Raw genomic sequence first — 461,373 nt, 5'->3', positions numbered from 1 at the left:
ACGGAAACCATTTTCGATCTGAAACGCCGCAACAAACTGGATGCCGAGATTCCGGTCGACAAATACTTCGAAAACTACCGCAAAGGCATCAATGCCGGCCTGCTGAAAATCTTCTCAAAAATGGGGATTTCAACCCTGCAATCCTACCATGGCGCGCAAATCTTTGAAGCGCTCGGGATCAGCAAAGCGGTGGTCGATAAATACTTTACCGGCACCATCACCCGCATTCAGGGCATGACGCTGGATGACATCGCCAAAGAAGTTGGCGTGCGTCACCGCATCGGTTACCCAACACGTGAAATTCCGCTACAAGTGCTGGATGTCGGCGGTGTGTATCAGTGGAAACAGCGTGGTGAAAAACACCTGTTCAACCCAGAAACCATTCACCTACTGCAACACTCGACGCGCAACAAGGACTTCCAGGAGTTCAAGAAATACGCCGCCGCGGTAGACAGCCAAGGCGACAAAGCCGTCACTCTGCGCAGTCAGCTCGACTTTGTGAAAAATCCGGCCGGCTCGATTCCAATTGAAGAAGTGGAGTCAATTGACAGCATCGTTAAACGCTTTGCCACAGGCGCGATGTCGTTTGGTTCGATTTCTTACGAAGCGCACTCCACATTGGCGGTCGCAATGAACCGTCTGGGCGCGAAGTCAAACTCAGGCGAAGGCGGCGAAGACCCAATGCGCTTCCTGCCAAAAGAGAATGGTGACTGGGAACGTTCGGCGATCAAACAGGTGGCTTCCGGCCGCTTTGGTGTGACGTCTTACTACCTCACTAACTCGGAAGAGATTCAGATCAAGATGGCTCAGGGCGCGAAGCCGGGCGAAGGGGGTCAGTTGCCGGGCGACAAAGTCGATGACTGGATCGGCGCAACGCGTCACTCCACGCCGGGGGTCGGCCTGATTTCGCCACCACCGCACCACGACATCTACTCCATTGAAGACTTGGCGCAGCTGATCTTTGACCTGAAAAACGCCAACCGCAAAGGCCGCGTGAACGTCAAACTGGTCTCGGAAGCGGGGGTCGGCACCATCGCATCCGGCGTAGCCAAAGCGAAAGCGGATGTGGTACTGATCGCCGGGCACGATGGCGGCACGGGGGCCTCACCGATTTCGTCGATTCGTCACACGGGTCTGCCATGGGAACTGGGTCTGGCAGAAACGCATCAGACACTGCTGAAAAACGGCCTGCGTAACCGTATCGTCGTGCAAGCGGATGGTCAGATGAAAACCCCACGCGACATCGCGATTGCGACGCTGCTGGGCGCTGAAGAATGGGGCGTGGCTACCGCTGCCCTGGTAGTTGAAGGTTGTATCATGATGCGTAAGTGTCATAAGAACACCTGCCCGGTCGGCATCGCAACACAAAACAAAACGCTACGTGAACGCTTTGACGGCCGCGTGGATGACGTGGTGACCTTCTTCCAGTACATGGCGCAAGGTCTGCGTGAAATTATGGCGGAACTGGGTTTCCGTACCATCAATGAGATGGTTGGTCAGGCGCACAAACTGAAACTGCGCGACGATGTCGGTCATTGGAAATACAAGAATCTGGATCTGTCTCCGGTACTGTTCCTTGAGCCTCCTCGTGAAGCCGATGGTATCTACTGTCAGACACAGCAGAACCATAATCTGGAAAGCGTGCTGGATCGCCAATTGATCGAAGTCGCCAAACCGGCGCTGGAGAAAGGTGAAGCGGTGAATGCACAATTCCCGATCATCAACACCGACCGCAGTACCGGCACTATGCTGTCGAACGAGATCTCCAAAGTCTACCAGGACCAAGGTCTGCCGCAGCCAATGCAGGTCAAGTTCAACGGCAGCGCCGGACAATCGTTTGGGGCGTTCCTGGCAAAAGGCGTGAAGTTTGAAGTCGAAGGCGATGCGAACGACTACTGGGGTAAAGGGTTGTCCGGCGGTACGCTGGTACTCTACCCGAACCGCAATTCCAGCCTGATTGCCGAAGACAACATCGTCGTCGGTAACGTCTGTTTCTACGGTGCAACGTCTGGCGAATCTTACATTCGTGGTCTGGCGGGCGAGCGTTTCTGTGTACGTAACTCCGGCGCCAAAGTCGTGGTAGAAGGCGTGGGCGACCACGGCTGTGAATACATGACGGGCGGCGTTGCCGTGATCCTTGGCGCAACCGGTCGCAACTTTGCGGCGGGCATGAGCGGCGGTACAGCCTACGTCTGGAACAAGTCGGGTGACTTCGAATCGAAACTCAACCCTGAACTGGTGGATCTCGATCCAATTGAAGCAGAGGACAAAACTCTGCTCAAAGAGATGCTCACCAAACACGTTCAGTTCACAGGAAGTGAAGTGGCACAGTCTTTCCTCGACAACTTTGAAGCCAGCCTTGCCGATATGGTGAAGGTGATGCCGCGTGATTACAAAGCGGTACTTCAGAAGCGTCAGGAAGCAGCAGCGGCAGAAGCGGAGGCAGTGTAATGGGTAAGCCTACTGGATTTTTAGAATTTGGTCGTGAACTACCGAAGAAGATCGACCCGAAAGAGCGCATCAAGAACAACAAAGAGTTTGTGCTCAACGCCGAGTTTGGTAACAAAATCAACCAACAAGCGTCGCGTTGCATGGATTGTGGCGTACCGTTTTGTCATAACGGCTGCCCGATTGGCAACATCATTCCAGAGTTCAACGATGCGGTGTATCGTGAAAGCTGGGAAGAAGCGTGGCACATCCTGAGTTCGACCAACAACTTCCCGGAGTTTACCGGTCGTGTTTGTCCGGCGCCGTGTGAAAGCGCGTGTGTGCTGGGTATCAACCAGGATCCGATCACCATTTGTAATATCGAAAAAACCATCGTTGAGCGCGCCTACCAAGACGGCTATGCCAAGCCGAAAACGCCGCGCACTCGCACCGGTAAATCGATCGCCATCATCGGCTCTGGCCCGGCAGGGTTAGCTGCCGCAGAGCAGCTCAACAGCGCGGGTCACACTGTGACCGTGTTTGAGCGCGATGAGAAAGTCGGCGGCCTGCTGCGTTTTGGTATTCCGGATTTCAAACTGAGCATGGATGTGATTGATCGCAAGATCAATCTGATGGCCGAAGCGGGCGTGAAATTTGAAGTCAATGCGCATGTCGGCGTCGACATCAATGCCCAGCAACTGCGTCAGGAATTCGATGCCGTGCTGCTGACCGGTGGATCCACCGTACCACGCAACCTGCCGATTCCGGGCCGCGAGCTAAGTGGTGTGTATTTTGCGATGCAGTTCCTGGCGCAAAACAACCGCCGTGCCAACAACATGGATCTCAAAACCGACGAGATCCATGCCAAAGGCAAACACGTGGTGGTGATTGGCGGTGGTGACACCGGGTCTGACTGTGTCGGCACCTCAAACCGCCACGGCGCGGCGAGCATCACTCAGGTGGAAATCATGCCCATGCCGGCGGACAAACGCCCGGCGAACATGCCTTGGCCGCAATACCCCATGATTCTGCGCACGTCGACCTCCCACGAAGAAGGCTGCGAGCGTCACTGGAACATTCTGACCAAAGAGTTTATTGGCAACGACAAAGGTGAGGTCACCGGTCTGCGCATTGCCGATATCGTCTGGAAAGAAGCAGCGGCGGGTGAACGTCCGAGTTTCGAGGAAGTGGCGGGCAGCGAGCGAGTCATTCCGTGTGACATGGCATTTCTGGCGATGGGCTTCCTGCATCCTGAACCACATGGTGTCTTGGCTCAGCTCGACATCAAACTGGATGAGCGCGGTAATGTGGCCACACAAAACTTTGCGACCAACCAAAAAGGGGTGTTTGCCGCAGGTGATATGCGCACAGGTCAATCACTGGTGGTACGCTGCATCAACGAAGGCCGCGAGTCCGCGCGAGCCGTGGATGAATACCTGATGGGCAATACCCATCTCGAAGCAAAAGCCGACTCTTTAATGCTTTCAGCATAAAGGTCTATACAACAAGGTTCCTAGAGAGCATATCCCTAGGAACTTTGGTGTAGACACAACAAATTCCTTCCAAACTGTTCCTATTTGGCTAGCGCTCCCGCTAGCCTTTTTTCTCTGTTTCTCATCTGACGAGAGTTAAATGTTAAAAAGCTGTAACATTTAAAAACGTATCATATTGAATTTATTGATATTATTCAGAGTAATGCTTGGTAAATCGCTGACACACATGATTAATCACCAAAAACTTGACCTTTTTCACAATAAGCTATAGGTTGTGAATTCAGTGCAAATTAAACTGTCCAGAACTGTTAAATTTTTAATCAGTTTTAATTAATAAATATCTACATAATAACAATATAAACGAATAGTTAGTCATTTACTGTCTGGATGACAGAGAAGCAAAGGGAGAATTGCAATGGCTCTATATGATCCAAGTCTTGAGAAAGACAACTGTGGATTCGGCTTGATCGCGCACATGGAAGGTCAGGCCAGTCATAAATTGGTTCGCACCGCGATTTCTGCTCTCGACCGCATGACCCACCGCGGCGGTATTGCCGCCGATGGTAAAACCGGTGATGGCTGTGGTCTTCTACTGCAAAAGCCCGATTCTTATCTGCGCCTGATCGCTGAAGAACAGCACTGGAAGCTGGGTAAGCAATACGCGGTTGGTATGATTTTCCTTAGCAGGGATCCGATCAAAGCGCAGTCCGCGCGCGACATCATCAATAAAGAGCTAGCGCAAGAAACACTCACAGTCTCCGGCTGGCGTACCGTGCCAACCAATCCGAAAGTGCTGGGACCGATTGCTGCGGCCTCACTGCCGGATATTCAACAAGTCTTCATTTCTGCACCGGCTGGCTGGCGTGAGCGCGATATCGAGCGCCGCCTGTATATCGCTCGTCGTCGCATCGAAAAGCAAATCACCGAAGACAAAGATTTCTACATCTGTTCGCTGTCCACTCAGGTTATCGTCTACAAAGGCCTGTGCATGCCAGCGGACTTACCACGTTTCTATCTCGACCTGGCCGACCTACGTATGGAATCGGCTATCTGTCTGTTCCACCAGCGTTTTTCAACTAACACGCAACCACGTTGGCCATTGGCTCAGCCGTTCCGCTATCTGGCGCACAACGGTGAGATCAACACCATCGAAGGTAACCGTCAGTGGGCGCGTGCGCGTGCCTACAAGTTCTCATCCCCGTTGCTGCCTGACTTGCAAACGGCCGCACCTTTTGTGAACGAAACCGGTTCTGACTCTTCCAGCCTCGACAACATGCTGGATCTGTTCCTCGCGGGTGGCATGGATATCTTCCGCGCCATGCGCATGCTGGTTCCGCCAGCGTGGCAAAATCACCCGGATATGGATGACGATCTGCGCGCCTTCTACGACTTCAACTCCAAACACATGGAGCCGTGGGATGGCCCGGCGGGTATCGTATTATCCGATGGCCGCTACGCTGCATGTAACCTTGACCGCAACGGTCTGCGCCCTGCACGCTATGTGATCACGAAAGATAAGCTGATCACGCTGGCTTCTGAGGTTGGTATTTGGGATTACGCGCCGGATGAAGTGGCGGAAAAAGGCCGCGTTGGCCCAGGCGAACTGCTGGTAATCGATACCCGCAAAGGTAAGCTGTGGCAATCGGCCGAGATCGACAACGATCTTAAGAGCCGCCACCCCTACCGCGAGTGGATGCAAAACAACGTTTACCAGTTAACCTCGTTTTCCGAGTTGCCAGACGATCAGGTTGGCGAGCGCAGCTTCGATGAAGATCTGCTCAAGACCTATCAGAAGCAGTTTGCGATGACTAACGAAGAAGTGGATCAGGTACTGCGCGTCATGGCCGACATGGGTCAGGAAGCGGTCGGCTCGATGGGCGACGATACGCCGATGGCCGTCCTCTCTTCGAAAGAGCGTCTGATCACCGACTACTTCCGTCAGAAATTTGCTCAGGTGACCAACCCGCCGATCGATCCGCTGCGTGAAAAACACGTGATGTCGCTGGCCACCAGTATCGGCCAGGAGATGAACGTCTTCTGCGAAACCGATGGTCACGCACACAGAGTCACATTTGAATCGCCGGTTCTGCTTTACTCTGATATGCAGCAGTTACTGACCCTAAGCGATCAGCATTACCGCAATACGATCCTCGACATCAACTACGATCCGCGGGAAAAAGATCTTAAACAAGCGGTATTGGAGTTGTGTGATCAAGCCGAACAGGTGGTGCGCGAAGGCACCGTACTGATCGTGCTGTCGGATCGCGCGTTGACCAAAGGCAAACTGCCGATCCCGGCGGCGATGGCCGTCGGCGCAGTGCAAACTCGCCTAGTGGAATCCAACCTGCGCTGTGATGCGAACATCATTGTGGAAACCGCCACCGCGCGCGATCCACATCAGTTCGCCGTGCTGATTGGCTTTGGTGCCACCGCCGTTTATCCGTACCTCGCTTATGAAGTGGTCGGCAAAATGGTCGACGACGGCGTGCTGGATAAGAGCTATCGTGATGCGATGCAAAACTACCAGTACGGCATCAATAAAGGCCTGTACAAAATCATGTCCAAAATGGGCATCTCGACAGTAGCCTCTTACCGCTGTTCACAACTGTTTGAAGCGGTTGGCCTACATACCGACATTGTCGAACTGTGCTTTAAAGGGGTCACCACCCGTATTCAGGGCGCCAACTTTGAAGACTTCCAGCAGGATTTGTTTAACCTGTCGCGTAAAGCATGGACCAAACGTAAGTCGATGGAACACGGTGGTCTGCTGAAATACGTGCACGGCGGTGAATATCACGCCTACAACCCAGATGTGGTTGGCACGCTGCAAACGGCGGTGAAATCCGGTGAAACATCAGACTACGCTGAGTTTGCCAAACAGGTTAACGAGCGTCCGGTGGCGATGCTGCGTGATTTGCTGAAACTGAAAAAATCAGACAACCCGCTGGCACTGGAACAAATTGAGCCGACCACTGAGCTGTTCAAACGTTTTGACTCGGCGGCAATGTCTATCGGCGCACTGAGCCCGGAAGCGCACGAAGCTCTGGCGACCGCGATGAACCGAATTGGTGGTCACTCGAACTCCGGTGAAGGTGGTGAAGATCCACGCCGCTTTGGTACCGAACGTAACTCGCGCATCAAACAGGTCGCTTCAGGCCGTTTCGGTGTGACGCCACACTACCTGACCAACGCTGACGTGCTGCAGATTAAAGTCGCGCAAGGTGCAAAACCCGGTGAAGGTGGTCAGCTTCCTGGTCACAAAGTGACGGCGGAAATCGCTAAGTTACGTTACTCCGTACAGGGTGTGACGCTGATTTCGCCGCCTCCGCACCACGATATTTACTCAATTGAAGACTTAGCCCAGCTGATCTTCGACTTGAAACAGGTCAACCCGAAAGCGCTGGTGTCGGTCAAACTGGTTTCTGAACCGGGCGTCGGCACGATCGCGACGGGTGTGGCCAAAGCTTACGCCGACCTCATCACCATTTCCGGTTACGACGGCGGCACAGCGGCGAGCCCACTGACCTCAGTGAAATACGCGGGCAGCCCTTGGGAACTTGGCCTGGCTGAAACTCAGCAAGCCTTGGTGGCCAACGGTCTGCGTCATAAGATTCGTCTGCAGGTCGATGGCGGTCTGAAAACCGGTCTGGATGTCATCAAAGGTGCCATTCTGGGTGCGGAAAGCTTTGGTTTTGGTACCGCGCCAATGGTAGCAATGGGCTGTAAATTCCTGCGTATCTGTCACCTCAACAACTGTGCAACCGGGGTGGCGACTCAGGATGAAACCCTGCGCCGCGAATACTTCAAAGGTCTGCCAGAGATGGTGATTAATTACTTCACTGGCCTTGCCGAAGAAGTACGTGGTTATCTGGCCGAACTGGGCGTAGAGAAACTCACCGACCTGATTGGCCGTACCGATCTGCTGGAAACCGTGCAAGGCATGACAGCGAAACAGAGCAAACTGGATCTGTCTGGCATGCTGGAAGCACCCGTGTCACCGGAAGGTTTACCACTGTACTGCACCCAGCCGAATACCCCGTTTGACAAAGGGGCGCTCAACCAGAAAATCGTTGATGACGCACTGGAAGCGATCGAAAACCAGCAGTCAGTTGAACTCTACTACGACGTGATCAATACCGACCGTTCGGTAGGTGCGCGTGTGTCCGGTGAAATTGCCAAACGCTACGGCAATGCGGGCATGTCGGCGAACCCGATCAAAGTGGTTCTGCAAGGCACTGCAGGTCAGTCGTTTGGTGTGTGGAACGCGGGCGGCGTTGAGCTGTATCTGACTGGCGATGCCAACGACTACGTCGGTAAAGGCATGGCGGGCGGTAAGATTGTCATCAAACCGCATCTGGGGACTGCTTTTACCTGTAACGAGGCCACCATCATTGGTAACACCTGTCTGTACGGTGCCACTGGCGGTAAGCTGTTTGCAGCCGGTAAAGCGGGCGAGCGTTTTGGCGTGCGAAACTCTGGCACCATTTCAGTGATTGAAGGTGCAGGCGACAACGCGTGTGAATACATGACGGGCGGCATCGTGGCGATTCTGGGGGCAACGGGCGTCAACTTCGGCGCGGGTATGACGGGCGGTTTTGCTTACGTCCTTGACGAAAATGGCGACTTCCAGGGCCGCGTGAACGAAGAGTCCGTCGAAGCGATTGCGCTGAACGATCTCTACATCCATCAGGAACACCTGCGTGGCTTGATTGCAGAACACCTGGAAGAAACCGGCTCTGTTCATGCAGAAAATATCTTAGCGAACTTTGATGAATGGATTCCGAAGTTCTACCTTGTTAAACCACAGGCAGCGGACCTGCAGACTCTATTGGGTCACCAAAGCCGCAGCGCTGCTGAACTGCGCGTTCAAGCACAATAATTGGAAGGAGCCGAAGTAATGAGCCAGAACGTATACCAATTTATTGATGTCAACCGAGTGGACCCGGCAAAGAAGCCGCTCACCATTCGTAAGATTGAATTCGTAGAGATTTACGAACCGTTTACCAAACAGCAAGCGACCGCTCAGGCGGATCGCTGTCTGGATTGTGGTAACCCGTACTGTGAATGGAAATGTCCGGTACACAACTACATTCCTCAGTGGCTGAAACTGGCCAATGAGGGCCGCATTCTCGAGGCAGTTGAGTTATCACACCAGACCAACAGCCTGCCAGAAGTGTGCGGTCGCGTGTGCCCGCAGGATCGTTTGTGTGAAGGGTCATGTACGCTGAACGCCGATTTCGGCGCCGTGACCATTGGTAACATTGAAAAATACATCACCGATACGGCCTTTGAGATGGGCTGGAAACCGGACATGTCCAAAGTGGAATGGACGGATAAGAAAGTCGCCATTATCGGTGCTGGCCCGGCGGGTCTGGCTGCGGCTGACGTCCTCGTTCGCAACGGTGTGAAACCCGTGGTTTACGATCGTTATCCTGAAATCGGTGGCCTGCTGACGTTCGGTATCCCTTCGTTCAAACTGGAAAAAGGCGTGATGGAAAACCGCCGCCGCGTGTTTAGCGAAATGGGCGTCGAATTCCGTCTCAACGTCGAAGTGGGCAAAGACGTTCAGTTGCAACAGCTGGTTGACGAGTACGATGCGGTATTCCTGGGCGTTGGCACCTACAAATACATGCGTGCGGGTCTGGAAAATGAAGATGCGCAAGGCGTGTACGATGCTCTGCCATTCTTGATCTCCAACACTTACAAAGTGATGGAACTGCCGTCGGAAGAGAACTTCATCGACATGGCTGGTCAGAAAGTCGTGGTACTCGGTGGTGGTGACACTGCGATGGACTGTGTGCGCACGTCGATTCGTCAGGGGGCATCACGCGTGATTTGTGCTTACCGCCGAGACGAAGAGAACATGCCCGGTTCACGCCGTGAAGTGAAAAACGCCAAAGAAGAAGGCGTTGAGTTCATGTTCAACCTGCAACCGCTGGGTATTGAAGTCGATGCATCCGGTAAAGTGACGGGCGTGAAAGTGGTGCAAACTGCATTGGGTGAACCGGATGACGCCGGTCGCCGTCGCCCAGAACCGGTCGCAGGCAGTGAACACGTGCTGGAAGCCGATGCCGTGATCATGGCGTTTGGTTTCCAACCGCATCAGATGAGCTGGCTGGAACCGTTTGGTGTCGAGCTGGATCAATGGGGCCGCATTAAGGCGCCGCTCAATCAGGAATTTAAGTTCCAGACCAGCAATGAGAAAATCTTTGCTGGTGGCGATGCGGTACGTGGCTCAGATCTGGTGGTGACCGCCATCGATGAAGGACGCAAAGCGGCAGAAGGCATCATGGATTACCTAGAAGTGTAAAATCCGTGACCTGACTTCACTGTTTGGCAAAAGGATTCATCGTTGATGAATCCTTTTTTCATTTTCGGCCTATAATTGTCACCAGTTGTAACATGTTGACATTTCAGAGGATTAAACCGATATGCTAACCACCTCTGCTCAATCTGACGCCAACAAGGCAGCACGGATGTTAAGAACTGTAACCCTATCGATGGCTGTGGTGCTGCTCAGCGGCTGCAGCCAGGGAATTGCCCCTATGACCGACCGCACCAACACACTTTGTGGCGAAAAGCCCAACTGCGTATCAACTCAGGAGAGTCGCGAAAAATTCACTCTCGCTCCCTTTATTCTGCGCCCGGGCGTGACATTAGAGCAGGTTGAGCGCGTCGCACTCACTCTGCCCGGAGCGAAAACCGCCGATAAAGACAGTAATTATCTGCGCATCGAATGCACCACGCGTATCATGCGTTTTGTCGATGATCTGGAACTAAAACTAACCGATGACCATCTGATCGTTCGCTCGGAATCACGTGTCGGTTACAGTGACTTTGGCGTCAACCGCCGCCGCGCAGAAAACCTGCGTGAAAAACTGGCCGAAGCAGGCATGCTGCGCCAACCATAACGTCAGCCTGACCTCGCGCAGGCGGCGCGGATCGTGGTAAACTCCGCGCTGTTTTTTCGTAATTCATAAAAGAGATACTGCATGAAAATTGGCATCATCGGCGCAATGCAACAAGAAGTCGCCATTCTGAAAGACGCTCTCGACAACTGTCAGGAAGTCAGCAAAGGCGGCTGTACTTACTATTCCGGTCAGCTGCATGGCGTTGACGTGGTATTGCTGCAATCGGGCATCGGTAAAGTCGCTGCAGCCATCGGCACGGCAATCCTGCTGGATGAATACCAGCCAGATGTCGTCATCAACACAGGCTCTGCAGGCGGTTTCGATGCGACTCTGAATGTCGGTGATGTTGTGATTTCTACCGAAGTCCGCCACCATGATGCCGATGTGACCGCCTTTGGTTACGAGATTGGTCAAATGGCTGGCCAGCCAGCTGCCTTCAAAGCCGATGAACAGCTGATAGCTGTGGCGGAAAAAGCGCTGGAAGCGATGGCGGACAAACACGCGGTTCGCGGCCTGATTTGTACTGGCGATGCGTTTGTCTGCACCGCTGAACGTCAAGCGTTTATCCGCGCTCACTTCCCATCCGTAATTGCGGTAGAGATGGAAGCATCAGCCATTGCACAAGCTTGTCACCAGTTCCAGGTACCGTTTGTGGTCGTGCGTGCGATCTCTGACGTTGCCGATAAAGAATCCCCTATGTCGTTTGACGAGTTTCTGCCGCTGGCAGCGAAAAGCTCATCAGAAATGGTGAGCAAGATGGTTGAACTGCTGAAATAACCGACACTTCCTCATGGACGAGATCTTTCATACTTTCTATGCCAACGGTGCGCTCCTCGTTATGTGGGGCGCGCTGTTGTTTCATCTGATTCTGCCGATCCCACGCAGCGCGCATCCTGTCACGTTATGGCATAAGTTTGCCGAAATACTGGCGGACAAGGTCAATACCAACGCCAGCTATGCGCAAAGTCAGCTATCCGGCACGCTCGCGTGGCTGCTGATGATTTTGCCGACGGTTGTGGTGTGCGTGGCGCTCAAGCCTTTGGTGTGGCAACCGCAATTGTTTGAACTGGCGCTGCTGCTGCTGGCACTCGATTGGCGCAGTCAGGAACAGTTGGCCAATCGTATGGCCTCTGCACTCGCCAAAGACGATAAGAAACTCGCGCGCAGCCTGTTAATGCCGTACGTCAACCGCGACACCTCTACCCTCTCGCCGCTGGGCCTTGGTAAAGCAGGGGCTGAAACCGTGATTATGGGCTTTGGCCGCAATGTTGTCTGTGTGCTGTTTTGGTACGCCCTGCTCGGCGGAATTGGCGCATTTATCTATCGCCTTATGGTGGAGTTGGCCCGCGCTTGGTCACCATCGCGCGCTCGTTTTCAACCGTTTGGTCTGCCTGTAGTGCGAGCGGTCGCGGTGCTTGAATTCGTTCCGCTTCGCCTATTCAGTCTTTTGATCGTCATGGGCAACCAAGCCGCACACACCCTGCAAAACACACTGCAGCAAAGTCGTTCGTGGCCACTACCCGGCCCGGGATGGCTGCTGTGCGCAGTTGGCAACAAGCTGGAATTATCACTGGGTGGGCCAGCGATTTACGGTGAACAAAAGGCCGTTCGCGTCAAAATCGGCGGCCGTATTGCACCGTCTGCTATTCATTTGTCACAAGTTCATACCCTGTTGGCTTGGCGAATCTTCGCTTGGATCGTTTTACAAAGCCTGCTGTTACTCGTTATTCATCGAGGAGTTTAAATGCGCCTTTGGCTGCTCACTCTGCTTTGCTGCAGTTCTTTTTCTTATGCCGCCGCCCCGGTGCAACGCGTCATCAGCCTTGCACCACATGCCACAGAGCTGGCTTTTGCTGCCGGTCTTGGTGACAAACTGGTCGCGGTCAGTGAGTACAGCGACTATCCGCCACAGGCGCGTAACATCGAAAAGGTGTCCAATTATCAGGGCGTAAAAGTCGAACGTATTGTCGCCCTTAAACCTGATCTGGTGATAGCCTGGCCCGCAGGTAATCCTGCACGTGAACTGGACAAGCTTAAACAGCTTGGCCTGCCGATTTACTATTCCAACACACGCACACTGGACGACATTGCGACCAATATTGAGCAACTCAGCCAGTACGCTGACGATCCATCTGTCGGGCAACAGGCGGCAGAGGCATTTCGCCATCAACTCAGCACGCTGCGTAAGCAATACGCTACAGCCAAGCCTGTGCGTTACTTTTACCAGTTGAGCGAAAAACCGATTATTACGCTCGCGCAAAACAGTTGGCCCAGCGAAGTCTTTCGCTTTTGTGGCGGAGAAAACGTGTTTGAGCACAGCCCAACACCTTATCCGCAAGTCGGCCTGGAGCAAGTTCTGCTGGCACAACCAGAGGTGATCTTCACCTCCGAGCATGCGATTGAAAACGGCAACATGTGGCAACGCTGGCAAGAGCAACTGCCCGCCGTCAGACAGAACCATGTGTGGGCGCTGACTTCAGATTGGCTCAACCGCCCGACACCACGTACGCTGAAAGCGATTGAGCAAGTGTGTCATTACTTCGATCAAGTGCGAAAATAAGTAACAGATTTAACAAAAATCCCGTACAATTTGCGGCCAATTTTGCCTCTGACTGACTTAACTGAGCGATACACACTTTGGATACTTCACTGCTCTATCTGATCGATATGTTCGGTACTGCTATTTTTGCCATCTCCGGCGTTTTGCTGGCTGGCCGTTTGAAAATGGATCCGTTTGGCGTGATTGTACTGGCCAGCGTGACGGCCATCGGCGGCGGAACCATTCGCGATATGTCACTCGGTGCCACACCAGTATTCTGGATAAAAGATCCCACCTATTTGTGGGTGATTTTCATCACTTGTATCCTGACCATGCTGATCGTACGTCGTCCAAAACGGCTGGCTTGGTGGATCCTACCTGTGTGTGACGCAATAGGTCTGGCGGTATTTGTTGGCATTGGTGTTGAAAAAGCGCTCATCTATCAGGAATCATCGCTGATCGCGATCATTATGGGTGTCATTACCGGTTGTGGCGGCGGGATCATTCGTGATGTATTGGCTCGTGAAATTCCAATGGTGCTGCGCAGCGAAGTTTACGCAACGGCCTGCATCATCGGCGGCGTGTTCCACACGACGGCACTGATGATGGGGTATGACAGTTCAACCGCTTTTATTTCCGGCGTGTTATCCACCCTGATCATTCGCCTTGGCGCGATACGCTGGCATTTATCACTGCCCACCTTTGCCATTACCCGCTAAGTTTTAATCAGGCCGCTCAATGCGGCCTTTTTTATATCTACCCACTCATTCCTTTCCTGTTTTCAGTTGCTCCCAGCCTTTCTTTCTCTGGTTGGCACTTTGTCGGCGATCTTCGCCCTGTTGCACGAAAACTACACCACAATGAGATCATCGATCACATAAATACGATCACTGAGCAATTAAATAAAGCTTTATGTTTACTTAGTCGATATTTGAACTAGTTTAATAAGCAAATAACTTTACTTAATAGCCATGGAGTCATCTATGCAAGCTTATGTCGAACACGCCAACATTACGGTCGCCGATATCGATCAGGCGATTACGTTTCTACAAACCGCACTGCCAGATTTCAAGATTCGCCATCAGGGGAAGCAGGACTATCGCTGGTGCCATATTGGCACTGAGCAGACTTACATCGCGCTACAGGAAGTGCTGAACCGTACTGAAGTGGATCGTATTCCTTACCGGGATGTGGGGATCAATCACGTCGGTATCGTGGTCGACGATGCCGAAGCGGTAAAGCAGCGCCTGTTGGCAGCGGGGTATCAGCTCAATGAACTATCCGAGAACAACGAGTATCGCCATCGGGTTTATTTTTTTGACCCGAGCGGGACGGAGTGGGAATTCATTGAGTACTTTTCTGACGATCCAGCCAAACGAAACCATTATCCCGCGTAATCACTCATCAATATCAGGACCAACTATGAAACGCATTGCGATTGTTTATTTTTCTCAAGATGGTGCGACTCGCCTGCTGGCTCAGCACGTCGCGGAAGGCGCTCAACACCAGGGCGTAGAAAGCATCACGTTAGAGATCAAGGCCGCTGACATCGTTACCGGCCGTTACCAGAATGACGCGTTGTTCCGCCGGTTGCAGACATGTGACGCCATCGTCTTCGCTAGCCCAACCTATATGGGCGGACCCGCCGCTCAGTTCAAAGCATTTATGGATACCAGCAGTGACGGTTACGCCAACAAGTTATGGCGCAACAAACTGGCGGGCGGTTTGACCATGGGTGGCAGCGTCAATGGTGAGCAGCAGCAGACGCTGTACAGTTTCGTCACGCTTGCCTGCCAACACGGCATGATTTGGGTCGGGCTGGATGTCTCCAAACACACTGATTCCCGTGGTTTGAATCATACAGGCTCAAGTATTGGTGTGGTTGCGAGCTACCTTGATAACACCTCTCAGGTGAACCCGAACGATCTGGCCACTGCATTTTATTATGGTGAACGCATGGCTTCACTGCTCAATCAATAGGAGGACCTATGTTACAAATCCTGATTTATCGACTGGTGCTGGCGCTGCTGGCACTCAACCAACGTCAGCAACATCAGCTCTGCCAGCGCAAGTTTCATCACTGGTTCAGCACCCGCGATCACCTGCCCGCCTATCTGCAGCATGATGTAGCGCTGAATGCGGCCAGTGCTCTCGATGAGTGTCAGCAGCAAAGAACAGCGCGCCATCGCCGGCACTTACGAGCCGTGATTCGAAGCCTCAAACCGTGTGGCTGTTAAATTGGCAGGACTTAAGTACAATGACTGTCATCTATTCCCATTTGTCATTGGATGAGTATGCTACTGGAAGGCATTGAGACCCTGTTGGTTCTCAGTAAAGAAAAAACCATGAGCCGCACAGGCAGCCAGCTGTACATCAGCCAGTCTGCTGTCAGCAAACGCATTGCGAATCTGGAAAAGAAACTGGGCAAGAAACTGATCGTTCCGGCAGGGCGCCACATCAAGCTCACCGCGGAAGCCGAACAACTGATTGCCAATATTGGGCCGACATTCAATGAACTACGTGGCCTGATCTTTGAGCAGCAAACGCTGGAGGATGATACGCTGATTCGCCTCGACTGCTCAGAAACTCTGGTCGCTGGCTATCTGACTCAGGTGATGGGTGACTATCGCCAGCGCGACCCGCATTTCACCATCACCACTCACCATACGCCGCGTATTGTGGAACACGTTCAATCGGGCAAAGCCACGCTGGGATTTTGCGCTGGCTATCTGCCGGGTAACCATGGGTTGATGACGCTGCATCTGTTCGATGAGCCGTTTTATATTGTCAGTCGCCAGCCACTCACCACCTTACCCGACGAAGTAGTGACCAACGACTTGGCCAACCCGGCGAACACCTATCAGGCAGCTATCCTCGCCAGGCTTGGCATCAATCCGGTGATGGAAATGGACTCCTATACGGCATCCGCGCAGTTGGCATTAGGTGGCATGGCCCCGGCCCTCGTGCCCCTCTCCATCGTTAACGCGCTCAAAATCGAACCGCAATATTGCTTTGACTTTGCCGAATTAGCGCCGCTGTTTCGCCCGATTCACATTTGTGTCCGGGCTACCAGCTACCGCTCACCGCGGGTCAGAACATTGATAGAAACGATTGTGAATGCTGTTCCCACAGCAGTTTAAGAGCCATCAGCATCGACATGGTGATCACCAGCGGGCGAATCCATTTGTGGCCTTTGGTGACCACGACTTTCGCGCCCATGCGAGCACCGATAAAACCACCGACCGCCATCGTCAGACCAATTTGCCAGATAGGCAGGCCAGCAATCAAAAAGAAAGTCAGTGCAGCGATATTGGAGGTGAAGTTCAACACTTTGGTACGCGCGGTCGCATCCACCAGACTGAAATGGCCTAACACCACAAAACAGACAGTAAAAATGGAGCCGGTCCCCGGACCAAAGAAGCCATCATAAAAACCGATACCGCCACCAATACATAACGCGAACAGCGCTTCCGGCAGTGGCTTTTTACCCGAATCTGCGCGAGTCTGCGGGGCCAGTAGAAAATAGAGAGAAATCGCGATCAGCAGCAACGGAATCAAGCTGGTCAGCAGCGACGCATCAAACTGTTGCACCAACTCAGCACCAATTGCTGAACCAATAAAGGTACACACGATCGCCAATCGCATCTCTTTAAGGCTGACAATACCGTTGCGCACAAAATACCAGCTGGCTGAGAAACTACCGAATGAGCTTTGTAGCTTATTGGTGGCAAGAGCCTGAGTAGGAGGCACTCCCGCCGCTAACAATGCTGGTAAGGTCAGCAAGCCGCCGCCGCCCGCCATTGCATCAATAAATCCGGCTACACCTGCGACCAAAAACAACAACCCTAAAACTTCTAACGAGACTTCCATGAACTTCCGAATCAACTACTGAGTAAAACGACAAAGTAGCACTGACGGCGAGGTTGCAACAGCGAAACAAGCGATAACAACCTATTCCAAATTTTCATCAATATAATATTGAGTTCTCGGTGCTGCTGGCATAAAAAAGCCCGCTCGAATGAGCGGGCAATGAGGTTGTCAGATAAGTCTGAGACTTACCGATATAGTTATCCGTTAAGCCAGACTTGCTTTCACTTGCGCGTGCAGTTCTTGCACTGAAGTCACGCTCGCTTTTGCATCTGCTGTATGAGACATACAGGTTGCAAACGCCGCGTTCAGCGTAGTGGTGTAGTTCACTTTCTCAGCCAGTGCGCCGCGGCGCAGAACTTTCGAGTCTTCAATCGCCTGACGGCCGGCTGCCGTGTTGACGATGTAGGTGTACTCGTTGTTCTTGATGCGGTCGAGAATGTGCGGACGGCCTTCGTGTACCTTGTTAACCAGGCGCGGGTTGATACCCGCTTCGCCCAGAATCACTGCGGTACCGTGAGTCGCATCCAGTTTATAACCCAGTTTCACCAGTTTAGAAGCCAGGTCAACCACACGCTCTTTGTCACCTTCGCGAACCGACAGCAGTGCACGGCCACCTTCAGGGTAGACGTTGCCACAGCCCAATTCCGCTTTCGCGTAAGCTTCCGCAAATGTTGCGCCGACACCCATCACTTCACCAGTTGAGCGCATTTCAGGGCCAAGCAGCGGGTCAACACCCGGGAACTTGTTGAATGGCAACACCACTTCTTTAACAGAGTAGTATGGTGGAATGATTTCTTTGGTAAAGCCTTGCTGTTCCAGCGATTGACCGGCCATAACACGCGCAGCGATTTTCGCCAGAGGAGCACCCGTCGCTTTCGATACGAACGGAACCGTACGTGCCGCACGAGGGTTCACTTCAATCAGGTAAACTTCGTTGTCTTTGACGGCAAACTGCGTGTTCATCAAACCACGAACGCCCAGTTCCATTGCCAGTTTCTCAACCTGCTCACGCATCTTGTCCTGAATTTCCTGACTTAGCGTGTAAGCGGGTAGCGAACATGCTGAGTCTCCAGAGTGAACACCCGCTTGTTCGATGTGTTCCATGATACCGCCAATCACGACACGTTCGCCGTCACAGATAGCATCAACGTCCACTTCGGTTGCGTCATCAAGGAAACGGTCCAGCAGAACCGGAGATTCGTTCGATACGCTCACCGCTTCGTTAAAGTAACGGCGCAGGTCAGACTCATCGTAAACGATTTCCATCGCGCGGCCGCCCAGCACGTATGAAGGACGAACCACCAGCGGGAAGCCGATTTCACGCGACTTTTCAATCGCTTGTTCAATCGCGGTCACTGTTGCGTTTTGTGGCTGAAGCAGACCCAGACGGTCTACCGCTTGTTGGAAACGCTCACGGTCTTCTGCACGGTCGATAGCATCAGGGCTGGTACCGATGATTGGCACACCTGCCGCTTCCAGCGCACGCGCCAGTTTCAGTGGCGTTTGACCACCGTACTGAACGATAACGCCTTTTGGCTTTTCAACACGTACGATTGCTAGTACGTCTTCCAGTGTTACTGGTTCGAAATACAGACGGTCTGAAGTGTCGTAGTCGGTCGAAACCGTCTCAGGGTTACAGTTCACCATGATGGTTTCGTAGCCATCTTCGCGCAGCGCTAGTGAAGCGTGTACACAACAGTAGTCGAATTCGATACCCTGACCGATACGGTTTGGACCACCGCCCAGAACCATGATCTTGTCTTTATCTGTTGGGTTCGCTTCACACTCTTCATCGTAAGATGAGTACATGTACGCCGTGTCAGAAGAAAACTCAGCCGCACAGGTATCTACACGCTTGTAAACAGGATGGATATCGTACTGGTCACGTAGACGACGAATTTCGCTTTCAGCAACACCGAGTAGCTTAGACAGACGTGCATCAGAGAAGCCTTTACGCTTCATATTTTTCAGAACATCTTTAGTCAGACCAGCAAAACCGCCTGCTTTCACTTCAGCTTCCAGTTTCACTAGCTCTTCAATTTGAACCAGGAACCAACGGTCAACGTTTGTCAGGTTGAATACACCATCAACAGACATACCGGCACGGAATGCATCCGCGATGTACCAAATGCGCTCAGCGCCCGCTTCTTTCAGCTCGTGACGAATCTTGGTCAGTGCATCCGGAGCGTCCAGATCAACCATTTCGTCAAAACCGGTGGCACCCACTTCCAGGCCGCGCAGGGCTTTTTGCAGGGATTCTTGTTGGTTACGGCCAATCGCCATCACCTCACCCACTGACTTCATCTGAGTTGTCAGACGGTCGTTGGCACCAGCAAATTTCTCGAAGTTAAAGCGAGGAATTTTAGTCACAACGTAGTCGATGGTTGGTTCGAATGATGCTGGCGTTGCGCCGCCAGTGATGTCGTTCATCAGTTCATCAAGGGTAAAACCAACCGCCAGTTTCGCTGCCACTTTTGCAATAGGGAAGCCGGTTGCTTTAGAAGCCAGAGCAGAAGAGCGAGATACACGTGGGTTCATCTCGATGATAACCATACGGCCATCTTTCGGGTTGATACCGAACTGAACGTTCGAGCCGCCCGTTTCTACGCCGATTTCACGCAGTACCGCCAGAGAGGCGTTACGCATCAGCTGATATTCTTTGTCGGTCAGCGTCTGTGCTGGCGCCACTGTGATGGAGTCACCCGTGTGGATGCCCATTGGATCGAAGTTCTCAATCGCACATACGATGATACAGTTGTCCGCTTTATCGCGAACCACTTCCATTTCGTACTCTTTCCAGCCGATCAGAGATTCGTCGATCAGCAGCTCATTGGTTGGCGACAAGTCCAGACCACGACGACAGATTTCTTCAAACTCTTCTTTGTTGTACGCGATACCACCGCCAGTACCACCCATAGTAAAAGAAGGGCGGATGATACAAGGGAAGCCGACCATATCCAGCACGCGGTACGCGTCTTCCATGGTTTTCGCCGTATCAGCACGTGGACACTCCAGGCCGATAGATTTCATCGCTTTATCAAAACGTGAACGGTCTTCTGCTTTATCGATCGCGTCAGCCGTTGCGCCGATCATTTCCACGCCGAATTCAGCCAGTACGCCATGTTTTTCCAGCGCCAGCGCACAGTTCAGTGCAGTCTGTCCCCCCATGGTTGGCAGGATAGCATCCGGACGCTCTTTTTCGATGATCTTGCGTACCACTTCCCAGTGAATCGGCTCGATGTAGGTCGCATCCGCCATTTCTGGGTCAGTCATGATCGTCGCTGGGTTAGAGTTGACCAGAATAACGCGGTAACCCTCTTCACGCAGCGCTTTACATGCTTGCGCACCTGAGTAGTCAAACTCACAAGCCTGGCCGATAACAATCGGACCCGCACCCAGGATAAGAATGCTTTTAATGTCAGTACGTTTTGGCATTGTTTACTACTCCAAATTAAGCGCGGTGTTGTTTAATCAGTTCAATGAAGTGGTCGAATAGCGGAGCCGCATCGTGAGGACCCGGGCTCGCTTCAGGGTGGCCTTGGAAGCTGAATGCCGGCTTGTCCGTGCGGTGAATACCTTGCAGCGAACCATCAAACAGAGATTTGTGCGTTGCACGCAGGTTCTCTGGCAGTGTCGCTTCATCAGCCGCGAAACCGTGGTTCTGCGAGGTAATCATCACAACATTCCGATCCAGGTCTTTAACCGGGTGGTTCGCACCGTGGTGACCAAACTTCATCTTCACTGTCTTCGCGCCAGACGCTAGCGCCAGAATTTGGTGGCCAAGACAGATACCGAAGACTGGCAGACCTTTATCAAGGAATACCTGTGTCGCTTCGATAGCATAAGTACATGGCTCAGGATCGCCAGGGCCGTTTGACAGGAACACGCCATCAGGATTCATCGCCAGCACTTCTTCAGCAGACGTTTGCGCAGGAACGACGGTCAGTCGGCAACCACGGTCCACCAGCATACGCAGGATGTTACGCTTCGCACCGAAATCGTAAGCCACGACGTGGTATGGCAGTTCGCTATCGTCTTTTGCTTCAGGCAGGCCACCTTCCAGTGTCCATGAACCTTGTTTCCATTCGTACGCTTCTTTGGTCGTTACTACTTTCGCCAGATCCATCCCTTTCAGACCAGGGAATTCTTTCGCTTTTGCCAGAGCCAACGCTTCATCCAGATTGTCGCCGGCCATGATGCAGCCATTTTGCGCACCTTTTTCACGCAGAATACGAGTCAGCTTACGCGTATCGATATCGGCGATGCCGACAATGTTCTGCGACTTAAGGTAATCAGAAAGAGAACGTTCACTGCGGAAGTTAGAAGCGATAAGAGGAAGATCGCGAATCACAAGGCCTTGAGCATGAATCGATGCTGATTCTTCGTCTTCGGCGTTGGTGCCGGTATTGCCAATGTGAGGGTAAGTAAGGGTAACGATTTGCTGTGAATAGGAAGGATCAGTGAGGATTTCTTGGTACCCCGTCATCGAGGTATTAAAAACGACTTCACCAACGGAAGAACCATCTGCACCAATGGATACTCCGCGGAACACTGTCCCATCTTCTAGGACTAACAGTGCTGATTTACTCAAGACAACCTCCAGAATAAAAATGCATAAATTTTAAATTAAACTGCAAATTTGCCTTCCTTTTCGCGTTTAAAGTTTGCTCTAGGGGGTTTTAGACAAATTGGCGGTATTCTAATGATCGCCGTGACCTCTGTCAACATTCGTTCAGAAATAAAATTAATTTTTGGTAGGTTACAATTAAAAAACCACCCAAAGGCACTAAAACTGCATGTTTTAGGCAGTTTCAAACGATAGTTATGAACAAGCGAATAAAAAACAGGCGCTTTAGTATTTTTTTTTCGTGCTTTTTATTATCAAAAATCAGGCAAACGATAATCTACGTAATTTAACTTAAAAAATAACGATTACATTTAAAAGAAACAATCAAACCGCAAAAAGAACAACAAAAGTAGGATTAGATTGCGAAATTGTGCAGAGTAAATTTTGAGGAGCTTTGAAGAGAAAAAGAGGATGCGCCGGAATAAGCCGGCGCATAATTATGTATTTAGAGTTCGTTAAGACCCAACACGTCGGTCATAGTATAAAAACCTGCTGGCTTTTCAGATAACCAGATTGCGGCTCTTACCGCGCCATTGGCGAAAGTCATGCGATCAGTGGCTTTGTGGGTGATCTCCACACGTTCACCAATGTCCGCAAACATCGCAGTGTGCTCACCGACAATGTCGCCAGCTCGAATGGTGGCAAACCCAATTTCATCACGCGTACGCTCACCAGTAATGCCTTCACGAGCATAAACCGCGACGTCACTCAGCTTGTTACCCATCGCGTGCGCGATGGCTTCGCCCATACCAATTGCGGTACCTGACGGTGCATCGACTTTATGACGATGGTGCGCTTCAACGATTTCGATATCGCAGTAGTCACCCATCACTTTGGCCGCTTTTTCAAGCAACTTAAATACCAGGTTCACGCCAACACTATAGTTTGGAGCCATGACGATGGGCATCTCTTTAGCCGCTTCGTCGATCAACGCGCGTTCTTCATCACTGAAGCCTGTGGTGCCAATGACCAATTTCTTAGCGTATTTTTTACACAGTTCGATATTGGCCAGCGTGCTGACTGGTGCCGTAAAATCAATGATGACATCGAACTCATGGATCGCTTGCTCCAGATTGTCCACCAGTGCCACATCAAAGCGGCCTTCTCCACACAGTTCACCAATATCCACACCGACCAGTGATGACTCAGGACGTTCAGAACCTGCGCCAACAGTGGCTTTAGGGTTATGATGGGCAGCTTTAACCAAATTGCGGCCCATTCGGCCAGCCGCGCCTGCAATCGCAATTCTTACCATTGCGTCTTCTCCATTTTCTTCTCGCACATGCTCTCGCACGGTGTTTCCAACTTGTGACTTTAAACTACCAACTATAGCGGCTTGTGGCTAGCACTTACGCGAACTCTTTCAGTACACGCTCCAGCACCGGAACATTCGCTTCAGGGAAGGTGTAGTTCGTCAGCTCTGCGACATTAACCCATTCACCCTGTTGGCCCTCACGTCCATAAGGCTGGTGATTGAATGCTGTCACCAACATAAAATCAAATTTGAGTGATTTTTCTGGGTAGTCGTACTCCAGATGCTCAAACGGCGCCTGCTGTGTTACTTCGATACCAATTTCTTCATCCAGCTCACGAGTCAGAGCCTGTTCAATAGACTCCCCTGCTTCCACTTTGCCACCGGGAAATTCCCAGAATCCACCTTTATGCAAATTATCGGGACGTTTGGTGATAAAGATTTGCGACTTGTCCTGATTGAAGATAATGCCCGCCACAATGTGAATTCGTTTCATATTTCTATCCTGTTCGCTGAAATCTGTTTGTTTCTAATCGCAAGATGAAGCAATGTCCAGACGCTTGCGATAAAAAAAGAGCCGCCAGTGGCGACTCTTGTTCAAGGTGACGGGATCAGTCGATCTTACCGTGACACTGTTTGTACTTCTTACCACTGCCACACGGACAAGGCTCATTACGGCCGACTTTACGTTCTTCACGTACCATCGGCTGATGATCGTCTTGTTCTGGTGAACCGTCGGCGTTAGCGTGTTGCGCCTGTGCATGACGTGCAGCTTCTTCCGCTTGTGCACGGCGTTGAGCTTCCATACGCTCTACTTCTTCCTGCTGCTGTACGCGGACTTTAGACAGTATAGTGATCACGTCAGATTTCAATGACTCCAGAAGGCCTTCAAACAGTTCAAACGATTCGCGCTTGTACTCCTGTTTCGGGTTCTTCTGCGCGTAGCCACGCAGGTGAATACCCTGACGCAGGTGATCCATCGCCGCCAGATGTTCTTTCCACAAAGTATCAAGAGTCTGCAGCATGACGGATTTTTCAAAGTTACGCATCACGGTTTCGCCCACCGCTTCTTCTTTCGCTTTGTAGACAGTCACAGCCTGCTCAAGAATACGGTCGCGTAATGCTTCTTCGTAAAGCTTGTCATCTTCATCCAACCAAGACTGGATTGGCAACGGAAGGTCGAAATCGTTCTTCAGGCGCTCTTCCAGCCCCTGCACATCCCACATATCTTCCAGCGATTGCGGCGGAATGTACTCGTCGATAACGGCGGTCATAACATCAACACGATTTTGTTCAATCATGTCGCTGATATCTTCCGCGCCCATCAGTTCATCACGCAATTCATATACGACTTTACGCTGATCGTTCGCTACATCATCGTATTCCAGCAGTTGCTTACGAATATCGAAGTTACGGCCTTCGACTTTGCGTTGTGCTTTTTCAATCGAGCGCGACAGCATTTTACTTTCGATAGCTTCGCCTTCGTCCATACCGCTTTGGATCAGGCTTGCCATACGGTCTGACGTAAAGATACGCAGCAGTGTATCTTCCATCGACAGGTAGAAACGCGAAGAACCCGCATCACCCTGACGACCCGCACGACCACGCAACTGGTTGTCGATACGGCGTGATTCGTGACGCTCAGTACCAATGATGTGCAGACCACCAGATGCGAGTACCGCGTCATGAACTTCTTTCCACTCGGCTTTAATCGCATCGATTTGCTCTTGAGTCGGATTGTCCAGAGTCTCAACTTTAGACTGCCAGCTACCACCCAGTACAATATCGGTACCGCGACCAGCCATGTTGGTTGCGATCGTGACCGCGCCTGGTTTACCGGCTTCTGCAACGATTTCCGCTTCTTTTTCGTGGAACTTGGCGTTCAGAACGTTATGTTTGATCTTAGCTTGCTTCAGCGCATTAGACAGCAGTTCCGATTTTTCAATCGATACCGTACCCACCAGCACTGGCTGGCCTTTCACGACGCGCTCTTTGATGTCTTCAATGATCGCTGCGAATTTCTCCGCTTCAGTACGGTAAACCACATCTGGCATATCGTTACGGATCATTGGTTTGTTGGTTGGAATTACCACCGTTTCCAGACCGTAAATAGACTGGAATTCAAACGCTTCGGTATCAGCAGTACCGGTCATACCCGACAGCTTCTCATACAAACGGAAGTAGTTCTGGAAGGTAATCGATGCCAGCGTCTGGTTTTCGTTTTGGATCTTCACGCCTTCTTTGGCTTCCACCGCTTGGTGTAAACCGTCAGACCAGCGACGACCCGGCATAGTACGGCCAGTATGTTCGTCAACGATGACCACTTCACCATCATCAGTGACGATGTAGTCAACGTTCTTTTCAAACAGCACGTGCGCACGCAGCGCTGCATTCACATGGTGCAGCAGACTGATGTTGGTTGGCGAATACAGTGTATCGCCGTCCTGCATCATGCCGTTTTTCACCAACAGCTCTTCCACGTATTCCTGACCTGTTTCGGTCAGATAAACTTGTTTGGATTTTTCGTCGACAGTGTAGTGACCATCACCGCGGTACTCTTCTGAATCCTCTTTGTCCTGCTTTTGCAGATGCGGGATCAGAGTATTAATACGGGTGTACAACTCAGAACTGTCTTCTGCCGGGCCTGAAATGATCAGCGGCGTACGCGCTTCATCGATCAAAATCGAGTCCACTTCATCGACAACGGCAAAGAAACGCGCACGCTGCACACGATCTTCAGTGCGGAACGCCATATTGTCACGTAGGTAATCGAAACCAAACTCGTTGTTGGTTCCGTAAAGAATATCGGCGCGGTAGGCCTCTTTTTTCTCTTGTGGCGGCATGTTTGGCACATTGACGCCAACAGTCATACCAAGGAATTCAAACAGCGCGCGGTTAGTTTCAGCGTCACGCTTTGCCAGATAGTCGTTCACCGTAACGATGTGAACTCCTTTACCAGGAAGGGCATTCAGGTAGGCAGGCAGAGTTGCGGTCAGGGTTTTACCTTCACCAGTACGCATTTCCGCGATTTGGCCAGCGTTCAGAACCATACCACCAATCAGCTGAACGTCGAAGTGACGCATACCAAAGACACGTTTAGAAGCTTCACGTACGGTCGCAAAGGCTTCTGGAAGAAGTTGATCGAGTGTCTCGCCTTGCTCAATACGTTGACGGAATTCAACGGTTTTGGCTTTCAGTTCTTCGTCGGAAAGCGCTTCAAATGCCGGCTCGTAGTTATTGATCTCTTTTACAATCTTTCTTAAGCGGCGCAGTGTGCGGTCATTGCGACTGCCAATCACTTTTGTCAGTAGCTTAGTTATCATCTGTTGTGAATCTCTCTTTACTTAGATCTTCCCGATCTACTTTTACTGCCTTAAGTCTCTACCTAATTTCAACTAAGGATACTGAGGTAAGTCATGCATCTACGGATATTGTGATGGTGATGTTTATTTTCAAGGCACTAATTGAATTAAGTGGCGCCTAGTTTAAGGAATTTTTGATGGAACAACCAATAACAATCCGGTTTGTTTGCATTCGGCTTAACATTTTGTGCACTCTGCCGGATGTTGGGTGGTTAAATTCGCATCATTGGCTGACATTTCTGTCCGCCAGTGCTTCATCTTGAGCATTTTCGTTGCTGCCATTTGTGTATAGAATACAGAAAGAACACACAGCGGATGAGCACCATGCGAGATCACCGACCTACAAATACTGAAGAACTGATTGAAGCTTCGCGCCTCAGCCAACTGCAGGAGCATGCTAAAGAAATTATTCAGCTCAATCAGTTACTCAAAACGCTGTTACCCCGCGGAACCGAGCAGCACGTGCGTGCCGCCAATATTCGCGGCGGGCATCTGGTCCTGGAAGCCGCCAGCGCAGCGATCAAAATGAAGATCGATTATGATCGACTCTCGCTGCTCAACCAGTTACGCGCCCACGGATTTGGCCGTTTGATCAGCATTGACATTAAGATCAACCCGGATCTTTATCGTAATCAATCCCGTTCAACGGCAAAGCCGGAAGAGGCAAAACCTCGCCCTCCCCTGACAGAACATGCCGCTCAGGTACTGATGACCATCGCTGAAAATGCCTCGCCTAAAGTGCGTCAACGGCTGGAAAATCTGGCTAAGCTGGCGAAAAAATGACACAAAAAAAGCCAGACCTTAGTCTGGCTTTTTTCATTAATCTTTTGCTTATGCGATAACCATATTTGGTTCTGCGAAGGCAACTGGCGAACCAACTTCTTCTTCAAACGTTGCCCATTCCCAAGCTTCCTGATCTGCCAGTACTGCACGCAGCAGCTGGTTGTTCAAACCATGACCTGATTTATAAGCACGGAATTCACCGACAATCGCGTGACCACACATGTACAGATCACCAATCGCGTCCAGTACTTTATGTGTCACAAATTCGTTGGCGAAACGAAGGCCTTCTTCGTTCAGGATGCGATAATCATCCAGCACGATTGCACAATCAAAGCTACCGCCCAGACACAGATTCTGTGACTGAAGGTATTCAATGTCACGCATGAAACCAAAAGTACGAGCACGCGAAATTTCTTTCACAAAACCTTGTGAAGAAAAATCAAACACTAAGTGTTGCTCATCGCCATCGATAGCCGGATGGTTGAATTCGATTTCGAAATCCATTTTGAAGCCGTTGTGCGGGCGCAGTTCAGCCCACTTGTCACCATCTTCAAAACGAACGGGTTTCTTAATACGAATAAAACGTTTAGGAGTGTTCAGCGTTTCGATGCCTGCTTGTTGCAGCAGGTATACAAATGGACTTGCACTGCCATCCATAATTGGAATTTCAGGTGCATCCACTTCAACGATAACGTTGTCGATCCCCATACCCGCCAGTGCCGCATTCAGGTGTTCAACCGTTGAGATGCGAATACCTTCATCGTTCACCAGAGCAGTACACAACATAGTGTCGCGCACAGATTCTGGGTCAGCTGGGAAGTCCACAGGTGGGTTTACGTCAGTACGACGGTAAATGATGCCTGTGTTTGCAGCAGCTGGGCGAAGAGTTAACGTGACCTTACGACCAGAGTGTAGGCCCACTCCAGTTGTTTTCACTATTTCTTTCAGTGTACGTTGTCTGATCATCTACTTGCCTCTAAATCGATGCCACAAAGCTCGGCCGGTATGGTTACCGACCGACATCCTACCAGAATTTTGAACAGTGTCAAATTGTGGCGAGATCTTAATCAGCCTGACGACGTAGGAAAGCAGGGATATCCAGATATCCGCTCTCTTTCTCTTGCTTAGGCGCAGTGCTTTGGCTTGCAGAAGAAGAGACGCTGCTCGACGCGGCCGTTGCCGGCTGGGTTTTCACTTCAACTCTTTCTTGCAAAGGCTGTGCCGCTTTCTCTTCCACTTTTGCCGCCGGAACGATCACTTGTTGTGGTTGAGAAGCTTGTACTGGTTTCGCTTTACCGCCTGCCACTAACGTAATGTCTGGTTTGCGTTCGTTACCAATACCCGTCGCAACGACTGTTACGCGAATTTCATCTGCCATATCTGGATCCAGAGATGTACCGATAACTACGGTTGCATTGTCAGAAGCGAACGCTTTAACAGTATTACCCACAGTTTCAAATTCATCCAGACGCATATCCAAACCGGCAGTGATGTTCACCAGTACGCCGCGAGCGCCAGCGAGGTCGATATCTTCCAATAGTGGACTTGAAATCGCCATCTCGGCCGCTTCTTCAGCACGGTCTTCACCTTTTGCAACACCGCTACCCATCATGGCGTGACCCATTTCCGACATGACAGTGCGTACGTCTGCAAAGTCGACGTTGATCATACCCGGACGAGTAATCAGTTCTGCGATACCTTGTACTGCATTCTTAAGTACGTCGTTCGCGCTGGCAAAGGCTTCAAGCAAGGTGATACCACGACCCAGAACTTTCAGCAGTTTTTCGTTCGGAATAGTAATTAAAGAGTCCACGTGCTTAGACAGCTCTTCAATACCTTGTTCCGCAAACGAAAGACGTTTCTTACCTTCGAAGCTGAATGGCTTAGTCACTACAGCAACTGTTAGGATGCCCAGCTCTTTAGCCACTTCCGCAATCACAGGAGCAGCACCAGTACCGGTACCACCACCCATACCAGCGGCGACAAATACCATATCGGCACCCATCAGCACTTCTTTAATTCGATCTCTATCTTCGAGAGCTGCGTCACGTCCAACTTGCGGATTCGCACCCGCCCCCAAACCTTTAGTAATATCACCGCCGATTTGAATGACTGTGCTCACGCTGGTTTTACGAAGTGCTTGCGCATCTGTATTGATACTGATGAATTCCACGCCTTCGATGGATTCACGCACCATGTGTTCTACGGCGTTACCGCCGCCACCACCAACCCCAACGACTTTAATTACAGCATCGTCAGACATTTCCATCATCGGTTCAAACATGTGTTATCTCCGTTTTTCCTGCAACTCAGGTTAAAACTCTTTTTGTATCCAGTTACGCAAACGACCCAATAAGCCCGACATTGATTGGCGCTTAGGCTCTTGATATTCAGTATCGTCGTTAATTTGACTGTCTCTTGCGTAATGAAGTAAACCAACTGCCGTAGAATGATACGGCTCTTTTACGTAATCTGTCAGGCCACTCACCTCAAGAGGTTTGCCGACTCTGACTTGGTTGCGGAACACGCGCTCCGCACACTCAACTAATCCTTCAATCTGCGCTGCGCCGCCTGTTAGAACAACGCCAGCAGCCAAGTGATGCTTGATGCCGTCTTCACGCAGTTTTTCCTGAACCGAGTCAATCGTCTGGTTTACCAGGCCCATTAACTCAGTGTAGCGAGGCTCAATCACTTCCGACAAGGTTTGTCGTTGTAAACTGCGTGACGGACGACCTCCTACACTCGGAACATTAACCGTATCATCCTTGCTTACTAACTCACTCAGCGCGCAGCCATATTTCACTTTGATCTCTTCCGCATCGCTTACGGGAGTTCCGAAAGCAAATGCGATATCACTGGTGACAGCATTGCCCGCATAAGAGAACACTTCGGTATGTCGTAGCGCGCCACCGGTCCAAACGGAAACATCCATGGTTCCTGCACCAATATCGATCACGCACACACCAAGTTCGCGCTCATCTTCAGTGATCACGGCATTACTTGCCGCCAATCCTGAATACACTAACTGTTCAACTTTTAAACCGCAACGTTCTACGGCTTTAATGATGTTTCTTGCCATATCATTGTGACAAGTAATCAAGTGCACGCTGACTTCCATGCGCACACCGGATAATCCTAATGGATTTTTGATACCTTCTTGATAATCGATCGTAAATTCTTGAGGAATGACATGCAAAATTCGCTGCTCTTCACCAATTTTGATCGATTTCGCGGTATGAATTGCCCGATCCATGTCGTCCTGCGACACTTCTTCATCGGAAATAGTGCCCATACCTTTTTCAATTCGGCTAGCAATGTGACGGCCGGAAATCGACAGAAACACATTACTGATTTGGCATTCCGCCATTAATTCTGCTTGGTCAATGGCACGCTGAACCGATTTTACCACCGATTCCAGATCGTTGACGCCACCTTTATCCATGCCTCGGGAAGGGCTACTTCCCGCACCGATAATGTTTATCTGACCATCCGGGAGAATTTCTCCCACTAAAGCTGATACGGTGGCGGTGCCGATATCCAGACCAACAATGATGTTGTCATTAGCAGTTTTAGTCATCTGTATTCTCTTGTGCTAACTCTTGTTCTGAGATCCAACCTACTGCGGCGCCTGTATCGTATCTGAGGTCAATGTAGCTGACTTTATCCACTTCATTGCCCAACTGCTTATACAGTAGAAAAAACCGTGCTATACGTTCGTCCAGCGACTCTTTTCCCAATTCCAAGCGAATGCCATTATCCAGAATTATCTGCCAGGCCCGGCGCTCATTAAGTAACAACGAAGAGATGTTACGGCCTATTGCCTGAAACTGAGAATTATACTGCCGCCAAACTTTTAATACTTCCGGAGCACTGCCATCCGGCCCGTACAATTTTACATGTTCTTCTTTAACCAGTCCGATATCACCATCAAAAACGATGCCATCATCATCCAGCAAAGCATTACCGTTCCAGATAGCCTGTACTTGGTGCTCCGTTAAGAAGACTTTTATAGTGTCGGGCCACTGTTTCCGGATTGATGCATGAGAAACCCAGGGAATGGATTGCACGCTGGTCTGAAGAACATCAATATCCTGAGACATAAAGGTTCCGATATGATCCAACCGGGCAAATGCTCGCTGAACATCAAGAGTAGAAACGTATTGTAAATTACCTTGCAGAACGATTTTAGAGAGCGGAAGACGTTGTTCATCCCACATCCAACTGATCGTTGAATACAACAAAAAACCAATCAACAACACCACCACCAGAAAAAAGCTGCCTCCGACGGCATGCTGTTTCACTAGTGGTGAACCGGATATTTTACGGCCTTCGGCTAACACGCTGTTTATCAAAGTCCGATGATCCTGTTGACGACTGGCAAATTGTTTCCCTATTTCGTTACGCAATAGAGGCAAAAGCACTGACTTTAACCTTTGGATTATACTGAGGTGTTAAAAAGTATCAAATACTCAAATACAGAAATTCCATATCGGTAGCGACTTAATTCACCATAAAACACAGATATGCAACTGCATTACGCTTTTTGCATACGCTCGACGTTTAACTCTAACGCGGCCAATTCTCTTGCTACTTTGCCCACATCACCAGCACCTTGCGTCAGCACCAGGTCACCATCTTGTAGGACATTGGCTAAAACCGACGGTAACGTCTTGCTATCCGGAACAAAAATCGGATCCAGCTTGCCACGGCTACGAATCGTACGGCACAGTGAGCGGCCATCCGCGCCGGCAATCGGCTTTTCACCCGCCGAATACACATCCAGCATCAGCAGAACATCGACCTGCTCCAGCACATTTGCAAAGTCATCGTACAAATCACGAGTACGCGTATAACGGTGCGGCTGGAAAATCATCACCAGACGCTTGTCTGCCCACCCATTGCGGGCAGCAGCAATCGTCACACCGACTTCGGTTGGGTGATGACCGTAGTCATCCACCAGCATCGCTTTACCGCGACCAGTTTCAAATTCGCCCAGATGATCGAAACGACGTCCAGTGCCCTGGGTATTCGCCATCGCACGCAGAATCGCTTCATCACTGATATCGTCTTCAGTCGCGACCGCAATCGCAGCCGACGCATTGAGCGCGTTATGACGCCCCGGAATGTTAAGCGTGATATCCAGATTGGCGCGACCTTGGCGCACCACGGTAAATTTACCCTGTTGGCCATCCTGACGGTAATTTTCAATACGCACGTCGGCATCTTCTGAGAAACCATAAGTGATCACCTGGCGGCTGACGCGTGGAATCAACTCACGCACCACCGGATCATCGATACATAGAATCGCCTGACCGTAAAATGGCAGGTTATGCAGAAAATCGACAAAAGTTTGCTTCAACGTTTCAAAGTCACCGCCATAGGTATCCATATGATCCGCTTCGATGTTGGTCACAATCGTCACCATCGGCTGCAGATGCAGGAACGACGCGTCACTCTCATCGGCTTCCGCTATCAGGATACGGCTTGACCCCAATCGAGCATTAGTCCCCGCGCTTTTCACCAAGCCACCGTTGACGAACGTTGGATCCATACCCGCTTCCGAGTAAATTTGCGTCACCAGTGCGGTGGTGGTGGTTTTACCGTGAGTCCCCGCGACTGCAATCCCGTGACGAAAACGCATCAGCTCGGCCAACATCTCGGCGCGGCGGACGACCGGAATACGTCTCTCGCGTGCAGCTTTGATTTCAGGGTTCTGTTCATTGATGGCCGTCGAAACAACAACCACACTCGCCTGCGCAACGTTAGACGCCGCATGGCCAATATAAACTGTCGCGCCTTTCTCCGTCAGACGTTCAGTGACCGCATTCGACGCGATATCTGATCCCGTGATTTGGTAGCCTTCGTTGAGCAGGACTTCCGCGATCCCGCTCATGCCTGCGCCACCAATACCGATAAAGTGAATACATTTCACTCGGCGCATTTCCGGCACCATTGCGCGAATCTGCGCTAAGTCTTGTGTATGTTTGATCGTCATAAAGCGGTTCTCATTATTTGTCGACACTGGACTGCGTCACGGCAATGATGGCATCCGCCACCACTTTATCCGCATCCAGTTTGGCTGCATGGCGGGCTTTTTGCGCCATGTTCAGCAGAGCCGGGCGATCCAACTGCGCAATGGCAGCGGCCAATTTATCTGCCGTCAGCTCAGGTTGTTCAATCATTTGGGCAGCGCCACACGCCACCAAGTGGTCTGCGTTCAAGGCTTGCTGACGATCTTTGTGCATGAAAGGAACAAAGATCGCAGCCACACCCGCCGCTGAAATTTCAGATACCGTCAAGGCTCCAGAGCGGCAAACCAGAAGATCGGCCCAGGCATACGCCTCAGCCACATCATCAATAAATTCAGTCACGTCGGCATTGTGCACACCCAGTTCCGCATACGCTTGCTGAACTTCTTGCTGGCTGTTTTTTCCAGCCTGATGACGAACTTGGTAGCCCTCACCCAGCTGGGCCAAGGTTGCAGGCAAAGTCTGATTGAGAATCCGCGCGCCTTGGCTGCCACCCATGATCAGAATGCGCACCGGCCCCGTACGCTCAGTCAATCTTTCACTTGGATCCGGCAGCGCAACGACATCATCACGCACCGGGTTCCCGACCACAGGTACGCCAGCAAATGCGCCTTCGAATGCCTGAAAGACTTTGGTAGCGATTTTAGACAGCCATTGGTTAGTCAGGCCAGCAACCGCATTCTGCTCATGCAAAACTACCGGAATACCCAATGTCCATGCGGCAATACCGCCCGGACCACTGACATAACCGCCCATCCCGAGTACCGCATCCGGTTGCCACGCTTTCATGTGGCGACGCGCCTGCAAAATTGCATTCACGATTTGAAATGGCGCCTTCAGCAGACGGGCAATACCCTGACCACGCAGGCCTTTAACACGAATAAAGTCGATCTCGATACCGTGTTTGGGCACCAGGTCCGCTTCCATTCGATCGGCCGTCCCCAACCAGCGAATTTCCCAGCCTTGTTGCTGCAACTGTTTTGCCACGGCTAAACCAGGAAAGACATGACCACCGGTTCCCCCGGCCATCACCATTAATCGTTTAGTTTTCTTCATTGGTTATTTCTTTTGTTCTGCGACTGTCTGCCATACGGCATTCATGATCGATGCGCAGCAGTATCGATACCGCCACCGACATAATGATTAAACTCGAACCACCATAACTGATGAGTGGTAACGTCAGACCTTTAGTTGGCACCATACCTGCTGCAGCGCCGACGTTGACCAAGGTCTGGAACGCAAACCAGATCCCGATGCCAAACGCCAGATAACCGCCAAACTGCTGATCGTGTTCAAACGCTTTCTTACCGATCAGAATGGCTTTAAACACCAGACTGAAAATCAGCATCAATACCAGCGTGACGCCAACAAAGCCGAGCTCTTCCGCCATGACCGCGAACACAAAGTCGGTGTGCGCTTCAGGTAGGTATTCCAGTTTCTGAATCGAGTTCCCCAGCCCTTGACCAAACCATTCACCGCGGCCAAAGGCCATCAGTGATTGCGTGAGCTGATAACCGCTGCCGAATGGGTCTTCCCAAGGGTCGAGGAACGAAGTAACACGACGAATGCGGTAAGGTTCGGCGGCGATCAGCGCCACCACCGCGAGAATACCGGCCACCATCAAGGCGAGAAATTGCGACAACTTCGCCCCGGCAATAAACAGCATACCAAACAGCGTCACCAGCATCACGATGACGGTTCCCAGGTCTGGCTGACCGAGCAGTAACACCGCCAGCGTACCGAACACCATGATCGGCTTGAGAAAGCCACCAAAAAACGTTTGACGCACTTCATCGTGTTTACGTACCAGATAACCGGACATAAAAATAAACAGCGATAATTTGGCCACTTCAGCAGGCTGAAGGTTAAACAGACCGAGCGGGATCCAGCGCGATGCACCGTTGACCGATTTACCAGCCAGCAGCACGATAATCAGCAACACAAAGGAGATCGCAAGCAACACCGAACTGTATTGCATCCAGCGCTGCAGCGGCACCTGAAGCACCACCGCAGAGGTGATGAGAGCCAGCATCAGGAAGATGGCATGGCGAAACATAAAGTGAAACGGTTGATCAGTGAGACGCGAGCTAATGGGAAACGAAGCGGATGTCACCATCACCAAACCAATCAACATCAATCCCAGCGCGATCCAGACCAACTGACGATCGAACAGAGCGTCAGGAGAAGCAGTACGCAGCCAGCGGTTAAGTGATTGAAATGGTTTGGCGAGTAACAAAATCGTTCCCTTTGTCCCTAAGCGTAGCGCTGGGCCAGTTCAGCAAACACGTCGCCACGGGCCATAAAGTTTTTAAATTGGTCGAAGCTGGCGCAAGCCGGAGACAACAACACCATATCCCCTGCTTTCAGTTGCGGGCGAATCGATACAATCACGTCTTCCATCGTATCAAAACGCTGAGCGGAGGCATGTAACGGCATGAACTGATCGCCATCGCGGCCAAAACAGCACAGCGTGAGTGGTAGCGCCTCCAACACAGGTTTTAATGGCGTGAAGTCCGCGCCTTTACCAACCCCGCCCACCAGCAGATACAAGGTGCCATTCAAGGTCAGTCCAGACAACGCCGCCAATGTGCTCGCCACATTGGTTGCTTTCGAATCATTGACCCATTTTATACCCTGATTATCGGCAACCACCTGACAGCGGTGTGTCAGTCCCGTGTAAGACTTCAATGCAGGCAGCGCGTTTGTATAATTCACGCCCGCTGCATCGAGTAAAGCCAGCACGGTCAGCACGTTAGCCACGTTGTGACGGCCAACCAAACTCAGATCCGAGGTTGGCAGCACCACCTCACCATTGGCGATCAACACTTCCTTACCGTCATGTTGCGCCGTGGTAAATTCGGCAGGTTGCTCCAGACCAAAACGCACCGTGCGACCCGAGTAGGCATCCGGATAGGTTTGGGTATCGTCAGCGTTCACGACCGCCGTTTGTGCATGTTCAAAAATGCGCAGCTTAGCCTGACGATATCCTGCCATGCCGTCATAACGGTCCATGTGGTCTTCCGACAGATTAAGAAATGCCGCGGCTTTTAGCACCAGAGATGAAGTGGTTTCCAGTTGAAAACTCGACAGTTCCAGCACGTAGAGTTCAGCGTGTTGCGACAGTAGATCCAGCGCCGGCACACCAATATTGCCTCCGACTGCAGTAGCAATTCCAGCCGCGTTGGCCATCACGCCAGTCAGGTCGGTCACGGTGCTTTTACCGTTCGAACCGGTAATCGCAATCACAGGTTTATTCACGTGCCAGGCAAACAGTTCAATATCGCCGACCACCGGAATGTTCGCCGCCAGTGCCTGCTGAATTTCTGGCGTGGCGAGCGCAATACCCGGGTTAGCAACAATTAAATCGGCCGCCAACAACCACTCAACATTCCAGCTGCCACTGTGCAGTTCCACACCGGTCGGCAGTTGTTCCTGCCCCGGTGGCGCTTCACGAGTATCAATAACCCGCACCGTCACTGTCGGGTGATATTTTTGCAGATAATTAACGACAGAGAGCCCGGTAATACCGAGCCCTACGACCACTACATGCTGAATGCCTTGCCAACGGTCCATTTATTTCTTTTCCACGTAAAGGATTAACGCACTTTCAGTGTCGCTAAACCAATCAAAACCAAAACGATAGAGATGATCCAGAAACGCACGATCACGCGAGGTTCCGGCCAACCTTTCAGTTCATAGTGATGGTGAATTGGGGCCATGCGGAAGATGCGCTGACCGCGCAGCTTGTATGACCCCACCTGCAGGATCACCGACAGTGTTTCCATCACGAACACACCGCCCATGATCACCAAGACGAATTCCTGACGAACCAGCACCGCGATCGTGCCCAGTGCACCGCCCAGTGCCAGAGAACCCACATCGCCCATGAAAACTTGCGCTGGATAGGTGTTAAACCAAAGGAAGCCAAGACCAGCACCGACAATCGCGGTACACACCACCACCAGTTCAGACGTGTAAGGGATGTAGGGAATATGCAGGTAGTTGGCAAAGTTGACGTTACCTGTTGCCCAGGCGATCACACCAAAGCCAGCCGCGACCAACACCGTTGGCATGATCGCCAAGCCATCCAAGCCATCGGTCAGGTTGACTGCGTTACTGGTACCTACAATCACAAAGTAAGTCAGAATAATGTAGAACAGTCCCAGTTGGGGCATCACTTCTTTAAAGAAAGGCACCACCAGCTGAGTAGCGGCGGTATCGTGACCATGTGCATACAGTGCAAATGCGACCACCAGCGCAATCGCAGACTGCCAGAAGTATTTCCAGCGCGCAATCAGGCCATCAGTGTTTTTGCGCACCACTTTACGATAGTCATCGACAAAGCCGACTGCACCGTAACCCATCAGCACGGCCAGAACCGCCCAGACGTACGGGTTCGACAAATCTGTCCACAACAACACGGTGATAATAATCGAAGCCAGAATCATGATGCCGCCCATCGTTGGGGTACCACGTTTACTGAAATGCGATTCCGGACCGTCGTTACGCACCACCTGACCAATCTGCAACAATTGCAGGCGTTTGATCAGACGCGGGCCCATCCACAATGAAATGCCCAGAGCCGTCAGAATGCTGACAATCGCTCGAAATGAAAGGTATTCGAACAAACGGAAAAACGAAAAATATGGCTGGAGTAACTCCGCAAGCCAAATAATCATGAGTATTTCTCCTTAAGAGCAGCGGCAATCTTACTCATACCCGCACTGTTGGCGCCTTTGACGATCAGTACGTGAGTGCGATCCTGTTGTTGTTCTAGTTGCTGCTCGATAAACATAATCATGTCCTGATGGGACGCAAAATGGCGACCGTGACAGACATCGCTGATCACCTTCGCATCGTGGCCATACGTCAGGACATATTCAAATTGGAATGGTGCAGCATGTTCACCGACTTGTTGGTGAAGTGCAAGGCTTTCCTCACCTAACTCGGCCATATTGCCCAAAATTAGCCACCGGGTGGCAGAAAAACCGCCAAGCAGGTCCACGGCGGCTTTCATCGCCGGAACACTGGCATTGTAACTGTCGTCGATCAACGTAATGTTGTCGTTCAGCTCTGTCACATCCACGCGGCCTTTCACTTTCGACAGATGCGCTAAACCATGCTGAATGTCAGCGAGAGTCGCGCCCATCTCAATCGCAAGTGCACTTGCTGCAAGTGCATTACCCACATTGTGCTTGCCGATGATGCCCAGTTTCACGGCCACTTCACCGATAGGCGTCACCAGAACAAAGCTGGCTTCCCCTGCAGCATTCAACACGATGTCACGCGGGTAAAAGTCAGCGCTGTGCTCTGTGACGGAAAAAGTTTTCACACATTTGTCAGCCAGCACGGCTTGCCACAGTTCACCGCCCTGGCTGTCGAGGTTAACGACCGCCGTTTTGCCCGCACTCAGGCCTTGGTAAATTTCACCTTTGGCACGTTTTACGCCTTCGATCGAGCCAAAGCCTTCTAAGTGTGCCGCAGCCACGTTATTCACCAACGCCACATCCGGTTTCACCAGCGCCGTGGTGTAAGCAATTTCGCCAATATGGTTGGCGCCGAGTTCAATTACAGCGTAATCATCTTGCGGCGTCGAACGCAGCAGTGTCAGCGGCACACCGATGTCATTATTAAAGTTACCCGCAGTGAACAGCACCTGGCCTTTCGCCGCTAAGATACTGGCCACCATCTCTTTCACCGTGGTTTTGCCACAGCTGCCCGTGATGGCAACCGTCGGCGTATGACACTGCTGATGAACCCAGCTGCCCAGCAAGCCCAGCGCAATTTTGCTATTGGCGACCACCAGCTGGGGCACGTTGATATCCAGCACTCTTTCTACTAACAGCGCTTTGGCACCCGCTGCCACCGCTTGCGCGGCAAATTCATGGGCGTCAAAACGCTCTCCGACCAAGGCAACAAAAAGTGCGTCTTTTGGAATTGAACGAGTATCCGTTGACACTGCGGCGATCTCGGTATCTTCACCCACTAATTGCGCATCAAGAACCGCAGTTAACTGCGTCAGAGAAGTTCCAATCATGCTGACAGCTCCAATAAAGTTTGCGCGGATTCACGATCCGAGTAATGAATCGTCTCGTTGGCCAGTACCTGGTAGTCTTCGTGACCTTTACCCGCGAGCAAAATAATGTCTTGTTCACCCGCTTGCGACAGGGCTAAACTCAGCGCGTCAAAACGGTTGTGCTCCACGCTAGCGTCTTGCGGCGCTTTAAGTCCGGCCAGCATATCGTTGACAATTGCCTGCGGATCTTCGCTGCGCGGGTTGTCGTCAGTCAGGATCACGCGATCAGCAAACGCTTCAGCAATCGCAGCCATCATAGGGCGCTTACCCGTATCACGATCACCGCCGCACCCAAAAATTACCCACAATTGACCCTGACAATGCACGCGCAGTGCGCGTAGCGCCTTTTCTAATGCGTCCGGCGTATGGGCGTAATCGACGACGACTTTCGCTTTGCCAGAAGCCTGAAACAGTTCCATGCGACCTAATACCGGTTTAAGTTTAGGTGCCGCTGCCAACAGAGCGCCGAGCTCAAAGCCCAGGCTCAGCAGCGTGGCCAGCGCCAGCATTAGATTCGATGCGTTGAATTCGCCAATCAGCGGCGCGCGCAGTTGACCCGCTCCCCAACGACCATCGAAATCGAGCGTAATGCCGCTTTCAGCGTAACTTACTTTCACTGCCCACAGCGCTTGCTCGGTTTCCGGTTTTCCTTGAAGAGAAACGCCTACGGCATGCTTAAGCTGCTGCGCCCAACGCGCGCCGACTTCGTCGTCCACATTGATGATGGCATGACGCGTGTCATGTTCAGTAAACAGTGACAGCTTTGCCTCCGCGTAGGCGTCCATGGTGCCGTGGTAATCCAGATGGTCACGGCTGAGGTTGGAAAAGACGCCGGCATCAAACTGCAGACACTTCACCCGTCCTTGCACCAAACCATGCGAGGAGACTTCCATCGCAGTAAATTCCGCACCTTGCTGCGCGAGGTCAAACAGTGTCGACTGCACTTCGATCGCGTTGCCCGTGGTGTTGGCCGCGGGCTTTAGGTCGGCAAGAAAACCATTGCCCGTCGTCCCCATTACGGCAGCACGATGGCCCAGCAGGTCAATCCATTGTGCAATCAGTTGAGAAATGGTGGTTTTACCGTTGGTCCCCGTCACAGCAATGACGTGATTCTGATGTCCGCCATACAGGCGACCTGCCAGTTGCGACAGATGTTTGTCCAGATGTTCGATATAGAGAATAGGAACCGATTGGCGCTCTGCGACGCTGCCATGTGAGTATTGTGAGCACGCTTGGGCCAGCACCAGATTCGCCCCTTGGACGATGGCTTTGTCGATGAACTGACGTCCATCAATTGCATGACCAATAATGGCGACAAAGGTGTCACCCGGTTCAATTTTTCGGCTGTCGAGTTCCAGATGCGTGACGGGTAGCGCCGCCAACTCAGACTCGCTGATCGTCAGCCATGGAGAGATTAGTTGTTGCAAAGCCTTGCTAGTGTTCATGGAGTTCTCACACTATGGTTTGTCCGCTGCACCGTGGTGTCAGCGGACTTTGTTATTTTTGAAATCGGTTCTCATCCGGCGCGATGTTGAGGATCTGCAGTGCCCCTTTCATGATTTCAGAGAACACCGGTCCTGCTACGGCGCCGCCGTAGTAAGAATCACCCTGAGGTTCGTTCACCATCACCACCAACGAAATACGTGGATCGCTCACTGGCGCCACGCCGGCTGTGTAGGCAAAATATTCGTCGCTATAACCGCCTGCTATCGCTTTGCGCGAGGTCCCGGATTTCGCCGCAATCCGATATCCCGGTACCGCCGCTTTCACGGCCGTACCACCCGGCTGGGTTACAGTTTCCAGCATATCCAGCACTTGCTTGGCGTATTTAGCATCTACAACCTGATGAGACAGATCCTGCTGATTGCTTTCAATCAAATGTACTGGCTGATATTTACCCAGATTGCCCAGCGTGGCATAAGCGTGCGCAAGCTGAATCGGCGTGATAGACAAGCCATAACCAAAGGCCAGTGTCGCGATCTCAAACTGTGACCAACGGCGGCGGTTGGGGAAAATCCCGGTGGTTTCACCCACCAGGTTGAGGCCGGAAACTTCACCCAGCCCCACAGAGTTGTACATGCCGAGCATCGCTTCGAGCGGCATTCCCAGCGCTAAGTGCGCCACACCGACGTTGCTCGATTTTTTCAGAATCATTTGCAGCGTGGCTTTGCCCACTTTTGAGGTGTCACGTACCCGGCTGCCACCAATGCGCATGACCCCATCGCCGGTATCAATGATGGTATGTTCATCTGCGGTGCCGTTGGCGAGCGCGGCCAGCACCACAAATGGTTTCACGGTTGAACCTGGCTCAAATGCATCAGTAATGACGCGGTTCCGCATCTTGAAGCTTTGCCAGTCAGAGCGGTTATTCGGGTTATAAGAAGGCGCGTTAACCATTGCCAGCACTGCGCCGGTTTTAACATCCAGCATCACCGCCGATGCCGACGTCGCACGGTAATCAGCCATCGCCTGCTTAACGGCGCGAAAAGCGATCGCTTGCAGACGCTGATCGATAGTCAGTTGCAACGGCTTACCCTCTTCACGCTCTTCCAGCGAGATATTTTCCACCACGCGGCCGTAGCGATCTTTACGGATAATGCTCTTACCAGCTTCACCGGTCAGCCATTTGTCGTAGCTGCGCTCGACACCTTCCAGACCATGGCCGTCGATGCCGGTCACACCAATCAAATGAGCGCTGACTTCCCCCGCCGGATAGTAGCGGCGAGATTCCGATTTAAGCCCAACACCAGACAGCTTCAGCTCACGAATGTATTTCGCCATTGCCGGGCTGACCTGACGTTGCAGGTAGATGAAGCGACGAGTACGGTTATCCTCAAGCTTTTTCATCATTTCCTGACGATCTAAGCTCAGCACATCCGCCAGTGCGTACCAGCGATCTTTTTCGACCAATCCGCCTTGTTTGAAAATGGTCACCGGATCGGCCCACACGGCATCCACGGGCACACTCACTGCCAGCGCTTCACCATTACGATCGGAGATAATCCCGCGCGCGGATTGCAGCGTTTTAGCACGAATAGAGCGCATGTCGCCTTCGCGAATCAGGTTATCCGGTTCGATAATTTGAATAAAAGCAAGTCGCCCCACCAACATGGCAAAGGCGAGCAGGACAAAAAAGACGATGAGATAAAAACGCCAGCGGATAAAAACCGGGCTGTCTTGCTCGGTAACTTTGGCGCTCGTTTTCGGTTTGGCTGTGGCTTTTTCTTTGGCTTTCGCTGGCTTTTTCGTCATTTGATTTCAATCACTACTTCTTTGTCAGCATCCGGACGTTTCATGTCCAGCTCGTTCTTTGCCATTTCCTGCACTCGGCTATGCTCGGCCAGCGCCGTCTCTTCCAGGATCAGGTTACGCCACTCATTGTCGAGATGATCGCGCTCTTCCAGCGCCTGATCTTTTTGCGTGATCGCCTGACGGGTATGGTGTGTGGTAAACACAACTCCCATGGCGGAAGTAAAGATCAGAATCAACATGATAAGAGGTACCCGACCTACCGTAAGTAGGTCGGCTGCAATCAGTTTGGCGAGATTTAGCTTGGTTTGAGACATAATCGCTATCGAGTTTCAGAACGCTCAGAGTTTTTCAGCGATACGCAGAACAGAGCTGCGAGAACGTGGATTCATCTCCACTTCTTGCTCAGAAGGTTTGATGGCTTTACCGACTGTTTTCAGGTCAGCACTACCCAACGCGCGAATTTGTTCCTGAGTCAGCGGAATACCATGCGGCACTTCCGGCCCTTTACTCTCTTTACGCATGAAGCGCTTCACCATGCGATCTTCCAGTGAGTGGAAGCTGATCACCGACAGGCGGCCTTGCGGTGCGAGAATCGACGCAGCACCTTTAAGCGCGGTATCAATCTCTTCCAATTCACTGTTGATGTAAATACGAAAAGCCTGGAATGCGCGGGTGGCCGGGTGTTTTTTCTCTTTGAAACTCTTTGGCGCCGCATCAGAAATCAGTTTAGCCAGTTGGCTGGTGCGAGTCAGGGGTTCGTTTTCTTCATCTTCACGATAAGCGACAATCGCTTTGGCGATTCGGCGCGCGTGTTTATCTTCACCAAATTCGCGAATCACCCAGGTAATGTCGTCCAGCTCCGCTTGTGCCAGCCAGTCGGAAACTGGCATACCCGAAGTCGGGTCCATGCGCATATCCAGCGGGCCATCTTTCATAAAGCTGAAACCACGTTCAGCATCATCAAGCTGCGGTGACGAAACACCAAGGTCGAACAGCACGCCGTCAACTTTGCCGACTAAATCGTAACGCTGAGCGTACTCTGCAATGCCGGAAAACGGACCGTGAACGATGGTAAAACGCGGATCATCAATTCTTTGCGCTTCGGCAATCGCCTGTGGATCGCGGTCGATACTGTATAAGCGGCCATTCGGGCCCAGCTGAGACAAGATAGTGCGGCTGTGTCCGCCACGACCAAAGGTGCCGTCGATATAAATGCCATCCGGCTTAATCGCCAGACCGTCGATCGATTCATGAAGCAGCACAGAAATATGTTGGAAAGATTCAGTCATAATGGTCTCGTTCAGCACAAACGTCCGTCAGTTTGATTTTGTAGTGTACCGTTTTCCCACACTACTGCTAGCCATAAAAGCAGTTACAGGACGTGACATTGCGCTAAGTTTAATGGTTTTACTATCGTCTAAGTCAATAAAAAGCAAAAAACCCATCATAACCGCGAAGCTATGATGGGTCTGAATAGGTGGAGCCGACATGTAAGCCGGGTTCTGTTCCGCTTGCGCGGCGGTAGCCATTCGTCTAGGCCAGCAATCGCTCACTGGCTCAAGCAACCTACCCGCCTCCTAACGCGAGCAACGCTATGTGGAGGCCTATTTGGTCTTGCTCCGGGTGGAGTTTACCTTGCTACGAACTGTTGCCAGCCGCACGGTGCGCTCTTACCGCACCCTTTCACCCTTACCTGATCCCTTGCGGGCCATCGGCGGTCTTCTCTCTGCTGCACTTGTCGTAGGCTTGCGCCCCCCAGGCGTTACCTGGCACCCTGCTCTACGGAGCCCGGACTTTCCTCCCCCTTATCAGTCTCCCCAACACAAGGTCAAGGGACGTCAATAAGGCAGCGACTACCCAGTCAACTCCAGGCGCGAATTCTATCGGCATCGCACCTCACTGTCTAGGAGGAATCGTCCTCACAACGTATTTTCAGCGCAACTGGTCAGAAGTTCAGCAGTTAGCCAAGATTGTCCAGTCCCCATTTGTAAAGTGCATTCTTTTTCAGATTGTAGATTTCCGCCGTCATCGCCGCCGCTTTCTTCAGCGGCAGTTCTTTGGTCAGGATCCCCAAAGTGCGCAGCGCTTCTTCTGGCAAGACGTCTTCTGCGCTGTCACGATAACCGTGGATCAGCAGTACCATCTCGCCTCTTTTGCGGTTATCGTCTGCTTCAATCCACTCAATCAGTTCGCCCAACGGCATGCCCTGAATGGTTTCAAAGGTTTTGGTCAGTTCACGAGCCAGCACGACTTGACGCTCTGGCCCTAAGACGTCCAGCATATCCTGCAGCGATTCCGTAATACGATGCGGTGATTCATAAAAAATACAGGTACGCTCAGCCTTGGCGATTTCCATAAACTTGTCTTTGCGCCCTTTGCTTTTGGCCGGCAAAAAACCTTCGAAACTGAAGCGATCGGATGGCAGACCAGAGGCACTCAATGCCGTGATCACCGCACACGCACCAGGAAGTGGCACAACTTTAACACCCGCCTGACGACATTGGGTGACTAAATGATAACCTGGATCACTAATAAGTGGTGTACCGGCATCCGATACCAACGCGATCGACTGTCCGGCCAACAATTTCTCAACTAAAACTTGAGCTTTTTGCTGTTCATTGTGATCATGCAGAGCGAACGTCTTAGTTTGAATATTGAAGTGCGCAAGCAGTTTGCCTGAATGGCGGGTATCTTCTGCGGCGATAACATCAACACTTGAAAGCACATCGAGGGCACGTTGGGTAATATCCCCTAAGTTGCCAATCGGAGTCGGAACTATGTACAAAGTTGGGACTTCTGCAGGCAAGGTTTTGTTATCTGTCATTTGTTTACCATCACTTCAACGATTAATATAGAGACAATTTTACACGGATTAACGAAAGAACTCATGGCTATGAAAAACCATCAGAGACGCAGTGTACCACGCTTACTCACTCCCGTTGCATTAGCAATTACCCTGGCCGCCTGTTCCTCGACGCCGACGTCCCCGCTTTTGGTGGATATTACTGGCGAGCCGAGCCTGCCGGCACAGACTTACCTGATGCAGGCAGACAGCAGTCAAGGCAGCCTGCAAAATGACTGGTTAATCATGGCCTTGAAAGCCGCGATTGCTGAAAACAACACAGAACAGGCTGATCTGCTGATTCGTCGTCTGGCCAAACAGAACCTGAGCGAAACCCAGCAAGCCGAATGGCAACTGGCTCGCGCGCAGTTGTTGGTCAACGCCGAAAAATACAAAGACGCGCTGAATCTGCTTAACTTCAAGCCTAACTGGCAACTGCCGACACTGCAGTGGCAGGAGTACCACCAGTTGCGTGCCGACATTTTCACCGCGCTTGATCGCTCGTTTGACTCAAGTCGCGAACTGGTCGCACTGTATGATCTGGCCGACAGCGATCAACAAGAAGCCCTGGCCGATCAAATCTGGACCAATCTCAACCACTACTCAGGCTATGCGATCACCAAGCTATCTGCCGAACCGAATGAAGCGGAGCTGGATGGCTGGCTGCAACTGGCCATTTATGTCAAAACTATGGGTAGTGACCTGCCTCAGCTAAAAAACACGCTCGAGAAATGGTTGGCAGAAAACCCGGATCATCCAGCGGCAATCTACACCCCTAAATCCATTCAGGACATTTTGGCCCTTGAGATCATTAAGCCGAAACATACCGCGCTGCTGCTGCCGTTGACCGGTAAATTCTCGAAACCCGCTCAACTGATTCGCGACGGTTTCATCATGGCGATGATGAATGACGAAGACCGCGATCCCAATGCGACCCTGACCATCATGGATACCAACGCCGAAACGCTGGAATCTGTGGATGCAACACTGACAGAGAAGAACATCGACTTCGTGGTTGGTCCGCTGATTAAAGGCAACATTGAAAAACTGCAACAATTCCAGCAAGAACGTGGTCAATCGATTCAAACACTGGCGCTGAATATTCCGGATCAAGTGATCGATGGTTCAGACACTTGTTACCTCGCACTGTCACCGGAGCAAGAAGTCGCTCAGGCGGCTAAACATCTGTTTACTGAAGGTTATCGTTACCCACTGGTCTTAGCACCTCAGGGCAGTTACGGCGAGCGTGTGGTTGAGGCCTTCGATGAAGAGTGGCACAAATACAGCAAAAACAAGGTGGCGGTGAACCAGTACGGCGATCGTCGTCAGTTGCAGCGCAACATCAACAACGTATTCGGTCTGCAGGACAGCCAGCAGAATATTGCTCAGATGGAAGCCTTAACGGGTCTGAAAATGGAAAGCCAGCCACGCAGCCGTCGTGACATCGACGCGGTATACATCGTGGCCAACAGTGCTGACCTCACGCTGATCAAACCGTTTATCGAAGTCGCCATCAACCCGGACACCAAGCCGCCAAAACTGTTCTCTAACTCCGCCAGCAACAGCGGTGGCCGTCAGTATGAAGATTTGACCGGCGTGACTTACAGTGACATTCCTTTGCTGATTCATCCAACGCCGGACGTCTCGGAACAGATGGATAAGCTGTGGCCTAAATCCACTAATGCCGAACGTCGCTTGCAAGCTATGGGGATGGACGCATACAAACTCATGGTGGAACTCCCACAAATGAAAGTCGTCCAAGGTTATACAATTGAAGGCCAAACCGGTGTACTGGGCATTGATGAACAATGCGTAGTGCAACGTGAAATCAGTTGGGCGGAGCATGGGGCTCTTTAGTCGCCGCCAGACCGGACAACACTATGAAACTACGGCGGCGGAGTATTTACGCCGCCGAGGTTTGTTCCTTATCGAACAAAATTTCCAGATTCGCGGCGGTGAACTGGATTTAATTATGCGGGAAAATCAAACGCTGGTGTTTGTCGAAGTGAAGTATCGTCAGAACCAACGTCACGGCCATGCTGCTGAAATGGTCACCAGACAGAAACAAGCACGCTTGATCAAAGCGGCAAATTGGTGGATGCTCAAGCAAGGCCTCAGCGCCGACAACACCGATTTTCGTTTCGATGTGGTGGCTATCCACGATGAAGGCCGCCAAATTGACTGGATAAAAAACGCAATCACTGAAGGATAATCAATGCTCGACAGCATTAAAGACAGTTTCACCGAAAGCATTCAAATTCAAATCGCCGCAGCCGAAGCGCTACCTGATGCGATTATGCACGCAGCACAAGCCATGGTGGCCAGCCTGCTCAACGGCAGCAAGATTCTGTGTTGTGGTAATGGCGGCTCCGCCTCTAATGCGCAGCAGTTTACTTCCTGTTTAGTTAACCGTTTTGAAACTGAGCGCCCAAGCCTGCCAGCGATGGCACTGACCGCCGACAACACCACATTGACTGCCGTTGCCAATGACTATCACTATCAGGAAATTTTTTCTAAACAAGTACGTGCATTTGGTCAGCCAGGCGATATTCTGCTGGCTATCTCCACCAGTGGTAACAGCAAGAACATCATCAAAGCGATGGAAGCAGCGGTAACACGCGACATGACCATTATTGCTCTGACAGGCAAAGATGGCGGCGAAATGGCAGGCTTACTGGGAGAAAACGACGTCGAAATTCGTATTCCATCCCAACGTACCGCTCGTATTCAGGAAGTTCATATGGTCACGTTGCACTGTCTGTGTGACTTGATTGACCAGGTTCTGTTCCCCGCTCACGAAGAGTAATCGATGAAGACTTTACGCCTATTTGCCGTTCTGGCGACACTGATGACCTTATCCGGCTGCGCTGGACTGTTTATCGCAGGTGCTGCCACCACCGTTAACATTGCGACCGATCCGCGCTCCACTCAAGAAATCTGGAAAGACAGCAATCTGGAACTCGAAGTGACAGGGCTGAGTAACAAGCCACCGTTCCAGAATCAGATGCGTATTACCGCCAGTTCATTCCGAGGTACCGTGATTCTGATTGGCCAATCACGCACCCCTGAATTATTGGATCAATTTGTTGCTCAGGTGCAAAAGTTAAAAGATGTCAAAGAACTGCACAATCAGGTAAAGATAAAAGCACCTTTGTCGTTTGGTGAAATCAGCAACGACAGTTGGATCACGACCAAAGTGAAATCAGCGCTGCTGGCAAAATCAGAGCTTAATGGTGTGAAAGTCTCAGTGATTACCGAAGACCGTGAAGTCTACATGTTGGGATACATTTCTCGTGAACATGCGAACATCGCGACAGACGTTGCGCGCAATATTTCAGGAGTAAAACAAGTGATTCGAGCCTTCGAATACGCGGACTAGCCTAATCTTCGGCATAAAAAAAGCAGCGTTTTCACGCTGCTTTTTTGTTTTATCTTGCTGAGTTATTTTACAACACGCAAACTTGGCTTGCCTTTCGGGCGCGGTGCCTCATCAGATTCAGCAGTGTCTGCTGGTGCCTCTGACGTCACTTCGCTCAAACCACTTTCCGCTGGTTCTTCTTCATAGATACCCGCTTCTTGAGCATCCATGTAAGCTTCCTCAGGTTCAAACATTGTTCCTGCGCCGTTCTCACGAGCATAGATAGCCTGAATCGCGTACATAGGAACCACAACCAGATGTGGGCGACCGCCAAAGCGAGCATTGAAAGTCACCTCATCGTTGCCCAGCTCAAGGTTACCGACAGCTCGAGGAGCGACGTTCAGAATGATTTGACCATCCTGAACATATTCCATCGGTACTCTTACACCTTGCAGTGTGGCATCTACCACCAAATGTGGCGTCAGTTCATTTTCCAGCAACCAATCATAAAATGCGCGCAGCATAAATGGTCGGCGGGGAGTCATGTGATCGATATCCATCAGACTACCATTAACGAACTAAACGCATCTCACGTTCAGCTTCTGTCAGAGAAGCCAAGAATGAATCACGTTCAAATACGCGGTTCATGTAAATCTTCAGCTCTTTTGAACCCGGGCCAATCAAATCGATACCCAGAACAGGCAAACGCCACAATAGCGGAGCCAGGTAACAATCGATCAGGCTGAATTCTTCACTCATGAAGTATTCGTATTCCGCAAATACTGGTGCAAGTGTCAGTAGATCGTTACGCAGTTTGACACGTGCCGATTCTGCTTCTTCAGCAGAACCCTTGATGATTTTGTTCGCCAGTGAATACCAGTTTCTCTCGATACGGTAAATCATCAGACGGCTGTTACCACGGGCAACAGGATACACTGGCATCAATGGTGGATGTGGAAAACGCTCATCAAGGTATTCCATGATGATTTTTGAGTCATAAAGCGCAAGCTCACGGTCAACCAGCGTTGGTACCGTTTTGTATGGGTTCAGCTCGATGAGATCCGCAGGTAGGTTATCTTCATCAACCAGCTCAACTTCAACACTGACACCTTTTTCAGCCAGCACAATACGAACCTGATGGCTATACATATCAGATGCACTTGAAAATAGAGTCATCACAGAACGTTTATTGGCAGCTACAGCCATGGAGCCCTCCAGCACACACTTACAGATATAAAAAAACAATGGAGGCTAAGCCTCCATTGATTATTCGATTAATCGAGAATTAGCACGACATCGTAGCACAATTAGTGCACATCACGCCAATACTCTTTCTTCAGCGCCACGACAACGATCGTCAGCAGAACAAGGAAGGCCATCACCCACCAGCCCATCGCCTGACGTTCAAGTTTCACTGGTTCACCGGAATATTCTAGGAAGTTCACCAGATCGCGAACAGCTTGATCGTATTCGCCAGTGCTCAGCTCACCATTGCCTTGCGATTTGGTGGCAACAACAGCTTTCACTTCTTCGCCATCAACCATGTGTGTGCCAAAAACAGGTTCCGGAGTGCCTTGTAGTTCTTCAAGAACGTGTGGCATACCGACGCTTGGGAACACAATATTGTTCACGCCAAATGGACGACTCGGATCGGCATAGAATGAACGTAGGTAGGTGTATAACCAATCCACGCCACGCACACGAGCCACCAACGTCAGGTCAGGTGGTGGAGCACCAAACCATTTGGCCGCTGACTTATCCGGAATCGCGTTTTCCATCAGCTCACCGATCTTGGTTTGCGGATTGAAAATCAGGTTCTCTTTCATCAGATCCGCAGGGATCCCCAAGTCTGTCGCCACGCGCTCATAACGTTGATACTGCGTTGAGTGACAACCGAAACAGTAGTTCATGAACAGTTTGGCGCCGCGTTGCAGAGAAGCTGTATCAGACAAGTCATTCCCCGCTTTATCCAGATGCACGTTACCGCCTGCTGCCATCGCCAATGAAGGCAGCATTGCAAACAAAATTACAATCCATTTTTTCATTTGAATGTCACCCTCTTTGGTAGTGGCTTGGTTGCTTCGTTTTTGCTGTAGAAGAACAGCAGAACGAAGAACATGAAGTAACCCAAACTAAAGATTCGAGCCAGTAAGGTATACGTTGGAGTTGCAGGAAGCGCACCCAAAACACCTAAGGCAATGAAACAAATGGTAAATTGAATGATGTTCGCTAGGTGTAGCTTGCTGCGGTAGCGGTATGAACGCACTTTACAGCGATCCAGCCAAGGCAGAACAAACAGCACAACAATCGAGGCACCCATCGCGACAACGCCCAGCAGCTTATCCGGTACCGCACGCAGAATTGCGTAGAACGGCGTGAAGTACCACACCGGAGCGATATGCGGTGGCGTTTTCAGCGGGTTTGCCGCTTCAAAGTTAGGCGGCTCAAGGAAGTAACCACCCATCTCTGGGTTGAAGAACAGCACGTAGCAGAACAAGAACAAGAAACCAGCGACACCCACCAGATCCTTCACCGTACCGTAAGGGTGGAAAGGAATCGAATCGATGATGTCGTATTTCTTGGTGTAGTACTCGTGGAACTTGAACTGGCTCTGGTAATCGTCGCCCATCGTGCCTTTCGGCAGTTTGGTTTCGATACCATCCGGGTTGTTCGAACCCACTTCGTGCAGAGCAAGAATGTGCAACACGATCAGCAGCAGCAGAACGATCGGCAATGCAATGACGTGCAGAGCAAAGAAACGGTTCAGTGTGGCGCCGGAGATAACGTAGTCACCACGAATCCATAGCGTCAGATCATCACCGATAACCGGAATGGCACCGAACAGAGAAATGATTACCTGCGCCCCCCAGTAAGACATCTGACCCCAAGGCAGTAGGTAACCCATGAAAGCTTCTGCCATCAGCGCCAGGAAGATCAACATCCCGAAGATCCACAATAGCTCACGAGGTTTCTGGTATGAACCGTAGATAAGACCACGGAACATATGCAGGTAGACCACGACAAAGAATGCCGATGCGCCAGTTGAGTGCATATAACGCAGCAACCAACCGTAATCCACATCACGCATGATGTATTCAACAGACGCAAACGCACCGTCACCAGACGGAACGTAGTTCATCGTCAGCCAGATACCAGTTAGGATCTGGTTAACCAGCACCAACATTGCCAAGGAACCAAAAAGGTACCAAAAGTTAAAGTTCTTCGGCATTGGGTATTCAGAAAGGTGCTTCTTATACGCATTCATTGCGGGCAGGCGTTTTTCCACCCAATCAAGTAGAGCTTGCATTATGCCTCCCCTGTTTCATCAAGGCCGATAACAATTCTGGTATCGCTCAGGTACATGTACTTTGGAATCACAAGGTTAAGTGGAGCAGGTACACCTTGGAATACACGACCAGCCATGTCGAATTTCGAACCGTGACATGGACAGAAGAAACCTGACTTAACCCCTTGAACTTGTTCGTTAAAAGAGTCAGGCAGATAGGTTGGTGAACAACCTAAGTGAGTACAGATACCGACGGCAATAAAGTATTCAGGCTTTATTGAGCGATAGGTATTTTGAGCGTAGGTAGGTTGTTGTTCTTCATTAGAGTTCGGATCACGAAGCTGATTGTCATGCTCTTTTAAAGCATTAACCACAGATTGAGAACGACGTACAACCCATACAGGTTTACCTCGCCACTCAACACGGACCATTTGCCCTTCTTCGAGTTTACTGATGTCAACCTCGACAGGGGCACCCGCCGCTTTCGCTTTCGCACTTGGGTTCCACGATTTGATAAAAGGTACGGCAACAGCAGCCGCTCCCAAACCACCCACAACAGCTGTTGTAGCGGTTAAGAAACGTCTGCGACCGTTGTTCAAAGGCGCATTGCTCATCCAGACATTCTCCCATTTGCTCCTTGTGGATTCCTGTTATTCCGCTTAAGAGCATGGCTAACAAAATACGGTTTTCGTTGTATTTATTTGATGTGAAATGATAAATAAAACCCTACTTTTTGACAAGATAAAGCTACCTTTTGGTAACATTCGTGCAGTAATTCGCACGCGAGGTCACAAAAGGGACATTATTGGAAGAAAGGGTGATGAAGTGACTTGTGAGAAAGGAATTTCTTTTGTGTAAATACACAAAAACTTTTGCGTAGAAAAACAAAAAGCCCGGCAAATGCCGAGCTTTTGAACCACATTCCAGTAACACTGGAAAGCGAGATTCTTTTCGTAATGAAAAGATTAACGCTTAGAGAACTGTGGACGACGACGTGCTTTACGTAGACCAACTTTCTTACGTTCAACGCGACGAGCGTCACGAGTAACGTAGCCAGCAGCACGTAGAACAGGACGTAGAGATTCATCGTATTCCATCAGAGCGCGAGTGATACCGTGACGGATAGCACCTGCTTGACCAGAAATACCACCACCTTTAACAGTGATGTACAGGTCTAGTTTCTCAACCATCTCAACTAGCTCTAGAGGTTGTTTAACAACCATGCGAGAAGTTGGACGACCGAAGTACTCATCAAGGCTACGCTTGTTGATTACGATGTTGCCGCTGCCTGGTTTAATAAAAACACGTGCAGCTGAGCTTTTGCGACGGCCAGTGCCGTAGTATTGATTCTCTGCCATTTCCGAAATCCCCGATTAGATGTCTAGTACTTTAGGTTGTTGAGCAGCGTGGTTGTGCTCAGCGCCTGCGTAAACTTTCAGCTTACGGTACATAGCACGGCCTAGAGGACCTTTTGGAAGCATACCTTTAACCGCTAGCTCAAGTACCATCTCTGGCTTACGCTCAATCAGCTTCTCGAAGCTGAATGACTTTAGGCCACCTGGGAATTCAGTGTGACGGTGGTACATCTTGTCTTTAGCTTTGTTACCAGTTACAGCAACTTTCTCCGCGTTTACAACGATGATGTAATCACCAGTGTCAACGTGTGGAGTGTATTCAGCTTTGTGTTTGCCACGTAGGCGAGATGCAATTTCACTTGCTAGACGGCCAAGAGTTTTACCTTCAGCGTCTACAACGTACCAGTCGCGTTTTACAGTTTCTGGTTTAGCAACGAAAGTTTTCATGCTAATAATAACCCGTTTAATCAAATTTACACTTAAAGGAGCATTCGCTCCCACTGTCTAAGAGCCCAGTCATCACCCCTTCGAGTGGGTGGCACTCTCGGTCTAAAAAGACCTGCAGTAACGGTGGGTCGCAGGATTATAGAGAAGAGCGCGGAAAAAATCACCTCTTTTTGCACAAAATCACAATTTTTTTCTTTGCCCTGTTTCTGGGAAAGATTGTCCTTAAGCCAGATGCTCTTTGGCCAAATAATCATGACTTTGCATTTCTATCAGCCTTGACTGGCAACGCTTAAACTCAAATTCCAGTTGTCCTTGAGTATAGAGGTCTTCCAATGCGACCTCCGCTGAAATAATCAGTTTCACATGACGTTCGTAGAACTCGTCGACTAAAGCGATAAAACGACGGGCAGCGTCATCCAACGTACGATCCATTTGTTTGACGTCCGCCAACAAAACGGTGTGATAGAGGCGAGACATTTCAATATAGTCGTTCTGGCTACGCGCTGTCTGGCACAACTGCGCAAATGAAGCATGCAACACGCCATCACTGGCCTCAATTACTTTGAGTTTGCGATGATTAATCTCTATTTCATTCGCTTTCGGTTTATCTTTGCCTACCAATTGACTGTAGTACTGGCAGAGATTTGCACTTGCCTGGCCATCCAGCGGGTAATGATAAATTTCCGCTTGCTCAAGAGTGCGCAGACGGTAGTCGACCCCGCTGTCCACATTAAGAATATGACAGTTGGCTTCAATTAACGCGATTGCTGGCAAAAAGCGCGCGCGCTGCAAGCCATTACGATACAGATCGTGCGGAGGTATATTTGACGTCGCCACCAACACCACACCACGACGAAATAGCGCCTGGAACAACGTACCCAGAATCATCGCGTCGGTAATGTCAGAGACAAAAAACTCATCAAAACAAATGATCACTGCTTCCTGACTGAACTTATCTGCCACCAGTTCAAGCGGATCGCTGGTTTCACCCAGCTGTTTCAATTCATCATGCACGCGGTACATAAAGCGGTGGAAATGCACACGCATCTTTCGCTCGGTCGGCAAGGCATCAAAGAACGTGTCCATCAAATAGGTTTTACCACGCCCCACTCCGCCCCAAAAATAAAGTCCTTTAGGTGGCGTCGGTAACTGTTCTTTTTTTCCCATCAGTTTTTGCCAGCGCGAAGGTCGTACCACTGGTGTATTGAGGAATTCTGTCAGCTGATGATACAGAGCATCCAATCCATCGACGGCTCGGGCCTGCGCTTCATCTCTTTGAAAATCCGATCGTTTTAAATCTTGTTCGTATCGTTGCTTCGGTGTCATGAGTGTCTACTGCAAAAATGAAGGGCAAAAAACTGACGTTCAAAGCACATGCTTTTTGCTTTATCCGCCAACAGTCTCATAGTAACATGTCCCTACAACATGTGTAACCAACCAGTGAAAAACATGTTAAATAACAACAATAAGGAGCAGTTATGCCTTGGATTTATGCCATTGTGGGCTTGCTAGTGGGGATTGTTGCAGGGATCGTAATTGCTCGCCTGACTACCCCTCAGTACAAGACTCAGAAGTCCCTACAGAAAGACTTAGACAGCGCCAAATTTGAAATTGAACAGCATCGCCAAGAGCTGGCTGATCATTTCGCGCAGGCAGCTGAAATGCTCGACACTCTGGGTAAAGATTACACAAAACTTTACCAGCACATGGCGAAGACTTCGTCTGAGCTGTTACCCAATGTGCCAGAGCAAGATAATCCGTTTGTGAAAAAAATTGCTCAGCATAGCGGTAATGAAGTAGAAAATTCAGACGAGTCTTTCGAACAACCACCGAAAGACTACGCTCTGGGTGCAACCGGCCTTCTGAAACCTGAAGAGAAAGCGATCATTCACTCTTCAGAAGTGGTCAACGCACGCGCGAGTTGATCCGCCAGTCACTGAAATGAGTGACCACTGAACTTTGCAAAGGTTTTTGAGTCATAACTCTCACGAGTCTGTTGAAGATTTATATTTTGTAACAAATATAACTGTAACCAGGCGTTAATCTATGAGGAGTTTTATGATGAAAAAACCTTTGCTTGTCTTAACCGCTCTGTCTCTAAGCTTAAGTTCCATCATCACCCCCTTGCCGGCCTCTGCCGCGCTTCCGCTTTCCGTCAGTGGAGAGCAAGTACCCAGCCTAGCTCCTATGCTGGAAAAGGTCACTCCAGCCGTTGTCAGTATTGCGGTTGAAGGAACTCAGGTCTCTCGCCAACGCATTCCAGAGCAATTCCGATTCTTCTTTGGCCCGGATTTCCCCACTGAGCAATTACAGGAACGTCCATTCCGTGGTTTGGGCTCAGGCGTTGTGATTAACGCCAGTAAGGGCTATGTCGTAACCAACTACCACGTCATTAATGGCGCGGAGAAAATACGCGTTCAGCTGCATGATGGCCGAGAATATGATGCAGAACTGGTCGGCGGCGATCAGATGTCCGATATCGCTCTTCTCAAACTGGATAAAGCGAAAAATCTAACGGAAATTAAGATTGCAGATTCGGATCAACTACGAGTTGGCGATTTTGCCGTTGCGATCGGGAACCCCTTTGGTCTGGGTCAAACGGTAACATCAGGCATCGTTTCTGCGCTGGGCCGCAGTGGTTTGAATATCGAAAACTTCGAAAACTTCATTCAGACCGATGCAGCGATCAACAGCGGTAACTCAGGTGGTGCCTTGGTCAATCTCAACGGCGAGTTGATTGGTATCAACACCGCCATTCTGGGTCCGAATGGCGGTAACGTCGGCATCGGCTTTGCGATTCCATCCAATATGATGAAAAACCTCGCCGACCAAATTCTGGAATTTGGTGAAGTCAAACGCGGCATGCTAGGCGTTCAGGGTGGAGAAATCACCTCCGAACTGGCCGATGCATTAGGCTACGACTCGAGCAAAGGGGCATTCGTTAGTCAGGTGCTACCAGACAGTGCCGCCGATAAAGCGGGCCTCAAAGCGGGTGACATCATTGTTTCGGTCAACGGAAAAAAAATCGAAACCTTCGCCGAGCTGCGCGCCAAAGTCGCCACACTCGGTGCAGGCAAAACGGTCAAACTCGGTGTTATTCGTGATGGTAAAGAAAAAACCTACGACGTCACGCTGGGTGAACAAAGCAACAACAAGACCAAAGCAGATAAATTATATCAGGGCCTAACTGGCGCAGAGCTGAGCAATACCACTGACAGTGATTCCATTCAAGGCGTTAAAGTCACCGCGGTGGAGAAAGACTCCCCTGCTGAAGGTTATCAGTTGCAGAAAGATGACATCATTATCGGTGTGAACCGCAAACGAGTGAAAAACATTGCCGAGCTGCGAGCCGTACTTGAGAAAAATCCCAACGTACTGGCATTGAATATCCAACGTGGTGACCGCACCATCTACTTGGTTGTTCGTTAAGCAAAGTTCGATTAGTTCAGAAAAGGGCAGCTTTATTACGCTGCCCTTTTGTTATTTCTCTAGGTAATGCTATTCTTCGAACTCGTTACTTATCCGTATCATCATAAGAGTATCAATGAGTAACCGTTGTATTTCGGTCTTTGAGTAAGTGGTTGAGGAATTTATGCTGAAATTTCTGGTTCGTTCAGTAGGGCTCGGGCTGGTCACTGCGGCCGTCGTGATCGCGGCAGTGCCATCGCTGCGCAGTCACGTGATTCCTGAAAAAAGTGCTCAACCCACGGATATCGGCTCGCTGCAGATCTCATTCAATGAGGCTGTCCGCCGTGCAGCGCCTGCCGTTGTCAATATCTATAGTCGTAAGTATTCAGAAAGCGATAAAACCAAGCTGTCGACGCAAGGGCTGGGATCTGGGGTGATTGTCAGCGAAAAAGGCTACATCATCACTAACTACCATGTTGTCGCTCAGGCAGATCAAATTATCGTTGCCCTGCAAGATGGTCGAGTTGCAGCAGCGCAGTTAGTCGGTAAAGATCGTCGCACCGATATCGCGGTGCTGCGCGTGGAAGGAACGAATCTGCCAGTGATTCCACAAAACCCCAACTACCAAGCCAAAGTAGGCGATGTCGTACTTGCGATTGGCAACCCCTACAACCTCGGTCAAACCACCACCTTTGGGATCATTTCCGCCACGGGCCGCTCTTCGATCAGCGCTGATGGTCGTCAGGCGTTTATTCAGACCGATGCCGCTATTAACGAAGGTAACTCCGGTGGAGCGCTGGTCAATACGCAAGGTGAATTGGTCGGTATCAATACAGCGTCATTTCAACAAGCTACAGACATGGAAACTTACGGCATCTCATTTGCGATCCCGTTTACCCTGGCCAGTAAAATCATGGATAAAATCATCGCGGACGGACGCGTCATTCGTGGTTATATCGGCGTCGATGGTCAAGACATTAACGCGGTGACCTCACGCCTGCTCGGCAGTGAACATATTGGCGGGATTGTGGTACTCGGTATTGATCCGAACGGCCCGGCCTCTCAGGCAGGCTTCCAGACACGAGACATCATCCTGAAAATTGATGGTCAGAAGATCAATGGCCGTCAGAGCGTGATGGATACCGTCACCGACCTACGTCCAGGTACGGTAGTCAATTTTACGCTGCTGCGTAAAGGTGAAGAGATCACGTTACCAGTCACGATTGCTGAAGATACTCGCGAATAATCTGTCAGTACACATCGCATAAACAAAAAAGCGGAGCCATTGGGCTCCGCTTTTTCATGAGAACGCGAGTTCTAGCATTATTTCTTAGCAAGCTTCTCTTTGATACGAGCTGCTTTACCAGATAGTTCGCGTAGGTAGTACAGTTTGGCACGACGTACTGCACCACGGCGTTTAACTTCGATGCTAGCCACTACTGGAGAGTGAGTTTGGAACGTACGCTCAACACCTTCACCGTTAGAGATCTTACGAACTGTGAAAGCAGAGTGTAGGCCACGGTTACGGATTGCGATTACAACGCCTTCAAAAGCCTGTAGACGCTCACGGTCACCTTCTTTTACCTTAACTTGAACAACAACAGTGTCACCTGGTGCAAATTGAGGTAGGTCTTGTTTCATTTGCTCTTGTTCAAGAGCCTTGATGATGTTACTCATTGTCTAAATTCCTAGAATAAACTGATACTAAATTTAATAGGTTACTGGGTCTGGGTCTCTTTGATGTACTCAGCCAGTAATTGTTCCTGTTCGTCAGTCAGAGCTAGGTTTTCCAGGAGCTCTGGTCTTCTCAGCCAAGTTCGGCCCAGCGACTGCTTCAGTCGCCAACGACGAATGTCCTCGTGATTACCGGATTTCAGCACCTGAGGCACTTCCTTTCCATCTAACACTTCCGGACGCGTATAGTGCGGACAATCCAACAGACCATTGGCAAAAGAATCTTCTTCTGCCGACGCAAAATCACCCAAAACCCCCGGAATAAACCGAGAGACAGAATCGATTAGCGTCATGGCCGGGAGTTCCCCGCCTGTCATCACAAAATCACCAATTGACCATTCTTCGTCAACTTCAGACTCGATGATGCGCTCATCTACCCCTTCGTAGCGGCCACAGATGAGAAGCAGGTTCTCATTGGTTGCCAGCTCTTCGACTCCCTGCTGATCGAGTTTTCGACCCTGAGGAGAAAGATAAATGACTTTCGTCTTTCCCGGTGCCGCCTGTTTGGCTGTCTGAATGGCATCACGCAAAGGTTGCACCATCATTAACATGCCAGGACCGCCACCGTAAGGTTTATCATCGACAGTGCGACGTTTGTCATGAGTGAAATCACGAGGATTCCAAGTCTCAACTGACAATAACCCTTTTTTTACCGCTTGACCTGTTACTCCGAAATCGGTAACGCTGCGGAACATTTCAGGAAATAGGCTAATTACGCCAACCCACATGTGTTCTCTGCCTTATCGATTCAGAATTTAAAACGCAGGATCCCAGTCAACTTCGATCCGTTGAGCCGTGCGATCAATATTTTTGATCACTTGCTCTTCAAGGAACGGAATCAATCGTTCCTTTTGGCCAAAAGCATCTTTCAGATTCGCCTTCACCACGAGAACATCGTTCGAACCAGTTTCTAACATGTCGACCACTTCACCAAGGTCATAGCCTTGAGTTGTCACGACTTGCATGCCGAACAATTCACGCCAGTAGAATTCATCTTCTGACAATTCAGGTAGTGATGCAGGGTCAATAGCGATTTCAAAGTTAGTCAGCAGATGCGCATCTTCACGGACATCAAGCCCCTGAAGTTTCACCACCATACCTTTGTTATGGCGTTTCCAGCCTTCTACTTTGTACTCGACCCATTCGCCTTTATGGTTAACAAACCACGGGCTGTAATCAAAAATGCTCTCAGCGTCGTCTGTATAGGAAAAAACCTTAAGCCAGCCACGAATGCCATAAGAAGCACCAAACTTACCTACAACAATTTTTTCGTCTTGCTTGCTCATCGTTTCTTTACCTTTCATCGACATAAACTAGTGCTACTTACTAAGTAAGAATTAAGCCGCTTTTTGAGCGTCTTTAACTAGCTTAGCTACGCGATCTGATACAGATGCGCCTTGTGAAACCCAGTGGTTCACGCGCTCTAGATCCAGGCGTAGGCCTTCTTCTTGACCTTGAGCTGTTGGGTTAAAGAAACCAACTTTCTCAATGAAACGGCCAGTAGAAGAGTTGCGGCTGTCAGCAACAACGATTTGATAGAATGGACGCTTTTTAGCGCCGTGACGTGCCAAACGAATGGTTACCATGTCGTCCTCTTTGCTTTCTCAAAAATAAAATTAACCCCAATAACCGCTTATCAGAAACAGTTTGGGGTCTCGTGCCAAAATAAAGCCCCGGAATTTTACTCTTATTCCGAGGCATTGCAAGGGTTTTAGCTATTTTTTCACCACCAAAAGTGGGGGCAAAATACCGTGAGCTCGATAACAGTTTGAAAACTTAGGATCAGAAAGTTGTCTCACTCACATGGATGCTTAGCGGCCGAAAAATCCGCCACCGAAGCCTCCGCCGCCGCCACCCATCAGGCCTTGCATGTTACGCATCATGCCTTTCATGCCGCCTTTTTGCATTTTCTTCATCATCTTCTGCATCTGCGTGAACTGCTTCAGCAGGCGATTAACATCCTGAACTTGCGTCCCTGAACCTGTCGCGATGCGTTTCTTACGTGAGCCTTTGATGAGTTCAGGGTTCTGACGCTCTTTCATGGTCATCGAACTGATGATCGCTTCCATCTGTTTGAACATACGGTCATCGACTTTGTCTTTGATGTCCGAAGGCAGCTGAGACATACCTGGCAGCTTATCCAGCATCCCCATCATTCCGCCCATGTTCTGCATCTGGCCTAGCTGTTCACGAAAATCTTCCAGATCGAAGCCTTTCTTCTCTTTGAATTTCTTCGCCAGTTTCTCGGCTTTTTCCTGGTCGACATTGCGTTGCAGATCTTCGATCAGCGACAGGACATCACCCATACCCAGAATACGTGAGGCCACGCGATCCGGGTGGAAAGGTTCCAGCGCGTCGGTTTTCTCACCCACACCAAGGAACTTGATCGGTTTCCCAGTAATATGACGCACGGACAGCGCAGCACCGCCACGGGCGTCACCGTCGACTTTCGTCAGAATCACACCGGTTAGCGGCAGTGCATCACCAAACGCCTTCGCCGTGTTGGCTGCATCCTGGCCGGTCATTGCATCGACCACAAATAGCGTTTCAACTGGCTTAATCGCTTTATGCAGATCTTGGATTTCGCCCATCATCTGCTCGTCAATCGCCAGACGGCCCGCGGTATCGACAATCAGCACATCAAAGAATTTCTTCTTCGCATGGTCAATCGCCGCATTAGCAATATCAATAGGCTTTTGATCCGGAGACGATGGGAAGAAATCCACCTCGAGATCATTGGCCAGCGTTTCCAACTGTTTGATCGCCGCAGGGCGATATACGTCAGCTGAAACCACCAGAACTTTCTTCTTATCGCGCTCTTTCAGCAGTTTCGACAGTTTACCAACCGAGGTAGTTTTACCCGCCCCCTGCAAACCCGCCATCAGAATCACTGCCGGTGGCTGAGTCGCCAGATTCAAAGCTTCATTGGACTCCCCCATCACCGCTTCGAGTTCACCGCGAACGATTTTGATGAATTCCTGGCCTGGCGTCAGGGATTTTGAAACTTCAACGCCAACCGCTTTCTCTTTTACACGGCTGACAAATTCACGTACGACCGGCAACGCAACGTCTGCTTCCAGCAGAGCCATACGTACTTCGCGTAACGTCTCTTTAATGTTGTCTTCAGTAAGACGACCTTTACCGCTGATATTTTTCAGCGTTTTGGACAATCGATCCGTTAAATTCTCAAACATCTTTTTCTCTTCGCGATAAGGCGATTAATATCGGTGAGTATACCTTAGCCAAATGAATAGGCATACCCATTGCGAGGTTGCATCCACGTTTCTTTATAAGATTGGGCTATATCGCGATATCTCAACTCTCAAAATCGATCACGATCCGGCGTAGCTCATTGGGGTTAGGCAGGGTATAATTCGCTAATTCAGCAACCATTTTTGTGAGAAGCATGGACAACTTAATCGCTATCGTTGCCGCCATCTTGTATGTACTGTCAATCGCGACGATCGTGCCAGGGCTGGCCAACCAAACCGGGATCAAAGCTAAAACGGTGTTTATCAGTGCCGCACTGGCGCTGTTGTTTCACGCTTGGCTGTTGAGTGACCTGATCCTGCACGGCAGTGGTCAAAACCTAAGTATCCTCAACGTGGCCTCGCTGATCAGCTTTATTATTTCACTGGTCATGAGCCTGGCAATGTTCAAAGCACGACTGTGGTTTTTACTGCCAGTGGTGTACAGCTTCTCTGCCATTAATCTGTCAGCGGCGGCGTTCCTACCCGGAACCTTCATTACCCATTTGGAAAATGATCCCAAGCTGATGTTTCATATTTCTTTAGCACTTTTCTCCTACTCTACCTTGTCGATTGGTGCTCTCTATGCGCTGCAGCTAGCCTGGCTGGACTACAAGCTGAAGAAGAAAAAAGGGCTGACCATTAACCCTAACCTGCCGCCATTGCTCATGGTCGAGCGTCAGCTGTTTAAGATCATTCTGATCGGTAACCTGCTGCTGACCGGGACACTGATCACTGGTTTTGTGTTCGTACAGGATATGTTTGCCCAAGGGAAGGCGCACAAAGGCATCCTCTCCTTCATTGCCTGGATTGTGTATTCCATCCTACTTTGGGGTCACTATCAGAAAGGCTGGCGCGGACGCAAAGTTACCTGGTTTGCTGTTGCTGGTGCGACCTTACTGACGCTGGCGTACTTTGGCAGCCGATTTGTCAGAGAGATTATTCTGCGCTAAGGTCAACGGGTTAGACCTTAATCGACATTGACACCCCGCCTGGGATAGGCCATTAATTACCGAAAACAGTTATAAGGAAAACAAGCGTTTTGGACGACATATCAACGGGTATCTTATTTGCGCTACTCGCGTGTCTTATTATTATTTCCGCCTACTTCTCCGGTTCAGAGACAGGCATGATGTCGCTGAACCGTTATCGCCTAAAGCACTTAGCGAACACTGGCCACAAAGGGGCCAAACGCGTTGAAAAGCTGCTTGGCCGTCCTGACCGTTTGATCGGCCTGATTCTGATCGGTAACAACCTAGTTAACATTCTGGCCTCCGCAATCGCCACCATTTTGGGCATGCGCTTGTATGGCGATATCGGCGTTGCGATTGCTACTGGTGTGCTCACCTTAGTGATTCTGGTGTTTGCCGAAGTCACGCCGAAAACACTGGCGGCGCTGTATCCGGAACGCGTCTCTTACGCCAGCAGTATTCTGCTCTCTATTCTGATGAAAGTGATGTCGCCGCTGGTGGTGTTCGTCAACTTTATTACCAACGGTTTTATTCGTCTGCTGGGTTTGTCTGCGCAGCATGGTGGCGATGACCCGCTCAGCTCAGAAGAACTGCGTACGGTGGTGAATGAGGCTGGCGGCCTGATCCCACGCCGCCACCAGGACATGTTGCTGTCGATCCTCGATCTGGAACACGTTACCGTCAACGACATTATGATTCCGCGCAATGAAATTACTGGCATCAACATTAACGATGACTGGAAATCAATTGTGCGTCAGCTAACCCACTCACCTCATGGCCGAGTGGTGTTGTATCGCGATCATATTGATGAAGTGGTCGGCATGTTGCGTTTGCGTGAAGCGGCGCGCTTCGTGTTGGAGAAAAATGAGTTCACCAAAGAAACGTTATTGCGTGCCGCCGATGAAGTGTATTTCATTCCGGAAGGCACACCACTTAACGTGCAGTTGCTTAAGTTCCAACGCAACAAAGAGCGCATCGGCCTCATCGTGGATGAGTACGGTGACATTATTGGTCTCATCACCTTGGAAGATATTCTGGAAGAGATTGTCGGCGAGTTCACCACATCCATTGCGCCGAGTTTAGCGGATGAAATTACACCGCAAGGCGATGGCAGCTTTTTGATTGAAGGCAGCGCCAATATTCGTGATATCAACAAGAGCCTGAAGTGGAAATTCCCGACCGATGGTCCACGCACACTGAACGGTTTGATTCTGGAACATCTCGAAGAGATTCCAGCCAGTCACCTGAGTGTCAAAGTCGCTGGTCACCCAATGGAGATCGTCGAGCTGGAAGAAAACCGTATCAAACTGGTTCGAGTATATCCACGCAAAAATAAGAAGGCGTAGCGTTACTCGCACTCACAACGCATACAAAAAAGGCTTGGTCATCCCAAGCCTTTTTCTCATTCTTAGCCTTAGTGTACTTTCAGCTCTTTCAACATTGACTCTGGCAGTGCCAGTTCATCATTCTTGTTGACCTGAATGCCTGCGGCAATCACTTTCTCTGCAATCGCTTTAGCTTCCGTCAGCGAGTGCATCGCTGCCGTACCACACTGGTATTCGTTCAGTTCAGGAATCTTGTCCTGACTTTCCACCTTCAGAACATCTTGCATTGCAGCCAACCAAGCGGCAGCCACCTGTTCTTCACTTGGCGCACCAATCAGGCTCATGTAAAAACCTGTACGGCAGCCCATTGGGGAAATATCGATGATTTCCACGTTCGCACCGTTCAGATGCGCGCGCATAAAGCCCGCGTAAAGATGCTCAAGAGTGTGAATCCCTTTCTCTGACAGAATGCCTTTGTTTGGCATCGTAAAACGCAGGTCAAACACCGTAATGGTGTCGCCTTTTGGCGTCTGCATGGTTTTCGCAACACGCACAGCCGGTGCGTTCATGCGAGTGTGATCGACGGTAAAACTGTCTAATAATGGCATTGTCCTTTCTCCATTGCATGCCAGTTCAGAAAAACCAGCTTCGGTTGTCTTCTAATTCCTGACGGCACTGTTTCAGTTGCCATCCGTAGTCTTTTGCCTGTTGCTCGACTTTACGAGCCACTTTGATCAAAGTCGGTTTCGATTGGTAACTTTTGCGTTTAAAGCCACCTCGTCCTTCATGATAAGCGAGATATTGATGATAGGTATCCCACTTCGATACCCCAAGTGTTTTTTGTGTTTCGCTGGTGTACCAGCCGATAAACATTAACGAATCATCAAAATTGGTGCGCGAACCGCCGTAGTCCGTGGCTCGCTGGAAATCGTCCCAGGCAGGGTCTTGCGCCTGAGCATAGCCATAAGCACTGCTGACCCGACCCCATGGAATAAAACCCAATAGATAATCTTTCGGTGGCTTCGCATCATGGCGGAAACTGCTTTCCTGTTTGATGATCGCCATTGCAATCTGAATCGGAGTCCCCCATTCATCCTGCATCTCCACCGCATCTTCATACCACTGCGGCTTTTCACGAAAGATTTCACATAGGTTGTTCTGTTTGCTGGGTGGCGACGTCGCACACCCCGCCAAAAGCAGAAGTGTGCTAACAGATAACCATTTCGCCACCGCCATGTTATTTCAGGTAGGCAAAGTAGTGTTCAAGAAAGGCATCAAAGCTGAGTTCGTCTTGTTGCTCAATCTGCTTCTGAGCTGCCATAGAACGCACTACTTCCTCTTCCATCAACTGGGCAGAGTATGCCTCGTATTGATGATTCAGGTTATGTTCACGGTATTTCAGCCCCAGCGCACACCCCGTTTTCCCTAATCCGCCGTGCTGTTTGGTCAGCTCCAGAATTTGTGCTGACAACGTACGTTCCGGATGATCGATCCAGCTTTCCAGTTCGCGACACACATCCTGATATGCACTGCCGCCATGCACTGAATCCATCAGTTCCGCAATCAGAGACAAATCAGCAAATACGCGTTTGGCCCAGGCTTGCAGCGACAATTTCTCACCGTGACAGCCGATTTGTAGCTCCAGACCAGGCTTACGCCCTTCCAGTACTACTTTGCTCCAGTTATCACGCCAACATTCCAGTTCGCAATTGTCCATCGGATCTGAATCCGACAGCGCAGTCCAAGTCAGGAATAGGTCGAGGAAACGAACCTGCTGCTCGGTAATACCGACCGGGCTGAATGGGTTCACATCCAGCGAGCGAACTTCGATGTATTCCACGCCACCACGAGCCAGCGCTTCAGACGGCTTTTCACCACTTTTTGCCACACGTTTAGGACGGATCGGAGCATACAGTTCATTTTCAATCTGCAGCACATTGCTATTGAGCTGACGGTACTCACCGTCGACTTTCACCCCAATGCGGGCAAACTCATCGGAAGGTGTGCGAATGGCCGCATTGAGGCCAGTCAGATATTGCTCAATTCCATTGAAACCAATTCGCAGCACACTTTGCGCGTGGTTGGTGTAACCCAGATCGCTCAAACGCAGTGATGTCGCATGCGGCAGATACAACGTATGGCCGATGTTCTCAAACTCCAGTGACGTTTCGCGCCCCTGAATGAACGACGAACACAGAGCAGGTGAAGCGCCAAAGAAATAAGGAATTAACCAGCCAAAGCGGTAATAGTTACGGATCAGCGCAAAATAGGCGTCCGATTTCGTGGCCTGACGCTCTTCCTCTGACTGTTCACCATACAGGGCATCCCAGAACGAATCCGGGAAGGAAAAGTTGAAATGCACACCAGAAATGATTTGCATCAGGCTGCCGTAACGGCGTTTCAGGCCAGTACGGTATAGTGTTTTCATGCGTCCGGAGTTGGAAGAGCCATATTGCGCCAGCGTAATATCGTCTTCACTGCCGACATAACACGGCATTGAGAGCGGCCACAATTTTTCTTCACCAATCTTCGTCTGGGCAAAATGATGAATGTCCGCCAGTTGCGACATCAGCGCCTGAACGTCATGAGAAACCGGAGTGATGAACTCCAGCAGAGATTCTGCGAAATCCGTCGTGATCCAGTTATTGGTCAGTGCCGAACCCAGTGCTGTTGGATGAGGTGTTTGAGCAATTGCCCCCTCAGGAGTGTAACGCAGCGTTTCACGTTCAACGCCTCGGCCAAACTGTTGAAACACTTCAGGTTGATTAGCAACTCGTTCAAGTCGCGCGGCAAAATTAGTCAAAATGAGATTCGCTTATATGTGTATAAATCCAATGAAGCTGAGCTTAACCCGCCACGATAGAAGCAGGAGGCGGAACTTCGCCTCCTCTTTAATGTGTACTCTAGCGGATGATTTCAAGCTCTTCTACGGGAATAGTTAACTTTTCTAGCTGTGGCTTCAGCGATTTGGCATCTCCCACAACAATGATTTGATAATCCGCGGGTACAAACCATTTCGCCGCCAGTTCATCCAGTGTCGACTTATCCACGCTTTTGACGATGTCATTGCGTTGCTGCAGATAATCTTTATCTAAGCTGTAAGTCAGAATACTACTGAGTAACTGCGCTTTCTGTGATGGCGTTTCGTAACTCAGAGCATCTTGTTGACCGACCGCGAGGCGTAAAAATTTCATTTCCTCGTTGGTCATTCCTTGTTTGCTGAAGCGGTCCATCTCTTTTTCCATCTCAATGATCGATGGCACAGTCGAGTCGGCGCGCACTTGAGCATTGAACACAATCCCACCGACCTCTCGGTTGCTGACAAAATAGCTGCTGGCACCATAGGTGTAGCCTTTGTCCTCACGCAGGTTCTGGTTGATACGGCTGTTGAAGTTGCCCGCCAGATTAAAGTTGGCAAGCTGGCTGAGATAAAGCTCACCAGTGGCATCAAACGGCAACCCACGACGCACCAGGCGAACAATGGTTTGTGGCGCTCCCGGCTTGTCGACTAAGTAGATTTTCTGACCATCGAGATTCGGCACCACTTGCGGACGCAGAAGCGGAGACGCCTCTCCGTGCCAGTTGGCAAAGAACTGCAGTTGCTTACGCACTTCGCGTTTACCGATGTCTCCCACAACCACAATCTGCGCGCCATGTGGCGTGTAGTATTTACGGTAGAAATTCTTAACATCATCAAGTGTCAGAGCCGCAATCGAAGCTTCCGTACCATCACTGGCCCGAGCAAAAATTGAATCCCCGAACAATACCTGACGAGTTGCCTGCGAAGCCAGCCAGCTAGGCTGCTGATGCTGATACACCACGCCCTGGATCATTTGCTGCTTGATGCGGTTAAAGTCCTCTTTTCTGAAGCCAGGTTTGAACAGCACCTCTTCAACCACATTCATGGTTTCAGCCAGATTCTTTTTCAGGCTCGAAATCACAATGCTGGTTGAATACGCATTGGCATTGACGCTGACCTGAGAGCCTAACTTATCCAGTTGTGCCTGAATCTGTTCTACATTGCGGGTGGTGGAACCTTCTTCCAGCATTGCTGCGGTCAGATTGGCTAACCCTTCTTTGCCCGGCACAACGTGGCGTTCCCCCGCTGGCAGTTTGATTTCCACCAGCACGGTTGGCGTTTCGGTCGTCTGAGTGCCCAGCAGTTCCGCTCCGTTATCAAAGTAGATGTCATACAGCGGCGGCATATGTACCTGCACAGCTTCTGCGACTTTAGGCATCAATGAACGATCGAAATTGTCCTTCACTGCGCGATAATGAAGGTCACTGTCGCTAATTTTGTGATACTCAGGTACAGCCCGCTCTGGCGGTGTAAAGTTATCCGCTTGAACCGCCAGTTGCGTTTGACCTTTTGGCACGACGCTCAATGTGACTTTATGCTGACCATCGAGGTACTGGTTAAACACCTGCGACACCGACTGCGGAGAGACGGCGCGTAAATCGGCCAATTGCGTTTCGATGCGATCCGGCTGACCGTAGAAAGTCTGGTTACTCGCTAACTGAGTGACTTTGCCTTGCACACTTTCCAGCGCGAATACCGCGTTGGCTTCCGCCATGCCGTTAATCTGCTCCAGACGTGCTTTATCAACACCCGATTGCTTGAATTGCTGCAACGTCTGCATCAACTCGTGATACAGCGGTTTAAGCTGTGCTTTGTCACCCGAAGGTGCCATCGCGTAAACGTAGAAAGTACACGCCAGCTCCGCACAATCCTGGAAGGCTCCCGCATCAACCGCTTTTTGCGTTTTAACCAGATTCTGATACAGCAGACTGTTGGATCCGCTACCCAACACTTTTGCTAAGGCGTCCAATGAGGCCTGATCCTCGGCACCGCGATACGCAGTTGGCCAGCCAATCACCACCATAGGTTGCTGAATACGATCCTGCAGGGTGATAAAACGATCCTGCGGTAAGCTCGCTGGCTGCTTCGGTGCATTATCCACTTCTGGTCCTTTCGGAATCGAGCCAAAGTATTTGCTCACCCACGCCAGCGTTTTATCCACATCAATATCACCACCAATGGTTAATACCGCATTGTTCGGTCCATACCAGCGCAGGAAAAAAGCTTTCAGATCATTGACGTCAACCCGATCCAGATCTTGCACGTAGCCAATCGTTTGCCAGGAATATGGGTGACCTTCCGGATAGATGGCCTCACTCATTTTCTCCCAGATCAAACCATAGGGACGGTTGTCATAGTTTTGCGCGCGCTCGTTTTTCACTGTATCGCGCTGAATTTCGAATTTGCGCTGCGACACCGCATCCAGCAAAAAGCCCATGCGATCCGATTCCAGCCACAACACTTTTTCCAATTGATTGGACGGCACCGTCTCGTAGTAGTTGGTGCGATCGCGGTTGGTGGTACCATTCAATGAACCACCCGCTTCAGTAATGATACGGAAATGCTGTTGATCGCCGACATGTTTCGAGCCCTGGAACATCATGTGTTCGAAGAAATGGGCAAATCCGGACTTACCCGCCACTTCGCGCGCTGAGCCTACATGGTAAGTCACATCCACATGCACCAATGGATCAGAGTGATCCGGCGACAGAATCACCGTCAACCCATTATCAAGACGGTACTTGGAGTACGGGATCATCACTTTTCCCGGTTGTGCATCCACTTTTTCAACCAGTGAAACACCGGAAGGTAGAGATGAGAAAAGCGAAACAGGTGCCGTTGTCGATGTGCAGCCGTACAAAGCGATAAGAGAAAAAGCACCAAACCAGAGTTTTCTCATGACTTCTCCTTAGAAAAAACCATAAAAGAGAGCAGCCAGCAGCGAATAACGTAATGCTTTACCAATCAGAATAAGAGTAAAGACGGGAAACCAATTCATGCGAAGCCAGCCAGCTGCCAGACAGAGAGGGTCGCCAATAATTGGCAACCAACTAAACAGCAACGCCCAATAGCCGTGTTTATTCAGCCAGGCTAATGCTTTATGACCTTGTTTTTCGTGTTCAGTTCGGTTGGGCAGCCATAAACCCAGCCAATAGTTGGTGACACCACCGAGGGTATTACCCACAGTGGCGACCACAATCACCCAAAATACGGAATATTGTTGCAGAGATAAGGTCGCAACCAGTGCCGCCTCTGACCCGCCGGGCAACAGGGTCGCACTCAGAAAGCCCCCTAGGAACAGCACCCAGAGGGCGGAATTGGAAAACAGCAGTGCCAGTTCGGTAAAGCCAGAGTTAAACCACTCTAGCATTGCATATCAAGCAACACCTTGCCTCGAGTGTGTCCGGACTCAATCTGAGTGTGAGCTTGCTGCACGTCACTCATCGGATACACCTGTTGAATTTCGGTCTTCAATAGCCCGACACTAACCATGTACAACATGGTATTAAGCTGCTCGGGATTGGGATCCACCAGCATACCGGTGGCTTCAAAGCCGAGCATTTTCGCTTTCTCGCAAATAAGCTCCGCACTCAACGTCGGTACCGTCACCACGCGGGCATTATCGTTAAGACATTTGAGTGCATCCAGCGCCGCATCGCCGCCGACCAGATCAATCAGGACATCGACTTGTTCGAGACGCTGGGAAACCGGCGCAAAATTATAGTTGATCGCATGCGCGCCCAAGGTCGCCAGATAATCAAGATTGCTTTCGCTACAGGTGGTATACACTTCGGCCTTCGCCGCAATCGCGATTTGCACCGCCAGATGCCCCACCCCTCCGGCACCAGCGAGAATTAGCACGCGGTCGCCTTCTTTGACCTGAGCTTTATTGAGCGCCTGCGCAGCGGTTTGCCCCGCCAGAGGCAAGACGGCAGCGGCTTCTAGCGTCACTGCATCGGGGATGATGCTGAGTTCTTTTTCCGGTACACACACATATTGGCTGTAACCGCCGCCGCGCAGCGGGAAGCCGATAAAACCGGCCACATTGACCCCGGCTTTGAGCTCACTGACTTCACTTCCCACTCTGACCACTGTGCCAGAGATGTCATAGCCCGGAACCCAAGGAAGGTTGTCTTTGTTCTGCGCCGCCGCCCAACCAAGACCAGCACGAGTTTTCACATCGATAGGGTTGATGCCCGCAAATGCGACTTTCACTAACACTTCACCCGCCTGAGGCTCAGGAATAGCGGAGGTTTGAATCGCGAGCACTTCCGGCCCGCCGAACTGGGTAATTGCGATCTGCTTGTTGTCCATTTCCAGGGTCCCTATCGAGGCAAATAAAAAGGGATGCCGAAGCATCCCCTTGAATATATACCATTTTCTTTATGATCGTTAACTCTCAGTTCGCAATTTAACCAGAGATTAACCGACCAGAGCCAACAACACGCCTGCGGCCACCGCCGAACCCAGCACACCAGCGACGTTAGGTCCCATAGCATGCATCAGCAGGAAGTTCTGAGGATTGGCTTCCAGTCCTACTTTATTCACCACTCGAGCCGCCATAGGAACTGCAGACACGCCTGCGGCTCCAATTAATGGGTTGATGTCTTCCTTGGAGAACTTGTTGAGGATCTTCGCCATGATCACGCCGCCAGCCGTACCAATACTGAACGCCGCAGCACCCAGTGCCAGAATACCGAGCGTTTCCAGATTGAGGAACTTATCAGCCTGCAATTTCGAACCGACGCCAAGCCCGAGGAAAATCGTCACAATATTGATCAGCTCGTTCTGCGCCGTCTTAGACAAACGCTCAACCACACCCGCTTCACGCATCAGGTTGCCCAGACAGAACATCCCGACCAGTGGCGTCGCTGCAGGAAGAAAGAGTATCGTCATCAGCAACACCACCAATGGAAAGATAATTTTCTCCGTCTTTCCGACATGGCGCAGCTGAGCCATTTTGATCTGACGTTCCTCTGGCGTGGTCAACGCTTTCATAATTGGCGGTTGAATGATAGGCACCAGCGCCATGTAGCTATAAGCTGCCACAGCAATCGCCCCGAGTAAGTCTGGCGATAACTGGCTGGCAAGGAAGATAGCGGTTGGCCCATCCGCACCACCGATAATCGCAATCGATGAGGCATCTGCCATGGTGAATTCCATACCCGGCACGTAGTTCAACATGATGGCGCCAAACAGAGTGGCAAAAATACCCAACTGCGCCGCCGCCCCCAACCATAACGTTTTCGGGTTAGCGATCAGCGCGCCAAAATCCGTCATCGCCCCTACGCCCATGAAGATCAACAGCGGGAAAACCCCGGATTCAATCCCCACGTGATAAACGTAGTACAACAAGCCACCCGGTTCAGTAAAACCAGCGTTCGGAATGTTGGCCAACACGGCCCCAAAACCAATCGGCAACAGCAACAAAGGTTCAAACCCTTTACGAATCGCCAGAAACAGCAGCAAACAGCCAACCATGATCATGATGATCTGACCAAATTCAAAATTGGCAATACCCGTCTCTGACCATAAGGTCATTAATCCGTCCATGGTTCTCCCTTACGCCAGACTAAGCAAAGGTGCGCCAACCGTCACAGAGTCACCCTCTTTGACGTGCAGATCCTGAACCACACCGCCTCGTGCAGCGCGAATTTCAGTTTCCATCTTCATCGCTTCCAGCACGATCAAAATATCGCCTTCCGCGACTTCACTACCCGCTTGGACGTTGATTTTGAAAATATTCCCTGCCAGAGGAGCCGGAACGGCTTCCGCATCCGATACAGTCTCAGCGGGTGCGATAACCGGAGCCGCTTGGGTTGCTGCTGTAGGAATCACTGAAGTGAGCTGACCTTGGGGGCCGACTTCAACGTTATATACCTGTCCATCAACGCGTACGCTGTAAGTTTCCACACCTCCGCTCGATGCCGATACGACAGGTGCCGCTGCTGGCGCAGGTTCACAACCTGGAGCCGGCTCAAAAGCGTCCGGATTATGACGATTTTTCAGGAACTTGAGTCCTACCTGAGGGAACAAGGCGTAAGTCAGCACGTCATCGACCACATCTTCTGCCAATGAAATACCGTCTGCTTTGGCTTTAGCCAGCAAATCGGTAGTCAGATGGTCCATTTCAGCGTGTAGCAAATCTGCCGGACGGCAAGTGATTGCTTCTGCGCCATCAAGTACCTTGGCTTGCAACGCTGCGTTTACGGGTGCTGGAGCCGCGCCGTACTCACCTTTCAGTACGCCTGCAGTTTCCTTCGTGATGCTCTTGTAACGCTCACCCGTCAGGACATTGATAACCGCCTGTGTACCAACGATTTGAGACGTTGGGGTCACCAACGGAATGAAACCGAGATCTTCACGCACACGGGGAATCTCTTGCAGCACTTCATCCATACGATCCGCCGCGCCCTGCTCTTTGAGTTGGCTCTCCATGTTGGTCAGCATACCACCTGGTACCTGAGCAATCAGAATACGGGAATCCACGCCCTTGAGCTGGCCTTCAAATTTGGCGTACTTTTTACGGACATCACGGAAATAAGCAGCAATCGGATCAAGTTGTTCCAACTTCAAGTTTGTATCACGTTCAGTACCTTGCAGCATCGCCACCACCGTTTCGGTGGGAGTATGGCCGTAGGTCTGGCTCATTGAAGAGATAGCGGTATCGAGAATATCAATGCCAGCTTCTACGGCTTTGATTGCCGTCGCTGTCGACAAGCCAGTGGTGGCATGGCAATGCAGCGCCAACGGCACAGAACAAGATGCTTTAATACGACGGATCAGCTCCTCCGCTTCATACGGTTTAAGCAGACCTGACATATCTTTAATACACAGCGAGTGGCAACCCAGATCTTCCAAACGTTTGGCCAGATCAACCCAGGTATCGGTGTTGTGTACCGGGCTAGTCGTGTAAGAGAGCGTCCCCTGTGCGTGCGCACCAACTTCTATCGTGGCTTTAACCGCTTTTTCAAAATTGCGGACATCATTCATCGCATCAAAGATACGGAATACATCCATACCGTTGGTGTGAGCACGTTCCACAAATTTCGCCACCACATCATCCGCATAGTGGCGATAGCCCAACAGGTTCTGGCCGCGCAGCAGCATTTGCATCGGTGTATTTGGCATCGCTTGCTTCAGAGCGCGCAGACGTTCCCAAGGATCTTCTCCCAAGTAACGAATACAAGCATCAAAAGTAGCACCACCCCAGGTTTCCAACGACCAGTAACCCACTTTATCCAGTTCTGCCGCAATCGGCAGCATATCCTCGAGACGCAGGCGCGTCGCGAACAGGGATTGATGCGCGTCGCGTAGGACGACATCAGTAATAGCGAGAGGTTTAGACATGCGTATAACTCCTTTTAATCCTTACTACTTCGACGCTGAAGTACGGTATTGATGTACGGCAGCGGAAATAGCAGCCACAACCTGAGGGCTGACAGCAGCAGAGGTGGGGTTCACTTTTTTCGCTGGAACTGGTGCGACGAACGATGGTGGTACTTCTTGTGGTACCAATTTAGACATAAATCGAACGAGGTAAACCAGAATGGTGAGGAATAGAAATACGACCGACATCCCCGTAACCATCAGGGTGGCCGCATCTACTAGCAGGCTTCCAATATTAGTCATTTTGCTTCCTTTCTGTGTCATCCTGACAACATATACCGAACACGAACGACCATTCCGCGTCGGCATGTGAACCGAAATTATCAATTTTGGTGAAAAATTGTCAATTTTGTTCACTGCACAGTTGCGGGCGATCCACAAAATCGGTGAAAGATTCGTCACACAAATCACAAAATGTCGTGAAATAACCGACACACTTTCTAACTTTTGTGGCCAATATAACTAGATTAATGAAGATTCAAAATGAAAATTGAGATGTGGTTAATAAAGTGGCAAGCAGCCCAATAAAAACAATGAGTTGTAAATAGGAGATAAACAAAATGATAACGAGATGTAAATAAAAAAGCCTCGCGAATGCGAGGCTTTATAAGAATGGCGCGCTCGAGAGGATTCGAACCTCTGACCGCCTGGTTCGTAGCCAGGTACTCTATCCAGCTGAGCTACGAGCGCGCAATTTTCGAGACTAAACAAACCGCTTAGCATCAGGGCATTACCCTTATTCACAATGTTCTTTCATAAGAAAAAATGGCGCGTCCGAGAGGATTCGAACCTCTGACCGCCTGGTTCGTAGCCAGGTACTCTATCCAGCTGAGCTACGGACGCGCAGGCTTGATTGTTTTCACAATCCACTCCTGATAAATCAAGAGCTTAAAAATAATGGCGCGCTCGAGAGGATTCGAACCTCTGACCGCCTGGTTCGTAGCCAGGTACTCTATCCAGCTGAGCTACGAGCGCGCAATTTTCGAGGCTAAACAAACCGCTTAGCATCAGGGCATTACCCTTATTCACAATATTCTTTCAGAAGAAAGAATGGCGCGTCCGAGAGGATTCGAACCTCTGACCGCCTGGTTCGTAGCCAGGTACTCTATCCAGCTGAGCTACGGACGCGCAGGCTTGATTGTTTTCACAATCCACTCCTGATAAATCAAGAGCGTAAAAATAATGGCGCGCTCGAGAGGATTCGAACCTCTGACCGCCTGGTTCGTAGCCAGGTACTCTATCCAGCTGAGCTACGAGCGCGCAGATTGTGAAGAATATCACATTTTTATTCTTTTGGAATAAAAATTTGCCCGAAGGCGAAGAAATGGCGGTGAGGGAGGGATTCGAACCCTCGATGCGGCTATAAACCGCATACTCCCTTAGCAGGGGAGCGCCTTCGGCCTCTCGGCCACCTCACCACTTTTCTCTTCCAAAACTTACGTTTCAGAACTTTTCATACTCCCGAAGGAATATGGCGCGTCCGAGAGGATTCGAACCTCTGACCGCCTGGTTCGTAGCCAGGTACTCTATCCAGCTGAGCTACGGACGCGCATTTCACCTAATGTGCTAAATTAAGTGTCGCAAGAAATGGCGGTGAGGGAGGGATTCGAACCCTCGATGCGGCTATAAACCGCATACTCCCTTAGCAGGGGAGCGCCTTCGGCCTCTCGGCCACCTCACCGTCTTGCGGAGGCACATATTACGATTTACCAAAAATATGTCAAACACTTTCTTGGCGAAAATAGTAAAAAAACGCTTAACCGTTGGCTATTTAACCAAAGCGGTGTGAAATTACACTTTTATTAAAAATGAATGTCTGAAAGACAAAAAAGGCCGGCAAATTTGCCAGCCTTTCTTCGATAATTAGTAGTTGCCTGATGCAACGTTACCATTACCTTTTTCAGCTTGAATGCGCATGTAGATTTCTTCACGGTGCACAGAAACTTCTTTCGGAGCGTTTACACCGATACGCACTTGGTTACCTTTAACACCAAGTACTGTTACTGTCACTTCGTCACCGATCATGAGTGTTTCGCCAACGCGGCGAGTCAAAATTAGCATTCTTTGCTCCTTGAGTAATCTCTGTATTATCTTGCAACTACGTTATTATCCACTAAAAGTTATATTTTCGTAAACTCTCTATTGCAGTCAAATCAGCCTAAAAATGCATGTTTAGGTTGAAAGTCCACAAGTGTTTCCGAATCGATATAAGCTTCGTGCAAAATATTTGCCGCTTCGTCAACGCATTGCGGCGCAAGCATCAACATCAATGATTGTGAAGTCGTAGAAGCATAATGCACGTCGATGCCTTTTTCAGACAACAGTATACGGGAATGCTCCTCTAAGTCAGGCGCTTGCAGACCGACCGTAGTCAGTAAACTCACATGTTCACTATTACGGATTTTGTCGCTGAACACCAGATCCAACTTGGCACAGGCATCGCGTTTTACCACAACTCCTGCCCATTCTGCCTTTTCGATCACATTCCAGACTTCCACTCCCAACATCTGACACTGTTTTGTCAGGCTGGATAATGAGTCATGTTCAACAGTAATCAGAGACATATCGCGTTGAACCGCCAGACCACACACCGCTTGCGTACCGAGTTCGCCTTTAATCAGGCTTCCTTCGTTCACATCAAACGTCGACAATACTCTTAGTGGAACCTGATTTTCCCAAGCGTACTGAACACAAGGCAGATGGAGCACTTTCGCGCCTTTACGTGCCATCTCTTCCATCGAAGGAAAATCGATCACGTCCAGTTTCTTTGCATTCGCTACAACTCGAGGGTCACAGGTATAAACCCCGTCAACATCAGTGAATATTTGGCACTCATCTGCGTTGAGCGCTCCGGCCAATGTCACCGCACTGGTATCCGAACCGCCACGACCTAAAGTGGTGATATCCCCATTCTCATTGATACCCTGGAAACCGGCTACGATAACAATCTGATCTTGCTCCAGAAGTTCCGTAATCGTTCGTGTATCAATCGTTTTAATCGTCGCGTCATTGTGTTGGTTATCCGTCACAATGTTCGCTTGAGCTCCGGTTAGAGAGCGAGCAGCATAACCCAGTTTATTCAGAGTCATTGCCACCAGTGCCATAGACACCTGCTCACCAGCAGAGAGCAAAACATCAAGTTCCCTAGCGGTTGGTACGCTATCTACTTGTTGGGCTAAACCCAGCAGTCGGTTGGTTTCGCCTGACATCGCAGAGACAACAACAACAACTTGATTACCATCATTTTTCGCTTTAATGATGTGTTCAGCGACAGTATGCATGCGCTCAATCGAGCCTACTGAAGTTCCGCCGAACTTTTGCACGATAAGGGGCTTTTTCACCAGTATTCACCTTCCCAAGACCAAAGTCTCATTCGGACTAAACTGTGCTCACCAACGAGTTGTCTATCAGTTTAGTAGTTGCAAAAACAAAACCAAGCAGCTAATCGGCCTTGTACAAAATTAAGCCAATTAAACCACTTGGTTGACCAGATAAAGTTACGCTCAATCAAAAATTGTTTTGATTGAGCGCTATTTATTTCAGTTTGTTATAGACGCTCAGCAATCCAAGCGTCTACGGACTCCAAGGCTGAAGGCAATGCTGCTGCATCGCTACCACCCGCTTGAGCCATATCTGGGCGACCACCGCCTTTACCGCCAACTTGCTGGGCAACCATGTTCACCAGTTCCCCTGCTTTCACTTTGGCAGTCAGATCTTTTGTTACGCCAGCAATCAGACCCACTTTATCGTCAGCCACGTTGCCCAGCATAATAATGCCGCTACCCAGCTGATTCTTCAGTTCATCAACCATGCCGCGTAGCGCCTTGTTATCTGCACCATCTAGTTGCGCTATCAGTACTTTCACACCAGCGATTTCTTTAACTTTGCTGGTCAGATTGGCACTTTCTTTTGCAGCCAGTTTGTCTTTCAGTTGCTGAATCTCTTTTTCCAGACTCTTCGCTTTAGACGCCATCTCAGAAACTTTGCTCTCAAACTGAGACTGTTGTGCGTCAAGGTAATCCAGTGCCGCCTCGCCGGTTACCGCTTCAATGCGGCGGATACCCGCTGCGATACCACTTTCAGAAGTGATCTTGAACAGACCGATATCACCAGTGCTGCTAGCGTGAATACCGCCACACAGTTCTGTTGAGAAATCGCCCATCGACAGAACGCGAACCTGATCGTCGTATTTCTCACCAAACAGAGCCATCGCGCCTTTGGCTTTCGCCGCTTCGATATCCATGATGTTGGTTTCAATGTTGTGGTTGGTGCGAACCTGTTCGTTCACCAGACGCTCAACTTCTTTAAGTTCAGCCGCAGAAACAGCTTCTAGGTGCGAGAAGTCAAAACGCAGAGCTTCCGCACGAACCAGAGAACCTTTCTGCATCACGTGCTCACCAAGAACACGACGCAGGGCTTCGTGCAGCAGGTGCGTGGCAGAGTGGTTAAGCGAAATTGCTTTGCGACGCTTAGCATCGACAATAGCCTGAACTTTATCGCCCTGAGCGAATACACCTTCAGCCACAACGCCGTGATGCGCAATCGCATTGCCCAGCTTTTGCGTATCCTGTACGTGGAATACACCCGCTTCGGTTTTGAGCACACCCGTATCACCACACTGGCCACCTGATTCTGCGTAGAATGGTGTTTCATCCAGAACGATGATCGCTTTGTCACCAGCTGACAGAGAAGCGGCTTCTTTGCCTTCCACAAACATGTCAGCGATGACACTTTCACCCTGAGTCGCGCTGTAACCGCAGAACTCAGTTGTACCTTCAACTTTAATCAACTGGTTGTAGTCGGTGCCGAATTGACCCGCTTCACGTGCACGTTGACGCTGCTCTTCCATTGCCGTTTCAAAACCAGTTTCATCGATAGTAAAGCCACGTTCACGAGCCACATCGTTGGTCAGGTCAGCAGGGAAGCCATAGGTATCGTAAAGCTTAAACACGGTTTCACCATCCAGCTCAGTGCCAGACAGCGCATCTAATGCTTCATTCAGAATCGTCATACCGCGATCCAGAGTACGGCCAAAGTTTTCTTCTTCGATACGCAGAACTTTTTCAACAATAGCTTGTTGTTTTTTCAGTTCTTCGCCAGCTGTCCCCATCACTTCTGCCAGAGGGCCAACCAGTTTGTAGAAGAATGCACCTTTCGCGCCCAACTTGTTACCGTGACGTACTGCACGACGAATGATGCGGCGCAGCACGTAACCACGACCTTCGTTTGAAGGCATAACACCATCAACAATCAGGAAAGCACAGGAGCGGATGTGGTCAGCCACCACGCGCAGAGACTGATTCGACAAATCGTCGTAACCAATCACGTCAGCAGCAGCTTTGATCAACGTTTGGAAGACATCGATTTCGTAGTTTGAATGCACACCCTGCATGATGGCAGAGATACGCTCAATACCCATACCCGTATCTACAGACGGTTTTGGCAGCGGCTCCATCATTCCATCAGCATGGCGGTTGAACTGCATGAATACGTTGTTCCAGATCTCGATGAAACGGTCGCCATCTTCTTCTGGTGAACCAGGAGGTCCACCCCAGATGTGATCGCCGTGATCGTAGAAGATCTCGGTACACGGACCACAAGGGCCAGTATCACCCATTTGCCAGAAGTTATCTGACTCGTACGCTTTGCCGCCAGGCTTGTCACCAATGCGAATAATACGATCAGCAGGAATACCAACTTGTTTGTTCCAGATATCAAACGCCTCATCGTCGGTCTGATAAACAGTGACGAGCAGGCGCTCTTTAGGCAATTGCAGTACTTCAGTCAGAAATTCCCATGCGAATTTGATGGCGTCTTCTTTGAAATAGTCACCAAAGCTGAAGTTACCCAGCATCTCAAAAAAGGTGTGGTGACGTGCGGTGAAACCGACGTTTTCTAAGTCGTTATGCTTACCACCAGCACGCACACAACGTTGGGCAGTGGTGGCACGCGTGTAAGCGCGCTTTTCCAAACCTAGGAAACAATCTTTAAACTGGTTCATACCTGCGTTAGTGAACAGCAGGGTCGGGTCATTTGCAGGTACCAACGACGAACTGTCGACGATTTGGTGACCTTTACTTTCAAAGAATGAGAGGAACGCGCGGCGAACCTCATCCGTGCTCATGTACATGCAGCTCTTCCTGAAATACTCAAGTTAGAATTTTGCGCTATTGTAAAGCATGGATAAGAGTTCGCCTAGTTTTCTTCAAGAAAAGACGAAAATGAATTGAAATACAAAGAAATGTCAGAGAGTTAAATTTGATTTAACCGTTAACAACGTGAAATGTCTGGAAAATCCCCACAATATCGAGCTGCGGTCAGCTTTCTTCATCACTCAATGCATACTGAATCTGGTCAAAACCAAACCCACGATATTGCAAAAAACGAACGCGCTTTGCGTACTCTTTGGGCTCCCGGGTAGAGAGCGGAGAAAACTTTTTCTGCGCCGTAACTTTAGCCAGTTCAAACCAGTCTGTGCCCTCTTCTTCCATCGCTTGTGAGACAATATCGGAATCCACTCGTTTTTGCTGCAGTTCCTGACGGATACGTCGTTCGCCATGACCTTTGGCCACATGTTGTCGAACCTGACTGTGTGCATAACGTAAGTCGTTGAGATAGCCATGCTCTTGGCAATAGCGCACCGCTTGCTCCACTTCCTCCGTTTCGAAACCTTTAATGAGTAGTTTCTGGTGCAACTCGTATTCCCCATGATCCCGTCGTGTGAGCAAAAACAGCGCGTTTTCTTTGCAGGTCATTTTCGGTGAGCGTGAATACATGATTTTTCCATCAATTCTCTGATAGCAAAAAGCCCCGCAATAGCAGGGCTTCATCGGTAAAGAGTCGGATTAAAACTCTTCTTCTTGTTCTGGCACTGAACCAAATTCCGGCTCTTCGTTTACCGCAACTTGTTCAGGGTTCAGCAGCATTTCACGCAGTTTGCTGTCGATGAATTTAGCCACTTCAGGATTTTCTCTCAGGTATTTGCACGCGTTCGCTTTACCCTGACCGATCTTGTCGCCGTTGTAGCTGTACCAAGCGCCTGCTTTTTCGACCAGCTTGTGCTTCACGCCCAGTTCAATCAGCTCACCTTCACGGTTAAAGCCTTGGCCGTACATGATTTGCGTGTTGGCTTCTTTAAATGGCGCCGCAATCTTGTTCTTCACTACTTTGATACGAGTTTCGTTACCGACAACTTCATCGCCTTCTTTGATAGAACCGGTACGACGAATATCCAGACGAACAGATGCATAGAATTTCAGTGCGTTACCACCAGTAGTGGTTTCTGGGTTACCGAACATCACACCAATCTTCATACGGATTTGGTTGATGAAGATGCACATACAGTTTGACTGTTTCAGGTTACCCGTCAGTTTACGCATCGCTTGCGACAGCATACGCGCCTGAAGACCCATGTGGCTGTCGCCCATTTCGCCTTCAATTTCCGCTTTTGGTGTCAGTGCTGCAACCGAGTCAACGACGATAACGTCAACAGCACCTGAACGCGCCAATGCATCACAGATTTCCAGCGCCTGTTCACCAGTATCTGGCTGAGACACCAGCAGTTCATCAATTTTCACGCCCAGACGACGAGCATAAACTGGATCCAGAGCGTGCTCTGCATCGATGAAGGCACATGTTTTACCTTCGCGCTGAGCCGCTGAGATCAGTTCCAGAGTCAGCGTCGTTTTACCTGATGATTCCGGACCGTAGATTTCCACGATACGCCCCATTGGCAGGCCACCCGCACCCAAGGCGATATCCAGAGAAAGTGAACCGGTAGAAATCGTTTCTACGTCCATCGTGCGGTTGTCACCCAAGCGCATGATAGAACCTTTACCGAATTGCTTTTCAATTTGACCCAGGGCTGCGGCCAGAGCCTTCTGTTTGTTCTCGTCCATTACTTTCTCCAGACTGTCACTATCTATTTATGTTTGAGTACCGACAGTGATACGTGAATGCGTAGAAATCGGTTCGACATTTGTTGTCAGATTGCTGCTCATTATACTGTTGATTCATACAGTGTCCACCCCTGTATGGAAAAAAGTTGCAGCGAGTCGACAAACTTAACGCTTAAGCCATTGATAAATATTTGCTCAACGTCAGCAGGGCATGTTGCACCGCTTGATAGCGAACTTGCGCGCGATTTCCGGCGAAATGTTGAGTTTCTACATGAAGCCAACCATGCTTACTCGCCCAGGCAAAGCATACGGTGCCGACCGGCTTTTCTGCGCTGCCGCCGCCCGGGCCCGCGATGCCACTGATCGAAATACCAACGCTGCCCTGAGAGTGTTTTAGCGCGCCGTGTACCATTTCAACCACAACCGGTTCCGATACCGCGCCGTACTGTTCCAGCGTTGCAGCCTTAACACCAATCATTTCCTGCTTGGCTTCGTTGCTGTAGGTCACAAACGCGCGATCAAACCACGCGGAGCTGCCTGCGATATCGGTTACCGCGGTTGCTACGCCGCCGCCCGTGCAGGACTCAGCCGTAACCAGTATTTCACCCGCTGCCAGCAATTGTTCGCCAACCTGCTGACTTAATGTTTGGTGTAATTCCATAACCAAAAACCTCTTTGCGTCTTTTCGCTCGATAGGGATTCACGTATCCTAAGCCGCTATGTCCACAAACAAAAGATGTAACCCGTGACTGCCGAACAAAAACATACTCCAATGATGCAGCAATACCTCAAGCTCAAAGCTGAGAACCCGGATATTTTGCTGTTTTACCGCATGGGAGATTTTTACGAACTGTTCTATGACGATGCCAAACGTGCATCGCAATTGCTGGATATTTCCCTCACCAAACGCGGCGCATCCGCTGGTGAGCCTATCCCGATGGCGGGCGTACCGTTTCATGCGGTTGAAGGCTACCTGGCGAAACTGGTCCAGTTGGGTGAATCGGTCGCAATTTGCGAGCAGATTGGCGACCCGGCCACTAGCAAAGGCCCGGTCGAGCGCAAAGTCGTTCGCATCGTCACTCCCGGCACCGTCACGGATGAGGCTTTGCTATCAGAACGGGTGGACAATCTGATTGCCGCGATTTATCACCATGATGGTCGCTTTGGCTACGCGACACTGGATATCACCTCTGGCCGTTTCCAGTTGTGTGAGCCGGAATCGGAAGAAGCAATGGCGGCCGAACTGCAACGCACCTCACCACGCGAACTGTTGTTTCCGGAAGATTTTACACCTGTGCAGTTGATGGCGAGCCGCAAAGGCAACCGCCGCCGTCCGGTATGGGAGTTTGAGATTGATACCGCCAAACAGCAGCTCAATCAACAGTTCGGTACACGCGATCTGGTCGGCTTTGGTGTAGAACAAGCGAAACTGGGTTTATGCGCGGCGGGTTGTTTGATTCAGTACGTGAAAGATACTCAGCGTACTGCTCTGCCACACATTCGTTCACTGACGTTTGATCGTCAGGATCAGTCGGTCATTCTCGATGCTGCGACCCGTCGCAACCTGGAGCTGACACAGAATCTCGCAGGCGGCACCGACAACACGTTAGCCGAAGTACTCGATCACTGCGCAACAGCGATGGGCAGCCGTATGCTCAAACGCTGGCTGCATCAACCTATGCGCAGTCTGGAAACATTGAACCAGCGCCTGGATGCCATCGGGGAAATTAAACAGCACGGTTTATTCACCGAGCTACACCCTGTACTCAAGCAGATTGGTGACATTGAACGTATTCTGGCGCGTCTGGCACTGCGTTCTGCCCGTCCACGCGATCTCGCCCGCCTGCGCAATGCGCTGCAGCAGTTACCGGAACTGGCGGATGTACTAACCATCCTGACTCAGCCATATCTGGGCAAACTGCGTAACGACGCTCAACCGATGGACAGCCTATGTGAGTTACTGGAACAAGCCATCAAAGAAAACCCACCCGTCGTTATTCGCGATGGCGGTGTCATTGCCGATGGTTACAATGCTGAACTGGATGAATGGCGTGACCTGGCCAATGGTGCAACCGAGTATCTCGACAGGCTGGAAGCTGACGAGCGCGAGCGTCACGGCATTGATACACTGAAGGTCGGCTATAACGCGGTGCATGGTTTCTACATTCAGGTCAGCCGTGGGCAAAGTCATCTGGTGCCGCCACATTACGTGCGTCGCCAGACACTGAAAAATGCTGAACGCTACATCATTCCAGAACTGAAAGAGCACGAAGATAAAGTGCTGAATTCTAAGTCCAAAGCGCTGGCGTTGGAGAAACAGTTGTGGGAAGGGTTGTTTGATCAGCTTCTGCCTCACTTAGAGCAGATGCAAAATCTGGCGTCTGCCCTGTCGCAGATTGATGTGCTGCAGAATCTGGCAGAGCGTGCAGAAAGCCTAGATTACTGCCGCCCAACACTCAGCGATGAACCGGGGATTCGCATTCAAGCCGGTCGTCACCCGGTGGTCGAGCAAGTGATGGATGAACCATTTATTGCTAACCCGATTGAACTGAATCCGCAACGTAAGATGCTGATCATCACCGGCCCGAACATGGGTGGTAAATCGACTTACATGCGTCAGACGGCGTTGATTGCGCTGTTGGCTCACATTGGTTCTTACGTGCCAGCCGAAGCGGCGCACATTGGTTCGCTCGATCGCATCTTCACTCGTATCGGTGCTTCTGATGATTTGGCATCGGGTCGTTCAACCTTCATGGTGGAAATGACAGAAACCGCCAATATTCTTCACAACGCCACCGAACGTAGCCTAGTCTTAATGGATGAAATCGGCCGCGGCACCAGTACTTACGATGGCCTGTCACTGGCCTGGGCAAGTGCGGAATGGCTGGCCAAGGAAATTGGGGCAATGACTCTGTTTGCCACGCACTATTTTGAACTGACGGAGTTACCGAATTCACTGCCACATCTCGCCAACGTTCACCTTGATGCGGTGGAGCACGGCGACAGCATTGCCTTTATGCATGCCGTACAAGAAGGCGCAGCGAGTAAGTCGTATGGTTTGGCGGTGGCAGGTTTGGCAGGTGTACCTAAAGCGGTCATCAAAAACGCCCGAGCCAAACTGACCCAGCTCGAACAACTCAGTCTTCAGCAGCCCAGTCATAAACCAAGCACGGTCGATATTGCTAATCAACTGAGCCTTATCCCAGAGCCAAGCGAAGTCGAACAGACACTGGCCGAGATTGATCCCGATGATCTGACCCCGCGCCAGGCACTTGAGGCACTCTATCGTCTGAAAAAAATGCTCTAGCCCAGCCCTCTTCCTACAGTGATCAAAAAAGGCACTCAATGAGTGCCTTTTCATTTCAATCAGTCTGCTGTGTTTAATCGTTTTCCACGTTGAACAGCGATTCCATATTCAGGCCTTGTTTCATCAGGATCTCTCTCAGACGGCGCAGACCTTCAACCTGAATTTGGCGTACACGTTCACGAGTCAGATTAATCTCGCGGCCGACTTCTTCCAGCGTAGAAGGTTCATAACCCAACAAGCCAAAGCGGCGTGCCAGCACTTCTTTCTGTTTCGGATTGAGCTCATCCAGCCAAGCCACCAACGAATCACGAATGTCGTCATCTTGCGTGGAGACTTCAGGATCAGAGTTGTTGATGTCCGGAATGATATCCAGCAACGCCTTATCACCGTCACCGCCAATCGGAGTGTCCACAGAGCTGATGCGCTCATTCAGGCGCAGCATTTTGCTGACGTCATCCACTGGCTTATCCAGTTCAACCGCTATTTCTTCTGCGGTTGGTTCGTGGTCCAGTTTCTGAGACAGTTCACGTGCAGTACGCAGGTAAATATTCAGCTCTTTCACCACATGAATCGGTAAACGAATGGTGCGGGTTTGGTTCATCAGCGCACGTTCAATGGTCTGACGAATCCACCAGGTGGCGTAAGTCGAAAAACGGAAACCGCGTTCTGGGTCGAATTTCTCTACCGCACGAATCAGGCCGAGGTTACCCTCTTCAATCAGGTCAAGCAGTGCCAGACCACGATTGCTATAACGGCGGGAAATCTTGACCACCAGACGTAAGTTACTCTCGATCATGCGTTTGCGCGCAGCTTCATCGCCACGCAGAGCACGGCGAGCGTAGAGCACTTCTTCTTCGGCGGTTAATAGTGGTGAGAAACCAATCTCACTCAGATACATCTGAGTTGCATCGAGACTTTTCGTTGAAGCGTCAAACTCTTCACGAATCTCTTCTGACTGGTCATTGTTGGTAGCAAGTTCTTCTTCGACCTCAGCAAGATTCGCTGTTTCAGGATCAAAATCAAACTCTTCGACTTTAGTGGCTGTATTGCTGATACTCATAGCGCCTCCCCTGGCGAGCTAGCAAGACATTACTACTCTGAATGTCACTACATGACTCTTAACAAGTATGTTTATGGTAAGTAGCGCTTCGGATTCACTGACTTACCTTGATATCGAATTTCAAAGTGCAAACGAACACTACTGGTTCCTGAACTGCCCATTGTTGCTATTTTCTGGCCAGCCTTAACACTTTGTCCTTCTTTAACCAGCAACCGATCGTTGTGGGCATAAGCACTGAGATAGTGATCGTTGTGCTTAATGATGACAAGATTGCCATAACCCCGTAATGCATTGCCCGAGTACACCACGGTACCTGCTGCGGTTGAAACAACGGATTGACCTCGCTGTCCTGCAATGTCGATACCTTTGTTACCTTGATCCCCAGCAGAAAAATTCTTAACAACTCTGCCTTGAGTAGGCCATAACCACTTCGCGACTTTATCGTTCGTTGGTTTAGGTTTACTTACAGTTTTGTTAACATTTTGTTTACTTGAGTTTCCAACATACTCTTTTGTTTTCGATTGATCAACACCCTTTTCTGGATATTTTTTAACCACTTTTGATGATGTATTAGTAGTTTGTGATGACGCTGCAGGTTTAGAGTTTTTGCTCACGTTTGGTACAGCAACGGGAGGCGCTACAGGTTTTGCTGCTACAGAAACCGCACCAGCCGCAGCAACTGCTGAGCCTGCGCCACTTCCACCATAAGCGGGTGGATTGTATGCAGGTTGCCATAGTTTCAGTTTTTGACCCGGATGGATCGTGTAGGGAGATTTAAGATCATTGTAACGAATCAACTCTTTTACATCTTTATCTGTGATGTAAGCGATAAAGTACAGCGTATCCCCGCGCTTCACTTCGTAGTAGCTGCCACGGTAACTGCCACGCTCAATTGAGTTGTAGTCCTTTTTCAGCCCCGATACTGGTGCAGGAGAATGCGCCACGCAGCCCAACATCAGGCAGCACAGTCCAATCACAATCCAGTTTCGACGCTGAAAAAAGCTCATTACGCGAGATCACCTGCCACTAACGGTACAAAACGCACCATTTCAACCACTTGGGTGGTAACTTCATCACCTTGACGTACGATTTTCAGCAGTTGTTGATCTTCTTCGCCAACCGGAATCACCAAGCGGCCACCTTCGGCCAACTGATCCAGCAAAGCCTGAGGAACCACAGGCGCAGCTGCAGTCACAATGATGGCATCAAACGGGCCTTTCGCAGGCCACCCCTGCCAGCCGTCACCATGTTTGGTCGAGACATTATAGATATCCAGCTGCTTGAGACGACGCTTGGCCTCCCACTGCAAAGACTTGATGCGCTCAATCGAGAAAACATGATCAACCAACTGAGCGAGCACTGCGGTCTGATACCCTGAGCCAGTGCCGATTTCCAACACCCGACTGCCGCGTTTAAGCTCCAGCATTTGGGTCATTTTGGCCACAATATAAGGTTGGGAGATGGTCTGCCCCTGACCAATCGGCAACGCATTATTGTCGTATGCCTGGTGCATCATGGCTTGGGAAACAAACGCTTCTCGTGGTAACGCATGAATCGCGGCCAGCACACTCTGATCACTGATACCGTGACCAGCGAGCAATTGAATCAATCTGTCCGCTTTCGGGTTAGCCATCGGCACTTTCCTTAAGCCAGTGGTTCATTGCTCCCAGTGATTCGTGCGCCGTCAGATCCACCTGCATTGGCGTAATAGAGACGTAACCATGCTCAACCGCATGAAAGTCGGTCCCTTCGCCCGCGTCTTGTTCTTTACCCGGAGGGCCAAGCCAATAGATATCGTGACCACGAGGATCTTTCTGCTTGATCATACTCTCAGCGTGATGGCGCGCACCAAGGCGGGTTACCTGATGGCCTTTGAGTTTGTCAAAAGGCAGATCCGGGATATTCACATTGATCAGACGATTGGTCGGAATCGGAGAAGAAAGATGTTGCAGCACCAGCTGACGAGCAATTTTACCCGCGGTGGCAAAATGATGTTTTCCGACCAAAGAAAATGCAATGGACTGAACGCCAAGGAAATGACCTTCCATAGCTGCGGCAACGGTGCCCGAATACAGCACGTCATCACCCAGGTTGGCGCCATGGTTGATGCCACTCAGCACCAAATCCGGCAACTCATCTTTAAGCAGCTCATTGAGGGCAAAATGAACACAATCAGTCGGAGTTCCCTGCACAGAGTAGGTATTCGGCTCGATGCGGGTGACACGTAAAGGCTGCTCGAGTGTTAATGAATTCGAAGCGCCTGAACGGTTACGATCAGGTGCAACGATGATGATTTCCGCCAGGTCGGCCAGTGCATACGCCAGAGCACGAATGCCCTCAGCATACACACCGTCATCATTGCTCAGCAAAATTTTCAGCTTTTTTTCACTCATATACACGCTCTACAGGAATTTCTTCGATCAACTCACGCACAATCGAGGTTGCAAAACTGCCCGCGTCCAACGCAAATCGTAATGTAATCTGGTCGCCATCCACTTCCCAGCTCAGATCTTGCGGCATTAACGAGACTGCGCGGCGATCATGACGCATGCGGTTACCGCAGATGAGCGCCATCAAATCCGGTTCCGCATCTAATTGTGGCTGCTCCAACGCCAACGCCTCGTTTTGGGTCGGCAGTGCATTGTCCCCTGCCAGAGCCGCTGAAATCACCGCTTCACCACGTTGCAACTTGGCGTTCCACTCGTTTAACTGGCCCGCTTCTACCAGCATTTGCTCTCTGCCCACCAGCGCCACATCGCCGTCGACAAAACGGTAGAAACAATCGGCCTCAATGCGCGCTGACACAATGTGGTTAAAGATCCACGAACGGGCGCTCGACAGATACAGGCTGCGCTGATTCTGATTGCGACTGCGAACATTCTCACGCCCCCAACGGCGTGCCTCAGTGACGTTGTTACCGTCTCGGCCAAAACGCTGGTTACCAAAGTAGTTCGGCACGCCCTGCTGAGCAACAACGGCCAGACGGCGCAGCACATCATCCACGTCAGTCACTTCCGACAGGACGACTTCAAATCGATTGCCGCGCAGGTCGCCCGGGCGCAGCTTTTTATTGTGACGCTGCATTGCCAGAACTTCGATGCTTGGGTATTGCGCCAGAAACAGACTCAGGTTCGGGAACTTGCCTTGTGGCATGTGCACGCTCAGCCATTGCTCGGTCACGGCATGGCGATCCTTGAGGCCTGCCCAGCTGACATCTTTCGATTTCACGCCACACGCTTTGGCCAGTTCATTCGCCACAAAACTGGTGTTCTCACCAGTTTTACGGATACGTATCATCACTTGCTCGCCACTACCGCTGAAGTCATACCCCAGATCTTCAACGACTTTAAAATGTTCCGGTTTAGCCTTAATTTTGGCCTTAGCTGTTGGTTTACCACATAAATAAGCCAACGAAGATAAAAGATCTGTCATTTTTTATTCCGATATGTGAAGGCAGTGACAATCATGCCTTCACGAGTAATACGACGGCTTCACATGCGATGCCTTCTTTGCGGCCGGTGAAACCAAGGCGCTCTGTTGTGGTCGCTTTCACATTCACGTTGCCCAGATCCGTTTCAAGATCTTCAGCAATCGCGGCACACATCGCTTCAATATGCGGGGCCATTTTCGGAGCCTGCGCCATGATGGTGACGTCAGCGTTGCCTAAACGGTACCCCTGCTCTTTGACACGGCGATAGACGTCTTTCAACAACTCACGGCTGTCTGCCCCTTTCCACTTATCATCAGTATCCGGGAAATGACGACCGATATCGCCTGCGGCAATCGCGCCCAGCAGAGCATCGCTCAATGCATGCAGCGCCACATCACCGTCTGAATGGGCGATCAACCCTTGTTCGTAAGGAACGGCAACACCACCAATGATAACCGGACCTTCTCCACCAAATTTGTGTACATCAAAACCGTGGCCAATTCGAATCATGTTCAGTCCTTGCTGTTGCTTAGATAATTGCGGCTTAAATAGAACTCGGCCAGTGCGAGATCTTCAGGTTGGGTAATTTTAATATTATCGGCGCGCCCTGCCACCAACGCCGGTTTCTGTCCCAGCCATTCAAAGGCAGACGCTTCGTCGGTAATCACCGCCTGGGCAGCGAGCGCGTGCGTCAAAGCCTGCATCAGCGGCTGCGCACGAAACATTTGTGGAGTCAGTGCGTGCCATAGCGCGACGCGATCCACGGTATGATCGATATTCTGTCCACCGTCGGCGCGTTTCATGGTGTCACGCACTGGCGCGGCCAGAATCGCGCCCACTGTATGAGTTTGCGCTGTGGCGATCAGTTGGCTGATATCGGCATGTTCAACGCACGGGCGGGCAGCATCGTGCACCAACACCCACTCACTCAACTGATGCTGACACACATAGTCCAGCGCGGACAGCACCGAATCGGCACGCTCTTTGCCACCGGAAACGCGAACCACACGCGGATGATTAGCCAGTGCCAGCGAGCCGAAATAGGGGTCATTGTCGCTGACAGCCACCACCACTTGCCCGACATCGGGATGACGCAGCAAGACTTCGACGGTGTGTTCAAGCACAGTATGTCCATGCAGGATTAAATATTGCTTGGGGCGATCAGCCTGCATACGACTGCCGACGCCAGCGGCGGGCACAATTGCAGTAATCTTAGCGGTCATGGACGGTCCTCACCGATGATGCGATAGAAAGTTTCCCCCTCTTTAACCATGCCCAGTTCATGTCGGGCACGCTCTTCAATGGCATCCAGCCCCTGACGCAAATCGTCAATCTCCGCAAACATCTCCTGATTACGCAGATGCAGGTTACCGTTTACCTGCTGTTGTACCTGAATTTCGCTCGACACAGCCCGGTAATCGGCAATACCGTTTTTCCCCATCCACAAGTCGTATTGTAGTAAGGCAAACAGCAGAGTCAGTGCCACCGCAAATACTCGCATAACCGTCTCTCTCGTTGATTGAAACTATGCCGCACAATGGCGGCATAAGATGAGATTCATTGTTAAGAAAAGTTCACCACTTATACCACAAGCCCGAACCTCAGGCGAGTCAGCACAAGGGCAACGCGCTTACTGGCTGAGCAGAAACGCGAACAAACCCGCCCCCAGCAGCAGGCGGTAAATCACAAACGGAGTCATACCCATACGGGAAATCAGCTTCAGGAAGAAGAAAATACAGATATAAGCGCTGACAAATGATGTCGCGATACCCGTCAGTAGAAAACCGGTATGCACAGGCTCACCGCTGGTCACCAGTTTCAGCCCCAGATAGCCACCCGCCAGCATGATGATCGGAATTGACATCAGGAACGAAAAGCGGGCAGCCGCTTCACGGGTAAACCCTAGGTAAAGTGCAGCAGTGATGGTCGCCCCGGAACGAGAAGTGCCCGGGATGATCGCCACAGCCTGAGCCAAACCAATAAACAGCGCTTTTTTCCAGCCCGCCTGATACTCATCGTCAAGCAGCGATGCATTCTTATCGACGTACCACAACAGCAAACCAAACACGATTGTAGTAGTCGCAATCACCCATGCGCTGCGCAAGTACACTTCCACAATGTCTTTCATCAGTAGGCCAAATACACAGGCCGGAATCGTCGCCAGCACAATAAGCCATGCCAGTTTGGCTTCTTTGCTGCGATCACCTATAAAGATTGAGCCGAAAAATGCCCGCAGCAACGACACCACTTCACGGCGGAAATAAATGACGACGGCCGCCAGCGTACCGACGTGAACCGCAACGTCAAACGCGAGTCCCTGATCCGCCCAGCCAAATACAGCTGACGGTAGAATTAAATGCGCAGAACTGGAAATAGGAAGGAATTCGGTTAAGCCCTGAATTAGAGCCAGAATGAACGATTCAAAATAACTCATTGTTTTCTCGTTGATTAGTTAAGAGTAAACCACAGTTCAACCGGCTTCAGAGCCGTTAATCCCTGGGCTTGTTGCCACACATGTTCAATAGTGTCTTGCGTGCCGGGAACCGTCAGCATCGGACACAGTTCGTGCAGGGGCTGAATCACAAAAGGGTACTGATAAATATCCGGGCGAGGCAAAACGGGCGCCGCGGTCGAAACGGTATCGCCGAACAGAATGATATCCAGATCCAGCGTACGATCCTGGAACTTCTGCGCCTGACTGTCACGCCCCCAGCGCAATTCAATCTCGCGCAGGGTTAGAGCGAAATCATCTAGGCTAAGTTCCGTTTTCATCTCAACCACCAGGTTGTAAAACGCATGGCTGTCAAACCCCACCGATTCACACTCATAAATGGTCGACAAACGCAGATCGCAACCAAGCCGACTCAATTCATCAATTGCCGCTTCGATATGCTTGTGACGCTGCAGATTTGAACCGATTCCCACATACGTGGTGATCATGCCTGACCGCGCTCAATGATCACGCCGACACCTTTTGCTTGCGCGACTGCGCCTGGCTTCGTCAGGCGAATGCGAATCCAAGGCACAGAAAAACGCGTCATGATCAGGTCTGCGACCTCTTCTGCCACTCGTTCAACCAACAGAAAACGACCCGTTTCAATATGTTCAATCACGGCCTGACTCACTTGAGCGTAATCCAGTGCATCTGCAACATCATCACTTTTACCGGCAGGCTGATTATCGTGTGCCATTTCCAGATCCAGCACCAGCTTCTGCTTGATTTCCTGCTCCCAGTCGTAAACACCGATTGTCGTGATCACTTCCAGCTGTTCGATAAAAACTTTATCCATACTTCTATTGCATCCTTTTTACAGGTCGGATACCCAAATTGAGTAAAAAAACGTACTATTTTTGCTAATCGCGATATCATATACCCAAACCACCTCAAGATGCGAAATCCAAACAGAATTTTTACTTTTGAGCTTGGTTTACAAAGACTTGTGAGCCGTCGCTTAGGTAAAACACCACTCTGAGGCAATTATGACTCCACTGGCACTCATTATGATCATTTCCGCTTACCTGCTGGGCTCAGTATCCAGCGCGGTGCTGATCTGCCGTCTGTTGGGGTTGCCGGATCCACGAGCCGTGGGCTCACACAATCCTGGCGCAACGAACGTATTGCGTATCGGCGGCAAGAAAACGGCCGCAGCAGTGCTGTTGTGTGACATGCTCAAAGGTACCATTCCGGTGTGGAGCGCCTATTTTCTTGGTATCGATTCGCTGATGCTGGGTATCATCGCGATTGCGGCCTGCCTTGGCCATATGTACCCGCTGTTTTTCCACTTTAAAGGCGGAAAAGGCGTCGCCACAGCTCTTGGTGCCATCGCGCCGATCGGGCTAGACCTCACGCTGATGATCATGCTCACCTGGCTGGTGGTTGCCGTGATCTTTCGTTATTCCTCGCTGGCCGCTCTGGTCACAGTATTATTGGCACCGTTTTATACCTGGATGATCAAACCACAATACACCTTGCCAGTGGCGATGTTGTGCTGCCTGATTGTGCTGCGTCATCATCAAAACATTAAGCGGTTGTTTGCAGGCACGGAACCCAAAGTCGGTGAAAAAAAACCGAGCAGCCTCGACTGACTCAATATCGTTGGCAATAAAAAAGGCCAAACGGCCTTTTTATATTTGCGTTATGCGTACACCTTAGCGAAGAAGCGCATCAGCATATCGGTGACAAACTGCGGTTGCTCCAGATTACTGATGTGGCCAGCTTGTGGTATCACCACCAACTCACTGCCGGTAATACTGTCATTCATTAAATAAGATTCGAGCGCCGGGCGCGGCGCATCTTCTGCACCGACCGCAATCAGCACAGGCAGCGCAAACTTCTCAACCTCTTCCATCAAGTCGCGGCGGCCAAACACCATACGACCAATTCGCGCAACTTCAACGGCCTGCTCGCCGCTCAGCGCTGCCAAACGGCTGCGGAATGATTGCACCAGCAGTGGCGAGTTCTCTGCGGCGTTTTGTGCAAAAAACATTGGCGTGACCACATCGACAATCGGCGCAGGGACCGCTTGAAGTTGGCTGATGGTATCCAGCATATGAAAGTATTTCGCATGCGTGACTTCCGGTTCCAATCCGACAAAAGTGTCCATCATCACCAAAGATTTTACTCGTTGCGGCGCAAGGGCAACCAACTCGGCGCCCCACATGCCTCCCACCGAGAGTCCCAGTACAGAAAACGTTTCGATCGCCAGATGATCCATTAGCGCCAATATATGCTGCGCGTAGTCAGCCAGATTGCACATTGCCGCTGGAGCTGAATCGGACGCCCCGTGCGCCCACAAATCAGGCACAATACAGCGATAGTGCTGGCTGAGCACTTCCACCTGCGGAGCCCACATTTGGCTATCCCACAAGTAACTGTGACCCAGCACAATGACTTCGCCCTGCCCCACGTCCAGATAATGCATCTGCTGGCCATCAACGTTAAACATGTTCATTCTTATTTTTCCTGTTATCAATGTTGCAGCGACTATAGCATTAAAAACACTACCGTCAGCTCTGAGCAGACACGTCAAAACTGTACTAATCGCTTGATTCATAGAAACAAAAACGGCCGCTTCAGCGACCGTTTGACAGTGATTAATCGTTGATTGGCGTCAGTTGATCTATCGGCCAGCGCGGGCGCGCTTCCAGAGTCAAATCCGTCACATCACCGTTTTTCAGACGCTGCATGCCAGCGTACGCGATCATGGCGCCGTTATCGGTGCAAAATTCAGTACGCGGATAGTAAACTTCACCGCCGACTTTCTTCGCCAGTTTGCCTAAGTCTTCACGCAGCTGTTTATTAGCACTCACACCCCCCGCAATCACAATGCGCTTCATGCCCGTCTGTTCCAGAGCACGGCGGCACTTGATAACTAAGGTGTCACACACTGCTTCCTGAAATGCATAGGCGATATCCGCTCGGGTCTGCTCATCATCGCCGTTAGCCGCAATCGTATTGGCAGTAAAAGTTTTCAGGCCAGAGAAACTCATATCCAGCCCTGGGCGATCTGTCATCGGACGCGGGAACTTAAAGCGACCCGGTGTGCCTTTTTCAGCCAAACGCGCCAGCAGCGGACCACCAGGATAATCCAGCCCCATCAGTTTCGCGGTTTTGTCGAACGCTTCACCGGCAGCATCATCAATCGATTCACCCAAAATCTGATATTCACCAATGCCGTTCACTTCCACCATCATTGAGTGTCCACCTGAAACCAATACCGCAACAAACGGGAATGGCGGCGGGTTGTCTTCCAACATTGGCGCCAGCAAGTGACCTTCCATGTGATGCACAGGCACCGCTGGCACATTCCAGGCATAAGCCAAGCTGCGGCCAATCGTTGCACCCACCAATAAAGCACCAACGAGGCCCGGGCCTGCGGTGTACGCTACGCCATCAATGTCTGCCGGGGTTAAGTTAGCTTCGGCCATCGCCGCTTTGATCAAAGGAATGGTTTTCTTAACGTGATCGCGTGATGCCAGTTCCGGCACTACGCCACCGTAGTCTGCATGAAGTTTGACCTGACTGTAGAGTTTATGCGACAGCAATCCTTTCTCATCGTCGTAAATCGCTACACCCGTTTCGTCACAAGAGGTTTCAATACCAATAATGCGCATAGTTTTCTCAGCACGCTGTCATCTATAATTCGAAATTGGCGCCATGTTACCTCGGCTTGGCTTCACAAACAAATTTTGTACAGACTGTAAGCGACAAAGTGCTTTACAAAGCCGTGGCTATCGGATTAAAATTCCGCACCATTTTTGATCAAGCTGGTTTCGACCAAACTAATTGTTGTTTTGGTCACACAACGCCAGCGTTAACGAATTAACCCCTGAGGTGAAAGGCATATGCCAGTAGTTAAAGTACGTGAAAACGAACCGTTCGACGTTGCACTACGTCGTTTTAAGCGCTCTTGCGAAAAAGCAGGTATCCTTTCTGAAGTGCGTCGTCGTGAGCACTACGAAAAACCAACTACAGTTCGCAAACGCGCTAAAGCAGCAGCTCAAAAGCGTCACGCTAAGAAGCTTGCTCGCGAAAACGCTCGTCGCGTTCGCCTGTACTAATAACTGATTCCTAACTAAGGAATTCGTTATGGCTCTGATTGATACTCTCAAAGATGAGCAAAAATTAGCGATGAAAGCCAAGGACAAAGCGCGCCTTGGCACTATTCGTTTAGCCCTTTCAGCCATTAAGCAACGTGAAGTTGACGAGCAGATTACTCTGAGCGACGACGACATTCTTGCTGTGCTGACCAAAATGGTTAAACAACGTCGCGATTCTGTTACGCAATTTGAAGCAGCAAACCGTCAGGATCTTGCTGATGCGGAAAAAGCAGAAATCACAGTTCTTGAGGAATTTATGCCTCAACCACTGAGCGAAGAAGAAGTGGTCGCACTGATTGACAGTGCAATTGCTGAATCTGAACCAGCGGGCATGCAAGACATGGGTAAAGTGATGGCGCTATTGAAACCGCAGATTCAAGGGCGTGCAGATATGGGTAAAGTTAGCGGCTTAGTTCGCGCTAAACTCGCTTAACCTGACACCCAATTGCATCAAGCCGTGCTATCCTCTGGAACGCACGGCTTGTTTGTATCTGTACTCTGCCTGAACGCGGGTACGTTTCTTTGAATTTCAGTTCTTTCTTTTAGGTTTTATGGCAGGACAAATCCCTCGTAGTTTCATTGATGACCTCCTGGCTCGGCTTGATATTGTCGACATCATCGACGCACGTGTAAAACTTAAAAAAAAGGGTAAAAACTACAGCGCCTGCTGCCCATTCCACAACGAGAAAACCCCCTCCTTCAGCGTCAGCCAGGAAAAACAGTTTTATCACTGTTTCGGGTGTGGTGTGCACGGTAATGCCATCGACTTTATGATGGAATATGAGCGTCTGGAGTTCCCGGAAGCCATTGAAGAGCTGGCCTCTTTTCTCGGACTTGAAGTACCTCGGGAAGAGCGCAGTAACGGGTCGTTTAACAAAAATGCCCCTCGAGCCAACAGCGAAGAAAAACGCAACCTGTACGATTTGATGGGCAGCATCGCTCAGTTTTATCGTCAGCAACTCAAAGTCGCATCCAACCGTCACGCGATTGAATACCTGAAAAACCGCGGTTTATCTGGCGAAATCGTCCAGAAATTCGGTATTGGTTTTGTAGCAGACGAATGGGATTTGGTTCGTAAGAACTTTGGTCAAAGCCGCCACAATCAGGACATGCTGGTATCGGGCGGTATGTTGATCGAGAACGACAATGGCAACCGCTACGACCGTTTTCGCGGTCGAGTGATGTTCCCGATTCGTGATCGTCGTGGCCGCGTGATCGGCTTTGGTGGCCGCGTGCTCGGCGATGGCACACCGAAATATCTCAACTCGCCAGAAACGCCCATCTTCCATAAAGGTAAGGAACTGTATGGCCTTTACGAAGTACTGCAGGCCTATCGTGAACCACCACAGATTCTGGTGGTCGAAGGCTATATGGATGTGGTGGCGCTGGCGCAATATGGTATCGACTACTCTGTCGCCTCACTGGGTACGTCAACCACCGGCGATCACTTACAGCTACTATTTCGTCAAACCAATACTGTGGTTTGCTGTTACGACGGTGACCGCGCAGGCCGTGAAGCCGCGTGGCGTGCATTGGAAAATGCACTGGGCTACTTAAAAAGTGGCAACATTCTGAAGTTCTTGTTCTTACCTGATGGTGAGGATCCGGACAGCTACGTACGCAAGTTTGGTAAAGATGCCTTTGAAGAACAGATGAACCAGGCAGAACCTCTGTCGAAATATCTGTTTTCTAATCTGTTGTCACAAGTCAATGTCGGCAACAATGAGGGGAAAGCGGCGCTTGAAGCCATGGCTCTGCCACTGATCAATAAGATCCCAGATGAATCTCTACAGGATCAGTTGCTGAAAATACTTGAGCAGAAAACCGGTATTTATAAAAAGCCGAATTTACCGAGTGAAGCCAATAGTCGACCGCAGCCGCACAAAGAAATTAAACGCACGCCGATGCGGGAAGTTATCGCTTTGCTTCTGCAAAATCCGAGCTATGCTGATATGGTACCTGACCTTTCCAGCGTTAGAGGTCTGGCTATTCCGGGGCTGAGTTTGTTGGTAGAAGTCCTTGAAAATTGCCGACAATACCCCCATATCTCAACGGGCCAATTACTTGAACATTGGCGCAACAGTAAAAATGAGGCACTTCTGTCTCGTCTGGCAAGCTGGGAGATCCCCCTTGTCGAAGACAACCAAGAAGAACTATTTTTAGACTCATTGGACAAAATTCTTGCCCAGTGCGTAGAGAAACAAATTGAAAACTTGCAGGCTAAAGAGAGAAGCGTCGGTTTATCAGCCGAGGAAAAGCGGGAGCTAGTAGCGTTAATGCTAGAATTAAAAGCGTAACCCAGTTTAAATAGTCAGCAACGAATAAATTTGTTAATATACGTGGTTTGCATTTCGCATACTATTCCTTCACCAGATACGAAGTTGGATACCGTCTATGGATCAAAATCCGCAGTCACAGCTTAAACTACTTGTCATTAAAGGCAAGGAACAAGGCTATCTGACCTACGCCGAAGTAAATGACCACCTACCTGCTGAGATCGTCGATTCTGAACAGGTAGAAGATATTATTCAGATGATCAACGACATGGGTATCAAAGTAGTCGAAACTGCTCCTGATGCCGATGACCTCGCCCTTAGCGACGATAACACGATCACTGATGAAGATGCAGCAGAAGCCGCTGCAGCTGCGCTGTCAAGTGTAGAAAGCGAGATTGGTCGAACGACCGATCCAGTCCGCATGTACATGCGTGAAATGGGTACAGTAGAACTACTGACTCGTGAAGGTGAAATCGATATTGCTAAGCGTATTGAAGAAGGTATCAACCAAGTTCAAAGCGCCGTAGCTGAATACCCGGGCACCATCCCTTACATTCTTGAACAGTTTGACAAAGTTCAGGCCGAAGAACTGCGCCTGACCGATCTGATTTCTGGTTTTGTCGATCCAAACGAAGAAGAGACCACCGCACCAACAGCAACCCACATCGGTTCTGAGCTAAGTGGTGCAGATCTCGACGACGAAGATGAAGAAGACATCGACGACGAAGATGAAGACGAAGATGAAGACGGTGATGACGACAGCAGCGACAGCGATGAAGAAGTCGGTATCGACCCTGAGCTGGCACTGGAAAAATTCACCGAGCTGCGTAACAAGTTCCAAAACCTGCAACTCGCGATCAACGAGCACGGTAACGAAAGCTCAAAAGCGCAGCAGGCAACGGATCTGGTACTGGATGTCTTCCGTGAATTCCGTCTGACACCAAAACAGTTCGATCATTTAGTTGATACCCTTCGCACGTCAATGGATCGCGTTCGTACTCAAGAACGTCTGATCATGAAAGCCGTGGTCGAAGTGGCAAAAATGCCGAAGAAATCGTTCATTGCTATCTTCACGGGTAACGAATCAAGCGAAGCATGGTTGGATCAGGTTCTGGCATCAGATAAGCCGTACGTGGAAAAAGTTCGCCAGTACGAAGATGATATTCGCCGTTCTATCCAGAAACTGAAGATCATCGAACAAGAGACTTCTCTGACTGTTGATCGTATCAAAGACATCAGCCGTCGCATGTCTATCGGTGAAGCGAAAGCTCGCCGTGCGAAGAAAGAGATGGTTGAAGCGAACTTGCGTCTGGTTATTTCTATCGCGAAGAAATACACCAACCGTGGCCTACAATTCCTGGATCTGATTCAGGAAGGTAACATCGGCCTGATGAAAGCGGTTGATAAGTTTGAATACCGTCGTGGCTACAAGTTCTCGACGTACGCAACTTGGTGGATTCGTCAGGCGATCACTCGCTCAATCGCAGACCAGGCACGTACTATCCGTATTCCGGTTCACATGATCGAAACGATCAACAAACTGAACCGCATCTCTCGTCAGATGCTACAGGAAATGGGTCGTGAGCCACTGCCGGAAGAGTTGGCTGAACGCATGCAAATGCCGGAAGACAAGATCCGCAAAGTACTGAAAATTGCCAAAGAGCCTATCTCAATGGAGACACCAATCGGTGACGACGAAGATTCGCATCTGGGTGATTTCATCGAGGATACCACTCTGGAACTACCACTGGATTCTGCAACAGCAACAAGCCTGAAAGCAGCAACTCGTGATGTTCTGGCTGGCCTGACGCCTCGTGAAGCGAAAGTACTGCGTATGCGCTTTGGTATCGACATGAATACCGACCACACGCTCGAAGAAGTGGGTAAACAGTTCGACGTAACTCGTGAACGTATCCGTCAGATCGAAGCAAAAGCTCTGCGCAAACTGCGTCATCCAAGTCGCTCAGAGACTCTGCGCAGCTTCCTCGACGAGTAAGCAATCATTGCAAAGACAAAGGTGAGCCACGGCTCACCTTTTTTATTATTCGGGATGCTAAGTGAATAAAAACTAAGCGCTATTACCCTACTTTGCGGCTAGACACTCCAAAGCCCATCCCCTATAATCGTTTCCCTAATCGGCCCCTTAGCTCAGTGGTTAGAGCAGTCGACTCATAATCGATTGGTCCCCAGTTCAAGTCTGGGAGGGGCCACCAAATTGCAAAAGCCTGATGAGGAAACCCATCAGGCTTTTTTGCATTTGGAAATTGAGGAGAAAATAGCCACTACCAAAAATAGCGAAATTTGAGCAGCACCGAATTCATGCCTGCATTTTGTGAATATATGCCGCCATTAGAATAGTGCAGGTAAGTTAGCATCAACGTACCGAAGTCATAGCGCAAACCAAACGCGATCCGATCCTCGAACTGGAATTTACCGCCCATATCTCGATCGTTGAATACATATTCGCTAATGTAGCTCCCCCCGATACCGCATTCTAGATTGGGTTTGGCTCCGAACAATCGCGTAGAAAATTGGTACGAAAACACCGGGGAGATCGCAACAATGCGCAAGTCATCTTTTCCAGGTAATGACCAATTGTTCAAAGACAAATCTAGATAGGCCGAAAGGCTTCCAGAGTCACTCTCCCACCATTGTTTATCAAAATTGTGCTGAATACCGATATGCGCGAGAAATTCGTGATCAAATGAAGTTCCAGCGCCAACACTCACACTGTCGAACCAAGATTGGCAATAAACGGCAGACGAAAAGCAAAACGATACACCCACAATCAATGACCTACATAAACAGACATTCATCATGTATATCTTCATTATTATTGATAGATATAATTTTAGTTCGCAATACCTATTTTGGTAGCTAAACGCTTTTCTTCTATCCACTAAAACTGGCCGCAATCCGGATAACATAATCTTTAACAACGAAAGCAGATGTTTGAACCCATGCCACGAAACAGACACTGAGTGATAAAAGACAGCACAATGCCCCGAGTCCAACTACTCTGTTCCACGTTCAGAGACTACGCTTAGAGCTACTATCTGTGATGAAAAGGTTCCACTATGAGAAATGTAACGGCTTTACTCGCTATGGCGCTCAGCGCATTCACGGCTCACAGTGCTTTTGCCAGCGACTATGTCTTGGACTCCAGCTTAGCGTCGATGCTGGTTTGTTAAGCGGCGAAGCCAAACAAGTCGCCTTGCCCGTCAAGGTGACCATGCACGGCCAAACTCAAAGTGTAACTTTTCCGGTTGTAGTGATGCCAGCTGGCGATCACATCATGGTCAGCCCATACGCCCCCGTAGTGATCGGGGGCAGTGATTTTGGTATTCCTGCTGGCAATTTAAATGCGTTGTCAACCACAGTTGGTGACATCAGCATTTCGGATCGTGTGCCAGTGACACTGACACTGATGTTTCGTAAGTGACTAAATGTTTAGGAATAAAAATGCCCGCAATATGCGGGCATTGAAAACAGAAAAATTAAAGATAGGTGTAAGATTATTACTGGTATGAATAACTGTAATAACCATATCCATAGTTAGACGCTTTTTTCTCTGTTGCATTCAAAATAACGCCCTTTACTTCGATACCCGCTTGTTCGAAGCGGTTTCGAGCAACATCAATCTCTTTCACTGTGTTCATACCAAAGCGAGCAACCATAAGAGTTGTCCCAGCTAATGCACCAACAATGCTTGGATCCGTAACAGCTAAAACTGGAGGTGTATCAATAATAACCAAATCATAGTGCCCACTCGCCCACTCTACTAATTCATTGAATCGAGGATGCATAAGAAGCTCAGAAGGATTAGGAGGAACCTGACCACGTGTCATGATGTCCAAATTTTCAATACGGGTCTCTTTAACCGCCGTTGCAAGAGGAATCTTACCCCCCAGATAATCTGATAAGCCATTTTCCCAATCCATTCCGAAAGGTTGCTGCAAATACCCCTTGCGCATATCTGCATCAATCAATAGCACTCTTTGACCTGTCTTAGCTGCAACGACTGAAAAGTTCGTCGATACAAAAGATTTACCTATACCTGGTGCAGGCCCAGAAATCATGAGGACATTATTCTTTGCTTCCATCATCGCAAAATGCAAGCTGGTACGTAATCCGCGCAATGCCTCGACTGATAAGTCTGCAGGATTGGATTCAGCTAATAATGTAAGATCCCTGTTTTGTTTACGATGACGTTTAAGCTTGTTGAAGAGTTCAAGTTGAAGACTTGACTTGGGAATACTGGCATAAACTGACAGGCCTATCTGCTCAATGTCATCTGGATTCTCCACTCCTCGATGTAAAGCTGCTTTAACTAAAACAAAAGCTAAACTTAGCATCCCTCCCAATAATGTTGAAAGCAGAACAATCATAGTTTTTTGGGGCTTAACTGGGGTTGCAAACGTCTGTGCATTGTCTAAAATGCGAACGTTGCCAACTGTACCTGCTTTTACGATTGAAAGCTCCTGAACTTTGTTTAATAGCTGAACGTAGATTTGTTGATTCACCTCGACATCACGCGTCATTCGCAGCACTTCCCTCTGCGTTTTAGGCATCTTTTGAATCTGTTGATTTAAGCGTTCTTTTTCTTTTAGAAGCGTAGTACGCTTGTCTAACAGAGATCGATATGCGGGATGATCCTTGGTAAAGCGCTGACTGATTTCACTTTCTTTAAATGTCAGTTCATTAAGCTGTGCTTCAAGCTCCACCATAACCTTCAATGTTGATTGGGCCTCTAGTCCCAAATCGATTGAGTCATTTTTTTGACGAAACGTGTTAAGAACGTCTTCGGCGGTAGTCAAGCTGTCTTTTACATCCGGTAAGTGACTTTTCAGGAAGCTCAAACTCTTCTCTGCTTCTGCTGAGTTACGAGCGACATTCTGTAAAAAGTAATTCTGTGCTATATCATTAAGCACATCTGAAATCAGTGCTCGATTCTCACCAGTAAAACTCAGTCCTAATATACCTGTTTGCTTTCCTCGCTCACTGACAGACAAGTTTCGCTTCAGCCACTCAATTGCCTCTAGTTGACTACGCTTCGTGATAGAAAATTCAAAGCCATCATTCGCATAAAATGAAGAAACGAATAACTCATAACCATCGCTTTTTGCTAATACGCCAGCTTGACCTTTCAGTATTACACGATCATCTCGAAGCAACTGATAAATTTGCTGATCATTATCAAGAACAACAATAGTATGGGTTGACTCTTGGGCAAACTCAGGAATGGTAAAGCGCTTCACACTCATTGAACTTAAATCGCCACGAATACGAGCCAATCCCTTACCAAGAAATGGGAAATACGACGGTTCAACGACAGTTGTTAAATTAAATTTTTCAACTGTATCACCTAAAATCATACGAGATTTAATGATTTCGATTTCAGTCGTAGCAGAAGACTCTGAGGAAAATAGCTCTCCCATATCTCCAACCAAAGAGCCAATACCACCTGAGCTTTTTTGTTCTATCTGGATCAATGAATCAGCTTTGTAGATCGGCGTAGAGAGAAGAGCGAATGCCACACCCACGAGAGAAAATAACAAAGTAGTTAAAAGGATGATCCATTTGGAATCAAAAATAATACCAAAGAGTTTTCCTAACTCGATTTCATCAGAACTATTTTCAGCCGCTGTTCTTGATAGTTTTGTTGTCATAGTATTGTTGTGTCCTGGGTCGTTCAGAGAAAGAGTGAAATCAATTGTGTGTTCCAATGAGCAGTTGTCATATTTATAACTTTCTCACCCAAGCTTTTGCGGCCTGTTCAATCAATTCATAGGCATATTCAAACGCTTCTCTGCTTTGTCGAAAAGGATCAGGGATGTCTTTCTGTCCTATCCATTGTCCAAACAGCATAGTTTTACCACGAGCCTCTGGCGCAATATCTGTCAGCGCTTCTATGTGCTTTTTTTCCATAACCAGAATCAAATCGTATTGCGCACAAAGTGAACTCGTCAGCTGTTGCGCGCTATGATTACTCAGGTCTAAATTATGTTCTTCTGCAACTTTTAAAGCCAATTCATCAGCAGGCCTTCCTGTCAGGCGGCTTTTGTCAGTACCCAAACCAGCTGAAGCAATATGTTTGTGTGGGAGCAACTTGTGCAACACGCGCTCCCCAGTAGGAGAGCGGCAAATATTACCAACACAAACCACTAAGATATTGTTAAACAAAACCACCTCCTTACGGCCAGTTACGAATCCGTAACACTCCCTCGGTGAGTTCATTAAACCCAGAGATTGTCGGCACCAATTGACTAACCACACGATTCCAACGCGTGAGTGGAGCAGCCGTAACATATACAATGTCATAAGGCTGAATTTCAAATTCCGTACCAATCACTAACGCAGAAGCGTCTTTGATATTCAGTTGATAAATGTCTGCCAAGCGCTCTGATTTATCACTAGATGTACGTATCACGAACACGCCCGTAGCGTCTGCTGAAAGTTGGTTAATCCCCCCCACACTACTAAGCGCTTCAGTGAGACTCATTCCAGAGCGATCGATCTTCAGCATTTTAGGTTCATTCACCTCCCCCATAACAAACACTTTCTGACTATCATTTCGAGGAACATGAATAATATCACCAGCTTGTAACAATTTGTTTTGGGTCAAATCACCACGCTGCATCAATGCATACAGTGAAATATTCAGCTCTTCGCCGTTACGTGTTAATGTAACATTACGCCAATCTGCATCATCAGCTAAACCGCCAGCATTGTTAATTGCATCGAGGATGGTTAAAGGGATATTGGTGATAGCTTGTTTACCTGGAACCGTAACTTCACCTGTGACATATGCCTTCTGTGATCGAAAAGCCGCAACACTTACGTCCACCTGTGGGCTTTCAATATACTTAGATAAACGTTCTGAAATTACCGCGCGAATCTCACGCACTGTTTTTCCAGCAACGTCAACCGTACCAATGTAGGGATAGAAAATTGTGCCATCGGAATGAACCCAGTTACCCGCTTCAGAGGCACTCCGATAGGACCCCGCAGGAATAGTCAGTTCAGGATGATCCCAAATCGTAACATTTAGTATGTCACCAACCCCTACTTGATACTCGTAGGTCTCAATTTGTTTATCAAGCTCAGCATTTGCGCGAGAGCGAACATCTTTAGCAGAGTTATAGCGACTAACACTGTGCGCATCTAGGGGATAAATGTTGACTTGCTCAGTCATATTATCGTTTTGATCATTCGAATCAGCTTGAATGATGTTTTTATTATCAACGGAAAGATGCGAACCTGGTACAACAGTGCAACCAGCCAGAATCGTCGGTAACAATGCCGAGAGAACGAGATATTTTTTCACTTCCATTTAAGCCAATTTTTTCATGAGTACTTTACAGTTACTCTTATCATCTCCGGTAAACATTCAACTGTACAAAGTAAGAGCACAGCTCTACATAAAGTTTGAAAGTTTTAGAACAGCTATTGTTACCAGAACTATACCTAGCCCTTTACAGGCTCCCTATACGTTGTTGTTCGTGGATTTCAAAGAAAATTTAGCAATAATAAAGACACATAACACTAGACTTAAATGTTCACTCTCATCTAATTTCGCCTAAATTTATCCTTAAGACTCACCCTTACTAACATATTGACAAAATTATCATGACGGTCACTTATACCATATTTATTCTTAGGTCGATTATTATGCATATTGCAGCCAAGATGACAATTTATTGTCTCAAATATCTTTTAGAAACCGCTGTCCTGTTTAAGCAAGTTTGAATCTAAACTTATCGAACACATATGTTCGTTTACTTTCCAAACGATTTATATCTACAATTGGCTTCGAAGTGAAATACACACTTCAAACATCGATGTTTAAATTTGTATATTAAGGACTCTCTATGAAAAAAATCGCATTAGCATTGTTCGTTGCATTGGGTGTTTCAACATCGGCTTTCGCAGCCGTTGAAGAAAGCTCTGCTGCTGCTGCGTCTGGTGGCTCAGCTGGCGGTGCAGCAGCCGGGACTGCTGCTGTCGGAGGCGTTACTGCTGCTGGCGTTGCTGTGGGCACCGCATTAGTAGTGACAACAGCTGTTGCCGTTTCTCAAAACAACAGCACTGATGGTACAACTGGTACAACTGGTACGAACTAGTTTGCTACCTAAAGTAAAATCACACGCTATAAGACCAACTGCGGTTGGTCTTTTTCTTTAAAATTTACACTAATTTGAACTTATCGAATTTAAAAACAAAAATATCAATAAATAAACCAGAACAAATAACAATCAATTCGATGTATTTAAGATTAAAAATAACAAAAAAATAACAAAACCCCTTCTAGAGATTAAATAACACAAAACACAATAAGGAATAACATTAGCCATGAACGACATATCAGGATGGCGTAATTTATTAAAAGTAGGCAACGCCACGGCCTTGCTCTTACTAGTTGGTTGCTCTCAGCAAATATCGAGTGTCAATGACACATTAAAAGAAGCATTTTGGGGTATTGATGATGTCACTCTTTCTGCTGAGCAAGTCAATGAATTACCCTATGCAAGCACTTATGTGCGACTGAATAATGGACCACGTGTGTTTATGGTATTAGCCTTTGCCGAAAAAAACCCGGTGACTGGAAATACTCAATTAAAATGGGTCTCTAACGATCATGCAATGATTGTGACCGAGCAAGGCAGAATTGTAAAAACGCTCAACCTTCCAGAACAGAACTTGGCTGCTATTAACGGAGAAATGCCTGAATGGACTTATCCAGGTCGATGGCAAGCAACTTATGATTGGCAAACCAGAAACCAATACGGATATTCTGCCGATGTCTCAACAATCAAGTTAAATAGTGATTTTACTCAGCCCGAACTATGGCAGGAAGCCTTGGAACATTGGCAAGAAACCATTTCCTTTTCAGATCTTTCATCGAGTATTCAAAATCACTATTGGGTCAACCAGCAAGGCGTGGTGCTCAAGAGCATCCAACACATTGGGCCGAATATGGCCCAGATAGAAATGGACATTCTCAAACCTTATCTGGAAACTCGACAATGAACCGCTTGAAACCACTATCGCTTTTCATGACTGTTTTAATTTTAGGCAGTTCCGGTATTTCAGCTCATGAATCAACACATGTTGTATTGCACAATCACCAACTTGTGCTGCAGTACAATCAGGCAGTTCGCCTCGATCGAGTGTTAGCAGATGCGCTGATTCAAGACATGAAATCTAGAGAACCACACGCTTATCATGAAGGGAGCAAACTTTTTTCTCTTAGTCAGAAAAAACAAGCCGCTCAGTTCTACTTAAATGTACAAGAACAATTAAGTAACTTACTGAATGACAATGACTATCGTGTTACTGCCAAGCAGTTGTTGACTCAACTCAATCAGTTTCAATTTGGTTTTAGGTTGAAAACCAATCTGGACGTCGACGCCGTTCGCCTCAAAACTGAGCTTAATCCATTGCTTCCAGGCAACTATCAGCTTGAGTTGTCTCATAGACCCAATTCAATAACGCTATTCGGCCTCTCTGAAGAACAAAGCACTGCATTTCAGTCAAGTTTTACTGTTGCCGATTACATTGAACGTTCTCGCGCCAGACACAAAAGCTATTCGAGCTACGCTTGGGTTATCTCTCCAAACGGCGACATTTCACGTGTCGGCTATGCCTACTGGAACAATGAGTCAACAAAACTTCAACCAGGCAGTTCGATTTTGGTCGGGTTTAATACTACAGACCATCAATTGATTCAACTCGAAAAAGACATTGCCACCCTTATTAGTATGATCGAAGGTCCTTATTTATGACAAACCTTGAACGCTCAATCACGCCTTTTACTTATGTCATGAGCGCGGTTTGTCTTGGCATGCTTTCCAGCCAAGTTTTCGCCTCATCTTTGACACCACTGGCATTACAACCTTCTCAATCAGATTTTGGTGGTGTTGGGTTGATGCAAACACCAACGGGTAGAATGGCCGACGAAGGTGAATTCAACTTTGGAATCAACGTCAATGATGATTACCAACATTTCTATACCTCTATACAGTTATTTCCTTGGTTGGAATCTACGATTCGCTATACGCGGGTACCTGATATGCTGTACAACCCAAATCCGTCCTACAGCGGAGATAACTTGTATACGGACAAGGGGATAGACGTCAAATTACGCCTTTTGGAAGAAAGTTACTGGTTGCCAGAAACCTCTATCGGAATTAGAGATATTGGTGGTACTGGGTTATTTGACGGCGAATTTATTGCTGCGACAAAGCGTTTCGGCAACTTAGATATCACCCTTGGGATGGGATGGGGGTATTTGGGTCAGAGTGGTAACATCGGTAATCCAATCTGTCACACTAGCAATTCGTTTTGTGATCGCAGCACGGAAGTAAAGCAAAGTGGTGGTTCTATTGATGCAGGCCGTTGGTTCCACGGCCCGGCAGCACTATTCGGAGGGGCTGAATATCAGACGGCATACGCTCCACTTCGTCTAAAAATCGAATACGATGCAAATGATTATTCTCAAGATTTCCCTTATGTGCAGGGAGGCAAGCCAATGCCTCAGCATACTCCTTGGAACTTTGGTGTTCTTTACAGGCTTGGGGATTGGGGCGATGCAAAGCTGAGTTATCAACGAGGCGATACTTTAACGCTAGGACTGAATCTCTACACTAACTTCAATCAGTTACAATCCAGTTGGAGAGATGAGCAAAAAGAGTCGGTCGGCGCAGCGCCGAACAGTACCCCCGACTGGAATGAAGTGAGCGCGAAACTCGCAACCAATGCGGGTTATGTGAACAATACCATCAGCCAAAATGACGAGACTTTGGTTGTGACAGGTCAACAAGTCAAATATCGCGATCGTGAAGAAGCTCAAGATCGATTGGCCGCGATTCTGGCTAATAATGCTCCAAGCACGATTCGAACCTATCGGATCGTAGAGCAGCGGAATGGCGTTGCACTTACTGAAACGGATATTTCAGCAACTGGCTATAAAAAAATTGCTCGCAACGAATACATCGGCGCTCAAATGGCGGATGCCACCAGAAGTTCAGAGCCTAGGAAAGGATCATCCGGTACGATACTGGCTGAGAACCACAACCGATGGAACGCAGGTATAGCTCCTGTTTTACAGCAGTCTTTTGGTGGGCCGGAGTCCTTTTATCTTTACCAAATAGGCTTCAATACTAATGCCAACCTGTGGCTTACCAACAATATTGAGGCCAGTGGTTCCATTTACTTCAACTTGGTCGATAACTATGACCAATTCAACTATGTTGAGAACAACCCTCACATTTCCAACTTTGCCGTACCACGCGTGCGTACCATGTTCCGAGCCTACGTTCACGATAACCCAGTGCGACTGAACAATCTTCAGCTAACCTGGTTTGAACAACCGTTCCAACAAATCTATACACAAGCCTACGCCGGTTATTTAGAAACCATGTTTGCTGGTGTCGGGGGGGAAGTTCTGTATCGCCCAATGAACAGCAACTGGGCTGTTGGTGTCGATGCTAACCTGATTTCACAACGTGATCCTGATTCCTGGTTCGGTACATTCAGCGATTCTTACGTTTACTATGATGGTTATAACGCCAACAACTGTGCAGCAGGTGACGTCAGTTGTCAGGCCTATGTTCTTGATAAAGGAACAACTGGGCAAATCACTACATATTACACACCGCAATGGGATTGGATTGATGACACCTTATTCAAAGTCAGTGTTGGAAAATTCCTTGGGGGAGACAAAGGAGTGCGGGTAGATTTTTCCAAGCAATTCAAATCCGGGGTGATTGTCGGTGCATTTGCCACTGTGACTGACCTGACTACCGAAGAATACGGTGAAGGCAGCTACAACAAAGGTTTCTATGTTTCCGTGCCATTCGACGTTATGACGATAAAACCATCAACAAACAGAGCCAACATAGCATGGCAACCTATTACTCGCGATGGAGGCCAGACACTGAGTCGGAAATATCATCTCTATGATATCACCGATGCTCGTAGCCCTTGGTTTGAGCGCAAAAACCAAGTTTCTTCCAGTCAGTAATCATTAATTCTGTCGTGCCTACGCACCGTAGGCATGACTTTTCCCTCTGCATACCTTTCAGTTGTTACCCCACTTCACATCCACTGCCGTTCATCGTCACCAAACTGCAATCGAAACGCCATCAAAGCCTCATCCAATCGCAGCGGTTCTGACACAATCGCGCTCTAGCATGACGATAAAACACGGATCGTGAGGACGTTATGCTTTCCACCAGCCCTTTTAAATTGCCGCGCAAAACCCCGTTTGGCCTGGGTGAACAATTCGCCGAATGGGCGACCGGTTTAAACCAACTTGATAAATTTTACGCCCAGCGCCCGGCTGGGTGCGATACGGCGCAGTTTCTGCGTTTCACGCTCGAAGTGTTGGGCATTGATTACCAAGTGGTGAAAGGCTCACTGGGCCAAGTGCCGCAAACGGGTGCGACTGTGGTCGTGGCGAACCACCCACTTGGCTGCGTGGAAGGGGTGATTCTTGCTGAACTGTTACTGACTCGCCGCTCAGACATCAAGATCCTCGCCAATCACTACCTCAAAACCGTCCCCGAGCTCGATGAACTATTTATCGGCGTGGATGTGTTTGAAACCCGCCAAGCGCACAAGGCCAATTTACTGGCTCTGCGTCAGGCGCATAAACATCTGGAGCAAGGCGGCTTATTGCTGATGTTCCCCGCCGGCGAAGTGTCACAACTGGTCGACAACAAACAACGTCGTTTGGAAGACAAAGAGTGGAGCCAGTCGGTCAGCCGCCTGATCAAAAAACACAAAGCCAAATCGGTGCCAGTGTACATCGATGGCCAGAACTCCAAACGTTTTTATATGGCGGGGAAAATCCATCCACTGCTGCGTACCCTGATGCTCGGGCGCGAACTGCTGAATAAAAAGCAGAGCTGCATCGACATCGCGATCGGCGAAACCATTCACTACAAGGAAGTGAACGATCTGTGCGATCAGCAATTGGTCAACTACCTGCGCTTGAACACCTACTTGTTGCACAACCCTGCCACCATTACGCGCAACAAAACCGCGCAAGATAGTTCGCTGGCACCGATAGATGCCCGCTTGCCGCTGGATGATCTACGCCAAGACATCGCGCGTCTGTCATTTTCGGATCATCTGCTGCGCCACAACGAATTTGATGTGTACTGCACGCGAGCCGAGAACATTCCCGCCATCCTGCATGAAATTGGCCGTGTGCGAGAACTCAATTTTCGCCAAGTCGGTGAAGGCACTGGTTTATCATTGGATATTGACGAGTTCGACCGCGATTATCTGCACCTGTTTATCTGGGATCGCGAACATGAAGTACTGGTCGGCGCGTATCGCTTAGGGTTGGTCGATGAACTGCTGACAAGTCGCGGCATTGATGGGCTGTACTCCAGCACCCTGTTTCAGTACGACCCGCGCTTTCTGCACAACATGGGCAAAGCGATTGAGATGGGGCGCTCGGTGATTGATGAAGCGTACCAAAAAAGCATGGCGCCCCTGCTGCTACTGTGGAAAGGCATCGCCACTTACGTGCAACGCCATCCGGACTACACGCACCTGTTTGGTCCGGTGAGCATCAGCAGCGACTACAGCGATCAAGCGCGTCGCCTGCTGGCCGACACCATGACGCTGCATTACTACGACAAAGCACAGGCCGAACTGGTGGAAGCGACCAATCCGCTACCGACGGGTCAAAACCTGTGGAATGCCAGTCTGCTGACGTCGCTCGCCGACCTGCAATTGCTGTCGCGTGTGATTGCCCGCATTGACGAAGGCAAAGGCATTCCGGTGTTGCTGCGCCAATACCTTGGCCTCAATGGCAAACTGGTCAGCTTCAACATCGACCCGGATTTTAACGATGCGCTCGATGGTTTGATTGTGGTCGATTTGCGTAATGTGCCACAGCGTACCCTCTCTCGCTACATGGGCAGTCAGGAAGCGCAGCAATATCTGGGCTATCACGGCCGTTAAACCGCTCAACACGGCGATGGTCACTGGATCATCGCCGTGACCTTACAGACAGTTTTGAAATCATAACGAACGGTCATAAACTCGCCTTCAAACCAAACATATCGCTAATACTGAAATATAAACCAACATTAAAAGCCTAAAATAATCCGACATACAGCAGACTCCTTCAGCATCACTCGCCTTCTTTTCTCCACAGCCAATTGACGTTTTTTTGTTCTAACCAGAAGATTATCCGGTCAATAACAATAAAAATGAGGAAGTTATGTTGACTAAGTCTGCCATACACAAAGGAATGACCACCGCCTTACTCTTGTCTCTGACCCTATTCAGTGGCGTCAGTGCAGCAGCGGAAAAAGTCTATCGTCTCAAGCTGGCCGAAACGTGGGGGGCGAACACACCAATTCTCGGTGATGCCTCACGCAATATGGCCAAACTGGCGGAAGAGATGTCGAACGGGCGACTACAGATTCGTATCGATTCGGCCAATAAGCACAAAGCGCCACTGGGCGTGTTTGATATGGTCAAATCCGGTCAGTACGATCTGGGTCATTCCAGCTCTTATTACTGGAAAGGCAAGGTACCGAATACGCTGTTTTTCTCTTCTATGCCGTTTGGCATGATCACTATGGAACAGTACGCCTGGTTCTTCTACGGCGGCGGCATGGAGCTGATGCAGAGAGTTTACGAACCTTTTGGTCTGCTCTCATTTCCCGGCGGCAACTCCGACATTCAGATGGGCGGCTGGTTTAAAAAAGAGATCAACTCCATTGATGATCTGCAAGGGCTGAAGATGCGCATTCCGGGTTTTGCCGGCGAAATATTTGCTAAAGTCGGCGCTAAGCCAACCAACATTGCACCGGGGGAACTGTATACCTCACTTGAGCGCGGCACGATTGATGCGCTGGAATGGGTGGGACCAGCGTTCGATCTGCGCATGGGTTTTCAGAAAATTGCACCTTATTACTACACAGCCTGGCATGAACCAGGGTCAGAGACACAGTTCTTGGTGAACAAAAAGGTCTGGGATTCGCTGCCGAATGATCTGCAGGTGATCCTGAAAACAGCATTCCGCGTTGCGGCATTTGATATGTACGCTCAGGCGATTGACGCCAATGCGACGGCATGGGCACAGATGACGACTGAACATCCGGACATCAAAGTCCGCGATTTCCCGCCGGCGGTGTTAGACGCCATGCGTAAAGCCAATGATGAGCTGTTACAAGAACTCGCAGCCAACGATCCTCTCGCCAAAGAGATCATCGAATCTCAACACAGTTACCTGAAGAAAGTGCGTGACTGGACTAAGATTTCGACACAAGCCTACCTCAACTCTAACCCATAAGGAAAAAGGGCTGCCAATGGCAGCCCTTTTTGATTCAACTAATTAGCCTGTTACTCTACGGTCACCGCTTTTGCCAGGTTACGTGGCTGGTCTACGTCAGTGCCTTTGATCAGTGCAACGTGGTAAGACAACAGCTGCATTGGAATGGTGTAGTAGATTGGCGCCGTGATTTCACTCACGTGTGGCATGGTCACAATCTTCATGGTGTCATCCCCTTCAAAGCCAGCCGCTTGATCAGCAAACACATACAGCAGACCGCCACGTGCGCGCACTTCTTCAATGTTGGATTTGAGTTTTTCCAGCAGATCGTTACTTGGAGCCACCACAACCACTGGCATGTCAGCATCGATCAGCGCTAGCGGGCCGTGTTTCAATTCGCCGGCAGCGTATGCTTCGGCGTGAATGTAAGAAATCTCTTTCAGTTTCAGCGCAGCTTCCAGAGCAATCGGGAAGTATTCGCCACGGCCCAGGAACAGTGTGTGGTGCTTCTCAGCAAAGTCTTCTGCGATCGCTTCGATCTCTTTTTCACACGCCAGAGCGGTTTCAATCTGTTGTGGCAGAGCGTGCAGCGCTTCAACAATCTCTTTTTCCTGCGCTTTGTCGATCACTTGCTTCTGTTTGCCCAGCGCGGTTACCAGCATCAACAGTGCGGACAGTTGAGTGGTGAAGGCTTTGGTTGATGCCACACCAATCTCAGTGCCAGCGCGAGTCATGAACGCGAAATCTGATTCACGCACCAGTGACGAGCCAGCCACGTTACAGATGGTCATTGCCGCCATGTAACCTTTTTCTTTCGCCAGACGCAGAGCAGCCAGCGTATCCGCAGTTTCACCCGACTGCGACAACGTGATCAGCAGGCTGTTTGGACGCGTTACAAATTTGCGGTAGCGGAATTCAGACGCAATTTCCACGTCACAGCTGACACCAGCCAGTGCTTCAAACCAGTAACGCGCTGTCATACCCGCGTTGTAAGAAGTACCGCAAGCGACGATTTGTACGTGTTCAACTTTGTTCAGAATGTCCGCTGCGTGAACACCAATGCTTTCGGTAACCACAGAATCTTTGGTCAGGCGACCTTCCATGGTGTTGATCAGCGCTTTTGGTTGTTCGAAAATTTCTTTCTGCATGAAGTGACGGTAGTGACCTTTGTCACCCGCATCGTGTTCAGCATTTGATTCCACGATTTCGCGCTCAACCGCTTCACCGAACGTGTTGAACACTTTCACTTCACGGCGAGTCACTTCTGCCACGTCACCTTCTTCCAGGTACATAAAGCGGCGAGTCACGCTCAGCAGCGCCAATTGGTCTGATGCCAGGAAGTTCTCACCCACACCGAAACCAATCACGATCGGGCTGCCAGAACGCGCTACCACTATGCGAGATGGATCTTTACGATCAACCACAACCGTACCGTACGCGCCTTCCAGCTGTTTGACCGTTTTCTGCACCGCTTCCAGCAGCGAACCTGCAGTGCGCAGTTCCCACTCCACTAGATGGGCAATCACTTCGGTATCGGTTTGTGACTCAAACACGTAACCGCGCTCACGCAACTGTTCACGTAGTACTTCGTAGTTTTCAATGATGCCGTTGTGTACCACAGCGATATCACCAGACATGTGTGGGTGTGCGTTGATTTCAGATGGCTCACCGTGAGTTGCCCAGCGTGTGTGCGCAATACCCGTACCGCCGGCAACGTGCTCCGCTTCAACGGCATCTGCCAGCTCTTGCACTTTACCCAGGCGACGAACGCGCGTCAGCTGACATTCACTGTCTACCACTGCCACACCGGCAGAGTCGTAACCGCGGTATTCCAGACGGCGTAGGCCTTCCACCAGAATTTCAGCGACATCACGTTGTGCTACTGCACCAACAATTCCACACATGTTTATTACTCCGTAACTATTTTTGTTTCAGCTTCTCTGCGGCATTCCAGCCGGGGCAGCAAGCAAAAGGCCCGTCAGAGAAGGAGGGTATTTGTTATGCTCAGGCCCGAATCACTCGGACCTGATGAGATTCAATTTGCGCCGCGTACTCGTCGGGTAACTCTTTATCGGTGACCAGCACATCGATATTGTCCCACGCCAGTTCTAAGTTCGGGATTCTGCGGCCAACTTTGTCCGATTCAACCATGACGATCACTTCACGCGAGACTTCTGCCATGACTTTGCTTAATCCCACCAACTCATTAAACGTAGTCGTGCCACGTTCAAGGTCAATGCCATCAGCACCAATAAACAGCTGGTCAAAATCGTAAGAGCGCAGTACTGATTCCGCGACTTTGCCCTGAAACGATTCGGAATGGGTATCCCAGGTTCCGCCCGTCATCAGCAGCGTCGGTTCACTTTCCAGTTCGTTGAGCGCGTTCGCCACATGCAAGGAGTTGGTCATCACCACCAGCCCACGTTTGTCGTTCAACTGCTCAATCAAAGCACCGGTCGTACTGCCGCTGTCGATCACAATTCGATTGTGGTCACGAATTAATTTTGCGGCGGCTTTGGCGAGTGATATCTTTCGAACCGAAACTTTTGAACTCATTTCGTCTGCGACCACTTCTTTCGGCAAAGCGATCGCACCACCGTAGCGTCTTAACAGTAGCCCATTGGCTTCTAAAGAGGCCAGATCCTTTCGAATCGTGACTTCGGAGGTTTCAAACTGACTAGACAAAGCCTCGACACTGACCTCACCCTGTTCATTCACCAGATTGGCAATCGCATGGCGTCTCAGCTGTGTATTTCGTTTCGACATGGTTTATTTTTTATCAAGTTTCGAATCGAAACAAATTATAATCAAACCGAAACATTTGTGTCTATTTATTTTGATCCAAAAAATTAATATTTCGCGCTAAAACCTTGTCCTAAGACAAATCTTAGACAGTGATATTGCCGCCATTCAGTGGTAGAATTCACACCTGAAAAGAAAAAAAATTACAGAATGCGGCGTGATATTTTTGTAACTTTCGCCGTTTAAAGTGACTAAGTCACAGATTTCTGAAATTTCATCCCAAACAAATGGTCATAAAATGACTAAATTTGTTGAAAGACTTTCAGCTTTGGAGTGAAAGAAACTCGTGAACTACACTTGGCAATTGAAGACGAAATATTGCCACCACCGAGATCACTTTGGGGCTACGCACCAAACTTCTATTTCTTAATATTTATTACCGGAGAGACCCTTCCATGAAAAAGACCAAAATCGTTTGTACGATTGGCCCTAAAACTGAATCTGTAGAGAAACTGACTGAACTGGTCAACGCAGGCATGAACGTAATGCGCCTGAACTTCTCTCACGGTGACTACGTTGAACACGGTACTCGTATTGCGAACTTCCGCCAGGTCATGGAAAACACTGGTAAGCAACTGGCTATCCTGCTGGATACTAAAGGTCCTGAAATCCGTACCATTAAACTGGAAAACGGTGATGACGTTGATCTGGTTGCTGGTCAAGAATTCACTTTCACTACAGATACCTCTGTTGTGGGTAACAAAGACATCGTTGCCGTGACTTACGCAGGCTTCGCACAAGACCTGAACGTAGGTAACACCATTCTGGTTGACGACGGTCTGATCGAAATGGAAGTGATTGCTAAAACTGACTCAGAAGTAAAATGTAAAGTGCTGAACAACGGCGCACTGGGCGAAAACAAAGGTGTAAACCTACCAGGCGTATCTGTGAACCTGCCAGCCCTGTCTGAAAAAGACAAAAACGACCTGAAATTTGGTTGTGAGCAAGGCGTTGACTTCGTTGCTGCTTCTTTCATCCGTAAAGCATCTGACGTGAAAGAGATTCGTGAAGTACTGGCTGCAAACGGTGGCGAGAACATTCAAATCATCTCTAAAATTGAGAACCAAGAAGGCGTAGACAACTTCGACGAAATCCTTGAATTGTCTGACGGCATCATGGTTGCACGTGGCGACCTGGGCGTAGAAATCCCAGCGGAAGAAGTTATCTTCGCGCAAAAGATGATGATCGAGAAATGTAACCGTGCCCGTAAAGTGGTTATCACTGCAACTCAAATGCTGGATTCAATGATCAAGAACCCACGTCCAACTCGCGCAGAAGCGGGCGACGTAGCGAACGCGATCATGGACGGTACTGACGCAGTGATGTTGTCTGGTGAAACAGCGAAAGGTAAATACCCTGTTGAAGCAGTTACTATCATGGCGCAAATCGCTAACCGTACGGATTCTGCACTGAAAGCAGAACTGGGTTCTCGTCTGGACAGCCCACGTCTACGCATTACTGAAGCAGTATGTAAAGGCGCGGTAGATACAGCTGAGAAACTGGCTGCTCCACTGATCGTTGTTGCAACTGAAGCAGGTAAATCTGCACGTTCAGTACGTAAGTACTTCCCAACTGCAAACATCATTGCCGTAACGACTAACAAGAAAACGGCTGCGCAGCTGGTTCTGAGCAAAGGCGTAGCGCCAGTTGTTGTTGACTCAATCGACAGCACTGACGATTTCTACCGTCTGGGTAAAGAGATCGCTCTGGAATCTGGTCTGGGTAAAAAAGGCGACATCGTCGTGATGGTTTCTGGTGCTCTGGTCGCTTCAGGCACGACAAACACGACTTCAGTACACGTACTGTAATCCGCGTTTAACGCATAAAAAAATCGGGGCATGGCCCCGATTTTTTGTTTCTGTCTCTTACCAACCAAAAAACTCTTTGTGGTGAGTGTTAAGCAATAACACCATAGGTAGGAAGTAAAGCGCACTGAGCTTAAATCCTAATACCACCAAAAAGCCAATTGTGAGCCTTACTAGAAAATGATTAACCATACTCTGCCCCGTCTTGCCCAGAGTGTGCGATTTCCGTTCCCTTTCACCGCCCCACTGCGGAGAAAGTGACTGCTCCATTCAAAATTTGGGCGACCACTGATGAAAATATCAACAGTGTACTTATTAATCAGTTTAGCTCAAGAGAAATTTAAAATTCGACTTTAGTCGAATTGTCAGAAAAGTGTGACACTAAGCAATCTCATCACTGCTTCGGCAAAGCGAGACCTGGTTTCGGCCCAATGTTTTCGATTCATACAGGGCGATATCCGCACACTTATACGAACGAGTACTGTCTTGCGTCAGGTCCGTAATCCCTGCACTGATTGTCACCGTTAGACTTTGGTCTATATCCACAGCGACACGAAGGCGCTCTACGACAGCTTCTGCTTCTTCAATATCAGTATGCGGCATCAGAACCGCAAACTCTTCCCCACCGATACGGGCAATAAAGTCGGTCGCTCGCAGTTGCTGCGCCAGAATATGAGCAACTTTCGCAATCACGCGATCCCCTTCATCATGACCAAGCTCATCATTGATGCGTTTGAAAAAGTCGATGTCGATCAACACCAGACACGCGTCGTGACTATCCGGATAACGTTGCACCAGCTGCGTTTGAGCTTGCAGCTCCTGTTCGAACTTACGGCGGTTCCAGAGATGGGTCAGTGAATCTTTTTCGCTCAGCTCACGCAGTTTGTTTTCCAATGCTTTACGTTCGCTGATATCCACCAGTGACGTGATGTAATAACTGACTCGCCCGGCTTCAAAGATTGCCTGAATGCGCATGATGGTAGTGAGTGTCTGATGCTCGGCGGTCACCAGTTCGATTTCACCTTCCCAGAAATGATTCTCCGCCACCTTTTCCAACACATTGAGGACGTGATCCATACCATCGTGACACAGCAGCACTTTCAATGCATTGCGCCCCAACACCCAATGACTGCTGAGACCAGTGATCTTTTCAAACTCTTGATTGACCATGATCACTTGATGTGACTTATCGGAAATCATCACCGCCGACATGCCATTCAGCGCGGCTCGCGCCAGCTTACTTTCTATGTTGCGGCGATGATAATGCAGCGCCATCGAAACGGTCGGCAATGCAAAAATCAGCACGATGAGAAAGACAAATACCCCTTCTTTGACCAAATCATTGAGGTCGCGCTCAACACGCTTGGTCAGTTGCTCAGGTGTCAGATTGATCACCAGATGGAGTTGCTGTTTGTCCGAGATCGAAACCGTGGTAAACACCAAAAGATGCTTTTTCTCCAGCAGGTAGCCACTCCCTTCGCGCTTGATGCGATCCCAGCTCAGGGGATAATGCTGGGCAAGGTTATCGCTGTGAAACTCTTCATGGGCGAAAGTGAGATGCGTATCGGCGTATTTATCCGTGAGGTAAACGCCGGCATCAGACACCAGCTTAGGACGCAGATCTTTTTCCAACGCATAGTTAAGGCGATTGGAGAGGTTCCAGATATCCACATCAATCATGATGTAGCCATAGCGCTCTCCTAAGATACCAACCGGAGTGACGATCCTTACGGACGGAACGGTTTGAATGCTCTCCCCGATTTTAACGATCCGATTGGCGCTCCAAGAACCAACTTGGTCGTCAGAAAGCGTCTGTGCATAGCGAAAAAGCTCGCTATCCTGATAACTCTGCAACGTCTTGACCGAATTTGCCTGATGCGTAGCCGATGAGTAATCAACCCGAATCAGCTCCAGGCCTTGCGGATCAATAAAGCGAATATGGTTGTACCATTTCTGGCTTTTAGCCACGGAAATAAACACGTTTTCCAACTGAGACCGGTTGGTTTCGTTAGGAGAAAGGGCAAAATCGCAGGTGCTCTGACCGTGGCCAAGCAGGTCAGCCACAGAAAATAGCTGTTCTTGAATACTGGTAAATTCGCGTTCACTGTACGCGAGTTGATTGAGTGCTTCGCGCGCCGTCTGGCTGATGTTGCTCTGTTTGAGCTGCTGATAACGCTGAACGTAATAGGCGACAATGACGGTCGTGATCAACGTACAGGTGATGAGAAGAAATATGACGACTCTGGAAAATCTCATAACCTACGCAACTATCCGACCACTCAATGAAGGCGCGCATTATATCACCTTCACGCCCAGACTGAATAAAAAGCTAGCGATTCCGTACCATTTACTACGATTGGTATTGCATCCAGAGCTTTAGTTGGCTCTGGATGATTTCACTAGCGGGTTGTTCAGTTAATCGACAAGTTTATAGATAACATCCACACGGTCGCGAATGACCAGGGTGGCATCCTGATAGGTATCGCTGGCATCCATTTTTTCATTCATGCTCATCGCGCGCATCATGACGGGTTGAGGATTCATGGTGTTGTAATCCACGCGCCAAACGCCGCCCAGATTACGTTTAAAGCCTTTCGCAATCGAACGAGCTTTCAGTTTGGCATCCTCAATCGCCGCCATACGCGCTTGTTGCTGATATTTCGCTTCATCACGCACTTTCAGTTGCACGTTGTCGACCTGATTAATGCCGTTCGCTAATGCAATGTCCAGATACTGATTCAGATTAGCTACGTCATCCACCTCCACGGTCACACTGCGCGACGCACGATAACCGACCAGTTCTGGCTGACCTGATTTAGGATAATGGTATTGCGGCGCCAGATAGAGATTGGAGCTGGAAATTTGCTGCGCGCTAACACCGGACGATTTCAATTGAGTCGTAAACGCCGCTACCACTTTATCCACCGCCGCTTTGGCCTGCTCGGCGTTCATGGTGGTTTCCGTTACTTTGACCGAAAACTGCGCCATGTCCGGCTTAGCCACCACTTCACCATAACCAGAGGTTACCAGATGAGGGAAATTCGGTTCCTGTGCCTGAGCGGTAACCGCACCCAAGCTAACAATCACAACGGCGAGCTGAGAGATCAATTTCATTCCATTTATCCTTCATGTTCATGGCTGGGCGGAATTATTGAGGCCCAGTCGCAGAATTCGCCAATGCGAACCTGCAGAAATCATTGGCTCTATCATAGGTGAAATAGTGCACATACTCAGCGGCTTCGCGTGAAAATGACACAACTTTGACGTGCCTTGTCTGCGTCAGATTTCGTCAATCTTGTGGTAGCACTTTGCGCGCGTACGCCACGATCGATTGCGAGATGGTTTTCAACATGCCACTTTCGAGCTGCCAGTGATGCCAGTACAGCTGTTGATCGATAAAGTGCCCCGGCAGGACATCGACCAGTTTGCCTTGTTTGAGTTCGTGACGAATCTGAATCTCCGGGATGAGTGCAAAGCCAAACCCGTGCAACGCCGCTTTTACGCACGCTTCGGAACTGCCTACCGAATGTTTTACATCGAAGTGCACTTCATGGCCGACAAACGTCTGTACGAAACGTTCATTGATGAAGTCCTGCTGGTCAAAAGCGACCGAAGGTGCAACCTGAAACCTCTCACCCGTAACCCCTTCGGCGAAATAGCGCTGATAGAACTCCGGTGAGCAGACACAGAGATACGGCATATTTCCCAATAGCACCGCCTGACAACCGGGGATGGTTTTCGACGATTGGCTGATGGCGCCCACGACTTCACCATTCTTGAGTTTCTCTATCGTGCGGTGCTCATCGTCCACCAGCAGGTTGATTTCCACTTTTCTGGGGGCAATCAGTGGGCCGAGTGCAGGCAACAGCCAAGTCGCCAGACTGTCAGCGTTGGTGGCGATCGACACGGCCACGGGTTTCTCTACACCATCATTATTCAATTGCGGCAGAATGTCCTGCTCCAGCACACAAACCTGCCGATAGAGCCCAAGTAACTTCTGTCCCGCAGGTGTCACCTTGGGTGGTGTCTGACGCACCAGCACGGGTTGCGCTAACCATTTCTCCAGTTGTTTGATTCGCTGAGACACCGCCGACTGTGAGATGCACAGCGTTTCCGCCGCTTTTTCAAAGCTACCTTGTGCGATAATTTCATCCAATGCTTCTATCCAGCGGTAATCCAATCCACGCATTTCATCACCATAAGTTAGTCTAATGACTTATTAATATTATTAGTTTTATTTATTTTCAACTATCCCTTATTTTTGCCTTCAGATAACTATTTACTCACTTTTGGAATATAACTATGAATTTTTGGATTTTGCTCCAGGGCTTTGGATTTGGTGCAACCATGATCATTCCGATCGGCGCTCAGAATGCTTACGTACTCAATCAAGGCATCAAGCGCAACCATCACCTGACGACCGCGACGATTTGCAGCTTCCTCGATATTTTCTTCATCTCTCTGGGGATCTTCGGCGGCGGCGCTATTTTGTCGCAGAGTGAGTTACTGTTAACTTTCGTGACTGTGGGCGGCATTGCCTTTCTGACCTTCTATGGCCTCCAGTCTTGGAAGAGCGCCTTTACGGCACAGAGTGAGGAAAATGCCACGACAACCACAGCGAGAGGACGCCGGGCGGTGATTCTGGGCACTTTGGCTGTCACTGTGCTCAATCCTCATCTATATCTGGATACCGTGGTGATTCTAGGCTCAATTGGCGGCCAGTTTGAGGGCAACGATCGACTCTCGTTTGCTATCGGCACCATTATGGCGTCGTTCGTGTGGTTCTATTCGCTCTCCATTGGCGCAGCGAAGCTGGCACCGACACTGTCCAAACCCAGAGTGAAGCAAGCGATTGATATTGGTGTCGCGTTGATGATGTTTGGTATCGCCATTGCGCTGACCAATAACTTGTATCAGTTGTGGAATTAAGGAGCAACGATGTCAACGTTAGAAGAGTTGTATCAAGCCAATATTACTTTGTTGCATGAAGCGGGCGTGCCCTTCCAACAGTGGCAGCATGAACCGATTTTGGATTTCGCCACCGATGAGAAAGTAGCTCAAGAGCTCGGTTGGACAGGCACTCACACCAAAAGTCTGTTTCTGAAACTCAAAGGCGGCGGTTACGCGCTGCTGTTTACGGAAAAAGATGCCCGTTTGAATGCCAAGGCCATCAAAGCCCTTATCGGCCAACGTCCGTCGATTTGCGAGGACGATGAGATGACGGCTGTCACCACCTGTGTGCCCGGCGCGGTCGGCCCATTCGTCTTGCCCAAAGACATTCCGGTGATTGTCGACCCAGCGCTATTTCAGAAAACAGAGCTGCTCTACACACCCGGACATCCGCACCTCACACTTGGGTTTGCTGGTATCGATCTCGATAAATTACTTGCCAGGCTTCACAACCCCATTCTGATGCTGACATAAAAAAACGGAGGCCAAGGCCTCCGTTTTTAGTAATCTGTTCAAGCTTAGTCGAGCTTGTTGAGATGCACATCCATTTGTGGGAATGGAATCTCGATGCCGTTTGCATCCAGCGCTTCTTTGATGCCTTGCATAGCATCAAAGTACACTCCCCAATAATCGGAAGTTTTACACCATGGGCGCACCACAAAGTTGACGGAAGAATCCGCCAGCGCCAGTACACCGATCGTGATGTCAGGATCTTTAAGAATGCGTGGATCTTTTTCCAGCGTCTCACGAATCACTTTCTTCGTCAGTTTCAGATCCGATTTGTACGACACACCAATCACCATGTCCACACGGCGAGTCTCATGGCGTGAATAGTTGGTGATCGCACCACCAATCACACCTGAGTTAGGCACTACAACCATTTTGTTGTCTGGTGTTTTCAGTATCGTCTGGAAAATCTGAATAGAGTCCACTGAACCGGCAACACCGGCCACTTCAACATAATCACCAGATTTGAACGGACGGAAAGCAACAATCAGAACGCCAGCTGCAAAGTTAGACAGAGAACCTTGCAGTGCCAGACCAATCGCCAGACCGGCAGCACCAATCACCGCAACAACTGATGCTGTTTGTACGCCAATACGGCCCAGAGCCGCAATCAATACAATCACAAACAGTAAGTAGCGAACCAGACCATGAACAAACGAGACCACCGCTGGATCCATGTCTTTTTTCTTCAGTACTTTAGAGACACTGCCCGCCACTGCTTTAACTATAATGTTACCGATAAAAAGAATCAGTAGTGCGGAGATAATGTTTACACCGTATTGAATCAACAAATCTGAATTGTCTGACAGCCAGGTATTTACGTGACTCAGACTGTCAACAATCGGCATTTCAACGCCGTTCGATTCACTAGCCATAGTGTATATCCTCTAGAATTTTCGTTATTCAATATTTTTATGTAACCCACTGACCATCAAACACATTATCGCGCAACGTCCTGACATCAGATTTTTGGCAATTTATCGTAATCTTGGTAGCTTGCAAAGTCAGCTTTTTGCAAAGACTGGCAAAACAAAAGGTTATCTCGATTTTGATAAGCCTGTATCAGATTAAGCAATAAATAGTTACTCTGCCAGTGCTTGACTAAAATTTAATGACAACCAGAAACGAAAAAACCCGCTCAATGAGCGGGTTTTCTTAATTATGAGAAGACGACTTACAGTACGTCTACTGCGTTCAGGTCAGCAAAGGCTTTCTCAAGACGAGCAACCATAGAAGCTTGACCAGCACGTAGCCATACGCGTGGATCGTAGTATTTCTTGTTCGGAGCGTCTTGACCAGTTGGGTTACCGATTTGACCTTGTAGGTAATCGTGGTTTTCTGCTTCGTACTTACGGATACCATCCCAAGTTGCCCACTGAGTATCAGTATCGATGTTCATTTTGATAACACCGTAAGAGATAGACTCTTTGATTTCTGCTTCAGTAGAACCAGAACCACCGTGGAATACGAAGTTCAGAGAGTTAACTGGAAGGCCAAACTTCTCAGAAACGTACGCTTGAGAATCACGTAGGATAGTTGGAGTCAGAACAACGTTGCCTGGCTTGTAAACGCCGTGTACGTTACCGAAAGAAGCCGCGATAGTGAAACGGTGGCTAACTGCGTTCAGTTTCTCGTAAGCGTATGCAACATCTTCAGGAGAAGTGTACAGCTCAGAAGAATCCATATCTGAGTTATCAACGCCATCTTCTTCGCCACCAGTACAACCCAGTTCGATCTCGATAGTCATGTTCATTTTAGCCATGCGCTCTAGGTACTTAGCACATGTTTCAACGTTCTCTTCTAGAGACTCTTCAGACAGGTCTAGCATGTGAGAAGAGAACAGAGGCTTACCAGTCTGAGCGAAGAACTCTTCACCCGCGTCCAGCAGACCGTCGATCCATGGTAGTAGTTTCTTAGCCGCGTGGTCAGTGTGCAGAATCACTGGCACACCGTATGCTTCAGCAACAGCGTGTACGTATTTCGCGCCCGCTACTGCACCAAGAATTTGTGCACCTTGACCTTCCAGTTTAACGCCTTTACCTGCGAAGAAAGCTGCGCCACCGTTAGAGAACTGAACGATAACTGGAGCTTTAACTTTCGCAGCCGCTTCTAGTACGGCGTTAACAGAATCTGTGTTCACACAGTTTACTGCTGGTAGAGCGAAGTTGTTCTCTTTAGCTACTTGAAATACTTTTTGTACGTCATCGCCAGAGATAACACCAGGTTTTACGAAATCGAAGATCTTAGACATGGATGTAATCCTATTTTCTGTCGTTTTAAAAATAAAAACGGTAAGTTTAAATTCTTGCAAACGTTTGCTCACAACGGGCGTCATTCTAGCAGAAGAAACCGGCGCATGCAGCAAACAAGAAAGCGGGAGATTTCTCCCGCCCTCGACACATTGATTAAGCTTTAGCGCGTGCTTCTAGCATTTCTACTGCTGGAAGTACTTTACCTTCTACAAACTCAAGGAACGCGCCGCCACCAGTAGAGATGTAAGATACGTCAGCTTTGATACCGAACTTGTCGATCGCAGCCAGAGTGTCACCACCACCAGCAACAGAGAAGCCATCAGAAGCGGCGATGGCTTCAGAGATACCTTTAGTACCCGCTTCGAAGTTCTTGAACTCGAATACGCCTACCGGGCCGTTCCACAGGATAGTTTTCGCGCCTTTCAGAATTTCAGCCAGAGCAGCCGTTGATTCTGGGCCAAGGTCGAAGATCATGTCATCGTCTTGAACTTCAGAAACGTGTTTGATTTCTGCTTCTGCGTTTTCGTCGAATGCTTTTGCACACGCAACGTCAGTGGCTACTGGAATGGCACACTCTTCCATCAGTTTCTTCGCTGTATCAAGCAGGTCAGCTTCGTACAGAGACTTACCTACGTTGTGGCCGGCAGCCGCGATGAACGTGTTTGCGATACCACCACCAACAACCAGTTGGTCAGCGATTTTAGACAGTGACTCAAGCACAGTCAGTTTGGTTGAAACTTTAGAACCACCCACGATAGCGACCATTGGGCGAGCTGGGTTATCCATGGCTTTGCCCAGCGCTTCAAGTTCGTTCGCCAACAGAGGGCCTGCACATGCGATAGGAGCAAACATACCCACGCCGTGAGTTGATGCTTGAGCACGGTGAGCGGTACCGAATGCATCCATTACAAATACGTCACACAACGCTGCGTATTTCTTAGAAAGCTCTTCTTCGTTTTTCTTTTCGCCTTTGTTGAAGCGAACGTTTTCCAGAACAACCAGTTCACCAGTGTTCAGTTCCAGACCATCCAGGTAGTCTTTCGCCAGTTTCACTTCGCAATCCAGCGCGTCGTTCAGGTAGTTCACAACAGGCTGTAGAGAGAACTCTTCTGCGTATTCACCTTCAGTTGGGCGACCCAGGTGAGAAGTCACCATTACTTTAGCGCCCGCTTCCAGACAGTGCTTGATTGTTGGCAGTGATGCGATGATACGAGCATCTGAAGTCACTTTGCCATCTTTTACTGGCACGTTAAGGTCTGCACGGATAAATACGCGTTTACCAGCCAGGTCCAGGTCAGTCATCTTGATTACAGACATGGTTTGTCCTCTCAAATATTCAAAGAAAATAGAAGTTTTCGTCAACTCGGCGATCCTGCCGAGCCTGTCAATTCTTAAACTGCTTTAGATATGGGGATTCGAATATTTATTTCAATGCAAAAAATAAATATTTTCCCCCAGCAGGTGGCGACTACTTAGCTGCCTGCATTGCTAACGCGGTATCAAGCATGCGGTTAGCAAATCCCCACTCGTTATCACACCAGACGAGCATTTTTACCAGTTGCCCATTACTCACTCGAGTCTGGCTTCCATCCACAATCGCGCTGTGCGGATCGTGATTAAAATCGATGGAGACGAGCGGTGCTTCAGTATAGTCAACAATGCCACGTAATGTACACTGAGATGCGTTCACTATGGTTTGATTTACGTCATTAACTTTCACATTTGTATTAATCGTGACACTTAAATCCATCGCAGTGACGTTTACCGTTGGAACACGCACGGAAATGGCTTCAAATTTGTTAGAAAATTTCGGAAAGATTCTTTCAATCCCTTTATGCAACTTTGTGTCTACAGGGATGATCGACTGACTGGCCGCTCGCGTGCGGCGTAAATCGGTGTGGTAAGCGTCAATGACCTGCTGGTCATTCATGGAAGAATGAATGGTGGTGATGGTTCCCGAATCAATACCAAACGCATCATCGAGCACTTTAATGATCGGCACGATACAGTTGGTGGTGCAGGAGCCGTTCGACACAATATGGTGATCGGCCGTAAGCGTTTCATGATTGACGCCGTAGATGATGGTGTTATCCAAATCGGCAGCCCCCGGATGGGAGAACAGCACTTTACGCGCACCAGCATCTAGATGTTGCAAACCATCAGCCTGCGAACCGAATACCCCCGTACAATCGAGTACGATGTCGACATCAAGGTCACGCCATGGCAGCAGCGGGATATCAGACAAATGCAGAATGCGGATTCGATCAAAATCGCCATTGTCGTGATGCACATAGATGTGCTCCTGATCATGGGTGATCTTTTTTCCAAATCGGCCATGGCTGGAATCGTACTGCAGCAGATGCGCCATCGCTTCTGGCTTGGCCAGTTCATTCACTGCCACCACTTTGATGTGTTGGTTCTTGCCACTCTCGTAAACGGCCCGAAGAACATTCCGACCAATGCGTCCGAATCCGTTGATCGCCACTTTTAACATGGGTTCATTTTTCCTTATGGTTTATCCTGCCGATGTTAACGAGAAACGACCTGTGATTCACGTAAAATCCCCAACTATTTCACACTCGTCGTACCTTTGTGCCAACGTATCGGCGCAATAAAAAAGCCCTCACCAAACGGTAAGGGCTTCGAGTCAGCCGATAAGGCCAGCAACAGTGTCGTCGGCGCAGATTAGAACGCCACGTCCAGACCTACCCAGTAACGACGGCCATCTTCAACGTAGCCGTACTCTTCGTACGTCACGTCTTCATCAAACAGGTTGTAGATCGCCGCTTTGACGCTGGTATTGCTGGTCAAGGCATAGGTAATCCCCGCATCCACAAACGTGTATGACGGTGCAGTCAGCGTATCTCGCGTGCTCGCAGGATCAGACTCTTTACCATGGTAAGTCACTTTCGCCCAACTGCTCATCAGCTCAGTGGTTTGCCAGTTCAACTGAGTCGTGAACAGGTGTTTTGGCAACTGTTCGAGCGGCATGCCCGCGTAATCGCCGGTTTTTTGTTTGGAATAGGTGTAAGTGTAACTGCTCGTCCAATCCCAGTTGTCGCCGAGCGGCAAGTCCAGAGACGCTTCAACCCCGCGGGTCACCGCTTTGTCAACGTTGGTGTAATAGCGCGGCGCACTGCCCCACTGGTTATTGCCTTCACTGCAGATGCTGTCCGGGCAGCTGACACTGGAAATCTTGTTTTTGAAATCATTGTTGAACAAGCCAAGCGACGCTTGCAGACCTTGCTGGCCGTTATAGATCAGGTTGATCTCTTCACTGACTGAAGTTTCTGGATCGAGATCCGAGTTACCGTGAATATTGCCGCCGCGGCTGACAGAAACCCAGTCATCACTGGCCTGACGCAGATCCGGCGCTTTGAAGCCGGTAGAAACACCGCCTTTAAGTGTCCATACATCGTTGATGTTCCACACCGAGTATACACGCGGGCTAAAGTGAGAACCGTAATCCTGATTGTAATCGTAACGGCCGCCGAATGTCAGAGCTACCGAATCAAGCACCCGCCACTCGTCTTCCATAAACAGCGCCATTTGCGCATTATCAAGTTCGGTTACGCTGCCGCCAGTGTTGCCGGTCAGGTCTTCCAACTCGGCTTTTTCGCCCTGAATACCGATGCTGAGAGTATTGGTTTCAAATGGGGTGACCAACACGGATTTTGCGATGGTGTTGGTCAGCGTCATTTCACGTGATTCGTTGTCGCTTTGCTCACGCTGAATGTAGCTGTCAGAGCGGCCAATGCTGCCCCAGTCACCTTTGTGGCTCAGAGCAAATGAGGTACGGTTGTACTCACCCAGACTTTCGTCATCACCAGTTGTGACCGATTTGCCCGGCGTACCTTCACGCTTCTGCTGGGTGATGTCAGCGCTGAACGCCAGCTCCTGATTCTCACTCAACTGATAAATCAGTTTAGAGCCGATGCTGCGCAGCGTTTTGTCTTCAAAGCCGTATTCGATGTTGTCTTCATCGCGGTGTTGATTCTGACCATACACTTGCAGAGAAAGAGAGTCGGTCAGCGGACCTGACGCAAAGAAGTTCACATTCTGCTCGTCGCCGGAATCGCGGTTTTCCTGCAGCACAGTGCTGAGCTGCACTTTACCCGACCAGTTCTGACCTGCTTTTTTGGTGATAATGTTGATCACGCCACCCATCGCTTCTGAGCCGTACAGCGTCGACATTGGGCCACGGATAATTTCAATACGTTCAATCGCTTCCAGAGGCGGAAGCCAAGCCGCTTCAATACCCGGACCATCGCTGTTCGGACGGGTTTGACGTGAAGACAGGCGCTTACCATCGACCAGAATCAGCGTGTATTTTGAGCCCATGCCACGAATACTGATGTCCTTGGTATCGCCACCGCCAGTCACCACTACGCCCGGCACATTGGTCAGTGCATCGGTGACATCACGGTAATAGCGTGAGGCCAGATCTTCCTGAGTCAGCACGGTGACACTCGCCGGAGCATTAGTCACCACCTGCTCATAACCGGCCGCTGTAACCACAACGGTTTCATCCGCTTTTACACTTTCCTCTGCATTAACCTGGGCAGAAACCACCAAACTTAAGGTCACCGCCAACGCTACTTTAGATGGATTCAGTCTGGACATGAACCACTCCTTTAAATGATAATAATTATTAATTTCAGGAAGGCATTATTCATAAATTACTGACGTAGAAAAGGTTCACAAATGGAATAGTTGGGACCAGTTTTGGAACAAGACGTCGCATTTTTCCACAGAGGTGTGTCATCAATGCAGGATCTCAGCGCTGTACGTGCGTTTTATGCACTCTGCCAACATAAAAGCCTGACCGCAGCAGCGAAATCGCTGGAGCAACCCAAATCGACCCTAAGCCGCCGTCTGGCTCAACTGGAAGAAGATCTTGGTCAGGCACTGGTCGCCAGGCAAGGAAATCGCCTGTCATTAACCAAAGCCGGTGAAGTGTTTGCGGCCTATTCAGAACAGTTGATTGAACTGGCCAATCGCAGTCAGGAAGCACTGCACGAGCTCAATACTCAGGTCAACGGCGAGATGACGCTGGTCGTGCACCCCAACCTGACCCGCGGCTGGATGAGTCGGGTGTTAGACAGCTTTATGCAAGAGCACCCGCAGCTGAAAGTGCGGCTGCACAGTCAATTCCAACACGGAGATGGTTCACTCGATCCGGATCTGATTATCTGGATTGGCGATATTGCGCCAGCGGGTTACCGCCGAGAACAACTTGGCTTGTGGCGCTATGCAGCCTACGCGTCGCCACAATATCTGAGTGAGCGTCCGCGTCCGGTTCACCCCAGTGAGCTGAGCGATCATCCCTGGATCGACTTCATTGCTTTTCGTCAGGAAGCCTTAACGCTGCACCATACCGAACATGGCCGTTATATCCTGCCAGCCTTAGAGAGCCGCTTGCAGAGTGACAATCTGGCGATGCAAGCCGATGCGATCGCCAAAGGGCGTGGGATTGGCTTGTTGCCGACTTGGGTTGCCAAGGGGTTTGAGAAAAACCATCCTGGTAGCCTCGAACCCTGTTTGGAAGAATGGTATTCCGAACCAGCCAGCATTCACTGTTTCTATCCGATAGGCCGTCACCCGTTGCGTTTACGGCTGTTTATTGATGCCCTGCGCGCCGCCTGTCCAAACGAATGGAAATAGTGAAGCTATAACGATAAAAAAGCCCCGCTCATTGAGCGGGGCTTTTTACTTGGCGTTCAGCTTAAGAAGCGTGCTTATGCCAGCAGTTCTTTGGCTGTGTTCACCACGTTTTCAGTGGTGAAGCCGAACAGTTTGAACAGCTCGCCGGCTGGTGCCGATTCACCGAAGGTGGTCATGCCGATGATGCGACCGCCAAAGCCAACGTACTTGTACCAGAAGTCTGCAATGCCCGCTTCGATAGCGATACGAGCGGTCACGTCTGCTGGCAGTACGGATTCACGGTATGCGGCGTCTTGTTTGTCGAATGCATCGGTAGATGGCATCGACACCACGCGCACTTGCTTGCCTTCAGCACTCAGTTGCGCTGCCGCTTCCACAGCCAGCTCAACTTCAGAGCCGGTGGCAATCAGGATAAGCTCAGGTTTGCCTGCACAATCTTTCAGGATGTAGCCGCCTTTAGCGATGTTGGCCAGTTGCTCTGCATCACGTGGTTGTTGAGCCAGATTCTGACGCGAGAAGATCAGCGCGGTTGGCGCGTCTTTACGCTCGATAGCCAGTTTCCAAGCCACCGCAGATTCTACCTGGTCACATGGACGCCATGTGTTCATGTTTGGCGTCAGGCGCAGAGAAGCCATTTGCTCAACCGGTTGGTGAGTTGGCCCATCTTCACCCAGACCAATCGAGTCGTGCGTGTAGACCTGGATGTTCTGAATCTTCATCAGAGCCGCCATGCGCATCGCGTTACGCGCGTATTCCATGAACATCAGGAAGGTCGCGCCGTAAGGCACGAAACCGCCGTGCAGCGCGATACCGTTCATGATGGCCGTCATACCAAATTCACGCACACCGTAATGGATGTAGTTGCCTGAGAAATCGCTCGCTTCCAGAGACTTCGAGCCAGACCACATGGTCAGGTTAGAAGGTGCCAGGTCCGCTGAGCCGCCCATGAATTCTGGCAGCAGTTTACCAAATGCTTCCAGCGCGTTTTGCGATGCTTTACGTGACGCAATGTTCGCTGGGTTCGCTTGCAGTTCTGCGATGATAGCGCTGGTGGCTTCTTCCCAGTTGACTGGCAGTTCACCCGCTACACGACGTTTGTATTCTGCAGCTTCTGCTGGGTAAGCGGCTGCGTATGCGGCAAATTTCTCATCCCATGCGGCTTCTTTGGCTGCGCCTGCTTCTTTGGCATCCCACTCAGCGTAGATGTCTGCCGGGATTTCAAATGGTGCGTATTCCCAACCCAGGAATTCACGCGCGGCTTTGATTTCGTCAGCGCCCAGAGGAGCACCGTGACAATCGTGTGAGCCAGCTTTGTTTGGCGAGCCGAAACCGATGATGGTTTTGGTGCAGATCAGTGTTGGACGAGGATCGGCTTTTGCCGCTTCAATCGCTGCGTTGATCGCATCTGAATCGTGACCATCAACCGCTGGAATCACATGCCAGCCGTAAGCTTCAAAGCGTTTTGGAGTGTCGTCTGAGAACCAGCCTTCCACGTGACCATCGATCGAGATGCCGTTGTCATCCCAGAAAGCGATCAGTTTGCCGAGGCCCAGAGTGCCTGCCAGTGAACACGCTTCGTGCGAGATGCCTTCCATCAGACAGCCGTCGCCCAGGAACACGTACGTGAAGTGGTCAACAATATCGTGGCCCGGTTTGTTGAATTGTGCTGCCAGTGCTTTTTCTGCAATCGCCATACCCACAGCGTTGGTGACACCTTGGCCCAGAGGACCAGTGGTGGTCTCGATGCCAGGTGCGTAACCGTACTCAGGGTGGCCTGGGGTTTTTGAGTGCAGTTGACGGAAGTTTTTCAGATCGTCAATCGACAGCTCGTAACCGCTCAGGTGCAGCAGAGAGTAAATCAGCATTGAGCCGTGGCCGTTGGACAGTACGAAACGGTCGCGGTCTGCCCAGTTCGGGTTTTGTGGGTTGTGGTTCAAGTGACTGCGCCAAAGCACTTCAGCGATGTCAGCCATACCCATTGGTGCGCCCGGGTGGCCAGAGTTAGCTTTTTGTACACCGTCCATGCTCAGTGCACGGATTGCGTTAGCCAGTTGTTTGCGAGAAGACATGTCAGCTCCTAAAGCGATAAGCGAAGTAAAAGTATCCGAAAATTGAGTGGCCAATATTGTCGCAAAGCCCTTTCGGCACTGCAAACCTTTTGCTGGCGATTTGTTCTATTTTTGCAATGCTTTACAACATATCGCTGAACAATGGCTGAAAAACCCCTGAATTGGGCAAACGTTTGGCTATGAGATAGAAGAAAAAAGAGCTTGTAATTTGAGCATTCAAAACTAGAATAGACGTCTAGATGTAGAAACGCCTACATAATGAACGATTTTGCAGAGTAGCGGACCCTTTTCGCTACTCTTTTGATTATAGAATTGGAGCTATCATGGCTAAGCACTTGTTTACTTCTGAATCGGTATCAGAAGGTCATCCAGATAAAATCGCAGACCAAATCTCTGATGCGGTTCTAGATGCCATTTTGGAACAAGATCCAAAAGCACGTGTTGCTTGTGAAACTTACGTAAAAACCGGCATGGTAATGGTCGGCGGTGAGATCACAACATCAGCGTGGGTTGATATCGAAGAACTGACTCGTGAAACTGTGCGTGAAATTGGTTACGTCCACTCAGATATGGGCTTTGACGCTAACTCATGTGCAGTACTGAACACCATCGGTAAGCAGTCTCCAGACATCAACCAAGGTGTTGATAAAACCGATCCTAAAGAACAAGGTGCCGGCGACCAGGGCATCATGTTCGGTTACGCATGTAACGAAACCGAAGTGCTGATGCCAGCGCCAATCACTTACTCTCACCGTCTGGTAGAGCGTCAGGCGAAAGTGCGTAAAAACGGCACTCTGCCATGGTTGCGCCCGGATGCAAAATCACAGGTAACTTTCCAGTACGAGCAAGGCAAAATCGTCGGTATCGATGCGGTTGTTCTGTCAACTCAACACTGTGATTCGATCTCTACTCCAGATCTGCGCGAAGCGGTGATGGAAGAAATCATCAAACCTGTTCTGCCAGCAGAGTGGCTGACCAAAGAAACCAAATACTTCATCAACCCAACCGGCCGTTTCGTTATCGGTGGTCCAATGGGTGACTGTGGTCTGACTGGTCGTAAGATCATCGTTGATACCTACGGCGGCGCAGCTCGTCACGGTGGCGGAGCATTCTCTGGTAAAGATCCATCAAAAGTAGACCGTTCAGCCGCATACGCAGCACGTTACGTAGCGAAAAACATCGTAGCAGCTGGCATGGCAGATCGTTGTGAAATCCAACTGTCTTACGCGATCGGCGTGGCAGATCCAACGTCTATCATGGTAGAAACTTTCGGTACTGAGAAAGTGTCTCACGACATCATTATCGAAGCCGTACGTCAGTTCTTCGACCTGCGTCCTTACGGTCTGCAAGAGATGCTGAACCTGCTGCAACCTATCTATAAGAAGACAGCAGCATACGGTCACTTCGGTCGCGAAGAGTTCCCTTGGGAAGCGACTGACAAAGCAGCTGAACTGCGTGAATTCGCTGGCCTGAAATAAGCCGACCGAATCCTGAAAAAGCCCTTGTCGCGAGACAGGGGCTTTTTTTTTATTTTCATCTTCTCAAACGCTCTTACTGAACAAAATTTATTCAGTAAGTTTGTATTTTCATTGCCGCTCGGCAATAGTTAATAAAGTGTTAATGAGTATAAATTCAAAACCAAGCTCATTAACCCACAACGTAATCACAGTGCGTTGCTGCGTAGCAGGTTGATACCGCGAGCATCGCATCATTCTGTCTCTGCCACCTCGATCAAGGAGGATGTATGCCTCGTACGGTTAACCCATCTGACTTCGACCAGAAGCAAAAAGAAGTCAGCCCTCCGGAGTATGCCCACACGCTGCCATGCAACAAGATCAGCGTGTCGACTCCGTTTCACTGGCTTGCGCTTGGACTCCATGATTTCATCCGCATGCCGTTAATCAGTGCTTTTTATGGTTTATGTTTTATGGCCGCCGCAATTGGTATTGTGCTGCTGGTGCAATGGCAAGGAACCCATCTGGTGATCCTGCCAAGCCTTGTGGTCTACATGCTGATTGGTCCGTTTTTGGCTCTCGGTTTGTACGCCGCCAGTTGGGAACGGGAAAAAGGCCATTCCGCAGGTCTGCTGCACTCCATCAAAGCGATTACGCGTAACTCCAGCTCACAATGGGCTTTTGCCGTCATGCTGGCGGTCGCCATGATATTCTGGATGCGCATCGCCGCACTGCTGCACGCACTCTATCCATCCGTTCAGGGCGCACCAATCACCGACTTCTTACCCTTCTTGGTTATCGGTTCGCTGGTGGGCTTTGTGTTCGCCTGTGTCATCTTCAGCATCTCTGCGTTTTCCATTCCGTTAATGATGGAACGCCGCGTGGATGTCATGACCGCGGTCTTTAGTAGTTTTAACGCCGTGAAATCGAACATTCCAGCCATGATCGTCTGGGCAGGGATCATCTGCGGCGGCCTCCTGATTGGCTTTGCCACCTACGGTATCGGTATGTTATTCACTATGCCAATTCTGGGTTACAGCACCTGGCATGCCTACCACGCTATTATTAAGAAAAAACACAACTCCTAAGGTCTCCAACCTTACTTTGCAAATAGTGTTATGATTGCCTCAACAGTACGTTGAGGCTTTTTTTTGGAGATTTTTCTTGGTCGATTTTGAACTGCAGTACCGCGCTCAAACGCAAATTCAACGCTGTATCGACATCGCATCCCGCCACTTTGGCCGTGCCTTTGCTCAGCCCAAACTCAGCTTTCGTTTACGCGGCAAAGTCGCAGGCAAAGCCTATCTGCAGTTATGGGAAATTCGTCTCAACCCGGTCCTGTTTGCGGAAAACCGTCAGGCCTTTCTGGATGAAGTGATTCCACACGAAATCGCCCACTTGATCACTTATGCCATCTATGGCCGAGTCAGACCTCACGGTGCCGAATGGCAGCAAGTGATGACGCAGGTATTCGCCATTGCTGCCAACACCACGCATCGCTTTTCCGTGGAGTCGGTACAAGGGAAAACTTTTGAATATCTGTGCGCCTGCAATCGTTACCCGCTGTCGATTCGCCGTCATAACAAAGTCCTGCGTAATCAGGCCGTATATCGCTGCCAGCAGTGCCACCAAACGCTAACCTTCACAGGCAACCAACTGTCCTGAGAGCACTCCCTAATCTGTCGCACCGCACTTATGTTGCTGCATGAATGCAACCCCATGCTAGATTTCAGATTTTTGAGTGATAGACTGATAAAAATCATACTAAAACCAGTCTTTACTTATGTTTCGTTTTCGCTTGTTACTCACTGGCAGCCTGTTATTGGCCGCCTCTTTTGCGTGGGCGTCCGCGCCCGCTTCGTTTTCCCAGGCCAAAAAAGAGGCCGTGAAAATTTATCAGGATCATCCGGTCTCCTTTTATTGCGGCTGTGATATTCAATGGCAAGGTAAAAAAGGCACGCCCGATCTGCAAGGTTGCGGCTATCAAGTCCGCAAGCAGAAAACGCGTGCCAGCCGGATTGAATGGGAACATGTAGTTCCTGCCTGGCAGTTCGGCCACCAGTTACAGTGTTGGCAAAAGGGCGGGCGCAAAGAGTGCAGCCGCAACGACACGGAGTTCAAGCGCATGGAAGCGGACCTGCATAACCTGACGCCGGCCATCGGCGAAGTGAACGGCGATCGTTCCAATCTCAATTTCAGCCAGTGGAACGGCACGGACGGCGCCACTTACGGTCAATGCGAAATGCAGGTCAATTTCCAGCAGCGTAAAGTGATGCCGCCGGAACGGGCGCGCGGCGCGATTGCACGCACTTACCTCTACATGAGCGAGGAATATGGTTTTCGTTTGTCCAAGTCCCAGACCCAACTGATGCAGGTGTGGAATCGTCAATATCCGGTCGATAAATGGGAATGCGAACGCGATCAGCGCATTTTCAAGATTCAGGGCAACCACAACCCGTTTGTGCGCCAGCAGTGCCGCAGTTAAACCAATCTAAGGGCAATCATGACATCGCCCTTGTTTTTTTCACTTTGAGCATCCATGTTAGATGCCAGTAAACAGCGCAATTTCAGGAAAAACAGCATGCGAGTTCCCCGTATCTATCATCCGCAACCTATCACTCACCTTGGCCCGTTGGTTTTAAGCGAAGATGCTGCCGGTCATATCGCTCGCGTTCTGCGTATGCAGGAAGGTCAGGAAGTGTTGGTGTTTGACGGCAGCGGCGCGGAGTTTCCGGCCATCATCAGTGAAGCGGGGAAAAAACAGGTCGTGGTTGATCTGGCCGAGCGCATCGAAACTAACCTTGAATCCCCACTTCATCTGCATTTGGGTCAGGTAATTTCGCGCGGTGATAAGATGGAATTCACCATCCAGAAATCCGTCGAGCTTGGCGTCAATACCATTACGCCTCTGCTGTCTGAACGCTGCGGCGTGAAGCTCGATGCCAAACGTTTCGAGAAGAAACTGCAACAGTGGCAGAAGATAGCCATCAGTGCCTGCGAGCAATGCGGCCGCAACGTGGTGCCTGAAATTCGCCCGATCATGACGCTGGAAGAGTGGTGCGCCGAACAAACCGACGCACTGAAACTCAACCTGCACCCACGCGCCAAATATTCGATCAACACCCTTCCGGAGCCAGTGACCAAAGTGCGTCTGCTGATTGGTCCTGAAGGCGGTCTGTCGGCAGAAGAGATCGACATGACCCAGCAATACCACTTTGAAGAGACGCTGCTAGGCCCTCGCGTGCTGCGCACCGAAACCGCAGCCCTTACCGCAATTACAGCCCTGCAAGTTCGTTTCGGCGATCTTGGCTAACGGAGATGAGCAATGATTAAACTCGGTATCGTTATGGACCCGATTTCGTCCATTAACATCAAGAAAGATTCCAGCTTCGCCATGATGCTAGAAGCGCAGCGTCGCGGTTATGAGATTCATTACATGGAGATGAATGATCTACACTTAGATCAAGGCGTCGCCATGGCTGACACCAAAGTCGTCGAACTGAAAGAAGATCCAAACGGCTGGTACGAATTCAAATCGGAACAAACCATCGTGCTGTCTGAACTTGATGCTGTACTGATGCGTAAAGATCCTCCGTTTGATACCGAATACATCTACGCCACCTATATCCTGGAACGTGCGGAAGATGATGGTGCGCTGATCGTAAACAAACCGCAGAGCCTGCGTGACTGTAACGAAAAACTGTTCACCGCTTGGTTCCCGGAACTGACTCCAACCACCATTGTGACCCGCAAAGCAGAGAAAATTAAAGCGTTTCGCGAACAACATGGTGATGTGATCCTGAAACCGCTGGACGGCATGGGTGGCGCATCCATTTTCCGCGTCAAACAAGGCGATCCAAACGTTTCTGTGATCATCGAAACCCTGACTAACCACGGCCAGAATTACTGCATGGCACAAACATTTGTCCCAGACATCAGTAATGGTGACAAGCGTATTCTGGTGGTTGATGGTGAACCAATGCCTTACTGCCTAGCGCGTATTCCGGCACAAGGCGAAACCCGTGGTAATCTGGCGGCCGGTGGACGCGGCGAACCACGTCCACTGAGCGAGACGGATCGCAAGATTGCAGAAACCGTCGCTCCGATACTAAAAGAGAAAGGCTTGATCTTTGTTGGCCTCGACGTTATTGGCGATAAACTGACTGAGATTAACGTAACCAGCCCAACCTGTATTCGCGAAATTGAGGCGGCGTTCGATATCTCAATCACTGGCAAACTCATGGATGCGATCGAGCGTCGCATTAAAGCATTGTCACTGTAAGGAGCATTAGCTCCTGAACGCTAGAAGGTTGGAGACAAGATGAATCTGACGAACCATTTTCTCGTAGCGATGCCCAGCATGAAGGATCCGTACTTCAAGCACAGTGTCATCTACATCTGCGAGCATAACGAAGAAGGCGCGATGGGGCTGATGATCAACGCGCCGATCGATATTACGGTCGGCGGCATGTTGCAGCAGGTGGAAGTCGAACCCGCTTATCCGCAATCACACGAAGACAGCCTGAAACGTCCGGTATTCAACGGTGGGCCGGTATCGGAAGATCGCGGATTTATTCTGCATCGCCCCAAAGATCATTACGAATCCAGCATTCGTATGACCGACGACATTGCCGTCACCACGTCCAAAGACATTCTGACCGTACTCGGCACCGAAGCAGAACCAAGCGGATACATCGTCGCCCTTGGCTACTCTGGCTGGTCTCCGGGCCAGCTGGAAGATGAACTGGCTGAGAACTCCTGGCTGACGATTGAAGCCGATCCGGAGCTGATCTTTAACACGCCAATCCACGAAAAATGGAACAAGGCGATTCAAAAGCTCGGCATTAATCCGCACCAGTTGTCGACCCAGTCCGGCCACGCTTAATTGCAGCAGCGCTTCTCGAAGCGCTGTTTATTTTTACGTTTAGACCCACGAGAAACACCCTATGTCACGTACCATTATGGCGTTTGATTTCGGCACCAAAAGTATCGGCAGCGCAATCGGTCAGGAGATCACTGGCACCGCGTCACCGCTGAAAGCGTTCAAAGCCAATGACGGCATTCCGAATTGGGATGATATTGAAAAACAGATCAAAGAGTGGCAACCGGATCTGTTGGTGGTTGGCCTGCCAACCGATCTGCACGGCAAAGCGCTGGAGAACATCACGCCGCGGGCGAAAAAATTTGCCCAGCGCCTGCATGGCCGTTTTGGTTTGCCGGTTGAACTGCACGATGAGCGCCTCTCAACCACTGAAGCGCGCTCCGAACTGTTCTCGATGGGTGGCTATAGGGCATTGAGCAAAGGCAATGTCGATTGCCAGTCGGCGGTCATCATTCTAGAAAGCTGGTTTGAGAGCTTGTGGAACGAGTAACCCTGTTCCCCCAGCAACGTCCTCTGCGAACACAAAGAAAAACAGCCACTACCGTGGCTGTTTTTTATTCCATGTCGATTTGCACATGATCCAGTGAACCGCTGCTGCTCACATCGCCCCGCTGAGTCTTGAGCATCAAGCGCAGATCGTTGGCCGAATCGGCACAGTGCAGCGCATCCTGTTCGCTGATCTTGTTCTCGACCACCAACTGATACAACGCCTGATCAAAGGTTTGCATGCCGACCTCTTTCGATTTCGCCATGGTGCTTTTCAGCTCATGCAAATCGCCGCGTCGGATGATGTCCGACACCCGTGGACTGTTGAGCAACACTTCAAACACGCCGTGACGTCCCTGGCCGTTTTTATCGCGGATCAGTTGCTGACCGACAACACCTTTGAGGTTCATCGACAGGTCAAACAGAAATTGTTCACGCTGCTCTTTCGGCACCAGATGCAAAATACGCTCAAGCGCTTGGTTGGCGTTGTTGGCGTGCAGAGTTGCCATGCACAAGTGACCGGTTTCGGCGAAGGTCATTGCGTACTCCATGGTTTCACGGCTGCGGATCTCTCCGATCAAAATCATATCCGGCGCCTGGCGTAGCGAGTTCTTCAGCGCCACTTCATAGCTTTCGGTGTCCAATCCCACTTCACGCTGCGTCACGATGCAGCGCTGGTGCTCATGGACAAATTCAATCGGATCTTCGACGGTGAGAATATGCCCGCTGCGGTGCGTGTTGCGATAGCCAGTCATCGCGGCCATGGTGGTCGATTTGCCCGACCCTGTCGCCCCAACCACCAGCACTAAACCGCGTTTGGCAATCGAGAGATCTTTCAGCACCGCTGGCAGTTTGAGTTCATCAAAGGTCGGAATCTGCGTTTCGATGCGGCGAATCACCGCACCGGGTAGCTCGCGCTGAAAAAAGGCGCTGACGCGAAAACGCCCCAAATCACGCACGATGGCAAAGTTAGCTTCACGCGTCGCCAGATAGTCCGCATGGCGCGCTTCATCCATCATCGCAGCCAGCAGCGCGCTGACCTGCGCTTCATCCAGCTTCTCACCCTGCGCGCGCAGTTCACCATCGACCCGGTACAGTACGGGGGCGCCCACAGTAATATATAGATCTGACGCTTTATGCGTCATCATGCCTTGCAGGCACTCCTCGAGTTGCATCGTGTTCTCTCTTAAAACGCGGACATTTCCAGTTCAATTTTCTTCTGCACTTCCGCCGGATCCACCAGCCCCTGAGCGATCAACTGTTTGGCATGCTGCTCCATAGTCTGCATTCCATGGGAGGCGCCAGTCTGAATGATCGAATACATCTGAGCGACTTTGTCTTCGCGAATCAGGTTACGGATAGCAGGCGTCGCCAACATGATTTCATGACACGCCACTCGCCCGCCACCCAGACGTTTGAGCAGCTTCTGCGCAATCACCGCACGCAGCGATTCTGACAACATTGAACGTACCATGTCCTTGTCGCTGCCCGGGAACACATCGATGATGCGGTCAATGGTTTTCGCCGCCGAACTGGTGTGCAGCGTGCCGAACACCAAGTGGCCGGTTTCCGCTGCCGTCAGCGCTAAGCTGATGGTTTCCTGATCGCGCAGCTCACCGACCAGAATCACATCCGGATCTTCACGCAATGCGCTGCGCAGCGCGTTTTTAAAACTGTGGGTATCGCGGTGTACTTCACGCTGGTTGATCAAGCATTTGTTGTTACTGTGCACAAACTCAATCGGATCTTCGATAGTCAGCACATGCTTGTTATGGGTTGCGTTGATGTAATCGACCATCGCCGCCAGCGTGGTTGATTTACCCGAGCCAGTCGGTCCGGTCACCAGCACCAAACCTTTTTCATAATTGGCGATTTTGTGGAAAATTTCCGGAGCCTCAAGCTGGTCCAGAGTCGGGATCACGGTCGGAATGGTACGAAATACCGCAGAAGCGCCGCGCGACTGGTGGAAAGCGTTGACACGAAATCGGCCGATGTCCGGTAACGCAAAGGAAAAGTCCACTTCCAGCTTTTCTTCGTACTCACTGCGCTGGGCATCATTCATAATTTCAAAAATTAATCGATGCACATCAGCGTGTGTAAACGCAGGTACGCCAAGCTTTCTCACTTCACCATCGATGCGTACCATAGGAGGAACACCCGCAGAAAGATGTAGATCTGACGCATTATGCTTTACACTAAATTCCAGTAACTCAGAGATATCCATCTATTTTCCTTAGTAAAGTCTGGCTATGAGTAGTATTCAACAAAATCTTGAACATATCACTTCACAGATCGAAAACGCACAACAAAAGTGTGGCCGTCCTCGAAGCTCTGTGCAACTTCTGGCTGTCAGCAAAACCAAACCGGTCGAGGCCATTCTCGAAGCGGCACAGGCAGGTCAGCGTGCCTTTGGCGAAAACTACGTGCAGGAAGGCTGCGATAAAGTGCAGTTTTTTGCCGAGCATCACCCGGAACTCGATCTCGAATGGCACTTCATCGGCCCGCTGCAGTCCAATAAAACCCGGCAGATCGCCGAGCATTTCGACTGGATGCACACCATTGACCGCGCCAAGATTGCACAGCGCCTGAGTGAGCAGCGCCCCGCTCATTTGCCGCCACTGCAGGTGCTGATTCAAGTCAACACCAGTGGCGAAGCCTCGAAATCCGGCATCAGCGAGAATGATTTATTTACACTTGCAGAATTGATTTCCGGCCTGCCAAACCTCACTTTAAGAGGATTGATGTCCATTCCGGAAAACGTGCCGGACTACCCGTCGCAACTTGCGGCATTTCGCCAACTGGCGGCATTGAAAGACCGGCTGGCCGAAAAATATGACGGCATCGACACGCTGTCGATGGGCATGAGTGGCGACATGGAAGCCGCGATTGAAGCAGGCAGCACGATTGTGCGGATTGGTACGGCGATTTTTGGTCAGCGTGACTACAGTCGCTCGTAACAATGCATCAACCCTATTTTTGATTTGGATGAGATCATGGAACAGAGAACCATCGCCTTTATTGGCGCAGGAAACATGGCGCACGCCATCATTGCAGGCTTAGTGGGCAGCGGCTACCCGGCGCAACACATAATCGCCACCGCACCGTCAGAGACGCGTCGCAAACCATTGGAAGACAACTATGGCATTCGTACCACCAGCGACAACCTGGCTGCGGCAAGCGAAGCTGACGTGGTGGTGCTGGCGGTCAAACCTCAGTTGATGGCGGACGTATGTAAGCCGCTGCAAGTGATCGATTTTTCTAATAAGCTGGTGATTTCCATCGCCGCAGGTGTATCGGTGGAACGTCTCAACGCCATGCTTGGCAGTACACTGAATCTGGTGCGCGTGATGCCAAACACACCATCACTGGTGAATCGCGGCATGGCCGGGCTGTATGCGTCCGCATCCGTGTCTGAAGCCGATAAAGCGTTCACCGCCGAACTGATGGCTGCGGTAGGCAAAGTGTGCTGGGTAGAACAGGAATCCGGCATCAACAGCGTGATTGCGGCCGCGGGCAGCGCTCCGGCGTACTTCTTCCTGTTTATGGAAGCAATGCAAGCCGAAGCGATGGCGCAAGGGTTTGATAAAGAGACCGCGCGCCTGCTGGTGCAACAATCAGCGCTGGGCGCTGCTGAAATGGTGCAAGCCAATCCTGACATCGAACTGTCAACGCTACGCGAACAGGTGACATCGAAAGGCGGCACCACCGCAGAAGCCATCCGTACCTTTAACGAACATCAGTTAACGGACATCGTGGCCAAAGCGATGCGCGCGGCAGTCAGCCGCGCTGAAGAGATGGAAAAATTATTTTAAACTGACGGTCACCCAGTGTTGAGTGACCACCATATGTAGTAAGGGCTTCTTATGAATGCAATGAGTTTTCTAATCTCCACCCTGTTTGATATTTATATCATGGTCGTGATTCTGCGAATCTGGCTACAGGCAGCGCGTGCAGATTTCTACAACCCATTTTCTCAGTTTGTGGTCAAAGCGACGCAACCCGTGGTTGGCCCACTACGTCGTGTGATTCCGTCGATCGGCAGTCTGGATTTAGCCACCGTGCTGTTTGGTTACGTGCTGTGTATTCTAAAATACGTCGCGCTGATCCTGATCGCCTCTCGTGGCGGCGTTGTGTTCAGCGCAGACTTCCTGCTGCTGGGCCTGTTGTCGCTTGTTAAAGCGGCGGGTGGCCTGCTGTTCTGGGTACTGCTGCTGCGTGCGATTCTAAGCTGGGTCAGCCAGGGTCGTAGCCCGGTAGAATACGTATTCCACCAACTTACAGAACCGATGCTGGCACCAATTCGCCGCATTATTCCGGTGATGGGTGGCTTTGATCTGAGCGTGCTGGTGCTGTTTATCGCACTACAGTTTGCCAACTTCCTGATGGGCGATATCATCGGCCCAATCTGGTATCAGCTATAATGAAAGCAGCATGGTTTGAAGGGGACGATCTGCTGCTGCGACTCTATATTCAACCCAAAGCCAGTCGCGACAGCATTGTGGGGTTGCACGGAGATGAACTAAAGGTGGCGATCACCGCACCACCAGTGGACGGAAAAGCCAACGCTCATCTCAGTAAATACCTGGCCAAACAGTGTAAAGTTGCCAAGGGCCTGATCGATATAGAGAAAGGAGAACTGGGGCGTCATAAACAGATACGCATCCATACTCCGGCACAGATTCCGCCCGAAGTTCAAGCCATACTCGACTAAATAGCCAGTTCCCCGCCCTCATATGGTGGGGAATATTTTTTTCAAGAAGGAGAAAACCCATGCGTCAATGGATACTCGCCCTATTGCTCGCTTGTGCCGCGTTACCTGCCAATGCAGAGCAATTGATCAACATTAAGGATGTTGAGGTACACTACTCCGCTTTTAACTCAACGTTTCTGACGCCGCAGGTGGCGAAAAGCTACAAGCTGACCCGTAATGGTTATTCAGCGGTGCTCAACATCAGCGTGCTTGATACCAGCACTGCGGGTAAACCCGCGGTGGAAGCGAAGCTATCGGGTCAGGTGAAGAACCTGATCGGCAACATGCGCGAACTGGAGTTCAGCGAAGTCAAAGAAGGTAATGCGATTTACTATCTGGCAGAATTCCCGATCAGCAATGAAGAAGATCTCAGCTTTGATATTGATGTCAACGCAGGCCTCAAAGGCGCTGGAAAGCTGAGATTCACTCAGAAGTTTTACGTTGAGAAGTAACCTTTAACCGAAAAGAGAGTGCGATGAAGAAGATTGTATTAGCCACCGGAAACCAGGGCAAAGTACGTGAAATGGCCGACCTGTTGGCTGATTTTGGTTTTGATGTGGTCGCACAAAGCGAATTCAATGTCTCTGAGGTGGCCGAAACCGGCACTACCTTTATCGAAAATGCCATCATCAAAGCGCGCCACGCGGCCAAAGAAACGGGTTTACCGGCCATTGCCGATGACTCCGGTCTGGAAGTCGATTACCTTGGCGGCGCACCAGGTGTTTACTCTGCGCGTTACGCGGGTGAGGATGCCTCCGATCAACAAAACCTGGAAAAGCTGCTCGATGCGATGAAAGACGTGCCAGAAGCGCAGCGCAGCGCACGTTTTCACTGCGTATTGGTTCTGATGCGCCATGAGAACGATCCGACGCCGCTGGTTTGCCACGGCAAATGGGAAGGTCGTATCCTGACACAAGCACACGGCAGCAACGGTTTTGGTTACGATCCGATCTTCTTCGTTCCGGAAGAAAACTGCGCATCGGCTCAGCTTGAACCGATGCGTAAAAAGCAGCTGTCGCACCGCGGTCAGGCGCTGAAAAAACTGTTTCAGGCGATTGAAGAGCAAAAGCAGTGATGTTGACTCCTCCGGCACTCAGCCTATACGTACACATACCGTGGTGCGTGCAGAAATGCCCGTATTGCGATTTTAACTCGCATGCTCTCAAAGCCGACATTCCGGAAGAGGAATACATTGATGCGCTGTTGGAAGATCTCGATACCGATATCGAGCGCTACCAGCTGGCGGGCGATCCGCGTCTGCTGCACTCGATCTTCATCGGCGGCGGCACGCCAAGCCTGATCTCGGCCGACGGCATCGGCCGCTTACTGCGCGGAATTGAAGCGCGTATCGCGTTCAAACCCGATATCGAGATCACCATGGAAGCCAACCCGGGCACCATCGAAGCCGAGCGCTTTGTCGGTTATCGCCACGTGGGTGTGACGCGTATTTCGATTGGGGTGCAGAGCTTTGAACCGGAGAAACTCTCTCGTCTGGGGCGTATTCACGGTCGGGACGAAGCCGTCAATGCCGCCAAGCTGGCGCATCAGATTGGCTTAAACAGCTTTAACCTCGATCTGATGCACGGCCTGCCGGATCAGACGTTGGATCAAGCGCTGGCGGATCTCGATCGCGCCATCGAACTCGCGCCACCGCACCTGTCTTGGTATCAGCTCACCATTGAACCGAACACCATGTTCTACTTCAAGCCGCCAACCTTACCGGACGACGATGCGCTGTGGGACATCTTCGATCTCGGCCATCAGAAACTGACCGAGGCAGGTTATGTGCAGTATGAGATTTCGGGGTACAGCAAACCGGGCTATCAGTGTCAGCACAATCTCAACTACTGGCGTTTTGGTGACTACCTGGGTATCGGTTGTGGTTCGCACGGTAAGCTGAGTTTTGCTGACGGACGCATTGTGCGCACCACCAAGGTCAAACACCCGCGCGGTTATCTGGCGGCGTACCAGAACCTGGCGAAGCCTTACCTCGACAGCGAACAACTGGTGGAGGATGTGGATCGTCCGTTTGAGTTCTTCATGAACCGCTTCCGCCTGATTGAACCGTGCCCGAAGGCCGATTTCAGCGCCACTACCGGCCTGCCAATCAGTGTGATTCAACCCACGTTGGACTGGACTATCGAACAGGGTTATCTGAGTGACAATGATACCCACTGGCAGATCACCGAGAAGGGCAAGCTGTTTCTGAACGATCTGTTGGCAGCGTTTATGGCGGAAGAAGATTAACCCGCCATTTGCGTGAAAAAATCAGTATCCAGACTCTGCCACACATGCAGAGCGAAATAGGAATGATAAGGCGCGGCCACAGCAAGAAGCTCTGTTGGGGTCGCGTTTTCTTTTTCCGCAAACAAAGCCAGCCCGCGCTTTAACGAGGCATCACCTTGTGACCATACATTGGGGCGGCCAAAGAAAAAAATGGCAGTCATTTCGGCCGTCCACGGCCCGATGCCCCACAACTGGGTCAAACTGCGAATCAGCTCTTCATCCGTCATCATGGCCAGTTGATGAGTTTCAATCTGCTTGTCTGCCAACGCGCTGCGCACACCGCAAATGGTACGCACTTTAGCATTCGACAATCCGCAGCGGCGCAGTAACGTGCTGTTGGGTTCGGTAAACAGGTCAAACAGCGTCACATCATCGCTGAGCAGCGCTTCAACACGTTGCCAGATGGTTTTTGCCGCCTGATTGGAGAGTTGCTGGCCCGCAACGGAACGAGCCAGATAAGGAAAGAACAGCGCTTCAGGTTGCAGGTTCAGCGATTGCACACCATTGGTAGCAATCGCTTGATTGAGCAACGTATAGGGCTGCGTCGCGTTGAGCAGAGTCTGATGAATCTGGTGTGACATGTCCTTCGTCATAATCCCCGTCCCTGACAACCTGTCGTGAGCCTAGAAAATAGAGCGACCGATCCGCTGCGCGAGTAGCTCGAGAGCTTTGGTGCCTGCCAGCGAGTTGCCGGACGGATCCAGCTCTGGCGACCAGACCGCGATGGTCATTTCGCCCGGCACGATGGCGATAATGCCACCGCCCACGCCGGATTTGCCCGGCATACCGACCCGATAAGCAAACTCACCAGCACCGTCATACAGACCGCAGGTGGCAAGCAGCGCATTAATCTGTTTGCTTTGCGTGGCCGTGATCACCGGCTCTTGCGTCAGCACAGACACACCTTTGTTGGCCAGATAGCTGAAGGTTTTCGCCAGCTCGACACAACTCATTTTCAGCGCACAGGCGTGAAAATAGTTGGCCAGAACCGGCAGCACTTCGTTATCAAAGTTGCCAAATGAGCGCATCAGATAGGCAATCGCCGCATTGCGGTCGCTGTGCTGCATTTCCGAGTTCGCCACCACTTTATCGTAGATGATCTGCTCTTCGCCGCACAGTTGGCGCACAAATTCCAGCAAACGCTGACGCGGTGCCGATAATCGGCTGTGCAGCATATCTGCCACCACAATCGCGCCTGCATTGATGAAGGGATTGCGAGGAATGCCCTGCTCCATTTCAAGCTGAATCAAGGAGTTGAACGCTTGTCCGGATGGCTCTTTGCCCACCCGGCTCCACAGTTCTTCCGGTTGATACAAGCCCATGGCGAGCGTCAGGCTCAGCGCTTTAGAGATCGACTGAATGGAAAATCCTTCCTCAGCATCTCCGGCTGTGATCACTTCACCCTGATTGGTGTAGACCGCAATCCCCAGTTTATAATTCGGCACTTCTGCCAGTGCCGGTATGTAATCCGCGACTTTTCCTTGTCCGATCAGTGGGCGAACTTCATCCAATATGCTCGCCAGTAATTCTGGTGTCGGTTTCATTGTGTCGGCTTTACTTTCTTATTGTTATCGTCCCTATTCCAGCAGAGCACGCCATATCCGCGGCGATTTCCTGAGGAATACAGTCAAAAAAGCCAACATTGCAGCAATGTTGGCTTTCGTTCACGTTACGTGCCGGGCTAGTATCTGCCGCCCGGCCGCGGCTTGTCCAGTATTAACTGATGCGTTTGTATTTGATGTCCCAAACGCCGTGTCCCAGACGATGGCCACGCTGTTCAAACTTAGTCAGCGGACGCTCTTCAGGGCGCGGAACGAAGTCACCCTCTTGCGCGATGTTCTCGAAACCCGGCGCTTGATTCATCACTTCGATCATGTGTTCTGCGTAGTTTTCCCAGTCGGTCGCCATGTGGAATACGCCTTCACCCAGCATAAGCTTCTGGCGTACCATTTCAGCAAACTCAAGCTGAACGATGCGACGCTTATGGTGACGTTTCTTATGCCATGGGTCAGGGAAAAACAGTTGCAACGTGGCCAGACTGCTGTCTGGAATCATGTTGGCAAACACTTCCACTGCATCGTGACACATTACGCGCAGGTTAGTGATACCTGCTTCACGGGCAGACGCCAGACAAGCACCCACGCCCGGGCTGTGCACTTCGATACCGAAGAAATTTTTCTCGGGTGCGTTTTTCGCCATTTCAACCAGTGAGGCGCCCATACCAAAGCCGATTTCCAGTACCACAGGATTGTTGTTGCCAAACACCTGCTGCCAGTCAAGCAGACCATCCTGATAATCAATTCCCATCGTTGGCCAGCACTCTTTCATCGCTGCTTCCTGACCTTTCGTCAGGCGGCCTTCACGACGCACGAAACTGCGGATTTTACGCACAATTTTGCCGTCTTCGGTGAACTCGTTTTTGGTTACTTCAGTCATTGGTATTGCCTGTTCAATTTTTAGTCTCGACTCAAAGGGCTTGTGATTATCCAAAGAATTGCTTTGGGCGCAAGTGTTATTGTCGTCGAACGCCACTCCCGAGCAACGTGAGTTGGCGCTAAGTGCTTATCCCATCAACAAACACACTTCATTGCCTGCGCTCACCACGCTCTGAACCTTGCTCAACGAGGATGTTAATCGCGTGGCGATTTTGATCATATGTTTTACATCCTCGCCATTCTATGGTGCAATTTTGCCCCATAATTCCAATCAATATAGAGCAAGTTGTGACTCCTTTCGCTAAGGCAATTCTTACCTGGTATGACGCATACGGGCGCAAAAACCTGCCGTGGCAGCAGAACAAAACCGCATACAGTGTCTGGCTGTCGGAAATCATGCTGCAACAGACTCAGGTAGCGACCGTAATCCCTTACTACCAACGATTTATGCAGCGTTTCCCTACCGTAACCGATCTCGCCAGCGCCGAGCAGGATGAAGTGCTGCACTATTGGACAGGCTTAGGTTATTACGCCCGAGCGCGCAATCTACACAAAGCGGCCAAAATCGTTGCTGAGCAGTATCAGGGCGAGTTTCCAACCGATATTGAGCAAATGAATGCCCTGCCCGGCGTTGGCCGTTCAACGGCAGCAGCCGTACTCTCTTCGGTGCATAAACAGCCTCACGCGATTTTGGATGGGAATGTGAAACGTACTCTGGCGCGCAGCTTTGCGGTTGAAGGCTGGCCGGGACAAAAGAAAGTCGAAAATCAGCTGTGGCAACACGCAGAAGCTAACACGCCGCAATCAGATGTCGATAAATACAACCAGGCGATGATGGACATGGGCGCGATGATCTGTACCCGATCTAAGCCCAAATGCACCCTGTGCCCAATCGCAGAGATGTGCGTAGCCAATAAGCAAGGCAACCCGATCGATTATCCGGGCAAAAAGCCTAAAAGCGAAAAACCGGTCAAAGAGACCTGGTTTGTGATGCTGCATCACGGCGAAGATGTGTGGCTTGAACAACGCCCGCAAAGCGGAATCTGGGGCGGCCTGTTCTGTTTTCCGGAACACAGCGATGCGGCGATTGAATACGCGCTCGATAAGCGTGGCATTGGCGAAAAACAGGTGTTGTCGCAGAAACCACTGATCGCATTTCGCCATACATTCAGTCACTATCATCTCGACATTACACCGATTTTGCTGGAATTGTCCGGCAAACCCGACATCATCATGGAAGCCAACAAAGGTCTTTGGTATAACTTAAGCCAACCTGAAGAAATCGGCTTAGCTGCTCCGGTGAAGCAGCTATTGCAAAGTCTTCCGTACGAAATTCACACGAAAAAAAATTAAAGAGGAAGTCATTATGAGCCGCACTGTATTTTGTGTTCGATTACAAAAAGAAGCGGATGGCCTGGATTTTCAACTCTATCCGGGCGAGTTGGGCAAGCGTATTTTCGACAACATCTCGAAAGAAGCCTGGGCGCAATGGCAAACCAAGCAAACCATGTTGATCAACGAGAAGAAGCTCAACATGATGGATCCTGAGCACCGTAAACTGCTTGAGCAAGAGATGGTGAACTTCTTGTTTGAGGGGAAAGACGTTCATATCGAAGGCTACACGCCACCAAGCCAATAACAGAACACCTGTTATTGGTAAGGTTATTACGAAAGACATCATCACCTTCTGGTATGATGTCTTTTTTGTATCTGACCCCTCACCCAACCATCGCCGGGGAGCGCATGAGAAAGTTAGTCTATTGCTTTGCCGCCATACTGCTAGTGGGTTGCAGTCGTGAATTCGTCGAAAGTATTTATGACGTCAACTATGAGCCGACCAACCGTTTTGCGAAAAACTTGGCTCAGTTGCCTGGTCAGTTCGAAAAAGACACCGCCGCACTTGATGCACTGATCAACAGTTTCTCTGGCAACATCGAGAAACGTTGGGGAAGCCGCGAAGTAAAAATTGCTGGCAAAAGCAATTACGTCAAATACATCGATAACTACCTCAGCCGCGCGGAAGTCAACTTCAGCGACGGTAAAATCATCATTGAAACCGTCTCGCCGACCGATCCTAAAGGCCATTTGAAAGAGGCGATCATCACTACCCTGCTCACGCCCGACGATCCGGCGCACGTTGATCTGTTCTCGTCCAAAAACATCGAACTCAAAGGCCAGCCATTCCTTTATCGTCAGGTGGTGGATCAGGAAAATCAGCCTATTCAGTGGAGCTGGCGTGCCAACCGCTTTGCCGATTATCTGATCGCCAATCAGCTCAAAGTGAAGCAAGTCGATTTCAAAAAAGCCTATTACGTCGAAATTCCGATGGTGGCGGATCAGATTCAGATTCGCAGCTATCAGTACGCCGATATCGTGCAGCGCGCTTCGCATAAATACGGCATTCCGGAAGATTTGATCTATGCGATCATCAAAACTGAAAGCAGCTTTAACCCATATGCGGTGAGCTGGGCCAACGCGTATGGTCTGATGCAGGTTGTGCCGAAAACAGCCGGGCGCGATGTCTTTAAGCTGGTCAAAAACCGTTCCGGAGAGCCGACACCGGAATATCTGTTTAACCCGGAAAACAACATTGATACCGGCACCGCGTATTTCTACATTCTGAAAAATCGCTATCTGCGCGATGTGCAAAATCCCACTTCGCTCGAATACAGCATGATTTCGGCCTACAACGGCGGGACGGGCGGCGTGTTAAATACGTTCAGTCGTGACCGACAGCGAGCAATGAGAGACTTAAATGCGCTGCAACCGAACCAAGTTTATTGGGCATTAACCAAAAAACATCCGAATGCCGAATCACGCCGTTATCTGGAAAAAGTGACCCAATTTAAGAAAGAATTTAACGCAGGTTGAGAAAAAACAATCAGTTTGCTTAAAATAGCGCCAAACAAACCGTTTTTTGAATTTTTTTAGAAAAACTGGTTGACGGCAGAAGGGAAAATCCGTTTAATAGCGCTCCGTTGCCCGGATAGCTCAGTCGGTAGAGCAGGGGATTGAAAATCCCCGTGTCGGTGGTTCGATTCCGCCTCCGGGCACCACAATTTGATAATTGTTGGTGCATAGCACGAACAGTTTTAGCAAAGAATATAGTGCGCCGACTTAGCTCAGTAGGTAGAGCAACTGACTTGTAATCAGTAGGTCACCAGTTCGATTCCGGTAGTCGGCACCATTCTTTTGCCTCGATAGCTCAGTCGGTAGAGCAGGGGATTGAAAATCCCCGTGTCGGTGGTTCGATTCCGCCTCGAGGCACCATTATTTGGTGCAGTTGTTTTACAACGCACAAATAATTCCCCCTTAGTTCAGTCGGTAGAACGGCGGACTGTTAATCCGTATGTCGCAAGTTCAAGTCTTGCAGGGGGAGCCACTTTTAGAAAGCTCAGTCGAAAGACTGGGCTTTTCTTTTATCTGCGCGTTGCAAAGGGGTCTTTAAGTTCATCGCCGTGCTCCTCGCAAAATCACTGCCCTCCTCTCTTATTCAAAAACACATTCCTCCCCCACCCCTTAGCCAGCCATTCTTTCTCATTCCTCTGCATCAATGACTCACAACATTTTCAACTCGAACACTTTTTTCGCAACAAAAATTTAATCAACATCATAGTTTCACCATTTGCTCATATCCAGCGCTACCAGCAATCAATAAGATGCATTTTGTCATTTAAATGTCATCTAACTTCGCGTCACTTCATTTAGCCGACGCCAAAAGGTTGCTCATGAAACTAAAAAAACAAGCTTATTTATTATCAGGAATTATCCTAACAGCCCTTCTGGCGCTTAGCATTAGCGGCCTTTCGACACTGCGCGTAGCCAGCAACATGGACAACAAAGCCCGTGTTACCGAACATTTTAAGAGCGCATACAGTATTCTGACTGAAGTGGAGAAGATGGCTCAGGAAGGAAAACTGAGCGACAGTGATGCTAAACAGCTCGCCACCCGCCTGATGCGTAATAACATCTATAAAGACAATGAGTATGTGTATGTGGCGGATGAAAAGATGAATTTCGTCGCGACGCCCCTCGATCCCCAACTGCACGGCACCAGCTTCAACGATTTCAAAGATGGTCAGGGCAACAGTGTCGGTCAGCTGATCCAGAATGTGCTGCGCAACAAGCGTGATCAAATCGTTGAATACACCTGGACTCAAAAACAAGCCGATGGTTCGATCGAAGAGAAACTGTCTATCGCTCAAAAGACTCCTTACTGGGGCTGGGTTGTCGGCACGGGTATCGGTTTTAACGAAGCCAACGCGCGCTTCTGGTCTACCGCTCAGTGGCAGTTGCTGCTCTGCCTGGGCATTGCAGCAGGCATTTTGTCGACGTTGATCGTGGCGATTCGCCGTATGCTGACCCTGCTTGGCGGCGAGCCCAATGATGTACGCGACGCGGTTCAGGCTGTCGCCCGAGGTGAAATCCAGACACACTTTACCCATTCCGCTCCGAAAGAGAGTATTTATGGCGCGGTGCAGATGATGAGCCTGTCATTGGCACAACTGGTACAGAATCTCGATCAATCGATGCAGGCACTACGTCATGAATTGTCTGCGGTGGAATCTCGCTCCCGTTCGCTGAGCACCCTGACTGAAAATCAGCAGCAATCGACGGCAATGATTGCCACTGCGATGACAGAAATGGCGTCATCCGCAACTGAAGTGGCGAACTCGGCGCGTGATACGGCGCGAAATACTGACGAAGCGGATAAGCAGAGCCAGCATACGCAGCAATTAATTACCAACACGGTCACCAATATTCAAGGGCTGGCCAATGAACTCGATACCGCCAGCCAAGCGGTGGCAGCGCTTGATAACGATGTGAATAACATCGTCAAAGTTCTGGATGTGATTGGCGACATCGCCGAACAAACAAATCTGCTGGCGCTGAATGCCGCCATTGAAGCAGCGCGAGCTGGCGAACAAGGCCGTGGTTTTGCGGTGGTTGCCGACGAAGTACGTAATCTGGCGGGTCGCACGCAAACCAGTACCAAAGAAATTCAGCAGATGATCCAAAACCTTCAGGCGGGTTCACGTAACGCGATCACCACCATGAGTGTCTGCGCGCAAACCAGTCAGAGTACGGTAGCGGAATCACAAAGTGCCTCTGAAGCGCTGTCGGTGATTGTGTCGGCTCTGGAAAGTATTTCTGCCATGAGTCATCAAATTGCCACGGCAGCGGCGGAGCAGACTCAAGTTAGCGATGATATCTCGCTACGTATCAACATGATCGAAGAGAGCGGCGCGCAGTTAAGCACGGTGGTGTCTGACAGCCATAACAGCACTCGCACCCTGAGCGATCTGAGTCATGATCTCGAGAAATGGGTGACGAAGTTCTCAGTGAAGTCCTAACCCTACCCTGCCACTTCGCATAAAGCCCGTTTTTTCACGTGCTTTATGCGGTGTTATTTGGGGCGTGACTTACTATCAACGCGGGTTTCAAACCTTTTTGTCGCCTGTTTACACGATATTTTCTAACAAAAATGGATAAAAACAGGCCACTAAGTATAGAAAAGCAACAAACGATATTTTTTTTGCATTTTGCTGTTGACGCCCACAACGAAAACTCGTTTAATACACCCCGTTGCCTCGATAGCTCAGTCGGTAGAGCAGGGGATTGAAAATCCCCGTGTCGGTGGTTCGATTCCGCCTCGAGGCACCATATTTTAGATGTTGGTGTAACGCACGAGCATGCAACAAGATTAAGTGTGCCGACTTAGCTCAGTAGGTAGAGCAACTGACTTGTAATCAGTAGGTCACCAGTTCGATTCCGGTAGTCGGCACCATTTATCTAAAAAACAATTCCCCCTTAGTTCAGTCGGTAGAACGGCGGACTGTTAATCCGTATGTCGCAAGTTCAAGTCTTGCAGGGGGAGCCAATTTTATCAGTGAGCTTATGATTAAGCTTGTTGAAAGGCCGACTTAGCTCAGTAGGTAGAGCAACTGACTTGTAATCAGTAGGTCACCAGTTCGATTCCGGTAGTCGGCACCATTACAAAAAATTATTCCCCCTTAGTTCAGTCGGTAGAACGGCGGACTGTTAATCCGTATGTCGCAAGTTCAAGTCTTGCAGGGGGAGCCACATTAGAAAGCTCAGTCGAAAGACTGGGCTTTTCTTTTATCTGTCGGTCCTAGATCCGCACCCTGTTACACACGACTGAATCCACTCCACTCTATTTAAACAGCCAGAAAAAAGGCGAGCCTGAGCCCGCCTTATCACGCATAGAAACTTACTTGATGCCCTTTTCCTTTTTGATCAGGTCATAAGCATGTTGAATCTCTTGTGATTTCTCTTTAGCGACATTCATCATTTCTGGAGGTAGGCCTTTGGCCATCAATTTATCCGGATGGTGTTCGTTCATCAGTTTACGGTACGCACGCTTAATCTCTTTGGCGTCGGCGTCGTCACCCACACCTAGCACGGAATAAGCATCTGCGAGACGATCTTTGCTCGAAGCCTGTTGCCACTGACCACCGCCAGCATAGCCTTGTTGCCCCTGTTGACCACCAAATCCGCCACCTTGTTGAAAACGAAACGCGGCTTCCTGCATGCGCAGGCGGCGCTCCAGCTGGTCAGCAGAGAACCCCAGACCACGTGCGATTTTGTGCAGTACATTGCGCTCACTAGGATGAATATCGCCATCGGCAAACGCTGCGGAGATTTGCAGCTCCAGAAAGAACTGCAACAGGTCAAAGCGACCGCCAGTTGAAATGCGGACTTTCTCCAACACTTGTTCCAACGGAAAATCAGCCTCTTTACCTTGGCGAAAGGCATCTTGTGCAGCAAGACGCTGATCACCATGCAGATTCATGCGATCCATCATTACGCTGGCAAGCTGAATTTCTTCTTTAGTGACCTGCCCTTTCGCTTTCGCGACATGGCCCATGACCGCAAAGGCTGCTTTGAAGAATTCTTCCTGACGCTCAGCCTGGCTAGGACCATTGCCAAACCCGCCAGTGCTGAATCCAGCCTGGTTAAAACGACGAGCTTTATCGAACTGATGCCCAAGAAACAGGCCAAAGATTGCGCCAAACGGGCCCCCAAACAGGAAGCCGAAGAAAGCGCCAAGAATTTTGCCAAAAATATGCATTATGTGCTCTCAATCTATGAATTTTTTAGGTGTGCGGTGGTCTGATAGTGCCGGGAGAGTTAAATTCCTTTATGATAGGGAACGCTTTTTATTTGATAAAAATCTCCCAATATCGGACTCAAACAATTTCAACAGGATAGTACAATTCGATGTCACGTTTCTCCCGCACGTTTTTAGCCGCTTCGATTAGCGCCGCGCTCTTCGCGCCTCAGACTCAAGCAGACGCTACGGTGGATGACAGTGTGCAGGAACTGCCCACTATCGATCAATGTTTAGTGAATCAGCCCGACCCAACGAACCCGAATGAACAGCCTATCAATGTCGAAGCGGATAAGCTAGAAGCAATTAATGGCGACCGCGCGACCTATTCCGGCAACGTGGTAGTGGTTCAGGGGAAAAAACATATTCGGGCAGACAACGTCACTTTGCACCAGAAAGATAACGTGGTCGTCGCAGAAGGTAACGTAAACTTCAGTGACGGTCAGGTGAAAACCACTTCCGATAAAGCCACCAATAACCTCACCACCGACCAGATGACACTGGAGAACACCAAGTATAAATTCTTGTGTGAGCCTGGACGTGGTGAAGCAGCCTACGTTTCTAAAACGGGCAAGGCAATGTACGAAATCGAAGATGGTTCGATTACCTCTTGTCCTGAAGGTGACAGCTCTTGGCGCCTTAAAGCATCCAGCATTGACATTGACCAGGACGAAGAACAGGCCACGTTCTACAACCCGCGTCTGGAAGTACAGAATGTACCGATTTTCTATTTACCATTCCTGACGGTTCCGATTGGTGATACCCGTAAAACCGGTTTCCTCTACCCAACCCTCTCTTACGGCTCACGTGACGGTTTTGAACTAGAAGTTCCTGTCTATTGGAACTTAGCACCGAATTACGATCTGGAAACCACGCTGCACTACATGGACAAACGTGGTACCCAGCTAAATTCCGTATTCCGTTACCTGAATGACTTCGGTTCAGGTCGTATTAAATCTGAATATCTGCCAGATGACGCATTGAACCCGGAAGAAGGTAAACGTTGGGGCGTTCAATACGAGCACAGCGGTATTTTCCAACAATCATGGAAACTGGATGTTGATTATTCGAAAGTCAGTGACATTAACTATTTCTCGGACCTGAGTTCCTCCATTGGTAACCGCGAAGACGGTCAGCTGATTCAGGAAGGTGAAGTGTCATACCGCAGCGCCAACTGGGATACTTCGATTCTGGTACGTCAGTTCCAGTTGTTGTTGGCCGATTCCACCAGCACCAGTCAGCCGTATCGTCTGATGCCACAACTGTCATTCAACTACTACGCGCCGGAAGTAATGCGCTATCTGGATCTCGATTTGAAATCCCATCTGTCACGTTTTGAAACTGACGCATCAGGCAAACCATCAGCGACACGTTTGCATGTTGAGCCGGGTATGAAGATTCCGCTGGCGACCACCTGGGGAACGTGGACAACTGAAGCGCGCGTCCTCGGCACTTACTACCAACAGGATCTCAACGGTGTTGATCTGACCGACGAAGACTATCAAGACCTCGAAGAGAGTGTCGCTCGTGTCATTCCTGAGTTCCGCTCTCACGCGGGTATTGTTTTGGAGCGTGATACCGTTCTGTTTGATAACTACACACAGACACTGGAGCCACAGATTCAATATCTGTACGTGCCAAAAGAAGATCAAAGCAATATCGCCCGCTATGACACCACCTTGCTGCAAACCGATTACTACGGCTTGTTCCGCAGCCGCAAGTACAGCAGTGTGGACTATATTGCTCCGGCAAACCAAATCAGCTATGGCGCATCCACTCGCTTTTTCGACGATCAGTATAAAGAGCGCCTGAATATCGCCTTTGGTCAGATTTTCTATATCGACAAAAACTTCAAAGCGACCAGTTCCAGCTCTGATGATGACAGCCAGTCCAGCTATTCAGCCTGGGCGGTAGAAATGGATTTCAACTACGATGACTTCCTCTTCTATCACGGTGGTATTCAGTATGATATCGATACCAGCGCCGTCCAACTGGCCAACAGCACGCTCGAATACCGGTTTGATGGCGGCTTTGTGCAAGCGAACTACCGCTACGTTCCAAAAGAGTACATCGAGGACACAGTTAACTTTGATGTTTCTAATCTGACGGAAGATGGTATTTCTCAGGCAGGCCTGCTGACCAGTTACCAGTTGTCGGCCAAATGGCAGTTTAACGGTCAGTACTTCTATGATTTAACCACCGATCAGGCGATTGAATGGTTGGCGGGACTTCGTTATACCTCTGACTGTTGGTATATGGGCTTTAGTTACAGTAATCAGTTGAAAAACTGGGATAAAACTCTTAGCGGCGGCTACAGCAGCTTCGAAGATCCGATTTACGAAAATAACTTCAGTGTTAACTTTGGCATCATCGGCTTCGGCACCAGCGTAGGCGCGGGTTCTGATCTGCTGAGCAGCGCCAGTAACTCTCTGGGTTACGGCCGACCATTTTTCCTGAATAACTGAGTTTCTTAATTACGACCATCCGGCTTGAAGAGTCAGGCCGTTGATTTTGATAGGACTTCTAATGAAATTGTGGAAACACACTCTACTAACGCTAATCGGACTGCTGAGCATAGGTTCCCTGCACGCACAGCCGGTTGAAATGGATCGTGTCGCTGTCATCGTAAACAGCGGCGTTATTTTACAAAGCGATATCGATGCCGCGCTCCTGACCGTCAAAGCCAACGCCAAAAAGAATGGGCGTGAGCTCCCGGACGAGGGCGTGCTGCGCGGTCAGGTCGTTGAGAAACTGATTATTGATACGCTACAAGAGCAAGAAGCTGAGCGTATCGGTGTACGTATCGATGATGACCGCCTCAATCAGGCCATTAATGATATTGCGCGTGAAAATAAACAAACGCCGGAACAACTGCGAACTTCAGTGGCTGAAGAGGGACTGACATACCCAGAATTCCGCGAACAAGTGCGCAAAGAGATGGCAACCAGCGAAGCGCGCAACGCTCTGGTTCGCCGCCGTATCAATATTCTGCCAGCAGAGGTCGATACACTGGCCGATCTCCTGGCCAAAGAGACCAACGCAACAGTGCAGTACAAAATCAGCCACATTCAACTTCGTTTTAACGACGGTCAGGATAAATCTGAAGTGGAAGCCCAAGCGAAAAAACTGGTGGATGAACTGAACAACGGCGCGGACTTCAGCAAAATGGCCATCACCTACTCAAAAGGACCAAAAGCGCTGGAAGGCGGTGACTGGGGCTGGATGCGTAAAGAAGAGATGCCAACCATTTTTGCTGATCAAATCAAAATGCAGAATAAAGGTACCATTATCGGTCCATTCCGCAGCGGTGTAGGTTTCCACATTTTGAAAATTGATGACGTGAAAGGTCTGGAAACCGTTGCAGTCACCGAAGTAAACGCCCGTCATATTCTAATCAAGCCAACCATCATTCTCAGCGATGAAGGCGCGCAGAAGCAGCTCAACGAGTTTATTCGCCGCATTAAAGCGGGTGAAGCGACCTTTGGCGAACTGGCGCAGCAATACAGTCAAGACCCGGGTTCAGCGGCCCAGAACGGCGAACTGGGTTATCAGACGCCGGATCTGTACGTGCCGGAATTTAAACATCAGGTTGAGACGCTGCCCGTTGGCCAGATCAGCCAGCCATTTAAAACCGTGCATGGTTGGCACATCGTTGAAGTGTTAGACCGCCGTGAAGTCGACCGCACCGACTCAGCGCTGAAAAACAAGGCGTACCGAATTCTGTTCAATCGCAAGTTCAATGAAGAAGCCAGTGCCTGGTTGCAAGAACTGCGTGCAGGTGCATTCGTCGAAATCCTGAAGGATGATGAAGATGGCAATTAAACGAATTGTGGTCACTGCCGGCGAGCCTGCCGGCATTGGCCCGGATTTGGTGCTGGCCCTGTCCACCGAAGACTGGACGCACCAACTGGTGGTTTGTGCCGACAAACAAATGTTGGCACAGCGTGCAGAAACATTAGGTATTCAGGTTACGCTATTAGACTACGATGCCAGTGCCGAGCCAAAACCACAGCAGGCAGGCACTCTGGTCGTCGATCATGTTCCAGCAGCTACCCCGGTTATTGCCGGGCAACTGGACGAAAGTAACGGCCATTATGTGTTAAAAACACTAGAAAGAGCCGCTGCGGGCTGTATGAATGATGAATTTGATGCTATTGTCACCGGTCCCGTTCACAAGGGAGTGATCAACCGGGCAGGCGTCGCATTCAGTGGTCATACTGAGTTCTTTGCCGAGCAATCCAACACCCCGTTGGTGGTGATGATGCTGGCAACCGAAGGACTGCGTGTGGCACTGGTGACAACACATATTCCATTGGCTTACGTGTCTAAAGCGGTCACCAGCGAACGTCTGGAAAAGATCATTCACATTCTCCACAAGGATTTGGTCGAGAAATTTGCGATTGAAACGCCTACCATTTATGTATGCGGCCTCAATCCACATGCCGGGGAAGACGGTGTTTTGGGTCACGAAGAAATCGACACCATCACCCCTACCCTGGAAAAATTACGTCAGCAAGATGGCATGCAACTGATTGGCCCGTTACCGGCCGACACCATCTTCAATGACAAATATTTGCAGCAAGCCGATGCTGTTCTGGGCATGTACCACGATCAGGTTCTTCCCGTCTTGAAATATAAAGGCTTTGGCCGCTCCGTGAATATCACGTTGGGTCTGCCTTTTATTCGAACATCCGTCGACCACGGCACCGCGCTCGATTTAGCGGGTACTGGTCAGGCCGATGTGGGAAGTTTTAGAACAGCACTCGCTCAAGCTATTGAATTAGTTGATAAGAAATCATCCTCTTGTCGATGATCTAGAATGTCGAGAACACTATGAGAAACGATGTCCACTTAGGACACAAAGCGCGTAAACGTTTTGGTCAGAACTTCCTGAACGATCCTTACATCATTGATGGAATCGTATCAGCGATTAACCCTAAACCGGGTCAAAACCTGGTTGAGATCGGTCCTGGTCTGGGCGCGATCACCGAACCTGTTGGCCGCGAAGTCGATAAGTTTACCGTGATTGAGCTGGACCGAGATCTGGCTGAGCGTCTGCGTAATCATCCTGAACTGGCCGATAAACTGACCATTCATGAAGGCGATGCGATGCGTTTTGATTTCACCCAGCTGGTGAAGCCAAACAACAAACTACGCATCTTCGGCAACCTGCCATACAACATCTCTACACCGCTGATGTTCCACCTGTTCGAATTTCATAAAGATATTCAGGACATGCATTTCATGCTGCAAAAAGAGGTGGTCAATCGTCTGGCAGCAGGCCCAGGCAGCAAAGCGTACGGACGTCTGACCGTGATGGCGCAGTATTACTGTAAAGTGGTGCCTGTACTGGAAGTGCCACCAACAGCGTTCGTTCCGCCGCCAAAAGTAGATTCTGCCGTGGTACGTCTGGTGCCTTATGAAGTGTTGCCACACCCAACCACCAGCCTGAAATGGCTGGATCGCGTAGTGCGTGAAGGCTTTAACCAGCGTCGCAAAACGGTACGCAACTGCTACAAAGGCTTACTTGAGCTTGAGGTGTTGGAGGAGCTCGGTGTCAATGCTGGCATGCGCCCTGAAAACCTGACCCTGCAGCAGTTCGTGGCCATGGCCAACTGGCTTGACGCCAACCACGTGCAACAGGCATAAATACAAAGGATGACCGAGTGTCATCCTTTGTCTATTTTCACGCCTCGATATCCGGATAAGGAGTTTTCATGGATATTTCCAATCCTTGTATCAAGATCCAGGTTCACACCAAATACATCCCTGAGCAATCCAACCCAGAATTCCAGCGCTATGTGTTTGCCTATCTGATCACGATTAAAAACCTCAGCAATGAAAACGTGCAACTGATCAGCCGCCGCTGGCTCATCACTGATTCCAACGGCAAACAGATGACTGTGGAAGGCGATGGCGTGGTCGGAGAACAACCCGTGATTCCGGCCAATGACGAATACACCTACAGCAGCGGTACCGCGCTGGAAACCCCGGTTGGCGTCATGCAAGGCCACTACATCATGCATAATCAGGCAGGTGAGGAATTTATTGCCGATATCGAGCCGTTCCGCCTTGCAGTTCCCAATGTACTGAATTAACGGAGTCTGCATTGTCGAATTACATTGTTGGTGACATTCAGGGCTGCTTCGACGAATTGCAGCTGTTGCTTAATCGGGTAGCGTTTAATCCCGAGCAAGATACTCTATGGGTTGCCGGCGATCTGGTTGCCCGCGGGCCAAAATCGCTCGAAACCCTGCGTTTTATCCGCCAGTTGGGCACATCAGCTAAAGTCGTGCTCGGTAACCATGATCTGCATCTTCTGGCCGTCGCTCGTGGCATTCATCCGATCAAAAAGAAAGATAAAACTCTGCCGATATTAGAGGCAGAGGATGGCCCTGCGCTATTGGAATGGATTCGCCAACAGCCACTGCTGCAAGAGCACGATGAATTTGTCTTGGCCCACGCTGGTATCTCTCCACTGTGGGATTTACCCACTGCCCGCTCGACAGCCAGAGAAATTGAAACCCTGCTACAGAGTGAGCGTTGGGGCTGGCTAATTGAGAATATGTATAGCAATCAACCGGATCACTGGAATGACGAATTCAGTGGTATCGAACGCTACCGCTACATTATTAACAGCTACACGCGGATGCGTTTTTGTTTTGCTGACGGGCGGTTGGACATGAAATGCAAACTGCCCCCGAATGAGGTCACCGATGGCAGCTTGGTGCCTTGGTTTGCACTGCAAAACCGTATTAGACTTGATAAAACCGTGGTGTTTGGTCACTGGGCCGCTTTGGAAGGCTATCGCAGTAGTGACATCATCGGCCTGGATACAGGCTGTGTATGGGGCGGCACATTGACCCTGCTGCGCTGGGAAGACAAAACGTACTTTGAACAACCCGCACTACGCTACGACGATTAAACAGCAAAAAGCCCGGTCTCACCGGGCTTTTTCATTCGCGCACTGACTCACGTTCCAGAATCACAAAATCCATGTCGTATTGGTTTTTCTCATCCGAGTGATAGTGTTCGCGATGAGTTTCCAACCATCCAGTCCCCCAATCCGGGAACTGAGTATCACCGTCAAGATGAGCATCAATCAGCGTTACATACAGCTTATCCGCGCGCGGCAGACATTCTGCGTAGATGCTTCCTCCACCAATGATCATCACTTCTTGTGCCGCTCCCGCTTTGTCCAGCGCAGCATCAATAGAGTTCACTACATCGACCCCCTCAATGACCAAATTCGGATCCCGGCTAATCACAATGTTCTGACGCCCCGGCAATGGACGGCCTATAGATTGATACGTTTTACGCCCCATCACCACAGGTTTTCCCATCGTACAACGTTTAAACCAGACAAAGTCTGCCGGAAGATGCCACGGCATCTGATTATCCTTGCCGATAATTCGGTCGCTTGCCATCGCGGCAATCATGCTGATGATCATCAATTTCTTCCTAAGCTCGTGCCACCAGGTCGGTGGGATCTATACAATCGGTTTGCGACGATAGAATAGCAGCCCCGGAACCGCAAGGCCAACCGCCAAGCCCGCAATGATAAACATCGCTTTGAGGAAGTTTTCCAGTAAGGTTTCCAGTAGCTCAGGTGTAAAGCCAAGATGGTTGATCTCAACCATCGCAATCATCGCTTTATAAGCGAACACGCCGGGCACCATTGGGATGAGCGCGGCCACCGTAAACACTTTAGGGTGAGCGAGGAATTTATGCGACCACTGCACCCCGATCATGCCAACAATGGTGGCAGCAAAGAAGGTAGCCCACTCAATCGGAACACCAAAGTGCATCATCAGGTAGCGCGAGCCGTGACCAATGGCACCGCCCAACGCGCAGTATTTCAGTGCCGGAGCCGGCACATTAAACACCAACGCAAACCCCACCGCCGGAATGGCGGCAAAGAACATATCGTTAATCAGTCCGAACAAAAGTTGCCAGCTCAACATGTTACCATCCCCATATTCCGGTCACACTCATCGCCGCGATAATTCCCAGACAAGTGGCTAATGTGAGTAAACTCGCCATGACAAAGCGGGCAATGCCCATATTGATGTAACCTTTGAGCATGTCTGCCACCGAGTTTATCAACGGAAAACCGGGCACCAGCATCAATACCGATGAAGCCATCACAATCGTGGGTTTATTGCCGAGATGATAAATCACCGCTTGGGCGGAAATCACCGAGGTGACAAAAGCGGTTGCGGCAAAGTTAAGCAGAGGGTTGAAATGACGGTGGCCGATTTCCTGACGCACAATCATCCCGACAGAAGAGGCAACAAAAGTAATCGCGAATACGGTCCAGTCACCGCCAGCCAGACGACTGAAAGCAGCGCAGGATAGTCCGATCATCAACACGACCAACCAACGGTTATAGCGTTCAGGGCTGATCGCGTTGAGTTTTTTTTGTGCCAGAGAATGATCGAGAATGCCCTTCTCCATCATGATGCAGATCCGCTGGATCTGAGTAACCACGCGCATGTTGATACCACGATCAGGACAGCGCCGAGTGGTCGTGATGCAGTGTTCCTGATAGACCGTGGTCACGACCAGTGAACTGGCTGACAATGACACTTCGACTTCGCTCATGCCGCTCGCCAGCCCGATGCGACGCATGATGTCACCAACTAAAGTACTTTCTGCTCCGTGGGCCAGCAGCATTTGCCCGGCCTGAGCAATCAAACGAGAAACCGCTCTCTGTTTGGATGCCATGATTCCTTTCCTAACGTCCGACTTACCACAAAAAATGACTCAATAAAAATGTGTGCCCAATAAACGGCACAAGCCAATAGTCTGCATGAAAATAACGCAACGAAACATGATTTAGACACAAAAAAGCCGCAAATACTATGCGGCTCTTGATTATTTCATCAGAAATGAATTATTCGCGGACGTAGATAACGTGACCGTCATCTTCTTCATCGTCCCAGTCATCCCAGTCGTCGTCATCTTCTTCAGTGATAACATTACGGCCAGCCATGGCGTCTTTGTGGTAATCGTCCCACATAAACTCCACTTTTTGCTCTTCGCTTAACTCTTCTTCTGCACGAGGTAGAGTTTCCATGAAATCAGCCAGTTCACGACAAAGTTCAGCAGTGCCTTGCTTGTTGACCGCAGAGATCTTGAAGTGTGGACCTTCCCACGCCAGCGCTTCTAAGATCTCCTGGATCTTTTCATCCGCTTCTTCTTCAAGCATCAGATCGGCTTTGTTAAACACTAACCAAACCGGTTTTTTCGCGAGCTTTTCACTGTACTGCTCTAGCTCATCCATAATGGTCAGAGCGTTTTGTGCCGGTTCACTGCCATCAATCGGCAGAATATCAATCATGTGCAATAGCACGCGACAACGCTCTAGGTGTTTCAAGAAACGAATACCCAGACCTGCGCCTTCAGCGGCACCTTCGATAAGTCCTGGGATGTCAGCAACGACAAAGCTTTTCTCAGGTACAACACTCACCACACCCAAGCTTGGGATCAAGGTCGTAAACGGATAATCCGCTACCTTTGGTTTCGCTGCTGATACAGAGCGGATAAAGGTTGATTTACCTGCATTTGGTAAACCCAACATACCTACGTCAGCAAGCAGCAGAAGCTCAAGACGAAGTTCACGAACTTCACCTTTCGTACCCATCGTTTTTTGACGTGGAGCGCGGTTTACAGACGATTTAAAACGGGTGTTACCCAGACCGTGCCAGCCGCCTTTTGCAACCATCACTTTCTTGCCGTGTTCAGCGACTTCACCCACGATTTCATTGGTGTGAATATCCACTGCGCGAGTACCTACAGGCACTTTCAGAGTAATATCTTTACCGCGCTTACCAGTACAGTTACCACCGCCACCGTTCTGACCACGTTCTGCTGCGTAAAAACGCTGGAAACGATAGTCAACAAGGGTATTTAAGTTCTCATCAGCTTGGATGTAGACATCGCCACCATCGCCGCCGTCGCCGCCGTCAGGGCCACCTTTCGTTACGAATTTTTCACGCCAAAAGCTAACAACACCGTTACCGCCATCGCCCGCTTCGACTTTAATTACCGCTTCATCAACGAATTTCATTACTTACTCCGCATTACTTGCGTTGCAATATCATCACTTACCAATGATATAAATTTTAGCAGAAGTGCCACCGCAATGAACGGTCCAGACCTTCTGCTTGGGAACAGATAACAAGCCGCTCTGCAGCGCAGGGCCTCTTGTTATTGGCTCTTCTCACGTCCAGATAAATAAAAAACCCCACCTAACGGCAGGGCTTTTAAATTCATCGAGAAACTAAACTTATTCAGCTTCGATGCTAACGAATTTACGGTTTTTAGGACCTTTCACTTCGAACTTCACTTTACCGTCAGATAGAGCGAATAGAGTGTGGTCTTTACCGATACCTACGTTAGTACCAGCGTGGAACTTAGTGCCACGTTGACGAACGATGATGTTACCTGCAAGAACAGATTCACCGCCGAAACGTTTAACACCTAGACGTTTACTTTCAGAATCGCGGCCGTTACGAGTAGAACCACCAGCTTTTTTGTGTGCCATTGTTAAACTCTCCTAATAACTTAAGCGTTGATACCAGTGATTTTCACTTCTGTGAACCACTGACGGTGACCTTGTTGCTTGCGAGAGTGCTTACGACGACGGAACTTAACGATTTTAATTTTATCGCCACGACCGTGTTGTACAACTTCTGCAGTCACTTTGCCGCCCTCTACAAGAGGAGCGCCAACTTTCACTTCTTCACCGTTAGCAACCAGCAGAACTTTATCAAATTCTACAGTTGCGCCAGTTTCAACGTCTAATTTCTCTAAACGAAGAGTTTGACCTTCGCTTACACGGTGTTGTTTACCACCAGATTGGAAAACAGCGTACATATTTTACTCCGCTCTTTCCGCACAGCCAATGCTTATATTTTGAGCAATAAGGGTGTGCGCTAAACTAATCATCAATAGGGCGCAGATTCTACGTGAATGGCGTCCCTATGACAAGCCATATTTGAAAAAAATTGGCGAAAAGCTAATCGCCAATCAAAAGTGCCGCAATCATGCCTTTAAGCCATGTATTAATCAATATTTTTTAGTGTATTATTCACTGATTATCGAAGAACAAAATGCCTTACACGCTCTAACTTCAGCCGGATTTACGATGGATTTTAAAGCTATCCAAACGCTTACTGCCAATGACATGGCAAAAGTGAATGAAACTATTCAAGCCCAACTCAACTCTGACGTTTCTCTCATCAACCAACTTGGCTTCTACATTGTCAGTGGTGGTGGTAAACGTCTGCGCCCGCTACTGGCTGTGTTATCAGCAAAAGCATTGGGTTATCGAGGCGAAGGTCATACACTCGCAGCCGCATTTATCGAGTTTACCCACACCGCCACGCTGCTTCACGACGATGTGGTCGATGAATCGGACATGCGCCGTGGTAAAGCCACCGCAAACGCTGCATTTGGCAATGCCGCCAGCGTGTTGGTCGGCGATTACATTTACACTCGCTCGTTTCAGATGATGGTTGAACTGGGATCCATGAAGATCCTGCAACTAATGAGTGAAGCCGTGAACGTCATTGCTGAAGGTGAAGTGCAGCAATTAATGAACTGCAACGATCCGGACACCACTGAAGCAAGCTACATGCAGGTCATCTACTCCAAAACAGCCCGTCTGTTTGAAGCAGCCACTCAAATTGGAGCCATCTTAGCCGATGCATCACCCGAGATTGAAACCGCGTTGCAAAACTACGGTAAATATTTGGGCACCGCATTCCAGCTGATTGATGATGTCATGGACTACACCTCCGATGGCAAAGAGATGGGTAAAAACGTCGGCGATGATCTCGCTGAAGGTAAACCAACTCTGCCGCTTCTGTACGCGATGCGCCACGGTAACCCTCAGCAAGCAGCGATGATTCGCGAAGCGATTGAGAAAGCGAACGGCATGGAACGCTTGGAAGAAATTTTAGCGGCGATGCAAGAAACGGGGTCGCTGGAATACACCATTGCCAAAGCTAACGAAGAAGCGGATAAAGCGATCACAGAGCTGACGATTCTGCCCGAGAGTGAATACAAAGAGGCTCTGGTGGCACTGGCGCACATGGCCGTCAATCGCAGTAAATAATCTCCTGCACTTTGCTTTGAGCAAAAAAAGCCTCGCCATTGCGAGGCTTTTTATTAGCCATTCAAGCGACTTACAGCCATCCCTGCCATAGCATACCGCATGCCACCACCGCGACGGCCGTGAGAGAATAAGCGCCCAAGCGCTCTTTTCCCATAAACGGGCTTCTGCCTTGCTCTTTCTTTGCTTTGACGTAAAACAGCATCCCCGGCAGATATAGCAGCGCTGACAGCATCAAGTAATTGAGCCCGGATGCGTACAACAGCCAAACACCATACAGACTTGCCCCGACACCAATCGCCAGCATGCGGCCTCTGTCCTTGCGCTCCAGCGCCAGTTTCAGGGTATAAGCGCCCACCAGAAAATACGGCACCAGGATCATTTCAGACGCCAATACCAGCAGCGTGTCATAAGTACTACCGGCAAACATCACTAGGATCAGTGAAATCTGAATACAGATGTTGGTCAGCGTCAGTGCCTGATACGGGCTGCCAGCCGCATTCTGCTTGGCATAACGTGACGGAAACATCTTGTCTTTGGCGCCAAGATAAGGTGCTTCTGACGCCAATACCGTCCAACTCAAGAACGCGCCACACACCGAAATGAGCAGCCCCCCCGCAATGATGTACTGGCCCCACGGGCCGAGTATCTCTGTAAGTACTTTTGCCATTGACGGGTTCTGGTAGTGCGCCAGTTCAACCGGACGAATCACCCCCATTGAAAGCAACGTCACAAATACGTAAATGGACAGCGCGGTCAGCAGGCCAAGGATGGTTGCCCGACCGATATCTTTACGATGACGCGCACGGTTGGAAACAACGACCGCCCCTTCGACACCGATGAATACCCAGACAGTGATCAACATGGTTGCTTTGATCTGCGCCCAGAGATCATGATCCGCGCCAAAATGGAGCCCCGAGAAATCGACCGTGAATGTCTGCCATTTAAACGCCAATGCGGCGCAGACGATAAACAGCAGCAATGGCACCATCTTCGCGCAGGTGGTAACGACATTTATCAGGGCAGCCGTTTTAACGCCGCGCAGAACCAGTAGATGGACAGCCCACAGCAGTACTGATGCCCCGCCGACCGACAGCAACGTATTTCCGCTGCCAAATAGGGTACGCTCCGGTGTATCAAACAACATGCCGAGCGTGCTGAAGACAATAACCAGATACGAGACATTCGCCACCATGGCGCTGAACCAGTAACCCCAGGCGGAGCAGAATCCGGTGAAATCGCCAAAACCTTCGCGTGCATAACCGAACACACCGCTGTTGATGTGTGGCTTGTGCATAGCCAGTTGCTGAAATGAGAGTGCAAGAAAGATCATGCCCACCCCGGTAATGGTCCAGCCGATCATGACAGCCAGAGGGCTGGCGACTGCGGCCATGTTTTGCGGCAGACTAAAGACACCAGCGCCAATCATTGAACCAATGACCAACGCGGTTAAAGAGCCTAAACCCAGTTTGTTATCCATGGTGATTTCCGATTCTGCATTCGAGAAGAGCGCTATTTTAATGACAAATTGAACAAGTCTGCAGACATGGCGTGATCCATGTCACCGAGAAAGTGTCATTAACGACACATTCATTGCCAATGATCAAAAAGTCTTACACTTCTGCACGCAAAATTCTCTTTAGTTGGTAAAAAACTCCAGATAATACAATTTAAACAGCATGTTTAAACAAAAATACGCAACAACATAAACTTAATGACTATTAATTCAGCAACTTAACGAGTGTGCTCTATTGCTAATCACCCAACCATAGACGTAAAAAAGCCGCTTATCCTGCGATAAGCGGCTCCCTTGAATCTTCGGATACGACGTGATTATTTCACGAAGTCGATACCGATCTGGATATCACCATTCAGCGTGTCCAGCATACCTTCCAGTGCAGCTTGCTCGTATGCGCTCAGCTCACCGTAGCTCAGTACTTCTTCAACACCGTCTTTGCCCAGTTTCACTGGTTGTGCGAAGAATGGCGCGTGCTCGCCTGCACCTTCAACGTAAGCGTATTCAACCACGCTCTCGCCTTGCAGTGCTTTCACCAGAGACAGACCGAAACGGCATGCAGCCTGGCCCATAGACAGAGTTGCAGAGCCGCCACCCGCCTTAGCTTCAACCACTTCAGTACCTGCGTTTTGGATACGCTTAGTCAGCGCTTCTACTTCTTCTGCCGTGAACTCAACACCTTCAACCTGAGACAGCAGAGGCAGGATAGTCACACCTGAGTGACCACCGATAACCGGAACACGAACCTGACCTGGATCTTTGTCTTTCAGCTCAGCAACGAATGTCTCAGAACGGATCACGTCCAGAGTCGTCACGCCGAACAGTTTGCGCTTGTCGTATACGCCTGCTTTCTTCAGCACTTCTGCCGCGATTGGCACAGTCGTGTTAACAGGGTTAGTGATGATACCAATACATGCATTAGGACAAACTACCGCGATGCGCTCAGCCAGTGCTTTGACAATACCCGCATTGACATTGAAAAGATCCGCACGATCCATACCTGGTTTACGAGCCACACCTGCAGAGATCAGAACAACATCTGCACCATCCAGTGCCGGAGTTGGATCTTCGCCTGCGTAACCTTTAATAGAAACAGGAGTTGGGATGTGGCTCAGGTCCGCTGCAACGCCCGGAGTTACCGGAGCAATATCGTACAGAGCAAGATCAGAACCTGCAGGAAGACGGTTTTTCAATAATAGAGCTAGGGCTTGACCGATGCCGCCAGCGGCACCAATAACAGCGACTTTCATCGTAGTTCTCCTTGAGAGTAATTCTCTTATTAATGTTTTGGTAGGGTATCTAGTATCCGACCCCAAGAAGCTATAGCAATCACAAGTTGATTACAATCAATTAACCTCAGCTTTGCGACTTTGCGCAACCACGCATTGGCGTGCTACAACTCCGCGGGCGATTATGGGTCTATTTTTCTTCGATGACAAAGGTTTAAAGTGCTATCTAAGCGAATAATTGTCACTTTTACAGTGACCCTTTAGACAGTTTTGAGCGATAATTTGGCACAGCTCCCCCACCTATGGGAAAATGTGCGACAGTTATTGAATCAGCGATAGTAAGAAGAACGATGCGCCATACAGACAAACAAGACAATCTAGTCCGAGCTTTTAAAGCTCTGCTTAAAGAGGAACGCTTTGGCTCTCAGGGCGATATTGTGGACGCACTGAAAAACGAAGGGTTTGATAATATTAACCAGTCGAAAGTGTCACGCATGCTGACCAAATTCGGCGCAGTTCGTACCCGCAATGCGAAAATGGAGATGGTTTACTGTCTGCCCGCTGAGCTTGGTGTACCGACCGTTTCCAGCTCACTGCGTGAACTGGTACTTGATATCGACCACAACAGTGCTCTAGTCGTGATCCACACTGGCCCAGGCGCTGCTCAGCTGATTGCCCGTCTACTGGATTCACTGGGTAAATCTGAAGGCATTTTAGGTGTTGTCGCCGGCGATGACACTATCTTCATCACGCCGACCATGAGTATCACCACCAAGCAGCTGTTTAAGTCCGTATGTGAACTTTTTGAGTACGCCGGCTAATCTCACAATTGAGAAATTGTAGAGAAAACAGAATGATGGAGTCACGCAGTGCTCGTTGCGCGTGACTCCAATCACATCTTAACTAACTCTTCTTCCCTGCTGACAACCACTTCTAACCCTTTGATTCTTAGATAGTTAGCCCATCAGTTTCCCACTGAATTCTGGTTAGAAAACCAGCCTGTTTCGCTACATTTTTTTACAATCCTATAATTATCTTTCAATTTTTTGGTATTATTCAGCCACTTTTTCAACATATGGATTGAAAAAGCTTCCGTTTCTCGATGAAGAAACGTCCAAAGCAACTACACTTGTTTTGGGGCAAATAATGAAAAGAAGGAAGGGAAATTCATGGTTTTGAATAAAATTATTAAGGTCGGTGCGATTGCTGCTGCAGTATTGGGTGCAGGCGCGGTTAACGCTCAGGAATTCATCACAATTGGTACGGGTTCGGTAACTGGTGTTTACTACCCGACTGGTGGTGCAATTTGTAAGCTGGTTAACAAAGACCGTAAGGAACACAACATCCGCTGCTCTGTAGAATCCACCGGTGGTTCTATCTACAACGTCAACACTATCCGTTCTGGCGAACTGGACTTCGGTATCGTTCAGTCTGACTGGCAATATCACGGTTACAACGGTACCAGTGAATTTGCGCAGCAAGGCCCATACAAGAAACTGCGCGCAATGTTCTCTCTTCACACAGAACCTTTTAACATTATCGCTCGCTCAGATTCAGGCATTAACAACGTAAAAGATCTGGTTGGCAAGCGCGTTAACATCGGTAACCCGGGTTCTGGTGACCGCGCGACCATGCAGGTTGTGATGGATGCTTTTGGCTGGACTAACGACAGCTTCAAACTGGCATCGGAACTGAAAGGCTCTGAGCGTTCTCAAGCCCTGTGTGACAACAAGATCGACGCATTCATCTACATGGTTGGCCACCCGAACGGTTCAATCAAAGAAGCAACAACGTCTTGTGATGCCAAACTGGTACCAGCAACTGGTCCAGAAATCGATAAAATCGTGGCACAAAACCCTTACTACGCATACAGCACCGTCCCGGCTGGTATGTACCGTGGTACAGACACTGACGTGAAAAGTTTTGGTGTGGCAGCAACACTGGTGACCAGTGCAGACGTGCCAGATGAAGTAGCTTACAACGTAGCCAAAGCTGTGTTTGAAAACTTCGACACCTTTACTCGTCTTCACCCGGCTTTTGCTAACCTGAAAAAAGAAGACATGGTTAAAGCGGGTATCTCAATTCCGCTACACCCAGGTGCAGTGAAATACTACAAAGAAGTGGGTCTGCTTAAGTAATTAAGTCAGATATCGCTCCATTAAATAAGGAGGCCTGGTGCCTCCTTATTGATATTGGTTCTGGGTCTGATGCGAAATCGAACTTAGACACCATGCTCAACTTGGCTTTTACACCGTTTAAGAAAGCCACCTTTCTCTTTTAAGACCATCAAATAATAAGGATAACGTACATGACGCAGACAAATACTCCGTCGCAAGATGTGCAAGAGATGGTTGCACAAGCTGATACAGGCGCAAGGAATCCAGAGGGCATTCCGGGCCGCATTCTGTGGCTGGTGCCGTTATGCTGGTCGCTGTTCCAGTTGTGGTACGCTTCTCCGCTGCCGTTCATTTTCGATTTTGGCGTACTCAACGATACACAAGCTCGAGCTGTTCACCTCAGCTTTGCTATTTTCCTCGCTTTCACTGCCTATCCGGCAATGAAGAACTCATCACGCAATCACATTCCGCTGGCAGACTGGATTTTAGCGTTGGCCGGAAGCTTTTCCGCCGCCTACATCTATATCTTCTATGAACAGCTGGCAAGCCGCTCTGGCGCACCGACGACTCTCGATGTTGTGGTGTCGGTTATGGGGATGTTGCTGCTGCTGGAAGCTACCCGTCGGGCACTCGGTCCTCCGTTGATGGCGGTTGCAGCCGTGTTCCTGCTGTACACTTTCGCGGGCCCGTATATGCCGGAAGTTATCGCTCACAAAGGTGCGAGCCTGAATAAAGCGATGTCTCATCTGTGGCTGACCACCGAAGGCGTATTCGGTGTCGCACTGGGCGTATCCACTTCTTTCGTATTCCTGTTCGTGCTGTTTGGCGCCATGCTGGAACGAGCGGGCGCCGGGGCTTACTTCATCAAAGTCGCATTCTCAATGCTCGGCCATATGCGCGGCGGCCCGGCGAAAGCAGCCGTAGTGGCATCGGGTCTGTCGGGTTTGGTCTCCGGTTCCTCCATCGCCAACGTAGTGACTACTGGTACCTTTACCATTCCGCTGATGAAACGTGTCGGCTTTCCGGGCACCAAAGCAGGTGCGGTAGAAGTCGCCGCCTCAACCAACGGTCAGCTTACGCCGCCTATCATGGGCGCCGCAGCATTCCTGATGGTTGAATATGTCGGGATATCTTATGTGGAAGTGATTCGTGCGGCACTGCTGCCTGCATTGATCTCTTACATCGCTCTGATTTACATCGTGCACCTGGAAGCGTGTAAGGCGGGAATGAAAGGCCTTCCGCGTCGTCACAACCCGACTCTGCTGCAAAGCTTGTTGTCGTTTACTGGCACCATTCTCGGTCTGTGTGTCATCAGTGCCGTGGTTTACTACGGCGTTGGCTGGACCAAAGATGTGTTTGGCGCTGCCGCCACACCGATTGTCACGGTGGCATTGTTGCTGGTTTATGTCCTGTTGGTGCGCATCTCGTCCAAATACGCTTCTGAAGGCGGAATGGACATCGATGAAGACATTCAGGAAATTCCTGATACTGGCCCGACCGTTAAATCAGGGCTGCATTTCCTGCTGCCGATCGTGGTTCTGGTCTGGTGCCTGACCGTTGAGCGTTTCTCACCGGGTCTGTCTGCATTCTGGGCCACGGTGTTCATGATCTTTATTCTGCTCACGCAGCGCCCATTGATGGCTATCTTTAACCAGTCAGGTGATCTGGCTTCGCAAGCGAAGGAAGGGGTCACCGACCTGCTTGAAAGTCTAGTTTCAGGCGGGCGCAACATGATTGGTATCGGTGTTGCCACCGCGGCGGCGGGTACAGTTGTCGGTGTGGTCACGCTGACGGGGATTGGCCTGGTGATGACCGACTTCGTTGAGTTCATCTCCGGCGGCAGCGTGATCATGATGTTGATCTTTACTGCAGTCATCAGTCTGATCCTGGGAATGGGCCTGCCAACCACCGCCAACTACATCGTAGTATCGACTCTGATGGCTCCGGTTATCGTGACGTTGGGCGCGCAACATGGCTTGATCATTCCGCTCATCGCCGTGCATTTATTCGTGTTCTACTTCGGTATTCTCGCGGATGATACGCCACCAGTGGGCTTGGCCGCGTTTGCCGCAGCGGCGATCGCTAAGTCGGATCCGATCCGCACTGGTATTCAGGGCTTTGCCTACGATATTCGAACGGCCATTCTGCCGTTTATGTTCGTGTTCAATACTCAGTTGCTCCTGATGGGTATCGACACTTGGTGGCATCTCGCGTTGACGGTCGGATCCTCCATCATAGCGATGCTGCTCTTCTCGGCAGCAACGCAAGCCTGGTGGTTTACCAAGACCAAATGGTGGGAAATTTTGGCGCTGCTGCTGCTGACGTTTACCTTCTTCCGCCCGGGTTTCTGGTGGGACATGATTTACCCGGCGCAAACCCTCTATCCGGGAACGGAATTGGAACACATCGTTGAGCAAACTCCGGTTGGTCAATCGATCGCAATGCTGGTCGCGGGCGAAACGCTGGATGGAGACTATGTGTCGAAAACCGTGCTACTGCCGTTTGATGACAGAGCAACGACCGCGCAGGATCGTATCGCGTCTATGGGTCTGATGCTCAATCACGAGAAGAACCGTATGATGATCGACATGGTGGAATTCGGCAGTCCGGCTGAATCTGCTGGGATCGATTTCGGTTGGGAAATCCGTTCTATCGTAGTGGATAGCGATCGTCCGATGAAAGAGTGGGTGTTCGTGCCTGCGCTGCTGCTGACTCTGCTTTTAGGCTGGAACCAGAAACGACGGGCCGCCAAAGAAGCTATTCGTAGTTAATGTTTAACAAAATCCGCGCTTAATCAAAATGCCCTGCGTCAGCAGGGCATATACTTAAGCCAACGAACTGTTGCCGTCAGGCTCAACCTAAACAGAGATAACGAATAATGTATAAACACATCCTTGTTCCTGTTGATTTGAATGAAAAAGGCTTTTCCGACAAAGCCGTTCAGCTTGCTGTATGGCATGCGAAACATTCCAATGCGGAGCTACACCTGCTTAACGTGCTGCCAGGTATTCATATGTCTATGGTCGCGACATACTTTCCGAAAGATGCCGCCGCCAAGATGAAAGACGATGTGCGCGCGCAGCTTAAAGCGTTCGCGGAAAAGCACATAATGGAAGACGTAGTGTATAAACTGCACGTCGCCGAAGGTAAACCTTACACCACCATTCTCGACTACGCCGAAAAATTGGGGGCTGACCTGATCGTGATGCCAAGCCATAAACGCTCGCGGATCGACAAAGTGATGCTCGGTTCCGTCGCCAGTAAAGTGGTGGAACACTCCCCAATCAACGTTCTGGTGGTCAAGCCGCAAGGCTGAAACTAAGAATTAATAGCTTAAGGCGCTCAATGCGCCTTTTTTATTAGTTTTTAACTATCAAACTAATCGTTCATTTCCATTTTCTTTTATGAGAATAATTATCAATAATAAACCCATCTAAGAGAAACGAGATTGGACGATTACCATGAAAAAGACGCTGAGTTTTGCCGCTATCCACTTTAGCATTGCTTTTACCGTCGCGTACGCCCTAACCGGTGACATCATCATCGGTAGCCTGATCGCGATGCTCGAACCAATGGTGAATACGGTTGCCTTCTACTTCCACGAAAAAGCGTGGAACCAATATGCACCGCTGCAACGTTACGCCTCGAATCCTCGCCTCAAAACTGCCAGTTTTGCTGTGATTCACTTTACCGTTGCGTTCAACGTCGCCTACCTTCTGACCGGTAGCTTCCTGGTGGGTGGTGTAATGGCGCTGATTGAACCAAGCTTTAACACTTGTGCTTACTACTTCCATGAAAAAGTATGGCAAAGCAAACACGCGGGTTCTACGCCTTGGCAATGTGCCCACTAAGATAGAAACACAAAGCCCCGCTTAAACGGGGCTTTGTGTTATTCAGAATTCACACCGGGAAATGGGTGACACACAGATCGTGGCTGAGGCCCAACTTAAAGGCCTGACGCTGACCATCGAGTTCCACACTGACATCGTAAAGATCGCCGGGGTTCGGGTGCTCCGCATCGTAATATTTCGGTGCTTCGACCTGAAACAGAGCACTGGCATGATCACTACGCACATCAATGGGTAAATGGTAGGTCATACCATCAAAACGCACCGCTGCGGATACCAGACCAGGCGAATACGTGGTGAAAAACAGGTTCACCAACAGCTCACACCCTCCGCCATGGTGCCAGATTTGCTCCGTCGCCACATGCTCAAGGCGAAGATGACGAATACATTGCAGATAAGGCGCACGCCAAATCCCGATGCGGGAATCGTAAGGTTCCACTTGGGTTTGTGCCAGTGAACACAACTCCCCAGAATCATCCTCGTCATCAATCAGCCACTCTTCTTCCTGTTCAAGAAACAGAATCTCAAAGCGGTTGCGTCCCGGATTGATCAGCGGACGGATATCTTTTTTGTACACCGACTGAGAACCATCACAATCAAACAGCGCCACGCCATTGAGGCGTACTTCGGCATGGTAATCGACCCCTTCAAGCACCAGATCAATCGCCGCAAAACCCAGCAGCACATCATCCACTTCGATATCGTGCATCAGGTGCCACTCTTGCGTGGCAATCGTCTCTTCAGACAACGCTTCCGGCAGCACTGCACTGAGTGGCGCAGGAAAGGTAATGTCGTCCTGAGGAATGGATAAATCGGTCAGCGGAGAAAGTTGCCAGAGTCCGGCGAGGGAAAGCTGCATAGTCAATGATCACGTCGTGCGGGTTTGCGCCATTTAAACACAGTTCATTTCGCGGTTACAAACCCATGTTGCATAAAAAAATACCAGCCTGAGGGCTGGTATCGTACGATGCTTTACGAATTATTCTTCGTCGTCATCTTCGTCTTCGTCGGCATACAGTGCATCTTCACCTTCATAGTAAGTGCCCCAACCGTCGTAAATAACGTCGTATTTTTCCGCCAGATTCACCAGTTTCTCAACTTGTGCATCGATCGCTTCCGGATTCAGCACAGATTGCATTGTGGCATCGAAGCACAGCAGTTTGCTGCCGTCTTCATCTTCTGCTTCTTCGGCTTCCAGAACTTCAAAACCTAGTTTGAATGCTTCAACCGCAGCTTTTTCCAGCTTGTCGAAATCTTCAGCAAAGAAGTGGTGTTCGATCTCATACAAAGCTTCTGGATCACTGCCGTCCTCGAGCAACGCTTGAATGATGTCGCGAGTCTCTTCTTTTTGAATCTCAATAAAATCTTCAACGGACAGATATTCATCTTCGTGAGACATAAATGTGGCTCCAGAATGGTTAAGTTGGATCAAATTTCAGTGCGACGAAATATGGCACGGATCGTCACGAATTGCTACCCACAAAACGATCTCCGCGCGATCTTTCTGGTTGTCAGAGCCAAAAATAGTCGCAAATGCTACGGCGCGCGCTCGCCCCTTTGGCATCAACTTCGAGAGCGAACAAAAAAGCTGCGTTGAACGCAGCTTTCAAAAGAGTTACTCGGTGCCACCAACGGTCAGCGCATCGAGTTTGAGTGTGGGTTGTCCAACCCCTACCGGCACGCTCTGCCCTGCTTTACCACACACTCCAACGCCGCGGTCAATGCTCAGGTCGTTGCCCACCATCGATACTTGCTGCATCGCTTCAATACCCGAACCGATCAATGTGGCACCTTTAATTGGGCGAGTCACCTTACCGTTTTCAATCAGGTACGCTTCCGATGCAGAGAACACGAACTTGCCGGAGGTGATGTCCACCTGACCACCACCAAAGTTGGGTGCGTAGACGCCTTTTTTCACGGTTGAGATGATCTCTTCCGGCGTATGCTGACCCGGCAGCATGTAGGTGTTGGTCATACGTGGCATCGGCAGATGTGCGTATGATTCACGGCGACCGTTACCCGTTGGCGCCACTCCCATCAGGCGTGCGTTGAGCTTGTCTTGCATGTAGCCTTTCAGCACACCGTTTTCGATCAGCACGTTGTACTGACCATTGACACCTTCATCGTCGACGTTGAGGGAACCACGCAGATCTTTCAGCGTACCGTCATCGACGATGGTGCACAGATCTGAGGTCACTTTCTTGCCCATTTTGCCCGAAAACACCGACGAGCCTTTGCGGTTAAAGTCGCCTTCCAGGCCATGACCAACCGCTTCGTGCAATAGCACGCCCGGCCAACCTGACCCCAGAACCACAGGCATAGTGCCCGCAGGAGCCGCAACAGCTTCTAAGTTCACTAATGCCTGACGAATCGCTTCATCCGCGTAAGCAAACGCCATTTTCTGACCATTCTCTTCGGTCAGGAAGTAATCGTAGTTGAAACGGCCACCGCCACCCGCGCTGCCACGCTCACGGCGATCGCCTTTCTGTGCCAGCACACTGATTGACAGGCGTACCAGCGGACGAATGTCGCCTGCATAAGTGCCATCAGTTGCCGCCACCAGCATCTGCTCATGGACGCCGCTCAGGCTGACGGAAACTTCCTGGATCAGCGGCTCTTTGGTCCGAATGTAAGCATCCAACTGCATCAACAGTTCGGTTTTCTTCTGCTTTTCCCAGCTTTGCAGCGGGTTGTCTGCCGCGTAGTAGCTTTGATTGTCAGAACGTTTAAACGCCTGAACACGGCCATTCTGGCCTTGCTGAGCGATACCGCGAGCCGCAATCGCGCTCTGCTTTAAGCCTTCCAACTGAATCTGATCAGAGTAAGCAAAACCGGTTTTTTCGCCTGTCACAGCACGCACACCAACACCGCAGTCGATGTTGAACGAGCCGTCTTTAATAATGCTGTCTTCCAGCACCAGTGACTCATGCCAGCTGGACTGAAAGTAAATATCCGCATAATCAATTTCACGAGTAGCGATGGTCGCCAGAGTGTCAGCGATATCTTGCTCTGTCAGCCCTGCGGGGGTTAATAGTGCTTCTTCAATTCGGGTAATACTCATAGCTAACTCTTTTTCTCTTTAAATTGATTATCAAAGCGCGTGTGCTCAATGATAGGCATGGTCAGGCGGACTTGAGCCACCTGATGCAAATCGATGTCAGCGACCAACGTGGCCGCCTCCTGCCCAAGCGAAGCCACGACTTCACCCCATGGGTTAATCACCATTGAATGTCCCCAGGTCTCACGGCCACAAGGATGATGCCCACCCTGGCCGACCGCGACGACCCAACATTGGGTTTCAATCGCTCGGGCGCGCAGCAGCACTTCCCAGTGCGCACGTCCGGTGACTGCGGTAAACGCCGCGGGCACCAGTAAAATTTGCGCGCCCTGACGACGCAGCTGCGAATAAAGATGCGGGAAACGCACATCATAACAAATCGACAGTCCCAACTGACCAAACGGCGTCGAAACCACCGTCAATCTATCGCCCGGCGTAAAGGTTTCCGATTCGCGGTAACGTTGGTGACTGTCGGCGACATCCACATCAAACATGTGCAGCTTATCATAATGTGCTACCGCTTCGCCTTGTGGATTAAATAAAATCGATGTAGTGGTCACGCCACTAGCACGTGCGACAGGCATACTGCCCACCAGCAGCCAAACCTGATTCGCGCGCGCAATGTCGGACAGCTCACGTTGAATCGGGCCATCCCCCATCGGCTCAGCGTGTTGGTGATAATCGCTGCGAGTGCCAAACACCACCCCATTTTCTGGCGTCACCAGCCAAGTCGCTCCCTGAGCCGCCAGCGCTTTGGCTTGCGTCGCGATGTAGGCCAGATTGTCTGCGACGACCGGGCCTGAGGTCATTTGAATGATGCCGACACGTTCCATGTGTTTATCCTTATTCAACCAGCTTTCTGAGTTTTTTCGGTAACTTGAATTCGCCTCTGCTGCGCGATAGCTCTTTCACCGTCGGAGAGTCGAGCGGGCCTTTCACTTCGTAGTTAACCTGAGTGAAGATCTCGACTACGGGTGATATCACCGTGGTCACCGCCAGCACATACAGCGCTGTGGCCGGGGTTACCGCAAAAGCGGTGAGTACCGGAATGCCGGAAGTAATATCCGGCACGAAATTCACTTCAGCGTCGACCATGCGCGTATTGAGATCGGCCAGGCCTTTGATGGTCATTTCACCGGCCACCGCATCCATCTTGATGTTATTGGTGACAAACACGCCCTGCGACAACTCACCGCTGCCCGTAATCGAGTTAAACGCCATCCCTTTATCAAACACGTCGCTAAAGTCGAGCTGCATCTTGCGGATGATCGAATCAAGACTGAACAGACCAAGCAGACGCGCAGCACCGCTGACATTGGAGATCACTCCTTTACCCAGTTTAGTCTCGAGATTGCCCTGTAGCGTATTGATTTTCATCGACCACGGCGCGCCATCCCATTGGGTACGGCTCGACATCTCAAACGGTGCTTTCTGAATCCCTGAGCTGATACCAAAGCGCTCCATCAGGTCGCTGTTGTTGTCACCTTTCATGTCCAGATTCATTTCGGTTCGACTGGTGGTATCGGTGAGTGTCCAACTGCCGTTGATATGCACTTGGTTGGTTCCACTGGCGACGTCGATGCGTTTCCACATCAAGGTATTACCATGACGCTCGAAATCCATGTTGAGCTTGCCGACTTTATAACCCTGCAGCCAGAAATCGTCGATCACCAGAGTCAGGTTCGGCATCAGCGCATGGAACTGGCGATCAAAGTCTGAAATCAGTGGGGTATTTTGTTTATCAACATCCACCAGCGGCGCTTTGCCGGCGCTGTTGTCCAACTGCGGCAGATACACGTGCAAACGCTTCAGCGATACCGACAGGTCATAAGGTTCAATATAGTTGGCCTGACCATTCACTTCCTGGCTATCAATGTTCATCAGCCAGCCGAGATCTTTTTCCCGCGCAGTGAAATTGACGTCATGCCACTCAATGCCGGCCAGAGTCAGCTCTTTCACCTTCAAATCAACCCGCTGCGGCAACGGAATCTCCGGCGTATTAAGGGAATCCAGTGCTGCGGGCTTAGTGGATTTCGTCTGAGGTTCGTCACTTGCTACGGAGATCCAGTCATCCAGATTGAATTTATCCGTACGCACCTGCGCGTGATGGCCGACAACCGGACTGATTTTGAAACTGCCCTGACCCAACACTAAATTGGTAGCGGTCAGTACCGGTGTCTTTTTGGTAATGTCGATCTCAGCCTGATATTTAGCATTGGGCAGCTGCAGCCGCGCGGAAATCGCTTCCTGATTACCCGAAGCCTGCAAACGTGCACTGCCCGGTGTATTGATGGCTTTACTCAGCGGGTACGGATAACGACTGGCCACGCGCTTGAGGTTCGCTTGTGCATCAATCTGATAGGTGAAACCCACATCATTGAGCTGAATATCCACCCCCATCTGCCAAGGAGCGTCACCCTGCAACCTGCTTAGCCAGCGACTGCCGACATAAGGTGTTAACGGCTTAATGTCCCAGTCACCCACCAAATCGATATTCACCGCATAGCCTTGTTGGGCACTCTCCCCTTTGAAATCAAACGAGATGGGTTGATCCAGCAGTTTGGCCGACAGCCCGGCAGCCGTCACCACATCATTGTCAAACTTGATTCGGCCCGAGACTGCTTCGAGCGTCATGGGCGGTGAATCGATTTCAACGTGATTGCGTTTGAGATCCGCCCAGCCCCAGGCGCGCGGCTCTTTGTCCGTGGTAAACGGAATGTTGAGCTGAAACTCGGAGTTGACCTCACCGCTGACCTGAATCGCGGTCAGTGCGGCGCCCACCGAGTCCACCAGCGGAGTCGCGGTCATGTAATCGCGTACCGCATTGCCCTGAGCAACCGCGGTCGCTTCAATTTCAATATGCCCATCTGGCGCCAGTTCAGGAATGCGGCCGGTAATGCGTTTGGCCTTCACATCCATCAAAGTGGCTGAATGCGAGTCGAGGTACATGGCGTCATTTTCAAACAACAGATCGAGCTGCATGTCGGTGATCGCCGGCCAGGCGGTATCAAAACTGAATTTACCGTCTTGCAGTCCGACCCAAGCCTGAAAGATACCGTTGTGATGACGATAAGGGAAATCTCCCAACTCACCGTACCACACCAGCTTGGCGGTTTTGACTTTGCCGCCCTGAATCGCAGTAGAAAGGTAGTCTGTCAGGTCATGACCAAGCGCCAGCGTTGGCAGATAGCGCCAGGTTTCGCCTGCGTTGTAAGCGTCCGCTTCAGCATAAAACGACAGGAATGGGCTCTTCTCTTTGGGGAAATCGAGACGAAACGCACCAAGCACCTGCAGATCCGGCGTTGCCGCCGTCACTTTATCGGCCCACAACGACCAGCCGGCGTCATCACTTTGCCACACCAAGTCCACTTGTCCCTGACGAATATTGAGTGGCGCCTGGAACACGTCGCCATAGGGCAGCTCATCATCAACCAGAGAGGCTTTGATCACAGCTTTGGTCGGCGTACCGGAAATTTGAGCCTGCAGATGATGCACTTCTGGCAACAGTTCCCATTGCGCCATCGCACCATCCGTCAGCGTGGCCGAGTAACGCAGCGGCGTCTCATCAGCTCCTTGTGCGATCCGCAAGTCTTCCACCAGGCCGCTGGGTTTCAGTTGCTCCAGCAGTTGATTTGTCTGTTTGGATTCTGGCACCAGTTTGATCAATGGCAGCAGGGCTTTGATGTCGAGTTGCGACACATTCAGGCGCCATTGTTGGGGTTGCCAGTCAAGCGCAGCGTCCACTTCCGGCCAAGGCGTATCGTCCGTGCGCAGTTGAAGTGAGTGCGCATTTACCTGCCAGCCTTTTTCGGTCGGCGACAGTTGCACAATGCCTGATTCCAGCAGCAGTTCATGACGCTCATTTTCCTGCCACACCAACTCAGACGGTTTGAGTTCCACATACCCGTCGACAGGCTGGCTGTTTTTCAGCGTCATCCAGGCATTAAAGCTGACTACGCCACGCTCGATGCCCGTTTCATCTTTCAAATAGCGACTCAACCAAGGGCGTACCCGTAGCTTGTCAGCACTGACGTAGAAATCACCGGAGATATCGCCGAGCGAACCGTGGTCTTCGAAGTTAGCACTCACTTGCAATGAGTTAATTTCAGTATCAGCGATACTGATTTCACCATCCGCAAAGTGGCGTTTACCTTTGTTCTTCCAGTGCAGCTTATCGATGTCCAGTTGGCGCATATCGCCCGCCAGAGTCTGGTAAAGCACGGTGGAATCTTGCACGGTGAAATCGTCGAGCTGACGCAAAAACAGGTCATCGAGACGCTGCAGAATTTTGCTCTGCGCATTCGATTCGCTTGAGTCACTGGCCGAATCGTCCGCTTGATTGAGACGCGTCCAGTCAATGGAACGAATATCCAGCTTGAGCTGATGAATAATCAGATTCGCGATAACTGGTTCACGTTGCAGGACGGTTTGTACCAAGTCGAATTCGACGTCAATCCGCCCGGTGTTGAACTGAATTTTGCTTCCATCCGGCAGATTGGCCTGCACACCTTGCAGAGCCAGAGAGGGGTGCGTGTTTCGCCAGAAACCACGCACATCCGTGATCACAAATTGTATATGGCTCTGCTCACTGACCCAGTCCTGAATTTCGCCTTTAAAGCGGTTCATTTCCGGTAACAGCACGCGCAGAGCCGTGATGGCGATGGCCAACAAAACTAGCAGGCTGACCAGCAGCCACAATACAATTCGCCCAAGGCGAGTTAAGGTTGAGATCACCCGTAGTCCTATTACATCATCACGACATCAAATTGCTCTTGCACATACAAAGGTTCGGCCTGAATACGTACTTCCTTACCGATGAACACTTCCAGTTCCGCCAGTGAATGTGATTCATCACCTTGCAGGGTCTCAGCGACCGCAGGTGAGGCATACACCACAAACTTGTCGGCGTCGTAGGCGCGGTTCACACGAGTAATTTCACGCAGAATTTCAAAGCACACCGTTTCCACCGTTTTCACCGTACCGCGGCCTTCACAAGTTGGACAGGTAGAACACAGCACATGTTCAATACTTTCGCGCGTACGTTTACGGGTCATTTCCACCAAGCCGAGTTGAGTGAAACCGTTGATGTTGGTTTTCACACGATCTTTGCTCAGTGCCGCATCCAGTGAAGTTAGTACTCGCTTACGATGCTCTTCTGAAATCATATCTATGAAGTCGATAATGATGATGCCACCCAGATTGCGCAGACGCAGTTGGCGCGCAATCGCCTGAGTCGCTTCGATGTTGGTGTTGAAGATAGTCTCTTCCAGATTACGACGACCCACAAAGGCACCGGTATTGATATCGATGGTGGTCATGGCTTCCGTCTGATCGATGATCAGGTAGCCGCCCGATTTGAGTTCCACTTTGCGCTCCAGAGAACGCTGAATCTCATTTTCGGTGTCGTACATATCGAAAATAGGTTTATCGCCTTCGTACAGCTCCAGCTTGTCGGTCAGCTCCGGCACAAACTCGGACGTGAACTCCAGCAGGTTTTCATATTCCAGACGGGAGTCGACCAGAATTTTGGTCAGGTCGGTGCCAACGAAATCACGCAGAATACGCTGAGCAAGGCCCAGTTCCCCATACAGAGTTGAACGGTTTTTGTATTTCTCGCGACGCTCCATCACTTTGCACCACAAGCGCTTGAGGAACGCGGCATCTTGCGCCAGCTCTTTCTCTTTCGCCGCTTCAGCTGCGGTGCGGATGATGAAGCCACCGTGCTCATCACAGTAGTGGGCAACGACTTCTTTGAGACGTTCACGCTCGGCTTCGCTTTCAATCCGCTGCGATACGCCGACATGGCTGGCACCCGGCATATAAACCAGATAACGCGAAGGTAAGGTGATATCGGTGGTCAGACGCGCGCCTTTGGTGCCGAGCGGATCTTTGACCACTTGCACCACGATATCCTGTCCCTGGCGAACCAGCTCAGAAATGTCACGCACCTGAAATTGTTGTTTCTCGGTTTCAGCCACACACTCGGTGTGCGGTACGATGTCAGAGGCATGGAGAAAAGCCGCTTTGTCGAGCCCGATGTCGACAAACGCCGCTTGCATACCCGGCAGGACACGACTGACTTTACCTTTATAGATATTGCCGACAATGCCCCGTTTTGCTTCACGTTCGATATGGATTTCTTGAAGAACACCGCCTTCAATCATCGCCACGCGAGTTTCACTCGGCGTGACGTTTAAGAGCAACTCTGCACTCATGAGCGCACCTCAATAGTTTTAAATTATAAGAATTCGTGCAAGAGCTGGTCAGTTTCGTAGAGTGGTAGCCCGACGACGGCGTAATAGCTACCTTCTATTCTTGTTACAAATCGTCCACCCAATCCCTGAATGCCATAACTGCCAGCTTTATCGCGAGGTTCACCGCTTTGCCAATATTGTTCGATTTCTTCTGCTGACAAAACTTTAAACCATACATCTGTGGTCACTACCACAGAACGAACCTGCTGTTGTGTAGCGACCGTTACCGCCGTCATAACCTGATGACGGTTACCTGATAAGTGTTGCAACATCCATTGTGCGTCCGCAAAGTCATGCGGTTTTTCCAGCACCAGTCCATCCTGAACAACAATGGTGTCAGAACCCAGTACCACAACGTCTTCCGCCGCCAGCTGCAAACCAGCCAGCGCTTTATCACGTGATAAACGTTCTACGTACTGCGCTGCGTTTTCGTCACTTTGCTGGGATTCCTCAACATTGGGAACCAGAATCTCAAACTGATACCCCAGTTGAGACAGCAATTCCCGGCGTCGCGGCGAACCCGATGCCAGGATCAGTTTTCTATTAATCATTGTTGGCCACTATTTTACATGCCAGTGACGCCGAACTCGGCGCAGCAATAAAAACAACCACGGCCAAAGTATACAGCTAATTAAACCACTCCAGAGTGACAAAGGGTTGAATGTCACATCCTGAATCAAATATTCGCCGAAGAAAATCAGCACTTCCAGCGCCATCGACAGCAGGCCAATCACGATCGACTGTTGCCACAGAGCCATGTTACGCAGCACCAGGAAGTTCATCGCGACGATGTAGACCACAATCGACATCATCATGCCGCGAATACCGAGCGTGGAACCGAGCAGCAGATCCCACAGCAAGCCCATGACCAGCGCCGTTCCGACGTTGACACGATGTGGCAAAGCACAGACCCAGTAACAGGTCACCAGCAGCAGCCAGGACGGTCTGAGCAAGTCCAGCGAACCCGGCCATGGAATGGTCTGCAAGACTAATGCAAAGAAGAATGAGGCCCAGATAACCAAACGGCCTGCCCAATCATTATTGGCCATTGCTTACGTCCTCAGTCATTGATTGATTTTCCGCACTCATCGCTTTTTGTTGACGATCTTCGTTCGGCCAAATCAGCAGCAGGTAGCGCAGACGATCAAAATCCACCACAGGCTTGGCTTTGATCGAGGCAAACTCACGGCGGGTGTCTTTATCCACTTCCGACACGTAAGCAACCGGATACCCTTCCGGGTAAACGCCACCCAGACCGGAAGTCACCAGTAGGTCACCCACTTCGATATCTGTGCTGGTTGCAATGTGTTCAAGCTGAATCTCATCCGTCTGGCCGTTGCCTGAGGCAATAACACGAATGTCGTTACGAATGTTCTGCACCGGAATGGCGTTGTTTGGGTCAATCAGCAGCAGCACGCGGCTGTTGTGCGCCGCCACGAACGTGACCTGGCCAACAATACCTTTTTCGTTGATCACCGGCTGACCTTCATAAACACCATCAACCCGGCCTTTATCGATCACCACCTGATGACGATACGGCGAGGTGTCCACCGCCATCACTTCCGTGACCACTTTCTTTTCATCACGGACAAACGAGGAACCGAGCAACTTGCGCAGGCGTTGGTTTTCTTCGCGATACTGATCCAACAGGATCAAATCGCTTTTCAGCGTCAGCACATCCCGTTTGAGCGCGCGGTTCGATTCCATCAGTTGCTGACGGGAATTGAAATTTTCGTAGAAACCATCAAACATGCTGCGCGGCAGGTCGGCAGCATACTGAATCGGAGCGACTAAGCTATTGAGTAAAAAACGCACATGTGAGAATGCGCCTAAACGACTATCAGCCAGCATAAGGCTGGCTGACAAAACAACCGCGAAAAACAGGCGCAGCTGAAGGGATGGTCCACGACCAAATATTGGCTTCATCTTATAACAATCCTAGAGTGTATTCGGGCGCCCTTGCGAGCGCCTGACAAGCCATTACTCGTCGCTAAAGAGATCACCACCATGCATATCGATCATTTCAAGAGCTTTACCGCCGCCACGAGCCACACAGGTCAGTGGATCTTCAGCGATAACGACAGGAATACCTGTTTCTTCAGTCAACAGGCGATCCAGATCTTTCAGCAGCGCGCCGCCGCCAGTCAGCACCATACCGTTTTCTGAAATATCAGAAGCCAGCTCTGGCGGACACTGTTCCAGCGCAACCATCACGGCAGATACGATACCAGTCAGTGGCTCTTGCAGCGCTTCCAGAATTTCGTTCGAATTCAGCGTAAAGCTACGTGGCACACCTTCTGCCAAGTTGCGACCACGGACTTCGATCTCCTGAACTTCATCGCCTGGGTACGCTGAACCGATTTCGTGTTTGATCTTTTCTGCGGTTGCTTCACCGATCAAGCTACCGTAGTTACGGCGCACGTAGTTAATGATCGCTTCATCAAAACGGTCACCACCGATACGAACAGATGACGAGTAAACCACGCCGTTCAGCGAGATAACCGCCACTTCTGTTGTACCGCCACCGATATCGACCACCATTGAACCCGTCGGTTCGGAAACACGCAGACCAGCACCGATCGCGGCCGCCATTGGTTCATCGATCAAGTAAACTTCACGAGCACCGGCACCCAGTGCCGATTCACGAATCGCACGACGCTCAACCTGAGTCGAACCACAAGGAACACAAACCAGTACGCGCGGGCTTGGTTTCAGAATGCTGTTGTCGTGTACGCTGCGAATGAAGTGTTGCAGCATTTTTTCAGTCACGTAGAAGTCAGCGATAACGCCGTCTTTCATCGGACGAATGGCAGAAATATTGCCCGGCGTACGACCTAACATTTGTTTTGCAGCGTGACCAACGGCTGCGACGGTTTTTCCGCCGCGACCTTTGTCTTGGCGAATGGCGACTACTGAAGGCTCATCAAGAACAATGCCCTGTCCTTTGACGTAAATAAGTGTGTTGGCTGTACCTAAATCGATAGATAGGTCGTTTGAAAACATGCCACGAAGTTTTTTGAACATATTCTTCGCTCGTCCTGCAAGATATGAAGATGAAAATTGCACTAAATGTACCAATGCCTTGCCATCACAGCAAGGCATTGACGTATAAACATGGACTGAAACACGCAATTTCTAACAGATTCCTAACTTGGGTTAGAAAAAATCGCGAATCACTGTCCGGTCAGGCGGGTCTCACCGCGAAAAATCACTTTGTCGTTGCCACGATGAATACCAAAGGTCACGACCGCCGACGGATCCTCATCCCCTTTGTCGCGCCAGTTGTACTGCAACCAAGGTTGAGAGGTATATTGCGCACCGCAGTTAACACCACTCTCTGAAAGTTGGGGCGAAGAGTGAGCGTCATCATCCAGACGTAGCCAGAAGCGCACCTGTTCGCGTACATCGGCCGTTTCATCGGAAGAAGCCGGTGTGGCAAACACCACTGAACTCTTGCCCGAAGCCACTTTCGCCCAGCTGGAAGACGTATCGGAGCCGATGAGTTTGGAACTCGAGCCACTGCCGGAGGTTGGCCAGACGGTTTGCTTACAGACGTATTCGTTAGGTGTGGCGAAATAGGATCCGGAATCATCTGCGTTGATCGCAAAGCGGCTGCCCTGCCAATATTCCACTCGCAAAGGTACATTAACCGTACTCACCGACGTACCGCCCACGTCCCCGAGCACCATCCGCCCGTAGCGAATATCAGGCTGAGTGGTAAAGCGCTTACCGGTATCCAGTAGCGTCGTGGAAGCCTTCAGTTCCAAGTCCGGAGACGCAAAATCGACACCATCCACTTTATCCGATACGCGTAGGCCAAATCCGCTTTGATATGGCCCATCGACACTGGTGGTATAAGGCGACGCCGATTGCTGCTGTTTTAAGAAGGTAAAATCATTGGTGACCGACAGCGTTGCTCCAGACCAAGCGCCGTCACCAGCACCATCCCACAGTTGCAGGTCATACTCGTCGATACGGTCACTCAGCTCCTCGCCATCACCATCTACGGCCAGCAGCTTCACATCAGCAATTAAGGCTTGTGAAAATGCGCTGTAGTTGGTCGTGGCGTCACTCTGCATATTTTGCGCTTCAACGGTGAAACGATACGGAATCGTCTGATTCATATACACAAAACCATTGTGGTCATCAGCATAGTCCCAGCTATTTTCGGTGATGCTTAACCACGCTGGATAAAAGCGGCCGATATCGCGATAGCCCTGATTGACCGTCATACCAAGGTAAGAGCCTGAGATGTCCGCGTTAACGCGCAGCACACCGACTTCGCTCCAACTCAACCCCGAAAACGGCAAGTAGGTACTATTGATACCCGTTGTGTTGAGTTGCTCAAGCGTGCCATCTAACGTGCCATCATTGCCATCGGCAGGCTGCGCAACCTGATGGCTGAGCACGGCTAAGGCGGCTAACTGACTATTATCCGAAAAGAAGTTTTGCGTGACCGCAGAGCTGCAATAGGCCGACGTTTCAATCGCGCTGCCACCCACTTGCGGCGAGCTGTCGTCACCGGAACTGCTGACCCAACGCAGCGGGCGAATATTCAGGGCAAACAGATTGCCCGCCTTAGTAAAGGCAAGGCTGTCAGGATTGGTAATGTCACCATCCATAGTATTGCCATTTGGGGAGCAAATGGCTAACGTCCACGGGCGCGAGTAGACGGTAAAACTGCCTTGCAACGTTCCGGAGCCTTCCACCGGGCAGTCGGTCAATCCAGAGCAATCAAAACTGCTGTCGGTCATGGTAACGGTTTTGATCCCGGAATCTTCCATCGTCAGTTCACTGCTGGCAGCCCCCTGAGTAAACGCTGGCGCGAAGTTCAGTTCACCCGCACCAGATGTGGGCGCAACCCAAGCAGAACTGACCGTTGGCGTTCCACCATAGTTGATATCCACCACACCGCCATTGTCATCACACGCCAGTGCTTTCAGCTCGACTGTTTGCGGTTTATTTGCGATCACGTACTGATCCGCAGCAGAGAGTTTATACGGCACAAAATGATAGGTTCCCGATACAGAAGCGCTGTCGCCTTGCGGGTTCAGGACGCCAGTAATTGTCACCGTCTGACTGGAACTGGCGGTAAAATCCAGCCAGAGTTCACCGTTCGCGTTGGGGGTATAGCTCCCGTTGCTGCCTGAACCCTTGTCAGGAACCACGGCAAGATTGGCGGTAGTCGGACTGACCGAAATCGTTCCGGTAAAATCGCCGGTCGCCTGATTGTTGCTATCCACCACCTGAAATTCGAGACGCTGCGCAGCGCAGATAAGTGAGTAAGCTTCGGCAGGTTGAAGGGTCAGCGCGTACGACGAGTCCACGGTGGTATCACATGCGCTCGCAACATGGCCGGTAAAGGTAGAGTCGTTGTTAGTGACTTTGATTCGTGACGCAGTGAGAGATCCGGTGAATTTCAGCCTTGCCCCCTGAGCAATCAAACCATCTGAATTGGTAAAACTGGGGGCGTCTAAAAACAACATTGCCGTAATTGAGACATCATTGTTGCTGATAGTGATCGGTGCCGCCCCAATATGACCAAACATCCAGAGGTTTTCAGGAGAACCGCCAGAGTTAATACTCACCCTGTCACCAGAAATTTTTAACGATCGAAAATGCAGATAGACTTTACCTTGCACTTTCAGGGAGGCATCGTTGGTCGAGAAAATTAATTCATCAACCCAATATTCGCCACTTTGCAATGTGACTGTACTGTGATTACTACCGATTTCTATTTTTTTATATTTGCCTTGAGTGAGCGATTGCTGACAGCCATCGTTACAGACAATCTCTTGAGTACCAGATTGAAAGTCGGGCAGATCGCCAGGAAAGCCGGGATAGGTAATTGCGGCATCGTATAGACAACTCTCTGGTGACGAACCATTGTAGACACAGCCACTGTCATGACCAGCTACGGCAATCTGGTTGAAAGCCAACGCGGCTCTTTTAGGTAATACCAATGTATTCCGGTCGCCGTTCAGCTCAAATGTTCCTGAATAGCGTGAACCATTGTAGAAAGAGTTAGACTGAAACGAATCAGGAAAATAATCACAGATGTCCAAAGTCGGTTCAAAGGGCGGTTGAGCTGTCTCCTCACACGCCATTTCGTCCACATCACTGCTGATCACATCAATGTTAACCGAATCGAGGTTGCGCAGATCCGCAAACTGCGGTGTACCAATCAGTTCCCACTGACCAAACCTCAGCAAATAATAACTGAGGTAACCCGTCTTGTTCTGGTTGTTATTCTGCTCGTACTTCAGCCATATTTGATAGCTTCCCCCCAATTCGGTTTCGCTATCCCGAATGATAGGAGAGCTGACTGACGTATCATTGCTCCACAACGGAATGGTCACTTTGGTGTTGTTGCCAACGCCTTTGATCGCGTTAACGGTTTCGGTTAACCGAGCACTATCAATAGAGAAGGTAACGCCGAAGTTACCATCAGAGCGCAACGTGCTACAGGCACCCGAAGTGAAAGCAAAGCTCAACGAGGACCACAACAAAGCCCCGAGCAGAACCATGACACGCAGATATCGTTGACTATTCACCATCACTCCTTCACCAACACTTCCTGGACTCGCTCGACCTGATAGAGTCCGGCTCCACAGAGAACACTGCTTTCAACTTTAAATACGCCTTCATCGTTAAGCTCGCCAAGCTTGTTACATGCAAGTGATGCAGAACAGCCTGAATATTGTGCTATCATGTTTCCCGCCGCACTGACGACGCTGCTCCAGTTATCCTCACACACGCTGCTCACGGCCGCAGAGGCACCCACCGGATACAGTTGAGTTAAGGCAAATTCATTTAACGAATGGGCCGCAAACCAGGCTTTGGTGCCCAGTAAGTCTCGCGACAGTGCATCTTGATTTGACCACTCCATACGGCTGAGTGCGGCCGCAAGGAAGCCCATCACCACGATGACAAAAATCGCGACGATGTATAGGTTTCCTGCCTGTTTTTTCATTCTAGGGAACATTCAGCACCTGCACATCTTGTTCAAAATGGCTCGACTCTCCGTTTTGTGCCAGTCCGAGCGACAAATGCACCACACCACCACGCTGCAGTGTCGGTTCCTCATAGCTGAACGAGCCGGATTCTAGGCTATCGGCAACCTGAACTAAATTACGGGTGATCGTCTGCGCGCTGTAATTCAGGCAGTACTCGACCATATTTTGATACATGTAAAAGCGCTGTGCGACCGACTGACTGGCCAGTGGCGAACTCAAACTAATCGTCGTATCACTGCCGCTCAATGCGATCCCTGCCCCCGAGCTGAACTCATCCTGATTGCTTGGGTTGATGATCATTGTCAGGCCGTCAAAATTCAACGCTGTCGCACTGCCAGAGACATTCCCCACGATAAACGAGAGTTGTTTCTCATCGGCTTCATCAAGTGCATAAAATCCGGAATAGACGATCGGATAGAACGACAAACACTGCTGGGACGCAGTATCGGTCGAAATTGCAAGGCTGTTCGGGATGGCGTGGCGTAACTCCCGCGCCATTTTCTCCAGTACAAACTTAGCTTGGGTTTGAATCCGCTGACGCGCCACGGTATCGGCATAGCCCCTGCTACCGAGCTCGACAAAACCTGCGATACCAAGCACCAGAATTGAGCCGACAATAATGGTCAGGATCATTTCTATCAAGGTAAAGCCACGGGTGCGCATCAGTAATTCCCCCGGTAAGCCACAAACGTGTAACGACCATAATTGCCGGTATCGATCGTCAGTTCGATGCGCTTCATATCCGTAATCGCAGACACAGGTTGAAAGGCGCTGTTGACGTAATCGACCGCAATAAATACCGTGAAGTGTCGATAGTTCGCCGCAACGTTTGTCCCGAGAATATTGGTTAACGGATTTTTCGTTGTCTCCGAGCCACACTCTGAAACGTTGTCACCATACCAGCAGCCGATATAGTCATCGACATCATTGAACTGTGCTGGAGAAATTTCACCCTGATCTTTATCTGCACCTAATTGTTCCGGCGCTGTACATGTTGTTCCGAATTCTCCACACCGAATGGCACCGCCATCAAAATCACTGTTTTGATCAAATCCACGGGCCAGAATCTGACTCATCAGGCTTTGGCCCAAATTCGCGGCCCGAGTCTGGTAATGAGGAGTCGCTGAGCGCTCGACCTGAGGATACAAAAAGCTGATCAACACCACCATCGCGAGGCCAATGATCACCATCGCGACAATACTTTCAACTAGTGTAAATCCTTTGATTGGCTTCATCAGCATGCTCCCCCCGCCACATAACCTTGCGAATTAATGCACACTGACGCAGAACTGTCCGGCGCCGTAATGATGATCGTTACCCCCGCTGCCGCTTCATTTTGCGGATTTCCCAATAGATCGAACTGGATGCGCTGGCTGCTCAGCGCAACAGAAGAAGCGAACGACAGGTTATTGCCTCGCAACACATCGCTGCGTTGGTCGTCGTTCGACAGCGCGCACGCGGCGACAGAGCCGAGACAAGAACTGCTGACCTGCAACACATAGTGGCCATTTGACTGCAGAGCCGCCTCCGAAAGATTGGACTGCATACGACTCACCTGTATCTGACGAATGATGGAGACAGCCTGCTCTTTAGCCGCATAAGCGGAGAAACTGGAGACACCGATAAAACGACTGGCTGCATAGGCGGACAGAATAGCGACCAGCAGAATAACGACGATAAGCTCGACTAAGGTAAAACCGCCTGCTTTACGTGAGTATGCTCGCATCGCGTTCTCGGTTTAAGTAGAAGTGTGAAGAGTCGTATATAAAACTCACCTGCCAGATTGCACCTAGCAGACAAAATCAATCAAATCAGACCGACAATAAAGGCCAGCTAGGCTGGCCTTTACTTATTTAATTCGCACATGAATAGACAGTAATTGTCGGCTCACTAGCTGACGCAGGCATAGAATACGTTACAGCACATTTTGTTGACGTTGCGTTTGCATACCCATCAAAGGTATATGAAATTGACGTGCCGTTTGTTGAGGAAGTACCAGATACAACTGACCAATCTGTATCCAACCCTGTCACAGCATTGCCTATACCGTCGGTATTGCCTTGAGGATAACCATTCATGACTTTTACTTGTGTAGTTCCAACAGTAACAGTTGCCGTACCATCACTTACAGTATCATTTCCATCAATTGCGGCTTTGCCATAAACAATTCCAGCAGCTCCTTGCATTGCTCCTTTCAACCCCTGCAACGACGCTTCGCGGGCATCATCTTGCAGGTTCAGGAAACGTGGGGCCGCAGTCACTGCGAGAATACCCAGAATTACGATAACCACGACCAACTCGATAAGGGTAAAACCGCCTTGTCTTTTCATTATGACTCTCTCTCTTAGCTCAAAATATAAAGAATTATTGCAATGTGACCGTGACACGGCCCGTTTTTACTTCGTACATAAACTGATGGGCTGTTTTGCCTTCTAGCTGCACGTACGTACAAGTCCAATTACTGCTGTCAGCCTGAGCTGAGTACTTAACATTGGAGTTACTGCTGGCATTGCTGACCGTGTCGACACTCGGTGGGTTTTGCAGCAGATTCTCCATTAAATCAATGCAATCCTGATCGCTCAGGCTGCTTGGAAAGTTGGTGTTGTCGCTATTTAGTGCAAACGGATAGCCGTCACGAAAATCGGTATCGGTACCACTACTGTCAACGGAGCGGGAGAGCCAGAAGTCAACGCCGTCATAGTTAACGGTGTTATAGCGCTCCGAGCCTATCGTTGCTGTCGTGCGCCCTTTGGCTTCCCATTGCGCTCGCGCGGACAATACACCGGTTGCATATCCACCTGCAACCCCTTCAATGCTGGCTTTTTTTGCTTCATCGGTCACATCCAGAAAACGGGGTAATGCTGCAACGGCCAAAAGCCCGACAACAACAATCACGATGACCAATTCCACCAAAGAAAAACCAGATTGTTTTTTATACATGCCCAATCCTATCACACTTGCAAACGAAGCCTATTATAGGCTTAACATTTCGAACAAAACATCCGAAGAACGTCAAATTTTTGCATCATGCCGAACTTATGACGACCGATGAAAACCTGTTGTTTTTTAATATTATTTTTATGGTTTGATGATCATAAAAATCAAAATAACAGATGTAGCCCGCCCCCACATTTTCACCATGAATATCTGGCAACGAATTCAGTATCTTTTCATCCGGATAAAGCCAGTTGAATAGCATCGAACAATCGACTTTTTCCCCCTCTCGCGGGAAAACCCAGCCTGACGCAGAAAAAGTTAATACTTTCCCGTCAAACTCAAGTGATGCCGGGCGACCACGCAGCAGCCATTCCTGTTTGTAAGTATTGGCGCGCTCAATAATGCGTTTATTGGCCAGCGCCAGCGCGGTATTTTCCAGCTCGCGATTAACAGGTTGCCAAGCCATTAGCAACGCTGCGATCAAGCTGCACACCACCAGCGCCCAGAGAATCAGCCGAGAGCGTTCCTCTTTCACCGTTAACGTCCCTTAATCGCATCCAGCATGCCCCACATCGGCAGGAAGATACCCAATGCCAGTACCAGAACCATGGCGGCAACGATCACGAGCAGGATCGGTTCAATACGTGCGGTCAGAGTTTTCAGATCGTAGTCCACTTCGCGATCGTAAAAATCCGACACTTCCAGCAGCAACTCGTCAATGCGTCCGGTCTCTTCGCCGACGGCGATCATCTGAATCACCAGTGGCGTGAAAATCCCGGTATTGATCGCTGTTGCCGAAACACTGCTCCCCGCCTCAATCGCCGCTTTCATTTCCATCAGGCGCGCTTCCAGAAACTTGTTGTCCAACGCTTCCGCTGACAAGGCCAACGATTGATTAAGCGGCACACCCGCGCGCAACATTAAAGAAAAGGTACGAGAAAAACGGGATAACTGGGCGCGATTGACGATACTGCCAACAATCGGCATTCGCAGTCGTATCTTGTCCCATTTCTCGCGTCCGGAGGCAGTATTCAGCCAGGCACGAAACGCAAACAACATCGCGACAATCGCCGCCAGCATCGCCATCCAGTAGTTAACGAAAAAATCGGACATCGCGATCAGAATGCGGGTTGGCAGTGGCAACTCAACGCCGAAGCGGTTAAACATCGAGGCAAACTGCGGGATCACTTTGACGTTAAGGATAAACATCGCAATCACAATAAAGCTCACCACAAACGTTGGATAGCGCATCGCCGTTTTAATTCGTTTGCGTGTCTCTAACTCTTGTTCGTAATAATTCGCCAGTTGCAGTAAAGCCTGATCAAGCCGGCCTGTGTTTTCGCCAACGTTGATCATTGAGACAAACAGCGGACTGAATACGCCCGGATGCATCTGCATTGATGCAGAGAGGCCGCGACCATTTGTCAGCTCGGCACACACCTCTTCCAGTGCATGTTGCAACTGCTTGTTCGCACAGTTCTGCGTCAATCCTTTCATTGAACGCAGCAGCGGCACCCCGGCTTTGGTCAGGCTGTAGAGCTGACGACAAAAAATCACCAACACTTCGAGCGGAATCGCAGGCATCAGGAGAGCCCGCCAATCAACACTCGCTTTGCTCGCGCTTTTCCCGGCTGAGATTGCCGTTGGGATCACGCCGCGATTGAGCAGGTTCTCCGCCGCCACTTCTTCAGATGGGGCATCAATGACACCGGATGCCTTGCTGCCATCGGCATTACGTCCTGAATACTGATACGTTGGCATAATGAGCCCTACAGATAAATGGCCTGAGCAACACCGGAAGCATCGCCTTCGCCCAACGCCATCACTTCATCCAGACTCACCACGCCTTTCAGCGCCAGTTCCATCGCAGATGCAAGCAACGGCTTGTACTCTTTTGAAGCCCGGGCCGCATGGCCAAACGCAACCGCATCATTGGCACGCAGCGCATCCATCATATGATGCTCCAGCTCCAGCATTTCAAACACACCGACCCGGCCACGGTAACCGGTCAGGTTACAGTTCTGACAACCACGTCCACGCACAAAATTCGCACCCACCTGATTCGGGAAGCGAACTTCCAGCCACTGCTGTCGAGCATCATCCAGTTCATCGTGAGTTTTACAGTCCGGGCACACTTTGCGCACCAGACGCTGAGCCACCACCGCTCGCACGGCACTGGCCACCAGATAGCCCGGCGCACCCATATCAATCAGACGTAAGGCACTGTCGACGGCGTCGTTGGTGTGCAGCGTCGATAAGACTAAGTGACCCGTCAGTGCGGCGCGCAGGCCGATTTCCACCGTTTCCTGATCGCGCATTTCCCCCACCAGAATAATGTCCGGATCCTGACGCAGGAAGGTGCGCAGCAAGGTAGAGAAATCGAGATCGATCTTCGGATTCACCTGCACTTGGTTTACCCGTTCAATGCGATATTCCACCGGGTCTTCTGCGGTGATAATCTTTTTCCCCGGCGTGTTAAGTTCCGATAGCGCGCCGTAAAGTGTGGTGGTTTTACCGGAGCCCGTCGGGCCGGTGACCAAAATCATGCCATGCGGACGCTTGAGCTGGCGACGCAACCGTACCAACAGATCATCCGGAATTCCCGACTCTTCCAGCTTACGAACACCCGATGTCTGATTTAACAAACGCATCACCACCGATTCGCCGTACTGAACAGGCATGGTGGACATACGAATATCCACGGACTGACCTTTGGCTCGAATGTTAAAACGGCCATCCTGAGGCAGACGTTTTTCGGAAATATCCAGATTCGCCATCAGTTTGAGGCGCAGCACCAATGCAGGAGCTATGTTCACTTCATTGAGCAGGGTTTCATGTAGCACCCCGTCGATGCGCTGACGCAAGCGCAGCAGGTTGGCTTCCGGCTCGATATGAATATCCGAAGCCCCGACCTGAATTGCATCTTCAAACAGCGAGTTGATCAGTTTCACGACGGTTACGTCTTCACTGTCATCATCGCCGATGGTGAAATCAAAGGCGTCGTTCACCTGATGCTCTGCGTGCAACTGTTCTGCGAAAGAGGCGATTTCTTTGGTACGACGGTAGTAGCGATCGAACCCTTCCACCAGCTGCTTTTCTGGAGCAATAACAAATTCAAAACTGTGGTTTGGCAGCTGGTTGAGTAGCGATTCCTGCGCAAATAAATCCGCCGGATCGCTCATCGCAACCCGCAACGTCTCACCGCTGCGGCCAATCACCAATGCCCGCAGGCGACGGGCATGCACTTCCGGCAGCAGTTGAACCGCATCGATATCGACATGCGCGCGGTTGAGATCAATCAGCGGCAGTGAGAGTTGCTGCGACAAGAACGTCAGCATTTGCTGTTCAGTCAGGAACCCCAACTCAATCAGCGTGCTGCCGAGTTTGCTGCCTGTCTGGCGCTGAGCGCTCAGGGCCTGTTCGACTTGTTGCTCAGAAACAATGCCTTCTTCAACCAGCAAATCCCCGAGACGTTTACGCAGTTTAATTTGCATTCGAGGTCTCCTCTAGGCTTGCCAGCACGTTGAGTCGATCGCGAATAAAAGCTTGTGATTGAACCGACAGCCCCACTTTGTTTTGTGCCTGCAGATACGATTGCTTTGCCTCTGGCAGCTGGAAAGCACGCTCCTGCTGAATGGCCAGCCCGAGCCACCAACGCCCATTGTTGGCTTCTTTTTGGGTGAGTAACTGGTAACTTTCCAAGGCGATATCGTTAAACTTACTCTTCTGTGCCAGCGCTGCGCGCAGCGACAGGTATTCCGCTGAAGGACTTTGCGGCAAATACGACAGCGGCGAGAGCGCCGCTTCGGTCTGATTCTCTTTCATCAACAGTTTCGCTAACGCGATGCGCAGCGTTTCACCGTTGTGATTAAGCTCAATCCCTGATTGCAGCAGGTCAAAAGCGCGTCTGACGTCACCTTTGCCATAATAGAGCGCAGCGAGCTTCTGACGCACACGTTCATCATCCGGCGTATAGCGCAGAGCTTCTGTGTATGCGCTGACTGCCGATTCAAAATCGTTACTGTCCAAAGCCTTACTGGCCCGCGCTACCGCCTTTTCAGCCAGTTGCAAGGGCGTCAGCTCAACTTGTTCAATCGACATCTGCACGGATTCGCTTTCAGCTTGTGAGTGAGCCATCGTGGCTGGCGCCGTCACTGTGCTGGCCAGTAAAACAGGAGGCGAAACGAGCTTTTGAGCGCTGGCTTGTTGGCTGACAACACCTGTCAACACATCGCGCTCCGCCAAAGGTGGTTCAGCTACCAGCGGTGTGACCGTCTCTTTGTCCGCGTGGTAGATATTCACCCGGCTGGTGTGTGTTTTTTGTGTCGGCGACGGCTGCGATGCCGACACCGGAATAACCGGTACGCTGGTTGAGGTTTGAATCGGCTCTGCCACGACGGACGCCTGCTGCGAAACAGCCCAGCCACCGACGGCCAAACTGAGGCCGAAACCGCCAATCGCCCAAATCCAGGCGGGACGTTTGGTCACTGACGGAACGTCAGCCGCCTGAATATGCTCCAACGTTGCATGATGCTTCGTTGCGAGCTGCGACAGCGCTTTGTTGATTTCACTCATCAGTGACTCCATCCCCATAGCTGCGGGGTTTTGAATTTCGGTTTACAGGTATCAAACGTGTCGTGAACCGCACTGTATAACTGTTGATTACTGACTTTAGGTTGCTGAGCGAAATAGGTCAGCAACAGTGCCTTATGACACACTTGGTTGATCAGACGCGGAATACCGCGACAAGCCCGCCACAACGCTTTCTTCTGATTCAGCGTAAACAGCTCACCGCTTGAGCCGGACTTGTGTAGCCGGTTATCGATGTACGCAACGGTTTCTTCCAGTGTTAGCGGCCGGAGCTGCGCACTGAAGGTAATACGCTGGCGAAACTGACGCAGATGATGCTGCGCAAGGCGGCTGTCGAGTTCTGGCTGACCGATCAGCACGATTTGCAGCAACTTGGCGTTTTCCGTTTCCAGATTGCCAAACAGACGCAGTGTTTCCAGGGCGTCATCCGACAATGCCTGCGCCTCATCGACCATGGCTATCACTCGTTTACCCGCAAAATGCAACGCCATCAGTTCGGTCTGTATTCGTTCCAACAAATCGCGGTCATCTGGAACGTTCAGTTTGAGTTCGGTTGCGACCGCGCGGCGCAGTTCAGAGCCATTGAGCGCCGGATTGGGCAGATAGAGCAGAACAATGTCCTGCGCCAGATGCGTCAGCAGCATGCGGCAGACCATGGTTTTTCCGGTGCCGACCTCGCCCGTTATTTTGATCACCCCTTCGCCCATTTCCAGTGCCGCGCCAACGGTTTGAATCGCTTCAAAATGAGGCGCCAGACCGAGGAAAAAACGGGTGTCCGGAGTGAGATGAAACGGCATTTGAACCAGGCCAAAGTGTGCCAGATACATAAGCGTTACTCAGCGTCCGGGAACCACTCTTGCAGCAGATCGCGTGAGCGTTCGAGTTCTTTCTGCCACGTGTTCACGCCAACCACCGTCGGCTTGAGCAATATCACCAGCTCGGTTTTTTCTGTCAGTTCGCTGGTACTGCGGAACAGATGTCCGAGTGCGGGGATATCGCCCAGAAATGGTACTTTTGACACTTTATTGGTGGTGTTGGTCTTCATTAGACCGCCAATCACGACCACATCACCGTCCTGCGCGCGAATCACCGAATCCGACTCACGAATCGAACTGCGTGCCAGTGGCAGGGTAAACGTGCTGTCGTTATAGGTGATCTCTTTATCCTGTTGCTCGACCTCAATTACGCTGGGATGGACATGCAACAAGACGTTGCCTTTATCGTCGATCTGCGGCGTCACATCGAGAGAGATACCGGAGAAGAACGGCGTCAGCTCTACGTTCGGCGCCGCCTCGGTATTATCGCCCGAACCGACCACACTACTTAGGTCGGTCACGTAGTACTCATCACTGCCGACTTTGATCACCGCTTTCTGGTTATTGGCTGCGGTCACACGAGGACTGGAGAGAACATTGAGGTCGCCTTGCGTCGACATAAAACTCAGTACCGATTCAAAACTACCGTCGGAAACGGTGATGTTAGTCTGACCCGAAAGCAGGGTTCCGATGGTATCCAATCCGGGCAAGGTTGAAGTCGCCGCACCGATGCGATCGATGACCACTTTGCCGTTGCCCATCGACATATTCGACCAGTTGATACCTTGTTGATAGCCGTCGGTCAGCGTTACTTCCAGAATTTTTGCCTCCAGAATCACCTGACGCTGCATGCGTTGTTGTGACACGTTAAGGAACTGGCGCACCTCGCGCACTTCATCCGGATAGGCCCGCAGAGTCAGCACTCCCGCTTGCGGCGTCACCACCACACTCTGCCCGCGGCCGCTACCAATCAAGCGCGAGACGGCTTTCTCTAATTGAGGCCAGAAGTCACTCTCGCTCAGTGTCTCAATTTCCGTACCGCCACGTGCCGTGGTGGTGCTATTCGAACTGCTGTTGTTACTTGAGCTCGATGAGGTTGAACTCGATGAACTGGTGTTATTGGAACTGGTGTCAGTGTTGGTAATCGTGCCCGTGGTGATCGCCGTCAGCGAGCGCCCGCTGCGCTTAAACTGCAGGTAGTCCACCGGAATAGTCACGGTGCGCAAGCCGGCCGGATAAACCTGAATGACTTTGCCGACTTTTTCAATGTCATAACCGTACAAGTCACGCACCACGTTCAGAGCTTCATCCAACGTAACGTCGGTCAGATTGACCGTAATCCGCCCTTCGACAGCAGGATGAAGCGCCACACTGTATTCGCTGTTTTGCACCAGGCTGGCAAAAAACGCCTTAGCGTCAACGTTGTTCGCCTGAATACGAAAACGCTTGAGGTGCGGCGTTGCGTTAGCATTGGTTTCATTCAAATCCGGCATGAGATCAGCTTCCACAGAGGCTGGAAGCTGATCCAGGTTGCGGCTGTTGGCATCGTTGATCGACTGATTCAGCGATTGCTTGACTTCCACAGGATCACGATGCCCCATAGAACAGCCCACTAAGGTGGTGATCATCACACCGATAACCAGTTTACGCATATGCACATTCATACCTTAATTCTTGATATTCAGGGAGAAAAGCTCAAGCTCCCAACGCTTGCCACCACGAGTCAACGTCACCGTTGATTCCGTCACGCCAGCCACATGATAGCCACGAACCGTTTGCCCTACCGTCACAACCTGGTCACTGAGAATCGCTAAGCATTGCTGCTGGCACACAATACTTTGCAGCTCAGGCAATGGATGCTGACGAGCCGTCTTCTGCGCCTGACTGGGCGCGTAGCCTAACGGCGCAGTCGGGTCTTCTGCCGCGAAGGTCAAACCGCTGATCATGAGCGTACTCAGTAGGATGCCAACTTTAGCCACCGATGAACTCCTCTCGCAATCCCAATGTATAGACCTGTAAAATCAATCTGGCCTGAGGATAGGTTTCGACCTGATACTTGAAACTGCGCCAATAGTATTTCACTGGCAGGCTTTCCAGCGCGAGCAGATAATCCCGAATCGCGAAATAGTTGCCAGTCAGCTCAAGGCGCACCGGATGCACATAGTACTTAACTGCACTCGAGTCTTCTTTCGAAGGGACGATGGGTTCAGCAGGCAATGACTGCAGGCTAATCAATTTCAGCTTGGTGCTGTTGTCGAGCACTGTTTGCAACAGCGTCGCCATCTGTGTCGGAGAAACTAAGGTTTCAGTAGAGTTAGCCAGCTCCATAGACAGCGACTGACTCTGTTCCTGCAGCGTTGCAAACTCTTTATCGATGCTCTCATCCGGATTCTTTTTCAGCGCGACCTGCAGCTGTTGAATAGTCAGTTGCGCGCTCTGGTTCGACGAGGTGAGCCCTTGCAACCGGGTCTGCTGCTGCCCATATTGAGCCACCAGCGGATCAACCAGCAGGGTCAGAGAAATAAACACTACCGCCACTAAACCACACAAACTAATCAGCAATTTTTCTCGTTGAGAGCGTTTAGCGAATGCGTCACTCCAGACATTCCAGCGCTGTTTCATCGCTTCGCTCCTTGTTTGGTTTTCAATTCAAACGTCACCACATCTTCGTCATTACGGCCGATGACCAGTTGATCGAAACTGCGTCCAACCAGGTGCAACTCGCTCTGAAACTCTGCAATCCAGTTCGGAATCACTTTCGCTTCGCGTGCCAGCCCCTGAATGTCAAAGCGCTGCTTATCCATTTCAATTTGATTGAGTGAAATATCGCGACGCGCCAGCTTAGCCAGTGCATCCATGACTCCGGAATACCCCACTTGCAGAGAATGGTCAAAATCACTGATGGCATTGAGGGAAGCCTGCTTGGCTGCAATCTCTTTTTTCAGTCGAGCCACGGCGGCCACCTTGCTTGCTGACGGCTGATGCCGATCCACCAGCTTCTTCAGATCGCTGACTTGCTGGCTCAGCTGAGCAGCCTGTTGCTCAACGCCTGCTAATGCTTCACCCTGCTTTACGATATTGAAACGGTAGATGCCTGAGACCACCAGCATTAGTGCCAATGCTACGCCCCAAACACCGATCACAGCAGAGAGAGAAAAGTAATCTTTCTTCGGTCTCAGGTGATCCTGATAAAAATTGAGCGTATCGCCCGGTGCCATTGAGGTGTGTTGTGCCAGCACCTGTCCGGACAAGGCCTGAGCGCCGTCATTCGACAGCGGAGAAACCTTAACACTTAACCGTTCGTTTAATGCTTGCACCAGCTCGACATGATCTTCGTCGTCACAGCATACCTTCAGCTGATGCAGCGCCACGCCTTTGAGCTGAGAAGAGAGATAATCAATCGAACGTTGCAGCTCCAGAGCCAGCCCGTCCAACTGCAACGCGGAACTTGCGACCCCCGTGATCGGTGCAACGACACCTCTCAGTGTGCGCTGAAAATGACACTGCTTGTCAACGAAAGCATCCAGTTTAAAGTGGCCGCCTTTGCTGCGTTGCAACAACAGAAAATGCGACTGTTCCGGTAAGCAATGCGCCCACACTTCCTGCTCCGGCAGCAGGCGCCCCAGTTCACAGCCGAGACTTTCCAGCAATGCAGCCACTTCCAATACCTGTTTGCGTGCCATCACGTAAGCCTGGACTTTACTGCTTCCCGTCAACGGATGCGCATCCGCCACGACTTCGGTGACTTTCTCGCTGATCAAATCTTTGAGTAAGAATGGCAGCGCTGCTGGCCACTCTTCACGCGGAAGTGCTGGTTTTTCAATCTGGTAGCTTTGATAAAGCTGGGAATGGAGCACGACATCCACGGTGACGCCTTTGGCGCCACTCTGTTTCAAGGCCTGAATCAGGGCTTGGGGCCACGAGTGATTCGAGAGTGGGTAGTGTTCCGGTAGGGAGAGCTCAGCCGATGAGGAAAAATAGATTGAGTCCGGCTGAACCACTGCGAAAATTGAGCGGCTATGGGTTCTTTTGTGTGTCAGTTTCTTTATCAGAGCATCAATTTTCATTCGTCATTTACTTCGTTCGCCAGCGATTACGTTTGCCCGGTTTGACGTGGGTTTCGGCTGGACTTGGCGGTGCGGGCAGCAAAGCCTGCTCCGCTTCAAACAATCGCCCTTGGCCTCCATCGACACCTAACGACAACAGCGTTTGCCATTCTGTCTCATTTTCGACCCCGACCGCGATGACTTTTGTCTGAGTTCCACCGCAAACACCAATCATACTGCGTACAAACAGCTGATTCTCATGACGTTGGTCGATATTTTTGATCAGGCTTCGATGCAGCTTCAAATAGGTAATGTTGAGGTCTTTAATGTAGTGCGTCGCGACTATGGTTCGGCCAGCCTGCCCAACCACCAGCTCACAACCTAAGCCTGCCATCATCTTCAGTACCGGGCGCATGTAGTCAAGATGTTGTACCAGATGACCTTCGGCAAATTCAAACGACAAACGTGAGCGTAAACTGTGTGGCAATTGCATCAGTTCATTGCGGAACCAACGCAGGTAGCGCTTATCCGCAAACGGAGTCACGTACATATTCAACGAATAATTCCCGGTGAACTCTGGAATCTTGAGCAGTTGCAATACGCGGGTGAAAACAGCCCGATCCAGCACCATTTCATAGCCGACAGTTTCCAGAGCCGAGCTGAAACGTGACGCTTTGAGTATGCCTTGTTCAGGGTCGTAGATGCGAACAAACAACTCATTGTGGGCCAATGTTAGTCCATTCAAGGGCTTGGTTAAATAGCACGGTTGCCGGAAAAGTCTGATTTTCTCGGGTGTAAGACATTGATCGAACAGCGATCTCCAGCGAACACTGCCTCGTTCGTCTTCCACTTTCGCCACTTTTTTAAACCGGCTCCAGGCGTTGCAGCCTTGCAGCCCAGCGCTTTTAAGTGCGGTTTCCGCTTCATCGATCACCCGGCCACGACGCTCGCCTTCCTGATACATGCTGACGCCAATATGGAACCAGTTCTCGGCATCCAGTGGATGAGGCGGGGAAATACGCTCAATGAGTTTGAGACACTGAGTCGCGACATGGGCGACATCTTTTGAACCCTGATGAGGCATGAATATCGCAAACACCGATTCATAGTAGCGCGACAAAATGACATCCGGATAACGGGCAATGACATTGGATATACACTCGCCAACTTCCACGACAAATTCGTCGATGGTGCGCTTATCCTGCTCTTCGCGCGCCACATCCAGCTCATCAATACGAATCATGATCACACCGCCACGAGCGCCGCTCTCCAGCAATGCCGATTCGAGTTTACTGTCAAACAATACGCGGTTTGCAGCCCCCGTCAGTTGATCCAAAAAGGTCTGACTGCGGATAAAAGTATCAAACCGGCTGCGCTCCTGACGGGCATCTTGCAGCTCTTCAATCAGCACATCTAACGCTTCGCTGGCGGTATAAGGCCATTCGCGTTCATCCCCCTTGGCAAACTGCTCCACTCTGCCAGCGAGAATCATACGCCCACGCTCTTCGAGTAATTCTGAGCCCAATAACTGCTCTCTCAGCCACTTCACACCGCGAACCAGACAGAACACAATCAGCGCCACAGCGAGAGAAATCGACCACATTGCCCCCATCGAATAACCATATCCGAGGTAAGGTGGCACGGCTTTGAAATGCACGGAGTAACCCTGATTGCGAGCCAAAGGTAAATCGATCGAGTAAAGGCGATCCGGATCCGCTTTGGATGAGGTGTCTTTAAAGCGATAAATCGTTCCCGCTTGAGAAGAGAGCTGCATTTCAACAATATTGGATGCCTGCAACATTTTCGGCATCCAACGCTGCATGGAATAGGCGGCGTCTGGATCTTCCAGCTCTTTATCCACTACTTCCACGATCCCTTGCAGATAATGGTTGAGATATTCCTGTCCCATGCGCTGGAATGAAAGCGTTCCGCCGATGAACAAAATGAACATCGCACTGGTAACGATCAGCGTGACAAACGCGACTAAACGCGTACTCAATTTAAGAGTCGGGGTATACCGCATGAAACTGAATTCCCTTCCTATTCATCGGTTGAGGAAACAAGACCCGGTCGGGTTTCAAACACTTAATGGAACAGTTGGATAGTTAACTATATAAAAAAGCCGCGAATTTCGCGGCTTTTTTCAGAAACGGAACGCTTAGAATGGGATGTCGTCATCAAAATCCATTGGCGGTTCATTGTATTGCGGCTGAGATTGCTGCGGTGCCTGCTGCTGCATTGGTTTGTGCTGCTGCATGGCTGGTTGTTGAGGCTGTCCCCAACCGCCTTGTTGTGGCTGGTTCATACCGCCACCCTGAGCAGGCATGCCACCTTGCTGACGGCCACCGAGCATCTGCATAGTGCCATTGTAGCCCTGTACAACGATTTCGGTTGAGTAGCGGTCCTGACCGCTTTGATCTTGCCACTTACGTGTTTGCAGCTGGCCTTCGATGTAAACCTGAGAACCTTTGCGCAGATACTCACCTGCGACTTCTGCGAGTTTTCCATACAGAGCGACACGGTGCCATTCTGTTTTCTCACGCTGTTCGCCGGTTGCTTTATCACGCCATGATTCTGACGTGGCTACAGTGATGTTCGCAACTGCGCCACCGCTTGGCATGTAGCGAACTTCCGGATCACTACCCAAGTTGCCAACCAAAATTACTTTATTCACGCCACGGGTTGCCATTTTTTGCTCCGTTTTCAAATAGGTTTTTTGAAATAGTCGGCAAGGATAACATGCTTTGAAGTGTGTACCAATCACTCAACAAATGTGTTCTTTGTCCGCACGCGTGAATGCCCTTCAATATCACGATTTTTTCGGCTCAGTTCGATGTTTTTTATCGCTGACAACCTACTCATTTACTTCGCATATTGAGACATCACGCAAACGCTCAGTATAAATTCGCCTCCATAAATATTTTTCGGCATCGTGCATTTATCCAAACGACTATCACCCTGAATTGAGACCATGCAACGAGCTAACTACGCCCGAACCATATATTACCTCTGTCTGGATCAGACAGCTTCCGCGCCGCCTGTCCTGCAATCGGCTTTCGACCTACTGGCAATTCCGGTTCCCCAAATCGAACCGGAGCAGTTACTGCAGGCCTATCAGGCTGACAAACATAAAATCCTGTTACTTAATTATGACGAACATGACGCAATCCGCCAGCGGCTGGCACCACTGCGCCTGACCAGTCCGCATCTGGAAACCATTCTGTTTCAAGTTGGCAAGCGTTTGTGTACCGACGACCTGCTCAGTTTCGGCAACCTTAAAGGCTTATTCTACCAATCCAGCGAGCCTGAACAGATTGCGCGTGGACTGGCAGAAATCATCAACGGCCAGAATTGGCTGCCTCGTCATGTCAGTAGCCAACTGTTGCACTACTATCGCCACATTTTTCAGAATCACCATACCAAGGCCACCATCGAACTCACCACGCGAGAACTACAGATTTTGCGCAGTCTAAAAACGGGCGCATCAAATATGCAGATGGCAGAAAGCTTATTTATCAGCGAATTTACCGTCAAATCTCACCTCTATCAGATATTCAAAAAACTTTCGGTGAAAAACCGCACCCAAGCCATCGCCTGGGCGAACCAAAACCTGCTCTCATAATTGAGGTTATCAGCACATTTTCTGGACCCGGCCTGAGAATGTGCTGAAGTTCACACCCGGAACATGATAAAGTGCCTCCCATCTTTGCTCCCCAATATGCAAATCAAAGAAAAATAGGGCTTTAATTATGATTAACAAATGCCTATTCCCGGCAGCTGGCTACGGCACACGTTTCTTACCGGCCACCAAATCCATGCCTAAAGAGATGATGCCTGTCGTCAACAAACCCCTGATTGAATATGGCGTCGAAGAAGCGATTCAGGCGGGCATGACGGGTATGTGTATCGTCACTGGCCGCGGCAAGCATTCGATCATGGATCACTTCGATATGAACTACGAGCTGGAACACCAGATCCGTGGTACCAACAAAGAAGAGCTGTTGGTTGATATCCGCCAGATCATCGATACCGCACAATTTACTTACATCCGTCAGCGCGAAATGAAAGGCTTGGGCCATGCGATTCTGACTGGTCGAGAACTGGTTGGCGATGAGCCATTTGCTGTGGTTCTGGCTGATGACCTGTGTGTGAACGAAGAGCAAGGTGTATTGGCGCAAATGGTTGCCCTGTACAAACAGTTCCGTTGCTCAATCGTTGCCGTTCAGGAAGTCCCGGAAAATGAAACGCATAAATATGGTGTAATTTCTGGTGAGATGATCAAAGACGATCTGTTCCGTGTCGATGATATGGTCGAAAAACCTGAGCCGGGTACCGCCCCTAGTAATCTGGCGATCATCGGTCGTTACATTCTGACTCCGGATATTTTTGAACTGATCGAAAATACGGAACCGGGCAAAGGTGGCGAAATTCAGATCACGGACGCTCTGCTGAAACAAGCACAAGCGGGTTGCGTTCTGGCCTACAAATTCAAAGGCAAACGCTTTGACTGTGGTAGCGTAGAAGGCTACATCGAAGCAACCAACTACTGCTTTGAACATCTGTATCAGAAAAACGAACAGAAAGTTGAACTGGCTAAGCACTCCACCAAGAAAGCTTAATCTGCCTTAGTTTCAGAACGATAAAGCCATCTTTTAAGATGGCTTTATTTTTAACTGTTTTTTTATCCAGTACTTCTTTGCACAAATCTCACTCTATGTAATACTTGTTCGACTTGGTATGACATAGAGCAAATCTGATGGACAAAATCGAAGTACGTGGTGCTCGTACCCATAACCTGAAGAACATCAATCTGACGATTCCGCGCGACAAACTGATTGTGATCACGGGCCTATCTGGTTCGGGTAAATCATCGCTCGCGTTCGATACTCTGTATGCCGAAGGGCAACGCCGTTACGTCGAATCCCTGTCAGCTTATGCGCGTCAGTTTCTGTCATTAATGGAAAAGCCGGATGTGGACCATATTGAGGGTCTATCACCAGCAATTTCTATTGAACAGAAATCTACCTCCCATAACCCGCGTTCGACCGTCGGTACGATTACTGAGGTATACGACTACCTGCGTCTGTTATACGCCCGCGTTGGTGAACCACGTTGTCCGGAACACAAAGTGCCGCTGGCCGCGCAAACCATCAGTCAGATGGTGGATAAAGTGCTGGAGATGCCGGAAGGCTCCAAGCTGATGCTGCTGGCCCCTATCGTGAAAGAGCGCAAAGGCGAACACGTTAAAACTTTGGAAAATCTGGCCGCGCAAGGCTTTATTCGCGCCCGCATCGATGGGGAAACCTGCGATCTTTCCGATCCACCGACACTGGAACTACACAAAAAACACACCATTGAAGTGGTGGTGGATCGTTTCAAAGTACGCAGCGATCTGCAGCAACGCCTGGCTGAATCGTTTGAAACCGCACTGGAACTGTCCGGCGGGATCGTGGTGGTGGCACCGATGGAAGGCGATGGTGAAGAACACGTGTTTTCAGCCAATTTCGCCTGCCCGCATTGTGGTTACAGTATGCGAGAGCTTGAACCACGTCTGTTCTCATTCAACAACCCAGCAGGCGCCTGCCAGACTTGTGACGGTTTGGGGGTTCAACAATATTTCGATCCGGACCGGGTCATTCAGGATGCCAGCCTGAGTCTTGCTCAAGGCGCCATTCGTGGTTGGGATCAGAAAAACTACTATTACTTTCAGATGCTGACGTCGCTGGCAGATCACTATGGGTTTGATCTGCATACGCCATTCAACAAGCTGCCAAAGAAAACACAGGAAATCATCCTGCAAGGTTCTGGCCGCACGGAAGTCGAATTCAAATACATTAACGATCGTGGTGACATCCGCGTCAAACGTCATCCGTTTGAAGGCATTCTGAACACACTGGAACGTCGCTACCGTGATACCGAGTCGAGCTCAGTACGCGAAGAGCTAGTGAAATACATTTCCAACAAACCGTGTGCAAGCTGTGAAGGGACTCGCCTTCGTCTTGAAGCGCGCAACGTCTTCGTGAATGACACCACTTTGCCGCAAATCGTCGAGCTCAGCATCGCCGATGCTCTGGCTTTCTTTCAGACGCTGAGTCTGGAAGGACAGCGTGCACAGATTGCCGAAAAAGTGATGAAAGAGATCAACGATCGACTGCAATTTCTGGTCAACGTCGGTCTGAACTATCTCAATCTGTCGCGCAGTGCGGAAACGTTGTCTGGCGGTGAAGCGCAGCGTATTCGTCTGGCAAGCCAGATTGGTGCCGGTCTGGTGGGCGTGATGTACGTACTTGATGAACCGTCAATTGGTCTCCACCAGCGCGACAACGAACGCCTGTTGAAAACCCTGAATCATCTGCGCGATCTGGGTAATACCGTTCTGGTGGTTGAACACGACGAGGATGCGATCCGCTTGGCCGATCACGTGATTGACATCGGTCCGGGTGCGGGTGTGCATGGCGGATCCGTCGTCGCAGAAGGCACAGTGGAAGAAATCATTGCCAACAAAAACTCGCTGACAGGCCAGTATCTGAGCGGCGTTAAAGCCATTGAGGTACCGAAGCAGCGTGTACCACGCGATGCCAAGAAAACGGTTGAACTGATCGGTGCAACCGGCAATAACCTGAAGAACGTCAATCTGTCGATTCCGGTGGGCCTGTTCAGTTGTATTACCGGGGTATCGGGTTCTGGTAAGTCGACGCTGATCAACGATACCTTCTTTAATATTGCGCACATTGCGCTGAATGGCGCGACCACCTCGACACCTGCACCGTACAAGTCGATCAAAGGTCTGGAACATTTCGATAAAGTGATCGATATCGACCAGAGCCCAATCGGTCGTACGCCACGTTCAAACCCGGCCACTTATACCGGGATCTTTACTCCGATCCGCGAACTGTTTTCCGGCACGCAAGAATCTCGCTCACGAGGTTACAAACCGGGTCGCTTCAGTTTCAACGTTCGTGGTGGGCGTTGTGAAGCCTGTCAGGGTGACGGGGTGATCAAAGTGGAAATGCACTTCCTGCCGGATGTGTATGTACCGTGTGATGTATGTAAGGGCAAGCGCTACAATCGCGAAACGCTGGAAGTGCGTTACAAAGGCAAAACCATCGATGAAGTGCTGGAGATGACCGTGGAAGACGCGCGCGAATTCTTTGAGCCAGTACCGGTGATCGCCCGTAAACTGCAAACCTTGATGGATGTTGGTCTGTCTTACATTCGTCTTGGCCAGTCCGCTACGACTCTTTCCGGTGGTGAGGCGCAGCGGGTGAAACTCGCTCGAGAACTGTCCAAACGCGACACAGGCAAAACACTGTATATTCTGGATGAACCAACCACAGGTCTGCACTTCCATGATATTCAGCAACTGCTCGATGTATTGCATCGCCTGCGAGATAACGGCAACACCGTGGTGGTGATTGAGCACAACCTGGATGTCATTAAAACCGCCGACTGGATTGTCGATTTAGGCCCTGAAGGCGGACAAGGTGGGGGAGAAATCATCGCCCAAGGTACACCGGAAGATGTGGCGCAGGTCGAAGGATCGCATACGGCTCGCTTCCTTAAGCCTATGTTGAAATAGAAAAAAGCGGTAAAGTGACGAAACCAGCGGTCTGACGCTGGTTTCTTTTTTCCATTTGGTTGTGAGACGTTATGGCAACATTGTTACTGAGTGGCACTCAACTGGAACCACAAGCGCCCAGTGTTCCGTTGAATAAACCTTTTCTGATTGCGTTAGGCTGCGTGTACTTGCTCGCGATGCACTTTTTTATGCCCAATCCGGGCGGTGCCGGATTAGCGCTGTCATTCAATGCCACCACCTGGCTAGTGCTGAGCTTTGCCCTCGCCATTGGCCTCTATCAGCTCGCAACCTATCGCAAACTGCGTTATTCCAAACTGACGGTGGTGTTTTTGATCAGCAGTGTGATCATGACTCTGCCGATGTTTTACTCCAACGCCTATTGGCAAGGAGCATTGAGCCGCATTACCGGACTGTGGGCCGGATTGCTGCTATTTGTGGTGCTGCAGCAGTTCTATTTCAGTAATAAGCATAAACAGCGTCTGCTGTGGTACATCGTTCTGGCCTGTCTGATTGAAGCCGCCTTTGGCTTGTTCCAGTACTTTGAACTCAAACCGGGCAATATCTTTGGCTACAATACGATAGCCAACCGACCTTACGGCATTTTCCAGCAACCTAATGTGATGGCGAGCTTCCTCGCGACAGGACTGGTGCTGTCTGGCTACCTGCTGGCCCGTCAGCCGAAGAAATACAACAAACACCTCAGCGAAGTCAGTTTGCTGTATCTCACTCCGGTGATGACGCTGCCGCTGTTAGTCGTGCTGGCTTCTCGTACGGGTTGGTTATCGGCGCTATTAGGTATCGCTCTGATCCTGCCTTATATCTACCGTTTTTCACCGCGTCAGCGATTTATCAACTGGATTCTGGCCAGTATCGCAGGTTTGTTGATTGGTTTTGCCGCCTTACAGGTTGGAAATAATGGTCAGCTTGCGGCCGACAAAGCCGATTTAAACAGTCCGCGGCGCTACACTTTTCCGCAAGCGCTGGATATGCTGATTGAAAAGCCCTTTACCGGCTACGGCTACGGGAACTTCGAAGCCAAATATATGCTCTACACGGCTCGTCAGCACCAGCTCAACAGCAATTATCATCCTGGCCTGCCATCTATGGACCATCCGCATAATGAAACGCTGTACTGGGGTGTAGAAGGTGGCCTGCTGCCGATTCTGGGTATGGCGATTGCAGCCGGATTCGTCTTAATGCGTATCCGGTCCGCTAAGAAAGGCACCCGACTGGCTATGTTTGCTCTGTTGTTACCCATTACACTGCACAGCCAGCTCGAATATCCGTTTTACCACTCAGCCATTCACTGGATTACGTTTATTATTCTGTTGTTTTGGATCGATCAACGGGTCGCCAAATATCGCTTCGCTCGTTTTAGCAAGTTCAGTAAATCCGCACTGCGTATCGCCAGCATACTGCTGCCGTTTCTCACAACGATCTACATGCTCAGCGCTCTGCACACCAATTACGTGCTGACGAAGTTTGAGACCTCACAACCCAGGGATCCGGAAATTCTCAACAAAGTGACGAATCCGGTCGTCTGGCAAGATCGTTACGACTGGGATGTTTACAGTACGTACCTCAATATCGGTTTGTACAACCAACAGCCGCAGTATATTCAGCCCTACATCGATTGGTCATTGGCAATCATCAAACACAAGCCACGCCCGGCGTTTTACAACAATCTGATCCTTGCATATCAGGGATTAGGCGATCATAGCCGCGCTGAACAGATCCGCACTGAAGCTGAATTTCTGTTTCCGGATAAAGAGTTCGCCAACGTGCAATATGTACCGCCTTCGAGCGCGGTCTCGACAGCTCAATCGTACGAGGAGAGCGACGAGGAATAAAAAAGGTGGCTCCGGCCACCTTTTTTATTGTCACTTATTGCGTCAGCGCTTCTTCCAGGGCTTTGAGACACAAGGCTATATTTTCTGCTCTTGCACCATAGCCCATCACGCCTATGCGCCACGCTTTGCCTGCCAAAGCCCCCAGTCCTGCACCAATCTCTAGGTTGTATTCATTGAGCAGATGGGTGCGTACCGCAGCGTCATCGACACCTTCAGGAATGTACACCGCATTCAGTTGTGGCAAGCGGCTGGCTTCATCCACCACAAACGTCAGTCCCAACTGCTCCAAACCTGTTTTGAGTTTATCGTGCATCTTACGATGACGAGCCCAAGCATTCTCCAACCCTTCATTTTTCAGGATCAACAACGCTTCATGCAGCGCATACAGACTATTCACCGGCGCCGTATGGTGGTAGCTGCGTTTACCCTGCCCGCTCCAATACCCTAAAACCAAGCTCTGATCGAGGAACCAACTCTGAATAGGTGTGGTGCGTGACTGTATCTTCTCAATCGCTTTGACTGAAAAGGTCAACGGAGCAAGGCCCGGAACACACGACAAACACTTCTGGCTACCGGAATACACCGCATCCAGTTGCCATTCATCCACCAGCAAAGGCACACCACCCAATGACGTCACCGCATCAACAATTGTCAGCATACCATGCTGTTTCGCCAACGCGCCCAGCGCCTTGGCATCACTGCAAGCACCGGTAGAAGTCTCAGCATGTACGAACGCCAGAACTTTGGCATCCGGATGCTGCGCAATCGCCGCGGACACTTTCTCCACCGAGACAGGTTTACCCCATTCATCATCCACAACGACAACTTCGCCACCACAACGCACGACGTTCTCGCGCATACGCTCACCGAACACACCGTTGCGGCACACAATCACTTTGTCACCCGGTTCAACCAGATTGACGAAACACGCTTCCATCCCCGCGCTGCCCGGTGCGGAAACCGCAATGGTAAAGTCGTTTTCAGTCTGGAACGCGTATTTCAACAGCTGTTTGAGTTCATCCATCATCCCCACAAACAGTGGATCCAAATGGCCCACCGTTGGGCGACTGAGTGCCTGCAGAACCTGCGGAGAAATATCCGAGGGGCCAGGGCCCATCAGAATACGATGTGGGGGAATGAAACTACGGATAGTCATAAATGCTCCTTGCTTGGGGGGGATGAAAAACAAGGGTAATCGAAATCCCCCAACGCGACAATTCGACTGAGGTCTAGAGGTCGAACCAGCGTCACATTCACTGAATAATTATTTTCATTGAGTGAGAAATTTACGATTGACAATAAGCACATAAACCCGTTCAATGTGTGAGCTATCTAGCAGAAGAGGAGCACTGCCCAGGCAGGTGTTTTGTGGAGCCTCAACTCCAATACAGAACACTCAGGGGGAGTAGTGCCGAGATGGATCAGAATTGTGGTTCTGGTTTGTCGGTTGAACGGGCTGAATCCCTTCAACTGTCATCAGTACTATGCTGATGAAGAGCTTCTGAGGAAACCTTTCAAAGTACACCTCTCTTTTTTGCTCTAAGAACACTCTCTTCAAAACATTGGACGTTGGATTACCAACCATTTTAATTTCTGGGAAGTCTGGGAGAAATGCCGTGAGTGCATTCAATGTCGCCAAATTTGGCGGTACAAGTGTTGCGAATTTTGAAGCGATGAGCCGTTGCTCTGCCATCATCGAAAATAATCCACAAACCAAACTAGTCGTAAGCAGCGCCTGCTCTGGTGTGACCAATCTATTGGTGGAATTGGCAAACGGTGTGCAGGAAGCTGAACAGCGTCTGGCAATCGTAAAGCAGTTGGCGGATATTCATGATGCGATTATTGACCAGTTGGCGGACCCGACTCAGGTCGAAAAAGAGGTGCACACCATTTTAGACAGCGTGGCCAGCGCTGCTGAAGCGGCCTCGTTCCAATCCAGTAAGAAACTGACCGATCATCTGGTTGCCTGCGGCGAACTGATGTCGACTTATATTCTGGCGCAGCTGATGCGTGAACGCGGCGTCGATGCGGTGCGTTTTGATATTCGTGACGTCTTACGCACCGATGATCATTATGGTCGCGCGGAACCGCAGGTTGATGAGATCAAACGTCTGGCCAAACAAACGCTGGTGCCGCTGTGCCAGCAACATGTGGTCGTCACGCAGGGCTTTATCGGCTCAGATGAGCAAGGTAACACCACCACGCTGGGCCGTGGCGGCAGTGACTATTCAGCTGCCTTGATTGCTGAAGCCGTTGAAGCCAGCGGCCTCGAGATCTGGACTGACGTACCGGGCATCTACACTACAGACCCACGCATTGCGCCTAAAGCAGCGCCAATCCCGGAGATCAGTTTCAGCGAAGCGTCTGAGATGGCCAATTTTGGCGCTAAAATCCTGCACCCTTCCACGCTGGTTCCGGCGATTCGTCACGGCATTCCTGTGTTTGTCGGTTCGTCTAAAGAACCGGAAAAAGGCGGTACCTGGATTCGTCAGGAAGTGGAAAACTCACCACAGTTTCGCGCGCTGGCTCTGCGCTGCAACCAGACCATGGTGACACTGCGCAGCGCCAAGATGTTTCATGCCTACGGCTTCCTGGCTAAAGTGTTTGAAGTTCTGGCCAAGTACAAAATTTCCGTCGATCTGATCACGACTTCAGAGATCAGTGTGTCGCTGACTCTGGATAAAACCGACACGTCTGGTGGCGCGCCGGAACTACCTCAAGAAGCGCGGGCCGAATTGGAAGAACTGGCGACAGTCGAAGTGGAACACAATCTGTGTTTGGTGGCGTTGATCGGCAACCAGATGGAGACCAAAGGCTACGCCAAGCAAGTGTTCAGCACTCTGGGTGACTTCAACCTGCGCATGATCTGTTACGGCGCCAGCGATCACAACCTCTGCTTCTTGGTTGATGCACCTGTTTCAAAGAATGTGATTCAGAAACTGCATCAGGATCTGTTCGAGCTATAATTGGGTTTCGTTAGCAAAACGCATAAACAAAAGGTCACCCTCAGGTGACCTTTTGTTGTTTCTGTACTTTGTTGTTTCAGTGCTTAGCCGTTGATATTTGGCCCCAACCATTTTTCGGCTTCAAGGTTATCCCACCCTTTGCGCTCAGCGTAGCTCTGCACCTGATCATCCTGAATCTGCGCAATGGCAAAGTAGCGTGAATCCGGATGCGAGAAATACCAGCCCGACACTGATGCGCCCGGCCACATCGCATAACTGGTAGTCAGCGACATGCCAATCGTCTCTTCAACCTTGAGCATCTCCCACAAGGTACCTTTCTCAGTATGCTCAGGACACGCTGGGTAACCGGGTGCCGGACGAATTCCCTGATATTTTTCGCGAATCAGCTCATCGTTCGACAGGTTTTCGTCAGACGCATAGCCCCAAATTTCCTTACGCACTTTTTCATGCAGATATTCAGCAAACGCTTCGGCCAGACGGTCGGCCACCGCCTGAATCATGATCGCGTTGTAATCATCACCCTGTGCTTTGTACTGATCCGCCAGTTCACGTTCGCCAATACCGCCCGTGACCGCAAATGCCCCAATCCAATCCTTTTTACCACTTGATTTGGGCGCAATGTAATCCGATAAGCAGTAGTTCGCCCCTTTCGGCTTATGGGTTTGCTGACGCAGGTTATACAGGGTGTGGGCCACTTCCGTACGCGACTCATCGCGGTACACTTCAATATCATCCCCCACACTCGCCGCCGGGAACAGCGCACACATACCGCTGGCTTTCAGTAAGCCTTCACGCTCAACCTTGTCCAACAATTCGTTGGCATCCTTAAACAGACGCTGAGCCTCTTCGCCCACTTCTTCATGTTGCAAGATCGCCGGGTATTTGCCCATCAGCGACCAGGTCATGAAAAATGGCGTCCAGTCGATGTACTGACGCAATGTAGATAGCTCAAAGTGCTCAAATACGTGAACGCCGGGTTTGGCCGGAACGGGTGGTGTGTAGCTGCCCCAATCAATCGGCGCCTTATTCGCACGTGCTTCCTCGAGTGTTACCGGACGAGTCTTCGGCGTTTTACGCGCATGCTGATCACGTGTACGTTCGTAATCCAGGTTCAATTTTTCAATAAAGGCCGGACGCAATTCGTCAGACAGCAGTGAAGTACACACCCCCACCGCGCGCGAGGCATTGTTTACATACACCACAGGCTGATGGTAGTTCTGCTCAATCTTCACCGCGGTATGCGCTTTCGAGGTCGTCGCACCACCAATCAGCAGCGGCAAATCAAACCCTTGGCGTTCCATCTCCTTGGCTACGTGTACCATTTCATCCAGCGATGGTGTAATCAGGCCAGACAAACCAATGATATCGACGTTTTTCTCACGTGCCACTTTAAGGATCTGTTCACACGGCACCATCACGCCAAGGTCAATGATTTCGTAGTTATTACACTGCAATACCACACCGACAATGTTCTTACCGATGTCATGCACATCGCCCTTCACTGTCGCGAGCAGGATCTTGCCGTTGGTTGATCCTGACTGCTTTTCAGCGTTGATGAACGGCTCTAAATGCGCCACCGCTTGCTTCATCACGCGCGCCGACTTCACCACCTGAGGCAGGAACATTTTGCCTTCACCAAACAGGTCACCGACGACGTTCATGCCGTCCATCAGCGGACCTTCGATCACTTCCAGTGGCTTGCTGGCATTGACGCGTGCTTCTTCAGTGTCTTCAACAATAAACTCAGTAATCCCTTTGACCAACGCATGTTCCAGACGTTTGGCGACCGGCCAGGTACGCCATTCAAGTGCAGAAGCATCATCCTGTTTGCCAACCGCATTTTCACGGTACTCATCGGCAATTTCCAGTAAGCGCTCAGTCGCATCGTTATGACGGTTTAGAATCACATCTTCGACCGCTTCACGCAGCTTCTCTGGCACGTTGTCGTAAATTTCCAGCTGGCCGGCATTCACGATGCCCATGTCCATGCCGTTTTTGAAACAGTGATACAGGAACACGGCGTGGATCGCTTCGCGCACATAGTTATTGCCACGGAAGGAGAACGACACGTTGGATACGCCACCGGAGATCATGGCGTGCGGCAAATCGCGTTTGATGTCCGCTACCGCGTTAATAAAATCAAGCGCATAGTTGTTGTGCTCATCGATACCCGTTGCGACCGCAAAGATGTTCGGGTCGAAAATGATGTCTTCTGGCGGAAAGCCGACTTCATCGACCAGAATATGATAAGCGCGGCGACAGATTTCCAGTTTACGTTCACGAGTATCGGCCTGGCCAACTTCATCGAACGCCATCACAATCACCGCAGCACCGTAGCGACGCACGAGTTTCGCCTGCTGAACAAATTTCTCTTTGCCCTCTTTGAGGGAAATGGAGTTCACGATGCCTTTGCCCTGAATGCATTTCAGGCCCGCTTCGATAACTTCCCATTTGGATGAATCGACCATTACCGGAACTTTCGAAATCTCCGGCTCAGACGCACACAAGTTAAGGAAGCGCACCATACAGGCTTCAGCATCTAACATGCCTTCGTCCATGTTGATATCAATGATTTGCGCGCCGTTTTCGACCTGTTCACGCGCGACATCCAGCGCTTCGTCGTATTGTTCTTCTTTTATGAGGCGCTTGAAGCGAGCTGAACCCGTCACGTTGGTGCGTTCACCTACGTTCACAAACAAGGTTTCTTTCGCGATGTTCAGCGGCTCCAGGCCAGAGAGACGACATTCCACATTGAGTGTCGGCAAAGCGCGAGGCTTGACGCCTTCAACGGCTTTCGCCATCGCAGCAATGTGCTCAGGCGTCGTACCACAACAGCCACCCACTAAGTTCAGGAACCCCGTTTTTGCCCACTCTTCAATATGTTCGGCCATCTCTTCGGCCGAGAGATCGTATTCACCGAAGGCGTTTGGTAAGCCTGCGTTAGGGTGAGCGGAGACATGGCACTCAGCTATGCGCGACAGTTCTTCCACATATTGACGCAACTCGTCAGGGCCCAACGCACAGTTAAGGCCAAAAGAAATTGGGCGCACGTGACGCAGCGCGTTGTAAAAAGCTTCGGTCGTCTGACCCGATAAGGTGCGGCCAGAGGCATCGGTAATGGTGCCCGAAATCATCACCGGCAACTCAATACCTAATTCTTCAAACACCGACTCGACCGCGAAAGCACACGCTTTTGCGTTCAGCGTATCAAAGATGGTTTCAATCAGGATGAGATCGCTGCCGCCCTTAATAAGTGCGCGAGTCGATTCAGAATACGCCTCAACCAGTTGATCAAAGGTCACATTTCGATAACCCGGGTCGTTCACATCCGGAGAGATAGAGCAGGTGCGGTTGGTTGGGCCAAGAACACCGGCGACATAGCGAGGTTTATCCGGCGTTTTCGCCGTCCATTCGTCCGCTGCTTCGCGAGCGAGCTTCGCCGCTGCAACGTTGATCTCGGCGCTCAGCGACTGCATGTCGTAGTCAGCCATCGCAATGGTGGTGGCATTGAAGGTGTTAGTTTCAAGAATATCCGCCCCGGCTTCCAGATAAGCGGAGTGAATCTCTTTAATCAGCTGAGGCTGGGTAAGCACCAACAGGTCGTTGTTCCCTTTCAGGTCGCTGTGCCAATCGGCAAAACGTTCGCCGCGGTAGTCCTGCTCTTCCAGCTTATATCCCTGGATCATGGTGCCCATACCACCGTCGATCAGTAAGATACGCTGTTGAAGTTGCGATTCGATTTGGTGTCTTACATTAGTTCCCACAATACAGCCTCATTCCTTTTTTGCTTTTCCGACATCCTATCACACATTGATTAGAAATCTAGACGTCTAAAATAGCTAATTGGCACTAACTTATTCCACCTCGAACTGATAAAAGTGTACATAAAAAAGTGTTTGCTATTTACCCAGCATCGAAGGACAATTTCGTTCATATTTTGTTACACAACGAGAAGAAAATGTCGGTCTACTATACTCTGTGCTTTCTATCTGCTGCGGCAATGATGATCGCCTTTTTAAACAGTAAGATAGGTAAGATGCAAACCACGATTGCGATCACCGCAGGTTCCATGTTGCTTTCCTTACTTATCCTTATCGCCGGTCAAAATGACTGGTTTCATCTGACTCAAATTGCCACTGAAACAGTCACCAGTATTAACTTCGAAAACTTCCTGCTGAAAGGTATTCTGGGCTTCCTGCTGTTCGCCGGTGGTCTTGGCATCAAACTGCCAAACCTGAAAGATCAAAAGTGGGAAATTACGGTTTTAGCGCTGGGTGCGACACTCTTCTCAACCTTCTTCATCGGATTTGGCCTGTATGCCTTCTGTCAGCTTATCGGTATTCACTTTGATCTGGTCTACTGCCTGCTGTTTGGTGCACTGATTTCCCCAACCGACCCTATCGCCGTTCTGGCCATCGTGAAAAAGCTCAACGCTCCGAAACGTATTTCGACTCAGATCGAAGGCGAATCGTTGTTTAACGATGGTTTTGGCCTGGTTATCTTCGTAACGATCTTCACTATCGCGTTTGGCCATGAAGCTCCGACGGTCGGCAGTGTTGTCGGTCTGTTTGCTCAAGAAGCAATGGGCGGTATCTTCTACGGCTTCCTGCTAGGTCTGCTGTTCCACTACTTAATCAGTGCCACTGACGACCACTCGATGGAGTTGTTGCTCACCATCGGTATCCCAACCGCAGGCTATGTCTTCGCCGATGTAATTCACGTTTCTGGGCCGCTGGCGATGGTCGTATCAGGCATCATGATCGGTAACTGGACTCGCTTCATCGGCTTCTCTAAAGAGAGTGAAGAACACTTGGACCACTTCTGGGAACTGGTTGACGAATTCCTTAACGGCGTGCTGTTCCTGCTGATCGGTATGTCGATGCTGCTGTTTGAATTCCACGAAGAAGACTGGATCATGATGGCAATCGCGGTTCCACTCGTACTGTGCGCTCGCTACCTGAGTGTGTTCGTGTCTTACATTGGATTTAAGCGCTACCGCAAATACAACCCTTGGTCGATTAAAATTCTGACTTGGGGCGGTCTACGCGGTGGTCTTGCACTGGCGATGGCATTGTCTATTCCATCCGGCATGATGATCATTCCAGACAAACTGATCGATGTAAAAGAACTGATTCTGGTGATGACCTACGCTGTGGTGGTATTCTCAATTCTGGTTCAAGGCTCGACCATTACGCCAATGATTGAAAAAGCTAAGAAAGCTGAAAAAGAGATGGAACTGGAACAGCAAGTCGCTCTGAACAAAGAAGCGCAACCAAAAGAGCAGCAGGAACAGAACGTTTAATCCCTCCCGCCTTTAAAATAAAGCAGAAAAGCAGTAACTTCGGTTACTGCTTTTTTATTATCTTGAAAACGCACATAACTTTATCTTCACATCTTCCTACCGAATTTATCACTACTATCCCTTCTTCGAAGATCCTCATTTCTCATTTGCAGCCAGAACATGGAGCCTAGAGCTGCATGAATATTATTAGTTTTAATCTTCTCTCTTGTGTGAAACAAAAGTGACTGAGTCATAAACATTCGCCATACCACGACTGGCAAATAACCAGGATACACATCAATCGATGAAAGATTCAGGAATCTAATAATATTGCTGACAGGCAGGAGATCTAAACCAGACAAACGAGCCGCTGTTCTTATCCAAAAGTCAGCTCCAAAGCCAGAAACGCCTATGAGCGATGTTCCTTTGTGATTAGTCGAGTTTGATGCTAGTGAAGCAGGTATGCAAATAGGTCGGTATTGAGAAGGGGAAACTCTTTATTAGTGTCGGTATGAATAAAACCTTGCCACTGCAGAGTAAGGGTAGCGAAGTCTATCTATCTTTACCAAACAGAGGCGCGATGACAACAAAGCAAAGGGGTAAGAGCCTGAAATAGGTAGCGACCCGTTAGGAATAACGCTTAAGAGCGACAAAGCGCTGGGGCATAGAGAGAAAGAGGAGAGCGAAGCGCTCAGTGAGGCCGGAGAGTGTGGAGGTTTACCCACTCCCCAGATAGCAAAAAACCCCAGCATTGCTGCTGAGGTCTTAAATAAGTGGCGGAGCGGACGGGACTCGAACCCGCGACCCCCGGCGTGACAGGCCGGTATTCTAACCAACTGAACTACCGCTCCGCACTGGTTAGACTCAAGAGTCTAAATTTAAAGCCTGGCGATGTTCTACTCTCACATGGGGAAACCCCACACTACCATCGACGCTGTTTCGTTTCACTTCTGAGTTCGGAATGGAATCAGGTGGGTCCAAAACGCTATGGTCGCCAAGCAAATTCTTAAAATTCGGAAAGCTGTTTTCGTTCTCACAACACGCGACAACATCACCCTCGGGCGCCCGCTGGCTGACGACCGCGACGTGATGGACGCTGCCAACCGCGCCGGCGTGACCGTGTTTACCCAACAAGACCCGGCAGGACTGGAGCGTCAGGTCGGTGAAGGCGGCCTGCTGCTCTCCGGCGGTCAGCGTCAGGCGGTCGCCATTGCCCGCGCCCTGCTCGGCCGTCCGCCCGTGCTGCTGATGGATGAGCCCACCAGCGCGATGGACAACCGCTCTGAGCTGCAAATCAAACATCAACTGAGTCAGCTCACCCCGAGTGAAACACTGGTGCTCATCACCCACAAAACCACCATGCTGGATGTGGTCGACCGGGTGATTGTGATGGAGAAAGGCTGCATCATCGCCGACGGCCCGAAAGAGATGGTGCTCAATGACCTGCGCCACGGCAAAGTGAGAGTGGTGCAGTAAACATTTCACCTCTTAATGAAAGCGACAGGGTCAAAACTGTCGCTTTCTTTTTGCCATGTGAAAACGTCTTACTATATGGAAAATAAAATATTTTTATTCTCGATCAGATTCTGACACCCAGCTTCTGCTAAAATCACATTTTTCCGTCTGGCGTAAACGAATCACTGTGCAGCTACCCAATCAAATTCGGCTCTACTGGGCCAATAAAACCATTAATTATTGTGTACTGATCCTGATTACCTTGCTTGGCGTGGTGATCCCTGCCTGGCATTACAATCTCAATACCTGGGTCACACCGCTTATTCTGGGGGTGATCGCTGCCGCCCTCGCCGAGCGAGACGACAGCTTTACTGGTCGTCTTAAGGCGATCACACTGACGTTTATCTGTTTTGCGGTCGCCGCCTTTTCGATTGAAATTCTGTTCCGCACCCCACTACTGTTTGCGATTGGTCTGTTTATCTCGACCTTCGGTTTTATCATGCTCGGCGCGATGGGTTCGCGCTACGCCAGTATTGCTTTTGGCTCCTTGCTGATCGCCATTTACACGATGTTGGGTGCCCACCAAAGCACCAACATCTGGTTCCAACCGCTGCTGCTGCTGACGGGTAGCGCCTGGTATTATCTGGTTTCGATGATCTGGCATGCGTTCTGGCCAATGCAGCCGGTACAACAAGATCTCGCTAATGTCTTCGTACAATTAGCCAACTACTTTGACGCAAAATCCAAGCTGTTCCACCCGGTATCTAACTTGGTTCCGCAGCCGTATCGTATTACCGAAGCCAACCTGAATGCGGCCACCGTTAACGCATTAAACCAAGCCAAAGCGACGTTTCTCACCCGTTCGAAACGCGGTCATGTCGACAGTGCCAGTGACCGCTTTCTGAAAATCTATTTTCTGGCTCAGGATATTCATGAGCGAGCCAGTTCCACACACTATCGCTATCAGGATCTGGCCGACAATTTTGGTCGCACCGATGTCCTGTTCCGTTTTAAGCATCTCTTGGAAACTCAGGCCAAAGCGTGCCGCGAAATCGCTCATTCGATACGTATTGGCCGCAGCTACCAACATGGCAGCGAATCGGTATTGGCGCTGGATGAACTGCAACTTTCTCTGACTCATTTACAGGAACAAAAACGGCCGGAATGGAAGATGTTGCTCGCCCAGCTCGGCTATCTGTTCAATAACCTCGCCACTGTGGAAAAGCAGCTCAGCAACGTTTCCAACCCGGATGTTTCCAAACCGGAAGAAGATGTGCTGGATGATACCGAAGCCCACACGCTCAAAACCATGTGGCTGCGTATTAAAGCTAACCTGAACAGAGATTCCTTGCTGTTCCGCCATGCAGTACGCATGTCGATTGCACTGACGCTGGGTTACGGCATTTTGCAGGGACTCGGACTGGAACGTGGCTACTGGATTCTGCTCACTACCCTGTTTGTTTGTCAGCCCAACTATGCGGCGACGCGTCAAAAGCTCACATCCCGGATTATCGGCACATTGGCTGGTTTACTGATTGGTGTGCCATTGCTGACATTCTTCCCTTCTCAGGAAAGTCAGTTGGTGTTGATCGTCTTTTCCGGCGTGATGTTCTTTGCCTTCCGACTCAACAACTACGGCTACGCGACCGGCTTTATCACGCTGCTGGTACTGTTCTGCTTCAACCAATTGGGTGAAGGGTTTGCAGTAGTCTTGCCGCGCCTGGCCGATACTCTCATTGGCTGCGCATTGGCGGTTGGCGCGGTTATCTTTATCCTGCCGGACTGGCAATCTAAACGACTACACAAAGTGATGGCCGATGCGATTGACGCCAATAAACAGTATCTGGGGCAGATCATCGGCCAGTATCGGATTGGTAAAAAAGATAACCTGACTTACCGTATCGCCCGTCGTAACGCGCACAATCAGGATGCCGCGTTGGCGGCGGCGGTTAGTAACATGCTGGCAGAGCCGGGAAAATATCGCACCGCAACAGACGAGAGTTTCCGTTTTCTGACGCTGAACCACGCGCTGCTGAGCTACATTTCTGCGTTGGGCGCCCATCGTACTCGCATTGATGATGAAATCGTCCATCAACTCGTGCTCGATTCTCACCGCGTTATCCACCAACATCTGGACGTTTTGTATCAGCAGCTCTTCACTCACTGCGGTGATTGCGATACCAGCACGATTGATGATTCCGGGCTGGAAAAGAGACTGGCAGAATGGCGGGAAGAAGATGACAGCTCCGCACGTATGGTGCTCCAACAACTGCATCTTATCTATCGAATGCTGCCGGAATTGCATTCGCTGGCCAGCAAGTTTGCGGTTCGAGTTGGTTAAATATGCAACAAGTTTAAAGGGAGCCAAATTGGCTCTCTTTAACGTTTTGTTGGATAAACCCTGACAATGTTCGGACAAAAAAACATCGTTCAAATACTATTTTTGTACTCAGAAAAATCTTACAGAGTAAGACGGCCATGGGATATGAATACGAAGGATTGTTTCCGAAGAGTCGCAGTAGTCAGAGCGTGAGTATGAATACCATCCAGTTTGAACAGTTGAAATCACAGTTAAAGTTAATGACGCCGCAACAGCTGAAATCGTTGCAGGGCGAAATTCGTCATTCGTTGGAACAAGAACAAACCAGCTTATTGACCGACGAAGAGATGGATGTCATTGCGAGCTTGTTTTCCTGAGCAACTTGCACTTTCGAATATCCGAACTTAAGCTTTTAACAGTCTAGAGGAAAACCAATGCCTGTTTCAGCCGTACAACCGGGATATTCGATCATCCAACAGTCATCCAAAATGGCTGAGGATGCTGCGCGCGAAATTCAGCAAAACAAAGCTTACAATCCTGTCGACATCACCGATAAAGCCATGGAGTTCAATAAAGTTGAGCTCGATAAACCCCGCCGTAACGATCCCGTTGATCCTCTCATCAAACTGAATCAGTCCCAGCAATACGGCCGCATTGGCACCAACGTTTTGCAGCGCGATCAGGATATGATCGGCAGTCTGCTTGATATCAGCGTCTGACTCCCACAGTCTCCCATTTTCTCTCTCCCGTTTTGTGCAAATTGTCAGTGTGTGTGTCGAAACATTGAGTTTGCGCCGCTCATCGGTACAATGCACCCAAATTTTTGAATCAGTATCGCTATGCCAAAACTAAATCTGCAGCGTCGTGAAGGTGCCAGTGCTCTACAGCAAGCATTAACGACCGAACAGTTCACTTCTGCACTAGAACCCAAGCACACGCTTCCCACGACCAAACTGACCTCTAGCCCCGCGCTCACCGAGAAGCATGTTCAGCAACGTTGGGAGAAGCTGGCATTAAGCAGTGCGCAAGACGCGTTGTTTGATCCGGTCACTGAACAGCAGATGACGGCATACGAAAAAAATATCGAGTATTTCATTGGCACCGTGAAAGTACCAGTTGGCGTAGCCGGGCCACTTCGCATCAATGGGCTGCATGCCAATGGCGATTACCTTGTCCCATTGGCGACCACCGAAGCAGCACTGGTGGCCTCTTATCATCGTGGAAGCCGCCTGCTCACCGCCGCTGGCGGTGCCAGTGCAATGCTGCTCAATGAAGGCGTGAGCCGAACTCCGGTATTTGCCTTTTATAATCTGGCGCAGGCCGGACAATTTGTCGCTTGGGTGACCACGCAATACGATATTTTTAAGTCGATCGCCCAATCCACCACGGCGCACGGCAAACTGCATGACATCAACGTGACTCTGGAAGGCAATCATGTCTATCTGGTGTTTGAGTATCTGACTGGAGATGCGTCAGGGCAAAACATGGTGACGATTGCCACCAACGCCGTGTTTGAATTCATCATGCAGCATTCGCCGATTGAACCTGAGTACGCATTTCTGGACGGAAACCTGTCTGGTGATAAAAAGGCCAACAGCCACGTACTGCGCAGTGTGCGCGGAAAAAAAGTCACCGCTGAAATCCATCTGACTGCAGCGCTGGTGAAAAAGTATCTGCACACCACTCCGGAAAAGATGGTCCAGTTTGGGCACATGACCACGCTCGGGGGCGCGTTGAGCGGTAGCATCGGTGTCAATGCGCATTACGCCAATGCGCTGGCAGCACTCTACGTCGCTTGTGGTCAGGATGCGGCTTGTGTGGCGGAATCCGCAGTGGGTATTACCCGCATGGAAGTGAACAAGCACGGCGGCCTTTATGCGAGCGTCACCCTGCCGAATCTGATGGTCGGTACTGTAGGCGGCGGTACGGGTTTACCGAGCCAGAAAGCCTGTCTCGATATTCTTGGTTTAGCTGGCAATGGTCATGCCCGAGCCTTGGCGGAAGTTGCGGCCGGGCTATGTCTGGCTGGTGAACTGTCCATCGTTGGCGCATTCAGCGCAGGTCATTTCTCGCGTGCGCACCACAAACTGGCTCGTGGCTAACCAAATCACTTCCTAATAAAAAAAGCCTTCTGTATCAGAAGGCTTTTTTGTCATACATGACTTAATGCGACATCGCGCTGGGATACGCTCACCCCTTTGATCTGCGCGTAAACCGCCATACCCGGTTGTAGTGCGAGATCCTGCAACGCCCATTCGGTGATGGTCGCCCACAAGAAGCAATCCGGAGCCAGTTCCAGCTTCAGAGCAATACTTTTCTTATGTTCACCTTGTTGATGGTGCTCAATATTCGCAATATGCGCAGCAAGAATATTCCGAATGGAGGTCTTGCCGGGTTTATCGAGTGTCACTGAGACATCGTTGGCTCGAATCTGTAAGCGAATCGGCGCATTCAGCTCTCCATCCACCTGTTGCACCCAAAGACCCACTTGCGGAGCCAGCATAATCTGAGTTAAGCCAAATTGGGGATGATGCTGGGCGATGTTACCGGAGAAGAGCGTGCTCTGATCGCTGAACGATTGCCACGGACGCATGCTGTGCGATGACCAGACTTGTTCAATCGGCCCCGAAGCCACCACACTGCCCTGCTCAAGCACCACCAGATGTTCGGCCAGACGCAGAATCTCATTCATACTGTGCGTCACATACAGGATTGGAATTTCCACTTGCTGCGCCAACTGCTCAAGAAACGGCATCACTTCACGTTTACGGGGCATATCCAGTGAAGCCAGCGGTTCATCCATAAGCAGCAAATCGGGTTTAGACAGTAGCGCCCGTCCAATCGCCACGCGCTGCTTCTCACCACCTGATAACGCGCTCGGATAACGATCTAACAAAGGGTCCAGTGCCAGCAGGGAAACAACCGAAGCAAAATAGTTGGCATCTTTCTCGCGCACGCCGTAATTCAGATTACCGCGCACCGTGTAGTGTGGAAATAATCTGGCTTCCTGAAACACATAGCCAATCCGGCGCTTTTCTATCGGCAGATTGATGCCTCGTTCGCGGCTGAACAACACACGTTTCTGAACCGTTATCTCGCCGCTGTCTGGCGAAATTAACCCGCTGATAACGTTAATCAACGAGGTTTTGCCTGCGCCAGAACGGCCAAAGATGGCGGTAATCCCCTTGCCTGGTAGCGTCAGCGACACATCAAGTTTGGTTGAGCCTAAGGTTTTCGTAAACTGCACTCGCAACGCGCTCATCGGCTGACCCCCAGTTTACGTTTCATTCTTCGGCTGACCCACTCAGAGATAAAGAGTGAAAGCAGTGCAATCACAATGGAAATAGTGCACAGCCTAGCTGCTTCCATCTCTGCACCCGGCGTTTCCAGAAAGTTATACATCGCCAACGGAATAGTTTGCGTCTCACCGGGGATATTCGAGACAAAACTGATGGTCGCACCAAACTCACCAAGGCTGCGGGCAAATGAAAGCATTACCCCCGTAATCACGCCCGGCAACGTCAGCGGTAACGTAATGGTCGCAAACACTTTAAGCGGCGATGCGCCTAGCGTGCGGGCCGCCTGCTCAAGTTTAGGATCCACGCTTTCCAGGCTGAGCCGGATGGAACGAACCATCAACGGCAAAGCAATCACCACACACGCCAGTACGGCACCACGCCAGCTAAAGCTGAACGAGATACCAAACCAGGCATCCAGCCACTGGCCAATAGCGCCCTGCTTGCCCATGGATATCAGCAGCAGATAACCCACCACCACCGGCGGCAGCACCAATGGCAGATGCACTAAGCTATCAAGCGCACTTTTGCCCACGAACTCTTTGCGTGCCAGCAACCAACCAATACCCAAGCCGATTGGCAGCAACCACAATACGGCATACCCAGCCACTTTGAGGCTGAGCAGGAGTGCCGTTAATTCGTAGTCGCTTAGCAGCGTGATATTACCCAGCAAATTTCTCAGTTCCCATATCCGTGCGGAAGCCGTAATGCTCCATCACCGCTTTAGCTTTATCAGACTCCAGAAATTCGACAAACGCACGGCTGGCGTCTTTATCGGTAATTTGCACCAGCGGATAGTGAATCGCGCTGTGCAGCGCGGGATCAAACGTCGACACGATTGCCACGTTGTCGGTCAGAATCGCATCGGTTTTATACACCATACCCAGCGGTGCTTCGCCGCGCTCAACCAAGGCCAAAGCCAGACGTACGTTGTTGGTCTGCGCCAGTTTCGGTTGTACGGTTTCCCACACGCCCAAGTTGGTCAGCGCTTCTTTGGAGTACATACCAACAGGCACAGCATCGGTATTACCGACTGCCATGCGAGAGTCTTTCAACACGCTTTGCCACTCTTGCTTGTTGGCAACATCAAACGGTTTTTGTTCTGACTTCGCCGGTTTGATCAGCACCAGCTGGTTTCCTGCCAAAAGAGTGACATTGTCATGCTTAACAATTTTCTTTTCGATCAGATGTGAAACCCATTTTTCATTCGCGGACAGGAAAACATCGGCCGGTGCACCACGTTCAATCTGACGCGCCAATGAAGAAGAACCGCCGTAAACAGGTACCACGTCGACATCGTGATCCGCTTCATACGCAGAAATAAGGTCATTGACCGCGTTGGTCATAGAAGACGCTGCGTAGATGTTAACGGTATCTTTTGCCCAAACAGGCGTGCTGGCCAATACAGCACTGAGCAAAAACGCAATTTTTTTTATTTGAGTGTTCATGATGAGAGTCCATTGAGTTCTGGCCATAATAAAGCAAGATTCAGATGCTGCTCGATAGCATCAGCAATACGGTCGATCGCCTGCTCTTTTGCTGCAACATGATCATGCACTTGAATTGCGTCTGCGCCGGCCCACTGACAAATCAGTTCGGCGGCAGAAAAGGTATCAAATATACCGTGTAAATAGGTGCCAAGTATTTGATTGCAGTCACTGACTCGGCCATCTTGCTCACCATGGGTAAGTTCAATCACCCGTGTGCAGTTTGACGCTGGCGAAGACACACTGCGGCCGACGTGAATTTCGTAGCCGGAGACGGGTGTAGACTTACCGTTAAGATGTAAAGTTCCTTCTACGTTGGTGAGCTGCTTCTCGCCCGTCAGTGTCGTTTCCATGGCGAGTAAACCCAGACCTTCGCTGCTGCCGGGCTGACCTTCGACCCCTTCGGGATCATGTACCCATTCGCCCAACATCTGATAGCCACCACAAATTCCCATCACTTTGCCACCTAAACGCAAATGACGCTGAATATCTTTGTCCCAGCCTTGCTGCTTCAGATACTCCAGATCAGCGCGAGTCGATTTGCTGCCAGGCAGAATGATGAGGTCGGCACGGTCTAAACGTTCACCCTTACCCACATAACGCAGGTTAATATCTGGATTGAGTCGCAACGCATCAAAATCGGTATGGTTGCTGATGCGGGTAAACACTGGCACCACAACATTGAGTTTGACCTGCTGGCCGACAATTTGACTGGCCGTGATTGCATCTTCCGCTTCCAGATCAAAGCCGTGCAGATACGGCAGCACACCAATCACCGGCTTGCCTGTTTTTTCTTCCAGCCAGTCGAGACCGGATTGCAACAAACGAATGTCGCCACGAAAGCGGTTGATCACAAAACCTTTGACCCGGTTCTGCTCAGATTCAGACAACAGTGCCAACGTGCCAAACAGATGCGCAAAAACGCCACCACGGTCAATGTCGGCCACAATAATAACGGGCACATCCGCTTCTTCGGCAAACCCCATATTGGCAATGTCATTTTCGCGCAGATTGATTTCTGCCGGGCTGCCTGCCCCTTCAATCATGATGCTTTCGTATTCACTTTGCAGACGAGAGAAGGAATCTAACACCGTATGCATCGCCACTTTTTTGTAATCATGGTAGCCGTTGGCCTCCATGTTACTCAGTGCGCGCCCCTGTAGGATCACCTGCGCTCCGGTATCCGAGTTCGGTTTCAGCAACACCGGATTCATGTGCACGCTCGGCTCAATTCCACAAGCAAGGGCCTGAACTGCCTGTGCGCGGCCAATTTCACCACCGTCCGGCGTCACCGCGCTGTTGAGCGCCATATTTTGCGGCTTGAAGGGGGCAACACGAATCCCTTTTCGGGCCAACACCCGGCAGAGACCTGCCACCAGAACACTTTTTCCGGCATCGGACGTGGTGCCCTGCACCATCAGAGCGTTTAATGACGATTTCATAATTCTACTTATTGTGAAGTTTGTCTCATTGTATACCTGATCTGCTTAAAAAACAGAAGCCTGTAAAATGAACCGAAGATTAATAAGCAACTCAGTCAATATTCAAGCTAAGCATGATGAAATAGCCTCACTGAACAAAAACACCCAAATAAAAAAGGAAATCATCATGAAAACATCAACGGCTTTTATCGCAGTTTCAACGCTGATCCTTGCTCCGACTCTGGCCTTTGCCGGCGAAAAGCACCATGAGCGTAACCAAATTCAGTTTAACGGTCCGGTTGAGGTTTCTTCGGTCCAGTCACTGCTGGATGACAGCACTCTGTTCGGTGACAAAGATGTGGTGGTTGAAGGCCATCTGCTGCGTCAAGTTCGCAAAGATACCTTTGTGTTCTCGGACGGAAAAACCGAGATTCAGGTTGAATTAGACGATGACATTCAGCTCAATGCTCCACTGGATCCGCAAACCAAAGTCCGTCTGTACGGTGAGTTTGAAAACGGCCGCACACCCGAAATCGAAGTCGACCATATTCAACTGCTTTAGTTGTCAGTGGTAAAAAGTATGTCCTAATGCCCACTTTCACGATTCAAGTGAGTGTGTGAGACGCTATTAGATTGAATTATTTAGTGAAATGGCCTGTAATTTGCAGGCCATTATTCTATATTCGAATTCTATTTTAATTAGGACGAACACCAATGCTTAAAAAAACTTGTCTGGCAGGCCTTGTGGCGATTGCCAGTGTCCTTCCAGCGACAGCGTCAGCCAACAATTTTAATTACAACTTTTTAGAGGTGAGAACCGCGCTGAGTCCTGAATCGTTTGGCGGAGAATTCAGCACGTTTTTTACTGAGAACTCACACTTCGTCGGCCGTGCCGATTCGCGCTTTGAAGGTGACTGGGATTTAGCAGGCGGTATCGGCTTTAATGGCCCTATCAACCAGTTTGCCGATATCTATGGCCAGATGTTGCTTCACAGCATTCGTGGTAACAGCGATGAAGACCATAAAACCGAAACCAATATGGAAATCAACATCGGCACACGTATCTGGCTAACCAGCCAAATTGAGGGTCACGCTCGTATCGGCCGCAACGATGACAACTCCGTATTCATTGCCGGCCTTCGTTTCCACTCCACACAACAAATGGTACTCAATGCAGAAGTGCGCAACGCTGGCGTTTGGGGACCACAGATCAGTATGGGTGTTCGCTTCCAATATTAAGTAAACGATGACAATGGGTGTCGCCTTTTCCTACATTCTGAATAATGAGAAAGGCGCCCCATGTAATATAATCTACAAGTTAACGTGATTCTTTGGCAGCGGCTGATCACCGAGTAGATTAAGACAGACCCCATATGGCAGCATCGAACTCTAAAGACCCATCCGATTTAATCAAATACCTCAAGCCCGGGATGAAAATCTCGGCGACGATCCAATTCGGCCCTGATGATAACTACGCATTCTCGACCTCCTTGGTTGGTTTCAAGGCGGAACAGTGTCTGATTCTCGATATGCCTATCAAGGCCCAAGAAGCGTTAGTGATGCGTAAACTGGTCAATGTTCAGATTGTGGTGCGTGGAATGAGCGATACCGAACTCGGTCATGTGATTGCGTTCAACACTTCTGTCATTCAGGTGATCTCTTCACCATGTGCGCTGATTTTCATTCGGCCACCCAAGCATTTTTTCACCAAAACCATTCGCGAACATGAACGCTACAAGATTTCGATTCCGGTGGCGCTGACTGAGAAATCTGAACAGCTTGAGCGCAGTTTCAACGGCACTCTGGTCGATTTTTCTATTTCAGGATGCGGAGTCTTTGTCTCTGGAGAGAATGAGCTGACGGTAAACAACACGATTCGAATCAGCAGTGAGCTTGATGCCCTGTTACCAGACGATCTCGCCTGCCACATCGCCAATATTCGCCGCCAGAGCAAAGGCCATATGATTGGAGTTCAGTTTAACAATCCACTGACGATGTCGGACGAACTGAAGATGGTTCTCTTCGACCAAACCTTCAAATCCGGCATACTTTAGAACGCTTACACAGACCACTCGGTATGGTCTTGTTTAAAGTTCACCAATGCTTTGTGCAGCGTATCTTCTTTGATCGGCTTGACGATCACGTATTCTGCACCGGCAGACATAAACGCTTGCTGAGTTTCCACCACGCCATCTGCGGTACAGGCGTAAACTGGTATTTCTAAGCCCATTTCTTGTTTGATGATGCGCGTGGCATCCACACCGTCGAGATACGGCAGTTGGTTGTCCATCAGAATCAGATCGTAACGCTGCTCTTTGACCTTTTCTATCGCCTGCAATCCATCCGTGACCCAGTCGACGACCATACCATATTTCTTGCAGAAGGCTTGTGCGATAAACGCGTTGGTATGGTTGTCCTCAACCAGCAGAACATGAATGCTGCCATCGAACAGCTCGTAACGTGATGCGGCTTCTTTGCGCTCAATCGACTGCTTTTCAGAAGTAACACGTTCCATCGGCAATTCGATATTAAAACGTGTGCCTACACCAAACGTCGAGCTGACCTGCACCGTGCCGCCAAGCATTTCAATAAGGCTGTGCACAATGGCCAGCCCCAATCCACTGCCGCCATATTCGCGGGTATTGGTCGATTCTGCCTGAACAAACGGCTCAAAGATGATATTCAAATCTGCATCACGAATGCCAATACCTGTGTCCATGACCGAAATGGACAGGCGAGTGTCGCCCGCCTCTTGCAACAGATTCAGCTGAATGCTGATGGCGCCCTGATGGGTAAACTTCACGGCGTTATTGAGCAGATTAAACAGAATCTGATTCAGACGTACCTGGTCCGCATTTACAATCATTGTTTGGTCGATATTGCTGTCAATCGAGAGATCCAAGCCTTTCTCACGACACAATGGACGATAAATTCGTTCAATGGCCGACACCACATCGACCAACGGGAAATGGGTCTTCTGAATCCGGAATTTACCCTGTTCTATCTTTGAGAAATCCAGAATGTCATTCAGTACTGCCAGCAGATGTTCACCACTGCTGCACAGCACATTAACCTGCTCGGCCTGCTCTTTTTCCTTCACTGTACGCTTAAGGAGTTGAGACACACCCAGAATCCCGTTCAGTGGCGTTCTCAGCTCATGGCTCATTTTCGCGAGGAAATCCGCTCTGACGCGTGCCGACTCTTCCGCTTCTCTACGTGCAATACGGCTCTGTTTTTCCGCTTCTGCAATCGAGGTGACATCCTGGCCCTGAGTAATAATCGATTCGATACGGTTCTCCACCACAATCGGCGACAGGTTCCACAGGAACACTTTGTCGTCGACTTCAGTGTTCACTTCTTTGAGAATCTCGCCTTTTGCCGCCAGTTTGATCTGCGGGATCAACTGACGTTTCAGCACAGAGAACAAGGAATGATATTCCGCATTATTGCGTAAAAAATGCTTTTGAGCCGACGGGTTCATACGAATCAGCTCACCGTCTGCCGTCCAGAGAATGGTTGGCGACAGAGCGAAGTTAAACAGATCCTCAAATTGCTTTTCCTGCGCAGACAGGCGTTGGAAAGTGTGTTCCAGCGTGCGGCCGAAGTGGTCAAATTCGTAAATTTTTGAGCCCGGAAAGAAGTCATCCAGTCCACGCTCTGCCACTTTATGGGTGTAGGTCATCAACCCTTCAATTTCCGACTCAATACGTCGCTGCAACCACCAACGCGTCAGTATGGAGACACCCACCATCGCCACCAGCGCAAAAACCATCCAGAAATAGTAATTGTCACGTAGGCTCAACGCATTCTCGTTACTCTGCACTGAGTAAACACTGAGATACGTCGGCACCCCTTCCACTTCCAGAACCGTTTTCGCCACCATATTTTTGTCGTACAGCATGTCGCTCATACCGTCCTGCAACACATCGAGCGCTGTATAGGATTCGTCTCCATTCAGAGTCGACGCCAAAACTTCTGAACCAACGGTCAAAATCAGGTTCTGCGAGTTACTGCTGTCACGAATGGTCTCGATTAATGCAAAGTTGTTGTTGAGTACAATACTGACGTAGAGAAAACCGATGACTTCGCCGGTTGCGGTATCCACAATCGGTGAGCGGCGAACAAGCAGGTAGGCCGTGCCTAACTCTGAAGGCGTTTGGATTAGGTGCCAGTTACTGCTGATTGACACTTTTCGGATGATGGCGTTGAGCTCTTTCGACTGAACCCCATAAAACTGAGAGTTGCCGTCTTCCCATACCATCTCTTTGAGGTCGGTAATGAAACGAATATCCGGCGTATTGTTGAGTTCAAGCTGGTCAACACTGAGAAAGTACTGATCCAGTGCGTCATTAGTATCGCCGTGCAGAGCCTGAATCAAACTGGCATTTTTTGCGCTACTGTCCTGATGAATCTGCAGCGTGGCCAATCGGTAATTGAACAGGTTCTGAATCAGGCTGGAGGTTTGAGTTGAAGTGCGGGCCACTTCCTGTGAGATCAAACGACTGCTGATTTGATAGCTTTGAAACAGCACCGTCAACGTCAGCGCACCAAGCACCGTCACAATCGCTCGGCTGATGAACGTTGCGATTTTTCTTTTCTGTTTGACTGTGCTTGATCTGATGCCCACTCAGTGTTCCTTTGCTACCGATTAACGATCGGAATAACGAAATGCTCGTTGCTTAAATACATCGATTTTTTGCGAACTATCTTCTTTGGTGACAATCTCAAAGTCGCCGGAATAGACCACTGGCACCGCCTCGCCTTCAAGGTCGCGTTTGATGGCTTCCGCCATTGCAATGCCCGTATCGTCGTTGATGCGCATGACAGTGACATCAAGATGCCCTTCATTCAGCGCTTCAAGCTCTGCCGAACCACCGCCCCAACCGTTGACCTGAATGTCTTCACGATTCTGCTCTTGCAACGCTTGCGCAGCGCCCAGTGCCACATCCGTTGAACAGGCATAAATAAATTTGATGTCCGGATCGTTTTTCAGAATGTTAAGCGTTGCTTCGTAACCACTCTCCTGAGTGGCTTTGGTGTAATAAGAAGAGGCCAGCTGATAATCACCAGTGCCTTCCATCTGCTGAATAAAAGTGTCGCCACGTGCGTCACTGACGTAGCCTTCAGAGAAATACAGCACGGAATATTTGCTGCCTTTAGGCACGTGTTCGCGATAATACTGCGCCAGTTGCTGCGCACCGGTTTCGTGGTCAAAGCCCACATACATCATCGGCTGACGGCTATCCCAGTCTCTGACCGGAGTAGTGATATTCTGAAGAATCAATTTGGTTGGAGAAGAGCTGAGAACATGTTCGATAAACTTGCGGTGACGCGTAGTGTCGAGAGTAAAGATCAGATAATCGGTGTTGTTTTTCAGCGCCTCCATCAAAGAAAGGCTTTGCTGACGCATATCCAGATTAGGCCGCGTAAAAACCTGATTGATTTGGTACTCAATCCCTAGCTCTTCCAGACGCATCTCAAACGCCTTAATGTTGCGAATCCAGTAATCTGAAATCTGCTGCCCCGGATAGACGACCGAAATGGTCACAGGCTTGCTTTGTTTGACATTCAGCCTTGCTGGCGATTGTCTGACCGCATTAGAAAGCGACTCCGTCAACGTTTTTTGTTGCGGATTTGCATTCAGAAACTCTTGATAATGCCAGTAACCATTCAGTACTTGAGACGAATACGCAAAGGCTAAAGGAGCAAAACAGAGGCAAACTATAAGTAGTAGTGTTTTTTTCATTTGAGTACCAAACGCAACGTTTGTGATTAGGATACGACTTTCTGGCCCGATGCTCTGCCCTATCAACTGAAAGTTTTCCTTATTCATCAAAGAATAAGGGAAACTAAGCAGCTACGATTATTAAGCATACGGCGTACAAATAAAAGCGCAGACATGCAAAAATCTGTCAACATGTCTGCAACTGCTGAAATAAACCGCAACCCGTCGGCGTTAGAAAGTGAAAGCCAGGTTGGCAGACAGCCCATATTGATAGTTACCCGCGTAATTGGCGGCCAGGTCCACACTGACTAAATCACCGGGACTGATCCCCAGACCGGCCGTGATCGAGTTATCCAACGTACTTTCCAAATCAATCTCATAACCCGCTCGCAGCTGCGCCCATCCCCACGCATTGCCTTCCACACCAAATCGCAGGAATTGCGTATCATCATCCACGCCTTTAAAGCGTTTTTGTTTAGTCAAATCCCAGTCGATCGCCAGTGCAAGGAAGTCAGTAACATACCCGCCAGAGACTGTCACCTGCGGATCAAGCGTATAACTGCTCTGGTCATCGTAAGTTTTAATTTCGTGAGAAATCAGGTCTTTTGCTGCAATACCAGCCCTGAAGTTATCTTTTAACCACACGGCACCAATATCGAGGTTGAAGGCATTCTTGGAAGTTTTGCTCTGATCGTAGTCGCTCAGGTCAAAGTCCTGTACCGTCACCACCTCTTTGTATGTTCGCAGTTCCTGAATTTTGGGCGTAATCCCAATCGCTATCTGTTGACCTTGTAGCGTAAACAGCTTCGCGACGGCCACACCATATTCCGAATAGCCAAAGGCCAGCATGTTAACGTACGAATTCTGATAACGGGTTTCGACATCGGATGCCGTATTGCCGGTGTTGGCGGCAATACTGGAATCCGCCAGAATTTCCGCATAGCCACGGGCAAAAAAGTTCAGCGACACCGCATTCATGGGTAGCGCAACAGCAATGCCTGCTCCACCGGAAACCGCAAAAGGTTTGTCATCCGCTAAATCATCAAGATAGCCATTGAGCTGATTAATATTCTCCTGTGTCGCCGCACCGACGCCTGCCGCTTCAAATTGATCGATGGAGCTTTGCAGGTCATCAATGGTCGAAAGCGACTCATCCGAATCACGGACGTTCGCCCCCAGCGCAGGAACCAGCAACCCGACCGAGTCCCGGTCACGATACACCGCTGTCAGCGCCGGATTGTAGAAAGGCGCCAGTAAATAGTCTGAAGTTGTTACGCCGGTATTGCCCATCGCGTTACCACGAGCATCCGCAACGCCATTGGCAGCGTAAGCAGACAAAGGACAGATACCAAACATGATCACTGCTGAAAGATATTTATAATGATGCATTTCCTTATTCACCTCTATGAATCAGACTCATAAACAAGGTTAATACAGAAATTCAGATTTCACCGATTAATGGCAGGCATTCGCGGTCGTAAACGATGCCTGATTCACAATCGTTAGATAAGAGAGGTTTGTCCGCACACCAGACGCTCTTTGTCGGCTTTGGACAGTTGTTTGATGCGGTATTCCAGTTTGAGGGCGTCGCCTTTGCTCGGGCCGATTTCCTGTTGCCACGCCAGAGAAAGCGGGCCTTTTCCGCGCAAGGCTTTAGCACCCTGACCTTTCTGGTGCTGGGTAAAGCGCCGTTCAACATCGGTAGTGATGCCACAATACAGCGCGTTACTTGACGTCCGAACCAGATAAACCCACCAGTTCGGACTGACAATTTCCGAGTTCATTCGAACCCGATTACAGCTTTTGTTCGATAAGAGCGCGCAGTTCTGCGACCTCTTCACGCAGCGCCGCCACTTCCTGCTCTAACGCTTCAAGCTGAGAGTTTGAAGGTTCGTGCTCAGAGAAGCTCGCCAAGCTGTCAAAATCAACGTCGCCAGAAAACAGATGCTGATAACGCGATTCACGTTTGCCCGGTTCACGCGGCAGTTTCACCACCAGAGAGCGGTTCGCCAGATCTTCCAGTACCGCTTCGGTTTCTTTCACATCGCTAAAGTTACACAGGCGGTTGGTACGAGTTCTCAACTCACCCGGCGTTTGTGCGCCGCGCAGCAGCAGGCAGCATACAATGCCAAGCTCTTTGTCGTTCAGTTTGAGATCGCCGAATTCAGTGTTACAGAAGCGATGCTGATATTTCGATGCACGGCTATTAAAACCACTTTCATCACTCACCAAACGGCGGGCAATCAGGCCTTCTACGGCATCCTGCACATCCGCTTCGGATAGCGACAGCACCGGTTCACGGTTACTTTTCTGGTTACAAGCGGTCGTCAGGCTGTTGAGCGTCAGCGGGTAGTGATCCGGAGTGGTAACTTCTTTTTCAATCAGGCAGCCAATAACGCGGGCCTCTAGCGGAGAAAGTTCGTAATTCATTGTCGTTTCCTTCTTTTATCGAGGCTGGCCTCGTGCTCCCATTCTTAATGTTCTGAAGTCAGTGAAAAGCGCACAATCCTGCCGTTTTCATCAATCATGACAACTTTAGAACGGTTTAATTCAATTTCTAGTAATTCAAGGCTTTGCCGTTCGCCGATGTAAGCTTGTCGAAGCTTGGGGCGAAGATCGGGCTCGGCTGGCAATGCTTCTTTCTTAGGAACAATAATTTCTGAGGGTTGCATGGTCGAATCATTGTTTCGTCATTAATTGGCCTCATGATATAGCGCAATTTCAGGCAAGTACAATCTCTGCGAATACCGAGTGACTATTTATTGGTCAAGGTGTTGTTAGGTTTGATCTAAAGGCTGTTATGAGTCTTGATGTTGTGTTTTAATCGTTGACAGTTGCATTCATTCTAGGAAAAGGGACCTATGAACAGCGTATTTGAAATCGTGAGTCTGGCTCGCCGTAAAAACAAACTAAAACGTGAACTTTTAGACAACGAGAAAAAAGTTCGTGATAACCGTAAGCGTGTTGATCTGCTGGAAAACCTGGTGGATTACATCAAACCTGATATGACTCAGGAAGAAATCATCGCGATCGTGAAAAACATGAAAGCGGACTACGAAGATCGTGTGGATGACCACATCATCAAGAGCGCAGAAATTTCAAAAGAGCGCCGTGAAATCAGCCGCCGCATTCGCGAACTGACTGAACAAGACAAACTGATGCACCAAGGCAAAAAATAAGCCTGTTGCCTGAGTTTAAAACCCGCCCAATGGCGGGTTTTTTATTCCCGCCACATCTACCCAACCCCAGATTTCACAGCATTTAATCTTGGTTATTAAACTGGCGGCAAGACAATTCCGTTTCAGCCTCGCAGCCGCAAATCGACCAACCACTTCTTGCCCTCTTTCTTGATGCTCATATTCTGCTCAACCAAATGAAATGCACATTGATGCGTAATTGTGGTAATAAAGCCCAAATTGATCACACCAAAAAACTCTCTTGTTTGGTATTGTCGACGCGTTTCATTTGTCAGTTGTGGAGACATGCCTCAAGTGTATGTGCCCAATTTGGCATGGTGTATTAGATAGACGCTGTCTGTATTTTATTCCGAAGTTTTAAAGACTGAACCTAGTTAAAAAAGCGGTTATACAAAAAGGAGATATATACGTTAATGTTGGAATTATTAGTTCTCGCTGCACTCAGCTACATAGTATGGAAATTCAAAGGAAAGAGTACGCCGAAACCACAGTCTAAACTCTGGGATACAACGCAAAATACAAAAACCACTGTTGATGTAACAAACAAGCCCAATGTAAAAGTAGAACACAATAAACAAAGTCACTTGGCCACTGAAAATGAGAGAAAACTGTGCTTCGCTCTGCAAAAGGCTTTACCGTCAGACTATATAATTCATAGTCAAGTTTCTTTAATGGCTTTAGTTACACCTGTTAATTTCAAACACAACTCTCGAACATGGGCCAAGAGAATGGACTTTGTTATTACTGACAAAGCTACAAAAGTTCTGGCAGTAATCGAGCTTGATGACTCAACACATAATTGGAAAAAAAGACAGGAACGTGATCTATACGTAAATGAAGCACTAGAAGGGCATCATAAGTTAGTACGTTTTAGTACAAAACGTTTTTACGAGCCATCTGAAATTGCAAAAGTATTGGAGCGAGAGACAGAGATTAAATGTAATAGTTTCGATGAAGTTTTGTATAACAAGACGTTGAAGACAGATCCATAATACTTGGCAGTTTTGATTCAAATCAAATTAAGCGGCTACAGCACAATGATTTAAGTTGAGTGATTGCATTGTTTTCAATTTAAACACAGCGTTGTGCATTTAGGAGAACATCGTGAGTTTTATCGACATGTTATTAGAAGAAATTGAATCGGAACCACGCTCAAAACTTTGTACTGTGTGCCATGGTCAACAGTCCGTAAGAAGTTTTTCTTGGTCGGAATTCGTTTTGGAATATGGCGCGGAATCCCTTGAATACAATAGTAAGTTCCGTATTGCGGAAAGGGCCTGGATTGAAGCAGGTACACCTGAATTTAAAAATTTCGAGATAGCATTCTTAGATCTTGGCTTAACTTTCCATGAAGCGAAAGATTTTTATGAGCTGTGTTTAATACAAAATAGTACTGAATCTTGTCGTAATTGCCAAAACGGACGAGAACTCACTGACCATGGTAAACGCGTGGCGAATTTGAGAGACAAGTTGACGAACCTTTAGCGCATAGATCACTAGGTATTGATGAAAGATTAGCAACGCTCGGCATTTTTGGTGTGCTTTGAATTGATAGTTTAGATTGGCGGTCAGCGTCGCTCAATACTTAACGCGGCTATATGCAGGAGTATCGATGAAATTTCAGGAAGTTGAGTCAAAGTTAGCGTGGTTCAATGAGATATCTGCTGGCATAGGTCTAGTCGTAGGATATTTGTGTTACACGCTTTTCTGGCTTTTGAGCCCTGAAACCAAAATTGAGGTTCAAGTTACTGAACCAATCTACGAAGATATGATTTTAGGCTATATCCCAAATGAAATAGAAACTGAGAATATCCCCACGGCAGAAATACTAGCTAAAAAGAAACTGAACTCCGAACTCAAGCCCATCGCAGTCCAAGCGCCCCAATTTACGAACGAAGGTCTTCCTATTCTGAAAACTACAACAAAAATATTCAACGGCATGGGGACGCCATCTGTTGTTGTAAATCGGGTTGAGCTGTTAAGACCAAATTTCGGAAGCTACTCATATACTGTAACTAAGGGAAGCAAGAAGTTTGTAACTTATTTCAGTCCTGACATTTTTTATACAGGAACAGGTTTTTATTATGAACAAAAATCCGTGGAATTTAGTGGTGGCAAAAGCGCTGAAATCTTTGCTGTAAAAGTAGCTACAGCATTCGCCTTTTTGTCTTTCGTACTGTTTCTATTTAAAATCAGGCCTAATCCAAGAAAATGTCTAGAAAGATTTAAGAAAGCTCGTTTTGATATGGGTGAAGATGAATCCAGCATATAACATTCAAACCAACATCACTCCATCAAAGAAGCCACCTATCAAGGTGGCTTCTTTTTTAAAAAATCTTCTTAAACACTGGCGCGATGGCTTTGCCGATAATCTTAAAGTTGCGCCCGTTCTTGTGGTTGATCTCGAATGACTCGTAGGTTGGGTTGTCTTAAATCACTGGTCAATCCCTTTCGGAGTGTCCACTGCAAACGTTCTACAGACACACATCGTCAGTTTTAGCCGCCTTATCTCCCTACCCCATTACCTACTATTTGCGCCAACAGAATTAGGTAATGACAAAAGTGTGATTAACATTAAACGTTTGCGTAATCGCTAACCTTCACCGAACTCGTTTTTGAGGGTTTTATCACAATAACCCTGTTGTTATAGTGACCACAGATAAAACAACCGAACCATTCGAGGCATGGAGCATCCTCACTTATCTCACGACGAGAAGATTGGTACCGACACTGACACTGTTCGGCAAAATTTAAAGAGGGTCAAAAAATGGACATGAACATGGTTGAAATCATGGGTTATGCGGCATCAATCGGCGTAGCGATTTCGCTAACAATGAAAGACATCGTGAAACTCCGCGTTCTGAACTTTATCGGCTGTGCGCTGTTTGTTGTGTACGGTTTGATGATTAACGCATGGCCAGTGGTTGCCACGAACGCGTTCATCGCCTGCGTTAACGTATACTTCCTGTTCAAGATGCAGCAGGAAAAGAAGGCTGATAAAGCCGAAGGTGTGCAAAGCGCCGCCTGAAAAGAATAAAAAAGACGTGTAAAAAAAGCCCGGGTTGTCACCCGGGCTTTTGCTTTTCCCCGATAACCGCTTCTCCCCTACGAAGAAACGGTTACATGCATGATTACTCTTCGTTATGCAGCTCTGCCCATGCCTGAGCACATTTCACTGCACGCTTCCAACCTTTGTAACGACGTTGACGTTTCTCTTCGTCGTGGTGAGGTTCAAAGCTGCGGTCGATTTCTGCTTTATCTTTCAGCTCTTCCAAGTCGTCCCAGAAACCCACAGCCAGACCAGCCAGGTAGGCTGCGCCCAATGCTGTTACTTCGGTAACTTTCGGGCGGTGAACTTCGGTGTCCAGAACATCAGACTGGAACTGCATCAGGAAGTTGTTGGCAACCGCGCCGCCATCCACACGCAGAGCCGACAGGCGAATGCCTGAGTCTGCCTGCATCGCATCCAGTACGTCACGAGTCTGGTAAGCGATACTTTCCAGCGTTGCACGGATGATGTGGTTAGAGTTCACGCCGCGAGTCAGGCCAACGATGGTGCCACGAGCGTAAGCATCCCAGTATGGCGCGCCAAGGCCAGTAAACGCCGGAACCACGTATACACCGTTTGAGGTATCTACTTTGGTTGCAAAGTATTCTGAATCGTGCGCGTCAGAGATCAGTTTCAGCTCATCACGCAGCCACTGGATAGAAGCGCCGCCCATGAATACTGCACCTTCCAGTGCGTACGCAGGTTCGCCTTTCGGACCACAAGCCAGAGTCGTCAGCAGCCCATTTCTTGAGGTCACTTTTTCCTGACCAGTGTTCATCAGCAGGAAGCAGCCTGTGCCGTACGTGTTTTTCGCCTGACCAGCTTTAACACACATTTGGCCGTACAACGCCGCTTGTTGGTCACCCGCAATACCTGCGATTGGAATACGCGTACCGCCTTTACCACCAATGTTGGTTTGGCCGTACACTTCTGAAGAGCGTTTCACTTCTGGCATCATTGCCAGAGGAATGTTGAACTCTTTCAGGATCTTTTCATCCCATTGCAGGGTATTGATGTTAAACAGCATGGTACGTGATGCGTTGGTGTAGTCGGTCACGTGTACACGACCTTGAGTCATTTTCCACACCAGCCATGTATCAACGGTACCGAACAGCAGTTTGCCCGATTCGGCCGCTTCACGTGCGCCTTCTACGTTATCCAGAATCCATTTGATTTTGGTGCCTGAGAAGTATGGGTCCAGAACCAGACCGGTGTTTTCGCGAATGTACGCTTCCAGTCCGTCACGAGATTTCAGCTCTTCACAGATTTCAGCCGTACGGCGACATTGCCATACGATGGCGTTGTAAACCGGTTTGCCTGTTTCTTTATCCCAAACGATGGTGGTTTCACGTTGGTTGGTAATACCAATCGCCGCCACTTCATCGCTGCGGATGCCCGCTTTGCCCAGTGCTTCAACCAGCGTTGAACTCTGAGTTGCATAGATTTCCATTGGATCATGCTCAACCCAACCCGCTTCTGGGTAGATTTGAGTGAATTCACGCTGAGAAACGCTCACAATATTTGCATCGTGGTCCAGTACAACAGCTCGCGAGCTGGTGGTGCCCTGATCTAATGCAACCACATATTTCTGCTCAGTCATGGTTTATTCCTTATAGTTTCACGTTCTTGCTAACTTCGAATTACTTTAATTTTAGACGTGTGCCTGTTCACTTTCTTCCACGTCATCACATTGGTTCGGGATGGTACATCCGGTGCCGACTGTTGGTAGGTAAACAGCGATAAATTTTGGATATGCCCACGCACCAAAACAAGCACCAGCAATTGGGCCAATGATTGGTACGATAAAATATGGAATGTCTTTAGCGCCAGTCAGCGCGTAGTCCCAACCTGCCAGGTAAGCGAACAGCTTAGGACCGAAGTCACGTGCCGGGTTCATGGCAAAACCGGTTAGTGGACCAAGCGAGCCGCCGATCACTGCTATCAGAATACCGATCAGTAGCGGGTTCATGGCATTACGGTGTGCGCCGTTGTTTTCGTCGCCCAGCGCCAGAATGGCAAACATCAGCACAGCAGTAATGGTAAATTCTACCGCCACAGCACCACCAAACGACAATGATGCATTCGGATAAGTAGAGAAAATACCCGCTGTTGCCAACGCTTCTTGGCTGCTACGTACAAAATTGTGCGCGATTTCGTAATCGGTAAAAAGGTTACTGTACAAGCTGTAAACCAAAGCTGCCGAGCAGAATGCACCGAGCATTTGCGCCACAATATAAGGAACCACTTTCGCTTTATCAAAACCATGGAAAGCGGCCAGTGCGATCGTTACCGCGGGGTTGATGTGTGCGCCAGAGACACCAGCAGTACAGTAGATGGCGATGGCAACGCCCATGCCCCACATGATACTGATTTCCCATTGACCAAATTGTGCGCCTGTCAGCACAAGTGCTGCCACACAACCCACACCGAAGAAAATCAGCAGTCCGGTGCCGATAAACTCCGCGATACACTCTCCTAAAAGAGTATGTTGTTTTGTTCGAGTCATAAGTAAGAGTCCTGTTTATTGTTATGTACACAATGTTTGTGTAGGGCGAATCTGGCACAGAAAACTGCTCTCGAAAATCGAATATGGAAATTTATGAGCGTTCGAGCACAAAATTGTTAACGCCAAACTCGTTTTTTGTTAATTGGCGCATCATTTTGATCATTTCATCAGTAGGTTCACTTTTCACCTTACCTTTATCTAATTGAGCAAACACTAAATAAACAGAGAGTTACTGATTAAATAAGGCGTTGTACGTTTTTTATTACCGAACTTACCCATTCAACAACGAACACATCTGACCAGCTCGTTAGCTCATTTATCCTTATTTTCATCCACTTATATGTAACATTTCTGTGCATCAAGCTGTTAAAAACCCGCAACATTGTTGGTTAATTTCTCCACAACCCTACTAAACAATCACCAAAAATATCAATTTTGCGCTCGTTCGCGCTTTTGTGAGCAACATACCGAACACAAATGATAAAAAATGACACACTAAGTGTAAGTTTATTCAAGTTGCATAAGGTAAAGGTCATGACGGCTTATCAACGAATGGAAACCGACGTCGTAATCATTGGCGGCGGCGCTACCGGAACCGGGATTATGCGGGATTGCGCATTGCGAGGCATCGCCTGCATCCTGTTGGAAAAAGATGACATTGCCTCTGGCACCACGGGTCGAAATCACGGCCTTCTGCATTCTGGCGCGCGCTATGCGGTAACCGACGCTGAGTCGGCGAAAGAGTGCATTCAGGAAAACCAAACGCTCAAACGTATTGCCCGCCATTGTGTGGAGGCAACTGACGGTCTGTTCATTACCCTCCCTGAAGACGAACTCAGCTTTCAAGACACTTTTATTCAGGCATGTGGCTATGCAGGCATCGAAACCACACGTTTAACACCTAAAGAGGCGCTGGCTCTGGAGCCGAACGTTAACCCGGCTCTGATTGGCGCGGTCAAAGTGCCAGACGGCACGCTGGACCCATTTCGCTTGTGTGCCTCTAACGTGCTGGATGCAAAAGAACATGGCGCGCGCATGTTTAACCGTACCATCGTCACCAGTTTGATTCGTCAGGGCGATACCGTGCTGGGCGTACGCTGCCTGCAATTGGGCACCAACCAACAGTTTGAAATCTTTGCTAAAGAGGTGATCAACGCGGCGGGCATCTGGGGACAACATATCTGCGAATATGCCGATCTCAACATCAAGATGTTCCCAGCCAAAGGTTCACTGCTGATCCTCGATTACCGCATCAATAACCTGGTGATTAACCGCTGCCGTAAACCGTCGGATGCGGACATTCTGGTTCCGGGCGACACCATTTCACTCATCGGCACCACCTCTGAGCACATCGACTACGACCAGATCGATAACTTACATGTGACCGAGCGCGAAGTGGATGTACTGTTGGCCGAAGGCGCGAAACTCGCACCAATCATGGCCAATACCCGCGTGCTGCGCGCCTATGCGGGCGTACGTCCTCTTGTGGCGGTGGACGACGACGGCAGCGGCCGCAATATCAGCCGTGGCATCGTGTTACTGGATCACCAACAGCGTGACGGCCTGAAAGGCCTTACCACCATTACTGGCGGCAAACTGATGACCTATCGTCTGATGGCCGAATGGGCGACCGATTTGGTGGCCGAGAAACTGGGTAATACCGCCGCGTGTGAAACACATACCCGCCCGCTGCCGGGCTCAAACGAAACACCAAAAACGGTTAAGAAAACGGCCAGCATTGCCAAGCCAGTTTATGAATCGGCGATCTACCGTCATGGCGAACGCGCAAAACAGTTCTTGTCCGATGATGCCAAGAGCCAAGCGATTATTTGTGAATGCGAAATGGTCACCGCTGGCGAAATCGAATACGCCATTAAGCAGCTCGACGTCAATAATCTGGTCGATTTACGCCGCCGCACTCGCTTAGGTATGGGCCCTTGTCAGGGCGAATTGTGCAGCTACCGCGCGGCCAGCCTGTTTTCCGAATATGGTCAGGTCGACGGCTGTCAATCAAGCGGCTTGCTGGTCGATTTTCTGGAAGAGCGCTGGAAAGGCATTAAACCGATCTTCTGGGGTGATGCACTGCGCGAAGCGGAATTCAGTTATTGGATCTACGAAGGTCTGCTCGGTGCCAGCGACCTTCCCCATCACTCTCAGCCAGAACAACAAGAACAACAGGAGGCGGGTTTATGATGCACTATGATGTGGCGGTTATCGGTGGCGGAATTGCTGGCTACACCGCCGCCATTCGCAGCCTACAAGCCGGTAAAAAGACCGTGTTAATCAGTCAGGGCCAAAGCGCGCTGCATTTCTCATCCGGCTCCATTGATGTGCTGGCTAAGTTACCAGACGGCAGCCCGGTAACGCATCCGTTTGATGCGCTCGAAGCATTAAAACAGCAAGCGCCGTTGCACCCTTATAATGCGGTGGGGCGCACCACGTTGCAAAAAGGTCTGGAGTGGTTTCGTCATACTTTAGCGGCCGCCAATGTGCCGCTGCAGCATCAGGATGATCTAGCGAACCACGGACGTATTACCCCGCTGGGCACACTGAAAGCCACCTGGCTTTCGCAACCGTTCGTTTATCAACACCGTAGCGAGGTGCCATTTGAGCGCATCGTGGTGGTTTCAATAGACGGCTATCGCGATTTCCAACCGCAAATGCTGAAAGATAACCTCAGCCAACACCCTAATTTTCATGCGGTGCCGATTCATACGGTGACGTTGTCGATTCCGGGTTTTGATGGCTATCGCCGCAACCCGAACGAGCTGCGCTCGATCGATATTGCGCGCCTGCTCAAACAGGAAGCCGCGTGGACCACGCTGTGTGACGGGCTAATGCGTGTCGCTAATCGTGATGACTTGGTGATCATGCCTGCGATTATGGGCAACGGTGACGGCCTGACGCTGCTCACCAAGCTGCGCGCTACGACGCAACTTCACTTTCATGAAGTGCCGACTATGCCGCCTTCTCTGCTCGGAATCCGTATCGAAGAAGCGTTGAGCCGCACCTTTATTCAGTTGGGTGGTATTCACCTCAAAGGCGACAAAGTGGTTAGTGGCCATTTTGAACGCGACCGTCTGGTGAGCCTGCAAACACAAAACCTGCGCGATATGCCCATCAGCGCTGAACACTACATCATGGCAACCGGCAGCTATTTCAGTCAGGGGTTGCATGCTGAGCAACACACCATCACCGAACCTGTGTTTGGGCTGCAAGTGACACACAAACCCGCGCGGGCGGATTGGCGTAATCCCGCCTTTTTCGCTGACCGTTCACACCCATTTATGGCTTTCGGTGTGGAAACCAACGCTCAGCTCAACCCCACACGCAACGGGGAAGCAGTGCAAAACCTCTACTGCTGCGGTTCGATGTTGGCAGGTTACGACCCGGTTTTTGAAGGCTGTGGTGGTGGCGTCGCGATTGGTACGGCCTATCACGCCATCATGCAATGTATGAATCCGCAAGTGCCCGTTTCTCACCCTAAACCATCTGATCAGGAGGTGCTCGCATGAACGCGCCATTTTCAAAAGCTGCTCCTCTGAACACCAGCTTTGACCAATGTATTAAGTGCACGGTGTGTACCGTCTACTGCCCGGTCGCCAAAGCCAACCCGGATTACCCGGGGCCGAAACAGTGCGGTCCGGACGGTGAGCGTTTACGCATCAAAAGCCCGGAATACTACGACGAAGCACTGAAATACTGCACCAACTGCAAACGCTGTGAGACGGCCTGTCCTTCTGGGGTGAAAATCGGCGATATTATCGCGGTGGCACGAGGTAAACACGGCAAGAAACCGCTCAATCCGAAACTGATGCGCGACTACGTACTCAGCCACACCGATCTGTTCGGTTCGCTGGCGACACCCTTTGCGCCAGTGGTGAACTTCGCCACATCGATGCCGATCGTGAAAAAGATCATGCACAAAACCATCGGCGTGCATGATCACAAAGCGCTACCAAAATATTCGCACGGCACGTTTCGCCGCTGGTTCAAACAAAACTGCACCAGCCAGCCATTGTATCAGCGTCAGGTCACGTATTTTCATGGCTGCTACGTGAACTACAACCACCCGCAATTGGGCAAAGACTTAGTCAAAGTTCTGAATGCGATGAACATTGGCGTGCGCCTGCTGGACAACGAAAAATGCTGCGGCGTACCGCTGATTGCCAACGGCTTTCACGATAAGGCGCGCAAAAATGCGCTGTTGAACGTGAAGCACATGGAAGCTGCGGTGAACGATTACCACACTAAGGTGATTTCCACCTCGTCCACCTGCTCATTTACTTTGCAGCAAGAGTACCCACATGTGCTGGGTGTCGATAACAGCAAAGTCTCTAACGAGATTGAATACGTGACCCGATTCCTGCTCAAAGAGTTCATGAACGGTAACGCGCCCAAAATGAAACCCGTCAATCTGAAGGTGGTTTACCACACTCCTTGCCACTTGGAACGCAGCGGTAACGTAATGTTTACCATTGAACTGCTGCGCATGATCCCTGGGCTGGAACTGATTGTACTCGACAGTGAATGTTGTGGATTAGCCGGTACTTATGGCTTCAAAGCGGAGAACTACGACGTTTCAATGAAAATCGGCTCGCACCTGTTTGATTCGATTAAAGCCTCCAACGCAGATTTTGCCATTACCGATTGCGAAACCTGTAAATGGCAGATTGAAGAAAACACCGCGCTGGAGACCGTTCACCCTATCAGCTTGCTGGCTCAGGCATTGGTCTAAAACAGAAAAGCGGGCTGAGCCCGCTTTTTCCTTACTGCTTATCGCACCGTCAAATCCGATAACCGATACCAACCAGATTGTTGTTTGCCGCTATTTGCGAGGTTCAGTTGCGCTTTACCATAGCGATCTACCAACGCCAGCTCCACAAAGTAATGGCCGGCAGGTAATCGCTTTGGCAGGGTAAAACTGCTCATGGTCGAATGCTCACCCGGCAGCCATTGCAGCACATCGTTATCCGAAATCGCCAAAAACGCCGATTCGTCTGCATCGTTGATCAAACGATACGCCAGATAGTAGTGATGGTATGGCGGCGCGTTACCTTCATTGACGAATAACGTTTGAATCGTCAGAGTTGAACCGGCTGAGAGCTGCGCCTGATGCTCAAGTGTATCCACGCGCAGGCGATAGCCAATTTGACTCAGCGCATCATCCAGAAGATCCCGATATTGGTTCGGCACGGGTTGAGATTTTAGGTTTAACGTTGAGGCATGCTGGGCCACCGCCCAATCCAGACTAGCTTTGGCCTGCTCGCGGGTATAGTTTTGCGTACTCAGCCATTCAGCCATATTGCCGCAGGTTTCCAGACTGACTGGCGCGGACTGCCATGCCTGATTAAAGAGCGCATAAGTTTGCTGAGCCATTTTGAGGCGATAAGGATAGTCATCGACCATGTGACTCCAACTGTCTGAGAAATGGTGCCAGTCACCCCAGCAATCGGCGCGCCATCCTGCCCCTTTCTCCACCGCATAGGCCAGACTGTTTTCGCCGCTGATCAGCATCACTTTCGGCGTTTGTGCAAACGCAGCAAAATGCAAATCGACCAGTTTGTTCAGTTCGTCATCGCTGTAGCGCTGATGCAACGGTTCCAGCGTAGCAAAATTGCTGTTGTGCCACTCGCCCCAGGAGCCCACCATCCCAATATCGATATGGCTCAGACTCGGATTGCCATCGTAGCGCTGCCCGAGTGTATTGAGCAGTTTTTCCACATAATAGAGGTACAGATTGTCGTCCAGATCCGGCACAAAGGTTTTGCCATCTTGCGTCCAGACTCCACGGATGCCTTTATTGATCAACCAAGTGGGAATTTTACTGCCACTCCACGGCTCATCGGCCGTCATAAAGCGTAGTGCGACCATTTTAGCTGGCTGCTGCGCCTGATTAAGAGCCAGAAGACGGTCGATGGTATCAAACGCGTACTCGCCCTCTTTCGGTTCCAGATCGCTCCAGTAAAAACGGTAGTAATCCACACCTGACGCCGGATATTGATCGCTGGCCAGCGAAACGCCCCAACTGTTGTGAAAGGTTTCGACACCGACACCGGGATTCGAAATCGGCCCACTGAGCGCAGCAGGATGTACAGTGACCATCCGCTCATTGCGTGAATCCGATGTGGACGAAGAGGGCGTTTTCTTTTCCGCCTGACAGGCAGAGAGTGGCAACATCAGCAGCAAAATCCATCCGATGTGACACAGTAAGCCGCGGGAAGAACGCTTCGTGAGTGAGCTCATTGCATCAGCCCTTTAAACCAATCCCAGATACCGAGTGAGTAGTTGGGGAAAATATCGATACCCATCGCGGACTTAAGCAGATACAGCGCCAGAAATGACAAGCCCAACAGCGCGAGCAGACCCACTAATATCGCTGAGGTGACAATAAAGTTGGCCAGCTTCGATTCAGACGCCCGCAATTGAGTTCGGCGATCGCGTCCCATGAGCAAAACCAGATAGTAACGCTTGCCAAACCAAGGCAGGCTTTTGCGTACATCAACCGGATGACGATTACCCAACCCAACGCTTTTTATCGCATGCTCAATGGCCTGCTTCTGTTTGTCGGTTAACTCCTGCGCGACTTCCTGATCGAGCGCGTAGTAAAACTGAGTCACCGCTTTATGTTGATTTGCCGCTGTCACACTGTCCGTCCTACAACTTTTTGGTAAACCTGCATGGTTTGCTGGGCGATTTTATGCCAGTCATACTTTGCCAAGTATTCAGAATAGTCAACGTGCGTTTCTTCACGCAGCGCCGCCAGCTTGTGACTGAGTGCCGAGACGTCACCCACCGGGAAATAGCAATTGGCATCCAGAGCCACTTCGCTGTTGGCGGGAATATCACTGACAATGGCTGGCAACGAGAACGACATTGCTTCGAGCAGCGCGATCGGCAGTCCTTCATGATAGGAAGGCATGACAAATAATCTGGCTTGTGAGAACACGGCTTTGAGCGCATCGCCTTTCAAAAAGCCTGTCAGGATAACGCCTGGTGTGGTGCGCGCTTTCTCTTTGAGCGCCGCGCTGTATGGCGTTTCATGGTCCGTATCGCCCACCAATACCAGCGGCATGCTCAACCCGGAATCGCGGTATGCATCAATCAGATCGTGAAAACCTTTCTCTTCCACAAAACGTCCCACCGCAACCATGTAGTTCTGTGGCGTCAACTGATACTGGCTCAAGGTTGTGCTGATGATATCTGCGCTTAAAGGCACAGGCGCCAGAACACCGTTGTAAATCAAATTGGCATCAAAACGCTGATATTTTTGCTGCAGAATGCGGTTGATCACCTCTGAAATGACAATCACTTCATTGGCCCACTTCGCGGCAAATTTCTCGCCCAACATCAGCACTTTTTTAGCAAAACCGCCCCATTTCTGACGATCGTAGTCCGGCCCGTGGTGGGTAAACACCACTTTCTTACCCAGCAGACGCAGCAGCGGCACGACCAACCCCGGGCCAATCGCATGCACGTGAACCACATCGGAACCATCAAACAGGGTTGAGAAAGCGGCCAGAGTTGAATGCACAATAGCCTCAAGTGATTTTTTCTTCGGCGCCCAAATCGCTTTGGTCTGCACGCCTTCATAAGAAGAGCGTTGGTAAGGCACGTAAGGCGAACGCGCAATCACGCACACCTCGGCACCGAACTGTTTAACCAGTTGCGGGTAAAGATGCTGACAATGGGTTTCAACGCCCCCCAGCACATCGGGAATGCCCCGCGTGCCCAATACGGTAATTTTCATGTTAAGCCGCCTCACTGACGAGTTGCTGATACAAATCTAATAAACGTTGTTCGTGAGTGGTCAGCGAGTATTTATTCAGCAGTCGTTGACGTGCATGAAGTCCCATCTCAACCGCCGCCTCTTTTTGTGTGGCGAACTCGTCCATTACACTCGCCAGAGAATCCGGGTTGCCTGCCTCAAACAAGCGGCCTTCCACGCCGTCCCGCACCTGTTCCGGAATACCGCCGATATTGGCCCCGATGACAGGTTTACCATACGCCATTGCCTCCAGTACCGACATCGAGCAGTTTTCATAACACTCCGAGGGCACAATGACCGCGCTGGCCTGCTTGATCAGTGCGTGCAGGGCATCGCCGCTTTGAAAACCCAGGAAATCAATGTCGCTGTGTTCCGCTTTTAATGGCTCATACAACGGGCCGTCCCCTACCACTTTCAGTGGCATTCGCTTGTGCGACTGTTGATAAGCTGAGGCGAGTGTCGCCACACCTTTTTCCTGACTCAAACGACCAAGATAGAGAAAATAACCATCATCACGGCAACCCGTCGCATCGACGTGTTCATCAATCCCATTGACGATCACATCAATGCGGTTGTTCGGCAGTTTCTGACGAATGATATTGGCCAGAAATTCACTCGGCGACACAATCACATCCAGCGCTTGGTAGTTACCAGCCAGTGACTGATACACCGCCTCCAGCGACAATAACGCGCTCTTAAACAGTGAACCTTGCTGACAACGATAGCGACACGCATTCCACACCGAACCATGCAAGCACGCTTCGCAAGTTTGACCGTCGCGGTACATGGTATAACTCGGGCAGGCAATTTTGGTATCGTGCGCGGTGAGCACCGTTTTGCAGCCAAGAGACTTGGCGACTTTGATGATCGATGGCGTCAGCTGATGATAAATGTTGTGGAAATGCACCACATCCGGCCGCTCCTGTTCAATCAGAATGCGGATTTTCCGGCATGCTTCGCGATTGTGAATGAAATCCAGAGCCGTGCGTACGCTGCTCATCAAACCATGACCGTCGTAATAATCAACGTTCGATACGAAAAAATCCTGATACGCTGAGGCGAAATTCTTCTCATGCTGCATTGAGAAATCGACGATCACCGCTCCGGATTTCATCAGCATTTCGCGTTCCTGAAAAAAGACCGTTTCCGCGCCGCCTTTCATGAAGAAGAATTTATTGACCAACAACACTTTCATCACTCTTCTCCTCGAATGACGCGATTCTCCGGCGCTGTCGCCGGATCTTTTAACGCCGCGCCCAAACCACGAATCAGGCCTGCGGCAAACACGCTCAGGTTAATCACACTTTGCGCCGCGTCGCGCAGCGAGCGGTTTTTTACCACTTTCAGCGTAAAGAAGGCAGCCAGTGGCAGTAGCGCCAAGCCAAACCAACTCCACGGTAAAAACAGCAGCGCAAACGCCACGCCGAGCAGATAGAGCGCAAAGATCAGTTCGTTTTTCACGGTGCTGACGGCTTGAGCAAAATGCGGTTTACCCCACGATGTTTTGAGCAATTCGCCGGAAGCACACAGGTAGCGGCTTCGCCAGCGATGACGCAACAAGGCAAACGTCGACATCACATACGAGGTGTGATGGAAATACGGCACATCAAGCCTGCGCAGTTTGAAACCCGCTTGGTGCAGGCGCATCCCCAGTTCCGCTTCTTCATAAGCGTGCAGGTTGCGATTGGTCAGATAACCGATGTGATCAATCGCCGATTTGCGGTACAAACCACCGCCCGCCAGATGATGACAATCCCCCAAAGGATAAATCTGATGCAGACGTTGTTTACGTGACTTAAATTCGTAGCTCACCGCATCGTCCATCTCCACCATTCCGGCCACGCCAGCGTAGTCTTGATGGGTATGTAAAAACTCAATCCCTTTCTCAATAAAGCCAGGCGCCAGCTGCATGTCACCATCCAACAGCAGCAGAAACTCCCCCTGTGCATGCAGATAACCAAGCTGGTGCCCGACGCCACAACAGCGCTCCTCTCCATGGACCAACGACACCACCACCGCCCCAAGTTCTAGGGCTATTTTCTGGGTGTTGTCACTCGACAGGCTGTCGGCGACCAAAATTTCATGCGGATAGGCATGGAGGTTGTCACGAATACTGTGGATGGTCTTCGCAATTCCCTCTTCTTCGTTGTAAGTCTTGATAATGACGGAGACGGTAGGCATTTCACTCATAAGAACGCTCTCCCAGTGTGAGTACAGATTTGCGGATCACCAGCGCTGCACCCAGAGAAAAGAAAAACATAAACTGCATCATCGGCACCAACATCAGAATCTGGCTGTAAGGAATGCTCATCAGCCCCGCCAGACCAAACGCGATATACGCAGGCTGGTAGGCCACCAGTCGAATGTCAGCCACATCCATGTCGGAGGCATGCAGGCGAGGTTGGGGAATCGCTACCCAAATCACCATACACACCACCAACAGATACAAGAACGTGCCGATCAGGCCAATTTCCCACAACAACATGCTCATAGAGGTCGAATCCAGCAGCACATTAAACACATCGTTGAGGAAACCGGGGGCGACCGAACTTCCATGGTTGGTGGCATTCAGTCCATAACCAAACAACATGCTTGGCAGCCCGTACAAGCCGCTGTTTTTCAGCCAGAAAAAAACGGTGGTCATGCGGCCAAGTTCGCCATTTTCCATGATGAAGTTGGGGTCAAAAATGTATTCCATCGATTCGATGAAAATTTCAAACGCGCCTTTGTTGGGATCGGTACCGAACGCAGACGAATAGGATGAAGCCAGCGCAAAAACGGCGAGCAGCAGCAAAGCCACCGAACCGCCAATCATGATCAGAATAATCTTGGCGTTGTAGCGTTTCATCCCGTGCATAAAGCTCGGCACAAACCAGACAAACGCCAGCAAAATGGGCGCGATCAGGATAACGAATTTCACCTCGCCCAGAATGCACATGATGAAAGCAGCAATCACATGAAACGCGGTACTGGTTTTGCTCGCTACTCCGTGACGATACTCCGACACTTTCAGCAGCATAATGAGCAAGCAGAACAGACCCAGCGCGGCGGTATTACCACCGCCCATCGGGTCACCACCAAACGTGCCGACCACCGAGTCCCACATCTCAAACTCGCCTTTCATCGCCACGCGTTTGGGAACCACAACCAGCAGTTGATACAGCATCACGGGAAATTGAGCGTAGAAGATCCAGTACATAGCGCGAGTCAAACGATAGATCTGCGACTCACGGCAGAAGCCGAGCAACAGACAAAACAGCACCAGCGCAATCGCCAGTTCGTTTTTCAAACCGACAATGGTGACCACCACACCGTTTTGCAGCAGCGTTGAGACTGTCGCCATCGCAAAGAAGGCGACAAAGACCACGGCAATCACCCGTTCGCGGTTATCGAGTCCGAATGGCGCGTAGCGGGTTTGCAGCAGCATCAGGAGCAACATTGCACACGCCAGGACAAACGGTAGCCAGAGCACGGCGCCCACCCCGGTGAAATACTGCACCATGCCGCAGACAACCAACGTCATCCACAAATAAACCTGCATGTAGAGACCGTTATTGAGCATGGGTCTCCCCCACTGATTCGCGCATCAGGCGAGCTCGCTGATTCACTTTGAGATAGATAAAGCCGTAACGCAGCGCCGACAATACCGCAAAGGCCAACACTGACATGCCGTAGTCTGGATAGAAATAAGGCAGCACCACAAACGCTAGTACAACGGCCGCCAACTGCTCGATCTGAATGCGCAAAAAGTAGCGCGGTGAACCAAACACCAGCTCAATCACCGTCAGCGGACACACCGCTAGCGCCGGAAACAAATATGGCAGCATGTAGCGTGACGTGGGAACCGACTCAACCCATTCGCGGCTGACCCAGTGCTGGGCATAGGCAAATTCCATCACCAGCGGATAGAAGATGAACACGCCCGCAGTTGCGACTAGGCCAAGCACAAACAGCAGTTTGCGGACTTTGACAAATTCCGGGTAGTTAAAGCGCTGATGGCGAAAATCAATCGACCACTTAGAGAAAATCGAATTGCGAACCGCATTGCCGACAATCACGACAGGAGCCAAACAAAAGCGGCTGACAACCGCAAAGTAGCCCGCCGTCACAGACGAAAACCAAAAGTTGATCAGCACCATAGGTAGGTTGTTGTTGGCCATCGCCAACACTTCAGCGCTGCCCACTTTGGAAATATGGTGATGGTTGGCGCGATAAAAATGGCGGAGATTTGTCCATAAAACATGACTCCAGCGCAATTGTTTGAGCGGGGTCGAATAACACAGCCACAGGATGATTAACCCAAATGCAATCGTCGCCCACGCCCAGTAGAACCACAGCGCGGTGTGAGACAGCGCAATCATGGAAATCACCACCACCGACATCGAAATCCGTTGCAAAGCCAGCAGCGCCATTTTCTCATCGCGCATCAGCAAGTTTTCCGACACCAACACCCAAGCGTGCACTACCGTCAGCAGATAGAACAGACCAAACGGCTTATCGAACAGCACCACAACGGCCGCGGTGAAAGGCAACGCCACAATCAGGCTTTGCAGCAGGCAAAACACAATGTTCTGCACCAGCCAATCATCCGCCTGTTTCGGTAACAACAGTTGAGAGGCGAACGTGCAGACCTGCGCTCCAATCAGAACAATGCTGTAGGTGAGCGCGTAAACACCGACCTCGCCCATGCCGTAGCGATGAGAGATCAGCCACAGCGATACGGCGCCAATCACCTGCGACAGGACTGACGAACCGGCAATGGTTGAGATGCTTCTGAGCAGGCTCATGGGCTTACTCCACCGCAGCGAACGTCGTGAAACTTCCTTGCGTGATAAAGCGTTTGCTCTCCTCGCTTTGCAGATTTTCCGCATTCACCTGGTTCAGCACGCCGCCCACCACGTGAATGTTGTCACCGTGCAGCTTACGCAAATCGTTCACCATCTCCGGTGCCTGACGTTGCTCAGCACGCACCACCACCAGCACCGTATCCAAAGCTTGCGCAGCCAACTGGCTGTCTTTGCTGTCGCTCAGCGCAGGCAGATTGACGATCACGCAATCGTAGCGTTCTTTCAAATCGTGCATCAGTTCGGCATAACGCTCGTTGGCAAACAGCACCAGTGGTGACTGCTGCCATACGCCGCGCGGCAAAAAGTCACACTGGGTTGCCAGCGGCTGAATCAGAGTATCCAGTGACTGCTCCGTTTCGATCCACTGCGCCACACCGTTAGGTTCAGGTTGTGGGTGGTCAATCACGCTGAATGACAGCGCACCGCTACCACGATAATCAAGATCCACCAGCAACGTGCGTTCGTTCTGACTCCAGGCTTTAGCCAGCAGTTGTGCCAGCAATGAGGCTCCTTCCTGCACCGTGGTTGCCATTACACCCACCACACGCGCCTGTGGCGCCGCCAGCCGCACCGCCGTTTTCAGCCCGAGAATGGTTTCCATCGCATAAGGATTGGATTCGATCAGGCTGACTAACTGCTCGCGCGGTTCTTCGCCTTCAAAGCGTGGAATATCCGCCAGCGGCTTCAGTCCCAGTTTGGATTGTATCTGGCTCAGCATGTAAATTTTACGATCCAATGCGGCGCGAATGATCAGATAGAGAATGCACAGCGCGGGCGTCAGAATCGCCACCATTGCCAGCAGCAAGGCTTTGTTTGGTTTTTGCGGGCGCTCAGCTGCCGCAGCCGGGTCATACAACACCGCATCGGCTTCACGATATTGCGACGTCAGGCTTTGCTCTTTGCTGCGCAGAAATAGCTGACGATACAAATCTTCTGTTTTATCCAGATCAGTTTTCAGGCTTTCGTAGTGGTCACGTTTCGCCACCAGCGTTTTGAAATCATCTTTTTGAACTTTCGCCAGGGCTTTGTAGCGGTTCTCTTTTGCGAGATCTGTCTGGTACTGCTTGAGCAGACCTTCTTTCAGCTCCTGCAGTAATGAACGGGTTTGCGCTTCAATCGCATGAATCTGCGCTTTGGCTTCCAGTACCTTGTTGTGTTTTGGCCCGTAACGCAGTTCGAGATCCGCCAGATTGCGTTTGGCCTGAATCAGCGCAATACGCAGATCCTGCATTTGTGGATGTGCAGACACTTCCGGCATCGACGCAATATCTTCAATCGGCGCGTTCAGGTTGCGGGCAACGATTTCGTACTGCGCCTGCGACGCTAAACGGCGCTCTTTGGCATCCGCCAGTTTGTTGGTAACAATGCCCAGCTCTTCAGTTTCATAGCCATCAATCCCACGGAATGTCAGCAGTCCCTCTTTATCCAGAAACTGCTCCATTTCCTGCTTCTTCGCCGCAATCTGTTGACGCAGATCTTTCATCTGCTCTTCGTTCCAACGCTGTGCAGCTTCGGTTTTCTCGACTTTCTTATCTACGGTGTAGTCGATGAAAGCTTGCGAGACGCCATTCGCCACTCTTGCCGCTTCCTGAGGATCTTTGGATTCAAAAGAGACATACACCAACTGAGTCTGACGCACTTCGGTAAACGTGATGTTCTGACGCAGCATCTTGAGTGCTTTTTCCATGCGCTCCTGTTCAGACAGCGTCCACTCCGGATGGGATTCGCTCAGCGGCTTATCGCCGTTATAACGCGCATCTTCATCCAGTTTGAGAGTTTTGATCGCACGCTCAAGGATCACACGCGACTGCATGAGGTTGTATTGAGTGTCGTAGTAGCGACCGCGCGTTGAATCATAGCCGTCGACCTGTTGAATCGGGGTCGCATTGTCTTCTTGCGCTTTGATCAGCACCGCAGCCGTTGAGACGTATTTCGAACTGATCGACATGACCAGTGGTACGCAAGCTCCGGTGACCAGAACCGTCGCCAGAACCACTTTCCATCCATGTTTTTTAAGCGATTTCACCAGCGGCGCAAAATCAATGCTGCTTTCCATTTTCGTGCCGCTTTCTACCATTCTTACTGACATATTAGAAAAAACTCTGTTCGACGATGATGGTGTCACCGGGTTGGATAAGATGCGTTAATTCAACTTTTTTGAGCAGTTCATTGGTTGCTGAAACGCGAATGTTGATGTCTTTACGATCGGCGCGATCAGTAAAGCCGCCCGCGAGCGCCACCGCTTGCTCAACCGTTAAATGAGGCTGATATTCGTAACCATTCGGTTGCTGAACTTCACCCGTGACGTAAATTTTGCGAAATTCCGCCAGATTTACGGTCACCATCGGGTTAAGCAGGTAGTCGCCGCGCAAACGGGTTTCGATTTCCGTTTCGACTTCGGTCGGTGTTCTGCCAGCCAGCTTGACTTCACCGATGTAAGGGAAGTTCACCACACCCGCTTTGGCGATTTTCAGCTTCATCGACATATCCGGTTCGCCGTGAACGATGATGTCGATCATGTCACCGGTTCCCAGGTGATAATCTTCCACCTGCTGCGACTGAGAGTCACCGCCTGGCGCAGTGGGTTGTGGCGAGTCAGCCGCCGATACCGGCATCGCCACCAGCCAAATAAAGCTCAACCATGCAATAATTAACGCGCGCATCTAAATCTGTACCTTTAATAACAACTGAATCAAGGATTGTTCGTAACCCAAATAGCGAGTGAACGTCTCACCTGGTTGGTTTCCATACCGAATGACATCATCGGTGTTGGATGTCATGTCGCTCCACTGATAATTCAACTCAACGCGAATTGAAGGGCGGAAATCGTAACCGATGGCAACCTTGGCCACCTGCGTTTTGTCATAGCGATCATTGTTCGGGATACGGTAATCATCGGTTTGATAGCCATAATCCAGCGTGGTAGAGAAACGATCCACCCACCAATAATGTGTCCACGCGAGGCCATATTTACCTTCCAGGACATAGCCCCCTTCTTGTTCGGGATCCTTCACTTTTTGCCAGGTGTAGAGTGTAAACTCGGAATGCTTGACTGGCTTCCAGTTTGCTTCGAGATCCCAGTTAAAGCCCTTAAAATCCTCGGCATTCTCATCATTGGGAAACTCTTTGTACAACAAAGCGACATTCCCCTCGACGGTCGTTTTTCCCGTACGCTCACTTTTTAAACCGAACAGCAGATAATATTCATTGCTACGCTTATTTTCCGCTTCATCGTAGTAACGACGGTTGGTAATGAAACTATAGCGAAAACGGCTCTTGCTGCTGTACTGGTCAAACAAATCAACCACTAAACTGTCTTCCCGCCACTCTTGCTCCAGCAGGTATTCATAAAACGACGCCGATGCTTGTTCGAACGCATCGGTATCACGAAAGCGCAAAGTTTTGCTCTGTAGCATCACTTCCAACTTGCCGCGACCTTCCGGCGCGCCGTAGCTGTAGCGCAAGCTGGTATCAAGCAACGAGTTCTTCAAGCCACCTTCGCTAAAGCCAAACTGCTTGAATTCGGCGTCATCAAAGCCTTCCGACATATCCTGACCACGTTTTTCCTGACCAAAGGTTTGCGAAAGGTTAAAAGTCAGGCCGTGCATGCGTCCAAACCGCCACGCGGTATCCAGCATCATAAAATGGCGGTCGTAGTCGTCAGCGGACGAATCTTCGTAGCGTCGATATTCGCCGCTGTACATCAGCACATAACGGTCTTCGCCCCGCTCCCCGATGGCCTTCAGTGTCGGAGTCAGCGTCCAGAAATTGGAATCGATGGCCGCGTCTGAGTCACGTTGATAGGTCACGTTGTCATCGTGACCGTAGTCCACGCCGAGCTGGCTTTGAAAATCGATTCCCGCGATACCAATATGCGACTTCGGGGTTAATTCTGCGTGTGCCGCCGGAGCCAGCACCGCGATGATTAATGCACTAGTAAGCTGTCTCACTCACAAAGCCTTTGAAAACGGTCAGAAAAATAATTTTGATATCGAGCCACAAACTCCAATTCTGCATGTACTGGATGTCGTAACGAATGCGTTTGTCCATTTTGTCGACGGTCTCCGTTTCACCGCGATAACCGTTGATCTGCGCCCATCCGGTAATTCCAGGTTTAATTTTATGGCGAATCATGTAGTTATCGACAAGTTTACGGTATTGCTCGTTATGTGCGACGGCATGCGGACGTGGGCCAACAATGGACATTGAACCTTGCAATACATTGATAAACTGCGGCAGTTCATCCAGCGACGTACGGCGAATAAAGGCGCCGAACTTGGTCACGCGCGGATCATTTTTCGTCGCCTGCGTGACTACCGCGTCGTTTTCCATCACTTTCATCGAACGAAACTTCCACACTTTGATTTTTTTGCCGCCCAAACCATAACGGTCTTGCTTAAACAGCACCGGGCCTGGCGAGCTCAATTTGACCCCGATGGCCACCGCCAGCAGCACGGGTGAGATCAACAGCGCAATCATTGAGCCGATAATGATGTCTTCGACGCGTTTAACGAACTTGCCCACGCCATCAAACGGCGAACTGAAAATACTGAAGGTTTGCACCCCACCCACTTCTTTCAACTGGGAAACGCTGAGGTTGTAGGTGTAGAGATCAGGGACCAGAAAGGTATCGACCGTGCTGTCTGACAATTCATCCAGATAGTGGCGAATACGATCGCGCGCCACCATTGGCAAGGCGATATAGACTTCATCAATGCCATCCTCTTTCGCCAGTTGGATTAACGGCTCCACTTTGCCTTTCATTGGTGAGCGAATCGGATAAGGGAAACGGTTCTCATCGCGATCATCGTAAAACGCGATATCGAGATCTTGCGGACGGTGCGCACGCATCAGCGCTTGCTCAATCGTGAGGCCACCGGGCGTTAAGCCGATGATCGCCACCCGGCGTTTTTTGTTCATCGCTTTACGCACGCCACGCACTGCCGCAATGGTTGCGCAGCGCACACTGAACATCAGAGCTAACAAAATCACATACCATTGCAAAAACACCGCATTGTTCAAATTGGTGATGGTATAACCTTCTAAGTTTTTGAAGGTAAATTTCACCAGTTGCATCGCTAACGCCGCAACGACCAGCGTGTACAACAGGCGAATGAAGGAGCGGCGAATACGGCTAAAAGTGGTATGCGAATAGAGACGCAGGTATTCACCTGCCAAAAGAAACAGAACCGAAAACAGAAAAGCGGCCGTGGCGTCGATCGCGGTCTCTTTGGCGCCAATCCAACGAATAAGCACGGTCAAACTGAGATTGATGATCAGGAAATCGACGATTTTAAGTAATGTGGCGTAACCGTCGTCCGCCAATTGCAACGCTTTTCTAGAAGTCATGGATGGATCGCCTAGTCAGAGAAAATACTGCAAGCACAATCAGTAAGTTGCAGTTAAGCATAACTATAGTTGATATGTGACTGTCGTGCTCCTGCAACAAATCCTGGCGTCCATCCTCAAATCACGTTGAATAGGTTAGAAGATTCTTTGAAAGAGAAATGTCAATTTTTCGTCAGGAAACGTGTCAAAAACACTACTACTGATAACCTCAATAGTAGTGTTTTGATCTCGCGCAATTTAGTCTTCGTCAATGTCCACTAAACGCGTACTGCCGCCATGAATTTTTTCTCGCTGGCGTTGCACCAGCGCGTAAAATCCGGGAATTAAGAAGGTGCCTGCGAGTAACACACACAGCAAACCGCCCACCAGCGAAATCCCCAGCGAGTTTTGACTCACATGCCCTGCCCCTGAGGCAAAAATCAGCGGGAAGATACCCAGAATGAATGACCATGACGTCATGTTCACCGCGCGAAAACGCAGCTTACCACCATCGATCGCCGCCTGATCAATCGGCAGATTCTTCTCCTCGCGCTCCATCTTGGCAAACTCCACAATCAGGATCGCGTTCTTCGCCGCCAACGCGATGAGTAACACCAGACCAATCTGTGCGTATAGATTGAGTGCCGTTCCGGTGATAGTCAGCGCCATATAGGAACCGAGTGTGGCGACCGGCACCACCAGAATGATCGCCAGCGGAATACTCCAGCTCTCATATTGCGCCACCATGAACAGGTAGATAAAGATCAGCGCGAGCGCAAAGGCGTAAATGGCCTGATTACCAGCCAGAATTTCCTGATACGCCATTCCCGTCCATTCATATTGGTAGCCTTGCGGTAAGACCTGAGCGGCGACCCGTTCCATCGCAGCCAACGCATCACCACTGGAATAACCCGGAGCAGGCTGACCTTGAATGATGGCACTGCGGTACATGTTGTAACGCCACGCCACATCCGGCTCAAACACTTCGCTGTAGCTGACCAGGGTGCTGAGCGGAATCATATCTCCGCTCACCGAGCGCACATGAAAATGCTTCAGGTCTGCCATCGAATTACGATGTTCGCTGTCGGCTTGCATGGTCACTCGGAAGTTTTTGCCAAACATAGTGAAGTCATTGACGTACATCGAACCCAGGTTGCCTTGCAGCGTCTGGAAGATATCAGACAGTGAAATTCCCAGTTGCTTGGCTTTCTCGCGATCGATATCCACGTAATAGTGCGGCACGTTGGCGCGGAAGGTACTGAACGCATAGGCAATCTCAGGTTGCTGCATCGCAGTGCGGATGACGTCATCCATCACCATCGCCAAATCAGTGCGGCTGCGGCCGAGTGCGTCTTCCAGCACAAATTCAAAACCTGAAGCGGCACCCATACCTGGTACGGCCGGCGGACCCATCGCAAACACGATCGCCTGCGGCAGCGTTTGTGCAGCGCGGCCATTGATGCGCATTGCAATCGCATTGGCAGAGTGATCTCCCGCCAGTGCACGTCGCGTTTCCCAGTCATGCAGTTTAATAAACAATGAAGCGCCGTTTGAAGCCGCCGCCCCCGTCATAAACGAGTAACCGTTGGCAACCGTGACACCATCAACGCCCGGCTCTTTCTCCACCATCGCCATCAGTTGTGTGGTGGTTTCTTCAGTACGCGACAGCGATGCCGAGTCCGGTAGCTGAACGTTGACCAGCAGAATACCTTTGTCTTCCTGCGGTACAAAGGCCGTTGAAGTGTTGTTCGCCATCCAGCTGACAGCACTGACCGCCAGCACAAAGAACATCACCAGCATCAGACTTTTCTTAACCAGGATCCCGGCAATCTGACCGTAACGATGAGTGACTTTTTCCAGCCCACGGTTAAAGGCTTTAAACCAACGAGCCGTATTGTCACCGCCCTGTTTCAGCACCAGTGAACACAGTGCCGGAGAAAGCGTTAAGGCATTGATAGAAGAGATCACCACCGAAATACAAATGGTCAGCGCAAACTGTCGATACATGATGCCGGTGATGCCCGGCAGCATCGCGACAGGCAGGAATACCGCCAACAGCACCAGTGTTGAGGTAATGATGGGCCCCGTGACTTCTTTCATCGCCATCAACGTTGCTTTACGCGGGCTGAGCGTCGGATCCTTCGCCATGGTGGTATCAACGTTCTCGATCACCAGAATCGCGTCATCCACCACGATACCAATCGCCAGAATCAGGCCAAACAGCGTCACCGTGTTGATGGTAAAGCCTGTCATCAGCATCACGGCAAACGTGCCAATCAGCGAAACCGGAATCGCCACCACAGGAATCAGCGTCGAGCGGAAACTGCCCAGGAACAGATACGTCACAGCAATCACCAGCAGAATCGCTTCCACCAGCGTTTTCACCACACCTTTGATCGATTCGGCAACAAACAGTGTCGTGTCATAGCTGGTCTCGTAAACCATATCCTGCGGGAAGTTGGTGCTGAGATTGTCCAGCATATCCATCACCGCCTGACCGCTCTCGAGCGCATTCGCATCCGATTGTAGCGACAGAGCCACAATTGAGGCGTCGCGGCCACGGAATTTACCGTTCCCATCGTAGAACTTTTTACCCAATTCCAGACGTGCCACGTCTTTCAGGTAGACACTGGAACCGTCGTTATTGGCACGCAGTACCACGTTCTCAAATTCTTGAACGGATTCGAGCCGGCCTTTGGTCACCAGGTTAAACTGCACGTCCTGAGCCGCGTGGTATGGCGCAGCACCAATACGGCCAGCCGCCACCTGCACGTTCTGTTCAGCCAGCGCGGCATATATATCCGTGGTGGTCAGTTTCAGGCTGGCCATCTTCTTCGGATCCAGCCACACACGCATCGCATATTCACCGCCACCAATCACGTTCACTTCACTGATGCCTTTAACGCGCGCCAGCTGATCTTTGACGTTTAGGTTGATGTAGTTGGTCAGGAACTGATCGTCATAGCGCCCGTCTGGCGAATAGAAATTGAGCACCATCAGAATATCCGGCGAACGCTTTTTCACCGTCACCCCAACCATGCGAACTTCTTGCGGCAGCTTGGATTCAATCTGCGCCACGCGGTTTTGTACGTTGACCTGTGCCATATCCGGATCGGTGCCGACATCAAATGTCACCGTCAGGTTGTAAGAACCGTCATTGGCACTTTTCGACGACATGTAGATCATGTTTTCAACGCCGTTGACCGAAGTTTCTATCGGATCCGCAACCGCTTGTTCGACAACCTCAGCGCTTGCGCCAGTATAAAAAGCGGTCACACTCACTGAAGGTGGGCTGATTTTGGGATATTCCGCCACCGGCAGGACAGACAAAGCGATGGCGCCCGCCAGTGTCAGAATGATGGAGATCACCAGCGCGAATTTGGGGCGCTGAATAAAGAAACGACTGAGCATAACGTCCCCTTACTCTTGTGTAGCGGCTTGCGGGCGCACGGTCAGACCATTGCGCACGCGTTGCAGACCTTGCGTAATGATCACATCCTCGGTACTCAGCCCTTCCAGAATGACCACTCCCTGCGGCAGTTGCGTGCCCAGTTCGACATTGCGGCGTTCGGCAATATCACCGTCGGTCAGCACCATCACATAGTGACCTTCCAGATCCATCTGCACCGCTTTACGTGGCACGACCACCACATCGCTTGCTTGTTTACTGCGTAGCATCACTTTGACATGCTGACCGGGTAACAGACGATGCTCCGGGTTCGGCACCAGTGCGCGCATCGCAATTGTCCCGGTGTTGACGTCAATGCGGTTACTGAGAAAATCGAGCTTGCCCAGTTGCGGGTACGCCTCGCCATTTTCGAGAATAATTTGTACTTCAACCCCGTTCGCTTCGCTGCTGCCATCACCTTTGACTTTGTCGATATCAAACGTCAGGCGTTCACGTTCGCTGACGCTGAAACGGGTATGAATTGGATCGAGGCTGACCAGCGTTGTCAGCACGCCGGTCGACGGTGACAACAAATCCCCCTGACTGACCTTACTGCTGCTGATACGGCCGGTAAATGGCGCGCGAATTTCGGTATAGGAGAGACTGACCTGAGCCAGATTCAGCTGTGCCTTTGCGGCTTCCACCGCCGCTTCTGCGCCAAGCAGATTGGCGTTCAACGTATCAAATTCGGATTGAGAAATGCTGCCACGCGGCAAAAGCGTTTGTGCACGTTTGAAATCCATATCGGCCTTTTTTAACCCGGCCTGAGCCTGCGCCAAGGAGGCTTTGGCACTGGCGACCTGAGCCAAAAATGAAGAGGGTTCGATGCTGTACAGCAACTGACCTTGTTGGACAATCTGCCCTTCTGCAAAGTGGCGCGCTTGCAAATAACCGGTTACCTGAGCGGTGATGGCAGTATCTTCCATCGCTTCAGCGCGGCCTATGTAGGTGGTACTCGGCTGATAGGCCAATACTTCCACAGGCTTGGTCACCACCAATGGCGAATTCGCCTGAGCAGCCTTGTGGTTCGAGTCCTGACAACCGGTCAAAAGGATAACCGCCGTCATGGCAGTAAAGAGTGTGCGTTTTTTCATGACAAACCATTTCATCGATCTTGATGGGTGCAATCTATGGAATCGCTTGTGAAGAAATGTCCGAGAATTATCAGGGAAGTCAGGGCAATTGTATCAGACTGTAAGTTCTGCAAACGGTGTGTAAAAGACAATAAAAAGGAGCGATGTACGCTCCTTTTTTAATAACCTGCTTGTATTATTCCGCCGCGTTGTGGCGTTTGCAGTGCTCAATTGCATTTTCAAGCAATTGCAATGCGGTGTGGTCACTGGCTGGCAAGGCAGCGTCGCTGGTCGCCACTGGTGTGACACGCTCACCCCACTTGATGTGGCCTGCCCCCCAGGTTAAACCCGCGCCGAACGCCGCCAGCAGCAAGTTGTCGCCCGGTTTCACTTTGCCTTGCTCCAACGCTTCACACAGCGCGATAGGCACTGTCGCAGCAGAGGTATTACCGTAATTCTGAATATTCACAAACGCTTTGCTTTGATCGATACCTGACAGGTCACACAGCGTTTGAATAATGCGGATGTTGGCCTGATGCGGGATCACCACATCAATGTCATCTTTGCTCAGACCACTGCGCGCCAGCACTTGCTGCGCTGCTGCGCCCATGCCTTTCACCGCACGTTTAAAGATCTCTTTGCCGACAAAATCAAACGACCAGTAACCGTTCTCTTCATCAAAACGATCCATCGCGGTACCAAATTTCGGCACCGCCAGAATATCGCGTCCAGCCGCATCACAGCCGATTTGCGCATCCTGTAGCCCCACCTGAGCTTCCGTGCGGCTCAATACTGCGGCACCTGCGCCATCACCGAACAGCACAGCGGTATCGCGTTTCGTCCAGTCAAGGTAGAACGAAAGGCGCTCAGCACCGATTACCAGCGCGTGGCGGTAGTTGCTTGCCTGAATCAGGCGGGTCGCGGTTTCCAGACCGTAAACAAAGCCGGTACAGGCAGCATTGAGGTCAAACGCCGCAGCCGCCGTAATCCCTAAGTTCTGCTGAACTTTAGAGGCAATATTTGGGATCAGGGAATCGGGTGAGCAGGTGGCCACAATGATGAGGTCGATGTCATTGGCGTCAAGGCCAGCACAAGCCAGCGCGTGTTTTGCAGCCACGGTAGCAAGATCAGAGGTGTTGACGTGACTGATACGGCGATTTTCAATCCCGGTACGAGTGCGAATCCACTCGTCATTGGTGTCAAGAAACGTACCCAGATCGTCATTGGAGAGCGTCGCTGGTGGCAGGCATTTGCCCCAACCAGTAATTTCGGCATAAAACTTGGTCATTGTAATCCTGTTTTTTTGTTGTCGTTATCTATTGTAATCGCGCAACCTGCCCCCACATTTCGCTGTAGAGAGAGCGATAATAAGCAGGCGAACTGCGACCTTTACAGCATCACGCGGTGAGGAAACCGACAGTTCAACGAACGTTTATATTACGCAATGGCCGAAATTATACGCTGATTTGTCCCTTAACGTTAAGGGGTATGCCCCACAACTTGCCTATGCACATCCGCACAGCGTAAGAAAGTGAGCCTAACCCAGCGCCAGATTGAGAGAAAGTGATGACCACATTTAACACCCGCTGCCCGTCATGCCACGGGCTAAACCGTGTACCGACCGAACGAATCTCCGAAAGCCCGAACTGCGGTAAATGCCAGGCATCTCTTTTAGACGGAGCACCGATAGAAGGAACGGACGCGAACTTTGAGGCATTGTTGCAAAGCACTCAACCTGTAGTGGTCGATTTCTGGGCCCCGTGGTGTAATCCCTGCGTCGGCTTTGCGCCTATTTTCAGTGATGTGGCGGAAGAGCGTAAAGGCCAGGTTCGCTTCGTGAAAATCGATACCGAAAGTCAGCAGAATCTGGCAGCAAAATTTCAGATTCGCAGCATTCCAACCATTATGGTGTTCAAAAACGGTCAAAGAGTGGATGTGATCAATGGCGCGCTGCCAAAATCCCAGTTCGATCAATGGCTCAACCAAGCGTTAAATAAGTAAGCCTGTCATAAAAACAGACAATAAAGTTGGTATTATTTGCTGGATTATGCCAACTTAACCCCTCATTTCACTGCTTAGCCGATTGATAAATTTTGTTAATCGTCAAGACCATAATTTTTCGTTTTACCTTTCCATTCTTTAGTTCCATATTCGCGGCGAATTTCCCCCTGTTCTGCATCTAATTTCGAGGCTACGCCGTGAGTACGTCCGCTGTTCCTGCGCAACGCATTTCAGTGCCAGTTATTGCTTTGGCGCTGTACGCGATCGCGTCTGGCTATCTGATGAGCCTGATCCCGCTCATGCTTTCTCATTATGGACTAGAAGAATCGTTGGCCAGTTGGCTGGCGAGTGTGTTCTATGCAGGTTTACTGCTGGGCGCGATGATCATGGAACCGTTCGTTAACCGTCTGGGTCACCGGATGGCATTTATTTGGTGTTTAGCCATTCTGCTACTGTCGATTATTGCGCTGCCATCACTGCCTTACGCCTCGGCGTGGCTGATCACGCGCTTTATTGCGGGTGTTGCTGTTGCGGGTGTTTTTGTGGTGGTGGAATCTTGGCTGCTACACGGAGATGAAACCGGCCGGGCGAAACGTCTGGGTATTTACATGGCGTCACTGTACGGCGGCACTGCTGTCGGTCAACTGGGCATTGGCGTGCTCGGTGTTTCAGGTGGCGTACCATTTATTGCCATCACTACCCTACTGCTACTGGCTTCTGTTGTGCTGATTTACGGCGAATCGGATCAGCCGCCATCGCAACACTCTGAAAGTTTGTCGTGGAAGCAGATGGCCAAACTGAGCCATGCGGCCATTATCGGTTGCTTGGTATCTGGCCTGACGCTGGGCGCGATTTACGGCCTGATGCCAGTAGAACTTTCGACTCGCGGTATCAGCAATACCCATATCGGCACCTTGATGGCGTTGGTTATTCTGGGCGCGATGGCGGTACAACCTATGGTGCCTTGGCTGTCTAAATTTATGGGTCGTAAGCTGCTGATGGCGATGTTCTGCTTGATTGGCGCAGGCGCAACCGCGATGCCGCTGATTTACTCCGGCATTAACATGCTGGCAGCGGGCCTGTTTGTGCTTGGCATGGCGACATTCGCCATTTACCCTATTGCGATTAACCTTGGCTGCGACAAACTGGACGCAAGTTACATTGTGTCTGCCACGCAAGTCATGCTGTTCAGTTACAGCATCGGGTCCGTCGCAGGCCCGGTTTTGGCTGACTGGTTTATGCAAGGCACGCAAGGCCTGTTGGGCTACCTGTTTGTGACGCTGCTGGCGACGTGTATCTACATGTTGCTGTCGAGCGTAAAAACCAAACGCGAATGGGTGGCGGGCGAATAACGCCAACGCATCGAATACGGAAAAGGCAAGCTTCGGCTTGCCTTTATTCATTTCAGCTGTTGACGCTGATGACGATTGGACTGGTTCGCCGGAGGCTTGGCCGGAATCGGGCGGCGTTCATGCAGCAAGTGACGAATCGCCAGAATCGGATGATGCAGTAACATCCGCGGGCCAGCATAACGCATCACCAGACGCATCTGCTCTTTGGGTTCGGGTTTATAGCAATGAATCGGACAGCGGTTGCAGGTTGGCTTGTGCTGACCATAGGGGCAGCGATCCAGGCGCACTTCAGCGTAATTTTGTAGCGCGCGACACGCTTCGCAGAGTCCATCCTCGCCTTTGATCTCACTTGGATGATGCGCTTTGCAGTATATCTGCAGCATGCCGTGCACCGTTTTAAACTCTGTCAGCAATGCGTTGGTTAGTAGCGATGACAATGCCATTTACCCACCTTTTAAACCGATAGAAAACCTCGCGCGCAGCTGTTGAGCTTAAGGCTGAAAACAAGTAAGCTCCGCACCTCGCAACCTTGACTCCCAGAGCCAGAGATGAACCGTAAAAAGAGAATCAACCAAATTTTAAAAACGAAGCTGAAAAAGCAAAACGCTAAGCTGCACAACAGCAACAAGCCTCGTTATATTTCCAAAGCTGAACGCGCCAAGATGGAAGCGGAACAAGCGGCCGCAGAAGCAAGCACAGATGAGAGTGTCACTCCGTCAGAGGAGTAACGCTCCTTCAATCGTGACGTAGCGATTGGCGGCGTCAACCAAACTTTTCGCCGTCAATCCAGGCACACCATACACTTCAACCTGCTTGCCGTATTTATCCTGAATGCGCTTGGCCAGAATATCGAAATCCCCGTCACCAGACACCAGCACCACCGTATCCACTTCCGGCGCCAGCTCAATGGCATCTAAAGTAATGCCCACATCCCAGTCGCCTTTGGCACTGCCATCGGAACGTTGAATGTAGGGTTTCAGCATCACTTCAAAGCCGATACCACGCAAAATGTGGTGGAACTGACGCTGACGGCTGTCGTTGGACGCAATCGCATACGCATTGGCTTTAACGACCCGGCGATCTTTGGTCACCTGCTGCCAGAAATGGTTATAGTTAAAATGTTGCTGATAGCGTTCTTTGCAGGTGTAGTACACGTTCTGAACGTCCACCAAAATGGCGATAGTTTCCATAATCTTCGTCTGTGTTGCTCGGGATTGTGAACTCTGGCTCCAATGGAATCGTAAGAGTAACAATGCCTCGATGTCTTTAGGGCTTGGAGTGTGCGACCTTACCACACTATGAGCCTCAAAAGCGAAAGACGGCGCAAAATCAAAAACGATGACAACGTCATGGCCAAGGAATCTGAGCACAGAGCCACAGGAGGGCGTATGAGAAGGATTTTACTGGCACTCTGCCTAAGCTGCCTGCCGCTGATTGCGTCAGCGTATCCGCTCTATGCCCACTCTTGGTCACATCGCAGCGTGCTCTACTTTGCCCCGACTCAGGATGAGTATGTGCGTCAGTTTTTATTGGAAACCCTGATGCATGAGTGCGAGCTGGATGAGCGTGACGTTGTCACCATTATCATTACCGAAGATGGCTACAGTTATCCTGCCTGGCTCAAAGATGAATTCGATCTGCGTGACGTATTGATGGCCTATGGCGTGCCTGCGGGCAGCCATACCGCGGTGCTGGTCGGCAAAGATGGTGAAGAAAAGCTGCGTTGGGGTAAAACCACCGATTGGATAAAAGTGAAAGACACCATCGATGCCATGCCGATGCGCCAGCATGAGATGCAGCGGCAAATCAGCCGCTGCCAAATCTGATCACGCGTTAAACCATTTGAGCTTGCTGTGCAGGCTGGTCACACTACCTACCACAATCAGCGCCGGGCTCTCTGCCTGCTGTGCCAGTTGAGGCAGCGTAGCCAGTTCTCCAGTCAGGACACGTTGCTGGGTTGTGGTGCCACGTTCAATGATGGCACAAGCCGTTTCACCGCTTAGCCCTGCGTTAAGCAGCTTTTCAGTAATGTGCGGGCTCTGTTTCAAACCCATGTAAAACACCAAGGTTTGGTTGCTTTGCGCCAGACATTGCCAATTGATGGGTTGACCATCTTTTTGCAAATGACCGGTAATGAACTGTACACTTTGCGCGTGATCGCGATGCGTCAGCGGAATACCTGCGTAGGCCGTCGCCCCTGCCGCCGCAGTAATACCCGGCACCACTTCATACGCAATCTGGTTTTCAGCCAGCACTTCAAGCTCTTCACCGCCACGACCAAAGATAAATGAATCGCCGCCTTTCAGACGCACCACATGCTTTCCTTCGCGCGCTTTGTCGACCAGAATCTGGTTGATTTGATCCTGCGGCACGCAGTGAAAATCGAGTTGCTTGCCCACATAAATGCGTTCTGCGTTTGGCGGGGCTAAATCCAGAATCGCTTGAGAAACCAAACGGTCGTATACCAGCACTTGCGCCTGCTGAATCACGCGCAGACCTTTTACCGTCAGCAGATCCGGATCGCCCGGTCCGGCGCCAACCAAAGAAACAAAGCCAGAGTGTTGAGAAGTGGGATAAGTAGTCATAGCAACGCCAATCCATTCAAATTTGAGTATAAAAAGTCACCCTTTACGCCATCGGCCGCTGAATGATGACTTGTTATCGTCAAACCTAATTTGTTCTTTGCTCGCTGCGGGTTTACAGCAATTGAGGGAAAGGCTCCGCTTTTGCGCGGAGCCTCAGCTCGATTATTTTGTGTTCAACGCAGGCTGTACGTCAACGCGTTGCTCAGCATCCAGTGCAGGTGCTGTTTTTGCGTGAGTCAGGTATAGCGGAAGTGCAGTAAAAAGCAGACCGCCAACGATGTTACCCAGAATGGTTGGGATCAGGTTGAAGTTCAACCAAGTCGCGATACCAAAATCAGCGCCCAGCATCATGCCCAGAGGGAACAGGAACATGTTCACCACCGCGTGTTCAAACACCAACGCGAAGAAGATGAAGATTGGCAGCCACATCGCGGCAATTTTTCCCGCGACACTGCGTGCGGTCATGTTACCAATCACACCCAGACACACCATCAGGTTACACAGAATACCGCGCACAAAACAGGTGATCCAACCGTCTGCACCCAGATTTTCAAAACCCACCGTACGTGCAGTGGCCACTTTAATGAAAGTTTGACCGACGGCGTTAGGTTCTACACTGAAGTTCATGGTCAGAGAGAGCGCAATCAAAGCCGCTACAATCAGCGAACCGATCAGGTTACCCAACCCCACCAGACCCCAGCAGCGCAGCACGCGTCCCCAAGTTACGCCCGGACGGTTGTCCAGTTTCGCCAGCGGCGCTAGGCCAAATACGCCAGTAACCAAGTCATAACCCATCAGGCTCAGAATACAAAAGCCCACCGGGAAGACCAGCGCGCCCACCAGGCCAATGCCCGTTTGCGTGATGGCAGTAATCGCTACCACAACCGCCAATGAGAGAATGATCCCTGCCATCGTACCGCGCAAAATCAAGTCGCGAGTTGACGTTTTGATTTTCGCTTCGCCAACGTCAACCATGGTTTGAACAAATTCGACTGGTTTTAATGCAGACATAAGTGTGTCCCTATCTAAAAGTGAAATTTAAAAGTGAAGATTGAATAGAGAAAGGCATCGAAAACATCGCTATGAACGGGGGTTGATGCGTTAAGAAACCTTTGTCTATTGAATCTGCATCCCTCCTCCGCAGAGGAGGGATTGCCTGATTACGCTGCGATTTCAACGTTACCGTTCACCACTTGGGCGCGGTACGCTTTTACACTAAAACGCTCATCTTCCAGACACAGGCCCGTGTTCAGATTAAAGCGCTGCTTCTTCAGCGGGCTTGCCACCCACAGCTCGCCTTGATGTTCACAAATCAAGCCGCGAGACAGCACATTGGACTGAAAGTACGGGTCGGTATTGCTGATCGCCAGCACTTCTTCGGCATTAGTCGGACGAAAGACCGCAACCTGCTCGCCATTCACCAGCGCACAAACGCCGGTGCCTGGAATGATGTCGTTGATGTGACAGATTTTTTCAAAAGACATAATCCACCTTCCCTTATGCTTCAGTCGCCGCGACGTGCAGAATGTCGCCTTTGGCGTGCGGATGTTTTTCAGTAAATGTCGCCGGACGATGCTGCGCACGCTCTGGTACAAACACCACGTTGTCATCACGCAGGTCTGAGTTGATAAAGTGCGCGAAACGTGTCAGTTGCGATTCATCGTTGATCGTCGCAGTCCACTCACATTCGTACTCGGCGACCAGTTTGGCGACGTCGGCTTCAAGCTGGTCGTTGATGCCCAGTTTGTCGTCCACAATCACTTCGCGCAGGTAGTCTACGCCACCGTCCAGATTGTCCATCCAGACTGAGGTGCGTTGCAGCGGCGCCGCCGTGCGAATGTAGAACATCATGAAACGGTCGATATATTTGATCAGTGTTTCACGGTCAAGATCGCTTGCTAGCAAATCTGCGTGACGTGGTTTCATGCCGCCGTTACCACACACGTACATGTTCCAGCCGGCGTCAGTGGCGATGATGCCCAGATCTTTGCCCTGTGCTTCCGCACACTCACGCGTACAACCCGACACACCAAACTTCATCTTGTGCGGTGTACGAATGCCTTTGTAACGATTCTCAATAAATGAACCTAAACCGACAGAGTCTTGCACGCCGTAACGACACCAAGTCGAACCGACACAAGTTTTCGCCATGCGCAGTGCTTTGGCATAGGCTTGCCCTGTTTCAAATCCGGCTTCAATCAGTTTGCGCCAGATGGCTGGCAGGTCATCTTTCTGCGCACCGAACAGGCCGATACGCTGCGCGCCAGTCACTTTGGTGTACAGGTTGTACTCTTCCGCTACAGCCGCGAGTGCACCCAAGGCTTGCGGCGTCACTTCACCACCCGCCATACGAGGGATGACCGAGTAAGTGCCATCTTTTTGAATGTTGCCAAGGAAGTTGTCGTTGGTGTCGTGCAGCTTCACCAGTTGTGGTTTCAGAATGTGCTCACCCCAGCAAGAGGCCAGGATTGAACCCACCAGCGGTTTACACACTTCACAGCCGTAACCTTGGCCATGTTTTTCCAACAGCTCATCAAAGGTTTTGATCTCTTCGATGCGAATCAGGTGGAACAGCTCTTGGCGCGAATAAGCAAAGTGGCCACACACATCGTTCTTCACTTCGATGCCTGATTTCGCCAGTTCCGCATTCAATACTGAAGTCACCAGAGGAATACAGCCACCACAACCGGTGCCAGCACCTGTCGCCGCTTTAACTTCCGCCAGGGTATGACACCCATTGGCCACCGCTTGCGCGATTTTGCCTTTGGTGACATCGAAACAAGAGCAGATCACCGCACTTTCCGGCAGCGCGTCGGCGCCCAGAGCCGGTTTCTCTGCGCCGGCGTGCGCCGGCAGAATCAACGTATCCGGATGTTTTGGCAACTCAATTTCGTTGAGCATCAATTGCAACAGATCGCCGTAGTCAGAGGTGTCGCCCACCAGCACAGCACCCAGCAGCTTTTTGCCGTCCTCAGAAACGATGATGCGCTTGTACACTTCCTCTTCTTCGTTCTGGTAAACGTAGCTTTTACAATTTGGTGTGCGGCCGTTGGCATCGCCGATTGAACCAACTTTCACGCCCAGCAGTTTCAGTTTGGCGCTCATGTCTGCCCCTTCGAAACGGCTGTCGTTGCCGACGATGTGATCCACCGCGACGGTCGCCATTTTGTAACCCGGTGCGACAAGACCGAAGAATTTCTCGTTCCACGACGCACATTCGCCGATGGCGTAGATATCCGGATCCGAGGTTTGGCAATGATCGTTGATGGCGATACCACCACGCGGCGCGATGTCCAGACCCATTTGACGCGCCAGCTTGTCTTGCGGACGAATACCAGTTGAGAACACGATGAAGTCCACTTCCAGCTCAGAACCGTCGGCAAACTTCATGGTGTTGCGCGCCGTGGTGCCTTGCGCCACGATTTCTTGCGTGTTTTTGCTGGTGTGCACCTGCACGCCCATGCGCTCAATTTTGTTACGCAGTTGCAGGCCGCCTTGCAGATCCAACTGCTCTGCCATCAGCACTGGCGCAAATTCAATCACGTGGGTTTGCACGCCGAGTGCTTTCAGCGCGCCAGCCGCTTCAAGGCCAAGCAGACCACCGCCGACCACCACGCCGCTCTTACTCTTCTTCGCACACGCTTCGATTTCTTTCAGATCTTCAATGGTGCGGTAAACGAAACAGTCTTTGCCTTCGTTACCTTTGATTGGCGGTACGAACGGATAAGAACCTGTCGCCAGAATCAGTTTGTCGTATTGGACTTCACGACCCGCACTGGAGTAAACCGTGCGCTGCTCGCGGTTGATGTTGATCGCACGTTCACCAATGTGGACTTTGATGCCGTGCTTTTCATAGAAACCCGTTTTAACCAGCGACAGCTCTTCCGCGGTATGGTGGGAAAAATAGGAGGAAAGGTGCACACGGTCATAAGCGACGCGCGGCTCCTCACAGAAAACAGTGACGTCGAGTTCAGACGCATCCATCTTCTCCACGAGATCTTCGATATAGCGATGGCCGACCATGCCGTTACCGATGATCACTAGCTTCAACTTGCTCATACGGATTCCTAGATAATTGTCATATTTCGTTAAGCAAGATTGTTAATTATGAAAGAAAATGAATTCATGATGTAAATCAATTACAAAATCAAACTACCCTAAAGGGGTAGAAACGCCATTAACAACCGATTAACAGCCTACCCATGGCGTGGAATGTAGGAAACCTCCGACAAATTGGCGGGTTCGACCTTAAATATTTACCAAAGTGAAAGTATCAGACAAAAAATAGGCTACCCGAAGGTAGCCCATCACTCCCTGAACCCGGAGTGGCCAATCATGGCTTAGTTTTGTTTCCAACCGGAATCATGATGTGAGCATATGGGGTATCTTTCCACATCACGTAAGGGCCGCCGTTATAAGGGTCAGTACTGATCCCCTCCAGCAGTGCCCGAGGCACCACAATCATAATGTGCGGACCTTCTTCGACCCAGACTCCGCCGTCGTTAGGGTCGGTTGCTGCCGGGCTCTCATTGCTGACCAGCGCATCGCCTTGCAGCATGTATGAGAAGCCTACTTTATCGGTTTCAAACGGTTTACCTTCCGCGGCTGCCTGAAGTAATGCCGTCCAAACCGGGTCATTACACATGGGGTGCGCATCACCTTCCATCACAGGAATGCCGGGCATACAATGCCAGTGGCTACTGCCTTTGCGCAGCACCGTGCCGTCTGTGTCCATAATCGTTGCCGTTGAACTCAGATCGGTGTGCGCCGCGCTTTCCGCGCGCATCACTTTTTCTTCTTCCATAGAAGCGGTGGCGAATGTCGCAACCACTGCCAGAGCGCAAGCCGATAAACAAATTAGTCTCATCGGATTTCCTCCTCACTCGCTTTACATCTGTAAACATAAGCACTATTGATAAATCTATTGGTGAGAATTTGATGAGATTTCGATGGGATGCGAATGACGTTTTGCGCCGGAGGATCGGCGAATGGCGTATGAGCGAGCAAAAAGCCGCGAGCCGGAACTTAATGTGTTGCACTCATTATTGAGTTCGCAACATCCTGACGTGGTTTGCCTGCACGGATTAATGGGCGTGGGCAAAAGCGCTCTGCTGGAAGACTTTGCCCGCCTCAACGACAAACGCTGCTGCAAAATTGATTGTCGTACTGACGGCAATGCCCATCGCGACAAATTCCGCAAAAGTCTGAAAAAGAGGATTCAAACTGCGGCGGCTGACACTGTACTGCTGCTTGATCATCTGGACTGTCAGCCAGAGCTTGAAGCCTGGCTACGGTGTGAATTCCTCCCGCGAACACCACACAACACTAAGATGGTGTTTGCCCGTCGTCAGCCCCCTCATTTAAGCTGGATGACCAACAAATCGCCGCACCTGCGTTTTCGCGCGATTAAACTTGCCACACTGTCCGCTGACCACGCCTTGGCTTACTTATCATCCCTCGGTGTAGAAGAGTGTGCTGCAAGAACCATCAACAGCTTCGCTCTGGGCCATCCGACGTTGCTCAATATTCTCAGCGCCGATACCCGCGTCTTGAATGTAGAGCGCTATCCGTCCACTGAGCTGATCCATACGCTGATGCGTTATTTTTTTGCCTCACCCGAGCCGCCCGGCCTGTTAGGTGCATTGGAATGTTTGTCTTTCTTGTCACGCGCTAACGAACCCGCTTTGGCTTATCTGGCGCAACAGGACGATTGCAGCCAACTCTATCAAACTCTTTGCCAGCACTGGAGTACGGAAACTCATCACGATGGCATCAGCTTAATTCCGGTACTGGGCAATATCATCAACCGCCAGCTGCAAGCGCGCGATCCGGAACGGTTTCAAACCTTATTGCATTTGAGTCAGCAATGGCAGCAACTGGATTGCCACTGGTTTGACAGCGGCGCGCGGCAGTTGAAAGTCAATCAGCACCCCATCGACCTCACCCCGTTAGAATTTGGCGTATTGAGCATTTTGTTTCACCACCAAGGCGCAGCCGTCAGCCGAAAACTGCTGCTGGAGCACGTATGGGGTATCCATTTTGAAGGCTCCAGCAATGTGGTTGACACTATTATTGTCTCCCTGCGTCGCAAACTTTGTGGTTATGCGCACTGCATCGAGACCGTTCGCGGCGTCGGTTATCGCCTTTCTGTTTAGTGCCCGCCAGAGACTTTGCGAAAAGTGTTCACCATCTTCCAACCCCACACTACCCGTGCTTTTCAGCAAACAAATTTATTTTCTATTTGAGATCAATAAATTAATGCTGATTAACTCTGCCAGCATTTTTTCACTTAATCCGTGAAACGCGAAAAAGTGTAACACCTGTCACACTTTTCTCTTGCCTGACACCGTCACTGAGTTGCGTAATACCATCAGCCTAACATGTTGTTTTACATTGTATGTATATGTTTCGCGAAAGTCATAGCTGAGATTCAATGTGTTACACCACCTGTAACGGTGAACACATACCGAAGTCGCAATGTGTCGATTTTTTAATAAGTTAGCGACAGGAGCACTTCTTGCTGTATTTCCCGCATCCGACTTATCGGCAGGAGTGTTTCAAAAGCAATCAGCAGTCAGGCATTTGAATCGGATCAGACGTTATATCACCTGTCTCTAAGCCGTGTAACAAAAAGCGCGACTTGCTCAACGTCGCTGACTCTTTAGGAGATAAAGTCATGAAAAGTATGAATATTAAAGCTCTTTTTCTTGCAGCAGCGCTGGCTGTTTCAAGCATAGGTGTTAGCTTTGCAGCCACTTCAAATAATGCAAACCAAACACCAGCCGGAGCCAATACCATTATCACTATGCCGTCTACCTCTTACAGACCATGTGATGATCCTGATACCTGCCGTGATCTTGGATAATGGTTTGCGAATATTCTGTGGCTGTATTCCCCACGAATTTGCAAATATCATTAATTAGCGATCACTAATTAACAGCTTCAGCTGTTCCAATCCTGTGTGCTATGTTGGTCAACACCTTCATGACACGCAGGATTATTTTTTTCCTCCACGTTTTTTCTCGAAAAATATTTTTATCATCTCTCCATTCAACTTATTTCAACGCCGATTTTTCGGACTTTTAAAATCGCACTCCATTAAATCAGCTGACATTCATTATGCATGTGTTCACCTGTAAACCAGCTGAACAGGATGATTAACACTTTTTAAATCAATGAAAAATATAAATAAATTTCCAAACACAATACAAAGTGTTTAATTCAGTGTTCAATATTTTTCCATCAAAACCGTAAACTCAATAAATATCAATCGCTTGCAGTTCGGTTTATTTCTTGCTTTATGCCACACCAAGCAAACGAGAGTACTAAAACTCCCATTGTGATTTGATTCAGCAAATCCTGATTATCTTCGATAACAGGTAAAGGTCCGGATCTTTAACTTTAAAAAGGAGTGATTAAGATGGACTTTAGTAAATTTAAACTCATGATACGCACGCTGTGTTTGGGGCTGATTCTTGGCTTCTTCACGGCGCCCGTATTCGCGGTTCATGATGAAGGAGTCTTCGAGCTGGACGGTGATGCAGCCAATGGCGCTGCTGCCGGCGATGACTGGGCAAATGTCTACAACGATACCGATTCAGCCAATGTGACAACCGGTATTATTGCCGACCCTTCTCCAAAATCGATATTTACCGGTGGTCGTAAAGACATTCAAGACGTACCTCAATGGGGTCACAAAGACGGCTCTGTACCAGATAAAGACGATCTGACCAATGCGTACGCCGCAGCCTATGGCGTTGATGACGGCGCTGGCGGTCAAGATCTCATCATCTATTTTGGTGCTGACCGTTTTGCTAATGTCGGTGACGCCTTTATGGGCTTCTGGTTCTTCCAGGATGAAGTGGTTGCACAAAGTGACGGTTCCTTCTCAGGTGTCCACACTATTGGCGACGTACTGATTCTGGTTGATTACCCTCAAGGTGCGAATGAAGTGCCATACATCGCCGTTGTGCTGTGGGACCCAAGCTGTTCAAAAGCGGATAGTAATGACCCAATGCCTGGCGATTGTGCAGCATCAAACTTACGTCTCAAACTTGAATCTGACGGTGCTCATCCTGCTGAATGTGGCGCGCAAGCTGGTGACTTAGCATGTGCAACAACCAACAGTGGTGACGAACCATCACCTTGGTCATACACACCTAAAGCAGGTTCACCAAATGTGTTCCCATTTGAAAGCTTCTACGAAGGTGGTATTAACATCACTCAACTGCTCAACGGCACCGATACCTGTTTCAGTAGCTTTATGGCAGAAACCCGCTCTTCAAGTTCATTTACCGCATCACTGAAAGACTTTGTGTTGGGTAAATTCTCGTTGTGCGGCATGGAAATGGTGAAAACCTGTCCAACAGGCGCACTGTCTCCATCTGGTGACTCCATCATCTACGACTATGAAATCAAAGTAACCAATACAGGTTTCGGTTCTTTGTATGACATTAACGTAGAAGACGTGACTGCCGGTGATACTTTCTATACACCTTCTTTGGCGGCTGGCGCGACTGAAACCTACACGGGCTCCTTTGTGTCACTCATCAACGGGGTTGAAAACGTCGCAACTGCAACTGCGGCGCTGAAAACAGGCGGCGATCCAATACTGTCGAAATCTGATTCCGATGACTGTCCCCCTCTGAACCCTCCGGGCTCATTAAGCATTACCAAAAACTGTACAACTTATGTTGAACAGAATGGTTCTGGCGCGTATGGCCTACGAGTCAAATTCGCAGGTGAAGTATGTAATGACAGCGCTGTGAAAATGAATGGCGTTGCGATCACAGAAACACATGATGGTACGGATCAAGTCATTAGTATCGGTACGCTGGCACCATATGCGTGTATGCCATACTCTGACGACTATGTCCCAGTCCCTGGAACCGATGTCGCGGGTGGCCCGGTATTGGCACATGATGTACGTACCTTCAAAGATACGGTTATCGCAGAAGGTGTGAACGCGATTACTGGTCAAACTGTCGATACCGGTTTACCAGTAGAAGCAAGCTGTCCATTGTGTCCAGCGGATTAACACTCTCCACGTGATGATGCGCAATAAAACAAAAATCCACCTCTAAGAGGTGGATTTTTTCGTTACTTGTTTTTGCCTTTGCCCGGCGAACCGCCAGTACCAGAAGACGAAGACTGTAGCGTCACGTTTACCGTCGCCGTTGAAGTACCATTGCCATCGCTGATGGTGTAGGTAAAGCTGTCACTGCTTTTGAAGCGCTTACCCGGTGTGTACTGAATTGAACCATCAGACAACACTTTTGCCGTCCCTTTGCTTGGTGCCGTTACAGAAATCGTCACACTTGCGCCCGCATCAACCACATCGTTCCCCAGAACATTTATATCCACGGTCGTCAGTGAACTCATCGTTACCGCATCATCAACCGCGGTGATATCCGAAATCGTAGAACTGTCAGTGATCACCGTGTAAGACGACTGAGTTGCCGCGCTGTACGAGGTGTCCTGGGTATCTGTTGCAGCAAACGAGATAGTGTAGTCACCGGCTTGCGCTTGTTGAGATGACGTCACCGCCACCACCACTTGGCCTGTTTCACCAGCGCCCAGAGAAACCGTTTGTTGATCCGCGGTCCAGCCTGAAGCCACTTGAGCCGTCACCGCAAAATCCAGCGTGCCACACTCTGCACTCGCATTATTGGTCACTGACAACTGGTAGTTAACGGTAGAACCTGCGTTTGCAGAGCTGTCACCCACTGCCGTCGCCGTTACCGTCGGCGCTGCCATTTCACAGACCGCTGGCGATACATTACCAGAATCCGAACCTGACATTGACACATAGATATCTGCCACACCGTTCGCGGCGCTGGTCAGGTTGATTGAGATACCAGAGCTTGGGTCGGTGAATGTCGCACCAACAGGAAGCGCTGTGTCTTTCCAGTCTTTGCGGCCATAAACCTGGCTGTAATCCGAATCCGGCTTCATATGCAGCATATAGCTATAGTCACCGTTTTCCTGAGCAAGACGCACAATCACACCATCGGTGACATCACCGCGGTAAAGCAGATAAGAACGACTGGCAAGGAACTCGTCGTAACCTTGTGCCTGACGGTATTCAATGTAGAACCACTCATTCAAGCCCGTTTGTGGGTTGACGCCACGAGGGATCTTCAGCGCAATGTTTTGCTGACTATCTTGAGATTCGTAAGCCGCAATCTCGTACAGACCATCTTTTGAGGCGGTCAGCACTTTAGGCGAAGCGGAATCGTTGATCCAGCCCATACGTTCTTTATAGAAGGTATTGATGTAACCCAGATCCGGGTCGCCCATCACGTCGTAAGAATCGCCATATTCAATGGTGCTGCAGCTTGAAGAAAGGCTTGTGTCGCCACAGTCCATCGCTCGCGCGTGCATCAAACCTAAGTTGTGTCCGAATTCATGCGCGATGATCTTGGCAGACAATGTACCGTCGATATAAGCGCGGCTAGGGAAGGTTTTGCCCGTAGTTGCGGAACCGCCGCCGCCACAGCCAGACTGAGTCATGATATAAATCACGCGCTGATAATCAGCAATCGTGATGCCTTGTGCTTCCGCCATTTTATCGGCTTCCGCCTGAACTGTCGGGTAGTCACACACCTGATTTGAAACCGGCAGGGTGTACCAACCGACCACCTGACCTGCCAGCCAGGTTTTTCCGTAAGAGTTTTCCTTGTAAAAATCGTTCACTTCACCAAAGACCAGATCTGTCGCTTCACTCACCGAAATCGGCTGATCATTCGGGTCTTCCTGGAAGTTCAACAACATCACCAGAGTGTCTTGCTGGCCTGTTGTACTACCTGCTGCATACGCGAATGAAGTGTGTTGCACAGATACCAAAAGAAACATCATTAAATAGAAGGCTTTACCTAAGCCAAACTTACTTAAATTAATCTTTGATGCCATTTTTTTACCCAATAAAGTACAGAAATTTTTCACAAAAAAGCCCGTTCCCGCAGCGAGAATCTGCAGAACCTAGAACAATAAAGTTTTATCTATGGTCGAATAATAATGTTTAAATTCTATTTATATTCAACCATGGTCACATCAATCAATCACTATTAAATTAAATTTAGCGATAAATCGGTGACGAGATAATTAATCAGAGCCAACAATCGAGCGAGAATACTAGCAAATACACTGATTAAATTTCAACCAACAAAAACTAATAAATTTAACTTTTTTGAAAAAAACAGATAAATCATCAAGATAAAAATGATAATAATTTGTTGGTTGAAACTTTATAATCCGAATGAAAAATTAGACTAACAGCTCGAAGAAAGACAACTTTCCTTTGTCATTAATATCATTCTCATCATAAAGTTAATCACAAAATGACATAAGTTTGACACTTTTATAAAAACGTCAAATAACCATCACAAGAAACATTGATTTAACATCTCAACCCAAAAAAATGATGACTAACCTATGGCAAAAAATAAATGAAAAAATTAGAACACACATTATATTTTAAGTTTAATTATATATTTGAAAGAAAATATTATCGCTCATTTATAAAATATATAATAAGTACAATTACAGATTAAAAAATAAATAGTTTCGGGATAGTTTAATATATGAATTATGATAATTTATCATACTGTTTTTAGTGCCAATTTACCTGTAGCGCTATTTTATTCCGTCGTTTTAGAGTCATAGATAGCTCACCTAATCTATGAAGTCGATTAGGCGTTATCCATAACAAGAGCGAACAAAAAATAACCAACCATTTCGATCTTGTTGACGAATAAAGCCCTTATGTTGGATGGGTAATTAGCGACTCAAATCGGACAAAACCCTGACAAACATCTCCCCCAATAGACTGTGACGAAGATCAAACGATTTACTGCGGCAACGAACCTGTCAAGAACAGCGGCAGTGCATCTCCCTACCGAATACCATTCCTTAAAGAGAAATATTCTGCGGCCAGAGGTTTCCGAATAAACCCACAAATCATAATATTTCGTACACAATTCTTTCCAACTTTCCTTATGGCATCAGACACAATCAATAAACAAGGTAAAACGCCTTAATTTGACTTGTACGTTCGTTTTTCGTTACCATTCTCATCACAAAATTTCATTCGTACACAAATTAATTTTGATTTTGACGAACTAGAACTGTACGGATTAAGTCAACCACTTAACGAGTACACAAAACATTTTGAGCGATTTTATGGAAGATGCTTTAAAGAAATACAGTATAGAAACGACTGACTATCAGGTCGGTCAGGACAACATTCAGAAATGGGGCTTTGACGTCCACAACCCAGTGTTCGGGATCAGCGCGGGATTAATCATTCTGTTTCTGGCATCATTACTGGTCGTCGATCCAGTGACGGCCAAAGATGCCCTAAATACTCTCAAGAACGGTATCATCGAAGACTTTGATGTGTTCTTTATGTGGGCCACCAACTTTTTCTTACTCTTCACTTTTGCGTTGATGGTTTCCCCTTTCGGTAAAATCCGCATCGGTGGTAAAGATGCCGTTCCGGATCACTCACGCGTATCATGGCTGTCTATGCTTTTTGCCGCGGGTATGGGTATTGGTCTACTGTTCTGGAGTGTGGCAGAGCCTACCGCCTACTACACCGACTGGTGGGGGACACCACTTAATGTCGAGGCGTATACGCCAGAAGCGAAGTCATTGGCGATGGGTGCGACCATGTTCCACTGGGGAATTCATGGCTGGGCCATCTACGCTATTGTGGCGCTCGCGTTGGCATTCTTTGCTTTCAATAAAGGCCTGCCGCTGTCGATCCGCAGCGTGTTCTACCCGGTTTTCGGCGATCGTGCTTGGGGCTGGCTTGGTCACGCTATTGATATTATGGCGGTACTGGCGACGCTGTTTGGCCTTGCAACCTCACTGGGACTCGGTGCACAGCAGGCTACCAGCGGCATCAATTACATTTTCGGTACCGATGGTGGTATCGGCATGCAACTCGCCGTGATTGTGTTTGTCACTTTAATCGCAATCATTTCGGTCATTCGTGGTATTGATGGCGGCGTAAAAGTGCTGAGTAACATCAACATGGTGTTTGCTTTCGCACTGCTCATCTTCATTATCGCGGTTACCTTTGACACTGCCATCAGCTCAATTCCGGATACCTTTATGGCGTACGCGCAAAACATCATTGGTTTGAGCAACCCACACGGCCGAGAAGATGAAGTGTGGATGCATGGCTGGACTGTGTTCTACTGGGCATGGTGGATTTCATGGTCACCATTTGTCGGTATGTTTATCGCTCGTGTTTCACGTGGCCGCACTGTGCGAGAGTTTCTGTGCGCGGTCGTGTTTATTCCGACACTGCTGACACTGATTTGGATGGCGGTATTTGGTGGCATTGCTCTGGATCAAGTGGCGAATAAAGTCGGCGAACTGGGTGCTCATGGTCTGACCGATATCTCGCTCACCCTGTTTCATGTCTACGACCAGTTGCCGTTTGGCAGTGCAATTTCGATGATCTCGATTGTCCTGATTCTGATCTTCTTTATTACCTCATCCGATTCCGGTTCGCTGGTCATAGACAGTATTACGGCGGGCGGTAAGGTCGATGCACCGATTCCTCAGCGCATTTTCTGGGCCAGTGTTGAAGGTGCTATCGCGGCAGTTATGCTTTGGATTGGTGGTAAAGAAGCGCTGCAGGCTTTGCAGTCTGGAGTGGTTGCCACGGCATTGCCGTTCAGCTTTGTACTATTGCTGATGTGTGTCAGTTTGATCAAAGGTCTGCGAACCGAACAAGCGCTCTATCAGCAGTAGGAAAATAAAAAGGTCAGCTTGGGCTGGCCTTTTTTGTGCCCACATCACTGAGATCTTGGTCGGCACGCGATCACACTGGTGTAGCAACCATCGAACAATGGAACAAGTTCCCCCTGACCCATTGTGTCGTGACGCTCTTACTTGCCCATTTTGGGTTCCACGATAAATGGGGTGAACATACCCATTTCATAGTGCCCAGGTATGTTACACAGCAGCAAGTACTTACCTGGTTTCAGGTTGACCGTCAGTGAACCAGACTGACCCGGTTCGAGTTCAGACACTTCGCCAAAGTCCTGTACTTTATCTTCAATCACGCGCGCTTCATTCGTTTGATAAGGCAAGCTTTCATGAAAATTGTTGACCTTAACCACCAACATTTCATGCACCATGGTCTTAGAACTGTTAATCACTTCAAAAGACACCGAACCTTCAACAACACTGGGCACATCTAATTTAATCCCCATGACGCCCATTTGATCCCACAGATCAGCATGAACAACCTGAGCAGACATACTGGCAGCCGAAACTTGAGCCGCCATGACAACCGTGGCAAACGCGGCCATTCTTAGTAAATTTTTCACAATAATCTCTCCTGTTTATTGATCTAAAAAACCACCACGTGCTTATTCCAGAAAGAGTTAACCCGACAATTCGGATTAATTTGTTACAACTTGTTACATTATAGTTCTCGCGCAGAAAGATGACGGAACATCGACCGCAATTCCTTTCGGCATAGACGCGTAAGTTAGCTGGAGAACAACCCATCGTTAGAAATGAAGACAACAAAGCGCAGAGCGTCATCGCATTGAAGCAATGCACATATCACAGAGAGATAAGAAATCGTGAGAGGCAAAAACAAAAAAACCAGCAAAGTGCTGGTTAGAAAGAATGGAGGCGCGTCCCGGAGTCGAACCGAGGTTCACGGATTTGCAATCCGCTGCATGGCCACTCTGCCAACGCGCCTCAATGGATGGTTTTTGTTGATGGTGCCCCGGGCCGGACTTGAACCGGCACGACTCGAAAGTCGAGGGATTTTAAATCCCTTGTGTCTACCAATTTCACCACCAGGGCAACGCAATCATGCGATGGTAACACCATCCGTTCCGGCGACATCATCGCGGGAACGGGGCGTACTTTAACGGATTGAGTTTTCAGGTCAACAAAATAATTCATATTTATCAACTGAATGAGCAACAAACGCTCCACGCGGTATGTTTTACGCCCAATCCGGATAATGATTGGGCGCAAATATCGGTGTGACGGGACTTGTTAGAACTTCACTTAGTAGTTGAGTGTGTAGGTACGACCGCGGCCTTTGTAGTCATACGCGGCGGCGTCATCTTCCAAACCGTCGTCGCCTTTGACTTCAGAAATAACATAGTGACCCGACGCGCCCAGCTGAATGTTTTCGTGTACCCAATAGGACGCGAGGGCTTCCAAACCATAAACGCGTTTTTTATCTTCAATTTCTTCAATCAGCATGGTGGTTTTGTTGTAGGTCACCGATTTATCCGATTGAGAAAAAACATCTTTTCCACGCATTCGTTTGCGCGATTTTAAAATATCTATGCAATGAACAACCTAACCATTTAGGGTTGGAAGTGCCGTTAAAGAATAAATAAACGAAGGACGAAATGAATTGAAATTAACACTAATTCTACATAGTCAGAATTATGGCTGCGTCAAAATGGCGTGTTCGAAATCTGTATTAAATTATTGACATAATTTATTTTAATTTTAATCCAATATCCTTATCGAAAATTTAGTCAATAAGTGTTAACTTGCGCGCCTTGCGGTAAAAATACGGATCAAAATTACATATACGGATATGGTTTACTTTGTAGTCAAAATAAAAAATCAAGGTATATCAACATATGTTTATCAAGAATCTTTCCATTGCGAAAAAGATTTCTTTTTCCTTTCTGATCATAGCATTAATTAATATCGCCTTTGGCGTATTTTTGTCTTCTGAGCTCAAGAACATTAAAGCAGAGCTACTCAACTACACCGATGACACCCTGCCAGCAGTAGAACGTGTAGATGCTATTCGCGATGATCTTTCTCGCTGGAGACGTTCACAGTTTGTCGCTTATACATTAGATAATGCTGATAAAATAAATAATCAAATTACAAGTAATATTCGTAAACGAAATGAAATCGCTCGCGAATTAGAAGCTTATGGAAAAACCGTATGGCCGGGAGAAGAAGAGCAAACGTTTAAACGAATCATGCGTAACTGGGAAATTTATCTCGGTACGATGGATCAATATAACGCCGCTATGTTAGCCAACGATAAAATCAAAGCACAACCTATTCTTTCTTCATCTTTATCTGCTTTCGAAGACGTTGACTCTGAGCTGGGCGAACTGATCCTGGTTCTTAAGAAGGCCATGGAAGACAATAAGCGTCATATTCTTACCTCGGTAAATGACTTAAGTACTTCTTCTATCGGCAGCAACGTCATCATTCTGCTCATCATGGTAGCCATGACTTATGTCTTGACGCGTCTGATCTGCGGCCCATTGAAGTTGGTGGTGGCGCAAGCGAACGCCATTGCAACCGGTGATCTGTCCAGTGATCTTGACCGTCAGGCCATCGGTAACGATGAACTGGGTGAACTGGCCGATGCCACCAGCAAGATGCAAGATGATTTGCGTCAGGTGATCGACAACGTCATCGCGGCTGTCACACAACTGAGCAGCGCAGTGGAAGAGATGACGCAAATCTCTGATCTGTCGGCTTCTGGCATGAAAGATCAGCAGCTACAAATCACCCATATCGCTACGGCGATGACCGAGATGAAAGCGGCGGTCGCGGATGTTGCACGCAACACCGAAGAGTCGGCCAGCCAGGCCAGTGAAGCAAACGAGCGTACCCAACACGGCGTGCGTGAAACCCAGCACATGGTCGATACCATTGAAGAAGTAGCCAACGTGATTGGTAACGCTGGTGACACCGTGACGGAGCTGGAACTGCAATCAAGCAAGATCAACGTGATTGTGGACGTAATTCGCGACATCGCAGACCAAACCAACCTGTTGGCGTTGAACGCCGCGATTGAAGCCGCGCGTGCGGGTGAATCAGGCCGTGGCTTTGCTGTGGTGGCCGATGAAGTTCGTACACTGGCGGGACGCACTCAGCAATCGACCAGCGAAATCACCACCATTATTGAGCAGCTGCAATCTCTGGCAAAAGATGCCAAGTCAGCGACCGAATTGTCACGCACCAGCATTACCGGTTGCGCGCAACAAGGCCTGCAATCGAAACAACTGATGGGCGAGATCGAACGTTCTATCGCCGATATCTCTGACATGGGTAGCCAAATCGCGACCGCCTGTAACCAACAAGATTCTGTTGCTGAAGAACTGAGCCGCAGTATCGAGAACATTCACTTTGCTTCACAGGAAGTCGCGCAAGGTTCACAGCAAACGGCGCAAGCATGTCGTGAACTGAGCCAACTTTCTGTGTCACTTCAGGATGTAATGGGACGCTTTAAACTGCATTAATCTGTCTGGCACTCCCCGCGGAGTGCCAACCCCAACGCTTTCTGAATCTTATCTCTACCCTCCTCCAACAATAACTGTATAAGGAGACGTTATGCGTCTAAAGAAAACGTTACTGGCTTTCTCCATCGCCGCTGCCACTTTCGCTACCGCTACACCAGCGTTAAGCGCGCCTTTAAATCTTTTCAGCGGTGACACTCAGCAACAAGACATTCAAGCGGCTAACGCCTGGCTTGAGATCAACTTAACGCAGTTCCGCGACAACATCGAACAGTTCAAATCGAAAATGAACAGCCACACAAAGATCTGTGCGGTCATGAAAGCCAACGCCTATGGCAACGGTATTCAGGGTTTGATGCCAACCATTCTTGAGCAGCAGATCCCTTGTGTCGCGATTGCCAGCAACGCGGAAGCGCAAGCAGTGCGCGACAGCGGCTTTAAAGGTGAATTGATGCGTGTTCGTTCAGCCAGCCTTGGCGAAATCAAAGACGCGATGCACCTTAACGTGGAAGAGCTGATCGGTAGCGCAGAACAAGCCAAAGCGCTCTCTGCTTTGGCAAAAAAAGCCGGACACGACATCAAAGTGCATCTGGCACTGAACGACGGTGGCATGGGCCGTAACGGCATTGATATGACTACCGATGCCGGCAAGAAAGAATCACTACAAATCGCGGCCGCCAAAGGCGTGCGTATTGTCGGTATCATGACGCACTTCCCGAGCTACGACGCGGACGAAGTGCGCCAAAAACTGGCGTCATTCAACACCCATTCGGCATGGTTGATCAAAGAAGCGAAACTCAACCGCGAAGACATTCTGCTGCACGTGGCGAACTCGTTCACAGCGCTGAATGTGCCAGAAGCGCAACTGGATATGGTGCGTCCTGGCGGCGTACTGTACGGCGATCAGCCGACCAATCCGGAGTACCCGTCAATCGTGTCATTCAAGACGCGCGTTGCATCACTGCATCACCTGCCGAAAAACAGCACCGTAGGTTACGACAGCACCTTCACCACGCAGCAAGACAGCCTGATGGCGAACGTTCCGGTCGGTTACTCAGACGGTTACCCACGTAAAATGGGCAACAAAGCGCAGGTGATCATCAATGGTCAACGCGCCAACGTGGTGGGTGTGGCGTCGATGAACACCACCATGGTGGACGTGACGCATATCAAAGGCGTGAAAGCAGGCAGCGAAGTGGTGTTGTTTGGTCATTCACAAGGCGAAACTATTTCCGCCTCGGAAATGGAAAACAACGCGGAAGTGATTTTCCCTGAACTTTACACCCTTTGGGGCAGTGCGAACCCACGGGTTTACGTGAAATAAGTATCCGTTCTAAAGTCAAAAGCGAGCTCATCAGCTCGCTTTTTTAGTTCATATCGACATAGTCGAGCCAGAATGGCCGTTCGCCGAGGTGGTTCATCAGCAAACTGACAAAGTCATCGACCAACAGGCTGCGCTGGCGATTGGGATAGATGGCGTAGATTCCGGTACTCATGGTGGAAATCACATAACCGGGCAGCAGTTGCACCAACCCCGCTTCTTCTAATGACTCTTCCAAACCAAACATGTCTATCAATCCATAACCGACGCCTTTTTTTATCGACTCCACCACCAGCTTCACATCGTTGACTTTGAAGTTGCCTTTCATGGTCAGATTGAGCATCTCTTGGCTGCCCGGCTCAAAGCTTATCGTCAGTTTATCTAACGTTACATCGCCATTGGCATAAATCACCGCAGGCAGGCTAATCAGAGCTTCGGGAGTCTCCGGTAGACCATGTTTTGCCACAAAGTCTTTTGAGGCTATCAGGACAAAATTGGTGTTGGTGATCTTCTTGGCGATCAAGTTGGAATCGGCCAATTTGCCAATTCGAATCGCGATATCGAACTTATCCGCAATGATGTCGGCGCGTTTATCATCCAGCACTAGCGTCAGTTCCACCTCCGGATATTTGCTGATAAACGCATCGAGAACCGGTTGTAGATAGCGCTGACCGAAATAGTTGGGAGCGGCAATTTTAATGCTGCCACTGGGCTTTGACTGGTAGGTTTCCGCAATACGTTGGATATTGATGAGCGTATCTTCCAGCACCTGCGCCTGCTGGTAGATTTCATCGCCAACGGGTGTGAGCGAAATGGTGCGGGTTGAGCGGTTCAACAACTGAACACCCAGACTCTGTTCCAGCTTTTTGATCTGCTTTGACAGCGCCGAGTTATCCATATCATGCAATAACGCCGCTTTAGAAAATGAGCCCTGACGAACCACATCGACAAACAGAGACAGTTGGTGACTAATCGACATAACGCTTCCAGACAACAAGTTATCGAAGAATACTAACACACGAACGACAAAGATAACTAAGCCCCGAGAAATGCAAAAAGCGCCACGAAGGCGCTTTTGAACAACAAACCGAGAAACGGATTACAGCACCGTCACCACCTGATCCAGCGGCAAACGCGCTTTAGGCAGACCATGGTTGTAGTCTTCCAGTTCCAGGTGATAGCCCATTGCGACCGCCACATCACACACATACCCATCCAGCTCTTCGCTGAACACGTCACCGATCAGCTCTTGGTCTACGCCTTCCATAGGGGTGGAATCGATACCCAGACGAGCCAACACATGTAGCAGGTTACCCAATGCGATGTAAGTTTGCGCTTTCGTCCAGTGGCCGTTAAAGCCGTTGTCGTCAGTATTCGCTTCAGCAAACGTAAACGCACCATTGAGGAAACCGTCGTAACGATCCGCTGGCAGATGACCCGATGACACTTCAACGTCGGCCACTTTACGATAATCGTCTTTGGTGAATTTAGGGTTGTACGCCAGCAACACAGTGTGCGACGCCGCTTTTGCATGCGGTTGGTTGAACTGGTGTTTTCGTTCAAACGTATCATGGAAACGTTGCTTCGCCGCATCGCTCTCAATCACGATAAATTTCCAAGGCTGTGCGTTGATAGATGAGGCAGAAAGACGCAGCGCCTCTTTGATGATCGCCATATCGTCTGATGAGATTTTCTTGTTCGCATCGTAACGCTTGGCTGTATAACGTTTAGTCAGGTCTGCAATAATTTGGTTCGACATGGTGGTTTCCCGCAAGTAGTGTAACTGGTTAAGTCGCTGAATGAGTCGATTGAGCAACTGTGTTTTTCAAAGTGATTGCATTATGCGATTCATTCTGCGGGAATTCGATTGCCAATCATGCCAAACATTATGGAATTCAAAGTCCATAATAAATTAAATGATTGCGGCCAGTTTAGCCGCAATGAAATATTGGACTAACCGACAATCGCGTTGCGTAACGAAGCAATCACGGTGTTAAGATCCAAAAATCGCGCATCGGCGATGGCAAATTTGTCTTGTTGGCTCTCAGGCGATACCAGATATGTCGTCATGCCAGCACGTTTGGCCGCAGTTAAGCCGGTGAAGCTGTCTTCAATCACCAAGCAATCCGACACCGCAACATTGAGTTTGCGCGCAGCGGTCAGGTACACATCCGGTTGCGGTTTACCGTGCTTTTCATCTTCCGCACTGCAAATCACGCTGAATTTGTCCCAAAGCGCTAAACGATCAAACACTGCTTTGATCACCACGTGGTTTGAAGAGGTCGCGAGCGCAACATTCAATCCTCGCTCGGCAAAAAAGTGCAAAGCGTCGTACACGCCTGCCATCGCTTCGCCCGTTGCCGAAATGCGCTGACACAGCTTGGTCAGAATCAGGGTTTCTAGCACTTCTGAGTCAACCGCCAGCGAATACGTTTGACACCAGGTGCGCGCAATCTCATCAATGCGCTTACCCATGGTCAGTTGTTCACAATCCAGACGCGTGATCGCCACACCGAACCCGGCCAGAGATTCAATCTGCGCTTCCTGCCACAACGGCTCGGAGTCAATGATCACGCCATCCATATCAAAAATTACTGCTTTTTTGTTCATACTTACCTCAAAAATAAAAAAGGTATGGCAACCAAAGCCATTGCCATACCCTAAACCGTGTTAAGCAACGGTGACTTTACCTGAATCAACAAATTCGGTTTCAAATCCAGGTTGGTTCACCTTGATGCGATAGGTGAAGAAAAACGCCAGCACGTACAAGGCAGTATAGGTAATCACTACCCCGATGGTGCTGAAGTACGGCAACACGATCACCGCAATCGCTGGTGCCAAAAAGTTCGATAAACCGGCCGACAAGTTATAGACCGAAATCGCCGCGCCTTTGTGCTTGGGTTCCAGCGCAGGAAAGACGGCCGCCATGGGTACAAATGCGGCAACAAAAATACCCAAAGCAATCGCCGGGATCAGCGCCATGGCGAAGTTATTGCCAAAATGCTGGGGAATGTAATAGAACGCAAGACTCGACAGCGCCATGCCCACACAGCCAAACCAGCGCACCACCTTCAACCAGCCCAGTTTCTCGCCCATGATGCCCCAGAAGACATTGGAAAAGATGGTGGTGAAGAAGAAAACCGCCCACACCTGAAGCCATTCGGATGTCGTAAAGCCCAAATCGTCGACAAACATCATCGGCATGATGACCGCAAAACCAAACAGCGACAGCGTATTGATGATGCGAACAAAGCTGGAATAGAGCACATTTTTGTTGGTGTAAAGCAGCGTCACGGCGCGGCTCAGTTCAGTCAGTTTCTGTTTGGTGGTGAGATTGTGCATGTGCGTTGGCGTTTTCACCTTACGCAGCGCAATCATAGCAATCAAACCGCCAGCGGCACAAAACGCCAGTGACAGCCACAAAGTACCCAGCTCGCCAATCCAAGGGATAGTGAAACTTGGAATGTAGCTTCCGGCCACGCCGATGCCGATCGAATACACGGTCCAGAACCACCCCAGCGCGGAACTGACGCCATCACTGCGCACGTTGTGCACGATCACCACAATGAAGGAATAAAGGAACAGCGGATAGGCAAAGCCGCGAATGCCGTAGAACAGCAAAATGAGCGCGTAGTTTGACTGCCCCAACCCGAAGGTTAAGAACAGGACGTGGAAAGTACACCACAGCAAGAAGCCTATTTTCATCGTTTTCTGCGGTGTGATGATCTCTGCAACCACACCGGATACCCAAGCTGCCAGCGCAGCAGCCAAACCATACAGCGTAAAGGCAAAAGAGGACTGCGCTGGCGTAAAGCCCAACTCAGTGATGTAGTGCGACAGGAATGCCAGCTCAAAGCCATCGCCGGTCATAAAGATGGCAATCGCGATGTATCCCCAGATCAGATTGAGTGGCAGTCCAAGCCACTGTTTGCTTACGTTTTCCATATATTCCTCGTTTCGTAGGGTAAAGGAATCCCACGCCCCTTTGCAGGGGCGTAGTCCATGAGGGTTGTGATGATTCTTCTAAAAATTCTTTTTTAAATAGGCTCTTAATGGCCGAGGTTATGACCGTAGGGCCAAATCGTTTTGATAGAGCGCGCGGAAACGGGCATAGCGCTCGCTCAACACGGGTTTGCGATCCGCACAAGGTTGGTAAATGCGGTGAATGTCTGGCTTTTTACATACTTGTGCCACGGATTTACCGGACGCCAAACACGCCAGACGCGCTGCGCCCAGTGCGCCGCCGGTTTCACCGCCTTTGTGCGTCACAATCGGCAGGCCGAGGGTGTCTGCCAGCAGCTGCGCCCAGAATGGGCTGCGAGCGCCGCCGCCGACCAATGAACACTGGTCAATCTGGGTGCCGCTGTCTTGCAAGACGCGCAGACCATCGGCAATCCCAAAGCTCACACCTTCAATCACGGCATAGCCCAACAACGCGCGATTGGTTGAATGGCTCATGCTGTGGAACATGCCCATGGCTTGCGGGTCGTTGTGCGGCGTGCGTTCCCCAGAGAGATACGGTAAGAACAGCGGCGCTTTGGCTTTTTCTTCCTCACTCAACTGCTCAATGTCCGCCAGCAGTTCCACCTCGGTCGCTCCAACAATGCGGCAGAACCACTGCAAACAACTGGCGGCACTGAGCATGACGCTCATCTGATGCCAACGCTGTGGCAATACATGACAAAACGCATGTACCGCCGATTGAGGTGCGGGTCGATATTGTTCGTTCACCACAAACAGCACCCCAGACGTGCCCAAGGAGATAAACGCATCGCCCGGATTTACCGCGCCAACACCAATCGCGCTCACGGCATTATCACCGCCGCCACCAGCAACAATCACCGATGGGCTCAAACCCCATTTGTGCGCCATCTCCGCCGAGATCGGCGCCGACACATCACACCCTTCCACCAATTCAGGCATCTGAGCGCGCGTCAGTTGGCATGTATCCAGCAGCGCATCGGACCAATCGCGCTTGGCGACATCCAGCCACAAGGTGCCGGCCGAATCCGACATATCAGAGACTTTGCGTCCGGTCATTTTGAGGCGCAGGTAATCTTTCGGCAGTAGCACGGTATGAATGCGCGCAAAATTTTCCGGTTCATGTTTGCGCACCCAAATCAGCTTCGGCGCAGTAAACCCCGGCATGGCCAAGTTGCCCGCAATGTCATGCAAATCCGGCGCTGCCACTTCCAGTTCCGCGCACTCTTCGTGGCAACGCGTATCGTTCCACAAAATCGCCGGGCGAATCACCGCGTCGTGGTCATCCAGCAGTACGGCCCCATGCATCTGTCCCGAAAGGCCAATCGCTTTGATCGCGCCCCAATGTTCGGTGCACTTTTCTCGCAACGCGCCAATCAGATAGTTGGTGGCTTCCCACCACTCTTGCGGCGCTTGCTCAGACCAATGCGGATGCGGGCGTTGAATCGTCAGCGGCGCACTGTGTGTGGCGACGGTTTCACCGTGCTCATCAATCACCAGCGCTTTCACTTCCGACGTGCCAAGGTCAATTCCTAAATACATACCTGCTCCTTACTGAATCATGGGGTAAACGGAGGCGATTTTCTCGCGCAGCAGCGCTTCAAATTCAGCGCGCTCAGCCAGTTCACCAAACAATGCTTTGTTACGTGCGTAGAGTGCAATCGGGTCTGCCGACTCAAACATCGCATGTACTGCCGCCGTATCCAGAATGCCGTCTTGATACTCATAAGGCAGCGCACCTTGGTGCCACTGCTGCATAAACACGAAGAACAACGCAGGCAACATTGCGGTTGCTTGCGGTGCGACGCCACGTTGGTAACACTCGATCATCGTTGGAGTGATCATCGCCGGAATTTTCGAGAAACCGTCTGCCGCCACACGCTGGTTGGTGTCTTTGATGTATGGGTTGGTAAAACGCTCTAGCACCACATCACGATACGTGGGCAGGTCGATACCGTTGTCACCCAAGCAAGGGATCACATCCTGCGTCACGTAATCATGCGCAATTTTGTAGATGCTCTCGGTCAGCGTGCTGTCGTGAATAAACGACTGCCCCAGCAAGGTGCCCGCCCACGCAATGCAACTGTGCGACGAGTTGAGAATGCGGATTTTCGCTTCTTCATACGGGATCACTGAATCCACCATTTCAACGCCCACCGTTTCCAGCGCTGGTCGAGCGTCTTTAAAGTTGTCTTCAATCACCCATTGAATAAAGGTTTCGCCCATCACGGGTGCTTGATCATCAATGCCCGTTTGCTGTTTGATGCGAGCCGGCAGATCGGCCGCTGGGCGCGGCGTGATGCGATCGACCATGGTATTCGGACAGGTGGTGTTCTCTTTCACCCATTGCAACACATCGGTTTTGCCAGTCAGCGTCAGAAACTCCATCAACCCATCGCGAAAACGCTCGCCGTTGTGACGCACGTTGTCACAGTTAAGCAGCGTCACCGGGCCTGCCTCGTCTGCCATGCGGCGCTCAAGAATTTTCGTCACGGTGCCGTAAATGGTTTGATGACCGCCGTTGAGATCAGCGCTTAAGACCGCACTGTCGACATCCAGCGTATGGTCAGTTTTGAGGTAGTAGCCGCCTTCGGTCACGGTAAAAGCGATGACTTTCGTCTGCGCTTTAGCCCCTTCGTCAATCAGCGGCGCAAGATCGGCTTGCCAAGGCAGCAGCGTTTGAATCGACTTGATGACTTCGTAATGACGCTTACCCGCCGGGCTCACGGTTTCCAGCACATATTCGCCATTTTGCGCTCGCAACGCGTCGACGGTGGCTTCGGCATCATTGCGGATGTTGCCCGCAGCGATATGCCAGCGTTGATCGCCCGATGCCAACAATTTGTGCAGATACCACGCTTGGTGCGCGCGGTGAAATGAACCCAGACCGATGTGAAGCCACGTGTATTGGTTTTTCATGATGATTCCTCGTTCTTATTGAATGACGCCACTCTAATCGATCAAATTATCAAATAAAGAGCCATAGATCACAAATGAACAAAAGACCATTTAAAGGTCTTTTGTTCATTTGTGGGTAATTGATAACTATTGCACTCCGAAGACGTTCGAGAGAAGATACGAGGTATTCGCGCGCCCAAGACGAAAAATCAAAGCTTTAGAACAGGCGCAAGACATTGAATAATAAGGATGAAATGTGGCAAGAGACGACAGTTTTAAAACCGACCAAATGGTGCGTGCCGCCTGGATGTATTACATCTCCGGCCGCAATCAGAGCGATATTGCGTCTGAACTCGGTTTATCCCGTCCGGTGGTGCAACGTTTGATTGCGGCAGCCAAAGAGGAAGGCATTGTTTCGGTTGGCCTGCACCACCCGATTTCAACATGTTTAGATTACGCAGAACTGCTGAAAGCGAAGTATCAACTGGTGGAGTGCAACATCGTCCCCACCACCAGCGGCGAGGAAACCTTAGATAACGTGTCGTTTGGCTGCTTTCAGTTGATGTCGAAATACGTCAAAGACCAGCAGAATCAAATCATCGGCATCGGCTCGGGGCTGACGCTGAAAAAAGCGATCAACCGGATTGATTTCGAATCGCCCAACAGCCAATGCGTGGCGCTGATCAGCGCGATGGGTGTGAATGGTCAATGTAACTACTACGATGATGTGCCGCTGATTCTGGCGCGGAAAATTCGCGCCAACTATTACCAGTTACCTGCGCCGCGTTACGCCCTGTCAGCCGATGAACTGAAAGTCTGGACCGGCATGCGCGTGTTTGAGGAAGTCGCCGCTGTTGCCAGCAATGCCAACGTGGTGTTTATCGGTATTGGCTCATTGAGTAAAGCAAGCCCAATCATCCAAGATGGCTTTATCTCCGCCGATAAGGCCGACGAGCTAAATCAACAAGGCGCCGTGGGAGAAATTCTCGGCCGCTTCATCAACGCCCAAGGTGACGTGATTGATTGCGCCATCAACACCTTCATCACCAGCCATGACATTCGCAGCAACGACTGCCCACGCATTGGCGCTGCCTGTGGTGAAGACAAACGCCCCGCCATCCTCGCCGCGCTGCGCGGTCGCTGGATCAATGGGTTGGTCACCGACGAAACTACCGCCCGCTGGCTGTTGACACAATAGATAGCAAAAAGGAACGCTCAGCGTTCCTTTTTTAATGACATTTAATTGGTGTAAAAGGCACGTTTGAGCGCCAATTCAACCCCGCGGATCTCCGCCAGTCCTTTTAAGCGTCCAATGCACGAGTAGCCCGGATTGGTTTGCTTTTTCAGATCGTCAATCATCTGATGCCCATGATCAGGACGCATTGGAATGCGACGCACGTTGCCTTGTTGTTCGCGGCGGTGCTCTTCTTTCAGCAGCGCATTGATGACGTTATACATGTCGACATCACCGTCTAAGTGCGCCGCTTCATGGAAACTCATCGGATTGCCTTCTTCACGCAGGGTCGAACGTAAATGCGTGAAGTAAATACGATCGCCATAGGTTTCAATCATGCGCACCAGATCGTTATCGCCACGCACACCATAAGAACCGGTGCACATGGTAATACCGTTCATCATGCTTGGTACTGCCGTTGTCAGTGCTTCAATATCTTCAATCGTCGAGACAATACGCGGCAAGCCCAGAATCGGACGCGGTGGATCATCCGGATGTACCGCCAGCTTGAGACCATACTGCTCACAGGTTGGCATCAACTCTTGCAGGAACAGCACCATATGCTCGCGCAATTTGTCTTTATCGATACCCTGATAAGTATCCAGACGAGCCTGAAACTCTTCCAGTGTGTAACCTTCTTCTGCGCCAGGTAATCCCGCAATAATGTTTGAGGTGAGTTTTTCGATTTGTGCCGAAGACATGCTTTCATAACAGGCTTTCGCTTGCAGCTGTTCCTGCTCAGTGTATTCGGCTTCGGCGCCCGGACGCTTGAGGATAAACAGTTCAAATGCAGCAAACTCAATCTGGTCAAAACGCAGCGCTTTCGAGCCATCTGCCAACTGGTATTCCAGATCAGTACGCGTCCAGTCCAACACTGGCATGAAGTTGTAGCACACCGTATCGATGCCGCACTCTGCCAGATTGATCAGAGATTGCTTGTAGTTTTCAATCCAACGCGCGTATTGGCCTGTGCGAGTCTTAATTTCTTCGTGTACAGGAACACTTTCTACCACCGACCAGTTGAAACCTTTCGCTTCAAGAATAGCTTTACGCTTGAGGATTTCCTCTTTGCTCCACACTTCCCCGTTCGGAATATGATGCAAAGCGGTTACAATTCCCGTCGCGCCTGCCTGTTTAATATCATCCAAAGACACAGGATCGCTTGGGCCATACCAACGCCAAGTTTGTTCCATAATAGTTTCCTAGTTATATATTGTTGAGCAACGTCGTATGACTGCTACAGCGATATATCCAAAGAATTAGCGAAACAGATAGCCATCAAAAGAAGGGTCATCCACATCGGATAATTTGAACAACGTCTGCTTAACATTTTCGATGTGCTGCCACATCGCTTTTCTTGCCCCTTCCGGGTCACGCTTTTGCAACGCCAAGAGGATTTTTTCGTGATCCTCTAACCATTGGTAACGGTAGGTGTTGCTGGTAATACGTGAATGCAGTTGTTGCCACATTGGACTCTCTTCTCGTCGATTCCATAGGTCTTGGAGAATGTCACTCAGAACGCTATTTTGAGAGGCTTCAGCGATCGTTAAGTGGAACATACGATCGCATTCGTAATCTTCTTTATCACTCTCGAGATTAATTCTCTCTTGGTCCAAATAAGAACGAAGACGAGAAATATCATTTTTAGTGACATTAGAAGCAGAGAAACTAGCGATCTGACTTTCTAAAACCTGACGAGCTTGTAACAGTTCAAACGGACCAACATCGCTATTGCGATTTAACTCAGGATCCTGATCTTCGTTTAAAGAGCTCGGAAGTTTAATGACGTAAACTCCCGACCCTTTCCGTACTTCAACAAACCCTTGAAGTTCCAGCATGATAATGGCTTCGCGAACGACAGAACGACTCACATCCAACTCTTCGGCGATTTCACGCTCGGGAGGTAATCGATCCCCGAGACCAAATTCACCAGATGCGATACGTTTCTGCAGCCCGAGGCCAATTTCCTGATAAAGACGTTTTGGATTAATCATGCCAACACTAACACTCAAGTTTGTCTGAATACCCATATGATCTCACTTAATTCACTACCGGTATTGTTTTGTACAGGTGCAACTATAATCGAACCCTAAATAATTGGTCAACCAATCTAAGGTCAACCTTTGATTTGGCTAACTAATTTGATGCCAATGCATCAATTTCCTTCACGTAATGCGCAATCGCTTCATTGTTCAGCGCTTCATCGTGCATCGGTTTTACGGCATCGATAAACGGCTGCTTCTCGACAGGTACAAATGCAACGCCCATGGCGGATTTTGCTTGCTCCTGCGCTTCAGCAATCATCTTGGTCCACAAATCTTTGTGATACAGCATCGATTCTTTTGCCGCTTTACGCACTGCCGTTTGTTGATCAGGAGTGAGTTTGTTCCACGATTTTTCGCTGATGACTAATACATCAGGAATCATGGTGTGTTCATCCATACTGAAATATTTCGCCACCTCGCCATGACGTGAGTTGGTCAACGCGGTTTCATTGTTCTCTGCGCCATCCACCACACCTTGTTGCAGCGCGGTATACAGTTCACCGTAAGCCAAAGGTGTTGGTGCGCCGCCCATTAGCTTAATCATATTGACCGCAGTCGGACTTGGCTGAACCCGGATTTTCATCCCTTTAAGATCCGCTGGCGACTTAATCGGCTTTTGAGCGTAGAAACTGCGCGCGCCACCGTCGTAATACGTTAAGCCAATAAAACCTTTACCCTTTGATGCATCGAGAATTTCATCACCCACTTTACCGGTTAAGGCGCGGTAAAAGTGGTCGCGGTCATGGAAGATATAAGGAATGTTGAACGCGCCGTAAGCCGGTTCAAACGACTCAAGCTCGCTGGCGTTGGATTTAGCAATATCCAGCGCACCATTTTGTAACAGTTCCATTGATTCGCGTTGCGTGCCCAGCTGTCCATTAGGGTAGATGCGAATTTTCACCTCTCCATGGGTGTACTCTTTGACTTTGTCGGCCATGTATTGCATCGACTTGTGCACCGGGTGGTTGCGATCCTGGTTATGACTCAGTTTTAGAATAGTGGTAGCAGAGACAGAAAAAGAAATTGAAGCAGCAGCCACACATGCCATAGCGGCAGACAGTGTTTTTTTACTAAACCGCATAATGTTCTCCATTTAGAATTATGTTGTTTTCATGCGTTATCTTTCAGATCACTGGATGAGTACTGCATGTATTCCTATCTCATCTGCAGTAATTCCCTATTAACTTATCTGTCAAAGCAAACCAATTTCAACCAAAAACTTCAAATTGGTTGACCAATATCATAAAAACCACACCCAACTGTTCAGACCAAATGTTAATGAGAGTTTGATCACAGGCCATTTTGTCTTCACATGCTCTAATCTCAACCGATTTTAAGGAAAACAACCTATCCCTACACACCTATAACAAAAATTGGTTTACCAGGAGTCATTATGGACAAGTTAATAGGCATCATTAATCGGGGGCTGTCGACGTTCTGCATCGTGTTATCCAGCTTTCTCGTTGCCTGCGTCGTCTGGCAAGTTTTTTCTCGGTACGTGCTCAATGCACCAAGCACCACCACCGATGAACTTGCCCGCTTCCTTTTTATATGGGTCGGCCTGATGGGCGCTGCCTATACCCTGGGGCAGAAACGCCACTTAGCGATTGAATTACTTGAACAAATGTTAGAGAACAAGCCTACAAAGCTTGGTGTTCTTCGCCTCGTCATCAACATCGTAAGCGTCATTTTTGCCAGCGTGATCATGATTTACGGCGGTGGGAAACTGATGCTGCAAATCCTCGCCAGTGGTCAGGTCTCTCCTGCTCTGAATCTGCAAATGGGGTACGTTTACTCCGCCATTCCTTTAAGTGGCGTGTTCATGCTGATCTACTTGTCAGCCGATTTTTTGACCAACCTGAGAACACTGAAGTGCGGAAAGCAGCGCAAAGTGGATTCTGTGGCTAACCAATTTAAATAGGAATTTGACTCATGGATTGGCAAATTATTATCGTTCTGTTTGGTACCTTCTTTGTTTTCCTGGGATTAGGGGTGCCGATTTCATTTGGTATCGCGATTTCTTCGTTGTTGACCGTGATGCTGTCGTTACCGTTTGACGCAGCCATTGCCGTGATTTCTCAAAAACTCGCATCTGGCCTTGATAGCTTCTCGCTGCTGGCAATTCCGTTTTTCATCCTCGCGGGCAATATCATGAATCAGGGTGGCATCGCGCTGCGATTGATCGAATTTGCGAAAGTGATTGGCGGCCAATTACCGGGATCACTGGCTCACGTTAACGTGCTGGCGAATATGATGTTCGGCGCAATTTCAGGGTCAGCAGTCGCCTCTGCAGCCGCAGTCGGCGGCACCATGTCACCGCTGCAAAAGAAAGAAGGGTACGATCCGGCGTATTCCGCGGCGGTAAACATCACCTCTTGCCCGACAGGTTTGCTTATCCCGCCCAGCAATACTTTTATTGTCTATTCACTGATTTCTGGCGGCACGTCAATTGGTGCGCTGTTTCTGGCCGGTTACATCCCGGGTTTGATCATGGGTTTGGGACTCATGATTGTCGCGGCGCTGATTGCCAAAAAACGTAACTACCCGGTTTCCGAAAAGCCAAGCCGTCAAATTGTGTTGCAAAAAACATTGGATGCGCTGCCAAGCCTTGGCCTGATTATCATCATCATGGGCGGTATTATCGGTGGTATTTTTACCGCAACAGAAGCGTCTGCCATTGCGGTCATCTATACCCTGCTTCTCGCGGTGGTGTTCTATCGTGAAGTGACCCTCAAGCAACTGCCTTCCATCATTCTGGAATCGGTGGTCACCACGTCGATTGTTCTGCTGCTGATCGGTGCCTCAATGGGCATGTCCTGGGCCATGGCGAACGCCGATATTCCTTACATGATCAGCGATGCGTTGATGAACGTGTCCGAAAATCCCATGGTCGTCATTCTGATCATTAACCTGATTCTGCTCATTGTGGGCGTCTTTATGGATATGACACCGGCCCTGCTGATCTTTACCCCTATCTTTTTGCCTATCGCGATGGATTTAGGGATGGATCCGGTCCACTTCGGCATCATGATGACCTTCAACCTGTGTATCGGTATCTGTACGCCGCCAGTAGGAAGCGCCCTGTTCATCGGCTGCTCTGTCGGCAAGGTGAAAATCGATAAAGTCATTAAACCTCTGCTGCCTTTCTACGCAGTGTTGGTGCTGGCGCTGATGCTCGTCACTTACGTCCCGGAGATCAGCCTGGCGCTGCCTCACGCCTTCCTTGGTTATTAATCTCGCTTGCATTCTCGGGGCGCACAGCTTGTGCGCTCCAATTTAAGGACTAAATAATGAAAACGCTCAAACATTGGGAATGGGATTCAGCTCAAGATAACGAAGTGATTCTTCGATGCGATTCGAAACACACGCTACACATCTTCATTCTCGAAAAAGACATCCTTCGTGTGCTGGTAAAGAAAAATCAGCAGTTACGCCTTGATAGAACCTGGACTGTTTCGCCTTCAGCCGACGATATCGCATGGAACGGCCGAGAAAGAACCTCCACACAAGGCTATTCGCTGCCAGACTATCAACTTACACGTTCAGATGATGAGATTGAAATTGCCACCGATCGTCTCAAACTGACCATCACTCAACCGTTGCAACTGCACTGGAGCCATTTCTCTGAGGGCGATTGGCAGCCGCTGGCTCACGATCGTAAAACGGGGGCGATTCAGTTAGCTACCGGCTCACAAGGCGTCGCACACTTTATGCATCGCGGTGATGACGAGTATTACTTCGGTCTGGGTGAAAAAACAGGCAACCTGAACCGCGAAGGGCGCCGTTTTGAAATGCGCAACCTGGATGCGATGGGCTACAACGCCAGCTCAACCGACCCGCTGTATAAACACATTCCGTTCTACATCACACGCACGCCACAAAACGTCAGCTATGGTCTGTTTTACGATAACCTGGCCAGTTGCTGGTTCGATTTAGGTAATGAGCTCGACAACTATCACATCAAATACCGCAGCTATCGCGCTGAAGATGGCGATCTCGATTTCTATTTCATTCTTGGCCCGAGCGTTCTTGATGTGACCCGCGCATTTACCAAGTTAACTGGCGGCACCCTCTTCGGTCCGAAATGGAGCCTGGGTTACAGTGGTTCAACCATGCGCTATACCGATGAACCCAATTCTCAGGAATTGCTGGAGAGTTTCGTCGATCAATGTCAGGAGCATCAAATTCCCTGCGACTCTTTCCAACTGTCGTCCGGCTATACCTCCATCGGTGACAAGCGCTACGTGTTTAACTGGAACAGCGACAAAGTACCAAACCCGCAAGGCATGTCAGCGCATTTCCACCAGCACGGCCTAAAACTGGCGGCCAACATCAAACCGTGTTTACTTCACGACCATCCGATGTATCAGGACGTCAAACAGCAAGGTCTGTTTATTCAGGATTCCGAAAGCGACACTCCTGAAATCTCGGTGTTCTGGGATGCAGACGGCTCGCACCTCGATTTCACCAATCCGAAAACCGTTGATTGGTGGAAGCATAATGTCACCACGCAGCTGCTTGAAAAGGGCATCGATGCAACCTGGAACGACAACAACGAATATGAGATCTGGGATCAAGACGCGCGCTGTTTCGGCTTCGGCAATCCGATTCCGGTGGGTTTGATCAGACCACTGCAGCCGCTGCTGATGATGAAAGCCTCCTACCATGCGCAACGTGAATTCGCGCCACACCTGCGCCCGTATCTGATTTCCCGCTCCGGCTGTCCGGGCATGAACCGATACGTACAAACCTGGAGTGGCGATAACCGTACCAACTGGACCAGCCTCAAATACAACATAAAAATGGGTCTGGGCATGAGTCTGTCCGGTCTTTATAACCTGGGTCATGACGTCGGTGGATTCTCTGGCGACAAGCCGGATCCTGAACTGTTCGTGCGCTGGGTTCAAAATGGCGTGATGCACCCACGCTTTACGATTCATTCATGGAATGATGACGGCACCGTCAACGAACCATGGATGTATCCGGAAGTGACGCCGATTATTCGCAAGTCGATGGCCTTACGCTACCAGTTGATGCCTTATCTGTACGATGCGCTCTGGCAGGCACACCGCCATCACCAGCCGATGCTGCGTCCGACGTTTCTTGATCATGAGCACGACGCCAATACCTGGTCAGAAAATGACGACTTTATGCTGGGCCAATCCCTGTTAGTGGCCTCTGTCGTTGAACCGGGTCAGCGCGAGCGCGAGGTCTATCTGCCGGATAACACCGCTGGCTGGTATGACTTTTACACTCATCAATGGTTTAGCGCGGGTCAAACCATCACGTTGCCGGCTGAACTGGAGACCCTTCCTCTGTTGGTCAAAGCCGGATGCGCGTTGCCACTCAATCGCGACGTCGGTGTGCAGAACACTCAGGACGATCACCAGCGTACTATTTTGCTCTTCCCTGCCCAGGGCGCGCACAGCTTTACTCAGACCATATTCGATGACGATGGTGAAAGCTATGCCTATCAGGATGGTCAGTATCTGGAACTCGCGCTGTCAGTGACCAGCGATGCAAAGAACATTCATGTATCGCTGACTCGGGGTGGTGACTTCAAACCCGATTACTCGAATATTGAGATTCGACTGCCACAAACCGAAACACGGCAACTGGTTATCGACGGTGAACTGGCCGGCCACACTTATCGTTTTTCAATCTGAGAGCCTGACAAGATGAAGAATATTGCAAATACACCGCTCAACTCTGGCATCTCGCTGCCAGAGTATGACCGAAGCCGTCTGGTGACCCGAATCGTGCATTTGGGTTTTGGCGCCTTTCACCGCGCCCACCAAGGACTATTCACCCACGAGATGTTGGCGAAAACCGACAGCGATTGGGGCATTTGCGAAGTGAACCTGTTTGGCGGAGAGTCGCTGATCCAGTCGCTGTGTAAACAGGATCATCTCTATTCTGTTGCCGAGAAAGGCGCAGAAAGTACCGAAGTTAAAGTGATTGGTTCGGTTACCGAGGCGATGCACCCGGCTAAAAATGGCATCCAAGCCATTCTGGAAAAAATGGCTGAACCTCAGGTCGCGATTGTTTCAATGACCATCACGGAAAAAGGCTATTGCACGGACCCGGCAACAGGCAAGCTGGATAAGAACAATCCGCTGGTTCAACAGGATTTGCTGACTCCACAACACCCCAAATCGGCGCTGGGTTATATCGTGCAGGCGCTGAAATTACGCCGCGAACGAGGTCTGCCAGCGTTTACCGTCATGTCTTGCGACAACGTGCAGGAAAATGGCCATGTAGCCAAAGCGGCAATCCTTGAATTTGCGCAGTCACTTGATGCTGAGTTTCGTGACTGGATTGAAACGCACGTGACGTTTCCCTGCACGATGGTGGATCGTATCGTGCCTGCCGCAACGCCGGAAACACTGAGCGACATTGCCTCCTTACTCGGCTGTGACGACCCATGCGCGATTGCCTGTGAGCCGTTTCGTCAGTGGGTGATCGAAGACAATTTTGTCGCAGGTCGTCCTGAGTGGAATGTCGCTGGCGCAGAGTTTGTCGCGGACGTTGTGCCCTACGAAGAGATGAAACTGAGAATGCTCAATGGCAGCCATTCATTCCTTGCGTATCTGGGCTATCTTGGTGGCTACGACCACATCTCTGACACCATGACTGATGCTGGCTATCGCAAAGCGGCATTCGACATGATGATGAAAGCGCAGGCGCCGTCTCTCTCTATGCCAGCAGGCACAGACCTGAAAGCCTACGCCACGCTGCTGATTGAACGTTTTACCAATCCGAGCCTGAAACACCGTACGTGGCAAATCGCCATGGACGGCAGCCAGAAGATCCCGCAGCGCATGGGCGGCAGCCTGAAATACCATTTAGCCAATGGCACCGATTTCTCTTGGATTGCCACCGCGATCGCCGGCTGGATGCGCTACGTTTCGGGGATTGATGAAGCGGGCAACGAGATTGATGTGCGTGATCCGATGGCAAAACAACTGCGCCACATTTGTGATCAGCATGGTTTTCATGTCTCCGTCGTACCGGCATTACTCGGCATCGAAGCCATCTTTCCACGCGAGCTGGGACAGAACCCGCAGGTTATTGACGCGGTGAGCCGCGCCTATCAGTCACTATTGGATAACGGTGCCCGCGCGACAGTCGCGGCGCTATAAGGAGAGATACGATGAAAACCTTTATGTGCGAAGATTTTTTACTTTCCACGGAAACGGCTCGTCGCCTCTACCACGAGCACGCCAGCAAGCAGCCGATCTACGACTATCACTGTCACCTGAATCCGGCGGAAGTCGCAAGCGATCGCCGCTTCGAAAACCTGACGCAAATCTGGCTGGCTGGCGATCACTACAAGTGGCGCGGTATGCGCTCTGCCGGTGTGTCAGAATCCTTGATCACGGGTGATGCCAGCGACTATGACAAGTATCTTGCCTGGGCAAAGACCGTACCGCAAACGCTGGGTAACCCGCTGTATCACTGGACTCATCTGGAACTTCGTCGCCCCTTTGGCATTACTGGTACGCTGCTCAGTCCGCAGACCGCCGAAACCATTTGGCACCAGTGCAACGAACTGTTGGCCACCCCCGAGTTCTCGGCCCGCGGCATCATGCAGCAGATGAATGTCGTGATGGCAGGTACGACCGACGATCCTACCGACACCCTTGAACATCACCACGCCATTGCGCAGGACGATAGTTTCGACATCGCCGTGTTGCCAAGCTGGCGCCCGGATCGAGCGTTTAAGATTGAACTCGATGGCTTTGCCGATTACCTGCAAAAACTGGGGCAATCAGCGGATATTGAGATTATCCGCTTTGGCGATTTGCTCAGCGCACTCGATAAACGTCTGGCGCACTTCGACGCGCACGGCTGCCGCGCTGCCGACCATGGGATTGAGATTGTGCGTTTTGCTCCTATTCCGACGGAACAGGAACTGGATGCCCTGCTCGCGCGCCGTCTTAGCGGTCAGACACCCAGCGAATTAGAATGCGCCCAGTTTTCAACCGCGGTGCAAGTCTGGCTTGGCCAGCGTTATGCTCAGCTAGGCTGGGTGATGCAGATGCACATTGGTGCCCAGCGCAACAATAACAGCCGCATGTTTGCGCTGCTTGGCGCCGACGCAGGGTTTGATTCCATCGGTGACCGCCCGTTTGCGTTTGAACTGGCGCACCTGTTGGATGAGATGGATAAATCGAACCAGTTGCCACGCACCATTTTGTACTGCCTCAACCCCAGAGATAACGAAATGATGGCGACCATGATCGGCAACTTCCAGGGTGGCGGCATTGCGGGCAAGGTGCAGTTTGGTTCGGGATGGTGGTTTAACGATCAGAAAGACGGCATGCAGCGCCAGATTGAGCAACTGTCTCAGCTTGGCCTGCTTAGCCAGTTTGTTGGCATGCTGACCGACTCACGCAGTTTTCTTTCCTACACGCGCCACGAATACTTTCGTCGCATTCTGTGCGACGTCCTTGGCCGTTGGGCAGAAAATGGCGAAGTGCCTAACGATTTGTCGCTGCTCGGCCCGATGGTCGAAAACATCTGTTTCGGCAACGCCCAGCGTTATTTTGAAGTGAGGGCCTGAGCGATGAAACACATCGCCATCATCGGCGAATGCATGATTGAGCTGAACGGGAAACCGTTCGGCCCTATGCAGCAAACATTCGGCGGCGATACCCTCAACGCCGCGATTTACCTCTGCCGCGGCCGCGAAGCCAACGGGGCAACTCAGGATATTCGCGTCTCCTACGTTACCGCTTTGGGCAGCGACCCGCTCAGTCAGGGCATGATCCAGCGCTGGCAGAATGAAGGTATCGAGACGCAGTGGGTGCTGCGGGATGAACAACGAACACCGGGGTTGTACTTAATCCAACTCGATGAGCAGGGAGAGCGCACCTTTTTATACTGGCGCAATCAATCTGCCGCGCGCTATCTGATGCAACATGCCGATTTCGCGGCGATCAAGTGCGCTTTGTCGAAGGTGGACATGGTGTTTTTAAGCGGCATCACCCTCGCCATATTGCCAGAAAAGGATCGGATTGAACTGCTGCATCTGCTGGCACAGCTGCGTCAGCAAGGGGTGGAAATCGCCTTCGACAGCAATTTTCGCCCGGCTCTGTGGCCAAACGACCAACACGCGACCGTCAGATTCATCTACGAAGCCATGTATCAGATCACCGATCTTGCGCTGGTCACCTTTGATGACGAACAACTGTTATGGGGTGATGTCACGCCTTCACAAACGCTCAGTCGCCTGACCCAGCTCGGCGTAAACCGCTGTGTGGTCAAAAACGGAGCGCAAGGGTGTTCGGTTCAGGAGCGCAGCTCAGTCACTCACAATGTCGCGACAACGCCGGTCGCCAACGTGGTTGACACCACCTCCGCTGGCGATTCGTTCAATGGCGGCTTTCTCTCCGCTTATCTGGCGGGTTACTCACTGGTTGACGCGTGCCAGCGTGGTAACCAACTTGCTGGCGTTGTCATTCAGCATCGCGGCGCGATTATCGACAAAGTACATACTCAGGCCGCTTTGCTGGCCCAATAAGGAACAACCATGTCTGACATTAAACAACAAATTAAAGCTCTTAAAATTATTCCTGTGATTGCCATCGACAACGCGGAGGACATCATTCCTCTGGGTAAAGTGCTGGTCGAAAACGGCCTGCCGGTGGCTGAAATTACGTTTCGCTCCGATGCAGCCGAAGAAGCGATTCGTCTGCTGCGTGAATCTCAACCGAAGATGCTGATTGGCGCGGGAACAGTGCTTAACCGCGCGCAAGTGATTGCCGCCAAAGAAGCCGGCGCCACGTTCATCGTTTCGCCCGGTTTTAACCCGAATACCGTGCGCGCCTGTCAGGAGCTGGGCATTGAGATCATCCCCGGCGTCAACAACCCAAGTGCCGTTGAAGCAGCGCTGGAAATGGGCCTGACCACTATGAAGTTTTTCCCGGCCGAGCCTTCTGGCGGCATCAGCATGGTGAAATCTCTGCTTGCGCCTTATACCGATCTGGAACTGATGCCAACCGGCGGCATCAAACCGTCCAACGTGAATGACTATCTGGCGATCCCGCGCGTCATTGCTTGCGGCGGTACCTGGATGGTCGAAAAGTCGCTGATCGAAAACGGGGAATGGGAAGAACTGGCGCGCCTGACCCGCGAAGCCGTTGCTCTGACGCGCTAATCCATCAATCCAGCTCTTCAAGCCAGAAGAGCATTCTCCGCACTCACGCCAAAAGGGCTTCAGTCATCTGAAGCCCTTTTTATTGGCGGGATGGTGTTAGTGATACGCCTCGCCCACCTGCACTTTGCCGCGAAAGACGTAGTAACCCCAAGCGGTGTACGCCAGAATCGCGGGCAGGATAAACAACACGCCTATCAACGCAAACAGTTGGCTGGAAAGCGGTGACGCCGCCTGCCAGAAGTCAACCGATGGCGGAATGATGCTCGGCCAGATGCTGATCATCAGGCTCACATAGCCGAGTGCAATCAAAAACAGCGTGGCAACAAACGGTTTGTAAGAGTGGCGTTTGCGCAGATTACGCAGAATCAGTGCCACGGCAATCACCGCCAACACTTCCACCGACGCCGTAAAGACCCAGTGATGACCGCTCAGCCACAAGTCAGCCACTTGCGGGTTTAACCACGCGGTCCACACCGCCACCATCGCAATCATCACGATCAACGCGTAAGTCAGCGGGCGACTGTAGTGACGCATTTTGCTCTCCAGCATGCCGTCGGTTTTCATCAGCAACCAGGTACTGCCCAGCAGCGCGTAGGTCAGCGTCAAACCCAACCCACACAGCAGTGGAAACGGCGCCAACCAGTCAAAATCACCCCCGGCAAACTGACGGTTCACCACCGGAATGCCCGCCACGTAAGTGCCCAGTGCAACGCCTTGGAAAAACGCCGCCATGATCGAGCCACCGATGAACGCTTTATCCCACCAGTGACGGGATTTCGCTGACGCTTTAAAGCGAAACTCAAATGCGACGCCACGGAAAATCAGCCCCGCTAATACCAGCACCAGCGGCAGATACAGCGCTTCCAGAATGACGGAATACGCCAGCGGGAATGCGGCGTACAACGTCGCTCCGCCAAACACCAGCCAGGTTTCGTTGCCATCCCACACTGGCGCGACCGTGTTCATCATCACATCGCGCTCTTTTGGGTCGGAGATGAACGGAAAGAGAATGCCTAAGCCTAAGTCAAAGCCATCGAGAATCACGTACAGCAGCAAGCCAAACGCGATGATCACGGCCCAAATCACGGATAAATCGATACCTTGAATGGTCATGTTGTCCTCCTTTATTTCGCCAGACTGAGCGGGTCATCGCTCACGTGTTCTTGCTCAACCGCTGTCGGACCTTTGCCCACCAAGCGCATCATGTAAGTGATCCCGACGGTAAACACCGAGAAGTAAATGATGACAAACAGCGCCAGCGTGATACTCATCTGCAATACATCATGGTTCGACGCCGCATCGCGGGTGCGCATCATGCCGTACACCACCCATGGCTGACGGCCGATCTCCGTCGTGAACCAGCCTGCCAGCAGCGCAATCAGTCCCGATGGCCCCATCAGCAGGACAAAGCGATGGAACAGTTTGGTGTCGTAAAGTTTGCCTTTGCGACGCAGCCACAACGCGGTCAACGCAGACAGAATCATCAACATGCCAAGGCCAGCCATCACGCGGAAACTCCAGAACACGATGGTTGAATTGGGTCGGTCTTCTTTCGCAAAACTTTTCAGCGCCGGGATCTGTTTCTCCAGACTGTGGGTCAGAATTAAGCTGCCCAGATACGGCACTTCAAGGCTGAAGCGGGTTTTCTCCGCGTCCATATCCGGAATCCCGAACAGGATCAACGGCGTCGCTTCGCCCGGTTTATTTTCCCAGTGCCCTTCAATCGCCGCAATTTTCGCGGGTTGATGCTCAAGCGTATTTAAACCGTGTGCATCGCCCACCACCGCTTGCAGTGGCGCCACCAGTAGAATCATCCACATAGCCATTGAGAACATTTTTTTCACTTCAGCACTCTTGCGACCGCGCAGTAAATGCCAGGCCGCTGAAGCGGCAACAAAGAATGCCGTCGACAGGAAGGCAGCCAATGCCATGTGTGCCAGTCGGTACGGGAATGACGGGTTGAACACGATTTTAAACCAGTCGACAGGCACCACGCGGCCATCCACAATTTCAATGCCTTGCGGAGTCTGCATCCAACTGTTGGACGACAGGATCCAGAACGTTGAAATCAGCGTACCAATCGCCACCATCACCGTGGCAAAGAAGTGCATACGGCGGCTGACTTTGTGCCAGCCAAACAGCATGACACCCAAAAATCCGGCTTCGAGGAAAAAGGCCGTCAGCACTTCGTAGGTCAGAAGTGGTCCGGTGACACTGCCGGCGAAATCAGAAAAGCGCGCCCAGTTGGTGCCAAACTCATACGACATCACCAAGCCGGACACCACGCCCATGCCAAAGTTAACGGCGAAAATTTTGCACCAGAAGTGATACAGATTTTTGTATACCGGATTGTCGGTTTTCATCCAGCGCCATTCCAGCACCGCGAGAAAACTGGCCAGCCCAATGGTGATCGCCGGGAAAATAATGTGAAACGACACCGTGAACGCAAACTGAATGCGCGCCAGGTCGAGAGCCTCTAAATGAAACATACCAGAATCCTTAATCTTTCAGAGGTCGCTGGCCCTGCCGCATAACACAAAGCAGGGCCAATGAGATAAACAGAAGTAAACCGAATTACAGTGCAGTGGTTGGAATCACGCTGCTTGGTTTGGCTTTTTCCAGTTTGATGGCCACAAACTTGGAGGTCGGCGTAAAGGTGCGATCGCCGTAGCTGTCGAGCGGTACCAGCGGATTGGTTTCCGGGTAATACGCCGCGGCCTGCCCGGTTGGCATGTCATACGCCACCAGTTCAAAACCGCTGACACGGCGCTCCAGTCCGTCGTCCCACAAGGTCACCAAGTCCACTTTATCGCCCGGTTGATAGCCCAGACGACGAATGTCCTCTGCGTTGACAAACACCACATCGCGCATGCCAAACACGCCGCGATAACGGTCATCCAGCCCATACAACGTGGTGTTGTACTGATCGTGAGAACGCAGGGTTTGCAGGATCAGATCCGGCGCATCGCCGCGTTGAATCACGTTTTCGTTCACCAATTGATCCGGCAGTGCTGGCGCAGCAAACTGCGCTTTCCCGCTGGCGGTATTCCACTCACGACGGGCCGCCGTATTGCCCAGGTAGAAACCGCCCGGATGTTGCAAACGCTGGTTAAAGTTTTCAAACCCGGGAATCGTGTCAGCGATCAAATCACGAATGTGACTGTAGTCGGCAATCGCCCAGTCCCAGTCGATTGGGAAATTACCCAGTGTCGCTTTGGCAATCCCCGCCAGAATCGCAGGCTCAGAACGCAGAGATGGCGAGCGCGCTTTGAGCTGACCATAGGAGAGGTGCACCATGCTGAAAGTATCTTCAACCGTTACGCCCTGCGGGCCGTTGGCCTGAATATCGATTTCAGTGCGGCCAAGGCATGGCAGGATCAACGCATCGCGACCAGTCACCAGATGTGAACGGTTCAGTTTGGTGGCGATGTGCACGGTCAGCTCACAATTGCGCAGCGCATCATGAGTACGTGGTGTATCCGGCGTTGCCTGCGCAAAGTTACCACCAAGGCCGATAAACACTTTGGCGCGCTTCTCTTCCATCGCCTTGATGGCAAGCACGGCGTTATGGCCATGCTCGCGCGGCACTTTGAATTGGAAGCGTTTTTCCAGCGCATCCAACAGAAACTCCGGCGGCTGTTCATCAATCCCCATCGTGCGGTCACCCTGCACGTTACTGTGACCACGCACCGGCGACAGCCCAGCACCCGGTTTGCCAACGTTCCCGCGCAGCAGCTGCAAATTCACCACTTCCTGAATAGTCGGCACGGAGTGGCGGTGCTGAGTCAGCCCCATCGCCCAGCACATCACCACGCGTTCAGCACGGCGATACATGCGTGCCAGCACTTCGATTTCATCAAGTCCCAAACCCGATTGCTGAGTGATGTGTTTCCACGAGGTGCGATCGACAACGTTCAAGTAAGCATCCACGCCCGTGGTGTGCTCGCGAATAAAATCGTGGTCGAAAACCGGCGCTTCACCCAATGCTTGCGCTTCGCGCTCCCATTGCAGCAGAAACTTCGCCATACCACGGAACACGGCCATATCCCCGCCCAAAGCGGGGCGAAAATAAGCACTGCTGGTCGGCTCCGAGCCGTTGCTCAACATTTCGATCGGGTGTTGTGGGTGTTGGAAACGTTCCAAACCGCGTTCTTTGAGCGGGTTCAGACAAATAACCTGCGCGCCGCGTTTAACCGCTTCACGCAAAGGTTCAAGCATACGCGGGTGGTTGGTCCCTGGGTTCTGGCCGATGACAAAAATCGCATCCGCCAATTCCAAATCTTTAAATACCACCGTCCCTTTGCCGACCCCGATGGTGTCGGACATGCCAATCCCACTGGCTTCGTGGCACATGTTTGAACAGTCAGGGAAGTTATTGGTGCCAAACGCTCGTACAAACAGTTGATAAATGTACGCCGCCTCATTGCTGGCACGACCAGAGGTGTAAAATTCCGCTTCGTCTGGTGACGCCAGCGCGTTGAGGTGGCGTCCGACCATCGCAAACGCATCGTCCCAGGAGATTTCGACGTAGTGATCGGTTTCAGAATCATAACGCATCGGATGACTCAGGCGGCCCTGATATTCCAGCCAGTAATCGGTTTGTTTCGTCAGTTCCGAAACGCTGTATTTGGCAAAGAAATCCGGATCCACAAGACGGCTGGTGGATTCCCAGTTGACGGCTTTTGCGCCGTTTTCGCAGAAATTCACCATCCCGTTTTCAGGCGATTCGCCCCACGCACATCCCGGACAGTCGAAGCCGCCGTTCTGGTTGGTTTTCAACATCGCTCTCAGATTACGAAACGCATTCTCACTGCCTAACCAGCTTTTGGTGACCGCTTTGAGCGCGCCCCAGCCTGCTGCAGGTCCGGGATACTCTTTAATGTGTTCCTTTTGGTTCATGACGACACTCCTCTCTAGGAATTTCAATGAACGATGCGTTATTTACCGGTGAGCGATGGCAAATATTATTTCGACCACTTGTGCTTATATTGATGCACAAAGATGCACGAAATAAATAAGGTTCATTGAGTTGTAATTAAACACAACCAACGATATTTTTTGGTCGTGCCTTTTATTTTCCTAGAGCGTAAATCGTATTTTTACGACCGTCCAATTGAACTTATTGAATTAATCATCGACGAAATCTATCACTCAGATAAAGCAGAGATAACCACACAAAAAGTAATTTATTGATTCATTCTTAAATGAAGGCAGACGTTATTTTTAATCTCGACTCACGCTCCAGACTCATGCATTTCCAATAAGCACACCGATGCATTTGTTCGAGTAACTCACTCTAAATTCGGCACTTATTTTTACTTCAAGCACTGAACCGACCATGGGTTGCGCGTGATAGAAACGCTCTATCACGCGATAAAAACAACTGATTTGACCCGGGGTGTTTTCGATCTTATTCTTGATTCAGATCAAGAAACATGCAGATTTCAATCGCAACCGAGTCCGTTTTTGTATCCGTTTTTGTCAATGTGCTGAATCAGACCTGTCAAGAAATAGTGCTTTTAAAAAGCATGTCAGATGCCATTAAACCGGCATCATCAATAGGATTAAAATAGAATATTATCGCCATTAAAAACCTCAACAATAATATTCTGATTAAAGTAACGTTAAAACTATTACTCATGGGAAAATCATGATCGTTCATCCTAAACCTAATTTAACGAATGTTTTATTTTCATTAAAAGGTTCCATTGCAAAACGTATTGCTAAACGCAGTTTTATGATCACCGCTCTGGCGTCATTAATTGTGTTAGTGGAAGGGATGTTGCCGACATTTTTTACCCATGTGAATGCCACGCCGTTTACTTTGTTGGGTATTTCGCTGTCCATCTTTATGAGTTTTCGTAACAATGCCTGTTACTCACGTTGGTGGGAAGGTCGTCAGGCGTGGGGACACGTGATTACCGAAGTGCGCTCATTTACTCGCGCCAGTGAAGTGATTGACGATGAAGCGTTGCGTACGTCGCTGTTAAAAGAGCTGTGCGGTTTTACCCACGCGTTGGCGGCTCGGCTACGCAACGAAGACGAGTATCAGGCTGCGAAAGACTGGCTCAGTCAAGGGGCAGAGACATACGGACACAACGTCAGCGACGGAATTTTGCGCCATATCAGTCGCGGCTATTCCAAGCTCGCCAAAGCAGGCAGCATCAGTGAGTGGCGCTATGTGATGCTGGAAGAGCTGTTGCAACGCCTGTCAGAAGCACAAGCGACATGTGAACGCATTAAAAGCACGCCACTGCCCTTTCCGTACACCTTGCTCTTTCACCGTACCAACTACATTTTTTGTTTGTTGTTGCCGTTTGCGATGGCAGAGCCGCTGGGCTGGATTGCGCCGATTTTTACCACCATCGTCAGCTACACCTTTTTTGGTTTAGATGCGATTGGGGACGAACTGGAAGATCCCTTTGGCCGTGATGAAAACGATCTGCCAATGGATGCGCTGGTCAGAATTATTGAACGTGACGTTTTGGACGCGCTCAACGTGGCGGAGCTGCCACCGATTTTGCAGCCGGTTGATTATGTGCTCAACTAGTCGCAACGTATGACCACCCCAACGGCTTTGGCGCAGCGGACACCGCTGCCACTTCAAGTCAGGCGGGTATAAGATAATAAGTACTGAGCACACTCAGTCTGTCAGTCTCAACACAAGTGGCCGAATAACAATACGAGCACGACAACGTGCCGCCCAAGTAAAAAACACCGGCCGCTTAAGGAAGCATTATGGACATTAAGCAATTGAAATATCTCATTGCGCTCGACGAAACCCAACACTTTGGGCAAGCCGCTGCAATGTGTCACATCACGCAGCCCACCTTGTCGATGCGCATTCGCAATCTGGAAGATGAGCTGCAACTGACCCTGATTAACCGCGGTCAGCGTTTTGAAGGGTTTACTGAGGCGGGCGACCGCATTCTGGCCTGGGCGCGCAGCGTGCTCGCTGCCCACGATGGATTACAGGCAGAAGCAGCCAATTGCCGCGGCCAGTTGGTGGGCAGCCTTCGTTTTGGCATGGTGCCGCTGGCGAGCCTGAACCCAATGGCGCTGCTCGAACCGCTGTCAAAACGCTACCCTGAACTGCGGTATCAGTTGTGCTCGGTGACGTCCGAACAGGTGATTGACGGCCTCAACCGCAATCAGTTGGATTTGGGCTTGTGCTATCTCGATCAGGTCGATACCACCCATTTTGAAGTGATTGAACTGGCGGCTACCAGCATGGGGCTGCTGCACGATACCCGTCATTTCGGATTTGCTGACACGCAAATGGATTGGGAAAGCCTCGGCCATATTCCGCTGGGTTTGCTGACCAAAGGGATGCATTACCGCCAGTCGATTGACATGAGCTTTAGCAGCAAGGGGATTGAGCCACATATTCAGGTGGAGAGTGATTCCACCTTTCAATTACTGCAAGCGGTCCATGCCGGGTTGTGCTGCGCCATCATGCCACTGAACAGCGGTATGGAGACCATGAACGAGCACCTGCGCATGATTCCGATTGCACAAGCCGAAGTGCATTCACGCATCGGCTTACTGATGCGCAAAACCGAGCCTCGCTCCGCGTTGGCTGAGCGTTGCTTTGCCAAAGCACAGAAAATTTTTGCTACCGACCACAACGTGTCGGATTAAACCGGGAGATCACCATGACGTGCACTGTGACTCAACTGACCGAACTGGCTGAAGCGAATTTCGCGCCGCCCGCCCCTGATCAATATGGCTATGTTGAAATGAATGCCGAACACACCCAAGGCGTCAATGCGCTGGCCAGTGAAACGGCGTTGTCGATCAGCTACAACGGCATCAGCCACGCAGTCATGATGGTGACGCCCGGCAATCTTGAAGATTTCGTCAAAGGATTCAGCATCAGCAGCGGCATCGTCGAGGCTGCCAGCGAAATCCACGACGTGCAATTGAGCATGGGGGCAGAGTCTCATCATGCCGCCGTCGACATCGCCAATCGCGCCTTCTGGTCGCTGAAAACCCAGCGTCGCCAACTGGCCGGCACCAGCGGTTGTGGCATTTGTGGTGTGGAAGCGCTGGATCAAGCGCTGCCATTGTTAACGCCGCTGTCTCCTGTTGCACCGCCGAACCCGGTTCTGTTCAACGAATTGCGCGATCGTATTCAACAAGCACAGGTTCTGGCCCGTCATAGTGGCGCGTTGCACGCGGCTTTGTATGCCAACGAACGAGGCGAGATCACGCTGTGCCGCGAAGATATTGGCCGCCACAACGCATTGGATAAATTGATTGGTGCGATGGTCAATGACAAAGTGAATCCACAACACGGCTTTGTGGTGATGACCAGTCGCTGCAGCCTGGAACTGATTCACAAAGCGGTGCGCGCTAAAATTGCCACCTTAGTGACGTTGTCGGCGCCAACGGCGCTGACCGTGCAATGGGCACGTCGCCATCATCTGAACCTGATTCACCTGCCAAAAGGCAGCGCACCGCGCTTATACAGCCCGGCCCCGGTCAGCAACAATATTGTCGATCTGCACCGTTAATTTCTACTGCGGAGACAAAGTGCTCCGCGATTATTTTTACTTTCTCGATTATTTTCACTTTCTCGATAATTGATACCCCAATCACCTTGGGTCACAAGGGTATTTTTACGTTGTTCCTCTTCGCAACGCCTTAGATAAATCATTCCTTTTCCGACGGAATGATTTATCTCTTTTTTTTACCCTGACGACCGATAATAAAAAAGCGAACAACGTCATCGTCATTCGCCTTATTTCTTCTCGCACAATTGAAACATTAAGATCTCGTTTGCCAACGATTCAGTGGCTACTCATCCCAGCAGCAGACATCAGGGCACGAAAGCCCATGGCGACAACGCCTAGCGTCAGCACACTGCCCGTCCAGATGGCGCCCATCCACAGCAGGTCCATCGCCGTTGAACGCGGTTTCTCTTTCAAATGATGATTCATGATCGACTCCCAATAATAGATTCACCAACGGAAAGTTATTTCCGTCAGCCGAATCAATACAGACTTGATTCATCCATATTAATCCTCGCGTCACTTGGGTCAAATCGGTTTAATAAATAGACTCATCGATACCATCAATCAATAAAAATAATGCGTTGAACCCTCGATGAATTTATTCATTTTTCATCACGAACGTCTGACGAATTAATCGAATTGGCCTTGCTGCGCGAACGCTACCAACTCATCAATCACAAAGCGGACTTTAGGCAATAAATGGCGGTTCTTCGGCCATACTGCGTGAATCGGCGATGAACCTGCACAATGGCCCGGCAACACCTCCTGCAATCGGCCCGCTTGCAAATCGTCACGAATCAGCCACAGCGGCAACTGCGAAATTCCGCAACCCGCGATCACGGCTTCACGTATCGCGTCGCCGTCACTGAATTCATGGGTCGCTGGCGGCTTAAAACGCACAGTTTCGCCGTCGCAGTTTTTCACCACCCACGAGAGCGGCTGATTCTGCTTTAAACTCACCACGCAGTCATGATTTTTCAGATCATCAAAACTGGATGGCACGCCGCGGCGCGCCACATAATCCGGCGCAGCACACATCACCATTTTTTGTACCGTCAGATGACGCGCAACCAGCCCGCTGCTTTCCTGCAACTCACCAATGCGCACCACCACATCCAGCCCTTCTTCGACGATATCAACAAAGCGCTCGTTGAACGTCACCGCCAGCGACAGTTCCGGATACTGCGCGCTCATGGTCAATAGCAAAGGCAGCACCTTTTTGCGCCCGAATGCCGCAGGAAGATCAATCCGCAGCTTGCCCGATGGCTTGTCGACTTTGGCTTGCAACAGCGCTTCAGCGCACTCAAGCTGACCCAGAATATCGAGGCAACTTTTGAGGTACGCTTCCCCTTCCGGCGTCAGTGTCAGTTGGCGCGTGGAACGATGCAGCAGCTTGACGCCAAGGCGCTCTTCCAAGCGCGACACGCTTTTCGCCACCGCGGATTTAGTCAGGTTGAGCCGCTCGGCAGCGGCGGTAAACGTTTTGTGTTGAGCGGTGCAGACAAACGCTGTGATACCGCTGAAATGATCGTCTTTACGCATAATTGTAGAACTGAATTCAACATAGAATCGATTTGAAGGCAGTTTATCTTAGTTAAAGAAACAGGCATAGTCTCACCATTACTGATAACAAGAATGAGTCGTCATGCCTTTACCTCCGTTTTCGATTCTGGATTTGGCTCCGGTTTCAGAAGGTTCTGATTTCCATCAGACATTTAAACAGTCCGTTTCATTGGCTCAACACGCCGAAAAGCTTGGCTATCAACGTTTCTGGATGGCCGAACACCACAACATGCCAGACATCGCCAGCGCCGCGACCGCTGTGCTGCTCAGCCACATTGGCGCGCAAACCGACACGATTCGCCTGGGTTCCGGCGGCATTATGCTGCCCAACCATGCACCGCTGATTATTTCCGAACAATTCGGCACGCTGGACGCCTTGTATCCGGGCCGGATTGATTTGGGACTTGGCCGCGCGCCGGGCACCGATTACCCGACCATGCATGCACTGCGCCGCGATCCTGAGCGAATGGATCCTGATTTTGATGAACTGCTGGAAGAGCTGCAGTTTTTTATGGGGCCGATTTCTGATAATCAGCCGGTCCGTTCGTTCCCGGGAAACAATGCCAAGGTGCCTTTGTGGCTATTGGGGTCAAGCACTTACAGCGCGCGCCTTGCCGGTATTAAGGGACTGCCTTTTGCTTTTGCGGCTCACTTTGCACCAGATGCGATGCTGCGTGCGCTGGAGATTTATCGCGAACACTTCCGCCCGTCGGAGCAACTCGATAAACCTTACGCCATGATTGGGGTGAACATCATTGTGGCGGAAACCGACCGTCAGGCGCAGTATCTGGGCACGACGGAGAAACAGAAGTTTCTCAAGATGATTCGTGGTGGGCGCGACAAGCTGCCTCCACCGGTGATGAGCATGGATCCACTGTGGTTGCCGCATGAGAAGCGTCAGGTGGAAAGTCAACTTCGTGAATCGATTCACGGCAGTCCGGACACGGTGCGTCGCCGCATTGAAGAGCTGGTTGAACGCACGGGCGCCGATGAGATCATGGTCAATGCGATGATTTATGATCATCAGGAGAAGCTGCGCTCTTACGAACTGCTGGCGGAATTACGCTAAACGCTTCTGGCACACCCCGTGTGAGGGGCGTCAGCATTCAGCGTCAAAAGCCGTGTGAACACACGGCTTTTGGTTTGTTGCGAGCAAAACTATTTAGCAAACAGCTGACTCATATCTTTGAACGCTTTGAATTCCAACGCGTTGCCGCACGGGTCGAAGAAAAACATCGTGGCCTGCTCGCCAACCTGCCCCTGAAAGCGAATATATGGCTCAATCACGAACTCGACCTGATGCGATTTCAACCGCTCTGCCAGCGCTTCCCAATCGTTCCACGCCAAAACCACACCAAAGTGCGGCACTGGCACATCATGGCCATCAACGGGGTTGGTCACTGCCCGCTCCTGATCGGCCGTTTTCGGGTGGTAGTGAATCACTAACTGATGACCGAAGAAATTGAAATCGACCCAGCTCTCAGCCGAGCGCCCCTCTTCCAGACCAAACACCTGATTGTAAAACTGACGTGCAAGCGAAACATCGTAAACCGGAATGGCCAAATGAAACGGCTGTAAACTCATGCAAACTTCCTTGGTTATGAATAGCATTATGGGGATGCGGTGACTTGCGCTATCTCATTGAAAAAGCGCAAATCACCACACTTAAAGATAGGCGATTTGCGCCAAGTTGCACGGCGGAAAATCTCGTTATGACTCGGGGTCTTTTTTGTCCGGCTGATTAAGTTTCTGAAACAAGCCTTCCATCAATGTCGTTGGCATGGGAAACAGAATGGTCGAACTTTTCTCACCCGCGATTTCCGTCAGCGTTTGCAGGTAGCGCAGCAATATCGCGTTGGGCTCTGCCGCCAGGCGATTCGCCGCTTCCACCAGTTTTTCAGACGCTTCCATTTCCCCCGAAGCGTGAATCACTTTCGCACGACGTGTCCGTTCCGCTTCGGCCTGACGGGCAATGGCGCGAATCATCGACTCGTTCAAATCAACGTGTTTGATTTCTACATTCGATACCTTAATGCCCCACCCTTCCGTGCGCGCATCCAGAATGGCCTGAATGTCCGCATTGAGCATTTCGCGGTTGGCCAGCATTTCATCCAGTTCATGTTGACCAAGTACGGATCGCAAGGTGGTTTGCGCTATCTGCGATGTTGCCTGGAGATAGTTTTCTACGTTGATGATCGCCTTTTGCGAGTCGACGACGCGAAAATAAATCACCGCATTGACGCGCACCGAGACGTTGTCACGGCTGATGACATCCTGACTCGGCACATCCATCACAACGGTGCGCAGATCCACCCGCACCATTTGTTGAATGACCGGAATGACGATAATCAGCCCCGGACCTTTGACCTTCTGGAAACGGCCAAGAAAGAAAATCACGCCACGCTCATACTCGCGTAAAATTCGAAACAGCCGCACAGCAATCAGCACGATCAACACCAGAAGCAGAATTGGTGTCAGCAGCTCAGTGTTTACTGGAATACCCGGCATAGCCGCCTCCTTATTTTTTGGTCACTTGTAAGGTCAATCCGTCTACGGCAATCACCCGAATCAGGTCACCTTTGCGCAGCGGGACATCGCTCAACGCTTCCCAACGCTCCCCATCGACATGGACAAAACCTTGGCTTTCAAAGCTATCGAGCGCCATGCCTTCCATACCCAACATCGCTTCCTGGCCGCTGACCACCTGTTTTCGTCTCAGCTCCATCACTCGGCTTAAAACGAAGATGATCAGTGCCGCCGAGACGGCCGCGATGCTGTAAATCAGCCCCAGAGACACTTGCAGTTCTGGCAAATCGCTGTCGATCAAAAACACCGAGCCGAGTACAAATGCCACGATCCCACCAATGCCCAGTAAACCGAAACTCGGCAGAAACGATTCGGCAATAAACAGTGCAATCCCGAGCAGCATGAGTCCCATGCCGACGTAGTTCACTGGCAGCAGTTGGAAGGCATAGAGCGCAATCAACAATGAAATCGCCCCGGTGATGCCGGCAATGCCGAAGCTTGGGGTGTAAAACTCAAGCAGCAGACCGTACACGCCAATCATCATCAGGATATAAGCCACGTTCGGGTCGGTGATGGTGGCAAGAAACTGATTGCGCAGATCCGGTTCGCGAATCTCGAGTTGTGCCTTGTCGACATTGAGACTGACAGCGCGGTGATTCACATCCAGCGTTTGTCCGTTCACGGCATTAAGCAAATCCTGCGGAGATTCGGCCATCACATTGATGACATTCATCTCCAACGCTTCAATCGCAGACAACGTAGCCGCATCGCGCACCGCTTTTTCAGCCCATTCCACATTGCGCCCACGCAGCTGTGCCAGCGAACGAATGTAGGCAATCGAATCATTGAGTACCTTTTTCTCCATCGCAGTCGGTTCGCTCGGTTTATCCTGCTGCTCACCGCCACCCGGTGACGGGCCGCCAATCTGAACCGGGGTTGCAGCGCCGAGCGTGGTCGCTGGCGCCATCGCAGCGATATGACAGGCATAGAGAATGTAGGTACCGGCACTGGCGGCGCGTGCGCCCGGCGGATAGACCAGACACAACACCGGTATGTCGGAGGCGAGAATATGTTGGTTAATGTCACGAAGGGTCGAGCTGAGGCCGCCCGGGGTGTCGAGCGTCACAATCACGGCAGGAGCATGCACTTGCTGATTGGCGCGCTGAAGCTCTTTGATGACGTAATCCCCTACAGCAGGGCCGATGGCACCACTGATGGCGATCACTGGAACGGTTTGAGAAGGCGCCGCTGGCGCATTCGTTGTATCAGCCGTCGCCAGTGTTGAAAAACTCAGAAGGCTGGTGAGCAGCACTTCCATCACCCGACGATACATACGCAGTTCCGATACAAAACTCTACTTTGAGTGTAGTCGAACTGCACGTATTCGCCGGGCAATGTTGAGTCAGATACGAAGGCGATGCCGCTATGACGAAAAGTTAAGAATCTTCTGCCACCACCAGATTATTGGTCTGGTTCTCTTGCAGTACTTTTTCAAGCATTTGGTTATCCATAATAAACAGCCACTTGCCTCGAAACGGTGTCATATAGACGGCATTTTCTGCCAATGGGTCGGTTTTCTTACGTTGAATCCACACCGTATAACCCGGCTCCGTACTCAGAAATGCATCCCGCTCCTCTTTTGACCCGGGGATCAGAATCAGCGGCGCTTCCAGTCTGCCGGCATAACCAAAGGTGTTGTGGTATTTACCGACAAACGACACGCTGGCACCTCTGGCTTGCAACTGATGAATATGACGACCAATGTCAGTCACGTCGTAAAGATTGTTCAAGATTGGTGACAAGCTGGCCAACAGCGCAGATAAGCTCAGCATCAGTGCGCCAAGGTTCAGCGCCAGACGTTCAAACGGCAGAGGCCTTTTCCACAGCAACAAACCCATGAAAGCGACAGGTAACAGCGCCCAGCTTTGGTATACCTCGGTGATTTGAGCGCTGCGAAAGACTTTCTCGACCCACAATGGCGAGCTCAGAATCGCAATCGCGACAAAAACCAGCATGGCAATGACCGCAGGTTCCGTCGTGAATTTTTCAGGACTGAGGCGGTTCGCAACCCAGATAGCAGCGAAAGGAAACACCGGAAACAGATAGTGAATCTGCTTACCGCTGAAGCAACTGAATATGGCGACCACAATGACGAACAGCGCCAAACAGAAGGTATCGCTGCGTTCTCCCCCCAGCCAAGGGCGGCTGCGCCAGAAGCCCGTCAGGAAGAACCAAGGAAACAACAGCGCTGGCAATAGCATGACATACCAATAAAATAGCCTCGCATGGGCAAACGAATCCTGAATGCGCCCCGCAGACTGCCCCCAGAAGATGGCTTTGGCGTACTCCGCGCCACCGGCAATCGCAGCGGGAATCGCCCAAGCCAGAATGACCGCAATCGCAATGAATACGCTCTGCACAATCGCTTTGAAAAAAGCTTTATTGATTCTTGACGGCGATGGATGCCATAAACGAACCAGAGCAATAAAGGGGATGAAATACACAAACACCACTGGCCCTTTGGTCAGCATGCCCAATCCCAGAAACACGCCGCTCAAACGAGCCCAAAAAATGCGATCGGTTTGTGCGAATTTCCACACGCTGATAACAGCGAGTTGGATAAAGACTGTGAGCATCAGATCAAACATGATCATACCCGAATACAAAAACCAGCCGAGAAAGCTAATCAGGATCAACGGGGATAACCATTTCGCTTGCGGTGAATCCGGATACACTTTTTGCGCAAGCTTGCTTACCAGATACAGGTTAATCAGTGAAAAACCCGGTACAACCATGCGGGTAACGGTTTCAGAGGTACCAAACAGCGCCCAGATGCTGCTGAATAGCCAGAACATGAATGGTGGTTTATGGTCGTAAGTCGCACCGTTGATGTGGGGCACCAACCAGTTGTTATCCAGCCACATCTCCCAGGCAACGGACACATAGCGTGTTTCATCAATTGGGAAGATGGGTCTGAATAAAACGTTCACTGAAATAAAAAACAGCGCAACCATCAGTGCCAAAACTGCATATTGAATGTTTGGTGCTATCGAGAACACCTGCTTCCTAGCCGACATTGAATCCCTTATTCACCCAGTGAATCCTAGGTAATCGATTGAATTTTATTATTAGTTCACCAAGGTGAACCTTTGATTAACTATAAATGAGTTTTATCTAATAAAAGGAATTCAATGTCGACTCTGCTGTTTACCGCACATCATGCATGTTTAATCATGCAACTTTGCTCCCTTAAACACTTTATCCACTTGTTTCTTATCACCAAACATCCCCAGCCCGACCAACGGTAATTGCTCGCTCGTGTATTGGCTGACCGTTTGGCGGTTTGCTTCGTCATGACCGGAGGCGAACATGTCTTCGACAAAAATCGCCATCTCTGCTTGCTGGCGATTCGCGCGCTGAACAAAAGTGGAGAGCTTTTCTCGACTCGCTTTGAGCACGATGATCGGCTGCACGCACAAAGGCAGGTATGCATTGCCTGAGGCATCGCGATAACATTCCCCGGTTTTCACTTGCGGGCTACCGGTTACGCCGCCGGAAAGAAAGCTAACCACATTGAGTTTCTGCCAGGTTGGCAAATCGTCTGCCACCACAATGGCAAATTTGGTATCAAACTGCATGGTATTTCCCTTTGAATTATCTCTATTAATCATAATGTTACAAAAAAGCACTCAGCCCCATACTCACCGCCACAAACATCAGAAACAGCGCCATGAGTTTATTGATTAGCGTGAGGTAACTCGCCTGACGAATGTTGTTGCCCAGTAGTCGTCCGAAAATGAAATAAGACCAAGGCGCGCCAAAGGCAAACACTGCGAGCCCCACACACCAGGCAAACAGACTCACACCCGCAATCCCCGCCGCAGGAAATTGCACCGTCGCCACAGGCAACGCAACCGTGATGCCTTTGGGATTGAGCAGTTGCATCATCAATCCATCGCGAAATGTCAGCGCGCGCACCTCGCTATTTTTATCTTCACCACTGTTGTCTTTACTCACTTGAGAGCGGAATATTTTGATGGCCAGCCAGAAGATATACAGCCCGCCCAGCACCGATGCACCTTGCAGCAGCGATTCGTTCATGATCCGCTCGCCAATCATGGCAACGCTGAAAAACAGGATGAACATCGCGACCGCAACACCGGAGAAGAAGCCGAAAATACGTTGTTGTTTTTGAATGCCATTATTGAGGCCAATAGCATTCACCGGCCCAGGCGTGTACATCACGCCAAAGGCATAAAGAATTATGTCTGTCATGGATTGCTCTGAGAGTGGTTAAGATTGACGAATCAGACGATCCGTTGTCGTTGATATTCAGCTGTTGCTGGTATGCAGTTGTCGCTGATATTGATGCGGCGTGATGCCAAAAACCCGTTTGAATTTACGATTGAGATGGCTGACATCAGCAAAGCCTAAGTCGATCGCCACATCCGACGCTTTGTCGCCCACTTCCAGCGCTTGCTTGGCGCGGTTCACCCGACAGTTGAGCACGTACTGATGCGGCGTCATGCCGAACTGTTCGTTGAACAGGCGAATAAAATGGAACTTCGACATATTGGCGGCTTGGCAAATGTCATCCACGCTCAGCTTTTGATCGAGGTTGCTAAGAATGTACTCTTTGGCGCGCAGCAAGAGTGTGTCTTTGCGGCCATGATAATGTCCGGCGTTGAGCGAACCGCCACCTAAACGAATTATCGATTGGGCAATCGCCAGCAGCGCTGCTTCTTCCTCTAACGCAGACAGCGTCGGCTGGCGCATCATCTGGCTTAGATTCAGCACTTGATGGCGCAGCTGTTCATCATGAAACAGCGATTGCTTGAGACGCGCCTGATCGGGCGTAATTTGCCCCAAAGATTGCATCATATCCATCAGCGTGTGCTGCGGAATGTAAAGCATCTCGTATTCCAGCGCCGAGCGTTCCCCGGCACAGCCGTCATGCACCTGCTCAGGATTGAAGATCATCACATTGCCCACATTGCTTTTGTGATACGCGCCGCCGCTGAAAAAATCCTGACGACCTTTGCGAGTCACACCAATGCTGTATTCTTCATGCGCATGCTTATCGTAGCTGAACTCCTTCATTCGGGCAGAAAAGGCGCTCAGACCATCGGTATGTTGGCTGGGAAGATACTGAAACTGCTCTTGCATGAGGTTCATTCACTCGCGTTAATCAATAAAGCCAGTATAGGAACGCACGCCGTGGTTGAATAGAACAAAATTGCGAACTTTCGCAGCGAGGACGCCAGAGACAAAAAAAGGCGAGAAATTCTCTCGCCTTTTGGATTTAACAAGCCACTCGACAGTCAAGCATCTGGGCACACTTTTGGCTGGCGTTTAATCAAACGAACACGTGGCAGCAACAAGCCTGCGATCACCACCGCAATCCCGACCAGTTGTAGCTGAGTGGCCGCTTGACCAAGCATAAAAGAGGTCAGCACAGAGAAAATAGGCACAAAGTTGAAGAACAGCGCGGCATTGGCCGAACCAAGATGACGCACACCGTTCAACCACAACAGATACCCCGCCACCGTACCAAACACACCGATGTACACCACTTCCGAAACCCCCAGCGTGCTGCTGTTCCACAGCTCGGCAAACGGGTGTACTTCTGGCGATGCCAGGCACATCGCACCAATGACGGCCGCACCACTTAACATGCCGACAAAGGTATAAGGAATCACTGGCATCCAGCGGCTGATGCCTTGGCTGAAGTAAGTGTAAAGACTCCAGGCCAGCATACCGCAGAAAATCAGTTTATCGCCGTGATTGATCTCCATCGAAAACAGCGTTTCCAAGTGACCGTTAGTGATCACCATCAGCACGCCGGTTAAACTCACCAGCAGGCTAAAACACTGGGCAAACGAAGGCAGGGTGCGCAGCGCAATACAGGCAATGAGCGACGTCATCAGTGGGCTGAGCGCCATGATCAATGAGCCGTTGGTCGCATTGGTGTACGCAAGACCAGTAAACAACCCGAGGTTCAACCCGCCAACCCCAACGGCACTGACCGCAATCACCCACAACCACTGACGCGAACTCAGCTGAGGCTTAGACATCCGCGCCGCTTTGATATAGAGCCCCAAGCAAGCAGCCGCAATCACAAAGCGCCAGAACACCAGTGTCAGCGCATGCACCTCGTCCAGCGCGTGTTTACCAATGGGAAAGCAACTGCCCCAAAAGAAGGTACAGATAATGAGCAGAACAATCGCTTTCATCGTTGAATCAGATTTCATCGTCACTCCGAATGACTTGTCAAAACAGTTTCACTAGTGTATTGATTTCAATAACTGGATAAACAAGCAAAATTAAGACAGTAAATGCCAATAATGAAACCTAGCTATTCGTTAGACGATTTGCGCTGTTTTTGTGCTGTAGCACGCTCCGGCAGCTTCAAAGATGCCGCCCAATCATTGGGCATGCCACTCTCAACATTAAGTCGTCGTATCCGCCAGTTGGAAGCCGATTTGCAGCTTCGTCTGCTCAATCGCGATGCGCATCGTGTGGTGTTAACCAGCACGGGTGAGCAATATTTCCAACGTTCGGTGGCGCTGTTTGATGAACTTGATGATATCGATGAAGATCTGCACCGGGATAAACATCAGCCACAAGGAAAAATTCGCATCTCTGCACCGATCAATGCCGGTTCCCAGTTCTTGCGCACCATTTTTTATGATTTTCTGTTGCAGTACCCGGATATTCAGTTAGACCTGAGTTTTTCCAACTCTTTGATTGATATTGAAGCAGAAGGCATGGACGTGGTGTTTCGCGTAGGAAGCCCGGTGGTCGATAACTGGATCGCGCGGCCACTGAAACACATCCATTTCATTTTGTGCGCGCATCCCGATTACGATATTTCCACCATTACCACACCAGAGAAGCTGTGCGGGCATCCGACCATCATTTGTCGTCCGATGATTCCGTGGCAATTGGTGAATAAAGCGAGTGGCGAGGAATTTGATTATCACCCGCAGAAAGGTGTTCGTCTCGAAGTGGATGAAGTATTAATGCTTACCCATGCCGTGAAGACCGGGATTGGCATCGGCTATGTACCGGATTACTTCGCATTACCCATGATCGCCCAAGGGGAGATGACGCATGTCCTGCCCGACTGGAGCAGCAAAGTCAGAACACTGTTTATGCTCTATCGCGATCGTGACCACCTGCCGCTGCGGGTACGTTTGTTCGTTGAGTTCGTCATGCAGCGCTTTGCAGTGAACTAGCCTCGCCAACTCACTGCTTTTCATCGCTACACTGGCTATTGCTGAGCGGTTTTATAGCCCAACATGTAGCTCAGTTTACTGTTCTGTTTGCTGAGCTTTTTAAACTTCTTCGCATCAAAATGATCAAACTGTCCCATGGCTTTCGCCGACAGGCCAGAGCCGCCAATATCGTTACTCTGTTCAGCCAGGATCAGCTTAGACGCCGCCTCGATGGCATTTAAGTAGCCTTGCTCGGTGTTGAGATCGAATGGCGCCAGCGGTAACTGCGGCTTAAGTTGTTTCGCCCAGTAAAATTCAAGAAACGGCACGGGCTGAGCTGGCTTGTCCCAACTGACATCGCGCGCAAAGTACATCAGTGAACGATACGGATCGTCGGCAAAGTTTTCCATACCTAGCGTCGTTGGCAGCAACTGAGAAGAAATTGGCTGATCGCTGACATCAAACAGCCAGGTGTTTTTGTCCAGATCTAATTGTTTCCAGAACGCATCCATGGTTTTCAACCCACGATAATCTTTGTCCACCAGCACATTGACCGGAAACTCACTGCCACCACCTTCCATATGCCAGAAGGTATTAAAGGTATGATGACCGTCGGTGAGATAGAGTTGACTGTTCGGCGCAATGACCACCGTTTTCATATCCTTGCGCTCGGCACCTACTGGTTCCTTGCACTCAAAACTGGTTGCAATGGCGGGTTGGGATTGCGCATCAAAATGGCTTACTCCCTTCTGTCCGTTGGCTTCACAAATTTCATCAAATTGCTTTTCCGCATCCTGCTGATAGCGTCCTAACTTGTAATAAATCTGGTCATAACCCACGGAAGGTTGGGTAGGTTTTAGTTCCATCAGCGTCACAGGAAGTACATCGCCCTGATGAACCTTGGTCAGATCAATCGCCCAAGCGGATGTGTTTAACGTCGCAAACAACGTGAAAAGTAGTGCTGAATATTTCATTCTCTCAAATCCTTTAAGAATCGCGATGAGCAAGCTTAGTTCTGAGTTGTTACGGTTAGTTTACACAGATACTTCAGTTGCTTAATCCATTTCGATACTTCAGTATTTACTTAAGTAATGGATTACAGCTTCACAATTGATAGTGATAACAACTAAATGCATTGAGCAATATGAAAATTAATTGTTCAATTTTATCAGTAGGCATTCACTTTTTTTTCACACTTTTGTGGCTAAACTAACGCAGTTCATACAAAAAGGATTTTTATTTCAATATGCAGCCTCAATTGTCAGTTGTTCTTCCCGCAAAAAATGAAGCCGGCAATATCGGCCCCCTGATTGAAGAAATACATCACGCGCTCAATACCCATATCGAATTCGAAGTCGTCCTCACGGATGATGGCAGTGATGATGCTACCGTACAGGAAGCGATCGACACCGCAACCAGACTGGACTGCGCGCTGACGGTCATGCGCCATCCCAAGAGTTGCGGTCAGAGTACTGCGGTGCATACCGCAATCCGTAACGCAAAAGGCAAGTTAATCGCGACTCTCGATGCGGATGGCCAAAACGACCCGGCCGATATCATTCCGATGCTGGGCAAAGCCAGCCAGCTGACTGAGCCTCACTTCTGTATTGCTGGCTATCGCAACAAACGCAAAGACACCGCGTGGGTGAATTTCCAATCCAAAGTGGCGAACCGAATTCGTCAGGCGTTTCTTGCCGACGGAGTGCCAGACTCTGGTTGTGGCCTGAAACTCTTCCCCAAAGAAACATTTTTGTTGCTGCCCTACTTTGATCACATGCACCGTTTTCTGCCAGCGTTGATCCGTCGTATGAACGGCACGATTGTGGTCCATCCGGTTCATCATCGTCAGCGTTCTGTCGGGGTTTCCAAATACAATGTCTGGAATCGTTTGTGGGTGGGTATCGTCGACTTGTTTGGCGTGATGTGGCTGCGTCGCCGCACTAAATGGCCCGAAGTCGAACTGGCCTACACAAAAGCAGATTATGAAAATCGTTAAAATCGCGCTGTTAATCGCGATCGCTTTTCTGATCTATCGCGAATCCAACAGTGAACTTTGGCAAAACATCGCCGATGAAAACTGGGTGCGAAGTTACCTGATCAATAATGGCACCTCCGGCACCATGGCCTTATTATTGTTTGGTGCCGTGTTTACCGGTTGTGGCGGCCCGCGTCAGTTGATCGCCTTTACCTTCGGCTTTGCGTTCGGCAGTGTTTGGGGCACCGCGCTGTGTGTACTGAGTACGCTCGGTGGCGCGCTGTGCAGCTATTCGGTGGCACACTTTACTCTCAAGCCGACACTGACGCGAAAATTTGGTCGCCGAGTAGAGCAGTTCCGACAATTTGTCGGCTCAGCACCGTTTTCGAAAATCCTCATTATTCGCCTGTTTCCCGTTGGCAACAACCTGATTACCAATTTGCTCTCCGGCATTGCCAGTGTGCCGGTCAAGGCGTTCATCGGCGCATCACTGATTGGCTATCTGCCGCAAACGCTGATTTTTTCCTTGGCGGGATCCGGTGTCGGCTCCGCCAATGAATGGCAGCTGATTATTAGTATTGCGCTTGGCATCATCAGCATGGTGCTGACCGGGCATCTCTACCAGAAATACCGTAAATCACACACCAGGACGACCATTTAGCAGGACTCTACCTTTTATGATCAAACAGATTTCTGAACGTTTTCATAGCGATGACTACTACAAAGTGCTCTCTTTGTTGATGGTTTTCGCTTTCATCATTATTTTTGCCGGTATTGGCTTACGCTCGCCCTGGCCTGCCGATGAACCACGCTTTGCTGAAGTAGCTCGTGAAATGGTGGTATCCGGAAACTGGTTCTTCCCAATGCGCGGTGGCGAGCTGTATCCGGACAAACCACCAGTGTTCATGTGGGCGATCGCTCTGGTTTACTCATGGCTCGGCAATATGGACTGGGCGTTCATGATCCCGAACGCCTTGGCCGGCATGATTACTTTGCTGTGTGTTTACGATCTGGCAGCCAAGCTGTGGAACGTGCGCGTCGCACGCAATGCTTTCCTGCTGATGCTCATCGTGCCGCAGTTTGTACTGCAAGCCAAAACCGCTCAGATTGATGCGATGGTCGCCTGCTGGGTGACTCTGGCGATGTATGGTTTTGTTTATCACTTTTACATCAAGAAGAACTGGATTTGGTACTTTGCCAGCTGGGCCTTTATGGGGCTGGGCATCATCACCAAAGGGGTTGGCTTTCTGCCAGTCTTCTTCCTGATTCCCGTCATCATTAAGGCAATCCGCCATAAAACACCTTTCTCGTTGGCCAATGCTGTCAAATATGCACTGGGGCCGCTAGCGATGCTGGCTGTGATTGCCATGTGGCTACTGCCGATGCTGCATTACGCCGATATCAGCGGCAATCCGGACTTTACTGCTTACAAAAACAATATTCTGTTTAAACAAACTGGTGAGCGTTACGCCAACTCCTGGGGCCACATCAAGCCATGGCACTACTACATCACTGGTGTGATCCCGCTGTTCTGGTTCCCGGTTCCGTTCATGCTGATGAGCAAGAGTTACTGGAAAAACTACCGCGCAACACCAGTGATTCAATCGTTGCTGATTTGGGTAGTACTGGTGATCATTTTCTTCAGTATCAGTCCGGGTAAACGCGGCGTTTATGTGCTGCCTGCCATTCCGATGCTGGTTCTCGCGGTATCACCATGGATGACCAATTTCAAACCGCATCGTGTTCTCAGCGGCTTTATTAAAAGCTTCCTGTGGCTGGTGTGTATTATTTTGTTGGTTGGTGCGGGGCTGGCGCTGTTTGATAGCCATATTATTACCAAGCACCTCGAAGATGAGATAGATACCACATCCCTGACTCTGTTTCTCGCCAGCGCTGGGGTGATTTGGACACTGTTGCTGGTGTTTCTGCGTCAAAAATCAGTGTATTGCATTCTTGGTAGCGTATTGGCGTGTACCTGGCTGCTCTACAGCACCTGGGGATACACTTTGCTCAACCCGCTCCGAACGCCCGCTAAAGAGATCATGGCCGATGCCGCGCAGCAAATTGGTCAAGATGGCGAACTGGGTCTGGTGAAATTTAAGGAGCAGTTCCTGCTGTTCTCTCCGATTCCGTTGACGCAATTCAGTTATCTCGCAGAACCTGACCAGCAGTTCCGCAATGCTTGGTTGTGGATGAAAGAGAAGCCGAATCGTTTCATCATGATGGCACAACGTGATGACGTAGAATGTTTTGACAACAGCAAAGCCAAGTTGCTGGGCTACGGCCACCGCCAAAGCTGGATGCTGTTTGGTCAGGATAGCCTGACGCCGACCTGTACACCGCCGGATCGCATTCAGCGCTATTCAATGCCCATGCCTCGCTGAGGCAATTGTGTCAGATAAAGACAAAACCGGGTCATTGGCCCGGTTTTTTATTGTCTGCCATGCGCAAGCGCTTTTCCGCGCGCTACACTCTGTGTACCGGAGGTGAATCATGCGCGAGTTTTCTCCCTTAACCCTGTCCAACCCGATTACGCAGCTTAGCAACGAGCCTGGCACACCCGCTTTCTGGCTGTTCAGTCAGTATCTCGTGAATGAGTTTCAACTTGCTCAGCTATACGAGCCGGGAGTTTTGCGTGATCAGGAGAGTGAATATCTTCATCAGTATCGGGTCAGCCTGCGCCGCTGCCGCTCGCTACTCTCAATCATGGCCGGGTTGTATCAAAGCAAACCCGTCAGCCTGCTGTTGCAACAGTTCAAAACCTTGATGGAACCGACCGGGAAAGTACGTGATCTGGATGTATTTATTAACCCTCAATCACATGACGCCGCGATCTTCGCGAAGCTGACGCCGCTGCTACCTTTTGTTCAGACTGAACGAGCCCAGGCTTTTGAACTGCTCACCTTGTGGCTGAAAGGCAAAGAGTACCGGGAGTTGAAACAAGCCACCTACGCCAGTTTGCTTGACTGCGCCCAACATCCTAGTGATATGGGCCTCGGTGATATCGCCGAGTTCGCACAAACACAATGGAATGAGCACCATAAGCGGCTTCTTAAACGCATCGACAAAGTCGATGCCCACAGCTCCGACGAAGCCATCCACAACGTGCGAATCGCGGGTAAAAAAGTACGCTATCTGGCCGATTTTGGTCTGGCTTTCAAACTTAATACCCGTTCTGGTTTGTCACTCAAGAAACTAAAACAGCTGCAAACTGAGTTGGGAGAATTCAACGACACCGCCAGTCAAATCGTCTTCTGTCGTGACCATCTGGCTCCTTTGCAATACGAAGTTCAAACCTCAGGAGCGATCGCGGAATTTATTGAGCATACGTTAGAACGTCATAAGCAGAACAAACAACGTATTCTCCACTCATTACACAAGCTTCATCGGCGCAAATAAGACATTAAAAAGCCGCAGTGATGACACTGCGGCTGACGTTACTTCGTTGTCTTTGCGTTAAGTTAGCCGTGTTTTTCCGCCACCATGTCAGAAATACAGCCCATCACGTGGTTACTCGCTTTCTCGGCATCACTGATCGTAGCAATCAAAGAGTGCAGCACGCTGTCGTCATTGAGCCAGTCTTGTTTCACCAAGTCCATCGCCACATGCATTTTGCTGTGCACCTCTTTGTGATGGCTCGCTAGGCGGCGATAGGCAGGCAAGTCTTTGAATGACTCATAGCCTTCACCTTCGTAGTACCATTTACCCAAGCGACAATTATGGTGATCAACACTCACTGCATGCGCCTCATTGCCTTCACCGTTGCTCTCCAGACCGATGTAGCCATTTTGCATGTAGATGATGTGATCCAGTTTGACCAGAGTTGCAAACGCGATGTCTTTAGTTTGGTTGATCAGCGCAATGGTCTCCTGCGACGAATTCGCCACCTGATCAAAGTTGGTGTGGAAGTGATTCACTTCATCGCCCACCTTAGCGGTTTGCTCACCTACTGCCATGGTTTGCGACACCATATCTTGAATCTGCTCAGTCAGCGACGTTACCACATTGCTGATTTCTGCTGTCGAGGAACGGGTGCGATCCGCCAGCATACGCACTTCATCGGCCACCACGGCAAAACCACGTCCCACTTCTCCCGCACGCGCGGCTTCAATAGCCGCGTTGAGCGCCAGCAAGTTGGTTTGCTCGGCAATATCAGTGATGATTTTAATCGTGTCTGAAATACGCACACTATTGCTGCCAAGGCGTTGTGCGGTCTCTTCCATGCTGGTCATGCGCTGGTTCATGTCTTCGAGCGCGTATTTCAGCTCTTTCACCGTTTCACGGCTGCCCTCCGCACCATCGCGGTTTTGCGTCGCAATCGACAGCACATCGTCCATCCTTTGCGACAGCGACACCAGTTCCTGCTGGTTGTTTTTCAGATTGATCAACAGGTTCGACGTGTTGATATGGTGCAACTCACTTTTCAAACGATTCTGAGTCGAAAAGATATGAGCATCGTGCATCGACCGAATTGCAATGTTGATGTTGTCCATCGTCGCGGCAAATTCGCCCGGCATACCATCGGATAAACCATTACGATGAAATTGCTTTTGCGAAGTACGCTGAAAGCTGTTCGACAGCTCTTTGAAGTTGGTTTCGACAATGTCGAGAAAATCGTTCAGTGCCCATGCCACCTGACCGACTTCACCCAAGCCTTTGGTTTGGGTGATACGTACGTGAATATTGCCTTGCTTGGCTTCTTCGAGCGCATCACAAATACGCCCCAGCACCATAATCGGGCGAATCTGATCGCGATAGGCATAAAACGCAAACCCGACAGTGAACACTGGCACCACTAAGTTAAGCCAATTAAATCCGTACAAAAAGATATTGGCGATCGACAACCCAATGATCACTGCCACAAAGACGCAGCACAGCACCAGAAATTTTTGTCTGAGCAGCAGGATATTTTTACTGATATGACTGTTATTCATCACGCTGTCCTTTTTATCGATACCGTTTATACAAATCGAGAACGTATTGCTCGTAGCTCATGCCTTGCTCTCGCTCAACGGTGTCTACCATCCAGTTCCAGGAAAGCTCCGGAGCCTGCTTTCTGTCTGCGTGACGTTCCTTCTCAGACATCTGCTGATAAATTTTTTTGATGACCTCAATCGACTCTTTAGGCGGTGTGCGGCGCACGGAATAGTAACCTACCGTTTTGCCATTAATGACGTCCGGGGTGATATTGGCGAAAACCCAATAGTAGTTTCCATCGGCGGTTGTATTTTTGACGAAACCAAAAAACTCCTGACCGGATTTGAGTGTTTTCCATAAACCATGAAAAACACCCCGGGGCATCGAAGGATGACGAATGATGTTGTGATTCTGCCCCAACAGCTGGATTTCAGAGAAATTAGCGACGCGCATGAAAGTGCGATTCGCGTAGGTTAAACGGCCTTGAAGATCAGTTTTACTTATAATCATCTCGTCGCGGCCAAACGAGACTTCCTTTTCTGTGCTCACGATTACTCACCACTAGTGATAAAACCCACATAAACTATAGCGACAAATATATGGATTCATTTAACACTCGCAAGCAGATATGCAACAAAATCTGCAAACTACCACTTTAGGGGTATTAAATTAAGGCAATCGATTGCAAAAGATTATCTTTTACCTCCCCTTTCTCATGTGATTTGGCGAAAAACCGAACAGCTTACGAAACGCAGTAATAAAGTTGGCTGAATGCGCATAACCTGCTATTTCTGCCGCTTCCTGAATGGTGACACTGCGTTCTTCCAGTTTTACCTTAACTTGTTGCAGCTTACGCTCACGCAGGTATCGTTGCAGGCTCATGCCAAGCTCTTTTCTTGCCGCACGTTGCAGGGTTGAAACGCTCATTCCCAGCTCCTGGGCAATGGTTGTCAGCGGCATGTCGTCAACTTTTTCCTCCATCAGAAACATTTTCAGCCGGGTTGACTGGGCGTCATGGCGCAAAGACGACACAAACGACCGTTGCCTGATGTTCGTCATCAGGTTATCCCAGACCGCCAATGCAAATGCCTCACGCATCAGAGATTCCGCCGCACTTTGGCTGCTGGTCAGATTGAGCGCTTCCGCCATCTGGCCGATATGCGGTGGTAACGACCAGTCAAAACGACTCAAATGACAGCTGAGCACCTGCTGAAAGTGCTCTCGGGTTTTGTCATTCATCGTCGTATCAAGCCAATGGGTTGAAAATGAAAGCACAATACTGCGGCTGCGCACATAGGCTTTGGCCGCGCCGCGCACTAATCCGGGTTCGAGGTAATTAATGGCCGTCGCGACGATCGGATCGGACTTATGGAAACGACACCCTTTGAGCTGATGAGTTTCTCCGTAGGTCATTAACGCCTTGCTCTCCAGCGGAATGGCAATGATCAACTGCGGCGGAATCTCGCGCTGAGTAGAAAAATCGGCCTTATGTACGATGTCCTTATTGTGGAACAGAACTCCGTCCTGCACTTTCAGGTTTTCAACCCTGCCGGTAAACAAACCGCGCTGACGAACGTTGAACTCTCCGACCACTGAATTACTCATCACTACTTTGACCATTTTGAAAAACTAAATGAACAGAACGCAAAATATTGTCCCGATAATGAGTGATATATTAACGCCCACAAAATCAAATGAAAATAATTATCATATAGATTTAAGGAGTTAATCGCTTTATGGTGGTCTTTCAAAACAAAGCATTGAATCCAGTGGCGCTGGCTATTTCAGTCGCCCTTGGTTTCGCATCCCTTCAACCAGCGATGGCTGAAGAATCTCAGGACAAAGCTGACGAAACGGTTGTGGTTTATGGTAACCCGCTGTACGGCATGGCGCCGTCAGAAGAAACGGGCGGCTACAGCGTTGATTCTGCTACGGTAGGCACCAAAACACCCGCGGCATTGAAAGACATTCCTCAGTCGATAACTGTCCTGACCAACGATTACATTGAAGAACGTAATTTTGTCGCCGTGGACGATCTCGCTAAATACACCCCGGGCTTGCGCACTATGGTCAACGACAGTGGCCGCTCTTCCATTTTCTCCCGCGGCTACGAATACGATGAAGTGAACCTGAACGGTTTGCCATCCCCGATGCAGAGCAAATACGGTAACCTGCCTTCTCTGGCGGCGGTCGACCGCGTCGAAATCATGCGTGGTCCATCCGGCCTGTTCAACAGCACCAGTGAACTCGGCGGCGTGATCAACATGGTTTTGAAACGCCCAACGGAAGAATTCAGCGGTTCGGTGACGGCGCGTTACGGCAGCTGGGATCGCCATTACCTTGAAGCAGATATGGGAGGTTCACTGAATGAAGATGGCACCGTGCGTGGCCGCTTTGTTGTCGCGAACGCCGATATCAAAAACCAGGTGGATTACAACGACAACGATAATGGCACCTATTACGGCACCATGGAATTCGACTTGTCTGATACCACCCTGCTGTCGGTGTACGTCCTGCATCAAACCAAGGACATTGTGCCAACCAATGGTTTGCCAGCCTACAGCGACGGCTCAATGCTTAACGTCAGCCGCAGCACGTATTTGGGGTCTGCGGACGACAATTTTAACGCCAAGACCACTGATGTCGGCGCGTCCTTGCAACATGCTTTCCCGAATGGCGGTGTCGGTCAGATCTCAGCGCGTTATATGGACCACGACATGTCGCTGGAGCAGACTTACACCAATGGTGCGGTGGATGCCGATGGCAATACCGGTCTGATGTTCAGTGCGCAGGCAAACCAACAGAAAAACGCAGCGTTTGATGCAAACTACAGCCAGATGTTCGGCCTGCTGGGCCATCAAAGCGAGTTTGTCGTCGGTACGGATTACAAACGCTACGAATCAGACACACAGAGCTACACCAACCGCAAGTTCGCGTCGATTAACGTGTTTGATTACGATCCAACCAGCGTTACTACACCAACGTACAGCTACACCAGCAATGTCCATGAAGTGCAATCGGAACTCGGCCTGTACGGTAAAGTGACGTGGCGTTTGTTGGAACCTCTGGCCGTCATCACCGGAGCTCGTGTTTCCTGGTACGATTTGGAAAGCACCACCACGACACTCTCTACTGGCGCAGAAAGCAGCGAAACCGACAGTTTTAATGGCAAGATCACCCCTTATGCCGGCGTAGTGTATGACCTGACTGATGAGCACGCGTTGTATGCGAGCTATTCAAAAGTGTTTAAGCCGCAAACCAGCCAGGACGAAAACGGCGACATGCTCAAACCACGTGAAGGCAACCAGTGGGAAACGGGCGTAAAATCGTCACTGCTTGATGGCCGTCTGAACACACGCGCCAGCGTATTCCTGATGAAAGACAACAATATCGCTGCGCAAGCATACGATGACAGCGGCGTCGCTATCACCAACACCTACTGGGCGACCGGTAAAGTGGAAACCAAAGGGGTGGAACTGGAAGCCACTGGCTACCTGACCCAAAACTGGATGACGATGACAGGTTATACCTTCACTGATATCGACGAAAAATCCGGCGACCACAACTCCAAATTTGATGCCATTCCTCGCCACTCACTGTCATTGTGGACTGATTACCATCTGGCAGACTGGGTGCAAGGGCTGCACATCGGCGGCGGTATGACCGCAGTGAGCGATTACTCCTTCACTAAGAATGGAGTGACCACGCATCAGGGCGGTTACGCACTATTCGATGCCGCGATTCGCTACGACATCACCGACAATATGCAGGCGACGTTTAACGTCTACAACTTGTTTGACCGCGAATATTTCTACCGTGTCGGCACAACCACCACATTCAACATGTACGGTGAACCGGCGAACGTTATGGCAGGCTTCACTTATAAATTCAAATAACGCCTGTCTGCAGGGCGATAGCCCTGCTCTTCTTGATTGCAAAACCCAATCGGTGTTGACTCCGATTGGGTTTTCGCACTGATTTACACTGGAACCCATCTGTTTATGAAGAAAATCATCACGACGCTCGCCGCCTTGCTGAGCTTGTCATCTGTCCAATCAGCCCCGCTCAACTACGCTCAGCTATACACTCATCACTCGTCGCTGCTCAACGAAGACCGCCAGTACAGCGTCTATTTACCACAAGAGTATGCTCGCTATCCCAATCAGCATTTTCCGGTACTGTATCTGCTCGATGGCGATCAGCGCCTGTTGCAGGTTGCGGGGGTCGTCCATTCATTTCGTTCCGGCCTGACGCCTGCGATACCGGCGATGATCATCGTCGCCATACACAATACGGATCGTATGCGTGATTACACCCCCAGCCATACCACTCAACTCCCCAATGGCGAATCAGCGGGCCCGAGCTATGCGCATACCGGAGGCGGACCTAAATTCCTGCAATATCTGACTCAGGAACTACGCCCAGAAATTGAACGCCAATTTCGTACCACTGCACCCAACCTGTTAGTGGGGCACTCTTTAGGCGGGCTGCTTGCACTCGACTCTGTGGCGCGCGACAAAGGCGCTTTTCAGGGCTATATCTCCATTGATGCCAGCCTATGGTTTGACTACCCAAGCAACTATCAGCGCATTGAACATGCGTTGATTACGCCGCTCAAACACCGCTCTTCGCTGTACATCGCCGTCGCCAATAACCCCTACACGCCAGGTTTTGGCCGCTCAGCCTTTCACCGCGATCATCTCAAAGCCTTCGCTGAGAGCGTCAACGCTCACCCGGCAGCCAATCTGGATGTCACTTTCCACTACTACGAAAACGACGATCACCACTCGGTCTATCATCCGGCGGTTTATCAAGGACTACAGTGGCTGTTTCGCGGCTATCAGTTGGATCTCTCACCGGGCGAACTGAACCGTGACCAAGTCGTTGCCAATTATCAGGCACTCAACTCTAGGCTTAGTAGCCAACTGGCGCCAGATAGCGACTCCCTCAACATGGTGATCAATAAAGCCAAACGTTGGCCGCAAATGCAAATTGATGCGAACCAGGCGCAAGCAGTGAAAGATTACTTTGATAGTGAGTCGCAGGCAGAGAAGTAAAGATAATACGGCGATTCGACCTTTAGCGGGTCGTCGTATTCAAACAAGAATCCGTGAAGCGCCGAATTTCAGGCATAAAAAAACCAGCATTAAGCTGGCTGGTACTTGATATTCAAGGAAAGAATGGAGGCGCGTCCCGGAGTCGAACCGAGGTTCACGGATTTGCAATCCGCTGCATGGCCACTCTGCCAACGCGCCTTACCTTGAACATCATTCGGGGCGTTCCCCGTTGCGTTCGCTGCACACTTTACGGATTGAGCGACGAGAGTCAAACAAAAAAATACTTTTTTAGTTCGCCTGCTGAGATTTACACCAGATTGACCAGTTCTTCAGCGCTCACGCCGCCTGAAACGCGTTATCTCACCACTTGCGCATTAAGCGCCCGACCAGATTAGGATGATAGTGCCAGCAGTGATCAAACATACTCATCAGCTCAGGGTTGCCATATTTGGACAAACTGATGGCATGAAAGCGGTTCTTTTTCTGCTTCAGAAGCTGTACTTTGGCCAGAATTTCTTCGTCCTGTTTTGGCGCGATGAAATCGGAAATCACCACCATATCAGCGTTTTTGTAGCGGCCCCCCTCCATCAACTCAATGGATTTGAGCATCACAGGTTCAAGATCGGTGCCGCCGTGAAACGCGTAACTGAGAAAATCGCTCGCTTCACGCAGACCGTCCTGTCGGGTCAGTTCATAGGTAATGTGTTCGGTCGAAAACAGCATCACAAAGCAGTCGCGATCTTCGGCCAGCGCAATCTGCATCAGGGCATAAGCCATCGCTTTGGCACATTGCTCAGGAAACCCGTTCATCGAACCAGAGGCATCCACACACACAATGAACGGGCCTTTCTCAATATCGGCCTGCTTGTTATCCGGCCGGTGAGCACGCACTTTGCGCAGCGTGCGTGATTTACCCTGCATGCGATAGTTCATCAAACGTTTGTCGACCAAATGTTTGTAGAACACCACTTCCAGCTCGGGATAAGCCAAAAACATGGTTTCGTTGGGCAGCAGCTTGTTTAAATCGTCACTTTCATGAATGCCGACGATGTCATCGGTCGCCTCATCAGATTTCTCTTCCACCATTTGCAGCTCTTCGGCTGGCGCACGGTTAAGATCCGGATCATCAATATCGCTGGCCATACGACCTAACTGTTCAGCAATTTCCTGCAATCCCTGATTCTTTTTGAGAAACTCCGCGTGACGTTTCATCACCGAGATATCACCGCGACTCAGCTTGGCCGCCGCCATATCCCACAAGCGCCCGACACTGGCCTCGTCACCCGATTCGGTCACCTTGTCCATATTACGGATGGTTTCCATGCGCTGGTAGAGATCGGCCAGCAGCTTTTCTTTGTTGGCTTCCAGCTCGAGAATCTGCGCCTGACGAATGGCATCAGACAGCGACTTGTACCACTGATCGCAAAAGAAATGAGCAAACATCGGGTTGTGAATGCCTTTGTTTTTTTCCAGCAGACGGCGGGCGGGCAAATAGAACGCCGAATGCCATTCCAGCTTTTTCACCACGTCAGGGATGCGTTCAAAGAAGGTCTCTTCATCCCAGTGAATCACTTCCTGATAGAGTCCTAATTCTTGCTGAAAACGCTCGGTTTCGCACACGCGGGTTATGCGTTTTTTCACGCTACCGCGCCATTTGAGCAGATGGCTTTTCACCGACGATTTTACACCACGGCTTTCTGCCATCATCATGACCTGAGAACGACCCATTAAATCGCTGACGGCAGTATCAATGATCCCGGAGTCAGCAATCATCAGCGCGAGGTTCAGTCCGTCTACACCGAGCATTCAGGCCACCTACGAGAAGAATTGGTCAAGATTGCGAAAACGCTGCACGCTTTTCTCGCACTCGGTCTGAGTGCCTTCGAGCTGCTGCTGAAGCTGCTGCAATGTCGCTTCCATTGCGGTCGGCAGTTCCGGATCGATAAAATTGTGTGGCAGTGCGCCGTGGAATTTAGAACGAACTTTACGCAAGTGGTGCTCAGCATGCTGCAGTTGCGTCACTGCCTGCTCGGCCTTGACCAACCAATCCTGATACAAAGAAGCGTCCAGACCTTGCGCTGTGACCAGTGACACCAGCACCGAACGGTTGGCAATGTCTTTGATCACCAGATTGTTGCTTGCATCAACATCAAAACGCAGACGGCACAGGTTGGTGTTCTGATTGACGTAACCATATACATCGCCACGACCTTCCTTGATCACGCGCTCCAGTTCGTTCTTTGGCACGTATACCCAGCGGCTGTCACCTTTCTCCGACTCTGAAACCGACATGTTGCTTTGCAGCAAGACCAGTTTCACCAAGTCATACGCCGAACCGACTTTGTAGCTCTTGGCGTTACTGATGTCATATTGGTGGAATTGCTTTTTGATAAGACCGGTTGAGGTTTCCATCGACAACATCATGCCGAATTCAGATTCCAGCTCATCCTGAATCGCGGTGAGCTCTTCGCGGCACAGTTCGATTTGCTGCTCGACCTCAAGTTGGTCAAATGCATAGCGCAGCGCAAACTCGCGAATCACTTCGCGCACCACTTCACGAGATTCCGGGCTGTTCCACAGACAGTCTTGTAACAGCAGCAAATCGAGCGGATTGATCGCATCGCGACCATTAAAGAACGCGCTGGCTTTGAGCAGCTTCACTGCTTTTTTCCAACGGCGGTCAGACACATACACATCGGCTTGTGGCAGATGGCTATCCTCAACCGCCTTCTCCAGCATATTTTTCAGCTGATACAACTTCTCAAACACATCATCACTCAGCTCCAGCTTATCCAGTTGAGACTGCCATTGATGATACTCTTCGTCAGTGATCGCCAGCCCGTCAGGAATACGCGCTTCCTGCGGCGTACCGACGGTCAGCATGGATTTAAAGTTCTGCTTGTTTTGAATGCGGTTAACGAACACACGCACCAGCATGCGGTCATACAAGGCTTCAAGGCCACTGTCTTCATCCGGCAATTCGTTGGATGCAGAAACCAAAAGGCGCATCGGCACGCGTTCGATATCGCTACCGTTTTTGAACGTTTTTTCGTTAACGACGGTCAGTAGCGTATTGAGGATGGCCGGGCCGGCTTTCCAGATTTCATCCAGAAACACCACTTGCGCGGTAGGTAGGTAACCTTGCGTCAGACGCACGTAACGACCGTTGTCTTTAAGCTCTTGGATACTGAGTGGACCAAACACCTCTTCCGGCGTGGAAAAGCGAGTCATCAGATATTCGAAATAGCTGCTGTTATCGAACGCTTGGATCAGTCGTTTGGCGATTAAACTTTTGGCAATGCCCGGAGGACCGAGCAGAAATACACTCTCACCAGACAAAGCGGCAAGAAGACACAATTTGATGGTACTTTCACGTTCGTACACGCCATCAGACAGGGCTTTGGCTAATTTATTGATACGTTCTGAGAGAAGCGCCTTTTGTGCGTGAGAGGCAGAAGACGGATTGATCATAGAATCGCTCCACGGCAGGCTTGGACATTAGAATAATAGTAGAAAGACTTATACATTTGTTATCACTTTGTTACAAGTGTATTTTTATCTGAACGCATCCTTATATCAGATCTCCTTTCCCTGAAATATCACGGAATCAATGTTTGCAGATTTGAGAGTTAGCTCACTAATTAACCCTAATACAAACAAGGACTAAGTGCCACTTTAACCTCACCGCTTCACATCGGACGCAGAACGACCAATCACCGCACGGATAACACAATCCCATCAGATAGTGTTTGGGTTATGAAAACAAATTGAGTTAAGGTGGAAACAGACAGATTCCTACACTGATTCATGACAGTCGCGAATAGCAACTCTTTGATATTAATAAATAATGCTATTAATAACCAAACGCGGCTCTCACCCAACCTGAAGATTATTTGCATGAGCAAAACCATACACACCTGGAAAACCATTTCTCTGATTGAAGAAGAGGTGCAACTGCCAAACGGGCGGACCGTAACGCACACCACGATTGAACATCCGGGCGCTGCGGTGATTCTGCCTGTCACAACAGACAACAAAGTGGTCGTGATCCGTCAGTTCCGTCCCTCTTTGAATAAATGGTTACTGGAACTGCCAGCCGGCACCATCGAGAAAGGTGAGCAGCCACTGGCCTGCGCTCAACGCGAACTGGAAGAAGAGACGGGCTATAGCGCCAGCGAATTTATCGAACTGGGCCAAGTCACACCACTGGCCGGGTTCTGCGACGAAATTCAGTACCTTTATGTCGCGAAACAGCTCAGCAAAACCGCACGTTTTGAATGCGACGACGATGAAGTAATTGAAGTACTGGAATTGTCGATTCACGAGCTGGAACAAAAGATCATTGAAGGTGAAATCAGCGATTCCAAAACCATCGCGTGTTTAAGCAAAGCCAAGCTTTGTGGCTATCTATAAAAAATCGAGACAAGGAGTAGAGATGGATTTTCGTTCTGATACTGTGACCCGACCAACTCAGGCGATGCGGGATGCCATGGCCAACGCGGAAGTGGGCGACGATGTCTACGGGGATGACCCGACGGTTAATGAGCTCGAATGCTGGGCCGCTGAGCGTCATGGTTTTGAAGCGGCGCTGTTTACCACATCCGGCACGCAGGCCAACCTGCTAGGTTTGATGTCTCATTGTGAACGCGGCGATGAGTATCTGTGCGGCCAGCAAGCCCACAACTACAAATATGAAGCTGGCGGCGCGGCCGTCCTGGGCTCTATTCAGCCACAACCGATTGAAAACAATCCGGACGGCACTCTGGATTTTGCCAAACTCAAAGCCGCCATCAAACCGGACGATTTCCACTTTGCCCACACTCGTCTGCTGAGCCTGGAAAACACCATTAACGGAAAAGTGCTGCCATTGGAATATCTGAAACAAGCGCGCGAATTTGTCGATCAGCACAACCTTAAGCTGCATCTTGACGGGGCACGCGTCTACAATGCAGCCGTGGCGCTGGATGTCGATATTCGCGAAATCTCGCAGCACTTTGATTCAATGACGATCTGTTTGTCTAAAGGACTTGGCGCGCCGATTGGCTCGTTGTTGCTTGGTAATGCCGAATTCATTCAAAAAGCACGTCGCATTCGCAAAATGTTGGGCGGAGGTATGCGTCAGGCGGGGATTCTTGCAGCGGCTGGCAAACTGGCACTCACCGAGCAGGTTGCTCAGCTCGCGACCGACCATGAAAACGCGCAACATCTGGCACAAGGTTTGGCTGCTTTACCGGGCTTTAACGTTAATCCAGAGCACGTACAAACCAACATCGTCTTTGCCAAACTCGACAGTCAGGTCGATATCAGCGCCATTTGCCAACAGCTAAAACACAAAGGCATTCTGGTGTCTGCCGGCAATCCGGTGCGCTTCGTCACGCATAAAGACGTGACGCGTAGCGACATCGACCAATTGCTCGCCGAGTTAGCCGCTCTGCTCTAGAACCTCTTGCGCTTCCCCTAAGGGGAAGCTTTACAATAGGCGCAGTTTTTTCATGGAGATTCCATTATGCGCCTATGGCTACTTTTCCCAGTCCTCTTTGTGTCACTCAACGCTCAGGCCGTTGAAGGCGATCCCGTTCTTGGCCAGCAAAAGGCGCCAAGTTGCATATTTTGTCATGGCTCTGATGGAAAAGCCGTTAACTCAAGCTACCCTAATCTCAAAGGCCAGAGCGAAAACTACCTGTTTTCGTCGATGAAGGCTTACCAAAATGGTGAACGTTCCGGGGCATTAGCGCAGATGATGCAAGCGCAGTTGCAAAAGCTCAATGATGAAGACTTGCGTGACATTGCTGCATTTTATGCTTCACAGGGCGATTAAATGAGCAAACAGTCGCTATCACTGTGCTTTTTTCCGTGAAACTCCGGATCAGATCTGGTAAAACAACGGCCGACAAGGTGGACTAAAAGAAGCAATGACAGAAAAGAGACAAGGGCGCCGCAGCGCTCAAGATGCACAGAAAACCCGATATCACATTTTAAAAGTGGCAGCAGAAATGTTCTGCGAGCTCGGCTATGCCCGGGTTTCTCTGCGTCATATCAGTGAAAAGGCCGGCGTATCGCACAGTCTCATTCGTCATCACTTTGGCAGCAAAGAGAAGATTTGGCACAGCATCAGTGATGGTCTGCACCTTTACATGCAACATTACATTCGCAAGGTGCTGGACAACATTCCCGACACCACTCCGGTGAACGTCAAGCTGTATACCTTTATCATGCGCCTGCTCGCTCATGGTCTGATCGTCAAACAACCGATCCAACTGATCGCCGATGCCGTGCGTCAGGAAGATGCGTTGTTCGACTACTTCATTGATACAGCCGGTGAGCTGGAGTGTCTGATTGAAGACTTATCCAACCAATACAACACAGAATACCCGGATTCCCCAATTAAAATCTGGGAGCTGAAGTGGCAGATGATTATGTACACCCATGGTGCTGCAAGCCTTACGCCGTTTTTGCGAGAGACCTTTATCGAAGAAACCGACGATCTGGATGTCTGTCTGCTGCGCCACTGGCAACTGTTTAACGACATTATGGTGCACAAATTTAATGTACCTTCAGAGAGTGTATTACAACCAAAGGCGGTAACGGATCTGGTTTACAATCTGGACTACAACTGGGAAAAACAGTGTGCGCAAATGTGTGAGATAGCGGAAGAATAGACAAAAGGCTGCCCGAGGGCAGCCTTTTTTAATCGTGTGACATCGAGTCAATTCCAGCTCAATAATGCTTAATGCTTACTGCTTTTTGCCACGGTTGGCATGAATCTTCAGTTTGGCTTTCATTTTACGCTTTTCCGACGAGCGGCTGTTACGGCGAGGCGCATTGCTCTCATCACTCATCACGACTGGCGATGGCTCATACCCTTTTAGCCACTCTTGCGGCAGACGCTTATCCAGCAGACGCTCGATCGCTTCCAACAGAGGCTGTTCATCGTGGCTCATCAAGGATACCGCAAAGCCGGATTTGCCAGCCCGGCCCGTTCGGCCAATGCGATGAACGTAATCTTCGGCCTTAAACGGCATATCGAAATTCACCACTTGTTCCAGTTCGGCGATATCAATCCCGCGTGCGGCAACATCAGTCGCGATCAACGCGCGAACTTTACCTGCTTTGAAATCATCCAATGCTTTTTGGCGTGCGCCCTGACTTTTATCACCGTTGATCGATGCGGCCTTGATGCCATCCAGTTTCAGCTCTTGTGCCAGAGCATCACTGCCTTGCTTGGTGCGCGTAAACACTAGCACCTGCTGCCAGTTACGTGAACCAATCAGATACGCCAGCAGTTCACGTTTGCGCTTCTTATCCACCGGGTACACCATTTGCTCAACGGTATCAGCTGTAGAGTTACTCGGCGCCACCTGCACTTCAACGGGTGTTTGCATCATGCGATGAGCAAACGCTTTGATTTTGCTATCAAACGTCGCGGAAAAGAATAGGGTTTGGCGATCATGCTGCATTTTACGCAGTACGCGCTGAATGTCCGGCATAAAGCCCATGTCGAGCATGCGGTCGGCTTCATCCAACACTAAGGCTTCTGCGTTACCGAGATAGAGTGTTTTCACGTGGGCATGATCAAGCAACCGGCCTGGAGTTGCGATCAGAATATCCGCCCCACCACGCAAATTTTGCTTTTGAACGTTCATACTGGTGCCACCATAGGCAGTAACGATTTTCAGCTCGTTGCCCTGAGCATACGCTTGCAGGTTATCGAACACTTGCTGCGCCAATTCACGGGTCGGAACCAGAACCAGCGCGCGAATATCCTTACTGTTGGCTTCACGAGGCGCCGGGTTATCGAGAAAGCGCTGAATCAGTGGCAGACCAAACGCGGCGGTTTTCCCGGTGCCAGTCTGCGCGCCCGCTAACACATCTTTCCCTTCCAGCACATGCGGAATTGCTTGAGCCTGAATATCCGTTGGCGTTTGGATTCCAAGCTGCTGCAGACGCTCAACCAGCGCCGGAGCAATGCCTAATGAAAGAAAAGTTGAAGATTCTGCGGACATGTTACTTACTCGAAAAACAATGGGCCGCGGATTGTATCAGACCTCTGCGCGTTTGGCTTTCTCTAATACGTCCGGATAGAGAGAGGAAAACAGTTGGCGCAAAGGTTGGTAGTGCTTGTTCATACTGTCAAAACAGTAAGCCAGAGTCGCCATACGTGCACTGCGCTGCGACATGCGTTGCAGCGCAAACTCGATGTTATCGAAGTCAGCATAAGACTCCAGCCAACGTCCCTGCCACATATGTTCAGAAACGCGGGTAAAGCGCTCGGGTAACTGCGCAGGATACGCCTGCTGAACCTGTCGCTGCGCGCCGTTTACGAACGCTCTTAGTGAAAGATCATGGTACAGGCGCCACTCTTTTGCCAGGCAGTGATCCCAGAACATATCCAGCGCAATCGGCGCAAAACGGCGGGTTTGCGGGGAAAAGCAAGCTTTGGCTTGCTGCATAACCGGATGACTGTCTGTGTATGCATCAACCAAACGATGCAAACGAATACCACGCGCAATCTCGGGAGAAAATTGTGCGCTGGGGTCACCTTTGACAAAATCACCTAACAGGTTGCCGAGCAGGCTACTCTGACAATGATCCGCGATGTGGAGATGGGCTAGATAGTTCATAAGCGGAAAGCCAACACCAAGGTTGGCTTATCTGACGGGATTATTGAAGACAGAAATCGTCGTTGATTTCTTCACGAGCTGACTCGTATTCAGACAGATCAAAACCAATTTCAAGCGCATCAAGCAGCTCAAGACTGTCTTCTTGGTATGTTGTTTGGTCACTCATTGTCGACCTCCTTAATAAAACGCGGGATTCACCATCCCGTTTCCTTTCTATATTGCTTATATGACACTCCTGTGAAAACCGAAAGTCATCTTGCAACAAAGTATGATGTTTATCATAGGTTGTGCCGCTTTTGCTACCCCATCAATCAGCACAGCTCAAGGTGTACATTTTTAATTACACTTATGGATTTTTATTTTTACAAACACGTTGACCAAAACCCTTTGGTGCTACAAAATAGCTCAAAACCAGCGATTGTGACGTTATTAACTGGTCATTATTCGCACAATGCACTTATGCAACCACAACAATCGTACATATAAGTTTACATTATGATGCAATCAAAGCTTTTAGGCAGTACTTTGATTATCGCTGGCACCACCATTGGTGCTGGTATGCTGGCTCTGCCGCTAGCCTCAGCCGGAATCGGCTTCTCCACTTCCCTGATGATTATGCTCGCACTGTGGGCACTCATGGCGTTTACCGCGCTGCTGATGGTGGAAATTCACCAATACGCAGACAAAGACGCAACGCTGCACACGCTTGCTAAACAGATCCTTGGCAATAAAGGTAAATGGATCGCGACCTTTGCTATGCTGTTCCTTTTCTACGCACTTTGCGCAGCATACATTGCCGGTGGCGGCGCGCAGTTTACCAACCGCATCAGCGAATTTACCGGCCTTGAAGTGAGCGGGCCGACTGGCACACTGATTTTCACCCTGATTGTCGCGGCGGTCGTTACCATCGGTACGGGTACTGTGGATCGCGTCAACCGCTTGCTGTTTGCGGGTAAGATGGTGGCCATGGTGATGGTGTTAACCTTCCTTGCACCAAATGTCAGTCAGTCTTATCTGCTGAGTATGCCGCTGGGCCAAGGCCTTATCGTCGCCTCTATTCCGGTCATTTTCACCTCCTTTGGTTTCCACGGCAGTATTCCGGCGATCGTTAACTACCTGGACGGTCACACCCCTTCTCTGCGTAAAGCGATCGTCGTCGGCTCTGCGATACCGCTGGTCATCTACGTATTCTGGCAAGTGGTGACACTGGGTGTCGTAAGCCAACCGGATCTGGTTGATAACGCGGGTCTGAGTGCGCTTATCGGCACACTGTCGCAAACCGTTCATCAGTCGAACTTAGGCCATGTGATTGGTATCTTTGCCGATTTGGCACTGCTGACCTCGTTTTTGGGTGTCAGCCTAGGCTTGTTTGAATTCATGGGTGACACCATCCGTAAGAAAGATGGCAACATGAACCGCATCGTCGCGTCGCTGGTCACTTTCACTCCACCGTTGATGTTTGCGCTGTTCTACCCACAAGGTTTTATCATGGCACTGGGCTACGCCGCTATCGCACTGGCTGTGCTGGCTATCTTCCTGCCGTTGGTGATGGTTGCCCGCGTACGTCGTCAGTCGAATAACAACGACTACTACCAAGTAATGGGTGGCACTCCGGCTCTCGCGATCACCGGTGTCGTAGGCATCCTAATCGTCGGCGCGCAGCTGCTCATTACCGTCGGGGTTCTGCCATCTTTGGGCTAATCTTACTTTCGATAAAGTAAACGCAACAGGGTGAATATTACGGTATTCACCCTTTTTATTATTCGCCCACCTAATTTGACAAACATCTCACTTTCATTAATTAACCCAACATATATTTCATAAATTTATGCAGGGTTAAACACATTCAGCGGTACGATATACCCGTCTATTCCAATCTATTTCTGTTGCACCGGAGTAACCATGAAAGAAGTTCAATTCAGGACGATTGACCGCGTGTTCATTAAGATGTCGATCAACGACAAAATGTGGGTGATTTTTGCCCTCTTTCTGACCGCGTTAACTGCCATTGCTGGCGCTCGCTACTTCGACACGCTGACGCGTTTTGAAGATCAGTCAAAACTGGCCGTAGAATACAAATTACAAGGGATGTTAAGTCATGGTGACGTGACGACCATTCCGGGGCTACAAACTCGCTCAAGCATTGCCGATACCACTTATAACAACGGCCGCGTGACCGCAACATCGAGCGCGAGCGACGGCAAAGTCTATGCACTCAGCGAAGATTTCACCCGTCAGGCACAGCAAACTCGCTCAGATGCCCTGACCTCTTTCTTTATGGCCTACTTGTGGGCGATTCCGTTTGCCATTTTCGTTTACTGGGTAGCCACCTTTATCGGCGGCGCATTGTGGGTGCTCTACACCACCACATTGAAAATTGCGGAAGGCGATTTGACGTCACGTCTTGGTTTTCACCCGGGCCGCGATGAGTTTGGTACTATCGGCTGCGCACTAGACAACGCCATGGATACGCTGACGGACTTAGTGGTATCGGTGAAAGACAACTCATCCACTCTGAGTGACAGCTCAAACTCGTTTGCCAAAGAGATGAAAGAGAGCGAAACCCAGATTCAAAACCAGTATGCGTCACTGGATTCTGTTGCCACTGCGATGGAAGAGATGACAGCCTCTGCTCAGGAAGTGTCGAGCATTTCTCAGCAAGCGACTCATCAGGCCGAGCAGGATTCAAAGCAGGTCGATAGCAGCCGTCGCCGCGTACAACAAGCGATCAATGAGATTGAGCAGCTATCGCAATTCATTGCGCAAACCTCTTCTTCGGTCTCGACCCTGAACGAGAACGCGATTCAGATTAACGAAGTGATCACCACCATCAACGCAATTTCCGAACAGACTAACCTGCTGGCACTGAACGCCGCGATCGAAGCCGCTCGCGCTGGTGAACAGGGACGCGGTTTTGCTGTGGTTGCGGATGAAGTGCGTACCCTGGCCAGCCGCACGCAGGCAGCGACCGTTGAGATTCAGTCAATGATTGAAAAACTGCAAACCGAAAGCCAGAACATCGCTAAGATGACCCAACAGACGGTGACACAAGCTCAGAGCAGCAGTTCGCTGGTGTCTGAAATCGGCCAGGACATCAACCAGATCGCCGACTCTGCGCAAATGATTAACGACATGAGCGTGCAGATCTCTACCTCTGCGGAAGAGCAGAGCTCAGTGGCAAATGATATTGCGGCAGAACTGAGTGATATTCGCGCGCAGTCCAACACCATCCGCACAGTAGCACAGCAATCCTCGGCAGGTATTGCCAACATTGCGCAAGCCACGCGCAACCTTGGTCAGATTCTGGAACGTTACCGCACCAACTAAGCTTAACTGTTCGCAGACAAACAAAAAGCCAGTCATCAGACTGGCTTTTCTATCTTTGCCACTAGGCTTGCGGATAACCTTGCGGGTTATTGGATTGCCAGCGCCAGGTGTCCTGAGTCATCTCTTCCAGCGTGCGCGTCGCTTTCCAACCCAGTTCTTGCTGCGCTTTCGCCGGGTCAGCCCAGCACTCTGCGATGTCGCCCGGACGGCGTTCCACCAGCTGGTAAGGCACGGCTTTATCTGAGGCCGCTTCAAACGCTTTCACCATCTCCAACACACTATAGCCATTGCCTGTCCCCAGGTTATAAACGTGCAGACCCGCTTTCTCGCCTACTTTTTTCAGTGCTGCAATATGACCATCCGCCAGATCCATCACATGAATGTAATCGCGCACACCAGTGCCATCTTTGGTCGGATAATCGCTGCCGAAGACCGACAAGAATTCACGGCGGCCGACAGCCACTTGTGAGATAAACGGCATCAGATTATTAGGAATACCTTGTGGGTCTTCACCCAGTTCGCCCGATGGATGTGAACCAACCGGATTGAAGTAACGCAACAAGGTAATGCTCCAGTCCGGGTTCGCTTTTTGAAAATCGGTCAGACACTCTTCAACCATCAGTTTGCTGCGGCCATAAGGGTTCGTCGCACTGGTCGGAAAATCTTCGGTGATTGGCACGGATGCCGGATCGCCATACACTGTCGCCGATGAGCTGAATACCAGCGACTTCACGCCCGCTTCACGCATCGCATCCACCAGCACCAGAGTGCCATTAACGTTATTATCGTAGTATTCCAGTGGCTTCTGTACCGATTCGCCCACGGCTTTCAAGCCAGCAAAATGGATCACCGATTGGATCTGATGACGTTGCATCACGTCGATCAGCAGTGCTTTGTCACGAATATCGCCTTCGATAAATTGAGGGCGCACACCTGACACTTTTTCAATGCGCGCTAATACGGTGGATTTGCTGTTGTACAAGTTGTCCAGAATGACAGGCGTCATTCCCGCTGCAATCATTTGAATGCAGGTATGGCTGCCAATGTAGCCCATGCCACCTGTTACTAAAACGTTCATGCCTAGCCTCCTTAGAATTTGCGGTCATTGTAGCGGCATTAGCCCCTGAAATCACTCAGGAATCGGCTTGATCTCGCTGTGCCTTATCAATGAGAACAAAACGTCCTTTTCCGGAACACTTGGCCTGATACATGGCACTGTCCGCTGATTTCATGATGGTATCGATATCCTCATCGACAGAGTCGACAAAATAGATCCCCAGACTCGCGCCGACGTTCAGCAACTGGCCGCGATAGACAATATCCTGCGCAATTAAAGCAAGCAGCCGACTTGCCAACGACGCGACACTGTCACGCTCACTGGGATGAATCACCAAGACAAACTCATCGCCTGAGAGACGCACCACCAGATCGTGGCTGCGCACCTGAGAAAGTAAACGTTCTGACACCTGCCTGAGTACTTCATCACCCGCATCGTGACCATACGAGTCGTTGACTTGTTTAAAGCCATCCAGATCCAGATAGATCAGCGCAAACGGCACCAGTTTGTTACGATTGGTGGCCAGAATATCTTCCAGTACACGGTAAAGTTCACTGCGATTGGCCAGCCCGGTGAGCGAATCATGATGAGCCAGATACTCCAACCGCTCCATCTCTTTGATGTTCGACAAATCGGAAATCATAAACACCATGTCGTAATCGTGTGGCGCTTCCGGCAAAGAGATTCGATTCACCTTGATCAGCAATGGCACCAGATGACCGTCCTGATGTTGCTCCCACACTTCGCCCTGCCATCGGCCCTGCACGGCCACCGCTTCCGAAATGGCGGGTAACAGATCAGAAAGCTGCTGCCACGCCACGCTGTTCTGGGGTTGTCTATCCAACATTAAGTCGCGGCTATAACCGAGTAACCGGGTTACCGCCGGATTAATTAATGTAATTTCACCCTGAGCGTTGAGCACCATCAAGCCATCCTGACTGTTCTCAAACACCCCGGCCGCCAGACGTTGACGGCGCATAGCAATTTCAACCTCAGTGACATCCTGAATGGCGAACAGCGTCTGCCCCGGACGAGACAATGCCCGGCTTCCCACCCGCAACAACAGTTGATGGCTGAACACATCAGTAGCAACCAATAGCTGCTCATCGAGCTGAATTTCATTGCGCAGTGCCGATTCAATCAGATCGATATCCTCGGTTTTCAGCACATGAAACAGATTCGCCCCGCGCAGATAGGCACTGGTGCATTTGAACACATGATTGGCAGCATCATTGGAGTGAATGATCATCCCCATCGCATCGACAACCACCAGTGCGTGCTGCACGGTGTCGACCACTTCGTTCGCGAACGATTTTTCCTGCTCCAGCTTGTCGAGAGTAAACAACACCTGACGTTCACGCTGTTCTAACTTATCCAGCATGGTGTTGAATGCATTGACCAGATGGCCGATCTCATCGTCCGAACGGCTCACCAGTGTTTGGCTGCGCTCACGCTTTTCGATGAACGCTTGCATCGCCTGATTGAGTGCCAGCACGGGAGAAAGAATCATGCGCTGCGCCATCCAGTAAAGAATGAGACCGCCAACCAATAGCAGCGAGAAAAAGAAGCTGGCGTTATACAGCGCCGATTCGTAGAGCTGGTCGATCGATTGCTTGGAAATAATGACCCGCAAAGACGCCATGTGATCGGTGTCGATCGCAACGGGCACGCGCAGGTAAATATAATCATCGCCAATCGCATACTGATGCAGGCGGATCTGCTCTCGCTGAGCTTCGTTTGGTATCGGCGCGCTGCTGTCTGGCCGCTCATACATCGCAAACAGCTGCTCGTATTCGTTATACAGCTTGACCCGCACCACATCACTGTCGGCAGAAAATGCCGACAACACTTCTTGCGCCGCCAGTTGATCATCAAACAGCACCGCCGCCTGAAGGTTGTATGCCACGCCTTTCGACAACACATTGACCCGCTCGATGAGGTTGGTCTGGCGTAATTCTGTGGCGGTATACAGCCCGAACCCCTGCGCGATGAAGAAAATCAACGTCATCAGCAGAAAAATAGGGAACAGCAGTTTGGTGCGCAATGACAGATCAGCCATACCGCCGACCTTGTAATATCAAATACCGCAGATTCATTATGGCCAATCCGGGCCTGTTGTTAGGTCTCATTTGTCTCGATTTCTGCCACTGCCTTCGATAAAGATAGGCGCAAATTATTGATTTTGAGTAATTGCGAATACTAAACGGCTATGTCTGCCACACGTCCTCCACGTTGTACCCGCTCAGTTTTTCACCCATTTTACAGCAATAACCCCGCACTCACTCGCACGAACTGGGATCATCTTGGCTCAGAATAAGACCGAGCGACTTTCCTGAATCTTTTCTGGTTCACTATTCTTTTCAAGGGACGCGTAAAAATCTGGACAAACCGCTGAGAAACCGGAGACTGCAATACAGGAACAATGAATAGGATCACTGTTTGCAGCGCGCATTTCCTGCAACTTAACCGTGACTTACACAACAAGGATAGCGAATCCGGTGACGACACGTACAATCAAACTCAACTGCGACATGGGCGAAAGTTTTGGTGCCTGGAAAATGGGCGCCGACGATCTGGTGATGCCGTATGTGGATATGGCGAATATCGCCTGCGGCTTTCACGCCTCCGACCCTCACGTCATGAGCAAAACCATTGATATGGCGCTGCAACACGATGTCATGATTGGCGCTCACCCGGGTTACCCCGATTTACAAGGGTTTGGTCGCCGCTCCATGGCGTTCAGTGATGAGGAAATTTGCGAAATCCTGATCTATCAGATTGGCGCTTTGAAAGCGCTGTGTGAAAGCAAAAATGCCGAGTTGAGTTACGTCAAACCACACGGAGCGCTCTATAACGACATGATGTGTGATAAAGAGATCTTCCGAGCCGTGGTCGATGCCGTGTCGGTGTTCAACGTTCCGCTGATGATTTTAGCTTCATCCAACAATCAGGATTATCTGGATATTGCTGACAGCTATGACGTCCCGCTGCTTTTTGAAGCGTTTGCTGATCGCACCTATCTGGCGAACGGTAGCCTGACACCACGCTCCATGCCCAACGCGGTGCTCAAAACCGAAGATGCGATTCTGAGCCAAGTGCAACAAATTGCAAAATATGGCAAGGTAACCAGTGCCGATGGTTTCGTGATTCCCATCGAGGCCGACACATTGTGTGTACACGGCGACAACGACGAAGCCATTGCCTTAATCGCCAAAATTCGCGACCAACTGGACATATGAAAAGGATTTTAATTGCGCCTCAATTACTCTATCGAGCAGGTTGCAGAAAGTAGCCTGCTGATTCGTTTTGATCATCAAGCCCATGCTTCACTGTCTCTCATCATCGGAGAGATAGCCAAACGAATCCGCCTCACTCTGGGAGACTACGTGATGAACGTGACTCCCTCTTACACCACCATTCTGATTGACTACTTACCGTATCGCATTGCACCTCAGACCTTCGCAAAACGCGTCATACAGTGTGTTGAGAAAGCCACCGAGAAGGACGCTCAACCTGCGGCGGCCGTTGAATTGCCAGTTTATTACCACCCAGATGTCGGGCCGGATTTAGGACTGTATCAGCAACAGGGGCTCTCTCTGGATGACGTGATTGCACTGCATAGCAAGCAAACCTACACTGTGTGCGCCATCGGATTCGCACCAGGGTTTGCGTTTATGACGGAAGTGGCCGAGCCACTGCGCCAGCCGCGACATGCCACGCCGAGACTCTCTCTTCCAGCAGGCAGCGTTGCGGTTGCCGAGCAGCAAACCGCGGTCTATCCAAACGCCTCGCCTGGTGGGTGGAATATCATCGGGAACTGCCCTCTGCCACTCTTTACGCCAGATACATCGCCGATGATACCTTGGGGGATTGGCAGCCAAGTGACCTTTCGTGCCATCAGCCGGGATGAATTCCTTGAGCTAGGCGGAATAATCGCACCTGAGCAATTTCAATGGGGAAGCGCACGATGAAAACTTGCATGACAGTAATCAAGCCAGGTCAACTCAGTCTGATTCAGGATTTCGGCCGCTTTGGACTCAGCCATGTCGGCATTACCCAATCGGGCCCGGTGGATGATTATGCTTACAGTTGGGCTAACCACCTGCTGGGTAATTCGGTCAATGCTGCCACTCTGGAAATTACCTTAGGCCAGGCCGAATTTGAGCTTCAGCATCCTTGTCAGATGGCCATCACGGGCGGCGACCTCAATGCCACACTTGATGGCAAACCACTGACTAACTGGTGTACGTTCAGCGCGCAAAAGGGACAACGGCTTAAGTTTTCCCTACCGCGCAACGGACTTCGCTCTTATCTCGCGGTACGCGGCGGTTTTGTGGTTAACGCCCACTTAGGTAGCGTCTCTACCGTAAAAAAAGAAGGTCTGGGCGGATTGCATCAGAATGGCAAACCACTACAAAAAGGTGACGTGCTGCAATTCCTGCCCCACTCGCTAGACACAAAACCGCTACAAATGACGTTTCGACTCAAGCCAGATTACAACCTGCCACTGCGACTGCGGGTGATTGAGAGTTACCAGAACGCCAGCTTTGACAAAGAGAGTCTGCACACCTTCTTTAACCGTACCTACACCGTCAGCCAGCATGCCGACCGCATGGGCTATCGCCTGACCGGGCCAGAGGTCACGCCTCCCTCTGAGCCCATTCTGTCAGAAGGGATCGCTCTCGGCGCTATTCAGATTCCACCGGATGGGCAACCGATTGTGCTGCTCAATGATCGCCAGACAATCGGCGGCTACCCAAAAATAGGTTGCGTGGCGAAGATCGACTTACCACGTTTAGCACAAGCCAAACCCGGCCAGAGCGTTCGTTTTGTCAGAGGCGATTTGGAAGGCTTGCAAGATGTGTGGTGCCAGTGGGCACGATTTTTCGGCTACTAAAAGTCCGCGGAGCCACATTTGTCATTTTTACCGCAAATACGCACAAAAAAAGCCCTGATTCATCAGGGCTTTTTTATTTCTATGCTCATGGCTTAAGCCATTCCTACCACTTTCGCCAGCGCTTGTGGATAACCACGTTCGTCAGCCAATTGCAGAGCTTTCCGCTCTACCTGCTCTGCGGAAAGGCTCATGCTGACCGGATGCTGAGCCTCTATCGAGTCTGCAGCCTGTTCGTCCGCCAATTGCCATTCAGCGACAATCTTACGCGCAGCTTCCAGCGCTGAAGAGCCTTTAACCACTTCAATCCGCGCATAATGACGCGCTTCAAAAGTCACATCCGCAGCACGCAGCGTAGCGTCTTCTCCGGGGATCTGCTGCGCGCCAAACAATGGTTTACCGCCGACTTCAGCGCGAGCAAAGTCAGGCACAAACTGGCTCATATGCTCAATCGCCCGCTCGGTACGCTCACGAGTTGCGTCAGCCTGCCAGCCTTGCGTGATCTTGTTGGCAAGATAACCCGGTAATTGCGGCTGCGAAGAGATGCCGTTGGACGCAACCAAACCATCTTCAAACAGGGTAATGCCTTGAGTCATGCCGTGCAGTTGGAACACCCCATCAGCGTACGGCGTCAGTTGCGCCATTCCTTGCGGTGTGCCACGAGGCCCGTGGAAAATCACTTCTGGCCACTGCTGCTGGCACTGCGGCCAATGCGTAACATAAGCGGCTTTGAATTCCACCAGGCGCTGGCGCGAAAAGCGCGTCATGTCATCGACTTTACCGGTTTCGAAGCCACAGGCATTGACCAGATAATCGCTCACCAGTTGATGTTGGTGCCCGTTTTTATCCTGATATGTCAGTTGCCACTGGTTATCCACGAACGCCGAAGCAACTAAGGTCGCGTTAGTCAGCACTTGGCAGTTGTCCAAAGACGCCAGCACCAGTTCGGCACTGGCTGCCAAACGAAAGACACTCCAGCCATATTCCTGAACCGCAACCACCGGATATTTCAAGGTGGACAAATCCGTGTGCTGAGCAAACGGAATCAGCCACTCCTCGATCGTGGTCGGTTCCTGAGGCTGAGTTTTTAACGCCAGAGCTTCAAGTTGCGCACGATCAAACGTCTGATAATACGCTTGCGGTGCGCCGAGAATTTGATTGCGGGGATCTTCATCCACCAGCGATTGATACGCGTCCTGAATGACTGACAAACGCGGCAAAATCTCTTCCGGCTGCCCCGGGTCGGTATGCGGAACCGCAATCACCGTCGGACGCTTATTCAGCGTGTGAGGATAAAGGCGCACCGTCTCAATCGACTGTCTGAGTAACTCAACGCACTGTTGCTGCGAGATTTCCCGGTACAAGTTACCGCCCGCATGCAGGTGACAAATAGGTGGGCCATTGACTAACCCCGGTCCTTTTTCCAACAGCAACACGTTGAGCCCTAATTCACTCATATGAACTGCTGCAGTCGCCCCCGCAACACCACCACCAATGATAGCGACGCTGGGTGACACGGTATTTGGCGTTGTTTGTAACATTTCACTGCCGATAGTCATTTATTCACTGCTTATTCTAATGCTTGTAAAACGCTATGAAAATCACATTTTTTACGCGGTCTTATCTCAATAACGACACATTTATGTCGTCAATTTTTCTCTTACTACTCATCAGAGGACCTAGATCACTCTATGAACAAATCAAGACAAAAAAATGAAAAAAAATGCTTGACTCATTATTGCCAAAACCGCGTTTTCGACCCCTTGTGCATAACGAATTGGCTGGATCCTTCGGCGGCACGGGGCTGGCGCGAAACGGTGAGTTATTAACAGGCTGAGTTATCCCAAACTTTATCCACTGTTTTTGTGGATAACTAAACTAATTACTCAAGTAACTTCTAATTAAACGCTTTATTTATAGGGACTAATAACCGCTTAATCAGACTGCTCACAACGACAGCAAGTGTGCAAAACGTCACCACCGGCAACGTCAGCCACATCAGGAAATGCGCCGATGGTGTCAGTTCAAAACCAAATTTCATCACACTCGCTACGACGGTATCCGCACTGATACTGGCGACCAGACCCGCAATCAGCGCCATCAAACCGTATTCAGCCCATATCGTGCGGGTCACTCGGCGTCGACTCGCTCCCAGAGTACGATAGAGCTGAATTTCTTGTTGACGTTGGCTCAAGCTCAAACGCAGCAGCGTGAAGATCAACAAGATGCCTGCCACGACTCCCAGAGCCGCCAGAACGGTGATCGACCAAACGATCTGCGTCAGTAGCGTCTGGATCTTCGCTCCCATCGAGCGGATATCCAACAAGCTCACCGTCGGATGATTGCGCGACAGTTGGTTGAGCAGCGCATCATTCTGGGATTCAACCCGGAAACTCACCAGCCAGCTGCCCGTAATGTCTTTCATGACATCCGGCGTGAAGATGAAATAGAAATTCGGCTTCATTTCGCGCCACTCTACGTGGCGAATGGTGTTAACGACCGCTTCAATCTTTTGGCTGTTGATGACAAAAGTCAGTTTGTCACCGATTTTCAACCCCAAATCGCGCGCGACTTCTTCCTCGACCGAGACACCATCGTGTGTGGTCCATTTGCCTTCCAACACCTCGTTGTAGCTCGGTAGCGACTCTCCCCAGGTAAAATTGAGCTCACGGCGCAGCGCGTCCGTTCCCTCTTCCCCCTGAGTCAATGTTTTGGCATCAACACCGTTAATGTCCGCCAAACGGCCCCGAATGATTGGAAACGCCTGAGAGCGTTCGATCCCGGCGTCGTCGAGTGTTTTGAGGTAAGCCTCTTTCTCATACGGAGCGATATTGAGTGCAAAGGCGTTCGCGGCATCCGGTGGCAGTGTGCGCTGCCAGTCCGAAAGCAGGTCGGTACGCACCAACCACATCACCGCAAGCAACATCAGCGACAGTGACAGCGCGCCAAACTGAATCCCCGTCGCCACGCTGGAACGATTGATTCGGCTGAGTGCCAATTTCATTGACGTACTGAGCGGAAGACGACCGAGCAGGCGCGTTACGGCGACGCTCAATACCGCTAACACAACAAACAGAACCGCAATGCCAGCCAACACAATCCACACCAAACGGTTTTGCCAGTACACCGCTAACATCGGGATCAGCGGCACTAAAATCAGCGCCACATTCCAGTGGTGGCGATTTTGTTTTTGCGCCGCTTGCAGCACGCTCACGGCATTCACATTCAGCAGATGTCCAAGCGGAATACCGAGCGCAGGCACAGCAATCAACACGCTGGAGGCCAACGCTACGATGGCAGGCTTGTAGCCGTAACCCGGCAACGGATTGGGCAGCAGATCCACCAGCGGCACGCGCAACAAGTACTCCAGCCCGACACCAATCACGATGCCGGCAATTGCTGCAAATCCGAGTAACATCAGTACCTGCACCGCTAACCAGCGACCAATCCAACGTTTGCTGGCGCCCAAACTTTTGAGCATGGCAATGGTGCGTTGACGTGTTGAGACATAGTGCTGACAAGTCAACACCAGCGTCGTCGCCGCCATGATGATCACAATAGCAACGGTCAGAGAGAGGTATTGCTGCGTGCGTTCAAACACTTCATTGGTACGACTGGCGCTGTTCTGATCGCGCCAGCGATCGCTTGGTGTCAGTTCAACCGCCTTTTTCAGCGCCTCGATTTGCGCAGGTTCACCGTTAATAAACAAGCTGTAACTGACGCGACTACCAATTTGCAAGGCGCCGGTTTTCGCCACATCCTGCTGGTGAATAAATACCGACGGCATTTGTTGAAACGGGTTAAAACTCAAACCAGGCTCTTCGACGATGCGACCACTGACGGTAAAATCCGCATCCCCAATTGTCACATTGTCACCAATCGCCACGTTGAGCTGGGAAAAAATACGTTCATCCAGCCACAGTTGACCGGGCTGAAGATGATTGACGATGCTTTTGCCGTCGGAAAGCTGCATTTCGCCGCGAATGGGATACTGACTATCCACCGCTTTGACTGTCACCAACTGCATGCCGTTGTCACTGAACGCCATGGTCGCAAAGCGGGTCATGTTCGAGGTTGTCATCGATTGCTGCTGAGTGAGCGATTGCAGCGCGGACGGAATCGGGTTGGCGGACACAAACACGCTGTCAGCAGTCAGGGCATCTTTGCCCTGCTTCACCACCACTTGTTCCATGCGTCCGGCCAGCGCCGTGAGAGCAAATACGCAAGCGATGATCAAGGTCAGCGCCACAGAAATGGGCCACAACTGACCGTGACGAATCTCGCTCAGGCTCCAGCGAATTAAGCGCTGGTTGAGCGCGGGGGCAGAGGTCTGACTCATGTACGCTCCTCCAGCATGCCTGCTTGCATGTGGAAACGGCGGTCACAGCGTGCCGCCAGTTTCGGATCGTGCGTCACCAGCACCAGCGTGGTGCCATGTTTTGAATTGAGTTCAAACAGCAAATCAATCACTTTGGCGGCCGTTTCCTGATCCAGGTTGCCCGTCGGTTCATCGGCAAACAGCACCTGCGGGCCAATCATAAAGGCGCGCGCCAACGCGACCCGTTGCTGCTCACCACCAGAAAGCTGTCCCGGTGAGTGATGAATGCGATGTTCCAATCCGACAGACGCCAGCAGCGCGGTCGCGCGGTCGCGATCTTCGGCCTCGCCTTTCAGCAAACATGGCAGCGTGACGTTTTCCAGTGCCGAAAGGCTGGGAATCAACAGAAAGCTCTGGAACACAAAGCCGACCGATTCACTGCGGATCGCCGCACGCGCTTCGTCATCAAGTTCAGACAGTGCCTGCCCGAGTAAGTGAACTTCTCCGTGGCTTGGCGTATCTAACCCGGCAAGCAGTGTCATTAAGGTCGACTTGCCCGCGCCAGAAGTACCGACGATGGCAACGCTTTCGCCCTGATGAATCTGCAGATTCACCTCTTTAAGGATTGTTAATTGCTCCTGATTGGTGGAGACTACTTTGGACAACGATTGAGCTGAAATAACAGGTGTTTGCATGATTCGACGACTTTCCTTGATTCTTGTTCTTTTCTTTTCCGCTAGCGCTAGTAGTAACACACTCTTAATACTTGGCGATAGTTTAAGCGCTGGCTACCAGATGCCGATTGAGCAAGCTTGGCCCAGTTTACTGAGCCGCGCCTTGAAGGGAAAAGGCAAAAATGTTTCTGTTGTTAACGGCAGCATCTCCGGTGATACCACGGGTAACGGCCTGGACCGCCTGCCTTCATTGCTGAAACAGCATCAACCGGATGCGGTTCTGATCGAACTCGGCGCTAATGATGGCTTACGCGGTTTTCCACCGAATGTGGTCGAGAACAACCTGCGCAGCATGATTGACCAGATTCAGGCCACCCAGAGTCAAGTCATTCTGATGCAAATTCGTATTCCGCCCAATTACGGCAAGCGATACAGTGATGCCATTGCCAAGCTCTACCCGACACTGTCGGACGAAAAAGCCGTTCCATTGATTCCGTTTTTTCTTGAGCAAGTCATCGTCAAACCAGAATGGATGATGAAGGATGGCTTGCATCCGAAATCGGAAGCTCAACCTTGGATTGCCGATTACATGGCAAAACAACTCGCACCGCTACTCTGAGTGCTGCTTACCTTTTCTTTCCAGATTCCGCCCCACTAATGCGGTGGAATCTGCCTTCCTTGTTTAAAATCCCAGTTTTTAATGGTCTAGCTCAATAAAATTTACGCAACTTTACGATATTGTTAACGCTCCCCCTACTGTAATGAAACAAAGGTGATCATCAATGCGCATTGAGCCCGTTATTCAGGGTGTAGTGGCCCGCACCGCTCATCCACTTGGCTGTGAACAAGCTGTTTTACAACAAATTGAGTACGTTAAATCGGCAAAACCGATCACACAAGGGCCCAAACGCGTTCTGATCCTCGGGGCGTCATCCGGATTCGGTCTGGCGGCACGCATTGCACTCACATTCGGCGGAGCCAAAGCCGATACCATCGGCGTATCCTTTGAGCGCGGCCCGTCAGACAAAGGTGTCGGCAGCGCTGGCTACTTCAATAATCTGGCGTTCAAGAAGCTGGCCGACCGAGAAGGCCGTATCGCCATCAACATCAATGGCGACGTATTTTCTAAACAAGTCCGTGAACAAGTCATCGAAGCGATTGAAACCTATTTTGAAGGCGAAGTGGATCTGGTGATTTACAGTATCGCCAGTGGCATGCGCCGCAAACCCGGCAGCGAGGATTTCTGGCGCTCAGCAATCAAACCCATCGGTGAGCCCGTATCTGGCGCTGCCATTCTGCTGGAAAATGATAAGTGGGTCGATGCCACTTTAGAGCCTGCCAACGAAGAAGAGATCGATAGCACGCTGCGTGTTATGGGCGGTGAAGACTGGGAGGATTGGATCGATACGTTAATCAACACCGAATCTGTTGCTCAAGGCTGTAAAACCATCGCGTTTTCTTATGTGGGCCCTGAGATTACCCACCCTATCTACCTGGACGGTACGCTCGGCCGGGCGAAAATCGATCTGCACCAAACCAGCCATTCGCTCAATCTTAAACTGGCGAATTTTGACGGCGGAGCCTACGCGACCGTGTGTAAAGCCCTCGTGACCAAAGCCAGCGTATTTATTCCGGGTCTCAGCCCGTACCTGCTTGCTTTGTATCGAGTCATGAAAGAGAAAGGTACGCACGAAGGCTGTATCGAGCAGATGCATCGTCTGTTCAGTGACAAGCTGTATGGCAAAACTCCCGTTCCCGTTGACGGTGAACGCTTGGTTCGTATGGACGATTGGGAACTCAATCCTGATACGCAAGAGCGAGTGCGACAGTTGCTGTCGGATATGGACGGTGACAACTTTAAGCAGGTTGGCGATTACGCCGGGTTCAAAGCGGAGTTTCTGCGTCTCAACGGGTTTGGGTTTGACAATGTCGACTACGATGCAGACATCGACTTAGAACGCTATAAGTGATTTCGCGAGTCGTTCGTGACAATTTCTGTCAATTTGTGAAGGTCCCGAGTATTTGTCGGGACTTTTTTTGTCGAACAATAAAGCTGTTCATATACTGATAAAGACGTGCTGCAACCCTAAGCAGCGCGCATGCTGAGCAAGGATTGTTCAGATTCCTCTGCCGACTTTCAAAGGATTGACTGTATGTCGAGAATCAATACGCATGCATTAACTGTCCCCCAAGACATGCTGAGTGGCTGGCAAACCATCGTTAACCTGCTTGCCGATATTCTCCATGTTCCTGCCGCGCTAATCATGCGCATCCACGATGAAGAAATAGAAGTATTCTGCGCCAACAACAACGTTCGTCAGCCCTATCACAGCGGAGATACGGAGGCATTAGGCCACGGTCTGTACTGTGAAACGGTGGTGCACAGCCGCAAGGAGCTTGTGGTGCCAAACGCGCTCAACGACCTGAAATGGCGGAAGAATCCGGATATCGCACTGGGTATGGTCGCTTATTGCGGCATCCCCATTCTGTGGCCCAACGGAGACGTTTTCGGCACGATTTGCGTGCTCGACAACAAAGAGAATTTTTTCACCCCGACTTATCGGCAGCTACTCCATTGTTTTCGCACCGCGGTTGAGTCTCAGCTCACCGTGATTTATCAGCATCACAAACTGAAACTGCTGAACGATGATTTACAGGCCAGAATTCAAATTCGCACTCAGGACCTGGCCGATCTGAATTACTCACTGAATCAGGAAATCGATAAACGTAAAGCCGCCGAACAACTGGTCGCTTTTCAACTGCATCACGACAGCGGTACGGCCTTCTTAAACCGCGCAGGATTAGAATCCGAGCTGGAACAAGCGCTGCAAAGCAAGCAACCGCTTGCATTGATTTACATTGGCTTTGCCAATGCTCGTCATGTGCAGTCACGTCTCGGCTATCAGCGCTGGGAACAGGTACTTAAACGCTATCGTGAACGCGTGGGTCATTTTGAAGGTGTAGAGATAGTCACTGCCAGACCGAGCGTCACCGATCTCATCTTGTTGGTGAAATCGGCATCGCTCGACAGAACCTTAGAACTGCTGTGCCATCGCTTAACCGGGATCCATCAGGCTGAATTTCAGCTTGACCGCGAACGGTTCCATCTCAACGCGTATATTGGCATTGCAACCAGTGCAGACAGCGACAACAGCAGTGAATTAATTCAGTACGCCACAGAGGCGATGCAAGCTTGTAAAGACTCCGGCTACTCGTTTTACTATCACTCGCAATCGGCGTTCGATAATGTCTCGTCGGCCAATGCGTTTGAAAGCTACCTGCTTCAGGCGTTGCAGAACGATGATTTATTGCTCTCTTTCCTGCCTAAAGTTGCGCCGGATTCTCGTCGCTGGCTTGGAGCGCAAACGTTATTGCGCTGGAGCCATCCTCTGCTCGGAGACGTCTCCCACGAAGCGTTAATGACGATGGCGGAACAAAATGGACTGATGTTTGAACTTGGCCATTTCATTTTGCGCCACACCATTGAAACAGCGAGTCGCTGGCGTACCGCCTATCCGGAGCTAAAACTCACCGCCAGCATTTCGGCGGTCCAACTGCAAAATGGTCAATTGGCACAGCAAATAGAGGCGCTGCTGAACGCACACGATGTGTTGCCATCTCAACTCGACTTGGAGATCAACGAAAGCGCTTTGCTGTCTGACGAAGTGGTGGCACGTAATTCTCTGCAAGCATTGCATGATTTGGGCGTGCATTTGACATTAAGCGAATTTGGCTCCGGATTTGCTTCATTCCATCATCTGAAGAAATACCCGTTTGATGCGATCAAAATCGATAAGACGTTCATTCAGCAGCTTGTCAGCAACAGCGAAGATCAGGAAATCCTGCGCTCGGTGATTCATGTTGCTCAGAAACTTCATCTTGAAGTCGGCGTTGAAGGGGTTGATAGCCCAGAGCTGGACGCGTTTCTTGTCGAGGAAGGATGCGATTCCGCGCAAGGTTATTTGTACAGTCGCCCGATTGCCACAGAAGAATTTGAATTGGCCATGCTGAACCAAAGTTACTCGTTTGCCCCTTTGGGAAACGGAACCAGTCAGGCGGCAAAGTAAACCAGCTTATAGCGCCAACAAACGCCAATCGCTCTATCGCAGGGAATCAATTAAAGGTTTCCCCTCTGGTTTGAATTGCTTATCATCCCTTTACTCATAGGTGGGCGCTCCCTATAATCGCCCCCTTTTCTCTTTCTCAATGAGCGATAAACGAGATGGATTTATTAACATCTATACTGAAAAAACTCGAAAAACAGAATTACCGAGCGTATCAGCAAATTAAAGGCCAATATGATTTTGGTGACTATACCCTGTATATCGACTACGTTCAGTCGGATCCTTACGCATCCGCATCTCGTCTGCGCGCCACCCGCGCCTGGTCTTTGACCGGCTTGGATTGGCTACGCGAAAAATCGCCGTCTTATCAACGCGCTGCACGTGACTTTATCGCGCGTTCATTTGCAGAATTTGCCAAGCAGGAAAACTCCATTTCCATTTCGCTGACGGGTCAAACCGTGCTCGACAGCACCTCTGTGGTGTTTAACGATCACGGTATTGAGCTGCGTTTTCGCATGAGTCTGCCAGCAGAAGGCCGTGATATTCTGGCGAAAAAGGCCCTCAATATCCTGACCTTCCACATGCCGAAGTTTATTCGCCGCGCCACTATCGAACGTGAACTGGACAAAGAGGCGCTGATTCAGCACTGCGAAATCATCGAAGATCAGGATGCATTGCGTGCCCAACTGGCAGACAAAGGCCTGGTAGCGTTTGTCGCCAACGGTAGCGTACTGCCACGTCTGGCTGGTAACTGCGATCTGCCGATGAAAGAAGCCGTTCCTTTTACCGCTCCGAAAGAGTTGGAAGTGACACTGAGCACGCCAAACCAAGGTGACATTAGCGGCCTGGGTATTCGCAAAGGTATCACTCTGATTGTCGGCGGTGGCTTCCACGGTAAATCGACCCTGCTGACAGCGCTGGAGCGCTCAATTTACAACCACATTCCGGGTGATGGCCGTGAACGTATCGTGACCGATGGCAATGCGATGAAGATTCGCGCCGAAGACGGCCGCTGCGTACACAACCTGAATCTGTCGAATTACATTAACCATCTGCCGATGGCTAAGAATACCAGCGATTTCAGCACGCAAGATGCGTCTGGCTCGACGTCTCAGGCCGCCTGGTTACAGGAATCGATTGAAGCCGGTGCAACGACGCTGCTGATTGACGAAGATACATCAGCAACCAACTTTATGATTCGTGATGAACGTATGCAGGCGCTGGTCAGTAAAGGCGATGAACCTATCACGCCGCTGGTTGACCGTATCGGTCAGCTGCGTGATGAACTCGGCATTTCAACGCTGGTTGTTATGGGCGGTTCTGGCGACTATCTGGATGTGGCAGACACCGTGATTCAGATGCACGATTACCAAGCGGTGGATGTGACAGAAAAAGCACAGCAAGTGATTGCCCAGCACCCAACCGAGCGTCGCAACGAGTGTGAAACGCCGCTGGCAACTTTCCCGCCGCGTTCATTCAATCGTGCAGCTCTGCAAAAAATTCTGGTTGATGGCAAATTCCGTGTGTCGGCGAAAGGGGTTGACGCACTGCGTTTCGGTAAGGAGTTTGCCGATATCTCTGCGCTGGAGCAGTTGGAATCTGCATCTGAAGTGAATGCAATCGGCTGGCTGTGGTTCCAGCTGGCGCAATTACCGGGTTGGTCGAAAAATCCGGCCAAAGAGATGGCAGAGATGCTGACTGAGCAGTGGCACACCGCGATGCCAAATCACGGCGATCTGGCGAAACCACGCATTCTGGATGCGATGGCTGCATTGAACCGCATGCGTAAATCGCAGTTTAAAGCGTAAGCCTCTTAAACCAGTAAGCCATCAAAAAACGCCCGCTGATAGTATCGCGGGCGTTTTTTTTTGGTATTCCAAACAGATTCAGTATTCTTGCCTTAGCACGTTCCAAGCTGCGCACAACACACGAAAACGTTCTGCGTCACCATTATCGCGATCAGGGTGCCAACGCAGTGCCAATTTACGCCACGTTTTACGAATCTCAAACGACGTTGCATCGCCGGGCAGTTCAAATAAGCGCAGTGCTTCACTACGGTTGAGATTGCTGACATCTTCTCCGCCGACAAATCGACGATAACGAGTCCAAAATTCATTGAGCAGCCGCTTCACTTCCCCTTCACTGGCTTCATAATGCTCCCAATGCGTGTAGTAATCACGCAATGGCTCGTCCGGGTCTATGACATGATTGGCGTTACGAAACATCGGCATCAGCACAATATCCATTGCTTCGACCTGAAGCCATTTTTGCGGATAGAGAATTTCCTGCAACTGATACAGCGCATTCATGATCAGAAAGTTGCGTTTAAACAGATCTTTCTCTGGCGCACAGTCTAACACCGGAACCAGTTCTAACTCGCCCAGATGAGCGGCCAAGGTGTGGACTTTCCAGCCGGAGGGCTGTCGCTTCAGCACTTCCAGAATTGGCCATAGCAGCGGATTTTCCATGTACGTTTGGAAAGTTGCGCTCAGCGGTTGTGTTTCAGACATACGATGCTCGTTTTTCAATCCCTTGCATAAATTCAAATCCAAACTCAGCCATTTGTCGAGTTGCACTTTTCTTTACTATGCAAGTTTTTGAACTAGCGTCTGTTTCTGATGCAATGCTGACACAATAAAAAGCCAGCATCACGCTGGCTTTTTTACCATTAAGTAGGTAATGCTCAGATTACGCCCAGCTCACGCAAGCGTTCCATCAGGTAGCTGTGCGCTGTGTAACGCTCAGACAGCACAACTTCTGGTTTTGGATGCAGGAACAGAGGCAGAGAAATACGCGACTGAGTCTGACGCTCACCCGTTGGGTTGATGACACGGTGCGTTGTGGATGGGAAGTAACCACCCGACGCTTCCTGTAGCATGTCACCAATGTTGATGATCAGGTTACCAAAGTCACACGGAACATCGATCCATTCACCATCACTGCCCATCACCTGCAAACCAGGTTCGTTTGACGCAGGGAGAACCGTCAGCAGGTTAATATCCTCATGCGCCGCCGCACGAATCGCCCCCGGCTCTTCTTCACCACTCATTGGCGGGTAATGCAGCACACGCAGCAGCGTTTTTTCACTGCCGTTGATCATCTCAGACAGCGCAATGGAAAAGCGTTGCTGAACTTCAGCAGGTGCATGAGCTTCAACCCAGCTCAATAACTCAGAAGCAAATGCGTTCGCACGGTCATAATAATCCAGAATCTGCTCTTTCAGCTCTTGCGGGATCTGGCCCCAAGGGTAAACATGAAAGTACTCTTTGATGTCTTTCACTGTATGCCCCTTCGCCACTTCAGATACGCTTGGCGGGAAATAACCGTCCTGAGTTTCTACGTTAAATTGGAACTCGTTTTTACGCTCAGACATAAAGAATTGGTACCAGTTTTCGTAGATGGACTCGACCAGCTCTTTTGGAATCGGGTGGTTTTTCAGAACACCAAATCCGGTTTCACGCAGTGACTTTACAAATTGCTCTGCGGCATCCGGAGCAAGATAATCGACAGTTTCCAGTTTCATGACTTTACTTTTTTTGTTATGGGAATTGAACGCGGGATTTTAAAAGTCACCATGGGGTAAATCAAACTTTAATGAAATGATCATGTTTGAATGCGCTGAATCTGAGCGACTAACTACACTTTCAACAGTAAACGTTTACGTAACACTGACTCGAACGCGTGAAAACACAATTGAACGGCGTTCATAATAATGGCAACATAGGTACGTTACTTCACAAGGGAATGATAACCACATGAATTTTCCGAAAAGTTTGATTGGTTTTACGTTGGCGTATGCCTTGGTGTTCGTGTTCTCCGCTATTGCTCCGTCCTCTCGTGCCGTGTGGATTGCTGAAATTCTGCCAGCGATGCTGATCCTCGCCGGGATCTGGTGGGTTTCCAGCCATCAACGATTAAGCAAAACGGCTTACTTCCTGATGTTTATCTGGCTGACTCTGCATACGATCGGGGCTAAATATACCTTCGCAGAAGTGCCGTTTGACTGGTTCAACCAACTGATTGGGTCAGAGCGCAATAACTTTGACCGAGTTGCGCATTTTGCTATCGGTTTATACGCCTACTCGATTGCGGAATATCTGATACGCCGCCAATTGGCCAACCGTTGGATTGCCGGCGCCTTTGCTCTGTTCTGCATCATGAGTATCGCAGCGGGCTATGAAATTATTGAGTGGTGGTACGCTGACTTGGCAGGCGGTGAAGAAGGCATCGCGTTCCTGGGTTCACAAGGTGATATTTGGGATGCGCAAAAAGACATGCTATGCGATACCCTTGGTGCAATAACGGCACTGTTTATCATGAGTTGGCAGTGCCGCGTGCAACCCAAGCGCTTTGCTGTCGTCTCTTGAAGCGCTTTTTAGAATTCGATTAAGGAGCCAAATGGCTCCTTTTTTTATCTCTTAACTTTATCTCTTAACGCGGTGTGTTTTGTTCTATCCAAGCGAGGTAAGGATTAAAACCGTCCACAATCGGCACTTGCACAATCTGAGGCACCTCGTAGCAGTGTAGCTGGTCGATTTCCTGCTCCAGCTCAGCGTAGCAGGCTTTACGCGTTTTAATGATCAGCAGAATTTCTGAGTCACAGCACACTTCGCCATTCCACAGGTAGTGACTTTGAATTGGCATACTTTGCACACAGGCGGCTAACTGTTTTGACAACAAACTGTGAGTGATTTGCTGAGCGTTCTCCTGGCGGTTTGTGGTGGTCAATACAATACAGAAATCATGGTTGTCCATCTAAGCCTCCTCGCTTTGCAGCGTATTGATGCGTTTCACTCGCTAACCAGAAACAGCATATACCGAAATATCGTATTTCGTCAGTGCATCGACCTAAAGCTGAGAGCCCGGTATTGACCAGTAAAACCGTTTGTAGCCAAATGGCTAACTCGCTCTTAATGCAATCGGTAGCATTGTTAATTATGAAATCACTCTCAAAATCAGCACAAACCTTGTCACTGTAACAGTACGTGGCCAGGAATCGGATTATTCTAAAACCATAATTAAATACATTTGATTCTTTTATCGCTGCCGAGTATTTCTCTATGACTAAAAACTACGACGACATTTCATCCACCGATGGTTGCCCTCTTTGCCAACACGACGAATATTTTGTTTCACAAGACGGGGAAAAGTTTATCTGCGGACAATGCGGATTTAAAACTGACCACCTGAAAAGCATCCAGATGCAACTGAGTTTGTTGCAAAGTGCTTCAGCGCTACGTTGCCCATCGACACACAGAAAAACCATGCATTAAAAGTGCGTTAGCAAACATACCCTGTGAGATGTTCTAGTTTTGACAGGATCACGACTTCATCGTAAGTCGTTCGGTTTGAGGGGTTTACTGGTTGCACCTGAAACGTTATGACGCCAGCCAAGACCCCGGCTTCCACCCCTTTTGCCGTATCATCAACGTAAATGCACTCATCTAAGAGAAATCCCATATTCATCGCGCAATAGCGAATCAAGTCCGGCTCAGGCTTCCAGCTGTTGGCTTCAAACGCGGAAAACACTTTGCCGGTGAAATACGGCATTAAGCCCGCTAATTGAAGAATGGATTCGATTTTTTTCCGGGGAGCATTGGAGGCGACGCAAAACTCAATATCGTGGTTGCTCAGCGTATCCAATAAAGTAATCACGCCGTCCATCGGTTTCAGTTCAGCAGCAAAGAGAGTTTCCAACTCTTCGCGATAGCGGGTTTCCAGCACGTCAATATCCGCGCTCATACCAGCCAATTCCAAGATAGTATTGAGAATGTCGGCGATCTTGCCGCCTTCAAAATTCTGCGCGATGTCTGAAATAGATAATTCAGCACCAAGATCGTTGAAAATACGAACTAATGCCTCGCAGCACAGGCGCTCGCTGTCAACTAAGGTACCTTCACAGTCAAAAATAACGCAGTTCGTTTTTTTGTCAGCCATATACGCTCCTCTTTACAAGCAGTGTATACGGCAGAGGGACAGGCGAAACAACGCATTAAAGGAAATGAAACCGCTCTCACACAGTGAACATCAATTTATCAACCGACATCACTTTTCTAGCTTTACACACCAAGCGTTGTCTTAACAGTGTCACATCATTGGGGATCAAAGCTCGATGAATACATCACCGCTAAATGCATGATTCTGAAGCCATTTCGCTACCACGGCATTGGCGAATTCACGTTCATCGCCGAATGCGCTCACGGAACGTACCACAACATCCGACAACAAGACGGCATCAGCTTGCGCGGTAAGAATCGCAGCCGCCACAGGCTCTGACTCGGAGAAACCCAGATAAAGAGCACAAGGTTCGGAATAGATGATTTGAGTAAAGAATTCGACCAGCAGGTTTTGTTCCTCTTCGCTGGCCATCTGTGAGGCTTGCAGCAGAGCAAACATAATGGTCAGTCGATGGAAATCAACTAAATAGATGTCATCCAGCTGGCCTTGAACAGGTTGGTCAAGCAGAGGCTGAGTTTGTCGCTGCTCGCTCAACGTTTGGTATAGCGCGCGCCCTTTAATGCTTTCCGGCGTTGGATACTCTACGTCAACTTGACTCCAGAGCCACTGGTTTTTGATTTCAACAATCGCGTGAGATGACGGCGTCATAAGGCGTACTTCTTATCGTTAACAAAAGTTCAAGTGCTGGCCATCCATCAAACATCGAGTGAAACAGTTGGCAAAGCGTCGCAAACCCGGAGTCTAGCACAATTCTTGTCTGTTTTTATCGAAACATACTGCTATCATAAATCCAACACGAACAGTTGGAATTATAAAATGATCAAGAAATTAGCCGTGGTTTCCCTTTGCACTCTCGCTCTTGCCGCTTGTGACAGCTCAGAAGTCGGCGATGTGAGTCTGGGCGTGTTTACGACCCAAGATATTAAGCTCAACAACCTGACTGACCCTGATGTCCCTGGCGTGACTTGCCACATTGCCAGCATTGAAGCCGATCTGAGTCTGGCTGATCCTTCCGATTCTTCGATTTCTTGCCGTCAAACGGGCGAAATCACACCAGAGATGATCGCGAAAATCGACAAGTCGAAAGCGGGCGATGTCGTGTTTAAAAAATCGAAAAGCATTTTCTTCAAAACCATGAAGATCCGTCGAATTTTCGATGCACAAACACAAACGCTGATGTACGTCTCTTATTCAACCAAAGAGACATCAGGCAGCTTCAAACACAGCCTGTCGACCGTTCCATTATGGGGAACCAAAGCTTACAACGCGTTCCCAGCCCCTACCGACAAGTAATTATTGTATAAAAAGAGAGCGACTTGATCTGAGTCGCTCTTTTATGTCGTAAAAGTGAAACTTCAAATAAATTTTTGTGATATTATTCGCGAAAATTTTTCACCATTGCCCACTTAACACATGAAGTTTCCTGGACAGCGCAAATCTAAGCATTATTTTCCCACGCACGCTCGTGATCCGTTGGTTAATCAAATCCAACAATCTACTCATCTCCATCGCCCTACTGTCGTCGGTGTCGGCCAGACTATCGTTGATATTGAAGCGCGTGTGGATAATGAATTCTTAGAAAAATATGACCTGAGTAAAGGACACTCTCTGGTACTGGAAGAGAGTAAAGCCGATGCGCTTTACGACGAACTGGTAGAACGCGGACTGATCACGCACCAATACCCGGGCGATACCATCGGTAACACCCTGCACAACTACTCTGTGCTGGCAGACAGTAAATCTGTGCTGTTGGGGGTGATGTCCAAAAATATCGAGGTCGGGTCTTATGCGTATCGCTATTTGTGCCGCACTTCCTCACGCATGAACCTGAACCACCTGCAGACTGTGGACGGCCCGATCGGACGTTGCTACACGTTGATCTCAGAAGACGGTGAACGCACTTTCGCCATCAACGAAGGTCACATGAACCAACTGCATCCAGAAAGCATTCCGGAAGAGGTGTTTGATAAAGCATCAGCGCTGGTTGTTTCCTCTTATCTGATGCGTGGCAAGCCTGAAGACCCAATGCCAAAAGCCGTGCAACGTGCCATTGAAATTGCCAAAGCGAAATCTGTGCCTGTGGTGCTGACTCTCGGCACTAAGTATGTGATCGAAGGTAATGAAAAATGGTGGCAGGACTACCTGAAAGAGCATGTCACAGTTCTGGCGATGAACGAAGAAGAAGGTGAAGCGCTGACAGGCGAGAAAGATCCGCTTCTCGCTGCTGACAAAGCACTGGAATGGGTGGATTTGGTGCTATGCACCGCCGGTCCGGTTGGCCTTTACATGGCAGGTTATGTTGACCAAGCGGTGAAACGCGAAACCGAACTGCCGCTTCTGCCGGGTAATATTCCTGAGTTCAATAAATACGAATTCAGCCGCGCGATGCGCCAGCAAGATTGCGACCATCCACTGCGTGTTTATTCACACATCGGCCCTTATCTGGGCGGCCCGCTGGAAATCAAAAATACCAATGGCGCCGGCGATGGCGCATTGTCCGCCTTGTTGCACGACATGGCAGCAAACAGCTACCACCTTCGCAACGTGCCGAATTCAGCCAAACATGACCGTGAATACCTGACTTACTCTTCGCTGTCGCAGGTGTGTAAGTACGCTAACCGCGTCAGCTATGAAGTGTTGACGCAGCACTCACCGCGTCTGTCTCGTGCTCTACCTGAACGTGAAGACAGTCTGGAAGAGACTTACTGGGATCGTTGATACCCTGCGCATTACCTGCATTGGTTATAAAAAGCGGCTTTATGCCGCTTTTTTTGTGGTTTAAATTTGCTAACACAAATCATTATCAAATCAAACTCTGTTGCGTCAAAATCATGCGCATACGCACGCTTATTATTTACATAAAATTTCATAATTGAGACATTCTTTCGTAAAGTATATAGTTGACGCTTAAAAGAAATATATTAATAAATTTGTTATCAACACCTTCTATTTCCCTATTTAGTTGCTTTAACATTGATTGCTCAGAATCCAAATGATTCAGTAGAGCCAGGTGCATTGATATGTCATTGACGCAGGAGAAAACCCCGCACTTAGTCAATATGTTTTCGGACGCTCACCAAAAGCGTTTGGTCCATATTTTTGACGTCTTTAGTGAAGGGATTTTTCACATGGATGAACAGGGTTGTATGACGTTTTACAACCCAGGCTTTTATCAACAATTTGGTTTTAACGCCTCCACCATCACACTCAGCGAATGGTATTCTGTCGTGCACCCGCAAGATAGAATTCAGCTCGAAGAACGAGTCAACGACCATGTGATCCACGAAGGTCGCGTTACCACCCAATATCGCGCACGTAAGACGAATGGGCAGTATGTCTGGATTCTTGGCACCGCGGTGACCAAGGAGCACGACGGCGAAACATTTATGGTCGGCAGTCATCGCGATATTTCCGACCAGAAACTGATGGAGTCATACCTCAATCAGGCCGCCTTTTACGACAATGTTTCGGGCTTGGCGAACGCAACCAAACTCCTTAAAGACATTGACCAGATAAAGCTTAACGACACTCAGTCCGGCACACTGGTTTACATTCAGATTGACGACATCAAATCGTACCTAAACCAATACGGTACCGAAGTCGTTCAGCACATTCTGCACCATTTGATATCCGCGCTGAATACCATTACCAGCCACGATACTGAATTCTATCGGGTTCGTTCTGATGATTTTGCCATCCTGCTTAACCACCCGGTCAGTAGTGAAAACCTGACGGCACTGTGCCAGGACATACTCGAGCGCTACTCAAAATCAGCGCAAGAGCACGGTCATCTGTTCGGAGACAGTATGAGCATCGGGGTGTATCCGGAGTTTTCTTCCGAGTACAGCGCCGAACAAATCATCAATATCGCCTCTCGTACATGTCAGTACGCGGGAGAGAAAAATCGCTCACGCATCGAGATTTACAACGGCAAAACTCAGCGCGCGGTTGATCGCTTCTTCTACATTGAACGAGGTTTGAAAGAGGCACTGCAGTCCCGCTCTTTATCCGTCAAGTTCCAACCGATTCTCAACGCACAAAGCGGCCAGGTGTCGAGCTTTGAAGCATTGGTTCGCTGGCGTTCGAAAGAGTTTGGCGAAATATTTCCGGATGAGTTTATCCCGGTTGCGGAAAAGAAGGGCTTGATCACCGAACTGGGTTATCAAGTGTTTGAAAAAGCATGCGAATTCATCAGCCGTTACAACCAGGTCAATGGTGTGAACATTCGCGTGAATATCAACGTCTCCGTTTTGCAGCTCCTCAACAGCACATTTCCATCTAACATCAAAATGATGGCGGATGAAGCCGGCATTGCCCCTAAGTCGATTGTGCTCGAGCTGACGGAAACGGTTATTCTCGATGGCAACAAAAATGCGTTACACCAACTCGATACACTGAGTAAAATGGGGTTTCAGCTCTCTCTGGATGATTTTGGCGCAGGATTGAGTTCGATCCACAGTTTCTTTGATCTGCCACTCAATCAGATCAAGATTGACCGCTCGATGGCGACCAAGACGCTGACCAATCGTGCATCAGAACAATACTTAAACTTCATTATTCAGCTTTGTCGCAGTAAAGGGGTCGATATCGTCATTGAAGGTATCGAAAACAGCGGCATGTACCAGAAGTTTCGAGAGATGGGCGCTTCTTACCTGCAAGGCTACTGGTTCTCCAAGCCGCTATCGCTGGCCAGTGCGAGCCGTTATACACTTTCAAGTAACCTGACCTCTGGTTAAACCACAGGGTGTGAAGTAGCTCCGATAACCTTTCATGGTCATAAATCCTTCATCTAAGTGACTGGATTTTAGTGAGATGGCTCCATAATATCGCCGAAACATACGGAAGTGTTTCAGGCGCATGATCCTCAATCAAACCCCAATTTCCACATCGTCGTCCTTTAATCTGGAGGTCAAGTGCCTTCTGTTTACACTCGTCATCGTATTTCTTATCAATACTCCGATGCGCTATGTGAAATCTGACAAAGAATCCGATTTCGCCGTCCAGCTCAAAACACTGGAGGAAACATTGATCCTCAAACGCAATCTGGCCGCCAGCTTTCTTGCTATTGGTGACTCGCAAGTCGCCGAACAATATTTTGATTCTAAGTCCGCATTCCTTGACCTATCAAAGCAACTCCTCTCAGCGCAATCATTGATTAAGTCGATGGAAATCGTTTCAAAGAACCCGCCTTCCGGTTATCGCTATTCAAAATGGATCAATGCTTATAACAACTACTACTCAAGCAGCCTCAACCGCCAACAAACCCAACTGCTTATCGCACCTCAATGGGGTGTATTTACTGAATTTAAAGCCATCTACCGCGACCAACGTCATATCGGTTACCTGGTGCTTGAGATCCACCTGAAAGAATTTTCTGATATTGGCAGAGACAGCATGCTGCTGGTTAACGATGTGGGTACGGTCTACTCCAGTTCTCGTGTCGGCATCGAGAGTATGAGCAATCTGGGCGATACTTTTCCTAAGGTATGGCAGGATTTACAGCGCAGTAGCCGATTTGCCGGGTTATTGGAGTATGACGACTTCAGCTTTATTTACCGTAAGTTAGATCTGATCGATAACAGCAAAACTTATCTGGTGAAAGTTGTCGATAATCACGAACTGGTTCCGCCCTATTTCTACCTGATTCTTATGTTTGGCAGTATCACAACCGGTGTCAGCCTCTACCTCTATCGCATTCGCAAAGACAAGCTGGAGCTGAGCAAAATCACTTTCACCGATGAACTTTCCGGGCTGCATAATCGGCACTATCTGAAAAAAGTCAGTCGTCAATTGACGCCAGACGGCCGCTATTACTTGTGCATTCTCGATATCGACCATTTTAAATCGGTGAACGATAAGTATGGTCATGATATCGGCGATCAAGTTATTAAGCGCGTGGCCTCCGTCATTAAAAGTCGCATCCGTTTAACCGATTATGCGTTCCGCTTTGGCGGTGAAGAGTTTGTGGTGGTGATCAAAACCGATTCAACAGAACAGGCCGTACGTATCTTCGATCGAATTCGCGAAGATGTTGCGCGCTTTGTTCAGGCTCCTAAAGTGACGATTTCCGGTGGCGTCTGGCCGGTTATAGAGTCTGTCGACGATGCCATTAAGCAAGCCGACCGCTTACTCTACATGGCCAAAGAAGGCGGGCGTAATACCATTTTGAGCGAAGCCGCTTAACTCGATGCCAAAAGAAACAGGCAGACGCGATTGCTGCCTGTTTATCTACCCGATACAAAGCGCTTAGTGTTCTGAAGAGATGCGTTTGCGCGTTCGCCATAAGCCAAGTGCCAGCAGCGATGCAAACCCAGCCAGCCCCAGAGAACCGCCTCCACCACTGTCCGACGACGTCGAACTCAGACCGAGATAAGCCAAGCGTTTCGCATCAGTCGCCGTAAAGGCAGGTGTTTCCGTTCCGGCCAGCACGCTGTTAATCCAACTGGTGTAATCGTACACTTCGGTAAACACGGCATCCGCATCAGAGTTAGTCCAGCCACTGCCGCAGGTCGTTGGACCAAAGCTGACAATACCAACTTGGGTTAACGAACCACTGACATTTCGATATATCGGGCCGCCAGAATCACCCTGACACGTACCATTGGCGAGCCCTGTTGAAACGCTATAGTCACCTTTAAAGCAAATCTATTTACTGGTTAAAGAAGGCAAATCCAATTGACATGTTGTGTTCGACACATAGGTCATATCCGTGACTAACAGATCATTGGTGTTGTCTACCCCAGTGCTTGTATTGCCGTGACCAACAGCCTCAAAGACATTGTCGTTGGTATCATCATCTGTGCCATTTGTTCCTAAGCGATAGGTGTCATCACTGGGGATATCGGTATAGTCAACCACATTGAGGCTCGATTCCAGTTTGATAATAGCGATGTCGTTTGACCATAAATTGGTGGATGAGTCTTCGTAATCAGGATGGTAATAGAACTCCGAAGCCCGCACAGTCTCAATGCTGCCATTTGGAAAAGCAGATTCATCATCCGTTTGACCGACCACGGTAAACAGCATGTAATCTTCGTCCAGATTGCCCGAACCATCAAAGATGCAGTGCGCGGCCGTGAGCACATGCGTCGCGTCAAGCATGGTGCCGCCGCAGTAACTGCCGACGCCATACACGCCGTCGTATTCAATACGATCGTAAAACAGGCTGACAAAAGATCCGTATGTACTGACACTGGTCGACGTACCATTAACAATATAAGTCGTGACATCGGTGGTGGCCGCGAATGAGGGAATTGCAGAAAGGGAATACGTGAGCGCCGCCAAAGCCTTCCATTTCTTCATGTCTATATCCTTTAAGTAAAAGTTCTCAGATAGTACTTGATACGTAATATTCAGCAAAACTCTCTTTACGCGTCTTTACATTGCTAAACCAAAGTATGAATGATAAATAAAAAAACAGCCCCTCAAGAGGGGCTGTTTTTTCAGTATCTCAGATTAACCGCGGTAGTAGCGTTGCGGTACAAACGGCATTTTTTCAACCAACATTGGCAGCATTTTACCGCGTACTTCAGCAAACACTTCCGTGCCAATTGCAGACAGATCCGCGCGCACGTAAGCCATAGAGACTGGGATACCCGCAGTTGGACCGGCAGTGCCGCTGGTCACGATACCAATTTTTGCACCTTCAGCATCAAACAATTCAGTGCCTTCACGCACTGGTGCTTTGGTTTGACCAACCAGACCCACACGCTTACGTGACACATCTTTCGTTGCGATTTGAGACAGAATGATATCCGCACCTGGGAAACCGCCTTCACGCGCGCCGCCCGTGCGACGAACTGGTTGAATCGCCCACAGCAGACTGGCTTCAACTGGTGTGGTGGTTTCATCAAGATCGTGACCATACAGGCACAGACCACACTCCAGACGCAGCGAGTCACGTGCGCCCAGACCAATCCACTCCACCTCATCAAACGCTGTCAGCGTACGAGCCAGTGTTTCTGCTTTGTCAGCCGGCACAGAAATTTCGTAACCATCTTCGCCTGTATAACCACTGCGGCTTACGATGCAGTCGATGCCATCGATTTGCACTTGCTGAATGTCCATAAACAGCATGTCAGCGACCGCTGGTTGCAGGCGAGCCAGCACTTCAGCCGCTTTTGGGCCTTGCAGAGCCAACAGAGCGCGGTCGTCAATGATTTCCAGCTCAACACCTGATGGCAGATGTGCTTGCAGGTGATTGATGTCTTGTTCTTTACACGCTGCGTTCACGACTACAAACAGATGATCCCCCAGGTTAGCCACCATCAGGTCATCCAGAATACCGCCCTGCTCATTAGTAAAGAATGCGTAACGCTGCTTACCTTCGGCAAGATCGACCACATCGACTGGAACCAAAGTTTCCAGCGCCGCCGCCGCACCTTCACCGTGCAGACGAAGCTGACCCATGTGTGAAACGTCAAACAGACCTGCTGCTTCACGAGTGTGCAAGTGCTCTTTCTTTACGCCCAGAGCGTACTGCACCGGCATATCGTAACCCGCAAAAGGCACCATCTTCGCGCCAACTTCCAAATGAAGCGCGTGCAATGGTGTGATCAGGAGTTCTTGTGTCGCATGTTCTTGAGTCATTTTCTTCTCCATTAAGCCAGACTCAGTCTTTCGAGTGTAGCCGCTAGTGTTTAGCAAAAACTGTAGCAAAAGTTCCTATCAGGAAACCATGTTTCCAATAGTAAACAAGGATGCGCCTGTTTTAGCGCATTAACAAGTTCAAAACAGTGCGAATTGTCATAATTAACAACTCAATCACATTTAAGGCTGCAAAAGAAAAACGCCGCAACGACGATATTCTCATCACTACGGCGCATTTTTCTTCAATTCACAACAAAAAGCAAACGGTTGCCTTCACTATAGGAAATTTTTCAGTTTTTCACTTTATTTGGCCGTGACCCACAAGATCAGCGCATCTTCATCGCTCACCGAGACCAACATATGCCCCATATTGGCGTCGTAATACACACTATCACCTTCTGCCAGCAGAACCGGTTCATAGAACTCACTGTAAAACATCACCTCACCTTCGAGGATCAGCAGGAACTCTTCACCGTCATGGCGAACCCAGTCACCATACTCTTCAAATGCACGTGCCCGAACCCGGCTTTTGAACGGCATCATCTTTTTATTCGACAGCTGCGTAGCCAGCAATTCATGCTCATAAGTTTGGGTCGGATGCGGTTTACCCAACCCTTTCTTGGTCACATCGCGACGGCCGCTTGCCATGATTTTCTTAGGTGGCTCAAAGAGTTGCGGCATGTCAATTTGTAAACCATGCGCCAGTTTCTGCATCGCCTGAAACGTTGGAGAGATCTGTTCGTTTTCGATTTTGCTGAGTGTTGAACGTGCCAATCCAGTACGCTGACTGGCTTCTTCCAGCGTGATGCCGAGCTTGGCGCGAATGTCTTTAATACGCTGACCGAGCTTAAGCGGTTCAATATTTTGGTCGCCGGATTCCTTGGCGAGAGTCAATGATGGGTACTCATCATAAATGTCTTCTGACATGCTTTCCCTCGAATATTTATTCTTCCTGTAGTGAAAAAACATTGTTGCACGAAGCTACAGATTGATTAAAGACCACAATGGGAAATAAAGCGTGCTTTAGGTAGCAAAAACAGAAACCATGTTTCCTATAGGAAATTTTTGATTGATTGTTCTTTTTACAGGGAGTATGTTACGTCCTTGTTAGATGAAGAGATGCAAGTTACCGCGTTCAAGTGGCAAGGATTTAACATTTGGCTGCGGGTTTGGACCCTGTTTTTGGGGTCAGTTATCAGTGCAAACACCACGAGCAGCCTTGGGGCTCACTCGCGATTGAACCGATAAAAGTGATTACGGAACAACCAACACATGCAGGATTTTGCTCAGGCAGAATCGAATAAGAAGGACCGACGAGCAGCAAGACGCTCAATCGCTCGTCAGATTATGGGAAGGTCATCTACCATGAACGCAAACGTGAACAAAGCTTACCAAAATCACAGCCTGGAGAGTTTCTTCTCCACGAACTTAGCAGCTACGGACGATGCGGTATTTGCCGGCATTCAGGCCGAATACACCCGTCAAAACGAACAAATCGAACTGATTGCTTCTGAGAACATCGTGTCTAAAGCAGTCATGCAAGCACAAGGCACCTGCCTGACTAACAAATACGCTGAAGGCTATCCGGGTCGTCGTTACTATGGCGGTTGTGAGCACGTCGACAGCGTTGAGGCGATTGCTATCGAACGCGCGAAGTCGCTTTTTAACTGCGAGTACGCAAACGTTCAACCTCACTCTGGCGCACAAGCTAACGGTGCTGTGATGCTGGCTCTGCTGCAACCGGGCGATACCATTATGGGTATGTCGCTGGACGCTGGCGGCCACTTAACGCACGGCGCGCGCCCAGCCCTGTCTGGCAAATGGTTTAACGCCGTTCAGTACGGTGTAGACCGCGCAACCTTGGAAATCAATTACGAAGACGTGCGCAAACTGGCGCTGGAAAGCCAACCAAAGCTGATTATTGCCGGTGGCTCAGCCATTCCACGCATCATTGATTTCAAAAAATTCCGCGACATCGCTGACGAAGTCGGCGCGCTGTTGATGGTTGATATGGCGCACATCGCCGGTTTGGTTGCCACTGGCGCTCATCCAAGCCCGCTGCCACACGCGCACGTCGTGACCACCACCACTCACAAGACCCTGCGCGGCCCGCGCGGCGGCATGATTCTGACCAACCACGAAGAGATCATTAAGAAGATCAATTCGGCGGTATTCCCAGGCCTGCAAGGTGGCCCACTAATGCATGTTATCGCAGCAAAAGCGGTTGCATTTGGTGAAGCTCTGGGGCCTGAGTTCTCAAGTTATATTGATTCGGTGATCGATAACGCAAAAGTTCTGGCCGAAGTATTGCAAACTCGCGGCTGTGACATTGTGACTGGCGGAACCGATACGCACCTGATGCTGGTTGACCTGCGTCCGAAAGGATTGAAAGGCAACGTGGTTGAGCAGGCACTGGAGCGTGCAGGAATCACATGTAACAAAAATGGCATCCCTTTTGATGAAGAGAAGCCTATGATTACTTCGGGCATTCGTTTAGGTACGCCTGCTGGAACCAGTCGTGGTTTCGGTCGTGAAGAATTTAAACTCATTGGTGAGTGGATTGGCGACGTGCTGGATGGCTTAGTTGAAAGCCCTGAAGGTAACCCGGAAGTGGAACAACAAGTTCGCAAACAGGTTAAGGCGCTATGCCAGCGCTTCCCGCTTTACCAATAAACAGTTAATGATGCCTAAGGCGCATAAACGTCAAACCCGATTCATACGTTTATGCTCACCTTAGGCAGCAAATTCGATACATTTTGGAGATTATGCAATGGACAAAACACTGAAGTTTACAGACAGCCATGAATGGGTGCGCGACAACGGTGACGGTACAGTAACAATCGGTATCTCTGAGCACGCTCAGGAAATGCTGGGCGATGTTGTGTTTGTTGAACTACCAGAAGTAGACAGCGAATGCGATGCTGGCGAAAGCTTCTCACTGGTTGAATCTGTAAAAGCAGCTTCTGACATCTACGCGCCAGTATCTGGTGTGATTGTGGAAGTGAACGAAGACCTTCAGGATAGCCCAGAGCTAATCAACGAACAGCCATACGAAGGCGGCTGGATTGTTAAAGTGAAAATGTCTGACGCGGCCGAACTGGACGATCTGAAGGACGCCGAAGAGTATCTGAGCTCTATCGAAGAAGACTAATGTCTCAGAATAAAGCTGCCCCTGCGGGCGGCTTTTTTTCAAGGTAAAGGAAAATGACTGAATTACTTCACAGCCTAAGCACTCAAAATGAGTTTGTTGCTCGCCACAACGGACCAAACACCGCTGACCAAGCGAAAATGCTCAAAGCGATCAACGCGGCCTCTCTGGAAGCTCTGATCGCAGAAACCGTTCCAGCGAACATTCGTCTGGAAAAGCCAATGAGCCTTGCGCCAGCGAAAAGCGAAGCCGACATGCTGACTGCCATGAAAGCGTTCGCACAACAAAACCAAATCAAACGTACTTTCATCGGTCAGGGTTACTACAACACCTTCACGCCAAACGTCATTCTGCGTAACGTGATGGAAAACCCGGGCTGGTACACCGCTTACACGCCATACCAACCAGAAATTTCTCAGGGTCGTCTTGAATCGCTGCTGAACTATCAACAAATGGTGATGGATCTGACGGGGATGGAAATCGCGAACGCCTCTCTGCTGGACGAAGCGACCGCAGCTGCGGAAGCGATGGCACTGTGTCACCGCGCAGGTAAGAGCAAGAGCAATGTCTTCTACGTGGCAGACGACGTTCACCCGCAAACCATCGAAGTGGTGAAGACTCGTGCGGCTTTCCTGGGTTTTGAAGTTCAGGTTGGCGCAATCGATTGCCTTGCAGAACAAGACGTGTTCGGTGCTCTGCTGCAATACCCAAGCACCACGGGTGAAGTTCGCGATCTGACGGACATCATCGAAAAAGCGCACGCAAACAAGACATTAGTGACGGTCGCGACTGACCTGCTGGCTAGCACGCTGCTGAAACCTGCCGGCGAGATGGGCGCAGACGTGGTGATCGGTTCTGCGCAACGTTTCGGCGTGCCGATGGGTTACGGCGGTCCGCATGCCGCCTTCATGGCAACGCGTGATGCGTACAAACGTACCATGCCAGGCCGCGTCATCGGTGTGTCTATCGATGCAAAAGGCAATCAGGCACTGCGTATGGCGATGCAAACTCGTGAGCAGCATATTCGCCGCGAGAAAGCGACCTCCAACATCTGTACCGCTCAGGCGCTGCTGGCAAACATGGCGTCATTCTACGCCGTATTCCACGGTGCTGAAGGTCTGCGTACTATCGCTCGCCGCACTCACCACCTGACTGCGATTCTGGCCGCTGGACTGACCAAAGCTGGCTTCGAACTGGCTCACAACAGCTTCTTCGACACCATCACCATCAACTCAGGTGCCAACACCGACGCGCTGTACCAGAAAGCACAGCAGGCCGACATCAACCTGCGTAAATTGCCTGTTCAACTGGGTATCAGCCTGGATGAAACCACCAGCATCGCCGATATCGAAGCGTTGTTTGGCGTGTTCGGCGTCAGCGAAAGCGTTCAGGCTCTGTCTGCCTCTATTGAAGCGAACGAGTTTGCTGCGATTCCAGAAAACTGCCGTCGTACGTCTGAATACCTGACTCACCCGGTATTCAACACGCACCACAGCGAAACGCAAATGATGCGTTACCTGAAAAAACTGGAAAACAAAGACTTCTCTCTGACGCACGGCATGATCCCACTGGGCAGCTGTACGATGAAGCTGAATGCAGCGGCAGAGATGATTCCGGTGACTTGGCCAGAATTTGGCTGCATTCACCCATTCGCACCAAAAGATCAAGCGGCAGGTTATGCGGCTCTGGCCAGCGATCTGAAAGAGAAACTGTGTGAAATCACAGGCTACGATGCATTCTCGCTGCAACCAAACTCGGGTGCGTCAGGCGAATACGCAGGTCTTATTGCGATTCAGCGTTACCACGAAAGCCGTGGCGAAGGTCATCGTAACGTCTGTCTGATCCCAAGCTCTGCGCACGGTACTAACCCGGCGACCGCATCGATGGTATCGATGAAAGTCGTGGTGGTGAAATGTGATGACAACGGTAACGTGGATATCGCTGACCTTGCAGAGAAAATCGAAAAACACAAAGACAACCTGTCTGCCATCATGATCACCTACCCTTCTACACACGGTGTGTACGAAGAACAGGTTCGTCAGGTGTGCGCAATGGTTCATGCCGCTGGCGGTCAGGTTTACCTGGACGGCGCGAACATGAACGCTCAGGTTGGTCTGACGTCGCCAGGCTTTATCGGCTCTGATGTCTCGCACCTGAACCTGCACAAAACGTTCTGTATTCCTCACGGCGGCGGCGGCCCGGGCATGGGGCCTATCGGTGTGAAATCGCATCTGGCGCCATTCCTGCCAGGTCACATTGAAGGCGGCCTGGAAGGCACAGATTTCGCTGTTTCTGCCGCGGATCTCGGTAGCGCCTCGATTCTGCCAATCTCTTGGGCTTACATCGCGATGATGGGCGCAGAAGGCCTGACCAACGCGACTGAAGTGGCTATTCTGAATGCGAACTACGTGATGGAGCGTCTGCGTCCTCACTATCCTGTTCTGTACCGTGGTGCGAATGGCCGCGTTGCGCACGAATGTATTATCGACATTCGTCCGCTAAAAGAAGAAACCGGCATTAGCGAAGAAGACATCGCAAAACGTCTGATGGACTACGGTTTCCACGCGCCAACCATGTCATTCCCGGTTGCGGGCACGCTGATGGTTGAACCAACAGAATCGGAAGATCTCGCGGAGCTGGATCGCTTCTGTGATGCGATGATCGCGATTCGCGAAGAGATCAACCAAGTTCATTCTGGTGTATGGCCACTGGCAGACAACCCACTGGTAAACGCGCCACATACTCAAGTTGACCTTTCAAGCGACGAATGGGTTCACCCATACTCGCGCGAGATCGCCTGCTTCCCTTCAGCGCAAGCGAAAGCCTCGAAGTACTGGCCAACGGTCAACCGTGTCGACAACGTCTACGGCGACCGTAACCTGATTTGCTCTTGCCCGAGCATTGAGAATTACGAAGAGTAATTACGTTTTTAACGTACACGCAAAAGGCGAACCTTAAGGTTCGCCTTTTTTATTGGCCGAAGACGAATACACACCAACAGCACAACCAGGCTCGACTCTAAACTTAACTCTAACCTTAGGATGTCTCATCACCACTCCTGATTGAAGAGAAGTTAACGATGCAAACAATATTAGGCGCCAATGGACAAATTGGCCGTGAACTGGCTCTGAGCCTCAAACGAAATTTCACCAGCGACATTCGCTTGGTCAGCCGTCACCCACAAAAAGTGAATGACACCGACCAGCTATTTCAGGCCGATCTGCTCGATCCGGAACAAACATTGCGCGCAGTGGAAGGTTCAGAGACTGTTTACCTGACCGCTGGACTACCAATGAATACACAGCTATGGGTGGCGCAATGGCCGACATTGATGCGCAATGTGATTGCAGCATGTGAAGCACATGGGGCAAAACTGGTTTATTTCGATAATACCTACATGTATCCGCAAACCAACACGCCACAACATGAAGACACGCCGTTTCAGCCAAACGGTGGCAAAGGAAATGTTCGCGCCCTGATTACGCGCATGCTGCTCGAAGCGATGGAGCAAGGAAGAGTGAACGCTATGATTTGTCGGGCTCCGGAGTTTTACGGTCCGGGAAAAACGCAGAGTATTACCAATTCCACCATCATCAACAGCTTACTGGGCGGAAAAACGGCCAAAGTGTTTCTGCGTGATGATGTCACACGCAGCCTGATTTACACTCCGGATGCCAGTCGTGCGATGGCTTTGTTGGGCAACACACCCGATGCTTATGGCCAAACATGGCACTTACCGTGCGATGATAACCGTCTGACTTACCGTGAATTTGTCACTCTGGCTGCCACAACTTTCGGCGCACCGCCCAAATATCGCGTGTTAAAACAGTGGTAACTCTGGTTAGCCGGCAAAGTCAGTCCAACCATTCGCGACGCGGCAGAACTATTACCGCGCTACAAAGCCGACAATATTTTTGTTTCAGACAAGTTTAAGCAGCGCTTTCCCACTTTTCAGATCACAACCTTTGAGCAGGGATTGCACAACATCTGGCTTGAACACCAGGCAAGATAAGCAAGACGCTTAGTCGCGATCCCACGGGTATACCGTTTCGTTGCTGTGTTGCTGGAAAAAGCGATAGTTGTGCTGCATGTAATCGTCTTTTTTCAGCGCTTTGAGATCCCACAAGTTCAGATCAAGGTTGAAGCGAAAATCCGCATTGGTTAGTTGCAGTTGAGTAAACTTCGGTTTGGCAAGACGATAGACCGCGCTACCCGGCGTTTTGCAGTCAAACGTGACGGCCTCACTCGCTTCATTGTTGACGGTAAGCTGAGCTTGATACGGAGTCGTCGAATCGCATGGTGCATCCTTCACGAAAGTAAACAAGAAGTGCCCATTGTTGGTGGTGTTGAGGAAGATCGCCAATTGATGATCAACATCGACCTGACGGTATATCAGCTGTTTGGAATGATGTTCCCGCGCGCTTTGCATTGCGGTGGTATCCAGGCTGATGAACTGACTGTCCACCCAGAACCATTGCAAGCCATGGTCCATGAACGTGAGCGCACGATACGAATGAAATCCTAAATAGCCGAACACCACAAGAAAACCCGTGCTCAGCAACACCAACCATTTAAACAACTTAGACATGAGTACATCTCGGACAAACTGCGGCGGCTTTCCCGGCGATGGGCGCACTTTCCGCTGAAGATAATCCGGCATGATGCAAGGCCAACCGCCATGCTGTCAATCATGACATTATCAATAGGTAATGTTTCCTATTCAGACTTAATGGATGAATGAAAACCAGATCAATCCTCACAGTTATCGTTTTTAGCGTCTGAATAACAATACTCTTACGTCATGCTTTCAAAGCCCATTTATAATACAGAGGCTTACCCTAATTAAATGCTAAGGAAGTGACATGGACGCAACCATGAAGACGGCACTGCTAGCCACGACGCTGCTTATGTCGCCTTTACTGAAGGCGCAAGATCTCAGTGAGTACGACCAGTGCTTGCTGACCACCACCAAATCACACAGCGGTGAAATGACCATTGATCAGGTGCGTGAGCGCTGCCAGTCGATGAGTGAACAGCCCGCCCCGGCAGAACAAGAAGACTTGCTGAGTCAGCGGCGCGAATCGGAAAAAAGCACCGAGTTCCGCCCATTTGTGATGACGGCGCACCGCATGAACTACATTCTGCCTATCGTCTATACCGACAGCATTAATCGTAAAGCGTATGAAGACACTGGCTGGGCCGATGGGCTGCGCAAAGCAGAATCGGAGTTTCAAATCAGTTTTAAAGTCCCGCTCAACTACACCGATTTGCTGTTTGAAGATGATGCGCTGTTCTTTGGATTTACCCTGCGCTCGTACTGGCAGGTCTATTCTGAATCGATTTCGCGCCCTTTCCGTGAAACCGATTATCAGCCCGAGCTGTTTTATTTCACGCCGACCCGTTGGCAACCGTTTGGTGGCAATACCTGGCTTGGGTTCGGTATTGAGCACCAATCGAATGGCCAAAGGCAGGATCTCTCACGCAGTTGGAACCGCATTTATGCGTCACTGACCTACGAGAAGAATCGCTTGGCTCTCAACTTGCGCCCGTGGTGGCGTATTCCGGAAAAAGACAAAACCAGCGCGGACGATCCGAATGGCGATGACAACCCGGATATCCTCGATTACATGGGCCACTTTGAGCTGACTGGTGCCTACAAATGGGATGATCTGGCAATTAACTTCACCGGGCGGGAAAACTTCGCCACGAATAAAGGTTACGCGGAACTCGGTCTCACGTTCCCGATTTGGGGTAAAGTCCGTGGCTACGCGAAATATTCCACCGGCTACGGCGAAAACCTGATTGATTACAACCACAATCAGCAGCGCTTTGGCTTAGGGATTGCCATCACTGACCTGTTATAAGTTTGCTTAGTCCGCGGTGAACCATAAAAAAGCCCGGACATTGACTGTCCGGGCTTTTTTCTTTCACAACACCGTGATTACCACATCAGGTCATCTGGCACGACGAAATCTGCGTATGGATCATCTTCATCCACCGCATCACTGGACGCCACCTGCTGTTCAATGATGGTTTGTTCATCACGCTGGGCAATTTTGTTCGCCACACTGCTAGGAATGACCACATAAGTGTCTTCGTAGCGGGCAATCGCCACGATGCCTTTAATCAGTTGTTCACGAAGCAGAGAGGTGACGTAAAGGGATTTCACTAGTGTACCGTCGGTGAAGTTGTATTTGATGTCGCCATCTTTGGTGTTGAGCTTGTTGAGTTCAATCAACTGTTTCACCTGCGACTGAATTTCTTTACTCAAACGTGCTTCGTTCTTTTGCGTATTCAGTTCTTTATCGCGCTCTTGTTGCTGGCGTTTTTGCTCTTCAACCGCAGCTTTGACTTCGCGCGACTGAACGCGTGATTTCTTTGCGCCTTTGGTGACTTTCTTGAATTTCTTCTCGTTCACCAAACCTGCTTTTAACATTTGCTCCTGGAGCGTAAGTTTTGCCATGAGATGTCTACTTTTCTTTGCGTTTTGCGCATTCTATCGGCTCAGCCCCTGCAAATAAAGCGACCTGATGAACACCTTCCAAACTCATCAACAATTTCTACTTGCCATATCCACTGCCGATGGCGCTAAACGGCATTTTCAGCCCTAACTCTGGTACTTGACGCCCGACCCAAGCCGGGAATGTATTACTGTTCGGCCCGGGAAACAGCGTATATTCATTCGCCCAGGGATAAACCGCCACCACATCCTGAACTTTCGGGATCAGTTGTGCGGCTTTCTCACCCTGAATGGAGAGCACTTTTTCTGGTCGCGCGCCATACCAATAGCGGTCGGGCGTGGCGGTTTGATACTGATACAAAGCAGGCTGACCGCGATCGACTCGCCACCCCACGACCTCATACACGGTGTATTCCTCGGCGTTTTGTGGTTTGACAGCCATCCAGGTATGCACGGCAAACCAGCCACGCCAGCTAAACGCGTCTGCGGCGTAAAACTCTATCACTGCCTGGCGGTTATTCTGTGGGTCTGGCGCGATCCCAGCAGGTTCACGGCTTGCTGTACGCCAGTCACTTTGCGTACAGGCACTCAGCAGCGCACCCGTTGCCAACACCAGCCATTTCGCCGACTGTTTAAGCGGCTTCTCAGCAACGCGATAGATTCGTTTCATGTTCACACTCCCTGTTGTCCCTGTCTTACGCTCGAAAGTCACTCTATCAGACCCTTTTCGGATGAGGAAACCCTTCACCACATGGTATATACGAAGCTGACGACACCGAGAATCATTACCCGGCTTGACCTGACGGATTGCAGGCGTAAGCTGACCGGATAGGAAGGAGCGCAACCATGAGCCTATTGGTCGACAGAATAGCAGAGCAGCGTATTCAGGCAGCCTTGGATGAGGGTCAACTCAGTGACCTACCCGGCAAGGGCGAGCCGTTGAGCTTGGACGATGACAGCATGGTGCCGCCAGAGCTGAGAATGGGGTATCGGATTTTGAAAAATGCCGGCTATATTCCGCCCGAGTTGGCAGAACGCAATCAGGCGCTGCAACTGTGTGATTTGGTGGCCCAGTGTCAGTCTGGTAGTGACGAGCATGTTGACGCGCTCTCAAAACTTCGTCAGATAGAGTTACGTATGCGGCTTAAAGGGCTCGATACCCGCTTTCTTTATCGCTATCTCAACAACAGAACATCGAACCAAACATAGTTCAGCGGCGCTGACAGGATGTGCAGCCCCGACACGCGGAGCGTGTATGCGGATCCAATCGGCCACGCTGAATTTTGCAATACGCGTTTTTCAGCGCCCGCCGCGCCGCAAACCAATCCTGCGGCTTTTCCAGCAGTAAATAGCCATTAAAACGTTTGACGAGCGGCTCACGATACTCTTCGATAAATCGGCTATCAAAGTCGATGTCAAAATAGGTCAGCGCCTGCTCAATCGACGTAAAACTGGCAATGATCTGCTGAATGTTCTTGTCGCTCACTGAATAAACCTCCGCAATGGAAGGTTCAGTCTACAAACGAAAAATGCCCGCTGCATTGATTTCGCACGGGCGTTTAATGGGTTTCGCAAAAGCGAATTACAGAATCAGATGCGTCAGCCGACTTATCACTTCGTGTCCGGGTTGGGAAAGGGTCCAGATAAATCCGGCGATATTGATGAAAATGGTCAGCCACAGGATGGTTTTAAATGGCTGCTTTTTCGATTTATGCCGAAGCTGACTTTGTGCCAACAACGCTCCGGGCCAGCCGCCCGCCAGCGCCATAGCGTGCAACTGACTTTCAGGAGTGCGCCAGTTGCCATGTTCGGCAGCTCGTTTGTCGCTTGCATAAGCCTTGTAGGTCAGGATGCTCATTACCAAGTAAAGCGGAATAAACAGCACTGATCCCCCCAGCAACAACGTGGCGCCGGAGACAAAGACCAAAAATGTGCCACCGAACAAAGTGGTCAGGGATAAGGCTTTCAGCCCCGTCAGCTCCACATTCACCGCATTCAACCGACCTTTACTGTCCTGTTCAATATCGAACAGCACGGTATCGTTTTTCGCCAATCGTTTGGATCTGCTTTTCATGGCTGAAACATGAACAAAGATTTTACTCTTGCCGTCCGGAGCCGTAATAAATCCATACCCCTTGTCATCATGCCAACGTGTTATTTTGCCTTTCACTTATTGTTATATCTCAGCCAATATTTGTTGTTAGTAAGCTTAAACCACTTCAGCCTGAACGCTAGCAATGACATTGCCGCCACTATTGCTGCATGCGACGAATGTTCAACCAGAATGACTGCTGACACGTATTAATAAAATGCTTACGCTTGGGCGTGATGTTCAGTGTCTCAGGTTCATGCACGACGCGATAACTGATCCAGCATTCCGCACACACCGCCTCATTCAATGAATGCTCGAACGTTTGCTCAACCGACTGGTGAACAACAACCCCGTTGGAAAACGTTACCGTCTGTTCACGAGTACAGAGCTGTTCTCCGTTGTCATCCAACGTGATTTCTTCGGTGATTTCACGCTTGGCAATGGTCACAAGCGCATCGCGATCCACAATAGCAGCCACATAAAAATGAAGGTCGTTCATAAGTTCGGGAGAATGAAATTGAGGCTGATATTGTGCCACGCTTGCCCCGTTTCGGCATCCTTAGGAAGGTTAAATCTTTGAAAAAACAAAGGCGAACGCTACGTTCGCCTCAGGAAGAGAGAATTAGTTCAGCTCAGTACGTTTTACTTTTCTGATCTTTGTCTTTCTTCATCATTTTGTCTTGATCCATTTTTCGGTCAAGTTTTGCTTCACACTCTTTCGCGCTGCGGCCATCTTTCTCACAGGCTTTGAGTTTCATCATGTACTCTTCACGCTCTTGTGCCGTCATCGCTTTGGAACTGGCTTTATCCATCGATTTGTTGGCTTTGTCTTTGCTCTTTTCTTTGGCTTCTTTGTGCATTGAGCCCGATTTACCATCCTGCTTCATCTGACGGTCCATTTTCGCTTCACACTCTTTTGCACTGCGGCCATCTTTTTCACACGCTTTGAGTTTACTCATGTACTCTTCGCGCTCTTCATCCGACATACCCATATTTTCATGCATGGCATCCATGTCTTCGTCGTCCATCATCATGCTTTGACTTTGCATCATGCCTTGGCCTTGCTGAGCATTGTCCGACATCATCGAATTACTTTTCTCGTTGGCATGAGCAAATGCAAATACCGAGAAACTGCAGGTTAAACCAATCAGCCATGCCGTTGTCCATTTGTTCATCGTCATTCTCGCTTGTTCCGGTTGAATACCTCCTACAGTGTAGTCAAACTTCGACAGCGTGGAGTGTGCAGATCCAATTCCTTTTGGCTCTGCATACTCCAAATATTACGCTTTTGCTTTGACTGCGTCAGAAACGGGTGCAGCAGTACTTTCAGCCTGCGCGGCCATCAGTGCTTTGACCTCTATTTCCTTGATTTTCTTACCCATCGCCGCCTGAAAAACCTTAAACATCAGACCGCTGAAAAAGCTGCTCAGCGTGATGGTAAAAAATGCCGACACAATCAGATCCACCAGCCAATATGAGCTTTGGGCCACCACGGGCTGGTATATCGCAACGCCTGCAATCACCACCCAATGGCTCATGCAGTAAAAGCAGCGAAACAGGTAACCTGTCATGTGTCCCAAACGTTCAGTGAACGCACGCAGCGGTGCAAACAGCTCAGTTTGAGTAATGGTGATGGAAATGCTGGCGGCCCCGATGGCCAGTACCAAACAAACCCAAATACTGTGCAGTAATTCTTGGTCAATTAGTGTATTCATAAGCACGCCTCCTAACGTAACTCAAAAAGTTACAATACAAGATGAGAGAGATCAACACCAAAATTCACAAGGTTGTTTTTTAAGCAAGATGGTTTGAGGGAAATTACTCAAGTTGAGCAATGAATTCCTGACTCAGGTCAGCCAGAGAGATTTGCGAAAAGCGCTTAAGCAACAGCGCTTCGGCCTCTTGCAACACTTCTCGCAGTGAAGCGTTCACTGCTTTTTCAACCACGCAGTTGGGGTTAGCGTTATCAAAGCCAATCGAAAAAATCTTTGGTTCCCCGACCGCCTGATAAATATCCAGCAACGTCACACGCTGTAAATCGCAAGAGAGTGTCCAACCACCGCCCTGCCCTTTGGCCGAAGTGACATAACCCGCTTCTCGCAGACCCGCCATGGTGCGACGAATCACCACCGCATTGGTGCCGAGCATGGTGGCAAACTGCTCTGACGTCATCGGCTGTTTAACCAGATGCAACAGAATATGCAGAACTCGTGAAAGGCGGCTGTCTAGTCTCATCGTATGGAATTGTAGTTGAAAGGATCAGGCCGCCATCTTAACAAGCAGAAGCGTGAAGACCAACGGCCAATTTATAAGGAAGACGAGTCAAATCAGGAACGTGAACTCAGCAGCACACCGCCACCCATGGTGATGAACAAGCTGCCGCTCACTTTAGCCATGACCTGTTCAAAGCGGCCACGACTGGCTTTCTGCCCCAGTTGAGTCACTAACCACACATAGGCCAGATGTACCGACGTTACCGTCACCGCGATGGTCAAAAACATCACGGCAAACTGCTCGCTATGCGGGTGCGTTACATCGAGAAACTGCGGTAAAAAAGCTGACAGAAAGATCATGGTTTTCGGATTGCTGGCGGACACCAGAAAAGATTGGCGAAAAAGTTGTCGATTGGTCTTTTTCACGCCGTTGGCTTTATGTTCGATGATCGGCAAGCCTTGTTGTTTCTGACGCAAAGCTTTAACGCCAAGGTAAATCAGGTAGGCACCGCCAAGCACTTTCATCACCAAAAACCATATCGGCGTTTTACTCAGCAGTTCTCCCACGCCGAGAGCCACCAAGCAGACAATAATCAACTGACAGCTGAGATTACCCAACACAGTCACAAAGGTGGTGCGCCAGCCATACTGCACCGCATTTTTCAGCACTAGCAGTAAGTTCGGCCCGGGTGTCAACGTGGTCGCCAGATACGCCAGAGCAAACATCACCCACAGTTCAATACTCATCATTCTTCCCTGATTGAAAACACACGCTTACCCCAGCCACACCATCAGGCCACTGATCAGCAACAATAAAAAGCCAGCGATACCCACAGACAGCGAAAAACTCAGGTTGTTGTACACTTCTGTGCTATCCCGATCATATCTCGCCAAATCAACATCAGCCATTGAGGTAGAAGACGACACTGCCTGACCAGGAGCCTTATCGTAAGTGATGTAGCCAAGTCCAATCGCAGCCGCACCAGTAAAGGCAATATAATCAACCCAAGTGATATCAGCAAAATAAGGAATGGTCAGTTTTGCTGCCGCCGCTATCGCCGCAATCACCACCAGCGATTGCAGGATAGATTTCAGAAATTGGCTCATTCTCTCTATCGCCTTATGCTGTGCGCAACCACGCTAATTGCGGCGCCGTTTTGCTGGCGACAAATTCGGTCACATCGTAAGCCGCGAGCCCGTGCACAAAAAACGGATCCTGCGCCAACACCGCATCGAGATCAGCCCGGCTTTCAGCTTGGGCAAGAATAACACCTCCGGTGCGTGGTTCTTTACGTCCAGAGGCGAGAAAATGCCCCGAAGCGTAGTAACGATCCAGATAATCAATATGGTCCGCGAGATGCGGTTCCACATCCGCCAAGTCAACCAGATAAGTCAGAGAGACCACAAACATAAGCGCTATCCTGCATTGAGTGAATTCCGAACAGCAATCATTATGTCATTGATTTCATAAATGAACAGTCTTTGTTCATGGTGAGAGGAGAACTTCCTCCAGCGCTTCGTAAATCAGTTTGTTGTCCACCCGCTTGCTTTCCATCAACGCAATAGAGTGTACAGGTAACGTAAAGGGTTCAAGATGCAGCGCTTTCAAGCGGGTATTAAGTACCACATGTCTGCCCAGTGTAATGTGCGGAATGTAAGATCGATTTTCCGGGCTGAAAGGCGTATCAGCCAGCTTCATTCTCAACTCCGATTGCAGCGTCATCAGTGGCGGGTGTTCAGCAACTCCCAGCCAGACAAGCTGACGGCCTTTGATATTGAAATGGCCAAGACGATCAATACGCAGCACCATCGGCGCACATTCAAGCTCATGCAATAAGCCTTTGAGCGTGGGTAACTGCTCACTTGCAACGTCACCGATAAATTCCAGCGTGAGATGAAAATTTTCGCTGTGGGTAAACGTGCCGTTGTCCGCGTGTGCTTTTAGCGTGTCCCGCTCTTGGCTAAGCCGCGCCTTGGCTTCATCAGCAAAAGTCAGTGCGAAGAAACAACGTTTATCTGAACTCATCATCCGTTCCGTTTGGTAGCAATAACCTAATGATACGTCACAACTTCTTTACCCGGTGTGCAATATTTCAAAGCTTTGTATGCCCGGTCAAAGCGCTGGTCGCGTAAGCAGATAAGGTTTAACCTGTTGACTCAGATTAACAAGGTCACAGGAGGAGAACCTTGAAATTCGCAATTTTAGGCGCTGGCGGCATTGGATGTTATTACGCAGCGCGTTTGCTCAACGCGGGGCACGATGTGGTTCTGGTCGCCCGTGGCGCGCACCTCGAGGCTCTGCAAACCCAAGGGCTATCGCTGACTCATCCCGATTTTTCTTTTGCAGGCAAAGTGAACGCTACTGACATCGCGGGCCTTTGCGAGCACTCTAACTCCGCTGATTTCGATCTGCTGATCCTCGCGTCCAAAGGCAGTACTACGGCGCCGATTCTTGAGCAGATGCAAAGCTGGCTCGCATCCAGCCCGGTGCCAATGTTATCGATTCAAAATGGTGTCACTAACGAACAAGTGATTGCCGATGCGCTCGGTGTTGAGCGCACGATTGGTGGCCTGGCGGTCAAAATCGGCGCCCATGTGCTCAAGCCCGGAGTGGTGGAAGCCACCGGCATGGCGCAGATTGATTTCGGTGCTTGGCCGAACGCCGCGCAAAACCCGGCTATGCAGCCATTTCTAAAGCAGCTTGCGATCGTGTTCAGCGATTCAGGTATTCCCAACCAGTTGTATGACGATGTGAGTTACGCACTGTGGCGCAAACTGATGATCAATAATGCGGTCAATCCGATTACCGCGCTGACGATGAAAGACACTGGCGTGGTAACGCGCGATCCGGTGTTACGCCGCACTGTGCATGCCATCATGCAGGAAACCGCGCGCGCAGCGAGTGTCGCAGGTGTAACAATGACGGAGCAGGATATCGATGCCATGTTCGAACTGATCTGTCAGTTTGACCCGATCAAAACGTCCATGCTGGTCGATCGCGAGAAAGGCCGCCCGATGGAGATTCACGAAATCTGCGATCCGGTGATTGAAAACTGCCGCCAATTGGGTGAACCAGCCTACAACACCGAACTGATCAGCCAGCTATTGCAACACGCCAGTGGGCAACTGTCGGCCTAATCATTTACACTCGCCCATTATGTTTCGAGCGACAAGACGGCAAACTAACCAACAGGAACCGCTGTGAGCAACTACTTTGACAGCCCGTTTTCAGGCAAACCGTTAACCGAGCAGGTGACCAATCCCAATATTCACGTTGGCCGCCACAGTTACTATTCCGGCTATTATCACGGCCACAGTTTCGACGATTGTGTCCGCTACCTGAACCCTGATCGCGATGATGTGGATCGGCTGATCATCGGCGCGTTCTGCTCCATCGGTTCTGGTGCGGTATTCATGATGGCGGGCAATCAGGGCCACCGCACGGACTGGATCAGTACGTTCCCGTTTTTCTATATGGAAAACGAACATTTCACCGATGCCGCTGATGGCTTTGTCCGCTCGGGCGATACCGTGATTGGCAATGATGTGTGGATTGGTTCAGAAGCGATGATCATGGCCGGTGTCACCATCGGTGATGGTGCCATCATTGCCAGTCGGGCGGTGGTGACCAAAGATGTCGCGCCGTATGAAATCGTCGGTTCAAACCCAGCCAAACACATTCGCTTTCGTTTTGAGCCCGAGCAAATCGAAAAGTTACTGGAAATGCAGTGGTGGCACTGGCGTGATTCGCAGCTTAAAGGGGCAATGAAACTGCTGACCTCTGGCGATATCGATGGGTTGTATCAATACTGGCGAAGCAAAATCCGTAACCATTAAACCACGCAAAACCTGTCTTTAATTTTCCAGTTTTCATCCTCCTGTGACGGCGCAAAAGCCGTCATGTGTCACACACTTTTGTGGTTCGTTGTGGCTGGATATTTTGTCGCATTCCATTCACTTTCGGCACTTTTCTTAAACTCTGTTTACCCTTAAGTAACAAATAGTTATCACAATAAGCCAATATCCGTTAAGGTGCACAATTTTGCATAACCACGGTTAACTTTTATGCACCATTGCAGTATTACTGGTAATCAGTTCAGGGCAACAACAAAACGGAACCGAGAGCCATTTCTCACCCTCCGTATTTGAACCCCTCAGCTGTAGACCTAACCACGCTTGCAGTTTTACTGTCGCAGTTCTTACGCCTACCCCTGTCTGCTGTTCAATCACGTTCGCCCATCATGATTTTTAATTGATCAGGAGACTCGCTATGAGTGATATCGCGCTCTCTATCAGCATCCTCGCGCTGGTAGCGGTGTTGGGTCTGTGGATTGGGAATTGGCGTGTTTATGGCGTCGGTTTGGGGATCGGCGGAGTGCTGTTTGGCGGCATTCTGGTTGGTCACTTCACCGGTGCCTGGGGCGTCAAACTCAACTACGAAACCCTTCACTTCATTCAGGAGTTTGGCCTCATTCTGTTTGTTTACACCATCGGAATACAGGTCGGCCCCGGTTTTTTTTCTTCATTGAGAAGTTCAGGGCTCAAACTCAACGGCTTTGCGGCCCTTATCGTTCTGCTCGGTTGTGCGGTAACCGTCGCGCTTTACTATGTGTTTGATGTCCCACTGCCCGTCATTCTCGGCGTCTTTTCCGGAGCGGTGACCAATACGCCATCGCTCGGTGCCGGACAGCAAATCCTGACCGAACTGGGTGAGCAGAGCAACCTGCTGGATCTCACTGGTATGGGTTACGCCATCGCCTATCCGTTTGGTATTTGCGGCATTCTGCTCACGATGTGGCTGCTGCGCATGATTTTCCGCGTCAACGTCAACAACGAAGCCGAGGAGTTTGAAACCCACAACGGCCACAAAAAAGAGAGTCTGCACACCATTAACGTTGCGATCAAAAACCCCAACTTAAACGGCTTGCTGCTGAAAGACATTCCTGCGCTTAGCGAAGGCGATATTGTTTGCTCCCGCCTCAAACGCGGTGAACAGCTTCATGTGCCAAAACCCGATTCCCGGGTTGAAGTGAACGATCTGCTGCATTTGGTCGGCGACAAAAAAGCGCTGGAAAAAGCCCGTCTGGTGATTGGGGAAGAAGTCGATGCTTCACTGTCAACCCGTGGCACCGAACTGCGCGTGCAGCGTTTAGTGGTGACCAATGAAATTGTGCTGGGTAAAAAGCTGCGCGATTTGGATTTAAAAGAGAAGTACGACGTCGTCGTGTCACGCTTAAACCGCGCGGGTATCGAGCTGGTTCCCACCAGCAATTCAACGCTGCAATTTGGTGACATTCTCAATCTGGTTGGTCGTCAGGAAGCGATTGAAGCCGTGAGTGGCATGGTGGGTAACGCGCACCAAAAGCTGCAACAGGTGCAAATGCTGCCCGTGTTCGTCGGTATCGGTTTAGGTGTCTTGCTGGGCTCGATTCCGTTCTATCTGCCGGGCTTTCCTGCCGCGATTAAACTTGGCTTAGCGGGCGGCCCACTGATTGTCGCGTTGATCCTCGCCCGTATTGGTAGCATCGGTAAGATGTACTGGTTTATGCCACCAAGCGCCAACTTAGCGCTGCGCGAAATCGGTATTGTGTTGTTCTTGGCCGTGGTCGGGCTTAAATCCGGCGGGAACTTTGTCGAAACTCTGGTACAAGGTGACGGCGTGAGTTGGATGGGCTACGGCGTATTGATCACCGCGATTCCACTTATCACGGTCGGCATTCTGGCTCGCGTACTCGGCCATATTAACTACCTGACTATCTGCGGCATGTTGGCCGGTTCGATGACCGATCCACCAGCGCTGGCTTTTGCCAACGCCATTCACGAAGAGAGCGGCGCTTCTGCCCTCGCCTACGCCACGGTCTATCCACTGGTGATGTGTTTAAGGATCCTCTCGCCGCAAATCCTGGCGCTGATCCTGTGGAGTATGTAGATAAAAAAACGGGCTTAGGCCCGTTTTTTTCGTCAGTATCAAGAGTCTGGTCACCGGATCCACTTATTCAATCACAGTGTTCAAGTAAGTTTATGATTTAGCCAAAATCTCTTGGCGAATGATCTCTGCGCCAGCGCTCAGGGCATTCAACTTACCACGGGCAACGTCACGTGACAGAGGCGCCATACCGCAGTTGGTACATGGGTAGAGCTTATCTGCATCGACAAATTGCAACGCTTTGCGCAGCGTGTCGGCCACTTCTTCTGGGGTTTCAATCGTGTTGGTCGCCACGTCAATGGCACCCACCATCACTTTCTTGCCGCGCACCAGTTCCAGCAGTTCAATGGGCACACGTGAATTGTGACATTCGAGCGAAATGATATCGATGTTCGATTGCTGCAATTTCGGGAACACTGCCTCGTATTGACGCCATTCATTCCCGAGCGTCTTTTTCCAATCGGTGTTGGCTTTGATGCCGTAGCCGTAGCAGATATGGACCGCGGTTTCGCATTTCAGGCCTTCGATCGCACGCTCCAGCGCCGCAATGCCCCACTCGTTCACGTCATCAAAGAAGACGTTAAACGCAGGTTCATCGAACTGAATGATGTCCACACCTGCCGCTTCCAGCTCTTTCGCTTCTTCATTCAGAATTTTGGCAAATTCCCACGCCAGTTTTTCGCGGCTCTTGTAGTGATCATCGTAAAGGGTGTCGATCATGGTCATCGGCCCGGGCAGCGCCCATTTGATCGGCTTGTCGGTTTGCTGACGCAGGAACTTCGCATCTTCGACAAACACCGATTTCTGACGTGACACTGGTCCCACCACGGTTGGCACACTCGCTTCATAGCGATTACGAATCGTGACCGTTTTGCGGTTCTCAAAATCAACGCCGCTCAGGTGCTCAATGAAGGTGGTCACAAAGTGTTGGCGCGTCTGCTCACCATCGCTGACGATATCAATTTCCGCCTGTTGCTGCTCTTGCAGTGACACACGCAGTGCGTCGTGCTTACCGTCGGTGAGTTCCTGACCTTGCAGTTTCCAAGGCGACCAAAGTGTTTCCGGTTGAGCAAGCCAAGTTGGTTTCGGTAGGCTGCCAGAGGTTGAAGTGGGTAATAGTTTTTTCATAGTCAATTCTTCTATCAATTTGAGTGAATTACAAAGGTGTGTTGGCAGACCACTGTTCAAGAATGGTTTGATAAGGCTTGATAAAGTGCTCTTGCGCAAACTTCCCTTGTTCAACCGCTAACTGGCTACGCTCTGCACGGTCATACACGATTTGGGTAATGGAATGATCGAGGTTCTTTAAGTTCGGCTGGTAGCGTTTTCCTGCCGACGAGTTCGCATTGTAGATCTCCGGGCGATAGATCTTTTGGAACGTCTCCATGGTGCTGATGGTGCTGATCAACTCCAGATTGGTGTAATCATTCAGCAGATCGCCAAAGAAGAAAAATGCAAAAGGCGCGGCGCTATTCGCAGGCATGAAGTATCGCACCTGCAAACCCATTTTTTTGAAGTATTGCTCGGTCAGTGACGACTCATTCGGCAGGTATTCATAGCCCAGAATCGGATGGTGATTTTCCGTGCGATCGTAGACTTTGCTGTCTGACACACTCAAGCAAATCACCGGCGGCTTAGCAAACGCTTCTTTGTAGGTTGAGGAATCCACAAAGGTTTTGAAGAGCTTGCCGTGCAGGTCGCCAAAGCCTTCTGGAATCGAGAATTTCGCTTGGTTCTTGTTGTGCTCCAGCAGCAATACGCTGAAGTCATAATCACGCACGTAAGAGGAGAAGTTATTGCCAACAATGCCTTCAATGCGTTCGTTGGTTTTGTGGTCAAGGATGTTGGTTTTCAGGATCTCAATCGATGGGAATGTTTGGCCGCTGCCTTGGATATCCAAATCCACCGAGATGATTTCCAGCTCAACAGAGTAACGATCGCCGGTGGCGTTGTCCCAGTTCGCCAGCGCGTTGAAACGGTTATCAATCATTTTCAGCGCATTGCGCAGGTTCGACTGGCGGCTTTCGCCGCGCGCCAGGTTGGCGAAGTTCGTGGTAATGCGGGTGCTATCAGAAGGATGATAATTCTCATCAAAGACCACACTGTTAATCGTAAATTTAAAGCCTGTATTCATCGTAATCATCCTTCCTATTGCTTGAGCTAAACCTGATTGACTTTGCTGCTCTCTCTGTACTTTTCACTGTTGTTATTCGACGTGGGCTGCGTGATTGGGTTGGGTTAACCAGCCACATCAATATTATTTAGAGTTATGAGCGCTGTATTTTTTATACATGTGCGGTTATATGAATAAAAGTGGCATTACTTCATGTTCAACATGAAAATAATTAATGATTGGTTTTTGGACGGTGTTCGCACAGGACGGAATAGAGGGTGAAGCGCAAAATGGCGGCCTAACATATCTGCTATCCAGCGCAATCATACTTTAGTGAAAGGCAGCACAAGCTCAACGTTCTACAGGTAAAAATCACGCTATAGTTTAGGCGCTACTCTGCTGTTTCAACGCTGGCCCGGCTGTCGGCAATACGGAGCTGCAGGGATAAAAAATCACAATAATAATGACTAGGACGAAGTATGCTATCCGCTCAACAACGTATTGGCTTGAGCCTCACTGCCTGCGCTATTTTGGCAGTGGCAGGCGGCCTCTGGCTTGGTATTGAAAGTGCCGCACTGATTATTCTCACCACTGCTGTCGTGCTGCTATTGCAGCGCGCCGGGCAAACCGCTGTGTCTTCGCACTCACTCATGAAAGAGGCAGACGCTGTGGCGCCGTTGATTGCCGCCGAACTCAACAATAACGCCGTCAGCGCGGCCAATGTGTCCTACGCAATTGATGTGGTGAAAGCGCAAACCTCGCGCCAAGTCTCCTCCATTCACACCATTGCTGACACCTCGAATGCGATTACCGAAACGCTTGCCGTGACGGCCACCAGCGTGCAATCTGCGCTGGAAGCCACTCAGACTATGCGCGATACCAGCGAGGAAGGCCGCGGCGAGCTGGAATCGGCCATTGCAGGCATGCAACAGATTAGTGCGCAAACAGCCACGTCTGTAGCTCAAATCCAGACGCTGGATCAGCAAGTCCACCGCATCAAAACCGTCGCCGAAGTGATTGAAAATATTGCGGCGCAAACGAATCTACTGGCGCTCAATGCCGCCATTGAAGCGGCGCGCGCAGGCGAAAGTGGCCGTGGGTTTGCGGTGGTGGCGGATGAAGTTCGCAGCCTTGCCGAACGCACTTCGCGCAGCACCGATGAAGTATCCGGCATTGTGCAACAAATTTTTGATGAGACGCAGGAAGTGACGGCCACCATCACCGCGCTGTCCGATAAGGTCGAACAGGGTGTGACTCGGGTTGAAAGCGTCAATCAGCGGCTGCACAGCATCGCCCACCAATCGCAGGAAGTGGAGTCACAAATGAGCGGCATCAGTCAGGATGTGATTGCCAACGAACACAGCCTACGCCAGATTGCTGAATCTATTGAACATATTCAGCGCGAATTGTCCGACAGCGACAACGAGCTGTCTGATTTACAAAGCGAAGCTGAACAATTGATGCAGATTGCGGAACACAGTAATGCGGTGTTGGTGGAACATTTTGAAGAGAGCATTCACCGTCCGTTTTACGATTTAGCCGCCGGACTGGCGAAGGCGGTAGGCGAGCGTTTTGAAGCCGATATCGCATCGGGCAAGATCGCCGAACAGGCTCTGTTTGATCGTCAGCACAAGCCTATTGCCAATACCTCGCCAGCCAAGTATCACACCGCGTTTGATCAATATTGCGATGCCGTATTGCCTGAACTGCAAGAGCCGATCATCAAACAGCGCCGCGAAATGGTGTACGCGATCGCCACCGACGATCACGGTTACGTACCGACCCACAATAATCAGTTCTGTCAGGCTTTGACGGGCGATCCCAAAGTGGACATGGCCAGAAACCGCACCAAACGGATTTTTGGTGACCGCGTCGGTCTGCGCTGCGGCAAGCATACTCACACCATGTTGCTGCAGACTTATAAACGCGATACAGGCGAAGTGATGCATGACATTTCTGTGCCTGTAATGGTTAACGGACGACATTGGGGCGGCATGCGCCTTGGTTACTATCCGCCGCAATGATCCGCTCTGACTACTGGTCTGCGACGTGCCATCACGCGTCGCAGGCCATTCGCCTCACCAAACCGCTTTATCTTCTTATCCCTTCGATTCCGTGACATTCACGTGCCACACTGACGATTCATGCAATCTAACTGTGACGTTTTGAGTAATTTCCTCAATTGATAGTGTCTTTTATGTCATTTAGACTCGCGCAATGGACATGCTCATCATCTTCAAACTTTACCTGCTTTCCGGTCTGGCTTTTTTCGCCGCCTCCTTTGCCATATTCTCGCGAAACCTCAAAAACAGCAGCATTCGAATCGCCAAAGTCCTGCCGATTTTTGCGCTGTTTGGCCTTGTCCACGCTTTTCACATTTGGACCGAACTCTACTTCGATCTCTACCAACACGAATTCATTCTGACCCGCGGCATCGACGCGTTTCGCGTGTTCAAACTGGGGCTGTCGTTTTTACCACTTGCCTATTTCGCCTGGCGAATGCTACCGCTGAGCATGTGGCCGCAGCAGCATATCGCATTGATTAAAAAGGCGATCATCCTGCTGTTGTTTCTTCTTGTGGCCAGCATTTACTGGCTCTACACCCACTACTCGTTCCCCGTGTTTATCCATTACGCCAGCAACCATATTCGCTGGGTATTCGGCTTAGGGTTCAGTACGTTGGCAGGCCTGGCGACATACAGTTACGCCGACCGCGTTGAGTTTGAAGGCTTTGGTTCGTCACGCGCATTCAAACTGCTGGGCATTGCGCTGATTGGCTATGCGTTCAGCGCAGGTTTTCTGACCGACGATGCCGCGCAGCGGGTGCAAGTGATTCGTCTGCTGTGTGCTTACGGTATTCTGCTCAGCCTGTGGAATGCGATGCGCGTGTTTGACCGTGAACACGACCAACAATTGCAATCGGCACTGCAACTCTCCTTGCAAGACGCCAAACTCCGCGAATTGGGTGAACTGACTTCCGCCATCGCTCACGAAATCAAAACGCCCATCAGCAGTGCGATGATGAGCTGCGATTTACTGGAAAATCAGCTCTCGCACGACAGCAATCACAAGCGCCAAATCGACCGTATTCGTTACGGCCTGAGCCGCGCCGCGGAAATCAGCCAGGAAGTCCTTAACTACGCACACCACAAGCCAATTGACCGCCAACCAGTAATGCTGGCGGAAGTGATTGATCAGGCGTTATCACTCAATCATTACCGCTTGGAAGGTTTTGACTTGCTGGTGAATGTCGATCGCCAACTGAAGATTTTTGGCGATGCAGGGTTACTGGAAGAGGTGTTCAGTAATCTTATCGGCAACAGCGTCGATGCCAGTCAGACTCACAAATCACTGCGTATTCAGGGGTTTCAGAATAAGCTCAACGCCATTCTGACTTTTACGGATTGCGGTGGTGGCATGCCAGAATCTCTGCTTTCCAAAGCGACTCAGCCCTTTTTTACCACCAAGCCCAAAGGGGAAGGCACGGGGATGGGGCTGGCGCTGTGCAAACAAATCATTACGCAACACAACGGCGAACTGTTACTTTATAACCACGATAATGGACTCACAGTCGAAGTTCGCATCCCGAGGAAAATGCAATGACGTTACAACTGTTACTCGCAGAAGACGATCCGCAGCTTCGCGAAGTGCTCATCGAAGCGCTGACTTTAGAATCTTTCGCGGTCACCGCCTGTGACAACGCGGAAGACGCTCTCGACATCGCCGCCAAGCAGCCGTTTGACCTGGCCCTATTCGATGTCGTGATGGGCGGAATGACGGGCATTGATGCCCTGACGACTCTGCGTCGCCTGCAACCGAACATCGGCATCATCATCACAACCGCATTTGCGACGGTGGATATTGCCGTCGATGCGATGAAGAAAGGCGCCGATGAATTTCTCACTAAGCCATTTAATCTCGCGGCTTTATCAGTCACTCTAAAGCGCGTCCACGCAGAGCACGCACCAAAAGCGGATATTGCCGAAAGCGAGCATGATCAGATCTTCAGTGCCCTGTCGAATCCGATTCGTCGCACGGTGGTTAAACAGCTCAAGCTGCACCGCAAAGTGAAGTTCATGGATTTGTGCCGTATGGTCGGAATTGAAGACCACACCAAATTCAATTTCCATCTGCGCCAACTGGTCAACAGTGGCTTGGTATCGAAAGAAGAAGGCCGGGTGTATTCGCTGACCGCACAAGGCATGCAGATCTACGCCAGCCTGCTGAAATAACCCATCCCGCTGATTGAGTGGTTCGGTGTCCCGAGCACCGAACACTTGAATCGCCACCGAGTCAGTGACCACGCGTGAGACAAGCGTTCAACACGGATTGTTGGTTAACGTTAAACCTATGCAAATCCTGCCCGTTACATCGAATGAGGCGTTGGTGCGACATCCACAAGTGTTAACGACACCAGCAAACGCCAGATAACACAGAGCCACGCGGCTCACTTCGAGGTGTAGAAGCGCAGCGGCGTGGCTTTTCGGTTATTTGCTTTTCGGCGCTTGGCGTTTCACCTTACCCTGAAACTGTTTAATACTGCTCTTATTGTTGGTGCGACGGTTGGCCTTTTTATCACGTGGTGCGCGTTTACTCTCACCTGTTGACGGTTTGTCCGTCACAGGAAAGCCTGCCAAATCTTGCACTGGTAATGCACGTTGAGTGAGGTGACGAATCGCGTTCAGTGCGTCCATTTCACCATGACAGACCAACGACATCGCCACACCTTGCTCGCCTGCGCGGGCGGTGCGCCCCACTCGGTGAACGTATGTTTCGGCATGCATGGGCAGTTCAAAGTTGATCACGACCGGCAGCTGTTCAATGTGAATGCCGCGCGCTAACAGATCCGTGGCGATCAGTACGTTGACCTGACCTGATTTAAACTGAGCCAGCGCTTCTTCTCGCTCATCTTGACTCTTATTACCATGCAGCGCAGTGGTTGACACACCCGCTTTATTGAGCTTCTTCGCTAAGCCATCGGCGTTCTCTTTCGCACCGATAAAGACCAACACCTGCGTCCAAGCATTTTGTTGGACAAGTTCAATCAACGCTTTGGTTTTACTGCCTTTATTGACTAAAAACAGCGTTTCAGTGATGTCTTGATTGGTGCTGTTTTCTTGATGCGCAGCCACCTGTTTGGGTGAGCGCATCAACTGCTTCGCTTTTTCCTTCAACGCATCAGAGAAGGTCGCTGAGAACATTGCCGTTTGGCGCTGATTGGCGGTTTGCATCGCGATGTTTTGTACATCCGGCCAAAAGCCCATGTCTAGCAAACGGTCGGCTTCATCCAATACGAGGGTATGAATATGGCTCAAATCCAAGCCGTTATTCGCCAGATCAACCAAACGACCGGTCGTCGCGACAAGAATATGAGGATTTGTCGCGAGCGCCTGCTGCTGTTGCGCTTTATCAACGCCGCCACACAAACACACCGCGTTGATTTCAAGCGCTTGACCAACTTGGTTGATCGCTTCACTCACTTGGATTGCCAGCTCACGCGTTGGCACAAGAATCAGCGCTTTTTGCTGAGGATTTGCGGTGAGTTTGTCTAACAACGGCAAAGCATAAGCGAGCGTTTTGCCGCTGCCGGTATTCGCCAATGCCAACACGTCTTTGCCAGCTAATAACTCTGGAATAACTAACGCTTGAATATCGGTCGGCTTCTTGACGTCTTTTGGCAGTGCGTGAATTAGCTCAGAACTCAATGAGAGAGTAGAAAATGGCATTAGCGGAACCTTGTGCTTTGGGTTGAAGAGGCAATAGAAACAATAAAAAGCGGGAAAACGCAGGCGCGGACTCTACCACAATCTACGGGGTGAACCATCCTATTTTAGGCGCTGAAAGCAAGCAGCGCCGAAATGCTGCGCTTTCAAGTAGGTTTACATTGTAAATGGTTCCTTGGTGTAAAAAGCGCACTTCAAGGCCATCTCTAAGCCGCGAACGTCAAGCCATGTGCGCAAGCCGTTGATTTTTTGAAGTGCAATGCGTCGCATTTTATGCACCGTGTTGTCGTTGCTATCAAAGTTTCAGTCGCCTAAATTACAATCTATTTGACTCATTTCCAGTCATCACGCACGTTAATCGATGTCAAACCACATGGAACTTAGGAATGGAACACCACACGTTACTGCTGTTTACAATCGCCTGTCTGTCGATCAATTTGATCCCAGGCCCCGATGTGATTTATATCGTCTCTAACACCATGAAAGGGAAAATGGCCGCGGGTATGAAAGCCGCGCTCGGGCTCGGTGTGGGTTATGTGGTTCACACGTTGGCTGCGTGTTTGGGCTTGTCGGCGCTGATTCTCAGCTCAGCAATGGCGTTTACTGTCGTCAAATGGCTTGGGGCGGCGTATCTGGTCTATCTCGGCATAAAATCTCTGTTGGCGATGTGGCGTGGCGGCAGCCAGCTCAGCCTCGACCATCAAGCAAAAGCGCCGCAAAATATCTTTATGCAAGGCGTTATTGTCAGCGTACTCAACCCGAAAGTAGCGCTGTTCTTTTTGTCCTTTCTTCCGCAATTTATCGACCTCTCAACAGGCTCTGCGAGCATGCAACTGTTTACTTTCGGCTTAGTCTTCAGTGTGCTGGCGACGCTGTGCAATGTGCTCTACGCCACGGCTGGCAGTTGGTTGCTGGGTAGCCCAAAAGCAAGCCGTTATTCACGAGCCCTGGAAGGCGTATCGGGCGTACTGCTGATTGGTCTGGCGGGCAAAATTGCCGTCAGCGACCGTTAAGCCAACCACTAAATCCGATACGAAACGAAAGGAAGTACGATGTACAAAGGTAAGATCACTGAATTGCTCGGCAGCGAACTGCCGATAATCCAAGCCCCGATGGCAGGTGTGCAAGACAGCGCGTTAGCCATCGCGGTGTGTGAAGCTGGTGGCTTAGGTTCACTGCCGTGCGGAATGTTAAGCGCGGACAAGATTGTTGCTGAAATCGAGGCGATTCAGGCTGCGACAGACAAACCGTTCAACCTCAATTTCTTCTGCCATGAGATGCCTGAGCAAGATGCGCGGCAGCAGCAAATCTGGCGCGATACCCTGCGCCCTTATTTTAACGAGCTCGGCAGCGAGCCTGAAAACCATAGCGGCGGCGCCAGCCGACTGCCATTTAGCCATGAAATGGCTGACGCGATTGAACACTACCAGCCACGCGTGATCAGTTTTCACTTTGGATTACCGAAACCGGACCTGTTAGCGCGAGTAAAATCCTGGGGGTGCGCGGTGCTCTCTTCAGCCACCACATTACAGGAAGCGCTATGGTTAGAAGCGCACGGTGCCGACGCAATCATTGCTCAGGGCGCGGAAGCGGGTGGACATCGGGGTATGTTCCTGACGAACGATGTGACCACGCAACTCGGTACATTCGCATTGGTACCACAAATCGCCCACAATGTGCGTGTTCCGGTGATTGCCGCGGGCGGTATCGCCGATAGCCGTGGCATTAAAGCCGCCATGACACTGGGCGCCGAAGCCGTACAACTGGGCACAGCCTATATGCTGTGTAGCGAAGCCAAAACCTCCCCCCTGCACCGCAGCGCCATTTCGGGCGCTTGCGCCAAGCACACCGCCTTAACCAATGTGTTTTCCGGACGACCAGCGCGCGGTATCGTTAACCGCGCCATGCGCGATCTGAACTATCTTTCTTCACTCGCACCGCAGTTTCCGTATGCGTCAGCCGAGATGTCCGCACTGCGCACGTTAGCCGAACAGCAAGGCCGTGACGATTTCACTCCGCTCTGGTGTGGGCAAAACACATCCGGCTGCGTGGCAATCTCCGCCGCCGAACTGACCTTGTTGCTGGCCACAGAAAGCGGCATGTTGCCGATTCGGTGACATCTCACCATGGGGCCTCCTCTCTGGTTCCATGGCTCTCGGTTACAATATTGATTGTGACGGTGTGTCATACTGTAACGTTATGTGTGCAATAAACTATTTTGTTGCCACCGTCATTCTTATCACAACAAATTGCATATTAAATATATGCACATGCTATCGTCTGCCACATTGCCAATCATTTGGCATTTTTCACATAAAACACAATAAATTCAGAGGAATGTATGCAATTTAATCAGTGGCTAGTGTCAGCAATTACAATTGTGGGTTTGAGTTCAAACGTAGTAGCGCAAACAGAAGAAATTGAGAGTTCTAAAGAGAAGTCCCAAGGCAGTGTTTACCTCGGTGCTGGGCTGTCTTTCTATAACAATACCGAATTGGAATATAAGGGGTCGTCCGTTGACGAGTCAGCTGATTTCGGAGACTTTGGTTACAACTTATTGGCGGGTTACGAGTTTAACACTCACAAGGTAGTAAAACTGGGGGTTGAATTGGAGTACCGTCACTTTGGAGAGGTCAATTACGCAGGCCAACTTGATGTTAAAGGGGATGCATTTTTCATCAATGCCAGACCGAAATTTATTGTGTCTTACGATTACGCAGATTTATACGTTTCATTAATTGCCGGTTTAGGGACTGTTGATATTGACGCCACAGCAACACAATACGGGATCTCCGCATCCAAATCGGAAGCGGCTTTCCAGTATGGTGCGGAATTTGGCATATTGCTAAACGACCACATTGATTTGCATCTCGGTTACCGCGTAGCTCTTGTCGATATCGAAGATACTGATATTGCATTAAATAGCGGTTATGCCGGTATTCGTTATCACTTCTAATAGTTAACCAAACGCACGGCATGCACATGAAAACAAAAAGGCACGTCACTAGAACGTGCCTTTTTCATTGGCTTTGCAGTGAAAGTTAACGGCGGGCTTGCATGGCCAGTTCTACCGCGCGCAGCTGTGCTAGCGCTTTGGTCAGCTCAATCTGCGCCTGCGCGAAACTGAAATCGTCACCGTGGTGGCGAATGTTCTCTTCCGCGGCTTTGCGTGCCGCTTCTGCGCGAGCCCGGTCGATATCTTTACTGTGCAGCGCGGTATCGGCCAGTACAGTGACGATATCCGGTTGCACTTCCACCAACCCGCCAGAGACATAGAGGATCTCCTCTGGCTTATGCAAGTCACCAACAATACGCGCCACACCCGGTTTGATCTTGCTGATCAGCGGAGAGTGGCCCGGGCGAATCCCGAGTTCACCATCTGCGCCAGCGATGGCCAGGCCATGCGCGGGGCCAGAATACAAGGTGCCTTCAGCACTCACTACGTTGAGTTGAAACGTGTTTTGTGTAACAGCTATCGCCATGTTGCCTCCTGCCAATTACAGCGTTTTGGCTTTTTCAAGCACTTCGTCGATGGTACCGCAGTACAGGAATGCCTGTTCCGGAATGTCATCGTACTGACCATTCAGCAGCGCTTTGAAGCCTGAAATGGTGTCTTTCAGCGGAACGAACACGCCTTTCTGACCGGTAAACACTTCAGCAACGTGGTAAGGCTGAGTCAGGAAACGCTCCACTTTACGGGCGCGTGAAACCAGACGTTTGTCATCTTCCGACAGCTCATCCATCCCCAGAATCGCGATGATGTCTTTCAGCTCTTTGTAGCGTTGCAGAGTCATCTGCACGCGCTGCGCCACATCGTAGTGCTCCTGACCGACGATTTGTGGATCCAACTGACGCGAAGTGGAGTCCAGTGGGTCAATCGCAGGATACAGGCCGAGTGCAGCAATGTTACGAGACAGAACTACCGTCGCATCCAAGTGCGCGAAGGTGGTCGCTGGCGATGGGTCGGTCAAATCATCCGCAGGTACATATACCGCCTGGATTGAGGTGATCGAGCCATTTTTGGTTGACGTGATACGCTCTTGCAGCACGCCCATCTCTTCAGCCAATGTTGGCTGGTAACCTACCGCTGAAGGCATACGGCCCAGCAGCGCCGATACTTCGGTGCCCGCCAGTGTGTAACGGTAGATGTTATCGACGAACAGCAGCACGTCACGGCCTTCGTCACGGAAACGCTCCGCGATGGTCAAGCCAGTCAGCGCCACGCGCAGACGGTTACCCGGTGGCTCATTCATCTGGCCATACACCATCGCCACTTTGTCCAGTACGCCAGCGTCTTTCATCTCGTAGTAGAAGTCGTTACCTTCACGGGTACGTTCCCCTACCCCGGTAAACACGGACAAGCCGGAGTGCGCTTTAGCGATGTTGTTAATAAGTTCCATCATGTTGACGGTTTTACCGACACCCGCACCACCGAACAGACCGATTTTGCCGCCTTTTGCGAACGGACAAATCAGGTCAATGACTTTGATGCCGGTTTCCAGCAGCGCGGTGCTGTTGGCCTGCTCTTCGTAGCTTGGCGCCGGACGGTGAATCTCGTATTGCTGCTCTTCACCAATCGGACCACATTCGTCGATCGGCTCGCCCAGCACGTTCATGATACGGCCAAGGGTTTTCTCACCCACAGGCACGGTGATCGGGCCACCGGTGGTTTCACACTGAATGCCACGTTTCAGGCCATCCGATGACCCCATAGCGATACAACGTACGATACCGCCACCCATTTGTTGCTGTACTTCCAGCATCAGTGACGAGTTGTTGCCGCCGATGACTTTCAGCGCGTCGTAGACTTTCGGCCCTTGGTTTTGCTCGAATTCCACATCAACAACCGCGCCAATCACTTTGACGATTTTGCCAATACTCATAATAAAAACCTCAAATTTCTCTCTAAACCGCCTGGGCGCCTGCAACGATTTCGCTCAGCTCTTGGGTAATCGCAGCCTGACGTGCTTTGTTGTACACCAGTTGCAGGTTCTCAATCAGTTGGCCCGCGTTATCGGTCGCAGCTTTCATCGCCACCATTCGCGCAGCCTGCTCACAGGCGATAGTCTCAACCACACCCTGATACACCAGTGATTCCACGTAACGGTGAATCAGATGGTTGAGGATGTCCTGAGGTGACTGTTCGTAGATGTAGTCCCAGCGACTGTTCTGATCACGCTCGATATCCTCTTTCGGAAACGGCAGCAGTTGCAGTACGCGGGGCTTTTGCACCATGGTGTTCACAAATTGGTTGAACACCATATACAGACGATCGATCTTGCCTTCGGAGTAATGCTCCATCATGGCGTTCACGGTGCCCAGCATCTCTTCCAGTTTTGGCTTGTCGCCCAGACCCGAAGTCTGCGCAATGGATTTCCCCATCGATTGGAAAAAGCCAATCGCTTTTGAACCAATCAGTGTGGTATCCACTTCCACGCCTTTGGCGCGCCAATCCTGCATCTCCGTCAACACCTGCTTAAACAGGTTGGAGTTCAAACCGCCGCACAAGCCGCGGTCTGAAGAGATGATGATGTACGCCACACGTTTGATTTCCCGCTCTTGCAGGAACGGATGACTGTACTCCAGCGTGCCAGATGACACGTGGCCGATCACTTTGCGCATGTTGATAGCATAAGGACGCGATGCTTCCATGTTGTCCTGTACCTTGCGCATTTTGCTCGCGGCCACCATCTGCATCGCACTGGTGATCTTCTGGGTATTCTGAACACTGGCAATCTTGGTGCGGATCTCTTTCGTATTTGCCATAAAGGCCTCCTACTGAGTGATGCAATGCCCTTATTGCAGTGCCATGAACGCTTCCATCAGCGCAAACAACTGGCTTTCGATTTCGCCGTTGTAATCGCCGGTCGCGTTGATGGTTTGCAGCAGTTCTGCCGCGTTTGCACGCGCGTATGCCAGCAAATCGTCTTCAAATTTGGCGATGTCATGCAGCTCAATGTTGCTCAGGAACCCTTTCTCGGCAGAGAAAATCACCACCGCTTGCTCGGCCACACTCATCGGTGAGTACTGTTTCTGCTTCATCAGCTCCGTCACTTTCTCACCGTGGTCAAGCTGACGACGCGTAGTCTCATCCAAATCGGAAGAAAACTGAGCAAACGCCGCCAGTTCACGATACTGCGCCAGTGCAGTACGAATACCACCAGACAGTTTCTTGATGACTTTGGTTTGCGCTGCACCACCGACACGAGAGACCGAGATACCCGGGTCAACCGCCGGGCGCAGGCCCGAGTTGAACAGTTGGGTTTGCAGGAAGATCTGACCGTCGGTAATCGAAATCACGTTGGTCGGAACGAACGCTGACACGTCACCCGCCTGGGTTTCGATGATTGGCAGCGCCGTCAATGAACCGGTTTTGCCTTTCACTTCACCGTTGGTGGCACGTTCCACGTACGCTTCGTTCACGCGCGCTGCACGTTCCAGCAGACGGGAGTGGAGGTAGAACACGTCGCCCGGGAATGCTTCACGGCCTGGTGGGCGTTTGAGCAGCAGGGAGATTTGACGATACGCTACCGCTTGTTTAGATAAGTCATCGTAAACGATCAGTGCATCTTCACCGCGGTCACGGAAGTATTCACCCATGGTACAACCGGCGTAAGGTGCCAGGTATTGGAGCGCCGCCGCTTCAGAAGCAGAGGCCACCACGATGATGGTGTTGTCCAGTGCGTTGTGCTCGTCGAGTTTACGAACCACGTTGGCAATGGTTGACGCTTTTTGGCCAATTGCCACGTAGATACATTTCACACCCAGAGATTTCTGGTTGATGATGGCGTCAATGGCCATCGCGGTTTTACCCGTTTGACGGTCACCGATGATCAGCTCACGCTGACCACGACCGATTGGCACCATAGAATCCACGGCTTTGTAGCCAGTTTGAATCGGTTGGTCGACCGATTTACGGTCGATAACACCCGGTGCAATCACTTCGACGGGTTCCATTCGATCGAACGTGATCGCGCCTTTACCGTCGATAGGTTGACCGAGCGTGTTCACCACGCGACCCAGCAGGCCGTTACCTACTGGCACTTCCAGAATGCGGCCGGTGCCTTTCACTTTCATGCCTTCGCACAGGTCCGCGTAAGGGCCCATGACCACCGCGCCGACCGAGTGACGCTCCAGGTTAAGCGCCAGTGCAAAGCGGTTATCCGGCAGTTCCAGCATCTCACCTTGCATCACGTCAGACAGGCCGTGAATGGTGATGATACCGTCGCTGACAGAGACAATAGAACCTTCGTTACGTGCTTCGCTTTCAAGGTCGAAGTTGACGATACGCTGTCTGATTAATTCACTGATTTCGTTTGAATTTAATTGCATTTCTTTACCCCATTACACATGTAGGTTGGTCGAGAGGCGGCCGATATTCGCGATGACGCTGCCATCAAACACGGTTTGGCCGGCTTTAATCACCACACCACCTACCAGGGATGGATCCAGTTGTTGTTCCAGCGTGATGGTTTTGCCAAAGCGCTGCGTTAATGCTTGAGTAAGCTGCAATGCTTGCTCATCATCCAGCGGCTCGGAGGTACACACTGTCACATTCATGGTTTGTTGGAATTCCGCCATATACTCGCGGAACTGGCTCAGGACTTCGCTCAACGCCTTTAACCGACGATTCTCGGCCATCACTTTCAGAAAGTTCTGAAAGTACTGGCTCATAAACTCACCGCCCACTTGCAGCATCATCTCCAGCAGCGGCTGTTCAGAGCTCTCTTCGTCCAGCTCATTGAGCATCAGAACGGTGTTGGGTTGAGTCAGAATCATCTCGGCGATGGTCAGCGTTTGCTGCCATTCGTCCAGTGCGTCGATCTCTTTGGCGAAATCAAACGCTGCTTTGGCGTAAGGTTGAGCGACGACAGTTAAGTCAGACATGCGTCCTCCTACATTTCACTGATGAATCGGTTCACAAGATCGCGATTCGCAGTGCTGTCGAGATTACGGCTGATCAGCTTGCTGGCGCTTTCGATCACCAGGTCGGCCATTTCCGCTTTCAGTTCCTGACGCAGGCGGTTACGTTCGTTATCGATTTCCGCCTTGCCCTCCGCAATGATGCGGTCTTTTTCTTGTCTGGCGAGTTCCACCGCTTCAGCAACCAATTGGTCCTGACGCTGCTGACCTTGCGCAATGATGGCCTGCGCTTTCTCGCGCGCTTCGGCAATCACGGTGGCACCGTTGGCTTTCGCCAGCTCAAGTTCCTTCACGGCTTTCTCTTTCTGAGCCAGACCTTCAGCAATTTCGGCGCGGCGCTCATCCAGCAGTTTGACGAGTGGTGGCCAGACGTATTTCATGCACAGCCACGCGAAGATCACGAACGAGATCGCCTGGCCGAGCATAGTGGCATTGATATTCATAGCACCCTCACATTCATAACGTGTTTTTGACGATTAATTTCGAATTACGCTACGGCGAAGATGATGTACAAACCGATACCCACACCAATCATTGGTACCGCATCCACAAGACCCATCATGATGAAGAACTGGGTACGAAGCATTGGGGTCAAATCAGGTTGACGCGCGACACCTTCCAGATATTTACCTGCCAGGTTACCGATACCTGCGGCTGCACCCGCGGCACCTAAACCAATCAATAGTGCACCGGCTACATACAGAACTGCGCTAACGATATCCATAACAACTCCTAGAATTGAATCAACAAGTTAAAATTAAATAAATTTGAGAAATAAATTAGTGGTGTTCTTCTACAGCCATGCCTAAATAAACCACGGTCAAAACCATGAATATGAAAGCCTGAAGAACAACGATTAAAATATGGAATAATGCCCATGGAACACTTAATGCCCACTGCATCCACCACGGCATTAATGCGATCAGGATAAATATCATTTCACCTGCGTACATGTTGCCGAATAATCGCAAACCTAATGAAATAGGTTTTGAAATTAACGTTACCAGTTCTAACACAAAATTAACTGGATATAACAAAGGATGAGAAAAAGGTTGCGTAGTTAACTCTTTAATAAACCCTTTAATTCCTTTGTTTTTTAACGTATAGAAAATCACTAAAGCAAATACACCGAGTGCCATAGACATCGTAATATTCACGTCTGCAGACGGTAGATCTCTAAAGTGACCAATCCCCAACATTCGAGTGATAGCTGGAATAAAATCAATCGGTAATAAGTCGATTGCGTTCATCAGCAATACCCAAACAAATATCGTCAGAGCCAGCGGGCCAATCAACTTGTCTTTGGCCAGAAAAATCTCGCTGACAATGTTTTCGACGAATTCAAAAATCAATTCGATAAAACATTGGAAACGACCTGGTACTCCTTTGGTTCCTTTGCTGACTGCAAAACGGAACGCCAGAATGAAGGCAATTCCCAGAACCCAAACCATGATCATGGAATCGATATTGATGCCTGACCAACCCTCGCCAGAGGTAAGAAAGGTCAGGTGGTGCTCAATGTATTCATGAGCCGATTGAACCTTCTCCATCTATGCTTTCCTTTCGGCCTTGTCCTTAAACATCGGCGTGAAGAAATGCCCGAGCATTGTCACACTGAATGCAATCAAGACCACTATGTTGCGCAGAGCCATGAATCGAAAGGTCAATACAAACATCAGGATGGTGTATATCACTTTGATGTTGCGGCTTAAGTTCATTAAGTCGCGTAAACTCTCCGTGGGTTTGAACTTCGATTTAATGGACGCCAGTAACATCCCGATCAAGGACGGCACCACGGCGATAACGACACCGGTGAACGCAGACTCTGCGCTTAACGTTCCATATCGAAAATACTCGAATCCAATGAATAACAACCCTAAGACCGTCTGAGCACACAGTATCCTCTTGCCTGCCACCATAATGGCATTGCTGGTACTACTTGCTTCCATAAACCACCTTGTTAATTAAAATTACAATTTATTCTGATAATTAAAATTCACAAAAAGTCCTTATTAAGTTTAATTTAAAATATCCTGATAATTAAATTTCACAGAATTAAATTCAGATTGATAATTATATTTCACAGAATAAGAATAACTCGGGATAAACAACCTTTCCCTCGAGTCCAAAAAAATATACACCCATAATTCGAACGGTTTGAATCCCAAAAAGCTGAAAATTATCATTCCATTTTTGAAGGTGATATTTATTTGTTTTTCTCAATTTTTGGGGATAGATTAAAAAGCAAGTTTGTACAGCAATGCAGACATAGCTCTATCACATGGATTGTGAACCCATCGGCGCGAGTTATTATGTGTTGGTAATATGAACCCAAATAAAAGCTAATTTTTTTGATTTACCAGAATCCCACTCTAAACACGTTGTTTAGAGTGGTTCTTTTTTTGTGCGGGATTTATTATATCGAAGTTAATTTAAACAAATTTTAAATAACCCCGTTATTTAAATTAACGAGGTTATTCATTTTTACTCTTATTTATTTTATTTTTAGTGCGACTAGTTGCTTAATATCACTCGGGCATGGTGAGGCTGAACGGGTCGGTTGTTGTGTCCCATCACTTGCATCAGTGATTGATCCTGCTGCGCAGAGAGCACCTGCGGTTGTTTAAGTACAAACCAACGTACCCCTTCGCTGCACGGTGGTGTGGTCAGCGATCCATTAAATCGATAATAATCATTCAGTCGTGGTATCAAATCGTTGACTGGAAATGCGTTACTCAACAGCTGGGACTGACCTTTTTTCGGTAATGTCTGAGTCAGTTGACTTAGTGCGGAATTCTCTTTACCAACCTCAAACATCACGGCTAGCACCGCCAGATTGCCCTCGGCATCCGCGTTAACAAAATGTGCTTCCAGCGGGTATTGGTGCCCCTTAATCAGGTTCTCTGACGGAGTGTGAAAATGAAACTGCTGCAACGTGAAGGTTTTACCATCCACGCTCAGCGTATTGTTGCCACTGACGCTGGCCTGCAACGTGTGGCCATTATTGGTCAGAGAGGTCACCACACCGGCATAATGCACAGCTAAAGGCGCCAGTTGTGCCTCAACGGCGTCATCAATATTAACCGGGCTCTGGTTCACACCAGCAGCGCACACCGGAGATACTGCTCCCCAATGCTCAGGCCCGTGAGCGCCTTCGTACCCCCATTCAGACGCGTGTACATTTGCCGCGCACAGTGCGCTTACTGACATTGCCAACCATAATTTTTTCATCATTTTTCCTTGAAGTTGTATGTTTGCACTCGATACTCAGCTCACCGTCATAGTGAACGCTGCATAGTAATGACCCTTTTCAATCTGGGTGTATGCTGAAAAATTAGATTGATGCCGGAAATTGGAAGGGTGTTCTCAATGCGCGCACAAGCCAAGCATGATGAGTACGCCTAATTTCCTTAACCACCTGTTTTATCAGTAGAATACGTGCTACACGCATAAAAAAGGCAGTGCCGGAGCACTGCCTGAGTTCACTTCCTTGTGGGACTTAATCTGGTTACTGAGCCTGATTCTCGGCGATGGTTTGGGCGCTGCGCTCGAAGGTCATCGCTAGGCGCTCAAACATCCCTTCCACCACTTCAAACTGGCCTTTCGGGAGATTCGCTTCACGCAGCGCTTGCAACAGTGCATCACTGACTTGGCTGAACCGACGTGTCGTTTTGCCTTTAGAACAGAGGAAGAAGGCATCCGCCAGCGCCTGCTGCCAATCATCAAGCGTTGTTTCCACCTTGCTGCTTTTCACCCCCGAAATTAAACGGCGCAAACGAATCGACACATGCCCCAGATTGAGACCCGTCAACGCTAAATCCGTGATGTCACGCGTGCGACTGGCCATGCTTTTGTCGTAGGTAGCAATGCGCAGCAAGCGGTCCCCCATTCGGGCGTTAAACCAGTGATCCGGCGCAGGATGGGACATGAGCTCTCGCAAATCCTTTTGCGTTGCGCGCATCAGGCGGTGCTGCATCAACTGCAGCCCAGGGCCAGTAATCATCTTGAACATCCAGTACAGCACCGTCACGCCGACAAAAATCGACAGCGCATTGCTGAGCGTGGAATCAATCGAAAACGAACGCGTCATGTTGTTGCTTGGGCTGATCAAGATGGTAAACGGAATGCAAAAGCCAAGGCCGTATGGCAGGGTCGGACGGTTCGCCAGCGCCAGCAAACCAAAGAAATACGGACCAGCGAGAATCATCACCAGCAGCTCATAATCTCCACTACTTTGCGCCAGCAAACCAAGGCCATAAAAAATCGCCACAGGGACCGCGATCATCACCCCAAGTAGCAGGCGTTGTAGCACTATCATCAATATGGTGAGCGGTAAGCGCGCCATCATGATGGAGAAGGTCACCGGCAGGATCATCATCATCAGCGCCGCACTCGAGCCCGTTCCGACCCACACGCCAGCGCCCACAGAAAAGACCACCATGGTGCGCAGGCCAGTCGTCAATCCCACCAGCGGGTCTTTGTAGGGCTTAAGATTCGGTGCATTGAGCAAGACCGGCTCTTTACTGATCAGTGCGTTATACCCTTTCAGGATCATCACCAGATCGGCACTCAGTTCCAGCGAGACTTTCATCAACCGGGATTGTAACGGCGTGAGGTCGACAGCCTGATTGCTGTACACCAACTGACGGCGGCGCAGTGTCTGAGCCAGTTTGTAGCACGCTTCATAATCCGTCGTGGCCTGCATGCGCCTGAAGCTTTCGCCCATTTCTGCCATCATCTGCGCCAAATCATCGCCGATCAGTTCCGAGTGTTTGCGTTGCAGACGACCAAAAATCTGAATCACCGCAAGCAGCGACAGGGTCTTATTACAAATCAGGCTGGCGGCTTTACTCTGTCCCGGGCCTTCCGGACCTTCGTATACCACTGCGCTCAAGTCATCGCTCATCACCGCAATCGATTCCAGGATCGCATCAATGTGCTGATGCCGGTTTTCGTGGGATCCGTCTTTGTCTAATTCCAGACTCAGATAACTCAGCGTTTGGTTGATCACATTGCGCGCATGAGTGCGCAGGCCATCTTTTACTTCCATCGGGAAGATCAGTTTACTCACCAACGCCGCGCAGATAGCACCGACGATGATTTCGCTCACGCGCGCCTGAGCGACTTGAAAGATGGTCTGACTGCTGGCGGTCGACGGTGACACCATCACCAGCAACACAATCAGACAGGCGGTAATACCCGCCATCGCAAAAGCGTAAATGAAGTTAGTACGACGCACCATGGCGCCCATACCGGAGTTAAAACCCAGCCACAGCGCAAGCAAAGGCAGGGCAATTTCCGGATACGGTGCAAACCAGTTGAGAATGGCAATCCCGACGATACCCCCGATCAGAGTACCGACGATTTGGCACAAACCTTTTTCAATCACCAGACCGCCTTCCGGACGGATTTGCAAAAACACCGCCGACACCAGCGCCCAATAAGGACGATCCAGATTGAGGAACATAGCGATATACAGCGACAACGCCATCGCAATGACCCCTTTGATCGCAAACAGCACCGCCCGTTTATCCGGCATTAACAGGCTGTTGAGTAACACACCCATGGGCTTTACTCAGCTTCTTGCAGATAAATGGAGACCGTCATCCCGGCGCTGATGTTGATGCCTTCCGGCAGCGGATCCAGTTTGATATCGACCGGAATACGCTGTGCCAGTCGCACCCAGTTGAAAGTTTGTTGCACCTGAGGCAACAACTGCCCGTTGCTGCTGGTGTTGCTGTCGGCAATCGCTTTGCCGATGCTCACCACCGACCCCGTCAGCGGTTCACCGCCGCTCATCAGGCTAATCTTGGCTTTCTGCCCCACTTTGATCAGCGGCAGTTTGGTCTCTTCGAAATAGCCCGTCACGTAAAACGAATCTGTTTTGACCAGCGAAATCACCGAACTGCCCTGACTGACGTAGTTACCTTCACGCAAATTGAGGTTAATCAAGGTACCGTCGGCTGGCGCGTGAACCTGAGTGCGGTCGAGGTTGATTTGCGCGCTGTTCAGCTGAGCTTTAGCGATATCCAGACTCGCTTGTGCCAGTTCGGTATTGATGCGCGCGCTTTCCACTGTCTCTTCACTGATCAGTTTTTTATCGGTTAACTGCTGGCGGCGATGGTACTGATGGCGAGCCAAATCGAGTGAATATTGTTTATTTTCAACCTGCGCGGTCAACTCTTTGATTTTGGCCTGATAACGGGTGTCATCAACACTGAAAATCAAGTCGCCTTTCGTCACTGGTTGGTTATCTTTCACATTGAGTGTTTTCACCCAGCCGGAAACATCCGGCGCAATGGTGATCACTTCGGCGCGAATGCGTCCGTCGCGTGTCCAGGGAGAATAGAGGTAGTGGTTCCAGACCCAATGACCAGCAATGACGGCAATAATGACCACCGCCAGAGTCAGCGAGATTCGAAATAATTTTCCCATGCGCAACATTAACTCCCGAAAAAATGAACAACTACAGCCAGATAACAAACAAACAGCCCCACTTCGAACCAGGCAGCTTTCCACAGCAGATGGTAAACACCCGTTGTATGCAGCACGAAGCGGGTCAGACAGGAAAGAATGAACGCCATTGGCACAAACACCACCAACGGACTGAACAGTAAGCCTCCCAGTGCTAATTCTTCAAACATAACGAAATAATCTCAATGGGTTAGATTAGAAGTATAGAACAGCAGAAATCAGAATATGGAACGAAGAATGCGGAGTCAGCGGCGACGTGCAGCGTGGCAAGCAGAGCGGCGGGCTCTTTGCCTTAGCCGAAGTCTCTGCGTTGTGCAGCAAGCATCACGTAATGATGACTAAGGAATTTCAGGAAAGAGTCCGGCAACAAAAAGTAAGACGGTTGAGCGTAACTAAACTGACGGCTGGCGACTGTTTTTATTCTAAGTTTGGTCTTAGTTTGCGCCGGCGTTTCTTTCCGGACAAGCACCAATCAGGACGCACACTCGTGACGACAAAGAAAAAATCGTCACTCATCCGGTGACAAAAAAACCGGGCAGATCCCGGTTTTGTTCTTCATATCAGAAGCCTACGCGCTGCTCATCGTGCCAGATGCGTGTATTCAATAATGACCTGATTACCATCAATCAGAACACACTGAATTTCACCATCGACCGTGACGCGGTTTTGCAGGTGAACCAGATGCTCACCCGAGATGAACTTATTCTTCAGCGTCGGCAGCACGTTATGTGGCTCCACATGCAGCTGCTGACAAAACTTAGTAACAAACGCCATCGTCAGCGGTGCGTTGCCACGCAAAATGTTTGAAAACTCGACCTGACTGACCCCCAGTCTTTTGGTCATTTCCATCTGCGTCAGATGCATTTTTGCTTTTTGGGACATCCAAACATCGTACAGAGCAATACGATCCTCTGGGCCAAATTCCATTGTGTTTCCTCAATTCATCACCTAATGCTATGAAAATGACAAAAACCCATAAACCGTATGTCAATCGAAAGTGAGTTTCTGTCCAAGATTTCCCACAGTCCATGGTTATGGAAGCCAGATCGCCACCAATGTCATGCTCAGGTTGATGAAGAAACAGTCAGTCGACAACGCGATTGCGCAAGCAAAAAGGCCCGCAAAACGCGGGCCAGTCTTTACCTAACTCTCAGATTGCTATGCAAACAGGCTGGCGAACAAACGCTTCACCCAATCCATTGCCTGCTTGAACCAACTGCCGGTATCAACACTTTCCAGCGCAATCAACGGCGCTTCGCCCACTTTACGTTGGTCAATCTGATAAATCACTTTGCCGACCACGTCACCCTGCTCAATGGGTGCTTTAAGTTCACCGTCAAGTTCAATCATCCCGCTCAGCTGTGGCAGTTCGCCTTTCATCAAAGTCAGGTAGGTGGTTTGTGCGACCCCAATCGGCAGGTCATCTTTATTCCCCATCCAGACCCGCGCCGACTCAATGGTCTCGCCCGCTTTGTGCGGCGCAACCGTATCAAAGAAGCGGAATCCGTAACTCAGCAGTTGTTTACTGTCCGACTCCCGGCTCTTCATGCTGTTGGCTCCCATCACGGCGGAGATCAAGCGCATATTGCCGCTGGTTGCAGACGTCACCAAACTGTAGCCCGCACCGCTGGTATAACCGGTTTTCATGCCATCAACGTTCATACTCCGATCGCGCAATAGGCCATTGCGGTTGTACTGAGTAATACCGTTGTAGGTGAACGACGTTTCGCTGTAGATAGGATAGATGTCCGGCAAATCACGAATGATCGCTTGCGCCAGCTTCGCGATGTCGTAAGGCGTAGTGTAAAGGCCGTCGCTATCCAATCCATGAGGGTTGGTAAACGCGGTATTGCTCAGCCCTAAACGCTGCGCCCAGGAATTCATTAAATCGACAAACGCATTTTCAGAGCCCGCGACGTGTTCGGCAATCGCCACACTCGCGTCGTTGCCCGACTGCACAATCAGACCGCGATAGAGATCCATCATGTTGACGCTGGTGCCAACCTCAATAAACATTTTCGATGAATCGGGGAAATTCTTGGCCCACGCTTTCTGGCTGATGGTGACTTGATCGGTCGGTTTGATGTTGCCGCGTTTCATCTCCTGACCCGCGACATAAGAGGTCATCAGTTTGGTCAGGCTGGCCGGGTTCATTTTTTCATTGGCGTTGTGTTCCACCAATACCTGTCCGGTGTTGTAGTCAATCAGCACATAGCCTTTGGCCGACAATTGAGGTGGGTTGGGAACAACGACCGGCGCCGCGGTACTCATGGTAGGAAGTAAAGACATACAGGTCGCGGACAGCGCGACAATTAATCCAGTTTTTTTCATATCCCGCATCCAAGAATCACAGAGTGTAAACCCAAAAACTCCAAGTAGTGCGTTTTGCTCCTGTCTGGCTGACGACATAATGCCGATTCAGGCCAGCTCACAGCTTGAGTTCGCTCAGCTACTTGGGCGTGCCAGTATAGCGAAGCGGCGCAGTGCCACGCGTCATCTTTACTTACTCTTACAGAGGTGTAAATGATCGTAACAAGGCCATGAACGCAAGCAGCAAGCATGAGCCAATCTGGACACAAATTCAGCGCAATGAGCCAAAAACTGTGCTTTGCTTAACAAAAAACCGAGCCTTGTCGAGGCTCGGTTTGTCAGTAATCCACGAAAAAATCGTTACAAAACTTTCGCCAGGAACTGCTGCAAGCGTGGATGATCCGGACTGTCGAAGACCGCTTTCGGGTTGTCATCCACCAATAGCTTACCGTCTTCCATAAACAGCACTCGATCCGCCACTTCACGGGCAAAGCCCATTTCGTGAGTCACGATCACCATGGTCATGCCCTCTTTTGCCAGTCCTTTGATAACGTCCAGTACTTCACCCACCATTTCCGGGTCAAGCGCGGATGTCGGTTCATCAAACAGCATCAGATCCGGCTTCATCGCCAGCGCGCGGGCAATCGCCACACGTTGCTGCTGACCACCCGACAAGTGCGACGGAAAGTTATTCATGCGATCTTCCAGACCGACGCGCTTGATCAGTTGCTTGGCGTCCGCTTCCACTTCGGCTGTCGGACGCTTGGACACTTTCAGCGGTGCCAGCATCACGTTCTGTAGCGCAGTCATGTGTGGAAACAGGTTAAAACTCTGAAACACCATGCCGACGTTCTGGCGCAGTACGTTGATGTCTGTGGTTTTGGCGTACATATCGAAACCATCCACAATGATGGTGCCGGAAGAGATCTCTTCCAACTGGTTCAGCGTACGCAAAAACGTAGATTTTCCTGAGCCTGACGGGCCGATGATCACCACCACTTCGCCACGTTTAACCGTGGTTGAGACGGATTTCAGCGCATGACAGCCGTTTGGATAAAATTTGTCGACGTTGTTGGCGTACACCATATCGACGCCATTGTATTCACTAGTCACTGGCCGATAACCTCTTCTCTAAACGTTGAATAGCCCAAGACAGGGTACCGGTCACCAGCAAATAAAGCGCTGCGACGGTAAACCACACTTCAAACGGAGCAAAACTGCCACTCACCACTTCACGACCCGCTTTGGTCAGATCGGTGATCGAGATAACCGATACCAGTGACGAGTCTTTGATCAGGTTGATGAACTGACCAGCCAATGGCGGCAGTGTGCGTTTCAGCGCCTGAGGCAAAATGACGTAACGCATCGCTTTCGGATAAGTCATACCCAGCGAGCGCGCCGCTTCCATCTGCCCATTCGGAATCGCCTGAATACCCGCTCGGACGATTTCAGCCACGTACGCGCCAGTAAATACCGACAACGCGACAACGCCCGCGGTAAAGCGATCGAAATCCAGAACCGTACCGATAAAGAAGTAAACGATGAAGATTTGCACCAGTAGCGGTGTGCCACGTATCAATTCAACGTAGGTTAACGCCAGATTCCTTGCGGTCTGATTTTTGGCGACCCGCATCAGGCCAAAGACCAGGCCCAGCAAAACGGCAAAGATCAGAGAAATAAACGAGATTTCAATGGTTACCCAAAGGCCATGAGCAATCGGCCCGAACTTCCATTCATTGAGTTTGGCAATGGTGTCACCCTGAAATACCAGGTCACCCTCACCCACCATGAGTTGTGTGTAATTCTCGATAACTTGAGGCGAATTCTGCCCTTCAAGTGCAATGACTAATTGACCATCTTTGATCGATGCGGTGCCGTCACCCATTGCACGAATTTCCTGCATTTCGGTGTTAACAACGTATGGCCACAAACGATCCCAGTGCCAGTTGTAATTGATGCTGCGTCCGGAGAAATAAACCGCTCCCACCAGCAGCATCATGATCAGCACATAAATGGCGTGTCCGACCAATTTTGAGGATTTTGACTGCATCACTCAGATTCTCTTTATTCTTTTGAATGAACCGGGCAACGGGGCTGCCCGGTTATGACAGATCACTGCCTGACGATAAATGGCTTAGCTTACTGAACTTCTTTCAGCCAGCTGTCTGATTTGAACCACTTGTCGTAGATACGATCGTAAGTACCGTCGCCTTTGATTTGGCGTAGGTAGTTGTCCAGGAAGTTGAGGAAGTTAGGATCGTTTTGACGAATCGCCCAACCCAGCGGTTCATAGGTGAACGGTTCAGCCAAGTGAACCACCTTGCCTTCGTTTTGCGCGCTGTAGATGGCGTTGTATGGGAAGTCGTAAACAAACGCATCCGCTTTGCCGTTCACCACTTGCAGTACCGCGTCCACTTCAGTGTCGTACAGGTCAAGTTTGGCGTTTGGAACGTATTTCTTCGCCGCTTCTACACCCGTGGTGCCAAGTTTAGTCGCGATAGTGAATTTCGGATCGTTCAGATCTTTGTAGCTCTTCACTTTACCTTCCAGTTTTGGTGACAACACAACAGACTGGCCGATAACAATGTAAGGCGTTGCGAAGTTTACTTTCAGGTTACGTTCTGCGGTAACGGTCATGCCACCCATGATGATGTCACATTTGCCTGTCAACATAGCAGGAATGATGCCGTCCCACGCCGTGTTCACTGGCGTGAATTTCACGCCCATAGAACGGGCCATGTGTTTACCCAGATCGATATCGAAACCGATGTAACGGCCGTCTTTGGTCTTCATTTCAAACGGCATGTAGCCCGCATCGAAACAAACTTTTAATTCACCTGTGCTCAGAACGGTTTCTAACGCAGACTCAGATGCCATCGCTTGATTGGCACCAAGTAGTGAGCAAGCAATGGCCAGCCCGGCTGCAGTAGATTTAATGAAGTTTTTCATATTATCCCTTATGTAAGAATTGTTATTTTGTCGTTCGTCCAATGACAAATACGATGTTGTATTACTGCATGTCACGCAAACGCGATTGACATCAGATCCTTACAGATAATGCGATACAATATGGCAACATTTCAACAACTTTTCGAATTTATCACTAATACTTTAGAATAAATATGCAACCATTATCTGAGAGCCACTTCGAGATCCCGGATTAAATCTGTCGGTGATTCCAAGCCAATTGACAGCCTGACGATGCCCTGTCCGGCATCACGACAGAAATGTGCTTTTTGCTCCGGAGTAAATCGATAAGTCGATGCATCAAGATCATCGGTTCTCATCACCACCGCCAAACTACGTTGATGACCAATGGAAAAAGCGTAATAAAACATGGCCGATTCGTGCGCAAAACGCTGCTCAATCAAATCGATGTCATCTACCTGGAATGCAATAATGCCGCCAAAAAGATCCATTTGTTGCTGAGCCAGAGAAAATTGTGGGTGTGAGGTCAAACCGGGGTAAAGAACCCGTGCTACACGGGGATGATTTTCCAGCCACTGCGCTACTTGAAGCGCCGATTCGCACAAGGTTTTCATCCGCGGATACAGGGTTTCCATACCGCGCATAATGAGCCAAGCACTTTGCGCGGCCAGCGAAGCCCCAAGGTAAACGCCAGCCATCGCCCGTATCTTTTGGATCAATAACTTAGAACCCAGTACGCAGCCACCCAGCACATCACCATGACCATTAATGAACTTAGTCAGCGAATGAACCACAATGTCAGCGCCGAGGCTGAGTGGTCGGGTAATGACCGGGGTTGAGAAGGTGGAATCGGCGCACAGCAACACATCGTGCGCTTTAAGCAGTGTCGCCAATGCGGCAATATCCGTGAGTCGCAGCAACGGATTACACGGCGTTTCAATGTGCACCAGTTTTGTGCTTTTCCGCAGGGCGCGTTGCACATTATCAGTGCACGAGGTATTCACCACGGACACTTCGATGCCATACAGAGGCAGCACCTGAGTCGCAAACTCGTACACGCCTGCGTAGCAGACATCACTGATGATGAGATGATCGCCAGCGCGTAACAGGGACAGAAAAACCGCCGACATCGCCGCCATGCCTGTCGCCGTCGCCATGGCGTCTTCCGTCTGCTCCAGCACCGCCAAACGCTGCTCCAGCAGGCGCACCGTGGGATTCGTCCACCCCGCATAGAGATATGGCGCCTCCGTGATATCACCCACACCTTGAGCCGAGAACGCCCCTTGCGCCGGGTCAAACACATGATTCACCGACATCACAATATTGGGCGCAATCGCGGCGGTAGACGAGTCTGCCGCAATCATCGCATGAACAGCCTGCGTCTGTGGCGAGCAGGATTGGAAGCGGGAAACCTGAGCCTCATCTTTGTGCATAATTACGCAACTCCATTTGTTAAATTTTAACTTTACCTCTGGAACTATTGTGAATTTCAATCACTCACAAAAATCGGCTATCCTAGCCAGCAGAATGCAGAAACCCCGCGTTTTCACCCGCGATTTGCGGCTCAGCCGCGCAAGGATGAGTATGACCCCGACCCTAGATGCCTTTGACCACAAAATTCTTGAGCTGATGCAGCGTAACTGCCGTCTTGCCAGCGACCTGATTGCTGAGCAGGTCGGGTTGTCGCCGTCTGCGGTGCAGCGACGCATCAAACGACTGCGTGAAGAGGGTGTGATTCAGGCGGAGGTGGCGATTGTCGACCCGGCAGTAACGACGCACGCCATGACTTTTCTCGCCGGGCTGGAAATCGACCGGGATAACTATGCGGTGTTGAGCAAGTTTCGTCGCTGGGCGGAGCAGCAGAGCCACATTCAGCAGGTGTTTTATGTCACGGGCAGTGTCGACCTGATGCTGGTGATCACTGCCCCCAACACCAAAGCCTACGATGGCTTTATGGAAGAGATCATGGCGCTTTACCCGCAGATACGCCGCGTCACCACCAATGTGGTGCTCGATACGCCAAAGAGAAGCTTATACGTGCCGCTTAGCTAAATCTTGTCAGTGAGAAATAAACAGACATAAAAAAACCGAGGCGATGGCCTCGGTTTTCATATTCAGGTTGTATTTATTCGGCGGCTTTGTTCGACGCCCAAACATACAACAGTTCCAGTGCGATGGTCGCGCCAGCCAGTGACGTCAGATCGCTCTGGTCGTACGGCGGTGAGACTTCTACCACATCCATACCCACCATGTTGATGCCTTTCAGGCCGCGGATGATCTTCAGGATTTTGTCTGAAGTCAGACCGCCACACACTGGCGTACCTGTACCTGGGGCAAATGCAGGATCCAGACAGTCTATATCGAATGTCAGATAGACTGGCTTGTCACCCACGATGTGTTTGATTTGACCAACGATTTCGTCCACCGACATATCGTTCGCCTGCATCGCATTGATCACGTTAAAGCCATGACCTTCCTGCTTGTACTCGGTACGAATGCCGACTTGCACCGAGTGTTTTGGTGAAATCAGGCCTTCTTTCGGCGCATGGTAGAACATGGTGCCGTGGTCGTACGCACTGCCGTTCGCGTAAGTGTCCGTGTGCGCGTCAAAATGAATCAGCGCCATTTCACCGTGATGCTTCGCGTAAGCACGCAGGATTGGCAGAGTGATAAAATGGTCTCCGCCCAGAGCCAGCATGGTTTTACCGCTTTTCAGAATTTCATTCGTCGCTGCTTCCAGACGGTAAGTGAAATCTTCTGCGTCACCACAGTCAAACACCAAATCACCCGCATCAACCACGTTGATACGTTTGAACAGGTTAAAATCCCAAGGGAATTTTTTGCCTTCCCACGCCAGGTTCACCGACGCACGACGAATCGCGTCCGGGCCCATACGCGCACCAGGACGGCCTGATGTCGCCATGTCGAGTGGCACACCCAGCACCACCACATCGGCGTCAGTGTCAATCGGGTTGCGTTCGTAAGGACGACGCACAAACGTCATCGCATTTGAATACAGTGAATAATCAGTTTTAGTAAACAAATCATTCATTTAGAAATCCTCTAGATAGGTATAACCGCTCAAGCCCTGTTCCAGCTCTGCCAGAACGGTCTCTTGTTCCTCTGCCGCTACACGCTGGCTAACCAGCTGGCGGTAGTTGGTGCGAATCGCGTCCACATCAATATGTACGTAACGCATCATGTCTTCGACCGTATCACCTTCGTTAATGAAAGTAATATCGGATTCACCTTTATCTGTGACGTTCACCACGACGCTGTGCGTGTCGCCAAACAGGTTGTGCATGTCGCCCAGAATTTCCTGATACGCGCCGACTAGGAAGAAACCCATCAGGTATGGTTGATCGTTTGTCCACGCTGGTACTGGCAGCGTGGTTTCAATACCCTGACCTTCAACGTACTGCTCAACAGCGCCGTCTGAGTCACAAGTAATATCCAGCATGACTGCACGGCGGTCTTCCACCTTTTCCAGACCAGACAATGGCAGCACAGGGAACACCTGATCGATACCCCACGCATCCGGCAGCGACTGGAACAGCGAGAAGTTCACGAAGAACTTATCTGCCAGACGATCCTGCAACTCGTCCAGAATCGGACGGTGGAAGCGGTTCTTATTGCTCATTTTCAAACGCAGCTCGTGGTAAATACGCAGTGATAGCTGCTCGACCCACGCACGGTGCTGAAGGTTAATCACGCCAGTGGCAAACAGGCTGTGCGCTTCAGACAGATCGCTTTGCGTGTCGTTGTAAATCTCAATCAACGCGCGCGCATCGGTACCTTCACGCAGAGTTTCCCAACTGCGCCATATGTTCTGCATCAGCAGTGGTGCATCTTCCGCAGGCGCTTCGATCGCTTCTGGCGAGTACGCTTCGGCACCAATCACGTTGGTGATCAGCACAGCGTGGTGCGCAGTCAGCGAACGGCCAGATTCAGAAATAATGGTCGGCATTGGCTGACTGTACAGGTTACACATGTCGCCCACGGTGTTCACGATGTTGCGGGCGTATTCCAGCAGGCCATAGTTCATCGAGTTCGAAGACTGGCTGCGTGTGCCGTCGTAATCGACCGCCAGACCACCGCCCACATCGAAATATTGGATTTGAGCACCCAGTTCGCGCAGTTCACAGTAGAAACGTGCCGCTTCGTTCACGCCGTTACGCACGTCGCGAATGTTCGCCATTTGCGAACCCAGATGGAAATGCACCAGTTGCAGCGCGTCCAGCTGTTGTTCCGCTTTCAAACGTTCAATTACCGTCAGAACCTGCGCCGCCGCCAAGCCGAATTTCGACTTTTCGCCGCCGCTTGACTGCCATTTGCCCGCGCCTTGAGAGGCCAGACGAATACGCAGACCCAGACGCGGTTTCACGCCGAGGCTCTTCGCTTCTTTCAGCACCAGATCCAGCTCAGACAGCTTCTCCAGTACGATAAAGACTTTGTGACCCAGCTTTTCGCCGATCAGTGCCAAGCGCATGTATTCGCGGTCTTTGTAGCCGTTACATACGATCACTGAGCTCGCTTGCTGCGCCATCGCCAGCACCGCCAGAAGCTCTGGCTTACTGCCAGCTTCCAGACCCAGCTGTTTGGTTTCCAACTCAGCCTGGCTGGCCAGAATTTCGTCAACCACTTCTTTTTGCTGGTTTACTTTGATTGGGTAAACCAACAGATATTTGTTCGGGTAGTCATACTCTTCAATCGCCTGGTTGAAGGCATCACAGATGTTGTGCACACGTTGGTGCAGGATCTGCGGAAAACGTACAAGCACAGGCAAATTCAAATTACGCGCTTCAAGCTGCTTTACAATCGAACTGAGTTGCGTTGGGTGAGCACCGTCTTTTCTCGGTGACACATACACTTCACCGTGATCATCAATGCCGAAGAAGCCCTGGCTCCAGTAATGAACGTTGTAATCAGCGCGAACGCTGTCTAATTTGGATTGTTGTTCCACATCATATCTCGCAAGAACAAAGAGAATGTAGTGGCTCCGGGACCGAAACCACGCCTGACACCCTTGATGTCACGCGCTTTATCGGTGAAAACCCCGGGTGTGTCTAATGATAATAATTTGTCGTTAGGACAAGTGTTGGTTATCACACATAACTTTTCAAATTTCTGTGTAAACCATTCATTCTGTTTGTGAACCGCTGACCAAAAGATCGAATTTTTTGTTGCCGTATAAAGACTCAAAATCCGCTTCATCCGCAACCAAATCACGTAGCGACGGGCTGGTATCAATCGCACGCTGAATGTCCTCCAACGCCTGCTCTTCCGCCCCTAAGCGGGCATACGCACACGCGCGTTGGTACAGCGCCGGGCCATTGCTTTCATCCAGCTCCAACACTCGGTTACACAGGCTCATCGCCCAGTGGTACTCGCGGATTTCCATCGCCGCATCAGCTTTATAAGTCAACGCTTCCAAATCGCCCGGGCGAATTTTGAGAATTTCATCGTACACTTCGATGCGTTGATCCGCCGTTTGCACACTTTGGGCGCGCAGCCATAAGTTGTGAATTTCGTTGATGATTTCGATTTCGCGGTTGTTTTCGGTGATGATGCGTGTCTTGCGTTTCAGATCTCGCTCCAGCGCAACAAATTTCTTCTCATATTCCATCGCAATTTTGTTGAGCCGCTTGTCGGCCATTTCACGCGTGTTGTGTTTGACCTCGCGCAGCGATTGCCACCCCACCAGCGCAACCAACGACGCGACGCCAGCAATGATGTAGAAGAAATAGGTGACCGTCACGTTGGCGTAGTTCATCGATTTGTCCGCTACCGCAAGTTCACGGTCCGTGATCTGCACCGTGACTCTGCGCTCAAGGTCTTGTTGGTCCTGACGCAATGATTTCAATTCATCTAATATGTAGCGCTCCATCAAAGGGCGATCGAGCACCGCCGTTTCTGAATACGCCGGCGTTTTATCTGCGCCTTGCGATTCCGACGCCGCCCATACATTTGCCGCCACTATCGTCAGCAAACCTCCGACTACCAACCAAATTTTCTGCACGTATCACTCCTCTTTTGTCTCTTCTCAACGGCAACGTATTTCTAATTCGCCTTGCCATATTAAAACCAATACGAAACATTCTAACTCAAATTATATGTGGATTTTTTGCTATTTTTATTTTTCATTAAAATCAACAAATTAATCATAAATTCGCTATAGATAACGGTAATAGCAGCTTGATAATCGCCAGATTAATGTTTAGTGTACTATTAATATTTACAATTTATCGTCTCAACAATTAGACGACAACAAAGGATGTAAATGATGTCAACTATGCTTGAAGTGAAGAACCTCTTTAAAGTGTTTGGAGAGACACCCGAGGACGCCTTTACTCTCATCGAACAAGGGCTCAATAAAGATCAGATTTTTGAGCAAACCGGCCTGACCGTGGGGGTTAAAGACGTATCACTGTCGATCAACGAAGGGGAAATCTTCGTCATCATGGGTCTGTCCGGCTCAGGAAAATCGACTCTGGTGCGGCTGCTCAATCGTCTTATCGAGCCTACCCGAGGCAGCGTTCTGCTCAAAGGCAGCGATATCGCCCATATCTCCGATCACGAGCTGCGAGAAGTTCGTCGTCAAAACATTTCGATGGTGTTTCAGAACTTTGCGCTGATGCCGCACATGACCGTGATTGAAAACACTGCGTTTGGTCTGGAACTGGCTGGTGTGCCGGAAGCGCAACGTCATCAGGCGGCAAAAGCGGCGCTGGAGCGCGTTGGCCTTGATGCCTATTGCGAATCGTATCCGGACGAGTTGTCCGGCGGGATGAAACAGCGGGTCGGTCTGGCGCGTGCGCTGACTAACGATCCGGACATTTTGCTGATGGACGAGGCTTTCTCCGCCCTCGACCCGCTAATTCGAACCGAAATGCAGGATGAACTGATTCGTCTGCAAAATGACGACAAACGGACCATCGTGTTCATCTCCCACGATTTGGACGAAGCAATGCGCATCGGCGATCGGATTGCGATCATGCAAGATGGTGTGGTGGTTCAGGTCGGCACACCCGATGAAATCCTGCATCAGCCCGCCAATGACTACGTCAGCTCTTTCTTCCGTGGCGTGAATGTCGCCAGTGTGTTTTGCGCCAAAGACATTGCCCGCAAGAACCCCGCCGCCGTGTTCAAAAAGCACGACAACGACGGTCCGGCAGCCGCTATGCAAATGCTGCTCGATAACGACCGTGAGTTCGGCATCGTGGTGGATCGCGCCAACAAATACACCGGTATTGTCTCGCTCGAGTCACTCAAAGAGGCAAAACGCGAACAACGCTCCCTGAGTAGCGCTCTGCTGGCAGACACCGTCACCATCTCGCCCGACGTTTCGGTCGGAGATTTAATTGGCCAGGTCGCACAAGTGCCGTATTCCGTACCCGTCGTCGACGACGATGGACGCTACTACGGCGTGATCACTAAGACCCGCTTGTTACAAACACTCGATCGCGAATAACCACCGCTCAGAAAGCGCGTAGTTAAACCCTATTGGAAAACAGGAAAGAATCATGACAACGGAAACAACGGTTTCAGCGGCGCAACCCGCAGACCCGTGGGGCGCTGCAGCACAAACGACAACCACGGCCGACCCTTGGTCAACAGGTAGCGATGCGGCAACCGCCGGCAACGACTGGCTCAACACCGCACCAACGGACGTCCCTTTTGATTGGATGCACCCCTTCAAAGACGCCATTCTGCCCTTTGATAGCTGGGTGGAAACCGCTCTCAACTGGCTGGTGACCCACGGTCGCCCGGTGTTTCAGGCGATTCGCTTACCGATCGATTTCATTCTCAGCTCATTTCAGACCGCACTGGTCTCTACGCCAGCCCCGATCATGCTGCTGATCCTCTTTTTGCTCGCCTGGCAACTGGCGGGGTCGCGCATGGGGATTGCGTCATTTTGCTCGTTGCTGGTGATAGGCCTGATTGGTGCCTGGGACCAAGCCATGGTCACACTGGCACTGGTGATGACGTCGGTCTTTTTCTGTCTGCTCATCGGTTTGCCACTCGGCATCTGGCTGGCGCGCAGTGATACCGCCGCCAAAATTGTCAGACCCATACTCGATGCGATGCAAACCACCCCAGCCTTCGTTTACTTGGTGCCTATCGTCATGTTGTTTGGTATCGGTAATGTACCGGGCGTGGTAGTGACCATCATCTTCGCTCTGCCACCGATTGTGCGCCTGACCATTTTGGGGATCCAGCAGGTGCCGGAAGAACTGATCGAAGCAGGCCACGCATTTGGCGCCAGTCCGAAACAGATGCTGTACCGCATTCAATTACCGCTGGCGATGCCAACCATTATGGCGGGCGTCAACCAGACACTGATGTTGTCACTGTCGATGGTGGTGATTGCTTCAATGATCGCCGTAGGCGGTTTAGGTCAGATGGTGCTGCGCGGCATTGGCCGACTGGATATGGGACTTGCCGCCGTGGGTGGTTTGGGCATCGTGATTTTAGCTATTCTGCTTGACCGCATTACTCAGACCATCGGCGCGAATAGCCGAGATAAGAAAACCCATTGGTACGAGAAAGGCCCCGCCTCACTCGTGTATCAACTGAAACTGAAGTTCACACACACCGAAGGTAATAAAAAACTAGGAGAACAGAAATGAACGTAGCATGGAAGACGATGCTCACCACAGGACTTGTGGCAGGTGCAACGCTCTCAGCCCCCGCTTGGGCCAAGTTGCCAGGTGACGGTATTACAGTGCAACCTGTTCAGTCGACAGTGGCTGAAGAGACGTTCCAAACGCTGATCGTCAACAAAGCGATGGAAGCGCTAGGTTACACCGTACTACCCACCAAAGAAGTCGACTACAACGTGGGCTACACCTCCATCAGCGAGGGAGATGCCACTTATCTGGCCGTGAACTGGGCGCCGCTGCATGAAGGCAAGTACATCGCCGCCGGCGGTGACGACAAGTTCTATCGCAAAGGGGATTACATTTCCGGTGCCGCGCAGGGTTATCTGATTGATAAAAAGACCGCCGATAAGTATCACATCACCAATATTGAGCAGTTGAAAGATCCTAAAATCGCCAAACTGTTTGATGCCAACGACGATGGCAAAGCCGATTTGACCGGTTGTAACCCAGGGTGGGGTTGTGAAAGCGTGATTGAACATCAGATGGATGCTTTTGGCCTGCGTGACACTGTCACCCACAATCAGGGTAACTACGCGGCGATCATCGCTGATACCATCTCGCGCTACAAAAAAGGCGACTCCATTTTGTACTACACCTGGACACCTTACTGGGTAAGTGGCGTTTTAGTTCCGGGTAAAGATGTGGTGTGGCTGGAAGTGCCATTCTCAGCGTTACCGGGCGATCGTAAAGATGTCGATACCACGCTGCCAAACGGCAAAAACTATGGCTTCCAGATGAACTCGATGAAAATCGTCGCCAACAAACAATTTGCTGAGCAAAACCCGGCCGCGGCCAAACTGTTTGAAATCATGAAACTCAACATCAATGATGTCAGTGCCGAAAATATGATGATGAGTCAGGGACACAACTCTGAAAAAGACATCGAGGCGCATGCCAACGGCTGGATCAAAGCGCACCAGAAACTGTTTGATTCCTGGATCGCCACTGCAAAACAAGCCGCCCAATAATAACTACGGATAAGGCGGTGTGCTGCAAACACGCCGCCTCATTTTCCGCACGGAGGATGACTTGGATATTCACGAGGAAGTATTAGTCTCAATTCGCCAGATCATTCGCGCCATCGATCTGCATTCTAAAAAGCTCAACAAAGATTATGGTCTTACCAGCCCGCAGTTGCTGCTCATGAGAGCCATCAAAGCCGCGCCAAGCATGACAATTCGCCAACTGTCCGTCGCCACCAACATGAGTCAGGCAACGGCCACCAGCATTCTCGATCGCTTGGAAAAACGCGAACTGGTTGTGCGTGAGCGTGACACCATCGACAAACGTAAAGTGCACGCCAAACTGACGGCTTTGGGAGCACAGATTTTGTCACAAGCACCGCAATTGTTGCAGGATGATTTTGTTCAACGATTTCAAGCGCTGGATGCCTGGGAGCAGACGCTGCTGCTGTCGTCACTGCAACGCCTGTCACGCATGATGAATGCGCCGGAGGCTGACGTTGCGGTCGAGCCGCTACTACTGGCTATCGACACGGAACCGTTCAACCTCTCCTGACACAGTGCGAATAAGGAACCTTATCCTTCGTTACGCACTTTTGCACGGCGCGCAGTAGCAAAGTCGTCGTTCGTCACCTGGAACAGGCTGGCGAATGACTGTAACTTGGTGCCCATCTTGTCGATATCTTCCCCAATCAGCGCACTCTCTTCTATTGCTTGCTGGATCACATCGAACTGTTGATCCATGTGCGAGAAGTGACTGGAGACGACATTCAACTGCTGATCCTGCTCGCTGATCGCGCCGCCAATCTTCTCGACATGCAATGAGATATTAGCAATCGCCTCTTCAACCTGGTGCCAAGTATCCTGCGCGTTGTTGACTCGTTCAGCACACGCGGTCGCCGATTCAAGACTGTCGCTCATCACATTCTCAACCCGTTGAGTACTGGTGCGGATGGCACCAATCAGTTCACTGACGCTGTCGGTCGAGGCGCGGGTTTTGACCGACAGATTGCGTACTTCATCGGCCACCACAGCGAAACCGCGGCCCTGTTCACCAGCGCGCGCCGCTTCGATGGCAGCATTGAGCGCCAGCAGGTTGGTTTGTTCGGCGATGTCGTTGATCACCACAATCACCTGACGAATTTTCTCTGCATCGACAGTGAGGTTACTTACCGCCTGCGCCACCAGCGACAAATCGCTGCTGAGCTGATCCATTTGCGACACCGTTTCAACCACCGATGCACGTCCGGAACCCAGTACTTTCACCGTCGCCCCTGATGCCTGCTGAATCCCTTCCAGTTCGCCACTCACCAGTTGGCTGATTTCCGCAGAATGCGTCATCTGATCCTGCACCTGCTGCGACTGATGATGCATCGAGTTTGACGCCTTGGTCAGCTTCACGTTGACATCGTTCACATCCTGCGACATCGGCTCCATACGTTTTATCGAACCAAGCAACGTCGAGAACGTGGCATCCAGGTGATCGATAAAAGCGTTAAAGCTGCGCGACAGCTCCGTCACTTCATCGTTACCTTTCTCTTCCAGTCGGTAACGTAAATCGCCCGATCCCGAACCCAGCTGTTTAACCGCTTGCAGCATGTGATTGAGCGGAGCGAGAATCGAACGCGACATCATCCAGCCGATGCCAAGACCAATCAGGATGGCGGGCAGCAGCATAAACAGCACCGAGTTTTTGATGTGCAACTTCAGCGTGGTCAGAAACGCCATCGCTTCCGACTCATCAATTTCACTAAGCAGTACCCACTGCAAACCGTGCAGATTCAGCGGCATGTAAGCTGAAAGCACCGGAATATTGCGGTAATCTCGTATCAGTTCAAAGCCTGTTTCGCCGGCTAAACCTCTCGCCACCGCGTCCGAATTCACGGACTGCAAACCAATCGACGTCGAGAGCGCGTCCATTTTGGCCAGTGTCGCGCTATCGGTGCCCAACTCTTTCATCAGCGCCAGATAACCCGCTTTATCTTCCAGCACAAAGCGGGAATTAGAGCGCATCAGCTTATCACTCCCCACAAGATAGGTTTCGCCCGACTCACCTAAACCTGACTTTTTCCAATTCTGGCTGTGGGTCATGATGCCGTTAATCACATCAAGCGGCATCTGCATGATCAACACACCGACGGTTTCACCGTTATCACGAATTGGCGCGCTGACAAACGCAGCCTGCGCTTCGTAAGAAGGAGTGTAAGGTTTGAAATCGGTGAAGAAACTGCCGGAAGTGAGCTTCATTGCGCCGCGGTAAGCATCCGCCAGGCCGCTGTCTTTATAAGGGCCTGATTTAAGTGACGTCGCGAAATCGAGTTCTTTGTAGGCGCTGTAAACCACATAACCGCTTTTCGCATCGACCAGGAATACGTCGTAAAAACCAAAGTTCTTAATAAAATCGGTGAAATAGGGATGATAGGTTTGATGCAGCGCATCGTACTCACCGCCCTGCTCGCCTGAAACCAGCTTATCTTTACTGCCCAGAGGATTGGGGTTGAGTGCGATATACTGGTTTTGCAGCGTTTTGGCACGGTCAGACACCTTGCCAAACAAGTTGTCTGCGCTGATGCTGTCGATGGTGTTGATGTCGTGGTAACGCCCCGCGAATTCATTGAGGTAGTAGTTACGCAGCGCTTCGTTGTCATCAGAACGGACGGGATAATCCATAAAGGCTTGAGTAAAACCTTTCACTGCCGCCAGAATACTCAGATCGTGAGACATATTCTGCGCCTGTGAGGCGACCGTATCGAAATAACGCTCAATCTGCGAGGCCGATTCATTACGAGAAATAACCAGACGCTCTTTCGCGGAGGTAGCCAATGCTTCTGAGGCGTCTTTATACACCAACCATCCCAATGCGATGCAACTCACCGCGGTAAACACTACCGCCACCACCACATAGCTGATAAACATTTTGCTGCCTAATTTCATCCGTCCATCCCTTGCATGATCGATTCCCGCTCATGCTAAGGTTTAGCCCAATTCACTCCGCGCAGGCAGAGCAGGCGATGGTTTAGTGACACTTATCACATATGAACTTGATTGCTTCGTTCTAATTATTATTAATCCTATCGATATCGCACCAAGGTTGTGCGTTTAAAAGAGCCTTAAGACGAAGAGCTGATTCCAGAGTAAACCATTTTGTAATCAGGCTGCTGCGGAAAGCAGCGCTTGCCTTTTTTGTCACAGAAATACGGTTGTAATTCATCACAGTTCAGTTATTTTGAACAAAACCCTGTTTCTCAATGTGCTATGGACTACATCGCCTTACTCAATGTCATGCAAGATTATTATCAGTGGCTGTTAACGCTGCTGATTCTGCTCATCTATCCTAAAGCGGCTAAGGTCACTCTTCGTGTGTTTGAAAAGACCGTGATTGGCCGCGACGATGTGCACCGCGTCAAACGGGCGCGTTGGCTGATCAAAACCGCGCTGTTCATCATGCTGCTGATGGCCATTATGATCTTGTGGGGCATTGAATTACGTGGGTTATTGGTGGTCGGTTCCTCCATTTTTGCACTGCTGGGCGTCGGCTTATTTGCCAGTTGGTCTCTGCTGAGCAATGTCACCTCGTTTTTCACCCTCTTCGTGCAGAATTACTGCCGAATCGGTTTGTGGGTACGCGTGGTGGATGGCGCCAACTTTGTCGAAGGCAGAATTACCGACATGACGTTTCTGAACGTGGTTCTGGAAACGGTCGATGGCAACCGCATTCTTTACCCCAATAACCTGTTTATTGTCCGTCCGGTGATTGTGCTTAACAAAGCCCCGGGAAAAGCCGTGAAGAAACCCGAGAAAAAACAGTTACCAATTGGAGTTAAACGTTGAGCGAGTATCAGGACTTATCCCAACAAATCGAAGCGCTCGCGAAAGCGGAAGATGATGCCCAGCAGGTCTCGCTGCTGGGCGAAATGGTTGACAACGGTCTGGATGAAGGTTCACTGGCGCTGATTCTGGAAGCGTTCCCGGTCGATGATCGTGTCCGCATGTGGCGCAGCCTGCCGCTGGAAATGCACATTGACGTGCTGACCGAAATGCGTGCCGATGTGCGTGTGTCGATCATCAAAGCGCTGTCCGAAATTGAGCTGAAGCTGACGCTGGCGAAACTGGACAACCTGTCGCTGATTGAGTGGGAAGACTCGCTGCCAGATGAGATTGTCAGTGAAGCGCTGCGCTTAATCAGCCGCGACGAGTTGGAACTTTACGACCAGGCCAATGAGTTTGAAGATAACGAAATCGGCCACTGGGCAGATCGTAAGCTGTATACCCTGCCGTTCAGTATCAGCGTGAATCGCGCCAAGATCCTGCTCGACAAATATCACCTCGAATCGCCGCAGTACATCTACCTCATCAACAAGGCGAAGAAATTCCGCGGTGTGGTCGCTTTTACGGATATTCTGCAAGCCGAAGGCACAACTCAGCTTAAAGAGCTGAAGAAAGAAGATTTGGTGCTGATTAACGCCCATCAATCACTTTCCGATGCGGTAGAAGCGCTGGAACACGCGAGCTTGCCTGTGGTGCCTGTAGTGAACGACGATGACACGCTCATTGGCGAAATCGACTGGCAGTTTGCTTTGGGCACCCAGCGTGAAATCTACGAATCGCGTTTAATGGCCGGTACCGGTATGGATGAAGGCGACGACCTGTTCGCGCCGATTGTACGCAGTTCCAAGCGCCGCGGCGTGTGGCTCGGGATCAATCTGCTGACGGCGATTCTGGCGTCGATGACCATCGGTCTGTTTGAGAACGTCATTTCCCAAGTGGTTGCACTGGCAGTGTTGATGCCCATCGTGGCTTCAATGGGCGGTATTGCCGGCAGCCAAACACTGACACTGATGGTTCGCGCCATGGCGCTCAATCAGGTCACCACAGGTAACCGCTTTGCGCTGTTGAAAAACGAGGTGGGCATCGGTGCCATCAACGGAGTGTTGTGGGCGCTGATCATCGGCGGAGTGGCCGGTCTTTGGTTCCAATCCACCCTGATTGGCTTCACCATCTCGCTGGCCATCGTGGTGAACATCATTACCGCCGCGCTGTTTGGCGTGCTGATCCCTATCATCCTCGATAAGTTTAAGCTCGACCCGGCTTTAGCCGGTTCGGTTATCCTGACAACCGTGACCGATGTGGTTGGCTTTTTCGCCTTCCTCGGTACCGCCAGTCTGGTCATGCTGTAATCCTGACGCCCTGCTTCGCGGGGCGTGCTTTCATCTGCCCTTCTTCCGTCCTTCACTAGGCATTCAGGCAAAAAAAATTTTAAAAAATTTATTTTTTCCCTCTTGAAGTTCGATTTTTTCACCCTATTTATATGGTCGAGCGGCAGTGATGCCCCACCGTATCTGGGTTCGCTCTCCTTTCAGGCGCTGGAACTTCCAGCCATACGCGACCCAATACGTTTGTCTTTTATTTTCGATTTAGCGATTTTAAGTAGGAGGCACTCCCAATGAACATTCGTCCTTTACATGACAAATTGATTGTTGAACGGCTCGAAGTCGAAAACAAATCTGAGGGCGGAATCGTACTGACATCCAAATCTGCGCAAAAATCTAACCGCGGCAAAGTGCTGGCGGTGGGTAAAGGCCGTCTGCTCGACAGCGGCGAACGCGCTGCGCTGGAAGTCAAAGTGAACGACCAGATCATCTTTAACGATGGTTATGGCGTGAAAACCGAAAAAGTGGACGGGCGTGAATATCTCATCCTGTCTGAATCGGACGTATTAGCGATTGTTGAATAATTTTGTTGTGAGTTTTTAAGGAGATACACAATGGCAGCAAAAGACGTTTTATTCTCGAACGACGCTAGACAAAAAATGTTGACCGGGGTGAACCTGCTGGCGAACGCCGTCAAGGTAACCCTAGGCCCGAAAGGTCGCAATGTGGTACTGGATAAATCCTTCGGCGCTCCAACCATCACCAAAGATGGTGTTTCCGTGGCCAAGGAGATCGAACTGGAAGACAAGTTCGAGAACATGGGCGCACAAATGCTCAAACAGGTCGCTTCCAAAGCCAACGATGAAGCCGGAGACGGCACCACCACAGCAACCGTGCTGGCACAGTCGCTGATCAACGAAGGTTTGAAAGCCGTTGCCGCAGGCATGAATCCGATGGATCTCAAACGCGGTATCGATAAAGCCGTTGAAGCCGCGGTAGAAAAACTGCACCAGATGGCCAAACCTTGCAGCGACAAACAATCCATCACTCAGGTCGGCAGCATTTCGGCCAACAGCGATGCGGCGATTGGTGAAATCATTGCCGAGGCGATGGAAAAAGTCGGCCGCAACGGCGTCATCACCGTGGAAGAAGGTCAGGCTCTGCAAAATGAGCTCTCCGTCGTTGAAGGCATGCAGTTTGACCGTGGTTACCTGTCGCCCTACTTCATCAACAATACCGACTCCGGCAGTGTGGAACTGGATAATCCATACATCCTGTTGGTTGATAAGAAAATCAGCAACATTCGCGAGTTGATTCCTGTACTGGAAGCCGTCGCGAAAGCGTCTCGCTCACTGCTGATCATTGCCGAAGATGTCGAGGGCGAAGCGCTGGCAACGCTGGTGGTGAACAGCATGCGCGGCATCGTCAAAGCTGCTGCGGTGAAAGCACCGGGCTTTGGTGACAACCGCAAAGCGATGCTGGAAGACATTGCCGTGCTCACCGCAGGCCGCGTGATCTCTGAAGAGATCGGCCTGGAACTCGAGAAAGCAACACTGGACGATCTCGGCAGCGCGAAAAAAGTCACCATCAGCAAAGACACCACCACCATTGTGGATGGCGCAGCGGATGAAAGTGCAATCAAAGATCGCGTGGCACAAATTCAGCACCAGCTGGACAACACCACATCGCAATACGATCGCGACAAGCTGCAACAGCGCATCGCCAAACTCTCTGGCGGTGTCGCGGTGATCAAGATTGGTGCGGCAACCGAAGTCGAAATGAAAGAGAAGAAAGACCGCGTTGATGATGCGCTGCACGCCACTCGCGCAGCCGTCGAAGAAGGCATCGTAGCTGGCGGCGGCGTGGCACTGATTAAGATCGCCAATGAACTGAAAGATCTGAAAGGCGACAACGACGACCAGAATGTCGGTATTCGCGTTGCGTTGCGTGCGATGGAAGAGCCATTGCGTCAAATCGCCATCAACGCGGGTGACGAAGGTTCTGTGGTGGCCAATGCCGTGAAAGCGGGCGATGAACACTACGGCTACAACGCAGCGACTGGCGAATATGGCAACATGATTGAGTTGGGTATTCTTGACCCGGCGAAAGTCACTCGCTCTGCACTGCAATATGCCGCTAGTGTGGCTGGCCTGATGATCACCACCGAAGCGATGGTGACTGACGCGCCAAAAGAGAACGCCGCTTAATCGGCCCAATGCATTGAGGGTGAATCCTCACCCTCAATGACGTGAGGTGAAGATGAAACGTTATCCAGCTTTGCATTTAGAAATTGCCGAATCTGCCGCGGGACCATCCAGCCCTAACTGGCCTGTGGTACAAAATTTCCCCCGGGTTTGCCGCGACGCGATATTCTCGCTGCCGCAGGCCCAAGTACCACAACCCAAAGCAAACGTCTGGGTGGTGACGTTCGATCTAAGCAAACTTGCCGAGCTGCTAAACCCGACGCTTCACTGATGATTCGACACGGCCAGCATTAAGCTGGCCGCTTTTACTCGTTCACTGGCTCCAGTAAACCTGAAAAATTCACAACAAGAATAAATCGAAAGCTCTCATTCAATATCCATATAACACTACACATTACGCGGACAGAGGTTCATTATGGTCGGGCTTTCTGCAACCTCGTTGCCTCTCAAGCACTCCTTGTTGCCAATCCGTCATGAAGACACGCTCAATGCCGCCGAAGGACTCCCGCCTCTCAGGCGCTGTGGCTATTGGCATGTTCCAGATTCTAAGAAAGAAGGTGTCTCCAATGGAAAGTCAGTCTTATCAACCGTTAATGAAACGTCCACGCCGCCTGCGCGCGCATCAGCATATTCGCCACATGGTGCAGGAAACCCAACTAAGCAAGAGCGATTTGATTCAACCGATTTTTGTCGAAGAAGGCATCGAAGCGCCGGTGGCGATCGACGCGCTGCCGGGCGTCCAACGTATTCCGGAATCCCATATCGCCGACGAAGTGATCGCACTGTACGAACTGGGGATTCGCTATGTGATGCCGTTTGGTATTTCTCATCACAAAGACGAATGTGGCTCTGATACCTGGCACGACAACGGCTTGCTGAGCCGCATGATCAAAGCCATCAAAACCGCCTGCCCAGACATGATTGTGATTCCCGATATCTGTTTTTGTGAGTACACCACTCACGGCCATTGTGGTGTGGTGCACGAAGGCTATGTCGATAACGATAAAACGGTCGAAAATCTGGTGAAACAATCCGTCGCCGCCGCCAGAGCCGGTGCGGATATGTTGGCTCCCTCAGCGATGATGGATGGCCAGGTCGGGGCGATTCGTCGCGGTCTCGACGTCGCAGGTTTCCCGAACGTGAGCATCATGGCGCACGCGATCAAATTCGCCTCTGCATTCTATGGTCCGTTCCGCTCAGCGGTGGAATGTACGTTGGAAGGTAACCGTGATACCTATCAAGCCGATCCGCACAATGGTCGTCAGGCATTGGTTGAAGCTGCATTGGATGAAGAAGAAGGCGCAGATATTCTGATGGTCAAACCCGGCACACCGTATCTGGACGTGCTGAAGTCGCTTAGCGATAACACACGCCTGCCACTGGCGGTGTATCAGGTCAGCGGTGAGTACGCGATTTTGAAAACGGCAGCGCAAGCCGGCCTGCTGGATGAGAAACGCGCAGTGCTGGAAACCATGATTGGCTTTAAACGCGCTGGTGCGAGTGTGATTGTCACCTACTACGCGAAAGAGCTGGCGCAGTGGCTGAGTGAATAATTTCGCCATAAACCGATTGCCCGTCACTGTTACGGGCAATTTTTGGATGGTAGCGTTTAGGTTCTGACCAACCGAACGCCATTCTTACCACTGCGCTTCACTTGATACATGGCTTCGTCTGCCCGTTCATAGAGGGTTTCAAAGTCATGCTGCCCCGGCACAAATTCACACACACCGATACTAAACCCGATGTGCGCCTTACCGTTTTCCAGCACGAGAGGTTCTGCGGCATGAGTCAGCAACTGGTCGGTAAACGTATTCAGCGCCTTCGTTTCTTCTTTTTCGCACAGCAGAACAAACTCGTCGCCACCGAGGCGCGCTATCACCGACTGTGGCGGCGCAAACCGTTTTAGCCATTCGGCCACCACCACCAGTACCGCATCGCCCGCTTTATGGCCGAGATGATCGTTGACCGTCTTGAAGTTGTCGACGTCGATAAACACCATCGCCGCCAGCGAATCGGATTCGGAGTGATTGATGCGGTTAAACTCACTTTGCAGTGCTTTGCGATTAAGCAAATTGGTCAGCGGATCCTGACGCGCCAGACGCGATAGCTCCTGCTCATAACGCTTTTCGTTAGTGATATCGATGTGAGTGCCCATGATACGCAGCGGCGAACCATCCGCAGCGTATTCGACAATCCGCCCACGGTCCGACACCCAGCTATGGCTGCCATCTTTGTGCAGCATACGATGCACCACCTGATAAGTATCAGCGCGGCCATGCAGGTGATCTTCAAACGCGCCGACCGCCAGATCATAATCGTCCGGATGCAGCTTGCTTTTCCAGGTATCAAGATTTGCTTCCAGTTCATTGGGCTGAAAGCCTAACATCTTGCCCCACTCCATGTTGAAAATGCGCAACCGCCCCGTAGGCACATGTTGCTCCCACAGGCAGAGCCCGGTGCCATCAAGGGCGGCATTGAGCTTCTCTTCTAAGCGCTGCTTTTCACGGGTTAATTGCTCAACCTGTTGTTCCAGTTGCTGAATGCGATCTTGCTGTTCTTCCATGGGCATGATTGATAGTTAACGTAGTAACGCTAGTCTGCCACAATTTCAGGGGACACCGCATCCTCAAATTGACGGCGAATGAGCTGCATATTGGCGAGATTCTCAATAAAGATATCCAGTAACTGTGGATCAAAATGCTTGCCGCGGTTATCACGTAGATAAGTGACCACCTCTTCCATGCTCCAGGGGCGCTTGTAAGGACGGGAAGACAGCAGCGCATCGAACACATCACAAATAGCTACAATACGTCCTTCCAGCGGAATTTCTTCTCCCTTCAAGCCAGCCGGATAGCCGGAGCCATCCCATTTCTCGTGGTGCGTAAGAGAGATGCGGCGCGCCATGCGGATCAGCTCAGATTTGTTGTCGGGAATGATGACGCCACCCATTGCCGGATGCTGTTGCATCACGTTCCACTCCTGATCATCGAGCTTGCCCGGTTTGAGTAAAATGCCGTCCGGCACACCAATTTTGCCGACGTCATGCAGCGGGCTGGCGATTTGAATCATCTTGCACCAGTGCGGCTCTTGCCCCGCCGCTTTCGCCAGTTCAAAGCTCATGCGGCTGATGCGTTTGATGTGTTCACCGGTTTCGTTATCGCGAAATTCGCCCGCTTTAGCGAGCGCAAAGTTGAGCTCATGAGCCAACTCTTCCAGCTCAAGGCAAGCGGTGTCGTAATAGACGGAGGTGGCCAGTCCCATGTCCATAAAAATGACCCGGTTGAGCGCCGTCATGTAGCGCTGAACGTTGCCTATTTCTGGCGCCAGCACTTTATACACCACTCCGGCAAGCTGGCTCAGAACAATGCAATAAGCGCCGGAGTAGATCTTAAAATCGATACCGAGTTTATGATGGGTTTTGCCGATGCGGTTGGTTGCGTTGTAATACTCAGCGCCAAAGTTGCCACGAAATACATAGCGCATCATATGCTCGCGTTGGTGGGCTTTAGCCCGTTTGACTGACTGTTCATCCTGATAAAAATGCGCCGTTTCCCGGTTGCTGCTCAAATGGGCATAAACATGGCTAAGAATGTCATCAATATTTTGTTCCATCACCCAGTAGAATTCGCGTAGCGTATTCAGCGTTTGCTGATCGATGACCAAATACGACGCCCACCGACGAATTACGCTCTCTGGTTCTGAGCTAAAAGCCGTTTCCATCACACACCTGACTTTGACTGTTGTTATTCATCATCCGCACAATAAAAGACCACAACATTTGTGCAGTTAATGTGTGGGTATAGCAAAAGCCTCACGTTGCATAAAGTACGACCAGTTAACCAGCGCCCGTTTTTATGAAGGTATTTGCACTACTTCACAAAGCGATTGGAATAAGCCTCACATGTTGCATGTTGTTCGTGCCACAGGTGAAGCTTAGTGACGGAGTCACGCAAAATAGGCGGTACTTCGCCCGTCTGATTGCGTGAAGCCAGATCGTGGTTTGTAAAAAAATGTAGCGGTAACCCTTCTCCACCGATTGATTAAATAATAAGCTCATGGTTTCACACTATAATAAGGAGAATTTGTCGTGAAACGATTGCTACCTCTGGTTATTCTCGGTTCTGCATTGTTGGCTTCCCACGCGATGGCGACGACAGGCGACCACATCTACGTTCAGGCGTCAAAAGGCAGTTTTAACGATGCCGCCATCACTAAGTTGTTCGAACAACAACCCGCTCTGAAAGCAGAAGTGGATTTTTCCGGCACTCCGCTCAACACCTTTATGCAGGCCGATCTTAATGATGCACTAGCATTCAGCGCGGTTGAGAACTCCACCATTAACGGCCGCTTGGTCCAGGCTACGGTTGAAGCATTGCAGCAATACAAAGTCGTTGGTGTGAAAGCGTTTATCACTACCCCGATTGAAATGTGTGTACTGATGAACAGTAAAGATGTGAAGGCGAAACGCTCGATTGCATTAATTGCCTCGCACCCTGCCGCTCTCAAGCAAATCGATAGCTGGAAACAGACACTGAATGCGAAAGAACTGGCCGTTCCGGAAGGCACGGCAGCAGCGGCGCAACGCGTCTCAAACGGCGAAATGCCAGATGGCACCGCGGCGATTGGAGCTTGTGTGCTGGAGAAAGTGTATCCGAATCTGGTTGTGGTTGAGCAAGGTGTTCAGGACAACAAGAACAACAAAACGTCTTTCCTGCTGATGGATGTGGAAAAACGGGTCTCACCGATTGGCGAAGCAGATGCTCGTAAAGAGCTGGAAGCGGCGATTAAGCAAGGACAAAAGCTGTAATTTGAAAGGAAGACATACCGACAGCGAGCGGTATGTCTTTCACTTGGAAAAGCGGAATCAGGGCTCTACTGATAAGTCATCAGCTCGCGATCATCAAACCATTTCATCAGCTCTGCTCGTGGCAGATGTGAGGTATTCTGAATCACATTTTTGGTCAGATGCGGCGCAAACTTTTCAATGAAGTCATACATATATTGCTGCAGATAGGTGTTTTTGTTGTAACACAGCCAAGCGTAACAATCCGGCACCAGCCCTTCCAGCGAACGCACGGTAATGGAATCACTCAGCTTGTGGGTGGCAACCGAGGCAATAATGCCGATCCCGACCCCCAGACTCACGTACTCTTTGATCACTTCCGCATCCATCGCCGTAACGATGTATTTCGGCGTCAGGCCTTTCTGCTTAAACGCGTTATCAATCGCGCCACGGCCGGTCGATTTGAGTTCGTAACTGATGAGCTTTTCCTGCGCCAGCTGTTCCAGCGTAATGGTTTCCGCTTTAGCCAGTGGGTGGTTTGATGGCACAATCAGCGCCAGTGACCACTTGTAAGCAGGCAGAACCGCAAGATCCATCTGCTCATCCACATCCTGCGCGACAATAGAGAAATCGTAAGGGCCGGACGGCAACGTATTCCCACGGGTTTCTGGCTCAATGGTTCCCATGTGCAGTGATACTTTCGGGTACTTTTTCATGAAGAACTGCACCGTTTCCGGCAACAGGAATTTCGCGATCGCATTGGTGGTGTAGACGTTCACTCGTCCCATATCCGGCGAGGTGACACTGGCAGAAAGCGCCTTGATACGCTCTTCAATTTCCAGCATTTTTCCTGCTTCACGAATGATCTGGCTGCCAATTTCGGTTGCGCCGGATAAGTGCTTACCCTGACGCTCAAAAATCTGCACGCCCAGCTCATCTTCCAGCAACGCAACTTGCTTACTGATACCCGGCTGAGAGGTGAATAATTTTTCTGACGTTAACGAAATATTGTATCCATTACGCTGAATCTCTCGGATATAGCGCAGTTGCTGTAGCTTCATTATGTACTCCTAGGTCACAAAATGATTGCATAACAATCACTTAAATGAGCCATTAGTTATACAGGAATCATCGGTTTCGAGCTAGTCTATCTATTAATAAAAAGATAGGCCATCGCATCACAAAGACACGCAGAAAACTGCGACTGATTTCATGTGTGAGCAAATCAGGCGTGGCGATGGCGGAGTTTCTCTGCCGTACAATTTGCTTTAAGATCAGCGGTGTTGAACAACGCATACTGTCGACACGGCGAGGCCGGGTCGGTGGTTCCATCAATCAGGACACAGATATTTGGCCACCAAACACTCGGAATCGACTGTCACCATTGCCCTGCCTTCGCTGATCCATCGCATCGGCCGTGAACACGCTACGGCCTTGCAAGCGTTCGCGGCTGAGCATCGCTGCACCATCAAGCGTGTTCGCCGTTCACGCAACTGGCAATGCCAGGGCGAACCGGAAGATTTGCTGTTGCTGCTGCGCGCTATTCAAGCCAGCGACATCGCATTGGCCGTCGCGTCGGTAACAAGTAAATTGGAAGCGGGCATCAAGCCCTATCGGCAAGAAACATTAAGCGAAAGATTGGCTCAGTTGGTGCAGGACAACCCGGCGATGACCCTGGCTGAGCTGATGGAAAAAACCGGCTGCACATTAGTGCAAGCCAGAACGGTACGGGAAGAGCAGGAAAAGTGGTAAACCAGCGTTCAGGCTGGTTCACCAGTGGAATGCAAACGACTAAGCTTGGCTCAGCAGCTCTTTAACGATGGTCAGCACACCGCCATCACGGTTACTT

General features: G+C 50.3%; 408 protein-coding genes, 22 tRNA genes, 1 rRNA gene, 1 other RNA gene, 5 pseudogenes and 1 riboswitch (2 of these 438 running past the window's edge). Of the genes and pseudogenes, 179 read left to right on the top strand and 258 right to left on the bottom strand.

What is annotated here, in order from left to right; all coding sequences use genetic code 11:
- The 13 genes from gltB (LGV68_RS11095) to LGV68_RS11035 form a co-directional block, all read left to right on the top strand.
- Nucleotides 1–2,451, top strand: partial view of a glutamate synthase large subunit gene (gene gltB, locus LGV68_RS11095; protein WP_154184736.1) — the 3' portion only. It extends 2,085 nt beyond the left edge of the window; the window shows 2,451 of its 4,536 coding nt (coding positions 2,086–4,536); the start codon falls outside the window, past its left edge; it ends in the stop codon at nucleotides 2,449–2,451.
- Nucleotides 2,451–3,920 (top strand): glutamate synthase subunit beta, encoded by a 1,470-nt coding sequence (locus LGV68_RS11090; RefSeq protein WP_020330512.1) that lies wholly within the window; start codon nucleotides 2,451–2,453, stop codon nucleotides 3,918–3,920. Before gltB (LGV68_RS11095) ends, LGV68_RS11090 begins: the two co-directional genes overlap by 1 nt.
- A gap of 415 nt (nucleotides 3,921–4,335) precedes the next feature.
- Nucleotides 4,336–8,799, top strand: a complete 4,464-nt coding sequence (gene gltB / locus LGV68_RS11085) for a glutamate synthase large subunit (RefSeq protein WP_252535189.1) — start codon at nucleotides 4,336–4,338, stop codon at nucleotides 8,797–8,799.
- An 18-nt stretch (nucleotides 8,800–8,817) separates the two neighbouring features.
- Nucleotides 8,818–10,230, top strand: a complete 1,413-nt coding sequence (locus LGV68_RS11080) for an FAD-dependent oxidoreductase (protein WP_020330510.1) — start codon at nucleotides 8,818–8,820, stop codon at nucleotides 10,228–10,230.
- Between the two features lie 235 nt (nucleotides 10,231–10,465).
- Entirely contained in the window at nucleotides 10,466–10,831 is a 366-nt protein-coding gene (locus LGV68_RS11075) for a DUF1499 domain-containing protein (protein ID WP_061057237.1), read from the top strand.
- Nucleotides 10,832–10,912: 81 nt separating this feature from the next.
- Entirely contained in the window at nucleotides 10,913–11,608 is a 696-nt protein-coding gene (gene mtnN, locus LGV68_RS11070; protein WP_154184738.1) for a 5'-methylthioadenosine/S-adenosylhomocysteine nucleosidase, read from the top strand.
- 13 nt (nucleotides 11,609–11,621) lie between these two features.
- Nucleotides 11,622–12,575 carry a cobalamin biosynthesis family protein gene (locus tag LGV68_RS11065; RefSeq protein WP_061056862.1) on the top strand — a complete coding sequence of 318 codons (954 nt, stop codon included), beginning with the start codon at nucleotides 11,622–11,624 and terminating at the stop codon, nucleotides 12,573–12,575.
- Entirely contained in the window at nucleotides 12,576–13,391 is an 816-nt protein-coding gene (gene btuF, locus LGV68_RS11060) for a vitamin B12 ABC transporter substrate-binding protein BtuF (RefSeq protein ID WP_024373865.1), read from the top strand.
- A gap of 77 nt (nucleotides 13,392–13,468) precedes the next feature.
- A complete protein-coding gene (locus tag LGV68_RS11055) occupies nucleotides 13,469–14,089 on the top strand; it encodes a TRIC cation channel family protein (RefSeq protein ID WP_020330505.1) in 621 nt (206 codons plus the stop codon).
- Nucleotides 14,090–14,353: 264 nt separating this feature from the next.
- Nucleotides 14,354–14,767, top strand: a complete 414-nt coding sequence (locus tag LGV68_RS11050) for a VOC family protein (RefSeq protein ID WP_044362099.1) — start codon at nucleotides 14,354–14,356, stop codon at nucleotides 14,765–14,767.
- Between the two features lie 25 nt (nucleotides 14,768–14,792).
- Nucleotides 14,793–15,350, top strand: a complete 558-nt coding sequence (locus tag LGV68_RS11045; protein WP_020330503.1) for a flavodoxin family protein — start codon at nucleotides 14,793–14,795, stop codon at nucleotides 15,348–15,350.
- An 8-nt stretch (nucleotides 15,351–15,358) separates the two neighbouring features.
- Entirely contained in the window at nucleotides 15,359–15,607 is a 249-nt protein-coding gene (locus LGV68_RS11040; protein ID WP_165880148.1) for a hypothetical protein, read from the top strand.
- Between the two features lie 57 nt (nucleotides 15,608–15,664).
- On the top strand, nucleotides 15,665–16,510 hold the full coding sequence (locus tag LGV68_RS11035; RefSeq protein ID WP_171934052.1) for a LysR family transcriptional regulator: 846 nt from the start codon (nucleotides 15,665–15,667) through the stop codon (nucleotides 16,508–16,510).
- Here the strand turns inward: LGV68_RS11035 and LGV68_RS11030 are convergent.
- The 6 genes from LGV68_RS11030 to secA all read right to left on the bottom strand — a co-directional run bounded on the left by LGV68_RS11030 (nucleotide 16,461) and on the right by secA (nucleotide 26,442).
- Nucleotides 16,461–17,240: a TSUP family transporter gene (locus LGV68_RS11030; protein WP_020330498.1), complete on the bottom strand. Its 780-nt coding sequence runs from the start codon at nucleotides 17,238–17,240 to the stop codon at nucleotides 16,461–16,463. The genes LGV68_RS11035 and LGV68_RS11030 overlap by 50 nt on opposite strands.
- 204 nt (nucleotides 17,241–17,444) lie before the next feature.
- On the bottom strand, nucleotides 17,445–20,675 hold the full coding sequence (gene carB, locus LGV68_RS11025; RefSeq protein WP_020330496.1) for a carbamoyl-phosphate synthase large subunit: 3,231 nt from the start codon (nucleotides 20,673–20,675) through the stop codon (nucleotides 17,445–17,447).
- A gap of 16 nt (nucleotides 20,676–20,691) precedes the next feature.
- Nucleotides 20,692–21,831: a glutamine-hydrolyzing carbamoyl-phosphate synthase small subunit gene (gene carA / locus LGV68_RS11020; protein ID WP_024373867.1), complete on the bottom strand. Its 1,140-nt coding sequence runs from the start codon at nucleotides 21,829–21,831 to the stop codon at nucleotides 20,692–20,694.
- 481 nt (nucleotides 21,832–22,312) lie between these two features.
- A complete protein-coding gene (gene dapB, locus LGV68_RS11015; protein WP_020330494.1) occupies nucleotides 22,313–23,122 on the bottom strand; it encodes a 4-hydroxy-tetrahydrodipicolinate reductase in 810 nt (269 codons plus the stop codon).
- A 94-nt stretch (nucleotides 23,123–23,216) separates the two neighbouring features.
- A complete protein-coding gene (gene mutT, locus LGV68_RS11010; protein ID WP_020330492.1) occupies nucleotides 23,217–23,615 on the bottom strand; it encodes an 8-oxo-dGTP diphosphatase MutT in 399 nt (132 codons plus the stop codon).
- Nucleotides 23,616–23,730: 115 nt separating this feature from the next.
- A complete protein-coding gene (gene secA, locus LGV68_RS11005) occupies nucleotides 23,731–26,442 on the bottom strand; it encodes a preprotein translocase subunit SecA (protein WP_020330491.1) in 2,712 nt (903 codons plus the stop codon).
- Between the two features lie 363 nt (nucleotides 26,443–26,805).
- Between secA and LGV68_RS11000 the strand changes: the two genes are divergently transcribed.
- On the top strand, nucleotides 26,806–27,264 hold the full coding sequence (locus LGV68_RS11000) for a DciA family protein (RefSeq protein WP_038128375.1): 459 nt from the start codon (nucleotides 26,806–26,808) through the stop codon (nucleotides 27,262–27,264).
- A 48-nt stretch (nucleotides 27,265–27,312) separates the two neighbouring features.
- Here the strand turns inward: LGV68_RS11000 and lpxC are convergent, their stop codons facing one another.
- The 16 genes from lpxC to rsmI form a co-directional block, all read right to left on the bottom strand.
- Nucleotides 27,313–28,230 (bottom strand): UDP-3-O-acyl-N-acetylglucosamine deacetylase, encoded by a 918-nt coding sequence (gene lpxC / locus LGV68_RS10995; RefSeq protein ID WP_024373934.1) that lies wholly within the window; start codon nucleotides 28,228–28,230, stop codon nucleotides 27,313–27,315.
- A 97-nt stretch (nucleotides 28,231–28,327) separates the two neighbouring features.
- Complete coding sequence (gene ftsZ / locus LGV68_RS10990; RefSeq protein ID WP_020330488.1) at nucleotides 28,328–29,548, bottom strand: cell division protein FtsZ; 1,221 nt, start codon at nucleotides 29,546–29,548, stop codon at nucleotides 28,328–28,330.
- A 30-nt stretch (nucleotides 29,549–29,578) separates the two neighbouring features.
- Nucleotides 29,579–30,841 carry a cell division protein FtsA gene (gene ftsA / locus LGV68_RS10985; RefSeq protein WP_020330487.1) on the bottom strand — a complete coding sequence of 421 codons (1,263 nt, stop codon included), beginning with the start codon at nucleotides 30,839–30,841 and terminating at the stop codon, nucleotides 29,579–29,581.
- On the bottom strand, nucleotides 30,834–31,616 hold the full coding sequence (locus LGV68_RS10980) for a cell division protein FtsQ/DivIB (protein ID WP_024373935.1): 783 nt from the start codon (nucleotides 31,614–31,616) through the stop codon (nucleotides 30,834–30,836). Before LGV68_RS10980 ends, ftsA begins: the two co-directional genes overlap by 8 nt.
- Before the next feature lie 182 nt (nucleotides 31,617–31,798).
- Nucleotides 31,799–33,259, bottom strand: coding sequence for a UDP-N-acetylmuramate--L-alanine ligase (gene murC, locus LGV68_RS10975; RefSeq protein WP_020330485.1), 1,461 nt, complete (start codon nucleotides 33,257–33,259; stop codon nucleotides 31,799–31,801).
- A gap of 13 nt (nucleotides 33,260–33,272) precedes the next feature.
- A complete protein-coding gene (murG, locus tag LGV68_RS10970) occupies nucleotides 33,273–34,349 on the bottom strand; it encodes an undecaprenyldiphospho-muramoylpentapeptide beta-N-acetylglucosaminyltransferase (protein WP_252535186.1) in 1,077 nt (358 codons plus the stop codon).
- Nucleotides 34,336–35,529, bottom strand: a complete 1,194-nt coding sequence (gene ftsW / locus LGV68_RS10965) for a cell division protein FtsW (RefSeq protein ID WP_032082343.1) — start codon at nucleotides 35,527–35,529, stop codon at nucleotides 34,336–34,338. Before ftsW ends, murG begins: the two co-directional genes overlap by 14 nt.
- A gap of 17 nt (nucleotides 35,530–35,546) precedes the next feature.
- Entirely contained in the window at nucleotides 35,547–36,866 is a 1,320-nt protein-coding gene (murD, locus tag LGV68_RS10960) for a UDP-N-acetylmuramoyl-L-alanine--D-glutamate ligase (RefSeq protein ID WP_222731618.1), read from the bottom strand.
- A 23-nt stretch (nucleotides 36,867–36,889) separates the two neighbouring features.
- The gene (gene mraY / locus LGV68_RS10955; RefSeq protein ID WP_020330479.1) at nucleotides 36,890–37,972 is read right to left on the bottom strand and encodes a phospho-N-acetylmuramoyl-pentapeptide-transferase; all 1,083 of its coding nucleotides are present in this window, start codon (nucleotides 37,970–37,972) and stop codon (nucleotides 36,890–36,892) included.
- Complete coding sequence (gene murF / locus LGV68_RS10950) at nucleotides 37,969–39,330, bottom strand: UDP-N-acetylmuramoyl-tripeptide--D-alanyl-D-alanine ligase (protein WP_158124320.1); 1,362 nt, start codon at nucleotides 39,328–39,330, stop codon at nucleotides 37,969–37,971. Before murF ends, mraY begins: the two co-directional genes overlap by 4 nt.
- On the bottom strand, nucleotides 39,327–40,814 hold the full coding sequence (gene murE / locus LGV68_RS10945; protein ID WP_158124319.1) for a UDP-N-acetylmuramoyl-L-alanyl-D-glutamate--2,6-diaminopimelate ligase: 1,488 nt from the start codon (nucleotides 40,812–40,814) through the stop codon (nucleotides 39,327–39,329). Before murE ends, murF begins: the two co-directional genes overlap by 4 nt.
- 52 nt (nucleotides 40,815–40,866) lie before the next feature.
- The gene (locus LGV68_RS10940) at nucleotides 40,867–42,621 is read right to left on the bottom strand and encodes a penicillin-binding transpeptidase domain-containing protein (protein ID WP_158124318.1); all 1,755 of its coding nucleotides are present in this window, start codon (nucleotides 42,619–42,621) and stop codon (nucleotides 40,867–40,869) included.
- Nucleotides 42,618–42,935: a cell division protein FtsL gene (gene ftsL, locus LGV68_RS10935; RefSeq protein WP_024373943.1), complete on the bottom strand. Its 318-nt coding sequence runs from the start codon at nucleotides 42,933–42,935 to the stop codon at nucleotides 42,618–42,620. Before ftsL ends, LGV68_RS10940 begins: the two co-directional genes overlap by 4 nt.
- Nucleotides 42,936–42,959: 24 nt before the next feature.
- A complete protein-coding gene (gene rsmH, locus LGV68_RS10930) occupies nucleotides 42,960–43,910 on the bottom strand; it encodes a 16S rRNA (cytosine(1402)-N(4))-methyltransferase RsmH (RefSeq protein WP_222736159.1) in 951 nt (316 codons plus the stop codon).
- A gap of 186 nt (nucleotides 43,911–44,096) precedes the next feature.
- An RNA gene (rnpB, locus tag LGV68_RS10925) (RNase P RNA component class A) lies at nucleotides 44,097–44,490 on the bottom strand.
- Nucleotides 44,491–44,581: 91 nt separating this feature from the next.
- Nucleotides 44,582–45,445, bottom strand: coding sequence for a 16S rRNA (cytidine(1402)-2'-O)-methyltransferase (rsmI, locus tag LGV68_RS10920; RefSeq protein ID WP_024373946.1), 864 nt, complete (start codon nucleotides 45,443–45,445; stop codon nucleotides 44,582–44,584).
- 69 nt (nucleotides 45,446–45,514) lie between these two features.
- Here rsmI and LGV68_RS10915 point away from each other — a divergent pair, with 69 nt between their 5' ends.
- The 4 genes from LGV68_RS10915 to LGV68_RS10900 are packed head-to-tail and all read left to right on the top strand — an operon-like array spanning nucleotide 45,515 to nucleotide 48,842.
- Entirely contained in the window at nucleotides 45,515–47,320 is a 1,806-nt protein-coding gene (locus tag LGV68_RS10915) for a penicillin-binding protein activator (RefSeq protein WP_020330472.1), read from the top strand.
- Entirely contained in the window at nucleotides 47,307–47,675 is a 369-nt protein-coding gene (locus LGV68_RS10910) for a YraN family protein (protein ID WP_024373948.1), read from the top strand. Before LGV68_RS10915 ends, LGV68_RS10910 begins: the two co-directional genes overlap by 14 nt.
- Before the next feature lie 3 nt (nucleotides 47,676–47,678).
- Nucleotides 47,679–48,269: a phosphoheptose isomerase gene (locus tag LGV68_RS10905; protein ID WP_020330470.1), complete on the top strand. Its 591-nt coding sequence runs from the start codon at nucleotides 47,679–47,681 to the stop codon at nucleotides 48,267–48,269.
- A gap of 3 nt (nucleotides 48,270–48,272) precedes the next feature.
- Complete coding sequence (locus tag LGV68_RS10900; RefSeq protein WP_252535184.1) at nucleotides 48,273–48,842, top strand: BON domain-containing protein; 570 nt, start codon at nucleotides 48,273–48,275, stop codon at nucleotides 48,840–48,842.
- A gap of 62 nt (nucleotides 48,843–48,904) precedes the next feature.
- On the opposite strand, the gene sspB is transcribed toward LGV68_RS10900, so the two are convergent.
- The 8 genes from sspB to zapE all read right to left on the bottom strand — a co-directional run bounded on the left by sspB (nucleotide 48,905) and on the right by zapE (nucleotide 55,235).
- Entirely contained in the window at nucleotides 48,905–49,381 is a 477-nt protein-coding gene (gene sspB / locus LGV68_RS10895; RefSeq protein ID WP_024373950.1) for a ClpXP protease specificity-enhancing factor, read from the bottom strand.
- 10 nt (nucleotides 49,382–49,391) lie between these two features.
- Nucleotides 49,392–50,027: a stringent starvation protein SspA gene (gene sspA, locus LGV68_RS10890; RefSeq protein ID WP_020330467.1), complete on the bottom strand. Its 636-nt coding sequence runs from the start codon at nucleotides 50,025–50,027 to the stop codon at nucleotides 49,392–49,394.
- 101 nt (nucleotides 50,028–50,128) lie between these two features.
- The gene (locus LGV68_RS10885; protein WP_020330466.1) at nucleotides 50,129–50,866 is read right to left on the bottom strand and encodes a cytochrome c1; all 738 of its coding nucleotides are present in this window, start codon (nucleotides 50,864–50,866) and stop codon (nucleotides 50,129–50,131) included.
- Nucleotides 50,863–52,128, bottom strand: coding sequence for a cytochrome bc complex cytochrome b subunit (locus tag LGV68_RS10880; RefSeq protein ID WP_020330465.1), 1,266 nt, complete (start codon nucleotides 52,126–52,128; stop codon nucleotides 50,863–50,865). Before LGV68_RS10880 ends, LGV68_RS10885 begins: the two co-directional genes overlap by 4 nt.
- Nucleotides 52,128–52,721, bottom strand: a complete 594-nt coding sequence (gene petA, locus LGV68_RS10875; RefSeq protein WP_020330463.1) for a ubiquinol-cytochrome c reductase iron-sulfur subunit — start codon at nucleotides 52,719–52,721, stop codon at nucleotides 52,128–52,130. Before petA ends, LGV68_RS10880 begins: the two co-directional genes overlap by 1 nt.
- Nucleotides 52,722–53,072: 351 nt before the next feature.
- Nucleotides 53,073–53,465 carry a 30S ribosomal protein S9 gene (gene rpsI / locus LGV68_RS10870; RefSeq protein ID WP_004723802.1) on the bottom strand — a complete coding sequence of 131 codons (393 nt, stop codon included), beginning with the start codon at nucleotides 53,463–53,465 and terminating at the stop codon, nucleotides 53,073–53,075.
- Nucleotides 53,466–53,480: 15 nt separating this feature from the next.
- Entirely contained in the window at nucleotides 53,481–53,909 is a 429-nt protein-coding gene (gene rplM, locus LGV68_RS10865; RefSeq protein WP_020330462.1) for a 50S ribosomal protein L13, read from the bottom strand.
- A gap of 222 nt (nucleotides 53,910–54,131) precedes the next feature.
- Nucleotides 54,132–55,235 (bottom strand): cell division protein ZapE, encoded by a 1,104-nt coding sequence (gene zapE, locus LGV68_RS10860; RefSeq protein WP_020330461.1) that lies wholly within the window; start codon nucleotides 55,233–55,235, stop codon nucleotides 54,132–54,134.
- Between the two features lie 152 nt (nucleotides 55,236–55,387).
- Here zapE and zapG point away from each other — a divergent pair, with 152 nt between their 5' ends.
- From zapG to degS, 3 genes are all read left to right on the top strand, one after another.
- Nucleotides 55,388–55,834, top strand: a complete 447-nt coding sequence (zapG, locus tag LGV68_RS10855) for a Z-ring associated protein ZapG (RefSeq protein WP_020330460.1) — start codon at nucleotides 55,388–55,390, stop codon at nucleotides 55,832–55,834.
- A 136-nt stretch (nucleotides 55,835–55,970) separates the two neighbouring features.
- Nucleotides 55,971–57,338, top strand: a complete 1,368-nt coding sequence (locus LGV68_RS10850) for a DegQ family serine endoprotease (protein ID WP_032082328.1) — start codon at nucleotides 55,971–55,973, stop codon at nucleotides 57,336–57,338.
- A 163-nt stretch (nucleotides 57,339–57,501) separates the two neighbouring features.
- Nucleotides 57,502–58,563 (top strand): outer membrane-stress sensor serine endopeptidase DegS, encoded by a 1,062-nt coding sequence (gene degS / locus LGV68_RS10845; RefSeq protein WP_020330458.1) that lies wholly within the window; start codon nucleotides 57,502–57,504, stop codon nucleotides 58,561–58,563.
- A 77-nt stretch (nucleotides 58,564–58,640) separates the two neighbouring features.
- Here the strand turns inward: degS and rplS are convergent, their stop codons facing one another.
- From rplS to ffh, 5 genes are all read right to left on the bottom strand, one after another.
- Nucleotides 58,641–58,994, bottom strand: a complete 354-nt coding sequence (rplS, locus tag LGV68_RS10840; protein WP_020330457.1) for a 50S ribosomal protein L19 — start codon at nucleotides 58,992–58,994, stop codon at nucleotides 58,641–58,643.
- A 41-nt stretch (nucleotides 58,995–59,035) separates the two neighbouring features.
- The gene (gene trmD, locus LGV68_RS10835; protein ID WP_020330456.1) at nucleotides 59,036–59,779 is read right to left on the bottom strand and encodes a tRNA (guanosine(37)-N1)-methyltransferase TrmD; all 744 of its coding nucleotides are present in this window, start codon (nucleotides 59,777–59,779) and stop codon (nucleotides 59,036–59,038) included.
- Nucleotides 59,780–59,806: 27 nt separating this feature from the next.
- Complete coding sequence (gene rimM, locus LGV68_RS10830) at nucleotides 59,807–60,361, bottom strand: ribosome maturation factor RimM (protein WP_020330455.1); 555 nt, start codon at nucleotides 60,359–60,361, stop codon at nucleotides 59,807–59,809.
- A gap of 27 nt (nucleotides 60,362–60,388) precedes the next feature.
- Nucleotides 60,389–60,637: a 30S ribosomal protein S16 gene (gene rpsP / locus LGV68_RS10825; RefSeq protein WP_020330454.1), complete on the bottom strand. Its 249-nt coding sequence runs from the start codon at nucleotides 60,635–60,637 to the stop codon at nucleotides 60,389–60,391.
- A gap of 225 nt (nucleotides 60,638–60,862) precedes the next feature.
- Nucleotides 60,863–62,245, bottom strand: coding sequence for a signal recognition particle protein (gene ffh / locus LGV68_RS10820; protein ID WP_252535182.1), 1,383 nt, complete (start codon nucleotides 62,243–62,245; stop codon nucleotides 60,863–60,865).
- Nucleotides 62,246–62,457: 212 nt separating this feature from the next.
- On the opposite strand from ffh, the gene LGV68_RS10815 reads away from it, so the two are divergent.
- Both LGV68_RS10815 and LGV68_RS10810 read left to right on the top strand, forming a co-directional pair.
- A complete protein-coding gene (locus LGV68_RS10815) occupies nucleotides 62,458–63,252 on the top strand; it encodes an inner membrane protein YpjD (RefSeq protein WP_020330452.1) in 795 nt (264 codons plus the stop codon).
- Between the two features lie 89 nt (nucleotides 63,253–63,341).
- Nucleotides 63,342–64,616, top strand: a complete 1,275-nt coding sequence (locus LGV68_RS10810; protein WP_020330450.1) for an HlyC/CorC family transporter — start codon at nucleotides 63,342–63,344, stop codon at nucleotides 64,614–64,616.
- A gap of 68 nt (nucleotides 64,617–64,684) precedes the next feature.
- On the opposite strand, the gene luxS is transcribed toward LGV68_RS10810, so the two are convergent.
- From luxS to pncC, 23 genes are all read right to left on the bottom strand, one after another.
- On the bottom strand, nucleotides 64,685–65,203 hold the full coding sequence (gene luxS, locus LGV68_RS10805) for an S-ribosylhomocysteine lyase (protein ID WP_222772582.1): 519 nt from the start codon (nucleotides 65,201–65,203) through the stop codon (nucleotides 64,685–64,687).
- 25 nt (nucleotides 65,204–65,228) lie between these two features.
- Nucleotides 65,229–65,831, bottom strand: a complete 603-nt coding sequence (locus LGV68_RS10800; RefSeq protein ID WP_020330448.1) for a hypothetical protein — start codon at nucleotides 65,829–65,831, stop codon at nucleotides 65,229–65,231.
- A gap of 1 nt (nucleotide 65,832) precedes the next feature.
- Complete coding sequence (gene gshA, locus LGV68_RS10795) at nucleotides 65,833–67,398, bottom strand: glutamate--cysteine ligase (protein WP_222772581.1); 1,566 nt, start codon at nucleotides 67,396–67,398, stop codon at nucleotides 65,833–65,835.
- A 100-nt stretch (nucleotides 67,399–67,498) separates the two neighbouring features.
- Nucleotides 67,499–70,354, bottom strand: a complete 2,856-nt coding sequence (locus LGV68_RS10790) for a pitrilysin family protein (protein WP_252535180.1) — start codon at nucleotides 70,352–70,354, stop codon at nucleotides 67,499–67,501.
- Nucleotides 70,355–70,363: 9 nt separating this feature from the next.
- Complete coding sequence (locus LGV68_RS10785) at nucleotides 70,364–70,825, bottom strand: YqaA family protein (protein WP_024374271.1); 462 nt, start codon at nucleotides 70,823–70,825, stop codon at nucleotides 70,364–70,366.
- The gene (locus tag LGV68_RS10780) at nucleotides 70,819–71,769 is read right to left on the bottom strand and encodes an NADP-dependent oxidoreductase (protein ID WP_020330444.1); all 951 of its coding nucleotides are present in this window, start codon (nucleotides 71,767–71,769) and stop codon (nucleotides 70,819–70,821) included. The genes LGV68_RS10785 and LGV68_RS10780 overlap by 7 nt, the downstream gene beginning before the upstream one ends.
- 108 nt (nucleotides 71,770–71,877) lie before the next feature.
- Nucleotides 71,878–73,008: a sodium ion-translocating decarboxylase subunit beta gene (locus LGV68_RS10775; RefSeq protein WP_020330443.1), complete on the bottom strand. Its 1,131-nt coding sequence runs from the start codon at nucleotides 73,006–73,008 to the stop codon at nucleotides 71,878–71,880.
- 9 nt (nucleotides 73,009–73,017) lie between these two features.
- Nucleotides 73,018–74,805, bottom strand: a complete 1,788-nt coding sequence (oadA, locus tag LGV68_RS10770; protein ID WP_252535178.1) for a sodium-extruding oxaloacetate decarboxylase subunit alpha — start codon at nucleotides 74,803–74,805, stop codon at nucleotides 73,018–73,020.
- Nucleotides 74,806–74,829: 24 nt separating this feature from the next.
- On the bottom strand, nucleotides 74,830–75,087 hold the full coding sequence (locus LGV68_RS10765) for an oxaloacetate decarboxylase subunit gamma (RefSeq protein WP_020330441.1): 258 nt from the start codon (nucleotides 75,085–75,087) through the stop codon (nucleotides 74,830–74,832).
- Nucleotides 75,088–75,457: 370 nt separating this feature from the next.
- A tRNA-Arg gene (locus LGV68_RS10760) sits at nucleotides 75,458–75,534 on the bottom strand.
- Between the two features lie 76 nt (nucleotides 75,535–75,610).
- Nucleotides 75,611–75,687, bottom strand: a tRNA-Arg gene (locus tag LGV68_RS10755).
- A 55-nt stretch (nucleotides 75,688–75,742) separates the two neighbouring features.
- Nucleotides 75,743–75,819 (bottom strand) — tRNA-Arg (locus LGV68_RS10750).
- Between the two features lie 76 nt (nucleotides 75,820–75,895).
- Nucleotides 75,896–75,972: transfer RNA gene (locus tag LGV68_RS10745), tRNA-Arg, on the bottom strand.
- Between the two features lie 55 nt (nucleotides 75,973–76,027).
- Nucleotides 76,028–76,104, bottom strand: a tRNA-Arg gene (locus tag LGV68_RS10740).
- Nucleotides 76,105–76,169: 65 nt separating this feature from the next.
- Nucleotides 76,170–76,262 (bottom strand) — tRNA-Ser (locus tag LGV68_RS10735).
- 54 nt (nucleotides 76,263–76,316) lie between these two features.
- A tRNA-Arg gene (locus tag LGV68_RS10730) sits at nucleotides 76,317–76,393 on the bottom strand.
- Nucleotides 76,394–76,432: 39 nt separating this feature from the next.
- Nucleotides 76,433–76,525: transfer RNA gene (locus LGV68_RS10725), tRNA-Ser, on the bottom strand.
- 182 nt (nucleotides 76,526–76,707) lie between these two features.
- A complete protein-coding gene (gene csrA / locus LGV68_RS10720; protein WP_004415691.1) occupies nucleotides 76,708–76,905 on the bottom strand; it encodes a carbon storage regulator CsrA in 198 nt (65 codons plus the stop codon).
- A 92-nt stretch (nucleotides 76,906–76,997) separates the two neighbouring features.
- Nucleotides 76,998–78,185 carry an aspartate kinase gene (locus LGV68_RS10715; protein WP_222732358.1) on the bottom strand — a complete coding sequence of 396 codons (1,188 nt, stop codon included), beginning with the start codon at nucleotides 78,183–78,185 and terminating at the stop codon, nucleotides 76,998–77,000.
- Nucleotides 78,186–78,391: 206 nt separating this feature from the next.
- Nucleotides 78,392–80,974, bottom strand: a complete 2,583-nt coding sequence (gene alaS, locus LGV68_RS10710) for an alanine--tRNA ligase (RefSeq protein ID WP_202643156.1) — start codon at nucleotides 80,972–80,974, stop codon at nucleotides 78,392–78,394.
- Between the two features lie 187 nt (nucleotides 80,975–81,161).
- A complete protein-coding gene (gene recX, locus LGV68_RS10705; protein ID WP_252536712.1) occupies nucleotides 81,162–81,620 on the bottom strand; it encodes a recombination regulator RecX in 459 nt (152 codons plus the stop codon).
- A 69-nt stretch (nucleotides 81,621–81,689) separates the two neighbouring features.
- Entirely contained in the window at nucleotides 81,690–82,742 is a 1,053-nt protein-coding gene (gene recA, locus LGV68_RS10700; protein ID WP_020330433.1) for a recombinase RecA, read from the bottom strand.
- Nucleotides 82,743–82,914: 172 nt separating this feature from the next.
- A complete protein-coding gene (pncC, locus tag LGV68_RS10695; protein ID WP_024374200.1) occupies nucleotides 82,915–83,403 on the bottom strand; it encodes a nicotinamide-nucleotide amidase in 489 nt (162 codons plus the stop codon).
- A gap of 84 nt (nucleotides 83,404–83,487) precedes the next feature.
- Between pncC and mutS the strand changes: the two genes are divergently transcribed.
- Complete coding sequence (gene mutS / locus LGV68_RS10690; RefSeq protein WP_252536710.1) at nucleotides 83,488–86,049, top strand: DNA mismatch repair protein MutS; 2,562 nt, start codon at nucleotides 83,488–83,490, stop codon at nucleotides 86,047–86,049.
- A 73-nt stretch (nucleotides 86,050–86,122) separates the two neighbouring features.
- Here the strand turns inward: mutS and rpoS are convergent, their stop codons facing one another.
- From rpoS to folB, 11 genes are all read right to left on the bottom strand, one after another.
- Nucleotides 86,123–87,109, bottom strand: a complete 987-nt coding sequence (rpoS, locus tag LGV68_RS10685; RefSeq protein WP_020429689.1) for an RNA polymerase sigma factor RpoS — start codon at nucleotides 87,107–87,109, stop codon at nucleotides 86,123–86,125.
- A 71-nt stretch (nucleotides 87,110–87,180) separates the two neighbouring features.
- Entirely contained in the window at nucleotides 87,181–88,116 is a 936-nt protein-coding gene (gene nlpD / locus LGV68_RS10680; RefSeq protein WP_024374199.1) for a murein hydrolase activator NlpD, read from the bottom strand.
- Nucleotides 88,116–88,742, bottom strand: a complete 627-nt coding sequence (locus LGV68_RS10675) for a protein-L-isoaspartate(D-aspartate) O-methyltransferase (RefSeq protein WP_020429685.1) — start codon at nucleotides 88,740–88,742, stop codon at nucleotides 88,116–88,118. Before LGV68_RS10675 ends, nlpD begins: the two co-directional genes overlap by 1 nt.
- Nucleotides 88,735–89,502: a 5'/3'-nucleotidase SurE gene (gene surE / locus LGV68_RS10670; RefSeq protein WP_020330427.1), complete on the bottom strand. Its 768-nt coding sequence runs from the start codon at nucleotides 89,500–89,502 to the stop codon at nucleotides 88,735–88,737. The genes LGV68_RS10675 and surE overlap by 8 nt, the downstream gene beginning before the upstream one ends.
- The gene (gene truD, locus LGV68_RS10665) at nucleotides 89,495–90,541 is read right to left on the bottom strand and encodes a tRNA pseudouridine(13) synthase TruD (protein ID WP_061056879.1); all 1,047 of its coding nucleotides are present in this window, start codon (nucleotides 90,539–90,541) and stop codon (nucleotides 89,495–89,497) included. Before truD ends, surE begins: the two co-directional genes overlap by 8 nt.
- A gap of 31 nt (nucleotides 90,542–90,572) precedes the next feature.
- The gene (gene ispF / locus LGV68_RS10660; protein ID WP_020330425.1) at nucleotides 90,573–91,049 is read right to left on the bottom strand and encodes a 2-C-methyl-D-erythritol 2,4-cyclodiphosphate synthase; all 477 of its coding nucleotides are present in this window, start codon (nucleotides 91,047–91,049) and stop codon (nucleotides 90,573–90,575) included.
- A gap of 2 nt (nucleotides 91,050–91,051) precedes the next feature.
- Nucleotides 91,052–91,762 carry a 2-C-methyl-D-erythritol 4-phosphate cytidylyltransferase gene (gene ispD, locus LGV68_RS10655; RefSeq protein ID WP_158124306.1) on the bottom strand — a complete coding sequence of 237 codons (711 nt, stop codon included), beginning with the start codon at nucleotides 91,760–91,762 and terminating at the stop codon, nucleotides 91,052–91,054.
- Nucleotides 91,759–92,040, bottom strand: a complete 282-nt coding sequence (gene ftsB / locus LGV68_RS10650) for a cell division protein FtsB (RefSeq protein ID WP_020330423.1) — start codon at nucleotides 92,038–92,040, stop codon at nucleotides 91,759–91,761. Before ftsB ends, ispD begins: the two co-directional genes overlap by 4 nt.
- Before the next feature lie 129 nt (nucleotides 92,041–92,169).
- Nucleotides 92,170–92,973, bottom strand: a complete 804-nt coding sequence (locus LGV68_RS10645) for an undecaprenyl-diphosphate phosphatase (protein WP_222746344.1) — start codon at nucleotides 92,971–92,973, stop codon at nucleotides 92,170–92,172.
- A 14-nt stretch (nucleotides 92,974–92,987) separates the two neighbouring features.
- The gene (gene folK / locus LGV68_RS10640) at nucleotides 92,988–93,479 is read right to left on the bottom strand and encodes a 2-amino-4-hydroxy-6-hydroxymethyldihydropteridine diphosphokinase (RefSeq protein ID WP_208563611.1); all 492 of its coding nucleotides are present in this window, start codon (nucleotides 93,477–93,479) and stop codon (nucleotides 92,988–92,990) included.
- Nucleotides 93,476–93,829 (bottom strand): bifunctional dihydroneopterin aldolase/7,8-dihydroneopterin epimerase, encoded by a 354-nt coding sequence (gene folB, locus LGV68_RS10635; RefSeq protein ID WP_100268903.1) that lies wholly within the window; start codon nucleotides 93,827–93,829, stop codon nucleotides 93,476–93,478. Before folB ends, folK begins: the two co-directional genes overlap by 4 nt.
- A gap of 190 nt (nucleotides 93,830–94,019) precedes the next feature.
- On the opposite strand from folB, the gene plsY reads away from it, so the two are divergent.
- Nucleotides 94,020–94,625, top strand: coding sequence for a glycerol-3-phosphate 1-O-acyltransferase PlsY (gene plsY / locus LGV68_RS10630; RefSeq protein ID WP_020330420.1), 606 nt, complete (start codon nucleotides 94,020–94,022; stop codon nucleotides 94,623–94,625).
- A 50-nt stretch (nucleotides 94,626–94,675) separates the two neighbouring features.
- On the opposite strand, the gene LGV68_RS10625 is transcribed toward plsY, so the two are convergent.
- Nucleotides 94,676–95,491 carry an alpha/beta fold hydrolase gene (locus LGV68_RS10625; RefSeq protein ID WP_208563612.1) on the bottom strand — a complete coding sequence of 272 codons (816 nt, stop codon included), beginning with the start codon at nucleotides 95,489–95,491 and terminating at the stop codon, nucleotides 94,676–94,678.
- Nucleotides 95,492–95,633: 142 nt separating this feature from the next.
- Nucleotides 95,634–96,653 (bottom strand): tRNA (adenosine(37)-N6)-threonylcarbamoyltransferase complex transferase subunit TsaD, encoded by a 1,020-nt coding sequence (gene tsaD / locus LGV68_RS10620; protein ID WP_020330418.1) that lies wholly within the window; start codon nucleotides 96,651–96,653, stop codon nucleotides 95,634–95,636.
- 231 nt (nucleotides 96,654–96,884) lie between these two features.
- On the opposite strand from tsaD, the gene rpsU reads away from it, so the two are divergent.
- The 5 genes from rpsU to LGV68_RS10595 all read left to right on the top strand — a co-directional run bounded on the left by rpsU (nucleotide 96,885) and on the right by LGV68_RS10595 (nucleotide 101,628).
- The gene (gene rpsU, locus LGV68_RS10615; protein ID WP_001145625.1) at nucleotides 96,885–97,100 is read left to right on the top strand and encodes a 30S ribosomal protein S21; all 216 of its coding nucleotides are present in this window, start codon (nucleotides 96,885–96,887) and stop codon (nucleotides 97,098–97,100) included.
- A 28-nt stretch (nucleotides 97,101–97,128) separates the two neighbouring features.
- The gene (locus tag LGV68_RS10610) at nucleotides 97,129–97,572 is read left to right on the top strand and encodes a GatB/YqeY domain-containing protein (protein WP_020330407.1); all 444 of its coding nucleotides are present in this window, start codon (nucleotides 97,129–97,131) and stop codon (nucleotides 97,570–97,572) included.
- Nucleotides 97,573–97,690: 118 nt separating this feature from the next.
- The gene (dnaG, locus tag LGV68_RS10605) at nucleotides 97,691–99,436 is read left to right on the top strand and encodes a DNA primase (protein WP_020330405.1); all 1,746 of its coding nucleotides are present in this window, start codon (nucleotides 97,691–97,693) and stop codon (nucleotides 99,434–99,436) included.
- Nucleotides 99,437–99,533: 97 nt separating this feature from the next.
- Entirely contained in the window at nucleotides 99,534–101,411 is a 1,878-nt protein-coding gene (gene rpoD, locus LGV68_RS10600) for an RNA polymerase sigma factor RpoD (RefSeq protein ID WP_020330404.1), read from the top strand.
- Nucleotides 101,412–101,552: 141 nt separating this feature from the next.
- Nucleotides 101,553–101,628: transfer RNA gene (locus LGV68_RS10595), tRNA-Ile, on the top strand.
- 69 nt (nucleotides 101,629–101,697) lie between these two features.
- Here LGV68_RS10595 and LGV68_RS10590 read toward each other — a convergent pair.
- On the bottom strand, nucleotides 101,698–102,144 hold the full coding sequence (locus LGV68_RS10590; protein ID WP_222743492.1) for an acyloxyacyl hydrolase: 447 nt from the start codon (nucleotides 102,142–102,144) through the stop codon (nucleotides 101,698–101,700).
- A gap of 332 nt (nucleotides 102,145–102,476) precedes the next feature.
- On the opposite strand from LGV68_RS10590, the gene LGV68_RS10585 reads away from it, so the two are divergent.
- Nucleotides 102,477–102,857, top strand: a complete 381-nt coding sequence (locus LGV68_RS10585; protein WP_354668709.1) for a YceI family protein — start codon at nucleotides 102,477–102,479, stop codon at nucleotides 102,855–102,857.
- A 76-nt stretch (nucleotides 102,858–102,933) separates the two neighbouring features.
- Here LGV68_RS10585 and LGV68_RS10580 read toward each other — a convergent pair whose 3' ends face one another.
- From LGV68_RS10580 to LGV68_RS10570, 3 genes are all read right to left on the bottom strand, one after another.
- The gene (locus LGV68_RS10580; RefSeq protein WP_252536707.1) at nucleotides 102,934–105,084 is read right to left on the bottom strand and encodes a polysaccharide biosynthesis tyrosine autokinase; all 2,151 of its coding nucleotides are present in this window, start codon (nucleotides 105,082–105,084) and stop codon (nucleotides 102,934–102,936) included.
- Nucleotides 105,085–105,157: 73 nt separating this feature from the next.
- Nucleotides 105,158–105,598, bottom strand: coding sequence for a low molecular weight phosphotyrosine protein phosphatase (locus LGV68_RS10575; RefSeq protein ID WP_233976793.1), 441 nt, complete (start codon nucleotides 105,596–105,598; stop codon nucleotides 105,158–105,160).
- 10 nt (nucleotides 105,599–105,608) lie between these two features.
- A complete protein-coding gene (locus LGV68_RS10570) occupies nucleotides 105,609–106,748 on the bottom strand; it encodes a polysaccharide export protein (RefSeq protein ID WP_252536705.1) in 1,140 nt (379 codons plus the stop codon).
- A gap of 566 nt (nucleotides 106,749–107,314) precedes the next feature.
- Between LGV68_RS10570 and LGV68_RS10565 the strand changes: the two genes are divergently transcribed.
- The 6 genes and pseudogenes from LGV68_RS10565 to LGV68_RS10540 form a co-directional block, all read left to right on the top strand.
- Nucleotides 107,315–107,464 (top strand): hypothetical protein, encoded by a 150-nt coding sequence (locus LGV68_RS10565; protein ID WP_252536703.1) that lies wholly within the window; start codon nucleotides 107,315–107,317, stop codon nucleotides 107,462–107,464.
- 303 nt (nucleotides 107,465–107,767) lie between these two features.
- The gene (locus LGV68_RS10560) at nucleotides 107,768–108,445 is read left to right on the top strand and encodes a YjbF family lipoprotein (protein WP_222736011.1); all 678 of its coding nucleotides are present in this window, start codon (nucleotides 107,768–107,770) and stop codon (nucleotides 108,443–108,445) included.
- The gene (locus tag LGV68_RS10555; protein ID WP_222736006.1) at nucleotides 108,442–109,200 is read left to right on the top strand and encodes a capsule biosynthesis GfcC D2 domain-containing protein; all 759 of its coding nucleotides are present in this window, start codon (nucleotides 108,442–108,444) and stop codon (nucleotides 109,198–109,200) included. Before LGV68_RS10560 ends, LGV68_RS10555 begins: the two co-directional genes overlap by 4 nt.
- Nucleotides 109,197–111,440, top strand: a complete 2,244-nt coding sequence (locus LGV68_RS10550) for a YjbH domain-containing protein (protein WP_233976803.1) — start codon at nucleotides 109,197–109,199, stop codon at nucleotides 111,438–111,440. The genes LGV68_RS10555 and LGV68_RS10550 overlap by 4 nt, the downstream gene beginning before the upstream one ends.
- A 200-nt stretch (nucleotides 111,441–111,640) precedes the next feature.
- Complete coding sequence (locus tag LGV68_RS10545; RefSeq protein ID WP_047459422.1) at nucleotides 111,641–113,395, top strand: GNAT family N-acyltransferase; 1,755 nt, start codon at nucleotides 111,641–111,643, stop codon at nucleotides 113,393–113,395.
- 349 nt (nucleotides 113,396–113,744) lie between these two features.
- A pseudogene (locus LGV68_RS10540) lies at nucleotides 113,745–114,737 on the top strand (TRAP transporter substrate-binding protein); the annotation flags it as partial.
- A 50-nt stretch (nucleotides 114,738–114,787) separates the two neighbouring features.
- Here the strand turns inward: LGV68_RS10540 and glmS are convergent.
- On the bottom strand, nucleotides 114,788–116,620 hold the full coding sequence (gene glmS, locus LGV68_RS10535; RefSeq protein WP_020332651.1) for a glutamine--fructose-6-phosphate transaminase (isomerizing): 1,833 nt from the start codon (nucleotides 116,618–116,620) through the stop codon (nucleotides 114,788–114,790).
- A 100-nt stretch (nucleotides 116,621–116,720) separates the two neighbouring features.
- The gene (locus LGV68_RS10530) at nucleotides 116,721–117,482 is read right to left on the bottom strand and encodes a DeoR/GlpR family DNA-binding transcription regulator (RefSeq protein ID WP_020428521.1); all 762 of its coding nucleotides are present in this window, start codon (nucleotides 117,480–117,482) and stop codon (nucleotides 116,721–116,723) included.
- A gap of 431 nt (nucleotides 117,483–117,913) precedes the next feature.
- Here LGV68_RS10530 and pykF point away from each other — a divergent pair, with 431 nt between their 5' ends.
- The gene (pykF, locus tag LGV68_RS10525; protein WP_020332653.1) at nucleotides 117,914–119,326 is read left to right on the top strand and encodes a pyruvate kinase PykF; all 1,413 of its coding nucleotides are present in this window, start codon (nucleotides 117,914–117,916) and stop codon (nucleotides 119,324–119,326) included.
- 378 nt (nucleotides 119,327–119,704) lie between these two features.
- Here the strand turns inward: pykF and LGV68_RS10520 are convergent, their stop codons facing one another.
- The 3 genes from LGV68_RS10520 to LGV68_RS10510 form a co-directional block, all read right to left on the bottom strand.
- Entirely contained in the window at nucleotides 119,705–121,579 is a 1,875-nt protein-coding gene (locus LGV68_RS10520; RefSeq protein ID WP_038130177.1) for a diguanylate cyclase, read from the bottom strand.
- 159 nt (nucleotides 121,580–121,738) lie between these two features.
- Nucleotides 121,739–122,437 (bottom strand): oxidative stress defense protein, encoded by a 699-nt coding sequence (locus LGV68_RS10515; RefSeq protein WP_020428519.1) that lies wholly within the window; start codon nucleotides 122,435–122,437, stop codon nucleotides 121,739–121,741.
- A 175-nt stretch (nucleotides 122,438–122,612) separates the two neighbouring features.
- Nucleotides 122,613–123,512, bottom strand: a complete 900-nt coding sequence (locus LGV68_RS10510) for a LysR family transcriptional regulator ArgP (protein WP_020428518.1) — start codon at nucleotides 123,510–123,512, stop codon at nucleotides 122,613–122,615.
- A 113-nt stretch (nucleotides 123,513–123,625) separates the two neighbouring features.
- On the opposite strand from LGV68_RS10510, the gene LGV68_RS10505 reads away from it, so the two are divergent.
- Both LGV68_RS10505 and LGV68_RS10500 read left to right on the top strand, forming a co-directional pair.
- Complete coding sequence (locus LGV68_RS10505) at nucleotides 123,626–124,252, top strand: LysE/ArgO family amino acid transporter (RefSeq protein WP_252536701.1); 627 nt, start codon at nucleotides 123,626–123,628, stop codon at nucleotides 124,250–124,252.
- Nucleotides 124,253–124,261: 9 nt separating this feature from the next.
- A complete protein-coding gene (locus LGV68_RS10500) occupies nucleotides 124,262–124,747 on the top strand; it encodes a YbaK/EbsC family protein (RefSeq protein WP_047459434.1) in 486 nt (161 codons plus the stop codon).
- Between the two features lie 44 nt (nucleotides 124,748–124,791).
- Here the strand turns inward: LGV68_RS10500 and mscS are convergent, their stop codons facing one another.
- The 5 genes from mscS to LGV68_RS10475 all read right to left on the bottom strand — a co-directional run bounded on the left by mscS (nucleotide 124,792) and on the right by LGV68_RS10475 (nucleotide 131,655).
- The gene (gene mscS, locus LGV68_RS10495) at nucleotides 124,792–125,655 is read right to left on the bottom strand and encodes a small-conductance mechanosensitive channel MscS (RefSeq protein WP_165880113.1); all 864 of its coding nucleotides are present in this window, start codon (nucleotides 125,653–125,655) and stop codon (nucleotides 124,792–124,794) included.
- Nucleotides 125,656–125,954: 299 nt separating this feature from the next.
- Nucleotides 125,955–127,031, bottom strand: coding sequence for a class II fructose-bisphosphate aldolase (gene fbaA / locus LGV68_RS10490; protein WP_020332662.1), 1,077 nt, complete (start codon nucleotides 127,029–127,031; stop codon nucleotides 125,955–125,957).
- Nucleotides 127,032–127,185: 154 nt separating this feature from the next.
- The gene (locus LGV68_RS10485) at nucleotides 127,186–128,349 is read right to left on the bottom strand and encodes a phosphoglycerate kinase (protein ID WP_020332663.1); all 1,164 of its coding nucleotides are present in this window, start codon (nucleotides 128,347–128,349) and stop codon (nucleotides 127,186–127,188) included.
- Nucleotides 128,350–128,500: 151 nt separating this feature from the next.
- The gene (gene epd, locus LGV68_RS10480) at nucleotides 128,501–129,526 is read right to left on the bottom strand and encodes an erythrose-4-phosphate dehydrogenase (protein ID WP_020332664.1); all 1,026 of its coding nucleotides are present in this window, start codon (nucleotides 129,524–129,526) and stop codon (nucleotides 128,501–128,503) included.
- A 191-nt stretch (nucleotides 129,527–129,717) separates the two neighbouring features.
- Nucleotides 129,718–131,655 (bottom strand): ligand-gated channel protein, encoded by a 1,938-nt coding sequence (locus LGV68_RS10475; RefSeq protein ID WP_165880111.1) that lies wholly within the window; start codon nucleotides 131,653–131,655, stop codon nucleotides 129,718–129,720.
- Nucleotides 131,656–131,799: 144 nt separating this feature from the next.
- Here LGV68_RS10475 and LGV68_RS10470 point away from each other — a divergent pair, with 144 nt between their 5' ends.
- Nucleotides 131,800–132,696: a LysR family transcriptional regulator gene (locus tag LGV68_RS10470; protein ID WP_024374726.1), complete on the top strand. Its 897-nt coding sequence runs from the start codon at nucleotides 131,800–131,802 to the stop codon at nucleotides 132,694–132,696.
- A 74-nt stretch (nucleotides 132,697–132,770) separates the two neighbouring features.
- Here LGV68_RS10470 and tkt read toward each other — a convergent pair whose 3' ends face one another.
- Nucleotides 132,771–134,765 carry a transketolase gene (gene tkt / locus LGV68_RS10465; RefSeq protein WP_252536698.1) on the bottom strand — a complete coding sequence of 665 codons (1,995 nt, stop codon included), beginning with the start codon at nucleotides 134,763–134,765 and terminating at the stop codon, nucleotides 132,771–132,773.
- Nucleotides 134,766–135,088: 323 nt separating this feature from the next.
- Here tkt and metK point away from each other — a divergent pair, with 323 nt between their 5' ends.
- The 8 genes from metK to ruvX all read left to right on the top strand — a co-directional run bounded on the left by metK (nucleotide 135,089) and on the right by ruvX (nucleotide 141,591).
- On the top strand, nucleotides 135,089–136,243 hold the full coding sequence (gene metK, locus LGV68_RS10460; RefSeq protein ID WP_044366730.1) for a methionine adenosyltransferase: 1,155 nt from the start codon (nucleotides 135,089–135,091) through the stop codon (nucleotides 136,241–136,243).
- A gap of 266 nt (nucleotides 136,244–136,509) precedes the next feature.
- Entirely contained in the window at nucleotides 136,510–137,307 is a 798-nt protein-coding gene (locus LGV68_RS10455) for a DUF2189 domain-containing protein (RefSeq protein ID WP_047460058.1), read from the top strand.
- Nucleotides 137,308–137,383: 76 nt separating this feature from the next.
- On the top strand, nucleotides 137,384–137,884 hold the full coding sequence (locus LGV68_RS10450; RefSeq protein WP_055453047.1) for a SprT family zinc-dependent metalloprotease: 501 nt from the start codon (nucleotides 137,384–137,386) through the stop codon (nucleotides 137,882–137,884).
- Nucleotides 137,885–138,002: 118 nt separating this feature from the next.
- Nucleotides 138,003–138,704: an endonuclease I family protein gene (locus LGV68_RS10445; protein ID WP_165880102.1), complete on the top strand. Its 702-nt coding sequence runs from the start codon at nucleotides 138,003–138,005 to the stop codon at nucleotides 138,702–138,704.
- 96 nt (nucleotides 138,705–138,800) lie between these two features.
- Nucleotides 138,801–139,532, top strand: a complete 732-nt coding sequence (gene rsmE / locus LGV68_RS10440; protein ID WP_032080467.1) for a 16S rRNA (uracil(1498)-N(3))-methyltransferase — start codon at nucleotides 138,801–138,803, stop codon at nucleotides 139,530–139,532.
- 12 nt (nucleotides 139,533–139,544) lie between these two features.
- Nucleotides 139,545–140,501 (top strand): glutathione synthase, encoded by a 957-nt coding sequence (gene gshB, locus LGV68_RS10435; RefSeq protein ID WP_024374566.1) that lies wholly within the window; start codon nucleotides 139,545–139,547, stop codon nucleotides 140,499–140,501.
- 39 nt (nucleotides 140,502–140,540) lie between these two features.
- Nucleotides 140,541–141,104, top strand: a complete 564-nt coding sequence (locus LGV68_RS10430) for a YqgE/AlgH family protein (RefSeq protein WP_032080468.1) — start codon at nucleotides 140,541–140,543, stop codon at nucleotides 141,102–141,104.
- 61 nt (nucleotides 141,105–141,165) lie between these two features.
- Nucleotides 141,166–141,591, top strand: coding sequence for a Holliday junction resolvase RuvX (gene ruvX / locus LGV68_RS10425; protein WP_252536696.1), 426 nt, complete (start codon nucleotides 141,166–141,168; stop codon nucleotides 141,589–141,591).
- A 64-nt stretch (nucleotides 141,592–141,655) separates the two neighbouring features.
- Here ruvX and LGV68_RS10420 read toward each other — a convergent pair whose 3' ends face one another.
- The gene (locus LGV68_RS10420; RefSeq protein WP_055453048.1) at nucleotides 141,656–142,762 is read right to left on the bottom strand and encodes a PilT/PilU family type 4a pilus ATPase; all 1,107 of its coding nucleotides are present in this window, start codon (nucleotides 142,760–142,762) and stop codon (nucleotides 141,656–141,658) included.
- 11 nt (nucleotides 142,763–142,773) lie between these two features.
- Nucleotides 142,774–143,811, bottom strand: coding sequence for a type IV pilus twitching motility protein PilT (locus LGV68_RS10415; protein WP_024374563.1), 1,038 nt, complete (start codon nucleotides 143,809–143,811; stop codon nucleotides 142,774–142,776).
- A 25-nt stretch (nucleotides 143,812–143,836) separates the two neighbouring features.
- On the opposite strand from LGV68_RS10415, the gene LGV68_RS10410 reads away from it, so the two are divergent.
- Genes LGV68_RS10410 through hemW form a run of 7 tightly spaced genes read left to right on the top strand, consistent with a single transcriptional unit; the run spans nucleotide 143,837 to nucleotide 148,584 of the window.
- The gene (locus tag LGV68_RS10410) at nucleotides 143,837–144,544 is read left to right on the top strand and encodes a YggS family pyridoxal phosphate-dependent enzyme (RefSeq protein WP_154184781.1); all 708 of its coding nucleotides are present in this window, start codon (nucleotides 143,837–143,839) and stop codon (nucleotides 144,542–144,544) included.
- Nucleotides 144,545–144,580: 36 nt separating this feature from the next.
- A complete protein-coding gene (gene proC, locus LGV68_RS10405) occupies nucleotides 144,581–145,399 on the top strand; it encodes a pyrroline-5-carboxylate reductase (protein ID WP_158142400.1) in 819 nt (272 codons plus the stop codon).
- Nucleotides 145,400–145,450: 51 nt separating this feature from the next.
- Nucleotides 145,451–146,008, top strand: coding sequence for a YggT family protein (locus LGV68_RS10400; RefSeq protein ID WP_024374560.1), 558 nt, complete (start codon nucleotides 145,451–145,453; stop codon nucleotides 146,006–146,008).
- Entirely contained in the window at nucleotides 146,008–146,298 is a 291-nt protein-coding gene (yggU, locus tag LGV68_RS10395; RefSeq protein ID WP_024374559.1) for a DUF167 family protein YggU, read from the top strand. The genes LGV68_RS10400 and yggU overlap by 1 nt, the downstream gene beginning before the upstream one ends.
- Nucleotides 146,299–146,357: 59 nt before the next feature.
- Entirely contained in the window at nucleotides 146,358–146,789 is a 432-nt protein-coding gene (locus LGV68_RS10390) for a DUF4426 domain-containing protein (protein ID WP_024374558.1), read from the top strand.
- A 23-nt stretch (nucleotides 146,790–146,812) separates the two neighbouring features.
- Nucleotides 146,813–147,412: an XTP/dITP diphosphatase gene (locus LGV68_RS10385; protein ID WP_024374557.1), complete on the top strand. Its 600-nt coding sequence runs from the start codon at nucleotides 146,813–146,815 to the stop codon at nucleotides 147,410–147,412.
- On the top strand, nucleotides 147,412–148,584 hold the full coding sequence (hemW, locus tag LGV68_RS10380) for a radical SAM family heme chaperone HemW (RefSeq protein WP_252536753.1): 1,173 nt from the start codon (nucleotides 147,412–147,414) through the stop codon (nucleotides 148,582–148,584). Before LGV68_RS10385 ends, hemW begins: the two co-directional genes overlap by 1 nt.
- On the opposite strand, the gene LGV68_RS10375 is transcribed toward hemW, so the two are convergent.
- The 3 genes from LGV68_RS10375 to trmB all read right to left on the bottom strand — a co-directional run bounded on the left by LGV68_RS10375 (nucleotide 148,581) and on the right by trmB (nucleotide 151,059).
- Entirely contained in the window at nucleotides 148,581–149,216 is a 636-nt protein-coding gene (locus tag LGV68_RS10375; protein ID WP_203344997.1) for a DNA-3-methyladenine glycosylase 2 family protein, read from the bottom strand. The genes hemW and LGV68_RS10375 overlap by 4 nt on opposite strands.
- A 30-nt stretch (nucleotides 149,217–149,246) precedes the next feature.
- Complete coding sequence (glsB, locus tag LGV68_RS10370) at nucleotides 149,247–150,167, bottom strand: glutaminase B (protein ID WP_024374554.1); 921 nt, start codon at nucleotides 150,165–150,167, stop codon at nucleotides 149,247–149,249.
- A 172-nt stretch (nucleotides 150,168–150,339) separates the two neighbouring features.
- On the bottom strand, nucleotides 150,340–151,059 hold the full coding sequence (gene trmB / locus LGV68_RS10365) for a tRNA (guanosine(46)-N7)-methyltransferase TrmB (RefSeq protein ID WP_024374553.1): 720 nt from the start codon (nucleotides 151,057–151,059) through the stop codon (nucleotides 150,340–150,342).
- 287 nt (nucleotides 151,060–151,346) lie between these two features.
- On the opposite strand from trmB, the gene mutY reads away from it, so the two are divergent.
- The 13 genes from mutY to LGV68_RS10300 all read left to right on the top strand — a co-directional run bounded on the left by mutY (nucleotide 151,347) and on the right by LGV68_RS10300 (nucleotide 157,142).
- Entirely contained in the window at nucleotides 151,347–152,411 is a 1,065-nt protein-coding gene (mutY, locus tag LGV68_RS10360; protein WP_158146894.1) for an A/G-specific adenine glycosylase, read from the top strand.
- Between the two features lie 13 nt (nucleotides 152,412–152,424).
- On the top strand, nucleotides 152,425–152,697 hold the full coding sequence (locus LGV68_RS10355; RefSeq protein ID WP_032080478.1) for an oxidative damage protection protein: 273 nt from the start codon (nucleotides 152,425–152,427) through the stop codon (nucleotides 152,695–152,697).
- A gap of 104 nt (nucleotides 152,698–152,801) precedes the next feature.
- Complete coding sequence (gene mltC / locus LGV68_RS10350; RefSeq protein WP_055453057.1) at nucleotides 152,802–153,929, top strand: membrane-bound lytic murein transglycosylase MltC; 1,128 nt, start codon at nucleotides 152,802–152,804, stop codon at nucleotides 153,927–153,929.
- A gap of 109 nt (nucleotides 153,930–154,038) precedes the next feature.
- Nucleotides 154,039–154,114 (top strand) — tRNA-Phe (locus LGV68_RS10345).
- A gap of 55 nt (nucleotides 154,115–154,169) precedes the next feature.
- Nucleotides 154,170–154,245: transfer RNA gene (locus LGV68_RS10340), tRNA-Thr, on the top strand.
- A 7-nt stretch (nucleotides 154,246–154,252) separates the two neighbouring features.
- Nucleotides 154,253–154,328 (top strand) — tRNA-Phe (locus LGV68_RS10335).
- Nucleotides 154,329–154,364: 36 nt separating this feature from the next.
- Nucleotides 154,365–154,440: transfer RNA gene (locus tag LGV68_RS10330), tRNA-Asn, on the top strand.
- 346 nt (nucleotides 154,441–154,786) lie between these two features.
- Nucleotides 154,787–156,412, top strand: a complete 1,626-nt coding sequence (locus LGV68_RS10325; RefSeq protein ID WP_024374832.1) for a methyl-accepting chemotaxis protein — start codon at nucleotides 154,787–154,789, stop codon at nucleotides 156,410–156,412.
- A gap of 234 nt (nucleotides 156,413–156,646) precedes the next feature.
- Nucleotides 156,647–156,722, top strand: a tRNA-Phe gene (locus LGV68_RS10320).
- Nucleotides 156,723–156,770: 48 nt separating this feature from the next.
- A tRNA-Thr gene (locus tag LGV68_RS10315) sits at nucleotides 156,771–156,846 on the top strand.
- 17 nt (nucleotides 156,847–156,863) lie between these two features.
- Nucleotides 156,864–156,939: transfer RNA gene (locus LGV68_RS10310), tRNA-Asn, on the top strand.
- A gap of 37 nt (nucleotides 156,940–156,976) precedes the next feature.
- Nucleotides 156,977–157,052 (top strand) — tRNA-Thr (locus LGV68_RS10305).
- Nucleotides 157,053–157,066: 14 nt separating this feature from the next.
- Nucleotides 157,067–157,142, top strand: a tRNA-Asn gene (locus tag LGV68_RS10300).
- Between the two features lie 148 nt (nucleotides 157,143–157,290).
- Here the strand turns inward: LGV68_RS10300 and djlA are convergent.
- Nucleotides 157,291–158,151, bottom strand: a complete 861-nt coding sequence (gene djlA / locus LGV68_RS10295; RefSeq protein ID WP_020332694.1) for a co-chaperone DjlA — start codon at nucleotides 158,149–158,151, stop codon at nucleotides 157,291–157,293.
- A gap of 149 nt (nucleotides 158,152–158,300) precedes the next feature.
- On the opposite strand from djlA, the gene lptD reads away from it, so the two are divergent.
- The 6 genes from lptD to apaH all read left to right on the top strand — a co-directional run bounded on the left by lptD (nucleotide 158,301) and on the right by apaH (nucleotide 165,115).
- Nucleotides 158,301–160,655 (top strand): LPS assembly protein LptD, encoded by a 2,355-nt coding sequence (lptD, locus tag LGV68_RS10290; RefSeq protein ID WP_252536695.1) that lies wholly within the window; start codon nucleotides 158,301–158,303, stop codon nucleotides 160,653–160,655.
- Nucleotides 160,656–160,716: 61 nt separating this feature from the next.
- Complete coding sequence (surA, locus tag LGV68_RS10285; protein WP_100268571.1) at nucleotides 160,717–162,012, top strand: peptidylprolyl isomerase SurA; 1,296 nt, start codon at nucleotides 160,717–160,719, stop codon at nucleotides 162,010–162,012.
- Nucleotides 161,993–163,003 (top strand): 4-hydroxythreonine-4-phosphate dehydrogenase PdxA, encoded by a 1,011-nt coding sequence (gene pdxA, locus LGV68_RS10280; RefSeq protein ID WP_172557947.1) that lies wholly within the window; start codon nucleotides 161,993–161,995, stop codon nucleotides 163,001–163,003. Before surA ends, pdxA begins: the two co-directional genes overlap by 20 nt.
- A gap of 20 nt (nucleotides 163,004–163,023) precedes the next feature.
- Nucleotides 163,024–163,839, top strand: coding sequence for a 16S rRNA (adenine(1518)-N(6)/adenine(1519)-N(6))-dimethyltransferase RsmA (gene rsmA, locus LGV68_RS10275; protein WP_020332688.1), 816 nt, complete (start codon nucleotides 163,024–163,026; stop codon nucleotides 163,837–163,839).
- A gap of 68 nt (nucleotides 163,840–163,907) precedes the next feature.
- Nucleotides 163,908–164,288 (top strand): Co2+/Mg2+ efflux protein ApaG, encoded by a 381-nt coding sequence (gene apaG / locus LGV68_RS10270; protein ID WP_020332687.1) that lies wholly within the window; start codon nucleotides 163,908–163,910, stop codon nucleotides 164,286–164,288.
- Between the two features lie 11 nt (nucleotides 164,289–164,299).
- Nucleotides 164,300–165,115, top strand: a complete 816-nt coding sequence (apaH, locus tag LGV68_RS10265; RefSeq protein WP_252536693.1) for a bis(5'-nucleosyl)-tetraphosphatase (symmetrical) ApaH — start codon at nucleotides 164,300–164,302, stop codon at nucleotides 165,113–165,115.
- A 31-nt stretch (nucleotides 165,116–165,146) separates the two neighbouring features.
- Here the strand turns inward: apaH and folA are convergent, their stop codons facing one another.
- The 6 genes from folA to rplU form a co-directional block, all read right to left on the bottom strand.
- Complete coding sequence (folA, locus tag LGV68_RS10260) at nucleotides 165,147–165,641, bottom strand: type 3 dihydrofolate reductase (protein ID WP_055452906.1); 495 nt, start codon at nucleotides 165,639–165,641, stop codon at nucleotides 165,147–165,149.
- Between the two features lie 39 nt (nucleotides 165,642–165,680).
- Nucleotides 165,681–166,154: a threonine/serine exporter family protein gene (locus LGV68_RS10255; protein WP_024373459.1), complete on the bottom strand. Its 474-nt coding sequence runs from the start codon at nucleotides 166,152–166,154 to the stop codon at nucleotides 165,681–165,683.
- A 1-nt stretch (nucleotide 166,155) separates the two neighbouring features.
- Nucleotides 166,156–166,917, bottom strand: a complete 762-nt coding sequence (locus LGV68_RS10250) for a threonine/serine exporter ThrE family protein (protein WP_020332683.1) — start codon at nucleotides 166,915–166,917, stop codon at nucleotides 166,156–166,158.
- Nucleotides 166,918–167,086: 169 nt separating this feature from the next.
- Nucleotides 167,087–168,262 carry an Obg family GTPase CgtA gene (gene cgtA, locus LGV68_RS10245; RefSeq protein ID WP_020332680.1) on the bottom strand — a complete coding sequence of 392 codons (1,176 nt, stop codon included), beginning with the start codon at nucleotides 168,260–168,262 and terminating at the stop codon, nucleotides 167,087–167,089.
- Nucleotides 168,263–168,481: 219 nt separating this feature from the next.
- The gene (rpmA, locus tag LGV68_RS10240; RefSeq protein WP_014205843.1) at nucleotides 168,482–168,739 is read right to left on the bottom strand and encodes a 50S ribosomal protein L27; all 258 of its coding nucleotides are present in this window, start codon (nucleotides 168,737–168,739) and stop codon (nucleotides 168,482–168,484) included.
- A 20-nt stretch (nucleotides 168,740–168,759) separates the two neighbouring features.
- Entirely contained in the window at nucleotides 168,760–169,071 is a 312-nt protein-coding gene (gene rplU / locus LGV68_RS10235) for a 50S ribosomal protein L21 (RefSeq protein ID WP_020332679.1), read from the bottom strand.
- A gap of 271 nt (nucleotides 169,072–169,342) precedes the next feature.
- Here rplU and ispB point away from each other — a divergent pair, with 271 nt between their 5' ends.
- Nucleotides 169,343–170,314 carry an octaprenyl diphosphate synthase gene (ispB, locus tag LGV68_RS10230; protein ID WP_208592681.1) on the top strand — a complete coding sequence of 324 codons (972 nt, stop codon included), beginning with the start codon at nucleotides 169,343–169,345 and terminating at the stop codon, nucleotides 170,312–170,314.
- 70 nt (nucleotides 170,315–170,384) lie between these two features.
- Here the strand turns inward: ispB and LGV68_RS10225 are convergent, their stop codons facing one another.
- Together LGV68_RS10225 and mdh are read right to left on the bottom strand one after the other, a co-directional pair.
- Complete coding sequence (locus tag LGV68_RS10225) at nucleotides 170,385–171,791, bottom strand: basic amino acid/polyamine antiporter (protein ID WP_020332677.1); 1,407 nt, start codon at nucleotides 171,789–171,791, stop codon at nucleotides 170,385–170,387.
- 353 nt (nucleotides 171,792–172,144) lie between these two features.
- Complete coding sequence (gene mdh, locus LGV68_RS10220; protein WP_020332676.1) at nucleotides 172,145–173,077, bottom strand: malate dehydrogenase; 933 nt, start codon at nucleotides 173,075–173,077, stop codon at nucleotides 172,145–172,147.
- 329 nt (nucleotides 173,078–173,406) lie between these two features.
- On the opposite strand from mdh, the gene argR reads away from it, so the two are divergent.
- From argR to LGV68_RS10195, 5 genes are all read left to right on the top strand, one after another.
- Complete coding sequence (gene argR / locus LGV68_RS10215; RefSeq protein ID WP_020332675.1) at nucleotides 173,407–173,877, top strand: transcriptional regulator ArgR; 471 nt, start codon at nucleotides 173,407–173,409, stop codon at nucleotides 173,875–173,877.
- A gap of 348 nt (nucleotides 173,878–174,225) precedes the next feature.
- On the top strand, nucleotides 174,226–175,194 hold the full coding sequence (locus LGV68_RS10210; RefSeq protein WP_024373457.1) for a TAXI family TRAP transporter solute-binding subunit: 969 nt from the start codon (nucleotides 174,226–174,228) through the stop codon (nucleotides 175,192–175,194).
- A 170-nt stretch (nucleotides 175,195–175,364) separates the two neighbouring features.
- The gene (locus LGV68_RS10205; protein ID WP_020332673.1) at nucleotides 175,365–177,944 is read left to right on the top strand and encodes a TRAP transporter permease; all 2,580 of its coding nucleotides are present in this window, start codon (nucleotides 175,365–175,367) and stop codon (nucleotides 177,942–177,944) included.
- 107 nt (nucleotides 177,945–178,051) lie between these two features.
- Nucleotides 178,052–178,489 (top strand): universal stress protein, encoded by a 438-nt coding sequence (locus LGV68_RS10200; RefSeq protein ID WP_020332671.1) that lies wholly within the window; start codon nucleotides 178,052–178,054, stop codon nucleotides 178,487–178,489.
- Between the two features lie 145 nt (nucleotides 178,490–178,634).
- Nucleotides 178,635–179,024, top strand: a complete 390-nt coding sequence (locus tag LGV68_RS10195) for a DUF2061 domain-containing protein (protein ID WP_020433830.1) — start codon at nucleotides 178,635–178,637, stop codon at nucleotides 179,022–179,024.
- Nucleotides 179,025–179,073: 49 nt separating this feature from the next.
- Here LGV68_RS10195 and LGV68_RS10190 read toward each other — a convergent pair whose 3' ends face one another.
- From LGV68_RS10190 to LGV68_RS10055, 28 genes and pseudogenes are all read right to left on the bottom strand, one after another.
- Complete coding sequence (locus LGV68_RS10190; protein ID WP_252536691.1) at nucleotides 179,074–179,880, bottom strand: hypothetical protein; 807 nt, start codon at nucleotides 179,878–179,880, stop codon at nucleotides 179,074–179,076.
- Nucleotides 179,881–180,000: 120 nt separating this feature from the next.
- Nucleotides 180,001–180,420 carry a ribonuclease E inhibitor RraB gene (gene rraB / locus LGV68_RS10185; RefSeq protein WP_020433210.1) on the bottom strand — a complete coding sequence of 140 codons (420 nt, stop codon included), beginning with the start codon at nucleotides 180,418–180,420 and terminating at the stop codon, nucleotides 180,001–180,003.
- 216 nt (nucleotides 180,421–180,636) lie between these two features.
- A complete protein-coding gene (gene tldD / locus LGV68_RS10180; RefSeq protein ID WP_020332239.1) occupies nucleotides 180,637–182,082 on the bottom strand; it encodes a metalloprotease TldD in 1,446 nt (481 codons plus the stop codon).
- Nucleotides 182,083–182,084: 2 nt separating this feature from the next.
- The gene (locus LGV68_RS10175) at nucleotides 182,085–182,912 is read right to left on the bottom strand and encodes a carbon-nitrogen hydrolase family protein (protein WP_203345000.1); all 828 of its coding nucleotides are present in this window, start codon (nucleotides 182,910–182,912) and stop codon (nucleotides 182,085–182,087) included.
- A 10-nt stretch (nucleotides 182,913–182,922) separates the two neighbouring features.
- Complete coding sequence (locus LGV68_RS10170) at nucleotides 182,923–186,813, bottom strand: YhdP family protein (protein WP_252536689.1); 3,891 nt, start codon at nucleotides 186,811–186,813, stop codon at nucleotides 182,923–182,925.
- An 11-nt stretch (nucleotides 186,814–186,824) separates the two neighbouring features.
- Nucleotides 186,825–188,294, bottom strand: coding sequence for a ribonuclease G (rng, locus tag LGV68_RS10165; protein WP_020332236.1), 1,470 nt, complete (start codon nucleotides 188,292–188,294; stop codon nucleotides 186,825–186,827).
- A 23-nt stretch (nucleotides 188,295–188,317) separates the two neighbouring features.
- Nucleotides 188,318–188,894, bottom strand: a pseudogene (locus tag LGV68_RS10160) (Maf family protein).
- Nucleotides 188,894–189,382 (bottom strand): rod shape-determining protein MreD, encoded by a 489-nt coding sequence (mreD, locus tag LGV68_RS10155; protein WP_020332234.1) that lies wholly within the window; start codon nucleotides 189,380–189,382, stop codon nucleotides 188,894–188,896. The pseudogene LGV68_RS10160 and the gene mreD overlap by 1 nt, the downstream one beginning before the upstream one ends.
- Entirely contained in the window at nucleotides 189,372–190,259 is an 888-nt protein-coding gene (mreC, locus tag LGV68_RS10150; RefSeq protein WP_047459997.1) for a rod shape-determining protein MreC, read from the bottom strand. Before mreC ends, mreD begins: the two co-directional genes overlap by 11 nt.
- A gap of 54 nt (nucleotides 190,260–190,313) precedes the next feature.
- A complete protein-coding gene (locus LGV68_RS10145; RefSeq protein ID WP_020332232.1) occupies nucleotides 190,314–191,357 on the bottom strand; it encodes a rod shape-determining protein in 1,044 nt (347 codons plus the stop codon).
- A 149-nt stretch (nucleotides 191,358–191,506) separates the two neighbouring features.
- Nucleotides 191,507–194,890: a DUF6701 domain-containing protein gene (locus LGV68_RS10140; RefSeq protein WP_252536686.1), complete on the bottom strand. Its 3,384-nt coding sequence runs from the start codon at nucleotides 194,888–194,890 to the stop codon at nucleotides 191,507–191,509.
- The gene (locus LGV68_RS10135; RefSeq protein WP_252536685.1) at nucleotides 194,890–195,318 is read right to left on the bottom strand and encodes an MSHA biogenesis protein MshP; all 429 of its coding nucleotides are present in this window, start codon (nucleotides 195,316–195,318) and stop codon (nucleotides 194,890–194,892) included. Before LGV68_RS10135 ends, LGV68_RS10140 begins: the two co-directional genes overlap by 1 nt.
- Complete coding sequence (locus tag LGV68_RS10130; protein WP_252536683.1) at nucleotides 195,308–196,012, bottom strand: prepilin-type N-terminal cleavage/methylation domain-containing protein; 705 nt, start codon at nucleotides 196,010–196,012, stop codon at nucleotides 195,308–195,310. The genes LGV68_RS10135 and LGV68_RS10130 overlap by 11 nt, the downstream gene beginning before the upstream one ends.
- On the bottom strand, nucleotides 196,012–196,584 hold the full coding sequence (locus tag LGV68_RS10125) for a prepilin-type N-terminal cleavage/methylation domain-containing protein (RefSeq protein WP_158146901.1): 573 nt from the start codon (nucleotides 196,582–196,584) through the stop codon (nucleotides 196,012–196,014). Before LGV68_RS10125 ends, LGV68_RS10130 begins: the two co-directional genes overlap by 1 nt.
- A complete protein-coding gene (locus LGV68_RS10120; RefSeq protein WP_154184797.1) occupies nucleotides 196,584–197,075 on the bottom strand; it encodes a prepilin-type N-terminal cleavage/methylation domain-containing protein in 492 nt (163 codons plus the stop codon). Before LGV68_RS10120 ends, LGV68_RS10125 begins: the two co-directional genes overlap by 1 nt.
- A gap of 127 nt (nucleotides 197,076–197,202) precedes the next feature.
- Nucleotides 197,203–197,679: a type II secretion system protein gene (locus LGV68_RS10115; RefSeq protein WP_158125693.1), complete on the bottom strand. Its 477-nt coding sequence runs from the start codon at nucleotides 197,677–197,679 to the stop codon at nucleotides 197,203–197,205.
- 34 nt (nucleotides 197,680–197,713) lie between these two features.
- Entirely contained in the window at nucleotides 197,714–198,289 is a 576-nt protein-coding gene (locus tag LGV68_RS10110; protein ID WP_024373447.1) for a prepilin-type N-terminal cleavage/methylation domain-containing protein, read from the bottom strand.
- Nucleotides 198,290–198,374: 85 nt separating this feature from the next.
- Entirely contained in the window at nucleotides 198,375–198,821 is a 447-nt protein-coding gene (locus LGV68_RS10105; RefSeq protein ID WP_252536682.1) for an MSHA biogenesis protein MshF, read from the bottom strand.
- A 2-nt stretch (nucleotides 198,822–198,823) separates the two neighbouring features.
- Nucleotides 198,824–200,047, bottom strand: coding sequence for a type II secretion system F family protein (locus LGV68_RS10100; RefSeq protein ID WP_020433232.1), 1,224 nt, complete (start codon nucleotides 200,045–200,047; stop codon nucleotides 198,824–198,826).
- A gap of 8 nt (nucleotides 200,048–200,055) precedes the next feature.
- Nucleotides 200,056–201,780: a GspE/PulE family protein gene (locus LGV68_RS10095; RefSeq protein ID WP_020332223.1), complete on the bottom strand. Its 1,725-nt coding sequence runs from the start codon at nucleotides 201,778–201,780 to the stop codon at nucleotides 200,056–200,058.
- Nucleotides 201,770–202,861 (bottom strand): tetratricopeptide repeat protein, encoded by a 1,092-nt coding sequence (locus LGV68_RS10090; RefSeq protein WP_020433235.1) that lies wholly within the window; start codon nucleotides 202,859–202,861, stop codon nucleotides 201,770–201,772. Before LGV68_RS10090 ends, LGV68_RS10095 begins: the two co-directional genes overlap by 11 nt.
- Nucleotides 202,861–203,703, bottom strand: a complete 843-nt coding sequence (locus LGV68_RS10085; RefSeq protein WP_024373444.1) for an AAA family ATPase — start codon at nucleotides 203,701–203,703, stop codon at nucleotides 202,861–202,863. Before LGV68_RS10085 ends, LGV68_RS10090 begins: the two co-directional genes overlap by 1 nt.
- A gap of 5 nt (nucleotides 203,704–203,708) precedes the next feature.
- Nucleotides 203,709–205,343 carry a pilus (MSHA type) biogenesis protein MshL gene (gene mshL / locus LGV68_RS10080; protein WP_020433239.1) on the bottom strand — a complete coding sequence of 545 codons (1,635 nt, stop codon included), beginning with the start codon at nucleotides 205,341–205,343 and terminating at the stop codon, nucleotides 203,709–203,711.
- Nucleotides 205,344–205,358: 15 nt separating this feature from the next.
- Nucleotides 205,359–205,637, bottom strand: coding sequence for an MSHA biogenesis protein MshK (locus LGV68_RS10075; protein WP_172560579.1), 279 nt, complete (start codon nucleotides 205,635–205,637; stop codon nucleotides 205,359–205,361).
- 25 nt (nucleotides 205,638–205,662) lie between these two features.
- A complete protein-coding gene (locus LGV68_RS10070) occupies nucleotides 205,663–206,313 on the bottom strand; it encodes an MSHA biogenesis protein MshJ (RefSeq protein WP_252536680.1) in 651 nt (216 codons plus the stop codon).
- Nucleotides 206,310–207,758, bottom strand: coding sequence for an MSHA biogenesis protein MshI (locus LGV68_RS10065; RefSeq protein ID WP_252536678.1), 1,449 nt, complete (start codon nucleotides 207,756–207,758; stop codon nucleotides 206,310–206,312). The genes LGV68_RS10070 and LGV68_RS10065 overlap by 4 nt, the downstream gene beginning before the upstream one ends.
- Before the next feature lie 7 nt (nucleotides 207,759–207,765).
- Nucleotides 207,766–209,760, bottom strand: coding sequence for an RNase E specificity factor CsrD (gene csrD, locus LGV68_RS10060; protein ID WP_020433244.1), 1,995 nt, complete (start codon nucleotides 209,758–209,760; stop codon nucleotides 207,766–207,768).
- Nucleotides 209,761–209,895: 135 nt separating this feature from the next.
- Nucleotides 209,896–210,426 (bottom strand): single-stranded DNA-binding protein, encoded by a 531-nt coding sequence (locus LGV68_RS10055; protein WP_020332215.1) that lies wholly within the window; start codon nucleotides 210,424–210,426, stop codon nucleotides 209,896–209,898.
- Between the two features lie 282 nt (nucleotides 210,427–210,708).
- On the opposite strand from LGV68_RS10055, the gene LGV68_RS10050 reads away from it, so the two are divergent.
- From LGV68_RS10050 to LGV68_RS10035, 4 genes are all read left to right on the top strand, one after another.
- Nucleotides 210,709–211,359 carry a LuxR C-terminal-related transcriptional regulator gene (locus LGV68_RS10050; RefSeq protein WP_158125687.1) on the top strand — a complete coding sequence of 217 codons (651 nt, stop codon included), beginning with the start codon at nucleotides 210,709–210,711 and terminating at the stop codon, nucleotides 211,357–211,359.
- Between the two features lie 127 nt (nucleotides 211,360–211,486).
- Complete coding sequence (gene galU, locus LGV68_RS10045; protein WP_020433248.1) at nucleotides 211,487–212,356, top strand: UTP--glucose-1-phosphate uridylyltransferase GalU; 870 nt, start codon at nucleotides 211,487–211,489, stop codon at nucleotides 212,354–212,356.
- A 137-nt stretch (nucleotides 212,357–212,493) separates the two neighbouring features.
- Entirely contained in the window at nucleotides 212,494–215,316 is a 2,823-nt protein-coding gene (gene uvrA / locus LGV68_RS10040; RefSeq protein ID WP_203345004.1) for an excinuclease ABC subunit UvrA, read from the top strand.
- Nucleotides 215,317–215,387: 71 nt separating this feature from the next.
- Entirely contained in the window at nucleotides 215,388–217,166 is a 1,779-nt protein-coding gene (locus tag LGV68_RS10035; protein WP_252536676.1) for a PglL family O-oligosaccharyltransferase, read from the top strand.
- A gap of 34 nt (nucleotides 217,167–217,200) precedes the next feature.
- On the opposite strand, the gene LGV68_RS10030 is transcribed toward LGV68_RS10035, so the two are convergent.
- Nucleotides 217,201–218,322, bottom strand: a complete 1,122-nt coding sequence (locus LGV68_RS10030; protein ID WP_020433253.1) for an alanine--glyoxylate aminotransferase family protein — start codon at nucleotides 218,320–218,322, stop codon at nucleotides 217,201–217,203.
- Nucleotides 218,323–218,497: 175 nt separating this feature from the next.
- A riboswitch (Lysine riboswitch) is annotated at nucleotides 218,498–218,675 on the top strand.
- 107 nt (nucleotides 218,676–218,782) lie between these two features.
- On the opposite strand from LGV68_RS10030, the gene lysC reads away from it, so the two are divergent.
- Nucleotides 218,783–220,132 carry a lysine-sensitive aspartokinase 3 gene (lysC, locus tag LGV68_RS10025; RefSeq protein WP_020433254.1) on the top strand — a complete coding sequence of 450 codons (1,350 nt, stop codon included), beginning with the start codon at nucleotides 218,783–218,785 and terminating at the stop codon, nucleotides 220,130–220,132.
- A gap of 83 nt (nucleotides 220,133–220,215) precedes the next feature.
- Here lysC and metH read toward each other — a convergent pair whose 3' ends face one another.
- Nucleotides 220,216–223,896, bottom strand: coding sequence for a methionine synthase (metH, locus tag LGV68_RS10020; protein WP_238854545.1), 3,681 nt, complete (start codon nucleotides 223,894–223,896; stop codon nucleotides 220,216–220,218).
- Between the two features lie 194 nt (nucleotides 223,897–224,090).
- Here metH and LGV68_RS10015 point away from each other — a divergent pair, with 194 nt between their 5' ends.
- On the top strand, nucleotides 224,091–225,434 hold the full coding sequence (locus LGV68_RS10015; RefSeq protein WP_020332203.1) for a sodium:proton antiporter: 1,344 nt from the start codon (nucleotides 224,091–224,093) through the stop codon (nucleotides 225,432–225,434).
- A gap of 753 nt (nucleotides 225,435–226,187) precedes the next feature.
- Here the strand turns inward: LGV68_RS10015 and LGV68_RS10010 are convergent.
- Nucleotides 226,188–226,264 (bottom strand) — tRNA-Asp (locus tag LGV68_RS10010).
- A gap of 32 nt (nucleotides 226,265–226,296) precedes the next feature.
- Nucleotides 226,297–226,412 (bottom strand): 5S ribosomal RNA (gene rrf / locus LGV68_RS10005).
- 3 nt (nucleotides 226,413–226,415) lie between these two features.
- Between rrf and LGV68_RS10000 the strand changes: the two genes are divergently transcribed.
- From LGV68_RS10000 to LGV68_RS09980, 5 genes are all read left to right on the top strand, one after another.
- A complete protein-coding gene (locus tag LGV68_RS10000; protein ID WP_354668708.1) occupies nucleotides 226,416–226,889 on the top strand; it encodes an ATP-binding cassette domain-containing protein in 474 nt (157 codons plus the stop codon).
- 166 nt (nucleotides 226,890–227,055) lie between these two features.
- A complete protein-coding gene (yccS, locus tag LGV68_RS09995; RefSeq protein WP_172566399.1) occupies nucleotides 227,056–229,209 on the top strand; it encodes a YccS family putative transporter in 2,154 nt (717 codons plus the stop codon).
- Between the two features lie 194 nt (nucleotides 229,210–229,403).
- Nucleotides 229,404–229,565 (top strand): hypothetical protein, encoded by a 162-nt coding sequence (locus LGV68_RS09990; RefSeq protein WP_020433698.1) that lies wholly within the window; start codon nucleotides 229,404–229,406, stop codon nucleotides 229,563–229,565.
- 57 nt (nucleotides 229,566–229,622) lie between these two features.
- Nucleotides 229,623–229,907 carry a hypothetical protein gene (locus tag LGV68_RS09985; protein ID WP_020329302.1) on the top strand — a complete coding sequence of 95 codons (285 nt, stop codon included), beginning with the start codon at nucleotides 229,623–229,625 and terminating at the stop codon, nucleotides 229,905–229,907.
- A gap of 120 nt (nucleotides 229,908–230,027) precedes the next feature.
- The gene (locus tag LGV68_RS09980; protein WP_047457962.1) at nucleotides 230,028–231,290 is read left to right on the top strand and encodes a hydroxymethylglutaryl-CoA reductase; all 1,263 of its coding nucleotides are present in this window, start codon (nucleotides 230,028–230,030) and stop codon (nucleotides 231,288–231,290) included.
- A gap of 50 nt (nucleotides 231,291–231,340) precedes the next feature.
- On the opposite strand, the gene modC is transcribed toward LGV68_RS09980, so the two are convergent.
- From modC to LGV68_RS09960, 4 genes are read right to left on the bottom strand one after another with little or no spacing between them, the layout of a single operon-like run.
- On the bottom strand, nucleotides 231,341–232,450 hold the full coding sequence (gene modC / locus LGV68_RS09975) for a molybdenum ABC transporter ATP-binding protein ModC (RefSeq protein WP_252536674.1): 1,110 nt from the start codon (nucleotides 232,448–232,450) through the stop codon (nucleotides 231,341–231,343).
- Complete coding sequence (gene modB, locus LGV68_RS09970) at nucleotides 232,447–233,139, bottom strand: molybdate ABC transporter permease subunit (protein ID WP_038127823.1); 693 nt, start codon at nucleotides 233,137–233,139, stop codon at nucleotides 232,447–232,449. The genes modC and modB overlap by 4 nt, the downstream gene beginning before the upstream one ends.
- 7 nt (nucleotides 233,140–233,146) lie before the next feature.
- The gene (modA, locus tag LGV68_RS09965; RefSeq protein WP_252536672.1) at nucleotides 233,147–233,932 is read right to left on the bottom strand and encodes a molybdate ABC transporter substrate-binding protein; all 786 of its coding nucleotides are present in this window, start codon (nucleotides 233,930–233,932) and stop codon (nucleotides 233,147–233,149) included.
- Nucleotides 233,929–235,413, bottom strand: coding sequence for a cobyric acid synthase (locus LGV68_RS09960; RefSeq protein WP_222783800.1), 1,485 nt, complete (start codon nucleotides 235,411–235,413; stop codon nucleotides 233,929–233,931). The genes modA and LGV68_RS09960 overlap by 4 nt, the downstream gene beginning before the upstream one ends.
- Nucleotides 235,414–235,579: 166 nt before the next feature.
- Between LGV68_RS09960 and LGV68_RS09955 the strand changes: the two genes are divergently transcribed.
- The 3 genes from LGV68_RS09955 (at nucleotide 235,580) to LGV68_RS09945 (ending at nucleotide 237,446) form a co-directional block, all read left to right on the top strand.
- Nucleotides 235,580–235,954 carry a NirD/YgiW/YdeI family stress tolerance protein gene (locus LGV68_RS09955; RefSeq protein ID WP_020433707.1) on the top strand — a complete coding sequence of 125 codons (375 nt, stop codon included), beginning with the start codon at nucleotides 235,580–235,582 and terminating at the stop codon, nucleotides 235,952–235,954.
- A 152-nt stretch (nucleotides 235,955–236,106) separates the two neighbouring features.
- Complete coding sequence (locus tag LGV68_RS09950; RefSeq protein ID WP_020329295.1) at nucleotides 236,107–236,631, top strand: hypothetical protein; 525 nt, start codon at nucleotides 236,107–236,109, stop codon at nucleotides 236,629–236,631.
- Nucleotides 236,632–236,765: 134 nt separating this feature from the next.
- Complete coding sequence (locus tag LGV68_RS09945) at nucleotides 236,766–237,446, top strand: flagellar brake protein (RefSeq protein WP_020433710.1); 681 nt, start codon at nucleotides 236,766–236,768, stop codon at nucleotides 237,444–237,446.
- Between the two features lie 5 nt (nucleotides 237,447–237,451).
- On the opposite strand, the gene luxQ is transcribed toward LGV68_RS09945, so the two are convergent.
- The 6 genes from luxQ to LGV68_RS09915 form a co-directional block, all read right to left on the bottom strand.
- Nucleotides 237,452–240,019, bottom strand: a complete 2,568-nt coding sequence (luxQ, locus tag LGV68_RS09940; RefSeq protein WP_222776770.1) for a quorum-sensing autoinducer 2 sensor kinase/phosphatase LuxQ — start codon at nucleotides 240,017–240,019, stop codon at nucleotides 237,452–237,454.
- 21 nt (nucleotides 240,020–240,040) lie between these two features.
- The gene (locus tag LGV68_RS09935) at nucleotides 240,041–241,138 is read right to left on the bottom strand and encodes an autoinducer 2-binding periplasmic protein LuxP (protein WP_024375537.1); all 1,098 of its coding nucleotides are present in this window, start codon (nucleotides 241,136–241,138) and stop codon (nucleotides 240,041–240,043) included.
- Between the two features lie 210 nt (nucleotides 241,139–241,348).
- Entirely contained in the window at nucleotides 241,349–242,506 is a 1,158-nt protein-coding gene (locus tag LGV68_RS09930; protein WP_252536670.1) for a conjugal transfer protein TraF, read from the bottom strand.
- 113 nt (nucleotides 242,507–242,619) lie between these two features.
- Nucleotides 242,620–242,901 (bottom strand): GIY-YIG nuclease family protein, encoded by a 282-nt coding sequence (locus tag LGV68_RS09925; protein ID WP_055453770.1) that lies wholly within the window; start codon nucleotides 242,899–242,901, stop codon nucleotides 242,620–242,622.
- A 10-nt stretch (nucleotides 242,902–242,911) separates the two neighbouring features.
- Entirely contained in the window at nucleotides 242,912–243,547 is a 636-nt protein-coding gene (locus LGV68_RS09920) for a YceH family protein (RefSeq protein WP_020433719.1), read from the bottom strand.
- A 44-nt stretch (nucleotides 243,548–243,591) separates the two neighbouring features.
- Nucleotides 243,592–243,789, bottom strand: coding sequence for a hypothetical protein (locus tag LGV68_RS09915; protein WP_222758273.1), 198 nt, complete (start codon nucleotides 243,787–243,789; stop codon nucleotides 243,592–243,594).
- 189 nt (nucleotides 243,790–243,978) lie between these two features.
- Here LGV68_RS09915 and LGV68_RS09910 point away from each other — a divergent pair, with 189 nt between their 5' ends.
- The 5 genes from LGV68_RS09910 (at nucleotide 243,979) to LGV68_RS09885 (ending at nucleotide 247,342) form a co-directional block, all read left to right on the top strand.
- Nucleotides 243,979–244,296: a DUF496 family protein gene (locus LGV68_RS09910; protein WP_020329287.1), complete on the top strand. Its 318-nt coding sequence runs from the start codon at nucleotides 243,979–243,981 to the stop codon at nucleotides 244,294–244,296.
- A 431-nt stretch (nucleotides 244,297–244,727) separates the two neighbouring features.
- Nucleotides 244,728–245,306 (top strand): DUF2726 domain-containing protein, encoded by a 579-nt coding sequence (locus LGV68_RS09905; RefSeq protein WP_222788606.1) that lies wholly within the window; start codon nucleotides 244,728–244,730, stop codon nucleotides 245,304–245,306.
- A gap of 112 nt (nucleotides 245,307–245,418) precedes the next feature.
- Nucleotides 245,419–245,799, top strand: coding sequence for a hypothetical protein (locus tag LGV68_RS09900; RefSeq protein WP_222788605.1), 381 nt, complete (start codon nucleotides 245,419–245,421; stop codon nucleotides 245,797–245,799).
- Between the two features lie 127 nt (nucleotides 245,800–245,926).
- Nucleotides 245,927–246,586 (top strand): hypothetical protein, encoded by a 660-nt coding sequence (locus LGV68_RS09895; RefSeq protein WP_222788604.1) that lies wholly within the window; start codon nucleotides 245,927–245,929, stop codon nucleotides 246,584–246,586.
- A 495-nt stretch (nucleotides 246,587–247,081) separates the two neighbouring features.
- Nucleotides 247,082–247,342, top strand: coding sequence for a YgjV family protein (locus LGV68_RS09885; protein WP_020329238.1), 261 nt, complete (start codon nucleotides 247,082–247,084; stop codon nucleotides 247,340–247,342).
- 103 nt (nucleotides 247,343–247,445) lie between these two features.
- On the opposite strand, the gene glpK is transcribed toward LGV68_RS09885, so the two are convergent.
- Both glpK and LGV68_RS09875 read right to left on the bottom strand, forming a co-directional pair.
- Entirely contained in the window at nucleotides 247,446–248,963 is a 1,518-nt protein-coding gene (gene glpK / locus LGV68_RS09880) for a glycerol kinase GlpK (RefSeq protein WP_020329237.1), read from the bottom strand.
- A gap of 51 nt (nucleotides 248,964–249,014) precedes the next feature.
- Nucleotides 249,015–249,869 carry an MIP/aquaporin family protein gene (locus LGV68_RS09875; protein WP_024375304.1) on the bottom strand — a complete coding sequence of 285 codons (855 nt, stop codon included), beginning with the start codon at nucleotides 249,867–249,869 and terminating at the stop codon, nucleotides 249,015–249,017.
- 534 nt (nucleotides 249,870–250,403) lie between these two features.
- On the opposite strand from LGV68_RS09875, the gene glpA reads away from it, so the two are divergent.
- Genes glpA through glpC form a run of 3 tightly spaced genes read left to right on the top strand, consistent with a single transcriptional unit; the run spans nucleotide 250,404 to nucleotide 254,607 of the window.
- Entirely contained in the window at nucleotides 250,404–252,062 is a 1,659-nt protein-coding gene (glpA, locus tag LGV68_RS09870; protein WP_252536668.1) for an anaerobic glycerol-3-phosphate dehydrogenase subunit A, read from the top strand.
- Entirely contained in the window at nucleotides 252,059–253,384 is a 1,326-nt protein-coding gene (gene glpB, locus LGV68_RS09865; protein ID WP_252536666.1) for a glycerol-3-phosphate dehydrogenase subunit GlpB, read from the top strand. The genes glpA and glpB overlap by 4 nt, the downstream gene beginning before the upstream one ends.
- Nucleotides 253,381–254,607 (top strand): anaerobic glycerol-3-phosphate dehydrogenase subunit GlpC, encoded by a 1,227-nt coding sequence (gene glpC / locus LGV68_RS09860; RefSeq protein ID WP_252536664.1) that lies wholly within the window; start codon nucleotides 253,381–253,383, stop codon nucleotides 254,605–254,607. Before glpB ends, glpC begins: the two co-directional genes overlap by 4 nt.
- Nucleotides 254,608–254,645: 38 nt before the next feature.
- On the opposite strand, the gene LGV68_RS09855 is transcribed toward glpC, so the two are convergent.
- From LGV68_RS09855 to LGV68_RS09790, 14 genes are all read right to left on the bottom strand, one after another.
- Nucleotides 254,646–256,049, bottom strand: a complete 1,404-nt coding sequence (locus LGV68_RS09855; protein ID WP_354668707.1) for a DUF4832 domain-containing protein — start codon at nucleotides 256,047–256,049, stop codon at nucleotides 254,646–254,648.
- Between the two features lie 62 nt (nucleotides 256,050–256,111).
- Nucleotides 256,112–256,516 carry a hypothetical protein gene (locus LGV68_RS09850; protein ID WP_252536661.1) on the bottom strand — a complete coding sequence of 135 codons (405 nt, stop codon included), beginning with the start codon at nucleotides 256,514–256,516 and terminating at the stop codon, nucleotides 256,112–256,114.
- Nucleotides 256,513–257,619: a glycosyltransferase family 4 protein gene (locus tag LGV68_RS09845; protein WP_252536659.1), complete on the bottom strand. Its 1,107-nt coding sequence runs from the start codon at nucleotides 257,617–257,619 to the stop codon at nucleotides 256,513–256,515. The genes LGV68_RS09850 and LGV68_RS09845 overlap by 4 nt, the downstream gene beginning before the upstream one ends.
- Before the next feature lies 1 nt (nucleotide 257,620).
- On the bottom strand, nucleotides 257,621–258,832 hold the full coding sequence (locus tag LGV68_RS09840; protein WP_252536657.1) for a glycosyltransferase family 4 protein: 1,212 nt from the start codon (nucleotides 258,830–258,832) through the stop codon (nucleotides 257,621–257,623).
- On the bottom strand, nucleotides 258,832–259,827 hold the full coding sequence (locus LGV68_RS09835) for a glycosyltransferase (protein ID WP_075989310.1): 996 nt from the start codon (nucleotides 259,825–259,827) through the stop codon (nucleotides 258,832–258,834). Before LGV68_RS09835 ends, LGV68_RS09840 begins: the two co-directional genes overlap by 1 nt.
- Nucleotides 259,820–261,199 carry a hypothetical protein gene (locus LGV68_RS09830; RefSeq protein ID WP_055452977.1) on the bottom strand — a complete coding sequence of 460 codons (1,380 nt, stop codon included), beginning with the start codon at nucleotides 261,197–261,199 and terminating at the stop codon, nucleotides 259,820–259,822. Before LGV68_RS09830 ends, LGV68_RS09835 begins: the two co-directional genes overlap by 8 nt.
- Nucleotides 261,189–262,424 carry a capsular biosynthesis protein gene (locus tag LGV68_RS09825; protein ID WP_222792982.1) on the bottom strand — a complete coding sequence of 412 codons (1,236 nt, stop codon included), beginning with the start codon at nucleotides 262,422–262,424 and terminating at the stop codon, nucleotides 261,189–261,191. Before LGV68_RS09825 ends, LGV68_RS09830 begins: the two co-directional genes overlap by 11 nt.
- 4 nt (nucleotides 262,425–262,428) lie before the next feature.
- Nucleotides 262,429–264,573: a polysaccharide biosynthesis tyrosine autokinase gene (locus LGV68_RS09820; protein ID WP_222808587.1), complete on the bottom strand. Its 2,145-nt coding sequence runs from the start codon at nucleotides 264,571–264,573 to the stop codon at nucleotides 262,429–262,431.
- 1 nt (nucleotide 264,574) lies between these two features.
- Entirely contained in the window at nucleotides 264,575–265,147 is a 573-nt protein-coding gene (locus LGV68_RS09815) for a polysaccharide biosynthesis/export family protein (RefSeq protein WP_143682500.1), read from the bottom strand.
- Nucleotides 265,148–266,434 (bottom strand): outer membrane beta-barrel protein, encoded by a 1,287-nt coding sequence (locus tag LGV68_RS09810; RefSeq protein WP_020329221.1) that lies wholly within the window; start codon nucleotides 266,432–266,434, stop codon nucleotides 265,148–265,150.
- Nucleotides 266,418–267,833 carry an undecaprenyl-phosphate glucose phosphotransferase gene (locus tag LGV68_RS09805; protein WP_024375507.1) on the bottom strand — a complete coding sequence of 472 codons (1,416 nt, stop codon included), beginning with the start codon at nucleotides 267,831–267,833 and terminating at the stop codon, nucleotides 266,418–266,420. The genes LGV68_RS09810 and LGV68_RS09805 overlap by 17 nt, the downstream gene beginning before the upstream one ends.
- A 237-nt stretch (nucleotides 267,834–268,070) precedes the next feature.
- The gene (locus LGV68_RS09800; protein ID WP_252536655.1) at nucleotides 268,071–271,223 is read right to left on the bottom strand and encodes a multidrug efflux RND transporter permease subunit; all 3,153 of its coding nucleotides are present in this window, start codon (nucleotides 271,221–271,223) and stop codon (nucleotides 268,071–268,073) included.
- Between the two features lie 9 nt (nucleotides 271,224–271,232).
- Entirely contained in the window at nucleotides 271,233–272,354 is a 1,122-nt protein-coding gene (locus LGV68_RS09795) for an efflux RND transporter periplasmic adaptor subunit (RefSeq protein WP_252536653.1), read from the bottom strand.
- Between the two features lie 175 nt (nucleotides 272,355–272,529).
- Nucleotides 272,530–273,621 (bottom strand): ketoacyl-ACP synthase III, encoded by a 1,092-nt coding sequence (locus LGV68_RS09790; protein WP_055452971.1) that lies wholly within the window; start codon nucleotides 273,619–273,621, stop codon nucleotides 272,530–272,532.
- 278 nt (nucleotides 273,622–273,899) lie between these two features.
- Here LGV68_RS09790 and trxC point away from each other — a divergent pair, with 278 nt between their 5' ends.
- Together trxC and LGV68_RS09780 are read left to right on the top strand one after the other, a co-directional pair.
- Entirely contained in the window at nucleotides 273,900–274,334 is a 435-nt protein-coding gene (gene trxC / locus LGV68_RS09785) for a thioredoxin TrxC (protein ID WP_020329216.1), read from the top strand.
- A 197-nt stretch (nucleotides 274,335–274,531) separates the two neighbouring features.
- On the top strand, nucleotides 274,532–275,686 hold the full coding sequence (locus tag LGV68_RS09780) for an MFS transporter (protein WP_020329215.1): 1,155 nt from the start codon (nucleotides 274,532–274,534) through the stop codon (nucleotides 275,684–275,686).
- A gap of 47 nt (nucleotides 275,687–275,733) precedes the next feature.
- On the opposite strand, the gene LGV68_RS09775 is transcribed toward LGV68_RS09780, so the two are convergent.
- Nucleotides 275,734–276,129: a nitrous oxide-stimulated promoter family protein gene (locus tag LGV68_RS09775; protein WP_020329214.1), complete on the bottom strand. Its 396-nt coding sequence runs from the start codon at nucleotides 276,127–276,129 to the stop codon at nucleotides 275,734–275,736.
- A gap of 105 nt (nucleotides 276,130–276,234) precedes the next feature.
- Between LGV68_RS09775 and LGV68_RS09770 the strand changes: the two genes are divergently transcribed.
- Nucleotides 276,235–276,414 (top strand): DUF2986 domain-containing protein, encoded by a 180-nt coding sequence (locus LGV68_RS09770; RefSeq protein WP_025715383.1) that lies wholly within the window; start codon nucleotides 276,235–276,237, stop codon nucleotides 276,412–276,414.
- On the opposite strand, the gene LGV68_RS09765 is transcribed toward LGV68_RS09770, so the two are convergent.
- A complete protein-coding gene (locus tag LGV68_RS09765) occupies nucleotides 276,403–276,876 on the bottom strand; it encodes an NYN domain-containing protein (RefSeq protein WP_020329212.1) in 474 nt (157 codons plus the stop codon). The two genes, LGV68_RS09770 and LGV68_RS09765, sit on opposite strands and share 12 nt — an antisense overlap.
- A gap of 198 nt (nucleotides 276,877–277,074) precedes the next feature.
- Here LGV68_RS09765 and LGV68_RS09760 point away from each other — a divergent pair, with 198 nt between their 5' ends.
- Nucleotides 277,075–277,512 (top strand): DUF4174 domain-containing protein, encoded by a 438-nt coding sequence (locus LGV68_RS09760; protein WP_024374671.1) that lies wholly within the window; start codon nucleotides 277,075–277,077, stop codon nucleotides 277,510–277,512.
- On the opposite strand, the gene cobA is transcribed toward LGV68_RS09760, so the two are convergent.
- The 5 genes from cobA to LGV68_RS09735 all read right to left on the bottom strand — a co-directional run bounded on the left by cobA (nucleotide 277,513) and on the right by LGV68_RS09735 (nucleotide 283,138).
- Nucleotides 277,513–278,271, bottom strand: coding sequence for a uroporphyrinogen-III C-methyltransferase (gene cobA / locus LGV68_RS09755; protein ID WP_055452965.1), 759 nt, complete (start codon nucleotides 278,269–278,271; stop codon nucleotides 277,513–277,515).
- A gap of 162 nt (nucleotides 278,272–278,433) precedes the next feature.
- Nucleotides 278,434–279,282, bottom strand: a complete 849-nt coding sequence (locus tag LGV68_RS09750; RefSeq protein ID WP_222764944.1) for a formate/nitrite transporter family protein — start codon at nucleotides 279,280–279,282, stop codon at nucleotides 278,434–278,436.
- A gap of 149 nt (nucleotides 279,283–279,431) precedes the next feature.
- Nucleotides 279,432–279,755 (bottom strand): nitrite reductase small subunit NirD, encoded by a 324-nt coding sequence (gene nirD / locus LGV68_RS09745; RefSeq protein WP_020329208.1) that lies wholly within the window; start codon nucleotides 279,753–279,755, stop codon nucleotides 279,432–279,434.
- A 13-nt stretch (nucleotides 279,756–279,768) separates the two neighbouring features.
- Nucleotides 279,769–282,330, bottom strand: coding sequence for a nitrite reductase large subunit NirB (nirB, locus tag LGV68_RS09740; RefSeq protein ID WP_212572527.1), 2,562 nt, complete (start codon nucleotides 282,328–282,330; stop codon nucleotides 279,769–279,771).
- 274 nt (nucleotides 282,331–282,604) lie between these two features.
- Nucleotides 282,605–283,138, bottom strand: a complete 534-nt coding sequence (locus LGV68_RS09735) for a hypothetical protein (RefSeq protein WP_020432181.1) — start codon at nucleotides 283,136–283,138, stop codon at nucleotides 282,605–282,607.
- A gap of 121 nt (nucleotides 283,139–283,259) precedes the next feature.
- On the opposite strand from LGV68_RS09735, the gene LGV68_RS09730 reads away from it, so the two are divergent.
- The 3 genes from LGV68_RS09730 to LGV68_RS09720 all read left to right on the top strand — a co-directional run bounded on the left by LGV68_RS09730 (nucleotide 283,260) and on the right by LGV68_RS09720 (nucleotide 287,308).
- Nucleotides 283,260–284,426 (top strand): winged helix-turn-helix domain-containing protein, encoded by a 1,167-nt coding sequence (locus LGV68_RS09730; RefSeq protein ID WP_202659625.1) that lies wholly within the window; start codon nucleotides 283,260–283,262, stop codon nucleotides 284,424–284,426.
- Between the two features lie 521 nt (nucleotides 284,427–284,947).
- Nucleotides 284,948–285,136, top strand: coding sequence for a hypothetical protein (locus tag LGV68_RS09725; protein WP_123946145.1), 189 nt, complete (start codon nucleotides 284,948–284,950; stop codon nucleotides 285,134–285,136).
- 555 nt (nucleotides 285,137–285,691) lie between these two features.
- Complete coding sequence (locus LGV68_RS09720; protein WP_052193012.1) at nucleotides 285,692–287,308, top strand: hypothetical protein; 1,617 nt, start codon at nucleotides 285,692–285,694, stop codon at nucleotides 287,306–287,308.
- Between the two features lie 62 nt (nucleotides 287,309–287,370).
- Here the strand turns inward: LGV68_RS09720 and LGV68_RS09715 are convergent, their stop codons facing one another.
- On the bottom strand, nucleotides 287,371–289,182 hold the full coding sequence (locus LGV68_RS09715; RefSeq protein ID WP_061055488.1) for an Ig-like domain-containing protein: 1,812 nt from the start codon (nucleotides 289,180–289,182) through the stop codon (nucleotides 287,371–287,373).
- A 1,269-nt stretch (nucleotides 289,183–290,451) separates the two neighbouring features.
- Between LGV68_RS09715 and LGV68_RS09710 the strand changes: the two genes are divergently transcribed.
- The gene (locus LGV68_RS09710; protein ID WP_222782277.1) at nucleotides 290,452–292,035 is read left to right on the top strand and encodes a BCCT family transporter; all 1,584 of its coding nucleotides are present in this window, start codon (nucleotides 290,452–290,454) and stop codon (nucleotides 292,033–292,035) included.
- 137 nt (nucleotides 292,036–292,172) lie between these two features.
- Here the strand turns inward: LGV68_RS09710 and LGV68_RS09705 are convergent, their stop codons facing one another.
- The 4 genes and pseudogenes from LGV68_RS09705 to LGV68_RS09690 form a co-directional block, all read right to left on the bottom strand.
- Nucleotides 292,173–292,616: a sulfocyanin-like copper-binding protein gene (locus LGV68_RS09705; RefSeq protein WP_219618384.1), complete on the bottom strand. Its 444-nt coding sequence runs from the start codon at nucleotides 292,614–292,616 to the stop codon at nucleotides 292,173–292,175.
- A gap of 308 nt (nucleotides 292,617–292,924) precedes the next feature.
- A tRNA-Cys gene (locus LGV68_RS09700) sits at nucleotides 292,925–292,998 on the bottom strand.
- Nucleotides 292,999–293,019: 21 nt separating this feature from the next.
- Nucleotides 293,020–293,106: transfer RNA gene (locus LGV68_RS09695), tRNA-Leu, on the bottom strand.
- 210 nt (nucleotides 293,107–293,316) lie between these two features.
- Nucleotides 293,317–293,559: pseudogene (locus LGV68_RS09690) on the bottom strand (hypothetical protein); the annotation flags it as partial.
- Nucleotides 293,560–293,909: 350 nt separating this feature from the next.
- Between LGV68_RS09690 and LGV68_RS09685 the strand changes: the two are divergent.
- Nucleotides 293,910–295,541 carry a methyl-accepting chemotaxis protein gene (locus tag LGV68_RS09685; protein ID WP_158129318.1) on the top strand — a complete coding sequence of 544 codons (1,632 nt, stop codon included), beginning with the start codon at nucleotides 293,910–293,912 and terminating at the stop codon, nucleotides 295,539–295,541.
- 91 nt (nucleotides 295,542–295,632) lie between these two features.
- A complete protein-coding gene (gene alr, locus LGV68_RS09680) occupies nucleotides 295,633–296,862 on the top strand; it encodes an alanine racemase (RefSeq protein ID WP_252536651.1) in 1,230 nt (409 codons plus the stop codon).
- Between the two features lie 43 nt (nucleotides 296,863–296,905).
- Here alr and LGV68_RS09675 read toward each other — a convergent pair whose 3' ends face one another.
- From LGV68_RS09675 to dalD, 6 genes are all read right to left on the bottom strand, one after another.
- Nucleotides 296,906–297,838 carry a LysR family transcriptional regulator gene (locus tag LGV68_RS09675; RefSeq protein WP_020329195.1) on the bottom strand — a complete coding sequence of 311 codons (933 nt, stop codon included), beginning with the start codon at nucleotides 297,836–297,838 and terminating at the stop codon, nucleotides 296,906–296,908.
- A gap of 120 nt (nucleotides 297,839–297,958) precedes the next feature.
- The gene (locus LGV68_RS09670) at nucleotides 297,959–298,618 is read right to left on the bottom strand and encodes an NAD(P)H-dependent oxidoreductase (protein WP_020329194.1); all 660 of its coding nucleotides are present in this window, start codon (nucleotides 298,616–298,618) and stop codon (nucleotides 297,959–297,961) included.
- Between the two features lie 194 nt (nucleotides 298,619–298,812).
- Nucleotides 298,813–299,469: a hexitol phosphatase HxpB gene (gene hxpB, locus LGV68_RS09665; protein WP_222817106.1), complete on the bottom strand. Its 657-nt coding sequence runs from the start codon at nucleotides 299,467–299,469 to the stop codon at nucleotides 298,813–298,815.
- A 60-nt stretch (nucleotides 299,470–299,529) separates the two neighbouring features.
- Nucleotides 299,530–300,804 carry an MFS transporter gene (locus LGV68_RS09660; RefSeq protein WP_020329192.1) on the bottom strand — a complete coding sequence of 425 codons (1,275 nt, stop codon included), beginning with the start codon at nucleotides 300,802–300,804 and terminating at the stop codon, nucleotides 299,530–299,532.
- Nucleotides 300,805–300,921: 117 nt separating this feature from the next.
- Entirely contained in the window at nucleotides 300,922–302,382 is a 1,461-nt protein-coding gene (gene xylB / locus LGV68_RS09655; protein WP_252536650.1) for a xylulokinase, read from the bottom strand.
- A gap of 9 nt (nucleotides 302,383–302,391) precedes the next feature.
- Nucleotides 302,392–303,759, bottom strand: coding sequence for a D-arabinitol 4-dehydrogenase (gene dalD, locus LGV68_RS09650; protein WP_252536648.1), 1,368 nt, complete (start codon nucleotides 303,757–303,759; stop codon nucleotides 302,392–302,394).
- A 235-nt stretch (nucleotides 303,760–303,994) separates the two neighbouring features.
- Between dalD and LGV68_RS09645 the strand changes: the two genes are divergently transcribed.
- Entirely contained in the window at nucleotides 303,995–304,936 is a 942-nt protein-coding gene (locus tag LGV68_RS09645; protein ID WP_004726908.1) for a sugar-binding transcriptional regulator, read from the top strand.
- Nucleotides 304,937–304,977: 41 nt separating this feature from the next.
- Here LGV68_RS09645 and uxuA read toward each other — a convergent pair whose 3' ends face one another.
- The 3 genes from uxuA to LGV68_RS09630 all read right to left on the bottom strand — a co-directional run bounded on the left by uxuA (nucleotide 304,978) and on the right by LGV68_RS09630 (nucleotide 308,065).
- Nucleotides 304,978–306,165 carry a mannonate dehydratase gene (gene uxuA / locus LGV68_RS09640; protein ID WP_020432200.1) on the bottom strand — a complete coding sequence of 396 codons (1,188 nt, stop codon included), beginning with the start codon at nucleotides 306,163–306,165 and terminating at the stop codon, nucleotides 304,978–304,980.
- Nucleotides 306,166–306,231: 66 nt separating this feature from the next.
- A complete protein-coding gene (locus LGV68_RS09635) occupies nucleotides 306,232–307,002 on the bottom strand; it encodes an FCD domain-containing protein (RefSeq protein ID WP_020329187.1) in 771 nt (256 codons plus the stop codon).
- A gap of 106 nt (nucleotides 307,003–307,108) precedes the next feature.
- The gene (locus LGV68_RS09630; RefSeq protein WP_225869412.1) at nucleotides 307,109–308,065 is read right to left on the bottom strand and encodes a TRAP transporter substrate-binding protein; all 957 of its coding nucleotides are present in this window, start codon (nucleotides 308,063–308,065) and stop codon (nucleotides 307,109–307,111) included.
- A gap of 345 nt (nucleotides 308,066–308,410) precedes the next feature.
- Between LGV68_RS09630 and LGV68_RS09625 the strand changes: the two genes are divergently transcribed.
- From LGV68_RS09625 to LGV68_RS09595, 7 genes are read left to right on the top strand one after another with little or no spacing between them, the layout of a single operon-like run.
- On the top strand, nucleotides 308,411–308,938 hold the full coding sequence (locus tag LGV68_RS09625) for a TRAP transporter small permease (protein ID WP_024374297.1): 528 nt from the start codon (nucleotides 308,411–308,413) through the stop codon (nucleotides 308,936–308,938).
- An 11-nt stretch (nucleotides 308,939–308,949) separates the two neighbouring features.
- The gene (locus tag LGV68_RS09620) at nucleotides 308,950–310,251 is read left to right on the top strand and encodes a TRAP transporter large permease (protein ID WP_020329184.1); all 1,302 of its coding nucleotides are present in this window, start codon (nucleotides 308,950–308,952) and stop codon (nucleotides 310,249–310,251) included.
- Between the two features lie 56 nt (nucleotides 310,252–310,307).
- On the top strand, nucleotides 310,308–312,683 hold the full coding sequence (locus LGV68_RS09615; protein WP_252536646.1) for a glycoside hydrolase family 31 protein: 2,376 nt from the start codon (nucleotides 310,308–310,310) through the stop codon (nucleotides 312,681–312,683).
- Nucleotides 312,684–312,695: 12 nt separating this feature from the next.
- Nucleotides 312,696–314,159, top strand: a complete 1,464-nt coding sequence (locus LGV68_RS09610) for a fructuronate reductase (protein WP_252536644.1) — start codon at nucleotides 312,696–312,698, stop codon at nucleotides 314,157–314,159.
- A gap of 11 nt (nucleotides 314,160–314,170) precedes the next feature.
- On the top strand, nucleotides 314,171–315,583 hold the full coding sequence (uxaC, locus tag LGV68_RS09605) for a glucuronate isomerase (protein ID WP_252536642.1): 1,413 nt from the start codon (nucleotides 314,171–314,173) through the stop codon (nucleotides 315,581–315,583).
- A gap of 3 nt (nucleotides 315,584–315,586) precedes the next feature.
- Complete coding sequence (locus LGV68_RS09600) at nucleotides 315,587–316,543, top strand: sugar kinase (RefSeq protein ID WP_172558605.1); 957 nt, start codon at nucleotides 315,587–315,589, stop codon at nucleotides 316,541–316,543.
- A 9-nt stretch (nucleotides 316,544–316,552) separates the two neighbouring features.
- Complete coding sequence (locus LGV68_RS09595; protein WP_158143357.1) at nucleotides 316,553–317,179, top strand: bifunctional 4-hydroxy-2-oxoglutarate aldolase/2-dehydro-3-deoxy-phosphogluconate aldolase; 627 nt, start codon at nucleotides 316,553–316,555, stop codon at nucleotides 317,177–317,179.
- Nucleotides 317,180–317,275: 96 nt separating this feature from the next.
- On the opposite strand, the gene cydB is transcribed toward LGV68_RS09595, so the two are convergent.
- The 3 genes from cydB to LGV68_RS09580 form a co-directional block, all read right to left on the bottom strand.
- Nucleotides 317,276–318,292, bottom strand: coding sequence for a cytochrome d ubiquinol oxidase subunit II (gene cydB, locus LGV68_RS09590; RefSeq protein WP_202650696.1), 1,017 nt, complete (start codon nucleotides 318,290–318,292; stop codon nucleotides 317,276–317,278).
- Nucleotides 318,293–318,303: 11 nt separating this feature from the next.
- Nucleotides 318,304–319,668, bottom strand: coding sequence for a cytochrome ubiquinol oxidase subunit I (locus tag LGV68_RS09585; RefSeq protein WP_222735282.1), 1,365 nt, complete (start codon nucleotides 319,666–319,668; stop codon nucleotides 318,304–318,306).
- A gap of 85 nt (nucleotides 319,669–319,753) precedes the next feature.
- A complete protein-coding gene (locus LGV68_RS09580; protein WP_222771798.1) occupies nucleotides 319,754–322,078 on the bottom strand; it encodes an FdhF/YdeP family oxidoreductase in 2,325 nt (774 codons plus the stop codon).
- A gap of 751 nt (nucleotides 322,079–322,829) precedes the next feature.
- Between LGV68_RS09580 and LGV68_RS09575 the strand changes: the two genes are divergently transcribed.
- The 3 genes from LGV68_RS09575 to fdhD all read left to right on the top strand — a co-directional run bounded on the left by LGV68_RS09575 (nucleotide 322,830) and on the right by fdhD (nucleotide 325,695).
- Nucleotides 322,830–323,729 carry a bestrophin family protein gene (locus LGV68_RS09575; protein ID WP_252536640.1) on the top strand — a complete coding sequence of 300 codons (900 nt, stop codon included), beginning with the start codon at nucleotides 322,830–322,832 and terminating at the stop codon, nucleotides 323,727–323,729.
- Between the two features lie 188 nt (nucleotides 323,730–323,917).
- Entirely contained in the window at nucleotides 323,918–324,820 is a 903-nt protein-coding gene (locus LGV68_RS09570) for a LysR family transcriptional regulator (RefSeq protein WP_020329172.1), read from the top strand.
- A 14-nt stretch (nucleotides 324,821–324,834) separates the two neighbouring features.
- On the top strand, nucleotides 324,835–325,695 hold the full coding sequence (gene fdhD / locus LGV68_RS09565; protein WP_252536637.1) for a formate dehydrogenase accessory sulfurtransferase FdhD: 861 nt from the start codon (nucleotides 324,835–324,837) through the stop codon (nucleotides 325,693–325,695).
- Between the two features lie 276 nt (nucleotides 325,696–325,971).
- On the opposite strand, the gene LGV68_RS09560 is transcribed toward fdhD, so the two are convergent.
- Together LGV68_RS09560 and LGV68_RS09555 are read right to left on the bottom strand one after the other, a co-directional pair.
- On the bottom strand, nucleotides 325,972–326,121 hold the full coding sequence (locus LGV68_RS09560) for a DUF2474 domain-containing protein (RefSeq protein WP_004726923.1): 150 nt from the start codon (nucleotides 326,119–326,121) through the stop codon (nucleotides 325,972–325,974).
- A gap of 204 nt (nucleotides 326,122–326,325) precedes the next feature.
- Nucleotides 326,326–327,237 (bottom strand): LysR family transcriptional regulator, encoded by a 912-nt coding sequence (locus LGV68_RS09555; RefSeq protein ID WP_024375380.1) that lies wholly within the window; start codon nucleotides 327,235–327,237, stop codon nucleotides 326,326–326,328.
- A 103-nt stretch (nucleotides 327,238–327,340) separates the two neighbouring features.
- Here LGV68_RS09555 and LGV68_RS09550 point away from each other — a divergent pair, with 103 nt between their 5' ends.
- Nucleotides 327,341–328,327: an LLM class flavin-dependent oxidoreductase gene (locus LGV68_RS09550; protein ID WP_020329169.1), complete on the top strand. Its 987-nt coding sequence runs from the start codon at nucleotides 327,341–327,343 to the stop codon at nucleotides 328,325–328,327.
- Nucleotides 328,328–328,416: 89 nt separating this feature from the next.
- Here LGV68_RS09550 and LGV68_RS09545 read toward each other — a convergent pair whose 3' ends face one another.
- The 8 genes from LGV68_RS09545 to LGV68_RS09510 form a co-directional block, all read right to left on the bottom strand.
- Nucleotides 328,417–328,842, bottom strand: a complete 426-nt coding sequence (locus LGV68_RS09545; RefSeq protein ID WP_020329168.1) for a VOC family protein — start codon at nucleotides 328,840–328,842, stop codon at nucleotides 328,417–328,419.
- 126 nt (nucleotides 328,843–328,968) lie between these two features.
- On the bottom strand, nucleotides 328,969–329,766 hold the full coding sequence (locus LGV68_RS09540) for a slipin family protein (protein ID WP_020329167.1): 798 nt from the start codon (nucleotides 329,764–329,766) through the stop codon (nucleotides 328,969–328,971).
- 10 nt (nucleotides 329,767–329,776) lie between these two features.
- Entirely contained in the window at nucleotides 329,777–331,117 is a 1,341-nt protein-coding gene (locus LGV68_RS09535; protein WP_222817094.1) for a nodulation protein NfeD, read from the bottom strand.
- Nucleotides 331,118–331,220: 103 nt separating this feature from the next.
- Complete coding sequence (locus tag LGV68_RS09530) at nucleotides 331,221–332,861, bottom strand: glycosyltransferase family 39 protein (protein WP_252536635.1); 1,641 nt, start codon at nucleotides 332,859–332,861, stop codon at nucleotides 331,221–331,223.
- A gap of 150 nt (nucleotides 332,862–333,011) precedes the next feature.
- Entirely contained in the window at nucleotides 333,012–333,422 is a 411-nt protein-coding gene (locus LGV68_RS09525; protein ID WP_020430283.1) for a DUF2000 family protein, read from the bottom strand.
- Between the two features lie 37 nt (nucleotides 333,423–333,459).
- The gene (locus tag LGV68_RS09520; protein WP_061055467.1) at nucleotides 333,460–334,059 is read right to left on the bottom strand and encodes a LysE family transporter; all 600 of its coding nucleotides are present in this window, start codon (nucleotides 334,057–334,059) and stop codon (nucleotides 333,460–333,462) included.
- A gap of 57 nt (nucleotides 334,060–334,116) precedes the next feature.
- The gene (locus tag LGV68_RS09515) at nucleotides 334,117–334,950 is read right to left on the bottom strand and encodes an AraC family transcriptional regulator (protein ID WP_222777493.1); all 834 of its coding nucleotides are present in this window, start codon (nucleotides 334,948–334,950) and stop codon (nucleotides 334,117–334,119) included.
- A 155-nt stretch (nucleotides 334,951–335,105) separates the two neighbouring features.
- Nucleotides 335,106–336,035 (bottom strand): DMT family transporter, encoded by a 930-nt coding sequence (locus tag LGV68_RS09510; protein WP_252536633.1) that lies wholly within the window; start codon nucleotides 336,033–336,035, stop codon nucleotides 335,106–335,108.
- Nucleotides 336,036–336,128: 93 nt separating this feature from the next.
- Here LGV68_RS09510 and LGV68_RS09505 point away from each other — a divergent pair, with 93 nt between their 5' ends.
- A complete protein-coding gene (locus LGV68_RS09505; protein ID WP_020329160.1) occupies nucleotides 336,129–337,022 on the top strand; it encodes a LysR family transcriptional regulator in 894 nt (297 codons plus the stop codon).
- Nucleotides 337,023–337,057: 35 nt separating this feature from the next.
- Here LGV68_RS09505 and LGV68_RS09500 read toward each other — a convergent pair whose 3' ends face one another.
- Nucleotides 337,058–337,975, bottom strand: coding sequence for a ParB/Srx family N-terminal domain-containing protein (locus LGV68_RS09500; RefSeq protein WP_252536630.1), 918 nt, complete (start codon nucleotides 337,973–337,975; stop codon nucleotides 337,058–337,060).
- Nucleotides 337,976–338,247: 272 nt separating this feature from the next.
- Here LGV68_RS09500 and LGV68_RS09495 point away from each other — a divergent pair, with 272 nt between their 5' ends.
- The 4 genes from LGV68_RS09495 (at nucleotide 338,248) to LGV68_RS09480 (ending at nucleotide 342,375) form a co-directional block, all read left to right on the top strand.
- Nucleotides 338,248–338,997, top strand: coding sequence for a glycosyltransferase family 2 protein (locus tag LGV68_RS09495; RefSeq protein ID WP_252536628.1), 750 nt, complete (start codon nucleotides 338,248–338,250; stop codon nucleotides 338,995–338,997).
- Nucleotides 338,984–339,637 carry a VTT domain-containing protein gene (locus LGV68_RS09490; protein WP_252536622.1) on the top strand — a complete coding sequence of 218 codons (654 nt, stop codon included), beginning with the start codon at nucleotides 338,984–338,986 and terminating at the stop codon, nucleotides 339,635–339,637. Before LGV68_RS09495 ends, LGV68_RS09490 begins: the two co-directional genes overlap by 14 nt.
- 16 nt (nucleotides 339,638–339,653) lie before the next feature.
- Complete coding sequence (locus LGV68_RS09485) at nucleotides 339,654–341,360, top strand: glycosyltransferase family 39 protein (protein WP_252536620.1); 1,707 nt, start codon at nucleotides 339,654–339,656, stop codon at nucleotides 341,358–341,360.
- Between the two features lie 109 nt (nucleotides 341,361–341,469).
- The gene (locus LGV68_RS09480) at nucleotides 341,470–342,375 is read left to right on the top strand and encodes a CHAD domain-containing protein (protein ID WP_212572464.1); all 906 of its coding nucleotides are present in this window, start codon (nucleotides 341,470–341,472) and stop codon (nucleotides 342,373–342,375) included.
- Between the two features lie 62 nt (nucleotides 342,376–342,437).
- Here LGV68_RS09480 and LGV68_RS09475 read toward each other — a convergent pair whose 3' ends face one another.
- The 3 genes from LGV68_RS09475 to LGV68_RS09465 all read right to left on the bottom strand — a co-directional run bounded on the left by LGV68_RS09475 (nucleotide 342,438) and on the right by LGV68_RS09465 (nucleotide 345,498).
- Entirely contained in the window at nucleotides 342,438–343,910 is a 1,473-nt protein-coding gene (locus LGV68_RS09475; RefSeq protein ID WP_158146104.1) for a methyl-accepting chemotaxis protein, read from the bottom strand.
- A 13-nt stretch (nucleotides 343,911–343,923) separates the two neighbouring features.
- Nucleotides 343,924–344,442, bottom strand: coding sequence for a PAS domain-containing protein (locus LGV68_RS09470; protein WP_202648295.1), 519 nt, complete (start codon nucleotides 344,440–344,442; stop codon nucleotides 343,924–343,926).
- A gap of 150 nt (nucleotides 344,443–344,592) precedes the next feature.
- Complete coding sequence (locus tag LGV68_RS09465; protein ID WP_252536747.1) at nucleotides 344,593–345,498, bottom strand: AraC family transcriptional regulator; 906 nt, start codon at nucleotides 345,496–345,498, stop codon at nucleotides 344,593–344,595.
- A 131-nt stretch (nucleotides 345,499–345,629) separates the two neighbouring features.
- Here LGV68_RS09465 and LGV68_RS09460 point away from each other — a divergent pair, with 131 nt between their 5' ends.
- On the top strand, nucleotides 345,630–347,789 hold the full coding sequence (locus LGV68_RS09460) for a TonB-dependent siderophore receptor (protein ID WP_158152242.1): 2,160 nt from the start codon (nucleotides 345,630–345,632) through the stop codon (nucleotides 347,787–347,789).
- Between the two features lie 105 nt (nucleotides 347,790–347,894).
- Nucleotides 347,895–348,950: an alpha/beta hydrolase-fold protein gene (locus LGV68_RS09455; protein ID WP_252536618.1), complete on the top strand. Its 1,056-nt coding sequence runs from the start codon at nucleotides 347,895–347,897 to the stop codon at nucleotides 348,948–348,950.
- 124 nt (nucleotides 348,951–349,074) lie between these two features.
- Here LGV68_RS09455 and LGV68_RS09450 read toward each other — a convergent pair.
- The 3 genes from LGV68_RS09450 to LGV68_RS09440 all read right to left on the bottom strand — a co-directional run bounded on the left by LGV68_RS09450 (nucleotide 349,075) and on the right by LGV68_RS09440 (nucleotide 352,421).
- A tRNA-Cys gene (locus tag LGV68_RS09450) sits at nucleotides 349,075–349,148 on the bottom strand.
- Nucleotides 349,149–349,310: 162 nt separating this feature from the next.
- Entirely contained in the window at nucleotides 349,311–350,756 is a 1,446-nt protein-coding gene (viaA, locus tag LGV68_RS09445) for an ATPase RavA stimulator ViaA (protein WP_020329146.1), read from the bottom strand.
- Nucleotides 350,757–350,765: 9 nt separating this feature from the next.
- Nucleotides 350,766–352,421, bottom strand: coding sequence for an ATPase RavA domain-containing protein (locus tag LGV68_RS09440; protein WP_172558586.1), 1,656 nt, complete (start codon nucleotides 352,419–352,421; stop codon nucleotides 350,766–350,768).
- Nucleotides 352,422–352,847: 426 nt separating this feature from the next.
- On the opposite strand from LGV68_RS09440, the gene LGV68_RS09435 reads away from it, so the two are divergent.
- The 4 genes from LGV68_RS09435 (at nucleotide 352,848) to LGV68_RS09420 (ending at nucleotide 355,609) form a co-directional block, all read left to right on the top strand.
- A complete protein-coding gene (locus LGV68_RS09435; protein ID WP_252536616.1) occupies nucleotides 352,848–353,363 on the top strand; it encodes an NUDIX hydrolase in 516 nt (171 codons plus the stop codon).
- 22 nt (nucleotides 353,364–353,385) lie between these two features.
- Complete coding sequence (gene ltaE / locus LGV68_RS09430) at nucleotides 353,386–354,390, top strand: low-specificity L-threonine aldolase (RefSeq protein ID WP_252536614.1); 1,005 nt, start codon at nucleotides 353,386–353,388, stop codon at nucleotides 354,388–354,390.
- A gap of 66 nt (nucleotides 354,391–354,456) precedes the next feature.
- Nucleotides 354,457–354,768, top strand: coding sequence for a cytochrome c (locus tag LGV68_RS09425; RefSeq protein WP_252536613.1), 312 nt, complete (start codon nucleotides 354,457–354,459; stop codon nucleotides 354,766–354,768).
- Nucleotides 354,769–354,862: 94 nt separating this feature from the next.
- Complete coding sequence (locus tag LGV68_RS09420; protein WP_020430310.1) at nucleotides 354,863–355,609, top strand: TetR/AcrR family transcriptional regulator; 747 nt, start codon at nucleotides 354,863–354,865, stop codon at nucleotides 355,607–355,609.
- Nucleotides 355,610–355,684: 75 nt separating this feature from the next.
- Here the strand turns inward: LGV68_RS09420 and LGV68_RS09415 are convergent, their stop codons facing one another.
- From LGV68_RS09415 to LGV68_RS21455, 3 genes are read right to left on the bottom strand one after another with little or no spacing between them, the layout of a single operon-like run.
- Nucleotides 355,685–356,953 (bottom strand): DEAD/DEAH box helicase, encoded by a 1,269-nt coding sequence (locus LGV68_RS09415; RefSeq protein WP_020329139.1) that lies wholly within the window; start codon nucleotides 356,951–356,953, stop codon nucleotides 355,685–355,687.
- A 36-nt stretch (nucleotides 356,954–356,989) separates the two neighbouring features.
- Nucleotides 356,990–357,571, bottom strand: coding sequence for an ACP phosphodiesterase (locus LGV68_RS09410; protein ID WP_252536611.1), 582 nt, complete (start codon nucleotides 357,569–357,571; stop codon nucleotides 356,990–356,992).
- Between the two features lie 40 nt (nucleotides 357,572–357,611).
- Nucleotides 357,612–357,737 carry a hypothetical protein gene (locus tag LGV68_RS21455; protein WP_020329137.1) on the bottom strand — a complete coding sequence of 42 codons (126 nt, stop codon included), beginning with the start codon at nucleotides 357,735–357,737 and terminating at the stop codon, nucleotides 357,612–357,614.
- A 329-nt stretch (nucleotides 357,738–358,066) separates the two neighbouring features.
- On the opposite strand from LGV68_RS21455, the gene LGV68_RS09405 reads away from it, so the two are divergent.
- Both LGV68_RS09405 and LGV68_RS09400 read left to right on the top strand, forming a co-directional pair.
- Nucleotides 358,067–359,272, top strand: coding sequence for an aromatic amino acid transport family protein (locus tag LGV68_RS09405; RefSeq protein WP_024374977.1), 1,206 nt, complete (start codon nucleotides 358,067–358,069; stop codon nucleotides 359,270–359,272).
- 201 nt (nucleotides 359,273–359,473) lie between these two features.
- On the top strand, nucleotides 359,474–360,898 hold the full coding sequence (locus LGV68_RS09400) for a HAMP domain-containing methyl-accepting chemotaxis protein (protein ID WP_222743956.1): 1,425 nt from the start codon (nucleotides 359,474–359,476) through the stop codon (nucleotides 360,896–360,898).
- A 61-nt stretch (nucleotides 360,899–360,959) separates the two neighbouring features.
- Here the strand turns inward: LGV68_RS09400 and galE are convergent, their stop codons facing one another.
- Together galE and LGV68_RS09390 are read right to left on the bottom strand one after the other, a co-directional pair.
- Complete coding sequence (gene galE, locus LGV68_RS09395; protein WP_154183313.1) at nucleotides 360,960–361,976, bottom strand: UDP-glucose 4-epimerase GalE; 1,017 nt, start codon at nucleotides 361,974–361,976, stop codon at nucleotides 360,960–360,962.
- Nucleotides 361,977–362,031: 55 nt separating this feature from the next.
- The gene (locus LGV68_RS09390; RefSeq protein WP_203344112.1) at nucleotides 362,032–364,014 is read right to left on the bottom strand and encodes a diguanylate cyclase; all 1,983 of its coding nucleotides are present in this window, start codon (nucleotides 364,012–364,014) and stop codon (nucleotides 362,032–362,034) included.
- Nucleotides 364,015–364,453: 439 nt separating this feature from the next.
- Here LGV68_RS09390 and LGV68_RS09385 point away from each other — a divergent pair, with 439 nt between their 5' ends.
- From LGV68_RS09385 to LGV68_RS09375, 3 genes are read left to right on the top strand one after another with little or no spacing between them, the layout of a single operon-like run.
- Nucleotides 364,454–365,194 (top strand): 5-oxoprolinase subunit PxpA, encoded by a 741-nt coding sequence (locus LGV68_RS09385; protein WP_020329130.1) that lies wholly within the window; start codon nucleotides 364,454–364,456, stop codon nucleotides 365,192–365,194.
- A gap of 12 nt (nucleotides 365,195–365,206) precedes the next feature.
- Nucleotides 365,207–365,926 (top strand): allophanate hydrolase subunit 1, encoded by a 720-nt coding sequence (locus LGV68_RS09380; RefSeq protein ID WP_252536609.1) that lies wholly within the window; start codon nucleotides 365,207–365,209, stop codon nucleotides 365,924–365,926.
- Entirely contained in the window at nucleotides 365,923–366,852 is a 930-nt protein-coding gene (locus tag LGV68_RS09375) for a biotin-dependent carboxyltransferase family protein (RefSeq protein WP_020430317.1), read from the top strand. Before LGV68_RS09380 ends, LGV68_RS09375 begins: the two co-directional genes overlap by 4 nt.
- 92 nt (nucleotides 366,853–366,944) lie before the next feature.
- Here the strand turns inward: LGV68_RS09375 and LGV68_RS09370 are convergent, their stop codons facing one another.
- The 3 genes from LGV68_RS09370 to LGV68_RS09360 all read right to left on the bottom strand — a co-directional run bounded on the left by LGV68_RS09370 (nucleotide 366,945) and on the right by LGV68_RS09360 (nucleotide 371,862).
- Nucleotides 366,945–368,408 carry an FAD-dependent oxidoreductase gene (locus LGV68_RS09370; protein WP_252536607.1) on the bottom strand — a complete coding sequence of 488 codons (1,464 nt, stop codon included), beginning with the start codon at nucleotides 368,406–368,408 and terminating at the stop codon, nucleotides 366,945–366,947.
- 338 nt (nucleotides 368,409–368,746) lie between these two features.
- Nucleotides 368,747–371,188, bottom strand: a complete 2,442-nt coding sequence (locus tag LGV68_RS09365) for an ABC transporter permease (protein ID WP_252536606.1) — start codon at nucleotides 371,186–371,188, stop codon at nucleotides 368,747–368,749.
- Entirely contained in the window at nucleotides 371,185–371,862 is a 678-nt protein-coding gene (locus tag LGV68_RS09360) for an ABC transporter ATP-binding protein (RefSeq protein ID WP_020329125.1), read from the bottom strand. Before LGV68_RS09360 ends, LGV68_RS09365 begins: the two co-directional genes overlap by 4 nt.
- Between LGV68_RS09360 and tesA the strand changes: the two genes are divergently transcribed.
- The 4 genes from tesA (at nucleotide 371,861) to LGV68_RS09340 (ending at nucleotide 377,713) form a co-directional block, all read left to right on the top strand.
- Entirely contained in the window at nucleotides 371,861–372,460 is a 600-nt protein-coding gene (gene tesA / locus LGV68_RS09355) for a multifunctional acyl-CoA thioesterase I/protease I/lysophospholipase L1 (protein ID WP_252536604.1), read from the top strand. The genes LGV68_RS09360 and tesA overlap by 2 nt on opposite strands.
- Before the next feature lie 163 nt (nucleotides 372,461–372,623).
- Nucleotides 372,624–373,811, top strand: a complete 1,188-nt coding sequence (fabV, locus tag LGV68_RS09350) for an enoyl-ACP reductase FabV (protein WP_252536603.1) — start codon at nucleotides 372,624–372,626, stop codon at nucleotides 373,809–373,811.
- 183 nt (nucleotides 373,812–373,994) lie between these two features.
- On the top strand, nucleotides 373,995–375,908 hold the full coding sequence (locus tag LGV68_RS09345) for a GGDEF and EAL domain-containing protein (protein ID WP_252536601.1): 1,914 nt from the start codon (nucleotides 373,995–373,997) through the stop codon (nucleotides 375,906–375,908).
- A 155-nt stretch (nucleotides 375,909–376,063) separates the two neighbouring features.
- Complete coding sequence (locus tag LGV68_RS09340; protein ID WP_020329122.1) at nucleotides 376,064–377,713, top strand: ABC-ATPase domain-containing protein; 1,650 nt, start codon at nucleotides 376,064–376,066, stop codon at nucleotides 377,711–377,713.
- A gap of 78 nt (nucleotides 377,714–377,791) precedes the next feature.
- On the opposite strand, the gene LGV68_RS09335 is transcribed toward LGV68_RS09340, so the two are convergent.
- Nucleotides 377,792–378,415, bottom strand: a complete 624-nt coding sequence (locus tag LGV68_RS09335) for a DNA-J related domain-containing protein (RefSeq protein WP_208564302.1) — start codon at nucleotides 378,413–378,415, stop codon at nucleotides 377,792–377,794.
- A gap of 173 nt (nucleotides 378,416–378,588) precedes the next feature.
- Nucleotides 378,589–379,428, bottom strand: coding sequence for a 2OG-Fe(II) oxygenase family protein (locus tag LGV68_RS09330; protein ID WP_020329119.1), 840 nt, complete (start codon nucleotides 379,426–379,428; stop codon nucleotides 378,589–378,591).
- Between the two features lie 232 nt (nucleotides 379,429–379,660).
- On the opposite strand from LGV68_RS09330, the gene LGV68_RS09325 reads away from it, so the two are divergent.
- Nucleotides 379,661–380,272: a DUF2238 domain-containing protein gene (locus LGV68_RS09325; protein WP_020329117.1), complete on the top strand. Its 612-nt coding sequence runs from the start codon at nucleotides 379,661–379,663 to the stop codon at nucleotides 380,270–380,272.
- 64 nt (nucleotides 380,273–380,336) lie between these two features.
- Here LGV68_RS09325 and cutA read toward each other — a convergent pair whose 3' ends face one another.
- On the bottom strand, nucleotides 380,337–380,660 hold the full coding sequence (gene cutA / locus LGV68_RS09320) for a divalent-cation tolerance protein CutA (protein ID WP_143682461.1): 324 nt from the start codon (nucleotides 380,658–380,660) through the stop codon (nucleotides 380,337–380,339).
- 305 nt (nucleotides 380,661–380,965) lie between these two features.
- Here cutA and LGV68_RS09315 point away from each other — a divergent pair, with 305 nt between their 5' ends.
- A complete protein-coding gene (locus tag LGV68_RS09315; protein WP_075990157.1) occupies nucleotides 380,966–381,178 on the top strand; it encodes a hypothetical protein in 213 nt (70 codons plus the stop codon).
- Between the two features lie 7 nt (nucleotides 381,179–381,185).
- Here the strand turns inward: LGV68_RS09315 and LGV68_RS09310 are convergent, their stop codons facing one another.
- Complete coding sequence (locus LGV68_RS09310; RefSeq protein ID WP_252536599.1) at nucleotides 381,186–381,842, bottom strand: HAD-IA family hydrolase; 657 nt, start codon at nucleotides 381,840–381,842, stop codon at nucleotides 381,186–381,188.
- 165 nt (nucleotides 381,843–382,007) lie between these two features.
- Nucleotides 382,008–382,511 carry a hypothetical protein gene (locus LGV68_RS09305; protein WP_061055442.1) on the bottom strand — a complete coding sequence of 168 codons (504 nt, stop codon included), beginning with the start codon at nucleotides 382,509–382,511 and terminating at the stop codon, nucleotides 382,008–382,010.
- Between the two features lie 168 nt (nucleotides 382,512–382,679).
- On the opposite strand from LGV68_RS09305, the gene LGV68_RS09300 reads away from it, so the two are divergent.
- The 4 genes from LGV68_RS09300 to LGV68_RS09285 all read left to right on the top strand — a co-directional run bounded on the left by LGV68_RS09300 (nucleotide 382,680) and on the right by LGV68_RS09285 (nucleotide 388,046).
- A complete protein-coding gene (locus LGV68_RS09300; RefSeq protein WP_020329110.1) occupies nucleotides 382,680–383,156 on the top strand; it encodes a CreA family protein in 477 nt (158 codons plus the stop codon).
- Between the two features lie 120 nt (nucleotides 383,157–383,276).
- A complete protein-coding gene (locus LGV68_RS09295; RefSeq protein ID WP_222737652.1) occupies nucleotides 383,277–384,581 on the top strand; it encodes an inosine/guanosine kinase in 1,305 nt (434 codons plus the stop codon).
- Between the two features lie 302 nt (nucleotides 384,582–384,883).
- Entirely contained in the window at nucleotides 384,884–386,599 is a 1,716-nt protein-coding gene (locus LGV68_RS09290; RefSeq protein ID WP_154183297.1) for an EAL domain-containing protein, read from the top strand.
- Between the two features lie 223 nt (nucleotides 386,600–386,822).
- Nucleotides 386,823–388,046, top strand: coding sequence for a sensor domain-containing diguanylate cyclase (locus LGV68_RS09285; protein ID WP_252536597.1), 1,224 nt, complete (start codon nucleotides 386,823–386,825; stop codon nucleotides 388,044–388,046).
- A 63-nt stretch (nucleotides 388,047–388,109) separates the two neighbouring features.
- Here the strand turns inward: LGV68_RS09285 and LGV68_RS21450 are convergent.
- The 3 genes and pseudogenes from LGV68_RS21450 to LGV68_RS09265 all read right to left on the bottom strand — a co-directional run bounded on the left by LGV68_RS21450 (nucleotide 388,110) and on the right by LGV68_RS09265 (nucleotide 391,379).
- Nucleotides 388,110–389,165 (bottom strand): annotated as a pseudogene (locus tag LGV68_RS21450) (serine protease).
- A 153-nt stretch (nucleotides 389,166–389,318) separates the two neighbouring features.
- Nucleotides 389,319–390,452 (bottom strand): glycine cleavage system aminomethyltransferase GcvT, encoded by a 1,134-nt coding sequence (gene gcvT, locus LGV68_RS09270; RefSeq protein ID WP_024374996.1) that lies wholly within the window; start codon nucleotides 390,450–390,452, stop codon nucleotides 389,319–389,321.
- 303 nt (nucleotides 390,453–390,755) lie between these two features.
- Nucleotides 390,756–391,379, bottom strand: coding sequence for a helix-turn-helix domain-containing protein (locus LGV68_RS09265; RefSeq protein WP_020329103.1), 624 nt, complete (start codon nucleotides 391,377–391,379; stop codon nucleotides 390,756–390,758).
- 438 nt (nucleotides 391,380–391,817) lie between these two features.
- Between LGV68_RS09265 and LGV68_RS09260 the strand changes: the two genes are divergently transcribed.
- The 4 genes and pseudogenes from LGV68_RS09260 to LGV68_RS09245 all read left to right on the top strand — a co-directional run bounded on the left by LGV68_RS09260 (nucleotide 391,818) and on the right by LGV68_RS09245 (nucleotide 397,612).
- Nucleotides 391,818–393,125: a serine hydroxymethyltransferase gene (locus LGV68_RS09260; RefSeq protein ID WP_020329102.1), complete on the top strand. Its 1,308-nt coding sequence runs from the start codon at nucleotides 391,818–391,820 to the stop codon at nucleotides 393,123–393,125.
- 97 nt (nucleotides 393,126–393,222) lie between these two features.
- Nucleotides 393,223–393,603, top strand: coding sequence for a glycine cleavage system protein GcvH (gene gcvH / locus LGV68_RS09255; RefSeq protein ID WP_020329101.1), 381 nt, complete (start codon nucleotides 393,223–393,225; stop codon nucleotides 393,601–393,603).
- A 53-nt stretch (nucleotides 393,604–393,656) separates the two neighbouring features.
- Entirely contained in the window at nucleotides 393,657–396,521 is a 2,865-nt protein-coding gene (gcvP, locus tag LGV68_RS09250; protein ID WP_252536595.1) for an aminomethyl-transferring glycine dehydrogenase, read from the top strand.
- A gap of 158 nt (nucleotides 396,522–396,679) precedes the next feature.
- Nucleotides 396,680–397,612, top strand: a pseudogene (locus LGV68_RS09245) (SDR family oxidoreductase).
- 9 nt (nucleotides 397,613–397,621) lie between these two features.
- Here LGV68_RS09245 and LGV68_RS09240 read toward each other — a convergent pair.
- On the bottom strand, nucleotides 397,622–398,188 hold the full coding sequence (locus LGV68_RS09240; protein ID WP_252536592.1) for a hypothetical protein: 567 nt from the start codon (nucleotides 398,186–398,188) through the stop codon (nucleotides 397,622–397,624).
- 274 nt (nucleotides 398,189–398,462) lie between these two features.
- On the opposite strand from LGV68_RS09240, the gene LGV68_RS09235 reads away from it, so the two are divergent.
- Nucleotides 398,463–399,464: a phospholipase A gene (locus LGV68_RS09235; RefSeq protein WP_047460400.1), complete on the top strand. Its 1,002-nt coding sequence runs from the start codon at nucleotides 398,463–398,465 to the stop codon at nucleotides 399,462–399,464.
- A 77-nt stretch (nucleotides 399,465–399,541) separates the two neighbouring features.
- On the opposite strand, the gene LGV68_RS09230 is transcribed toward LGV68_RS09235, so the two are convergent.
- The gene (locus tag LGV68_RS09230) at nucleotides 399,542–400,063 is read right to left on the bottom strand and encodes a DUF2058 domain-containing protein (RefSeq protein WP_032082525.1); all 522 of its coding nucleotides are present in this window, start codon (nucleotides 400,061–400,063) and stop codon (nucleotides 399,542–399,544) included.
- 97 nt (nucleotides 400,064–400,160) lie between these two features.
- Nucleotides 400,161–400,730: a DUF3750 domain-containing protein gene (locus LGV68_RS09225; protein ID WP_020430331.1), complete on the bottom strand. Its 570-nt coding sequence runs from the start codon at nucleotides 400,728–400,730 to the stop codon at nucleotides 400,161–400,163.
- 176 nt (nucleotides 400,731–400,906) lie between these two features.
- Between LGV68_RS09225 and LGV68_RS09220 the strand changes: the two genes are divergently transcribed.
- A complete protein-coding gene (locus LGV68_RS09220) occupies nucleotides 400,907–401,269 on the top strand; it encodes a DnaJ family domain-containing protein (protein ID WP_020430332.1) in 363 nt (120 codons plus the stop codon).
- A gap of 1 nt (nucleotide 401,270) precedes the next feature.
- Here LGV68_RS09220 and LGV68_RS09215 read toward each other — a convergent pair whose 3' ends face one another.
- From LGV68_RS09215 to thpR, 10 genes are all read right to left on the bottom strand, one after another.
- Complete coding sequence (locus LGV68_RS09215; RefSeq protein WP_024375284.1) at nucleotides 401,271–401,546, bottom strand: nitrogenase-stabilizing/protective protein NifW; 276 nt, start codon at nucleotides 401,544–401,546, stop codon at nucleotides 401,271–401,273.
- A gap of 96 nt (nucleotides 401,547–401,642) precedes the next feature.
- Complete coding sequence (locus tag LGV68_RS09210; protein ID WP_020329090.1) at nucleotides 401,643–402,230, bottom strand: cold shock and DUF1294 domain-containing protein; 588 nt, start codon at nucleotides 402,228–402,230, stop codon at nucleotides 401,643–401,645.
- Nucleotides 402,231–402,312: 82 nt separating this feature from the next.
- On the bottom strand, nucleotides 402,313–402,651 hold the full coding sequence (locus LGV68_RS09205; protein WP_020329089.1) for a hypothetical protein: 339 nt from the start codon (nucleotides 402,649–402,651) through the stop codon (nucleotides 402,313–402,315).
- A 133-nt stretch (nucleotides 402,652–402,784) separates the two neighbouring features.
- Nucleotides 402,785–403,327, bottom strand: a complete 543-nt coding sequence (locus LGV68_RS09200) for a hypothetical protein (RefSeq protein ID WP_252536590.1) — start codon at nucleotides 403,325–403,327, stop codon at nucleotides 402,785–402,787.
- Between the two features lie 105 nt (nucleotides 403,328–403,432).
- Nucleotides 403,433–403,867 (bottom strand): DUF1360 domain-containing protein, encoded by a 435-nt coding sequence (locus LGV68_RS09195; RefSeq protein WP_222807509.1) that lies wholly within the window; start codon nucleotides 403,865–403,867, stop codon nucleotides 403,433–403,435.
- 103 nt (nucleotides 403,868–403,970) lie between these two features.
- The gene (locus LGV68_RS09190; protein ID WP_080650539.1) at nucleotides 403,971–404,387 is read right to left on the bottom strand and encodes an Rrf2 family transcriptional regulator; all 417 of its coding nucleotides are present in this window, start codon (nucleotides 404,385–404,387) and stop codon (nucleotides 403,971–403,973) included.
- A 92-nt stretch (nucleotides 404,388–404,479) separates the two neighbouring features.
- A complete protein-coding gene (locus LGV68_RS09185) occupies nucleotides 404,480–405,112 on the bottom strand; it encodes a LysE family translocator (protein WP_252536588.1) in 633 nt (210 codons plus the stop codon).
- A 27-nt stretch (nucleotides 405,113–405,139) separates the two neighbouring features.
- Nucleotides 405,140–405,472: a hypothetical protein gene (locus LGV68_RS09180; RefSeq protein ID WP_158129355.1), complete on the bottom strand. Its 333-nt coding sequence runs from the start codon at nucleotides 405,470–405,472 to the stop codon at nucleotides 405,140–405,142.
- Nucleotides 405,473–405,485: 13 nt separating this feature from the next.
- Entirely contained in the window at nucleotides 405,486–405,776 is a 291-nt protein-coding gene (locus tag LGV68_RS09175) for a YciI family protein (RefSeq protein ID WP_202639604.1), read from the bottom strand.
- A gap of 75 nt (nucleotides 405,777–405,851) precedes the next feature.
- Nucleotides 405,852–406,391, bottom strand: a complete 540-nt coding sequence (thpR, locus tag LGV68_RS09170) for an RNA 2',3'-cyclic phosphodiesterase (RefSeq protein ID WP_154183273.1) — start codon at nucleotides 406,389–406,391, stop codon at nucleotides 405,852–405,854.
- Between the two features lie 161 nt (nucleotides 406,392–406,552).
- Here thpR and LGV68_RS09165 point away from each other — a divergent pair, with 161 nt between their 5' ends.
- From LGV68_RS09165 to LGV68_RS09155, 3 genes are all read left to right on the top strand, one after another.
- A complete protein-coding gene (locus LGV68_RS09165; RefSeq protein ID WP_252536587.1) occupies nucleotides 406,553–407,503 on the top strand; it encodes a 2-dehydropantoate 2-reductase in 951 nt (316 codons plus the stop codon).
- 63 nt (nucleotides 407,504–407,566) lie between these two features.
- A complete protein-coding gene (catB, locus tag LGV68_RS09160) occupies nucleotides 407,567–408,202 on the top strand; it encodes a type B chloramphenicol O-acetyltransferase (RefSeq protein WP_020329079.1) in 636 nt (211 codons plus the stop codon).
- Between the two features lie 433 nt (nucleotides 408,203–408,635).
- On the top strand, nucleotides 408,636–410,294 hold the full coding sequence (locus LGV68_RS09155) for a putative transporter (RefSeq protein WP_020329078.1): 1,659 nt from the start codon (nucleotides 408,636–408,638) through the stop codon (nucleotides 410,292–410,294).
- Between the two features lie 90 nt (nucleotides 410,295–410,384).
- Here the strand turns inward: LGV68_RS09155 and LGV68_RS09150 are convergent, their stop codons facing one another.
- Nucleotides 410,385–411,419, bottom strand: a complete 1,035-nt coding sequence (locus LGV68_RS09150; RefSeq protein ID WP_004727751.1) for a methionine synthase — start codon at nucleotides 411,417–411,419, stop codon at nucleotides 410,385–410,387.
- A 28-nt stretch (nucleotides 411,420–411,447) separates the two neighbouring features.
- Entirely contained in the window at nucleotides 411,448–412,425 is a 978-nt protein-coding gene (locus LGV68_RS09145; protein ID WP_222778272.1) for a DUF1852 domain-containing protein, read from the bottom strand.
- 458 nt (nucleotides 412,426–412,883) lie between these two features.
- Here LGV68_RS09145 and LGV68_RS09140 point away from each other — a divergent pair, with 458 nt between their 5' ends.
- From LGV68_RS09140 to LGV68_RS09130, 3 genes are all read left to right on the top strand, one after another.
- Nucleotides 412,884–414,428 (top strand): methyl-accepting chemotaxis protein, encoded by a 1,545-nt coding sequence (locus tag LGV68_RS09140; protein WP_289781614.1) that lies wholly within the window; start codon nucleotides 412,884–412,886, stop codon nucleotides 414,426–414,428.
- Nucleotides 414,429–414,621: 193 nt separating this feature from the next.
- Nucleotides 414,622–416,007, top strand: coding sequence for a HAMP domain-containing sensor histidine kinase (locus LGV68_RS09135; protein ID WP_222728212.1), 1,386 nt, complete (start codon nucleotides 414,622–414,624; stop codon nucleotides 416,005–416,007).
- The gene (locus LGV68_RS09130; protein ID WP_024374452.1) at nucleotides 416,004–416,636 is read left to right on the top strand and encodes a response regulator; all 633 of its coding nucleotides are present in this window, start codon (nucleotides 416,004–416,006) and stop codon (nucleotides 416,634–416,636) included. Before LGV68_RS09135 ends, LGV68_RS09130 begins: the two co-directional genes overlap by 4 nt.
- 255 nt (nucleotides 416,637–416,891) lie before the next feature.
- Here the strand turns inward: LGV68_RS09130 and LGV68_RS09125 are convergent, their stop codons facing one another.
- The gene (locus LGV68_RS09125) at nucleotides 416,892–418,130 is read right to left on the bottom strand and encodes a DEAD/DEAH box helicase (protein WP_252536585.1); all 1,239 of its coding nucleotides are present in this window, start codon (nucleotides 418,128–418,130) and stop codon (nucleotides 416,892–416,894) included.
- A gap of 383 nt (nucleotides 418,131–418,513) precedes the next feature.
- Between LGV68_RS09125 and LGV68_RS09120 the strand changes: the two genes are divergently transcribed.
- The 3 genes from LGV68_RS09120 (at nucleotide 418,514) to LGV68_RS09110 (ending at nucleotide 421,083) form a co-directional block, all read left to right on the top strand.
- A complete protein-coding gene (locus LGV68_RS09120; RefSeq protein ID WP_020430345.1) occupies nucleotides 418,514–419,140 on the top strand; it encodes a LysE family translocator in 627 nt (208 codons plus the stop codon).
- A 39-nt stretch (nucleotides 419,141–419,179) separates the two neighbouring features.
- Nucleotides 419,180–420,244: a nitronate monooxygenase gene (locus LGV68_RS09115; protein ID WP_252536583.1), complete on the top strand. Its 1,065-nt coding sequence runs from the start codon at nucleotides 419,180–419,182 to the stop codon at nucleotides 420,242–420,244.
- Between the two features lie 224 nt (nucleotides 420,245–420,468).
- Entirely contained in the window at nucleotides 420,469–421,083 is a 615-nt protein-coding gene (locus LGV68_RS09110; RefSeq protein WP_020329069.1) for a porin family protein, read from the top strand.
- An 85-nt stretch (nucleotides 421,084–421,168) separates the two neighbouring features.
- Here LGV68_RS09110 and LGV68_RS09105 read toward each other — a convergent pair whose 3' ends face one another.
- The 19 genes from LGV68_RS09105 to LGV68_RS09015 form a co-directional block, all read right to left on the bottom strand.
- Nucleotides 421,169–421,609, bottom strand: a complete 441-nt coding sequence (locus LGV68_RS09105; RefSeq protein WP_020329068.1) for a F0F1 ATP synthase subunit epsilon — start codon at nucleotides 421,607–421,609, stop codon at nucleotides 421,169–421,171.
- A 15-nt stretch (nucleotides 421,610–421,624) separates the two neighbouring features.
- A complete protein-coding gene (atpD, locus tag LGV68_RS09100; RefSeq protein WP_020329067.1) occupies nucleotides 421,625–423,010 on the bottom strand; it encodes a F0F1 ATP synthase subunit beta in 1,386 nt (461 codons plus the stop codon).
- A 22-nt stretch (nucleotides 423,011–423,032) separates the two neighbouring features.
- On the bottom strand, nucleotides 423,033–423,893 hold the full coding sequence (atpG, locus tag LGV68_RS09095) for a F0F1 ATP synthase subunit gamma (RefSeq protein WP_020329066.1): 861 nt from the start codon (nucleotides 423,891–423,893) through the stop codon (nucleotides 423,033–423,035).
- A gap of 30 nt (nucleotides 423,894–423,923) precedes the next feature.
- On the bottom strand, nucleotides 423,924–425,459 hold the full coding sequence (gene atpA / locus LGV68_RS09090; protein WP_024374457.1) for a F0F1 ATP synthase subunit alpha: 1,536 nt from the start codon (nucleotides 425,457–425,459) through the stop codon (nucleotides 423,924–423,926).
- Between the two features lie 12 nt (nucleotides 425,460–425,471).
- The gene (locus tag LGV68_RS09085) at nucleotides 425,472–426,014 is read right to left on the bottom strand and encodes a F0F1 ATP synthase subunit delta (protein ID WP_047460367.1); all 543 of its coding nucleotides are present in this window, start codon (nucleotides 426,012–426,014) and stop codon (nucleotides 425,472–425,474) included.
- A gap of 8 nt (nucleotides 426,015–426,022) precedes the next feature.
- Nucleotides 426,023–426,493 (bottom strand): F0F1 ATP synthase subunit B, encoded by a 471-nt coding sequence (locus tag LGV68_RS09080; RefSeq protein WP_020329063.1) that lies wholly within the window; start codon nucleotides 426,491–426,493, stop codon nucleotides 426,023–426,025.
- Nucleotides 426,494–426,537: 44 nt separating this feature from the next.
- Entirely contained in the window at nucleotides 426,538–426,774 is a 237-nt protein-coding gene (gene atpE / locus LGV68_RS09075) for a F0F1 ATP synthase subunit C (protein ID WP_004727739.1), read from the bottom strand.
- 55 nt (nucleotides 426,775–426,829) lie between these two features.
- Nucleotides 426,830–427,600: a F0F1 ATP synthase subunit A gene (gene atpB / locus LGV68_RS09070; protein WP_020329061.1), complete on the bottom strand. Its 771-nt coding sequence runs from the start codon at nucleotides 427,598–427,600 to the stop codon at nucleotides 426,830–426,832.
- On the bottom strand, nucleotides 427,601–427,999 hold the full coding sequence (locus LGV68_RS09065) for an ATP synthase subunit I (RefSeq protein WP_024374459.1): 399 nt from the start codon (nucleotides 427,997–427,999) through the stop codon (nucleotides 427,601–427,603).
- 565 nt (nucleotides 428,000–428,564) lie between these two features.
- Nucleotides 428,565–429,281, bottom strand: coding sequence for a carbonic anhydrase (locus LGV68_RS09060; protein ID WP_165881308.1), 717 nt, complete (start codon nucleotides 429,279–429,281; stop codon nucleotides 428,565–428,567).
- A 277-nt stretch (nucleotides 429,282–429,558) separates the two neighbouring features.
- Entirely contained in the window at nucleotides 429,559–431,616 is a 2,058-nt protein-coding gene (locus LGV68_RS09055) for an FUSC family protein (protein WP_203344090.1), read from the bottom strand.
- 5 nt (nucleotides 431,617–431,621) lie between these two features.
- Entirely contained in the window at nucleotides 431,622–432,485 is an 864-nt protein-coding gene (locus LGV68_RS09050; protein WP_024375152.1) for an HlyD family secretion protein, read from the bottom strand.
- Nucleotides 432,486–432,493: 8 nt separating this feature from the next.
- Entirely contained in the window at nucleotides 432,494–432,694 is a 201-nt protein-coding gene (locus tag LGV68_RS09045; protein WP_020329055.1) for a DUF1656 domain-containing protein, read from the bottom strand.
- A gap of 409 nt (nucleotides 432,695–433,103) precedes the next feature.
- Entirely contained in the window at nucleotides 433,104–433,451 is a 348-nt protein-coding gene (locus tag LGV68_RS09040) for a helix-turn-helix transcriptional regulator (protein WP_252536581.1), read from the bottom strand.
- A 231-nt stretch (nucleotides 433,452–433,682) separates the two neighbouring features.
- Nucleotides 433,683–434,855 carry a D-alanyl-D-alanine carboxypeptidase family protein gene (locus tag LGV68_RS09035; protein WP_055452182.1) on the bottom strand — a complete coding sequence of 391 codons (1,173 nt, stop codon included), beginning with the start codon at nucleotides 434,853–434,855 and terminating at the stop codon, nucleotides 433,683–433,685.
- A 339-nt stretch (nucleotides 434,856–435,194) separates the two neighbouring features.
- Nucleotides 435,195–435,920, bottom strand: a complete 726-nt coding sequence (locus LGV68_RS09030) for an amino acid ABC transporter ATP-binding protein (protein ID WP_020329052.1) — start codon at nucleotides 435,918–435,920, stop codon at nucleotides 435,195–435,197.
- Nucleotides 435,921–435,939: 19 nt separating this feature from the next.
- Nucleotides 435,940–436,884: an amino acid ABC transporter permease gene (locus LGV68_RS09025; protein WP_252536745.1), complete on the bottom strand. Its 945-nt coding sequence runs from the start codon at nucleotides 436,882–436,884 to the stop codon at nucleotides 435,940–435,942.
- Nucleotides 436,885–436,973: 89 nt separating this feature from the next.
- Nucleotides 436,974–437,783: a transporter substrate-binding domain-containing protein gene (locus LGV68_RS09020; RefSeq protein WP_252536579.1), complete on the bottom strand. Its 810-nt coding sequence runs from the start codon at nucleotides 437,781–437,783 to the stop codon at nucleotides 436,974–436,976.
- Nucleotides 437,784–437,965: 182 nt separating this feature from the next.
- Entirely contained in the window at nucleotides 437,966–439,195 is a 1,230-nt protein-coding gene (locus LGV68_RS09015) for an aminotransferase class I/II-fold pyridoxal phosphate-dependent enzyme (protein ID WP_252536577.1), read from the bottom strand.
- 151 nt (nucleotides 439,196–439,346) lie between these two features.
- Between LGV68_RS09015 and LGV68_RS09010 the strand changes: the two genes are divergently transcribed.
- A complete protein-coding gene (locus LGV68_RS09010; protein WP_172566452.1) occupies nucleotides 439,347–439,814 on the top strand; it encodes an Lrp/AsnC family transcriptional regulator in 468 nt (155 codons plus the stop codon).
- Between the two features lie 73 nt (nucleotides 439,815–439,887).
- Here the strand turns inward: LGV68_RS09010 and speB are convergent, their stop codons facing one another.
- The 3 genes from speB to LGV68_RS08995 all read right to left on the bottom strand — a co-directional run bounded on the left by speB (nucleotide 439,888) and on the right by LGV68_RS08995 (nucleotide 443,739).
- Nucleotides 439,888–440,814 (bottom strand): agmatinase, encoded by a 927-nt coding sequence (speB, locus tag LGV68_RS09005; RefSeq protein ID WP_020329047.1) that lies wholly within the window; start codon nucleotides 440,812–440,814, stop codon nucleotides 439,888–439,890.
- A complete protein-coding gene (speA, locus tag LGV68_RS09000) occupies nucleotides 440,815–442,725 on the bottom strand; it encodes an arginine decarboxylase (protein ID WP_185961624.1) in 1,911 nt (636 codons plus the stop codon).
- Nucleotides 442,726–442,902: 177 nt separating this feature from the next.
- Entirely contained in the window at nucleotides 442,903–443,739 is an 837-nt protein-coding gene (locus LGV68_RS08995) for a hypothetical protein (RefSeq protein WP_225869410.1), read from the bottom strand.
- Nucleotides 443,740–444,045: 306 nt separating this feature from the next.
- On the opposite strand from LGV68_RS08995, the gene proV reads away from it, so the two are divergent.
- The 4 genes from proV (at nucleotide 444,046) to LGV68_RS08975 (ending at nucleotide 447,943) form a co-directional block, all read left to right on the top strand.
- Entirely contained in the window at nucleotides 444,046–445,233 is a 1,188-nt protein-coding gene (gene proV, locus LGV68_RS08990) for a glycine betaine/L-proline ABC transporter ATP-binding protein ProV (RefSeq protein ID WP_055452186.1), read from the top strand.
- Nucleotides 445,234–445,285: 52 nt separating this feature from the next.
- The gene (gene proW, locus LGV68_RS08985) at nucleotides 445,286–446,392 is read left to right on the top strand and encodes a glycine betaine/L-proline ABC transporter permease ProW (RefSeq protein ID WP_061055415.1); all 1,107 of its coding nucleotides are present in this window, start codon (nucleotides 445,286–445,288) and stop codon (nucleotides 446,390–446,392) included.
- Entirely contained in the window at nucleotides 446,389–447,393 is a 1,005-nt protein-coding gene (gene proX, locus LGV68_RS08980; protein ID WP_020429402.1) for a glycine betaine/L-proline ABC transporter substrate-binding protein ProX, read from the top strand. Before proW ends, proX begins: the two co-directional genes overlap by 4 nt.
- 61 nt (nucleotides 447,394–447,454) lie before the next feature.
- A complete protein-coding gene (locus LGV68_RS08975; protein WP_020329041.1) occupies nucleotides 447,455–447,943 on the top strand; it encodes a MarR family transcriptional regulator in 489 nt (162 codons plus the stop codon).
- 20 nt (nucleotides 447,944–447,963) lie between these two features.
- On the opposite strand, the gene LGV68_RS08970 is transcribed toward LGV68_RS08975, so the two are convergent.
- Nucleotides 447,964–450,321 (bottom strand): methyl-accepting chemotaxis protein, encoded by a 2,358-nt coding sequence (locus tag LGV68_RS08970; RefSeq protein ID WP_252536575.1) that lies wholly within the window; start codon nucleotides 450,319–450,321, stop codon nucleotides 447,964–447,966.
- Between the two features lie 321 nt (nucleotides 450,322–450,642).
- Here LGV68_RS08970 and LGV68_RS08965 point away from each other — a divergent pair, with 321 nt between their 5' ends.
- The 6 genes from LGV68_RS08965 (at nucleotide 450,643) to hemB (ending at nucleotide 456,294) form a co-directional block, all read left to right on the top strand.
- Nucleotides 450,643–451,218: a mechanosensitive ion channel domain-containing protein gene (locus LGV68_RS08965; RefSeq protein WP_020329039.1), complete on the top strand. Its 576-nt coding sequence runs from the start codon at nucleotides 450,643–450,645 to the stop codon at nucleotides 451,216–451,218.
- On the top strand, nucleotides 451,215–452,564 hold the full coding sequence (locus LGV68_RS08960; protein WP_020329038.1) for a magnesium transporter: 1,350 nt from the start codon (nucleotides 451,215–451,217) through the stop codon (nucleotides 452,562–452,564). The genes LGV68_RS08965 and LGV68_RS08960 overlap by 4 nt, the downstream gene beginning before the upstream one ends.
- 266 nt (nucleotides 452,565–452,830) lie before the next feature.
- Nucleotides 452,831–453,121, top strand: coding sequence for a co-chaperone GroES (locus LGV68_RS08955; protein ID WP_020429407.1), 291 nt, complete (start codon nucleotides 452,831–452,833; stop codon nucleotides 453,119–453,121).
- A gap of 30 nt (nucleotides 453,122–453,151) precedes the next feature.
- The gene (groL, locus tag LGV68_RS08950) at nucleotides 453,152–454,744 is read left to right on the top strand and encodes a chaperonin GroEL (RefSeq protein ID WP_020329036.1); all 1,593 of its coding nucleotides are present in this window, start codon (nucleotides 453,152–453,154) and stop codon (nucleotides 454,742–454,744) included.
- Nucleotides 454,745–454,796: 52 nt separating this feature from the next.
- The gene (locus LGV68_RS08945) at nucleotides 454,797–455,012 is read left to right on the top strand and encodes a hypothetical protein (protein ID WP_081035119.1); all 216 of its coding nucleotides are present in this window, start codon (nucleotides 454,797–454,799) and stop codon (nucleotides 455,010–455,012) included.
- 295 nt (nucleotides 455,013–455,307) lie between these two features.
- Nucleotides 455,308–456,294: a porphobilinogen synthase gene (hemB, locus tag LGV68_RS08940; RefSeq protein WP_252536573.1), complete on the top strand. Its 987-nt coding sequence runs from the start codon at nucleotides 455,308–455,310 to the stop codon at nucleotides 456,292–456,294.
- A gap of 56 nt (nucleotides 456,295–456,350) precedes the next feature.
- Here hemB and LGV68_RS08935 read toward each other — a convergent pair whose 3' ends face one another.
- On the bottom strand, nucleotides 456,351–457,304 hold the full coding sequence (locus tag LGV68_RS08935) for a sensor domain-containing diguanylate cyclase (protein ID WP_252536572.1): 954 nt from the start codon (nucleotides 457,302–457,304) through the stop codon (nucleotides 456,351–456,353).
- A 29-nt stretch (nucleotides 457,305–457,333) separates the two neighbouring features.
- Nucleotides 457,334–458,461 (bottom strand): HD domain-containing phosphohydrolase, encoded by a 1,128-nt coding sequence (locus LGV68_RS08930; RefSeq protein WP_252536570.1) that lies wholly within the window; start codon nucleotides 458,459–458,461, stop codon nucleotides 457,334–457,336.
- A 367-nt stretch (nucleotides 458,462–458,828) separates the two neighbouring features.
- On the opposite strand from LGV68_RS08930, the gene LGV68_RS08925 reads away from it, so the two are divergent.
- A complete protein-coding gene (locus tag LGV68_RS08925; protein WP_020329031.1) occupies nucleotides 458,829–459,548 on the top strand; it encodes a prephenate dehydratase domain-containing protein in 720 nt (239 codons plus the stop codon).
- Nucleotides 459,549–459,613: 65 nt separating this feature from the next.
- Here the strand turns inward: LGV68_RS08925 and LGV68_RS08920 are convergent, their stop codons facing one another.
- Nucleotides 459,614–460,585: a LysR substrate-binding domain-containing protein gene (locus LGV68_RS08920; protein ID WP_020329030.1), complete on the bottom strand. Its 972-nt coding sequence runs from the start codon at nucleotides 460,583–460,585 to the stop codon at nucleotides 459,614–459,616.
- A 289-nt stretch (nucleotides 460,586–460,874) separates the two neighbouring features.
- On the opposite strand from LGV68_RS08920, the gene LGV68_RS08915 reads away from it, so the two are divergent.
- Nucleotides 460,875–461,276: a ribosome recycling factor family protein gene (locus LGV68_RS08915; protein WP_202642928.1), complete on the top strand. Its 402-nt coding sequence runs from the start codon at nucleotides 460,875–460,877 to the stop codon at nucleotides 461,274–461,276.
- Nucleotides 461,277–461,315: 39 nt separating this feature from the next.
- On the opposite strand, the gene LGV68_RS08910 is transcribed toward LGV68_RS08915, so the two are convergent.
- On the bottom strand, nucleotides 461,316–461,373 hold the end of the coding sequence (locus tag LGV68_RS08910) for a Cof-type HAD-IIB family hydrolase (RefSeq protein WP_061055408.1). Its footprint extends 746 nt past the window's final position; the window shows 58 of its 804 coding nt (coding positions 747–804); its start codon lies beyond the right edge, outside the window; the stop codon is at nucleotides 461,316–461,318.

It is taken from the genome of Vibrio sp. LQ2 (assembly GCF_023920125.1).
Lineage (GTDB): Bacteria > Pseudomonadota > Gammaproteobacteria > Enterobacterales > Vibrionaceae > Vibrio > Vibrio fluvialis.
Note: the sequence above shows the minus strand (reverse complement) of the source record. Positions and strands in the feature narration are given on the sequence as shown.

Excerpts from the sequence above, each read along its gene's own strand:
- LGV68_RS11090 (WP_020330512.1), top strand. The coding sequence starts at position 2,451 with ATGGGTAAGCCTACTGGATTTTTAGAATTTGGTCGTGAACTACCGAAG.
- gltB (WP_252535189.1), top strand. The coding sequence starts at position 4,336 with ATGGCTCTATATGATCCAAGTCTTGAGAAAGACAACTGTGGATTCGGC.
- LGV68_RS11080 (WP_020330510.1), top strand. The coding sequence starts at position 8,818 with ATGAGCCAGAACGTATACCAATTTATTGATGTCAACCGAGTGGACCCG.
- LGV68_RS11075 (WP_061057237.1), top strand. The coding sequence starts at position 10,466 with ATGACCGACCGCACCAACACACTTTGTGGCGAAAAGCCCAACTGCGTA.
- mtnN (WP_154184738.1), top strand. The coding sequence starts at position 10,913 with ATGAAAATTGGCATCATCGGCGCAATGCAACAAGAAGTCGCCATTCTG.
- LGV68_RS11065 (WP_061056862.1), top strand. The coding sequence starts at position 11,622 with ATGGACGAGATCTTTCATACTTTCTATGCCAACGGTGCGCTCCTCGTT.
- btuF (WP_024373865.1), top strand. The coding sequence starts at position 12,576 with ATGCGCCTTTGGCTGCTCACTCTGCTTTGCTGCAGTTCTTTTTCTTAT.
- LGV68_RS11050 (WP_044362099.1), top strand. The coding sequence starts at position 14,354 with ATGCAAGCTTATGTCGAACACGCCAACATTACGGTCGCCGATATCGAT.
- LGV68_RS11045 (WP_020330503.1), top strand. The coding sequence starts at position 14,793 with ATGAAACGCATTGCGATTGTTTATTTTTCTCAAGATGGTGCGACTCGC.
- LGV68_RS11040 (WP_165880148.1), top strand. The coding sequence starts at position 15,359 with ATGTTACAAATCCTGATTTATCGACTGGTGCTGGCGCTGCTGGCACTC.
- LGV68_RS11035 (WP_171934052.1), top strand. The coding sequence starts at position 15,665 with ATGCTACTGGAAGGCATTGAGACCCTGTTGGTTCTCAGTAAAGAAAAA.
- LGV68_RS11030 (WP_020330498.1), bottom strand. The coding sequence starts at position 17,240 with ATGGAAGTCTCGTTAGAAGTTTTAGGGTTGTTGTTTTTGGTCGCAGGT.
- carB (WP_020330496.1), bottom strand. The coding sequence starts at position 20,675 with ATGCCAAAACGTACTGACATTAAAAGCATTCTTATCCTGGGTGCGGGT.
- dapB (WP_020330494.1), bottom strand. The coding sequence starts at position 23,122 with ATGGTAAGAATTGCGATTGCAGGCGCGGCTGGCCGAATGGGCCGCAAT.
- mutT (WP_020330492.1), bottom strand. The coding sequence starts at position 23,615 with ATGAAACGAATTCACATTGTGGCGGGCATTATCTTCAATCAGGACAAG.
- secA (WP_020330491.1), bottom strand. The coding sequence starts at position 26,442 with ATGATAACTAAGCTACTGACAAAAGTGATTGGCAGTCGCAATGACCGC.
- LGV68_RS11000 (WP_038128375.1), top strand. The coding sequence starts at position 26,806 with ATGCGAGATCACCGACCTACAAATACTGAAGAACTGATTGAAGCTTCG.
- lpxC (WP_024373934.1), bottom strand. The coding sequence starts at position 28,230 with ATGATCAGACAACGTACACTGAAAGAAATAGTGAAAACAACTGGAGTG.
- ftsZ (WP_020330488.1), bottom strand. The coding sequence starts at position 29,548 with ATGTTTGAACCGATGATGGAAATGTCTGACGATGCTGTAATTAAAGTC.
- ftsA (WP_020330487.1), bottom strand. The coding sequence starts at position 30,841 with ATGACTAAAACTGCTAATGACAACATCATTGTTGGTCTGGATATCGGC.
- murC (WP_020330485.1), bottom strand. The coding sequence starts at position 33,259 with ATGACGATCAAACATACACAAGACTTAGCGCAGATTCGCGCAATGGTG.
- murG (WP_252535186.1), bottom strand. The coding sequence starts at position 34,349 with ATGAAGAAAACTAAACGATTAATGGTGATGGCCGGGGGAACCGGTGGT.
- murD (WP_222731618.1), bottom strand. The coding sequence starts at position 36,866 with ATGGACCGTTGGCAAGGCATTCAGCATGTAGTGGTCGTAGGGCTCGGT.
- mraY (WP_020330479.1), bottom strand. The coding sequence starts at position 37,972 with ATGATTATTTGGCTTGCGGAGTTACTCCAGCCATATTTTTCGTTTTTC.
- murF (WP_158124320.1), bottom strand. The coding sequence starts at position 39,330 with ATGATTGGAACTTCTCTGACGCAGTTAACTGCGGTTCTTGATGCGCAA.
- murE (WP_158124319.1), bottom strand. The coding sequence starts at position 40,814 with ATGAACACTAGCAAGGCTTTGCAACAACTAATCTCTCCATGGCTGACG.
- LGV68_RS10940 (WP_158124318.1), bottom strand. The coding sequence starts at position 42,621 with ATGACGAAAAAGCCAGCGAAAGCCAAAGAAAAAGCCACAGCCAAACCG.
- ftsL (WP_024373943.1), bottom strand. The coding sequence starts at position 42,935 with ATGTCTCAAACCAAGCTAAATCTCGCCAAACTGATTGCAGCCGACCTA.
- rsmH (WP_222736159.1), bottom strand. The coding sequence starts at position 43,910 with ATGACTGAATCTTTCCAACATATTTCTGTGCTGCTTCATGAATCGATC.
- rsmI (WP_024373946.1), bottom strand. The coding sequence starts at position 45,445 with ATGACAGATAACAAAACCTTGCCTGCAGAAGTCCCAACTTTGTACATA.
- LGV68_RS10915 (WP_020330472.1), top strand. The coding sequence starts at position 45,515 with ATGAAAAACCATCAGAGACGCAGTGTACCACGCTTACTCACTCCCGTT.
- LGV68_RS10910 (WP_024373948.1), top strand. The coding sequence starts at position 47,307 with ATGGGGCTCTTTAGTCGCCGCCAGACCGGACAACACTATGAAACTACG.
- LGV68_RS10905 (WP_020330470.1), top strand. The coding sequence starts at position 47,679 with ATGCTCGACAGCATTAAAGACAGTTTCACCGAAAGCATTCAAATTCAA.
- LGV68_RS10900 (WP_252535184.1), top strand. The coding sequence starts at position 48,273 with ATGAAGACTTTACGCCTATTTGCCGTTCTGGCGACACTGATGACCTTA.
- sspB (WP_024373950.1), bottom strand. The coding sequence starts at position 49,381 with ATGGATATCGATCACATGACTCCCCGCCGACCATTTATGCTGCGCGCA.
- sspA (WP_020330467.1), bottom strand. The coding sequence starts at position 50,027 with ATGGCTGTAGCTGCCAATAAACGTTCTGTGATGACTCTATTTTCAAGT.
- LGV68_RS10885 (WP_020330466.1), bottom strand. The coding sequence starts at position 50,866 with ATGAAAAAATGGATTGTAATTTTGTTTGCAATGCTGCCTTCATTGGCG.
- LGV68_RS10880 (WP_020330465.1), bottom strand. The coding sequence starts at position 52,128 with ATGCAAGCTCTACTTGATTGGGTGGAAAAACGCCTGCCCGCAATGAAT.
- petA (WP_020330463.1), bottom strand. The coding sequence starts at position 52,721 with ATGAGCAATGCGCCTTTGAACAACGGTCGCAGACGTTTCTTAACCGCT.
- rpsI (WP_004723802.1), bottom strand. The coding sequence starts at position 53,465 with ATGGCAGAGAATCAATACTACGGCACTGGCCGTCGCAAAAGCTCAGCT.
- rplM (WP_020330462.1), bottom strand. The coding sequence starts at position 53,909 with ATGAAAACTTTCGTTGCTAAACCAGAAACTGTAAAACGCGACTGGTAC.
- zapE (WP_020330461.1), bottom strand. The coding sequence starts at position 55,235 with ATGACACCGAAGCAACGATACGAACAAGATTTAAAACGATCGGATTTT.
- zapG (WP_020330460.1), top strand. The coding sequence starts at position 55,388 with ATGCCTTGGATTTATGCCATTGTGGGCTTGCTAGTGGGGATTGTTGCA.
- LGV68_RS10850 (WP_032082328.1), top strand. The coding sequence starts at position 55,971 with ATGAAAAAACCTTTGCTTGTCTTAACCGCTCTGTCTCTAAGCTTAAGT.
- degS (WP_020330458.1), top strand. The coding sequence starts at position 57,502 with ATGCTGAAATTTCTGGTTCGTTCAGTAGGGCTCGGGCTGGTCACTGCG.
- rplS (WP_020330457.1), bottom strand. The coding sequence starts at position 58,994 with ATGAGTAACATCATCAAGGCTCTTGAACAAGAGCAAATGAAACAAGAC.
- trmD (WP_020330456.1), bottom strand. The coding sequence starts at position 59,779 with ATGTGGGTTGGCGTAATTAGCCTATTTCCTGAAATGTTCCGCAGCGTT.
- rimM (WP_020330455.1), bottom strand. The coding sequence starts at position 60,361 with ATGTCGATGAAAGGTAAAGAAACGATGAGCAAGCAAGACGAAAAAATT.
- rpsP (WP_020330454.1), bottom strand. The coding sequence starts at position 60,637 with ATGGTAACCATTCGTTTGGCACGTCACGGCGCTAAAAAGCGTCCATTC.
- ffh (WP_252535182.1), bottom strand. The coding sequence starts at position 62,245 with ATGTTTGAGAATTTAACGGATCGATTGTCCAAAACGCTGAAAAATATC.
- LGV68_RS10815 (WP_020330452.1), top strand. The coding sequence starts at position 62,458 with ATGGACAACTTAATCGCTATCGTTGCCGCCATCTTGTATGTACTGTCA.
- luxS (WP_222772582.1), bottom strand. The coding sequence starts at position 65,203 with ATGCCATTATTAGACAGTTTTACCGTCGATCACACTCGCATGAACGCA.
- LGV68_RS10800 (WP_020330448.1), bottom strand. The coding sequence starts at position 65,831 with ATGGCGGTGGCGAAATGGTTATCTGTTAGCACACTTCTGCTTTTGGCG.
- LGV68_RS10790 (WP_252535180.1), bottom strand. The coding sequence starts at position 70,354 with ATGAGAAAACTCTGGTTTGGTGCTTTTTCTCTTATCGCTTTGTACGGC.
- LGV68_RS10785 (WP_024374271.1), bottom strand. The coding sequence starts at position 70,825 with ATGCTAGAGTGGTTTAACTCTGGCTTTACCGAACTGGCACTGCTGTTT.
- LGV68_RS10780 (WP_020330444.1), bottom strand. The coding sequence starts at position 71,769 with ATGGACAACAAGCAGATCGCAATTACCCAGTTCGGCGGGCCGGAAGTG.
- LGV68_RS10775 (WP_020330443.1), bottom strand. The coding sequence starts at position 73,008 with ATGGACGGATTAATGACCTTATGGTCAGAGACGGGTATTGCCAATTTT.
- oadA (WP_252535178.1), bottom strand. The coding sequence starts at position 74,805 with ATGTCTAAACCTCTCGCTATTACTGATGTCGTCCTACGCGACGCGCAT.
- LGV68_RS10765 (WP_020330441.1), bottom strand. The coding sequence starts at position 75,087 with ATGACTAATATTGGAAGCCTGCTAGTAGATGCGGCCACCCTGATGGTT.
- csrA (WP_004415691.1), bottom strand. The coding sequence starts at position 76,905 with ATGCTAATTTTGACTCGCCGCGTTGGCGAAACACTCATGATCGGTGAC.
- alaS (WP_202643156.1), bottom strand. The coding sequence starts at position 80,974 with ATGTACATGAGCACGGATGAGGTTCGCCGCGCGTTCCTCTCATTCTTT.
- recX (WP_252536712.1), bottom strand. The coding sequence starts at position 81,620 with ATGTATTCACGCTCACCGAAAATGACCTGCAAAGAAAACGCGCTGTTT.
- recA (WP_020330433.1), bottom strand. The coding sequence starts at position 82,742 with ATGGACGAGAACAAACAGAAGGCTCTGGCCGCAGCCCTGGGTCAAATT.
- pncC (WP_024374200.1), bottom strand. The coding sequence starts at position 83,403 with ATGGAATTACACCAAACATTAAGTCAGCAGGTTGGCGAACAATTGCTG.
- rpoS (WP_020429689.1), bottom strand. The coding sequence starts at position 87,109 with ATGAGTATCAGCAATACAGCCACTAAAGTCGAAGAGTTTGATTTTGAT.
- nlpD (WP_024374199.1), bottom strand. The coding sequence starts at position 88,116 with ATGAGCTTTTTTCAGCGTCGAAACTGGATTGTGATTGGACTGTGCTGC.
- LGV68_RS10675 (WP_020429685.1), bottom strand. The coding sequence starts at position 88,742 with ATGGCTAACCCGAAAGCGGACAGATTGATTCAATTGCTCGCTGGTCAC.
- surE (WP_020330427.1), bottom strand. The coding sequence starts at position 89,502 with ATGAGTGAAAAAAAGCTGAAAATTTTGCTGAGCAATGATGACGGTGTG.
- truD (WP_061056879.1), bottom strand. The coding sequence starts at position 90,541 with ATGACAGATCTTTTATCTTCGTTGGCTTATTTATGTGGTAAACCAACA.
- ispF (WP_020330425.1), bottom strand. The coding sequence starts at position 91,049 with ATGATTCGAATTGGCCACGGTTTTGATGTACACAAATTTGGTGGAGAA.
- ispD (WP_158124306.1), bottom strand. The coding sequence starts at position 91,762 with ATGACCGCTAAGATTACTGCAATTGTGCCCGCCGCTGGCGTCGGCAGT.
- ftsB (WP_020330423.1), bottom strand. The coding sequence starts at position 92,040 with ATGCGAGTATTTGCGGTGGCACTGACTCTGCTGTTTGCCTTACTACAA.
- LGV68_RS10645 (WP_222746344.1), bottom strand. The coding sequence starts at position 92,973 with ATGAGTTATTTTGAATCGTTCATTCTGGCTCTAATTCAGGGCTTAACC.
- folK (WP_208563611.1), bottom strand. The coding sequence starts at position 93,479 with ATGATCACCACGTATGTGGGAATCGGTTCAAATCTGCAGCGTCACAAG.
- folB (WP_100268903.1), bottom strand. The coding sequence starts at position 93,829 with ATGGATAAAGTTTTTATCGAACAGCTGGAAGTGATCACGACAATCGGT.
- plsY (WP_020330420.1), top strand. The coding sequence starts at position 94,020 with ATGACTCCACTGGCACTCATTATGATCATTTCCGCTTACCTGCTGGGC.
- LGV68_RS10625 (WP_208563612.1), bottom strand. The coding sequence starts at position 95,491 with ATGAACATGTTTAACGTTGATGGCCAGCAGATGCATTATCTGGACGTG.
- tsaD (WP_020330418.1), bottom strand. The coding sequence starts at position 96,653 with ATGCGCATTATTGGTATTGAAACCTCTTGTGACGAAACGGGTGTAGCG.
- rpsU (WP_001145625.1), top strand. The coding sequence starts at position 96,885 with ATGCCAGTAGTTAAAGTACGTGAAAACGAACCGTTCGACGTTGCACTA.
- LGV68_RS10610 (WP_020330407.1), top strand. The coding sequence starts at position 97,129 with ATGGCTCTGATTGATACTCTCAAAGATGAGCAAAAATTAGCGATGAAA.
- dnaG (WP_020330405.1), top strand. The coding sequence starts at position 97,691 with ATGGCAGGACAAATCCCTCGTAGTTTCATTGATGACCTCCTGGCTCGG.
- rpoD (WP_020330404.1), top strand. The coding sequence starts at position 99,534 with ATGGATCAAAATCCGCAGTCACAGCTTAAACTACTTGTCATTAAAGGC.
- LGV68_RS10585 (WP_354668709.1), top strand. The coding sequence starts at position 102,477 with ATGAAAAGGTTCCACTATGAGAAATGTAACGGCTTTACTCGCTATGGC.
- LGV68_RS10580 (WP_252536707.1), bottom strand. The coding sequence starts at position 105,084 with ATGACAACAAAACTATCAAGAACAGCGGCTGAAAATAGTTCTGATGAA.
- LGV68_RS10570 (WP_252536705.1), bottom strand. The coding sequence starts at position 106,748 with ATGGAAGTGAAAAAATATCTCGTTCTCTCGGCATTGTTACCGACGATT.
- LGV68_RS10560 (WP_222736011.1), top strand. The coding sequence starts at position 107,768 with ATGAACGACATATCAGGATGGCGTAATTTATTAAAAGTAGGCAACGCC.
- LGV68_RS10555 (WP_222736006.1), top strand. The coding sequence starts at position 108,442 with ATGAACCGCTTGAAACCACTATCGCTTTTCATGACTGTTTTAATTTTA.
- LGV68_RS10550 (WP_233976803.1), top strand. The coding sequence starts at position 109,197 with ATGACAAACCTTGAACGCTCAATCACGCCTTTTACTTATGTCATGAGC.
- LGV68_RS10545 (WP_047459422.1), top strand. The coding sequence starts at position 111,641 with ATGCTTTCCACCAGCCCTTTTAAATTGCCGCGCAAAACCCCGTTTGGC.
- glmS (WP_020332651.1), bottom strand. The coding sequence starts at position 116,620 with ATGTGTGGAATTGTTGGTGCAGTAGCACAACGTGATGTCGCTGAAATT.
- LGV68_RS10530 (WP_020428521.1), bottom strand. The coding sequence starts at position 117,482 with ATGTCGAAACGAAATACACAGCTGAGACGCCATGCGATTGCCAATCTG.
- pykF (WP_020332653.1), top strand. The coding sequence starts at position 117,914 with ATGAAAAAGACCAAAATCGTTTGTACGATTGGCCCTAAAACTGAATCT.
- LGV68_RS10520 (WP_038130177.1), bottom strand. The coding sequence starts at position 121,579 with ATGAGATTTTCCAGAGTCGTCATATTTCTTCTCATCACCTGTACGTTG.
- LGV68_RS10515 (WP_020428519.1), bottom strand. The coding sequence starts at position 122,437 with ATGAAATTGATCTCTCAGCTCGCCGTTGTGATTGTTAGCTTGGGTGCG.
- LGV68_RS10510 (WP_020428518.1), bottom strand. The coding sequence starts at position 123,512 with ATGCGTGGATTGGATTACCGCTGGATAGAAGCATTGGATGAAATTATC.
- LGV68_RS10505 (WP_252536701.1), top strand. The coding sequence starts at position 123,626 with ATGAATTTTTGGATTTTGCTCCAGGGCTTTGGATTTGGTGCAACCATG.
- LGV68_RS10500 (WP_047459434.1), top strand. The coding sequence starts at position 124,262 with ATGTCAACGTTAGAAGAGTTGTATCAAGCCAATATTACTTTGTTGCAT.
- mscS (WP_165880113.1), bottom strand. The coding sequence starts at position 125,655 with ATGGCTAGTGAATCGAACGGCGTTGAAATGCCGATTGTTGACAGTCTG.
- fbaA (WP_020332662.1), bottom strand. The coding sequence starts at position 127,031 with ATGTCTAAGATCTTCGATTTCGTAAAACCTGGTGTTATCTCTGGCGAT.
- LGV68_RS10485 (WP_020332663.1), bottom strand. The coding sequence starts at position 128,349 with ATGTCTGTAATCAAGATGACTGACCTGGACCTGGCTGGTAAACGCGTA.
- epd (WP_020332664.1), bottom strand. The coding sequence starts at position 129,526 with ATGTTAAAAGTGGCGATCAACGGATTCGGACGCATTGGTCGGAATGTT.
- LGV68_RS10475 (WP_165880111.1), bottom strand. The coding sequence starts at position 131,655 with ATGTCCAGACTGAATCCATCTAAAGTAGCGTTGGCGGTGACCTTAAGT.
- LGV68_RS10470 (WP_024374726.1), top strand. The coding sequence starts at position 131,800 with ATGCAGGATCTCAGCGCTGTACGTGCGTTTTATGCACTCTGCCAACAT.
- tkt (WP_252536698.1), bottom strand. The coding sequence starts at position 134,765 with ATGTCTTCTCGCAAACAACTGGCTAACGCAATCCGTGCACTGAGCATG.
- metK (WP_044366730.1), top strand. The coding sequence starts at position 135,089 with ATGGCTAAGCACTTGTTTACTTCTGAATCGGTATCAGAAGGTCATCCA.
- LGV68_RS10455 (WP_047460058.1), top strand. The coding sequence starts at position 136,510 with ATGCCTCGTACGGTTAACCCATCTGACTTCGACCAGAAGCAAAAAGAA.
- LGV68_RS10445 (WP_165880102.1), top strand. The coding sequence starts at position 138,003 with ATGTTTCGTTTTCGCTTGTTACTCACTGGCAGCCTGTTATTGGCCGCC.
- rsmE (WP_032080467.1), top strand. The coding sequence starts at position 138,801 with ATGCGAGTTCCCCGTATCTATCATCCGCAACCTATCACTCACCTTGGC.
- gshB (WP_024374566.1), top strand. The coding sequence starts at position 139,545 with ATGATTAAACTCGGTATCGTTATGGACCCGATTTCGTCCATTAACATC.
- LGV68_RS10430 (WP_032080468.1), top strand. The coding sequence starts at position 140,541 with ATGAATCTGACGAACCATTTTCTCGTAGCGATGCCCAGCATGAAGGAT.
- ruvX (WP_252536696.1), top strand. The coding sequence starts at position 141,166 with ATGTCACGTACCATTATGGCGTTTGATTTCGGCACCAAAAGTATCGGC.
- LGV68_RS10420 (WP_055453048.1), bottom strand. The coding sequence starts at position 142,762 with ATGCAACTCGAGGAGTGCCTGCAAGGCATGATGACGCATAAAGCGTCA.
- LGV68_RS10415 (WP_024374563.1), bottom strand. The coding sequence starts at position 143,811 with ATGGATATCTCTGAGTTACTGGAATTTAGTGTAAAGCATAATGCGTCA.
- LGV68_RS10410 (WP_154184781.1), top strand. The coding sequence starts at position 143,837 with ATGAGTAGTATTCAACAAAATCTTGAACATATCACTTCACAGATCGAA.
- proC (WP_158142400.1), top strand. The coding sequence starts at position 144,581 with ATGGAACAGAGAACCATCGCCTTTATTGGCGCAGGAAACATGGCGCAC.
- LGV68_RS10400 (WP_024374560.1), top strand. The coding sequence starts at position 145,451 with ATGAATGCAATGAGTTTTCTAATCTCCACCCTGTTTGATATTTATATC.
- yggU (WP_024374559.1), top strand. The coding sequence starts at position 146,008 with ATGAAAGCAGCATGGTTTGAAGGGGACGATCTGCTGCTGCGACTCTAT.
- LGV68_RS10390 (WP_024374558.1), top strand. The coding sequence starts at position 146,358 with ATGCGTCAATGGATACTCGCCCTATTGCTCGCTTGTGCCGCGTTACCT.
- LGV68_RS10385 (WP_024374557.1), top strand. The coding sequence starts at position 146,813 with ATGAAGAAGATTGTATTAGCCACCGGAAACCAGGGCAAAGTACGTGAA.
- hemW (WP_252536753.1), top strand. The coding sequence starts at position 147,412 with ATGTTGACTCCTCCGGCACTCAGCCTATACGTACACATACCGTGGTGC.
- LGV68_RS10375 (WP_203344997.1), bottom strand. The coding sequence starts at position 149,216 with ATGACGAAGGACATGTCACACCAGATTCATCAGACTCTGCTCAACGCG.
- glsB (WP_024374554.1), bottom strand. The coding sequence starts at position 150,167 with ATGAAACCGACACCAGAATTACTGGCGAGCATATTGGATGAAGTTCGC.
- trmB (WP_024374553.1), bottom strand. The coding sequence starts at position 151,059 with ATGACTGAAGTAACCAAAAACGAGTTCACCGAAGACGGCAAAATTGTG.
- LGV68_RS10355 (WP_032080478.1), top strand. The coding sequence starts at position 152,425 with ATGAGCCGCACTGTATTTTGTGTTCGATTACAAAAAGAAGCGGATGGC.
- mltC (WP_055453057.1), top strand. The coding sequence starts at position 152,802 with ATGAGAAAGTTAGTCTATTGCTTTGCCGCCATACTGCTAGTGGGTTGC.
- LGV68_RS10325 (WP_024374832.1), top strand. The coding sequence starts at position 154,787 with ATGAAACTAAAAAAACAAGCTTATTTATTATCAGGAATTATCCTAACA.
- djlA (WP_020332694.1), bottom strand. The coding sequence starts at position 158,151 with ATGCATATTTTTGGCAAAATTCTTGGCGCTTTCTTCGGCTTCCTGTTT.
- lptD (WP_252536695.1), top strand. The coding sequence starts at position 158,301 with ATGTCACGTTTCTCCCGCACGTTTTTAGCCGCTTCGATTAGCGCCGCG.
- surA (WP_100268571.1), top strand. The coding sequence starts at position 160,717 with ATGAAATTGTGGAAACACACTCTACTAACGCTAATCGGACTGCTGAGC.
- pdxA (WP_172557947.1), top strand. The coding sequence starts at position 161,993 with ATGATGAAGATGGCAATTAAACGAATTGTGGTCACTGCCGGCGAGCCT.
- rsmA (WP_020332688.1), top strand. The coding sequence starts at position 163,024 with ATGAGAAACGATGTCCACTTAGGACACAAAGCGCGTAAACGTTTTGGT.
- apaG (WP_020332687.1), top strand. The coding sequence starts at position 163,908 with ATGGATATTTCCAATCCTTGTATCAAGATCCAGGTTCACACCAAATAC.
- folA (WP_055452906.1), bottom strand. The coding sequence starts at position 165,641 with ATGATCATCAGCATGATTGCCGCGATGGCAAGCGACCGAATTATCGGC.
- LGV68_RS10255 (WP_024373459.1), bottom strand. The coding sequence starts at position 166,154 with ATGTTGAGCTGGCAACTTTTGTTCGGACTGATTAACGATATGTTCTTT.
- LGV68_RS10250 (WP_020332683.1), bottom strand. The coding sequence starts at position 166,917 with ATGGCATCCAAACAGAGAGCGGTTTCTCGTTTGATTGCTCAGGCCGGG.
- cgtA (WP_020332680.1), bottom strand. The coding sequence starts at position 168,262 with ATGAAATTCGTTGATGAAGCGGTAATTAAAGTCGAAGCGGGCGATGGC.
- rpmA (WP_014205843.1), bottom strand. The coding sequence starts at position 168,739 with ATGGCACACAAAAAAGCTGGTGGTTCTACTCGTAACGGCCGCGATTCT.
- rplU (WP_020332679.1), bottom strand. The coding sequence starts at position 169,071 with ATGTACGCTGTTTTCCAATCTGGTGGTAAACAACACCGTGTAAGCGAA.
- ispB (WP_208592681.1), top strand. The coding sequence starts at position 169,343 with ATGGATTTTAAAGCTATCCAAACGCTTACTGCCAATGACATGGCAAAA.
- LGV68_RS10225 (WP_020332677.1), bottom strand. The coding sequence starts at position 171,791 with ATGGATAACAAACTGGGTTTAGGCTCTTTAACCGCGTTGGTCATTGGT.
- mdh (WP_020332676.1), bottom strand. The coding sequence starts at position 173,077 with ATGAAAGTCGCTGTTATTGGTGCCGCTGGCGGCATCGGTCAAGCCCTA.
- argR (WP_020332675.1), top strand. The coding sequence starts at position 173,407 with ATGCGCCATACAGACAAACAAGACAATCTAGTCCGAGCTTTTAAAGCT.
- LGV68_RS10210 (WP_024373457.1), top strand. The coding sequence starts at position 174,226 with ATGGTTTTGAATAAAATTATTAAGGTCGGTGCGATTGCTGCTGCAGTA.
- LGV68_RS10205 (WP_020332673.1), top strand. The coding sequence starts at position 175,365 with ATGACGCAGACAAATACTCCGTCGCAAGATGTGCAAGAGATGGTTGCA.
- LGV68_RS10200 (WP_020332671.1), top strand. The coding sequence starts at position 178,052 with ATGTATAAACACATCCTTGTTCCTGTTGATTTGAATGAAAAAGGCTTT.
- LGV68_RS10195 (WP_020433830.1), top strand. The coding sequence starts at position 178,635 with ATGAAAAAGACGCTGAGTTTTGCCGCTATCCACTTTAGCATTGCTTTT.
- LGV68_RS10190 (WP_252536691.1), bottom strand. The coding sequence starts at position 179,880 with ATGCAGCTTTCCCTCGCCGGACTCTGGCAACTTTCTCCGCTGACCGAT.
- rraB (WP_020433210.1), bottom strand. The coding sequence starts at position 180,420 with ATGTCTCACGAAGATGAATATCTGTCCGTTGAAGATTTTATTGAGATT.
- tldD (WP_020332239.1), bottom strand. The coding sequence starts at position 182,082 with ATGAGTATTACCCGAATTGAAGAAGCACTATTAACCCCCGCAGGGCTG.
- LGV68_RS10175 (WP_203345000.1), bottom strand. The coding sequence starts at position 182,912 with ATGGAACGTGTCGGCATCATTCAAATGACCTCAGGCCCGGTCGTCGCA.
- rng (WP_020332236.1), bottom strand. The coding sequence starts at position 188,294 with ATGAGTGCAGAGTTGCTCTTAAACGTCACGCCGAGTGAAACTCGCGTG.
- mreD (WP_020332234.1), bottom strand. The coding sequence starts at position 189,382 with ATGGCCAATAATGATTGGGCAGGCCGTTTGGTTATCTGGGCCTCATTC.
- mreC (WP_047459997.1), bottom strand. The coding sequence starts at position 190,259 with ATGAAGCCAATATTTGGTCGTGGACCATCCCTTCAGCTGCGCCTGTTT.
- LGV68_RS10145 (WP_020332232.1), bottom strand. The coding sequence starts at position 191,357 with ATGTTCAAAAAACTTCGTGGCATGTTTTCAAACGACCTATCTATCGAT.
- LGV68_RS10140 (WP_252536686.1), bottom strand. The coding sequence starts at position 194,890 with ATGGTGAATAGTCAACGATATCTGCGTGTCATGGTTCTGCTCGGGGCT.
- LGV68_RS10135 (WP_252536685.1), bottom strand. The coding sequence starts at position 195,318 with ATGTTCCCTAGAATGAAAAAACAGGCAGGAAACCTATACATCGTCGCG.
- LGV68_RS10130 (WP_252536683.1), bottom strand. The coding sequence starts at position 196,012 with ATGCGCACCCGTGGCTTTACCTTGATAGAAATGATCCTGACCATTATT.
- LGV68_RS10125 (WP_158146901.1), bottom strand. The coding sequence starts at position 196,584 with ATGAAGCCAATCAAAGGATTTACACTAGTTGAAAGTATTGTCGCGATG.
- LGV68_RS10120 (WP_154184797.1), bottom strand. The coding sequence starts at position 197,075 with ATGCGAGCATACTCACGTAAAGCAGGCGGTTTTACCTTAGTCGAGCTT.
- LGV68_RS10115 (WP_158125693.1), bottom strand. The coding sequence starts at position 197,679 with ATGAAAAGACAAGGCGGTTTTACCCTTATCGAGTTGGTCGTGGTTATC.
- LGV68_RS10110 (WP_024373447.1), bottom strand. The coding sequence starts at position 198,289 with ATGTATAAAAAACAATCTGGTTTTTCTTTGGTGGAATTGGTCATCGTG.
- LGV68_RS10100 (WP_020433232.1), bottom strand. The coding sequence starts at position 200,047 with ATGCCAACGTATCAGTATTCAGGACGTAATGCCGATGGCAGCAAGGCA.
- LGV68_RS10095 (WP_020332223.1), bottom strand. The coding sequence starts at position 201,780 with ATGCAAATTAAACTGCGTAAACGTCTCGGGGATTTGCTGGTTGAAGAA.
- LGV68_RS10090 (WP_020433235.1), bottom strand. The coding sequence starts at position 202,861 with ATGAGTGAAATCAACAAAGCGCTGTCGCAGCTCGCAACGAAGCATCAT.
- LGV68_RS10085 (WP_024373444.1), bottom strand. The coding sequence starts at position 203,703 with ATGTATCTGGCACACTTTGGCCTGGTTCAAATGCCGTTTCATCTCACT.
- mshL (WP_020433239.1), bottom strand. The coding sequence starts at position 205,343 with ATGCGTAAACTGGTTATCGGTGTGATGATCACCACCTTAGTGGGCTGT.
- LGV68_RS10075 (WP_172560579.1), bottom strand. The coding sequence starts at position 205,637 with ATGATCAGCGGTTTGACCTTCGCGGCAGAAGACCCGACTGCGCCGTTA.
- LGV68_RS10070 (WP_252536680.1), bottom strand. The coding sequence starts at position 206,313 with ATGAAACAGCGCTGGAATGTCTGGAGTGACGCATTCGCTAAACGCTCT.
- LGV68_RS10065 (WP_252536678.1), bottom strand. The coding sequence starts at position 207,758 with ATGAAAATTGATGCTCTGATAAAGAAACTGACACACAAAAGAACCCAT.
- csrD (WP_020433244.1), bottom strand. The coding sequence starts at position 209,760 with ATGCGGTATACCCCGACTCTTAAATTGAGTACGCGTTTAGTCGCGTTT.
- LGV68_RS10055 (WP_020332215.1), bottom strand. The coding sequence starts at position 210,426 with ATGGCAACCCGTGGCGTGAATAAAGTAATTTTGGTTGGCAACTTGGGT.
- LGV68_RS10050 (WP_158125687.1), top strand. The coding sequence starts at position 210,709 with ATGCAACGAGCTAACTACGCCCGAACCATATATTACCTCTGTCTGGAT.
- galU (WP_020433248.1), top strand. The coding sequence starts at position 211,487 with ATGATTAACAAATGCCTATTCCCGGCAGCTGGCTACGGCACACGTTTC.
- uvrA (WP_203345004.1), top strand. The coding sequence starts at position 212,494 with ATGGACAAAATCGAAGTACGTGGTGCTCGTACCCATAACCTGAAGAAC.
- LGV68_RS10035 (WP_252536676.1), top strand. The coding sequence starts at position 215,388 with ATGGCAACATTGTTACTGAGTGGCACTCAACTGGAACCACAAGCGCCC.
- LGV68_RS10030 (WP_020433253.1), bottom strand. The coding sequence starts at position 218,322 with ATGACTATCCGTAGTTTCATTCCCCCACATCGTATTCTGATGGGCCCT.
- LGV68_RS10015 (WP_020332203.1), top strand. The coding sequence starts at position 224,091 with ATGTCGGTCTACTATACTCTGTGCTTTCTATCTGCTGCGGCAATGATG.
- LGV68_RS09990 (WP_020433698.1), top strand. The coding sequence starts at position 229,404 with ATGAATACCATCCAGTTTGAACAGTTGAAATCACAGTTAAAGTTAATG.
- LGV68_RS09985 (WP_020329302.1), top strand. The coding sequence starts at position 229,623 with ATGCCTGTTTCAGCCGTACAACCGGGATATTCGATCATCCAACAGTCA.
- LGV68_RS09980 (WP_047457962.1), top strand. The coding sequence starts at position 230,028 with ATGCCAAAACTAAATCTGCAGCGTCGTGAAGGTGCCAGTGCTCTACAG.
- modC (WP_252536674.1), bottom strand. The coding sequence starts at position 232,450 with ATGAGCGCGTTGCGAGTGCAGTTTACGAAAACCTTAGGCTCAACCAAA.
- modA (WP_252536672.1), bottom strand. The coding sequence starts at position 233,932 with ATGAACACTCAAATAAAAAAAATTGCGTTTTTGCTCAGTGCTGTATTG.
- LGV68_RS09960 (WP_222783800.1), bottom strand. The coding sequence starts at position 235,413 with ATGAAATCGTCATTAAACGCTCTGATGGTGCAGGGCACCACGTCCGAT.
- LGV68_RS09955 (WP_020433707.1), top strand. The coding sequence starts at position 235,580 with ATGAAAACATCAACGGCTTTTATCGCAGTTTCAACGCTGATCCTTGCT.
- LGV68_RS09950 (WP_020329295.1), top strand. The coding sequence starts at position 236,107 with ATGCTTAAAAAAACTTGTCTGGCAGGCCTTGTGGCGATTGCCAGTGTC.
- LGV68_RS09945 (WP_020433710.1), top strand. The coding sequence starts at position 236,766 with ATGGCAGCATCGAACTCTAAAGACCCATCCGATTTAATCAAATACCTC.
- LGV68_RS09935 (WP_024375537.1), bottom strand. The coding sequence starts at position 241,138 with ATGAAAAAAACACTACTACTTATAGTTTGCCTCTGTTTTGCTCCTTTA.
- LGV68_RS09930 (WP_252536670.1), bottom strand. The coding sequence starts at position 242,506 with ATGCATCATTATAAATATCTTTCAGCAGTGATCATGTTTGGTATCTGT.
- LGV68_RS09925 (WP_055453770.1), bottom strand. The coding sequence starts at position 242,901 with ATGAACTCGGAAATTGTCAGTCCGAACTGGTGGGTTTATCTGGTTCGG.
- LGV68_RS09920 (WP_020433719.1), bottom strand. The coding sequence starts at position 243,547 with ATGAATTACGAACTTTCTCCGCTAGAGGCCCGCGTTATTGGCTGCCTG.
- LGV68_RS09915 (WP_222758273.1), bottom strand. The coding sequence starts at position 243,789 with ATGCAACCCTCAGAAATTATTGTTCCTAAGAAAGAAGCATTGCCAGCC.
- LGV68_RS09910 (WP_020329287.1), top strand. The coding sequence starts at position 243,979 with ATGAACAGCGTATTTGAAATCGTGAGTCTGGCTCGCCGTAAAAACAAA.
- LGV68_RS09905 (WP_222788606.1), top strand. The coding sequence starts at position 244,728 with ATGTTGGAATTATTAGTTCTCGCTGCACTCAGCTACATAGTATGGAAA.
- LGV68_RS09895 (WP_222788604.1), top strand. The coding sequence starts at position 245,927 with ATGAAATTTCAGGAAGTTGAGTCAAAGTTAGCGTGGTTCAATGAGATA.
- LGV68_RS09885 (WP_020329238.1), top strand. The coding sequence starts at position 247,082 with ATGGACATGAACATGGTTGAAATCATGGGTTATGCGGCATCAATCGGC.
- glpK (WP_020329237.1), bottom strand. The coding sequence starts at position 248,963 with ATGACTGAGCAGAAATATGTGGTTGCATTAGATCAGGGCACCACCAGC.
- LGV68_RS09875 (WP_024375304.1), bottom strand. The coding sequence starts at position 249,869 with ATGACTCGAACAAAACAACATACTCTTTTAGGAGAGTGTATCGCGGAG.
- glpA (WP_252536668.1), top strand. The coding sequence starts at position 250,404 with ATGACGGCTTATCAACGAATGGAAACCGACGTCGTAATCATTGGCGGC.
- glpB (WP_252536666.1), top strand. The coding sequence starts at position 252,059 with ATGATGCACTATGATGTGGCGGTTATCGGTGGCGGAATTGCTGGCTAC.
- glpC (WP_252536664.1), top strand. The coding sequence starts at position 253,381 with ATGAACGCGCCATTTTCAAAAGCTGCTCCTCTGAACACCAGCTTTGAC.
- LGV68_RS09855 (WP_354668707.1), bottom strand. The coding sequence starts at position 256,049 with ATGTTGCCACTCTCTGCCTGTCAGGCGGAAAAGAAAACGCCCTCTTCG.
- LGV68_RS09845 (WP_252536659.1), bottom strand. The coding sequence starts at position 257,619 with ATGAAAATTACCGTATTGGGCACGCGGGGCATTCCCGATGTGCTGGGG.
- LGV68_RS09840 (WP_252536657.1), bottom strand. The coding sequence starts at position 258,832 with ATGAAAGTGTTGTTGGTCAATAAATTCTTCTTCATGAAAGGCGGCGCG.
- LGV68_RS09835 (WP_075989310.1), bottom strand. The coding sequence starts at position 259,827 with ATGAGTGAAATGCCTACCGTCTCCGTCATTATCAAGACTTACAACGAA.
- LGV68_RS09830 (WP_055452977.1), bottom strand. The coding sequence starts at position 261,199 with ATGCTCAATAACGGTCTCTACATGCAGGTTTATTTGTGGATGACGTTG.
- LGV68_RS09825 (WP_222792982.1), bottom strand. The coding sequence starts at position 262,424 with ATGAGCCTGCTCAGAAGCATCTCAACCATTGCCGGTTCGTCAGTCCTG.
- LGV68_RS09820 (WP_222808587.1), bottom strand. The coding sequence starts at position 264,573 with ATGTCAGTAAGAATGGTAGAAAGCGGCACGAAAATGGAAAGCAGCATT.
- LGV68_RS09815 (WP_143682500.1), bottom strand. The coding sequence starts at position 265,147 with ATGCGCGCGTTAATTATTGCATGGTTGAGCTTTATTTGGCTGGTGGCG.
- LGV68_RS09805 (WP_024375507.1), bottom strand. The coding sequence starts at position 267,833 with ATGACTTCTAGAAAAGCGTTGCAATTGGCGGACGACGGTTACGCCACA.
- LGV68_RS09800 (WP_252536655.1), bottom strand. The coding sequence starts at position 271,223 with ATGCTCAGTCGTTTCTTTATTCAGCGCCCCAAATTCGCGCTGGTGATC.
- LGV68_RS09795 (WP_252536653.1), bottom strand. The coding sequence starts at position 272,354 with ATGAAAAAACGCACACTCTTTACTGCCATGACGGCGGTTATCCTTTTG.
- LGV68_RS09790 (WP_055452971.1), bottom strand. The coding sequence starts at position 273,621 with ATGACCAAGTTTTATGCCGAAATTACTGGTTGGGGCAAATGCCTGCCA.
- trxC (WP_020329216.1), top strand. The coding sequence starts at position 273,900 with ATGACCACATTTAACACCCGCTGCCCGTCATGCCACGGGCTAAACCGT.
- LGV68_RS09775 (WP_020329214.1), bottom strand. The coding sequence starts at position 276,129 with ATGGCATTGTCATCGCTACTAACCAACGCATTGCTGACAGAGTTTAAA.
- LGV68_RS09770 (WP_025715383.1), top strand. The coding sequence starts at position 276,235 with ATGAACCGTAAAAAGAGAATCAACCAAATTTTAAAAACGAAGCTGAAA.
- LGV68_RS09765 (WP_020329212.1), bottom strand. The coding sequence starts at position 276,876 with ATGGAAACTATCGCCATTTTGGTGGACGTTCAGAACGTGTACTACACC.
- LGV68_RS09760 (WP_024374671.1), top strand. The coding sequence starts at position 277,075 with ATGAGAAGGATTTTACTGGCACTCTGCCTAAGCTGCCTGCCGCTGATT.
- cobA (WP_055452965.1), bottom strand. The coding sequence starts at position 278,271 with ATGACTACTTATCCCACTTCTCAACACTCTGGCTTTGTTTCTTTGGTT.
- LGV68_RS09750 (WP_222764944.1), bottom strand. The coding sequence starts at position 279,282 with ATGTCTGCATTAAAACCAGTCGAATTTGTTCAAACCATGGTTGACGTT.
- nirD (WP_020329208.1), bottom strand. The coding sequence starts at position 279,755 with ATGTCTTTTGAAAAAATCTGTCACATCAACGACATCATTCCAGGCACC.
- nirB (WP_212572527.1), bottom strand. The coding sequence starts at position 282,330 with ATGAGCAAGTTGAAGCTAGTGATCATCGGTAACGGCATGGTCGGCCAT.
- LGV68_RS09735 (WP_020432181.1), bottom strand. The coding sequence starts at position 283,138 with ATGAGACTAATTTGTTTATCGGCTTGCGCTCTGGCAGTGGTTGCGACA.
- LGV68_RS09730 (WP_202659625.1), top strand. The coding sequence starts at position 283,260 with ATGGCGTATGAGCGAGCAAAAAGCCGCGAGCCGGAACTTAATGTGTTG.
- LGV68_RS09725 (WP_123946145.1), top strand. The coding sequence starts at position 284,948 with ATGAAAAGTATGAATATTAAAGCTCTTTTTCTTGCAGCAGCGCTGGCT.
- LGV68_RS09720 (WP_052193012.1), top strand. The coding sequence starts at position 285,692 with ATGGACTTTAGTAAATTTAAACTCATGATACGCACGCTGTGTTTGGGG.
- LGV68_RS09715 (WP_061055488.1), bottom strand. The coding sequence starts at position 289,182 with ATGGCATCAAAGATTAATTTAAGTAAGTTTGGCTTAGGTAAAGCCTTC.
- LGV68_RS09710 (WP_222782277.1), top strand. The coding sequence starts at position 290,452 with ATGGAAGATGCTTTAAAGAAATACAGTATAGAAACGACTGACTATCAG.
- LGV68_RS09685 (WP_158129318.1), top strand. The coding sequence starts at position 293,910 with ATGTTTATCAAGAATCTTTCCATTGCGAAAAAGATTTCTTTTTCCTTT.
- alr (WP_252536651.1), top strand. The coding sequence starts at position 295,633 with ATGCGTCTAAAGAAAACGTTACTGGCTTTCTCCATCGCCGCTGCCACT.
- LGV68_RS09675 (WP_020329195.1), bottom strand. The coding sequence starts at position 297,838 with ATGTCGATTAGTCACCAACTGTCTCTGTTTGTCGATGTGGTTCGTCAG.
- LGV68_RS09670 (WP_020329194.1), bottom strand. The coding sequence starts at position 298,618 with ATGTCGAACCAAATTATTGCAGACCTGACTAAACGTTATACAGCCAAG.
- hxpB (WP_222817106.1), bottom strand. The coding sequence starts at position 299,469 with ATGAACAAAAAAGCAGTAATTTTTGATATGGATGGCGTGATCATTGAC.
- LGV68_RS09660 (WP_020329192.1), bottom strand. The coding sequence starts at position 300,804 with ATGGAAAACGTAAGCAAACAGTGGCTTGGACTGCCACTCAATCTGATC.
- xylB (WP_252536650.1), bottom strand. The coding sequence starts at position 302,382 with ATGTATTTAGGAATTGACCTTGGCACGTCGGAAGTGAAAGCGCTGGTG.
- dalD (WP_252536648.1), bottom strand. The coding sequence starts at position 303,759 with ATGAAAAACCAATACACGTGGCTTCACATCGGTCTGGGTTCATTTCAC.
- uxuA (WP_020432200.1), bottom strand. The coding sequence starts at position 306,165 with ATGGAACAAACTTGGCGTTGGTATGGCCCAAGCGATCCTGTGTCTTTG.
- LGV68_RS09635 (WP_020329187.1), bottom strand. The coding sequence starts at position 307,002 with ATGGGTATTCAGACAAACTTGAGTGTTAGTGTTGGCATGATTAATCCA.
- LGV68_RS09630 (WP_225869412.1), bottom strand. The coding sequence starts at position 308,065 with ATGGCATGTGTGGCTGCTGCTTCAATTTCTTTTTCTGTCTCTGCTACC.
- LGV68_RS09625 (WP_024374297.1), top strand. The coding sequence starts at position 308,411 with ATGGACAAGTTAATAGGCATCATTAATCGGGGGCTGTCGACGTTCTGC.
- LGV68_RS09620 (WP_020329184.1), top strand. The coding sequence starts at position 308,950 with ATGGATTGGCAAATTATTATCGTTCTGTTTGGTACCTTCTTTGTTTTC.
- LGV68_RS09615 (WP_252536646.1), top strand. The coding sequence starts at position 310,308 with ATGAAAACGCTCAAACATTGGGAATGGGATTCAGCTCAAGATAACGAA.
- LGV68_RS09610 (WP_252536644.1), top strand. The coding sequence starts at position 312,696 with ATGAAGAATATTGCAAATACACCGCTCAACTCTGGCATCTCGCTGCCA.
- uxaC (WP_252536642.1), top strand. The coding sequence starts at position 314,171 with ATGAAAACCTTTATGTGCGAAGATTTTTTACTTTCCACGGAAACGGCT.
- LGV68_RS09600 (WP_172558605.1), top strand. The coding sequence starts at position 315,587 with ATGAAACACATCGCCATCATCGGCGAATGCATGATTGAGCTGAACGGG.
- LGV68_RS09595 (WP_158143357.1), top strand. The coding sequence starts at position 316,553 with ATGTCTGACATTAAACAACAAATTAAAGCTCTTAAAATTATTCCTGTG.
- cydB (WP_202650696.1), bottom strand. The coding sequence starts at position 318,292 with ATGACCATTCAAGGTATCGATTTATCCGTGATTTGGGCCGTGATCATC.
- LGV68_RS09585 (WP_222735282.1), bottom strand. The coding sequence starts at position 319,668 with ATGTTTCATTTAGAGGCTCTCGACCTGGCGCGCATTCAGTTTGCGTTC.
- LGV68_RS09580 (WP_222771798.1), bottom strand. The coding sequence starts at position 322,078 with ATGAACCAAAAGGAACACATTAAAGAGTATCCCGGACCTGCAGCAGGC.
- LGV68_RS09575 (WP_252536640.1), top strand. The coding sequence starts at position 322,830 with ATGATCGTTCATCCTAAACCTAATTTAACGAATGTTTTATTTTCATTA.
- LGV68_RS09570 (WP_020329172.1), top strand. The coding sequence starts at position 323,918 with ATGGACATTAAGCAATTGAAATATCTCATTGCGCTCGACGAAACCCAA.
- fdhD (WP_252536637.1), top strand. The coding sequence starts at position 324,835 with ATGACGTGCACTGTGACTCAACTGACCGAACTGGCTGAAGCGAATTTC.
- LGV68_RS09560 (WP_004726923.1), bottom strand. The coding sequence starts at position 326,121 with ATGAATCATCATTTGAAAGAGAAACCGCGTTCAACGGCGATGGACCTG.
- LGV68_RS09555 (WP_024375380.1), bottom strand. The coding sequence starts at position 327,237 with ATGCGTAAAGACGATCATTTCAGCGGTATCACAGCGTTTGTCTGCACC.
- LGV68_RS09550 (WP_020329169.1), top strand. The coding sequence starts at position 327,341 with ATGCCTTTACCTCCGTTTTCGATTCTGGATTTGGCTCCGGTTTCAGAA.
- LGV68_RS09545 (WP_020329168.1), bottom strand. The coding sequence starts at position 328,842 with ATGAGTTTACAGCCGTTTCATTTGGCCATTCCGGTTTACGATGTTTCG.
- LGV68_RS09540 (WP_020329167.1), bottom strand. The coding sequence starts at position 329,766 with ATGCCGGGTATTCCAGTAAACACTGAGCTGCTGACACCAATTCTGCTT.
- LGV68_RS09535 (WP_222817094.1), bottom strand. The coding sequence starts at position 331,117 with ATGTATCGTCGGGTGATGGAAGTGCTGCTCACCAGCCTTCTGAGTTTT.
- LGV68_RS09530 (WP_252536635.1), bottom strand. The coding sequence starts at position 332,861 with ATGTCGGCTAGGAAGCAGGTGTTCTCGATAGCACCAAACATTCAATAT.
- LGV68_RS09525 (WP_020430283.1), bottom strand. The coding sequence starts at position 333,422 with ATGCAGTTTGATACCAAATTTGCCATTGTGGTGGCAGACGATTTGCCA.
- LGV68_RS09520 (WP_061055467.1), bottom strand. The coding sequence starts at position 334,059 with ATGACAGACATAATTCTTTATGCCTTTGGCGTGATGTACACGCCTGGG.
- LGV68_RS09515 (WP_222777493.1), bottom strand. The coding sequence starts at position 334,950 with ATGCAAGAGCAGTTTCAGTATCTTCCCAGCCAACATACCGATGGTCTG.
- LGV68_RS09510 (WP_252536633.1), bottom strand. The coding sequence starts at position 336,035 with ATGAAATCTGATTCAACGATGAAAGCGATTGTTCTGCTCATTATCTGT.
- LGV68_RS09505 (WP_020329160.1), top strand. The coding sequence starts at position 336,129 with ATGAAACCTAGCTATTCGTTAGACGATTTGCGCTGTTTTTGTGCTGTA.
- LGV68_RS09500 (WP_252536630.1), bottom strand. The coding sequence starts at position 337,975 with ATGAAATATTCAGCACTACTTTTCACGTTGTTTGCGACGTTAAACACA.
- LGV68_RS09495 (WP_252536628.1), top strand. The coding sequence starts at position 338,248 with ATGCAGCCTCAATTGTCAGTTGTTCTTCCCGCAAAAAATGAAGCCGGC.
- LGV68_RS09490 (WP_252536622.1), top strand. The coding sequence starts at position 338,984 with ATGAAAATCGTTAAAATCGCGCTGTTAATCGCGATCGCTTTTCTGATC.
- LGV68_RS09485 (WP_252536620.1), top strand. The coding sequence starts at position 339,654 with ATGATCAAACAGATTTCTGAACGTTTTCATAGCGATGACTACTACAAA.
- LGV68_RS09480 (WP_212572464.1), top strand. The coding sequence starts at position 341,470 with ATGCGCGAGTTTTCTCCCTTAACCCTGTCCAACCCGATTACGCAGCTT.
- LGV68_RS09475 (WP_158146104.1), bottom strand. The coding sequence starts at position 343,910 with ATGAATAACAGTCATATCAGTAAAAATATCCTGCTGCTCAGACAAAAA.
- LGV68_RS09465 (WP_252536747.1), bottom strand. The coding sequence starts at position 345,498 with ATGAGTAATTCAGTGGTCGGAGAGTTCAACGTTCGTCAGCGCGGTTTG.
- LGV68_RS09460 (WP_158152242.1), top strand. The coding sequence starts at position 345,630 with ATGGTGGTCTTTCAAAACAAAGCATTGAATCCAGTGGCGCTGGCTATT.
- LGV68_RS09455 (WP_252536618.1), top strand. The coding sequence starts at position 347,895 with ATGAAGAAAATCATCACGACGCTCGCCGCCTTGCTGAGCTTGTCATCT.
- viaA (WP_020329146.1), bottom strand. The coding sequence starts at position 350,756 with ATGCTCGGTGTAGACGGACTGAACCTCGCGCTGATGATTGCTGACTCC.
- LGV68_RS09440 (WP_172558586.1), bottom strand. The coding sequence starts at position 352,421 with ATGATCAATCCGTCTTCTGCCTCTCACGCACAAAAGGCGCTTCTCTCA.
- LGV68_RS09435 (WP_252536616.1), top strand. The coding sequence starts at position 352,848 with ATGAGCAAAACCATACACACCTGGAAAACCATTTCTCTGATTGAAGAA.
- ltaE (WP_252536614.1), top strand. The coding sequence starts at position 353,386 with ATGGATTTTCGTTCTGATACTGTGACCCGACCAACTCAGGCGATGCGG.
- LGV68_RS09425 (WP_252536613.1), top strand. The coding sequence starts at position 354,457 with ATGCGCCTATGGCTACTTTTCCCAGTCCTCTTTGTGTCACTCAACGCT.
- LGV68_RS09420 (WP_020430310.1), top strand. The coding sequence starts at position 354,863 with ATGACAGAAAAGAGACAAGGGCGCCGCAGCGCTCAAGATGCACAGAAA.
- LGV68_RS09415 (WP_020329139.1), bottom strand. The coding sequence starts at position 356,953 with ATGTCCGCAGAATCTTCAACTTTTCTTTCATTAGGCATTGCTCCGGCG.
- LGV68_RS09410 (WP_252536611.1), bottom strand. The coding sequence starts at position 357,571 with ATGAACTATCTAGCCCATCTCCACATCGCGGATCATTGTCAGAGTAGC.
- LGV68_RS21455 (WP_020329137.1), bottom strand. The coding sequence starts at position 357,737 with ATGAGTGACCAAACAACATACCAAGAAGACAGTCTTGAGCTGCTTGAT.
- LGV68_RS09405 (WP_024374977.1), top strand. The coding sequence starts at position 358,067 with ATGATGCAATCAAAGCTTTTAGGCAGTACTTTGATTATCGCTGGCACC.
- LGV68_RS09400 (WP_222743956.1), top strand. The coding sequence starts at position 359,474 with ATGAAAGAAGTTCAATTCAGGACGATTGACCGCGTGTTCATTAAGATG.
- galE (WP_154183313.1), bottom strand. The coding sequence starts at position 361,976 with ATGAACGTTTTAGTAACAGGTGGCATGGGCTACATTGGCAGCCATACC.
- LGV68_RS09390 (WP_203344112.1), bottom strand. The coding sequence starts at position 364,014 with ATGGCTGATCTGTCATTGCGCACCAAACTGCTGTTCCCTATTTTTCTG.
- LGV68_RS09375 (WP_020430317.1), top strand. The coding sequence starts at position 365,923 with ATGAAAACTTGCATGACAGTAATCAAGCCAGGTCAACTCAGTCTGATT.
- LGV68_RS09370 (WP_252536607.1), bottom strand. The coding sequence starts at position 368,408 with ATGACTATCGGCAGTGAAATGTTACAAACAACGCCAAATACCGTGTCA.
- LGV68_RS09365 (WP_252536606.1), bottom strand. The coding sequence starts at position 371,188 with ATGAGTCAGACCTCTGCCCCCGCGCTCAACCAGCGCTTAATTCGCTGG.
- tesA (WP_252536604.1), top strand. The coding sequence starts at position 371,861 with ATGATTCGACGACTTTCCTTGATTCTTGTTCTTTTCTTTTCCGCTAGC.
- LGV68_RS09360 (WP_020329125.1), bottom strand. The coding sequence starts at position 371,862 with ATGCAAACACCTGTTATTTCAGCTCAATCGTTGTCCAAAGTAGTCTCC.
- fabV (WP_252536603.1), top strand. The coding sequence starts at position 372,624 with ATGCGCATTGAGCCCGTTATTCAGGGTGTAGTGGCCCGCACCGCTCAT.
- LGV68_RS09345 (WP_252536601.1), top strand. The coding sequence starts at position 373,995 with ATGTCGAGAATCAATACGCATGCATTAACTGTCCCCCAAGACATGCTG.
- LGV68_RS09340 (WP_020329122.1), top strand. The coding sequence starts at position 376,064 with ATGGATTTATTAACATCTATACTGAAAAAACTCGAAAAACAGAATTAC.
- LGV68_RS09335 (WP_208564302.1), bottom strand. The coding sequence starts at position 378,415 with ATGTCTGAAACACAACCGCTGAGCGCAACTTTCCAAACGTACATGGAA.
- LGV68_RS09330 (WP_020329119.1), bottom strand. The coding sequence starts at position 379,428 with ATGAAACTGGAAACTGTCGATTATCTTGCTCCGGATGCCGCAGAGCAA.
- LGV68_RS09325 (WP_020329117.1), top strand. The coding sequence starts at position 379,661 with ATGAATTTTCCGAAAAGTTTGATTGGTTTTACGTTGGCGTATGCCTTG.
- cutA (WP_143682461.1), bottom strand. The coding sequence starts at position 380,660 with ATGGACAACCATGATTTCTGTATTGTATTGACCACCACAAACCGCCAG.
- LGV68_RS09315 (WP_075990157.1), top strand. The coding sequence starts at position 380,966 with ATGACTAAAAACTACGACGACATTTCATCCACCGATGGTTGCCCTCTT.
- LGV68_RS09310 (WP_252536599.1), bottom strand. The coding sequence starts at position 381,842 with ATGGCTGACAAAAAAACGAACTGCGTTATTTTTGACTGTGAAGGTACC.
- LGV68_RS09305 (WP_061055442.1), bottom strand. The coding sequence starts at position 382,511 with ATGACGCCGTCATCTCACGCGATTGTTGAAATCAAAAACCAGTGGCTC.
- LGV68_RS09300 (WP_020329110.1), top strand. The coding sequence starts at position 382,680 with ATGATCAAGAAATTAGCCGTGGTTTCCCTTTGCACTCTCGCTCTTGCC.
- LGV68_RS09295 (WP_222737652.1), top strand. The coding sequence starts at position 383,277 with ATGAAGTTTCCTGGACAGCGCAAATCTAAGCATTATTTTCCCACGCAC.
- LGV68_RS09290 (WP_154183297.1), top strand. The coding sequence starts at position 384,884 with ATGTCATTGACGCAGGAGAAAACCCCGCACTTAGTCAATATGTTTTCG.
- LGV68_RS09285 (WP_252536597.1), top strand. The coding sequence starts at position 386,823 with ATGCGCTATGTGAAATCTGACAAAGAATCCGATTTCGCCGTCCAGCTC.
- gcvT (WP_024374996.1), bottom strand. The coding sequence starts at position 390,452 with ATGACTCAAGAACATGCGACACAAGAACTCCTGATCACACCATTGCAC.
- LGV68_RS09265 (WP_020329103.1), bottom strand. The coding sequence starts at position 391,379 with ATGTCAGAAGACATTTATGATGAGTACCCATCATTGACTCTCGCCAAG.
- LGV68_RS09260 (WP_020329102.1), top strand. The coding sequence starts at position 391,818 with ATGAACGCAAACGTGAACAAAGCTTACCAAAATCACAGCCTGGAGAGT.
- gcvH (WP_020329101.1), top strand. The coding sequence starts at position 393,223 with ATGGACAAAACACTGAAGTTTACAGACAGCCATGAATGGGTGCGCGAC.
- gcvP (WP_252536595.1), top strand. The coding sequence starts at position 393,657 with ATGACTGAATTACTTCACAGCCTAAGCACTCAAAATGAGTTTGTTGCT.
- LGV68_RS09240 (WP_252536592.1), bottom strand. The coding sequence starts at position 398,188 with ATGTCTAAGTTGTTTAAATGGTTGGTGTTGCTGAGCACGGGTTTTCTT.
- LGV68_RS09235 (WP_047460400.1), top strand. The coding sequence starts at position 398,463 with ATGGACGCAACCATGAAGACGGCACTGCTAGCCACGACGCTGCTTATG.
- LGV68_RS09230 (WP_032082525.1), bottom strand. The coding sequence starts at position 400,063 with ATGGCAAAACTTACGCTCCAGGAGCAAATGTTAAAAGCAGGTTTGGTG.
- LGV68_RS09225 (WP_020430331.1), bottom strand. The coding sequence starts at position 400,730 with ATGAAACGAATCTATCGCGTTGCTGAGAAGCCGCTTAAACAGTCGGCG.
- LGV68_RS09220 (WP_020430332.1), top strand. The coding sequence starts at position 400,907 with ATGAGCCTATTGGTCGACAGAATAGCAGAGCAGCGTATTCAGGCAGCC.
- LGV68_RS09205 (WP_020329089.1), bottom strand. The coding sequence starts at position 402,651 with ATGAACGACCTTCATTTTTATGTGGCTGCTATTGTGGATCGCGATGCG.
- LGV68_RS09200 (WP_252536590.1), bottom strand. The coding sequence starts at position 403,327 with ATGAACAAATGGACAACGGCATGGCTGATTGGTTTAACCTGCAGTTTC.
- LGV68_RS09195 (WP_222807509.1), bottom strand. The coding sequence starts at position 403,867 with ATGAATACACTAATTGACCAAGAATTACTGCACAGTATTTGGGTTTGT.
- LGV68_RS09190 (WP_080650539.1), bottom strand. The coding sequence starts at position 404,387 with ATGAGACTAGACAGCCGCCTTTCACGAGTTCTGCATATTCTGTTGCAT.
- LGV68_RS09185 (WP_252536588.1), bottom strand. The coding sequence starts at position 405,112 with ATGAGTATTGAACTGTGGGTGATGTTTGCTCTGGCGTATCTGGCGACC.
- LGV68_RS09180 (WP_158129355.1), bottom strand. The coding sequence starts at position 405,472 with ATGAGCCAATTTCTGAAATCTATCCTGCAATCGCTGGTGGTGATTGCG.
- LGV68_RS09175 (WP_202639604.1), bottom strand. The coding sequence starts at position 405,776 with ATGTTTGTGGTCTCTCTGACTTATCTGGTTGACTTGGCGGATGTGGAA.
- thpR (WP_154183273.1), bottom strand. The coding sequence starts at position 406,391 with ATGAGTTCAGATAAACGTTGTTTCTTCGCACTGACTTTTGCTGATGAA.
- LGV68_RS09155 (WP_020329078.1), top strand. The coding sequence starts at position 408,636 with ATGAGTGATATCGCGCTCTCTATCAGCATCCTCGCGCTGGTAGCGGTG.
- LGV68_RS09150 (WP_004727751.1), bottom strand. The coding sequence starts at position 411,419 with ATGAAAAAACTATTACCCACTTCAACCTCTGGCAGCCTACCGAAACCA.
- LGV68_RS09145 (WP_222778272.1), bottom strand. The coding sequence starts at position 412,425 with ATGAATACAGGCTTTAAATTTACGATTAACAGTGTGGTCTTTGATGAG.
- LGV68_RS09140 (WP_289781614.1), top strand. The coding sequence starts at position 412,884 with ATGCTATCCGCTCAACAACGTATTGGCTTGAGCCTCACTGCCTGCGCT.
- LGV68_RS09135 (WP_222728212.1), top strand. The coding sequence starts at position 414,622 with ATGGACATGCTCATCATCTTCAAACTTTACCTGCTTTCCGGTCTGGCT.
- LGV68_RS09130 (WP_024374452.1), top strand. The coding sequence starts at position 416,004 with ATGACGTTACAACTGTTACTCGCAGAAGACGATCCGCAGCTTCGCGAA.
- LGV68_RS09125 (WP_252536585.1), bottom strand. The coding sequence starts at position 418,130 with ATGCCATTTTCTACTCTCTCATTGAGTTCTGAGCTAATTCACGCACTG.
- LGV68_RS09120 (WP_020430345.1), top strand. The coding sequence starts at position 418,514 with ATGGAACACCACACGTTACTGCTGTTTACAATCGCCTGTCTGTCGATC.
- LGV68_RS09115 (WP_252536583.1), top strand. The coding sequence starts at position 419,180 with ATGTACAAAGGTAAGATCACTGAATTGCTCGGCAGCGAACTGCCGATA.
- LGV68_RS09110 (WP_020329069.1), top strand. The coding sequence starts at position 420,469 with ATGCAATTTAATCAGTGGCTAGTGTCAGCAATTACAATTGTGGGTTTG.
- LGV68_RS09105 (WP_020329068.1), bottom strand. The coding sequence starts at position 421,609 with ATGGCGATAGCTGTTACACAAAACACGTTTCAACTCAACGTAGTGAGT.
- atpD (WP_020329067.1), bottom strand. The coding sequence starts at position 423,010 with ATGAGTATTGGCAAAATCGTCAAAGTGATTGGCGCGGTTGTTGATGTG.
- atpG (WP_020329066.1), bottom strand. The coding sequence starts at position 423,893 with ATGGCAAATACGAAAGAGATCCGCACCAAGATTGCCAGTGTTCAGAAT.
- atpA (WP_024374457.1), bottom strand. The coding sequence starts at position 425,459 with ATGCAATTAAATTCAAACGAAATCAGTGAATTAATCAGACAGCGTATC.
- LGV68_RS09085 (WP_047460367.1), bottom strand. The coding sequence starts at position 426,014 with ATGTCTGACTTAACTGTCGTCGCTCAACCTTACGCCAAAGCAGCGTTT.
- LGV68_RS09080 (WP_020329063.1), bottom strand. The coding sequence starts at position 426,493 with ATGAATATCAATGCCACTATGCTCGGCCAGGCGATCTCGTTCGTGATC.
- atpE (WP_004727739.1), bottom strand. The coding sequence starts at position 426,774 with ATGGATATCGTTAGCGCAGTTCTGTATGTAGCCGGTGCACTATTGATT.
- atpB (WP_020329061.1), bottom strand. The coding sequence starts at position 427,600 with ATGGAGAAGGTTCAATCGGCTCATGAATACATTGAGCACCACCTGACC.
- LGV68_RS09065 (WP_024374459.1), bottom strand. The coding sequence starts at position 427,999 with ATGGAAGCAAGTAGTACCAGCAATGCCATTATGGTGGCAGGCAAGAGG.
- LGV68_RS09060 (WP_165881308.1), bottom strand. The coding sequence starts at position 429,281 with ATGAAAAAATTATGGTTGGCAATGTCAGTAAGCGCACTGTGCGCGGCA.
- LGV68_RS09055 (WP_203344090.1), bottom strand. The coding sequence starts at position 431,616 with ATGGGTGTGTTACTCAACAGCCTGTTAATGCCGGATAAACGGGCGGTG.
- LGV68_RS09050 (WP_024375152.1), bottom strand. The coding sequence starts at position 432,485 with ATGGGAAAATTATTTCGAATCTCGCTGACTCTGGCGGTGGTCATTATT.
- LGV68_RS09045 (WP_020329055.1), bottom strand. The coding sequence starts at position 432,694 with ATGTTTGAAGAATTAGCACTGGGAGGCTTACTGTTCAGTCCGTTGGTG.
- LGV68_RS09040 (WP_252536581.1), bottom strand. The coding sequence starts at position 433,451 with ATGGAATTTGGCCCAGAGGATCGTATTGCTCTGTACGATGTTTGGATG.
- LGV68_RS09035 (WP_055452182.1), bottom strand. The coding sequence starts at position 434,855 with ATGAAAAAAACTGGATTAATTGTCGCGCTGTCCGCGACCTGTATGTCT.
- LGV68_RS09030 (WP_020329052.1), bottom strand. The coding sequence starts at position 435,920 with ATGGTGTACGCCAACAACGTCGACAAATTTTATCCAAACGGCTGTCAT.
- LGV68_RS09025 (WP_252536745.1), bottom strand. The coding sequence starts at position 436,884 with ATGCAGTCAAAATCCTCAAAATTGGTCGGACACGCCATTTATGTGCTG.
- LGV68_RS09020 (WP_252536579.1), bottom strand. The coding sequence starts at position 437,783 with ATGAAAAACTTCATTAAATCTACTGCAGCCGGGCTGGCCATTGCTTGC.
- LGV68_RS09015 (WP_252536577.1), bottom strand. The coding sequence starts at position 439,195 with ATGCACAAAGATGAGGCTCAGGTTTCCCGCTTCCAATCCTGCTCGCCA.
- LGV68_RS09010 (WP_172566452.1), top strand. The coding sequence starts at position 439,347 with ATGACCCCGACCCTAGATGCCTTTGACCACAAAATTCTTGAGCTGATG.
- speB (WP_020329047.1), bottom strand. The coding sequence starts at position 440,814 with ATGAATGATTTGTTTACTAAAACTGATTATTCACTGTATTCAAATGCG.
- proV (WP_055452186.1), top strand. The coding sequence starts at position 444,046 with ATGTCAACTATGCTTGAAGTGAAGAACCTCTTTAAAGTGTTTGGAGAG.
- proW (WP_061055415.1), top strand. The coding sequence starts at position 445,286 with ATGACAACGGAAACAACGGTTTCAGCGGCGCAACCCGCAGACCCGTGG.
- proX (WP_020429402.1), top strand. The coding sequence starts at position 446,389 with ATGAACGTAGCATGGAAGACGATGCTCACCACAGGACTTGTGGCAGGT.
- LGV68_RS08970 (WP_252536575.1), bottom strand. The coding sequence starts at position 450,321 with ATGAAATTAGGCAGCAAAATGTTTATCAGCTATGTGGTGGTGGCGGTA.
- LGV68_RS08965 (WP_020329039.1), top strand. The coding sequence starts at position 450,643 with ATGGACTACATCGCCTTACTCAATGTCATGCAAGATTATTATCAGTGG.
- LGV68_RS08955 (WP_020429407.1), top strand. The coding sequence starts at position 452,831 with ATGAACATTCGTCCTTTACATGACAAATTGATTGTTGAACGGCTCGAA.
- groL (WP_020329036.1), top strand. The coding sequence starts at position 453,152 with ATGGCAGCAAAAGACGTTTTATTCTCGAACGACGCTAGACAAAAAATG.
- LGV68_RS08945 (WP_081035119.1), top strand. The coding sequence starts at position 454,797 with ATGAAACGTTATCCAGCTTTGCATTTAGAAATTGCCGAATCTGCCGCG.
- hemB (WP_252536573.1), top strand. The coding sequence starts at position 455,308 with ATGGAAAGTCAGTCTTATCAACCGTTAATGAAACGTCCACGCCGCCTG.
- LGV68_RS08935 (WP_252536572.1), bottom strand. The coding sequence starts at position 457,304 with ATGGAAGAACAGCAAGATCGCATTCAGCAACTGGAACAACAGGTTGAG.
- LGV68_RS08930 (WP_252536570.1), bottom strand. The coding sequence starts at position 458,461 with ATGGAAACGGCTTTTAGCTCAGAACCAGAGAGCGTAATTCGTCGGTGG.
- LGV68_RS08920 (WP_020329030.1), bottom strand. The coding sequence starts at position 460,585 with ATGAAGCTACAGCAACTGCGCTATATCCGAGAGATTCAGCGTAATGGA.